Source organism: Mesorhizobium sp. M6A.T.Ce.TU.016.01.1.1, assembly GCF_003997065.1.
Taxonomy (GTDB): domain Bacteria; phylum Pseudomonadota; class Alphaproteobacteria; order Rhizobiales; family Rhizobiaceae; genus Mesorhizobium; species Mesorhizobium mediterraneum.
This window is the reverse complement of record NZ_RZTJ01000002.1, coordinates 288,358-621,659: the sequence shown is the minus strand read 5'-3', so window position 1 is coordinate 621,659 and position 333,302 is coordinate 288,358. Positions and strand designations below refer to the sequence as shown.

Sequence of the window (333,302 nt, the reverse complement as noted above, 5' to 3'; positions counted from 1 at the left end):
CCGGCGTCGTCGCCTACGACAGCAACTATGAAGAAGTGGCCGGCAAGGTTCGCCTCGACATCACGCCGATGGAGAACCTGTCGCTGTTCATCATGGCCGGCTACGGCACCGACGACAACTACACGGACGATACCTGGGTATTCCCCGCAGGCGGCCGTGGCATGTACAAGCTGTGGGACGGCAACTGGGCAGTCTGGGGCGGTGGCACCTACACCTTCAACGAGAAGACCTCGTTCAACCTCCAGGCGTCGTATGACGAAGGCGAGAACCTCGGCATCGCTGCCAACATTGCCTACGACATCGTTCCGGGCCTCACGATCACGGCCGAAGTCGACTACGTGCACGTCGGCGAGTTCGACCCCGACGAACCCAACTGGACCAATGCCGACGACGAAGACAGCATTGGCGGCCTCCTCCGCTTCCAGCGCTCGTTCTAATCAGCAGCGTCTGACTGAAGTCGAACCCGGCGGGCAACCGCCGGGTTTTTTCGTATCGGCGTGGCTGTCAAATTGCGTGATGCATGGCGTCGCCAGGCGGAGCAGGAGCGAAGCGACGTCGCGGAGACCCTGGATTCACGCCGTTACATCAGCCGAAGAATGCAGCGGCTCAGAATGAAAGCCGTAGCGATCCTTCGCGCCCCCCTCTGTCCTGCCGGACATCTCCCCCACAAGGAGGGAGATCGGCCGTCATCACCGCTTTCGCCAACGTCCAACGTTGATGAACAGGCTCTGTCAGCGAAGCTGCCGATCTCCCCCCTCGTGGGGGAGATGTCCGGCAGGACAGAGGGGGGGCGCTGTCCCTCCAGCGTCTCGAAAGATTCTGCACCGCAGCAGCGCTTGGAGAGAACAGGATAGGCGTTCGCTTCGCTTGGGAGGGAAGAAGGTATAGTGGCATTTAGCTAATCGTTGGGGATTGGCGGCTGAAGGTCGGCTGGCAGCAAACTTATGCGATCCAAAGCCTCGCGGTCCACGCAATGTGGACCGCCGACCAAGTCAAATCTCTGCAAGATCGCCCAGCGACTGTATCAGCGGCTGAATTTCGTTTTCATAATTCTTCCAGCGCTTGACGGACGATTTGTAAATCGGTTGCCGAACCTGCCAGCGACTGGGCGTGTTGACCGAACCATCCCTGTCGAAAAAGCGCAGGCAGGCGTCATCCCAAGGGAGCCCGAGATAATCTATGAGGCGCCGCGACTGCGCTTCCTGGTCTTCCACCAGCGTTTCGTAGCGATTTTCGAAGATCAGGCCCGGAAAAACCTCGTTCCAATGCCGCATCAGGCGGTCATATTCGCGATAATACAGGCCTAGTGTTTTCAGGTCGGTATTGTAGCTGTGTCCCTCGCTGAAGTTGAGGACAAAGCAAGAGACGCAATTGTCGATGGCGTCACGACGGCAATGAATGATGCGCGCGTTGGGAAAGAGAAGGCCGATAAGGCCGATCAGTTCAAAATTGTGCGGCTCCTTATCGACGACGCGAAGCGCGGCAGGCGCCCGCTCCCGCAAATAGGACAGGTGCTCTTCGGCCAAGGTTCTGGACAGGTCTTCCGTGATCGACATGATTGGCTGGTTCAAATTCCCAGCCGCTGAGGTTTTGAGGCCGATTGCATTCGCGACCCGCCTTAATTTGCTAAGCTCCCCTGCACCATGAACAACTGGATGGCTGGCGCAGATCTGCTCCGTCAGCGTCGTCCCCGAGCGGGGCATGCCAACCACGAACACAGGCACTTCGGAAGGATTTCCATAGCCGGCCCTGGTAGCTAAAAAGTCCGGCGTGAAGATTTCAATCATCGAGTCGACCCAGCGACGATACAAGTCGATATCGAACTCGTAGCCGGAGGCCTGTTTCGCCTTGTTGAAATGGTCGAATGCCTCACTATAGCGCTTGAGGTCGTTCAGCACCTTGCCGGCGGCATAATGGAGTTGCAGCGCGCCGGCTGGATGGAGCTTCGGGCTGGCGAGTTCACGAAGGATGAATTGGAGTTCCTCAGGCTCTTCGGTGAACTTTCGCGTCTGTACAAGGTCGTTGTAGGCGCTCGGCACCTCAATGCGACGTTCGATCGCTTCTTTCAGGTAGTCGGCGGCTTCATCCATGCGCCCCAGGCCGCTAAGCGCGCTGGCCAGACCCGCTCGAACCTTGGGATGGTCGCGGTTGATTTTCAGCGCCTTCTCGTAGAGCGGCAATGCCATGTCTGGTTTGTCAAACGCTATGTAAGCGCGCCCCAGTGCACAAAGTGCCTCGATAAGGTCAGGCTGCAGTTTCAAGGCGTACTGCATATGCTTGATTGCTGGCGAATATTCGCTGACCTTCACATAGGCCTCGCCCAGGCTGAGGTGGTAATAGGCGTTTTTAGGTTCCTCGCCGACCGCCCGTGCGAAATATCGCAAGGCCATCTCATTATCATAACCCAGATATAAGGTCCCCAAGATGTACAACGCGAGCGGATGGTTTGGTGTGCGCGCCAGGACTCGAAGGCACAAGTCCTGAGCCTCGTCGAGGCGCTTTGCCTGCTGATGGATATACGCCTGTTTCAGCAGCGCGTCGTCGGCCTGCGCACGCGATTGAGCGTTTCCTTGATTCACTATCGGCGTCAGTATCGGCGCCTTCGCTTTTGGCGCGGGGCCGGGCTTGAGGTGCTTGGACCAGGCAGGCGGGAGTCGATTGTTCATGATATCTCGCTAGCAAAACGAGCGGGGAAAATCCAGCATGCTGGTTGCAGCCAAGGGGAGCTTGCGCGGCCAACTGTGCCGCGCTAGCAAGAAGCCCCTTTTGGAACGAGCCTTTGCCATGCGCCAGCGCCCTCCCCTCACGCCAATCATCAGCGCGCTTCCTTCGACGGTGCCGTTTGTCGGCCCGGAGGCGCAGGAGCGGGACCGCGGCCGCGCGTTTCGCGCCCGCATCGGCGCCAATGAGAGCAGTTTCGGGCCGTCGCGGCGCGTCATCGCCCGCATGGCCGGTGTCGCCCGCGACATGTGGATGTATTGCGACCCCGACAATCACGATTTGAAGGTGGCCGTCGCCGCGCATCTCGGCGTCAGCGCCGAAAACGTGGTTGTCGGCGAAGGCATAGACGGTTTGCTCAGCCTCGTGGCGCGCATGTATGTGGCGCCAGGCGATGCGGTGGTCACCTCGCTCGGCGCCTATCCGACCTTCAACTTCCATATTGCCGGCGTCGGTGGCCGGCTGGTCGCGGTTCCCTACGAGAACGACCGGGAAAGCCTGGACGGCCTATTGGCTGCGGTCGCCAAGGAAAACGCGCCGCTGGTCTATCTTTCGAACCCAGACAATCCGATGGGAAGCTGGTGGGAGGCGGCCGAGCTCGTCCGCTTCATCGAAGCCCTGCCAGAAACCACCATGCTGGTGCTCGACGAGGCCTATGGCGAGCTGGGTCCGGCCTCGGCGCTGCCGCCGATCGATGTCTCCAGGCCGAACGTCATCCGCATGCGTACCTTCTCGAAGGCCTACGGATTGGCCGGCATACGCTGCGGCTATGCGGTGGCGGACGCCCAGGTGATCCGCGATTTCGAGAAGATCCGCAACCATTACGGCGTCAGCCGCATGGCGCAAATCGCCGGCGTCGAGGCGCTTGCCGATCAGGACTACCTCCAAAGCGTGGTGGCGCGGGTCGCTGCCGGCCGCCGGCGCGTCGCCGAGATAGCCGAGGCGAACGGCCTGAAGCCGCTGCCCTCGGCGACAAATTTCGTCACCATAGACTGCGGCGGCGACGGCGCCTTCGCGCTAAGTGTGCTGCAGGCGCTGCTGTCGCGTGACGTGTTCATACGCAAGCCGATGGTGCCGGTGCTCGACCGCTGCATCCGGGTCAGCGTCGGCCTCGACCACGAGCTCGACATCTTTGCCGAGGAGCTGCCCGGTGCGCTGGCGGCGGCGCGGGGGAACTGAGGATCGCAAAGTCGTCGTTTCGGCCTGCCGCTATTTCCCCCCGTCACCGAGCAGGCACATGACCCGCTTCAAGATGTGCGAAAGCTCGGCGGCTTCGTTGTCGGCCAGGCCAGCCGTCAGCCGGGTGAGATCGCGATCCGCCGCCGACTGAAGCGTGGCCAGCTCCGAGTTTCCCCGCGCGGACAGCGACAGGATGCGCCGACGCCGGTCGCCCGGGTCGGCACGCAGTTCGGTCAGGCCCATGGCGGCGAATTTTCTGAGGATCCGCGTGACATAGGCCGGGTCCAGCCGGAGTTCGCCGGCAATCGAGGACGCCGCCGGCCCAAGATCGAGATGGAATGCCTGCGCAAGAAACCCTGCCTCGCCGCTCGGGTTGGCAGCGCCGACGCCCGCCCGGTGACCCAGCTCGAACAGCACCCGCGCCTCGGTTAGCGTGTAGGCGCTCTGCATCAAGGTCTCGTCGAGCAGCCCGATCAAGCTGGTGTAAAACCGGTTGAAATGGCGGATTTCGGTGACCATCGCATTCCGCACATCCGGCATGTCGGGCTCCTTCTCAGGAAATTCTCCACCCAGATCATCACCATATTATTTGACTTAGTCAACCATTCAAAAAAACACGATCCCTTATCCTGCAATGCATTCAGACGTTGAATTAATTGAACGTTCGTTTTATTATTGCACCTCTCGATGAGGTGACCATGGCGCGCACGACCGGTTCCGACGGGGAAAAGACCGAAGCAGCGGTCCGCGAGGCGGCGGTCAGCCTGATCGCGCGTCTTGGCTACGAGGCGATGTCGATGCGCCAGCTGGCCGCCGAGGTCGGTGTGCAGGCGGCCGCGCTCTACCGCTATTTCCCGACCAAGGAAGACCTCTTGTTCACGCTGATGCGTGAGCACATGGAAGGGCTGATCGAGGCGTGGGACGCGGCGCGCCCCGCCGCGACCGATCCGGCGACGCGGCTTGCCGCCTATGTCGAAAACCACATCGCCTTCCACATCCAGCGGCGCCACTCCACTCATGTCTCGAACATGGAGTTGCGCAGCCTGTCGCATGACCGCCTGACGCAGATCCTGCGCATGCGCACGGCCTATGAAAAGGAGCTGCGCGCCATTCTGCGCGACGGCGCAGAAGCCGGCGTCTTCAGCGTCGAAGACACAGGGCTGACGGCCATGGCGCTGATCCAGATGATGACCGGCGTCATCGTCTGGTTCCGGCCAGGCGAGCGGCTATCGATCTCGGAGGTAACCGCCACATATCTTTCAATGACGATGCGCCTGGTTGGGGCAGCCCATGGCGCGACTACGACCTACGGCGCCGTGCGCGCCTTCGGACGCGCAAAGGACGCTGTAGCACTTTGATTTTGCGCATTGGAATCGAATTCGATTTCGGGGCCATGCGCCGGGAGGAACGGCATGTACACGCACACACTCAACTTCGGGCTTGACGAAGACATCGAGGCGCTGCGCGACCTGGTGCGGCGCTTCGCCCAGGAAAAGATCGCGCCGATCGCCGCCGAGATCGACCGCTCGAATGAATTTCCGGCGCATCTGTGGGCCGAGCTCGGTGGGCTCGGCCTGCTCGGCGTCACCGCCGATCCGGATTTCGGCGGCACCGGCATGGGCTATCTCGCCCATGTGGTCGCAATGGAGGAGATTTCGCGTGCCTCGGCCTCGGTCGGCCTCTCCTACGGCGCCCATTCCAACCTCTGCGTCAACCAGATCAATCGTTGGGCGACGCCGGCACAGAAGGAAAAATATCTGCCTACGCTGTGCAGCGGCGAAAAGGTCGGCGCGCTGGCGATGTCGGAATCCGGCGCCGGCTCCGACGTCGTGTCGCTCAAGCTGCGCGCCGAAAAGCGCAACGACCACTACGTGCTCAACGGCACCAAGATGTGGATCACCAACGGCCCGGATGCCGAGACATTGGTCGTCTATGCCAAGACCGATCCGGAACTCAGTTCGCGCGGGATTACCGCCTTCATTGTCGAAAAATCGATGGCCGGCTTTTCCATCGCGCAAAAGCTCGACAAGCTTGGCATGCGCGGCTCGAACACCGGCGAGCTGATTTTTTCGGATGTCGAGGTGCCGTTCGACAATGTGCTGCATGAAGAAGGGCGCGGCGTCGAAGTGCTGATGTCGGGCCTCGATTACGAGCGCACCGTGCTCGCTGGCGGCCCGATAGGGCTGATGGCGGCGTGCCTCGATGTGGCCGTCCCCTACGTGCACGAACGCAAGCAGTTCGGCCAGCCCATCGGCGAGTTCCAACTGGTGCAGGGCAAGCTCGCCGACATGTATACGGTGATGAACGCCGCGCGCGCCTACGTCTATGCCGTCGCCGCCGCCTGCGACCGCGGCCAGACGAGCCGCAAGGACGCCGCCGCTTGCGTGCTGTTCGCAGCCGAGAAGGCGACGCAGATGGCGCTCGACGCCATCCAGCTACTGGGCGGCAATGGGTACATCAACGACTATCCGACCGGCCGGCTTTTGCGCGACGCCAAGCTCTACGAGATCGGCGCCGGCACCAGCGAAATCCGCCGCTGGCTGATCGGGCGGGAAATCATGGCAGAGGGAAAATAGTGGCACTATCTTGAAAATTGCCATTTATAGTACAATGTGCCATATATTCGAAATATGGCACGTTTCTGGAACGAGGCGACAATGGCGAGCGGAACGAGAAAAGCTGGGTTTGACGAAAATCCGCAAACGCAATTCGAGGCCGGATCTCGGAAGGCTCCGCTCCGGGTTCCAGCGAAACGCGAGCGCGTGAAACTTGGCGAAGGCGGACGCTTCGTTATCCCGGCAGCGATGCGCGAGGAAATGGGCGTGAAGCCTGGTGAGGACTTGATCCTTCATGTCGAGAACGGCGAGTTGCGGGTAAGGTCGTGGCTCCAAAATCTGCGGCGCGTCCAGGCGGAATTGTCGGCTTTGAAAAAGCCGGGCGAAAGCGTCGTCGACGAATTTCTCAAGGAGCGGCGCGAAGAACAGCGCCGAAGCGATGAGCGTTTGGACCGGCTTCATGCCGAAGGAACGGCGAGGAAGGGAGCGAAGTGAAACCCTACGTCATGGACAGCTCCGCGGCGCTTGCGATCCTGCTCAACGAGAAAGGCACCGATATCGCCTTGGGTTTCGCGCCGGACGCACAATGCAGTTCCGTCAATGCGGCCGAAATCATCGCCAAGCTGATCGACAGAGGACGCAGCATGGAGGAGGCCGCGGACGACCTCGCCAGCCTCGGCATGCCGGTCGCCGTCTTCGACGAAGCGATGGGCATCGCAGCCGGGCAGCTTCGCGAGCTGACGCGACATCGCGGCTTGTCGTTGGGCGACCGGGCCTGCCTCGCACTGGCAATTTGCGAGAATGCCATTGCCGTCACCGCCGATCGCGACTGGGGCGACCTGGATATCGGCTGCAAGATCGAACTGATCCGGTAACGCCATGACCACCCTCACCTCGCAGATCTCGCCCGCCTCCGACACCTTCCGCGCCAATGCCGAGCGCATGCGGGCGCTGGTCGTTGACATTGCGGAAAAGGCGGCAACCGTCGAGCGTGGCGGCTCGGACGAAGCGCGTGAGCGCCACCAGAGCCGCGGCAAGCTTTTGCCGCGCGAGCGCCTCGCCCAGTTGCTCGACACCGGCTCGCCATTTCTTGAAATCGGCCAGTTCGCGGCGTGGTCGATGTATGGCGAAGACATCTCATCAGCCGGCATCATCGCCGGCATCGGCCGTGTCGAAGGCACCGAAGTCATGGTCGTCGTCAACGACGCCACGGTGAAGGGCGGCACCTATTATCCGCTGACGGTGAAGAAGCATCTGCGCGCGCAGGAGATCGCGCTCCAAAACAAACTGCCTTGCGTCTATCTGGTCGACAGCGGCGGCGCCAATCTGCCCAACCAGGACGAGGTGTTCCCCGACCGCGACCATTTCGGCCGCATCTTCTACAATCAGGCCAACATGTCGGCTTCAGGCATACCGCAGATCGCCTGCGTCATGGGTTCGTGCACGGCGGGCGGCGCCTATGTGCCGGCGATGTCGGACGAGACGATCATGGTGCGCAACCAGGCGACCATCTTCCTCGGCGGCCCGCCGCTGGTGAAGGCCGCCACCGGCGAGGATGTCAGCGCGGAGGAGTTGGGTGGCGCCGATGTGCACACGCGGCTTTCCGGCGTTGCCGACCACTATGCGCTGGACGACGAGCATGCGCTGGCGATCGCACGCCGCATCGTCAAGAACCTGAATCGAAAGAAGGAGATCGGGCTGGCACTTCGCGATCCGATTCCGCCGCTTCATGCAGCCGATGAGCTCTACGGCATCGTGCCGACGGATCTGCGCCAGCCTTATGACGTGCGCGAAGTGATCGCGCGCATCGTCGACGGCTCCGAGTTCGACGAGTTCAAGCAGAATTACGGCACCACGCTGGTCACTGGCTTTGCCCATCTCAACGGCATGCCGGTCGGCATCATCGCCAACAACGGCGTGCTGTTCTCCGAAAGCGCGCTGAAGGGTGCGCATTTCATCGAGCTGTGCTGCCAGCGCAAGATCCCGCTGATCTTCCTGCAGAACATCACTGGTTTCATGGTGGGGCGAAAATACGAGGCCGGCGGCATCGCCAAGGACGGCGCCAAGCTGGTGATGGCCGTCGCCACGGCGCGCGTGCCGAAGGTGACCATGATCATCGGCGGCTCGTTCGGCGCCGGCAATTACGGCATGTGCGGACGCGCCTATTCGCCGCGTTTTCTTTGGATGTGGCCTAATGCCCGCATTTCGGTGATGGGCGGCGAGCAAGCGGCAACCGTGCTTGCGGTCGTCAAGCGCGAGGGCATCGAGCGCAAGGGTGGCGAATGGAGCGCGGAGGAAGAGGCGAAATTCAAGAAGCCGATCCTGATGAAATACGAGCATGAGGGCCACCCGCTCTATTCGTCAGCCCGCCTCTGGGACGACGGCATAATCGATCCGGCCAAGACGCGCGAGGTGCTGGCGCTTAGCCTTTCCGCGGCGCTCAACGCCGAGATCGAGGAGACAAGGTTCGGCGTGTTCAGGATGTGACGATGAGCGAGATCGGCCACAGAATTCGCGTTCATATCGGCGACATCACGAAGCTAGCGGTCGATGCCATCGTCAATGCCGCCAATACGTCGCTTCTGGGCGGCGGTGGCGTTGATGGCGCTATTCACCGGGCAGCCGGACCTGAACTTCTGGGCGAATGCCGAACACTCAATGGCTGCAAGGTCGGTGATGCGAAACTCACCAAGGGCTACAGGCTGCCGGCACGCTTTATCATCCACACGGTTGGTCCGGTCTGGGAAGGCGGCGGCAAAGGCGAAGCCAAGTTGTTAGCCTCCTGTTATCGCCGGTCGCTCGAACTCGCCGCCGCCAAGGGTTGCCGGACGGTGGCATTTCCGGCGATCTCGACCGGTGTCTACCGCTATCCAAAGGACCAGGCGACGCAGATCGCCGCTGGCACCGTGAGTGCCTTCATCGGCCAGAACGCGGTTCCGGAAACTGTCATTTTCTGCTGCTTCGACCAGCAAACGGCGGAACTATACCAGCAGGCGTTGCTGATTGGCGGAGCGTGATCCGCAATAGGTAAGAAAATTCATTCATAGTCTTCAGATTTATTTTCATTCACCGATCTGGCCAGACGAAAGAATCGCGGCTATTGCTCATTGCAAATACCAATGGGGATTGGGCGAAGATGAGACTGCAGTTTTTTCAGAAAACAACTGTGTCGGTACTTGCAGGGTTGCTTTATATTGGCGGCGCCTGGCGTTGGCGCAGCTGAGTCGCTGGCTGGGAGCAAAGGCGACAGCCGCTACCCTGTGTATTTCGCGCCCGGCTCAACGGGAGGCTGTCAGAAGGCATACAAGGCCTATGTGGCGACTGGCAGCCATTCCGCCTATGCGTCGACTGCATTTAATTGGGCGACCGAGTTCGTGGTTTGCGCACGTGCGAATGCATCGTCGCAAAAGGCTGCAGAGACGCTGGCTCCTGACGGACTGCCAATCCGCCCGGAAGCAATACAAGGTCACGACAGCGGGAGTCTGCAGCATCGCCGCCTCCAAGTAGCAATGCCTGTTGGCTCAGTTCATTCCAAGGGGGAAAAATGAGATCGAGATACGTCCAGAGAACAATCACATCGATACTTGCAGGATTTCTTATACTCACGGCACCTGGCATCGGAGCGGCGGAATCGCTGGCGGGAAGCAAAGGCGACACCCGTTTCCACCCGTTTTTGCCGCGGAACGCGAAGGATCCGTGCACCAAGGCTTACAACGCCTATGTAGCGGCCAGCGGCCATTCAGCCTATGCGACCACCCCATACATGCGGGTGACTTCATTGTACATCATCTGCGGCTCGCGCTTGAATGCACCATCACAGAAAGCTGCCGAAGAGCTGGCATTGAAATCCTGTCAGGCCACCCGCAACAGTTATAAGGTCACGACAGGCGGGGGGTGCGAGGTCGCAGCCTCCAAGTAAGCGGTCCTCGCTTACCGATACTTTGACAATGGCTGGACTGCAAAGCAGGGTGTTGCCACAGCTCGCGTGAAGGAGCATTCGCGCCGTTGGCGGCAAGCTCTGGCTTTGGAGGTCCCATGTTCGCCAAAATCCTGATCGCCAACCGCGGCGAGATCGCCTGCCGGGTGATCCGCACGGCACGCAAGTTGGGCGTGCGTAGCGTTGCCGTCTATTCCGACGCCGACGCCGGGGCCCTGCATGTCGAGATGGCCGACGAAGCTGTGCATATCGGTCCCTCGCCTGTCGGCGAAAGTTATCTGCGCGGCGACAAAATTGTCGCGGCGGCATTGGCCACCGGCGCGGAAGCCATCCATCCCGGCTACGGTTTTCTGTCGGAAAACCCTGATTTCGTCGACCAGGTGACGGCGGCCGGGCTCGTCTTCATCGGCCCGTCGGCCGCCTCGATCCGCGCCATGGGGCTGAAGGACGCGGCCAAGCGGCTGATGGAGAAGGCCGGGGTGCCGGTGGTGCCCGGCTATCACGGCGAGGCGCAGGAGATCGTGCTGCTCGCCTCCAAGGCACGCGAGATCGGCTATCCCGTTCTGATCAAGGCGCGCGCCGGTGGCGGCGGCAAGGGCATGCGGCGCGTGGAACATCCCGACGACTTTTCCGAGGCGTTGTCGGGTGCGCGGCGCGAGGCCAAGGCCGCTTTCGGCGACGACCGCGTGCTGGTCGAGAAATATGTCGAGAAGCCGCGCCACATCGAGGTCCAGGTGTTCGGCGATATCTTCGGCAATGTCGTGCATCTCTACGAGCGCGACTGCTCGGCGCAGCGCCGCCACCAGAAGGTGATCGAGGAAGCCCCCGCCCCCGGCATGACACCGGCATTGCGCAAGGCGATGACGGAGGCGGCGGTGAAGGCCGCCAAGGCGATCAACTATTCCGGCGCCGGCACGATCGAGTTCATCGTCGACGCCTCGCAAGGGCTGAAGGCCGACCGCTTCTGGTTCATGGAAATGAACACCCGGTTGCAGGTCGAGCATCCCGTCACAGAAATGGTCACCGGAGCCGATTTGGTCGAATGGCAGTTGCGGGTGGCCGCCGGCGAAAAGCTGCCGAAAACGCAGAGCGAGATCACGCTCTCCGGTCACGCCTTCGAGGCGCGCATCTATGCCGAGGACGCGGCAAAGGGTTTTTTGCCGGCGACGGGCACGCTGCATCACCTGAAATTTCCGGATACTGCGCCCGAGGGCGCCAGCATGCGGATCGAGACCGGTGTGCGGGCGGGCGATGTCATCTCGCCCTTCTACGACCCGATGATTGCTAAGCTCGTCGTGCACGGCAAGAACAGGCAGGCGGCGCTCGAAGCCCTGGGCATAGCCCTTTCGCAGACCGAGATCGCCGGCTCGACCGTCAACACCGCCTTTCTCGCGGCTCTTGCCGCTGACGCGGATTTTTCGGCAGGCGATGTCGATACCGGCTTGATCGGCAGGCATCAGCAAGCACTGACCGCAGTCCCGCCGCCGAGCGCCGAGATCGTCGCCGCAGCCGCATTTGCGGCATCCGGCGCCGGGGCTCAGGCGCCGTCCAACGACCAGTGGTCGTCGCTTGCCGGCTATGCGCATTTCCACACTGTTCCGCGGCGCACGCGGCTGCGCTACGGCGAGGACGAGATCGTCGCGCTTGTGTCAGTAATGCGGCCGGACGGGCGCTTCCAAGTGGCGCTGGAGCCGCCTTATGACAGCGCCAATCCGCTTGATCTTCGCGCCGCCCCTCGCCTCGCCCGCTGGCCAGGCAACGTCACCGTGTTCGAAGGCGCCGTCGGTTACAGCTTCGCGGTGCCGGACCCGTTGGCAAGGGCCGACGAAATCGCCGCCGGTTCAGACAGCCTGCGGGCGCCGATGCCGGGTCTGGTCAAGCTGGTGCGTGCAGCCAAGGGCGAGGTCGTCATCAAGGGCCAGCCGCTGCTGATCCTGGAAGCGATGAAGATGGAGCACACCATTTCCGCTACTCATGACGGGACGATCGCCGAAATCGCTGTCGAGGGCGCGCAGGTCACCGACGGGACGGTGCTGGTTCGCTTTGCCGAGGAAGCTCACGGCTGACCGCTGCCCTTCATCCATAGGGCCACGTCGACGACATGCGCCACAAACGCGCCCCCCAAACGAAAATGGCCGGGTCTGACCCGGCCATTTCCGTTTACCGCGGGCGACGCCAATTGTTACGGCTGGATCGGCGCGTATTTGCCGTCGTGCCACTGGTTGATGTCGTAGCTGACGTTCTTGAGGTCGCCCTTTTCGTCGAAAGTGACCGAGCCGACGACGGTGCTGATCGGCTCGCCGTTCTTCAATGCCTCGGCAACCTTGGCCGGGTCGTCGCTGCCGGCGCGCTTGATGCCCTCGGCAAAGGCCTGGATCACGGCATAGGAGAACAGCGTGAAGCCCTCGGGCACGAAGCCGCCCGCCTTGATCTTTTCGACGGCCTCTTTGGCTTCGGGCTTCGCCTGCGGATCCGACGGGAAGACGAACATGGTGCCTTCGCCGGCCGGACCGGCAACCTGCCAGAATTCCGGCGTGGCAATCGAGTCCGGCATGATCAACTGATACTTCAGGTTCTGTTCCGCCGACTGGCGCAGGATGAGGCCGGCTTCGGGGTGATAGCCGCCGAAATAGATGACGTCAGCCTTCAGGTCCTTCAGCTTGGTGACAAGCGCCGCGTAGTCCTTTTCACCGGCGTTGATGCCCTCGTAGAGGATCTCGTTGAGACCGTTCTGGTTCATCGTTGCCTTGACGGCGTCGGCAACGCCCTGCCCATAGGCGCTCTTGTCGTGCATGATGACGACGTTCTTGCCGGCATATTTCTTGGCGATCCACGGGCCGATGAAAGCGCCCTGGGCATCGTCGCGCGTATAGAGGCGCATGATCGTCGGCCAGCCGGCTTTCGCCGCCGCGTCGGTCAGCACCGGGTTGGACGAAGCCGGGCTCATCATCAGCGCGCCGGCTTCGGCGTAGACGGCCGAGGCCGGAATGCTCGAGCCCGAGCAGGCATGGCCATCGATGAACTTGACGCCGTTGGCAACGATGCGGTTGGCGACCGAAACCGCCTGTTTCGGATCACACTGGTCATCCTGGACGTCGAGCTTGATCTGGCGGCCGTCGACACCGCCGGCCGCGTTGATCGCGTCGGCGGCGGCTTGCGCGCCCTGCTTGAACTGGTCGCCGATGGTGGCGAGCTGACCGGTCATCGGTCCGACCACCGAAAAGGTGATGTCGTCGGCGAAGGCAATCGGCGCACTCATCATCAGGCCTACTATGGCCGCGCTCAAAATACCCAACTTTTTCATGGTGATATTCCTCCACTCTCGCGCGGCCGCCCCGGCCGCGCCTCTTCCAGAGTGGGCGGGAGAATTTCACCCTTCGCCAAGCCTGTCTAGACGCATCGGCGGCACTCGATTGGGCCTGCAACGTTTCTGTTTGACCATGATCTTTTTCCAAAAACCGGTTTCCACTTTTTGGGATCATGGTCCCGAAAACGCAAAAGCCGCGCCGGCCTTGTTCCGGCCGGTCGCGGCTTTTGTCGATCGAACCATCCCCGAACGCTCCCGCGCCCGAAAACCGCTCGCCTTCCCTGTCCGTCGCGCAGCTTGGCCGTATCCAGCCTGCCGCGTTCTTGTCATTGTTGGTGAGACCGTCTTGCGCGGCCTTGTTCTTGCCGGTCCGGCCGTCTTGCGCGGCCTCGACCTGAAGCGTCCCTGTCGGTGATCTCAATGCCTAATGAACTCAGGGCCCGATGAACTCAGGGCCAACTTAGTGCATCGTCATCCATTCGCGGGCTTCGCGCAGCGCCCTGGCGATCTCGACCTTCGACATGGCGGCCGATAATTCCGAGCGCAGTTCCGCGGCGCGGACCGAGCCCTTGATCGCGGCGATGTTGAACCATTTGTGAGCGGCGACGACATCGGTCTCGCAATCGCGGCCGGTCGCATACATCATGCCCAGTTCGAAAAGAATGTCGGCCTGGGCAGTTGCCCCCATGGCGCCGAAGCCGGCTTCAGGCATTTCAAAACGTGCCATTTCAATCCCCTGTTCTAGCCCCTGTCAGGCTCCCGAGAGCTGCCTCCTTCTGTCCCTTGGTATCTGTTGATAACCCTTGGGGCGGCCGCTCTTTCGATGCTTTCGAGAATGAACCGGAGGCTTGAATCCGTCGTTAAGTGGCGTGCTTAATTTGAGGAAAACAAAGCTAAAACAAGAGGTAAACGCGGGAATTCGTTAAGGATGCAAAGTCAGCAATTTCGCCGGTTTGGGCTAAATTTGACGAAAATTTGCGAGGCGCAAATCAAGACTCCGCTAACCACGGGAGACAAAGCCAGCATACCCGTCGTTTCATTTTTCGCCGACGAGACCGTCTCGGGCGGCCAGAAAATCCTGAAGTCTTCCCCAGCGGCACCGCTTTTGTTTTGCCGGGAGGTGGATTAGCTTACGTTTGCGTAAAGGGCAGACCGGCGGGCGGAACATCCGACCGGAAGCCCACAGGGAGGAAACATGTTTCGCAAAATCAGCATGGCCCTTGCGGCCACATTGATCATGGCCGGCACGGCTTGGGGCGATCCGATCGAAGGCAACTGGAAAACGCAAGCCGGTTCGACTGCCGCCATTGCTGGCGGCGGCGGCGCATTTTCCATCACGCTCAAATCAGGCAAGTTTGCCGGCAAGCGCATCGGTTCGTTCAAGGTGTCCGGCGCCAACAAATATACGGGCACCATAACCGACCCGGAGACCGACAAGACCTATTCAGGCAAGGCCTCGGTCTCAGGCGCCTCGCTCAAGATGAGCGGCTGCGTGCTCGGCGGGCTGATCTGCAGGAGCCAGACCTGGCACAAGCTCTGATCGTTTCCGCTGCCACAAATTTGAAAACGGGGCCGAGAAGGCCCCGTTTTTGCTTTCGCCGTCTGTTTGGGACGGATCGATCGTGCGAGCCGCGCGCCTTCTGCACTTAACAGCAATTTTTGCGCGTCCTTCGTCCGTGTCACCAGCAAGATCGGGGGCAGCAGCAAGACTGCGGCGACGCTCGTGGCCGGCGACGGCGCGGTGGGCGGCGGGCACTCAACAACTCGTCAATGAATTTGAACCGCAGATGAACGCTGGCATCAGAGCCGGTTCAGTCGGGCTCGGGCATTTTCGTGCGTGTTAAGGAGACACCACGCAATGCTCGCTCGCCGCTTCACCATCGTCTGCCTGCTGCTGAGCCTGTTCGGAATGTTGTTCGCCATCCTCGTCGCCGAGGCAGGCCGTCCGGCCCGCTCGCGGGACCAGGCCAATTCCTGCCGGTTCGGTTGCGTGAACCATTTTCGCCCCTGAACCGACAAAGACCTCGAGAGACAAAAGCAAAAGCCATGAACCGCATCGTCGCCAACGCCCTGAAAACCCTTCGACTCCTGCCTCGGGCGGCGCTTATCCTGGCCGTGCTTTCGGCACCGGTTCTGGCCGTGCCCTCGATGCGCGCCGATGCCGGCTCGACGATCGAAGCGCCGGCGTTGAAGAAGAACGGCGTCGGCTTTGTGCTGTTGATCAGCCTGCGGCGTGGTTAGAGCCAATCGACCTTCATCGAAATCCCAATCGACCTTCATCGAAATCACTGAAAAAGAAAAACGATGTTTTGACCGCGTTCAAGGCGGCATACCCCTCCCAACCGCATGGCCAAGCCTCTATATTGGGTCATGGAAAAGCGAATCTATCCCCAAGCCATAGACTCAGTCGTGATGCCGGAGCCGTTTGGCCGACAGAGCTTCAATGATGCCGGAAAGGCCGTCGCGGCCTTGCAGGTCCTTTACGACCGCAACACCAAATTCCTGCGCGATTCGTTTACGGCGCTCGCTGCAGGCGGCGACAACAACAAGCGCTACCGGGCCTTCTATCCCGAGGTCGGCGTCACCACGACTTCGTTCACCCAGATCGACTCGCGGCAGGCATACGGCCATATGCCGACGCCTGGGCATTTCTCGACCACCATCACCCAGCCTGCCCTTTTCGAACGCTATCTCACCGAACAGCTTAGCCTGATCATGCGCAATCACGGCGTTCCAGTCACGGTTTCGGAATCGACGACGCCCATCCCGCTGCATTTCGCGTTCCTGGAAGGCTCCCATGTCGACGGCACCGCAGCCGAGCGCATCAGGCGGCCGATCCGTGACCTGTTCGACGTGCCGGATCTCGACGGCACCGACGACCAGATTGCCAACGGCACGTTCGAAGTGGCGTTAGGCGAAGCCAGGCCACTGGCGGCGTTCACGGCGCAACGCATCGACTATTCGCTGCACCGGATGTCGCACTACACGGCGACCAGTCCCCAGCATTTCCAGAATTTCGTGCTGTTCACCAACTACCAGTTCTATATCGACGAGTTCGTCGCCCGTGCGCATGAGCTGATGGCGAAGGGCGGCGGCGGATATGTCGAATTCGTCGAGCCGGGAAACGTCGTCACCAAGGCTGGGCAAAACGCGCCTGGCGCTGGGGTGGCGCCGCCGCGCCTGCCGCAGATGCCGGCCTATCATCTGAAGAAGCCGAACCATGGCGGCATCACCATGGTCAATATCGGTGTCGGCCCCTCCAACGCCAAGACTATCACCGACCACATTGCGGTGCTCAGGCCGCATGCCTGGGTGATGCTCGGCCATTGCGCCGGCCTGCGCAACACCCAGGCGCTGGGCGACTATGTGCTGGCGCACGCCTATGTGCGGGAAGACCATGTTCTGGACGATGACCTTCCGGTCTGGGTGCCGATCCCGCCGCTGGCTGAAATCCAGGTGGCGCTGCAAGAGGCGGTCGCCGAAGTCACCGGCCTTTCCGGCTACGACCTCAAACGTATCATGCGCACCGGCACCGTCGCCACCATCGACAACCGCAACTGGGAGCTGCGCGACCAGCGTGGGCCGGTGCAGCGGCTGTCGCAGTCACGAGCGATCGCGCTCGACATGGAATCGGCGACGATCGCAGCCAATGGTTTCCGTTTCCGCGTGCCCTACGGCACCCTGCTTTGCGTCTCCGACAAGCCCCTGCATGGCGAATTGAAGCTGCCTGGCATGGCGACCGAGTTCTACAAGCGGCAGGTGGCACAGCATTTGACCATCGGCATCAGGGCGATGGAAAAGCTGGCCGAGATGCCGATGGAACGGTTGCATTCGCGCAAGCTCAGAAGCTTTTCGGAAACGGCGTTCCAGTAGGACCGATCGGCTTCATCGGCCTGAGCATGGCCGGCATGATAACATCGCGGCAGGGCATTTCGTCATCTTGATTGGCTGCATTTCTGCCGATAAGCAAAGTAGATGGCACGCGTTCGAAACATGATGGCGTCGGTGGCATTCGTCGCAATGCTCGGCTGCTCGGTTGCGCTGGTGGCCGGGTTTTTCGGAACGCTGCATCCGGCCTTCGATTCCTTCGCCCATTTCCGCGTCCATCTTGCCGTGCTGATGGCGCTTTGCGCGCTGCCGCTGCTCGTGACTTCATTTCGCCTGCAGGCGGCCACAGCGCTGCTCTTTGCCGTGGCTGCCTTTGCCACCACGTCGAACGCGCTGCCCGTGCCCCGCCTGTGGCCGGTCCAGGCAGCCTACGAAGTTAACCCCGGTGACCACACGGTCTACCCCGATGACCAGCCGGTCTATCGCCTGCTGCAGATGAACCTGCGGTTCAACAATCCGACGCCGAAGAAAGTGCTGTCGCTGATCGGCCGGACCAATCCGGACGTGATCACTCTCGATGAAGTGTCGGAGATGTGGACGACCGAGCTTGGCTATATTGCCAGCGCCTATCCCTACCGGATCCTCTGCCCCTACCCCAATGGCGTGTTCGGCGTTGCGCTGCTGTCCAGACGACCGTTTGCCGCCGGTACGCAACCGCGCTGCGACAGGCGCGGTGCGATGGCCATCGCGACGGTCGATTTCGGCGGAACCGACGTCGACGCAGCCGCAATGCACCTCACCTGGCCATGGCCGCGCAACCAATCACGGCAGATCGGCGGATTGTCGGAGGAACTCGCCTCGCTTGGCGAGACGTCGATCCTGGCATGCGATTGCAACGCAGTGCCGTGGAGTGCCGCCGTCCGGCGCGTCGCGGATCTTGGCAAGCTGACAGTGGTGCCTTCGCCGGGGCCGACCTGGCTCTATATCAAGCTGCCGGACTTCCTGCGCTTCGCCGGACTGCCGATCGACCAGGTTTTCAGCAAGGGCGCGGTTCTCATCCATTCGGTGTCGAGGCTGGAAGGCACAGGCTCCGATCATCTTCCGGTGATGGTGGAATTCTCGCTTAGGCCGGAAGAGAAAAAGCCGGTCGACGAAGATGAAACCGCGACCGCTTCCGTGACACAGAACGGCAAGTTTCGAAGCTGAGCGCCTACTGCTTGCGCAGGGCACCAACGAGGTGCTCGACATGGCCGCCGTCGCGATGCTCGCGCGCGTCGAAGGCGTTCTGTTTCGCCTCGTATTCGGCATAGACGGCCTTGATCCGGCGCCTCGCCTCGCGGTGCGTCTTGCTGCACAACCAGTTGTCGGCGAACTCCAATCCAGTGATCGATTTCTCGGTGGCCCGCATCATTGTCCTGGCGATGCGGCCGTGGCTATGCTCGTGGGCACGAACGCCCGCGAAAAACCGCTTCCAGCGCTTCTGAAGCGCCGGCGTCGCGGCTGAGGCCATGCGGGGCAAGGTGTAGGTGAGATCGAGTGTCCCATTGGCCTGCCGCAGATGGCAGACACCACCCTCCCTGCGAACCTCAAGGTCCCAATTTACGGTATAGGCGGTCAGCGCGATGGCGTGTGTCATGAAGCCGTGCCTCTTTGGACCCTTGCGGTCCATGGCCCCGATCAGGGCGGCGCCCGTGGTTCCTGATATGTCGTAGGTCCGGGTCTTGACCAGCACCTTCGTGTCAGCCGATGCCGATGGTGCGAAGCCGCACAAGGCGCCAATCGCTGCAAGGCACGTCAGGATCGCCACGCGCATGGTCATCTCTCCGGGTTAGGAAGGAAGGGAACCACAAGCGCCGCGCCGCTTCAACGTTTTTTAGAGGCCGCAAATGTAGCGGGCCTCACCGACTGACGGTCGAGACCGACGCGGCGATTCTGGCGGACTGCCGTTTGATAAGCTACATGTTCTGGTAGACAGGTCCCTCGCCACCTTGTGGCGGCACCCAGGTTATGTTTCGGTTCGGGTCCTTGATGTCGCAAGTCTTGCAGTGGACGCAGTTCTGCGCGTTGATGACGAAGCGCACGTCCTTCGCCTCGGGATCGGCGGCGGCGTTGCCATCCTTGTCGACCCATTCGTAGACGCTGGCCGGGCAGTAGCGTGTCGAGGGCCCAGCAAAGACATCGTGCTCGGAACGCTGCTGCAGATCCATATCCGCGACCAGCAGGTGGACAGGCTCGTTTTCCTCGTGGTTGGTGTTGGAGAGAAACACCGACGACAGGCGGTCGAAGGTGAGCACGCCGTCCGGCTTCGGATAGACGATCTTCTTATGCTTGGCGGCCGGTTCCAGCGTCGCATAGTCGGCCTTGCCGTGCTTCAGCGTGCCGAAGGGCGAAAAGCCGAACAGCGTGTTCAGCCACATGTCGAGGCCGCCAATGCCGACGCCGACGACGGTGCCGAAGCGCGACCACAATGGCTTGACGTTGCGCACCTTCTTCAAATCCTTGCCGATGTCGGTCGCCCGCCATGCCGCCTCGTAAGAAGCCAGTTCGTCATTGCCGCGACCGGCGCCGATCGCCTCGGCGACATGCTCGGCCGCCAGCATTCCTGAGAGCACGGCATTGTGCGATCCTTTAATGCGCGGCACGTTGACGAAGCCGGCGGCACACCCGATCAGCGCGCCCCCGGGGAAGGACAGTTTCGGCACCGACTGCCAGCCGCCCTCGGTGATGGCGCGGGCGCCATAGCCCAGCCGCTTGCCGCCCTCGAATGTGCCCTTGATCGCCGGATGGGTCTTGAAGCGCTGGAACTCGTCGAACGGCGACAGATAGGGGTTCTTGTAGTTGAGGTGGACGACGAAGCCGACCGCCACCTGGTTGTCCTCCAGATGGTAGAGGAAGGAGCCGCCGCCGGTCTTCATGTCGAGCGGCCAGCCGAAGGAGTGCTGGACAAGGCCCGGCCGGTGGTTCTCCGGCTTGACCTGCCAGAGCTCCTTGAGGCCGATGCCATATTTGCCGGGCTCGCGGCCGTCGGAAAGATGGTATTTGGCGATCAGCTGCTTGGCCAGCGAGCCGCGCGCGCCCTCGCCAATCAGCACGTATTTACCCATCAGCGCCATGCCCGGCGCGAAGCCCGGGCCATGCGTGCCGTCCTTCTCGACGCCCATATCGCCGGTGACAACGCCGGTGACCGCGCCTTCGTCACTGTAAATGAGGTCCACGGCGGCAAAGCCCGGATAGACCTCGACGCCCAGCGCCTCGGCCTTGGTCGCCAGCCAGCGGCAGACATTGCCGAGGGAAACGATGTAGTTGCCATGATTGTTCATCAGCGGCGGCATCAGGATGTTGGGCAGACGGAACGAACCGGCGGGGCCGAGGACCAGGAAATGGTCTGCCGTCACCGGCGTCTTGAAAGGATGACCCTCCTCCTCGCGCCAGCCCGGCAACAACCGGTCGATGCCGATCGGGTCGACGACGGCGCCGGAAAGGATGTGGGCGCCGACTTCGCCACCCTTTTCCAGAACGACGACGGAAAGCTCGGGATTGACCTGCTTGAGACGGATCGCGGCGGCGAGGCCGGCCGGACCGGCGCCGACGACGACCACGTCGAATTCCATGCTTTCGCGTTCGATATCGCTCATCAACCCCTCACTGCCCAGAGTGCCGCGCGCCCATTGGACGCGCAAAGGACACTCTGGCAACTTTTATTTTCGCATGATCCTTTCCAAAAAGTGATTTCACTTTTTGGGGTCATGCGAGCGCATTTGCGCATCTTGCTGGCTTATCCGCTGCATAGCGCATCAATTCGCGACGCGAAACCGGCGCTGACGTGACAATGCCGATTTCGTCAAAAAGTCGCGCATCGTACTACAAAATCGCGATTTGGGGTCCACCCGAACATCGATCTGGGCCAGGCTCATTTCCAAGGAGAGCCGTCGCCTTCACGTTTTTAATTGTTCGACGGCTTGCTTATCGTCCATACTTCGCGCCATGCGCATATACGGGCCGACTGGCTTTTCATCGACGCGCTTTTTTTCCTCGCCCGGACGGATTTGCCGGGCGCTCGTTTTGGCCCTTTTGCCGCTGGCGCCCATTGGCGCCCATGCCGAGCCGCAAAGGGTCTGGGCGGCCGGAGCCTACTCCTTTTCCGACGAGCTCGGCGGCTTCCGCATCACCAGCGCCTCGGGCGTCGGGACAAAGGAGGACCCGCTTGTCATCACCGAAGAGCTGAATTCGGCAACGCCGGTGACACTGACTATCCGCACGACAAAGCCGATCCAGCCGTTCGGCACCGCGGGCCAATTTGCCAACGGCCTCATGTATATGCGCATCGACGTGCTCAACAACAGCGGCCAGGCCTGGGTCGAGTTCCAGTTCGAGCTCCAGGAGGTGCTCCACCGGCCGAGCGTGTTCGGCGACGGCCTGTCATTCGACCAGCGCAACAAGACGCCTGACAACATCTGGTCGAGCAGCTTTGCCGATTTCGATCGCGACTTCGAACCCTATGACCGGCTCCTGTTCAAGAGCGGCAAGATCGACCCGCTGAAGACAGCAAAATTCGATTATCTGATCACCGACTACACACCGCGCTGGACGTTCTATCTGGTGCAGGATCCCCGTATACCGTCGAGCTGAACTTGCAAATTCCTGCCGCGCGGCCGAATGTGAAGGCATGACTGCCGTTCCCCGAGACAACCGACCTGACATCGCCGACCTTCTGGCCTTCTACGCCAGCGCGGGCGTCGATGAAGCGCTTGAAGACGAGCCGGTGAACAGGTTTGCCGAGGCTGCGTCGAAGCCACCTGAGCGGGCGCCAGCGACGGTTGCGTCGCCAACTGGTGAAAACGCCGCGCCGCCTCGCTCGACCAGCGTCTCACGCGCCGAAATGGGCGAAAGGCAAGTTGCGGCACCGGCGGTGCGCGCGCCGTCCGGCACAGCGACGGTGCCCGATGAGCAGCAAGCCGCCCTGGCGCGCCAATTGGCAACGACGGCGGCAACCCTGGACGAGCTTCGCCAGCACATGGCGGCATTCGACGGCTGCAACCTCAAATTCACCGCCAAGAACCTGGTGTTCGCCGACGGCAATCCGAACGCCGCGGTGATGCTGGTCGGCGAGGCGCCCGGGCGCGACGAGGATATCGAGGGATTGCCGTTCGTCGGCCGTTCGGGCCGGCTGCTCGACCGGATGCTGGCCGCGATCGGCCTCGACCGGACGTCGGCCTACATCGCCAATGTCATCCCCTGGCGGCCGCCGGGCAACCGCACGCCGACACCGCACGAGACGGAGATCTGCCGGCCGTTCATCGAACGGCAGATCGAGCTGGTCAATCCGAAGGTGCTGGTCAACCTTGGCGGCCCCTCGGCAAAGACGCTTCTCAACACCACCGAGGGGATCCTGCGGCTGCGCGGCAATTGGCGCGTCCACACGACCGCCTCGGGCATTGCCATTCCCGCCATGCCGACCCTTCACCCGGCCTATCTCTTGAGAACCCCCGCGCACAAGAAGCTGGCGTGGCGGGATTTCCTTGAGGTGAAGGCGAAGCTGCGGGCGCTGGGTTGACGACCAGCGTTTCCTCGCCCCGCAAAGCCGGGAGAAGCGCCATAACCTGCCAGGTAATTGAAATGCATCCGCTAGCGGCCTAGTCATGCGCTCATGACAGCAACCCAGACCTCCGCCGGCAGCCTCATTCGCGAATGGCGCACGCGCCGGCGTATGAGCCAACTCGATCTCGCTATGGAAGCCGAAATCTCGCAACGGCATCTGAGCTTCGTGGAAAGCGGTCGCGCGGCACCCTCGCGCGACATGGTGCTGCATCTGGCCGAACAGCTGTCGATCCCGCTGAGGCAGCGCAACCAGCTCCTGCTGGCCGCGGGCTTTGCCCCCAGTTTCAGCGAGCGTTCCCTCACCGATGCCTCACTGGCGCCGGCGATGGCGGCCGTCGAGATCGTGCTCAAGGGGCACGAACCCTTCCCAGCGCTCGCTGTCGACCGGCACTGGAACCTGGTGTCGGCGAATGCCGCCATCGGCCCGTTCCTAGCCAATGTCGCCGAGCCCTCCTTGCTGAAGCCCCCGGTCAACGTGCTGCGACTCAGCCTGCATCCGGGTGGCGTCGCGCCGCGTATCGTCAACCTCGCCGAATGGCGCGCCCATCTTCTCGACCGGCTGAAACACCAGAACGACGCCTCAGGCGACCCGGTTCTGGTCGAACTGGAACGCGAGCTTCGGACCTATCCGTCCGGCCTGAACGGCGCGCGGCCGGTGCCGGTCGAACCAAACGCGATCGTGCACCCGCTGCGGCTTGCCCATGGCGATGCTGTGCTGTCGTTCCTCAGCACGATCACCGTGTTCGGCACGCCGCTCGACGTGACGCTGTCGGAACTGGCGATCGAATCCTTTTTCCCCGCCGATGAGCAGACACGGACGGTGCTGGTGCGATTGGCGAAGGAGCGTGCCGAGCCGTCCTGATCATCCTTGCGGCGGGGTCGCCTGGCGAGTGCGGGCACGTTCGAGGCCAAGCTGGCGCTCGCGCCAGATGATGAAGATGCCGGCGGCAACGACGATCAGGCCGCCGATGAGCATATGAACCGTCGGGACGTCGCCGAAAGCGAGATAGCCGACAGCTATACCGAGTATCATAGATGTGTACTCGAAGGGTGCCACGACCGAGGCCTCGGCATGGCGATAGGCTGCAGTCATCAGAATCTGAGCGACCCCGCCGCAAAAGCCTGACACAACCAGAAGAGCCGCCTGGACCGGTGTCAGCGCCTGCCAGCCGAACGGCAGCGAAAGCAACGCCAGGACGCTCGCCGTCACCGAAAACCATAGCACGATGGTTGCCGTCGGCTCGCTCTGGACGAGATTGCGCACCAGCAGCATGGCTACGGCCGAGATCGCTGCCGCGACCAGGGCGGCGATGACGCCGAGCACCTCCTGATCGCCGAGTGCTGCGCCCGAGCTCAGCAGGGTCAGTTCCGGCCATGAGATGACCAGGACGCCGACCAGCCCGACCGCAACCGCGCTCCAGCGATAGACGCGGATCGCTTCGCCGAGGAAGATCGAACTGAACACCACCACCAGCAGCGGCTGAGCGTAGTTCAGCGTGATCGCCTCGGGCAGCGGCAGCCGCGTCAGCGCGAAGAAACCGAGCCCCATGGCGCAGACACCGACAACGCCGCGCGCAATGTGGTTGAGCGGGCGCTTGGTCGAAAACGCCGTGCCAAGCTTTTTCTGGAAGGCCAGGAAGACGATGATCGGAAAGATGGCAAAGAAGGAGCGGAAGAAGACGATCTGGCCCGCCGGCACCGTGCCCGCCGCCTTGATGCAGGACGACATGCCGACGAAGACCGCCACCGACACGATCTTGAGCATGATCCCGGTGAGCGTATTGTGCCCGTCGGGATGATCCGCAGGGCTCACTTAGCAGTTGCTTCCTGGATCGCTGCCCAGATGCGCGCCGGGGTCGCCGGCATGTCGATGTGCTTGATGCCGTAGGCGCGAAAGAGTGCATCCGTCACCGCGTTGAGGGCGGCCGGCGTCGCTCCGATCGTGCCCGCCTCGCCTGCTCCCTTGATGCCCAGCGCATTGGTGGTCGAGGGCACGTTGCGGGTCTCGAAATGGAAGAACGGGAAATCGTCGGCGCGCGGCATGGCGTAATCCATGAAGCTCGCCGTCAGCAGCTGCCCGTCCTCGTCATAGACCGTGTTCTCGGTCAGCGCCTGGCCGATGCCCTGGACGACGCCACCATGCACCTGACCGGCCAGCAATATCGGGTTCACGGTGACGCCGAAATCGTCGACGATCGTATAGCGAACGATCACCGTTATGCCGGTGTCGGGATCGATCTCGACCTCGCAGATATGGGTGCCGTTCGGATAGGTGCATTCGTCCTGCACGAACTCGCCAAAGCCCTTGAGATCGTCCGGGTTCTTGGCGGCCTTGGCGATACTCGAAAAATCGATGGTGCGGTCGGTGCCGACAATGCGGGCAACGCCGTTCGACAGTTCGATGTCGCCGGCCGAGGCTTCCAGCTCATCCGCGGCGATACGCTTGATCTTGTTGGCCAGATCCTCACCCGCCCGAGAAGCTGAGACACCGCCAAGGGGAATGGAGCGCGAGCCGCCGGTGCCGCCGCCGGCCTTCAGCTCGTCGGTGTCGCCCTGGCGGACCTGGATCTTGTCGATACCGAGATGAAGCTTTTCCGATAGGAATTGCGCATAGGCGGTCGCGTGCCCCTGCCCGTTGGTCTGGGTGCCGATCTTCAGCGTCACTGTGCCGTCGCCGTTCAGTTCGACAAAGGCCGGCTCAGAACCCGGAAAGGCGCAGGCCTCGATATAGGTCGCCATGCCGATGCCGCGGATTTTGCCCGCCGCCTTCGACTGCACCAGCCGTTCCGGGAACGCCTGCCACTCCGCCTGTTCGATGGCGCGGTCCATATGGCCTGCGAATTCGCCGGTATCATAAAGGCGGTCGGTCTGGGTGCGATAGGGAAACTGCTGAGGCCGAATGAAATTGCGCCGGCGGATCTCTTCGACGGGAAGGCTGAGATCATGGGCGCAGGCGTCGACGAGCTTTTCCAGCAGGAATGCTGCTTCCGGGCGCCCGGCACCGCGATAGGCATCGACCGGGCAGGTATTGGTGTAAAGGCCGGTCACCGAAACATCGAGCGCCTGGATGTCGTAGACGCCGGTCGACATGGTGACGCCGATATAGGGGATGAACGGGCCGTATTGCGAGATGTAGGCGCCGATATTGGCGAGGAGGTCGACCCTCATGCCGAGGAAGCGGCCATCCTTGTCCATTGCCATCTCGGCGGTCACGACATTGTCGCGGCCTTGCGCATCGGTGAGGAAATGCTCGGTGCGGTCCCCGGCCCATTTCACCGGGCGGCCAAGACGCTTGGCGGCCTCGAGCACCAGCGGATGCTCGCGATAGACGAAGCTTTTCGGTCCGAAGCCGCCGCCGACATCCGGCGTGATGACGCGCAGCTGGTTCTTCTTGATCTTGAACACGTCGGCCAGGATGTACTGCATCGAATGCACGCCCTGCGAGCCCGTGGTCAGCACGAAGCGGTTCTCTTGCGTGCTCCACTCGCCGATCGCCGAGCGCGGCTCCATGTAATTGCAGACCAGCCGGTTGTTGATGAATTCGATGCGCGTGACATGCGCGGCCCTGGCGAAGGCCGCCGCGGTCTTCGCCTTGTCGCCGATGTGGTAGCTGAAGGCGCGGTTGGAGCCGAGTTCCGGCCAGACCAGCGGCGTGCCTTCGTCAAGCGCCGTGGCGGTGCCGGACGCGGCATCCTCGCCCTCGTAATCGACCTCGATCAGCTCGGCCGCGTCCTGCGCCAGCGCGCGGCTGTCGGCGACGACGAATGCGACGGCGTCGCCGACATAATTGACCCGGTCGCGGCAAAGGACCGGAATGTCGCGGGTCGGCGCCTTGGTGCCGTCCGGCTGCCTCTGCATGACGCCGGATTTCAGCTTGCCGAGATGAGCAAGATCCGCACCGGTCAGCACCAGATGGACGCCAGGTGCCGCCTTGGCCGCCTCGGTCGAACCGATGGTGAAGCTTGCCTTGGCCACCGGCGAGCGCAGGACGTAGCCGTGCAGGAGGCCGGCCGGCTGGATGTCGTCCGTATAGCGACCGAGACCTTTGAGGAAGGCCTGGTCCTCGCGACGCAGCACAGATGCGCCCATGCCGAATTTCGGTGTGACCACGGTCATGGATACCTCGCGATGATGTGGAGAACGAGTGCCTGAAATAGGCATTGCGCCAGTTTTGTCGAGTGACGGTTTCGTGTAAAGAGCGCGGGCTTCAAATTTTTAGACCAGCGGACCCACTTGCCGCTGCGGGAATCGACAGGAAACCCCACCGAATGCGCACTGACACCGGCCAGGTCTTCAAGCTCGAAGACTATCGCCCCAACGACTATCTCATTCCGGAAACCAGCCTGACTTTCCGCCTGTCGCCAGAAGCCACGCGCGTCACCGCCGAACTGACGGTCGAACGCCGCGACGGCGTGGCGGCGTCAGTGCCACTGGTGCTGGATGGCGATGGCCTGACGCTCAGCCGCATCGCAATCGACGGCCGGACACTCGCGCCGATGGATTTTTTTGCCACGCCCGATCAGCTGACGATCACCACGCCGCCCGCAGCACCCCGCTTCCAGCTCCTGATCGAAACCGAGCTAGCGCCGGCACACAACGAAGCCCTGATGGGCCTCTATCGCTCCAGCAACGTCTATTGCACGCAATGCGAGGCCGAGGGCTTTCGGCGCATCACTTATTTTCTCGATCGCCCCGATATCCTGTCCGTCTATACGGTGCGCATCGAGGCGCGGCGCCACGAGGCGCCACTGCTTCTTTCCAACGGCAACCCGGCGGGCAGCGGCGAACTTGCCGACGGCTGGCACTATGCGGTCTGGCACGACCCCTTCCCCAAGCCGTCCTATCTATTCGCACTGGTGGCGGGCGCGCTCGGCAAAGTCGCAGACAGCTTCATCACGCTATCCGGTCGCAAGGTCGATCTCGGCATCTATGTCGAGCCGGGCAAGGAGCGGCTCGCCGGCTACGCCATGGACGCCCTGAAGCGGTCGATGAAATGGGACGAGGAGGCGTTCGGCCGCGAATACGACCTCGACGTTTTCAACATCGTCGCCGTGTCCGACTTCAATATGGGCGCGATGGAGAACAAGGGCCTCAACATCTTCAACGACAAATATGTGCTGGCCGACCAGGAGACCGCCACGGATGCCGATTTCGCCAATATCGAGGCGATCATCGCGCACGAGTATTTCCACAATTGGACTGGCAACAGAATCACTTGCCGCGACTGGTTCCAGCTTTGCCTGAAGGAAGGGCTGACGGTTTTTCGCGATCACGAATTCTCGGCCGACCAACGCTCGCGAGCGGTAAAACGCATTGCCGAAGTGCGCACGCTCAGGGCGCATCAGTTTCCCGAAGACCAGGGGCCGCTGGCGCATCCGGTGCGGCCGCGCCGCTACCGCGAGATCAACAATTTCTACACGGCGACGGTCTACGAAAAGGGCTCGGAAGTGGTGCGCATGATCCGCACCATTCTCGGCGCCGAGACGTTCCGGGCCGGCATGGACCTTTATTTCCAGCGCCATGACGGCGAGGCTGCGACGATCGAGGACTTCATCAAGGTGTTCGAGGATGTGTCCGGCCGCGACCTGTCGCAATTTTCGCTCTGGTACCATCAGGCGGGCACGCCCAATCTGACGATCAGTTCGACGCACAATGCGGCAGCCCAGGAATTCACGCTCGAGATCGAGCAGTCGGTGCCGCCGACGCCGTCCGAAAGCCGCAAGCGGCTGATGCACATTCCGCTGGCCTTCAGCCTGGTCGGCGCCGATGGCAAAGCGATAGCCTATAACGGCGTCGAGGGAGCTTCCGTCGAGGACGGCGTTATCCACATCCGCAAGCGCCGGCACATGGTGCGCTTCTCGGGCGTTGCCGAGCGCCCGGCCATGTCGCTCAACCGCGGCTTCTCGGCGCCGGTGACGCTTTCCGTCGAGCAGAAGGCCGACGATCAGTTCTTCCTTGCCGGCCATGACGACGATACCTTCTCGCGCTGGCAGGCGTTCAACACGCTTTTGACCGACTCCCTGATATCCGCCTTCCGCCAGGTCCTTGGCGGCAAGCAGCCCAATTTCGCATCACGGTTAACCGATCTTGCCGGCAAGATAGCCGGCGACGAGACACTTGAGCCGGCCTATCGAGCGCTGGCTCTGGCGCTTCCGAGCGAAGCCGATATCGCCCGTGACATCGGCAAGAACATCGACCCCGATGCCATCCTCTCGGCCCGCGAGGCGCTGACGGCCGCGATCGCCGAGACCAACAGCGAGATATTCTCCCGCCTCTACGATCGACTGGCCGACAAGGACGCTTTCAGTCCGGTTGCGGCGAGCGCCGGGCGGCGGGCGCTGCGCAACATCCTGCTCGACTATCTCTCGCTGCTGCCGGGAAGCGCGGCGCTTGCGGCCCGGCATTTCCAGTCCGCGACCAATATGACGGACCGCGCCGCTGCATTGACCGTGCTTGCGCTCCGCCACAGCGGTTCGCCCGAGACGGTCAAGGCACTGGCTGACTTTGGAGCGAAATATGCGACCGATCCTCTGGTGATGGACAAGTGGTTCCAGATCCAGGCCAGCGTGCCAGGCCCGCAAACCATTCATGCGGTGCGCGCCCTGACCGGCCACCCGGCCTTCTCTATGGCCAACCCGAACCGGGTGCGCTCGCTTGTCGGCACGTTTTCCAGCGCCAACCAGACCGGCTTCCATCGCGCCGACGGCGAAGGCTACCGGTTTTTCGTCGAAACGGTCTTGCAGGTCGAAAAGCGCAACCCGCAGTTGGCCGCCAGGCTGGCGACGGCACTCAGATCATGGCGCTCGCTCGAACCTGCCCGGCAGGCCAAGGCAAGGGAAGCGCTGCGATCGATTGCCAATGTCGAGAACCTGTCGGCTGATTTGCGGGACATCGTCGAGCGCACTCTTGCGTGATCCCTCCCCCTTGAGGGGAGGTTGGACAGCCGCCGAAGGCGGATGGACGGGTGGGGTCGCTGCGGCAGTGCGCGGCCTCGACCGATCCCACCTGCCTCGACCCTTGATTCAAAGATGGAGCGCTTCGCCGACGACCCCTTCCGGCCCTACGGGCCACCCGCCCCTCAAGGGGGAGGGAGATCGGCGGATTTAGCCATTATTTTAGTCGATTTTTAATCTTTTTTCGCCGCGCCTCTGGACAAGGCGAATCACCTTTGATTCTTTAGCTGAAGATTCGGAAGTGCGGCGTCGCCGGATCGTCAAGCAGATTCAAAATCGGGGAGAGCCATTTATGGCGAAGGCGGACGCGTGGGGCGCGCCCGGAGGGACGGCTTTTGAGCGGCGTGAGGCGAGAAGCGATGGTCTCGCCGGCAATGCGCGGCTCATCGCCGAACCCGCCTACCGACGGCTCCTGGCAGCCGAGCCACTGTTGCGCCGATCGATACCGGCCCTGATCATCATTTTCCTGCTCGTCATCGCGGCGCTGCGGTTCCTGTCGCTGATGAACGAGCGCGACGACGTGGAACGCGACGCCAAGGCGATCCTCTCGCTCGCGGCGGGCCAACTGGCCAGTTCGATTAGCGTCGATGCGAAGATGGCGCCGGGCGCGACGCAGGACCTGTTGGAGGGCATTAGCCGTCAGGGCGCCATGGGCCGAAGCCACGTGCTTGCGGTCACCGACGGCGCGCTCAAGATCATTGCCGTGACACCGCTATCAACGCGCTGGGAGGGGCGACCGCTCGACGGCATCGTCCAAGGCGGTCAACCGCTGTTCATGTTCGGCGACCGCGCCGGCGTCATGGAGGTCAGCATCGGCGGTCAGGACTGGTATGCGGCAGTGAGCCTGGCAAGTGGCGGGAAAGGCGCTGCCGCAGCGCTCGTTCCGCAGGAAGCGGTCTTCGACACGTGGCGCAAGACCGTTTCGCTCAACGTCACCCTCTTCGTGCTTACAGCCGGCGTGCTGATCATCATCCTCTACGCTTATTTCGGCCAGGCGGCGCGCGCCCAGGCCGCCGACCGCATCTATCTCGAAGCGCACCAGCGCATCGACATGGCGCTGGTGCGCGGCCGCTGCGGCCTGTGGGACTGGGACATGGTGCGTGGCAAGATGTACTGGTCGCGCTCGATGTACGACATGCTGGGCTACGAGCCCTGCGACACGATGCTGTCGTTCGGCGAGGTCGACGAGATCATCCATCCCGAGGACGGCGACCTGTTCGAGCTTGCCAACAGGATCGTCGCACGCGAGATCGATCACATCGACCAGGTGTTCCGGATGCGCCATGCCGACGGACAATGGGTGTGGATGCGCGCAAGGGCGCAGGTGATCGACCCGGAAGCGCCGGAGATCCAACTGATCGGCATCGCTGTCGACGTCACCGAGCAGCGGCACCTGGCGCTGCGCTCCGAGGCCGCGGATCTTCGTCTGCGAACGGCCATCGAAAACATCAACGAATCCTTCGTGCTCTGGGATTCCGCCCAGCGTCTGATCATGTGCAATTCCAAGTACCAGCAGGATAACGGCCTGTCGGATCGCGACGTGATGCCGGGCGCCTCGCGCGCCGTTCTGGAGGAACGCATGCTTGCCTTCGCTTCGGAGCGGCGGCTTGCCAACACCAACGGGCAGCAAGGCGGCGTGACCTTCGAGCGGCAGCTTGCCGATGGCCGCTGGCTGCAGGTCAATGAGCTCAGAACCAGGGACGGCGGCACCGTCTCGGTCGGCTCCGACATCACCCAGATCAAGCTGCACCAGGAGAAGCTGGTAGACAGCGAGCGCCGGCTGATGGCGACGATCCACGACCTCAGCCTTGCCCGCCGGGCGGAGGAAGAGCGGTCGCGCGAACTGGTCGAGCTCAATCGCGAATACATGAAGGAAACCGAGCGCGCCGAGGCCGCGAACCGGGCCAAATCCGAGTTCCTGGCGAACATGTCGCACGAACTGCGCACGCCGCTCAACGCGATCATCGGCTTCTCGGAGCTGATGGAACAGGCGCTGTTCGGGCCCTTGGGCTCGCCGCGCTACGAGGAATATGCCACCGACATCAACGGCAGCGGCAAATATCTTCTGGGCGTCATCAACGACATCCTCGACATGTCGAAGATCGAGGCCGGCCAGTTCTCGATGGATCAGGAGGAAATCGACCTCTGCCCGCTGATGAGGGAAACGGTGCGCGTCATCTCGCTGCAGGCAGCGGAAAAGTCGATCACTGTCGAAACACGCATCCCCGATTCACTGACGCTTTTCGCCGACCGCCGAGCAATCAAGCAGATCGTCATCAACCTCCTGTCGAATGCGGTGAAATTCACCGGCCAGGGCGGCCGCATTGCGGTAAGGGCCCGCAACACATCCAGCGCCCTGGTCCTGACGATCGAAGACAATGGCTGCGGCATCCCGAAGGAGGCGCTGAGCAAGCTCGGGCGGCCGTTCGAGCAGGTGCAGAACCAGTTTTCCAAGAGCCATGCCGGATCCGGCCTTGGCCTTGCCATCTCACGCTCGTTGGCCGAGCTTCAGGGCGGCGCCTTGAAGATCCGCTCCACCGAAGGCACCGGCACGATCGTGTCGGTGCGCATTCCGATCAAGAAGTCGACGCAGCCGGTCAGGGCGGCGGCCTGACCCTCAGTTGTCGTGAAGCGGTTGGAACTTTCGGGAACGCCGGAGGGACAGCGCCCCCAATGCTCTCGCCGAAACAGCCGTTTGACGTTGCAACGTCATGGTCGCTTCGCACGAAGCAAAAGGTCGAAATCCTTCCTGACCTTTTGCGACGTCTCCTTGAGGTGCGCTTCCAGCACACCGAAATCCGGCAGGTCGGTGACCGCCAGAAGCAGATCCGAAAGCCCCGGCGGAACGTCGTCCCGTTCGAACACGCCGGTGAGGCAGAGCCGTATCATCTGGGTCAGCGCCAGATAGAGCGCATAGGCATCGCAAAGCTCCTGCCTGACCTGGGCTTCAGCGAAATCCGGCGCCAGCCTCGACAGGACTTCCGCTGTCCCGGTGACCCGGCGGCCGGCTTCGACCTTGCCCGTGATCACCGCCACCTGCGCGATGAATTCGAGATCGATGAGACCACCCGGGATCAGCTTGATGTCCCAGAGATCGCGCGGCGGCTTCTCCTTCTCGATCATCGCGCGCATCTCGGACGCTTCGGCCATCACCTTGGCGCTGTCGCGCGGCAGGGCAAGCACCGCCGCCACCTCGGCCTCGACCTCGGTGCACAGCGCTTTATCGCCGCCGATCGCGCGAGCCCTGGACAGCGCCATATGCTCCCATGTCCAGGCGTCCTTGCGCTGGTACTTCTTGAAGGCATCGACATGAGTGGCCACCGGCCCCTTGTTGCCGGACGGCCGAAGACGAAGGTCGAGCTCGTAGAGAACGCCCTCGGCGGTCGGTGCGGACACGGCCGATATCAGCCGCTGCGTCATCCTGGAGTAATAGTGGGACGGGGCGAGCGGCTTGTCGCCGTCGGATTCTTCGGCATCGGTGTCGTGATCATAGAGCAGGATGAGGTCGACGTCGGAGCCGGCCGTCAGTTCGCGGCTGCCGAGCTTGCCCATGCCGAGCAGCGCAACAGTGCCGCCAGCGACGCGGCCGTGCCGCAGCGCGAACTCGGCGATGACCGCCCGCAGCGCCGCGTCGATGGTAAGATCGGCCAGATCGGAAAAGGCACGGCCGGCGCGGACCGGATCGATCGAGCCGGCAAGCAGCCTGACGCCGATCAGGAATTTTTGCTCGGAAGCAAAGATACGCAAGCGGTCGAGCACGTCCTCATAGGCCCTGTCGCCTTCGAGGAAGGCGGCGAGACGCGCCGAGAGATAGGCGCGGTCCGGCAGCTCGGTCAAAAGGGCCGGATCCAGCAGGCCATCGAACACGTGCGGGCGGCGCGTGATGATAGCGGCCAGCCGGGGAGCCGCGCCCATGATCGTCGCCATCAGCTTCAGCAGAGCGGGATTGGACTGGAGCAGCGAGAAAAGCTGGATACCGGCGGGCAGGCCGGCAAGAAACTCATCGAAACGTATCAACGCCTCGTCCGCCCGGCGCGTCTGGCCGAAGGATTGCAGCAGCGCCGGCGTCAGTTCGGTCAACCGCTCGCGCGCCTCGGCCGACCGGGTGACGCGATAGCGGCCGAAATGCCAGCCGCGGATAACGCGGCAGATGTCGCTCGCCCGCAGGAATCCCAATCTCTGCAGGGTCTGCAACGTATCGGGATCGTCGACATCGCCGGTAAAGACCAGATTGCCGATGCCCGCCGAAAGCTCGGGCGCGGTTTCGAAAAGCGCTGCGTAGTGGCGTTCGACCTGATGGAGTGCAGCGCGGAACGCCCCGGCAAAGGCCGCCGCATCGGCAAAGCCGAGCATACGCGCAATGCGTTCAAGCCCTTCGTCATCTTCCGGCAGTATATGCGTCTGCTCGTCGGCGACCATCTGGATGGCATGCTCGACGCGGCGCAGGAACCAGTATTGTCGGGCGAGCGCGTCGCGCGCATCGGCAGTGATCCAGCCGCGTGCCGCAAGCTGGCCAAGCATCGGCACGGTCTCGCGGCCGCGCAGCTCGGCGAAGCGGCCGCCGGCGATGAGCTGCTGGGTCTGGACGAAGAATTCGATCTCGCGAATGCCGCCGCGGCCGAGCTTGACGTTGTGGCCCTTCACGGCGATCTCGCCGTGGCCCTTGTGGGTGTGGATCTGGCGCTTGATCGAATGAACGTCGGCAATCGCCGCATAGTCCATGTATTTGCGCCAGATGTAGGGCTGGAGGTCCTTCAGGAACGCAGCACCGGCTGCGAGATCGCCGGCCACCGGTCGCGCCTTGATCATGGCGGCGCGCTCCCAGTTCTGGCCGCGCGCCTCGTAGTAGCGCAGTGCCGCCTCGACCGGGATCGCCAACGGCGTCGAACCGGGATCGGGACGAAGCCTGAGGTCGGTGCGGAAGACATAGCCGTGTTCGGTGCGGTCCTGGAGAATGCGGACCAGCCGGCGCGTCAGGCGCGAAAACAGCTCCGTCGCGTCGAGCGGATCGACGACGGCAGGCGCCTGCGGGTCGAAGAAAACGACGAGGTCGATGTCGGAGGAGAAGTTCAGCTCATGCGCGCCAAGCTTGCCCATGCCTAGCAGGATCCAACCCGACCGGCGCGCCGGATCCTCGGGGTCCGGCAGGTTGAGCTTGCCTTGTCCGTGCGCGTCGCGAAGCAGGAAGTCGACAGCAGCGCGGGTGCAGGCGTCGGCAAGACTGCTGAGCCGCCGTACCGTGACGGCGGTTTCGGCCTCGCCTGCAAGATCGGCCAGCGCGATCAGGACATGCGCTTCCGCTTTCCATTGCCGCAGCTCCATCATCAGGCTGCTTTCGGAGATGGCTTCCGCCCGCGCGGCCTTGTCGATCGCCGTGCCGATCGTAATCAGCCGGGCCTCGACGGTTTGATCGAAAAGCGCATCGAGTATCTGCGGGCGGCGGCGCACTGTGTCGCGCAGAAACGGCGACAGGTCGAACACTGCGGCGAGGAAGTCCTGGACGGCGCCCTTGCCGGGCAGGAATTTTCCCAGCCGGGTAAGCCCCTCTTCCTGCGCGGCGGAAGCGATCCCCGACAATTCGTGCCGGGCGCGGCTCTGATCCAGAGGAACGAGCTTTGCCGCCGGCTTCAAGAGCCAGTTGGGCTGTTCCGCAGCCGCCCTCACCGCCATCAGCGATCCTCCCTTTCGGGAAAACTCATAACGACGGACAATCCGGGATCGCCGGGCAGAAGATCAAGTCGTCCGTTGTGGAATGTCATGATTGCCTTGGCGAGGCTAAGGCCCAGGCCGGAACCCGGCTGCGAGCGGCTTTTCTCCAACCGCACGAAACGCTCGGTCGCCCTGGCGCGATCGGCATCGTCGGGGATGCCGTGGCCGTTGTCTGTGACGGAGAGCCTGATTTCCCTGCCGACGCGATCGAGCGCCACGCGGACGGACGGCTTGGCTGTCGAGTCGGTAGAATATTTGATCGCGTTGTCGACGATGTTCGACAGCGCCTGGCCGATCAGCTCGCGATTGCCTTCGACGGCGAAGGCATCCTGCACCGAAGTCTCAAGTGTCACCCCCGCCTCCTCCGCCACCGGCTCGTAGAGCTCGACGACATCGCGCACGGACGCAGCCAGATCGACCCGGCTGGTGCTTTCGGAGGAATAGCCCGCCTCCAGCCTGGAGATCATCAGGATGGCGTTGAAGGTTTTTATCAGCTGGTCGGACTCGGCGATGGTCCCTTCCAGCGCCTGCCGGTAGTCGGCGGCCTTGTACTTACCGGAAAGCGTCGCCTCGGCGCGGTTGCGCAGCCTGGTCAGCGGTGTCTTCAGATCGTGGGCGATGTTGTCGGAGACCTGCTTCAGCCCTTCGTTGAGCGTGGCGATCCTGGCCAGCATGGAATTGAGGTTTTCGGAGAGGCGGTCGAACTCGTCGCCTGCGCCGGTGACCGGCAGCCGGCCGGAAAGATCGCCGCCCATGATGCGGCGGCTCGCCTCCGACACCGAGTCGATACGCTTCAGCGCCGCGCGTCCGACAAAGAACCAGATCAGAAGCCCGCCAAGCCCCATCATGCCCAGCGCCAGCATCAGCGCGCGGCGGATGACGGCGCGGAACCGCTCCGGCTCGCCGAGGTCGCGACCAACCAGCATGATCATCTGGTTCGGCAGGCGCAACACCAGCGCAATGGCGTTATGCCCCTTCTCGCCCTCCAGTTGCACTTCGTTCTGGCCGGACTGGGTGTCGTTCGGGTCGGCGACCGGATTGCGTTGCCGCTCGAGCTCGGCCTCGCCGAAGCGCCGGTAGGAAAACGGCTCTGTCGTCCAGCCTTCGGCCTCGAGAACGCCGGGCTCCAGGCTCTGCACGTTTCCGGTCAGGATCTGGCCGTTGGTGTCGGCGATCAAATAGAGATTGGCGCCGGGCTGGCGGGAGCGCTGCTCGACCACGCGGACCAGCAGCGGCAAGCCGCCGCGCTGATAGGCCCGGGCGAGGCCGAGCACCTCGTCGTTGATCGTGTCCTGGGTCTGGCCGGTCAGCATGCGCGCCGACAGCGAGGTCATGTAGAAGACGAGCAGCACCGCGCAGATGGCGAACAGCAGGAGATAGAGCGCCGAAAGCCGCGCTGCCGTCGTCCTCATGATGGCCGGCATGGAAAGAGCCATGCTACCCGCTCTTGAGCATATAGCCGGCGCCACGAACCGTGTGCAGGATCGGCTTGTCGAAGCCCTTCTCGATCTTGCCGCGCAGCCGCGAGACGTGAACGTCGATGACGTTGGTCTGCGGATCGAAATGGTAGTCCCAGACATTCTCCAGCAGCATGGTGCGCGTCACCACCTGGCCGGCATGGCGCATCAGATACTCCAGAAGCCGGAACTCGCGCGGCTGCAGCGTGATCTCGCGCGCCGCGCGCCGCACCGAATGCGAGAGCCTGTCGAGCTCGAGATCGCCAACCCGGTAGACGGTTTCGGCTTCCCTGGCGCTGGCGCGGCGGTTCAGCACCTCGACCCGGGCCAGAAGCTCGGAAAAGGCATAGGGCTTGGTCAGATAGTCGTCGCCGCCGGCGCGCAAGCCGGTGACCCGGTCGTCGACTTCGCCGAGTGCCGACAGGATCAGCACCGGCGTCGTGTTGCCTCTTGATCTCAGACCGGCGATGACCGACAGGCCGTCGCGGCGCGGCAACATGCGGTCGACGACCATCACGTCATAGTCGCCGGAATCAGCGAGCGCGAAGCCGGTTTCGCCATCGCCGGCGACATGGGCGGTGTGTCCGGCCTCAGTGAAGGCTTTCTGGAGGTAATCGGCCGCTTCGCGATCGTCTTCTATGACGAGAATCTTCATGGGACCGTTATACGCGATTTCGCTGGAAGATTGAGTGGCCGGCATATGCATCGTGGCCTCACCAGAGCGTATCGCGAACAAAGTGATTCAAGGATACGCCGTAAGTCTTTGTTTTGGAATGTCGTTGTCCCAAAGCCACCGGCACCCTCGGATCAAGACCGAGGCGGGCTTTTGGGCGACATGCTTCGTTGTTTGAGCATGTCGTCATCCCAAAACCGCTTCACACTTTTGGGCGACATGCTTCGTGTTTGAGCATGCCGTCATGCTCTGTTCGAGCGGCAGCGGGCGATGGGAGTCCGCTGCCGCTGGGGAACACGATGACTGACTGACTAACGTATTCAGGCCCCGTGCTTTCCGGTGCGGCGGCTCGGGGGGTGTTGAAAACCGCCGCACCGGAAAAGTCTGGAACGTCAGCCCTTGGCGACAGGCAGCGCGACGAAGCGGTTGCTATCGTCGCGGGTGATCTGCATCAGCACCGCCTTCCGGCCCGACTTCACCGCGTCGGCCATCGCCTTGGCGACATCGTCGGTGCCATTGACCTCCGTCGAATTGACCGAGGTGATGACGTCGCCCGGCTGGATGCCGCGATCGGCGGCATCGCTGTCGGGGTCGACATCGGTCACCACAAGCCCTTTGCCATCGTCGGATCTGGTGACGGTGAGGCCGAGATCGGCCAGCGTGTCGGCCTTTGGCGGAGCGGAAGGCTGCTGGTCGGCCGAAGCCTCCTTGTCGCTTGAAGGCAGCGTGCCGAGATCGACCTTGACGGTCGCACTCTTGCCGTCACGCCACACCGTGACGTCGACCGGCTTGCCGGGCTGGTAGGCGCCGATCAGGCGGGCGAGCTCCTTCGGCGAAGAGACGTCCTTGCCGTCCACCTGAGTGATGACGTCGCCAGCTGTGATACCGGCCTTCTTGCCGGGACCATCGTCCTGGGCGCTGGAGACGAGCGCGCCCTTGTCGGAGTTCAGCCCCAGCGATTCGGCGATTTCGGAGGTGACCGGCTGGATCTCGACGCCGAGCCAGCCGCGCTGGACGGTGCCGTCCTTCATCAGATCCTGCACGACAGCCTTTGCCGTCGAGGCAGGAATGTCGAAGGCGATACCGACGCTGCCGCCGGACGGCGAGAAGATCGCGGTGTTGATGCCGACGACCTGGCCGTTGAGGTTGAAAGTCGGGCCGCCCGAATTGCCGCGGTTCACCGAGGCGTCGATCTGGATGAAGTCGTCATAGGGGCCGGCGCCGATATCGCGGCCACGGGCCGAGACGATGCCGGCGGTGACCGTGCCGCCGAGGCCGAACGGATTGCCGACGGCCACGACCCAGTCGCCGACGCGAACCTTGGAATCATCGGCGAAGTCGACATAGGTGAACTTGCCGTCGCCTTCGACCTTGAGCACCGCGAGATCGGTGCGCGGGTCTGTGCCGACCAGCTTGGCGTCGAGTTCCTTGCCGTCATGCATCACCACCGTGAAGGACGAGCCGTCCCCGACGACATGGTTGTTGGTGACGAGGTAGCCATCCTCGGAGATGAAGAAACCGGACCCCTGGGCGACCGGGCGCGGCTGGCGGTTCTGATCACGGCGTCCGAAGCGCCGCATTCCATCCTGGCCCCCCTGATCGCCAAAGCCACGGAACTCCCTGAAGAAGCGGCGCAATTGCGGATCGTCGGGAAGATTGCCGAAGCCGTCGGGCAGGTCGGAGCCGTCGGCGGCGGTCGATTCTATCTTGGCTTTGACGCGTACACTGACGACCGCCGGCGAAACGCGCTCGACCACATCGGCGAAGCTCGGGACCTGCGGCGCCTCGACACGCACGGCCTCGGCCAGGACCGGGGCTGTCACGGTGGCAACCGCGCCGAAGCCGATCGCGCCGGCAATGGCCACTGAAGCTGCGGCAGCCATCAGGCGTTTGCGGGTGCGGGGATATGAACTGGGGGCAATATTCATGGGTCTCGTATCCTCTTCAAGGGATGCGCTTCGGTCGGCATCCTCGGGCAAGAGAAATAGAGGGGCGCACATTACGGCGCCATTTCCGGTGCATGAAACTTTCGTAATGTTTGCGGGTGGCCGCCGCCTTCAGTCCCGGTGCAAAATAGTGTCCAGCTCCGCCTGTTCCTCGGCGGTCAACGCGTTGGTTGGCGCCGAGCGGCGTGAGCGGGCGGTCAGCACGATGAAAATCCCGCCGGCAAGGAGCAGAAGGATCGGCGTGCCCCAGAGTAAAGCATTGCGCAGGCTGAAGCGCGGTTTCAACAGCACGAACTCGCCGTAGCGGGAAACAATATAGTCTATCACCTGCTGGTCGGTGTCGCCGGCGACGAGGCGCTGGCGCACCAGCACGCGCAGATCGCGGGCAAGGTCTGCATCGGATTCATCGATCGACTGGTTCTGGCAAACCATGCAGCGCAGCTCTTCCGAAAGCGCCCGCGCCCGCGTCTCGAGCGCCGGGTCGGCCAGAACCTCGTCGGGCTTCACCGCAAGTGCGGCGCCGGCAAACAACAGCGTCAGCAACAGGATCAGCGAGGCCAGTGAAAATCTTGCGGTCATGGCAGGCTCGCGGAAGGCACTGCGCCGGTCGACTTGCGGCGGCGCGACGGTGCCCCGACGCGCAGGCGCCGGTCCATGAGCGACATCGCAGCACCTGCCATCATGACCAGGCTGCCCCCCCAGATCAGCGTCACCAGCGGCTTCCACCAAAGCCGCACCACGACGGAGCCGTCGGTCCCTTCGTCGCCAAGCGAGAGGTAGAGCTGGCTGAACCCAATCGTCTTGATACCGGACTCGGTCGTCGTCATCTGTCGGACCGGATAGGAGCGCTTGGATGAGGTGATTATGGCGGTTGTGCTTCCATCGGCGTCGAGCAGGGCAAAGCGGCCACGATCCTCGCTGTAGTTAGGCCCCTGGGCGGGATAGAGCCCTTCGAAACGCAGCGTGTGGCCGGACAGTTGCACGGTCTCGCCAGCATGCATCGACAATATCTTCTCGGTGCCGAAGCAAAGCGTGCCGACGATGCCCAGCGTCGTCAGCCCGAGGCCGAGATGGGCGAGCGCGGTGCCGAAGACCGAACGCGGCAGGCCGGCGAAGCGCCTGAACATGGTGCCGGGCGCGACAGTGCCAAAGCCGGATTTGACGGCAATATCGGTGAGCGCGCCGCAGATCAGCCAAAAGGCCAGGCCGACGCCAAGTGCTGCGAACACCGACGCGCCGTCGATGAACAAGGCCGTCACCAGCACGGCCAGAAGCGCTGCGGCGAAGGCGACCATCAGGCGCTGGGCGACGGCGAAGATGTCGCCGCGCTTCCAGGCCAGCAGCGGCCCGAACGGGACCACGACCAGAAGCGGCACCATCAGCGGGCCGAATGTCAGGTTGAAGAACGGCGCGCCGACCGAAATCTTGTCGGCTGAAACGGCCTCGACCGCCAGCGGATAAAGCGTGCCGATCAGCACGGTGGCGGTGGCCGTGGTCAAGAACAGATTGTTGAGGACCAGCGCCCCTTCGCGCGAGATCGGATGAAACAGGCCGCCGGCCGTCAGCCTGGAGGCGCGAAAGGCGAACAGCGCCAGCGATCCGCCGATGAACAGTGTCAGGATGCAGAGGATGAACACGCCGCGCGACGGATCGGTGGCAAAGGCGTGAACGGAAGTGAGCACGCCGGAGCGCACCAGGAAGGTGCCGAGCAGCGACAGCGAGAAGGTCAGGATCGCCAGCAGCAGCGTCCATATCTTCAGGGCCGAGCGCTTTTCCATGACGATCGCCGAATGGAGCAGCGCCGTGCCCGCCAGCCATGGCATGAAGGAGGCGTTCTCGACCGGATCCCAGAACCAGAAGCCACCCCAGCCAAGTTCGTAATAGGCCCAGTAGGAGCCCATGGCGATGCCGCCTGTCAGGAACATCCAAGCGACTAGCGTCCATGGCCGCACCCAGCGCGCCCAGGACGCGTCGATGCGGCCTTCGATGAGGGCGGCGACCGAGAAGGAAAAGCAGATCGAGAAGCCGACATAGCCGAGATAGAGCAGCGGCGGATGGATGGCGAGACCGAGATCCTGCAGGATCGGATTGAGATCGCGGCCCTCGATCGGCGCCGGATTCATCCTGGCGAACGGGTTGGACGTCGCCAGGATGAACAGGAAGAAAGTGGCGCCGATCGCCCCTTGCACGGCCAGCACATTGGCTCGAAGCGTCGCAGGAAGATTGCTGCCGAAAGCAGCGACGAGCGCGCCGAAGAAGGTCAGGATCAGCACCCAGAGCAGCATCGAGCCTTCGTGATTGCCCCAGGTGCCGGTGATCTTGTAGATCAGCGGCTGCAGCGAATGCGAGTTGTCCCAGACATTGGCCACCGAAAAATCGGACGTTGCATAGGCTATCGCCAGCGCCGCGAAGGACAGAGCGGTCAAGGCGAAGCCGGTCACCGCGACCGGACCGCCGACGGCCATCATCTTCTGGTTGTTCATGCGCGCGCCGAACAGCGGTACCAGCGTCTGCACCAAGGCCAGCGCAAACGCCAGGACCAGCGCGAAATGTCCGGTTTCAACCAAGGCTGTTACTCACTCTTGCTCTCCTGCCACACGCCCTTGGCCTTGAGACCGTCGGCCACCTCCTTGGGCATGTAGTTCTCGTCGTGCTTGGCCAACACGCTGTCGGCGACGAAGACGCCGTCCGGGCGAAACGTGCCTTCAGTGATGACGCCCTGCTCCTCGCGGAAAAGGTCGGGAAGAATGCCGGTGTAGGTGACTTTCACCTGCTTCTGATTGTCGGTCACCGAAAAGGCGACAGTGGCCCCCTGGCCGCGCTCGATCGTGCCTTTTTCGACGAGGCCGCCGAGCCTGATACGCTGCCCGGGCTTCAGGCTGGCGGTGGTCAGATCGGCGGGCATGTAGAAGTAGGAGGCCTTCTGGCCGAGCGCGTAGAAGGTCAGACCGGTGGCGGCACCGAGAAAGGCCAACCCTCCGGCGATCACCGACAGTCTTTTCTGCTTGCGCGTCATGTTTTACTCCGTCGCCGTCAGGCCAAGCGAGACGGCAAAGGCGGTGAATTTCTTCGCTTCCTCACTATCGGAGCCAAAAACGGCGATACCGCGATTGAGCGCGTCGCGTGCCTGATCGGCCTTGCCCAGCACGACATAGGAACGAATAAGCTGCATCCATCCTTCCGCATCGCGCGGGTTTTGACGAAGTTTTTCATCAAGTCCCGCAACCATGGTGTTGATCATCGCTTCTCTGTCCTGCGGCGACATCGACGAGGCGGCATCGACATCCCCGGCGCCCGGGCCCTTCGCAGGCTCTCCCGAAGCGACGCTCCGCTTGGCGGATTCGGCCAGTGCCTGCTCGACGGCGCCGCGCCAGGCTGAGTCCTGCGGCAAGGCCGCTAGCATTTTCTGCCAGCCAGCTGTCGCCTCCTCAATGCGGCCTTCCTGCGCCATGCCCATCGCCAGATAAAAGCTCGCCTTCGGATTTGCCGGATCGAGCTTCAGCGCCGCCTCGAAAGCGACCTGAGCGTCGGACGAAACAATGCCGCCCGCTGCATTGGCGATCGCCTCGCCGAGGCCTGCCTGGCGGGCGGCGCTGTCACCGTCGAGGCGAATGGCGTTGCGATAGGCCGTCACCGCATCGGCGAAGCGCTGCATGCGCAGATAGATGGGCGCCAGAACGTCCCAACCCCTGCCATCGGACGGATTGGCGGCAAGGTGAGCCTCGGCGCGTGCCACCAGCTCGTCCACCGAACTGTCGGCGGGATTCTTGGCCAGCCGCTCGCTGAGCGGCTGCGACGGCAGATCGGGCGAGCCCAACTGGCTGTACAAGCCCCAACTGACCAGCGGAACCACCAGGACCGCGGCCGTCGCAACCAGCCTGGTCGCCATCGACGGCTGCCGCGCCGCTGCCTTGTCGGCCGGATCGGCCCCGGCTCCGGCATTGTCCAGGCGAAGGATGCGGCGAGCGATTTCGGCACGCGCCTCTTCGGCCTCCGCTGGCTGGATCAGGCCGCGCGCCACGTCCCGGTCAAGCTCCGACAGCTGATCGCGATAGACTTCAAGGTCATGATCGCTGCTCGCCGAACCATCCTTCAGGCCGCCGGCCAGCGGCAGCAGAACCGCCAGGCTTGCACCCAGCGTGAGAATGGCAGCTATGACCCAGAACAGCATGCTTCTTCCAATAACGGCAGAGCCCTGCCCTGCCAACACAGGCATCCTGCGACGCTTTGACGGCACGTGCGTCGCATGTGCTTGATTGATGTCAACCGGACCTATCCGCCCAGTCGTTACGTCAGCGGCGTCCAGCTGCCATCGGCGTTGCGGCAAGCGGTTCCGCGCGCGGTGGCGCCGGCGGCGCCGGTAAAGACCGTATGGGTGTATTGCCGGCAGTCCTGCGAGCCGACACGATAGGGCTGGGCGGCGACAACCTCGCCATAATGCGCCGACCGATCGCTCTTCCACGTCACCTTCTGGCCACTCGCCGTGTACTCGAGCGCCTTGTATTCCGCCTCCAGCGCCTTGCGCTTCTCGGATTCCTTCAAGCCGGCACCGATCGATCCGCTGACGAGGCCGCCGCCCATGGCGGAAATGATCGTCGTCGCGATCTTGCCGTCAGTTGGCGGCGTGGCGGCAGGCTGCGGCGCCACCGTGGGGGCTGGGCTGTTGCCCAGCGTCGTGCAGCCGGAAACGGCCAGCAGTGCGGAAACGAGCGCGACGCGAATCTTCATGCCAACAACCGGTTTTCTTGAGTTAGAGCTGGGAGCCGCGCCATCGGGGAAGTCGGTGTGGCCATTAGTGTTGATGTTTGTCCGAAATTTGGCCGCGGCCGACGCTCCGGGACCAATCGACATGCCGCCATATCACGCACCGTCGATCAAGCATCATTGAAGGCTCCGCAATCGAACCACTGCCTTCAACCCGCCCATGCCGGACCGTTCCAGAGCCAGAACGCCTCCATACTCATTGACGAGGTCGGCGACAATGGCAAGTCCAAGCCCGGTCCCCGGCTTGGTCTCGTCGAGCCGCCGTCCGCGCCTCAGCGCCTCGCGCGCCTTGTCTTCGGGAATGCCCGGGCCGTCATCCTCAATGCTGATCTCGAACAGATTGACGGCACCCTCCTTGCCGGCGCCACTCGTCTTGTCGGAGATTGGTGCCACCGACACGGCGACCGCGCTCTTTGCCCATTTCATGGCGTTGTCGAGCAAATTGCCAAGCAATTCTTCCAGATCCTCGCGTTCGCCGGCAAAAACGATATCGACTGCCGGCAGCGAAAGCGAGAGAGCGGTCTGCGGGTTGAGTTTTTGCAGCACGCGCACCATGCGCTGGACCAGCGGCGCCACCGGCGTACGGTAGACGACGCTGTCGCGTTGCGCCGCGACGCGGGCGCGCTGCAGATAGTGGTCAACCTGCTTCTGCATCGAGGCGGCCTGCTCGGCTATGAGCTTGCCCTTGGCGCCGCCAAGCGCCCGCCCCTCGTTGATCAGCACCGCCAGCGGCGTCTTCAGCGAATGGGCGAGGTTGCCGACCTGCGTGCGCGAGCGCTCGACGATACGCTTGTTGTTTTCGATCAGCGCGTTGGTCTCGTTGGCAAGCGGCTCGATCTCGGCCGGGAAGCGGCCGTCTAGCCTTTGCGCGGTTCCTTCCCGCACCATGGCGAGAGCGTTCCTGACCCGGCGCAATGGCTGCAGGCCCAGCAGGATGGCGATGGCGTTGATGGCGATCATGCCGACGCCGAACAGGGAAAGATAGGTCAGAAGGCGACGCTGAAAGGCGCCTATCTCCTGCTCGAGCTCGGTCTGGTTGCCCATGACACGGAAGCGCGCCGCGCGATTTTTCGCGTCGAGAACGAATTCGCTCTCGAACACTTCCAGCTCCTCGCCATTGATGCCTTCGGTGGCATAGCTGCGCTGGAAGCTGGCATTGAAGGGAACCTCGGCGACGCTTGGCGACGGGATCGTCTTGGTCATCGAGGAGGAGTGCAGATCGCCGCGCACGCCTTCCGACGCAGGCTCCACCGACCAGTACCAGCCGGAATTCGGCTCCGAGAACCGGAGATCGCCAAGGTCGGGAGCGCCGGTCAACGAACCGCCTTCGGACACGCCGACCGAGCCGATCAGGTTGAACAGATGCGCCGACAGCAAGCTGTCGAAACCGCGCTCACTCGCCTGGCGATAGAGCGTCGTGATCAGCGTGAAGATAACGACCAGGGTGAGTATCGCCCAGACCGTGGAAAAGGCGATCACCCGGAACGCCAGCGAACGCGGCCAGAACCGCAGCGAAAGCGGCGTTCTTGCAGTCTGTTTGAGCGGTTCCGCCTTACGCCTCCGGCTCACGCATTCGATAGCCCATGCCGCGAACGGTTTCTATCATGTCGATGCCCATCTTCTTGCGAAGCCGCCCGACAAAGACCTCGATTGTGTTGGAATCGCGGTCGAAATCCTGATCGTAAAGATGCTCGACCAGCTCGGTGCGGGACACGACCTCGCCCATATGGTGCATCAAATAGGCAAGCAGGCGGAATTCATGCGACGTCAGCTTCAGCGGCACGCCGTCGACATCGGCCTTGGAGGCCTTGGTGTCGAGCCGCAACGGCCCGCAGGTCAACTCGGACGACGCATGGCCGGCCGCGCGCCGGATGAGCGCGCGAACCCTGGCCAGCACCTCTTCGATGTGGAACGGCTTGGTGACGTAATCGTCGGCGCCGGCGTCGATGCCGGATACCTTGTCGCTCCAGCGATCACGCGCCGTCAGAATCAGGACCGGCATCTTGCGGCCGCCGCGCCGCCAGCGCTCAACCACACTGATGCCGTCCATCTGCGGCAAGCCGATGTCGAGCACCACGGCGTCATAGGGTTCGGTATCGCCAAGGAAATGCCCTTCCTCACCGTCGAAGGCCCGGTCGACGACATAGCCGGCATCGACCAACGCGTCTGATATCTGCCGGTTGAGATCCTTGTCATCTTCGACGACCAGTACGCGCATGCTGGATCAACACCTGTTGAAGAATTGATCAGATATAGGCCGATTCCGGCACGCTGGGAAACGGCGGGTCAATTCTGCGGAACGACGATCTCGGTGCGGCGCGGGCGCTGTCCATCCTTGCCTGGAACCAGCACGACGATGACGCAGACCGGCTGGCCACCGCGCGTCGACTGCGATGCCTTGGCCAGCGTGCCGCCATTCTGCTCGGCGACCTGCTGACCGATCGCGTAGCAGTCGGAGGCAGCCAGGACGACCGGCCGGTTCTGCTCGGGCACGACGACCGGCAGCGCCGTCGCCTGCGACGCGAACAGAGCGGCCGCTGATAGCGCCAATGTCGCGGTTCGGAAGTGGGAACGAAGCGTTTTCATGGTCAGCGTTCTAACGCATCGGTGCTGAACGTGAAATGAACAGTGGACGCCTGCAACACATGCCTATCCCACCCCCTGAAACGCGAGACAACCGACCTTATGATTTCGCCGCCCCAACCCGGCAAAATTCATCGAAGCGCCAGTCTAGACTGTGTTGCAGCCATATTGAAAGCGCGTCAGGCGTTTTCTTCCGTCACGGCGCGAAAGCGCAGCAGCCCGTGATAGGCCGAAAGGTCCTCGTCGTAACGGCCCTCGGTGAATTCGAGCCTGAGATTGAGGCGGTGATGCTCGTCGAGCGCGAGCGCCGCATCCTGCAGCCGGGCGCTGACCATGTCCATCACATCGAGCATTTCTTTCCTGGCCTCGGACTTCGACCAGAAATGCAGCGTGAAAAGCTGCTCGGCGTCGTTCTCCATGCCCGTTGTCCAGTCGTAGACGCTGGTCCGGCCGAAGGTGACATAGGGAAACGGGACATTTTCCGGGGCATGGTCGAACAGTTTAGCGCCGCCCAATGCCGCTGACAGGGAACCGTCACCGTTCAGCGTTTCGAACAAGGCCTTCTGCAGCGCGGCCGCCGGCGCGGTCATCGTCTTCTCCCTCGCCCGTCACGACTGAACAGGCCTTCACCGTCAGCGATTCCTGCTTGCAGCGTAGCCGCGTTGACGTTCTGGCGCCAGATCACGGGACGGTCGGGATTTATCGAAAATCGGCTGCGGTCAGCACGTACATGCTCTTGCCGGTACGGGCATAAGCATTCCTTGCGACGTCATGTATGGGACCGACAGCCGCATCGAAGGCGGCGAGATATGTGGCTTCGGCTGTCGCCGTCCCCGACGGTGCCGTCGAGATGGCATCTGCATCGACAAAGAAAGAAATCTGGGACATGCCGTCATAGCCGACGAAGCGGATCCGTCGGCTCGCTTCGTCGTAGCTGCGGCTTTGGTTTGGAAATGTCAGGCTCATGACTTGACGCCGTTAAGCGGCCCCCGCCTTCTTGACTGCCGCCCGCTTTTTCTTGGGGGCGACGGGATTGAGGGCCTCCGCGGCGCGGTCGGCCTCTTCCTTGGCCAGCCGCAGCGCCCGCAGCCTTGCCGTCTTGATGATCCTGGCCTTGGCTTCCGAAACATATTCGGCCGTTGCCTGGTTTCGCTCCGCGGTTTTCTTCTGCTTTTCCATGAAGCGCGCCTCAGCTTTTTCCATTATATTCTGACTGTATTCCGCCATCGATAAAATCTCCTTCTTGACTGAGATTATGAAAGTGAGTTTCTCATCTAAAATAGGTACTCGGATAGAAAAAATCAATTCCAGGATTATTTTATGCTCATCGAATTCATGGGAATGAAACTGCCAAATAATACTGTCAATAGTTTCCGATAAATGACTAATATTTTTTGGCACTCCTATCTATCGAGTGCCAAAACGCCTATACAAGGGCGTGGCCGCCTAAGCCGGCCCCAGAAAGAAGTTCCCATGAAATTCCGGCCACTCCACGATCGCGTCGTTATTCGGCGCGCCGAAAGCGATACCAAATCCAAGGGCGGCATCATCATCCCCGACAATGCCAAGGAAAAGCCGCAGGAAGGTGAAGTGATCGCCGTCGGGCCAGGCGCGCGGGACGAAAGCGGCGCGCTGATCGCACTCGATGTCAATGCCGGCGACCTCATCCTGTTCGGCAAATGGTCGGGAACCGAAGTCAAGATAGACGGTGAGGACCTTCTGATCATGAAGGAGGCCGACATCATGGGCATCATCGACAAGAGCGAGATGGGCATCACCGACAAGATCGTGGCTGCCAAGAAAGCCGCCTGATTGGAGCGCCGCGCGTCCTCTTGGACGCGCAGAGGATGCTCCAAGTTTTTGATTCAGGCGGGTGCTGCCAGCGCCTTGCCACAACCAATTGAACGGGACGAAAAAACATGTCTGCCAAGGAAATCAAATTCTCCACCGATGCGCGTGACCGGATGCTGCGCGGTGTCGAAATCCTCAACAACGCCGTCAAGGTGACGCTCGGTCCCAAGGGCCGTAACGTCATCATCGACAAGGCCTATGGCGCGCCGCGCATCACCAAGGACGGGGTGACGGTGGCCAAGGAAATCGAGCTTGCCGACAAGTTCGAGAACATGGGCGCCCAGATGGTGCGCGAAGTGGCCTCGAAGACCAACGATCTCGCCGGCGACGGCACCACCACCGCCACGGTGCTTGCCGCTTCCATCCTGCGCGAGGGCGCCAAATTCGTTGCCGCGGGCATGAACCCGATGGACCTCAAACGCGGCATCGACCTTGCGGTCACCGCCGTCGTCAAGGAAATCCAGGCACGCGCCAAGAAGGTCAAATCTTCCGGTGAAATCGCGCAGGTCGGCACCATTGCCGCCAATGGCGATGCCACCGTCGGCGCCATGATCGCCAAGGCGATGGACAAGGTCGGCAATGACGGCGTCATCACTGTCGAGGAAGCCAAGACCGCAGAGACCGAACTCGACGTCGTCGAGGGCATGCAGTTCGACCGTGGTTATCTCAGCCCCTATTTCGTCACCAATGCCGAGAAGATGCGCGTCGAGCTGGAGGACCCTTATGTCCTCATCCACGAAAAGAAGCTTGGCAATCTGCAGGCGATGCTGCCGATCCTCGAAGCCGTGGTGCAAAGCGGCAAACCGCTGGTGATCATCTCCGAGGACGTCGAAGGCGAAGCGCTGGCGACGCTAGTCGTCAACAAATTGCGCGGTGGCCTCAAGGTCGCGGCAGTCAAGGCGCCGGGCTTCGGTGATCGCCGCAAGGCGATGCTGGAAGACATCGCCGTGCTCACTGCCGGCCAGATGATCTCGGAAGACCTTGGCATCAAGCTCGAGAACATCACCATCGACATGCTCGGCCGCGCAAAGCGCGTGCTGATCGAGAAGGACACGACGACGATCATCGACGGTGCAGGCGAGAAGGCCACGATTCAGGCGCGTGTCCAGCAGATCAAGGGGCAGATCGAGGAAACCACTTCCGACTACGATAAGGAGAAGCTGCAGGAGCGGCTAGCCAAGCTCGCCGGCGGCGTCGCGGTCATTCGCGTCGGTGGTGCGACCGAGTCCGAGGTCAAGGAAAAGAAGGACCGTATCGACGACGCGCTGAACGCCACGCGCGCGGCGGTGGAAGAAGGGATCGTTCCCGGCGGCGGTGTCGCTCTGCTGCGCGCCAAGGCCGTGCTGAACGGGCTGACCGGAGCCAATGCCGATGTGACGGCGGGCATTTCGATCGTGTCGAGAGCGCTCGAAGCGCCGATCCGCCAGATCGCCGAGAACTCCGGCGTCGAAGGTTCGATCGTTGTCGGCAGGCTCATGGACAGCAAGGATCACAACCAGGGTTTCGATGCTCAGAACGAGATCTATGTCGACATGATCAAGGTCGGCATCGTCGACCCGGCAAAGGTGGTGCGGACCGCGCTCCAGGATGCCGGTTCGATCGCGGCATTGCTGATCACTGCGGAAGCCATGATCACCGACATTCCAGCCAAGGATGCCGCGCCTGCGGCCGGCGGCGGCATGGGGGGCTACTGACCATCGCCTAGACAAGCCTGCAGCGCCCGGCCGGAAAGGCCGGGCGACCGATCCCAACACCAACCAGGAAGGAACTGTTCCGTGGCCACACAAAGCAGCAAGCCATCTCTCGCGCGTCGATGGGAAGATTACCAGCCGGCCAAATCCACGCTTTTGTGGGCATGTGCGGCAACCGTCGTCGCCACGCTGATCATCGGTTTCAACTGGGGCGGCTGGGTGACCGGTGGCACCTCACGCGCGCTGGCGACAACTGCCGGCGACGTGGCGCGCGGCGAGCTGGCCTCGGCGGTCTGCGTCGATCGCTTCAATACGGCACCCGATGCGGCCGCCAAACTTGTCGAATTCAAGGCCATAACCGACAGTTACAAGAAGCGGCAGTTCATCGAGACGGGCGGCTGGGCGACCATGCCCGGGAAAACCTCGCCCGACAGGCTGGGTGCGCAAAGCTGTGCGGTCGCTCTCGCCGCCTGATATCATCGACCTCTCCGAGAGAAACGAGTTCTACACGAGAGCCTGAAAGAAAACCGCCGGGGCATCTCCCCGGCGCGCGGCCCGCCGGCAAGGAGATCGATCCATGATTGCGTTCGTCCCGAAGCCAAATGCTGTGGCGAAGACCAAAGAGGCAGAGGAAAGCCGCTTCGATCGCATTCGCAGACTTGCCGATAAGCATAGGAAAGCTGACACCGGCACGATACGCCGCGACCCGCAAAAGACCGGCGACAAACGCCCTATGTGACGCCCGCGTGCCGCCACCTCACGAAACCGGTGCCGCACCGCCCTCTTCGGTGCGCCGCGCTATGAATTCGTCGAGGACGTCTGATGTGACAGCGGCCGAGGGCGGTGGCCGGAAGTCGGCCAACAGTCGTTTCCAGATGCCGGTGGCGCGCTCCGTGGCGGTTCTTGACCCGGCCTGCGTCCAGTTGCCGAAATTCGACCAGTCGGCCACCAGCGGCTCGTAGAATGCGGTGCGGTAGCGCGCCATTGTGTGTCCGGCCGAGAAGAAATGCCCGCCCGGCTGCACTTCCGCGATGGCCTCGAAGCCGATCGCGTCCTCGTCGCCAGGCGTCGCCGCGCAGAGTTCGGCGACCGTCTGCAGCGCCTCGATATCGGTGATCAGCTTCTCGAAGGAGACGCTCAGCCCGCCTTCGAGCCAGCCCGCGGCATGGATGCAGACCGTGGCGCCAGCAAGCACCGAGCCCCACAGCGCGAACTGGGTTTCGTGGGCTGCCTGCGCGTCCGAAATGTTGGCGGCGCTGCCGCCACCGGACCGCCAGGGAAGGCCGGTGAAGCGCGCAAGCTGACCGGCGCCGAGCGTCGCCTTGATGTGCTCCGGTGTGCCGAAGGCCGGCGCTCCGGATTTCATGTCGACATTGGACGAGAAGGAACCATAGACGACCGGCGCGCCTGGCCGCACGATCTGGGCCAGCGTCAGCCCGACCAGCGCTTCGGCATGCTGCAGCGTCAGCGCGCCGGCCACCGTGATCGGCGCCATGGCGCCGGCCAGGCAGAAGGGCGTGATGATCAACACCTGCCCCGCCTTGGCAAAGTCGATGATGCCTTGCGCCATCGGAATGTCGAGCTGACGCGGCGAATTGGTGTTGATGACGGTGTAGCAATAGGCCCCCGAACGGAATTCGTCCTCGGACAGGCCGCGCGCCAGCCGCAGCATCTCGAACCCGTCCTCGACCTGCGGCGTGCCGCGCGCGAAAATGAACGGGAACTTGTCGGACAGCGTCAGCTGAGCCCGGTTGACGGCATAATGGCGCAAACGGTTGTCGATGTCCTGCGGCTCGATGCAAGGCCCCAGCATATGCAGGACGTCGAAATGCTGCACCAGCCGAATGAGATCCTCGAAAGCGGCAAGCGTCCCCGGCCGCCGGCCGCGCTCTAGATCGGTGACGTTCGGCGCGCCGGATCCCGCCAGGAACGTCATCGAGCCGAGCTCGAGCATCAGGTCTCGGGCACGGTCGCCGGCGTGCGCCCGGATCGATTTCGGCGCCGAGGCCAGCGCCGCCGCGACGATGTCGCGGCCGAGGCGCACCATCTGACTGTCCTCGTCGACCAAAGCGCCGGCACGGGCAAGAATGAGACGCGCTTCCGGCAACAGCACCTTGACACCGAGTTCCTCGAGCACGCGCAGCGCCGTGTCGTGGATCGCGGCGACGTGGTCGGCCGAAAAGACAGGCTGCGGCAGGAACGGGTTCTTCAGCGAACGATAGTCCGGCCGGCGGCTGCTCTCGCTGCCAGCCTCGCCGGTTCGTCCGCGCCTGCGTTCGCGCCTGAGGTTGCGTGCGGCGTCATCGACCATGGCGGATACTCCTCATTGCCGTATTGCCTTGCCCTGGGGATCGTAGGGAGAGGCCGCGATGACGCGCGCCGGCCGTTCGTTAGAGGCGGCAGGATACTTGCACTGTACATATGTGTCTAGTATGGTTGTATGCAGCTCTCCCCCATGCCTATTGTGCGGCCATGATCATGATTGCTCCGCGGGACGAGCCGGCGCCCGGCAACATCAAGGTGACGCGCTGGGACTGGATCAGTCTTGCGCTCCAGACATTGATTTCAGACGGCATCGAAAGCGTGCGCGTGCTGCCGCTCGGCCAGAAGCTCGGCGTTTCGCGCTCAAGCTTCTACTGGTATTTCGATAGCCGTCAGGATCTGCTCGACCAGTTGCTTGCCCATTGGCGGGATACCAACACCAAGGCGATCGTCGAACGCGCGCAGCGGCCCGCCGAAAGCATCATCATCGGTGTCATGAACGTGTTCGAATGCTGGGCGGACGAGCGCCTGTTCGATCCCAGGCTCGACTTCGCCATCCGGGAATGGGCGCGTCGCTCCGATGACGTGCGCCGGGCAATCGACCAGGCCGACAATGACCGCCTGGGCGCGATCCGCGACATGTATCGCCGGCATGGCTATGATGAAGAGGATGCCTTCATCCGCGCCCGGGTGCTCTACTACATGCAGATCGGTTATTATGTGCTCGACCTCAAGGAGCCAGTCGAGGCGAGGGTCAGTCATCTCGCCGCTTATCTTCGCAGTTTCACCGGCCAGGAGCCAAGCGACGCCGACGTGGCGCATTTCATGCGCTTTGTCGCGGCGCGGTAATGTGAACGCGGGTCCGCGCCTGCGGGGCGTTGGAGGTGGGCCGCAGGCCCTACCCCCTATCAACAAACTGTACCGCGCAAATCTCCCTCGCCCTTGTGGGTGGGGTCAAAATGGACGAATAGTCTTGGCTGGAGCGCCGCCCTGAAATTGCACCCGTGCAGTTTCTCACGGGGAGGCGTAGCCGCAGCCGGATCCTGGAATGGCCAGTCCTTTGAAACCACGCAAGAGAAGAGGTCCGATTGCCGCAAGACTGCTGGCTGCGGATGCGTGGTTCGATTCCTCGCTCTACGAGATCGGCTTCAAGGCGCGCCGGTTCTGGGAAGCGGCCACCATTTTTTTCCGGCGCTTCCGCGTCTCCGGCTGGCGCCGCGGCATCATCGAACTGTTGAGCGAGGGTTTCACGCTCGGCGCCGGCGGCATCGTCGTCATGCTGGCGCTTGCGCTGCCAGCCTTCCAGGAGACCGCCGGCGACTGGCGGGCCCAGGGTGATTTCGCCGTCACCTTCCTCGATCGCTACGGTAACGAGATCGGCCAGCGCGGCATCATCCAGCGCGATTCGGTGCCGGTCGACGAGATGCCCGACCAGGTCATCAAGGCGGTGCTGGCCACCGAGGATCGGCGTTTCTTCGATCACTACGGCATCGATGCGCTCGGTCTTTCGCGCGCGATCTTCGCAAATGTGCGGGCGAATTCCGTGGTGCAAGGGGGCTCGAGCATCACCCAGCAGCTGGCCAAGAACCTGTTCCTGACCAATGAACGGACATTGGAACGCAAGATCAAGGAAGCCTTCCTGTCGCTGTGGCTCGAGGCCAATCTGTCGAAGAAGGAGATCCTGCAGCTCTATCTCGACCGCGTCTATATGGGCGGCGGCACCTTCGGCATCGAAGCGGCCGCTGATTTCTATTTCGGAAAAAGCGTCAAGGATCTGAACCTCGCCGAAGCAGCGATGCTGGCCGGCCTGTTCAAAGCACCGACCAAATACGCGCCGCACATCAACCTGCCTGCTGCCAGGGCGCGGGCCAATGTGGTGCTGTCCAATCTCGTCGAGGCCGGCTTCATGAGCGAGGGTCAGGTGCTGCAGGCGCGGCTGCATCCGGCCGAGATCGTCGACCGCGGCGAGCAGAAAAGCCCGGATTACTACCTCGACTGGGCATTCGAAGAGGTCAAGAAGATCGCGGCGAAGTCCGGCCAGCATTCGCTGGTCGCTCACACCACTTTCGACGCCAACATCCAGAAGGCGGCGGAAGAATCGATGGAGTTCCATCTCCGCCAGTTCGGCAAGGAATACAACGTCACCGAAGGCGCCATGGTCGTCATCGAAACCAATGGCGCAGTCAGGGCGATCGTCGGCGGCCGCGACTACGGTGCCAGCCAGTTCAACCGCGCCACCAAGGCGCTGCGCCAGAGCGGCTCATCGTTCAAACCCTATATCTATGCAACGGCGATGGAGCACGGCTTCACTCCGGACTCCGTCGTTTCCGGCGGGCCGATCTCCTGGGGCAGTTGGTCGCCTCACAATTACAATGGCGGGTCGGCCGGCAAGGTCACGCTGATCACAGCGATGGCCAAATCGATCAACACCGTGCCGGTGCGGCTGGCCAAGGATTATCTCGGCATCAAGCCGATCAAGGCGATGGCGGAAGCCATGGGCGTCGAATCGCCGCTCGAATCGCACAAGACGATGGTGCTCGGCACTTCGGGCATGACCGTGATGGACCAAGCGACAGGCTATAGCGTCTTCGCCCAGAACGGCTTTGTCGGCTCCCGGCATGGCATCACCCAGCTCGTCACCCATACCGGCGAAATGGTTTACGATTTCGCCAAGGATGCGCCGCCGCCGCATCGTGTGCTGTCGGAACAGGCGCTGAAATATATGAACACCATGCTGGCGGCGGTGCCGGTGATGGGCACGGCGCGGCGCGCTGCGCTTCCCAACATCGTTTCGGCCGGCAAGACCGGCACCACGCAGTCTTACCGCGATGCCTGGTATGTCGGCTTCACCGGCAACTACACGGCTGCCGTGTGGCTCGGCAATGACGACTTCACCCCGACCAACAACATGACCGGCGGCTCTCTGCCGGCGATGGTGTGGCAGCGGCTTATGGTCTATGCGCACCAGAATATCGATCTCAAGCCGATCCCCGGTCTCGATCATCCCTTCGTTGACGAAAAAATTGCCGCCAAGGCCGAGGACGCGGAAAAGAAGAACGCCGAGCAGGCAGCGGCGGACGCCGCCGCCGAGCGCCCGCCGGTGCTGTCCAGCCAAACCACGCGGGCGCTCAAGGACATCACGAGGCTGTTCCAGTCGGCGCCCGTCCTCAAGGCACCTGCGACGCCGGAGACCCTGTCGGCGCTTTGACGCCCGCACACGACGGGTCATGCTCGCGCAGGCAATTCCACAGAGGTCCGCTTGCCATGGCCCCCTGCCCCGCGATATCCCCGAGCGGCACTCCTCTTTCCCGCGGCTCCTCATGCTCAAAAACGCATTCCTGACGCTCCTCGCGCTTGCCATAGCCATCGGCGGCGGCGGCGGCGGCGTCTGGCACGCTCTCAAGACGCAGGATGGCATCGGCGCGATCCGGATCGGCCCATGGACGGCGTTTCCCGATATCGGCACGCAGGCGGCGGACCCCTATTCGAAAGCCCGTGTGGCGCGCGAGGGTGTGCTGGCGCTCGGGCAGGCAGAGGGCCTGTCTTTTGTCGCCGAGCGCGATTCCGGCGGCGAGCAATTGAAACGTCAATGCGCCTACGAAATCGAAGGCGGATTTCCAACGGCCCGGTTCTGGACCCTCTATGCCGCCGATCAGTCGCTCGGCGTGATCGAGACCGACAAGCCGAGGCTTGCGGCACTTCAATCCTACCAGGTGCTGCGCCAGCCCGACAATTCGGTGGTGATTTCCGTCGGCCACCGCCCCGCGCCCGGCAACTGGCTGCCTTCCGACGGCTCCGGTCGGATGTATTTCGTGCTGACATTCTACGACACGCCGATCGCCAGCAGCACGGGTCTTTCGGATATCACGCTACCGCAGATCCTGAAGGTCGGCTGCAATGCGTAGGCTGCTGCACGCGATCTTGCTCGGCCTGCTTGGCGCCGGTGTCGTGCATATCATCGTGCTGCTGCTCGTCCCGGAATTTTCCGAACGCGATGCCTGGTCGCGTCTGGCCATGGCCTCGGACCTCTATAGGATGACCAGGCTGGACGCAGAGGCCGGCGGCACGCCGGTGGTAAAATCCGTCGATCCACTGTTTTACGCGGCGGCTTGCCGGTTCGATCTGTCCGAAGGGATGGTGCGGATCAAGGCACCCGGAAACGTCCCGTTCTGGTCCGTATCGGTCTATGACCGAAGCGGCCACAACATCTATTCCTTCAACGACCACAGTGCGACCGGAAGAGTGCTGGACAGTATCGTGCTGACGCCGGCGCAGATGATCGAGATCCGCAAGAATCTTCCCGAGGAATTGCAAGGGGCAATCTTCGTCGAGGCGCCCATCGACGAAGGCATGTTCGTCATCCGCTCCTTCGTGCCCGACGACAGCTGGAAGCCGGTCGTGTCACGGTTTCTCGAGCAGAGTTCCTGCGAGCTACAGGATTTCTAAAGGGATCCCGAAACTCAGTGGTGCGGAACAGGCAGCGTCCCTGACGAGCCTGGCATCGAGCCCGGCTTGTCGAGACCGGCGCCTGTCCGGGTCTCGCCCGTCAGTGGCCGTTGCTCATAACGGACGCCGGGGAAAATGATCACCGCCGCCGGTATTCCGGTGTTTCGTTCTGCTCGATTGGTTGCCGCCGTTCGCGGCACGAAAGACAGTACCATGCCCATGGTTCGTGCATTCCTCTCGGTTGCCCCGGAGCACAACGCAACGCCTCCAATCTGATTAAGGACGGCAGTAGGTTAACGGAACGCTAACGGATCGCCGCTAACTTGATCTTTGTTCTTGGGAAATGCGAAACCGACACAGTCCCGGTCGAGCATGGTCCAGATTGTGTCGAGTGTCAGGCGTATCCTTCGTGTCAGCTTCGGATTTCAGGCAAATCGCTATACGGGCTGAATCGGGAAAGGCTGAAAGGCTGTTCCGTGCCGCGGTGTCGGCGTTCTGTTCGCTCACCCGCCCTTCGCGCCGGGAGATCGCACAGCTTGAAGATCTGACGCTTCCACTTTTCGCCAATGTGTCGGTCGAATCGCGCCGCTACGTCGCTGCCGCCCTTTCCGAGTGCGAATATGCGCCCACGGCGCTGGTCCGGCGGCTTTGCGAGGAGCCGGTCGACATCGCCGCCCCGCTGCTCATCCGCTCGCGCGCGCTCAGCAACATCGATCTCATCGCGCTGATCGGGCGGCACGGCCTGCCGCATGCGCGCGCCATTGCGCGCCGCAAGGACCTGAACCCGACCATCGCCCACCTGATCAAGGCGCTTGAAAAGCCGACGCTGGTGAGCGTGCGGCAGCCCGAGACGATCGCCAAGACGGCGCCTGAAAGCGCCGAAGTCGTTGTGCCCGGTCCCGACCGGCAGCAGGTGCCCGGCGCCGCCGCCGAAAATGCACGGCGCCGGCTGCGGTCGATGATGCATGCCGACGCGGAGAGCGGCGGCGCAACCATCAATCCGTTCACCGGTGCTGAAACCTATGTCAAACTGCGCGAGACGGCGCTGACCGGCAACGCCGCATTCTTCCAGACAGCACTGGCCGACGCGCTCGAAATCGATTTTTCAACGGCGCGGTCGCTCACCGCAACCCAGAACTACACGTCGCTGCTGGCCGCCCTGCGCGCGCTCGACCTCAGCGAAGACAAGGCGTTCCTGATCACCGTTGCCGTCTACCCCACAGAGTTTCCGCATCCGCAGGCCATCCGCATCTTCCTCGACCGCTACCGTCTGCTGCGTCGCGATGCAGCGCTGGACAGGGTTCGCGGCTGGAAGGCCGAGATACTGTCGAAGGCCATTCGCAGTACCGGACCCGTTGCGGCAAACGCCGACATCCGCAAGGCAGACAGCGACAATGCTGCCATCAGCCTTAAGGTGCGGCGCGTCTGAAGAGATTCAAGCGACGCGCCTTAAGTTTTTTGTTTTTATGCATGTCGTTATCCCAAAACCGCTGCGCACTTTTGGGCGACATACATGAAGGCGCGGCGCGTCTGAAGAGATTCAAGCGAACGTTTCAAGCCTTTGTCTTTCATGCATATCGTTAGAGCGACTTGACGGAAATAAGCTCCTCGACGGGAACAGCGCCGGCCTCGATCTCGACCACCCAGATGTCGGGATCGAATTTTTTCTCCCTTTCCAGTCGCGCGTCAAAGACGGCGGCATCGTCGCCAGCGCCGAGCAGGCTGAAAAACCGGTCGTCGGGTTTGGCTGAATCGTAGCTCGTCTGCGGCGCCGGCCCAAACAGGGCGATCTCGCCCATGCGGCCACGCGCCAGCACGAAGACCGCGCCGGCCTCGGTCGCGCCGCGCTTAACCACGGCGGCGAAGCCCCCGGCGCTGAAAACCCGGCGCAAAAGGGCCGACACCCACAGATCGGTGGTTACGCGCATGGCAAGGTTCTGGACGACATCGGACGGTACTAGAGCAAAGGTCCGAAAACCGAAATCGGTTTTTGCCCATCCGGTTGGCGAACGCCTCGACCGTCAGGCGTCGACTGTCAGTTGGTCAGGCCGATCTCGCGCATCTTGACGTAGACGACCTCGTCGGGCTCGCCAGTCTCCGGTAGCCCGAACAGTGACTGGAACTCCTTGATCGCTGCCTTGGTGCGTGCCCCGACCACGCCATCGAGCTGCATGTCGTCATTGCCAAATGCCTTCAAACCGGCCTGAATCTTGATAATGCGGGCGTCAGGTGCCTGCGCCGACGCATCCGCCGGCGCCGAAGCGGAAACGGAAATCGCGGCCATGTCGTCCGGGCGGGGCGCCGGATGCGGCACGACCGTCGAGGCGGTTGGCGTGGCGCCTAGTTGATCGAGCAGCACACTGTCGATCTCGCCGGAAGCGTTGAGCCCGACCTTCTGCTGATAGGCCTGTATGGCGTTGCGCGTGTTGGGGCCGGAAATGCCGTCGACGGTGCCGGAATAGAAATCGAGATCCTTCAAGATGCCCTGGACCTGCTTGACGACTGGATCGCTCTTGATCGGTGCCGGAGCCGGGCCGGGCCGCACGATGTTGATGGTGGTCTCTGGCTCGTCGGCGTCTGCGCGAGGAAAGCCCTCTATGCTCCTGGTCGCGAAGAACGCGCCGGCATGAGGAAAAGGCTGATACCACAGGGCATTCGCCGAGACGTAAAACAGCGTCACCAGGAAGGCGGTCGAACCGCCGACCAGAATCGGATTGCGCGAGATCAGGCTGCCGACGGCGACCGCGCCACCCTGGAAGGCATTGCCGCGGCGCTTGACCGCCTTAGGCTGTTTTGCGGAGCGAGCCATGCCTGTCCCCTTTCGTCTCCGCCTTGGCCACGGGCATCGGCAGCACGCCGGGCTTGTCCGTCGAACGTCCCTTCGGTCCGTTCACCGGCAAGCTGATCGTTACTGTGGTGCCCTCGCCCGGCATGCTTTCGATCGACATCGTGCCCTCGTGCAGCGCCACCAGGCCCTTCACCAGCGACAGGCCGAGCCCGGTTCCCTCGAAGCGGCGCGTATAGTCGTTCTGGATCTGCATAAACGGCTTGCCGAGATTGGCAAAGTCTTCCTCGGCGATGCCGATGCCGGTGTCCCTGACCCAGAAATGCAGTCGCGAGCCGATCCGCTTGGCGCCGACGATGACATCGCCGCCATCGGGCGTGAACTTGATGGCGTTGGAGACGAGATTGATGAGTATCTGCTGCACGGCACGGCGATCAGCGTTTATCTCGCCGGCATCCGGTGCGATCTGAGCCTGCAGATCGATGTTTTTTGCCTCGGCCTGCTGCCGCATCATGGACTGGCACATTTCGACCGCTTCCACGAAACGAAACGGTTCCGGCTCGGCCGCGTAGGCGCCCGATTCGATCCTCGACACGTCGAGTATCGAGGTGACGACGGCAAGCAAATGCTGGCCGGACTCCTTGACCAAGCCGACATATTCCTTCTGGCGCGGATCCTTGAACGTGCCGAACATCTCATGCAGCAGCATGTCGGAGAAACCGATGATGGCGTTCAACGGCGTGCGAAGCTCGTGGCTGACGACCGCCAGAAACCGTCCCTTCGCCACTTCGGCAGACGCGGCCGCCTCGTTCGCAGCGGCAAGCTCTTCGCGCAATCCGGCGACTTCGTCGTTTTCGCGCAAGACGAGCGTGAAGACGTCCTGCTGCTCCTTCGCCCGCGTCAGCTCAAGGGAAAACGGCCGGTAATTGTCCGCCGTTGGGCCGTGGCCGTTTTGCGGCAGCCGGACGCGAAAATCGAGCCGGCGCGTCGACGCGCCATCGCGCATGTCGGCCAGCGCGCTGAGGTATGCGACGCGATCGGACAGATGGATACGATCGAACAGGCCAGTACCGAACAGCAGCTCCGGCTGCAGTTTCAGGATCGTGCGCGCTTTTGCCGACGCATCCAGAACCTCGCCATGCCTGCCGACCCGCAGGACAACGGCGTCGATGACGTTCTCGAGCCGTTCGTCGGTCGCCGGATCAAGCTGCGCGCCGGCCGGGCTGCCAAGTCTCGCGACGCGGGGAACGAGGGTGAGCGCCCAGGCCAGCGGCAGCAACCAATGCCACGCAGCGATTTCTGCCGCGCCGAACGGGAAGACGGAACCGGCAAAAGCCTGCAGCACGATAGCGACAAATGCGGATACCGCACCCCACAATGCAGCGCGACGAGACGCGCCAATCCACCAGGCTTCGAACGGGAGCGCCACGACAAGCATGGCAACTGGAGAGGCCAGACCGCCCGCCGCGGCAATGACGCCGGCAAGGGCAAGACTGCCCATCGCCAGGGCGACCTGGCTGGCGAACGCCATCTTACCCGATGCTGCCACCAGCAAGGCGGCAAACCAGCAAAGGCCGAAAGCCGCAAAGATCGCAGCCATGGTCAGGGCCGCGCCCATGCCCGAGGTGACCAGCGTGACTGCTGCACCTGCGGCGAAGAACGGAGCGGCCAGCATGACACCGATAAACCGGCGCTGGCACCGGCGATCGTTCTGTCCGAGGATGGACGGATGAACCATACGTTCGCAACCGGCTGCCATCGCGCCGGGCAACTCAACGTATCTGGCCCCGATCGAACTCAACTCAACGCACTCGCACCCGGTCGTGAACAGCCCTGCTTCGCAGGTTGCTTTTGTTGCTCTGAAACTCGCATCCAGCGTTTAAGGAATGGATAAGGCGGGACCGACCAATGCCCGGCCTGAGGCAAATATTGGGAGACCGGCGCGGCAAAACCTGGGCAATTGCAGCCATAGTAAATGGAGCGTTATCCGGGCGGTTCGTCCTTCTGCCTCTGACAGTCGCCACCGGCACGCCGCACTTCTGGGAAATACCTGTAGAAAACAGCCAGATGGATGGTTAACCCCAAGTGAAGAAAATCATCTGGATTTGAGGCAAACGCATTGCAAAATGCTTCGTTTCGAATTTGCCTAAAATTTGAGGAAAATTTTCGCTGACCAGGCAAGCCGTCCTTTGCGCGTCTATGCCACTATCGTATCCAAAGAGGTCATGCCGCACGAATGCATGATCCGATCACGGATGAGAGGCATACAGATGGGCTTTCTGATAAGAATGGCTTTCTGGTTTTCGCTGGTGCTTCTGGCGCTGCCGCTGAATGTCGGCTCCGACGAGACAGGCCACCAAAGCGTCGGGCCGATCCAGGCCTTGTTTGCGGCGCGTGAAGCGGTCGGCGACATTGCCGGCATATGCGAGCGCAAGCCCGACGTCTGCGAGACCGGCAAGTCCGCAATGCACACGATCACCGCCCGAGCCAAGGAGACCGCCAAGATCGCGGCCGCCATGTTGGACGATAAGACCGCCGAACCCGACACTGCGACGACGACCGGCAGCGTGCCTGAGGACATCGTCTTGCCCGTGAAAGTCGTCTTGCCCGCAAAAGTCGACATGCCGGCGAAGAACTGAGATATTTTGTCAGCGCATCTGTCGCTGCATCGCAGGCCCTCCGCCCTCTCGACGCCTATGGTGTTTTTCCTCTTTTTCCGTGACGCGGCGTCGCCGGATGACTATATCCGGGGTGATGACCACGACGATCCAAACGATCCGCGACGACTTCTCCCTGCTTGACGAGTGGGAAGACCGCTATCGCTATGTGATCGAGCTGGGCGAGGCCCTGCCGCCGTTTCCCGATGAGGAACGCAACCCCGCCAACAAGGTGCCTGGCTGCGTCAGCCAGGTCTGGCTGACCACTGAATATGGACCGGGGCCCGACCCAGTCGTCACCTTCGCCGGTGATTCGGACGCCCATATCGTGCGCGGCCTCGTCGCTATCATGCTGGCGCTGTTTTCGAGACGACCCGCCAGCGAGATCCAGAAAACCGACGCGGAAGCCACGCTGAAGGCACTCGGCCTCGACGAGCACCTGTCGCCGCAACGCGCCAATGGTCTTCGTTCTATGGTCAAGCGCATCAAGCGCGACGCCGAGGCGGCCTTGAGGCAGACCGCCTGATTAGGCCACAGCGGGATTGGCCTGCATGATGGCGAGCCCTCGCATATGGCGCAACGCCTATCGATTGCTCCAGCAATGCCCCAAAAGCAAAACGGCGCCCGAAGGCGCCGTTGATCGTCTAACCCAGGTTGGGAAAGACAGCCGGTATCAGCGCCCCTTGCGCTTGCGGCCGAGACCCATCTTCTTGGCAAGCTGTGAGCGGGCGGCAGCATAGTTGGGAGCAACCATCGGATAGCTTGCGTCCAGGCCCCATTTTTCACGATACTCGTCGGGCGTCAGACCGTAGTGGGTCATCAAATGGCGCTTCAGCGACTTGAACTTCTTGCCGTCTTCAAGGCAGACGATGTAGTCGTCATGGACGGAGCGCTTCGGGTTTACTGCCGGCTTCTGCTTGTCGGCAGGAGGCTGTTCACTGGCCCCGCCCACGCGCCCGAGGGCGGCATGGACATCGGCGATAAGGCTCGGCAGCTCGCCGACCGGCACCGGATTGTTGCTGACATAGGCGGCTACGACATCGGCCGTCAATTCGATCAGCGCATCACTATTTCTGGAAGGTGTTTCGATAATATCCATGGCTTCATGGCCCCAACGAGAGTTGTTTCTATCCGCGCCCTATTTTTGGCAGGTCGGGCACCGCGCGAAATTTTTGCAGGAAAGAGCCTCTGCGATTCGCGTCGCAGCATTCTAATGAGCCAGTGCACCAAGTAAGTCAATTCGCTTCTTGTGCTATATTCATCGATGTTAATAAAATATTCCACGATCAGCTTCAATCTTTCGTGCACTCTGTAACTTTGCGATATTTTCTGGTCAGACCAGTGGCGGCTGACGCAGCGTCAAGCTGCCGTTACATCCGTGATGGACAGTAAAAATATCTGAATGCTTGGCTATGCTTGGTTGTAGCGTAAGCTATTTGGTTGTTTTCAGAGTCTACGAAACCATAGGTTGCGATTTATCCCTGCTGTCTGCGAGCAAGCCGGAAATCGGCGCTGCGGACCGGCACCGGGCCTTCATTGTGGCGTGATGTACTTTCCATAGACCCAGCCGGTGACGAAATTGCCGCTTTGGGCCGGATCGTGCCAGACTTCGCACCAGCGATAGCGGACTTTTTCCACCTGCTGCGAGGCCGGCTGATTGGCGATGTCGAGCAGGTTTATGCCGCCGGTGCATTTGCCGGTCATCTGCAATACGGCACCGTTGGGATAGGCGGCCTGCTTCTGCGATGACCCGGCCGGATATTTGCGCACGTTGAGTGTGTCGCCAAACGGAACGTTGGTCACTTGCCAAGCTGCGAACACGGTTGCATGAGATTGGCCGGTAAAGGCCAAAACAGTCGAGGCGACGGCGAAAGCCGCGGCAGCGTGAAAACGGAATTTCATTTTTTCTCTCTCCTCCGGCTCATCTTCTGGAGCTCGGCGCAAAACATATATTCCGGCTCTTGAACCTGCGCTGATCGGCGTGTTCATTCTCCATTCAAGTAACTTCCACAGCGAGACGCAATGACCAGAACCCCAGCATTTCCGACTGTCAGCCCGCCACAACCAGAGAAGCGACCGGTCTTCGATATACATCATGGAGTAAACCGGACGGACGACTATGCCTGGCTGAGAGCCGACAATTGGCAAGAGATGTTCAGGGACCCGTCCCTGCTCGACGGCCAAATCCGCGCCCATCTCGACGCCGAGAACGTCTATCAGGCAGCGTTGATGGCCGACACCGCCCAGTTGCGGACGCAGCTTTTTAAGGAGATGAAGGGCCGCATCAAGGAAGACGATTCTTCGGTGCCGATGAAGGATGGGCCATACGCCTACGGGTCATCTTTCAAGCTTGGCGGCGAGCAGCCGCGTTATTTCCGAACACCGCGCGATGGCGGCGACGAGCAGATCCTGCTCGACGGCGACCTCGAGGCCGAGGGCAAGGCCTATTTCCGCCTCGGCGGCGTCGACCATTCGGCCGATCACGGCAAGCTCCTGTGGGCGTTCGACGACAAGGGCTCTGAATTCTTCACGCTTCGCGTGCGCGATCTCGCCAGCGGCGAAGAGTTGCCGGATAGGATCCCGGACACAGGTGGCGGCGGCGTGTGGGACGCAGGCAACGACGGATTTTTCTATACCCGTCTCGATCCCAACCACCGTCCTTCCAAGGTGCTGTTCCATACCCTTGGCGACAGTCATGAGAACGACCGGCTGATCTATGAGGAAACCGATCCAGGCTTCTTCATGAATGTCGGCGGCACGCGCTCCAACGAGTGGATCATGATCGGCATCAACGATCACGAGACGTCGGAGTACCGACTGATGAGCGCCAGCGAGCCGTTCGCCGAACCGAAGCTGGTTTCGCCGCGCGAGACCGGCCTGCAATACGACCTCGAAGAAGGCGGCGACATCTTCTTCATTCTCACCAACGCCGACGGCGCCAAGGATTTCAAGATCATGACGGCGCCGGCGAACGACCCGGTGCGTGCTAACTGGCAGGAACTGGTGCCGCACGAGGCGGGCCGGCTGATCCTCTCGGTGATCGGCTTCAAGGACCATATGGTCAGGCTTGAACGCAAGGAAGGCCTTCCGCGCATCGTCGTGCACGATCGCAAAAGCGGCGAGGAACACCTCATCTCTTTCGACGAGGAAGCCTTCTCGCTCGGCCTGTCGGGATCCTATGAATACGACACCGAGATCATGCGCTTTTCCTACTCGTCGATGACGACGCCGGCGCAGGTCTTCGACTACAACATGCGCACCCGCGAACGTGTGCTGCTGAAGACCCAGGAAGTTCCGTCCGGTCACGACCCGGACCATTATGTGACGCGGCGGCTGATGGCGCCCGCCGCCGACGGCGAACTGGTGCCGGTCTCGCTCATCCATCACCGCGAAACACCGCTCGACGGATCAGCGCCTTGCTTGCTCTACGGCTACGGATCCTACGGCATCACGGTGCCGGCCGCGTTCAACACCAACTGCCTTTCACTGGTCGATCGCGGCTTCGTCTACGCAATTGCCCATGTCCGCGGCGGCAAGGAAAAGGGTTACGGCTGGTACGACGACGGCAAGCGGGCGCACAAGATGAACACGTTCACCGATTTCGTCGCAGTCGCACACCACCTCGTCGCCGAGCGCTACACGGCCCATGACCGCATTGTCGCCCAGGGCGGCTCGGCCGGCGGCATGCTGATGGGCGCGATCGCCAACATGGCGCCGGAATGTTTTGGCGGGATCGTGGCCGAGGTTCCGTTCGTCGACGTGCTGACCACGATGCTCGACGCGACCTTGCCGCTGACGCCACCGGAATGGCCCGAATGGGGCAACCCGATCGTCTCGGAGGAAGACTACCGGACGATCGCAGCCTACTCGCCCTACGACAATGTCGCCGCGCTCGACTATCCGCCGATCCTGGCGCTTGCCGGCCTCACCGACCCGCGTGTCACCTACTGGGAACCGGCCAAATGGGTAGCGCGGCTGCGCGACCGCAAGACTGGCGACAATCCGGTGCTGTTCAAGATCAACATGGACTCCGGCCATGCCGGCGCATCCGGCCGGTTTTCCAGGCTCGAGGAAATCGCCTTCACCTATGCCTTTGCGCTGAAGGTGGCGGGCAAGGCCACCACAGCGCCGGCCGCCCTTTTGGACGCGCAAAGGGCGCTGTAGGAGCTTGATCTTGCGCATGATCCTCAGCGGAAATTCGATTCCGATCCCGGGTCATGCGCTACTGATTTTCTGCTCGCAATTGCGATGGCCGCGCGCTACCCAATGCGCGGCTTTTCGCGGCCGCGCCAACCAAAATCACCCAGTCACTCCAAAGGGTCTGCCATGTTGCTCGTCGACGTCTATCTCGACAAATCGCCTATCCAAGGCATTGGTGTTTTTGCCAAGAACCACATTCCCCGTGGCACACTGGTTTGGAAGCTCGATCCCAATTACGACCGGCGCATCCCTGTCGAGACCTATGAGCGCGAAACCGGGCCGATCAAAGCCTATCTCGATCGCTATTCCTATCCCGACCGGCGCGACCCCAACTACATCGTCTTCGAAGCCGACGACGCGCGCTACATGAACCATGCCGATGACCCGAATTGCGACGTCGCCTCGCCCGAGGAGACATATGCGTTGCGCGACATCGCGGCCGGCGAAGAATTGACCTGCGACTACAATCATTTCTTCGAAACCGGCTTCGATTTCCTGGGCGATCGCCACCCGTAATCGAACATTAGCTCGAAGGCTGCTTGCGTGCCGGATAGCCGTCGGGATGCGGCGGGACGGCTTTCAAGTAGGCTGCGATCGCCGCGCGGTCCTCGGGCGTCAGTTCGGCCATGTTTCTCTGCACATCGACCATGGCGCCGCCCACGGAATCGAAATCCGGCGTGAAGCCGGTTTCGAGATAGTAGGCGATATCGGTCTCTGACCAGTCACCGAGCCCGCCTTCGCCCGAAGTGATGTTCGGGACGATGCCGCTGCCTTCGGCGGCCGCAGCACCCGCTAGCCACTCGCTCTTCCTGGTGCCGCCGGTAAAGTCTCGCGGCGTGTGGCACTCGCCACAATGGCCCGGCCCTTCGACCAGGTAGCGGCCGGCCATCACCGGATCCGGCGTGCCATCGGGGAAGGAAACCACTGGCTGGTCGCTCAAATAGAGACGCTTCCACAGCCCGATGCCGCGACGGATGTTGAACGGGAATCCTAGCGCATTGGGCGGCGCCTTGCCGGTGACAGCGGGGAGCGTCTTCATGAAGGCATGGAGATCGGCAATATCGGTCGGCTTCATGCGCGCGTAGGATGAATAGGGAAACGCGGGGTAAAAATGTTCGCCGCCCGGCGACACACCCTTCAGCATGGCGTTGGCGAGGTCTTCCACCGACCAGGCGCCTATACCGTCCTTGGCATCCTGCGAAATGTTTGGCGGCACGAAAGTGCCGAACGGCGTCTTGAGTTGGAGACCGCCGGCCAGTTGAAGGCGCGCATCGCCTTGCGAGCCTGGCTTCGCATGACAGGACGTGCAGCCGCCGGCATAAAAAATACGCTTGCCCCTGGCGGCATCGCCGGGGCCGAGCTGCGCCAGGGTCTCAGCGTCGAGCCTGACCGGCGCCGACAGGAACCAGCCGGCAACTGCGCCGGCGGCGCCTAGAAGAAGGGTCGCGCCGACGAGTTTTTTCAGCAGGCGCATCGCCCGCTATCAGCCCTTCTTTATCCTGTAGGTCTGGTGGCAGGTGCCGCAATCACCGCCAATGGTATTGAACTGCGCCTTCAAGGCATCGACGTCGGCAGGGGCGGCGGCCGCCGCAGCCTTGACGTTGGCGAGATACTTGCCCTCAACCTCCTTGAAGCCGGCCATATCTTCCCAGATCTTGGGAGCAGCCGTGGTGTCGCCGGTGTCGCTGCCCGCCGGGAAAAAAGTGTCGACGTTGGCATGGAATTTCTCCGCGTTGGCCTGCAGCGCCTGCAACGCCGTCAGCACGGCGGCGGCGTCGTAGGGGGCCTCGCCCTTGACAACTTTCGACAATTGGCCGGCGATCTTTCCACGTTCCTTCATCAGGGCCTGCCGGTCCTGGATCGGATCGGCAAACGCCGCCGAACCGGCGAAGGCGAGCATCGAGATGGCGAGGATAAGCTTTCTCATTCAACTGGCTCCATGGTGAAGACGTTTTCGGGTGACGGTCGGAACTGATCGATAACGGCAAAGGTGGCTTAAAAATTCCGGAAATTCGCCTCACGGTTATGTGAATTTTTGCGACAGTCGTTCTGTGTTGGAAAAAGCGGCCGAGCTTGCGCCAAAAGAAAAGCCCCGGCTTTTCCGGGGCTTTTCTGCAAATCGATCAGGTCTAGGCCTTTTCGTAGAGCTCAAGGACATGGTCCCAGTTGATGAGACTGTCGACGAAGGCTTCGAGATATTTCGGCCGGGCGTTGCGATAGTCGATGTAATAGGAGTGCTCCCAGACATCGACGCCCAGGATCGGCGTCGCGCCATGGACCAGCGGGTTCTCGCCGTTCGGAGTCTTCGAGATTGCCAGCTTGCCGTCCTTGACCGAAACCCAGGCCCAGCCCGAACCAAACTGGGTGGTTCCGGCGGCGATAAAGTCCGCCTTGAATTTGTCGTAGCCGCCAAGGTCGCTGTCGAACGCCTTTTGCAGCGCGCCCGGCAATTTGTTGCCGCCGCCGCCCTTCTTCATCCACTTCCAGAAGTGGATGTGGTTGTAGTGCTGGGCGGCATTGTTGAAGAGCCCGGCATTCTTGCCGAAGGACTGTTTTACAACGTCTTCGACCGACAAATCGCCCAGGCCGGCTTCGGCAGCCAGCTTGTTGCCGTTGTCAACATAGGCCTTGTGGTGCTTGTCGTGATGGTACTCCAGCGTCTCCTTCGACATGTAAGGCTGCAAGGCCTCGTAGTCATAGGGCAAGGCGGGCAGTTCAAAAGCCATCGGTCGTACTCCTCGTGGAAAAAATCCGGTGTCGATACCGGACTAACATAGGTCTGGATTGATGTGGAGCAACTCCGGAATGAAGCGCCGGTTCCCTTTTTAGCCAGTCAGCCGGCCGAAGTCGAATGCGCCCAATCCCAATAGAGTTCGCGCGCCTTCTTGGCTACAGGCCCGGGTTGTAGATTGCGGTCCTCGATGCGGGTGACCGGCACGACTTTCGAATGGTTTCCCGTCGAGAATATCTCGTCTGCTTCGAGGAAATCGCGCACCGACAGCGTCTTCTCGGTGGTCTTGAACCCGTACTCGCCAAGCAGCGTCATCGTCCGCGAGCGGGTGATGCCGGACAGGAACGTGCCATTCGGCGCCGGCGTCAGGACATGGCCGTCCTTGACCAGGAAAATGTTCGAGGTTCCGGTCTCGGCGACATTGCCCAACATGTCGAGCACCAAGGCGTTGTCGAAGCCGCGCATCTTGGCTTCGAGGATGGCACGGCCGTTGTTGGGATAGAGGCAACCGGCCTTGGCATTGGTCGGCATGGTTTCGATGGTCGGGCGCCGGAACGGCGAGACGGTGACCGAAAAGCCCGCTGGCGAGATCATCGGCGATTCGTAGAGGCAAAGGCAGAAACGGGTCGAGGCCGGATCGGCCGGCACGCCCATGTAACCACCATGCTCGGCCCAGTACATCGGCCTTATGTAGACCGCCGTCTTGCCATCGAACTTCTTCAGCCCGTCCCAGGTTAGCCCGACGATTTTTTCGGTGCTCATGGATGGTTTGAGGCCGAGCGCGATCGCCGAGGCGTTCACCCTCGCGGCGTGGCGATCGAGGTCGGGGGCGACGCCCTCGAACCAGCGGGCGCCGTCGAACACGCTGGTGCCGAGCCACATGGCATGGCTGCGCGGCCCCAGAATGGCGACGTTGCCTTCGTGCCAGTCGCCGTCCACGAAGGTCCATGTCGCGGATTGCGCCGCAGTCGCCAGTGTCATCGCTTGGTTCCGTTTCAGAGCTGTCCTGTGTCGCCAATGGAAGATGCTTTGGCGTCTGCCGTCAACGGGCATCGCTGAGATTTGTTGAGGCCAGCGCTATGTGAACTGCAATCTGTGCTTGCGCCTTGCCCTGCCTCGCCGCAAAACTGTCATCATGCACCATGCGGCTTACGTTTTCGACGCCTACGGCACGCTGTTCGACGTGCATGCCGCCGTACGCCGTCATGCCGACCAGATCGGGCCAGACGGCCAGCTGCTTTCGGAGATCTGGCGCGCCAAGCAGCTGGAATATTCCTGGGTGAGGACGCTGATGGGCGCCTACGCCGATTTCTGGCAACTCACCGAGCAGGCGCTCGATTTCGCCTTGCGTAAGGTTCCCTCCGCAGACAAGGGGCTCAGGGCCAAGCTGCTCGACGCCTATTGGCGGCTCGACTGCTATCCGGAGGTGCCGGCCGTGCTCAAGGCGCTCAAGGCATCGGGCGCGAGACTGGCGATCCTCTCCAACGGCTCGCCTGAAATGCTGGAAGCGGCGGTCAAATCCGCCGCGCTCGACCAGGTTCTGGACGACATCTATTCCGTCGATGCCGTCAGGCGCTTCAAGACCGATCCGTCGGTCTACGACTTGATCACGACAGGCTGGCGCCTCTATCCGGGCGCGGTGTCGTTTCAGTCATCCAACCGCTGGGACGTCGCCGGCGCGACCAAATTCGGCTTCCGGACAGTCTGGATCAACCGCTCCAACCAGCCCGAGGAATACCGGGACTTTCCGCCGGCCCTGATCCTGCCCTCGCTCGAAGGCCTGTTGGCCGGAGGCTAGCGCATGACCCCAAAGTCGGAATCGATTTTTGGAAAGGATCGGGGGCAAAGTAAAAGTGCCACAGCGTCCTTTACGCGTCCAAATGGACGCGGCGCCGTAGGCCTGTTGCCTCGGTGCAACAGCGGCGGCGCCGTCACAGCTTTGCCTTTGTTTGTCCACCCTCAGGCCAGAATCGGAACCGCCTATCGCGCCGGGGCATTGGTAGGGCTGGCGCCGTACCGATCGGCGTATTCATGTTTTGTTTCGATTTGAGACCTAAAAAAAGGCAACCATGTCCACAACCGAAATCGAATCCTATCGCCTGAGCCGTCGCGGCTTTCTCAACGCCGCTGCGCTCGGCGCCGCCTCGATTGCGGTTTCCGCCTGCACCACGGTGGGAGGGCAGCCGGTTGAGCCTCCGCCGCCAGCCAATGTCGAGCCACCGCTCCTGGACTATGCAACAATGTACGCTCCGGTCAGCGACGGTGGGTTCGACCTCCCGGGCATACCGTTCGAGAAAATCGACGAGCAATTTCTGCGTCAGATCGTTCCCGATCCGACCGGCCAACGGCCCGGCACCATCGTCGTCGATACGGCCGGCCACCACCTCTATCTCGTGCGTCCGGGCGGACAAGCCATCCGTTATGGCGTCGGACTGGGTCGTGCCGGTTTCGAATGGTCGGGCGACGCCGTCGTCCAATGGAAGCAGAAATGGCCGAAATGGACCCCGCCGGACGAAATGATTGCCCGGCAGCCTGAGCTCGCAAAATACAGCGCCGACAATGGCGGCATGCCCGGCGGCCTCACGAACCCGCTCGGCGCGCGTGCGCTGTATCTCTTCCAGGGCAACCAGGACACACTTTACCGCCTGCACGGCTCGCCGGAGTGGAACTCCATAGGTAAATCGGTGTCATCTGGCTGCGTTCGCTTGATAAATCAGGACATTATCGATCTCTACGACCGCGTGCCCGGCAAGGCGCCGGTGATCGTTACCTCCGGTATCGGTGAACCGATGGATGCCCCAGCAAACCGGAAGGCCATTCCGATCGATGACGGCGTGCCGGAAGGATCGATCCTGCTCGGCGCGGCCAGAACAATCTCGGACTCGATTTTCTGAGCTGGTCGAAAGTGCTGGAGGAGCGGACATTCGCCCTTCTCACTGTCGATCCGGACACGCCAAAGCATTCACGCACCCCGCCGAGTTCTCTGCCGCCGTCAATTGGCGGAATCTCGAAACACGCCGGCGTCCACGTCGAGCATGAAGCGGCTCACAAGAGCCGCGCATTCTCTATGATGGGTTTCCAAAAGCTGGTGTCCGCTTTCGAAGACGTGGATCTCCAGCGCATCAAGGGTGCGGTTGTATGCCATGATCTCGTTGATATCAAAGAAGGGATCGTGCCTACCCCAAAGCAGAAGGCACGGCGGCTGATGCTCGGAGTGGTAGGCCCGGATGGTCGGGAAACGCGCAATGTGCGACCCGTAATCGGAGAAGATCTTGAACTGGATATCGATGATTCCGGGCCGCGACAGACGCTCCCAGTCGAGATGCCAACCCTCGGGAGGATAGAGAGACGCCAGGCGCTCCGGCTGCTCTCCGACATACTGGTATCGGGTCGTCTCGAAATTCATCCAGTCGGGGAGCTTGGCCCTGTTCTCCTCGGTCGGGTCGGCAAAGAACGCCTTCGGGGCGTCCCATCCCTGCCCCAGCCCCTCCTCATGCGCATTGCCGTTCTGGACGATCAGACCACGGATGCGGTCCGGCCGGCGTGTTGCGAGGTGATAGCCTACCGGGGTGCCGAAATCGTGGATAAACAGGAAGAATCCCTCGAGGTCCAGCGCAGCGAGGAACGCGTCGATCGTGTCGGCAATGTTCTCGAACGTGTAGTCGTAGGCATCGGCGGATGGCGCGGAGGAGTAGCCGAAACCAGGCAGATCCGGCGCAAGGACATAGGCGGTTTCCGCCAATGGCTCGATGATGTTGCGATACATGTAAGACGAGGTCGGATAGCCGTGCAGCAGCAGGATCGCCGACCTCGCCGGGTCGCCGGCATGCCGGTAGAAGATGTCCAGGCCTTTGACATCGATGGTCTCGTGGCGGGTCTTGTGGTGATGGTTTTGCATCTCTCATTCCTCCTTCTCGTGCCGGACGTGACATCGCCCTGGCCTCGAAACCGGATTTCCATATTATAGCGGTTACAGTGCTTGTAACCGGATAACAGGTCAGACGAGGTTAGGTTCCGTGGCGAACGCACATACGCAATGGGTGCAGGAGCACTTCATTGGCGGGCACCCCGCCCTCGACCTGGCGAACGCCGTGTTCAATCGGCGGGTGCCCGAGCAGGATAACGAACTGCTTAAATCCGCCCGGGACATCGGAAACTGGTTCAAGGCATCGGGGCTTGCAGATGCTCGCCAGGCAGAAGCGGTCGCCAGCATAACGGGCGAACCGCTCATCGAACGGGTCCACGCGGTGCGGGAGGCGTCGGCCCGGGTCTTCGGGGCGATCGCCGCGGGCCGGCCCCCCGCGATGGAGGCGCTGAGCTTCCTGTTTTCCGGTGCGGCAAGCGGGCTTGCCGCCGGGTCCATCTTACCGACCGACGCGCGACCGGAACTCACTTTGGTCGAGTGGCGGAACCCGGCCGCCGTCACGGCCTTCCTGGCCGTGCTGTCGGTGGAAGCCTTCTTCACCCTGTCGCGGGAAAGGCTGCGCTCCTGTCCGCGCTGCGGCTGGCTTTTCCTGGACACGTCGCGAGGCGGGAAACGCCGCTGGTGCAGCATGCGGACTTGCGGAAACCGCGAGAAGGTATCGCGCCACAGGGAGCATGCCTAACCGAACGGCTTCATCGTGATGTAGCGGCAGAGACAAGACCACAGCGGATGCCGTCGGCCGCCACATCTATCTTGGCGCTACCGCGTCCAGTTGCGCAAATGCGCTATGGCTGCTCAGGTTCGGACCACGTCGAGGCCCGCGGAAGGCTGAAGGTCCGCTTCCAAGAAATCAAGCCTCAAAGCTGCCAATCCTGCTTCGGCCCAGAAGCAGTCATCAAAAAGGAGCCGAACTCGCCGGCTGAACTGGCCAAGAACTCTCGTGAATAACGGAGGTTTCTCGAGCCTACATGGCAGGTCAACACGGTTGTCCAGTCATCCTCCGGCAAGACGCGGCAGCAGGAAAATTTCAGCACTTTCTGGCAATTCCTTCGACCAGGTATCGCGATAGATCGTCCCGTCTATGGCGACGGCAATGCCGCGATCGATCAAGGGCTCCAGGCCGGGATACTGTTCAGCCAGCTTCCTGAACAGCTCCCTTATGTCCTTTGCTTCGATGTCGACCTTGTTCTTGCCTCCGGCGGCCGCGCCAAGCGATCCCCAGAGCGTCACTTCAACCATCAGCCTGCCCGTTCGGCCTCGATCGCCGCCAGGATGCGCGGCGGCGACATCGGGATATGCGTCATCCGCACGCCCGCGGCGTTCGACACCGCATTGGCGATCGCCGCCAGCGGCGGCACGATCGATGTCTCGCCGACGCCGCGCACCCCGTAAGGGTGGTTGGGGTTGGGGATCTCGAGGATCTGCGTGTCGATCATCGGCAGGTCCGAGCAGACCGGGATGCGGTAGTCGAGGAAGCCAGCATTCTGAAGCCGCCCGTCCTTGCCGTAGATATACTCCTCGTTGAGCGCCCAGCCGATGCCTTGCGCGGCGCCCCCCTGGTACTGTCCCTCCACATAGGTCGGGTGCACCGCCTTGCCGGCGTCCTGGACGACGGTGTAGCGCAGCACCTTCGTGGCGCCGGTCTCGGGATCGACCTCGATATCGCAGATATGGGTGGCGAAGGAGACGCCCGCGCCATCGGCGACGAGTTCGCTGTGGCCGGCAATCGGCCCTCCAGTTTTGCCCGACTCGGCCGCGATCTCCTTCAGCGACAGCTTTCCGAGGTTGCCGTGCTTCTCGCCCTTGGCGACCGCATGGCCCTGTTCCCAGGCCACGTCGTCGACGGAAATGTCCCACATCTGCGCGGCGCGTTCCCGCAGGACCTTGATTGCGTTGCGGGCGGCCGAGATCGTCGCCATGGAGGACGAGAAGGTGCCCCGACTGCCGTCCGTCATATCATTGTAACCGAGGCTGGAAGTATCGGCGACCACCGCCTTGACCTGCTCATAGGCGATGCCAAGTTCTTCCGCGGCCACCAGCGACAGCGAAGCGCGCGAGCCGCCGACGTCAACGGTTCCGACGGCAAGCGAGACCGAGCCGTCCATGCCGATGTTGAGGTCCGTACAGGTCTGGCCGCCGAAGTTGAACCAGAAGCCGCAAGCCATGCCGCGGCCCTGGTTCTTGCCGAGCGGAGCCTTCATGTGCGGGTGGTTCTTCGCCGCTTCGAGCGTCGGGCCGATGCCGATCGGGCCATATACCGGGCCGTAGGACGATCTGGTGCCCTCCTGCGCGGCGTTTCTGATCCGGAATTCGACCGGGTCCATGCCGATCTCCTTGGCCAGTTCGTCGATTGCGCTCTCCACCGCGAAGGCAGCCATCGGCGCTGACGGCGCGCGATAGGCGGCGGTCTTCGGCCGGTTGACCAGAACTTCATAGCCGACCGTCTTGACGTTCTCGAGCCTGTAGCAGGCAAACGCGGTCATGGCACCGATCTCGGCCCACATGCCGGCATAGGGGCCGCAGGAATAGCGCAAGGTCGCCTCGGCTGCGGTGATCGTGCCGTCCTTGCGGGCACCGATCTTGACGTCGATCGAGGTGGCACTTGTCGGCCCAGAGGCGCGGAACACCTCGTCGCGCGTCATGACCAACTTAACCGGCCGGCCAGCCTTGCGCGACAGCGCCAGCGCCACCGGCTCGGCCCAGACATGAGTCTTGCCGCCGAAACCGCCGCCGATCTCCGACGAGGTGACGCGCAGCTTCGAGGCTTCCATGCCAAGCAACTGGGCGCAATGCTGGCGATAGACGAAATGCCCTTGCGTGCAGACCCAGAGGTCGGCGGTCCCGTCGGAGCTGACATTGGCCACGCAGGCATGCGGCTCGATATAGCCCTGATGCGTCTGCTCGGTCTTGAAGGAACGTTCGACGACGAAATCGGCCTGGCCGAAACCCTCATGGATGTCGCCATGGCCATACTGGGTGCGCTTGGTGACGTTGGAAGGCTTGACGGGCTTCTCCTCAAGGCCCTCGGTGAAGATCGCGTCGTTGAGCAGGGGTGCCGTGTGCTTCATCGCCTCGTCGACATCGGTCACATGCGGCAGCACCTCATAGTCGACCTCGATCAGCTTCAGCGCTTGCCTCGCTATGCGGGCGTCGACCGCTGCGACCGCGGCCACCGCATGGCCGTCATAGAGCGCCTTCTTGCGCGCCATGCAGTTGTCGAGGATGTCGTACATGGCGGCATCGCCATCGGTGAGGTCAGGCAGGTCGGCGGCGGTGATCACCGCCTTGACGCCGGGGAGCTTCTCCGCCTTCGACGTGTCGATCTTCCTGATCGTGGCGTGGGCGTGCGGGCTTCTCAGAACACGCCCGACCAGCTGGCCGGCCATGTTGAAATCCGCGCCGTAGCGGGCGCGGCCCGTCACCTTGTCGACGCCGTCGGGACGGATGGGGCGAGTGCCGACGGATGTGAAATTGCGCCCCGCGAAACGTGGATCGAAATTCATCGTCAGGCTCCCTTCATCACGCTGGCAGCGTCCTGGACGGCGCGCACGATCTTGTCATAGCCGGTGCAGCGGCAGAGATTCCCGGCGAGGCCAAAGCGGATTTCCTCCTCGGTCGGGTCGGGGTTCTTGGCCAAAAGGTCCTTGGCCGCAATCAGGAAGCCCGGCGTGCAGATGCCGCATTGCAGTGCTGCGTGTTCGAGGAACTTCTGCTGCAGCGGATGCAGCGTGTCGCCATGCGCCATGCCTTCGACGGTCTCGACGCGCCGGCCCTCGGCCTCCGCGCCAAGCACCAGGCACGAGCACACCAGCCGGTCGTCGAGGATGATGCTGCAGGCGCCGCAATCGCCGGTGCCGCAGCCTTCCTTGGCACCGGTCAGGCCGAGGCGGTCGCGCAGCACATCGAGCAGCGTCTCGTCCGGTTGGCAAAGGTATTCGAAATTGTCGCCGTTGATTGTCGTTGAGACTGCTACGCCGGCCATCATTTGCCTCCTGCACGTGCATAGGCGGTCATGGCGGCCCGCCTGGCCAGCACACCCGCAACTTTTCTTCTGAATTCGACGGTGCCGCGCTTGTCGTCGATCGGACGGCAGGCCCCCGCGCAGACCTTGGCGAGCCGCTCAAGTGCTGCTTCGTCCATCTTCCTGCCGATGAGGGCCTCGGCGGCCTCCTCGACCAGCAGCACCGTCGCGGCCACGGCGCCCAGGGCCACGCGGGCCGCCTTGACGACACCTTGCTCATCGAGCGTCAGGTTCACGCCGGCGCTGACCACGGCGATGTCCATCTCCGTGCGTGGAATGAAACGCAGATAGGCATCGCCGGAGCGCAGCGCGCGCCTGTCGAGCAGGATCGCCTCGATGATCTCTCCCTTGGAGAGCGACGTCTTGCCCGGCCCGGTCGGCACGGTTTCCACTGGGATTGTGCGCTTGCCTCCGGGCCCGATAACCAACGCCCTGGCGTGGGCGGCCACCAGCGCCGGCACGCTATCGGCGGCCGGCGAGGCGTTGCAGAGATTGCCGACGATGGTGCAGCGCCCCTGTACCTGCTTGGAGCCGATCAGCTTAGCCGCTTCGACGACGCCAGGCCATGCTGTCTTCAGGGCCGCGTTCTCTCCCAATGCAGCGCAGGGGACCGCGGCACCAATGCTGAAGCCCTCCGCCGTTTCCCTGATTTCGCTGAGCCCATCGATCGCCTTGATGTCGACGATCAGCTCGGGTTCGATGAAGCCGCCTTTCATCCTCACCAGCAGGTCGCTGCCTCCGGCGAGAATGGCGGCTGTGCCGGACGAGCCGGTCAACTGGCCAACGGCGTCTTCGATTGAAAGCGGACGTATGTAACGCATCGTCTCCCCTTGGTTATCGCAATCTCATCAACCGTTATAAGGAGTCTCCTCACAATGGCCACCCGGTTCTGCATTTGCGGCAATTCAGCTAGGGCCAACCTGAAATGACGTGTGCCGTGACGGGATTTTTCAGACTCGGCGCCCGGCCGATTCCCACCTTTTTGGGTCCGATGCTCTCAGCGCCCCCTGGCGAGACTGCCGAGAATGCCGCGCACGATCGCCCGTCCCACGGACGAGCCGACCGAACGAACCACCGATTTGATCGCCGCCTCCGCCACCGTCTGGCGATTGGATGCGCGCCGCGCCGGTGCTCGGCCGGTGGTCTGGGGGGCGGGATCGTCATTGCCGAAGCCTGGAATGGTCCAGCGCGAGCGGCCGCTCTCCTGCTGCTGCGCCTCTGCGTCCAGAGCGTCCTTGGCTTTTTTCTGCAGCATCTCGAAAGCCGATTCGCGATCGATGGTCTGGTCGTACTGCCCCGCAACCGGGCTCTCAGTGATCAGCTTGCGGCGCTCGTCAGGCGTGATCGGACCAAGTCGTGACGACGGCGGGCGAACCAGCGTCCGTTGGACCATCGAAGGAGCGCCCTTCGCTTCCAGCGTCGAGACCAACGCCTCGCCAGTGCCGAGCTGTGTGATCACGGTCGCGCAGTCGAAGTCGGGATTGGGCCTGAACGTCTCGGCGGCCGTCCTCACCGCCTTCTGCTCCCGCGGCGTGTAGGCGCGAAGCGCGTGCTGCACCCGGTTGCCGAGCTGGGCCAGAACCGTTTCAGGGATATCCAGCGGATTCTGGGTGACGAAGTAAACGCCGACGCCCTTCGAGCGGATCAGGCGGACCACCTGCTCGACCCGGTCGATCAGCACCTTCGGCGCATCGTCGAACAGAAGGTGCGCCTCGTCGAAGAAGAAGACCAGCTTTGGCTTGTCGGGGTCGCCGACTTCAGGCAGTTCCTCGAACAGCTCCGACATCAGCCACAAAAGGAATGTCGCATAGAGCCGGGGATTCGCCATCAGCTTGTCGGCGGCCAGCACGCTGATGGCGCCGCGCCCGTCGCGGGTGGTGCGCATGATGTCGGCGATCCGCAACGCCGGCTCGCCGAAGAAATTCGTCGCCCCCTGCTGCTCCAGGACCAGCAAGGTGCGCTGGATAGCGCCGACCGAAGGCTTGGTGACATTGCCATAGCGAGCCCCGATTTCCTGGGCGCGATCGGCAATGTTGGCAAGAAGCGCCTGCAGATCCTTCAGATCCAGCAGCAACAGGCCCTCCTCGTCGGCGATACGGAAGGCGATGTTCATGATGCCTTCCTGTGCCTCGGAGAGGTTCATCAGCCGCGACAGAAGCAGCGGCCCCATTTCCGAGACGGTGGCGCGTATCGGATGGCCCTGCTCGCCGAACAGATCCCAGAAGATGACCGGAAACTCCTGGAATTCATAAGGATCGAGCTTGACCTGCTCGGCGCGCTTGACCAGAAAATCCTGTGCCGTGCCCATCATGGCGATACCGGACAGGTCGCCCTTGATGTCGGCGCAGAAGACCGGCACGCCGGCATTGGAGAAACCTTCCGCCAGAATCTGCAAGGTCACGGTCTTGCCGGTGCCGGTCGCACCGGTGACCAGGCCGTGGCGATTGCCATACTGAAGCAGCAGATTTTCGGCGCGCTGGTAGCTGTCATCAGGCTTGCGGCTGGCCCCTATGAAAATACTGGTGTCGTCAGCCATGTGTCGGGTCTCCGCAAACCTGAAGTGTTGAACGCCCTGATCTATTGAAAGTAACCGGGCTCGCCGCAGGTATAATGACGCCATTGCGCAGCGACAATGGCCATGGTCGAAATTGAGATTTTTGGAGCTTGCGGATTTTGCGCATGTTTGGCAATCGGTTGACGGTTCACTGTCGCAGGAAGCGTGTTGCATTGTGATCTGCGACTGGGAACCGTAGACTGACGTTCCAGGCCGATGCGGCCGATAAGACGAGGAGAGCGGATGGGCGCCGGTGCCTTGAACCACGATGCCGAACTTCCGAACCCTGACCGGCAGCGGTGGCTGGCCCTTGCGGAAAAAGCCCTGGCCGGCGGATCCTTCGAGGAAAAGCTCGTGTCCCATACGGACGATGCGATCCGCATCGAGCCGCTCTATGATCGTTCGGTCACCGCAGAGCCTCTCGCGCGGGCAAATCCCAGATCGCCCTGGATCGTCAGCCAGCGTATCGACGATCCGGATATCGATCGCGCCAAGGCCCAAGCCCTGGAAGACGTCGCACAGGGCGCCACCGGATTGTCGCTTGTCTTCGAAGGCGCGCCGAATGCATTCGGCTACGGTCTGCCGAGAACTGCCGAGGCGCTGGAGACCGTGCTGGACGGCGTGCCGCTCAATCGCACCCAGGTCCGCATCGACGCCCATCCCTGGAGCCGCGCCGTGGCCGACTGGCTGGTTGCGTTCTTGAGCAAGCGCCGGTCAGATCCGGCAAAGCTCAACCTTTCATTCGGCATCGATCCGGCGGCGATATTTGCCGGAACCGGCCGGTTGCGCATGTCGATCGAAGCCCTGCAGGCGTCGATGCCGCAGTCCCTGGCGCATTTTTTCTCGATGGGCGTGCCCGGGGTTCTGCTGGAGGCAGACGGGCGCGTCTTCCACAATGCCGGCGCCACCGAAGCGCAGGAGCTGGGCACCATGATGGCTTCGGCGGTCTCCTATCTCCGGATGTTCGAGGAGGCGCGCCAGCCGCTTGTCTATGCGGCGCCCCATATCGGCTTTGCGCTGAGCGTCGACCAGGACCAGTTCGTGTCGATGGCCAAGGTCAGGGCCCTGCGCAGGCTGTGGGCGCGTGTTCAGGAGGCATGCTCGATCTCCGCCTCTACTGCCAACATCCATGCCGAGACGTCCTTCCGAATGATGACTTTGGCAGACCCGGAGACAAACATCCTGCGCAGCACCATTGCCGGTTTTGCCGCGGCGGCCGGCGGGGCGGATTCGATCTCCATGCTGCCGCATACGATAGCGCATGGCCTGCCGGCGGGCTTTGCCCGCCGTGTCGCCCGCAATACGCAACTGATCATGGCCAACGAAAGCCATATCGATCATGTCGTCGACCCTGCTTGCGGTTCGGGCGCCGTCGAAGCACTGACCGCCGAACTCTGCGAAGCGGCCTGGGAAGAATTCCAGCGGATCGAGGCGGAAGGTGGCGTGCTGTCCAGCCTGCAGCAAGGACACATCCAGAAACGGGTTCAGGCCGCCTCCGCCCGCCGCAATGCTGCCTATCAGGCGGGCGAGCGGGCCATCATCGGCACCACGCTTCACCCGTCGAAGACCGAACGTCCGGTCGAAACGCTGGCGGCGGAGCGGCGGCCCGCCGTCACCGAGGGCGTGGCAGTGTGCGAGCCGCTATTTCCGGTCCGCATCGACCAATCGATCGGAGCAGCGCCATGATCCCGGATTTCAGCCAGATCGGCTGGTCGGCGCCGCGCCGGGCGCCGGTGGAGGTAAAGGGCCAGCGGATGACGCCGGAAGGACTGGCCATCAAGCATCTGTACAACCAGGGCGACCTCAAGGGATTGCCGCATCTCGACACTTATCCGGGCCTGCCGCCATTCGTGCGCGGCCCCTACCCGACCATGTATGTCCAGCAGCCCTGGACGATCCGGCAATATGCCGGCTTCTCGACGGCGGAAGAGTCGAATGCTTTTTACCGGCGCAACCTTGCGGCCGGCCAGAAGGGGCTGTCGGTCGCTTTCGACCTCGCCACGCATCGCGGCTACGACAGCGATCATCCGCGTGTTGCCGGCGATGTCGGCATGGCCGGCGTCGCCATCGATTCCATCCTCGACATGCGCCAGCTCTTCGACGGCATCCCGCTTGATGAAATGACGGTGTCGATGACGATGAACGGCGCGGTGCTGCCGATCATGGCGCTCTACATCGTGGCGGCGGAAGAACAGGGGGTTGCGCAGAAGGATCTCGCCGGGACCATTCAGAACGACATCCTGAAAGAGTTCATGGTGCGCAACACCTACATCTATCCGCCAAAGCCTTCGATGCGGATCGTGTCCGACATTTTTTCCTACACTTCGCAGCACATGCCGAAGTTCAATTCGATTTCGATCTCCGGCTATCACATGCAGGAGGCAGGGGCGACCGCCGACCTCGAGCTCGCCTATACGATCGCCGACGGCATCGAGTATGCCCGCGCCGGCGTCGCCGCCGGTCTCGATATCGACCGCTTCGCGCCGCGCCTTTCGTTCTTCTGGGCGATCGGCATGAACTTCTTCATGGAAGTCGCCAAGCTGAGGGCGGCGCGCCTTTTGTGGTCGAGCTTGATGCTGAAGAACTTCTTGCCGAAGGACGAGCGTTCGCTGTCGCTGCGCACCCATTGCCAGACTTCGGGCTGGTCACTGACGGCGCAGGACCCCTACAACAACATCGTCCGCACCATGATCGAGGCAATGGCGGCGACGCAGGGTCATACGCAATCGCTGCACACCAACGCCTTCGACGAGGCGATGGCGCTGCCGACGGACCATTCGGCTCGCATCGCCCGAAACACGCAGTTGATCCTGCAAAAGGAATCCCGCACCACCCGCATCATCGACCCGTGGGGCGGCTCTGCCTATCTCGAACGGCTGACACATGATCTGGCGGCGCGCGCGCTTGCCCATATCGAAGAGATCGAGGGCCTGGGCGGCATGGCCGCCGCAACCGAAAAAGGCATACCCAAGCTGCGCATCGAAGAGGCTGCCGCGCGCACGCAGGCACGGATCGACTCCGGTGAGCAGATACTGGTCGGCGTCAATGCCCACCGCCCCGGGACTGATATCGAGGTCGACGTGCTGAAGATCGACAACGCCGAAGTCAGAGCGCGACAATTGTCGAAGCTGCAAAGGCTGAAAGGCACACGCGACGTCGGCGCGGTCGAGAGCGCGCTGGATGCGCTGAGCCGCGCTGCGGAGAGCGGCGAAAATCTGCTGGAGTTCGCCATTCGCGCCGCACGCGCCAACGCCACGGTCGGCGAGATTTCGCTGGCGCTGGAAAAGGTCTTCGGCCGCCATGTCGCCTCGGTCCAGACGATCTCCGGCATCTACCGCAAGGCGCTTGGCGACAATCCGGTGGTCGACCGGCTACAGGACAAGATCGTGGCGTTCGAGGAGAAATCCGGCGGCAAGCCGCGCATTCTCGTTGCCAAAATGGGACAGGACGGCCATGACCGCGGCCAGAAGGTCATCGCCACTGCCTTTGCCGATCTCGGCTTCGACGTCACCGTCGGGCCGATGTTCCAGACGCCGGAAGAGATCGCCAGGCTCGCGGTCGAGCATGACGTGCATATCGTCGGCGCCTCGTCGCTGGCAGCGGGGCACCTGACGCTCATTCCCGAACTCAAGGATGCGCTGAAGAAGCTCGGGCGCGACGGCATGCTGATCGTCGCCGGCGGCGTCATCCCGCCGCAGGATTACGATGCCGTGCTGCAGGCGGGTGCCGCGGAAATCTTCCCGCCAGGCACAGTCATCCCTGAAGCGGCGGAACGGCTGATCGATCGGCTTCTGCAAGTCAAGTAATGTGAGTTATAATGTCTGTTGCAACGACAGCACGTTGAGTTATAATCAGCGTTGCAACAGGATGTCTCACCATGAACACGACCATTCGCAAGATCGGCAATTCCGAAGGCGTGATCCTGCCCAAGGAAATTCTCGACCGCCTGAACCTGAAAGCGGGCGACAGCATCGTTATCGTCCAGGAGGGCGATGAGCTTCGCCTGCGCCGCACCGAGGACACCGCCGAAGAGTTCGAACGCAAGATGAAGATCGCGCGTGAGCGGATGAAAAAGTACGAGGTTGCCTACCGCGCGCTCGCAAAATGACCGAGTATCATTCGAGAGAATTCGTGGAGGCGCTTCACGCCGAGCAGTTGCGCCTTCACGGAGGAGCAGCAGGTATCCGCGACCAAGGAATGCTGGAGTCGGCGCTTTATCGACCGCAACAGAGAGAGATCTATGACGAGCCCGACCTCTGCGAGTTAGCATCCGCGTATCTTTTCGGCATCGCCAAGAACCATCCGTTCGTCGATGGCAACAAACGCACCGCTTTTGCCGCAGCCGACCTGTTTCTCTATTTCAATGGGCTGAGTGGCGAAGCCGAGCAGGCGGATATCATTCAATTGGTCATGATGGTCGCCGCCGGCGAGATCGACGAGGCCGGCGCGGCGGCATTCTTCCGCGACCATGTCATCAAGGTCGAGGACTAATTGTCGGAGAGCTTGACGATCTCCCATTCCTTGCCGTTCACCACGGCAATTTCGCCGATCCTCTTGCCGTACAAGGCCAGGGCCATCGGTGAAACATGTGAAATTGTGCCCTTGGCCGGATCGGCCTCATCCTCGCCGACGATCTTCCAGTGTACCTTCCTGCCGTCATCGCCTTCCAGCGTGACGCCCATGCCGAAGCGAACCAGGTCGCTGCCCGGTTCCGGCACGGAAAGCTCGGCGCTTTCACGCCGCGCGGTCCAGTAGCGCAGGTCGCGCGAGATGAGCGCGATGCGCTCGCGATCGGCCCTCTTCTCCGCCCTGCCCAGGTCATCGCGCAGGGCAGCCAGTTCGGCGTCGATCATCGCCAGGCCGCGTTCCGTCACCAGATTGCGGTGATGGCTGATCGGCCGCTCGCCGATGCCGGCAATGGCGTTTTCGCTATCCTCTTCGCGCGTGAAGGCTCTGCTCATTAATCGAACTTATGCCTCGCGCGGCGACTTCACAAGCCATTGCCGCAAACCGGGCCGGGGCCGATCCGGCCTGGCACGATTCCTGCGGTGCGATGGCCGAACGCTGGGAAACTGTGCCGATGTTGAACAGACGAAAATTGCTTACGCAGACCGCCGGCTTTGCCGTCATGGGCCTCTCGCTCGGCAAGGCAGCGGCGGCCAGCCTGCCCGGTATCGACAATGCCTCGATGCGCGGCTCGATCAATGCTGCTGACCTCGGCGTGCACCCCGGCGCGCTTGACGACCAGAGCAAGGCCTTCGCCCAGCTGCTGCGCAACGCAAACGACCGCGACATGCCGGTGTTCCTGCCGCCGGGAACCTATGTCGTATCCAACCTTTCGCTGCCCAGCCGTGTCAGGCTTTCCGGCGTGCCGGGTGCATCGCGGATCGTCTATGGCGGCAACGGCCATCTGCTCATGGCGGAACAGGCCGAGCACATCGAATTCACCGGGCTGGTGTTCGACGGCACCAACCGCTGGATGGGCGACTACGCGCAAGGACTGCTCGACCTGCGCCGCGTCGCTCACCTCGTCATCGACAATTGCCAGATATCAGGCAGCGGCAAGAACGGCCTGGCGATCGAGCACGCTTCGGGCCGCATCGAGCGCTCGGAAATATCAGGCGCTGCCGACGCCGGCATCTATTCGGTCGAAGCCACCGGCTTGGCGATATCAGGCAACACTGTGTCCGACTGCGCCCATGGCGGCATCCTCGTGCACCGCTGGCAAGCGGCCGAGGACGGCACGATCGTCAGCGGCAACCGCGTCGAGCGTATTCAGGCGCGTAGCGGCGGAACCGGCCAGAACGGCAACGGCATCAATGCGTTCCGCGCCGGCAACGTCATCATCTCGGGCAATATCGTCTCGGACTGCGCGTTTTCGGCGATCCGCGCCAACAGCGCCAGCAATCTGCACATCACCGGCAACACCTGCTCGCGGTCGGGCGAGACCGCCGTGTATTCCGAATTCTCGTTCGAGGGGGCGATCCTCAGCAACAACATCATCGATGGCGCCGCCAACGGCATCTCGATCGTCAATTTCAACGAAGGCGGCCGTATGGGCGTGTGTTCAGGAAACATCGTCCGCAATCTCTCGACCAGCGGCCCCTATGTTGCCGATCCGCCCGGTTTCGGCATCGGTATCAACGTCGAGGCCGATACCACCGTCTCCGGCAACGTCGTCGAGAATGCGCCGCTCTACGGCATGCACATCGGCTGGGGGCCGTTCATGCGCAATGTGGTCGCTACCGCAAACGTCATCCGCAAGGCCGGAACCGGTATCGCCGTCACTGTGGTCGAGGGCGCCGGAACGGCGGTCATCTCCGACAATGTCATCGATGGCGCCCAAAACGGCGCGATCGTCGGCCACCGCTGGGCCGAGCCGGTGACCGGCGATCTCGCCTCATCTGGCAATGCCGGCTATGCGCATCTGACCATCGAGCGCAATCATGTGAGCTGAATGCCGTTCTCAGCTCAATGCGGCGGTGGGCCTGACAGCGCCAACCTTGGCGCCGACCCGGCTTTGGATGGGTGGATTTGCCTGCTCGATCAGCTTCGCCGCCAGCGCCTTGTCGGCGTGCAAAAGCCTGGCCATGCATGCCGCGACCATGACTTCCGCCGCACGGCCAGCGCCATCATCGCATTTCAACGCCACGCCAAGGCCAAGCTCGGGCAAAGCCGCGCAATAGACGCCTTCGGCCCCTCCCTTCACAAAAATCCGGCCGGGGGCGGCCTCCATCAGCGCAACATCAGCCCTGCCTGTGCCGGCAACCAGAAAGGGCTCGACCATGCAGGCGGAAAGCAGCCGCTTTGCGGCCTTGGCGCGCACGGGTTCAAAGCCGACGCCGGTCGCCATGCGGGCAAAGCCGAGCGCGAAGCTGCGTAGCGGCACGGCATAGGTCGGGATCGAGCAGCCGTCGGTGCCGCAATGATCGATGTCATGGGCGGCCCCGGTCACCGCTTGCATCGCATCGCGCACCATCTCCTGCGAGGCATGGCCTGATTTGACATAGCCGCGATGGGCGATACCGGCGTGAACGCAGGTGCAGAGGAAGCCCGCATGCTTGCCTGAGCAATTGTTGTGCAGCGCGTTTGGCAAGGTGCCGGCGCTGGCCAGCGCAACCGTCGCATCATGGCTGGACGGCCAATGCGCGCCGCATTCCAGCGCCGCCACGTCCAGTCCGGCTTTCGCCAGCATCGCCCGCGCCAGTTCGACATGCGCCGGCTCGCCGGAATGCGAGGCGCAGGCAAGCGCCAGTTCGCGGTCGCCGAAGCCAAACGCGTCGGCGGCGCCGCTTTCGACCAGCGGCAGCGCCTGGATAGCCTTGACCGCTGAGCGCGGAAATACCGGGCGGGCCGTATCGCCGATTTCCCAGACCGAGTTGCCGTCGGCATCGAAAACCGCAACGGCGCCACGATGCGCGCTCTCGACCACAGCGCCGCGCAAAACTTCGACCAGAACCGGATTTGTCATGATTTCCCCGCTAACGCATGACCTCGAAAATCGGAATCGATTTTCGAAAAGGATCACGCGTAAAATCAAAGTGTTACAGCGTCCTTTGCGCGCCCTAACGGGGCGCGGGGCGCTGTAATGCGGGCCGCTTTTATCTGATCCGGTCGAGAATGGAAACGTAGTTGGCGACTGCGGCGCCGCCCATGTTGAAGATGCCGCCGAGCTTGGCGCCCGGCACCTGGATGCCGCCGGCTTCGCCGACGAGCTGCATGGCGCTCAGCACGTGCATCGACACGCCGGTAGCGCCGATTGGATGACCCTTGGCCTTCAGCCCGCCGGACGGATTGACCGGCAGCCGGCCGTCCTTCGCCGTCTCGCCATCCAGCGCCAGTTTCGCGCCCTCACCCGGTTTCGCCAGGCCCATCGCCTCATATTCGATCAGCTCGGCGATGGTGAAGCAGTCATGCGTCTCGACGAAGGACAGATCGTCGAGCGTCACGCCCGCCTTCTTCAGCGCCTGGTTCCAGGCATGCTCGCAGCCTTCGAAGGCAAGGATGTCGCGCTTCGACATTGGCAGGAAATCCTGCACATGCTCGTTGGCACGGAAGGCGACCGCGCGGCGCATCTTCAACGCCGTCGCCGTGTCGGCAAGGACAAGGGCTGCGGCGCCGTCCGAGACCAGCGAACAGTCGGTACGCTTCAGGGGACCGGCAACGAATGGGTTCTTCTCGCTCTCGTGCCGGCAGAACTCATAGCCGAAATCCTTGCGCATCTGCGCATAGGGATTGTCGACGCCGTTCTTGTGGTTCTTGGCGGCGATCATCGCCAGCGCGTCCGACTGGTCGCCATAGCGCTGGAAATAGGCTTGCGCGATCTTGCCGAAAACGCCGGCGAATCCTGCCGGCGTGTCGCCCTCCTCGGGCAGATACGAGGCCCTGAGAAGGTTCCTGCCGATCTCTGGGCCGGGCGTTGTCGTCATCTGCTCGGCGCCGACCACGAGCACGATACGGGCCGCATTGGCGTCGATGGCGCGGATGCCTTGCCTGACCGCCGCCGAACCAGTCGCGCAAGCGTTCTCGACGCGGGTTGCCGGCTTGAAGCGCAGCCGGTCGTCGGCCTGCAGGACCAGGCTTGCGGTGAAATCCTGCGCGGAAAAGCCGGCATTGAAGTGGCCAAGCACGATCTCGTCGACCTCGTCCGGACCGATGCCGGCATGATCGAGCGCTTCGGTTGCGACCTTGGTGATCAGACTCTCCAGCGTCTCGCCTTCGAGCTTGCCGAAGCGCGAATGCGCCCAGCCGACGATGCATGCTGTCATGGCAGTCTCCATCCTGCAGGCCCGGGCTACTCGATGTCACGGCGCGCCTCAGCATTGTTCAAGCATGAACCGTTCCGCCGACTTCGTGAAGGGGCCAGAACCACACAATCGCTTGATCTTGATATCTGGTCATAGCGCCTGACCTTTGCCACAAAATCAGGCTGGATTTTTGTTGATTGATCCGTCAATAAAAAATAATCTTGTCGCAACAGGGCCGGAGCAAGAATGCCGAAAGTCGGAATGGAGCCGTTGCGCCGCAGGGCGCTCATCGACGCGACGATCTCAGCGATCGGCGAGCGCGGCTCGCTTGATGTGACGATGTCGGAAATCGCCGGGCGCGCCGGCGTGTCCTCGGCGCTTGCCCATCACTATTTCGGCGCCAAGGACGAACTTTTGCTGGCAACGATGCGGCATATCCTGGCCGAGCTGACCGCCGACATGCGGCGCGCGCTTCGATCGGCCAGCACGGCACGCGAGCGCGTCTCGGCGGTGGTCGCCGTCAATTTCTCCGACGCCCAGTTCCAGCCGGAGACGATTGCGGCCTGGCTCGCCTTCTATGTCGAGGCGCAGAAATCGGCAGCACTTCGCCGCCTGCTTAAGGTCTATGCGAGGCGCCTGCATTCCAATCTGTTGAGCGGGCTGACCGGCATCCTGCCGAGAAGCGAAGCCGACCGTGTCGCCGAGGCGACCGCTGCGCTGATCGACGGGCTGTATATCAGGCGCGCGCTGAAGGACGGCGTGCCCAATGCCGCGACTGCGATCGCACTGATCGAGGATTATCTCGAAACGAAACTAAGCCGGCGGAGCGCGCAGTGACGTCCAAGCGACCCAATTTTCTGATCGTCATGGTCGATCAGCTCAACGGCACATTGTTCCCGGATGGGCCAGCGGACTTCCTGCACGCGCCGCATCTGAAGCTACTGGCGGCGCACGCGACGCGCTTCAAGAATAACTACACCGCCTCGCCGCTCTGCGCACCGGGCCGGGCAGCGTTCATGAGCGGCCAGTTGCCGTCACGCACCGAGGTCTATGACAACGCTGCCGAATTCGTCTCGTCGATCCCGACCTATGCGCATCATCTGCGCGCCGCCGGCTACCATACTTGCCTGTCCGGCAAGATGCATTTCGTCGGGCCGGACCAGTTGCACGGCTTCGAGGAGCGGCTGACCACCGACATCTATCCGGCCGATTTCGGCTGGACGCCGGACTATCGCAAGCCCGGTGAACGGATCGACTGGTGGTATCACAATCTCGGCTCGGTGGCCGGTGCCGGTGTCGCCGAGATCACCAACCAGATGGAATATGACGACGAGGTCGCTTTCCACGCGGTGCAGAAGCTCTATGATTTCGCTCGCGTCTCCGACGACGCTTCGCGCCGGCCGTGGTGCCTGACGGTTTCCTTCACCCATCCGCACGACCCCTATGTCGCCCGGCGGCGCTATTGGGATCTCTACGAGGACTGCCCGGCGCTTGAGCCCGAGGTGGGCTTCATTCCCTACGACAAGCAGGATCCGCATTCGCAGCGGCTCTACCGGGCCAGCGACTATGACAGCTTCAAGATCACGCCGGAGCAGATCCGCCGTGCGCGGCGCGGCTATTTCGCCAACATCTCCTATCTCGACGACAAGGTCGGCGAATTGCTGTCGGTGCTGCAACGCACGCGAATGCTCGACGATACGATCATCCTGTTCTGCTCGGATCACGGCGACATGCTCGGCGAGCGCGGCCTGTGGTTCAAGATGTGCTTTTTCGAAGGCTCGGCGCGGGTGCCGCTGATGATCGCCGGCAAGGGCATACACGCCAAGCTGATCGAGACCCCAGTCTCCAATCTCGATGTCACGCCGACGCTTTGCGACCTCGCCGGCATCGACATGAGCGCGATTGCGCCATGGACCGACGGCCAGTCGCTGCTGCCGCTGCTCGACGGTAAGGAACGCACTGCGCCGGTGCTGATGGAGTATGCTGCCGAAGGCTCCAACGCGCCGATGGTGGCGATCCGCGAGGGCCGCTACAAATTCATCCATTGCGAGATCGATCCGCCGCAACTGTTTGATCTTGAATCGGATCCGCTCGAGCTGACCAATCTCGCCGCCGACCCGGCACATGCCGCTTTGGTTGCTGGTTTCACCGAAAAGGTCCGGGCGCGCTGGGACATGGCGGCCTTCGACGCCGCCGTGCGCACCAGCCAGGCGCGCCGCTGGGTGGTCTACCCGGCGCTGCGCAACGGCACTCACTACCCCTGGGAATTCCAGCCGCTGCAGAAAGCTTCGGAACGCTACATGCGCAACCACATGAACCTTGACCTGCTCGAAGAGCAGAAGCGCTTTCCGCGAGGCGAATGATGGCACTTGTTCCCTCGCTCGCTGATTTCATGGCGCATATGAACCATGCTTGAGGCGGATTTCGTCATCATCGGCTCCGGCTCGGCCGGCTCGGCCATGGCCTACCGCCTGTCGGAGGATGGCAAGCATTCGGTGATCGTCATCGAGTTCGGCGGCAGCGATGTCGGGCCGCTGATCCAGATGCCGTCGGCGCTGTCGATCCCACTCAACATGAGCCTCTACGACTGGGGCTTTGCCAGCGAGCCGGAGTCGCATCTCGGCGGCCGCGTGCTGGCGACGCCGCGCGGCAAGGTCATCGGCGGCTCGTCCTCGATCAATGGCATGGTCTATGTACGCGGCCACGCCCGCGATTTCGACCATTGGGCCGAACAGGGCGCGGCTGGCTGGGGGTTTGCCGACGTGCTCCCCTACTTCAAGCGCATGGAGGACAGCAATGGCGGCGAGAATGGCTGGCGCGGCCACGGCGGCCCGCTGTCCGTGCAGCGCGGCTCAAGGACCAACCCACTCTACGGCGCCTTCGTCGAGGCAGGCCGTCAGGCCGGCTTTGAGCTGACCGACGACTACAACGGCGCGAAGCAGGAAGGCTTTGGGCCAATGGAGCAGACCATTCGCGGCGGCCGCCGCTGGTCGGCGGCGAGCGCCTATCTCAGGCCGGCGCTGAGGCGGAAAAATGTGAGCTTGGTCAAGGGCTTCGCCCGGCGGGTGATCATCGAGAATCAACGCGCCACTGGTGTCGAGATCGAAACGCGCAAACGGATTCAGGTGGTCAAGGCGCGACGTGAAGTGATCGTTGCCGCCTCCTCGATCAATTCGCCCAAGATCCTGATGCTGTCCGGCATCGGCCCGGCCGAACATCTCAGGGAATACGGCATTCAGGTGGTGGCTAACCGGCCCGGCGTCGGCCGCAACCTGCAGGACCATATGGAGCTCTATATCCAGCAGGAATCGACGCAGCCGATCACGCTGAATTCGGTGCTGAACCCCTTCTCCAAGGCAATGATCGGCGCGCAATGGCTGTTCTTCAAGTCAGGTCTCGGCGCAACCAATCATTTCGAGGCGGCCGCCTTCGTGCGCTCGCGCGCCGGCGTCGACTATCCCGACATCCAGTATCATTTCATCCCGGCGGCGGTTCGCTATGACGGCAAGGCGGCGGCGAAGGCGCACGGTTTCCAGGCGCATGTCGGGCCGATGCGATCGAAATCGCGCGGTTCTGTCACGCTGCGCTCGCCCGACCCCAGGTCGAAGCCGGTGATCCGCTTCAACTATATGTCGCATCCGGACGACTGGACCGAGTTCCGCCACTGCATCCGGCTGACGCGTGAGATCTTCGGCCAGTCGGCATTCGATCTTTATCGCGGCGAGGAACTCTCGCCGGGCTCGCACGTGCAGTCGGACGACGATCTCGATGCCTTCATCCGCGACCATGCCGAAAGCGCCTACCACCCTTGCGGCACCTGCAAGATGGGTCGCGCCGATGATCCGATGAGCGTCGTCGATCCGGAATGCCGTGTCATCGGCGTCGAAGGGTTGCGGGTCGCCGATTCCTCGATCTTCCCGCGCGTCACCAACGGCAATCTCAACGCGCCGTCGATCATGACAGGCGAAAAGGCCGCCGACCACATTCTTGGCCGCACGCCGCTGGCGCCGTCCAACCAGGAACCATGGATCAATCCGCGCTGGCAGGTGTCAGACAGATAGGCCATGATCCGGCGGACTGCTCCGTTCTGGCGAAGACGATTGGAGAACAGCTATGCGCGCCCAACCAACGGCATCGCACTATGTCAACGGACGCTACATCGACGACGAGCAGGGTGCGCCACTGCCGGTCATCTATCCGGCAACCGGCGAGACCATCGCGATGCTGCGTTCGGCGACGCCGAACGTGCTGGAACTCGCGATCGAAGCGGCGCGTGCAGCCCAACCGGCCTGGGCGCGGCTGAAGCCGGTCGAGCGCGGACGCATCCTGCGCCGCGCCGCCGACATCTTGCGCGCGCGCAACGCCGACCTGGCGCGTATCGAGACGCTCGATACAGGCAAGGCGATCCAGGAGACGCTGGTGGCGGATGCGCCGTCCGCCGCGGATTGCCTCGAATATTTCGGCGGCGCGGTCGCTGCCTATAATGGCGAGGCCTTCGATCTCGGCGGACCCTTCGCCTATACGAGGCGCGAGGCGCTGGGCGTCTGTGTCGGCATCGGCGCCTGGAACTATCCGATCCAGATCGCCGGCTGGAAATCGGCACCCGCACTCGCCATGGGCAACGCCATGGTGTTCAAGCCGTCTGAGAACACCCCATTATCGGCGCTGGCGCTCGCCGAAATCTATACCGAGGCCGGCCTCCCCGACGGGCTCTTCAACGTGGTGCAAGGCTATGGCGATGTCGGCGCCGGCCTCGTCGGGCACGATGTCGTCGCCAAAGTCTCGGTGACGGGCTCGGTGCCGACTGGGCGCAAGGTGCTTTCGCTCGCCGGCTCGAAGATGAAGCACGCCACCATGGAGCTCGGCGGCAAGTCGCCGCTGATTGTCTTCGACGATGCCGATCTCGAAAACGCCATTGGCGGCGCCATGCTCGGCAATTTCTATTCGACCGGCCAGATCTGCTCCAACGGCACGCGAGTCTTCGTGCAGAAGGGCATCCACGACCGTTTCGTCGAACGGCTGGTCGAGCGGACCAAGAAGATCCGCATCGGCGATCCGCTCGACCCGGAAACGCAGATGGGACCGCTGGTCTCGAAGGCGCAGCACGAAAAGGTCATCGGCTATATCGAGGCAGGCAAGCAGGATGGCGCTGTGCTCGCCTGCGGCGGCAATGTGCCTTCGCTGCAGGGTTTCCAGGGCGGCTTCTTCGTCGAGCCGACTGTTTTCACCGGCGTCACCGACACGATGCGCATCGCGCGCGAGGAGATTTTCGGGCCGGTGATGAGCGTGCTCAAATTCGACGGTGAGGACGAGGTGATCGACCGGGCCAACGATACCGAGTTCGGCCTTGCCGCGGGTGTGTTCACGCGCGACCTGCCGCGCGCCCATCGCGTCATCGCCGAGCTGCAGGCCGGCACCTGCTGGATCAACGCCTACAATCTGACGCCGGTCGAAATTCCCTTCGGCGGCTTCAAGCAGTCGGGAATCGGGCGGGAAAACTCGCTTGCCGCGCTGGCGCTCTATTCGCAGCTGAAGTCGGTCTATGTCGAGACCGGGGATGTGGCGAGCCCGTATTGAGGCACGCGGCTACTGCTGGTCAGCCGCAGTATTTGCCAGACTGGAAATCCGGTCGGATGCAAGCTCGATGAATGCCTTGACCAGGGGCGAAAGATGCCGGCTGCTCGGATATAGGACATGCAGCCCGCCAGCCGGCGTCGTGTAGTCCCGGAGAACGCGGCTCAGCCGCCCCCCATTGATGAGGGGCTCGGCGATGCTGTGCGGCAATTGGGCGATGCCGAAGCCTGCGAGCGTGGCCGCAACGACCGCCTGCATTTCATTAGCGGCGAAGCGCCCGGCCACCGTGACCGTCTCCTGACCGTGTGGCCCGTCCAGCACCCAATGGGTGCCGGAGGTCGAAGGGCCTGCGATGACGCACTGATGGTGCGCGAGATCCGCCAGGCGTTTCGGCATCCCGTGCCTTGCGAGATAGTCCGGGCTGGCGCAGAGCAGCCTGTGCGTGGAGCCGAGTTTGCGGGCAATCAGCGTCGAATCCTGTAGGATGCCGGTTCGGAAGGCGAGATCTATACCGTCCTCAACCAGGTTGAGCTTGTCGTCGGTCAGGCGGAGCTCGACCTTGGTCTTCGGGTACATTGCCAGAAAGTCGACCACGGCAGCTGTGAGGAAATGGCTCCCGAAGCCAACGGGCGCCGAAATGCGAATCGTGCCCGATGGCTCCGCCTTCGCTTCCGCAAGGCGCAGATTTGCTTCCGCGATCGTCCGCAGCGCCTGGCTGCTCTGCTCGTAATACAGACGCCCGGCATCCGTCACGTTGAGGCTGCGCGTGGTGCGCTGCAGCAGGCGGACCCCAACCTCACGCTCGAGCGCGGCAACGCGTCGACTGACCGTCGTCTTGGGCATGGCAAGCAGCCGCGCGGCAGCGGTGAAGCTGCCAGCTTCGACGACGCGAGCGAACACCACGATATCATTGAGATCGATCATTGTATCCACACATGGGACAAAGTTTTCCAATTATATGCAATTGTGCATCAATGTGACAGACCTTAATTTTGCTCCACCGCAAAAAAGGAGCAACCACATGACCACTAAACGAAGCGTTCTAGTCACCGGCGCCACAGGCCAGCAAGGCGGCGCAGTTGCGCGTGCCTTGCTGTCGAGCGGACATCGCGTCAAGGCATTGACGCGCAGGCCGGACAGCGATGCCGCGCGGCAATTGGCGTCGGCAGGCGCCGAGATCGTGACCGGCGATCTCGGCGATACGGCCTCCGTTATGAAGGCTGCAAAAGACGTCGACACCATGTTCTTGATGGGCAACAGCTACGAGGCCGGGATGGAAGAGGAGACCCGCCAGGGGATTCTAGCCGCCGATGCAGCCAAGGCTGCCGGCGTCGGGCATCTGATCTATTCGTCCGTTGCCGACGCCAACAAGAAAACCGGCATCCCGCATTTCGAAAGCAAATATCTCGTCGAGCAGCATGTCGAACGGCTCGGCCTTCCCTATACAATCAGCGCCCCGGTTGCTTTCATGGAGAATTTCGTCGCGCCGTGGTCGATCGGCGCGCTCAGCCAAGGCACGCATGCTTTCGCAGTGCCCGCCAAACGCCCCCTCCAGCTGGTCGCCCTGGCGGACATCGGCGCCTTTGTTGCCACCCTGGTCGAGCGGCGCGAGCGCGTGTTCGGCAAGCGTTTCGATTTCGCCGGAGACGAGTTGTCCGGCGAAGACCAGGCCAAGATCCTTTCGCAGGCCATCGGCCGCCCGATCAACTATCAGGAAATTCCGATCGCGGTGGCCCGCCAGCAAAGCGAGGACGTAGCGCTGATGTTCGAGTGGTTCGACCGCGTCGGCTACGACGTCGATATCGCGGCTTTGCACCGAGATTTCCCGGAGGTCCGCTGGCACAGTTTTGCTGACTGGGCGCGGAAGTTCGACTGGAACGCTCTTGAGCAGGCATCTTAAGCCCGACTGAGTTCCCGTTTGCGATGATGCCCGGCGGAAGCGGATCAGCGACAAGCTGGACCGCTTCCCTTGCATGGTCCTCTCACCCTGGATGCGATGAGGCGCTACCTAGAAGGTCTGATTGTAAGCGCCGACTTCCGGGCTGCGGCGCAGCACTGCATCGACGCCTTCGAACATCTGCCGGCGCCGCTCCGACGACACCGGGCTCTCCACCACCACGACAAGCTCCGGCTTGTTCGATGACGCCCGCACCAGGCCCCAGGTGCCGTCCTCGGCAACGACGCGCACGCCATTGACTGTGATCAGCTCGGCGATCTTCTGGCCGGCGAAGACAGTGCCGTCCTGCTTCATGGCCTGGAAATCGGAAACGACCCGCTCGACCACACCGTATTTCAGCTCGTCGGCGCAGTGTGGCGACATGGTCGGCGTGCCGAAGGTCAGCGGCAGGGCGCGATAGAGATCGGCCATGCTGCTGCCCGGGCTGCGATCCAGCATCTGGCAGATGGCGATGGCTGTGATGAGACCATCGTCATAGCCGCGCCCAATCGGCGGATTGAAGAAGAAATGACCGGATTTCTCGAAACCAGCGATGGCGCCAAGCTCAGCCACGCGCCGTTTTATGTAGGAGTGGCCGGTCTTCCAATAATCGGTGACGGCGCCATCGGCGCGCAAGGCGGCGTCGGTGTTGAACAATCCGGTCGACTTGACGTCGACGACGAAGGTCGAGCCGGGATGCAGTCGCGCGATGTCGCGCGCGAGCATGACGCCGACCTTATCGGCGAAGATCTCGTTGCCTTCATTGTCGACCACGCCGCAGCGGTCGCCATCGCCGTCGAAGCCAAGCCCGACGTCGGCTCCCGTCTCCAGCACCTTGTCGCGGATCGCGTGCAGCATCTTCATGTCTTCGGGATTGGGATTGTAGTTCGGAAATGTATGGTCGAGCTCGACATCGAGCGGGATCACCTCGCAGCCGATCCGCTCCAGCGCTTCAGGCGCGAAGGCGCCGGCAGTGCCGTTACCGCAGGCGGCGACCACCTTGAGCTTTCGTGATATGCGTTTCCCAGTGGTCAGGTCGTCCAGATAGGTTTTGCGGAAATCCGCAACGAAGTCATAGGAGCCGCCGCCGACAAGGTCGAAGTCGCCGGCAAGCACGATCGTCTTCAATGCGCTCATTTCCTCCGGACCGAAGGTCAGGGGACGCGCCGCCCCCATCTTGACGCCGCTCCAGCCGTTTTCGTTGTGCGAGGCGGTGACCATGGCGACGGACGGCGTATCGAGCGCGAACTGGGCGAAATAGGCCATCGGCGACAGCGCCAGCCCGATATCCCTGACCCGCGCGCCGGCGGCCATCAGCCCGGAAATCAGCGCCAGCTTTATCGCCAGCGAATAGGAACGGAAATCATGCCCGGTCACGATATCCGGCCCGGCGCCCAGGCGCCGGATCAACGTGCCGAGCCCCATGCCCAGCGCCTGGACACCGATCAGGTTGAGCTCCGGCGGCTCCGCAGAGCCCGGATGGCCGAACCACCAGCGCGCGTCATACTCACGAAAGCCGGACGCCTTGATAAGCGCCGAGGTTTCAAACTCGAAGGTGTTGGGACGGGCTTCGCTAACGATCTTCAGGGGCAAGACAGCAACTCCAAGCGGCTGGAATCAGAGTGGTTTCAACGCAGGTGGCCGATGCCTATAACACGAGCCTTTAAGCCGTGTTTATCCCCCAGGAAACTGAAACCTGTATGACGTTAAAGCGAAAGCGGAAGAAATGCGACAGAAGCGCTGCCATTGGCGCTTGCAGGAACGAAGTGCGGCGGCTATAAGCCCGCGGTCTGGTCACGGAGTGTAGCGCAGCCTGGTAGCGCACATCGTTCGGGACGATGGGGTCGCAGGTTCAAATCCTGCCACTCCGACCAGAAAAAACAAATACTTAGGCGGCCCGAATACCGCCTACCCCACAGAAAACCGGAAACAGCATCTAGGCACCTCGGTGCAGCTGGCAGACGCATGATTATCAAGCGCTATCTATGCCATTGCACCCGCCAGCCCGGATCGGCTTGTTTCCGCACCGACCAAAGCCAAGACCACATTAACCACTCGCGATTTTGCAGATGGTGCTCTCTGAGGCCGCGCCATCCAAACTAGTCTGCTGCGCGCCAAAAGCTCGCAACCGCCGACAGCTGTCGAATGACTTCAATGGGCAGGAAGCGGTCCGACCGGTTCTGGTAAGACGCGCGAGAATGCAAAAATTCAATCCGGTGGGTCCGACGTCTCGAACTGACCCGAAGACAACATCCATACTTCGAGCTACGGCCTGCCCCTCTGCGCCTCCATATCGCAACTGGCGATATGACCGCCTCGCGACTACAGCGCGGATTGTTTCGTTGTTTCCGCTGCGTCCTCAGTCCCGCCGCCCTCTCATCGAGTGGACCAGTCTCGTTTCGCGTCGCCCCGTTCCTTAGAACTGAGGCGATGGAACCGCGAATGGAATAGGACAAGATCGAGCAACGGTCGCCGGATAGTGCGCCGCCTCAGCTTTATCCACCTATGGAATAAATCGATAGGGGGATAAACACATGATCGAGCCCGAACAGGAACTCGTAGCCCGTAGTGCGGCAAGTGGTCAGGCCGGACGCGTCAGCGTCAGCATTCCTCTTCCCGCATTCGTTCATCGACCGCACAGCGAAGAAGCGTGCGCTTTTCTTGCGGCATGCCATGAACGCTGCGTTTGAACTCAGGCATTGGCGTCAGCGTTTTCATGATGAAAATTATCGGCCGCATCGAGCGCGCCGGCAACCGCCACGCCGCCGAGCGAGCAAAGAGCGAGTGTCCCGAGACAAGCCGGGAGCCTTAACCGCCTGATGCTTGCAACACCTTGATCTAAGCGCAATTTGCCTCATTCAAACAGACGAGGACAGTGGGCCAGCCTGCCCCTACGGTAGGAGATCGTTCTGTCGAACTCGTCCGGGGGCAATTATTGTGCGGAAACAGGGGCAACCTCGCGATTCTTCATGCAGACACTATGGCAGTTCATGCGCTCGCATCCCATAGGGGCGACATTGTCGAAGAACGATTGGGGGAATGACGATTTTCTCGGTGTTACCGCAAAAATCTACAAACCCCATTCGGTGATAGGCCGCCAGGATGACGATAACGATGAGATATTCATCGTAAAATCGGGTTGGGCCATCCTTTCCCACGGGCTACCGGACGGAGAACGGCAGATCATCGACACTCCCCTCACGGGGGACATTGTCGGTTTCCGTTCTGTGGACGGACCACGTTTAGCATCGCTGGCGTCCATAACCGAACTAACTGTTTATGAAATTTCCAGTAAGGAACTTGTCGAGGCCATCTTGTCGGAAGGCCGTCTCGGGAAGAAGATCGTCTGCTCCCTGGCCCGCCTGAACGCCATCCTTGCCGAACATCTCATGAATACCGGGCGGCGGACCGCGATGAGCCGCACCGCCCATTTCCTGCTCGAGTTGGAGGAGAGGCTCTCCATGGTTGGCTTGTCGGCCCATGGAAGATATGAGTGTCCCCTTACGCAATATGACTTGGCCGACATCCTCGGAATGACCACCGTTCACGTCAACCGAACGTTGGGGGAACTCCGCAAGGCCGATCTCGTCTCTTTCAAGGCGGGCCATGTACAGGTGATCAACCGCAAGAAGCTGGTCGAAATAGCCGGATTCGACAACGAGTATCTCAGGTAACGGCTATCTCCTAGAGCGGCAGCGCATGGGCCATTAGCAAATTTTCCGCTGGAAGACGACCCTCGGCCTTCGCTGGAACAGTTCCAGCCAAATGTTTCCGGACGACTGGTCGCGCGCGGCCTGGCGCGGCAGCGATATATCTCGACCACAGGGTATCCGCATCCGGCGTGCGGTGAAGGACGGGCCGAGCGGAATCTAACCTCGTCCGTGTTGAGCAATATGCAAAAGGCCCGACCATCATGACCGACGGCGACACGGCCTATCGCGCTGCGAGAGCGTGCCGCAGAATAAGTGCAAGTGGCTCACACACTGCGGCAGATCCATCGGGTGTTCTCACACCTAAAGCGTTGGGCAACGATATCAAAGCGCTGCGACCTGACCATGCCAACCACCACCTTCAGGAATCCTCGCGTATCGCTGCAATCGCCGCAGGCACGATCCCGATCGTCGTTCGACTACCAGCGGCTTGAGATGGCTAAGCCGTCCCATCCCTGCGTCTCCAGGCAGATTGCCGCGCCCTGGGTTCCAGCTTGACGTCCGTTTGCGGCGAAATTTACCGAAAAAGCAACCTATGTTAGAGACTGCTTATAAATAGATCTTACACTGCCCAACCTATTCTCGCCAAGGAGGGAGTGAGGAACTGCAAGAGACTCAAACCGGGGGCATCGAGTGCGGTTGGCGCGTGGAGTGCCCTACTCGACGCGTGTACCTCAATCGCGCCGGAGCGAGAGGCAATGATGACAAGACAATCTTTTATAACAGTACTTGTCGGGCCGAGCGAGTTACTCCGAGAAGGCCTTAGTCGAATCCTGGAAGCGGCAAAGTTTCGTGTCCTTTTCTCTGCGGCTTGTGTTCACGATCTTCTGCAGAAGCCGCTAGCCCAGCACCGGCCCATCTTGCTCATCATAGATGTCGGCGGTACTGATGCGGATGCTGAATTCGCACAAATTGCAAAATTCAAAGCGATTTATCCGACCAGCCATGTCGTCGCGCTAGCCGATCACTGTCGATCGACCGATATAGTTTCAGCTTTTCGTGCGGGGGCAGACGGGTATTTGATAAAAGTCGCTGCTTACGACACCTTCATCAAAGCTCTCGAATTGGTTATGCTAGGGCATACGGTGTTACCTGCCGAAACTTCAACGGCTATTCAAGATATAAGGCATGATCTGAAACCTGACGCGGTAGCTGATGAGTTAACAAATGCGGTTGTTAAAGTGGAGCATGAGGATCAAGAACTATCAATTTTGTCAGATCGGGAAAACTGTATTCTACGTCGCTTAATCGAAGGGGAGTCTAACAAAGCCATCGCGCGCGAGATCAACATTGCCGAAGCTACGGTGAAGGTACACGTCAAGGCCATCCTCCGAAAGATCCGGGTCCGCAACCGTACACAGGCTGCAGTTTGGGCGATGAACCATGGCATGCTTACTGCCGCGTCTGGCAATGGCCCGTCAGGGAACGAAAAGATAGCAACTCAACCGTCTCACCATCCGCAAGATCTGCTTAAAGCACAAAAGGGGTACCACTCTCTCGATAATATTCATTCAATGAGACCCGCTTCCCTGCCTTGATATATCGGCATTCGGGCTGGTGCCTTCACTTGCCAAGCCTCACCCTGATACGAGGCTCCGCGATCAAGAACGTCCAGGTTCAAATCACCCTCGGCGGTGGCAACGAAAGAGGTGCGCCGTTTGTACTGGAAGCGGGCCGTCTCCGATCGGTTTTCCTCAAATCATGCGGCAAGCGTTGTCGTCTGTTCCTGCGTCGGCGGGATGTGCGTGACGCGGTAGCGTTGTCCAAGCGGCACGGGCTTCGGCCGAGGACGTGAGAACTGACGAAAGGAATATGAGGCGGGGCCAGGTCCGCTATGGTTACCTCACCTCTATGATGAAGTTGGAAACAGCCCAGCCATCCTGCGAATGCATGCCGGAGCCGCAGACGGTTCGAGGCGCTGCGTCGGTAACCAAGATTTCCGCCTCTTCGTTGCGTTCGATCGCTTTTGTCCCGTTTGCCATCAAACAAGTTCTCCTGCAGCGCAGCAGTCTGGCTATTGGACGAAGGCCGCGCTTTATCCGGAAGGAGTGCCCACAAAGGGATAGTTGTGCCGCTGGCGGCGAAGGGTCACGATAAGGCAGAGCCGTGCCCGTCGACCCGTGCTCGACCAGTTCGGGACGGGATGGCCGCCATTGAAAGCCACGCGCCATGGCCATGGATACAAAATACAATTCCGACCCCGTCGCTCCTTCGTCACGGGCGGCTCGCCGCAGGGGAATGAAGGCCATCCTGCTTGCCTTTGGGCTCTGCGGGGTCGCCGCCCTGGGAGGGGCCGCGATCGGAAACTGGCCGGCCGTCGAGGTTGTTTCCGGACCCGTGATGCAGAAGATCGAGGATATCTCCGGAGCCGTGATGCAGAAGGCCGAGGATGTCTCCGGCGCCGTGGTGCACAAGGCCGCGGATGTCTCCGGAGCCGTGGTGCAGAAGGTCGCGGATGCCTCCGGAGCCGTGATGCAGAAGGTCGAGGATGCCTCCGGAGCCGTGGTGCAGAAGGTGTCTGCTGCTATCGATAGCTGGCAAGGACAACCGGTCCAAGCCACGGCCGAACCCTCTCGCGCGATCGTGTCGGGACCGGCTGCGGCGGCGCCGGTCGAACAGAGCGCCGTCCCTGCGGTCCCCACCAGTGCCGAGCCCCCCAAAACTCTCAGCACGGGACCGGATGCGTCCGCCGCGGCGTTGGTCGAGCGGAGCGTCGTCCCTGCCGTCCCCACCAGTGCCGAGGGCTCCAAAACCCTCAGCAATGCGCCAGGCGTGCCAACCGGAGCCCTGTTTGGCATCGGCGACCGCCTCAAGGTCACGTTCTACGAGCGCGTCGACGTCGAGGAAGACAAGTGGGGGCGCGCGTCCTCTGCCTTGCACGGCATCCTGCAGCGTCCGGAACTGAGCGGCGAATATATTATCCAAGAGGACGGCACGATTTCCGTGCCCTTGCTTGGCTCCATTCCGGTCGCCAACCGGTCGACGCAACAGGTACAGGCCGACCTGGTGGAAACCTTCAATCAACTGCTGGGCCGCGAGGGACTGGTGAACATCCTGCCGCTGGAGCGCCCACCCATTTACGTGCTGGGGCCGGTCAAGAATCCAGGCTCGTTCAAGTATGCGGCCGGCATGACGATCCTGCATGCGATCGCGCTGGCCGGCGGACTCGACCGGGCCAAGAGCGAACCGTGGCAGAAGATCGAAACCGTGCGTGAGACCCAGAAGCGGAGCGCGGCGATCGATGCGATGTTGAAGTTGCTCGCGCGCGCGGCGGTGCTGAAGGCCGAGCGCGACGGCGCGGCACCCACTATCCCGCGCCAGTTGCTGGAGCTGGCCGGCGCGACCGAAGCTGCTAACCTCGTCAACGAGCAGAGCGACCGGCGCAAGGCCGTCGCCACGGCCCGCAAAGATCGCGAGCGCGCGAGCCTGCGGGCGCTGGAGGCGGCCAGGCAGGATGTTGTCGCTTATAGGCGCATGGAGTCGCTCGACGAATTGGTCAAGCTGCGCCAGGAGCGCGTCAACAGCATGCGCACGCTCGTGGACCGCAAAGTTCTCAGCATGACGGTGATGGCTCAGATCCAGAGTGAGTTGTCCGACGCGGAACAGCGTCGGCAGGACGCCCTTAACCAGTACGCGAGCGCCAACCAGCGCCTCGCTTGGTTAGAGTCTGAGGTGTTGCGGACCCGGGCCGACCTCAGGAACGATCTGGAGGTCGAGATCGAGACCGCGGAGAGCCAGATCGCGGCCAATGTGCGCGAGTTGAACGCCAGCGAAGGCATCCTTTACACGTTGCCGGTGACCCGCGCCCAATTTGCGAAGGACGCAAACAGCGTAATTTATCAAATCGTGCGGCAATCGGCAGCCGGGCCGGTCAGCATCGAGACCGTTGGGATGACCCTGTTGCAGCCAGGCGACCTCGTCAACATCATCGTGGGCGAAAGCGAGCCAAGAGAACCGGCCGATTCGTCGGTCCCGACCTTGTCGCCGACCTGCGAGAGCTTGCCTGCCGCGTGCAACCCAAGCGACGTCGACCCTGCCCGCGTGGTGAGGGAGGAGAGGATCGATCCGAATTGATGTGGCTGCTTGTCTCCTGCCAGAATGGCTTCTGCCAGCGATGCGTGCCAGTTGATGCGGTCACTACTTTCTAAGCCTGGTCTTGGAAACGTCGAAAGCCCTGATCGGCGCCAGCCTGACGGGCCTTCGCCGCGACGAAGCGGCTTCGGCCCGCGCAGGCGGCAGACGCGGCATGAAGACCAACAACGCTGTCGATACCGCCAAGTTCAGCCTGCTCCCCAACGAACTCCGCTTGCCGCCAAGCGAAGTTGTGGGATCGAGATTCCCATCATGTCGAGACCAATCCTGCCCATCCGACGAATACGCCATAATAGCGTTGTATCGGACGCCAGTGATCGGTTGTAAGATGCTTCAGCAAGCGACCATTCATCACAGGCAACTTTGACGGGATCACTGTAGTACGTCTGAATTTTCTCGACGCCCATTCCGGGCGTGGCTAACCATGTCGGAATATGATGGCATAACCGATCAACATCGGTCAGCACTTTATTGAGACCGGTACCCGCCGCCGGATCGCTGGTAGCAAAACTGTCACCGGCCAATACCAGACCGGGTTGCTGTTCGTGATTCTGCGCGGCGTAAAGATCAACGGGTCGAATTTGAATATCGCTTGACACGACAGCATCACCGAGGAGACGCTTCAATCGGGGCATTGCCGCATACAATGCAGATAACGGCGATGTGCGCACTTCCTGACACCACGGATGGCGTATATCACCATGGTAGACGAACACATTGGCGCGCATTCTTGAACCAATCGGAAACATGCTCACGTAACCCATAGGCCCTGGCTTTTCCGCAAAATACGTTAAAGCTTGAAATTTGAAACCAGCTTTAGAGGTGAGATCAAAACCAACACTGATCGAGTGGCATTTGCTGATCTCGGATCGCGTGATCGCACCCCGGACGACATTGTTTAAGCCGGTCGCCACCACAATCAATCGGGTCGACCATGTGTCACCATTTGACAGGGTAATTTCCTGCCGGTCGGAACTCGTCGTTATTTTGGTCACTTTGGCGCAGATGAATTGGACACTATCTGGAATCTGGCGGCGAATAACATTTACCAAATCCTGATAAGCCACCCCATATTCGCAGGGCTCGCCGTGTTTCCCATGCTTTTTACCGATGACATAACCGTGACGGGCCACCCATATCTCAGTCATCGGTGTCGCAGCCGCCAATACGGCATCCGCCAGCCCGGTTTTTTTGAGCAAGTCGACCTGATCGTCATCGAGTTTTTCGCAGCGAAACTCCCCTGGATAGACTTGATGGATATCAACAAGGATGGTCGAAATCTCCATCCGGCCAAGCATCGCAGCGGCTAACGAGCCGGCGGTACCACCCCCGAGGACCGCTACATCAATATTATTCAATTCCCGCTCCTTCGCCCACCACTTCATTGACAGCACGATCGTGACGGCGAACCAAACGGTGTCGAAGAAAATTCAAGACTCCGTCTTTTGCTGCAAAACCAAACCAGGGGCGCTTGTTTATCACCCGACCAAACCGCGCAATCCACAGTTCGGTAAACAGCGTTGACGCGGCAACAATCCCAATTTTCTCGCAGCGAAAATCCTCCGGACAGGGATGATGCGCGTCGATCAGGACGACCGAGAATCCGGCTCGCCCGAGCGTCGCGGCGGCGATAGAACCCTCCAGACCGCCGCCGACAATCCCAATATCTGCGCTATACATCATCGTCTCCCACAAAGTAATCGCATTATACTATACTCTTTCGCGAAGCTCGATGATTGCATCCCGCGCCGAGATCAAAAACTCGTGATCACCCGGTCAGAGAAACATGCGATGCAAGGATCGTCTCGTCTTACGAAGAACCTGCCGCAGCGGTGGCTTTAATAACGGCGTTTGATTATACCATGTATCCACATAATTGATTGCCATTTTCATCGCAATTACAATACGACCGCGCAAAGTTCTGCTATCAAAATGGAAAAACAAAAGCGAATTTATATCGGACCATGAGAGCTTATAAGGCTCGTCGCCGATCGTAAAATCGAATTTCTGCATCTTTTGGCCAATGGCATATTGCATAATTTCCTGAATATGCTGACGCCCGGGACTGTATTTGGCGAACTCCTCCTGATAACTCGACATCACCAGTGAATAACTGGAATTTAACTGGAGACCCAGACCCGTCGCCACCGGAATCCCATCCAAATCCAGCCGCGTGACATGGATGACCTCGCGCAACCGAGGATTGGCGACAATCGCCAAATAAAATTCGCGAAAACCCGGACGTTCGAACATATCATGAACACCCATTCGGGCATAGCTGCTCCGTTTTTGTTCGATCAGCTTTGCAATGGTGCACTCGATCTCGGCCTGATCTTGCACGTCTACAAAGCGAACCGCCCCGCCACCTTGCTTGGCGAGGTTTTTGGCCTTGCGCCGGTGGGTATGCAGCGTCGAATTCGAAAACTTTGACGCATAAAACCGATCCCAGTTCGCTTCCGGGAGGGTTGCGACATGTCCGGCGCAATTAGCCAGCAAGACTGGCAAGTCGAGAAAGGGATTAGGTTGAGAGCCGACAACACTAGGCATATTGTAAAGTTCAACAGCGTCGAAACGAAGTTGAGGATAGTTTTGAATCGCCCGAATTATGTCTTTCCACAGGCGGCCGAATTGCCCAGGTTTCACGTGATCGCTAAAGTTTATCGCCAGAATGGGCGAATTATAATCGCACAATTCCGATCCAAACCAGACAAGCCGGCGGATCAGACCATGGCGTTCGATCGCCAATGGCAGAATAAAAATCGCCGCGCCCGTATCGTCGAGACCCAGCACGATCACCGGAATCAGTTTCTCTCTGGAGCCGATGTGGCGATACCATTCCATCTGCCAATCAAACAATTGGAATACGGTACAATCCGCATGCTTCTCTAATGTTCTCCACTGAGCTTCCACCGCGTCCATATCGGTGAAAATTTGCAGAGCAATATTCGCCGTCGTCATTGGGTGTGCCTATGTAACAAAGGTTTTAGCCAGTCTGCTGCTAGAGATGTTCTGGTTGAAATCCCAAGAGCTAGCGTGCCTTGTCCGGGTCGCCGATCGAATTATAGGGAAGAACCTGCGGATGACTTCGCCCGCAGGGGCTTGCTCCAGTCTGAACAGCAAGTTGCGCGTGATCAGGAAGCCACTCAGGACGAAGAACAGTTGGACCCCCAGCGCTCCCGCCCCGATGGGGAAGTGCGTTCTGACCCGCGGCCCGCCGAAGTGCTCGACGCCGACGAGTCCGGCCGCGATGGCCCGCAGGCCATCTAATTGCGGTCGATAACCCAGCGCCATGATCGGTGTCTCCTCAAGTCTGGAGCGGCGACGCGGTCGGTCGTTCGTGCGCGGGGCCGGCGGCAGAATCCAGTTTCATCGCGAAGGCCAAAATCAGGGCCGCACATGCACCCTCGATGCTGACGGCGAGCGTCCAGCCTAGGACCAGGCCTTGAAGTCCATCAAGCTTCGCCCCCGCGACCACGAAGCACAGCTCCAGCAATCCGCCAAGCGCGAACCAGCGAGATGCCTTGCGCATCCTGTCGCGCAACCGCGCCAGCGTACAGGCATGAAATTTGAGCGTTGATCCCAACAGGCTGAAGCCGAGGAAGCGCAGGCTCGAACCGGCGATCTCAGGATAGACGGGATTGAAGACCGCAAGGATCTCCTGCGAATAGGTGAAGATGAAGGCGGCGCAGACCAGTGAGAAGAGCAATGACGCCGTCAGCGACAAAAGGATATCGTGCCTGGATTGTTTCGGGCTTGCTCTGACCACGGGGAACAGCACCGTGGCCATGGCTGCGGGAATCAATGAGGCCATGGAGACCAGCATCCACAACGGCACGAAGGCGGCATTGGTGGTCGGCGACAGGAGAACCAGCACAAGGTAGGGCATGATGACGCCCGGGGCCTGTGCGGCCACATCGAGCGCGTAGTGACCGAATACCTTGCGCCGAAGCGTATGGAGCAGCCGGAAATCGGGGCGCCCAACGAGGCGACGCGCACCGCCCCGGGTCAGGAGATCAAAGCCGATCCAGGACGCCGGCAGCGCGGCCACCCACGACAGAAGAATCGCGGCATTGGAGGCGTAGCCGGCAGCCGCGAGGGCGGCGATCAGCATCAGCTTGACCACGGAGAACAGCACCTGCCGGATCATCTTGCCGCTGCTCCGCAAGTGGCCGACGAGCGCCTGATCGCCCACCATGCTGAGACCAGTCAGGCCGCAGCCGAGGACGAACGCAGCGCCCACGAACCAGCCGCCGATCAGCCCGGTCGAGCTATTGAGGTGCGCCTCCTCGAAGACAAACAACAAGGCCAGGCCGACCGTCAGCGCCACCCCGACGGACGCTGCTGCGGCCACGAGGCCGCGCTCCTTGCCGGGATGCCGGACGATCTCCCCCATCAGCAAGGTCCCCAGCCCGGCCTCCCCCAGCAGACCGACGAGGCCCATCACGGACAGGAGGGCGGAGGCCTTGCCGATCACCTCCGGCGGAAACAGCCGGGCGGCGAGCCACCAATAGACAAACCCAAGACCGGCCGCTGCAATCGTTCCGATCGCCAGAGCGCCGGAATTCAGAACGAGCGCGGCGCTCTTTCGAAGCTCTCGTCGGGCGCAAATAGTGGCCGTCCCGACGAGGCCTACCGGCATGATGGCTCTCCCGAACCTTGGTGCGCCGGCACCGCGGACCTGCTGGCGGTTGGGCGCAGGACGTCCCGGTAGACCTGCTCGATCCGGGTCACGACCGCTCCGGCCTTGAGGCGCCCAACCCTGGCGAGGCTTGTCGCCTCCAGGCGGGCAAGCAAGGCGCGGTCCTCCAGAAGTGTCTGCATCGCGTGGGCCAAGGCTGACGCATCACCGGGCGGCACGAGAAGCCCCGTTTCGCCGTGATCGATCATATCGGGCATGCCTCCGACGTCGGTTGCGACGACGGCCTTGCCGGACGCCATCGCTTCCATGATGACGGTCGCACAGGGTTCCAGCCCGACCGATGGCGCCACGCCGAACAGTGAGCGCCGCCATGCGTGCATGACGGCGGAATGAGGCCACATGGTGAACACATGGACGTTCGGCGGAAACTCAGTCGGTGTATCGGCGAGCGGGCGCCCGATCAGGACCAGCGGAGGCGCGCGCTCGAGGTCGGCATAGGCTTGCAGGAGAGCGTCAATGCCCTTGAGGCGCATCATATCGCCGACGAACAGGATGAATCCATCCCCGGGTAGCTCCCGCAGGCAGGGATCTTCCGGGCCAAGCACCTCGACATCGTCGGGCACGAAATTGGTGATGACCTCGTAGGGGGCGCGGCCTTGGGTCAGGCCGTTGTGACGCGCCACCGCGTGGCTCACCGCGATGAAACGGTCCACCACACGCCGGGCGACGAAGCTCGACCCCCAGTTGCCAAACGTGGTCACGGCTGCCTTCACGGCCCCGTAATGCCCGGCAGCGCAGGGCAGGCACTTCGCCAGTGCTGGGCCACCGCAGAGATGGGTGCCCAAGTGCATGAAGTTCTTCTTGGCGCAGACAAGGCCGTAATCGTGGAGCGTGACCACGAGGCGTGCCCCACTCAGAACTTTGAGCGGCAGGAAGGACGCGTAGATCCAGTTATGGGCGTGGACGATGTCCGGCCTCTCCTGGGCGACCAGCCGCCTCAGGGCTAGCACCAGTTCGGGATCCGGGAAGGGTGGTGCGTGGCGGCGCTCGGGATCGCTGTGGAGGTCTGACAGGCGCTGGAGCGTGCCGCGCAGGCGGTGCACGCGGACCGCGCCGTCCAGCTCGGTTTCGGGCGATCCGGGATGCATAAAGGTGCCGACGCTCACGTGATGGCCCCGCTGCGCCAACGCCGCGCCGAGGTTGCGGACATGCCGCTCCTCTCCCCCGATCACCGGAGGATAGAACTGCGACAGTAGCAGGATGCGCATGGTCGGGCTCCGTTTCAGATGTGCGGCACCAGCGTCGAAACGCTGCGATAGAGTCGGTTGTCTTCCGGCCGATAGAGCCGGGCATCTGCCTTCTGCGGGGTGGCCAAGACGGGCACCGGGATCTCCCGCGCCCAGGTCTCGCCCGGCGCGATGGTGAGCGATCGGAAGATGGCGAACGGTTGCCCGTCGAGGGTGATTTCCAGGTCGAACAGCTGAGGTTGAGTCTCGGCGCTCCTGATGCCGACGGTGATCCGGCCGGACTCGCCACTTGCCGACGGCAACAACCAGAACGCGGTGTATTTGAATTCCCGGTAGGCCGCTTCGTCCCGGACGGCCAGCGCATAGGCTCCGGTCGCCACAAGCAGCGCTAGCATGAACGCGGCCCCCTGCCAGAGCCGGACCCGCGCCGGAGCCGGCCAGGCTGGCAGCTCGGGAGTGTCGCGGCGGCCGGCGGCCACCAGTGCCGCGGCGGCCGTCACGGCCCAGAACCACAGCGCCCAGCCGAGCGGCGTAAGGGAGCCCGCGGCGTTCAGGGCAAATCCCCCGGCGATGCCGGCGGCGAGGCTTGCTCCGACCGCGTAGACGAAGTGTTGCAACGCGGAGCCGGTCCTCACGCCAATGGCCCGCAGCACCGTGTGGCCCGAGACGAGGAACACCATGGGCGCGCCCAGGGCAGTACGGATGAGCAAGCTGTCGCTGACCGCAACAGCCGCCACCGCGGCCCCCGCCCACAGGCATGCGGCCAGAAGGTCCAGCTTGCTACAAATTCTCATGCAATCCTCTCACGTCATAGATGACGATCCAGCCGTTGTCGTAGATGCGGGTGACGCCCTTGATGTCATTGAACTTGAGCAGCTCTGCGCCCGAGAGCGGCGTTCCCTGCCGTTGCCACGGCTCGAAGTAGAAGCCGAGCACCGGGGGAGCCGTCGTCAGGCGTAGGTCAATCATCAGGAAATCGATGTCGCTTCGCGCCAAGGCCCAAAACTCGTCGGGCCCCAATGTCTCGGCCTCGAATATGCGCGCGGAATAGACGCCTTCGATGATCCTGACCCTCACGTCCTGCCGGCCGTAGCTCGCAAGCAGAAGGCGGTTGATGCGGTCGGAGGTGAAGCGGTTGCCGGCACCGAGCCATTCCTTGGCCCAGCGTGCCGTTTCGATCCCCATGGGCTCGATTGATGCCTGATCTGCCGCCACCCTGTAGCGCCCATGGATCGGATTAATCGTAGAGCTCGCGACGCCGCCCAGGACGATGACCGCCAGAGCGACGGCCGGTGCGATGCGGCGCCACCCGCGTGGCGTGCGGCCCTGCCAGAAGTGGACGATGCTCACCGCGACGACCAGCCCGACGGCGATGAACACGAACGTTCCCATGCGGTTGCCGATTTCCCATCCGGCGATGGTCAGTCGGAAGGCCACCGAGACTGGGAGCCCGAAAGCCAGCAAGGCGAGGAGCACGAGGCGGCTGTCGCGCCAGCGGCGTTTGAGAATGTCCCGGATCGGACGCCAACCCGACCGCGCACCACTCGGCGCTGCCATGGCCAGCGACCGAAAGAATCCCGTTGCCAGGCCGAGTGCCAACAGCAGGATCGCCAGCAAGGTGGTCAGCCGCATGTAGAGGGCCTTGTCCGGCGCTCCGGGGTACTCCGACCGTGGAGTGGGCGCGCCCAGGATCTTCCCGAGCAATGTGTCGAAGCCGGATTCGACCATCGGGCCGAGATAGCCTGTGAGAGGGATGCCACGGGCCTGCACCCAAAGGGACGGCAGGGCTATAGCCAGAAGCGCCGTGAAGCCCGCGGCGGTCCTGGCCCCAATCCGCAAGGGCCCCTGCCGGCGCAAAGCCTCGAGGGCCGCCAGCGCTCCGAAGTAGGTGGCGGTGAAAGTGGCCGAGAGGTGGTGCGTGACCGCGAGGCTCGCCAACAGCAAGGCAATCAGCCCGAGCGCCTTCAGTCTCGGTCGCCCGACGAGATCCTTGGACGCTGCTTCGACCGCGAAGGCCAGCACGCACAGCACGATGCCGAGGCTCTCGTAGGAGAACATCGACTCGAACAGGACGAAGGTTGAGCAGCCCATATAGGCCAGGCAGGCGATGGCCGAGATGCGCGGCGATCCGGTGATGCTTTCGAAGAACAGAAACAGGGCACCGATGAACGTGCCCCTGAGGACGGCCAACAATAGAGTCCCCGCCGCAAACAATGGCAAGCCCGTCAGATTGACGATCGCCGTCGTCAGGATTTCCAGGGCGGGATACGTTGGCCCGATTGGGAAAAGCGGGTTGGACAGAAATAGCCGGCGGGCCGTCATAAGATCGTCGGCTGCGATCCAGTGCAAGAACTCGTCGTGATTGATGAAGCTCGTCGGGGAATAGACCGTCTTGTAGTAGAACAGGGCTTCGGCAAGCAGAAACAGGAGGAACAAGCGCTCACCCCGGGCTACCATCGGCCAGGTGATGCGAAGGCTGGTCGGAACGACCAGGAGGACGACACCGGACCAGAAGAGCAGCGGCGCCACGTCATAGCCCCGGCGCCCGGCCGCGTGCCCGGCCACGACCAGGAGTAGAGCCGTGGCGATCGTCAGGCATAGAACCGCGATCCACCCGGAATTGGCGCGTTGCGACGGGGCATCGGCGCCGCCGTCGCGAAGGTCGGGGCCGATAACGGCCGAGACGAGTCGTATCCCGGCCCGGAGCGGGTTGATCCTGGTTCCCGCGGTGAAATGAGCCGGCATCATCAGCCTCATACCCCCGTCGCAGGAGGCCACGACATCACGCCGCCGGGGGGCAAGCGGACCACGGATCGGCTGCTCAGGACATCACAATAAACGTCGCTCAGCACTTGAGCGCAGGCATCCCAGTCCGGTAGCGCCAAATCCGGGACCTCCCGATGGGCCTTTAGCTCGTCGGCCATGGCGGCGGCCAACTCTTTCGGACCGGCGTTGGGCGGAATCGCCCGGCACAGGCCCTTGGCGGCCAGCTCCCGCAGACCGGACGTGTCGCTGACAAGGACCGGACGGCGCAGCGACAGGGCTTCCATTACGGCGATCGGATGGGCTTCGTAGTCGCTGAACAGCACGAACAGCGCAGCCCTCGCCAGAAGGTCTGCCATTTTCTGCCGCTCGGATCCGGGGATACCCGCAATGGTGACCCGCTTCTCGAGGCCTAGCATCGCGACGAGGCGCCGCAACTCTCTCTCATACGGGCCTGTACCGACGACGTGCAGTCGCGCGTCTGGCACCCTGCGGATCAGTTCGGGCAAGGCCCCAATCACCCGGTGATGGCCCTTGTAGCGCTCCAGCCTGCCGCCCGAGACGATCAGGTGCGGATCGACCTTGATGCCGGGGCTCGGAGCTGGCATCGCGGCGCCGTTCGGGATAACGACAAACCGCTCCCGTGGCACGCCCATCCTCCCGCTGAAGAAGCTGGCTTCGAATTCGGAGACGCCAATCAGCCGCGCGGCCTGGGCCACCAGAGGCCGGAGCAGCGCGTGCTGCGTGCCGCGCACGGTGTTGCGCAGCCGGGAGGAATGCCCGCCGCTATGGAAGGTCAGGATGAACGGCAGGTCCCCGCGCACGGCCGCGAACAGTCCGATCGGCGCCACGAAGGTGTTGTAACCTTGGAAATGGATCAGATCCCAAGTCCCGCGCCGGATCGCGGTATAAATGCGGGGCGCAAAATAGAGGTCCAGCTCCCTCGGCCAGGCCCGCACGCGCCGGACGCGCATGCCGCGCACCTCCTCCTCAACCGGCAACTCCCCCGAGGGATCGGTGGTGAGCACGTCGACGGCGTGGCCCAGCGTTACCAAGCGGGGGCCGACTTCCTGGATGTGAGTTTCGATGCCGCCTATGAGGGGGTAGCAGCGGGCGGCAACCATCAGGATTCGCATCAGGTCTGTCCACCGACAACACAGGCTGTCGCGCTCCGCCTGCGCTGTTGGTGTATCCTCTCGCGCAGGATGGTTTTGAGGACGCGCCAGCCGTCCGGCATGGCGCGCAGATGGCTCACACCGCTGATGCGCTGAGCCTCGAAGCTCGCCACCTCTACGATATTGAGGTGGTTCTTCAAGGCCCGCACGTTGATGAGCGTCTCGATCTCGAACCCATCGCAATCGCAGTCCAGCGTGGCGACGTGTTTGGTCCAGAAGGCTATGTATCCGTAGCATAGATCGGAGTACCAACCGCCATAGAGCAGCCGCACGAAAAGGGTCAGCCCCCTGTTGCCGAACATCCGGACCAGGGACATATCGTCGGTGCCGGCGCCCTGGATAAAACGTGAACCCTTGACGAGATCCGCGCCGGCCATCAGCGCACTTACAAAGACGATCGCCTCCTCCGGGACCATGGAGCCGTCGGCGTCCAGCATGACGATGATGTCGCCTGTGGCGGCCAGGAATCCCGCTTGCAGTGCAGCGCCCTTGCCCCGACGGGGCTCCATGACAACCTTCACGTCCTCGCGCAGGCGGCGCGCGACCGCGACCGTGTCGTCGGTCGAACGACCATCCACGATAATGATCTCATGCGCCCAGTTGGGGATGCGCGGCAGAAGCCAAGGGAGGTTCTCGGCTTCATTGAGCGTCGGGACGACGAAGCTGACTCGAGGCAGAGTCAACGATCGCCGCAGCGCGAAATCGATCGGGTCAGGCGGCGATGCGGCACCGATGGGGGCGACAATGCTGGAAAGACGGGCGTTCATGGCAGCGCTTTGAGGTCGTACGATGGGACCCAGGGGGCGGGCTGGAAGCGCGCCAGGACTGCCGATAGGTATCGGGCGAGATGATGGGCCGGGTGATACGTCCGGTGCTCCGCATCGCGCGCACGCAAATGCGCGGCCAGCGACAAGCCGTGGGGGCCAGATCCAATGACCGCCACATCCACGGATGTGCTTGATCCAACCATATGCGGACTCCCGGCCATAATAAAATGAAGATGAGATGAAGATCGGTACGCTTGCAGCCCCCTAATCTTAGTTTGCTATGCGAGCATTACTGATGCATATCTTAAATGGAAGGACGATGGATGGTTAGGATAAGACAATAGATGATTAGCTCTCTTGGGGTATCCCTTCAGGTTATTTCCAGCCCATACCACCAGCGCGGATAGCACGGCAGCGGCACCGATCATCTTCAGCAGCTGTGTTGGCAGCGTTGCCAATCCCGTTTAGACCTCTGGGGCCACCTTCAACGCCAGCGAGGACATCCATCGACCCGCGGCCGGCACTAGCTCACAAGCGACAATTTCTACTGAGCGAGCCGTCGGGGCGAAGAAATGAACGTCCAGCGCAACGCTGACATTGCCACTGGCCAGAAGCTGCGATGTGCAGGTGGGCTCGCTCCTTCACTCGGCCGTGATTTCCGAGCTTATTCTGTGCCCGAGAAGGGTCGAGCGCGCCCGGCCCTTCGCAGGCGGGGTACCTTGCGCTCGACCGCCTGGCTACGGGTAGCTAGCCGGACGAGACCGGCCAAGAGAGGGACTGCCCACGCGGTCCCGAGACCCCACGCGGTCCCGAGACCGGCGCGTCGGGTACCAGCAAACGATAGGAGGTCGTGACCTCTCGCAAACCCCGGATATGCCCGAACAGGTCGATCACCTCCAGGCCAGACCGGCGGTTGTAGGTGTGACACCCCAACGCTCCGGACCAAATGCGACCGACCGGGGTCTGGGCAAACTCCGACACGCCGAGCGCATCGATCTGGCAGAACGTCACCGCGCCGCCATAACCGCGCGCGCAGTCTTGGACCGGGCGTAGCGTGCGTCCGCCGTGTCGGATGACGGCGCCTGCGGGGCGGCTGAGCCTGGCATCGAGCAGGACGGGGTTGGCGGCATGGGGCATCCAAGACCCGGTCAGGCTCTCGGCACGGTAGAGGCTGAGGGCATCCCAGGACGTGGACCTCCACAGCCTTGGGCTGACGAAAAACCAAAAGCCGCCCGCATGGCAGAGCGGCGTGGTATCGTAGCCCTCAATGCCTTCCATGAGGCAGGCCTCCCGCGTCCACCGGTAAGGGAATTCCACTGCCCGGTAGAGGCTGACATTCCTGGCCGCCCCCGATTCGGGGATCATCCAGATCTGCCCATCCTGCTCGAACAGGAACGGGTACGAGAGGTGATGCGGTTCCTCCACGACGATCCGGGATGCGCCGGCGGTCCCGTCCCGGTTCACTGTCACGACCGCAATGCACCCCCGGTTCTTCGAGTAGAGGTACTGTTCGACAAAGATGAAATCCTGCCCCTGGTGCCGGAACGGGAACGGGTCGGCAAGATAGCTGTCGGCATTTCCGGTGAGCACCCGGAAGGTCGCTTCGCCTTTGTCGAGCAGGCTCGCCGATTCATCGAAGCGCCAGCCAATCCCCCACATCCTGCCGCCCCTCGCCAGGACGTCCAAAAGCCCGATCGCCTTCGATGCAACCGTGCCGGTCGCCCTTGCAAGGGCCGAAAATGCGCCAAGCGAAGGCACGGCCGTCCGTGAACCGGGGACACCGGACGCAGCTGAACCGGTTTCCTCGCGCAAGACTTTGAGGATCAGCAGCACAGCGCAGGAGAGGACGCTGTCGAGACTCGCTGAGAACACTCCACGGTCTACACTGGCCGGACGGGCCATCCACGGCCGCAACGGGCGCGCCGTGTCGTGCAGGTCGACGAGAAGGTCCTGATCATTCGCCACGGCCGCCATGACGCCGATCTCGCCGGGTACGCCGTTGAAGAGCGGCGTCAGCACGCGCAGCCCCGCCGGGCGCGTCTCCTCTCCGCTCAAATCGATCACCACGTCCACTTGGTCGGACGGAGGCGGCGGCAGGGACCGCAGCGCCGCCTCGACGGAGTCAGTGGCGCCGTTCCCGCGAAAGCCATAGACCAGTCGTTCGAGTTCGAGCAGCAGACGGCAGGTCAACGGCAGCGGGCGGCGACCGGCCGCCAAAGCGCAGGAGACCTCGTTGCCGGGCACTTCAGCAAGCGCTTCTGCCAGCCAGAGGTGCCACCGAAGTAGCCGCGATGGATCGAGACTCAGGCAAATGCGCATTGTTGTTCTGACCGCGGATTTCAAAAGGACGCCGGCTCACAGCTTGACGAGAACCGCCTGCGGCGATCCGCCTTACCAAGACTCCGCCGCGGGCCTGCGGGCCAGGGAGGTAGATGGAAAGCGATGGCGCGTGCCACAGCGCGAGAATACTTCCCACCTATTACTACCGCGGGGACTCGCCAATACGAGGAGCCGAACTCTTGGTTGGGAGCGATGTCTGACAGCACGGGTCTATACTCGAGCGACCGGAATCGGCCAAGCACCACTATGCCCGAACGACGCCCGGGCTGTGCGAGGTCAGAGGAGGTAATCCTTCGGGGCTGTTGCACTCGGCGCCCGGCGAGAGCCACATGCCCGGGTGATTGTCGGCTGGCAACGAGTGAAAAATAGGCTGCGCAACGCCGGACTGCGGGTGCTGGTGTGCGCGTTGCTGTCCGTTCCGGCAGTCGTGAGCGCCGCGGATGATCCGTCGGCAACGTCCTTCATCAAGACTTCCGGAACGAACTTCACCTTGGACGGCAGGCCGTTCTTCGTGACCGGCGTAAACAACCACTATCTGACCTACGGGTCGCCGGATGAGGTCACCCGCGTTCTCGATGACGCGGTGGCGATGGGCGCCAATGTGGTCCGCACCTTCCTCCAGCCGGTGATCGGGTCGCTCGACGGAAGCAAGCCTACGATCTGGGATTGGCGGCTTGAAGGCGAAGCCAGCAATCTCGCGGTCAAGGGCACGTACCTGCTCTACTGGGACCCGAGCCAAAACAGGATGGCGGTCAATGACGGCGCCGACGGCATGCAGAAGGTTGATTTCCTCATCGCCGAGGCCGGCAAGCGACGCCTGAGGCTGATCATCGCCGTCCTGGATTTCTGGGCCTTCACAGGCGGCGCCCAGCAGATGCGGGCCTGGTATGGGAGCCGGGACGCCCCAGGCGTGCAGAGCCAGTACAACACCGACCTCAGCAAAGAGAAGTCGGAGTTTTTCTTCCAGGATCCGCGCACGAAGCGCGACTACAGGACCTGGGTCAGCCACGTCGTGCAGCGAGTCAACCCGCTCACCGGGCTCGCCTACCGGGATGATCCGACCATCATGGCCTGGGAGCTAATGAACGAAGGCAATGCGCAGCCGGAGGCCTTACGATTGGCTTGGACCACCGAAATGACGGCCTACGTGAAGTCGCTCGATCCCAACCATCTCGTCACCTCAGGGCACGCTAACGTCGAGTCGAAGCTATCGGATCTGACGATCCCGACTCTCGATTTCGGGACCTGGCACGGCTACCCGCTCTACTACAAGCTCACCGTCCAGCAGTTCGACAGCTTGATCACCGAGTTCTGCCGGTTGGCAGTTCGCGCCGGAAAGCCGGTGCTTCTGGAGGAGTTCGGCTATGCCCGCTCCAATCAGAACTTTGCCCAGGCTTACGCGATGTGGCTCGACACGCTGACGCGCGAGCGCAACTGCGCCGGCTGGATGGTGTGGCGGCTGGTGTCGCGGCAGGACAGCGGACGCTATCCCGTCGACGAATATGACAAGTTCGATATTCACAACGACGGAGGTCCGCTCTGGAGCATCCTCAAAGCCGCCACGGCTCGGGCGACGCAGACACGCGAAACCAGCCCGGCCTCAGAAACCAGCCGGCAGTTGCCATGACCGAAGCCTCCGTCGTGATCTGCGCCGACACACTCGATCGCTGGGACGATTTGAACGCGGCCATCGCGTCGGTGCGCCGCCAGACCTGCCCGGCCCGCGAGATCATCCTCGTCGTCGACAACGATGAGGCGCTCTTGGAGCGCGCCCGGCGCGGGATCGAGGGTGTCGTCGTCACACCTAATATCAACGTGCGTGGACTGTGCGGCGGTCGCACGACGGGAGCCGGATTGGCGTCCGCGCCGGTCATGGCGTTTCTCGATGACGATGCGATCGCCGATGAGCGCTGGCTGGACGAGTTGCTGATGCCCTACGCCGACCCGCGCGTGCTTGGCGTCGGCGGCCGCCTCGAGCCTCTGTGGCGCAAACCTCGGCCCTCGTGGTTTCTTTATGCTGAGAACCGGCTTCCGGGTAAGCCGAATCCAGCGCGTGGAAGTCTGGCTTTTCAAAAACCAAGACCATCGCACCGTCTATCGAAGAGCTTGGGGCAGACATTGGCAGCTCAAGTCGGGAGAATTCCTAGATGCGTATTCTGATGCTTGCGCAATCCTGTACGCCGATTGGCGTTGGCCAGCGGGGCCACGTCCGGAACCTAAGTATCGGTCTCGCCCGCCGCGGTAATGACGTTGCCGTTGCCACAACCGGTCAGCCTGGATCGAAAACCGGGCAGACCGAGGATGGCGTCACCAGCGAACGCCAGCAGGTCCCGCGCCCCCCCACGATCTCGGTGATTATCTGTGCCTACACCGAGGACAGATGGGAGCTGATGCTTCAGTCGGTGGCCTCGGTTCAGGAGCAGACCTTGCAACCCTGTGAGATCATCGTTTGCATCGACCATAATGAGACCCTGTTCCACCGTTGTGCCGCGTACTGGGCTCACTTCGCCGCATCCACCCCTCCGATACGGGTGATCCAGAACAAGTACGACGGGCACCTGGGGTCGGCCCGAAACACGGCAGCCGAGATAGCTGCCGGAGACATTCTGGCGTTCTTGGATGACGATGCAGCGGCCGACAAGGACTGGCTCGGGATTCTCACCGACCCGTATCAGGATGAGCGCATCGGGGCCGTCGGCGGTCGTCCCATACCGGTTTTCAAGGCTGGCCGCCCGGCCTGGTTCCCTGTGCAGTTCGACTGGGTGTTCGGATGCGCTTATGACGGCCTTCCGACCAGCCGAGGCCCTTTGGCTCACCTCATAGGAGCCAACATGTCGGTGCGGCGGACCCTCCTCGAGCAGGTGGGAGGGTTCCACTCCGACAATCACGACGACATGGACATGTGCCACCGCGTGGCGCATATCAAGGGCAGTGAGGCGGTCATCTACGAACCGGCGGCGACCGTCCGCCACTTTGTACCCGCCTCACGGCCGACTTGGAAGTACTTCTGGCGCCGCTGCTTCTTCGTCAACAAGGGGAAGGTCGAGGCCTTTGCCCAGATGGGCGACGCCGCCACACTGGGTGCAGAGGCCCGCTTCGTCTGGTACGCGCTGACCAAGGGCGTACCGCGGGGGATTTCGCAAGCGGCCAAGGGTGACGCCCACGGGCTGGCCCGGTCCGCGGCGATAATCGCTGGCGTGGGGCTGGCCGCGGCAGGCCACGTCGCCGGCCGGATCGAGTTGGCGCGGCGATTGCGCCGGCAGGGCCAACAGGGAACCAAGCAGATGCTGGACACAGCCGCGCAGCCGGTGGGCGAGGGAAGTAAATGCCGTCTTCGATAATCATTGGTTCGGGTCCAGCTGCAGCCGCCGCCGTGTTGGCGCTGTCCGAGAAGCCAGACGAGAAGATAACCGTGTTCGATCCGGGCACCGTGCTGGACGCGGAGACGCAGGAGGTAATCTCCAGGCTGTCCAAGCTGCGTGTCGACGACTGGGATGAGGAGGACGTCCGCCGGGTCAGCCTGCAACCCAAGCAGGTCCAGTCCGATTCGCTGCCAGAAAAAAGAAGCTACGGATCCGATTTCCCGTTTGTCAACAAGGGCCAGCTCGACGGCGTGCACTGCGAGGGTAGAGTCAACTCAGCTGTCATCTCAAGCGCCTACGGGGGGTTTAGCAATGTCTGGGGGGCCCAGATCATGCCCTTCAGCGCCGCCACGTTCAGAAGATGGCCGTTCGACTTCTCGGACATGGAAGAGCACTACAGGACGATCCTGGGTCACATTCCTTTCGCTGGAGAGTCCGACGATCTCGAGGAGTGGTTCCCGCTCATCGGATCCCCGGACCCGCTTCCGCCCCTGGCACCGCGGACGCAGATGGTCCTGGCCAATTACGACCGGCACCGCGATCGTGTGCGCTCCACGGGAATAACCATAGGCCGCGCCCGGCTCGCCTTCTCAGCGCCCGAATGCCAGCCCTGCGGCCTATGCATGACTGGGTGCCCGCGGTCGCTGATCTTTTCGGCCTCGCACAGCTTCGATCGCTTCAGGCGCAGCGGGAGGATCGACTACCGCAGCGGGCTGCTCGCGGTGCGAGTCGACCAGGAGGGCGACACGGCCGTCGTACACGCCCGGGAGCTGTCCAGCGGCCGGATCCAGCGATTCACAGCCGACCGGGTCTTCGTGGGCTGCGGGCCAATCGGGACCACCCGGCTGATCCTGGGCTCGCTCGGATCGGACCAGCCGGTACATCTTTCGGAATCGGCTCAGTTCGTTCTTCCAATGATGTCCATGAAGCCGACCCCCGACCCACGTACAAGGCGCGAGTTCACACTCAACCAGTTCAACATGGTCATCGGCGAGGACGACGAGGGCTTCGATGTCTCACAAATTCACTTCTATCCGTTCAACCAGGCATACTACGATGCGCTGCCCGGCTTCCTCCAACATCCCGCCGCCGCCTTCGCGACGGATCGGCTCCTGAGCCGGTTGACGGTAGGCCTGGGCTACTTGCCGTCCTGGGCATCACCCAAGGTCCGGGTCACCGCCCAGATGTCCGCAGCTCCTGATGAGCTACCCCAGATCACCCTCACTTCGGAGGGCTTCAGCGAGGCCAAGGTCAAGGGCAAAGACGTGCCTCCGATGCTGCCTGACGTAATAAAGCGGATCCGCAGGGCGGCACCTTACCTTGATTTGTGGCCAGTCACACCGCAGATGTTGTGGTCGGGCGGGGCCAAGAGCTACCACTTTGGCGGCAGCTTTCCCCACGCCAGTGAGCGGAATACTGGGAGGGCGACGACAGACCGCCTCGGGCGGCTGGCGCGCTGGGACCGGATCCATCTTATCGACGGGTCGGTTTTCCCAAATGTTCCAGCTACTACCTTTACCCTGACTGTGATGGCCAATTCTCATCGCATCGCCTGCGAAGCGATGGAGCTGACGGGGTGAGGGTTTAATGCGGGTCGGTATCACCGGAGCCAACGGATATGTCGGGACTATCCTGCGTGCCGCCTTCGCCGAAGAAGGGCATGAGGTCATCGCGTTCGCCCGTTCGAACCGGGTGACCTCCGAATCTGCTGCCGCAATGGTCGGCATCGCCGAGTGGCGCCCATACGAGATCAAGCGCCCGCCATCGGGGGCCGCATTCAGCGACCTAGATGTGCTCATCCACGGTGCATGGGACCTGACTCTCGTCAGCGCCGGCGATGTGTGGGGTGTCAATGTGTCCGGCTCGCAGCAGCTCCTCCGCAATGCCGCCGACGCAGGGGTTCGCCGGGTTATTTTTATCTCCTCGATGTCCGCCTATAAGGGAACCCGACAGTTGTACGGCCAGGCGAAGCTGGCCTGCGAGCGCACCGCCAGCAGTCTGGGAGGTGTCTCCACCCGCCTCGGACTGGTGTACGGCCCCGGTTGGGGCGGGATGGCGGGCGCGCTCCGCAAGCTCACCAACCTGCCGGTCACACCTCTCATCGGGGCGCGCTCCCATCAGTTCACTGTGCATGAGGCGGACCTGGCAGCCGCCATGGTGCGTATTGCCGAGTCGGACATGCCCCTGCCGGAACCGGTAGGGCTGGCCAACCCCGAACCGGTGCCGTTCCGACGGCTCATGAAAGAGATCGCCGCGTCACAAGGCAGAACACTGCGCGCCGTCCCAGTGCCCTGGCAGCTTGTCAGTGGCGTCCTCAAGGCAGCTGAGGCCCTGCGTGTCCCCCTCCCCTTCCGATCCGACTCCATCCTTGGGCTCGTGCACCCGGCGGCAGAGGTTCCCGGTGTAGAGCGGCTCAAGCAACTCGGAATCGAGTTTCGGAGCTTCTCGCTGGACGGCGATCAACGTTGAAAGTATGCGAGATCCGCCCGGCCTTGCGGGTGACCGTAGCAGTTTGACGTTTTCCGGGGACCACTGTCAACTTTGCCTTCGTGAGCCTCCACGCACACAAAAGGTCAGTTCGCGCTGGACGAGTTTGAGTACCAGCCGAGACTACAAATTGCCACGTCGCTTCATGCTGAAGTATCAGCGCAAGAGGTCGTATGGGCATCTGCGCAAGCACCGTGGCGAGGTTCCGCGAATAGCGAATTCATGCGGTCGGCGCGATCGCAAGGAGCAAGCCGACCCGATCTCGGGAACACCCGACATTGCTGAAGATCGCCGGCGTCGAGCAAAATACGATACTGCAGCGTCTCGCCCTCGAGTCTCGCCATCTCCCTTGCTGCCACCACTTGGAGTCGGTTGTTCTGACGCCTAACACCACCTCAGCTAGTGAGGACCATCAGTGAGGCGCCGCCGAGTAAGCGCACCGACAGATCCTCTCCGGCAATAGTCCGGACAATGCGCCGTGCGGCGTTACCGAGGATGGCTGTCGTGGTTCGCCATTCGGGATGGATCAGCAAGATATCTTCCGTCCTAGTGTACTGTGCGTCAATAATCTTAAAGCCTGTGTCGCGCAGAGTCGCTAGAGCTGTTGCCTGATCAAAGTAATGCAGGTGACCGACCTCCTTGCGTTGCTTAAGGTGCTGACCGCGCAGAAGGCCGACAATACTGATATCGAGAGGAATATGAAACGCATAGTATTTTGAACGTCCTCTGAGCCTCCGAAGAAAGCCCATATAGTCATCTATGTGCTCGAAAACATCGATGCACAAAAGAAGATCGTAATTTTCGTTGGTTTGCAGGAAGTCGCCGCAGTGAAATCTTAGGTTTTTTCTTTCTCGCTGCTTCGCCAAATTTATAGCATAGGGAGCGATGTCGTAGCCGGTAGCCACTGAGTCACGGAAGATATCGTGTTGAAGAAGGGCATTCAGAACGCCTCCCGTCCCGCAACCTGTGTCGACGATTTTCTGGCAACTGATTTTGTTGGCGCGCACGATCTTGGCGATGTTCGCGGCCTTAACACCGCCATCTTCGTCATGCCAAGTCGGATTGGCAGCAGCATAGTCTTTTCCGGTATAGAGATCGTTACTTGAAATCATCTCTGCCCACATCAGTGCGCTTGAGTTGCCTCTTCGAATACTTCGACCTAACAATAGCTTTGTTGCTTTGAATGAAAACAACCAGCGATCGAAATCTCTGCATGGCCCCAATGCCAGTTCCAGAAGGGGAATCCTAAGTCGCTCCAGTTGATCGAATTTCACATTTTGAGAATGAACGGATCTTAGGACGGCATTGAGGTCGCTCCAGAGTTCTAGAGTTCCTCCCTTGCCCGGGCTGCACGTTAGGGACCGCGCACCTCAGAAAGTGGGCGCAACCGGATAAAAACAAAACAAATGTAACGACACCCTCGATCCAGTCAAGCCGCCGGCTGCGAAGCTTCCGGGGGAGGCACCCTCAAGCACGCGGCCCATCTGAGGTAGCTCATAAGAAAGAACCAAACTCTTCACTCCACAGCGACGCTGCCGGTAGAATGTTGTCGCCGATCAGGGACAAGCGATGCCGCATTATCGCTGTGCGTCCTGAACGAAAACGGCCAATTCTGGGTGCGTCAATCTAGCCTGCATTGGGCTGCGCTCGATAACGGTGCCAGGTTCCATCTTCGATCATTGAAAGCGGATGATGCGGGACATCGCCGCCCCGTGCCGCCGGCGACGTCGCTCAGCAACACGTGTAGAGACTGGAGCGTAGTCAACGCCGCAACGGCGGACCTCGGCCAAGCGCATCTGCCGCGCAAACGGCACGGTCGAACATCGGGATCGGCAGCTCCAGCCATAGCTCCGACGGCTCGTCCGCCACGCAGCATCGCAAGACATCCCGGCCGTCCTTCTCGACGATCTCATATGCGAACGACCCGCTCGAACCACTGGCGCCCAAACCAGCGCAACATTTCAGCCGACGGACACGGTTTTTCGTAGGACGTCCGGAAGGCTGTTTCGGTGCGGCCGTTCGACACACCCCTACATTAGAAGGTGTTAATAAGTTTTCGCCCAGCCTCATTCTCGCCGCATATGGCAGGTTGGGTTACGTACATCGTCCTCGAGTGATCAACTCACGTAGATACAAGACGGTGCGTGAGTAAGCCAGAAAGCGGAAATACCAGCGCTTGACTTAGGGGTGTGGGCGTAATGAAAACAAAAAACAGGAACGACTAAGGATTCTACTGTGATTATACTAAACTGCAAGCCCGGCGATACTTCTGCCGGAACAGCTGCGCTCGACTTTTGTCCGGCTACGGCTCGATCCGTTGACCCCCTTGCGCCCGTCTGCAGCGACACCGTTTATGGTTTCGAGGACGAGGGCCTGATGAGCATTCCCGTCGACAAAACTCACCTTCTATGGCGAGTTCAACGTTAAGTTCGCTCGACAATAATGTCTGGGCGAGGACTTCCAAATCTCCGCTACTTTGAAATCCGTTCGCGGTGCCGAACTGCGAGCATGCGATATGTCGTGCGCCTTGGCGATGCGCGGCTGTTTTCAACGCCACAGAGGATCACTGAATGACTCTTTCCGCACCCGCAGGCTTTGCCTCTAGCGATCTCGTCTTCGAGGAAACCTTCTCCGGTACGGCGCTCGACAGCGACTGGAATACCTACATCACCAGCAATGCCGCCAACGGCTGGCCATGGAATAGCAATGGATCAGGAGGAAGCAACGCAGGCTCGCAGTATTATGCCGACTACGATGTGCCGAGCCAAGTGTCCGTGACCAACGGGCAGTTGGATCTCACGGCGATCAAGCAGCCCATCAGCGGCATAAATCAGGGGACGACACAGACATACCCGGTCACGTCCGGCGCGGTCAGCAGCTACGGCAACTTCGAATTCAATGGCGGCTATCTTCAGATCAGCATGAAGGCGCCGAGCGGCGATGGCGCATGGCCGGCCCTCTGGATGTTGCCCGGCGAAGGCGCCGGCAGCAGCGGCGACAATTTCGAGATCGATATACAGGAGGGTGGATTTACCGGTTCGGGGCCGGCAGACCAGATGTTCTCCTGGCACCTCCACTCGCCGTCAGGGTGGGTCGGCAACAGCATCGATACCGGCACCGACCTCACGGCCGGCTTCCACACGTATGGGATCAACTGGGTGCCCGGTGAATCGATCACCTGGTATCTCGATGGGCACCAGATGGCGCAAGTGACCAGCGCACAGGCCCCGATCCCGGATGAACCGATGGAATTGATCATGAATAATGGGGTCGCGAATTCGAACGCGGCCGGATGGCATACGACTCTCGATAGCTCGACCCCTTCGTCGATGCAGATGCAGATCGACGAGGTGCAGCTCTATCAAAAGGCAGGTAGCGGCGACACTGTAACGGGCGCGAACGTCACTCCCCCGACCACTGGCTCGACCGAGACTGGGACTGGGACCGGGACTGGGACCGAGACTGGGTCTGGGACTGTCCCTCCTTCCGGCGGCACCGGCGATGGCACCTTGTACGGCACCAGCGGCGCCGATGTACTTCAGGGAACTGGTGCCGACACGATGACAGGCTACCTCGGCAACGACGAATACTATGTCGACAACGCGGGCGACAAGGTGGTCGAGGCCTCTGGCCAAGGTCAAGACAGGGTGTGGGCCTCTGTGAGCTATGCGCTCTCAGCCGGCTCGTCGGTTGAAGTCCTTGGCACCACGAGGGACGCCGGCACCACGGCAATCAACCTGACCGGCAACGAGTTGGCCCAAACCATCCAGGGCAATGCCGGCGCCAACGTCATCAACGGCGGCGGCGGTGCCGATAAGTTGAGCGGCTTTGGCGGCAACGATGCGTTCGTTTTCAAAACCGCTCTTGGAGCCGGCAATATTGATAGGGTCACCGACTTCAACAAGTCCCAGGACAAAGTCCACCTCGACGACGCGATTTTTGCCGGGCTTAAGTTGGGAGGGCTTTCATCGGACGCTTTCTTTACCGGCAAGGCCGCGCATGATAGCTCTGACCACATCATCTACAACAGTTCGACTGGGGCGCTCTCGTTCGACAGCGACGGGATCGGCGGCGCAGCTCAAACACAGTTCGCCACCCTTTCTCCAGCTCTGTCGCTTACGGCAGGCGCATTCTTTGTGACCTGAAGGACCTACACGGGGAAACAACATCCCGCGAGGGTTCGCCGTGGCCAAACAAGGACTGGATAAGCAACACCTCAAAGCCATGATCCCGAACCGTAGGTCAGGGTAGCAAAAAGCGGGAGCCCGGTCTTCGGAGGAGATCATGCTCAAATAAAAGAGATGGAGTTCCATCCCGATGCAGGGATGGAACAGGCTCTAGTTGTGAGCTTTCTGTAGGTTTTCCATTCGGACCGAACCGAGGAGACTGGAGTTACCAAGCTTCAGCACTCACCGGACGGTCCGAATGAACATCCACAAGAATGCCCCTCTGACGTATGGTGTGTCGAAGCGAGCTGGCCTGCCGCGGCTGGGCGCGTGCTGGTCGATGGCGTCGATCCGGCGTCACCCCGCACATCTTCCGCCACACGGCCGCGACCCCGGCTGATGCAGCAAGGCTCGGACCCTTGGGCGGCCGCCGGCTTCCTCGGCATGACCGTCGAGATGCTGATCCAGACCTATAGCCACCATCACCCCGACTTCCAGGCGGATGCCGCCGAAGCGATCGTCTCCAAGGCGCGCTCGCGAAATCTACCGAAAAACGTCGTCCGAATGCCCGGGGCACAGAAGGCGAACGCTCCCGTCACTCCTCACATCCCCACAGATAAGCCGGAAACAAAGGTGAACAGGAGCCGCCGGCCGTGATGAGGAATGCCGGAAATCCGGGCTTTTGCTGGCCGACACGCTCGTTCGGGACGATGGGGTCGCAGGTTCAAATCCTGCCACTCCGACCAGAAAAAACAAATACTTAGCGTTTTCCCGAGATTCGCTCGCCACTGGCCGGCGGACTGACCAATGTTCCGCAGCTGGCGTGACGGATTCTTCCCGCGGCGGATCGCGTCGGCCCAACCGTCTTCAGTCCTTAAATTGCTAATGCGCCATAAGGATCGGCATCGGCGGATCTTCAAGCATCGAGATGGTGACGCCGCCGAAGATGCGCTCGCGCAACCGGGAATGACCATAGGCGCCCATCACCATCAGGTCGGCGGCGATGTCGACCGCGTGCCTGCGAAGCACGTCGACGACTGAATGGTTCAAGCTGGGCAGCCGGTCGACCGTGACATTCACGCCGTGCCGCGCGAGATAGGCAGCGGCGTCGGCTCCAGGTTCCGCCCCATGGTGGTATTCGTCCTCCACCGGATCGACCATGACGAGGTGCACCTCATCGGCGCCTGCCAGCATGTCGAGGGATTCGCGGACGGCACGCGATGATTCCAGACGGGCGTCCCAGGCGACCAGCACGCGTTTCGGCTTCAGTGTCGGCCGCGATCCCTGGGGGATGAGCAGCAAAGGCTTTCCCGACGAAAACAATGCGCCTTCGATCGTTTTGCTCTTCAGCGTTTCGTTGGCAAGCAACTCCGGTCCAAAAACCGTGATGTCGGCATAGCGGGCACGACGGCCGATGGTGTCGTCGGCCCAGCCGGCTTCCGGATATTCGCTGGAGACGTCGGCCGAAGGCGCCCTGCCGGCGAGAAAAGCCGACACGGCAGCGGCTCGCTTCTTCAACAGATTCTCGTCGGCCTGACGCGCCTCGAGCCAGGCTTCTGAAACCACTGCGGCATACTCTCCGACGGGTGGCGGCGCAGCGATGGCAACGACGAGAACAGCAAGATGCGCGCCGATTTCATTGCACAGGTCGGCGGCAAGTTTGAGATCGTTGTCTCCCGTGCTCGGCCCGATAACGGTAAGTATCGTCCTGAAAGCCATGGCGGCTGCTCCCGATTTTGCGTCAAAGTCCAATCGTCGTAATAGCGAGACGGCTCGGCGCGTTCCTCGCGCTGAGTCAAAGAACGTCGCCGCGCATCATTCGATCCGTATTAACGCGTCCACGTGTGCCGGAACATGCGATCGGCGCCGGGAGAGTCGCACTAGGGAACGCATCCGTGACTTGGCTGGTTATACCCAGACGCTGCGGCAGCAAGGCCCCGATGGCGCGGAATTTCAGCGAACACACTCGTCGGATTCCAAAGGTTCGATACAAACAAAGAGGCATGCGATGATCGTCGAGGATCAGGAATCCGTGGCCGCGATTTTGATGGACCCTGCCACATATGGCGAGACCGGGCCGGTCGAAGCGATCGAAACCCACATCTCGCGCATCTTCCTGGTTGGCCAGCGCGCCTACAAGATCAAGCGAGCTGTCAAACTGCCCTATGTCGACTTCTCGACCCCGGTGCTGCGGCTCGCCGCTTGCGAGAAAGAGGTGGAGCTCAACTCCAAGACCGCGCCCGGCCTCTATCTGGGTGTGCGGCGCATCACGCGAGAGACCGACGGCAAGCTCGCCTTCGACGGAAGCGGCAAACTGGTCGATGCGGCGATCGAGATGGTCCGCTTCGATCAGTCGAAGCTGCTCGATCGAATGGCAGTCGGTGACGAGCTGACGCCTGCGCTGATGACAGCGGTCGCGTGTATGATCGTGCGCTATCATCGCGAGGCGCCGGAGGTCCACAAGGGCAGCGGATCCTCGAACCTTGCAGGCGTGCTCGCCATAAACGAAGCCGGCTTTGCCACCAGCAATGTTTTCGAACAAGCCGAGATCAAGACATTTACCGGGATTTTCCGCACCGCCCTCGCCCGTCATTGCGAACTGCTCGACCGGCGGGAATCCGCAGGCAAGATCCGGCGATGCCATGGCGATTTGCATCTGCGCAACATCTGTCTCTTCGATGGAGAGCCCCGCCTCTTCGATTGCATCGAATTCAACGACCAGATCGCCAGCATCGATGTGCTCTACGACCTGGCCTTCCTGCTGATGGACCTTTGGCATCGCGGCTTTCCGGAACTCGCCAACCTGGTGGTGAACCGCTATCTCGACGAAGCAGACGACGAGGACGGCTTCATTCTCTTGCCGTTCTTCATGGCGGTGCGGGCTGCCGTGCGCGCGCATGTCACCGCAACCCAGATCGAGGAAGGCGGTGCCGATTCCGGCGGGCTGATTGCCGAAGCCAGATCTTATTTCGAGCTTGCCCGAACACTTCTCCAGGCAAGGCCTCCTCGGCTGATCGCGATCGGCGGCTTGAGTGGTTCCGGCAAGACGGCCGTTGCCGAAGCACTCGCCGCACATGTCGGCGCGCCGCCCGGCGCGCGCATTATCGAGAGCGACCGCATCCGCAAAGCCATGCATGGGGTGCCAGTCGAGACGAAACTGCCGGACAGGGCCTATCGACCGGAAGTGTCCGACCGCGTCTACCGCGAAATGGCATGGCGCGCCGACTTGATCCTTTCCGAAGGCGGTTCGGTGGTCGCCGATGCCGTCTTTGACAGGCCGGCCGATCGCGACCGCATCGAGAAGGCGGCAAGTGATAGAGGCGTCACTTTCGCCGGATTCTGGCTGGAGGCGGATCCGCTCGTTCTTTGGCAGCGGGTGAGCGAGCGCAGGGGCGGTCCTTCCGACGCCACCGTCGACATCTTGTCGCGGCAATTGCAGCGAAATGCCACCCCGTCCACATGGCGCAAGGTCGACGCCGATCGAAAGCTCGCCGACATCGCCGCAGAGTTGGCGAGCTTCTCGGATGCGGCAGCTTCTGCGCAGGGTGCTTCACTCAAGACTGCATCCTGACGGCGGCGATCGACTTCAACAGGTGAATGGCCATGGCGCAGGAAAATCTGGTGGTTTGCGGCAAATGCGGCGGGGTCAATCGCCTGCCGCCGGCACGCAATGCCAGGGACGCGAAATGCGGAAAGTGCGGCTCCAAGCTGTTCTCGGGTCACCCGGCAGACGTCGATGCACCGACTTTCGATCGCCAGGTCGCGCGAAGCAGCCTCCCCGTCGTCGTCGATATCTGGGCACGGTGGTGCGGCCCCTGCAAGATGATGGCGCCGGCATATGAAGCGGCAGCAAACGAACTGGAGCCGCATGTTCGCCTGATCAAGCTCAATTCCGACAATGAGCAGGCCGTTGCAGCCAGGCTCGGCATTCGCAGCATCCCGACCATGATCCTCTTCCATGGCGGACAGGAGGTTGCGCGCACATCCGGGGCAATGACGGCGGGGCAGATCGTCAGGTGGGTCCGCGATCACCTGCCGACGGCCGCAGCCTGAAAGCCGCCACGCCGTGGCTCCGCTCATCGCCGTGACCGTATCAGCAAAGGTGCCGACGAAAATCGCTCCAGGCGACTTGAAGACCCATATGCGGAGCGCAGAAGCCATATGATGACATAAAGACATTCGACCTCGGATACGAATTTTCATATGATGACCTCGCTTTTGCCCTGCGCCGGGAGTATGCAATGTCTCGACCCGGCAAAAGTTTGGAGGACCCATGCAGCAGGTCGAACATCGAACGTCCCGCAGGTCGTTCGTTTCTCAGGTTGCAGATGCGTTGCGCGGGCAGATCGAAGCCGGCTTTTATGCACCTGGCGACAAGTTGCCGACGGAACCTGCGCTGATTGACCGGTTCGGGTTCAGCCGCACTGTGGTCCGGGAGGCCATCGCCGCCCTTCGCGCCGACGGGCTGGTGGAATCGCGGCAAGGCGCCGGCGTCTTCGTTCTCGGCCCGAAACCTGTCGATGAGGGATTGAAGCTCTTCACCGACGAAACGAACAAGATCTCGGATATCATCGAAGAGCTCGAGCTGCGCATCGGCATCGAAGTCGAGGCAGCGGGCCTTGCCGCAGCCCGCAGTTCGCCGGCGCAGGAGGCTGAAATCGAGGCCCAGGTCGAAAGGTTCGCCGATCTCATGGCGCAAGGGCAACCCACCGACGAGGCGGACTTCCAGTTCCACATGGCGATCGCCACCGCAACGAACAACGCCAGGTTCAAGGCATTCCTCGAACATGTCGGCCGGCGGATGATCCCGCGGGTGAAGTTCAAGACGATGATGGGCGGCGTCGACCCCTTGCCCAATCGCGACCATCCGATTCTGGAGGAGCACAGGGAAATCGCGGATGCGATTCTGGCCCGCGACCCGGAAAAGGCGCGTGAGGCGATGCGCCGCCATCTGGTGACGGGTATAAAGCGCTATCGCGCGCTGACCGTCCGGCGCTCGACAAACCAGGACAAAACCGGCGGTTGACTCGTCCGAACACTCATCATATGACTCTGGATGACATCATATTAATTTGTGGGATGAGTTCCTTTGTCGCCAGATGAAATCAAGTCGCGTGTCGCTTCAGGGCTGCTGTCGTTTCCGGTCACACACTTCAATGAGGATTTCAGCCTCAATCTCGAAAGCTATCGCGCGCATGTGGCATGGCTCTCGGGGTTCGGTGCCGCTGCCCTGTTCGCGGCCGGCGGCACGGGCGAGTTCTTCTCCCTGTCGCCGCAAGAGGTCGCCGACGTTACCCGCGCGGCCAAGGATGCCTCGGGAGATGTGCCTATCATCGCCGGCTGTGGTTACGGCACGGCGCTCGCCACGGAAATTGCTCGCCGCGCCGAGGCTGCGGGAGCCGACGGTCTTTTGCTTCTGCCTCATTATCTGATGGAAGCGTCCCAAGAAGGGATATTCCGGCACGTCAAAGCCGTGTGCGAATCCACTGGCCTCGGCGTCATCATCTACAACCGTGCGAACTCGGTCGCCAATGCCGACACGGTTGCTCGCCTTGCCGACGCGTGCCCAAACCTCATCGGCTTCAAGGACGGCACGGGCAAGATCGATCTTGTCCGCCACGTCACCGCCAAACTTGGCGATCGGCTCTGCTACATCGGTGGCATGCCCACGCATGAACTCTTTGCCGAAGGCTTCAACGGCGCCGGAGTGACGACTTATTCCTCTGCGGTCTTCAACTTCGTGCCGGAATTGGCACAGCGCTTCTACAGGGCCATGCGGACAAACGATCGCGCCGCAATGGAAGAAATCCTGCACAGCTTCTTCTTCCCCTTCGCGGCTTTGCGCGATCGCGAACAAGGTTATCCAGTGTCAATCATCAAGGCAGGCGTCGAGCTCATAGGACGGACCCCCGGCCCGCTCCGTCCGCCGCTGACGGATCTGAAGCCGCAGGAAAAAGACATGCTGCGCGGACTGATCGAGAGGATCGCCGCCTAGTCGCCGGGAGATCGGCAAATTGTCGGACGAACGGGACGAGGAGGTTCGCCCTGCGCCCGACAGCCAAAACGGAATATCAAAGGGAGGAGAGACATGAATAAAAGCGCTCATACGATTGCAGCTGTCGTATTGATGACTGCTGCCGCGCCATCGGCTGTCGCACAAGATGCGGCGCAGGACATCCGTATCGTCCTGCCGGAGCAGCCGGCCAATCTGGAGCCCTGCGGCACCATCATCACAAATGTCGGCCAGATACTCAGCCAAAACGTCGTTGAATCGTTGACCGTCATCGATCCGATCACCGGACAACCTCAGCCGAAATTGGCGACCGAGTGGACCAGCGTGAACCCGACGACCTGGCGGATCAAGCTGCGCGAGGGCGTGAAGTTCCAGGACGGAACGGAGCTCAACGCGGATGCGGTTGCGTTCTCCATCAACAGGATGATCAGCGGCAAGATCACTTGCAGCAACATAGCGAAGTTCGGCGATGCCAAGCTAACGCTGACGCCGGTCGACGATCTAACCGTCGAGATAAAGTCGGACAGGCCCGAGCCCATCATGCCGACGCTGTTGAGCGTGGTCATGATCGTCTCGCCGAAGACACCGGTCGACAAGGCGGTGAACGATCCGGTCGGGACCGGCCCATTCAAGCTGTCGACTTTTTCCCCGCAAACCGTGGTGCTGGACGCGTTCGACGGCTATTGGGGCGAGAAGCCGGAGATCACGAAGGCAACCTATGTCTGGCGGCCCGAATCCTCGATCAGAGCTGCCATGGTGGAAACCGGGGAAGCTGACCTGACGCCGTCGATTGCCATCCAGGACGCCAGCAACCCGGAGACGGATTTCGCCTACCTGAACTCCGAAACCACCGCGATCCGTATCGATGCCGCCAAGCCGCCGCTCGATGACCTGCGCGTCCGCAAGGCGCTCAACCTCGCGATCGACTGGGAAGGCCTTGCGCAGCTGTTCGGCGACGACGTCAAGCGTGCGTCGCAGATGGTCGTCTCCGGGATCAACGGGCATGACGATGCGCTCGAGCCTTGGCCGTACGATCCGGAAGAGGCGAAAAAGCTCATCGAAGAGGCGCGCGCGGCGGGTGTCGCGGTCGATACCGAGATCAAGCTCATCGGGCGAAACGGCATCTATCCAAACGGCGCGGAAACGATGGAGGCCATGATGACGATGTGGCAGGATGCCGGCCTCAACGTCAAGCTTACCATGCTCGATGTCGCCGACTGGCTGCGCTATCTGCAAAAGCCTTTCCCGCCGGAGCGCGGCCCCAATCTCCTGCAGATGATGCACGACAACAACAAGGGCGATGCGGCCTTCACGGTTCCGATCTTCTACCGATCGAGCGGGAGCTACTCGACCGTGGCCGATCCGGCGTTCGACAAGGAGATAGACGAGGCCCTGGCTGCGACCGGCGAAGCCCGCACCAACAGCTTCAAGGCGATCTTCGGCAAGGCCCGCAACGAAGTGGTGGCGGACATCCCGATGTTCCACATGATCGGCTATACCCGCGTTGGCACCAGGCTGGAATGGAAGCCCGATATCACCACCAACAGCGAAATACCGCTGGCCAATATCGCTATCAAAAAAGACTGAGTGATACGGGGGCGCTGGGTCCGATCGTGATCCTGCGCCCCTGACCCGTTGCCTCCGTCGATATCCGTCCAAGGGCATCCCAAATGATTACCTATCTTGGACGCCGGGCGTTCCACAGCATCCTGTCGGTCATAGGTCTGTTGACGCTGGTCTTTTTCCTGACACGGCTCACCGGCGACCCTTCCGCCTTGTACCTGCCTCTCGATTCGACTGCGGAAGCTCGGGCCGCGTTCGCGCGGTTGAACGGCCTCGATCAGCCGATCTATTGGCAGTTTCTGGAATATTTGCGCGATCTTCTGCAGCTGGATTTCGGTGAATCGCTACGCCAGAACCGCTCGGCGATGCAGGTCGCGCTTGAGGCGTTCCCGGAAACGCTGAAGCTTGCCGCCGTCGCGATCACGCTGTCGACCGCTTTGGCTATCCTTGTCGGCTCTCTTGCGGCCGCGCGGCCGGGCAGCATGTTCGACCGTGTCGCCAGCCTCGTCTCTCTGGCCGGCGCAAGCGCCCCGGATTTTTGGGTCGCCATCGTCGGCATCCTTGTCTTCGCTGTGGGGCTCGGGCTTTTGCCGACATCCGGCACCGGAACCTGGGCCCATTGGATCATGCCCGTCTTCGTGCTGATGCTTCGCCCCTTCGGTCTCCTGGTGCAGGTCGTGCGCGGAACGATGCTGTCCGCGCTTGCCTCTCCATACATCAAGACCGCAAGGGCCAAAGGCCTGCCCCGACAGAAGATCATCTTCGGGCATGCGCTTCGCAACTCGCTGCTGCCCGTCGTCACGGTCGCCGGCGACCTGGCGACCAGTCTCGTCAACGGCGCCGTCGTCGTGGAGTCGATATTCGGCTGGCCCGGTATCGGCAAGCTGATGATCGACTCGATCATCCAGCGCGATTTTGCCGTCGTCCAATCGACGATTCTGGTGACGGCCACCGCCATCTTCATCCTGAACATCGCGATCGACCTGCTCTACGCGGTTCTCGATCCGCGCATCCGGTACTGAGCCATGACGATCATCACCCCCGACATCAAGCCGGCGGCGGTTCCAGGCAGCGGCAGCGTGCTTCTCGCCTATCTGAAGCGCGACAAGCTTGCGCTCGCCGCCGCTATCTTCCTGACGATCATCGTGCTCGCTGCGGTCCTCGGCCCGTGGCTGGTGGGCGACGCTGCTTCGCGGCTGGGGCTGCGCCAGCGAAACCTCGCCCCGTTCTCGCTGGCCAGCGGCTGGATCTATGTCCTCGGCGCCGATACCCTCGGCCGTCCCATCCTGGCCAGGCTGATTGTCGGCGCGCAGAATACGTTCGGCATTGCCGCGGCGGCGGTATTCGCGTCCATGCTGGTTGGTGGAACGCTCGGCCTGATAGCGGGCTATTCGGAGCGCTGGTACAGCCATCTCATTCTGCGCCTGGCCGATGTCGTCATGAGCTTTCCCTCGCTGCTGCTCGCGCTCATCGTACTCTATACGCTCGGCCCGAGCATCACCAACCTGGTGATCGTTCTCGCCGTTACGCGCATGCCGATCTATCTCAGAACGGCGCGCGCAGAAGTGCTGGAGTTGCGCGAGCGCATGTTTGTGAGCGCGGCGCGAGCCATGGGCGCGAAGCCGGCCCGGATCATCGTCCGGCACCTCGCCCCCCTCGTCCTGCCGACACTGGTGACGATTTCCGCCATTGATTTCGCGACCGTCATTCTCTCGGAATCGGCGCTGAGTTTCCTTGGCCTCGGCATTCAGCCGCCGGATTTCACCTGGGGTGCAATGGTGGCAAACGGCCGCGGCTATCTCGCGACAGCCTGGTGGATCGCATTCTGGCCGGGTCTTGCAATCATGCTGACGACGCTGTCGCTCAACATCCTCTCGAACTGGGCGCGCACCGTCGCTGATCCGCAGCAACGCTGGCGTCTTCAGACATTGCGAAAAGCCGCCCGATGAGCAACGCGACCAATCCCATTCTCAAAGTCGACGGACTGACCGTCGATTTCCTTTCGGACGATGAGCCGGTACGCGCGGTCGACGATGTCTCTTTCCACGTCAGCCGTGGCGAGACTCTCGTGATCCTCGGCGAAAGCGGTTCGGGAAAAAGCGTCAGCACCAGCACGGTGATGGATCTCATCGACTGTCCGCCAGGTGATATCGTGGCCGGCTCCTGCCTCTTCGATGGCGTCGAACTCTCGGGCCTTGGCGCGGAGGCGCGCAGAAGCATCAACGGCAGCAGGATTGCGATGATCTTTCAGGATCCGCTCGCCTACCTGAACCCCGTCTATACGGTGGGGCGCCAGATCGAGGAGGTCTATGAGAGCCACGGCGCGGGAGCCGGCAAGGACGCACGCGCCAAGACGATAGAACTGCTTCGGCGTGTGGGCATTCCAGAGCCGGAAAACCGCGTCGACTTCTATCCACATCAGTTCTCGGGCGGACAACGCCAGCGCGTGATGATCGCCATGGCGATCGCGTTGAAACCGGACATCCTGATCGCCGATGAGCCGACGACCGCTCTGGACGTCAGCGTGCAAGCGCAGATCCTCGATCTGCTGCGCGGCCTCCAGCGCGAGACCGGCATGGCATTGATCATGATCACCCACGACCTCGAAGTCGCCTCGTCCATGGCGGACCGGATTATCGTCATGAACGGCGGGAAGGTGGTGGAGACAGGCATCGCCAAGGAGGTCTTCAGCAATCCGCAGCACGCCTACACGCGCCGCCTCATCTCCGCCCTGCCCCACGGCAACGCAGCGGAGGCGCCGAACAGGCGTTCGACGACGATCGCCGGCAAAACCCTGCTCAAGGTGGAACATCTCACCAAGCACTATGTGCTTGCTTCCGGAGCTTTCAGCAGCAAGCGGACGTTCAAGGCGGTGGATGACATAAGCTTCGAGGTCAGGAGAGGCGAAACGCTCGGCATCGTCGGCGAGTCCGGCTCCGGCAAATCGAGCCTCGCACGCATGCTGTTGGGGCTGAACGCGCCAAGCGCGGGCAAGGCCGTCTTCGCCGGCGAGAACATCTTCGAAATGAACGAGAAGCGTCTTATGGCGTTTCGGCGCAAGGTCCAGATGGTGTTCCAGGATCCGTACGGATCGATGAACCCGCGCATGCGCGTTTACTCCATCATTTCCGAACCCTGGGTAATCCACCGCGATATTCTGCCGAAGAACAGGTGGAAGGCTCGAGTGGCAGAACTCCTGGAATTGGTGGGGCTGTTGCCGGAACACGCCGACCGCTACCCGCACCAGTTTTCCGGCGGCCAGCGACAGCGCATCGCCATTGCGCGCGCGCTCGCGAGCGAGCCGGAACTGATCGTCTGCGACGAGGCGGTTTCGGCGCTCGACGTCTCCATCCAGGCGCAGGTGATCGACCTTCTGGCCGACCTTAGGACGCGGCTTAGACTCTCATATATTTTCATCACACACGACTTGCCGATCGTCCGCCATTTCGCCGACCGGATCATGGTCATGAAAGATGGAAAGATTGTCGAGGAAGGTCAAACCTCGGCGCTGTTCGGGGCGCCTCGCCACGAATATACGCAAAGCCTGTTGCAGGCTGTGCCTAAGCCCAAATGGCTTACGCAAGCTCAATAGCTCTCATCCAAGCCTAGCGCGAGCAAAGCCTTGCCGGTGCCACCCCCGCGTCGCGGTGCTCGGGCTCGATGCGAAGGGCGCCTAGAGCGGTTCAGCTTTTGATAGAACCGCTGACCCGCTCTAAGCATTTGTTTTTACGCAATTCCGGACGGAAACCGCTCCGCACTTTTCCTGGAATTGCTCTAGGGCGCTTTCTTCCGGTTCCGCCCCGGCCGGCGCTCGCAGAGCGGCTGGCGCGATCTCCGCGACCGATGGGAACTGTCTCACGTGATCCGCACAGTTTTCCGCCTGACAGCGCCAACCAATAGAAATCACGCCAAGGGATTAATCCGGCCAGCTTTAGGTTGGACCGGGATCATGGCAGCCTTTCCTGATGCTAGTCAGCCCAAACGTGAACAACTTGTCGCCCTTCCCTCTGGGGGTCCTCCAACACTCCCTGCGAGACCCGGGATTGGAAATGAAGGTCAGGGTGACCATCATCCGTTTCGAGCAATGGTTGTTGTAGTAGACACGCGCGGTCTGAATCCCGTTATTCCAGGAATAGTTGGCTTTGGCGCCTGTCTCAGGGCGTCCGGAGCAGTCGATTTTCTTCCGCTCGACAGCCCCAGCTGGAGTTGTGGCGCCCAACATTAGAGCGCCGGCGGCCGCAATGAGGATGCTCATGCCAGCCGTGGTCCGGTTGATTGATTTACCGCGCATTGTGCTGTCCTTTCACTCTTGGTTCACTCTTGGTCGCCCCACGCAGGCCCTTCAGGGCGCTCAACCCGGGGCGGCGTTGAAGGTTTGCATCGACCAGTCAACGTCGCTCTCGTTATTCTCGACGAACTCGGCTACCTGCCTTGCTGGTCTTGTTGTTCTATCGACGATGAGGGTTGCACGTAGATTTCATGATCGGCGGAAACTGATTGCAATTGAAATACGAAGAAACCCTGGGGGCGCATCGCCGAAAGCGCCGCCGTCCGCGATGCCTACGAGGCAAGGCGCCCGGACGGGACGAGGTCGTTTGCGAATGTGACGTGGCCTTGTGGTGCCCTAGGGAGACTAACGACGCTGTTCTGCGCGCTGCGCCTCGCGCCGGCTTGCCTCAAGCGATGTCGTCGCGAATGCAGGCCTTCAGATGGCCATCTGACGTTGCCCGCAGCGGCGGGACGATGCCGGCACAAGCGTCTATGGCGACCGGGCAACGGGTTCGGAAAACACACCCGGTTGGCGGATTTGCGGGGCTTGGAATGTCGCCCTTCAGCACCTGCCGGCCTTGCTTGGCCAGTGGGTCGAGCGACGGAATAGCCGAGAGCAGCGCGCGCGTGTAGGGGTGCTGCGGCCGGGCATAAAGCGCGGCCGCCGGTGCAACTTCCATAATACGCCCGAGATAGAGAACGATCACCGTGTCGCAGATATATTCGACGACGGCCAGGTCATGCGAAATGAACAGCATGGTCAGGCCGAGCCGGACCTGCAGGTCGCGCAGAAGATTGATGATTTGCGCCTGAATGGAGACATCGAGAGCAGAGACCGGCTCATCGGCGACGATGAATTCGGGTTCGAGCGTAAGCGCGCGGGCGATGCCGATGCGCTGACGCTGCCCGCCTGAAAATTCGTGGGCGTAGCGGTCATAGGCATCGACTGGCAACTCGACCGCAGCAAGTGCTTTCTCCGCCCTCGCCCGCCGCTCGCGCCTGTTGCCGATGCCCTGAATATCCAGGCCTTCGGTCAGGATCTGCCCGATGGTCATGCGCGGCGACAGACTGGCGAACGGATCCTGGAAAATATACTGCATCTTGCGGCGCTGGCGAGCCAGCGGGCCGGCGCTCAACTTAGTGATATCGACGCCGTCAAATCTTATTTCGCCGGACGTCGGCTCGATGAGACGCAGCACCGAGCGGCCGATCGTGGTCTTGCCCGACCCGGATTCGCCGACGAGGCCGACCACCTGGCCGCGCGCAATATCGAAGGAAATATCTTCCAGCGCCCTGACGATGGGACCGCGCGAGAACGCCGTCGGCGCAAAATGCTTGGTCAGGTTCCTAACCGAGAGGAATGGGGCATCCACTGTCAGAGATCCTCCCAGCGCAAACAACGGCTTTTCTGGGTCGACGTCGCCGCGAACAATGGCGGTACAGCAGTGCGGCAGGCATCGACAGCCAGGGCGCAACGCGGCGCGAAGGAGCAGCCTTTGGGCAGCAGAGCCAACGACGGAACATTGCCGGCGATGGTTGGAAGCGGCGTTCCTGCTGCCTTCAGCGTGGTGGCTTGGCCAAGCCGTGGCACCGAACGCATCAGCCCCGCGGTGTAGGGATGACGCGGACGGGTGAACACCTCGCTCACCGGACCCGATTCCACGATGCGCCCGGCATACATCACCGCGACCCGGTCGGCGATCTCGGCAACGACGCCGAGATTGTGCGTGACGAACAGAATGCCCATGCCGCGTTGCGCTTGCAGCTCGGCCAGCAGGTCGAGAATCTGGGCCTGAATGGTGACGTCGAGCGCGGTGGTCGGCTCGTCGGCGATCAGCAAGGTCGGATTGCAGGACAAGGCCATCGCGATGGTGGCGCGCTGGCGCATCCCTCCCGACAGCTCATGCGGGTATTGCCGCGCCCGCCGGCCGGGATCGGGAATGCCGACCTGAGCCAGCAGCCGCACGGCGTCGGCGGCCGCATCACGATGCGACTTGCCGAGATGGATGCGGATCGGCTCGGCGATCTGCTCGCCGATGGTGTAGACCGGATTGAGGCTGGTCATCGGCTCCTGGAACACCATGCCGATGTCGTTGCCGCGCACCTTGCGCAGCGACTCAGGATCGAGGCCGGTCAGCTCGGTGACTGTGCCATCCCTGCGCCGCAGCGCGATCGATCCCTCGGCGATGTGTCCGATCTTCTTCGGCAGCAGGCCGATGATCGACAGGCTGGTGACGGATTTGCCCGATCCGGATTCGCCGACGAGCGCGACCGTTTCACCCGATCCGATCGTCAGATCGACGTCCTGCACGGCGGCGATGTCGCGCCCCGCTATGCGGAACACGGCCCGCAGACCGGAAATCGAGAGAATCGGAGCGTCCACGGTCAGCGTAGCAGCCCGACGTCGCGCAGAACAACGTCGACCTTTGCGGTCTCCTCGTCGTTCAAGCTGCGTTGCGGCCGCGCCATGGTGTTGGAGGCGATGATGCCGAGGCTTTTCATCGCGGTCTTGAAGGCGCCGACACCGGCCGAGCCGGCGCTTGTCCTGCCGAGCGAAATCCAGACGATCTCGAACAGCTTCAACAGCCGCTCCTGCTCCACGCGGGCTTCGACGTGCTGACCCGCCTGCATCAGGTTCCACAGCTTGACGTAGCCGTGCGGATCGACATTGGCGAGGCCCGGCACGACGCCATGCGCGCCCATGGCAAGCACGCTGTCGACCAGGATCTCGGATCCGGTCATGCCGAAGAAATTCGGATCGTTGGCCATGTCCTTGAGCACATAACGCAGATTGCCGTCATCGCCGCTGGAATCCTTGATCCCCGCGATAACCCCCTCGCTGGCAAGGCCGACGGTGGTCTTGCGCTCTAGCTTGACATGAACGCAGACCGGAATGTCGTAGGCGATAATGGGGATGTCGACCGCATCCTTGATATAACGGAAGTGATCGCCGATCTCGGGCTGGCTGGTGCGGGCATAAAAGGGCGCGGTGACCACGACGGCGTCGGCGCCGGCCGATCTGGCTACCTTGGCGTGGTTGATGACACGATCGGTCGTCGGGTCGATGACCCCGGCGAAGATCGGAACGCGGCCATTGTTGACTTTGACCGCATGCTCGAGGATGGCCCTGCGGCCGGCCTCGTCATGGAAGACGACCTCGCTGGTCGAGCCGAGCACGAACAGCCCGTGAACGCCGCCGTCGAGCAGGTTCTCGATCGTCCGCGTGAACGACGGGAAGTCGACACTGAAATCGGAATGGAGCGGGGTGACGACAGGTGGCACGACGCCGGTAAACAGGGGCATTTTGAAAAACCTTCAGGTCAGTTGAGATCGGAACGAGGGTCGAATGCATCGCGCAGGCCATCGCCAATGAAGTTGATGGCCAGAACGGTGAGCACGAGCACGGCGCCGGGAAACATCCATTGCCAGGGATATTGCTCGAGCACGACGGTGGAGCGGGCGAGATTGAGCATGTTGCCCCAGCTGGCTTCGGGCGGCGCGATGCCGAGGCCGAGGAAGGAGAGGCCAGCTTCGAGCAGAATGGCGTTGGCGATCTGCAAAGTGGCGTAGACGACAAGAATGTCGATGCAGTTCGGCAGGCCGTGACGGAACAGGAGATGCGGCAGTCCTGCCCCCATGCCACGGGCGGCGACGACGAAGTCGCGCTCGCGCAGCTCGAGCAGCCGGGCGCGCACCATGCGCGACAGCACCGGCCATGAGAGCAGCGAGATCACCAGGATGGTCGGCGCGATGCCGGTGCCGGCAATCGAAGCGAGCACGAGCAGGAAGATCACCGGCGGCAGCGTCATTGCGAGATCGACGAAGCGCATCACCGTGCCGTCGACAACACGCCCGCCGAAGCTGGCGACGGCGCCGACTAGGAAGCCGATGACGATCGAGATGGCGACCGAGCAGACGGCGACCAGCAGCGAGATCCGCCCGCCTTGCAGCAACCGGGCCATGACGTCGCGGCCGACGCCGTCGCTGCCTAGCCAATGAATGGCCGACGGCCCCTTGTTGATCGCCCTGAGATCGATCGCGTTGGGGCTGAACGGCCACCATAAATGATAGGTCGAAACCGCCAGCAGGATAGGGATAACGATCAACAGACCGGCGCGCGCCGCACGATTTTCAAAGAAGCGGTCGAGCGCGCGGCGGAGCGGTCCTTTGGTTTGCGGCACAGCTGTCGGATCTGGCGCGGTGATCGTCATCACGACACCTGAATGCGCGGGTCGACGACGGCATAGACGATATCGGTCAGGAGATTGACCAGAATGACGCAGATGCCGATTACCAGGGTGGCGCCCATGATGACCGGGTAATCCCTTGTGCCGACGGCGTTGACCAGCAGCAGGCCCATGCCCGGCCAGTTGAACACGCTTTCGAGGAAGATGGCGCCACCGATCGCGATGCCGACCGTCGACCCGATCAGGGTGATGACAGGCAAAAGCGCATTGCGGGTCGCGTGCTTGATGATCACCCAGAATTCGCGCACTCCCTTGGCACGCGCGGTCCGCACATAGTCCTGGTTGAGCACTTCCAGCAGCGACGCGCGCATGTAGCGCATGATCAGCGCGGCGTGTCCGATGGACAGCAGGCAGGCGGGCAGGACGAGGTGCGCGAGCACGTCCGATATGGAAAAAGGTGCGCCGGCGGTCTGCATGCCGCCTGATGGCGCCCAGCGCAGCAACACCGAGAAGAAGTACAGTCCGAGAAGTGCCGTCAGAAAAGCCGGGCTGGAGATGCCGATGAAAGAAACCACCGACAGCGCGATGTCGGGCAGCGCGTTACGGCGGACGGCGCTGAAAATGCCGGCGGAAATGCCGAGCACGATGGCGATGGCTAGGCCCGTGCCCATCAGGAGCGCGGTCGGGCCGATACGATCCATGACCAGCGGCAGCACGGCAACGCCGCTGCGCTGGATCGAATAGCCGAAGTCGCCGCTGAGCGCAGCGCGAAGCCAGGCGAGGTATTGCACGGGAAGCGGCTGGTCAAGCCCAAGCCGGTCACGCAGGACTTCGAGGTCGGAAGCAGACATCGGGCTGGATGGGTTGATGTACGCGTCGATCGGATCGCCGGGCGCCAGCCGCAGAAGGATGAAGATGAGGACGCTCAGAGCGACCAGCATCAACAGTCCTGTAGCGCTGCGGCGGGCAATGAAACTCAGCATTGGCTGTCCGTGGTGATGGTGAGCGGAGCCGGCATCAGGCCGGCTCCGTGCAAAGGTGGGCCTGGAGTGGCCCGCCAGGCGTTTTTACTGGATGTCCCAGCGTTCCGGGTGAGCCGCGAAAGGACCGCCGGCAGGCGCCGGCGTCCAGACAAAATCACGCAGCTTGTTGGACGCCACGCCATAGCGGTTGGCTACCCATAATGTCGCCCAGGGCAGATCCTTGTTCATCACCTTGCAGACTTCCTGCCAGGATTGATCGATCTTGGCCGGATCGGTCTGGCCGAGCGCGGCGTCCAATGCAGCGCTCAGATCGTCGAACTCGATGCGCATGGTGTTGAAGCCTGCCGGCGGAATCTGGGACTTGTTGAGACCCGGGCTGATGCCAGCCGGATTTGGACCGTTCTGCAGGCCGGCATAGACCATCGCAAACGCGTTCCAGTCCGGCGTGCCTTCCTTGTAGACGATGCCATTATAGGTCGGCGTATCGACGACACGCGGCACAACATTGATCCCGACCTCGGCCAGCATCGACTGGATTGCGGCCATCACATTGGCCGCTTGCGGCGAGCCGTAATAGGTCAGCAAGGTGATGGGCTTATCGCCGTTGATCTTGTCCCAGCCCGCCTCAGCAAGCAGAGCCTTGGCCTTTGCCGGATCGTAAGCATAGGTCTCGAGGCCTTCGGGAAGCAGATGCGGCGCGACGTAGCCGCAATTGGCCGGTTTGGCCGCCCCGCCATAGAGGCTCTCGATGATGGCATTGCGATCGATCGCGTACATGATCGCCTGGCGGACGCGAACATCCCTGAAGAGCTCGACCTTCTGGTTGAGCCCGATGTAGTTGACTACATAAGAAGCGCCCTCGATCACCTTGAAATTGCTGTCGCTTTTGAAAGATACCGCGTCGTCGGGCTCGACATAGGTGAACTGGATCTCGCCGGCGCGCAGCGCGGCAACGGCCGCCGCCGGGCTCTCGAAATACCGGTTGATGAGCACGTCGGCCTTCGGCTTGCCGCCGCGATAGTCGTCATCCGCGGCCAGCTCGACATATTGATCGCTGACATAGCGATTGAATTTGAAGGGGCCGGTGCCGACCGGAGTGGTGGACCACCAAGTACTTGTGGCCAGCGTTTCCGGTGGGATCGCGGCCAGGGCATGCTCCGGCAGGATCATCACCTGCGAGAGAATGGACAGGAAGGAGCCGTTGGGCTTCGACAGTTTGACGACGACGGTGCGATCGTCCGGCGCGTCGACCGACGCGATGTCGCCGAGACGCGCGGCAAACAGGCTGCCGGACGCTTTGTTCCTGGCGAGCTCAAGCGTGAACTTGACGTCCTTGGATGTGAACGGCTTGCCGTCGTGCCAGCTCTCTTGGACGAGGTTGAACGTATAGGTCAGCTGGTCGTCGCTGACCCTGTAGTCCTTGGCCAGATCGCCTTCGAGTTCGGTCAGGTCGGCGTTGTAGATGACCAGCGGTTCAAAATAGGTGCTGAGCCAGGTAAAGCCGCCGGTCGCAGCCAGCGGATTGAAGTTCTTGGGAAAGCCGCCGGGGCCGACGTCGAAGCCCCCGGTTATGGTCTTCGCACCCTGTGCCTGGACGCTGGTGTGCAGGCCGATGCCGCCGAGCAGCAGCCCGGTGACGGCCAGATGACGAGCTATAGTCTTGATGCGCATGGTTTCCTCCCTTGGCATTGTCAGGTAGTTCGGTGTTGGTCAGGTCGTTCGGTTTTTGGCGATCACTTGCTGAATCCCCCTGTAGTGGTCGTCGAGGCGCTGACGCGCCCGATCGACATCCTTGGCGGCGACGGCCTCGACGATCTCGTGATGGTCGCGCCACGTCGCCAGCGGCGTCGGATTGTCGAGGCTGGTGAAGTTCGAGGCCTTGTTGAACGCCACCCAGAAGATGTCGATCAGCGCGCTCAGCATGTGATTGTTCTGGCAGCGGAACAGCAGCTGGTGGAATTGCTGGTCCTCCTCGGCAAAGCTCTCCTGGCGCTCGGCGCGCCGCCGCATGCTTTCGGTCAACTGGCGCAGCGCGGCGACGTCTTCGGGGCTGATCATCTCGATGGTCTTGGCGATGAGGCCGGTTTCAAGGACGCGGCGGATCTCGCGCAGCTCTTCCACGTCGCGCAACGAATCCTGCAGGCCATATGCCAGATTATCCAGCAAGGGCTTGAACGAGAATTCCTTGACGAACACGCCGATGCCGCGACGCGTCTCCAGAATGCCGATCGACTCCAGCGCCTTGATCGCTTCGCGCACCGAGTTGCGGCCGACGCCGAGCCGCTGCGCAAGGAAGGTTTCCGGGGGCAAGGGGTCCCCCGCCTTGAGCTTGTTGCTCTGGATATATTTCCTGAGGCTCTCCTGCACGCTGACGTGAAGCAGCGGCGGTCTGGTCAGCGGCTCGATCGACTTAGGTTCCGAGATCGGCTTGGGTTCTGAGATCAACTTGGGTTCCGGCATTTTGCTCCCAGCGCCGCTGCAATTTGCGCCCGTTGGCGCACCGCAAAGCGGTCGATGCTTGTAGCATAGCGACTTGTAGGATATCCTGCAAGTAAGAGGATTCGTCACTGAAATGAAGATTGTCCTGGCCGGCTCAAGCCATTGGCACGCCGAAATGCATCTCGACGCCACACACGCTTGTGGTGCCGAGATTGCCGGCATTTGGGATGAGGACGCGGAGCATGCGCGCGCCTTCGCGGCGCGTCATCATTTGCCGTTCATTGCGGATTTTGCGAAAATCCTCTCCAGCCCGCCTGATGTGATCCTGCTGATGGGTCATCCTTCGACGGTGCCCGTGCGGGCGCGGGCCGTCATCGAAGCCGGCATACCGCTGATCCTGGAAAAGCCGGCGGCGAGCAGCACCGGGGCGTTGGCCGCGCTGCGCGACCTGGCGAGGCAGCACCAGGCCTTTGTCAGTGTTCCCCTGCCCAACCGCTTTGGGCCGGCCGTCATTGGCTTTGAAAGGCTTCGCCAGCAAGGCCGCGCCGGTGCGGTTGCGCATTGCCAGTTCCGGCTGGTCAATGGCCCGCCGCAGCGCTATGCGGCCGACGGTGTCGCCTGGGTCGTGGATCCGGCGATCGGTGGCGGCGGCGCGCTGAGGAACCTCGGCATACACGGCATCGACGCCGCGCTCAGCCTGGCAACCAGCGGGCTTGAGCTGAAAGCCGTTTCGATCGGGAACCGCATTCACCGCGCCGAGGTCGAGGACCATGCGCTGCTTGTGCTGGAAGACGCTGCCGGAGCGTTGTTCATCGTCGAGGCCGGATACACTTTCGCTTCGATGCGCCCCGGCGGCGATTTCGAATGGCGCATCGTCAGTGAGAATGCGACCCTCATCGACTATGGCGACCGCGCCATCTGTGCGACGCTCGACGATGGCGTTATCGTCGACTTGCCGATCGAATTGCCGGCGACGCGCTATCGGCTATGCATGGGCGACACGCTCGACCGGCTGGCCCGAAAAGCGCCGCCGGCAATTTCGATCGATGACTATGTTGCGGCGATGTCGCTGATCGACGCCGCGTATGAAAAGGCAGGACGATGATTGGAATAGGCATTATCGGAGCGGGCGATTTCGGCGGGGCCCATGCAAGGGCAATCAAGGAAGTGCACGGCCTGCGCCTAGTCGCATCGTGCCGCGGGAATAACGATGCCCTGGCCGGCTTCACCGCCGAACATGGTGGTCGCGGCTACACCGACTGGCGCAAGCTGCTGGACGATAAGGATGTCGACGCCGTCCTGATCGCCAGCCCTCACCATCTCCATGCCGAAATGGCGATCGGAGCGGCAAAGGCTGGCAAGCACATCATGCTCGAAAAGCCGATGGCGCCGACGGCGGCGGCCTGCGATGCGATCAATGCCGCTGTGGCCGCCGGCGGCGTCAAGCTGATGGTGGCCCATCTCATGCATTTCGCCCTGCCCTGCATGGCGGCTAGGCAAATGCTGGAGGAAGGAACGCTCGGCCGGCCGCTCATCGGATCGAGTTGGATCATCAAGCTGTGGATGGAGCACAATCGCCGCGACTGGCATCTGCGCAAGGCAACCGGCGGCGGCATGCTGTTGACGGCCGGCATTCATGCGCTCGACCGCCTGGTCTGGCTGATGGATGACGATGTCGTGTCGGTGAGCGCCATGCTCGGCGCCAAGTTCCATGACCAGGAAGCCGACGACACCGCCCTGCTCGGACTGCGTTTCGCCGGCGGCGGGCTCGGCCAGGTGCAGAGCATCGGCTACCGCAATGGCGCGACCAGCTACGCCATGGACCTGGTCTGCGAGCAGGGAACGCTGCGCATCGACATGGACCGAGGCACGATGCTGGGGCGCGATGCGGTCTGGACCGACCTGCCCGGCTCGTTCGAGCCAAACTGGATGCACAACGCGCTGGTGCGCGAATGGACGGCGATGGGCGATGCCCTTGCAAACGACAAGCCGGTGCCGGTCGATGGTGCCTATGGACGCAAGATCATCGGCATCATCGAGGCCGCCTTCTCGTCGAACGAAACCCGGCGCGAGCACGAGATCGCCGGTGCGCGCTGAGCTGGACGACCATCTGACCCATTTGCCTGCACAGGCGCCGCGCGGCGTCTGGGGCGCGGTGATGCTGGCCATCGACGACCGCGGTGCAATCGACTGGGAGGCGACGGAAGAGACGATCGCGCGGCTTTGCGCGGCCGGTGTCGACGGCATCTATTCCAACGGCACGGCCGGCGAGTTCCACTGCCAGACCGAGCCTGAGTTCGATCGGCTTTGCGACCTGGTGGCCGCGTCAGCGGCTCGCGCGCGCCTGCCCTTCCAGATCGGCATCAGCCAGTCCAATCCGCGCGTCGCGCGCGAGCGGCTGACGCGGGCATCGGCGCTCCGCCCGGCGGCGATGCAATTCACCTTGCCTGACTGGTGGCCGCCCAGCGACGATGAGGTCATGCGCTTCGTCGGCGGTCTTTGCGAGACTGCGCCTGACACGCCGCTGGTGCTCTACAATCCACCGCACGCCAAGCGCCGCCTGACGCTCGAAGGCATCGCCAGGCTGCATGCAGCCGTGCCATCGCTGGTCGGCGCCAAGCTGCCGGGCGGCGACGCCAACTGGTACGCCGACATGCGCCGCGAACTGCCGGGATTTTCGGTCTTCGTGCCCGGCCATACGCTGGCGACGGGATTTGCCCAGGGCGCCCACGGCAGCTATTCCAACGTCGCCTGCCTCAACCCGAAGGGCGCGGTGACGTGGTGGCAGATGATCCGCACGGATGCGGCAGCCGCTGCCAAGGTCGAGACGCGCATACAGGCCTTTCTCGCCACGCACGTTCTGCCTTTTCGCGCTCGCTACGATGTCAGCGATGCGGCGCTCGACAAAGCGATGGCGGCAGCCGGCGGCTGGGCGCCGCTTGGCTCGCGACTGCTCTGGCCTTACAGCTCGGTTCCCGACGAGGCGACCGCGACGCTGGCCGAAGTCGCACGCACGGCCTTCCCCGAATGGTGGGAGTGAGCGGCGGTTAATCGAGTGCGCCTGCCCTGATCCAAAAGGAACAACCATGGCCTTGTTCCGGGTTTGACGCACGGCGGACTCGTGATCATGCTGGACCGATGACAAGAGGTGTACTGCTTGACCTCGCAGGCGTCATCTATGATGGCGAGACCGCCATATCAGGCGGAATCGACGCCGTTGCGCGTTTGCGCCAGGCCGGTTTGGCCGTACGCTTCGTAAGCAATACCACGCGCTCGTCGAAACAGGGGGTTCTCGAACGTCTGGAGGCGATGGGACTCACCGTTACCAAGGCAGATGTTTTCACGCCGGCGCACGCTGCTCGCGAATGGCTGCTTCGCAATGGCCGTGCGCCATACTTGTTGGTTCACCCCGGCCTTGCGCCGGATTTTGACGAGCTGCCGGATCGCGACAAGCGCGCCGTCATCGTCGGCGATGCCGGAGACGCCTTCACATATGCGGCGTTGAATGACGCGTTTCGTGAGCTGAGTGCGGGGGCCGAATTGCTGGCCCTTGCCACCAACCGGACGTTTCGGGACGCCGACGGCGGACTCAGCCTCGATGCAGGGCCATTCGTCGCGGCATTGGAATTTGCCTCCCTGAAACGCGCAACTGTCCTCGGCAAGCCCTCGTCGGCATTCTTTCTGTCGGCGCTGGCAAGCATGGACTGTCCGCCGGATCAGGCGATCATGGTCGGCGACGACGCCGAGGCCGATATAGCTGGCGCCCTGCGCGCCGGAGTTTCGGGCGCATTGCTGGTGCGGACAGGCAAATACCGGCAGGGCGATGAAAAACGGTTTGATCCGCGCCCGACCGCAACCGTCGCCGATCTCGCGGCGGCAACCGACTGGATCATTGCGCGCCGAGACTGATTGCGCAGGCTGAACCGGCCGCACAGCGCCCGCAACCCGGACCTTGTGCTGCGCGGAATGAACGAAGCGCAATTGAATGCTGAGCCACGGAAGGCGGATAACAGCGTGCGCCTCGCTAGAGCAGTTCAGCTTTTGATAGAATCGCTGACCCGCTCTAAGTATTTGTTTTTACGCAATTCCGGACGAAAAACCGCTCCGCGCTTTTCCCGGAATTGCTCTAGGTCATTTGACGCTCCATTTCCACCTCGGCCCCTAGACTTTCGATGTCGCGGAAAATCGAAGCGACAGCCAGCGTGCGCCCTTCGCGCTTGAAGCGGAGCAGGCAATCCTTGGCAAGGATGTCTCCATCGACCACGATCTCGTCCCATTGCGCGGCATGGCCGACGTAGTTGATGGGCACATCATAATGCTGGCTCCAGAAGAACGGCACGGCGACGAATTTCTCGCGATGGCCGAGCATGTTGAGGGCTGCTGTTCGCCCCTGCCTCTCCGCAACCACCCAATGCTCGATCCGAATGTTCTCGCCACTGTGAGGATCTGGCCACCGCGCAATGTCGCCAGCCGCGAAGATGCCTGGTGCGCTCGTCTCCAAAAAGGCGTTCACGACGACACCGCGGTCAAGGATGAGCCCCGCCGTTTCGGCAAGCCCCGTCCGCGGTCGCACGCCGATGCCGACGACGACGAAATCCGCCGCCAACGTATCGCCGCTGCTGAGTTTCACCTTGCTGCCGTCGATGCTGCTCGCGGTGTCCTCGAGATGGAATACGACACCATTCTCCTCATGGAGGGCGCGGATGAAGTCGCCCATTTGCGGCCCCAGGACCCGTTCCATGGGCCGTTTTTCCGGCGCCACGACATGAACTTCGATCTCGCGCGAGCGCAGGGCCGCGGCAACCTCCAGGCCAATGAAACTGGCGCCAAGCACGACGGCGCGGCGCGCAGTCGTGGCTCGCTCGATGATCGCCTTGCAATCTGCGAACGAGCGCAGCGTGTGAACGTGTGGCTGGTCGGCGCCTTGTATGGTCAGGCGAACCGGTTCGGCTCCGGTCGCAAGGAGCAGCCTGTCGTAAGGAGTCCGTGTCCCGTCCGCGAGCACAACTTCGCCAGAACGTGCATCGATGCTGGCGACGTTCGCGTTGAGACGCAGGTCGATGTCGTTCTTCGAGTAAAAGCTGTCTCCGCGGAGCGGAACCCAATCCTCCGGCGCTTTGCCGGCGAGATAGTCCTTGGAAAGATTGGGCCGATCAACGGGCGGCGCTTCGTCGTTGCTGAGCATGACAATGCTACCTTGATAGCGTTCGCGCCGCAGTTTTTCTGCCGCCGCGAAACCGGCCGCGCCGCCACCGACAATGACGATTTTCTCTGGAGCCTGGCCGGAGCCTCCATCGCGCTGCTTCGGTGCCGTCCGCTTGCGCTTTTCTCCCACGAATATCCGATCATCGCGTTGTTCCACCGACCAGCAAGCGAGTGGATTGAAAGCAGGGGCGCGCAAGGCCTCGCCTGTACGCAAATCGAAGCACGCGTGATGCCAAGGACACCGGACGGTGTCTTCCACCACAAGACCGTCGACGAGCGGCCCGCCATAATGTGTGCATGTCGCCCCGATGGCGAAGACCTCGGCCCCGCGGCGCACCAGCAGCACCTGCTCATCGCCGCAATGGCCGAGAAGCTTTCCGCCATCGGGAAGGTCGGATAACACGATGCCCTCGACCAGATCCGGCCCGTTTGGTTTGGTATGACCTTCAGCCATTTTCCTCTCCCTTGGCGCGATCCGCTGACAAAATCGCCTGTACGCCGAGAAGCGGGAAATCTTCAGGTCACCAGCCTCGGAATACCTTCTGCTTGGCCAGCGCCTTCAGGTTCTCGGACACCGCTTGTGCCCAAACGTCCGGCCGCATCATTCGTTGCCAGTTGGGCAGTACGCGCCGTCGATTCCTGGCGTTTTGGGTTCGCTGCGATCAAGAACATTCGGCGCCTGCTGCCAAATTTGGGGGGGGGCGATTCTCATCGGCGGTTTGTCGAAGGTGGCGCTCATCACTCGTTGCCGCGGCTGCAATGGTCGCTTGTCGAACGCATCGCGGACTGAAGAATGACGCCGTCGCGCAAACTTTTTCGCCGGACATGCGTTGTTCATCCTTCAAGCCAAGGAGGCAGCCATGCAGATGAAATCGGAAATCGCCGGCGAGGCCGCCAAGCAGCGCCATATCCAGCGTCGGATCGATGCCAAGGACAAATCGAAATCGAGCGGAAAGCAACAAGGCGCCATGCAGGCCGGAGCACGCAAATATCCCGAGCCGCCCTTTCCTGAGCAGCACCAGCCGAAGCCGGGGCACGAATGGGCGATCGAGCCAGCGCCGCTTTACGATGCGCCATTCTATATCGGATCGAAAAAGCTCGACGGCAAAGTGGCCGTCATTACCGGCGGTGATTCCGGCATCGGCCGCGCAGTGGCCGTGCTCTATGCGCGCGAAGGCGCGGACGTGGCGATCGTCTATCTGTCGGAGGACAGGGATGCCGAAGAGACGAAGAGGGCCGTCGAAGCCGAAGGCCGGCGCTGCATGCTGGTCAAGGCGGACGTCAGCGAGCGCGACCACTGCCACAATGCGGTGGCTGAGGTGGTGAAGGAATTCGGCCGGATCGATGTGCTGGTCAACAACGCCGCTTTCCAGATCCATTCCAGCGAATTCAGCGAGCTGACCGAAGAGCATTTCGACACAACGCTGAAGACCAACCTCTACGGCTATTTCCACATGGCGCAGGAGGCCGTGCCGCATATGAAGCCCGGCTCGGCGATGATCAACAGCGGCTCCATAACCGGCATCCAGGGCTCAAAGCAACTGGTCGACTATTCGATGACCAAGGGCGGCATTCATGCCTTCACGCGCGCGCTTTCGGGCAATCTTATCGAAAAGGGAATTCGGGTGAATGCCGTGGCGCCGGGCCCGGTGTGGACGCCGCTCAACCCATCGGACAAGCAGGCCGGTGACGTGTCGAAATTTGGCGCAGACACGCCGATGAAACGGCCGGCGCAACCGGAGGAGATCGCGCCCGCCTATGTGTTCCTCGCCTCGCCGCACTGCTCGAGCTACATCACCGGCGAGATATTGCCGATCATCGGCGGTTATTGACCGTACGGGCACGCTCCCGCCCACGGCGCATGGCATGTTTGTCGTCCGATCCCTTCAAAAGATGACGGTAGGCGCGGCGACGCCGGAGATGAGGCAATGCCAGAGATGAAGCAATGCCAGAGATGAAAGGTCGACAGCATGTATTTCATGGCCTTGGCGACGGATTATGACGGCACGCTGGCGCATGAGGGGATCGTCTCCGGAAAGACGCTTGTGGCTCTCGAACGGTTCAAGAAAAGTGGTCGCAAACTCATTCTCGTCACAGGAAGAGAACTGCCCGACCTCAAGCGCGTTTTTCCCGATATCGGCCTGTTCGACAAGGTCGTCGCCGAGAATGGGGCGTTGATCTACACGCCTGCCAGCGAGGAAGAACGTGTGATTTCACCGGCACCGGCGCCCAAATTCGTCGCCAAGCTGAAGAAACACGGCGTCAAACCGCTTTCAGTCGGACGGTCGATCGTTGCGACCTGGGAACCACACGAAGCAACAGTTCTTGAGGTCATCAAGAAACTGGGGCTGGAACTGGAAATCATCTTCAACAAGGGCGCGGTGATGATCCTGCCGAGCGGCATCAACAAGGCAACCGGACTGGCCGCCGCCCTCGAGGACCTGCGGCTGTCGCCACACAATGTGGTCGGTATTGGCGATGCTGAAAACGATCATGCCTTCCTGCAGGCCTGCGGCTGCAGCGTCGCTGTCGACAATGCACTTGCGGCGGTCAAGGACACAGCGGACCTTGTGACGCGCGGCGCACGTGGAAAAGGCGTCGAGGAACTGATCGAGAAACTGGTAAAGCGTGATCGGGAACTTGTCCGAAAACGCCGCGACGGCATTCTTCTCGGCTCGGTCGGCGGCGACGAAGTCTATCTGACTCCGACCGACACGGTTCTGATCGCCGGAAGCTCCGGCATCGGCAAATCCACCTTGGCCACCGCGCTGACGGAACGCTTCGTCGAGAACGGCTTTCAGTTCTGCATTTTCGACCCGGAAGGCGATTATGATGGCCTCGAAGGTGCCGTCCGGATAGGCGATGGCTCGAGCGCACCAACAAAGGCACAAGTGCTCGACCTGATCGAGAAGCCGGACACCAGCGTGGTCGTCAATGGGCTGGCATTACGGGTCAATGAGCGACCGGACTTCTTTGCCGATCTGCTCCCCGGCCTTGGCAGTTTCCGCTTCCGTACAGCGAGGCCGCATTGGCTGGTCATCGATGAGGCGCATCATCTTCTGCCCAAGAGACGCGACGACACGCGCGCTGTCCTGTCGTTGGAATTGCCGGGCACCGTCCTGATCACCGTTCACCCGGAAGCGATTTCGACCGATGCCCTGCGTCTGGTCACTGCCGTCATTGCGCTCGGTCCCAAGGCCAAGAATGTCATCAAGGCTTTCTGTCATGAGACGGATATCAAGCCGCCAAAGGATATTCCATCGTCAAAAGGCGAGCGCGTGTTGTTCTGGCGGCCGCAAACCCGCAAGAAAATTGCCATGGTCAAAGCGATTGAGCCGCGCCAGTCGCTCAAGCGTCACAGCCGCAAATATGCAGAGGGTCAACTCGACGAGGCCGGCAGCTTCTATTTTAGAGGTCCCGACAACGCGATGAACCTGCGGGCCCACAACCTGATGATCTTCGCTCAGATCGCCGAAGGCATCGACGACGGGACTTGGGAGCATCACCTGCGCGCCGGCGACTATTCCGAATGGTTTCGCCATCAGATCAGGGACAAGGAGCTGGCGCGCGAAGCCGCCGAGGCAGAGAAGGACGAAATGCTCTCGGCGCAGGAAAGCCGCAAGCACGTTCTGGATGCAGTACGTCGCCGGTATACGGCTCCTGCCACCGCCCCGGAGGAATAGGAAGCGAAAGGATCGGCCATGCACATCATTCTCGGAGGCACGGGCCATGTTGGTTCTGCTGCAGCCATGTCGCTGCTACAGCAGGGCGAAGCGGTCACCATCGTAACTCGCGACCCATCCAAAGGCGCTGACTGGAACCGGCGTGGCGCCGAAATCGCGGTGGCGGATGTCCACGACAGCGAGGCCCTTCGTCAGGTTTTTCGTCAAGGCGAGCGCCTGTTTCTGCTCAATCCGTCGGCCGACCCATCGACCGACACCGACGTTGAAGAGCGCAAGACCGTTGCCGCCATCACTGCAGCTCTTGAAGGATCTGGATTGCGAAAGATCGTCGCGCAATCAACCTACGGCGCTCAGCCCGGCGACCGATGTGGCGACCTGAACATCCTTTACGGGTTGGAGCAGAAACTGCGCGCCCAGCCGATCCCTGCCAGCATCATCCGGGGGGCATATTATATGAGCAACTGGGATTTCTCTCTTGAGACTGCGGAGCAGGATGGTGTGGTGAACACCTTTTTTCCGGCGGACTTCAGATTGCCAATGGTGGCACCGGACGACCTTGGGCGCGTCGCTGCCCGCCTGCTGAAAGAGCCGATCGAACAGACAGGTACCCACTATGTCGAAGGGCCGGCGCGCTATACTGCGTCCGATGTCGGGGCTTGTCTGAGCGACGAGTTACGAAAAGACATTCAGGTCGTGACGGCACGGCGCGACAAATGGCAAGAGACCTTTGAGGGCATGGGCTTTTCCAGGGCCGCTGCCGAGTCGTATGCGCGCATGACTGCCCTCACTCTGGACGAGCTGGAATTGCCCGCAAATCCCGAGCGTGGCACGGTTTCCCTGCAACGCTACATTTCCGATCTGGTGGCCCGACGCAAATAGCGCAGCAAAGCAACAATGACTAGCTCTGTATTTTCAACCCGTTACCGGAACAAACTATACTATTAAATTCTCTATTCTGATCGGCAGATCGCGGATACGCCTGCCGGTGGCGTGATACACCGCGCTTGCGACGGCGGCTGCCGTTCCGACATTGCCGAGTTCGCCCAATCCCTTGACGCCGGCCGGGTTGACCGCGTGATCGACTTCCGGGACGAGGATAACCTCAAGCTGCTTTATGTCGGCGTTGACCGGCACCAGATAGTCCTGCAGGTCGCGGTTGACGTAGCGGGCGTGGCGCCGGTCGATTTCGGTCGCCTCGTGCAGGGCCTGACCAATGCCCCAGATCATGCCGCCCATCAACTGGCTGCGCGCGGTGCGCGTATTCATGATGCGGCCGGCGGCAAAGGCGCCGACGATGCGGGGTACCCGGATCTCCCTCGTGTAGCTGTTGATGCGCACTTCAACCAATTCTGCGCCATAGGCGTATTTCACCGAATCCTCGTCCTGATCGCCGCCGTGGAATTCCGCCTGCCCGGCATAGAGCTTCTTCAAGGCCTCCGGCGACGAGCCTTTCGGCGCAAACTCGGCATATTCCTCGAGCGCGCCGATCTGCATCGCGTTGAAGACGTCGGACAGTCTGGCCGACTTGCCGCTATCGGTGACGACGGCCTCCTTTTCCATTTCCAGCTTTGCGTTGCCGGACCCCGCCAGTGGTCCGCCCTCCCCGACAGCCGCGGTGAAGAGTTTTTCGCGAATCGCGTCGCAGGCTTTCAGAACCGCCGAGCAGACACTTGCGGTCGAAATCGAGCCGCCAGAGACCGGCGCCGGCGGCAAGGTGCTGTCGCCCATCTCGACGCTCACCTTGTCGATATCGACGCCAAGCCGTTCGGCCGCCATCTGCCCCGCTACGGTGCGCACGCCGGTGCCGATCTCGTGCGAGCCGGATTGGACACGAACATGGCCGTCGTCGGTCAGGCGGACACGGGCTGCGCAGGGTGCTGCGGCGGTCGGGTAGATGGCGGTCGCACAGCCCATGCCGACCAGCCAGTCGCCATCACGCATCGAGCCTACTGCCGCTTCGCGCTTTGACCAGCCGAAGGCCTCCGCGGCCTGGTCATAGCACTTGATCAGCGATCTGCTGGAGAACGGCTTGCCGCCGATCGGTTCCTTTTCCGGCTCGTTGATGCGGCGGAATTCGACCGGATCCATGCCGAGTTCCACGGCCATTTCGTCCATGGCGTTTTCGAGCGCATAGACGTAGGGCGTCTCGGGCGGCGAACGCATGTAGCCGGGTGTGTTGCGGTCTGCATGCACAAGAGAGACGCGGGTCAGCACCGAGCCGTAATTGTACATGCGGCTGGTCGCCGAGGTGCCGCCGACGACATAGGGATCGGGTCGCGAGGTCACTTCCCAGCCTTCGTGACCGAAGGCGGTGATGCGGCCGTCCCTGTTCGCGCCGATACGGATGCGGTGCCGGGTCTCCGCCCTATAGGTTTGTGTGTCGTAAGCCTGCATGCGGCTGACCACGCAGCGCACCGGCCGGCCGACGCGGCGGGCCGCGACCGCCACGATCGCCGTGCGGGCGGTCATCGGTCCCTTGGAACCGAAAGCACCACCGACATAGGGGCTGACGAACCGTACATTGGCCGGGTCGATCTTCAATTGCCGTGCCAGTTCGGTCTTCCAGCCGGTGACGTTCTGGCTTGGCTCGTGCACGGTGAGCTGATCGCCCTGCCACCACGCTGTCGTGGAAAACAGCTCGATCGGATTGTGGTGCTGGGTCGGCGTCGAGTATTTCTGGTCGATCTTCACCGCAGCCGCAGCATAGGCGGCGTCGAAATCGCTGGCTTTGAGGTCCTCCTTGTACATCGGGCTTTTGCCGGCGGCAGGCTCGATCGTGGTTCCCTGGGAATCGAAGCCGGCGCTGGGCCTTTCTTCCGCATAGTCGGCGCGGATCAGCATAGCTGCCTCCGCCGCCGCCTCGAACGTCTCGGCAACCACCAGAGCGATGATCTGGCCGTCATGGAAGATGGTCTTGTCGTGCAGCGGAGCGATCGAGCTTGCGCCGGTATTGCCGAATTCTGGCTTGTCGACCTCATCCATATCACCGACGCTGACGATATCGAGGACGCCGGGCACCGCACGGGCCCTCTCGAGCCGGAGGGCGGAAATGCTGCCCTTGGCGATGGTGCTGGTGGCAAGCACGCCATAGGCGACATTCGCGGTCGCAAGGTCGGCTGGGTAACCAGCCTGGCCGGTAACCTTCAGGCGGGCATCGATCCGGGGAACGGGATTTCCCATATTCTCTTTCGGCGCGGGGGCAGCTTGGTTCATGACGAGACCTTCATGTCGCGTGTTTCGAGCAAGGCTCGCACCAGGGTGCGTTTACCAAGCGGGATCTTGAATGCGTTGTGTTCCCTTGGCTTCGCCTCGGCGAATGCGGCTTCGGCAGCAGCCTCGGCCGCATTGCGATCGAGCACCTTGCCGTGCAATGCCTCTTCAGCCGCCCTTGCGCGCCAAGGTACGGTCGCCACGCCGCCAAGCGCTATGCGGGCCTGCCTGACCGTGTCACCGTCCATATCGAGAGCGACGGCCGCCGAGGCCAGCGCAAACGCATAGGATTCGCGGTCGCGTATCTTCAGGAAGCGCGAGCGGCGGCTCCAATCGCGGAAGGGCACATTGATGGCTACGATGACTTCGTCGGCTGCCAGATCTGTTTCTATGTTGGGCGTAACTCCGGGCAGGTGGTGCAGCTTGGCGACCGGTATCCTGCGCAAGCCCTCCCTCCCCTCGGCTTCGACAACGGCGTCGAGCGCGATCAAGGCCTGGGCGAAATCGCCGTGATAAGTTGCGATACAGGCGTCGCTGGTACCGAGGACCGCATGTTGCCGGTTCAAGCCTTCCATGGCGGCGCAACCGGATCCCGGCTCGCGCTTGTTGCACGGCCAGGACGTCTCGCGAAAATACTCGCACCGCGTCCGCTGCAGCACATTGCCGGCCAGGCTTGCCATGTTGCGGATCTGGCCGCTGGCGGCGAGTTTCAGGCTTTCGGCAAGCAGCGGGCAACGGCGCTTGATCTCGGCCCTGTCTGCCGCCTCGCCCATGCGAACCAGCGCGCCGAAACGGATGGTGTCGTCGCTGATCCTGATCTGCCGCAAGGCTGGTTCGGCCAGACCGTTGAGATCGAGCAGCCGCTCGGGCTGCGCCACGCCAAGCTTCATGTAGTCGGCCAGATTGGTGCCGCCGGCGATGAATTGAGCGTTTGCCTGCGTCGGTGGAACGCGTGCGTTAGCAAAATTCGAGGCTGCGGCGACAGCCGCGGAGACATTGGTCGGTCTTTCGTAGAGGAAGGGGCGCATCTCAGGCCCTCCTTGTCTCGTCTCGCGCCTGGACGATGGCCGCGACAATGTTGGGATAGGCGGCGCACCGGCACAGATTGCCGCTCATATATTCGCGGATTTCGTCTTCCGAACCGGCGTGACCCTCGTTAACGCAGCCGATGGCAGACATGATCTGGCCCGGCGTGCAGTAGCCGCACTGGAAAGCATCGTTGTCGATGAACGCCTGCTGCATTGGGTGCAGACTCCCGTCGATGGAAGCGATCCCTTCCACGGTGGTGACTTCCCGGTCCTGGTTCATGACGGCGAAACTCATACAGGAAAGCACGCGCTTGCCATCGACAAGCACAGTGCAAGCCCCGCACTGGCCGTGGTCGCAACCCTTCTTTGTGCCCGTCAGGCCGACATGATCGCGCAGCGCGTCAAGCAGGCTCGTGCGATTGTCGAGGGCGAGATTGTAGGCCTGCCTGTTGATGCGCATCGAAATCGTCGACAGATCGCGCGGCCCGGCCGAACTTGCGGTTGATTGTTCAGCCGCTTTCACCGACTTCGCCAGCAGCGGCGCAGCTGCGGCCGCCGAAACGGATCCGGTCATGAAGCCGCGTCGGCTGAGGACGGGCAATGTGGGTTTGCTGCGGGATTTGGCATCGGACATGGCTGGCTCCAAGGCTGGCTGCGTCTCAAGCCGGCCAAACCATCCGCTGAAGGCATGGTTCCCTCTCTCACGCGCCTGTGATCGTTTCTCCTCCAGACGCGCAATCCGATCGCCAGCTTCGAATTGGCATTCGGAACTCTCCAGCCGTCATTTCGTTCAAACTCGGTCGACTGAAAAGACGACAACGCAAAAGCCGACATGGCGTCTGGAGTGAAACCATGAAATCGCAGCTCGTCGCCGAAAGCGCCGGACAAAGGACGTTCGTGGTGGTGCTTGATCCTGGCGAGGAAGCCTTCGCAGCGCTTACCTCTTTCGCGGTCGATCAGGACATCGGCGGCGCCTCATTGACCGCGCTCGGCGCCTTCGAAAGGGCGACTGTCGGCTGGTTCGACCCCAGGGAAAAGACCTATCGGAAAATCCCGGTGCTGGAACAGTGCGAGGTGCTCAGCGCGATCGGCGATATTGCGATCGGCGACGACGGCAAGCCCAGCCTTCACGTTCACGCGGTGCTCGGGTTGCGCGACGGCAGCACGAAGGGCGGACATCTGCTCGAAGGCATCGTTCGGCCGACACTCGAAGTCACTTTGGTGGAAGCGCCTGGGCATCTGCGCCGCAGGAAACGCCCGGAACTCGGTATCGCCTTGATCGACCTGGACGCCTGAAGCCGAATGCGGATCAGGCCAGGTCCGCTGAATTGCGATCCGGCCCGATTATCCCTTTTGTTTGACTTGCCTGACGTCCGCGGGCGCCTCGGGTGCTGGCTCCCAGCCGAACACGCTGCGACCGCCGAGCAGATGCGATTGGTCGAACTCTCCGGCAATAATTTCCTTCAGGCTGGGGCCCGTGACATAGCGCTCAACCTGCCGCGATTGGTCGTCCAGCCGCTTCAAGGCACCTATTTCTTCGTCGCGGCCGAGCCTGGCCTTGTGGACGGCGGACTTCAGCACGCCGATCGTCTCGTCATAGACCTTCAGCGGCACAGGAAACGGATGCCTGTCCTTGCCGCCATGCGCCAGCGAGAAGCGGCCGGGATCGGAAAACCGGCATGGCGCGCCATGCAGAACCTCGGCCACCAGCGCCAGCGCCCGCACCGTGCGCGCGCCGACGCCGGGGACTAGGAGAAGCTCGGAGAAATCAGCGGGGCCACGCTCGGCAGCCGCCGCCATGTTCCCATGAAGACGGCGCATGACGACATCGCTTTCGCGAACGTCGTGGTGTGCCGGCATGACGAGGTGCGGCAGCATTGGCTGGTCCGGTTCCGGCGCCGTAGCCACGTCACGCTCGAGCGCGGCGAATTCCCTCAGAATGCGATCCGGTCCGAGGTCCTGCAGGAGCTCCAGCTGCCCCTTGCGCGATGCGTGGGCCCGGCGGTCGGTCAGGTTGACGATCTCGCCCTGGTTGGCGCCCTCGATGGCGGCATGCGGCTGGTCGACGAAGCTCTTCAGGCCTTCGGACAGCCAATGATAGCGGCGCGCCACCTTGCTGTCGCCATTCATCCCCTGCTGGACCACGACCCAGTCGCCGTCATCGGTCACGATGAAGCCATGCAGATAGAGATCGAAGCCGTCCTGAACGGCGGCACTGTCAACCTTGGCGACGAGCCGGCTGGCCGTTGCCAGGCCTGCTCCGTCGAAGCCGACGCGCTCGCCGATGACCGCAAGCTCGTGCGGGGTCTTGCGCGAATGCGAGCCGCGGCCGCCGCACACGTGAATGCCGAGTTCGCCGGAGAGCGGCGCCAACCCGCGTTTCAAGGCGCCGATGACGCTGGTCGTGATGCCGGAGGAATGCCAGTCCATTCCCATCACGGCGCCAAACGACTGGAACCAGAAGGGATGCGCCAACCGGCGCAGCAGCTCCTCGCGGCCGTAGTGGTGAATGATCGCCTCGCACATGACCGCGCCAAGGCGCGTCATGCGGTCGCCGAGCCATTTCGGCACGCGTCCGCCATGAAGTGGAAGGTCTGCGCTTCCCGATCGTTGTGCCAAATCTTGCCTATTCCCGATATACGCCTTGCACTCGACAGATAGGTATCGAAAGCAGCGTGAAGAAGCGATCATGCCCGTTTCGTGCAGCCGATGCTGCCGGCCTTGGTGCCCGGCCCACCTGGCAATCCCGGCTCACTTAGCAATCAATGCAGCGGTTATCGCGCTTCGCTGAGGAGATCAAACTTCTCGATCTCGCAATGCTCACCGACCAATGCCAACAAATCCGTCGGCGGCGGTGCCCTGTCAGGCCGCCTCCAACTGATTTCGAACGACATCACGGGGTTGTCGCGATCCGGGCGCCGCTCCATTCCAACCAGGCGTGGCCGATAACCGGAAGGGCCGACGATTGCGTCAAGCTCTTCATGATCCGCCGCCTTCCAGGTGAGCGCCAGGGTAGCATGATGTTCGCGCGGTATCACCAGATCGACCCATTTCAACACGAGCAGAATGATCAGCGTCAGCGCCGTCCCGGCCGCGCCCAAGGCGTATTGGCCACCCCCGAAAGCCAATCCGATCATTGTCATCATCCACAACGTCGCTGCCGTGGTGACGCCGCTGACAAGACTGCCCCGGCGAAGAATGGCGCCGCCGCCCGATGAAGCCGACGCCTGTCAACACGCCCAAGGGAAAGCGCAGCACGTCCATCCGGGCAAAGGAATCCGGATCTTTGCCGCCGACCCCCAGCAGAATAGTGGCCTGTGTCATTGCGATCGCGGCGGCCAGCCCGACCAGGATCGTCGTCCTGAGGCCCGCCGCTTGTCCGCGCGCCTCCCGGTCGAGGCCGATCAGTGAACCGGCGAGCACGGTCAGAAGCAAGCGTGCCGCGATGTCTTGCCAAACCGGGATAAGAGACATCGGTAAACCCTGATCGCCGCTGGTGTTTGGATTACGAGCTGATCGCAATTCAATTCGGCTAGGGTCATTCGGGTTCCATCGGCGGCGTTTTGCCGGTTACCGATCGGCTGGATTTCCGATCGCCGGATCGCGCCGCCTTGAATATCTTTCCACACGCGGCAGATCGTCGGGAAATTCCACCCACGGCAGCTTCATGTCCCAATAGGCGTGAGCCTGCGGCGCAAAGCGTTCGGGGTGGTCGAAGAAGCCGATCGTCAGATAGAGTTCTTCGGGAAGCCCTTGGTCGAGATAGGCTATGGATGTGCCGCAATCGGCGCAGAAGGTGCGGAGCACGCCTTCAGTCCTTGAGAACGTCTTCGGCGCGCCGGTCAGCAATCTGAATTGCGCCGGTCGATAGCCGACCCAGACGGTCAGCGGGCTCCCTATGGCCTTGCGGCAATCGTCGTCGTGATCGGAGCAAATCCAGAACGGGTCGCCATGCATCTCAGCCGTTATCGAACCGCAAAAACAGGAGCCGGTCTCGATCCTTGTCATCGAACCACCCCTTTCGACGGAAGCGAACGTTGCGGCCGCAGGCTCCGCAAGGTGATCGAATAGCGGTGCGCGGCAACCGGAGGGATGCTGTGCTCCCATTCGGTGCGCGCCGGGCCCGTCATCAGGTAAGCAGACCTTGGCTCGACGATGATGGTCTCGCGATCCCATCTCGTGCCGTTCTTCCGGCGCAGCCGAAAGCTGCATGGCGCAAGAAGGGAAACGCCGGCCACGGCATCGAAATGCGGCTTGTCGCGATGCCATCCGATACCGGCGCCGGGTCGGTACTCGTTGATCAAGACCTGCACGAAAGCGTCGACGGGCAGCCGCGCAAATGCTGCCGCCTTCTCCCTAAGCGGCATCAGAAAAGCCGGGATCGGCGGCGCCGCGACGACTTTGCGTTGGTCGAAATCGTAGCGCAGGCCAAAACCGGCGACGCGCCGGTTTGCGAGGTGGCCATGAAAGTCGAAAGGCTGGAAGGCGAGACTTTCGAGCTGCCGCACCAGCTCAGCCTCTTCCTCGACCGTGATCAACTCCGGCTGGTAGTGAAATCCCTCCGGCAGATCGTCGAGCGCACGAAAATCGGGCGCGCCAAACAGGTCGCCTTGGCCGGCGATTTCCGGTTGCTTGGTTTTGAGCGGTGGCATCAATCCTAATTGGTGAAGCCGCCCGGTGGCGGCAAGGTCTTGGAGGCGCCGAGCCGGCCGGATCATCGCCTCCTATCTTTACGAGGCGGAACCTGGATCGCCGGGGCGGGTTATTGCCCAGACGCGTCGAGTGTTGGGAAATGCCTTCAACTGCTATCCAAAGCATCAATTACGATCCGGCGACGAGGACCCTCTCCGTATGGTTTGTTCCAAGTGGGAATCGCTACGATTACGACGACGTGCCGCCGCAGACTTACACTGAATTCCGCAAAGCCCCGTCAAAAGGCCGCTTCTTCAACGCGTTCATTCGAGATCGGTATAGCTACCATTTGGTCGAGCAGAGCCGGTCGGGTTGAAACCCGGCGCCCTTGCGTCGAGAATGCATCCGGGAAGAGACGGCTTCCTCGTAGAACCGGTCGGTTGACCGGTTTCATTGCGCCGGCGGCGTACCGGGTTGATCGCCGCCCGTCGACGACTTGGGCGTAGGATCTTTGTCGACCTCGGGACTTTGCTCGACGGTGTTGGTGTTGCTCTGAGTCGGTTCAGTGCTGCTGGTGCTGCCCTGCGTCGGTTCGGCCTCGTTGCTGCAGCCCGCTAAAGCCAGAGCCGACAAAAACGACAGTCTCGTCAATGATAGTCTCGTCATGGCCAACCGCTCCCTTCCTGCTCGACAACGGCGGGTCATGAATTTGGTTGCAGCGGAACGGTTTGTCTGTAGGCCAGGCATCCGATCATCGCCGTGTAGGCACCAAGGAACAAATCTGCGCGCCGCCACGTTGCATTTCCAGTGCAAACGCTTGTGACAGTGAGGCTGTTGTCTTGGCGCCGAGAGCAAATTGGAAGGGCTTCCTGAAAATTGGAGAACTTAGCTGTCCGGTGGCGCTCTATACGGCTGCCTCGACTTCAGAACGGATCGCCTTCCACACGGTAAACCGCGCCACGGGACATAGGGTGCATCGCGCGTTCGTCGACAGCGATAGCGGCAAATCCGTCGAGAAGGACGATCAGGTCAAAGGCTATGAGATCAGCGCGGGTGACTACGTCGTGCTCGAACCCGATGAGGTCGCAGCCGCCGTCCCCGAGAGCGACAAAACGTTGTCCGTCTCGGCCTTCATCGGCTGTTCCGATGTCGACGACGTGTATTTCGACAAGCCGTATTATCTGGCCCCGCCGGACAAACACGCGGAAGAAGCATTTGGGCTGATCCGCGAAGGCATGCGCAGGAAGAAAGTCGCCGCGATCGCCCAGACCGTCCTGTTCCGGCGCGTCCGGACCTTGCTCATCCGGGCCTATGACGAAGGGCTGGTCGCAACGACGCTGAATTTCGACTACGAGGTGCGCTCGGCAGAGGAGGCCTTCGACAACGTGCCCGACATGAAGATCACGGGTGAGATGCTCGAACTGGCCGAACACATCATCAAGACCAAGAAGGGCAAATTCGATCCGACCAAATTCGACGACCGTTATGAGGCAGCGCTGGCCGAGCTTGTGAAGGCAAAGCTCGAAGGCAAGAAGATCGCAGTTCCGAAGCAGCCCAAGCGGGAAAAGGTCGTCGATCTTATGGACGCGCTGCGCCAGAGTGCCGGCGGTGGCGGCAAGCCGCCCTCGACCAGAAAACCCGCGGCAAAATCAAAGCCGGCTCGTCACGCGAAGCCGAAGCAGACAGCGCCGCGTCGGAAGGCCGGCTGACCGATGGCGCTCGAGACCTACCGCAAGAAGCGCGATTTTTCCGTCACCCCGGAGCCGCAGGGCCGCAAGGCGCCGAGGACGGGGAACAGCTTCGTCATACAGAAGCATGATGCGACGCGGCTCCACTATGATTTCCGTTTGGAAATGGACGGCGTCCTGAAGAGCTGGGCCGTCACCAAAGGGCCGAGCCTGATCCCCGGCGAGAAGCGCCTTGCCGTTCATGTCGAGGATCATCCCTTGGAATATGGCGGTTTCGAAGGCACCATCCCCAAGGGCGAATATGGCGGCGGCACCGTCATCCTGTGGGACAGAGGCACCTGGACGACGATCGGCGACGCGCATCGCGGCTATGCAAAAGGCCATCTCGATTTCGAACTTCACGGGGAGAAGCTTGGCGGCCGCTGGCATCTTGTGCGGATGGCCGGAAAGCCGCGGGAGAAGCGCGAGAACTGGCTGCTGATCAAGGGCGACGATGACGCCGCGCGCACGGAAGGCGATCCTGACATTCTGGACGAGCGGCCGGAATCCGTCGCCACCGGCCGCAAGATCGAGGATGTCGCCGGAGAAGCGCCCGGCTGGTCGTCGAAGACGGGGCGCATTGGCAAGCACCGCGGCCGCACGAGGGCCGCTCCCCCGGAAGAGCAGCCCGCCACCGTTGGCGTTCCGGAGCCGTCAAAGATCAAGGGTGCCAAGAAGGCAGCGCTTCCCGATTTCGTCGAGCCGACGCTGGCGACCCTCGTTTCGTCCGCGCCGTCCGGAGAACGCTGGCTGCACGAAATCAAATTCGACGGCTACCGGCTGCAGGCACGGATCGAAGCCGGGCGCGTCAAACTGTTGACGCGCAGCGGTCTCGACTGGACGAAGAAGTTCGGAAAGGCGGTCATTTCGGCGCTGGCCGATATACCTGTCGGGACGGCGCTGATCGATGGTGAACTCGTGGTCGAGACATCCGCCGGCGCGTCGGATTTTTCCGCGTTGCAAGCCGACCTCAGCGAGGGCCGCAGCGATCGCTTTCGCTTCTACGTCTTCGACCTGCTTCATCTCGACGGGTACGATCTGCGCGACGTTGCGTTGATCACGCGCAAGCAATTGCTGGAAAAGGTCATTGGTATTGATAACGGCATCATCAGCTACAGCGGACATTTTGAGGAGGATGGCACGCTGGTCCTGCGACACGCCTGCCGGCTGAGCCTGGAAGGTGTTGTCTCCAAGCTTCGCGATGCGCCTTACCGCGCGGGCCGCAGCAAGAACTGGGTGAAATCGAAATGCTCGGCGCGACAGGAATTTGTCGTGGCCGGCTACGTCCCCTCGACAACCTCGCGCAATGCGATCGGCTCGCTCGTCCTGGGTGTCTATGACGATGGTAAGCTTCATCATGTCGGACGCGTCGGCACCGGCTACACGGCAGCAGTCGCACAGGACCTGTTCAAGAAGCTCGAGCGGATACGCATTCCGTCAAGCCCGTTCGATGAGCGGCTGAGCGCCGAGGAGGCTCGGCAAGCCCGCTATGTCAGGCCTGAACTCGTCGCCGAAGTCGAGTTCCGGGCCTGGACCGCCGACGGCAATCTGCGCCACGCCTCGTTCCGCGGATTGCGAGAAGACAAACCGGCGAAGGAGATCATCCGCGAAACGCCGAAGACGAACAAGGCAGCACCCAAACCTCAGCGCCGGACCGTCAAGCTCACCCATCCCGACCGCCTCTATTGGCCTGACCAGGGCGTGACCAAGGAAGGTCTCGCCGACTATTATGCCGAAGTCTGGCGCCATGCATCGCCCTACATCGTCGGCCGGGCGTTAGCGCTGGTGCGATGCCCAAGCGGCATTTCGGGCGAGCAGTTCTTCCAGAAGCATGCCTGGAAGGGTCTCAATCCCAACATCGTGCTGGTCCACGATCCCAAGGACCCGCCCGACGAGCGGCTGATCAGCATCAATGATCTCGATGGGCTGATCGGCCTTGTCCAGTCGGCGGCGCTGGAGATCCACCCCTGGGGCTCGTTGGTGAGCGATTGGGAGCGTCCAGACACGATCATCATGGACCTCGATCCTGGCGAGGGCGTGAGCTGGGAGGCGGTGATCGAAGCCGCCGTCGAGACGCGCGACCGGCTGAACGATGCAGGGCTTGTCCCCTTCATCAAGACCTCCGGCGGCAAGGGCCTTCACGTCGTGGCGCCAGTGAAGCCGAAAGCGCAATGGCCTGTCGTAAAGGCCTTCACCAAGGCGATTGCCGACTCCATGGCGTCCGACAGCCCAGGCCGTTACGTCTCGACCATCACCAAGTCCAAACGACGCGGAAAAATTCTCGTCGACTATCTGCGCAACCAGCGCGGTGCGACCGCAGTCGCCCCCTATTCGACAAGAGCACGACCGGGTGCGTCGGTGTCGATGCCGCTTGCCTGGGACGAACTCGGCCCCGGCATCGGACCGGCCTATTTTACGGTCGAGAACACACCAACCCGGCTTGCCTCGCTGTCGTCGGATCCCTGGCAGGATTTTCGAGCAGCAGCAGCGCCGATCGAAGAACCGGGAAGCCGGCGCAAGAAAGCGGCTTGAAAACCGTATACGGAGAGCACGCGCCGCAGGGACTCAGGCGATCTGCTCAAACGTGCATTGCTCCGGAGCCTTGTCCGGCCGCCAGCGCAGGAACTTGGTGCCGTGCCGGAAACGGTCGCCGGTGACATGATCGAAGCGTACTTCGACCACCAATTCGGGCCGGACCGGCTCCCATTCGCCGCTGCGCTCGGTGCTCCAGCGGCTCGGCCCGCCCGGCGCCTTTCCGGTGAAGCCGGGTGGCTCGCGCATGGCTTCGAGTTTGCGGGTAAGCTCGGCCCTGTCGTCCTTGGCGATGGTCGAGGTGAAGCCGACGTGATCGAGCTTGCCGGCCTCGTTGTACAGACCCAGCAGCAGAGAGCCGACCTGCCGGCTGTTGCTGAGATAACGAAAGCCGCCGACCACGCAATCGGCCGACCGCAGCCGCTTTACCTTCACCATCGCGCGCACCCCCGGTTGGTACGGACCGTCCAGCCGCTTGGCGACCACGCCGTCTGTCGCCCCATGTCCGGCAGCCCCTAGCCAGGAGCGGGCTTCTTTCACATCGCGCGTACAGTGCGAAAGCACGATGTTCCTGCGGTTTGCCGAAGCGACGAAAGCCTCAAGGATCGCTCGCCGTTTTTTCAGGGTCCGCGCCAACCAGACGGTTCCGTGCTCGTCGCAGAGCATATCGAACAGGACGATGTGCGCCGGGGTTTCCGCAGACAGCTTGCGGATCCTGCTCTCGGCGGGATGAAGCCGCATCTGGAGGGCGTCGAACGATGGCTTGCCGTCGACCGAGATGACGATTTCACCGTCGACGACAAAACGGCGCGACGGCAGTTCCTTCAATGTCGCGACTAGTTCGGGAAAATAGCGTCCGAGCGGCTTGCCTGACTTTGCGCGCAACTCCACCGCATCATCCTGCCGGAACGCCAGGCAGCGAAAACCGTCCCATTTGCGCTCGTATTGCCATCCGTCTCCTTCGGGAATCGCATCAGCCGCCTTGGCTTCCATCGGAGGCGTATCGAGCGGCAGGGGGAAGCCGCCGTCGCGGGGGATGACCTTCATTGTGCTGCCTTTGTCCCCCCCCGACCAAGCCTGCTCCCAGGCACTATTTTCGCTTTCCGCCCTCCGAGCCGATGCTCTTGCGCAGCGCATCCATGATGTTGATCACGTTGCTGGGCGGTTGCTCGGCCTTGGCCTTGGCCGGACGCTTCTTGCCCTTCTTCTTCGAGGCAATGATCTCCAGCAGCCGCGCCTGGACGGGATCTCCGGTCATGGCGGGATCCCACTGCTTGGTTCGCTCATCGATCAGGGTCGAGACCAAATCCATCATTTTCGAGTCGGGTTTGGCTTCGCTGATCTTGCCAAAATAGTCCTCGGGATCGCGAACCTCGTCGCCATAGCGCAGTGTCCACAGCACGATGCCCTTGCCTCGTGGTTCAAGCATGACGGCGCGCTCGCGGCGATACATGACCAGTCGCGATATTCCGACTGTCCCTGTCGACTGCATGGCGTCGCGAATGACCGAGAATGCCTCCTCTCCGACCGGGTCGTCAGGAGTGAGATAATGGGGCTTGTCGTACCAAATCCAGCCGATGCTGTCGGCATTGACGAACATATCGATGTCGATGGTGCGCGTGCTCTCCAGCCCGACCGCGTCGATCTCATCGTCCTCGAGCAGCACGTATTCGTCCTCACCGCGCTGATACCCCTTCACCTCGTCGTCTTCAGCAACGGGCTTGCCGCTAACGGCGTCGACATATTGGCTGACGACCCGATGCCCGCTCTTGCGATTGAGCGTATGGAACCGGACCTTTTCGCTCTCGGTGGTAGCGGGTGTCATCGCGACCGGACAGGTCACGAGCGAAAGCTTCAGATAGCCTTTCCAGAACGGACGTGGCGCCATCAAGGGACCCCCGGGCAGGTGTAAAACAGTCGAACGCACCAGGGTGATCGATTGTTCCAGCAGCGTTTTTTTCGCGCGCCCAAGGCTCGCCAGCAAGAATTCATCATTTTTCCGGTTCGGGACGGAACCGATGAGCGCAAGCGCAGTTCGGGACAACAGCTCGGCAGCAAGGACCATTTCAATGTCGGAAGCGATTCGGATCGCAATCGGCGCCCCATTGTCGGGAAACGCGGCAGCGCTCGGCGCCGAGATGAAGCAGGCGATCGAGCTCGCGGTCGAGGAGCAGAACGCGGACGGCGGCATTGCAGGCCTTCCCATCATGGTTGAGAGTGCGGACGATCAGGGAAAGGTCGAGACCGGGCGGCAAGTCGCGGACGACTTTTGCAACCAGCCGGATCTGCTTGGCGTCGTTGGTCACTACAACAGCAATGTCACCATCGCTGCAGCGGAGATCTATGCCGCCCACGACCTCCCGATGATCACGCCGATCGCTTCCGACACGGCGCTCACCGAGCGCTCTCTTCCGAATGTCTTTCGCTTCACCAACCGGGACGACCAGACCGGAGCAGCCATTGCCCGTCATCTCTACGACGTCTTGGGCAAGCGCCGCGCCGTCCTGGCCGAAACCGAAACCATGTACGGCCACATCATGGGCATCGCTTTTTCGCGGGCATTTCTGTCGCTCGGAGGCCGCATCGCCGAGCGGCGAACGGTTCGCGAAGGCAGTCGCGATTTTGACCCGCTGGTCGCATCCCTGCGGGCCGATTTCGATCTGTTGTTCTACGGCGGGAGTTTCGAGGGTGCTTTCATTCTGCGAGCGATGCGGCGCGCGGGTCTCCATCAGCTTTTTGCGAGCGGTGACGGCTGTTGGGACGCGGTGAATTTCCTTGAGCCTGCGGGCGAAACGGCGACATTGGGTGAAGGCGTTCTCGTGCTGTCCGCCACGCCCGAAGTGGGTAGGGTCGCTGGTTCAAGCGATTTCGCCGCGCGCTATGCCGCGCGGTTTGGACCGATCGGCAACTATGCCGTGAATTCCTACGATTCAGCCCGCGTGCTGATCGCCGCAATCAAAAACGCGATCGCTGAATCCAAAGGAAATCCGAGCCGGCGCGACGTTCTGACTGCGATGCGAAAGCTACGCTTCAAAGGCATTGCGTATGGCGATCCCGTGCAGTGGGACAAAAAAGGCGACAACCTGGCCGCCGTCACGGCGCTCCATGTGGTGGAGAATGGCCGATTTCGACAAGTTGCCGAAATCCCGCAGATGCAAAGGGCCCGATAGACGCGGCTTCACGACGGCCGCGGCAATTTTTACCAAGGTGAGACGAAACAATTGCCTCCGATCGCCGTTTCGCCAGCAAGGTGAATTTTGGGCGAGGATGATGAGTGCAACCGGCCCGGATGTTTTCGACAAGACGCAGCAGACCGCGAACATCTAGACACGAGCTCTGCACTGATCCCAGGTCCCGTCCTTGGAAAGGTGAAGACAATGATCTTCGACGCGCCAAAATTCAGGGATCGAACGGATGCGGGGCGCCAGCTTGCCGCCGCTTTGACCGGGTTTGCGGCAAGCGATCCGCTGGTGCTGGCGCTGCCGCGCGGCGGAGTGCCGGTTGGCTTCGAAGTGGCGAAGGCACTCCGTGCCCGGCTCGACGTGCTGCTTGTGCGCAAGATCGGCGCGCCGGGCCATTCCGAATATGGCATCGGCGCGGTCGTCGACGGGGAGAATCCGCAGCTCGTCCTCAACGAGGAGGCGATGGCTCTGATCCAGCCGTCAGACGAATACGTCGAGGCGGAGAAACAACGGCAACTGCTTGAAATCGAGCGCCGCAGAAAGCTCTATCTCGGCAGCAGGCCCGCGGCTTCGGTGCTGGGCCGGACAGTCATCGTTGTCGATGACGGCATAGCGACCGGAGGAACGGTCCGAGTGGCGCTCAAGGCGCTAAGGAAGGATCGCGCCGCGCATGTTGTCTTGGCCGTTCCGGTAGCACCCCAGGACACGCTGGATCTGATAAATGCCGATGTCGACGAAGTGGTCTGTCTCGCCACGCCCGAGCCGTTCGGCGCCGTGAGCCAGTACTATGAGGATTTCGCGCAGACCACGGACGTGGAGGTGGTCCGGCTGCTGCAGCAGGCAGAGCAGTTCGAGAGGAAATCGTCGATGCGATCAGCCGGTTAGAGCGGGATGCCTTAGCTGGACCGGGCATCCCGCTCTAACCGTTTGTTTAGCCGCATTTCTGCGACGCCAGCCCTAGCTCATCGCCACCAGCCGAAGGAGCACGCCATGGCCAGCAAGGACCGACAACAGATGGAGATCGTCGAGCGCGGCGATATTTTCTTTCTCTACCGGCCCAGGGTGGGCCAAACCGATCCAGAAAGTCTTTCCGACGTGCAGCGCTTCTTCGTCGTGCTGCGGCCGGAGCACGCGACGAAGGTGCGGCTTCTCGTTGTCGGGCGCAAGCGGCTGCCGGATGCGCATGAGCACGAGCGTAACTGGGGTTTCGTCGGCGCGATTGCAGGTTCCGCCGCCGCGTTGGAAAAGGACCTTCGCGAAGAGAGGTATGACACCAAGACGCGCGGCCGCCAGCGCCTGCCCGCAGCACGCCCGGCGGGCGAAGGCCGTTATCTTGTCGCGCTGCTCAATGGACAATTGCATCTCAGCTATGCACTCGAGCTTCCAGAGCGACCATCCGAGGTGCAACGCGCCTTCAAGATCGCACCGCAGGCAAGCTTCGCGCTTTCGGTGAAGAATCCCGAAAAGCCCAGCCCTCCCGGTTTTGGATTGGGACAGGCTGAGGAGCCGGACTATCCAGACAGGCTTCAGCGGGAATTCCGCGGCCGCAGATTCGCTCGCGAGGACATAACGCTGCTCGACGTGCAGGGCGCCGAATTCATACTTGTCGGCGCGCGAACCGATCCGGAAAAGGCATACAATGTCGAGCTCGACGTCGAGAAGGAGGACGAGCGCCATTCAGAGATGCTGCGCGAACTCAAAATGGCCAAATCTCGCCATCCGCTAGAGCCGCTTTTCAGTGGCGAATGGGCCTGAACCGCACGGTTACCGTGCCCTCCCCTGGAGGGCAGACGACCGCGCCACACGGCGGATCAGCCGTCAGTCCCGCAAACGATTGGCAGCGTGATCCTGGCGCTGCTCAGTCGCGACCTGCTTGGAATCCAGACCGCGTTCCTTTGTGTGCTGGGCCTTGTCCCGGTTGGACAGGACTTGGTTTTCCTCGATCTTGTCCTTGGGGGTCGTGGTCATGGCACCTGTACCAGAACCCTTCCCCTGCGAACCCACTCCGATGTGCTTCTTGCTACCTTTTGCCATGGGCTTTCTCCAATTCGTGTGAGACGACGCAGTGGCTAGCCGTCGGGGGTCAGTCCTCGGGACTCAGTCGTCGGGGCGGTTCTTGTGATGAACGCTCTCCTGATTTCTTCCGCGAAGGATGTTGCGGTCGTCAGGATCGACAAGATCGGGTGTGTCGGGCCTGATTTCCGATCCCTTGCGCAACGCTTCACGTTCTTCTGGCGATCGCTTCAGATCCGCCTCTGCGTCGAAATCCTTGTCGGCGCCCTTCGTGTTCTCCCGCTTTTCAATGATGCGCAATTGCTGCTCATGGGTTCTGCGTCCAGCCATTGGTTCCTCCAAAGTGCCTTGCGTTCGTTTTGATGCCCAGATCGCTGGCGGCAATCGTCGCTTTCCTGGTGATTACAGGCGCCAAGGTCTTTGCCGAAGCGGACCAATCGGAGGCCGCCATAATCCGAGCCTGTCCTTATGGCGATAATGGCAGGGTGGCGGGATCGTTCCGAAATGGCGGTCAAATAAAACTGTCCATTGCATATCGGCTCCAGTTGCTTATTCGCACCTGCCATGGTCCGTCAGTCTTCCTCCTCGCGGTACAAGCGCTCGGTCGCCTGCTTGCTCTCCCTACGTTCTGCGGGACCGCGGCGGCGTCGCGTGACGAGGGCGTAGGCGAGCAGGATTGCCAGTATCAGGGGCCCGCCTGCAACGACGAGCAACCACATGCTGTTCTCAAACATGGACCATCTCCTTTCCCTCACAACCGAGAAGGCGCCATAACCGTTCCTGGGTTCTGTGAAATGGCACGATGTTCGCTGCGGACGACGCTCGACAGGCGCAAGCAGAGAACGTGCACTCGGCCAAGGATAAGATGAGGCCAAAACCGAAGCGATTGCCTGCGTTGCGAGCTCGCGGTTCGTTGCTTTGTGACGGCAGTTATGCTAGTAATTTGGCCATGGTGCTGATTTGCGCCAGCGACCCGCCGCCGAGGCGGGTTTTTTGTTTCGGCGCCATCCCTCACAGTCTGCGAGTAACCGTTGACGGCGCGACTTGGTCTCGCCGGGCAACTTCCGATCAGCTTCAGCTGCCCGGCTCGCAACGGCTGTCGTTCCGATGGAACAACAAGACATCTCCGTCGTTCGGCACTGATCGCCAATATCCACGTCTGACGCCCGACGCCGCAGCGAGAGCGTAAAGCCGCAGGCCCAGGACAAAAGCATACCAAACACAGGAGGCAACCATGCCCAACACTGCCGAGATCCTTGTCGACACATTGATCGCCTGGGACGTGCGCGTGATCTTCGGCCTGCCGGGGGACGGCATAAACGGCATTATGGAGGCGCTGCGCACAAGGCAGGACAAGATCCGCTTCGTACAGGTGCGGCACGAGGAATCCGCGGCTTTCATGGCGACAGCCTATGCCAAGTGGACCGGCAAGCTCGGTGTCTGCCTCGCCACCTCTGGGCCAGGAGGCACGCACCTGCTCACCGGTCTCTACGATGCAAAGCTCGACCAGGCGCCCGTCCTTGCCATAACCGGCATGCAATTCCACGACCTGATCGAGACGTTCACGCAGCAGGATGTCGATCTCACCCGCGTTTTCAACGACGTCGCCATCTTCAACACTCAGGTGACCGACGCAGCGCATATGGAAAACGTTGCCGGCCTCGCCTGTCGTTCCGCGCTTGCGGGACGCGGCGTTTCCCATCTCTCGATAGCCAGCGACGTGCAGGAGCAGACGTCGGCAAAGCGCTCGCTCCGCAACCTTCCAAAACATACGCCCGAACGGTGGTTCGAAGGGGACAAGCGACCCGACGAAGCCCAGCTCGCTCTTGGAGCGGACATCCTCAACACGGCCTCAAAGGTGGCGATACTCGCCGGGCGCGGCGCGCTGCATGCGAAGGCCGAACTCGAGAGAACGGCGGAGCTTCTCGCCGCGCCTGTTGCCAAGGCCTTGCTCGGCAAAGCCGTCCTGCCGGACGATCACCCGCACATCATGGGCGGAATAGGAATATTGGGCACGCTGGCCTCGCAGGAGATCATGGAGGAATGTGAGGCGCTGCTGATCGTCGGCTCGACCTTCCCCTACATCGAGTACTACCCCAAGCCCGGCAAGGCGCGCGGCGTGCAAATCGACCGCAACGCGCAGCGCATCGGCCTTCGCCATCCCGTCGAGGCCGGTCTCGTCGGTGATGCGGCCATCACGCTGCAATTGCTCAACGAAAGGCTGAAGCCAAAGCAGGACAGATCCTTTCTCGAAAGCGCGCAGCAGAGCTTACAGCGCTGGCGCAAGATGATGGCCGAGGCGGAAAGCAGGGACGATGTGCCGCTCAAGCCGCAACGCGTCGTCAAGGCATTCGGCGACCGAATGCCGGCCAATGCCATCCTGGCTACCGATTCCGGCCAGAACACCGAACTCGCCGCCCGTCATATCAATATCACGGCAGGGCAGGATTTCGCCGTCTCCGGCTCGCTGGCATCGATGGCCTGCGGGCTGCCCTATGCGATTGCCGGCGGGATTGCCTTTCCCGGCCGGCCGGTTTTCGGGGTGGTGGGCGATGGCGGGCTGGCAATGCAGCTTGGCGAATTTTCCACTGCCGTGCGTTACAAGATTCCGCTCAAGCTTCTGGTGATCAAGAACAACATGCTCAACCAGATCGCCTGGGAGCAAATGATGTTCCTCGGCAACCCGCAATTTGCCTGCGAGCTCCAGCCAATCGACTTCGCCATGGCCGCCGAAGCTATGGGAGGCATCGGCTACAGCGTCACCCGGCCTGAGGACGTCGATGGGGTTCTTGACGCCGCCTTTGCCGCGGAAGGTCCGGTGATCATAGAGGCGGTCGTCGACGCGTATGAACCTATGCTACCGCCGCGCATGCCAGACGAATATCGCAAGAACATGCGCACAGCGCTGCGGCAAACGCCGGGCCGCAAGGAGATCGAGGCGAACCTCGCTCAGGAGCCGCTGAAGACGATGATGGGCTGACTGCAGGTTCCCTGGCCGGTCAGTCCTTGACGTAGGCGCCTGGCTGGCGGCCGCTCTTCGGAGCCTTGGCATCCTTGGAACGCTCGGCGATCGATGGCCCGGCGCCGGACGTCTTTTCTGTCGAGGCACTGGGGGTGGACTGTCCGGGCGGATTTTTCCCTTCGGACTGATGGGTTTTGTCCTCCACCTCGTCCCTTGACCGTGTCAGGCCCATCCCGCCGGCAGGTTTCTTGTTGCCGGCCGCCTCCTGGGAGAATTGATCCGACGCGTCCGCATCTTTCTTGGCCGGGTACTTGGTTGCGCCATGTTCATAACGGGTCTCGTTTTCAGTCATAGCGTCTCTCCGATTGCCTCATGCATGCGGTTAAACATTCCTGCGACGGTCCGGTTCCAACCGCCGCTAGCGCTCCAGACGGACGCCATATGCGACGCGCGCGGCACCGTGCCGTCAAACGGATGCCGCGCCCGCTGGCGCGGCAACGCTCAGGCGTCTCGCCAGTCAGGCCTCTTGCCATGGCGTGTGCAGGATGTCGGCGCCCGGCTGCTCGTCGAACAGGACCGCGCAGCCGCGCTCCAGCGCCACCGGCGACAGGGCATTGGCCACGGTTTCGTCCGGCGAGATGAAATCACCGGTCAGCACCCGCAACTCTTCCACGGCTTTGGCCATCGACACCAATCGCCCTGCGGCGCGGCCGGTCATGCAGGCGTCGATGACGGAAACGAGATCGATCATATCGAAGTGGCCCATCATAGGCCTCCGCAAACAGCGTCCCTTCGCGGCTATGAACGCCGCAGCGATCGACAATGTTCCCGGCCGGGCCGAATAGAGTGAGCATTCCGAACTTGCCGTCAACCATTCGGCTTCAAGCGCGGTGCATCACATCGCCTCTCAGAATTGCCCGCGCATACGCTAAATCTGGTCTATCCCGTCCTTGAGCTTGCTCAGGAATGCCACCAGGGCATCCTCCGGCCGATCGGCCTCCTCGGTCAGCATGTCGATGCCCCAGCGTCCGAGGACCGCTTCCTGGACGACGCTCGGTTGCGGCATGAAGACGAACGATTTCGGACGGCTCTTCTCATAACCAGACCGGCGCCAGGTTTCCCAGAGCCGATACAGCAACAGACGGATGTTCATATCCGACATGCTGTAACCGATGAACAGGATAGTGCGCCCCAGCGCGTCAGCGCGAAATTTTACATCCAGCGGGGAATCGAACGACAGCCGCTCGAAATACTCGGACTCCGCCAGAACCAGCGATGCGTCGTCGTCGAAATCGCCGTGGTATTTGATGATCTGGGTCACCTCGTCGCTCGCCTTGGCGACGTCCTTGGCATTGGCCACTTTTACGAACGGGCGGTCGTGGATTTCGAACGCCACCTCAAGATTCCGATCATAATTGGTGGTGTAGATGATCGGGAAATCGAGCGCCACGATCAGCTTGTGGATCGCCGAACCCTTCACTTTGTCCCGCGAGACGCTCCATTCGCGATCCATCCAGCTGCGCAAGCGGCCGAGACTGCCATGCTTTAGCCGGTAATATTCGGCAAGCGCCTGGTAGCTGGATTCAGGCGTGTCGACCGTGTCGCGGTCGAGGCCGAGTTCATCCACCATATGTTCGATGAGCTTCTCCCAGGATGGCAGGCCGACGCTCATCGATACTCCCGCCCCAACGAACAAGATCGCTCGTCGCTCTTTCACGGATTGAGCCAGTTGCTCGAGGGCAGACGGCATGGCCAACTCACCAGGCAATGATCCAACACAACTGTCAAAAGCGTCCTCCGTTCCGGAGAGGCCAGGATCACCGCCAAATGTGTTCAGCAAATCAGGTGTGAGTTCAACAAATCGGGCGCAGACTGGAACCGCTGAGGCAGATCGAAGTTTGGTTGCCAGGGAGACCCGTGATGGCCGCACAACCAGATCAGACGCCTGCTAAGGCGAGAGGCGATATCCAGGCCGGGGCGACGCAGGATAAAACCCCGGGGTTCGACCCTGCCGCCGCACCTGAAGAGACCGACGCCGAAGCGGCAGATGTGCCAAATCCTGTCGCCGAGGCTCGTTCTCGTCGACAGCCAGAGTTCACGAATGAAGCCAGCTTCGCCGACGCAATGCGGCCGGTAGAAAGCGAGCCTGATCTTCAGCCTCGCGGGAGCTGGCCACTGTTGGTGATTGCCGCAGTCGTTCTCGTAGCGGCCGCGGTCTTTGTGATAGCGGCCATGCTGCGCTAACGAGGCACGTTTCCAGAGCTTATCGGCCCTCGAACAGCGCCGAGGCCATCACATGGATGGCACTCAAATAAATCGACTCGGCGCTTCACACGCCACTCATAATCATTTTCCCGACCGCCAACTCGCTGGCGAGATAGCCGCTGTATTTGGGCACGCTATCGGGCATGTCCAGCACGCGACGATGATAGAATATGTCGATCCGAACCGGCGGCAGCCGGGCCTCGGGCTCGAAATTGCTGGCCGGGATGAACATCACTTTGAACGGCCCGAAGCCGGCAACCTCCACAACCGGCTTGCCGCAGGTCCGGCAGACCCCGCGATTGAAGTTCGGCGGCGGGCGGTATTTCTTGAATGAGATGTTGCCGGCGTTTTTCAGCACGACATCCTTGCCACGAACGGCGACCACATCCGCGAACGGTTTGCCGTTGAACGCCTGGCAGATCAGACAGTGGCACCGGAATCTGCCCTTTGGCGCAGTATGCACCTCGAACGAGCAGGCGCCGCATTCGCAGGAGCCGCGTAGCGGCAACGACGTGTCAGTGGTCATGTGCTGATGCTCCTGAGCTGGATTTGATGACGGCATGCCGATCACCGGAGCATCACGTTGAGGATGGTATCGATCGGCTGTCTGAACGGGGCGTGGAGCAGGTTGGAGAGGTTCCAGCGACCCTGCTCATAGATCCCCTTGGCATGGCTGAGGGTACGGAAACCCTCGACGCCGTGGTAAGCGCCCATGCCGCTGGCCCCGACGCCGCCGAAGGGCAAGTCATCCTGGGCGATGTGCATGATCGTCCCGTTGATAGTGACGTTGCCGGAGATCGTTCGGCTCAGCACCTTGCGTCGGTCTTCGTCATCGGCGCCGAAGTAGTAGAGCGCGAGCGGCCGGGGCCGGGCGTTCACATAGGCGATCGCTTCTTCAACCTCGCGGTAGGGAAAAATCGGCAGGATCGGGCCGAAGATCTCCTCATGAGCGATGCGCATGTCTTCTGTGACGCCGAGGACGACGGTTGGCGGCAGCGTGTTGGCGCGCATAGACGCCTCACCGGGCCGATTGCCGACCTCGATGATCCGCGCTCCTTTGGAACGGGCATCGTCGATCAGGCCCTGGAGCCGGGCATAATGCCGCTCGTTGATGATGGAAGTATAGTGTTCACTCCTCGGCCCGTCCGCATAGAAGGACGCCACTTTCCGATCATACGCCCCGACAAACGAGTCGACGTCGTTTTCGTGGACGAGTGCGTAATCGGGGGCGATGCACGTTTGACCGGCGTTGAGCAGCTTACCGAAAGCAATGGACGCCGCCGCCTGGTCAAGGGAGTGACCTTTGGCGACGATGACCGGTGATTTGCCGCCCAGTTCAAGGGTGACCGGTACAAGGTTCTCGCTAGCGGCCTTCATCACCGACCGCCCCACCGCGGTGCTGCCCGTGAAGACGAGATGGTCGAACGGCAAGGCAGAGAATGCCGCCCCCGCGGCCGCATCGCCGGTCACGATCGCGAACTGGTCCTCGGGGAAGACCTCGGCCAGCATCTTCGCGAGCAGCGAATTGGTGACCGGTGTAAACTCCGAAGGTTTCAGCATCACGCGGTTTCCGGCGGCGATGGCCGTTACGACCGGCATCAGCGCGAGGTTCACCGGATAGTTCCACGGCGACATCACGCCGACGACGCCAAGCGGCTGATATTCGATGCGGGCGTTGCCGATCCGCATGTGCAGAGCAACGTGGCGGCGGGTCGGCGCCATGAATTTGCGGAGATTGCGGATCAGATACTTCGTGCCCTCGGCGACCGCTGCAACCTCCATGATCGCCGTTTCGTGCCTCGAGCGATGCCCGAAATCGGTATTGATGGCATCTTCGATCGCTTTGCGGTGCCCGATTATCGAGGCCCTGAACTTGGCCAGATCAGCGCGTCGCTGCGCCAGCGAAGGCGCTCCGTCATGCAGGAAGGCAGCGCGCTGGGCCGCGAGGAGACTGCCCAGCCGATCAGCGTCGGCAATTTTTGCGATTGCGTTCATGGTCCACTCCGATGTAGACAGGAGAAACTTACGCCCTCGACATAGCCCCTTAAGTAGCCACTGTCAACAATGTATTCACAAGAAACTTTGAGGTACCATGCAGGATGCACCCAACCGCCCCTATCACCACGGTGATCTCCGTCGTGCGGTTATCGAGACGGCGTTGGATATGCTTCGGGAGGAGAAAGGCTGGCAGTTCACGCTGCGGGAAGTCGCCCGCCGGGCTGGCGTAAGCCACGCGGCACCCTACAAGCACTTCCCCGATAAGGCGGCGCTGCTTGCGGAGATCGCCATGATTGGGTTCGACCGGTTGCGCGCGTCCCTAGCGGCTGCGACGCCAAAGGCGGCCAAAACCCTGCGCGACGAAATTGCTCCGATAGCTCGTGCCTACGTCGCGTTCGGAACGGACAACCCCGCTCTCTACCGCCTGATGTTTAGCGCGGACGAGGGGAAAGCGGTGGGAATGCATCTCAATGAGCGGGCGCTGGCGGTATTCGATATTCTCCTCGAAATCCTCCGACGCGGCCAGGCCGCGGGGAGCATTCGCAAGCGGCCTATAGAAGGTCAGGCGGCAGCCGGCTGGGGGCTCATCCACGGCATGACCATGCTTGCGATCGATGGGCTCCTGGTGCCCGAGAAGGTGGGATCGGCCCCCTTGGATGCGGCATTGAGCACGCTGGTGGAAGGGCTAGGGAACCCAGCAACATGACACTAGCTGGCGCCATCCCGTTCGACCTATAATCCGCCTACCATACATCTGTGCCCCTTTATTCGTACCCGAGGGCAAAATCATTGTGAGCATCGGTCGCGGCTATCGCAGCCTGGCCGAAAGCCACTGCGATCTGGTTCAGGGCCTTGACGAGGTCGCCGATGGCATACACCCCCTCGACCGAGGTCCGCTGATGCTTGTCGACGACGACGTAGCCGTCGTCGCAGCATTTGACGCCCATTGCCAGCGCGAGTTCGGAACGCACTTGGCATCCCATCGCCGGATAGATGACGTCAAAATGGCGCACCTCGCCATCCTCGAGGAGGGCGTCGTAGCCGCTGTCGGCAGGAACAAACCTTTCGAACGCATCGCAAATGGCAATGTGTTCTTCCATCGCCACGCGCCGTGTGCTGACGGAAAAATCGGGAAGGTAGCGAGCGAGCATTGTGACGTGCTGCGTATACTGCTTGAGGAACATGGCCTCTCGCAGTGCCTTCGCCTCCTCTCCGATGACAGCGATCCGGTGATCGATCACCTCGTAGCCGTCGCAAACCGGGCATAGGCGTACGCTGCCTCCGGCGATGGCCTCGCGCAGACCCGGAATTGCAGGCACAAGGTCGACGATACCCGTCGCCAGGAATATCTTGCGGGCGACGATCCGCCCTGTGTTTGTCTCGGCGCCAAACCCGCCTACGGTCGGCTCGATCGACGACACCTGACCCTGCACCAGTGTCGCTCCGTATTTGTCGGCCTGCGCACGAAGCCGGTGCAGAAGATCGGCGCCGCTGATGCCTTCCGGAAATCCCGGACAGTTGCGGCTTTCCGCAATCAGCATGGCGCGCGCCTCATTCGCGTCCACCACGACGACCCGATGGCGGAACCTGCCGAGGTAGATCGCGGCCGCCAGTCCGGCAGGTCCGCCACCAATGATGAGAACATCCGCGTCAGTCGCGGATGAGGCTGAATGTCGGCGTTTGCGTACGGCTTGATCCATCCGCGCCGAACGTATTCATTGGAAAGATGTTCCAGCGCCGAAAATCGAAACCGCACGACAGCTGCCGCGGCAAGCGCTACCAATCGATAGCCGGCCGCGCGATCATCAGCCAGAAAATCCCGAGGACGGCAGCAAAGGCGGGAAAGCCAAAGGCGAACCACAGCCAGAAAAGCCTGACATACCGGGCCGGCAGCGGGGCCCCCGCTTTGGCGGCTTCAGACGCCAGATCGCGCATCTTCATCTGCATCCATACCACCGGTAGCCAGAACACACCGGTGACGATGTAGAGCGCGATGGAAAGCACGATCCAGCCTTCGGAGAGCGGGTAACCCGCCTGCCAGGCGAGCACGATGCCGGTGATCGGCTGCGCCACGACGGCGGTCGCCGTGAAGAGAAAATCGGCGATCACCACAATGCGCGCCACTGCCGCAATCGTTGCCGTGTTGCCGGTCCTGTGGGCGAGAAGCATGAAGAAGGCGATGCCGGCGCCGGTGCCAAGCAGCACGCTGGCTCCGATGACATGCAGGTACTTCAGCACGAAATAGAGCATCAGCGCTCCTCCAGGATCGCCAGGGCAACAAAATGAAGGACGATGATCGGCAAGACCTTCAGGAACGGCCCAAGCGGTTCGTTCCACAGGTCCGGGCGCAGGAAAGTGCCCACGATCAGATAGAACAGCGAGAGCGCAATACCAGCGTAGATGCCTTTTCGCGCCGTTGGCCGCCAGGCTATGAGTGCGCCGACGACGATGTCGGCGAGAGCGCCGGCGACCACGGTCGGCACCGCCAACATACCAGCCCCCGTGCTTTGCATGAGGCTGATGCCGTTGCCGAAGCCAGTGGTCAGCGACACAATCCCCGTCATGATCCAGAAGAAGGGCAGGACGACAAAGATCGCAGGCTTGGCAAAATAAAGCCCGGCAAACCATTTTTCCTGCACTGTTGCCGGATTGAGCGCGAGAAATTGCGCCAAGCTCTGTGGCTGTATGCCGGTCAAGGAAATCCAGTCCGAGGGATCTCCGAGCGCCCCTCGTGTGATCTCCCTGGCGGCATTGGTGCGCATTGGAGGTCGCCAGCCGAGCATCGCGGCAAGATCGCCGAGGCGGTAGACAAGCCGCGCAACCCATCCCGGCAAGACAAATCTGGCTGCAGGAGCCCAGCCGAGCCAGCGGCGGAAAGTGCCGACAATCTCGTCCATGGTCAGCTGTTGGGGACCGGCAAGTTCCAGCGCCATACGAGACCGACTACCGGGATTGAGAAAGAAGAGGACCGTCGAGACCACATCCTCGAGCTGCACGACCTGCAGCCGGCCGGTATCGGGCATTGACGGCAGAACCGGCAGCGAGGCCAGACCGCGAAACAACGCACTGGCCCCAAACACAGGCTGGCCAAGCACCACGGAAGGGCGAAGGATTATCCAGTCCAGATCAAGTGCCATGAGGGCCTGATCGCCGGCATATTTCGTCGCCGAGAATGACGACGGCTGCGCCCGATCCACACCCATTGCCGAGAAGTGGATCACCTTGGCAACACTGGCCCGCGCGCAGGCGAGAAAAAGAGCCGCCGCCGCATCGCGATGAACTTGCCCCGTTTTTTCGCGAGGGCTGTCCTGCAAAACGCCGGCACAGTTCACGATGGCATCGATGCCGGCCAGATGCGGCAACCAATCTTCAGGGCGGAGCGCGGTCGCCACGTCCAGCACCAATGTCTGGTAGTCGCGGGCCTCATTTGCCCGAGGGCTGCGGACGACGCCGACCACCTCATGTCCTTCGGAAACGATGCGGGCGCAGACCGAAGCGCCGATCAGGCCGGTGGCGCCAACAACAAGGACTCTCATGGGATTCCGATCTCGGGTGCTGGAGGCATATTGTTCATTCTACTGTCCGAGAGCGCGGAACAAACCATCGATAGCGGGATTAGGACAGCACCAGGAGGTCTATCGTGGACAGGGAAGAGCGTATCAGGCGGCGAGCCCATGAAATCTGGGAGCGTGAAGGCCGGCCGCAAGGGCGGGAGCGCGAGCATTGGGATCAGGCCGTGCAAGAGATCGAGGCAGAGGGTTCCGAAGCAGAACGTGGTCCGGTCGTTCCCGACCCGACCGTTGGAGCCGGCTCCGATCCTGCACGGGCGACGCCAATTCCCGGAGCTAACGGCAAGCCGAAATCTTGACCGGTTGCTCGGCACGGAAAGGAAAATGCCCATGCCTCGTCTTATCGCCTTGGGCGTGATCGTAGTGGCGGTACTCTTCATAGTTTGGCTATGGGTCGACCAGACCGGCCGGACCAGCGACGGGACACAGCCTGCGCCCCATGCAATAGACCAAGACGGATGACGACGGTACTCCATTCCGAACAGGACCTGCTAGGTTCGCAATTAACGCGATCCTCGCCTAGTTCGAGGGCGCTGGATCCTCATTCCTGTACTCGTGAATGAGGCCAAGGATTTGCGACCGGACCAACTCACGAGCCTCGGGCTGAACGAACGGCATCAAGAGTTCGACCCGCTCCTCGATCTTCTCGGGAAGATCCGCAGCAGGATCGATGAGGTCGTTACCGTGCGCGTAAAGATTGTCCGTCAGCTTTTTGTCGAGATCGGAAAAAATGCCCATTCATCTGCTCCAAGCAGCTTCTCTGCGTCAATTGATAGGCTGACGATTTGTTCCCGGGGTGGCCGGTAACAAAGCTGTTTCTCCGACCGAAACGCTGGGGCTAGAGCGACAGAATTGCTCCTGAGCTATTCGAAGGAATAGGTGAAACCTCCTTCGGAGGCTCCGACAGTCACCTTCGTCATCTTTTCGCCCTCGAGCGACCGGTTCAGCACCCCGCGGCTCAATTCCGGCAGAAGCGTGTTTGTCAAAATGGCGTCGATCATCCGCCCGCCGGATTCGATCTCGGTGCAGCGAGCCTTGACCAGATCCATGACACCGTCACCGATCACCAGCTCGGCATCGTTGCTTGAGCGCAGCCGGCGGGCGATCTTGGCGAACTGATGGCGGGTGATCGCTTCGATCATCGTGTCCGAGAGCGGGTAGTAAGGGATGGTTACCACCCGGCCAAGGAAGGCCGCGGGGAAAACCTTCAACAGCGGGGCACGCAATGCCGTGTCGAGATCGTCGAGCCCCGCCCGTATGGTGCCGCTGCTGGTCCGGTCCATGATGACTTCAGAGCCGACGTTCGATGTGAGCAGGATCAGCGTGTTTTTGAAATCGATCCGCCGGCCTTCACTGTCGTCCATCATTCCCTTGTCGAAGACCTGGAAGAAGATCTCATGAACGTCGGGATGAGCCTTCTCGACCTCGTCAAGCAGGATCACCGAATAGGGCTTGCGCCGGACCGCCTCGGTCAGGATGCCGCCCTTGCCGTAGCCGACATATCCGGGTGGCGCGCCCTTCAAGGTAGAAACCGTATGCGCCTCCTGGAACTCGGACATATTGATCGAAATGAGGTTCTGCTCGCCACCGTAGAGCGTCTCGGCCAAGGCCAGCGCGGTTTCGGTCTTGCCTACCCCGGAGGGACCGCAGAGCAGAAAGACGCCCACTGGTTTTTCGGGCGCGCCGAGCCCGGCCCGGCTGGTCTGCACGCGCTTGGCAATCATTTCCATGGCGTGATCCTGACCGACCACGCGTTCGGACAGAGTGGCGGCGAGCCGCAGCGCCTTTTCGGTCTGGCTCGACAGCATCCGGCCAGTGGGGATGCCAGTCCAGTCCTGCACCACGGCAGCCACGGCGTTGCGGTCGACGGAAGGCAGGATCAGCGGCGTCTCGCCTTGCGCTTCTGCGAGTTCGGCCATCAGCTCCCGCAGCCGCGCGAGATCGGCAGCCGGATCGGGTGGAGAAGGATCGGCAGTGGCCGTTGCGTCCGCATCGGTTTCCGGCGCTTTGGTCTCAGGTACATCGGCGCCTGCGGTTTCGGCGACCGCCTCCGGAGGCTCCACGGCATCGAGCGGCACACCCTCGCCGCGCAGCCTGGCGCGCAATTCGAGTATCTCGCCTACCAGCGCCTTTTCCCGATCCCAACGCTCCTGCGCGGCAGCAAGCGTGAGTTCGGTCTCGGCAAGGCCGGTTTCGACCCGAGCCTGCCGGTCGGCCACGCCGATGCCGATCGCTGCCTCGCGGCCGATGATGGCGCGCTCGACCTCCAACGCCTGGCGGCGGCGCATAATGTCCTCGACCTCGGCCGGGGTGGCATGCTGCGAAATGGCGACACGGGCGCAGGCGGTGTCGAGAAGGCTCACGGCCTTGTCGGGCAGTTGCCGCGCCGGGATATAGCGGTGGGACAGGCCGACCGCCGCCTCGATCGCCTCATCGAGTATCTGCACCTTGTGGTGTTGCTCCAACACGCCGGCCACACCGCGCAACATGAGAACGGCCACCGCCTCAGACGGCTCGTCGATCTTGACCACCTGGAAGCGGCGTGTCAGCGCGGGGTCTTTCTCGATGTGCTGCTTATATTCGGCCCATGTCGTCGCCGCGATGGTGCGAAGTTCGCCGCGCGCCAGCGCCGGTTTCAGCAGATTGGCAGCATCGCCCGTTCCTGCCGCGCCGCCGGCGCCGATCAAGGTGTGAGCTTCGTCAATGAAGAGGATGACCGGCGTTTCGGAGGATTGGACCTCGTCAATGACCGCCTTCAGCCGTTTTTCGAATTCGCCCTTTACGCTTGCGCCCGCCTGCATCAATCCGACATCGAGCATGCGCACGCTGACGCCTTGCAGCGTCGGCGGCACGTCGCCCTCGGCAATGCGCAGGGCAAACCCCTCGACCACAGCTGTCTTGCCGACCCCGGCCTCACCCGTCAGGATCGGGTTGTTTTGACGGCGTCGCATCAGGATATCGACGATCTGCCTGATCTCGGGATCGCGCCCAACGACCGGATCGATCTTGCCGTCGAGCGCGCGCTGGGTCAGGTCGGTCGCATACTTCGCCAGCGCCGAATCCCCGCCCGCAGCCCGCCGCGGTGTTTCGGCGGCGGGAGTTGCCGCGGGGGAGCCGGCCTCGAGCGATCCCCCTGTCACCTCGGCGAAGCGCGCGATGACCGCATCGGCATCGATCTTGTCGAACTCGCCGCTGATTTGCGATAGCAGGCCGTCCAGCACTGGCGTCTTCCGGCAGGCCAGGATGATATGGGCGCTGCGGACCTCCTCCACGCGGAACTCAAGCGTCGCCAGAGTCCAAGCTTCCTGGATGGCGTGAAAGATATGATCGGAAAATTCCTTAATCGAAGTGGCGCCATAAGGCAGCTTGTCGACGGCGCGGGGCATGTCGGCCGATAGCCGGCTCAGATCCACTCCGGCGTCGGCCAGTATCAGTTGCAAATCCGAGCGCTCGGAAAGCACCAGTTGTTCGACGAAGTGAACGAGTTCGATGTAGGGATTGCCGCGCAGTTTGGCGGCGTCGGCCGCAGCCTTAAAGGCGCGCAAGCAGACAGGATTGAGTTTAGCGACCAGCTCCTTGCGTTTGACGCTCTGCGACGACCGGCGCTGTTCCATCGAACTTGCTCCTGCGATCTGCCAGTCAATAACCTGCCACATAAGCAGCAACTTGACAAAGCGCGTTATCGACGGGGCGAGTGGGTGTTCGATTCGGTGGACTTCTTCCGTCCCAGCAACAGCCCACGCCATCGGCTACAAACAGCTATGGAATGCCCACTTCTTTGCGATGCATCCAGATAAACGGTTCGATAACTGCGCCACCGATTTCGAGCTCAGGACCCGGCTTGCGAGCTCCCATTATGATTGAGCAGCAACTAAATTGTGGTAAAGTGTCGCAGTGTGATAACGTGGGCACGCACGGCCGAAAGAGCCGCTCGCTGGGGGTTGGTGTGATTGATCTCGCACTCTGGCTGAATCCGCTGGACGGTGAAAATCCGTCAGGGGAGGATTTGCGCAACGATCCAGCCTTTCATGAGCTGGAACGTCTCACGGAACCCCAGGTCAAGGTCGTCCATGACGGGCATAACAAGCCCTCGTCGCAAAGCACCATTCCGGTCGACTGGCCTGCCGTCCTCGACAAGGCAGAGGAGTTGCGTGCACACGGCCGGGATCTGCGCCTGCTTGTCATTGTCACACGTGCGCTGGCCAATGAGCAGGGGCTCGCCGGGCTCGCGCATGGTCTGACCCTTATTGCGCGGACCTTCGATCAGCATTGGGAGGCCATGCATCCGGCCCTGCGGCCCAATGCTGCACCACGCGACGCCGCCTTGCGTCGTATCAACGCACTGCTCGACCTCCAGAATGGCCAAGACGGGCTGTTAGCCAATTTGCGGCAAATGACGTTCTTCGCACCGCGCACGATCGGAGCGATCAGCGGGCGCGATCTGGAACAAGGCGCGCTCGACGAACGTGTCATGCTTCTGGAAGCGGCTTCAGGATTGAATGCAGCCGAAAAGGCAGCGCTGGTCAGCGCCCACGGTCAACTTCTGAACCGGGTGCATAGTGGATGCAAGGCGCAGGCCGATCAGGCCAATGCGGAGATGATGTCGCTCATCGCCGATGCCCAAGCGGCGATCTCGGCTCTTGATGCGGTCGAGACGGCTCTCAACGTTCGTCTAGAGGGCGGCGGCACCGCTGTCCCGGAATTGAAACGGTTTCTGCAGCGTTTGCTGTCGACCCTCGAACGGAATTCGGTAATCGAGGCTGCGACGAACGGCGCGGCGAACCCCGCCCCCACGACTGCCGATCCAGAAATGCCTGCCCGAAACGGTCATGCAGCCGAGGCTATGGCAGGCACGACAAGTTACGCGGAACCGAGCACCGGGCTCCCTGATCGGATTTCCTCGCGCGACGACGTCGTCAAATGCCTCGACCTCGTCGTCGCCTTCTACGACCGCACCGAACCGTCGAGCCCGATCCCGCACCTCGCCCGCCGCGTGCGCCGCATGGTGCATATGGATTTTGTTGAACTGATGGAAGATCTCGCCCCGTCGGGGCTGAAGGAATTCCGGCTTCTTGCCGGCGTTCCCGATGCCAAGAAGACGGCCCAGAAGGATGAAAGGTAACGAGCCATGGCAGCCGAAAGTAAAGCGAAGGTCATCGAACGGAATCGCGCACCGCGCGTGCAGATCGCCTATGACGTGGAAACCTACGGCAGCCCGACGACGATCGAATTGCCGTTCGTCATGGGCGTGATGGCCGACCTTTCCGGCGCTTCACAGACCAGGGAAGCGATGAAGTCGGTACTGGATCGCTCCTTTGTCGAGACCGACGCGAACCGCTTTCCCCGTTTCATGGAGGCGCTCGGACCGCGCGTCAAAGCCCGCGTGAAGAATACGCTGCCTCAGGCCGAGGGTGCCGAGCGCGACGAGGAACTGGCCCTTGATCTCACCTTCACCAAGATGGGCGATTTCGCCCCGGACAAGATTGCCGAGCAGGTTCCGCAATTGGCCGAAATCCTCAAGATGCGTCGTCAGCTCGAGGAACTGCTTGGCTTCATGGATGGCCGTGTCGACGCCGAAAAGCGCATCGCGCAACTTCTGAACAACGAGCCGCTGCTCGGCAAGATCGCCAACCAGGCATTATCCGACGACGATAAGGTTGAGGAGTAAGTCATGGCCGAACAGCAAAAGACCGCAGCCGTCACCGCCGAGGCGGAAGCCATCGACCTCGGAGAATTCAGCGGGCTCCTCGAGAAGGATTTCAAGGTCAAGAAGGACGACAGCGAGAAGCTGCAGCAACTCGTCCGCAATCTCGCGCTGGCGGCGCAGTCCCGTTCCGACACCACAACCATCTCGTCCAACGCGATCAAGTCGATCAAGTCGCTGATCGCAGGCATCGACAAGATGCTGACGACGCAGGTCAACGAGATCCTGCACGCGCCGGAAGTGCGCGAAATGGAAGGTACGTGGCGCGGCCTCTGGTATCTCGTCAACAACACCGAAACGGATCAGAAGCTGAAGATCCGGGTGATGAACATTTCCAAGGAGCAGCTCGCCGACACGCTTGAAGACTATGAAGGCCAGATGTGGGATCAAAGCCCGATCTTCAAGAAGGTCTACACGGACGAGTATTCGATGCTGGGCGGCGAGCCGATCGGCTGCCTGGTCGGCGCCTACGAATTCTCGAACCATCCGCGCGACGTCGGCCTGCTGCGCAATATGTCGGGTGTCTGCGCCTCCGCGCATACGCCGTTCATTGCCGCCGCTTCGCCGCGCCTGTTCCGCATGGACAGCTGGCAGGAACTGCCGAACCCGCAGGACCTGCAGATGATCGTATCGAACCCGGCCTATGCCTCGTGGCAATCGCTGCGCGAGAGCGAGGACGCGCGCTATATCGGCCTCACCATGCCGCGCGTGCTGGCCCGGCTGCCCTACGGCACCGACACCGTTCCGGTGAAGGGCTTCACCTTCGAGGAGGAGGTGGAGGGCGATCACAACAAATATGTCTGGATGAATGCCGCCTTCCCGATGGGCGTCAACATCAACCGCAGCCATAAGCTCTACGGCTGGGGCACGCAGATCCGCGGCGTCGAGAACGGCGGCACGGTGCTCAACCTGCCGGTGCACAGCTTCCCGACCGATGACGGATCGATCGCGATGAAATGCCCGACGGAGGTCGCCATCGACGACCGACGCGAGGCGGAGCTCGCCAAGCTCGGCCTGATGCCCATCCTGCACCGGAAAAATACGGATCTCGCGGCGTTCATCGGCGCGCATTCGTTGCAGGACGACGAGACACGTGCCGGGCGGCTGGTCGATCCAGACGCACAGTCAAACGAGCGGCTAAGCGCCAACCTGCCCTATCTGTTCCCGGTTTCGCGCTTTGCGCATTACCTCAAGGCCATTGCGCGCGACAAGATAGGGTCGTTCAAGGAGCGGTCGGACATGCAGATCTGGTTGACCGAGTGGATCAACCGATACGTGCTGGCCAACCCGGCCTTTGCCGACGACAAGGCGCGCGCCAAGCGCCCGCTCGCTGCCGCTGAGGTCCAGGTGGACAGCGTGGAGGGGCGGCCGGGCTACTACAATGCTCGCTTCTATCTGCGCCCGCATTACCAACTGGAGGGCATCAACGCGTCGCTCCGGCTGGTGTCGGAACTACCGTCCGTAAAGTCTTAATTTGCAGCAACATCATCTGTTTTGTTTGAAAGCGCTGGAGAAAGACAATGCCAACATCAGTGAAAATCGACGGCTTTCTAAAGGTTCCGGACATCAAAGGGCCAAGCGTTCGAGACGGCCACGAAGATGAAATCGAAGTCCATGGGGTCGATTACAAGATTGTCGCGCCATACGATCCGAATTCGCTCTCACGCCGCGGTCGTGTGTCCCTCGGCATGATCAAGTTCACCAAGCACTATGACAAGTCGTCGCCCTATCTGAAGAAGGCGCTATTCGACAACAAGGCGCTGGACGAAGTTGTGTTCTCCGCACGCCGGACCATCGATGGGGAAACCAGCGACTACCTAGTCGTTACCCTGACTGACGCCTCGATCATGGAGTACGACATGTCGCAGGCCGAGGACGAGGAAGACCTGATCCAGGAGGAGGTCAGCTTCGCCTACAAGAAGATCAAGTTCGTCTATGACAAGGATGACGAAATCGAAATGGATGTCTATGTCGGCAAGTGAGGCTCGGCGGCCCGGCGCGGACAAGCTGCAGGTTACCGGCAGTTCGCGAGCGAAACGCGAAGCGGTCCAGCCCTCTCTTTGGGACCGCCTCGTCAATGACCTGCCGGGCGTGGCCTCGGAAATAGACGGGCTGCGCCAGGTCTTGCTCGACGAGCTTGGCGCGGACCGGCTGGACATCCTCATCGCAAGTACCACGCGGATCATCGACGCCGACGCCGAGCTCACATCCGATCAGAAGCGGCGTCTGCACCGCCTGATCTTTCAAACCCAACACCGCGCGGAGATCGAAAGCCGCGGCGTGGTCGTATCGGCCCGCGTCCTCAGGGAGGCCGTGCGACGTGACATCGAAGCTCTCTTCAATACCGAGCGCTTCGAAGCCGTTCCGCTTCTTTCAGATCTTGAAAACGAACAGTCCGCGGACAATCCGCCGTCGCTTGCCGATTTTCCGGAAGTGCGTCGAAGTGTGGTCAATTACGGCGTGCCCTCCTTCTCGGGCCGTTCGTCCCGCGACTTTGATCGCGAAACCCTGGCGCGCGAGATCCGTTCCATCCTTGCCACGTTCGAGCCACGTCTCAAGGAAAGCGCAACAAAGGTAACGGTGACCCTTGGTGACAAAAGTGTGGGCCTGAAGATCGAGATAGACGCTGTGCTGATCATGACGCCGACGCCGGAACGCATGCGCCTGCGCACCACAATCAATCTCGATAACGGCTTGGCCCGGACCGAATTTAGGGAAAGCTGAGATGGATCGCGTCTTCGTAGAATATTACGAGGAGGAACTGTCCCATATTCGCGGACTCGCGGCAGAATTTGCCGACATGCATCCGGCGGTGGCGCGCAATCTCTCGCTCGATACGGTCCCCTGCCCGGATCCGTATGTGGAGCGGCTGCTTGACGGCGTCGCCTTTCTCGCTGCGCGCACCCGGTTGAAAGTCGATGCCGAGCGCTCGAGGTTTTCACGCAGCGTCCTGGATGTCCTTTATCCCGATCTGGTTACGCCGGCGCCGGCAACGGCGATGGCAGTGCTGAAACCCGGACAGCAGGTCCAGTCGATGGTTGCCGGCCATGTCGTCAGGCGGAACACGCGGCTGGTGTCCGGTCTGCAACCCGGCCTGTCGACGCGCTGCACCTTCACCACAGCGCAGGAAATGACGCTGTGGCCGATAACCATCAAGTCGGTTAGTTATTTCCAGGATCGCAGCGGGTTGGCAGCGGCCGGCATAACACCGATCGGCGGCGTAGGCGGCGAGGCGGCGCTGCGTATCACGCTTGGTCGGGCCGGAAAAGGCAAGCTCGACGAACTGGCGCTTGACCGGCTCGATTTCTATTTTGCTGGGCGCACCAAAGCGCCATTGCTGTTTGACGCAATTTTCGGCGTCTGCTCGGCCGTTGGTGCACGAGCCGAAGGCAAGGCCAACCCCCTATCGCCGTTGCCGGCACCCGAAATGGTCGGCATCAGCGACGACGAGGCGTTGATGCCTCGTACCCGGCCGACATTCGAAGGGTACCGTCTGCTGCGTGAATATTTCATGATGCCCGAGCGCTTTCACTACGTGCGGGTTTCAGGACTGCAACCGGTCGTGCGCAGATGCGACGCCGGGATCGAAATCATCTTCATGTTCCGGCGTCCAGCACCCGAACTTGCCGATGTGACGCCGGCGGATTTCGAACTTTTTGCGACGCCGATCATCAACCTCTTCGAGCGTGACTGCAACGTCATCGAGCTTGATCCCCGCAGAACGCGGCAAGTGCTGCATGCCGACCGCACGCGGGCGCGGGACTTCGAAATCTATCGGGTGACCCGCGTCGAGGACGCCGATTCCGAGGGCACCGACGCCGAAATTCCGGAGCTCTTCAGCCTGGGGCAAAATCGCAACAATGGCTGGGTCTTTTCCACCGAACGGCGCCCTCGCCGGGCCACCGAAGATGAACGGCGCGACGGGTTGACCCGCACCTCATACACTGGAGACGACGTTTTTCTATCGATTTCACGGCCGGTCGGAAGCCCGGCGAACCGACCGCTGAAGCGTGTCGACATCATGGCGCTTTGCACCAACCGCGATCTGCCGATCCTCGACGACAACCCTACCTTGACGCTGGAGACAGGCGATCCGGTCGAAACGGTCCGGCTTCTCGGTGCGCTGCGTCCGCCCCAGCCGGCTATCCCGGCCGCCCTGCCCGCGGGCGCCGAAGGCGAATCCCGAGCCGACAATCTCGCCTGGCGGCTCGTGGCGCAGCTGGCGCTCAACTTTCTCAGCCTTGCCAAGGAAGGTCGTGGTGTCGATCCGCTGCATGCGCTGCTCGATCTTTATGCCGACCGGGGAGATCCGAGCCTCGCACGCAATGTGCACTCGATCGTTCGTATAGACTCGCGGTCCGTCATCGAACGGCTGCAGATCGATGGGCCGATGTGCTTCGGAAGGGGCACGGAAGTGACATTGCATGTGGACCAGTCGGTCCTGGCAGGGCAAAGCACATTGCTGCTTTCAGCCTTGCTCGCGCGGCTGTTTGCCCGCCACGCAGGAATAAACGGCTTTGTGCGGACCCGCACGCGGCTGCTGCAGAAGCAGGAGGATGTGCCATGGCCGATGACGCCCGGCAATCGCCACCTGATCTAGGCGAACTCGACCTGAACCGGGTCGAGGGGCTGTCTGATACGTTCGACTTTTTCGAGCTTTTGCGCCGGCTCGAACGCAGGGGTGGGCTGTTCGGCTATTCCGGCCACGCGGATCGCGAGCCGGCAAGGCTCGGGCAGCACGTGCGTCTGAGCTTTTCCGCCAAGGACGTGGTTGAATTCCGCGAAGCGAAGGACAAGACGCCGGCCCGGGTCACGATCGCGAATCTCGGGCTGATGGGACCGGAAGGCCCCATGCCGCTTCATTTGACACGCTGGGTACTCGATCGTCTGTCGCAGCGCTGGTTCACCGGCGCTGACGCACGGCAGACCAGCGACACGACGTTCGTGGACTTCGTCAATATTCTCCAGCACCGCATGATCGCCCTGTACTATCGGGCCTGGGCGGATGCGCATCCGGCGGTACAGGTCGAACGTGCGGTCGGCGGCCGGGTAAGGGCCATGCTTGAAGCCATGGCGGGAATCGGACTGCCCGGCACCCACAATCCCGATCTCGACGCCGTGAAGCTTCGCCAGGCAGCATCGCTCGCCGGCCAGGTCGACGGCCCGGAGCGGCTGACGCTGTTCCTGGCGGAAGCGTTCAAGGTGCCGGTGCAGATCAAGGAGTTCGTTGCCACCTGGATGACCATCCCAGCATCGCTCCAGACCCGCCTTGCACAAGCTTATGCAGTGCTGGGTCGCGGGGCGACGATCGGCCCGCGCGTTTTCAGCCGCCAAAGCAGGATCGAACTCCGCGTCGGCCCGCTCGGGTATGAGGAGTTCAAAACGTTCCTGCCGGGCGGTCAACGTCTGAAAATGTTCAAACAGGCCGTTCGCGACATGGTTGGGGAATCGCTCGACGTCGATCTGCGGATCGTGCTCGCGCGTGAAGCCGTGCCGCAGCCCCGCATCGGAGCGGTACAGCTCGGCCGAACCACCTGGCTTGTGCGGCCTGCTGAAAGGGGCGATGCTGACGATATGCGGCTGCGGACAATTGTCGGATGGCGGCCGGAAATGGCGGGGGTCGCGGCATGAGTCTGCTGCTGACTCTGGAGCAAGGACCACGGACCCAGGCGGTACGGCAGACCCGACTGGACGAGGGTGAGCTGGTGATCGGCCGCAGCGCGGACGCAGGCTGGCAGATCGACGATCCCGACATGTTCGTTTCACGCGCCCATTGCAAGATCACCGGCGGGCGGGATGGATATTTCGTCACCGACACATCAAGCAGCGGGTTGTTCATAAACGACTCTGACAGTCCGCTCGGCGCTGGCACGTCGGTCCGTCTTCAAAACGGCATGCGGCTGAGACTGGGCGATTACATCGTATGCGTCGATCTGCAGACGCCGGTCGCTCAAGCACCAGCAACCAGCCAATCGGTCCCGGAACGGTCGCCGCCAGCATCACGAGCGCCGGTAAGCATCGGCCGCGATGATTTCTTTTCAGCCACGGTCGAAGAAGAGCCGCGACGACCGCGTCCCGCCGATCTGCCGAACCCGTTCGAGCAGCCGATTCCAGGAGCGTTTGAGCGCGCCAACCAGCGCAGTTCGCAGGCCTTCGACGACCCGTTCAGCCTCGACCCGGTATCAACGCCCGCGCCGAATGGCGCCGTCTATTCTGAACCAAGTGGTGCGCCAGGCCCCGCAGACCCATTCAGCCTCGATTCGGTGCCGTCCGGCGCAACCGAGGCCGCTTCAAAAAGGTCATCCGAATTTGATGACGATTTCGGTTTCGGGCCGGCCGCGTCGCCCGATTTGAGAAACGGCGCCAGCTCGACCGGTCAACGCAAACATCTCGCCGGAAGACCGCAATCGGCCGATCCCTGGGATTTGCCTGGCCAGGCGGCAGATATCCCTTCTCCGCCACGTGCTGGCGTTGCTCCCAAACCCGCCCCCTCCCTGGCAGCGGCACAACAGGCGAATACGGCCCTTCGCACCGCGTTCTTGCGCGGCATGGGCATTGAGGAAGCCGATTTTCCCGGACGCGACAGCGTCGCGGAAATGGAGAAGTTCGGTCGCGAGTATCGGCTCATGATGGAAGGCCTGATGCAGCTGCTGCGCAAGCGGGCCGAGGAAAAGGGAAACGCTCGCGTCGCCCAGACGGTGGTGGGAGCCTCTGAAGTCAATCCGCTCAAGTTTCTGCCGACGGTCGACGACGCCATCGTGACCATCATAGCGGAGCGCAGCCCCGGATTTCTGGCCGGCGAAGCGGCAATCGCGGATGCGGTCCGCGATCTCGCGCAACATCACGTGCGCGCCTGGCGAGGCGTGCAGTCGGCCTTGCGGCGGATGATTGACCGTTTTGACCCGGCAGCGATCGAGGAAGAGTTGAAATCAAGTTCAGCGATCGGCACCCTGCTTTCTGGCGGGCGCAGCGCCAAGCTGTGGGAGCTATACCAGAAACGCCATCGTGAAATCGCCCAGAGTGCGGAATCGAGCTTCCTCGGCGAAATCGGCGCTGATTTTCGGGATGCATATGAGGAGGAGTGAAAAATGATCGATCGACGCGAATTTATCGTTGCCCTGGGCGCAACCGGGCTGCTTGCGGCTTGTCAGAGCGGTCCGCCAAAACCATCCGCGGTCACCGTCAACCTGACCGGCGCGGCCGGCATGAACCCGGGACCAGGTGGCGGCGACCGGCCCGTGACGGTCCTCGTGATGCGGCTGCGCAGCACCGGTAAATTCAACTCGGCCGATTATTTCGCGCTGCAGGGGGATGCCGGCTCCGCACTCGCAGGCGATCTCATTGGATCCGACCAGATCTCCGTCGGGCCGGGAAAGACCGCATCCAAAACCATCACCGTAGAGCCGGACGCGGCTGCGCTGGGCTTCGTTGCCCTCGTTCGCGAGCCCGGCGGCCGGAGCTGGCGCACAACCAAGTCGGTGTCGCCGGGATCAACAGTTACCGTCAACGTCACGCTTGGCAGTGGCGGCATTTCCGCCTAGCGGCCAAGGAAGGGGTGCTCAATGCAGGAAGTAGCGGCATGAGCGATGCAAACAGGGTGCTGTGGTCTGAAGGCCTGTTTCTTCGGACCCAGCATTTTCAGCAGCAGGATCGCTTTTTCGAAGCGACCGTGCGCGGCGCGTTGCAGGCCGGGCAGCTCCATACGTTCGGCTTTCAACAGCTGACACTGGACCAGGCAATGCTCGATGCCGGCCAGGTCTCCATCCTGTCGGCCAAGGGTATCTTTCCGGATGGTACCCCCTTCTCCATCCCAGACATGATGGACGCGCCACGACCGCTGCCGGTCACCGCCGACACTGGCGCCGGACCGGTGCTGGTCGCGCTGCCGCTCGAGCCTGCTGGCGGTGTCGGCTTCGATCCGGCACACGCCGCATCCACTGGAGCACGCTATCATGGGCGCATCGTTTCGGTCCGCGACGCCGTCCAAGGCGGTTCAGATCCTGAAGAAATCGAAATCGCCCGTCCGCAGGCGCTGCTGCTTGCACCGGGAAAATCGGTCGGTGGCTACACCGCCCTGCCCATAGCCGACATCAAAGGGGTTCGAGCCGACGGTGGCGTCTCCCTGGATGAGACGTTCCTGCCGCCGACACTGGTTACCGGAGCGGTGGCCTGGTACCGGCAGTTGCTTTTGGAAGTTGTCACCGGCCTCGACCAAATCGCCGAGGCGCATGGCAAAATGGTCATGGGCGGGCCAGGGCGCAGCGTCGAAGACCTGTTGATGCTCAATCTCGCCAATGCGGCGCGTCCGCGATTGGCGCACATGCTGGCGCAGGATGTTTTCCATCCGGCCGAGCTTTACCTGGAGCTTGCCGGTCTAGCCGGTTCGATGGCGACCTATGGCTCGAGCGCGCGACGGCTGAGCGAGTTGCCCGCCTACGATCACATGGCGCCCGGCCCCGCATATTCGGCGCTGGCCGACGCCTTGCGCTCGCTCATCCTGAGCCTGCGTTACATCGAGCCTAAATCACGCGCACTGCCCGTTATGCGGCATTCGACCAACGTCTGGAAAATCCGTATCGACAACCCGAAGCTGCTGGTGGCCAGCCGGATCGTCATCCGGGTCGGCTCCGAACTGTCGGAAGATGCCTTGCGAAAGATTTTCGTCAACCAGGCGACTGTCGGTTCGGCCGATCAGTTCGAGGGCCTATGGAAATCACGTCTACCTGGCATTCCACTGAAACCGCTTCATTCCCAGCCTCGCGAAATCCCCTACGATGGCGATCGGCTGTGCCTTGAGCTGGATCAGAAAAGCGAGCACTGGGCCTCGCTGCTCGATGCCCCCGGCTTCGTTATTGGCGTGTCGGGTGTGCTGCCGAGCGAGCCGCAGGTGGACTGCTATTCGGTAAACAGGTGAGATCATGAGCCGGGATGATCCTTTCGGACTGTCGGAGGATCGCGAACGCACTCGCATACGGCTGACCGGCGCGCCGATGCCGCGACCGATGACGCCACTCCTGTCGGGCGCGCCAATGAAACGGTCGCGTACGCATCCGAACACCCTTGTCAACGCATTCGCGCCCTTGCTCGAGTTCGCGCCGGAGCTTGAAAGCGCGCTGCCACCGGAAAACCCGGAGGCGATGCGCACCCGGTTGCTCGAAGAGCTGGTTCGGGCACGCGACGCGGCAATGTCGGCGGGATCCTCGCTGGAGCGCGCCGACCAGGCAGCCTGGGTGGTGGCGGCGTTGCTCGATGATCTGGCCTTGAACACGCCATGGGGCGGTGCCAGCGCATGGCCGCGCCAGCCGCTTGTGGTGATGCTTCGAGGCGATGTCGATGCCGGCACGCAGTTCTTCACGCGTCTCGACGAACTGGAGCGCCACCCGAACCGGGATCGTGAACTGCTGGAATTGCAATATCATTGCCTGGCGCTCGGCTTCCGCGGCAAATATCGTGTGCCCGGCCGGTCGGGCGACCGCTCGCTCAATGCCGTTCGCGTTGCTGCGGCGCGCTTCCTGCGCGATGCCGACGCCGACGGCGCGCCACTGTCGCCGAACTGGAAAGGCGTGATCGCATCCGACGAGCCGCAGCGCTTCATCGTTCCGATCTGGGTAATGGCGCTCGGTGCGGCGGTTATCGCCACGGCAATCTATCTCGGGCTGTCGATGGGACTGAGCAGTCAGGCAGTCGAGCTTTCTACGCTCGTTCGTGCTCTGCCGCCACCCACGCGCGGCGATATCAGCCGCACATCGCCTCAGGTCGAAGCGCCGCCGCCGGAGGCCGTGGATTTCGCGCTGGTGCCGGAGTTTCAGGCCGGAGCGCCGGCGAATCTCAGGGCCGCGCTAAGCGGCACCGAGAGCGTTTCGCTGGCCAGGCTGATCATTCAGGCCTCCAACCCCGAACTGTTCCAGTCGTCGCGGCCGACACTGACGGAAGGCTTCGAGCCGCTGATTGGTTCGATCGCCAAAGTGATCTTGGCCAATCAGGAACTGATCGGAAAAATCACCGTGGTCGGCCATACCGACAGTATTCCTTTGCAACGGTCCAATCCGCTTTCCACCAACCAGCGGCTGTCGGAAGCGCGCGCAGCAACCATTACCGAGATGCTGGTCCAGAACGGTGTGCCGCAGGACCGCATTCGCTTCGAAGGACGTGCAGCTACCGATCCAGTGGCCGACGACAGCACGCGCGCGGGACGGGCCTTGAACCGCCGCGTCGAGGTGCTGGTCGAAAAGAGGCTATGAGATGTTCATCCTGCGCTTCCTCTTGGCGGTTCTGACATCGCGCTGGCTGTGGACGCTGATCGGCATCACGCTGCTTTCCCTGGTTATCTGGGTGTTCGGCCCGATCGTGAAGGTTGGTGCTTACGAACCCTTCGCCTCGGAAAATGTGCGCATCGTCATCATTGCGCTGCTGGTCATCTTCTGGCTGATCTGGCTGATCGTCGCGCAGCGCCGGGCGATCCGAGCCAACCGCATGTTCGTCGCCGAAATCGCTGCGCCCGTGGTGGAAAAACCGCTGAGCCCCGGCGAAGAGAACGTCGCCGCAGTCGGCGCCAAGTTCGCCGAGGTGATGGCCGAATTGAAGCGTCGCAGGCTGGGCGGACGCAAGTTCCTGCGCGAGATGCCTTGGTACGTGATCGTTGGGCCACCGGCCACCGGCAAGACCACGGCTTTGCGCCAGTCCGGTCTGAACTTTCCGATCGATCTCACCGACGACCTGCAGGGGGTTGGCGGCACGCGCAACTGCGACTGGTTTTTCTCTGAGAACGCAGTTCTGATCGACACGGCGGGCCGCTACGTGCAGCAGGAGAGCCGGCCGGACGTCGATGCGGCGGAATGGCTAGGCTTCCTCGACCTCTTGAAAAAGCATCGCGGCCGCCGGGCGCTGAACGGCGTGATCGTCGCGCTGTCGATCGACGCGCTTTCAGAGGGCGACGAAGCCATCAAGGCACATGGCCGCAAGATCCGTCGGCGCTTGGCAGAGCTCAACGACCGGCTCGAAATCCGCCTCCCGGTCTATCTGATGCTGACCAAGGCCGATCTGATCAAGGGTTTCGAGGCCTTCTTCGGCGGCCTGTCGACGGCCTCGCGCGAGCAGGTGTGGGGGACGACCTTCGCACTGGATGCGCGTGTCGACGCAAAGACCATAGAGCGGGAAATCGCCACCCTTGCCACGGAACTCGAGCGGCGGCTGGTGCCACGCCTGGAGGACGAGGACAAACTTGCTGCCCGCGCCGAGATCTTCAGGTTTCCCGCCCAGCTCACAAGCCTGTCCGAGCCTATCCAGGTGCTGATCGAGGCGATGTTCGGCGAAAGCCGGTACGAAGAAGCCGCCTGGCTACGCGGCCTCTATCTGACGTCGGCGACCCAGGAAGGGGCGCCCATCGACCGGCTGACCGCGGCACTGTCTTCATCCTTCGGTCTTCCGCCGCGGCGTGCCATGCCGGCGCCGCGCGTTGAAAAACGCAGTTTTTTCCTGAAGAACCTGCTGACCGAGGTCATCTTCAGGGAGGCCGGCCTGGGGACGTTCGATCCGCTGGCGCAGCGCCGCCGCGCCTGGATCTGGCGCGGCGCCGCGGCAGCCTGTGCCGCCGCCGCCTTGTTGGCCGGTGCGATGTTCACCTGGTCCTACTATGACAACCGCAATGCGATCACAGCACAGGCGAGCCAGTTCGAAGCGCTGCAGGCGCCATTGACCGCAGCAGCCGCGAGCCCGGCATCGGTGGAGCAGCCCGCTATCGATGGCGCGCTCAACGCGATGGCCGAGGTCGCAAATGCCCGAACGGCACCGCCGAGCAGTGCCCAGGATCTACTGGGACCATCGGCATCGGCGGAGCTGCTGCGGGCGCAGACCGACACTTACGACCACGCACTGCGCAATGTTCTCGAGCCGCACATGGTCGCTTTGCTCGAGGCGACCATGTGGCGGCAGATCCGCGATCCGGATTTCATGCTGGGGGCGCTGAAAACCTATCGCATGATGACGGGCCTGTCGCAGATGGATGCCGATTTCGTCCAGAACTGGTGGGTCAGTGATTTGCCGGAATTCGCACCGGCAGCGCCCTTTCCGACCGCCGACGCGGAAGAGCACCAGCTTGCCGCGATCCGCCGCATGGCGGTCGATGACAGCTACATCGCCGCGGATCAGGCGCTGGTTGCCGAGGCGCTGAAAACCGTCTGCACGATTTCGCTGCCGGCGCGTGGCTACAGACAGTTGCTGGCCGATCCGGCGGTGGCCGGCCTCAAGGAATGGATCCCGGCGAATTTCGCCGGTCCCAACGGCGCCAAGGTCTTTGCACGGCGTTCCGACAAGACGCTGCGCGTCGGCATTTCAGGCGCGTTCACCTATTCCGGCTTCCACGATGCCATTCTCGACCGGATCGAGGATGTCGCCGCCCAGGCCGCACTCGATCGGGCGGTCTTTGCCGGCGGCTGTTCGGAAAATTCCGAAACCTCGGTCTCGGCGCTGTCCGAGGATATTCTAAAACTCTACTACGAAGACTACATCGCACAATGGGACAGCATCCTGCGCGATATCAGGCTCGCGCCATTGGCCGACCTGAATGTCGCCAGCGAGAACCTCAAGGACCTTTCGAGTGCTGACTCTGCGCTGAAGCGCCTGCTTACGGCGGTCGTTCAGGAGACCGAGCTTACCCGATCCGATGAAGCGCCGGCCGATAACAAGGCAGCAGCAAAGGGCGGCTCGAAACTGCTCAGCAAACTCGGCAAGCTTGGCAAACTGGCCAAGACAGGCGCAAAACTGCTGCCACGCGCAGGCTCCGCAGACGAGGTGGATCTTACCGGCAATCTCGTGGCCGAACACTTCAAGCCGCTCAAGGGCGCGATCGCCGAGGTCGACGGCCAGCCGCCGGCGCTCGACGCCGCGGTGGTGGCGCTGACCGCACTTTCGAACGTGCTGCAGACGGTCACGGCCAATCCCGATCCCCAGGACGCCATCAAGAAACAGGGCGGCCTCGCCGAGCTGACGGGAGCGGTCGCCAGGCAAGCGCAGATCCTGCCCGACCCGATCGACGACTGGCTCGGCGGCATCGCCGGCGACACCAGCGGCCTGACACAGAAGGCGGTCACCTCGGAGCTTAACGCCATTTGGCGCGCCGACATCCTGCCATTCTGCCAAGCGGCGCTGAACGACCGCTATCCGTTCAGCCCCGAAAGCGCCGTCGACGTCAATGTCCGCGATTTCGCTCGCCTGTTCGGGCCAGCCGGGATGATCGACGCCTTCATCAATGACCACCTGATCAGCTATGTCGATACCGCCAGCCAGCCTTGGAAATGGCGCGCCGATTTTGGGCTGGACCCGGCGGCTCTGGCGGCATTCGAACAGGCCAGGCGGATCCGCGACGATCTCTTTCCTGGCGGTACGGGCCCGGTGATGAGCTTCACGCTCGAACCGAAGGACCTGTCTCCCAACGTCACACGCGTGACGCTCAACCTCGATGGCCAGAACCTCGTCTACTACAACAACGCGACGCGACCGCAACCAATGACTTGGCCGGGCAAGGACGGCACCGGCGTCATCTCGCTCGCCTTCCAGCCGATCGACGGCTCGCCCGAAATCATGCTCAACGAGACCGGCAGCTGGGCGTGGCTGAGGATGCTGCGCAGCGGCCGTTTCACCGGCACCTCACTGTCCGATGTCTACAGCCTGCGATTGGGCACGCAAGGCATGTACGCGGATTTCGAGCTCAAGGCCGCCAGCGTCGAAAATCCTTACAATCTGGAGATGTTCAAGAAGTTCTCATGTCCGCCACAGATATGACCATCGGCTTCTTCGGCAAGTTACCGGCGACTGGAGATTTCGTCGCTTGGAACCTGCCGCGGACCTTCATCGACCGCTGGGATCGGTGGATGTCGATGGAATTGCGCGCGCGACCCGATGAAGGCGACCTCGACCCGCGCGCTTGGCGCTTTATTGTCCAGGCCGGGATTTTCGGTGACCAGCCCTGCGCCGGTGTCTGGCGCATGAGCGAGGACCGCGTCGGCCGCCGTTATCCGTTCGCCATCGTCCGGCTTGGGCCCCCGCCGGAGCCGGGCGACCCGTGGTACGATGCCGTGGCCTCGCTTCTTCAGAACTGCGTCGACAACTACTGGGCGCAGACCCGGCTGGCCGAAAGCCTTCAGATTTTGCCACCTCCGGGCGCCGCCGCCGCGACCGACAAGATCGCATTCTGGAGCGACGACTGGGAGGTCAGGGAGTTCGGCTTCGCCGACATCCACGACCTTGCTCAAAATGCCCTGCCCGCGATGCGCGCGGCACGGCCGGAGACGGCGGAGTCCTGAGCCATGGGTAACACGGTCTACGCCGAAAAGATGGGCTTCTTCCACCAGGCAAGCGGCGGCAAGGGCGTCGCGCCGGGCGACGTCTGCCTCAGCCCGCCGCCGCCGCCGGCGGGACCGGTGCCGGTTCCATATGTCAACATGCTTTCTGCCAGCGATCTCATCAAAGGCAGCAAGAGCGTCAAGGTGCAGGGAACACCGACGGCGCTGGAGAACTCTTCCGAAGTGGCGCTGAGTACGGGCAACGAAGCGGCCACGCCGGGACTGGGCGCCGGCGTGGTCACCCATCGCATCAAGGGCAAGGGTGTCTTCAAACTGTGGTCGTTCACGGTCAAGGCAGAAGGCAAGGGGGTCGACCGTCACGGCGACATGATGGCTCAGAACACGGCGAGCGATCTGCCCAACTGCATCGATGGGCAGGCCATGGTCGATTTCGAGGCTGAGTTGGGCGAGAACTACGGCAAGCCCTGCAAAAGCAAATATAAGGCGAGCGTCCATCGGCCAAAACGGGATCCTTCGCCGGCGCAAGTCAAGGAGGTCAAGGACAAGCCGTGTTGGGAATGCGAGCGGGATCACGGCGAGACCGAAGCGGCATGGCGCACCCAGAGCGATGAATCGAAGGGCGCTGGCGGCTGGCTGAGGGGCAAGCTTTTCGTCAAGCTGAAGAAGGTCAGGAAGCACGGCACCAAGCATTCGAGGGGCAAGGGTCATATGACCCACGACCATCAGCCACCTTTGGCCGTTGCTTGGGAGATGGGTGGTTGCCACATGGGTGCCGAGAAGTTTCGCAAGCGTTTCGAGAAGGACGATGTGGTGAAGTCGCATTGTAAAGCGCACTACAAGAGCCAGGGGTCACAGGTAGACGAGTACGCAAAGAAACTGCGTGCGCAATTCAAGGCAGCGGCATAGGTGCGGCATGGCGAATAAGATCGACAAGCTTCAAAAGAACTACATTCGAGACATGCGGGTAGTGCAGCCGGTGGTGCAGCACTGGTGGAGCGGTCTGGTCGAAAAGCTCGGCCTTGATGAAGCCACCAGACGCTGGCCGACAGGCCCTTCCGGACATCCGAGCGTCATAGAGGTTTTTCGCAGCTATTATTTCGAGATCGAGGAATTGAACCTGGAGGCCGAGGACGAATTCGAGGAAAGGCCGCCGAAACCGTGGGAAGAGATGTGGGGTGCCGAGGACGACGACGAGGCGCCGCGCGTGGAACGCGAGATCGATCGCCTGATCTATGATATGACTGAGAAGGCGCCGGACCTTGAGTTGCTGGTCTTCGGTCTGGTTTTTGTTCCCATTGGCCTCGACCAGGACGACGAGAGCTGCTGATGACCCTGATTACACTCCGCAGCACCGAAGACGGCATTGCCCGACTGCTGGCACAACCAGGCGACATCAAGCCGCGGCGCGACGATATCCGCCGCAGCACTCTGGAAGAGGCGTCGGCCGAACACCAGGAGGTTTTCGGCGACTATGTTGCTGACCTCACCACTGCTTGCGGCATCGCCGAAAAATGGTGGGAGGACACCGTCAACGCGCAGGTCAAGAAAGGCATGGACCGCGACGACGCGATCGCCGTCTCGTTCAACCGGCGTTGGGCCGGGCCCGCCGCCCATCCCAAAGTGGTGTGGATCGTAAGGTTGTATTGGTTGGCCTGCGACAAGATCAACACCGATTTCGTGCCCGGCAAACCGGTCTATCCTGAGACGTTTCTGCTGAAGTGGCTCGTCGACGCTGGTGAGAAGGAACTGGTCCAGCTGATCGCCTGCATGCCCTACTGGCCGGTCGGTCTCGACGAAAACGGCGATTGGTCCTGAGCCATGGCCTTTGCTGTATGGCTGGAGAACCGCACGCCATTTTCCGCAGCGACCCATGTGCAGGTCAACTCCGACGGGCAGGAGGTGCTGGTGGCGATGTTTTCCGCCAGTTTTCATGCACCGAAGGAAGGCAGCGACCTCGAGCCATCCGGCGAGCAGTTGCCAGTCATCTTTGGCGACACCCCCTTCGGCAATCCAGCTCTGTCTTCGACCCGTTATGAATCCGATATCGTGCCGCTCAAGCCGGCTTCGGAGATCATCGTCAACGGCACGGCTTACGCTCCAAATGGCAAGCCGATTCGTGAAACGCAGGTTGGCCTTCGTGTGGGCGGTATGCGCAAGGCGCTCAACGTCGTCGGCGATCGCACGTATGACATGGGTAGCTACAGCGCGCCGAACCCGTTCCTCACCATGCCGATCGTCTATGAGCGCGCCTATGGCGGCACCACGGCGGATGGCAACGCCGATCCGCGCAACCCGGTCGGCGTCGGTTTCCACCATGCGCCGTCGGCCGATACGCAGGTGCGCACTCAGGCGCCCAACATCACTTATCCAGGCGAGCCCTTTCTCAACCCTTCCGACCGGCCGAAGCCGGCTGGCTTTGGCGCGCTTGGTCGCGGCTGGCAGCCGCGAATCGGCTATGCAGGCACCTACGATCAGGCCTGGATCGAAACGCAGTGGCCGTTGCCGCCGAAGGATTTCGACCCGCGTTTCAACATGTGTGCGCCAGCCGACCAGCAGGTGCCGCGCCTTGTCGGTGGCGAGCAGGTGACGGTGATCGGCATGACGCCGTCCGGCCGTTGGGACTTCCGGCTGCCACGCATTGTTGCGCCGCTGCGTCTCATTTTTGCAGATCGCGTTGAAGAAGCCATTCTCCAGCCCGATACGCTCATCATCGAGCCGGACTTGAGACGTCTCACCCTGAAGGCCCGCCTTTCTTTCGTGACCCGGCGCAATGCTCCGCAGTTGCGCGAAATAGTCTTCGGCCATGTGTCGCCCGTCCTGTTGAGCGCCCACTTTAAGCGCAAGCAATATCTTAACCCACTCGGCACCGACGGCACGTTACATGACCAGCCGGTATTCCTGCCATGAAGCGTCCGCTCTACATAACAGGCGCAGGTGCGGTGACCGCAGCCGGGCTTGACGCGAGCCAGACCTTGGCGGCGATCCGGGCAAGCTTGTCGGCTTTCGAGGAAATTGACCTCATCGATCCCATGGGCGCCATCCAGATCGTTGCGCGCATCCCTGTCCATTGGCAATTGCGCGCCAACGACGGCGCATGGCTCGTCAATATGGCGTCGCGCGCCATTGTCGAGGCGTTGCGAACAAGTATGGCCGGCCCGGCGGCTACGGCGATCCTGCTTGCCCCACCCGAAAGCTTCCGCAATCATCCGGCATACAACGATATCCCGCCATCCGGCTTTCTTGCGGCCGTGATCAAGGCGACCGGCAATCGCTTCCACGCCGCCTCGCGTGCGATCGATGGTGGCGCGGCGGCAAGCGTCGGCCTTCTCGATCGAGCGGTGGAACTGCTGGAGCAGCCAGACGTCGGACAGGTCCTGCTTGGCGGAGTAGACAGCCTCGTCAACGAAACCGATCTTTCCCGACTTGGCAAAGCCGGTCGCCTCAAAGGTGCGGAAAACGCGCAAGGTCTCGTGCCTGGCGAGGCCGCCGCTTTCGTTCGGCTGACGCGGGAGCCGGAAGGAAAGGCTGCGGTGGTGGCTGCCATTCATAGCGTCGGGACAGCCCAGGAGACTGACAGCGTGCTTTCGGACCGCTATAGCCAGGGCCGCGCCATGCTCGGCGCCTTGCGCGATGCGGTGAGCGGATCGGGACCATCGGAACCAAACATCAATTTCGTCGTCAGCAACGGCAACGGTGAGCGGTACAGCGGCTGGGAACTGCTGATCGCCCGTCCCCGCTTCTACCGCACCCGCCGTGAAATCCTGCCCACCGCCTATCCGGCGATGACGATCGGCGATATCGGCGCTGCCGGAGGGGCGATGGCCCTGATGCTGGCGGCTGACAGTTTTGTGAACGACTATGCGCCGGGGCCGACCGCCATCTGCGAGGTGGCTTCCGAAGGCGGCCTGCGCGCCGCCGCGGTGATGGCCGGCATGACCCGCCGCTGAACTCAAAACGTTGTTCGTTCACATCCAGGCCGGGAACCGGCGCGTCCTGCGCCAATCGGTCAGCGGCGCGTCCGGCTCGGCGAGTGCTGCGCGCAACGCATCCAGCCGAAGTCTGCGCATCGAGTGGAAGAGTGCATGATTGCGCCCGCCGCGCCCCTCGTCCCACCATTCCGCTACGCGATCCGCGACCGGAAGCGGTGTTTCGTTGAGGGATTCGAAGTCCTTACCAAGCAAGGACGGGTCCGTCGTGAACAGGTCGGAGTCGTTGAAATCCACCTCGAACAGATCGCGAAGCGCAAGTCCGGCAGCGAATACGAGGTCGGGTTCCCGCATCTTGGCGATCAGCCAGGGCATGACCGACCGGTCGCCAAAGAGGCCGATTGCCGCTGTCGCGGTGGCGCGCAAGGCAGGCTGCTTCAGACGTTCCTGCAGCCACGCCTTGCCGGTCTTCAAGGGCGTCGTCAGCAGGCGCAACTCGATCGCCGCGGCGGCCAGATCGGGCTCGGCTAGCACGATCCGGTCGAGCACCGGGTTGGCCGAGCGCGTTTCGCCAAGAAGGCAAGCAGCAAGGGCCGCCGTCAGGCGTTCCCTCGACGTGTCGCCGTCAAGTCCGTCCAGCACCGCCGGAAGGAGGTCGCGCCGTTTGAGCCCGCCGGCAAGCCGAAACGCACGCCTGCGAACATCCGGGTCCGGATTGCTCAGCAAATCGCCGAGGCGGGCACCGGGATCGACGCGATGATGCCAGAGTGCCGCGAGGCCGAGGCCGCGCAGCCGCGCATCGCGCGCGTCCAGCCATTCCGCCACCAACGGACTCAGATTTTCGCGCGGCGTGCGCGCTATCGCGCCGGACAGGCCCGACACGCCAACCTCGCCCAGCGTCGCCGCGGCGTCGACCGCCGAGGCAACGGCTTCGGCCTCGCCCCAGCGCAACGCCAGCACGCCGAGCACGAAAAGCTCGCCGGGCTCGGCATAATCGGCGAAATGCGCCTGGGCCGCCTCCCAGCCGGCCTTTCCGGAAGCCATCAGCCCTTCGAGATTTGCATTCAGGCGCTGGTCGATGCGGCCGATATCGGTTTCGCCCAGGATCGGACCATCGATTTCACGGCGGCGACGAAACCAGAGGAAGGCCGCGTCGCTGGCGTGCTGGTCCACCATGGCAGCGATAGACGCGATCCGCTGCATCGTGAACGCCTCAGTTGAGATGGATGGCTCCGCCACGGATGCGGTTGGTGCCGCTGGCGTGGCTCGTTAGCTGGTTGCCGCGAATTGTGATGCGCCCATCCTTCTCCAGGATGATCGATGCCAGGCCGCAGCGCAGTTCTATACGTTCTTCTCCGGTGATGACGACACGATCGCCTTCGCGGACAACTGACAATTTCCTCTCCTTGTGAGGCGGATCGACGATGCGTCCGACGACCAGCGGCCGCGTCGGATCACCATCCTCGAACAGGAGAGCCAGTTCCGAACCGACCGCCGAGACGTCCAGCTCCGCCAGACTGCGCGCCGCAATCGCGGTCTCGCGCGGATTACCGACGAAGACAACCAGCGGCGCGCCGTCTTCGAAACCGATCAGCAGGCCGATCACGACGCCGTCGATACGATCCAGCACTTCCATGATGACGCCCTCAATTGTTGTGGATGTTGCTTCCCTTGACGACCACGTCGCCACCGGCCTTGATATTAATCTTGCCGCTGCCCTTGATGGTAATGTCCTTGCCGTCGGCAACAATGGTGCCATCCTTTTTCATAGTGATCGACGCGTCGCCGCATTTGAGCGTGATCGAGTCGCCCGCCTCGATCACCAGATTCTTGCCGACCTTGATCGAACTGTCTTCGGCGATTTGGATTCCGCTGCCCTTGCCGATCTTGAGCGCATGCCCGCCTCCGACATCGGTTGCGTCGTCAGCGCCGATCTTTGCTGACCTGGCTTTGCCGATCTGCGACGACTGCGCTCCGCCGATGGCGAAACTCTGGTCCGTGCCGATCTGAACACTCTGGGCGGCGGCGATTGTCCAGTTGTCCGCCGCTCCGATCGTGTGAGTCTGTCCGGCCCCCACCGTCATCGACCGCGATGCGCCGATCTGATTGGTCTGGACGGCTCCAACGCTTCGGGTTTCCGCTGCACCCACTGAATCGACACGCGCCGCGCCTACTGTGATCGTCTGGACTAACCCGACAGTCTGTGTGTGATTGGACCCGATCGTCTCAGTCGAGTTCGACCCGATACCGATCGTCTCGTTCGATCCGACGGTCAGCGAACGGTTCACGCCTACCGTCTCGGTGTCGTTGTTGCCGATATCCGTGGTCTGGTCGACGCCGACCTTGACCGTCTTGTTGTTGCCGACGTCCTCGTCGAGGTTGTGGCCGACTGAGTGCTTGGCGTCGTGGTCGATGCGGTCGGACTGGTCGTGTTGCACCAGCTTGGTGCGGTCGTTCTTGATCAGAAGGTTGTGGTCCTTCTGTGCCTGGAAATTGACCAGTTCGGAGCCGGCCTTATCCTCGAACATCAGCTCGTTGTAACCGCCGCCGCCTTTCGAAGAGTCGGATTTCCAGCCGGATTGCGTGGCGCTGCCCGGCAGTCCGTAGGGCGGCATCTGCGAGGCATTGTAGACCCGGCCGGTGATGATCGGCAGATCCGGATCGCCTTCAATGAAATCGACAATGACCTCCTGGCCGATGCGCGGTATCTGGATGAAACCCCAGCCGCTGCCGGCCCAGGTCTGCGAGACCCGCACGAAACAGGAGCTGTTCTGATCCTTCTTGCCCAGACGGTCCCAGTGGAACTGGACCTTCACCCGGGCATATTTGTCGGTGAATATCTCCTCGCCTGATGGACCGACCACCGTCGCCGTCTGTGGGCCGCGCATGATCGGTCGTGGCGTGATCCGTGGCGGGCGATAGGCCAAGGCGGTCGGCGCCACGCCGAGGATCACCTTGAAGTTCTCGCTTTCGACGTCGGCATGGGCTCTGTAGCCCGGATCAAACAGCCTGTATTCGGCGCTGACCACCAGATACTCCTGGTTCTGGTCTTCGCGCGGGAAGCCGTCAAGCTTGAACGTGCAGCCGGAATAGAGGCCACGCACGGTGCCGACAGCGGCGATGCGCTGGTGCACGGCCTGGATTTCCTCGCGCCGGATCGCGGCCAGGCTGTCGCCGCGACCGACTTCGAGATGCGCACCAGGCTGGCGGTAATTCTCGCCAGCGGCCAGCTTGTGGCCGAACGGCTGGGCCGACTTGGCCGTGAGGTCGGCGCCCGGCTTCTTGAAGTCATAGTCGGTATGGACATAGGCGCCCGGCCGCACCGAGCTGCCTGGAATCCATTCGGTGATGTATTCGACATCGCGCCGGGAGCCCTGCCCTTCGAAGTGATATGGCACCTTTTCGTAGCCCGGCGCGGGCTTCAGCTTGTTCATGGCATCGACCAGCACAAGCGTGTGTTTGCCCTCGTCATGTTCGAAAAAATACAAGATGCCTTCGTGCTCCAGCAGCCGCTGCACGAAATCGAGATCGGTCTCGTCGTACTGCACGCAGTACTCGCGCGGCGGATAAGAACCCTGCAGGCGTTTCTCGAATTTCGCCGTGCTGTATTTCGAGAAAACCTCTTCGACGATTTCGATGACGCTCATGTTCTGGAAAATGCGGCAGTCGGTCGTATTGCCGAGAAACCAGAGCCAGGGCCTGATGGCTGCTTCGTAGTACGCTAGGCGGTCCTCGATCCGGGTCAGCCGAAACTCGGACACAAGCCCGCTGAACCAGCGTTTCGGATCGGATTCACCTTCGATCGATACGGCACCGCCCAGCATCTTCAGCGGATCGATATCGGGGCTGCTGCTCACGAACCCGACCGTATAGGCCAAACAACGACTGATCTCATCGCGCCCGACAAGATGCGTGAAGGTCAACAGGTCAGCGCCAAGCGGCGTCTGCACAACCGTGGCGCGTTCGTCCGGCATGGGTCTTGCCCCTCCCGCCGCTCGTTTCTGCTTGAGCCTAGCACATGTCTTCCAGCGACCAAAGGGGACCGGACCGGTGGCTGCGGCGTGTCACCTCTCGAATCATCGACTTGAAAGCTTCGTAACGCCGCGCTCGTGATTTTGCTGGTATAATGGAAGTCCTGGGTGAGTGTCCCGACAGGCGATCGACGGCGATTTTTGAATGTTCATCAGGCTGCAGATCAACAATGCCGATTCCCTGCCGGCCGGTATTTCGACCGGCTACTCAGCTCGTGATCGCAGCTTCGAAATCGGGCGCGAGGCCTGCGACTGGACCTTGCCCGACCCCGACAAGTTCATCTCCGGCCGACACTGCGACGTTCGATACGAGGCAGGCGCGTTTTGGCTGCACGATGTCTCGCGCAATGGAACCTTCATAAACGGGTCGACCCATCGCATGGCCGGCCCGCATCGGCTTGACCATGGAGACCGGTTGCTGATCGGCCGCTACGTCATCTTGGTATCGATTGACGACGAGCGCACCACGGAGGGTCATCCTCAAAGCAGGCACGGTTCGACGCAACGAGAAATGCCGATCACGTCAGGTCGGCCGCTGGACTTCGGAGGCGAGCCCTTCTTCAATCCGGTAGAGCACCGAGCACCGGTGTCGACGTCTTCGCCGCCCGCGCCTCTCCCTTCGACGAGGGACGAGGTGCTGCGGGAAATCGCGATCGGAGCTGGCATCTCTGCGGAATTGCTCCAATCGCGTGATCCGCATGAAGTCGCTGCCGAAATCGGCGCGGTGCTGCGGACGGTTGTCGAGGAACTGGCCTTGTTGCTGAAGGCACGTGCGGCTGCGAAAATACTGGCCAAGAGCACACATCGGACGATGATCAGCGCTGCCGATAACAATCCCTTGAAGTTCGTCCCGGGAACCGACGACATCCTTGAAATCATGTTTGCACGACGCAGAGCCGGCTATCTTGATGCCAGGCACAGTATCGAAGACGCATTCCGCGATCTCAAGACGCATGAATTTGCTACCTACGCAGCCATGCAAGCTGCGCTCTCCCGGCTGCTTGACGACCTGTCGCCCGAGGCGATCGGCAAGAAACTTCCGCCTGCGTCATTCACATCGAAGAAGAGCCTGGCTTGGGACGCCTTCGTTGCCAAATGGCGGACCATGGAAGAAACACACGAAAACGGAATGCTGGACATATTCCTGGCCTATTTCAGCGAAGCCTATGCCAAAGCCGACAAGCAAAAATAGACCGGGAAGACTAAACCTGGCAGGTGCCCCGGAAATCGGATCGGTTTGCTGCGTTGACCTTCGGCTGCGGAACGCATCATGCGGCAAGCGGAAACTATTAGAGCGTCCTTTGCGAGCCCGAAGGACGCGGCGCTGTGATTGGCGAAGAAAATCCTTTCGCAGCCCTGCATCTGGTTCCAATCGACCGTTTCTGAGCTTACGATCACTTACGACAGTTCGCCAGCGGGTAAGGCTGATTAACCTGGGGGTCTGCGGCACATGTCATGTTACGGCGGGATAGAATTTTGTAGCCGATATCCCTCCAGACGCTGCCCTCGTCAGCAGCGCCTGCATTTCCTGCGCCTGACCAGGGACCGTTTTGCCACCCTGTGGCGCAAACGCAGGAACCGGGCGTGGACGGACGTCTGGCGATGAACTCGAAGGACAAGCCGTTCGGTCCAGCGGGCAAGACCGTCATTCGCGCGCCGCGCCGCGCGGAAGGATCAGCGCCAGCTCCTCAGGGGCCTGTTCCTGACAGTGGGCAGCCCGGTCCCTCGCGGGCTAAGGATTCAACTGTTTTCGATCCGGGTGTCGGTCAGCACACGCCGCCGGGCTGGACATCCGGAACCGTGATTTATCAGGGTGCAGATTCCGGCGCAGCGACGGGAACCGGTTCCTTTGCGGCGACGCCGAAGCCAGCCATCCAGCAGGAAATCCTGCTGAATGCTACGGACGGCGTCAGATATTCCGCAGCAAACCAGATCCTCGCAGCGGCCGCTCCTTTGCTGATGCTGTTTGGCCAGCTCAGGCTCATGCCCGTCGAAAGACAGGCGGAACAACTAGCGGAACATGTCGCCGAGGCGATCGAAAAATTCGACCGGACAATGCAGAAAGCCGGCGTTCCCGAAGAAGATGCGCGGATCGCAAAATTTGCCCTCTGCGAAACCGCTGACGACCTCATCGGCAACCTGCCTTGGCCCAAGAGAGACGCCTGGGCGCAGCACAGCATGCTGTCGCAGTTCTTTCACGTCGAGCCCACCGGCTCGGGCTTCTACCAAGCGCTGAACAAGATACTGGCGGCGCCGGAGGCACACTACGATTTGCTTGAACTGATGCATGCCTGCCTGTCGCTGGGGTTCGAAGGCCAGTATCGGGGCCTTGCGCGCGAGGACAACAATCTCGAACGGGTTCGGCGCGACGTCTACGAGATGCTTCGTTACTTCAGGGCGCGCGCCGACGACGACATCTCGCCCCACTGGCAAAGCCTGGCGGTGTCCAGCCCACAGTCGTCGGCCCGGTTGCCGCTCTGGGTAATTGCGGCGGCTGCGTCGGCGCTGCTGACGGCGGCATTCTTCGCGTTGCGGGTCTTCATCACCAATGAAGGCGATGCCATTGCCGGCGGGTTGCTGGCGCTCAATCCATCCACGCCGGTCACCATCGAACGCGCCGGCGTGGTGCCGTCGGCTGTGCCGATGACAGTCACTCCGCCCGCCGCCGCCAACCAGATCGATCGCATCCGCTCGGCACTGGCCAAGGATATCGCACGCGGTGGGCTGGCCGTCGGCACGCAGGGCATGTTCATTGTGGTGGAGATCAACAACGTCCTGTTGTTCCAGTCCGGCAGGGCCGAGGTGAACCCGGAGTTTGGGCCGATTGCCGCAGACATCGCCGCCGCGCTGGAACCCGAGCCCGGACCGATCAGGATCGTCGGCCATACGGACAATGTGAAGCCGCGAAAATCGAGCGCGTTCAAATCCAACTTCGACCTTTCGGTCGCCCGGGCGAAGGCTGTCGAAGCGATGATGGCGCCGCGGTTCAGCAAGCCTTCGCGGATCACGGCCGAGGGCAAGGGTGAGGACGAGCCGATCGCCGACAATGCGACGCCGGAAGGCCGCGCCCAGAATCGCCGTGTCGATGTGATGATCCCCAAGGAGGAGACATTGTGAGCACGGCCATTTGGAAGCGCCCATGACGCGTTGGCTGCTGCGGATATTCAGCGTCATCGCGTTGGCCGGTTTCGCGGCAGCCGTCTGGTTTGCCGGCCCATTGATCCGCTTTGCCGATACCCGCCCGCTGGCACCCGTCTGGCTGCGCGTGACGATCATCTGCGTAATCGTGGCGATCGTGGCGCTCTTCTATGGATTGCTTTTCTGGCAAAGGCGAAAGGCGCAAAAAGCGCTCGAGACGATAGTTGCCCGCAACGACGACAAGGATGACGACTCGCAGGTGCTTGAGGCTCGTATGAATGAGGCCATCGCTGCGCTCAAGCGGTCGAGCGGCAAGCGCAATTTCCTCTACGAGGTCCCCTGGTACGTCGTCATCGGCCCGCCTGGTGCCGGCAAAACAACGGCGTTGGTCAATTCGGGTCTGAATTTTCCGCTTGCCGGTTCGGGGGACGCCCAGCCGGTCGCCGGCGTTGGCGGCACGCGATCCTGCGACTGGTGGTTCACCGACCAGGCGGTGCTGATCGACACCGCCGGACGCTACACGACGCAGGATTCCAACGCGCAGAGCGACAAGAAGAGCTGGCTCGCCTTCTTGTCGGTGCTAAAGAGATACCGCGCCAGGCAACCGATAAACGGCGTTATTCTGGCCATCAGCCTTGCCGATCTCATGAGCCTCGATGATCAGCAGCTTGACGTCCATGTCGTTGAGATACGCAGCCGTCTGCGCGAAATTCACGAAACACTGAAAATCCAGTTCCCGGTGTACCTGCTCTTCACCAAAGCCGACCTTGTCTCCGGTTTCATGGATTATTTTGGCGATTTCGACGAGCAGCGCCGCCGCAAAGTGTGGGGCGCGACATTCCAGACCGCCGATCGCAGCAAGAACATGGTCGGTGAGGCACCGGCCGAATTCGACGCACTGGCAACACGCCTGGCAGACGAGATGGCAGACCGCCTGCAGGAAGAGGCCGATCCGGCCGTACGCATATCCATCTTTGGCTTTCCAGCCCAGTTTGGCGCGCTGAAAGGCCGTATTGCCAGTTTCATCGCCAGCATATTCGATCCGGCCCGCAGCCAGGTGAACGTCAGCCTGCGTGGACTCTATTTCTCGTCAGGCACGCAGGAGGGTACGCCGATCGATCAGGTGCTGGGCGTGATCGGTCGTAGTTTCGGCAGCGCTTCTCAAGCCCATCTTTCCGGCACCGGTAAAAGCTTCTTTTTGCATGATCTTCTGACCGGCGTCATTTTCGCGGAAGCCGGGTGGGTTTCATACGACAAATCGGCTGAAAGGCGTGCAGCGATCGCCAGATATGGTGGCTTTGGCGCAATAGCATTGATCGCTGCCGCGGCTCTGGGCACCTTGGCCCTGAGCTTTACGGCCAACAGGTCGCTGATCGCCTCTACAACACAAGCCGTAAGCCGGTATCGCGAGACGGCAGACCCGCTACTCAAAAGCACGACGGTCGCCGATGTCGACCTCGAAAACGTCATTGGCCCGCTCGACCAGTTGCGCGATCTGCCGGCTGGGTTCGACACCATTGGCTTGCCGACACCGATCGAGGAGACATTCGGCCTCAGTCAGCGGGAACGACTTCTTTCGGCATCAAAAACAGCTTACCGGCAGGCGCTGGAACGTATGTTCCGCTCGCGCCTGCTGCTTCAGGCCGAACGGACGATCCAGGCCAAGATGGCCGATCCCGCCGCGCTCTATGAACCGCTGAAGATCTACCTGATGCTGGGCGGCAAGGCGCCGAAGGTCGACGACGAGTTGATCGTTTCCTGGATGAGGCAGGATTGGGAGCAGAACCGGTATCCGGGCGAAAACAACCGCGAGGGACGGGCGCAACTCGAAAAGCATCTGCGGGCCATGCTTGCCTTGGACGACGCCTATGATCCGGTTTTCGAACGCAACCAGCCACTTGTCGAATCCGCTCAACGCTCGCTCGGACGCATGAGCCTTGCCGATCGTGCCTCGGCTTTGGTCAAGTCGGCGGTATACGCGGCAGCGCTGGACGATTTTTCCGTCTCCGTGAAAGGCGGCCCGGAAGCGCAGTTGTTGTTCGAGCGTGTCGATGGTGGCGATCTGTCAGGGCTTCGCGTTCCCGGTATCTACACCTATGGCGGCTTCAACAACTTCTATCTCGAACAACTCTCGCGCATTGCGCAGATGCTGGTCGACGACCAGTGGGTACTCGGCGGCGGCGGCGAGCAAGGCGGCATCGATCAGGAGTTGCTCAAGCTCGGTCCCGAACTTGTCGAGCGCTATGGGAGGGAGTTCGCCGCGGCGTGGAACGGCGTTCTCGACAAATTGAAGTTCAAGGCGATGCTGAAGGACAAGCCGCGCTATATCGCGCTGTCCGCCGCCGCGTCACCGACCTCGCCAATCGACCAGCTTTTTACAGCGATCGCCGACGAAACAGCTCTGACCCGAGAAGCTGGTTCCGGCAACGGCTTTGGCTCCGAGGCCGAAGCTGGCGTGCTTCAAAACCAGCCACAGAACGCTGCAGATGTCGCCAGGGGATTGGCCCGCATCGGCCTTCAAATCGCCAGCGGCAAATCGCAAAGCCGGGCCGGCACAGGGACAGCTAGCGCGCAAAACCAGAATCCTGGGGCGAATATCGAAGCGCAATTCAGATCATTCCAGGCTTTGGTGAACGGTCCCGCCGGACGCCGCCCAATCGATGCGTTGACCCAGAATTTCCGCGATATCTACCAGAGCCTGCAACTGGCGGCCGATGTCCCTTCGCAAACGGAACGCGTCAACATGAATCTGCAGCTGCAGATATCCACCCTGCGCGCCAATGTCTCGCGTCTGCCCAAGCAACTCGCCCGAATGGTCACTGCGACCGCCGACGAGTTTGACGGCAATGTCGCAGAAACCTCCTTAGCAAATTTGAATCAGATGCTCGACCAGACGGTCACGCGCACTTGCGAGGAGGTGGTTGCGGGCCGTTATCCTTTCGCCGGCAATGGCCCGGAGGATATTGCGATGGCGGATTTCGCGAAACTGTTCGGTCCAGGCGGGCTGATGGACCGGTTCTTTGCACAGAATCTCGCATCGTTGATCGACATGACCGGCCAGGACTGGAGCTGGAAACAGGATGCGCGGTTTGGGCGCGACCTGTCGAAGTCGACCTTGAAAAACTTCCAGCTGGCCGCGGAAATCCGCAACGCCTTTTTTCCTTCAGGTGGTTCGGTGCCGTTGGTCAACATCATCTTTACGCCGTTTTCACTGCATGGCGACGCCGATACGGCGGTCCTCGACGTCGATGGCCAGATTGTCCAAAGCAACCAGGCGGGTAACGCGCCAAGCACGGTGACCTGGCCGAGCGGCATGGCTTCCGCGTCCGCGAGCCTGAGCCTCATGCCGGAAATGCCGGGCCGTGAGTCCGCGATCAAGTTCGATGGTCCGTGGGCGCTGAAGCGTCTGCTGGACAAGGCTGATATCACCAGCACAGGCGGCAACACGGAAGCCCGCTTCGTGATCGGCGGACGCGATGTCGCCTATACGATCCAGACCAATTCGGACCCCAACCCGCTCTTCCTTCCTGCGCTTTCTGGGTTCAGCTGTCCAAAGGCGTTCTGAGATGAGCTTTGAGCTTTCCAATACGGTGAAGCTATCTAGCGGCAACAGACGTGCGGACGTTGATTTCGATACTCTAATGTTCGAGCCTGTGGCAAACTGGCGCGAGCGAGCTCCTGAGGGTGCGCCGCAGAGGACGCTTGAGAAGCGCTTGGTGGCAAATTGAACAATGTCGCCCTTCCCTTTGACAGTTTTGGCGTTAGCCACAGAGGCTGTGTCCGCGCGCTCAATGAAGACAGCTACCTGGTCGAGCCGGAAACTGGCCTTTGGGTGGTGGCCGATGGAATGGGTGGACATGATGCCGGGGAAGTCGCTTCGGCCAGCATCGTCGATCATCTGGCAACGATCGGCATTGCAAGCTCTGCACCGGATCTTCGCGCGCGCTTCGAGGACCGGCTGAGCCGGGCCAACGCCGAAATCCGCAGGATATCGGAATCCCGCGGCATAACCATCGGCTCCACTGTCGCCGCCCTGCTGGCGATGGATGGGCGGTTTGCCTGCCTGTGGGCGGGCGACAGCCGCGTCTATCTGATCCGCAACGCCTCAATCTCCCAGATTTCGAAGGACCACACCGAGGTTCAGGAACTTCTCGACAAAGGCATGATCAGCGCAGCCGAAGCGCTCACCTGGCCGCGCCGCAACGTTATCACGCATGCGGTCGGTGTCAGTGACGAGATCGTCATTGACTTCCAGCAAGGCGAAATCATGCCGGGCGACATATTCGTGTTGAGCACCGACGGGCTGACAGCGCATGTCACAGACGCCGAGATCGAGGCGGCGGCAGTGTCGGCGACACCTCAGGCAGCATGCGAAAACCTGCTACAAACGGTGCTGGCGCGCGGTGGAACTGACAACGTCACGATCGTACTCGTGAAGATCGGAGACGGGCGCAATGGGGCTCGTCCCGATCCTTCCGGAGCGGAAGGTTGAGGCTGATGAGCGCCGACGACAAGACGCGGATATCGCCCAACCTGGCCAACACCGCCGTGGGCACGCAACTCAGCGGCATCTATGAACTAGACGAGCGGATCGCATTCGGTGGTATGGGCGAAGTCTACCGTGGCCACAACATCCAGACCGGCGACCACGTTGCGATCAAGATCGTCTTGCCCGAGTTCGCCCGCGATCAGACAATCCTGTCCCTGTTCCGCAAGGAAGCGTCGATCCTCAATCACCTGTCGCATGACGCGGTCGTGCGGTATCACGTCTTCACGATCGATCCCGGCATCGGTCGCCCCTACCTTGCCATGGAATTCGTCGACGGCCAGTCGCTGTTCGATATCATGCGACGTGGCCCGATGCCGACGGAAAACGTGCGCAAGCTCTGCCATCGTCTGGCTTCCGGCTTGAGCGCCGTGCACCAGGCGGGAGCAATACACCGCGACCTCTCCCCGGATAACATCATCCTGCCAGGAGGCCGGGTCGAACGCGCAAAGATCATCGATTTTGGCATCGCGCGATCGGCGACCGTCGGCGGCGAGACCCTGATCGGCGGAAAATTCGCGGGAAAGTACAACTACGTTTCTCCCGAACAACTCGGGCTCTACAGTGGCGATGTCAGCGAGCAATCCGACATCTACAGCCTGGGGTTGGTGCTGGCTGCTGCTCTACGCGGCAAACCGATCGACATGGGCGGCTCCCAGTTCGAGATCGTGGAAAAACGCCGAACTGTCCCGGACCTATCCGACATCGACGCCGATTTTCGTGGAATTGTTGAAGCCATGCTGCAGCCGGATCCACAAGACCGGCCGATCAGCATGGCGGACATCGCCAGGATGACACGCGACGACACGGATGAGGAGACAACGCCGCCAGCGTCGATCACACCCCGAGACCGGACGCCGCGAACCGGGGGAACCGCCGCACCTGGCCCCAAGCTTGCCAGTCCCAGGCTTCCCGGTCCCAAGCTTCCCGGTCCCAAGCTGGCAAGTCAGCCTCCTGCGGCTGCCGGTGAGCAGCGCTTCGTTCCGCATGTCCGGCCGGCCCTTCTGTCCGAGCCAAGGCCTTCGCCAGTTGCCGGTCCTGCTCGGGCGGTCTTGCCAAAGGTCCCGGCAAAGTCCGCCAGGTCCCGATCGATCGCGATCGCTGCCCTGGCGACATTGGCTGTCGCGTCGGGTGCAGGCGTTTATCTCAGCGGCGTGATGACGCCTTCCACGCCAACCGCCGGCGACACAGCGTTGTTGTCGCCAAAAGCATCCAAACCGGCCCCGACGGACAGCGCTGCAAATTCGCCGAGCGATGAGCCGGCAAAGCCAGTTCCACCCGATCAGTCACGAACAGAAGCCAGTGCGCCGCCAGCCGAAAGCCAGGCAGGCGCCGCGGCGGATCAAAAGCTGGAGCCGGCACGGCCCGCCGAAGTCCTCTCGCCATCCGAGGAAAGCTCGGAGCCGGCGGCAGCCGCGGAAGTCTCGGAGCCGCCAGCACCCGAAGCGCAGCCGCCTGCTGAAAAACGGGCAGATGCCGCGGCGGATCAAAAGCTGGAGCCGACACGGCCCGCCGAAGTCCTCTCGCCTACCGAGGAAACTCCGGAGCCGGCGGCATCCGAGGACATTTCGGAGCCGGCGGCAGCCGAGGCGCCATCGCCATCTGAAGATCGGGCAGATGCCGCGGCGGATCAAAGGCTGGAGCCGACACGGCCCGCCGAAGTCCTTTCGCCAACCGAGGAAACCCCGGAGCCGGTTCCGCCGCGCATCCAGGTCGCGCCAAACCCGCCGGCCGACAAGGCCTCGCCGCCCGCAGCGGTCCAGCCCGAAATAATGGAGAGCCGGCAGCCCGATAATTCGGCCAGCCAGCACGCGCGGGCCGAAAACCAGACGGATGATGCGAACGCAAAACGGCAGCGGTACGAGCCGGCGCCAGGCAAACAGCCGGGCGAAGCCACTGTTGCCTTGAACGTGCCGAAACCGAACCTGGAACTGCCGCCGAAAAATGGCCTCGACCACGCTGCGCAACGGGTCTCCTGGGTGCGGGACTTCAACGGCGGCGACTGTTTCTATGCGACGTTGACGTCGGCAACCGAGGCCGCCGTCGCGATCGAAGGATTGGGCACAGAGGTCCCGCCGTTCGAACGAATGCTGTCCGACTTCCAGGCAAGATTCCGTGTCGAACCGGACATCAGCGTCCGCCTCATTGAACCGGCTCAATGCGAAGTCACCAACTTTCTGCGCTTTCTGGACCAGATGCCGGCTGACAAGCCGCAGCTTGTTCTCGATCGAACGACGGTGCCGAGCGGCTCGCCGATCGGCGGCTCGCTGGTGACGCATCGCGGCCTTATTTCCAGCGTGCTGCTGATCGACCACAGGGGCATGGCATTCAGCCTCGACGATCTTGTCCTGGCGCAAGCGGACAAGGCGACCTTCAACATTCCGATCGATCTCGGCGCCGCCGACAAGGCGGCCGGCAAGGTCGTGCCGCAGATCATAATGGTGATCACGGGTCCACAGGATATTCACGCTGCGGCGTTCTCCGAGCCGACACCAGCCGCGCTGCTGTTGCCCAGGATTCTCGAAGAGATCGACGCCAATCGAGCTGAGTTCTCCGCCACGGCAAAGTACTTCCGGCTCGGCGGGTAGCATGGACGCCGATGGACCTCCGCAGCTCGCGCTTTTCCTTCCTGGCCGCTGTCCCGCCCAACAATCAGCGTGACTGGCTTCGCGGCCTGATTGCCCTGACAGGCCGTATGAGACTTACGGTGGTATTGGGCGCGACGTTGCTGGCTCTCCTGTCGTCCCACGAAGCGCGCGCCGAATTCACCGTCTGCAATCAGACGCTCGACGTCGTCAATCTCGCTGTCGGCCAAAAGGTCGACAATGCGGACCAGACCGATGGCTGGTGGACCATCGGCGCAAATCAGTGCGTGAACGTCATCCGCGAGGAACTCACCAACCGCTACATCTACATCTATGCGACGGACGTTTTTGGCCATGCGACCCTGACCGGGTCGACCGAAATGTGCATCGACCGACGGCGTTTCTCGATACGCGGCATCGATGAATGCTGGCAGCGCGGCCATATCGCTGCACGATTTCTCGAAGTCGATACGCTTGAACAGGTGCGGTGGACCTTTTTCCTGACCGGAAGCAATCCGTGACGCACAGTATCGACACAAGCTTCAGGCAGAAAAAGCAGGCGCGCGCTGCCCTGCGCAGACGCAGGCTGTGGCGCAGGCTGCTTGGCGGTCTTGCAGTGGTTGTCCTGTTGTCGATCGCTGCCGGGTTCTATGTCACCGCGGATTATTGGTCGTTTGGCGATGAAGATGAGGAATTGCACGCCGTCGAGGGAACCGACGATGTGCCAGCCGACGCATCTGTCTATGTGCCTGCCATCATCGATCTCGCGGGCGATCCGATGTGGATCACCCTTGCGCCCGACACCGGCGGCGCAACAAAAAGCCAGGTGATCCCGCGCCCGGCAGAACTCGACCAGGCCGGCGTTTCTCCGCAGATCGAAATTCTGGCTGACGTGATGCTTAGCGCCAGCGAAAAGTTCATGACGACGATACCGTCCACGCAAGAAGATTTCGCTTTCTTCCAGGCGCAGCGACAGACCGCGCCGGCGCCATCCAACGAGCTGCAAAACGATGTTCAGCCACCGCCCGTTCCAAACGAGGCTCCGGTTGCTTCGGACCAGCATACCGATGATGCCGAAGCAGGTTGGGGCGAAACAATCGATTCAGGTGAGGCAGCCCTTCCCGCGTTCCAGAAAACCCAGATCGAAAACAACACAAGCGTTGCAAATGTCATCAGTGAACATCAACGATATGAGGCTACCGAGGACATTTTCGTAAAGATCCTCAACGACCGCAGCCTGGACAGTGTTGCGCTCGATGCGCATTTCTCCGCCGAGGATGCCAGGCTGGCAGGCGAGGCGCTGAAAGCGCTTTTCAATCGGGAAAGCCTTGAGTCAGGTCATGTCGTCGCCATGCGCGGTTTCAGACCGACGCGCGAGACGACAACCATGTCCCTCATGCAGGTCTCGATCTACGCCAGGAACGTATTTGTCGGTACGCTGACGCGCAATGCCGCCGGTGTGTTTGTGTCTGGTGTCGACCCGTGGGTCCGCGAAGATTTGTTCAACTACTCGGGCGCACAGGCGCAAGGCACGCACAAAAGGCAATACCGGCTGCTCGACGCGATCTACTCGACAGCAGCGCGCAACAAGGTTCCAACCGGCGTGATCGGAGAAGCGATCATGTATCTGTCGCGAGGACAGGATCTGGATGCCTTCGCCAGCGAAGACCAGCGTCTGGTCCTGATCTATTCGCAAAGGCCGCGTGGCAAGGAAGAGACGGCCGGACGGGTGCTATATGTTGGCGTCCAAGGCAACGAAAAAAGCCTCGACTGTTTCGTGTTCCAGCAGACCGATGGCCAGTTTGCATGCGTTAGCGGCGACGATCAGGTTCGCTCGCTGACAGTCACCAACGGCATGGTCACCCCGGTCAACGGGGTCATGACGTCCACCTTCGGCCCACGCAAGCACCCGATCCTCGGCACTGTTCGCATCCACAAGGGTGTGGATTGGGCGGCGCCTCTGGGTACGCCTATTGCAGCCGCCTTCGACGGCGAAATCGTCTTTCAGGGCGATGGCGGAGGTTACGGCAATCTGGTGAAGATTTCGCACGGAAGCGCGCGCGAGACGCGCTATGCGCATATGCAGAAATTCGCGGTCAAGGGCGGTGTCGGCGCGAAGGTGAAGGCAGGCGATATCATTGGTTACATCGGCACGACTGGTCTTTCGACTGGGCCGCACCTGCATTTCGAACTCTATCGCAATGGCGAGGCGATCAATCCCTTGGGTACGGTTACGGCAATCGCGACGGACGCTTCTGCTGTCGAAACACTGACCGACCGTATCGTTCAAGTCGAAAGTGGCGGCAGCGCCCGCGCCAAGAATCCAAATTCTTCGGCAACCGGCGCCGGTCAGTTCATAACGAAGACCTGGATCAGGATGATGAACACCTATCGCCCCGAACTTGCGCGGACACTGTCAACCGCCGACCTGCTCGCTCTGCGTTTCGACGCCACCATCTCGCGCGAGATGGTCAGCAATCTTGCGCGCGAGGGCGAAGCCTATCTTCGCGCGCGCGGCCACCAGATCACAGCCGGCCGGCTCTATCTCTGTCATTTCCTGGGAATGGAAGGCGCCCATCAAGTGTTGTCGTCGCCGGGTTCGGCGCAATTGAGCGCGGTGCTCGGGTCGGCCGTCATTCAAGCCAATCGGTTCCTCACTGGCAAGACTGCCAGCTATGTCGTGGGCTGGGCCGAAAGGAAAATGGGCAGGAAGCTGAGCCCGGCGACGACCGAGGTGAGTCAACAGACAACGACAACGACGGAAGTCCGGCAGACATCGCCGGAGTTCGAAAAGTACAAGCAGGCGATCACAGCCCTCCTAAGCCCGACGCAGAATACCCTTTGAACCTGCTTCTCGCGGCGTGCGAGTTCGCCGTTAGACCATTGGTGTTCCTGTTGCCAAGTGTTACTATGGCCAACTTTTTTAGGGCCCTTTGTGAACCAAAACTGTGGTCGAGATCACATACGCCCAAGAGCCATTTGGCAGATTATGTCGCTGATGAATTTAGCATGCGCAGACATCAATAGTGCGCCCATGCGGGGCGGAGGGCTGGTCGATGAAAGCATTTGCCGTCTTTCTGAGCGGGTTTATCCTGTTTATCATCGCGTCGCTTGGCGCCGAGGCTGCTGCGCCTGATGCCAAACGCGTAGCGCTGGTCATCGGCAACAGCAAATACGTGCATGCCGTTGCCTTGCCCAATCCCGCCAACGATGCGCACCTCATCGCATCTACACTGCGCAATGCCGGCTTCCAGGTGATCGAAGGGGTCGATCAAGATAATGCAGGCATGCACAGCCTCATCAGTCGGTTTACTGAGCAATCCTACGACGCCGACCTCGCCGTCATTTTTTATGCCGGCCACGGCATGCAGGTCGACGGCAGGAATTTTCTGATTCCGGTAGACGCCGAGCTGACATCGCCCGCTTATCTCAAGACCCGCACAATTCAGATCGATGACTTCATGGCGGCGTTACCGCCCGAGCCGGCGATCGGCGTCATTATCCTCGATGCCTGCCGCGACAATCCACTGGCAAGGACGCTGGCCGCCTCTATGCCGAAGAGCCGTTCCGCCTCGTTTGGCTCCGGTCTAGCGCCGATCGACGCAAAATCGGACGGCGTTGGAACCGGCGGAATCCTGATTGCGTATGCAACCGATCCAGGCGCCATCGCTTTCGACGGCAACGGCGTCAACAGTCCTTACTCCACCGCGCTCGCCAGGCACCTGACCGAACCCGGCGTTGAAATCCAGAGCGCGCTGACGCGCGTGCGCGGCCAGGTGACCGAAACGACACAGGGTCGCCAGAGACCTTGGCACAACGCATCACTGGGACGCGAGGTCTTCCTGGGACAGTCCGCAGTGGATGCGGCGCCTGCCACAAAACCTGTCGCTGGCGCATCCGGCAGCGCACCGGCTCCTGCCCCGGTGACCAGTGAGCCTCCTTCCTGGGAGGTGGAGCAGCGTCTGTGGGATGAAGCCTCGAAGCGCAATACCATTCCGTTCTACGAAGCCTATCTCGAACAGTTTCCAAATGGCCGCTTCGCCACGGTGGCACGGCTGAACATCGACCAGTTGAACCAACCGAAAGCCGAAGATCGGCAGGTGGCGGCAGTCGATGAGGACGAAGCGAACGCAAATTCCGGTTCAGCCGTTCGCACCTCGGTTGGCGTTTCGGATGAGGTGAAGCGGGCCCCGGGCACCGAGTTGACGGAAAGTGCGATCGGTCTCGATCGCCAGGGCCGTATCGATCTGCAGTTGCGCATCGAAGCCTTGGGCAACGAACTTGGCCGCATCGATGGAAACATAGGTCCAAAGACCCGCCAGGCGATCGGCATCTGGCAAGCGAAAAATGGTCTACCGCAGACCAATTTTTTGACACGCGAGCAACTGGCGTTCCTGGTGATCCAGACGGATCCAATGATGGAGTCGGTGCGCGCCAGATACGCTGCCGATCAGGCTCGTGCAGCACAGCCGAAAAAACAGGTGCAGCAGGTCCGCACACAAAAGCCGGTGGCACAGAAGGCCCGCACAAAAAAGTCGGTGGTGGCACAGAAGCCGCGCAGGCAGCAGGTCGTTCAGACGAGGCGCAACCGCGAGGTGGTTCGACAGGACAATCCACCGCCGCCGGACAACAACGACTTCCTGACCAAGGCGCTGATTTTCGGCACAGGTGTGGCCGTGGGCGGTGTGCTCAACAACAACAACTGACAAGCCACCGTTTCAAGCCTGTCGATGTGAGCGGTGCCTTGGCGTACCGGCCCCCTACTCAGTCCTTATCCGCATCTCCACCCGGCGGTTTACCGGATCGTATGGGTTGGGATTGCGCGGGTTCGTTTCGCCCAAGCCTGTCGCTTTGATGCGGGCAGCGTCGATGCCGTTGGAGGTCAGGAAGGTTGTTACCGATCGGGCTCTTCGTTCCGACAGTCCCTCGTTGTAGTGAGCCGAGCCGGACGCATCGGTGTAACCTTCAACAACGAAGTCGAGAGCGCTCAGTCGGCTGTCCTTCAGCGCCTTGGCGAACTCGTCGAGTTCAGCACGCGCAGTCGCGTCGAGTTCGGCAGAATCCAGGCCGAAATTGATCAGCATATCGAGGCTGGTTTTTTCGGCCGGCGCTTCTTTCTTCTTGCTCTTGCACTCGTCTTCGGTGCCGACGCAGATTCCACGCGCCGGGCCGAACTCGCTCGCCCCGGAAAAAAACTTCACGATGTCTTCTGACTTCTGAAGCGGATCAGCGGAAGCGTGGGTCGAAAAAAGCGCGACCGTCAACACCAAGGCTAAACTGCCCAACTGCATAACGGTTACTCCTGTCTTGAAACATCCGATTTCTTCGGCTGCGGAGTATACCAAATTCCGAAGCGATTGTCTGTCAATAAACGTCAAGCATACGGGGAGTGGACGGCAGTTCCATCTTGCTACGGACTGAGACTTGACCCGCGCCCTGTCCAGGGCTTCAGTGTCCATTGTTCCCTAAGTGAAAGCGTGGCGGCCATGGCCAATGAGCTTCGATTCAAAACGGCACGGGACCTTTTCATGGCCTACCCCGCTGTTGCCAGGGACATGGTGGCACGTCCGACCGAACAGCCTTCAATCGAATTTTGCCGCGCCCTCCTTGCCGGGCGCGTGCCCGAGGAGGCGATTACGTTCTGTGCCTATCTGCTTCCCGAGCGGGCTGCGGTGTGGTGGGCCCACGAGTGCCTGAGCCATCTCACCGTTCTGCTCGACCACAGGGATCAGGAGTTGCTCGCGCTTGTTCGTGACTGGGTCAGCGAACCGGATAGCCCTCACCATCGCCCAGAAGTGAGCAAGGCCGCGGCGATGCCGCCAACAACGCCGGCTGCCTGGATTGCCCTGGCTGCAGGACGGCATGGCAACGGTTCGGCTATAGACGCATCAGCGGTATCGGCCTTGCAGCCATCGCCTGCCGCCCGCGCGGTGAGTGCGGGGGTTCTGGCCGGACTGGCACGTGTTGCCTTGGAGGACCGCTTTTCAGTTCTTTCCGCGTTTGTCGAAATGGGCATCGAGATGGCACAGACAGAGGCATCGCGCCAATCAGCGGATGCGAATTAGACCCTAGCCCGCATCCGCGAGCGGGATACATTCAAATTGAACTGAGCATCCGGCTCTATCTGTTTGATTAAGCCGCATTCCTGCGGCGCCAAGTGATTCCACTGGGTGCAGAATGCTCTGAATCAGTTGCTTGGCTTAGCTGCAGCCGCCATTCAACGTTTATCCGGACCAGCCGCCGCCGCCTCCTCCGCCGCTCCCTCCCAAAGAAGGAATGATTACGGGAGGTGCGGCAGCAGGCTCGTCCGCGACCGGTTTGACCACTTTCTTGGCGGCCACCGGTTTGGGAGCCGGGTTGACGACCTTCCGCGGCGCCGCGGCTCTGCGAACGACCTTCGGCGCCGGTGCGGGCGTCGCCACCAGCGGCGTCGGTTGAAGGGGTTGCCAGGATGTGCAGCCCATGACCCCCGCCAAGGCGATGGACAGAGTTATCCCGATTGTTGCCTGCTTCCGATTTCTGCCCACCATTGCCTCCTTGTTGATCAGAACAAATCCCGACGCGGATTGGCTTGTTCCCAGACCGCCCTTGCCACTTTGACCAGTTGCTTGTCGACAGAGCCGCTCAACGGAATCTTCGACTTGAGTTCCCCACGCAGCTGCTTCAACGCCGCCGCTTTCGGCTTGGCCCCGAATTGCGCCAACGTCGCCCGGGCGTCAGGCAGTTCATTGCGAAGATCGAGCGCAACTGTGAATGCCAGGAAACGCACGGCGACGGCCTGGTCGGCCTTGTCGCCCTTTTGCATCTCGAGAGCCGCGCGATCGTAGGCGCCGGACTGGTCGCCGCGCGAGGTTGCCAATTCAAACAGACGTTGGGCTTCATCAAGGTTCTGCTCCACGCCAACGCCATCACGGTACATGCGCGCAAGACTGCCAGGCGCATAGGGCTGGCCGAGGTCAATGGCCTTCTGAAAAAGCGCCAGCGCAGCCTTCGGATCCTTCTCGACGCCCCGGCCGCTGAGGTAATTGCGACCGAGCAAGTTCATCGAATACATGTCCTGCCGCTGGACGCCAGCTTCCAGGAAGGCAACGGCGCGGGCCTGATCTGCGGTCACGCCGTTGCGGCCTTCGGTGAAGATCGCGCCGAGATCGTTCATGGCATATGTGTGCCCCATCGATGCCGCCTTGAGCAGCAGGTCCAACCCCTTTCCGGTGTCGCGCTCGACGCCGTAGCCGTGGAACAAGGCACGGCCCCATGACGTCATCCCGTAAGGATCGCCCTTGTCGGCTGCGGCCGCGTAGAAGGCGTTGGCCTTTTTCCGGTCGGCAGCCACGCCCGTTCCCGTCGCGTAGAGGTAGCCGAGCTCGAACACAGCGCGCACATGTCCCCTGTCGGCGGCCTGTTGTATGGCTTTCCTCGCCTGGTCCACCTTGCCGGCTGCAAGCAGCGCGCGACCCAGTTCATAGCGGAAGCGCGCGACATCGGGATACGCCTTCACCGCAGCCTCGCAGAGCTTCACCGCCTCGGCGCCGATTTCATTTGGCAGCAGGCCGGGGACGACGCCTTGAAGATCGAGAGGTTCGCCGGCAGCCGAGTCGCACGGATCGACGCTTGGCGACAGTGTCATTTTGGCTGGTTTGGATGCTCCGCTGTCCGCCCGAATTTCGAAGGCGACCTCGACCGGCGCGCTGGCTCCGATCTGGGGTTCATAGCGCAGCACCTCGACTTCACCGACGGTCAAGCTCGATTCGGGCGACAGGGCCCGATCCGGCAGGGAGAGCGTTCCCGTTGCCGGATAGTTCGCAACTCTCAAGCTGACCGCCGCATCGTCTGTCGGGAGATCCAGGCTCAGGGCAACCGCGCCCACGCCGACCGGAACATCGATCTCGCGGCTCTCGATCGCCTCGGCGGCACCGGTGACATGAATGCCGCGCTGGAGCACCTGCTGCTTCTGCTCGGCTTCGAGCGAAGCCATCACCTGTTCGCCCTGGGTTCCTTCGCCGCTTTTGACCCGGAACACCAGCATGCCCTTGGCTTCGCCGCCCCAATTGTCGCGTGCGGCGTAGGCCAGCATATCCATCTCTTCTGGCTCGCCAATTCCCTTGGGGACATCCATCTGCAAGCGCGGCAGATCCTTGCCCTGGATCAGTTCCCCCGCCTCGACAACCTTGCCGTCCAGCATCAGGCGCCCCAGGGTGGGCGGTCTGTCGATGCTGACGGTGATTGTCCCGCCGTCGACCTCGACCGGTTCCGGAAGATCCAGATCGACGGGGCCGGCGCCCGACAGCACGACCTTCTCCAGCACCGGCGGCAGCGATGGGCGGCTGCTGCGACGCATCAGAACGACTTCGTCGATAAGCGAAGAGTTCTCCCAGGGGACCTGCAAGCCCTTGGTAGCCTCAACCACATCCCGGCGGACCGCCGACATGACCGTGCGGATCTCCTGGTTGGGGGCCAGTGCGCGACGAGAAAACGCTGACGAAAAAGGACTGAGGTCGCCGGCGCCGTCATAGGCAACCGCGCCGGGTTCGGTGGCAAAAGCAATCAGCGTGTTCAGCGAGCTTCTTACTTGCGCAAGGCCGGTGCCGCTGGCGGCAAGAAGCTGGTCTCTGAGCCAATAGTCCTTGCGAGGGAATGGATTGTTGCGGCAGGCATCGAGGATGATCACCTGGATCTTCGATTTCGAACGCATCTGCTGCAGCACGTCGTTTAGCTTGATTGCCTGGACCTCCACGTCGGCCGCCTGTTTCAACGAGGCGTCTACTGGGATCAGGAAATTTTCGCCGCCGATCTGAAAGCCGTGGCCGGAATAGTAGACGACAGCGATATCGGCGCCATCCACGGCGGCAAGATAGTTGCGGAACTGATCTTCAAACTGCAGCTTTGTAAGATTGCTCGCGACGAAAACATCAAAACCAGCCTGCCGAAACGTATCGGATACGTCCACCACATCTTTAGCCGGGTTCTTGAGGGCCGAGATTTCCTGGTAATCGGAGTTGCCGATTACAAAAGCGACCCTTCGTTCGACGGCAGAAGCCTCGAAAGTCGTGAAGCTTGCGAGCATGACGGCTGCAACGAATCCGCAACGTCGGAGCATGGCAAATCCCTTAACCGCTGTTACCTGGCGACCACAAGAATCAGCTTGCAGTGTCAAGGTCCGTTAGAGAGCATGCTATCTGCCGAGACAGAAAAGAGAGAAAAGCCGTCGCGACAGCGGGCATATTCCTCACGTGATCAAGTTCTAAATTACATCAGAGGCCGAGTGTCCGCAATGATTGTCAGACGGTTTCTCAACCTGGCTATTCGGATCCGTGGTCGCTTTGGCCCCCCGGACCAGGCGCGGCCGGCATTCTGATCTTAGCAGGTTGGGCGGAGTTCTGGTCGGCGATGCCCCCGACAAAATAGCTCGTGCTGGGACACCTACATTTTGCCCCAGCGACGAATGTCTACTGCCGCCTGCCAGGCCCGACGGCGGCCCTGCACCCTTCAGTCCACGCACCACGCGGCAGAGCGCGCCTGAGTTTTCCACTACTAATGTTGGCCTACCCCTGATTTTTTCTACCTACCATTTCCGAGACTCAATTAGCGTGTGCTTATGGAGCACCGGCACGCCATTCGAAGAATCAAGGATGGGCTTTGGGAAGTCTACGATATAGACGACCACAAGGTTGTCTTCTCAGATGGGGTGGCTCTGACAAATTTGCTGGATGAGGACGCGCTCGACGCCCTGGAGTTGCTAAAGAGTGGATTCCTGGTCCCGAGCACCGCTCCCAAGGCCAGTTGACAGTTCCTTGAGGGATACGCTGAGGTCGCACTATCCGCAAGATGAAGCGCTGAAGGCGGATGGCTGACAGGCAAAAGCGTCGCCGGTTGGCGGGCTCCTTCTCCAAAGGGAAAATCAGGCGTCAGCCGAGCGTTCGCTCGTCGAGATCTGCCATCCTATTTCGGTGACCTTGCAGGCGCGGTGCGGAAAGTATGGATCGGACGCGCGGACAAGGAGCCGACACTGCAGGTTCTGAGATCGATTGTTCGAGAGCGACCTCAAGTCCGCATCGAACCGGCGCTGCCTGCGCCCAAAGGATCCCCGTTATTTCTGATCCGGCATCTCGGTATTCTCTTGAGGATTCTTCTTGATGCCCGCTGCAGGCGAGGTATCGGCTGGTGCGTTTCCACCTTGGTTTTGCTCAGGCGCTCTTTTGAGTGGCGAGGTGCGCCAGCCCATATCAGCGTACAGAAAGCCAATGAGAAAGCCGACGATAATGACCGCTGCTATCACCAGCGAAAGTATAGCGTTACGTCGCTCCATGTCCGGCTCCTTCCTGCGAGCCGAACAGCCAGTAGCGAAAATGGTTCCGGCCAGTCAGGTGGAAATCGGCGGTGCTGGACTCATTGCCGTGCACAAGGCTTAATCCTGCGCGGGGATGGCGGGATTGCCGGGGGCGATTATGAGATCACCACAGCAAATGACTGATGGCGGCGAGAGGCCGGCAGATCGTCAGCCGCCGCTTTGGGCCGCCACGTCTGGCGCATAGTTGCCGTGCCATCAAGGCTGCGATTCCTCGCCAGCATCCAATTTAAGATTTACTGTAAACGTGCGAGCGGTACACCGCTTACCCTGCAGCATACGTTGGCACCGAAGAGGACACCTGAAGCTCCAGGCCGTGGAACTTCGCACCTTGCCGGCGGTTGAGATGTACGAGCTGTGGGCTAAGAACGAAACCATCCGTTCTTTCCGCCGCAGCAGGAAGGAGATCCCATGGCAAACACCACATCGAAGCCGGCAATCCGGCAAGTGAATGCCGACGGCTTGCGGCATCCAAGACGCGATGCCAACGAAACGGACGCGGGAGCGAAACCGCCGACGCCAAAAACCGCGGGAACATCGAAGCCATCGACCGCTCCGCTGGATAATCCGGTGGTGAACCGCAATGCCGGCGGGCCGCGCCAGTCGGGCACCACGCCGCGGCCGACAGACAAACCGCTGGACTGAAGGCGATGGCAGGGGTCGAACGGGACGGCGGTTGTCTGTGCGGCGCCGTTCGCTTCAAGGTGAGCGGCCCACCGTTGCGGGTCGGAATTTGCCACTGCCAGGATTGCCGCCGCGCCAGCGGCAGCTTTTTCACGCCGTTTGGCGTCTGGCCCATGTCAGCCTATGAAGGCAGCGGACAAATGAACACGTTCGCCAGACGCAGTTTCTGCCCGCAATGCGGTTCGCACATCGCCTGGCTGCGGGACAACGAGGCCGAGATCATGCTCGGCTCGCTCGATATGGCTCCCAGCGACCTCATTCCCGACTACGAACTGTGGGTACCGCGCCGTGAGAACTGGCTCATGGCATTGCCTTGGGCGGAGCAATTTGCCGGTGATCGCTTTCCGCCCTTCGATCCATGACGAGTCTGCTGAAACAAGCTAGGCCACCCTGACCAATTCAGCCAAGGCGCCCAGAATGGCAGCCTGATCTGCCGGCTTGCGAACAAATTTGAAGTTGGCGAAGGCTGATGGAACATCGCGCGGCCCAAATCCGGTCAGACACGCGAACGGGATGTGGCGGGTTTGCAGTTCTTCTGCGATCGCCAGGCTTGTTTCGCCATGCAGCTGAACATCCAGCAGCGCCACGTCGACATGATTTTCGCCGATAAGACGCAGGGCCGCCGCCACCGAAGGGGCCGGGCCGATCACCTGATGTCCCGAAGCGCGCAGACACGCAGCGATGTCCTCGGCGATGAGCCATTCATCCTCGACCACCAGAACGCGCAGCGGATCGCTCACGGCGTCTCTTTGCCCATCATCGGAAATGTGATCTGGACCTCAAGGCCGTCACGATTGAAGGCGGTCTCGACGTTTCCGCCTAGCCTGTAGCCGATCTCGCCCTGCAACAGGGAAAGCCCGAAGCCGTTTACTTCTGGCTTTCTGACGGGCGGCCCGTTCTTCTCGCGCCAGGCAAGCCTGAAAACGTCGCCGTCTGCCGACCACTTCAGCGCCACCCTGCCCTGCTGCTTCGACAGCGCGCCATACTTGGCGGCGTTGGTTGCCAGCTCATGAATGGCCATGCTGAGGGAAAGGCCCTGTTGCGGGCTAAGTTTCTCTTCAGCGCCGTCAAGCTCGAACCGGTCACTGCTGAAAGGTTCGAGTTCCTGCCGCAGCAGTTCGCTGATCGAGGCTTCTTTCCAGCGCTCCTTCGACAGCAGACCGTAAGCCCGCGACATGGCGTGCAAGCGACCGATCAGCGCTTCGGCGAACTCTTCCTTCGATTCCGAATTTTCGCGGGTGCGGTTGGCGATGCTGGCGACGACCGCCAGCATGTTCTTGACGCGGTGATTCAGCTCCGAAATGAGCACCTGGTTTTGCGTTTCCGCCTCGGCCAAGGTGGTGACGTCGACCAATGTGACCACGACGCCCTGGATTCTATTGTCCTTGTCGCGATACGGATTGATACGAACCATGTGAAACCGGCCCTGGTCGTCACGCGCCAGATGATGTTTCAGGGTCTCTCCGGTTTCGAACACGGCATCGATGTGCTGTTTTAGCTCGGGATAGTCGAGCTGGCTCGAAAGCTCGGTCAGTGGCCGGCCGACGTCGGAGGGACGTAGGCTGAAGAAAGGTGAGGCCGCCGGAGTAAAGGTCCGCACCACCAGATTGCGGTCGAGGAAAATGGTTGCGATCTGCGTGCTCTCGAACAGATTCCGCAAATCGCTGTTGGCGCGATCGAGTTCCTCTATCTTGCTGGTCAGCTCTGAATTGATGGTGTTGAGCTCCTCGTTGAGCGACTGCATCTCCTCCTTCGAAGCCTCAAGCTCCTCGTTGGTCGACTGCGCCTCCTCATTGACGGAGACGAGTTCCTCGTTCGACGATTTCACCTCTTCCAGCGCGGTTTCGTACTCCTCGATCGTCGATTGCAGTCGCTCGCGCGTCTCGCGCAGCTCCCGCTCGAGATCGGCAGCACCTTCGATATCACGGTCTTCGCGCCCCACATCCGACCGCGCCTGTGCTGGCCCGAACGGTTCGAACAGGACAAGATAAAGCTGTTCACGCTTGCCGAGTTCCGCCAGGGGCTCGACAGTGAGTTTGATCGACTGGACCGGTTCGTCGTCCTCATCGACGACGACATTCTCACGCACCACGGTGCGGCGAGTCGCGGCCGCTTCCCGCAAGGCCGCACGCAGGTCGAGCCTCAGCCCGCGGCGAGCCAAAGTCAGCACTTGCCGGCTCGGAATGCCCTGCGGCGCTTCGAGATATCTGCCTGTCCGGGCCGAATAGTAGACGACGTCGCCATCGCCATTGACCAGGACGTGCGGCGGCGCGAAACGCTCCAGCACCTGTGCCTCGACCGCCTGCCGAAGCGGGTAGCCGGCGGTTCCCTTCTTGGACCCCGTGCCTTCGGCCAGGAAGGCGCCCGAACGGGCGTCGCCGATCAGCGTCGGCAGCGTTATACGGGGCGAGGCATGTTCCCGCGCCTGAAAAATGCGCTGCTTCTTGTCGACCGTGGCGAAGAGGTTGTCGTGCTGACCCACGCTTTCGGACGTGCCGAGGAAAAGGTAACCGCCCGGCTTCAGCGCGTAGTGAAAGATCGGAATGACCCGGTTCTGGATGTTCGAGCCGAAATAGATCAGGAGGTTGCGGCATGAAACCATGTCCATGCGCGAAAAGGGCGGGTCGCGGACGACGCTGTGAGGCGAAAAGACGCACAGCTCCCGTACCTCGTTGGTAAGCACATAACTGTCGCCGTCGCTGCTGAAAAAACGCTGCTTGCGTTCGGGCGAGAGCCCCTGCAGCAATGCCGCCGGGTAACGCGCTGCGCGCGCCACCGCGAGCGCCGGCTCATCGATATCAGTCGCAAATATCTGGACGCGCGGCACAACCGAAAGTGTCTCCATGTGTTCGCGCATCAGCATGCCGATGGAGAACACCTCCTCGCCGGTGGCGCAGCCAGGCACCCAGATCCTGACCGCATCGCTGGCAGTCTTGCCCTCGAAAAGCTGCGGTACGATCTTCTCCTCAAGCAGCTTGAAAGCGTCGGGGTCACGGAAAAAATCGGTGACGTTGATCAAAAGATCGCGGAAGAGGTCCGTCACCTCGCGAGGGTCTTTCTTCAGCCATTCGACATAGTCAGCAATTGACTGAAGCTGTGCGATCTGCATGCGCCGTTTTACGCGACGCAGGAATGTCTTGGACTTGTACCCGGAGAAGTCGTGGCCGGAATGACCGCGCAGAATGCCGTAGATTTCCTCGCGCAGCCGACCGATGTCTCCCGTGCCGTGCTCGCCGCCGTCGTCGGCAATCCCGTTCAGCAGATCGAAGCTGCGGGCGAATCCCTCCAGCTTCGCACCGATGCGCTCCGCGGGCGCCGCTATATCGATCAGTCCGCTGGAAATCGCACTTTTCGGCATGTCGGGGTTGCGCGGACCGTAGCCGTTGGGGGCCTGGGCGACCGTCAGTCCGCCGCGTTCCTTGATCGCCTTTGCGCCCAGCGTGCCGTCCGAATCGCCGCCCGACAAAATGACCCCGACCGCATATTCGCCCTGGTCCTCGGCAAGCGCGCTGAAGAAGATGTCGATCGGCTTGCGCTCGCGGTTGAACACGTTCGACGGCCGCAGATGCAGCACCCCCTTCTCGATCGTGAGAACGACGTTTTGCGGCATCACGTAAATGTGGTCGGATAGGACGGTGGTGCCATCCTCTACGACGACAACCGGCAGCCGCGTATAACGCCCGACCACCTCGTGAAGCAGGCTTTCGCGCCCGGGACTGAGATGGGTCACGATGACGAACGCCATGCCGGGCTGGCCGCTGATGCCTTTGAACAGACCCTCCATTGCGGGAATGCCGCCGGCTGACGCGCCGACGCCCACAATGGGAAATCTCTTCATCTGGGATGTCACCGCAAGCCCTCGGTTGAACAGCCTAGACGACAAAGCCGCCAATCGACCCAAAACCCGCAACCGGGCTGAACGCCAGCATACAACGTGCAAGAGGGCCGGAACAAGTCCGTGCAGACGGCGTTAACGTCGGGACTTTTGTGGAAACTTCAATGTCAAAACGCACACCTGACCTAAAGCTGACAAAACAAACGCTGTTGCACTCTTCGGATTTGCTGGGTTTGCCGGGAAACGAATCCATTCCGCCGCGCATGCTGGTTTTGGCCAAACGATTGCAGGCAGCCTTGCAGCAACATTCTGAACAAGCCCCCACTGACAATCGGAAATCTCGCTCGAAGAAAGGTCGATGAGGTGCGCGACCTGCAAGGTTTGCACATCCTGATCGTCGAAGACGATTGGCTATTGGCCGGCGATCTTGCGAGATACTTCGGCAATATGGGCGCGGTCGTCCTCGGCCCTGCGGCGACAGTCGAGCAGGCGTCTACGCATACCGATACGGCTGAGGCCGCGATCCTTGACGTCAATCTCAACGGCCGGCGGGTGTTTCCGATCGCCGACGAACTGATGCGCCGCGGCGTGCCTTTCGTCTTTTTCAGCGGTGACGAGGACATCGTCATTCCGGAACGTCTGCGTCACGCCAGCAATCTTCGAAAATCGTCGGATAGCTACGCAATCTTTGACGCCTTGTTTCCTCCGGAACGATCCGCCTTGGCGGGTCGCCCTCCCGTGAACTTGTCCGACAATGTATTTTCACTTCTGCCGAAGCTCAGGCTCGCGGCGCGTCTGCTTCTTGGCGACGTGGGCGCTTCCGACCGGCTGGTCGAGCGAACGCTGGAGAGCGCCATCGGCGAGATCGACAGAAGGCGGGTCGGCGTGTCGACCGAAGATTGGCTGAACGGTATTATGCGAAGTGTCGCAAGATCGAGCGGAACGAGCCTGTTGCACTGAAGCGCGACCGATCGGCAACGACCGAGGCCCTGATCTCTCTGATTTGTACTGTTGAGTCCGAATAAGACCGCTCCATATTTGACAAACGGCTCCGAAAAAGCATGCAAACACAATGATCTGGAGTGAACCTCTCCATCAAAACGCAAGGTGACCTAAGAGCTACCGAGGGACCATTGACGTAGAAGCCCTATCAGCCGCTCTGGTTACGCTCGATGAACTTGTTGAACCGGCTTGTTTTTCCGCCGCCGGTTTCGTCCTGGTAGAGGAAGGCCAGATCGTTCTGGTCGAAAATCCGGAAGAACTCGTCCCATTCGATGGCTTCGAACTCCTCCTCGGGCTCGCCAAAATCGATCCGCAGGATGCCGCCCTCGCCTCTGGTTCGTACAACCGCAGGTCGGCCACCCCGATCTTGGGCCCACTGGCGGATCTCGTCGTGATTGGTGGTTGTCTTCGATTCAGACATTGAAATCTCCTTTCGATCCTGTGGGCGTCCCGGCCAGGCCTAGCTTGGTGTGCGCGTCTCGCTCGATGACAACTAACTACCTGTCTGCTGCTTCCGATTACGGCCAGATGAGCGCCTAACCCCAAACGAGCTGCAATGTTCCAGCGCAGGCCCAAGGCCTGTTCGCGATGCGTTCACCTCGGTGTGAGGGACCCCAAACCATCTTTGTTGAAGGAGAGGGAACAAACCTTTTGTCAAACAGTTCGGGGCGCCAAGGCCATCTGCACAAGGAGTTGTCGTGGAACGCATACTGGTTACCGGGGGTTGCGGTTTCATCGGCCGCCACGTCGTCCAGGAACTCGTCGAACATGGTTATGCCGTCTGCATTCTCGATGCGCTGCTGGAACAGGTGCACGGCGGCGAGGCGATCAGCCTGCCGGCGGGAGCCGAACTGATCAAGGGCGATGTTCGCGATCGCGACGCTGTCGCCGAGGCGCTCCAGGGCGTCGACGCCGTCATCCATCTGGCGGCCGAGGTCGGCGTCGGCCAGTCCATGTACGAGATCGCCCGCTATGTCGGCGCAAACGACCTCGGCACCGCCACACTGCTTGAAGCACTGATCAAACATCCGGTTGAGCGGATCGTTGTCGCCTCATCGATGAGCGTCTATGGCGAGGGCCTCTACGGCACGCCGGACGGTCGGCGCGTCGACAATGCACGGCGCCAGCCGAGCGACATCAAGAGCGGCCAATGGAACCCGCTGTCGGCGGCGAATGAAAGCCTGTCGCCGCTGCCGACGGACGAGGAAAAGCCGGTCGATCTCGCCTCGATCTATGCGCTGACGAAATATGCCCAGGAGCGCGCCGTGCTGATCTTCGGCGAGGCCTATGGCGTCGACGCAGTGGCGCTGCGCCTGTTCAACGTCTTCGGCGCCGGACAGGCGCTTTCAAACCCGTATACCGGCGTTTTGGCGAACTTCGCCTCACGGCTCGCCAACGGCCAGAGGCCGATGATCTTCGAAGATGGCGAGCAGAAACGGGATTTCGTCCATGTGCGCGACATTGCCCACGCCTTCCGCCTGGCATTGGAACAACGCCAGGCGCGCGGCCACGTCATCAACATCGGCAGCGGGCGTGCCTATGCCATCAGCGAGGTCGCGCGGCTGCTCGCCGACGCAATGGGTGTGCCGGACCGTCAGCCTGAAATCCTAGGCAAAGCGCGTGCCGGCGATATCCGCAACTGCTTCGCCGACATCTCCAAGGCGCGTGAATTGCTTGGATTTGAGCCGCGGCAGCTGTTGGAGCATTCACTCGATGAGTTCGTCGCGTGGGTGCGCAATACGGTCGCCATCGACCGCGGCGCCGACATGAGACGGGAACTCGAAGAGCGGGGACTGGTGTCATGAGACCCGATGGTTTTCGCGAAGCGCCGGTTACCATCGTCGGCGGCAGTGGCTTCATCGGTTCGAACCTCGCCGACAGCCTGTTGTCGGATGGAATGCCGGTACTGGTCATCGACAATCTCAGCCGTCCAGGCGTTGAGCAGAATCTGGCTTGGCTGGCCCAGAAGCACGGGAATCAACTTGCCGTGGAAACCGCCGATGTCCGGAATGCGGACGTTCTGGCGCCGCTTGTGGCGCATTCCAGGGCGATATTCCATCTAGCCGCCCAGACCGCCGTCACCACGAGCCTCGTCCAGCCAAGCGAAGATTTCGACATCAATCTTCGCGGGACATTCAACATCCTGGAAGCGGCCCGCCGGAGCGGCAAGCGCATCCCTGTGATCTTCGCCAGCACCAACAAGGTCTATGGCGGCCTGCCCGACGTCGCCGTGCGCGAAGAAGACGACCGGTGCGTGCCCTGCGATGCCGGCATCCGAGCCAACGGCATAGACGAGACCTGCGGCCTCGATTTCTGCACGCCCTATGGTTGCTCCAAAGGCGCGGCGGATCAATATGTGCTCGACTATGCCAAGTCGTACGACCTGCCTACGGCGGTCCTGCGCATGAGCTGCATCTATGGACCGCGCCAGTTCGGCACGGAAGACCAGGGCTGGGTCGCGCATTTTCTGCTCAGCGCGCTTTCCGGCCAGCCGATCACGATCTACGGCAACGGCAAGCAAGTGCGCGACATCCTTCATGTCTCCGATGCGGTTGCGGCCTATCGCGGGGCACTTGCCCGGATCGAGGACATCAGGGGCAAAGCATTCAATCTCGGCGGCGGACCGAACAACGCCGTCAGCCTGCGCATGCTGCTCAAGGAGATCGGCGAACTGACCGGTCGCAAGCTTTCGATCCTCTACGACCGGGAACGTACCGGCGACCAGCCCTTCTTTGTCGCCGATACCCGCAAGATAGAAGCGACGCTCGGCTGGAAAGCGCATGTCTCGTGGCGCGACGGTATCCGTGACCTCGCCGATTGGCTGCAGCATCATCGCCTCGAACCTGAAGCAGCGAGGTACGTGGCATGAAAGTCGCCCTGGTCAATCCGTTCTGGACATATGAGGACAGTATCTATTTCGGCTGCCGCCAGCCGCATCTGCCGCTGGAACTGGGCTACTCGAAAGCCCTGCTGGAGGCCGACGGCCATAAGGTGCTGATGCTGGACGGGCAAATCCAGAAGCTGGACAACGCGGCACTTGCCGATCGCGTCGCCGCCTTCGCACCGGCCATGACCGTCGTCAGCACGGCGCCGACCTATCTGTTCTGGCGTTGCGCGCCGCCCGAGCTGCGCGTGCCTGCCGAATTCCTCAACTGCCTCGCGGGGCGCGGCGGCCGCACCGTCGCTGTCGGACCGCACGGCTCGGCGACGCCGGCGCCGACGCTGCGCAAGCTCGGTGTCGACGTCGTCGTGCGCGGCGAATGCGAAGAAATCGTCGCGGAACTCGCCCGCCGTGACGATTGGAGCGCGGTGCCCCACACCGCTCATCTCCACGAGGGAAAACTCGTCGGCAATGGCGGCGTCCACGCCAGTTCCTTTGTCGGTCATCCGGCTCTCAAATGGCCGTCCGACTGGATTGCCGCCCATTCGCACCACCATCACCGGTTCGACGACAACCAGGTGGGTTTCGGAGCGGAGGTCGAGGCCTCGCGCGGCTGCCCCTACAATTGCAGCTTCTGCGCCAAGATCGATTTCCGCGACGCCTACCGCCGCAGGAACCACGATGCGGTCATGGCGGAGATCGACCGCCTGATCGGACAGGGCGTCGGCTACATCTACTTCATCGACGAGATCTTCCTGCCGCAGAAGGCACTGCTGGAGGCATTGGTCGACCGCAACGTCAAGTTCGGCGTGCAGACCCGCATCGATCTTTGGAAGCCGGAGCTCCTCGAATTGCTGGGTGCCGCCGGCTGTGTTTCGATCGAGGCCGGCCTCGAAAGCCTGACCGTGGAGGGCCGGGCCATGCTGGCGAAGCGTTGCCGGCTGGGCACCGAGGAACTGGCTGCGCTGCTGGTCAACGCACGACGTCACGTTCCGTTCGTCCAGGCCAATCTGATCGGCGTGGTCGAGGATGATCCCGCTCTGGTCGATCACTGGCGCAAGCACCTCATCGACCGCGGTGTGTGGGCCAATGAACCGGTGCCGCTCTATCCCTACCCCAGTTCGCCCAGCTATCGCGAGATCTGGGGCGAGCCCGACGATCTCGCCTGGGAGCGCGCCCATGAGCATTACCTGGCCTCGTTCCGGACATTCAGCGACATCCAGGAGAAGCGTCCTCGTGCACTGGCCGAGTTGGAGGCTACATGTTGCAGTCACTGATCCGGCGCTCGCGGCGAATCCTGATGACCGTCGACGCTGTCGGCGGTGTCTGGCGCTACGCGCTTGATCTGGCGCGGGAGCTGGCCCACGGCGGCGACAGCATCGTGCTCGCCGGATTAGGCCCGGAGCCGTCCGAGGAGCAGGCGAAGGAGGCGCAGGCTTTCGCGGCCCTGGCGTGGCTCAAGACACCGCCGGACTGGATGACCCGGAATGAGCACGATCTGGAAATGTTGCCGCAGGAACTGCGCGCACTTGTTCGTGATTACGCAATCGACCTCGTCCATGTCAATGCGCCGACGCAGGCCGTGGGACTTGATGTGCCGTGCCCGGTCGTAGCGGTCTCGCATTCATGCGTTGTGACGTGGCTCCACGCCGTCAGGGGACAGACGGTGGACGGCGAATGGGGCTGGCAGAAGGATCGCAACAGACGCGGTTTCGATTGGGCAAATGCGGTAATCGCCCCCAGCCGCAGCCATGCCAACATGCTCGAAGCCTGCTACGGGCCGATCGCCGGCCTGAGCGTTGTCAGCAATGGCACGCGGCAGGGTCCAAAAGCAGAGAGGCGGGAAGCGGTGGTTCTCGCCGCCGCGCGCTGGTGGGATGAAGGAAAGAACGCAGCTACGCTGGACCAAGCGGCATCGCTGACGAAATGGCCGGTCTTCGCTGCCGGGCCGCTGCAGAGCGCCGATGGGCAACGCGCCAATTTCAGCAGCGTCATCCCTCTGGGCTCTGTCTGCCACGATGAGGTGCGTCTGTTGATGGCGCGGGCCGGCATCTTCGTGTCGCCGTCCGTCTACGAACCCTTCGGCCTTGCCGCGCTGGAGGCATCCACATCGGCTACACCTCTGGTGCTTGCCGACATCCCAACCTATCGCGAATTGTGGGACGGCGTGGCCATGTTCTACGACGCCCACGATCCACGCGATCTCGCCAGATGCATCGATTATCTCTCATACGACGCCCAGTATAGGCGCCGGCTCGGCGAAGCCGCCGCACGCCGGGCGCGCAAGTTTTCACCGGCAAGACAAGCGGCCGCCATGCACGACATCTACGATCGGGCCGCCCTGGCCGTTGCGGAACGCTGATGATGCGGTTTGTGTTCTATACCCATTCCGTCGTTTCCGACTGGAACCACGGCAACGCACATTTCCTGCGCGGCATCATGCGGGAGCTCGTTGCACGCGGGCACCAGGCGATCGCGCTGGAGCCGGCGGACGGCTGGAGCCGTTCGAACCTGCTGGCAGAGAAAGGGCCCTTCGCGATCGAGCGCTTCAGGAAGGATTTTCCGGAGCTGATGCCGGTAACCTACGACGCCTCCTTCGATCATGAAACCTGGATTGCCGACGCCGATGTGGTGATCGTGCACGAATGGACGGACCCGGCGCTCGTCGCGCGCATCGGCAGGGCCAAGGCCAACGGAGGCGGCTTCACGCTTCTGTTCCATGACACCCACCATCGCGCCGTCTCGGCGACGCAGGCGATCTCGGCTCTGCGGCTGGAGCATTATGACGGCGTGCTCGCCTTCGGCGAAGCGTTGCGGGAAAGCTATCTTCGCGCCGGCTGGGGCAAACGTGCCTTCACCTGGCACGAAGCGGCGGATGCATGCCTGTTCAAACCGCACCCGGAGATCGACCCTACATCCGACGTGATCTGGATCGGCAACTGGGGCGACGACGAGCGCAGTGCCGAAATCAAGGAATTCCTGATCGATCCGGTGGAACAACTTGGCCTGAGCGGCACTGTCCATGGCGTGCGCTATCCACGCGAAGCGCTCGCCGATCTTGCCGCCGCCGGCCTGGGTTACGAAGGCTGGATTGCCAATGCCGACGTGCCCAAGGCATTCGCGGCGCATCGCGTTACCGTCCATATTCCGCGGCGTCCCTATCGGGAGAGCCTGCCCGGAATCCCGACGATCCGCATGTTCGAAGCGCTCGCCTGCGGCATCCCGCTCGTTTCGGCGCCTTGGGCCGACGTCGAACAACTCTTCAGGCCAGGTATCGACTTCCTTTTCGCGCGCGACGGAGCCGAGATGGGCCGTCATCTTCGCGACGTGCTGGACGATGCTGACCTGGCCGCCTCCCTCGTGAAATCCGGCCTCGAAACCATCCGGACGCGACACACGTGCCGGCACCGGGCGGACGAGTTGTTCGACGTACTCGCCGAATGCGGCAGCCGCCAAGCCATCGATTCCATCGCCGTAGAGGAGACAGTCGTATGAAGATTGCATTTTATGGATCGAGCCTGCTGTCGTCCTATTGGAACGGCGCGGCGACCTATTATCGCGGATTGCTCAAGGCTCTTTCCCAGCTCGGTTACGAGATCACCTTCTATGAACCGGACGTCTACGACAGGCAGAAGAACCGCGATATCGAGGCACCGGACTGGTGCCATGTCGTCATCTACGAGGCGACCCCGCATGCGCTGATGCAGGTGGCAGCAAGCGCCGGCGAAGCCGACATCGTCGTCAAGGCGAGCGGGGTAGGCTTCGAGGACGAGGCGCTGCTGCGCGCGGTGCTCGACCATGCCCGCTCCGATGCGCTGACAGTGTTCTGGGATGTCGACGCACCGGCCACTCTGGGCCAGTTGCGCGACGAGCCGGACCATCCCCTGCACCGCGCGTTGCGGGAGATCGACCTTGTCCTCACCTATGGCGGCGGAGATCCGGTCGTATGGGCCTATCGTGCGCTGGGGGCGGCCGAGTGCGTGCCGATCTACAATGCGCTCGATCCCGAAACGCATCATCCTGTCGCGAAGGATGCGCGGTTCGCTTGCGACCTCGCCTTTCTCGGCAACCGCCTGCCGGACCGTGAAGCGCGCGTCGAAGCCTTCTTCCTCGATCCGGCCAGCCGTTCGCGCGATCAGCGTTTCCTGCTCGGCGGATCGGGTTGGGGTGACAAGCAGCTTCCGGCAAATGTTGCATGGCTCGGCCACGTCGGCACGCGCGATCACAATGCGTTCAACGTCACATCCAAGGCGGTGCTGAACATCAGCCGCGACAGCATGGCCGCCAATGGTTTTTCACCTGCCACACGCGTCTTCGAGGCTGCGGGTGCCGGCGCATGCCTCATCACCGACGCCTGGCTCGGCGTCGAATTGTTCCTGGTCCCTGGCGAAGAGATCCTGGTGGCGCGCGACGGCGACGATGTCGCCGAAATCATGCGGACCCTCACACCCCGGCGGGCAAAGGCGATCGGCGCAGCTGCGCTTCGGCGTGTTCTCGCCGAGCATACCTACGCGTTAAGGGCAGCTGTGGCCGACGCTGTCTTCAGGCGCCATTTCGAGCGCCCCACCGTGGAGGCAGCGGAATGACCAAGCGGCTCGATATCGTCTTTCTTGGCCTGTCTTTGTCCTCTTCATGGGGAAACGGCCACGCCACGACCTTTCGCGGGTTGCTGAAGGGCCTGCACGAGCTCGGCCATCGCGTCACCTTCCTCGAGCGCGACGTACCGTGGTACGCAAGCCATCGCGATCTGCGCGACCCGGACTTCTGCACGTTGCGCTACTACGAAACGACGAACGATCTTCGTCGCACCTATGCTCGCTGCCTGCAGCAGGCCGATATCGTGGTGGTTGGGTCCTTCGTCCCGGAGGGGCGCGCAGTCGTCGACATCGTTGCGTCCCTGTGCACGGGCCAGTTCTGCTTTTACGACATCGACACGCCAGTCACGTTGGCAAAGCTCGCCGCGGATGATTGCGACTACATATGCCGACGGCAGATTCCGTATTTCGACGTCTATTTCTCATTCGCCGGCGGGCCAACGCTCGCCCGTTTGGCGGCGGACTTCGGTGCACGGCGCGCCGAGCCGCTCTACTGCTCCGTCGACCCGGAGCGGCATCGCCGAACGGCCGATCCGATCTGCTGGGACCTTGGTTATCTCGGCACCTACAGCTCGGACCGGCAGGCGACCCTGGATGCACTCCTGCTTGAACCGGCAAGACGCATGCCGGACCGCCGCTTCGTCGTGGCCGGCTCGCAATTCCCGTCCGAGACCGTCTGGCCGAGCAATGTCGATCGCATCGAGCACTTGCCGCCGGCGGACCACGCCGCCTTCTACAGCCGCCAGCGCTACACGTTGAACGTCACGCGCAGCTCCATGATAGCGGCTGGATGGTCTCCCAGCGTACGTCTCTTCGAGGCGGCTGCCTGTGGCACGGCCATCATCAGCGATCGCTGGACAGGTCTGGATAGCTTCTTTCCGACAGCCACGATCAACACGGCCAGCCAAGCCGAAGACGTGATCGACATCCTATCCAGGCAGTCCGACCGCGCCAGGCTGGCTATGGCCAAGCGGGCACGCGAAACGATCCTGGCAGCACATACCGGCGCCGCGAGAGCCCGTGAATTCGTTTCGCTGCTGGCGCGGCCAAGATCGGCACGTCCGGCCCTCGATCTGGACATTGAAAGTGCAGCATGACTGGCAGACAGGAGAAAATAGAGATGCGGCAATCAAGAAGGACGCAACGGACCAGGACGGCGCTTGTCGCCGGCGGCGCGGGTTTCCTCGGTTCGCATCTTTGCGAAACACTGCTTCAGGCCGGGTATCGTGTGATCTGTGTGGACAATTTCCTTACCGGTCGGATGGAAAACATCATCTCGATCGTGGACCGTCCTCGTTTCCGCTTGATCGAGCAGGATATCTGCCGACCATTGGATCTTACTGAGCCTGTGGACCGCATTTTCAACCTTGCGTGCGCCGCGTCACCGCCGCGCTACCAAGCCGATCCGGTTCACACCACGCGAACCTGCGTGATCGGAACGCTAAATCTGCTTGAGCTCGCCGCCCAAAACAGTGCGCGCTTTCTGCAGGCATCGACAAGCGAAGTGTATGGCGATCCCGAACAGCACCCGCAAAGGGAAGACTATGTCGGTCACGTGAACTGCACCGGTCCGCGCGCCTGTTATGATGAGGGCAAACGAACCGCAGAAACCTTGTGCTTCGACTATTTGAGAACCGAAATGGCCGACATCCGGGTCGCCCGCATCTTCAACACCTATGGTCCGCGGATGGATCCTGCCGACGGCCGGATCGTCTCGAACCTGGTGATGCAGGCCCTCGAGAGGAGACCACTGACGATATTCGGCGACGGGCTGCAGACCAGATCGTTCTGCTACGTCTCCGATCTGGTTGACGGTCTGGTCCGCCTTATGAATATCGATTCGAATCCGCGCCAACCGGTCAATTTGGGCAATCCCGGGGAATTCACCGTCCTTCAACTGGCCGGATTGGTGAGAGATATGACCCATAGCAAGTCGGCCTTCAAATTCCTGCCACTGCCGCAAGACGACCCTCGCCGGCGGCAACCGGACATTTCCCGAGCAGAAACCCTTCTCAATTGGTCGCCAAAGGTGCCGCTCAGGCAAGGCCTGATGCAGACGATCAGCTACTTTACGGAGCTTGAAGCCAGCCGGAGCGAGGATCGAATTTCCCCGATTGCAACAAGCGTGAGGTCCGCTTCGGGCCGACTGCAAAACCTGCCCGCCTGAAGTCAGGAAGGGCTGTGCGCTCGGGTATGGTCGTGGTGATACCGCGACCAACACGGGCTTCATTTTTTCTCATTGGGGGAACATCCAGCCGAGCTCGCCGTTGGGCGATGATACCGGCATGGAGAACGGACCCGTGCATCGAAAACGATCCGCCAAGGACATCGAGCAAATGGCCGCAAGGGAAACGGCTGCCTTTCTGAGACGTGCCTCAATCACCTACCTTGAATGCTGTGTGAGCCTGATGATGACGCATCTTGAACGCGAGGAGGTGGTCACCATCCTGGAAAAAGAAGCGGATATGCTGCGAAGGCTCGACTGAGGCTTGCGGCGCCCAGGCATCGATCGGCTCAGCCTCAAACACAGCGCGCAGTTGTCATCTCGCCGTCACGTTCGTGATTTTTCCAGGTCGCAAGGAACATTCCTGGCAACTGGCAGTTCGGCGCGAGGAACTTACCTTCAACAGCGATGGCGGCAGTTTCGTGGGATCGAAAAAGGTACGGATTGGAATAGCCGGCGTCGGCAATTGCGCGTCTTCCCTTGTCCAGGGCCTCTCATATTATCGGGACGCCAGAGGTAATGAGCCGATACCCGGCCTTATGCATGCCGATCTCGGCGGCTATCACGTCGATGACATCGAAGTGGTCTGTGCTTTCGACGTCGCTAAGGGCAAAGTTGGGCGAGATGTGGCGGAAGCCATATACAATCCACCCAATAATACCTTCCGCTTTGCCGATGTCGCAGCAACCGGCGTTCGCGTCGAGCGCGGACCAACGCTCGACGGCATCGGCAAGTATCTGCGCGATGAGATCGAGGAGGCAGAAGAGCCGGTCGCGAATATCAGCGCGCTGCTTCGGGAAAGCGGCGCTGACGTATTGGTCTCATATCTGCCGGTCGGCTCGGAAGAGGCTACGCGTTTTTATGCCGAGTGCGCGCTCGAGGCCGGCTGCGCCTTCGTCAACTGCATTCCGGTTTTTATTGCGTCGCGGCCGGAATGGCGCCAACTCTTCGAACAGCGTGGCCTGCCATTGATCGGCGACGACATCAAAAGCCAGGTCGGCGCGACAATCGTGCACCGGTTGCTCGCCAATCTGTTCCGCGAGCGCGGCGTCCGCATCGACCGCACCTATCAGCTGAATTTCGGCGGCAACACCGACTTCCTCAACATGCTGGAACGCGAGCGGCTGGAATCGAAGAAGATCTCGAAGACACAATCCGTAACCAGCCAGCTCGACGTTCCCCTGGAGGCCGGCAACATCCATGTCGGCCCCAGCGACCATGTGCCTTGGCTCACCGATCGAAAATGGGCCTACATCCGCGTCGAAGGCACGACGTTCGGCGGCGTGCCGCTGAATGCAGAGCTCAAGCTGGAAGTGTGGGATTCGCCCAACTCGGCCGGAGTCGTGATCGACGCTGTGCGCTGCGCCAAGCTGGCGCTTGACCGCGGCATCGCGGGAGCGCTGACCGGCCCCTGCAGCTATTTCATGAAGTCGCCGCCCGAGCAATTCACCGATGCCGAGGCACGCCTGCGCACGCTCTCTTTCATCGCCGGAAGGGACGAGCCGATGCTCGATGCCGCGGAATGACGACGACGTTCTTCTTGATCCGCCATGCGGCGCACGACAATGTCGGCGACTATCTTGCCGGACGTATGGCCGGAGTTTGCCTTGGCGAAACCGGCAAGGCACAAGCCTCGCGCCTGGCCAGCCATATGGCGTCAGAGCCACTCGCAGCCATCTGTTGCAGCCCGCGCGAACGAACACTGGAAACCGCAAAACCGATCGCAATCGCCTGCAGTCCCGACAAGATCACAATCTGCCAAGAGCTCGATGAGATCGACTTCGGCGCGTGGTCGGGAAAGACGTTCGAAGAGTTGAACCAGGACGCCGACTGGCGGGTGTGGAACAGTCAACGTCAGCAGGCGAGGACGCCGGGCGGCGAGACCATGCTGGACGTCCAGCAACGTGTCATCTCGCTGATGCAGCAGCTTCGCAAACGCTATCAGAACCAGTCCGTGGCGCTGGTCAGCCATGCCGACGTGATCAAGGCCGCCGTCTGCAAGGTGCTCGGCTTGCCGCTGGGAGATTGTTTTCGCTTCGACATCGACCCCGCTTCGATCACCACGATCGTATCCGGTGACTGGGGCTCCAAGCTGATCCGATTAAACGAAGCCGCCTGACGAGGACTGCCGGATGCGAATGGTCATTTTCGGTCTCACCGTCACCTCCTCGTGGGGAAACGGACACGCGACTCTGTGGCGTGGGCTTATCCGGGCGCTCGGCGGGCTGGGCTGGTCCGTCACCTTCTTCGAACGCAACACTCCCTATTATGCCGGGGCGCGCGACCTTGACCATCTCGATGGCGGCAATGTCGTTCTCTATCCGGACTGGGAAGACATCCGCCATGTCGCGGAACAGGCGATCGGGCAATCGGACGTCGTCATCGTCACATCTTATTGCCCCGACGCCGTGGAGGCATCGCGCCTGGCGCAGCAGGCCTCTCGCGGACTGAGGGTTTTCTACGATCTGGACACCCCGGTCACACTCGCCCGGATCGAGCAAGGTCAACGGCCGGCATATTACGGGCCCGAAGGCCTTCGCGATTTCGATCTTGTCCTGAGCTATACCGGGGGAACCGCAATCGACGCGCTCAAAACGTTGTTGGGTGCCCGCCGTGTCCTGCCTCTCTACGGCCATGTCGATCCCGAGCGACACCGACCGGCACAGCCCCGGGCCGAATTTGCCGGGGACCTGTCCTATCTCGGAACTTATGCCGCAGATCGCCAGGCCGGCGTCGAAAAGCTGCTGGTGCGCACGGCAGCGGGCCTGCCGGACCATCGCTTCGTCATCGGCGGCGCCCAATACCCGCACGAATTCCCATGGAGCGACAACATCTTCTTTGTCAGGCACCTTCCGCCTGCGGATCATCCGGCCTTCTTCTGCTCATCGCGTCTGACGCTGAACGTGACCCGCGAGGCGATGGCCAAGAGGGGCTGGTGCCCTTCGGGCAGGCTGTTCGAGGCGGCAGCCTGCGGCGCAGCTATCGTGAGCGACACCTGGCCCGGGCTGAGCAGTTTTTTCCAACCTGGCAGCGAGATCCTCCCGGCGGACACCACCGACGACGTGGTTGCGGCAGTCTGCTTGTCGGACAGCGAAATTGACGCAATCCGGCGCCGTGCGCGCGAGCGGGTGTTGGACGAGCATACCTCTGCGCAGCGCGCCAGGGAGCTGGACCGCCTCCTGTCAGATTTATTGCAGACGGCGAGCGAGCCGTTGAAGGAAGCAATCTGATGTTGGGCATCGTGCCTGCTGCCGGCCGCGGCAGCCGCATTCAGCCACTCGGCTTCTCGAAGGAACTCCTGCCGGTCGGCAGCCGCATCGACGGCCAGACCGAGCGTCCCTGCGCGGTGAGCGAATATCTGGTGCGTCGCATGGTGCGCAACGGCGTCGACAAGATCTGCTTCGTCATCGGATCGGGAAAATCGGACATCCTCGAATATTATGCCGCCGGCTATGGCGATGCCGCAGCACTGTTTGTCGTGCAGCCCACCCCTGTCGGTCTTTGCGATGCGATCTTCCGCGCTGCGCCGCTCGTCGCACCGGACGAGACAGTCCTGATCGGCCTGCCCGATACGATCTGGCTTCCCGAAGACGGTTTCTGCGCCCTGCGGAACGATTGCCTGTCTTTCCTGCTGTTCCCCGTCGACCGTCCGGAATTTTTCGATGCCGTCATTCTAGACAACGACAGCCGGGTGAAGGAAATCCAGGTCAAGCAACAAGACGCCGAATCGAACTGGATTTGGGGTGCGTTCAAGATGCCTGGCCGCATCTTTCATCAGCTTGCGATGCTCTGGCGCGAGCGGGATCGCCATGACGAATACGTCGGCACGCTGATCAACGCCTATCTGGCGGCCGGCGGCGAGGCTTACGGCGTCAAGGCAGGCACCGCTTATGTCGACGTCGGCACGTTCAACGGCTACCGCACGGCACTTCGGCTGCTTGAGAACAACAACCCCACGTTGGAGAATCCGAAAGACCTCATGTTCGTGCTGCCAGGGCAGTCGCAAAAACCAAGCCATCCAGGCGAAGGAGGCTAGCCATGCTGCATTCGAACGCCGAAATCCGCCGCCGCATCGATGCCCTTGGCCCCTGGTTCCACAACATGGAGTTGGCGGGCGTCGAAACCGCCCCCGACCATTTCCTCGGCAACTACCCGCTGATCAAATGGCGCAAGTTCGCCGACGCCATTCCTGCCGATCTGTCCGGCAAGGCCGTGCTCGACATAGGCTGCAACGCCGGCTTCTACTCGATCGAGATGAAGCGCCGCGGCGCCCGCCGTGTCCTCGGCATCGATTTCGATGAAGCCTATCTGGCGCAGGCGCGCTTCGCCGCCGAAATCGCGGACTGCGACATCGAATTCCAGCAGCTGTCGGTCTACGAGGTGGGCGTCCTGCGGGAGAAATTCGACATCGTCCTGTTCATGGGCGTGCTGTACCACCTGCGCCACCCCCTGCTCGCTCTCGATCTGATCCGTGAGCACGTTGCCGGCGACCTCATGATCTTCCAGTCCATGCAGCGCGGCAGCGCCGACCTGCCTGCACTCGATGAGAATTATCCTTTCTGGACCCACGATCTGTTCGACCGACCGGAGTTTCCGAAGCTGCATTTCGTCGAGCATCGCTATGCCGACGACCCGACCAACTGGTGGATTCCCAATCGCGCCTGCACCGAAGCGATGCTGCGCAGCGCCGGCTTCGAGATCGTGCTGCACCCGGAGCAGGAGGTCTATTTCTGCCGCACCGCCGGTGAGCCGGCCGGCGGCGGCGCCGTTTACCCGTCGAGAGGACAACTTCATGATTGAAGCTGCAATGATCTGGAACGAACCAAACAACAAGTCCCATTGGGATCCCGAACTCGACCCCGACTGGAGCCGCTTCGCCAATATGGCAATACTGGCCGCCGATGCGATCGCAGCTGAAACCCCCGCCGTGACCAAGATCCTCGGCGGCATTTCGCCGATCGATGCCGATTTCATGGCGCTCATGAAGCAGTATGGTGTGCTCGATCACGTCGATGCCGTCGGCGTGCATGGTTTCCCGCTCGACTGGAACCTTTGGCAGATTCAGGAATGGCCGCAGAAGATCGGCGAGATTTCGACCGTCACCGATCTGCCCGTATGGGTCAGCGAAGTCGGTGTGTCGAGCTTCGGTGCCGAGGAGGTGCAGCGCTGGGGCTTGCGCCGGACCGCCGAACTGCTGCTCGGCAATGCGCCGCGCATACAATGGTACAGCCTCTACGACCTTCCGCGCGAATGGGGGGCAACGACGCGTCACCGCGAAGCGGAAGGCTCCTCCTACTATCGCCACTTCTACATGGGCCTGCTGCGCGAAGACGGTACGCCCAAACCAGCGCTCGAGGAATTCCTGCGTTATGCCCCGGCCATGGGACTGGCGCAGTGGTTCCATTTTGAAGATCCCCGGCTGGACGACGCCGTCGCCTGGATGAAGCGGCTGGGCGTCACCAGTCTGCGCACCGGGCTTTCCTGGGCCGACAGTTTCAGGCCGAATGCGCTGGATTGGTACGACCGGCAGATGGAAGCACTGGCCGATTTCGACGTGACCGTCACCTTCTGCTTCACTCCAGAGCATCGCGGAGTTATGCCGCATCACACCAGTCCGCCGCTGGTGCCGGAGGAGTTCGCGGAGTTTTGTGCGACGATGATCCGTCGCTATGCTCCCGGCATGGCCGTCTCGCCGGTCAGGTCCGTGCGAGCTTCGGCAGCATGAGTGTGTCATGCAACACCAACCTGACGGGTCCGGAACGCTTGCCGAATTCGCGGCCCTGTTGCTAGTAGGTACCGCACCATACTCATCGGACGGTGCTGAAATCATGATCGTTGTCGCGCATCCGGACGACGAGACCATCGGCATCGGCGGGCATCTTGCCGGATTGCGCCGATCTCGCATCGTTCATGTCACTGACGGTGCGCCGCGAGATCTTGATGACGCGCGAGCATACGGTTTCGAGACGTGGCAGGACTACGCCAAGGCCCGCCATAGGGAGTTGGAGACGGCGGTGGCGGCAGCGGGTTTGCCGTCGACGGCCCTGATCAGTCTCGGTTATCCCGACAAGCAAGCCGCCGGAAATCTTAGCTCGCTCGCACGGGAGCTGACCGGCCTTTTGGCCGATCGCGATGTCAGCTTCGTCTGCACGCATCCTTATGAAGGTGGTCACCCTGATCATGACGCGACCGCCTTTGCCGTCCATGCGGCCTGCCATTTGCTGCGCCGCGACGGACGCCAGGCGCCGGTCATCGTCGAAATGGCATTCTATTGCGCCGGGCCTGAGGGCGCGGTCCTTCAGGATTTCAACAGCGGACCCGGCAGTGGGTGCATCGAACTGCACCTTACGGAAGCGGCTTTCGAACGGAAGCAGTGCATGCTGGCCTGCCATCGGACCCAGCAACGGACGCTGGCGCCGTTCACGGCGCGCGTCGAACGTTTCCGGGTGGCGCCTGCTTATGATTTCCTGGCGCTGCCGAACAACGGCAAGCTCTATTACGAGGCGCTGCCGCTCGGCTTCGAGCCGGCGGTTTGGCTTCACGCGGCGGCGGCTGCGCATGAGGAGCTTGGGCTCGACCGGCCATGACCCTCACCGTCCTGAACGTCGCCTACCCTCTCGCGCCAGTCGGTCCGGATGCGGTTGGCGGTGCCGAGCAAGTGCTCTCGATGCTCGACCAGGCACTCGCGCGCGCAGGGCACATTTCTATCGTGATCGGTTGCCAGGGCTCCAAAGCGGCGGGCGTCCTCATCGAGACACCGGCTGAACCAGGTGTGCTCGACGATGCGGCGAAAAAAAGGGCACAGCGCTCCCATCGCACCGCGATAGAAGCCGCACGTGCCCGTTGGCCGATCGACGTGATCCATCTGCACGGCATCGATTTTCATGCCTATCTGCCTGACCATGGCCCGACATTGGTAAGCCTGCACCTGCCGCTGGATTGGTATCCGGCCGATGCTCTGCGCCCGCTGCGCAACGATCTATGGCTTCACGCCGTCTCAGAGGCCCAACAAAGAACCGCACCGCCAGGCGCCCGGCTGGTTGCGCCCATTCCAAACGGCGTCGATATCGATGCGCTGAGCGGCCCGCAGTCCAAGCGCACCTTCGCGTTGGTGCTCAGCCGCATCTGCCCGGAAAAGGGCATCCATCTGGCGCTGGACGCCGCCAAACAGGCTGGCGTGCCGCTGGTCATCGGCGGCAAGGTCTATCCCTATGAAACGCATACGCTGTACCTTCGTGACGAAGTCCAGCCTCGCCTCGACAAGCACCGCCGCTTCCTCGGTCCGCTCGGCTTCACCTCCAAACGGCGCTTTCTCAACGCCGCCCGTTGCCTGGTCATTCCCAGCCTTGCCGCGGAAACCAGTTCGCTTGTCGCGATGGAGGCCCTCGCCTGCGGCACACCGGTCGTCGCCTTTCCAAACGGCGCGCTGCCGGACGTGGTCGAACACGGCAAGACGGGCTTTCTGGTGAATGACGTCGACGAGATGGCGGAGGCCATTGTCGCATCATCCGGCCTGGATGCCGAGACATGCCGGGCCGAGGCGCGGCGGCGCTTTTCGCTCGACCTCATGATTTCGTCTTACATGGACGCCTACCATGCGCTGGCGGGGCTTGGTGGCGGCCGCAGGCGCCTCGCGGCGGCGCAGTGAGCGGCTTCCATGCTCCGCTCGGAGATCATCGACGATCCGGCCGCCCTTGAGGCCCTGGCGCCGCGTTGGTGGGAGCTCTGGACGCATAGCCGGACGGCGACGCCGTTCCAATGCCCCGCCTGGCTCGTGCCGTGGTGGCGCACGTTCGCGCCCGGAGAGCTGGCTACGATCGCCGTCTGGCGTGGCGGCGATCTGGTGGGACTGGCGCCGTTTTACCTGGAACACACACCTTCCGGGCCGAGACTGCTTCCGGTCGGGATTTCGTTGAGCGACTATCTGGATGTCCTGTGTTCCCCCGGCATCGAAGCGGCGGTCGCCGCAGTCATCGCCGACCGGGCTCTCGCGATCAATTGGTCGCAATGGATTTTACCGGACCTACCGGCCGGTGCTGCAGGTCTCACTATTACACACCCTGCGCTGGAGGCGGGTGAACTCGTCGATCATGCGGCTTGTCCCGTGCTCCCGATCGCTGGTGACGATGCGCTTGCGGTCTGCGTTCCTGCGCGGCGAAGACGCCAGCTGCGCCGCGCGCATAGAGCCGCATGCAGGCGCGGCTGCGTCTCCCTCACGCCAGCGCAAGATAGTCCCAAAGCATTCTTCGATCACTTGATCCGCCTCCATGGCGCGCGTTGGGCCGGGCATGGTGACGGCGTGCTGGCCGATCCGGCTGCCGAAGAATTCCACCGGCAGGCGCTTGCCCTGCTTGCCGCACAGGGTCTTGTCCGATGCTGGCTTGTCGCTATCGATGACGCGGTCGTCGGCGCCTACTATGGATTTCACCATCGCCACCGCGCGTACGCCTACCTTGGCGGTTTTGATCCGGCCTATGCCGAGGAAAGTCCCGGCGCAATCCTGATCGGTCACGCGATTTCCGAGGCGGCCCGCGAAGGGGCGCGGGAGTTCGATTTCCTGCGCGGCCAGGAGACTTACAAATATGGCTGGGGTGCCGTCGACCAATGGACGACGCGAAAGGTCTGGACGCGGAGCATGGCTCAATGAGCACAGCTGGACGAAAACCATCTTTACAGGCGTCGACAGCAAGAATGGTGATCGAGGAGTGCATGGCCGACGGCGCCTGCGTCGAAGCCGTCGTTGCCAGGCTGGCGCTTCGCTTCGAGACGGGGATCGATGCCGCGGAGCTCGCTGATGTGGCGCTGGATATGTGTTCAGCCGACCTGCGGAACGGGGACAGACTGGAGCGGATCGCCGAGCTGCTTCGTCGCAGGCCTGACATCTTTGCCATGCTGCGCGAAACAGGCGCGGCCGTTCGCCACGAACGCAGTGAATGGGAAACGGATGCCGCTGTCGTCAGGCGGCTGGCCGCCGGCTTCGATGCGGCGGCGGCGATTTCCCTGGCGGCGAGCGTTCAGCTGTCTTCGTTGGGAGACGAGGAGAAGCTCACCGCCACTACCGACGAGATCGTCGCGTGGCTGGAAACACAAGGCTTCACCGGCGCCCACCGGGACATACTGGACATTGGTTGTGGCATCGGGCGTTTCGAAAGCGCGCTTTCCAGCGCGGCGCACCGGATCGTCGGCATCGACATATCCTCAAAGATGATTTCGATCGCTCGTCAGCGATGTGCCAGTCTGCGCAATGTAGAAGTGCGGCCGACCTCCGGACTCGATCTTGCCGATTTCGGCAATGCAAGTTTCGATTGCGTGCTGGCTGTCGACAGCTTCCCCTATCTGGTGCTGGCCGGCTTGGCGGAGCGGTATTTCAAGGAAATCGCGCGTGTTCTGAAGACGTCGGGCATGGCAGCACTTCTGAACTACTCCTACCGCGGAACGCCGGCGCTGGATCGTGCCGATGTTCACCGCCTCGCCGGAGCCCATGGCATGCAGGTCGTTGTCGACAGCGAGAAGCCGTTCCGGCTGTGGGATGGCAATGCCTTTCTTCTTGCTGCATCCGAGGGAACATTACGGCTCAATAACTGTTCGGGCGTCACATAGAAAAGGCGCCTGTGAGTGCCCACAATCCTAAGGAGGACTAGGTGGCATACGGCGGCAAGGGACATCACCTCGGCCGCCAGAACAAAGGATCCGGCGACGGCGCGATGACCGGGTTGCTCAAGGACTAGGCCGAGGAAAGCGGTTGCGTCCACCAGAGCCTAGAAGCAGCACACCGAGCAACGCAGGTTCGATGGCAATCGGATCAACTCCGATCAGTATCATGCCGCAGATCGGCTCGCCTAAGGCCGAATGTTGCAATCGCAGACGCGATTATGACCGGCGACCAGCTGAGGTCGCGAGAGTCGAATTTGTCGAGCGCGCCCGGGAATATTGCCCGGGGAGATTGGAGGGAAGGCACAGGCTTTCCTGACGATACCAGCGGCTTCGAAACAATGCTGTGCAAGGGTCAGCGCTGACTGTGAGAACGGCGCGTGAATCCTTGCAAACTCTGATTGCTGACACCACACTGGTGAAGGGACCAATTCGTTAAGAGAACACGATGTCTCGCTCGAGCGACGATACGATCAGCCCGCGACTCCGGCTGGCAATAGACCGGAAAATCGCATCTCTGCTGACTGCCATCGAGCAGGAGAAGGTCCCCGACCGGTTGACCAACCTTGCGGTTCAATTGCAGAACGCGCTTGTCGACAAGCGTCGATGCAAGGCAAAGAAAGAGGACTAGCTATCGACGCCTGTCGACTGCCAAGTTTCCTTGTACCTCGGACAGGTGATTGCGTCTTTCCACCAACGTCTGCAGCGAACATTCGCCGAGGTATTCCAGGACGCCGGCGCGCGCTCGGTTAAGGCGGCTCTTTACCGTCCCCACCGCGCAACCGCATATTTCGGCAGTTTCTTCATAGCTGACGCCAAGAACCCCGATCAGCATCAGGACCTCGCGCTGATGTTCCGGCAGCTTCTGGACCGCGCCATAGACTTCCTTGCTCTGAACGGACCACTCCTGTGTAGCTTCCGAAATCGGGATCAAAGAGGCACAGTCAAGCAGGCCGGGTTTTTCCCGGTCGGCGGCCTTGGCACGCGTGTAGTGGGTATTGCGCATGATGGTGAAGAGCCATGACTTCATGCGTGTCCCAGGCTCGAATTTATCGATGTTGGCGAGCCCTTTGGTCAACGTCTCCTGGACCAGGTCATCGGCGTCGTCAGGAACACGGCAGAAGGTGCGGGCGAAGGCTCGCAAGGCAGGTATCAGGTCAACGATGGAAACTTCATCCGTTTCCTGGTTGGCCAAGGCATAGCCCCTGGAGGACAATGGTCCAGCTCCCAGCAAGAACGAGTTGATGAACAAAGACCTAGCTAAATGCATGAAGGTTTGGATCGTTCCGGACATCGAAATGAGTCGCTAGAAAATCTCGGATTGCGCGGACGCACATCGCGTAACTGCGCGGCTGAACTCCTGTTGCGGGTGAGTGCCGCCCGCCCGGAACACGGCCAAGGTCGCTCCATTGGACAGACAGCGACGTCAATTCGCCATTGTTCCGCAAGCAAAGGCGCCAGTCCTTTTGCGGGAACAAAGCGGCGCGCCGGAAGTTCGACGCCCTGAGCCGGTGGTTCCGGCCTTCATTCATCGAGGAGCAACAGTCATGGCGCAGTCCCGGCAGCGTTCAGAAAGACGGCCCGCAAACGGTCGCAACCAGAATGTCGAGCGGGGAAACGGCGGTGAGCTTCACCAACTGGCGGAAGGCGAGACGCCTGTCCTCACCACTGCGCTCGGAACGCCTGTCTCCGACGATCAGAACACTCTGAAGATCGGCGAGCGTGGCCCGTCGCTGATCGAGGATTCCCACTTTCGTGACAAGATTTTCCATTTCGATCACGAGCGGATTCCCGAACGGGTCGTTCATGCTCGCGGCTACGGCGCACACGGCTATTTCGAAACCTATGAATCGCTAGCCAAATACACGCGCGCCGACATTTTCCAGCGTGCTGGCGAAAAGACGCCGGTTTTCGTGCGCTTCTCGACAGTCGCCGGCAACAAGGGCTCGTTCGACCTGGCCCGCGACGTGCGCGGTTTCGCCGTAAAGCTTTACAGCAAGGAAGGCAATTGGGATCTGGTCGGCAACAACATCCCGGTTTTCTTTATCCAGGACGCGATCAAGTTTCCCGATCTGATCCATGCCGCCAAGCAGGAACCGGACCGCGACTTCCCGCAGGCCCAGACCGCGCATGACAATTTCTGGGATTTCATCAGCCTGATGCCGGAATCGATGCACATGATCATGTGGATCATGTCGGATCGTGCGATCCCGCGCTCCTTCCGCTTCATGCAGGGCTTCGGCGTCCACACCTTCCGCTTCGTCAACGCCGACGACGAATCCACCTTCGTCAAATTCATCTGGAAACCAAAACTCGGCATGCAGTCGGTGGTCTGGAACGAAGCGGTCAAGATCAATGGCGCCGATCCGGATTTTCATCGCCGCGACCTGTGGGAGGCGATCCACTCCGGCAACTTCCCGGAATGGGAACTTACCGTGCAGCTCTTCGATCAGGATTTTGCGGACAGCTTCGACTTCGACGTCCTCGACGCCACCAAGATCATTCCCGAAGAAATCCTCAAGCCGATCCCGGTAGGACGATTGGTCCTGGATCGTATGCCCGACAATTTCTTCGCCGAGACCGAACAGGTGGCATTCATGACGCAAAACGTGCCGCCCGGCATTGATTTTTCCAATGACCCGCTGCTGCAGGGACGCAACTTTTCCTATCTCGATACCCAGCTGAAGCGGCTCGGCAGCCCGAATTTTACCCACCTTCCAATCAACGCACCGAAGTGCCCGTTTGCTCATTTTCAGCAGGACGGACACATGGCTATGCGCAATCCGGTAGGCCGTGCAAATTATGAGCCAAATTCGTGGGGCATGGGTCCGCGCGAGGATCCCCAGCGCGGCTATCGTTCCTTTGCCGATGCCGAGCAGGGCCAGAAAGTGCGGCTGCGGGCGGAAAGCTTCGCCGACCACTACAGCCAAGCGCGGCTGTTCTTCAACAGCCAGACGCCTCCGGAACAACGCCACATCGTCATGGCTTTGACATTCGAATTGAGCAAGGTCCAGACACCGGCAATCCGCGAGCGAATGGTCTCCCATCTGCTCAACATCGACGAGGCGCTGGCGGCCACCGTTGCCGACAAGCTTGGCATTCGAAAGATGCCAAGTCCGGCGGACGCTGCGGTGCCGCCGCGAGACGACCTGGAGCCCTCGCCGGCGCTCAGCATCATCAAAAACGGGCCGGAGAGCTTCGGAGGCCGTAAGGTCGGCGTGCTGGTCAGCGACGGCGTGGATGCTGCGCTGTTCGAGCAACTCCGAACCGCGGTCGAAAAGGAAGGCGCGGTGATGGAGGTCGTCGCCGCAAAGGTCGGCGGCGTAAGTGCGGCCGATGGCACGCAGATCGAAGCGAGACACATGATCGACGGCGGTCCGTCGGTCCTGTTCGACGCGGTCGTGCTTATGCTCTCGGAGCCGGGCGCCGAACTGCTGGCCATGGAAGCCGCCGCAAAGGACTTCGTTTCCGATGCGTTCGCGCATTGCAAATTCATCGGTTTCACGTCGGGAGCCGAGGCGCTGCTGGCCAAGGCAGGCGTTGATGCGGATGCGGATGAAGGGCTGATAAGGCTGGAATCAAACAAGACGGCTGAGAAGTTCGTCCAAGCCTGCCGGAAGTTGCGGCTGTGGGCGCGGGAGGCGGCCGTCAAGCTCTGACGCCGGTGCATGCTGGCCGTCTGTTCGCATGCTTGACTGGAGCCGTAGAACCAAGTGGGCGAAAGCATCCGTCACTAGGACCGGCTGTCTATGAGCGGCTGTTATTCTTAGCCGCCTCCTCTCGCTGCTTTTTCAGGACTTCATCAGTCCCGACCAGCTTCTTCGATCCGCCGGGGATCGCTGTGGACACCACGGCAGGCGGGTCGCTTGCGGGGAAAGAATCCTCAAGGCCGGCCTGCAACTGGTCTTCCAAGGTTTCCGGCTTTTGCGACCGACCAGGTGTCCTTCGGGATTCTGCTTCTTCCAGCGGCTGTTTCATGTCTGGTGAAGACTTGACCTCTCGAACGCAGGCGTAAAGTTGTTCGATGGCAAATTCCTTCATTGTCTCGAAATCGGCTCTCTCCTCGTGTGTTGCCTCGATTTGATCGACCATGGCCTTCTCGAACCGGGCAAGGCTATCGCTTCCGCAAGCCTGGCAAAAGCGCAATAGTGCTTCTTTGAGCAGTCTCGGGCCAAAGTAAGCCGACGCCTCGAGCTTGAGCCGTTGCAAATCCTCCGGAGTTGCCGCCTGAAGTTTTGACATATGCAGCCCTTTCACCTGATGAGCATATCAACGGCGATTGTCAGCAGATGTTCCATTCACCGGCTCCGATCCATCGCTCTCGTTCAACGAACCGCCGCCTGTCGAGCGAGACACTTCGTGCGGTCGAACATGAAGCCATGGATGAACAATATCGCCGGGCCTTCGCCCAGGTCTTCGTAGCGAGACGACGCCGTTCACTTCGACATGACAAAGATCTAGGGTAGCGGCGTCACCACATAGGCGGTTGATGTTCGGACGCTTGCTCTGGTTGGCGGGCTCCTGTGCGAAGGATGTCGACTGAAAAAAGCCAACGGGCGAGATCAGCGCGAGTTCCGCTGCACCCAGCCGATCTGTTTCAGCCGTTGCGTTCAGCGATCGCGCGAAGCCGACGTATCGCTAGATGAACCAGGTCGCCACTAGCCCGACTGACGCAGCAAAGATCGCCAATGTCGTCACGCCGCCAAGGACGTTTGTGACGGGGCTGTTCACCTTGTCGCCCATGATCTTGCGGTTGTTGGTCATGATGAGGATCAGCAGCAGCAGAGGCGGAGTAGAAAAACCCTGCACAATACCGGACCAGACCAGGGCTTTCATCGGGTTGAAGCCGATGAAATTGAGCCCCACCGCCAACAGTGTGATCACTCCGGTCGCGATGTAGAATTTGGGAGCCTGGCGAGGTTTGTCGTTCATGCCGTGCTTCCAACCCATCGCCTGCGCAAGATCAAAGGCGGCGCCGGTCGTCATGACTGGAACGGCCAGAAAGCCGACGCCGATCACGCCGGCTGCGAAGACAATTCCTGCCGCATCACCGGCAAGCGGCCGCAGCGCTTCGGCTGCCTGGGCGGCTGTCTCAATCTGGGTCTGACCTGCCTCGTAGAGGGTTGATCCCGTCGAAAGAATGATGAAATACATGATCAAATTGGAAAACGTCATACCGATCAAGATGTCGCGGCGAGACCGGCGAAGTTCGCCTTCCGTCGCTCCCTTCCGCTCTTTGAGAGTCGTCCTGCCCTCTGCAATCTCTTCCTCGACCTCCTGGTTGGACTGCCAGGTATAGAGATATGCCGAAAGCGTCGTGCCGATGATGGCAACGAGGATGGACAGGTACTCACGGCTGAACTCGATTTTTGGGATCAGGGTGCCGTACAGAACAGACAATGCGTCCGGTTTCGCGAGGACGGCGGAAACCACATAGGCAAGCAGCGTCAGCGCCAGCCACCGGAAGGCGTTTCGGATCAGTTTGTAGGAGCCGAAAACCTGCAGAGCGAAAATAATGGCGGCGACGCCAACCACGATCAACGGAACCGGCAGCGGGACGAACAGATTGAGAGCCGCAGACATCGCCCCGAGATCCGCGGCAGCCTCGATGGTGTTGCCGATCAGCACGCCCACCAACACCGACCACAAGAGCCATCGCGGGTAAAAGTCGGAAATGACCTGGAAGAGCCCGCGTCCGGAGACCTGGCCCAGCTTCGATGAGAGATACACGACAGTGTACATCATCGGCAGGGTAAGTGGCGCGGTCCAGAGCAGGTCGGGACCGAACCTGGCCCCGGCGCTGGCGTAGGTTCCGATGGCCGAGCAGTCGTCGTCGGCCGCGCCGGTGATCAGCCCGAGCCCAAGGGCCCGGCCGATGCCGCTACCCTCCCGTCGCGGCTTTTTTCGGCCGGGGTCCTTGCGAGCCAGTTCGCTCATTGGGCACGCACTGCCGCTGGCGTGACGTGGAGGCCAATGGAGACATCCATCGGATTAATCATCCTCTATGGCAACAAGCTGCAGCAGGCGATCATCGGACGGCTCTCGTGTTTGGAATCGAACAGTCAAGCAGGCGCTTTGTTCCGTTGGCAGGCATGCCGCATTAATGGTGGCGGGCAGAGCCGGATGCACAGGACGCCTCGCTGATTGTAGAAAGCGCCGATCGGGCGGCCTGCCAGCAGGTGGGATAGGAACCTTTTCTGAAACACGCCGTTTGCCAGCAGGCGGTTGCATTAGCGACCTTTAAACAACGGAAAGGGTCTTGCCATGAACTACAAGATGATCTGTTTAGGCGCGATGGCGCTTTCTTTGGTAAGCGGCGTTTCTCTCGCGGCAGGCGCCGACACAGGCACGTCTGCTTTGGATGACCCTGCAAAGATGGAGCCGTTCTACACGGACTCCAGCATGAAGACTCTGCGGTCGGACGACGCGTTCACGACGGCGTGGAAAGCGCTGACGGACGAGGACCGCATGGCAATGACAAAAGTCTGCGATGAGGAGATGGCAAACCCCAACGCCGCCAACACCCACCCTGAATTCTGCAGCAATGTCAAAAAGCTCGGCGGCGAGTCGAAGAACTGAACCATGGGAAGGCGGGCAATCGCCCGCCTTTTGGTTAGCGACTGTGAAGGCAAGAGGGATACGATAGCCGCGGGGGTCGGCTAGTTTAACGGGTCGCTCCGCCACTCACGGCCATGCGAATGCCCAGGCCTATGATAAAACAGCCGGCGATGCGCTGCTGCCAGAGCCGTATCTTTGGCTGCTTCAGGATCCACTCGCCAACCGCACCGGACGCGAGCGCGTACGCGCCTAGCACCAATACACCTGTGACTTTCTGTGTCCCACCCAGCAACAGCAATTGCAGCGTCACCGATCCTCGAGCCGGGTCAACGAATTGCGGCAGGAACGCAACCATGAACATCATTGGCCAGGGATTTATGAGGTTGGCGATCATTCCTTCTCGTGCAGCCGCTAGCGGACCAAGATTTCTATGCTCTTCGATGGCAACTTCCGTGGCTGACGAGAGCAATAGGCTTATTCCGAGCCAACACAGGTAAGCGGCGCCGGACCATCGGAGCAGACTGAATGCGAGGGGCGACGCCCCAACCAATGAAGACACGCCTAACGCGAGGAGAGGCAATTGAACAAGCCCCGCTCCGACGGTCATGCCCAGCACCGTGAAAAACGCCGTACCTCGTCCGTGAGCAATTCCGCGTGCTGTCACAAGCATGCTGTCGGGGCCGGGCGGGGCCTGCATCGAGATTACGGTCCCCAGGAAAGCTATCCACAACACGGGATCCATGATCCTGCTCTCTCCGCCTGACAACTGCGCAGTGCCTTTCCTGCAACTGACGGTCAGTCAGGCCGGTTCAAGAATTCCGGATGGCAAGCCCGATACCCGCCTCTTCGGAGCGGAGCCCTGGCGATCCCTGCCGGGGCTCCGCAACCCGGTGGCACAAGCAATTATGCGGCCGCTTGAAGAGCGCGTTGGTTGACACCCCCCTCGCCTAGACCCGTCAGCGCTTCGTCCGTTGCGACCTCTTCCTTGAGCGTCGCTTTGAGAAGGGCGGCAACGTCGGCCTTTCCCATCTGTTCTGCCCAGGCGATCAGAGTGCCGTACCGGGCGATCTCGTAATGCTCGACGGCTTGCGCCGCTGCGACCAGTCCGGCGTCGAGCGCAGGAGCACCTTCATAGTCTTCGAGGATCTCGGAGCCCTCTTCAATGATGCCGTCGATCGCCGGGCAGGTCTTGCCGCGTGCTGCCTTGCCGAATTTCTCGAACACTTCCTCGAGGCGGTCGACGTGACCTTCCGTTTCCATGCGATGTTTTTCGAAGGCAGCAGTCACCTTTTCCGACTCGGCACCTTTCGCCATTTTCGGCAGGGCCCTTAGTATCTTCTTTTCGGCGTAGTAAAGATCTTTGAGTCCGTCGAGGAACAGGTCCTCAAGACCCTTGGTTGTCGCTTTTGCGGCTTTCTTCGCAGTGGCCATGGTCTTCTCCCGCTGGGGTTGGAGCTAGCCTTCCTAAACGTGAAGGCGTCCGATAACCCCACCGGCCAGCAACAAGTTCCACATCAATTCAGCATCGCCAGAAATTTTCCGGCGACTCGCGTCGCATGGTCAGGCGCTGCAAGCGTTACGCTGGTGAGCAGAGGCCGCCGAGGCGATGGTTGCCTCGCTTGCGGCTCAATCGATCCGCCTGATGCGGCCCTTGTCGAGACGGAATACCCCATCCTGCCCGCCCTGCCTCTCAAAATCGGTAAGCAGATCGTCCCAGGTTCCCAGGAACTCGCCACAGTCGTCGCAAAAGATCCGGTCGTCAGGACCGGCGTCGGCCGGAATCCTCAGCCTTATTGTCAGGCAATAAGGGCACTCCAACTGATGGTTGAGATACTGCTTGGTCATGGACGATGGCGAGAATGCACTGGAAATGTGGTCCCTGCAACCTCGCTCGTGCTGGCCCGACGAACTCGGCAAGCAACGTACAGCGATGGGGGCATTACGGCGATTGTTGCGATCCTCCGGGAATAACGAGCGCGCCTGCATTAGGAGCCGAATATTCAAAGCCTATGAAAAACGCAGCAAGAATTAGCGCGCAGATAAGTGCGATTGCTGCCAGTGCGGTTCTGGACAACGGCTTACGCGGTTCGCGATTTTGCAACACTGAATCGGTCCGCTCTCTGTTCGAAGACGACGGAGGGATCAAGACACCTGAACCCATTATATGCCGTCTTTAGCCGGAGGCCACCCGGACTGAGCCGTCGGGGGAATATTGTCGGACGTCAGTTCGCCCCGCTTGAGCCTTCTAATGGCTTCGTTGGCTTCAACTTCATCCAGCCCGGAAAGCGGCATGCCGTCAACTATGACGGCTTCCTCGCTCTCGCCGTCATAGACTTCCCACAGGCCTTCCGAATCCTGCCGCTTGTTGTAGGTGGTTGGCATGGCGACTCCCTAAGGCGGTCTGAAGATCAGCTAGATGCTGCTATTGGACACCTGCTACCCACTCCAGAGCCTGGGCCTTTTCGTCCTTCGGGAACACCCTCGCCTCGATCTGCGGGAAAAGCGCGCCCGTCATCTCCGTAGCTGCCTTGATCCACTGTTTTTCGGACACCACTGCGGCACGCTGGAAGCGGTGGAATTCGCCAAGTTTGCTCAAGCCGTACTGCAGATCGCGGCGCAAAGCGTCGCCCGTCATGTCCTCCAAATCCGTAAGGTCCGCCAGGACGCCGATCTCCTCATGTTCGCTCAGCTTCTCCTCGATGGCCGGGATGACTTTGTCGTAATCCTGCGCGGTCACGGTACCGGCAACGCGAAATGCGGCGACATTCTCAGGAGCAGAAATAACCTCGATCACTTTTTCCTCCTTTCGAATTGGCTTCACGGGTTATCCCGAACAACTCAAGCCGCCCATGGATGTTCCCTGATTTAAGCGTTTTGCGATCTAGTTTGACACTCATGAGCCGGCGCAATTGGCCGGCTCCCGGATCGCTTGCGTGATGACAGTATAGCGCGTGATGGGGCCCTCATCGGGATCTTCTCCTTGAAAGTGAACGTCCGCGTTTGCCGGTAGCCGGCTGGTATGGCCGAACTCCTTAACTGCGGACGCGCGGACGAGTTGGATGTCCGGGTCCTGATTCATGACTTTTATTGCCGCAAGCTCGGCAGTACTGCTGCCGCCAATGCGCCAGCTGGCTTCGAGCACACCGGATCGCCAGATACCCGACGAATCGAGGCCCTGGCCGATATCGTAATTGCGCCGCGAGGCGAAAAATCGGGGATAGTCAGCCATCGCCGCGTCATAGGTCCTCGCCTGCGCGGTTGCCAAAACTAGTGCGCGAGGAAGCTGAAGGTCTTCGAGAGCTTCCCATCCGCCGCGCACTACAATGAGATCGGATCCGCCATAAACGGATTGTCCCGCATTATCGATCGTCGTCCTTTGAGTGCCGTAATAGGCGACCATGGTTTCATCGATTTCCGTTCTGCCAACGCTCAGCGTGACGATGTCACGGAGGTCCGCTTCGAGCACCAGACCGCACTCGTCCAAATCGGAGGAGCGGTATCGCTCAAGCAGCCTCTCGACGTCAGCAACGGTCCGAACAATGTGCGGGTCTTGGCCTCGCGAGGAAAGCGGCGGCTTAAGCCGGGCCAGCCCGAGCCGCAGTAGACGTTCCGCGGCCCGCAGCGCATCGTGACGCGAAAACACGGTGTAACCAGGCAACACTGCTGCGCTGACAGTTCTGCCGAAGCTGGTTGACCATTCTTTCGGTCGCTTGGCCAAGCCGTCCACCAGTTCATGGGTTATGGCCTTGGTCATTGCGAAGCGCCAAGGCACCACGCCGCCGAAGAGGTCTTGCGGCCCGTTGATACCCAGCCGTGCCGCATCAGTGGCAAGCAAGCTGTCGTCCGGCACGAAATACAAGCCCTCGCCGTTGCCGCTGCTGTTGACTAGACCCTGCTGGAAGGCAAATCCCTTGAGGCTCGCAATCGTGCGGGCAACGGCAGCCATGGCTTCCCGTTCGTGTGCGTAGAGAGGCTCGCAGCCCGGCGCTGAGAATGCGATCACCGTCCCCTTTGCCTCACTCGGCTGCGTGCCTCTGTGCTCGGTCATCGTTCTGGTGCTACCTCGTTGTGACCGCGGGTTGCCCGCGTTGCGGTCTGCTCCTTCGCTCCGAACCGAGACAACGCAGAAGATGGCAGAAACGTTCAGTCCGGCTTGGCCGGCCCGCGCCATCTTCCGCGTAACGGTATCCATGGGAACCGCTAACCGGCGCGCACGATTAGAGAGGATAGACCTCAGGTTCAGGTCGTGTCTGAAGGTGAGCGCCTAATGGCGAAATTCGAAAACAGTATCGGGTGAATTCGGTGACGTTGCTGGTTCAGCCGCGCCTCGTCAACGATCCCTTCTCGGATGCGGGGCTTCTTCTGGATTTCAGATTCGGCAACCGGGCGATGCTCTTCGACATTGGTGATCTGTCGCCACTTTCGCCGCGCGAAATCCTGCGCGTCAGCCACGTATTCGTATCACACATGCACATGGATCACTTCGCCGGCTTCGATCGGCTCCTGCGATTATTTCTATACCGGAATAGAACAGTGCATTTCTTCGGCCCGCCTGGGTTGACCGAGGCCGTGCAAGCCAAGCTCAACGGATACACGTGGAATCTCCTCGACGAACAGTCCCACGACTTCATGATAGCGGCCTGCGACTGGGCGCCGGCCGGATTTCGCCATTCCCGCCTCTTTCGGGCGCGATCGGGCTTCGCACGGCAGGACACGGCTTCAGCCCCAGCTGAGGGAAATATCCTGCTCGATGATCCCGACTTCCGTGTCGAAGCAGCAATGCTCGACCACGGCGTTCCATGCCTTGCATTCGCGTTTCAGGAAAAGATCCGGGTCAATGTGCAAAAACCGCAGCTGGAAGCACTTGGTTTGCCTGTCGGACCTTGGTTGAACGAAGCCAAGCGTGCGGTCCGGCGCGGCGCTGATCCCGAAACGACGCTCGCCCCAACCGCGGATCGGAATATCTCGGTCGGCGAACTCCTCGGTGCCGGAGCCCTTAGAACCGGTCCCGGACAGAGGATTGTCTATGCGACCGATCTCGCATTCAACGAGGCGAATCTTGCGCGTGTCGTTGCGCTTGCGCATGGCGCGAGCCAGTTGTTTATCGAGGCGGGCTTCCTGCAGGAAGATCGCGAGTTGGCTGCCGCGAAGCGGCACCTCACGGCGGCCGAAGCCGGCATTATCGCGCGGCTTGCGGGTGTTGAGCATGCCGTGCCGATGCACTTTTCGCCCCGCTATCTCGGACACGAAGATGAACTCCATGCGGAGTTCGCGGCAAATCTAGCCGCCGGAAACGCCTCTCAACCAGGAATGAATACCGACATGTAACAACAGCAGGATGATCCGCGTTTTTGATCACTTGCGTCGAATACCGCTGCGGGCCGTTCGCCGACGTCTGCGGGCAAGGATGACGGGAAGGGTGACCGGTCGAAAATCCCAGCTGTCGACGCCTGCGTCGTACTGGCGTGTAACCGGGGTCAATTTGCCGTGGGAATGGCCATGCAGATCGATCGATTTCTTGCCGATCTGATTCCAGGTGCGAAAAGGATAGTGGCAAAGGATCAGCAACCTGCCGTCTATCGTCAGCTCCTTATAATGTTGCGTGCTGGCCCAACCTGCGGCGCCAATGGTCGCTGCGCCATCGTTGTTGCCGATAATCAAATGCTTCCGGCCATGAAGAGACGACAGCAGCGACGAAACGAATTCGGCCGATCCCCTCGCGAAGTCGCCGAGATGCCAAATCTCGTCGTCCAGGCCGACGGTTTCGTTCCAGAGCGAAATCAGCGTTCTATCGTGTTCTGCCAGCGAGCCGAACGGGCGACGATCGATACGCAGGATGCGGGGATCGCTGAAATGTGTGTCGGCCGTGAAATAGATCATAGTCGTTCACAGCCTTTGCGGACGATATCGACCAACGAGCCTCGGCGTGCAGTCGTCGAGCCAGTCGAGCGGGTTGAGATAGCGCGCCATCGCGCTCTGGCCAGCTCTGCTTGTGCTGGCAGAGGCCGGCAGCTTCCATCAAGCGGACAATCCTCAGCAGAATTTGCCTCCAGCAGAATTTGAACGAAGAAGAGTCAGGGCGGAGTGGCTGAGGCAGAACCCTCGTGGCGTCACCTTGCATTTACGCCAACTGCGCGAGGTGGGTGAGATCGCAAAACCTAGCATGGACAGGGTAGTGGCAAGCCCGGCAGCATTTAACATTTGAAGGTGGCGAAAAAAATCAGACGCGGCTAACATATCCTTGCTTTGGAGAGTGTCGTGCGTACGAGACGTTTCAGAAAGCCGATAGTCGTTCAACCTGGCCGGATCGATCGGGACAGGGTTGTTGTGTCGGTATCCGATGCAGCTGAAGTGCTGCTGAGAGATTGGCCGGCGCCAACCTCCAAGACACGGCTCGCTGCAATCGAAGCCTGCCTTGCTGTCATCCGCGGCGAAAAGCCGCCAAGGGTCGCGCGCCAGGCGTTCATCATCGCGGCCAAGGATGCGAGGATCCTGCTCGGCGAACAAATCTAGACCGGCGCCGTCAGGGCAGAGCCTCGTTCAGGCAACTCGATCTCCTCCTTGATCTGCTTCTGCAGATCGTCACGCGCGCGCTTCGCCTCGTCGCGAGGTGTCTCCGAACCCGATTGTTTCTGTCTGTTCAGTTCGTGCTCCACCGTATCGCGAGAACTCGGGGTCAAAGCCTCGTCGTGACGGACCTGGTCCCTGGACCCGTGACGATATCGGCCAAGATCGCCAGGTGCTGAATTCGAGTTGCTCAGACAATCGCTCGATCCCAACCGCCATAATGTTGGTCGCTGCGCGTGCCGCGCGGCAGGCTGAGCACGATCAGCGCCACGCCGATCACAACGTCCGCCGCGATCGCGGTAGTTCCACCGCCGGCAAACACGAAGGGTGACACCGCGATCCATGCACCAAGCACTACATTGAGGAAGCGCACCGGCCGGACGACTTCGGCCATGGCCGTGACTGCGACCATGACAATGAGACAGCCGACGACGTGATCGCTGAAATAGAGCGGCGGTTGCGTGCCAAAGATCAACGGCGTCGTCATCAGCAAGGCGCCGAGCAGTGTGCTCGCGACCAGCGTCCACGGGAAGTTCACGCCGCCGGTGACAAATTCCTTCAGCAACGCGGAAGCTGGACGGTCTAGGTCGGTGTCAGGCGTCTGGTTCTCCGACAGCGCTGGTCCGCCCATCCAGAAGGTACGCCAGAACGGCTCGCCCGCCCTCGTGGCGCCCCAGAGATACTGGATGGTAGCCAGCACCTCATCGATCGAGTAGGGGATCAGCACCACCGTGACGGCGGCCTGGAGGATGCAGAGCGTGCACAGCGCACCAATCAGCGGTGGCTGGATGATGATGAAGGAGACGCTGACCACGCCGAGCGGAACGATCAGCAAGCCGAAGAGGAGCACCATCCACGGCATGGTGCGCCAGCGCCGGCGGTCGCCGATCGCGCCAGCGAGAATATCGAGGCTATAGGCGAAGGCGCCGAGCCCGGCATCGGCTATTGGAAAACCTTGCGAGACCCATGACGTCACCACCGCTTCGCTGCCGTTGCGCACCGGTGCGCCGCCGGGGCCGAAGAACGGATCCCATAGCCCATCTATGTGGCCCATCTGGTAGGCGGCGAGATAACGCGAAACGAATAGGCCGACGAAGGCCAGCGCCACGATGGGAATCCGCTGCGTGAAGGTGGATGGCGAATAGGTCCAGCCCAGCGGGCGGTCGTCGTCGGCCGCCAGCGCGCGGCGGCTGATGCCTGGGGTCGGCGGGATCATCACCGCAAAGGCGACGATCAGCATGCCGACAAGCGTGTCGATAGCATAGGCGGCAGGGCTGGTCGTCCAGAACAGCAACGGCGCAAGCATCACCCAAAGACCGAGCGACGCCGTGATCCACTGCACCCAGCGCCAGCGTTGGAGCATGCCCAGCAACGCAAAGACCGTCACGAGCAGGCCGGAAACGATTTCGCTAACACCGAGACCGGCGTTGCGGAATTCGGGCTCCGCAATAGCATGTCCCAGAGCGGGAGGTATTGCGGCTGCGACGGGATCGAACAGGCCAACCGTCATCGGCGACGTGACCAGCCACAGTCCGAGCGCAGCGTTGGTCATCGGCGCCCAGAGCGTTCTGAACCGATGCCGTTTTGTGGCCACTTCGACGTCTTCCTTGCTTCGTTCGAGCGGTCCCTTGAGGCGCCTTTCGGCCTGCTCGATCTCGGGATCCGAAGCCGCGACAACGGGCGGATTGAGCTTGTTGGCCGCGTACCAATCCGTTGGGTCCTGTTTCAGCCGCCGGATCATCTCCGGCAGTGTGTCCAGCAGGCTGTGTCGTGGTGCCCAACCCAGCAGAGCCTCGGCCCGCGAGATATCGATCTCGTAGTGATCGTCCGAGTTCTCGATCATCCACGGCTTGATGTCGGTGTCCTGATCGAGCACCTCCGTCTGCAACCAGGCGCCCAGCTTCGTCAGCTCCTTCGGCAGCGCCAAGGTTCGCCAGTCCTCGCCATGGATGAGCCGGCCGATGCGCTTCTGCATCTCCTCGTATGAGGGTGTGTCTTCTTCGCCGATCAGAAGCACGGTCTCGACTGGAAGTTCGGCGCGCCGGTCGACGGTGCGCACCACCGCATCGACGAGATCGTCCTTATGCAGATAGGGCTGGCCGGCGGTGATATCGCCGGCGAACAAATACGCGGTCGGCAAGCGCTCGAATATGCGAGCGATCTGCTGGGCAATGAAGGCCGCCCGGCAGTCTTCGTCATAGACGCCGGCGAGCCGCAGGATCACCGTCTTGATTTCGCCGCGCTCCCTCGAGATCAGCGCCTCGGTTTCGGCTTTCGATTGGGGGTAGGCCCAGGCCGGGTCAAGCGGCGAGTCTTCATTTATTTTCGTGCCCTTCCCCGGACTTGGCGCATGAACGAGAAGCGTGCTGGAAAACACGAACTGCTCGGTCTTGATCGCCGTCAGCGCATTCAGGAGCCGGCGCGTGCCCTGCACGGTGACGGCATCATATTTCGGATTGTCCTTGCCGGTCGTGTCGTAATAGGCAGCAAGATGAATGACTGACGCGATGCGACCGCCGCTGCGCTCTCGTGCCGCCTCCACAGCCCTGCTCACGCCCTCATCGGAGGTGAGATCGATCTCGATCGTTTCCATGTTGGCGGGGGGATGTTTCGGCATTGCTACGTCGAGGCCGATGATGCGGTAGCGGTCAATCAAGCCTCGCGCAATCGCCTGCCCGAGGAAGCCGCTGCTACCGGTGATAAGAACCGTCGGAAGGGTCGTGCCGTCATTTGCCATAGGTCAGGCCCGTTTCGTGTTTTAAACAAGACCCGATGGCCCGATGCGCTTTGGCCATGGTGCAGCATCGCACTCGCTGGGCTCGCGATTTCAGCTAGCCCCTCTTATGGGTGGCTTGTCCGTGTCGTTCCATTCCGCCTTGCGTGCCCGCGCTTCTTCGGCGATCAGCTTGAACTCCCGCATCATCGCGCTCTCAATGGCGAATGCACTGCTTGGCAAGGCGCCGGGGTCTTCCTGATTATTCTGGAATTGAAAACGGGCCTCCAGTTCTGCCCATATTCGCTCGGAAGTGGCGTCGGGGCCGGCAAGCAGCGCGACGACTAGCGACAAAGTCTCCCGCTGGGCATTCAGCCGCCCCTCGATCTCTTCATTCGTCAACTCGGACATGTGGGATCGCTTCCAGTTTCAGGCCAAACGGCAAAATCGCGCCCTTGTTCCGGAATTTAGCTCGTCGGCTCGCCCAGAGACGCAGCCTACTCTTCCCTGAATGCCCGTTGGACTTGGTCCGCCAAAGGTTTCACGAGATAGGACAGCATGGTGCGGCTGCCGGTGGAAAAGAACACCTCGACGGGCATTCCAGGCGCCAAAGTCAGGCCGTTGAGCCTGGTAAGCTCGGTGCGCGGCAAAACAACATGCACGGTGTAAAAGCCGGCGCCTGTTTTCTCATCGAAATTCAGGTCGGCGGAAATCTTGCCCACGGCACCGTTCAGCTCCGGTGTTGTTTGCTGATTGAATGCCGACAGCCGCAAGGTCGCGCTTTGCCCTGGCGTCAATTGATCGATATCTTGGGGTGCCACGTGCGCCTCGACAGTCAGGTCGTCGCTCACCGGGACTATCAGCATGATGAGTTCTCCGGGAGAAATCACACCACCGACCGTGTGCACGCCGAGCTGATGAACGACGCCGGTCTGCGGACTGCGAACATCGATACGCTTGAGCTGATCTTCAGCCGAGACCTTGCGCTCGACGAATTCAGAGATCCTTGCCTGGACGTCACGCAGTTCGGTCGCCACCTCGCTGCGCAAATCCTGGTCGATCTGAATGATCTGCAAACGGATCTCCGACGTACGACCCTTCGATTGCGCTATGGCCGCAGTCAGTTGCCCGTGCTCACCTTTAAGCCGCACGGCATCGCGTTCAAGCGCAGTTATGCGATCAATTGAAACCAGCTTGCGTTGCCAAAGTCCGCGCATGCCTTCGAGCTCAAACCCGATCAACTTGATTTCCTGGCTCTTGGCATCTCTTTGCTCGGTCAGGCCGGAAACTTCTTCGGCAAGCTGCGCAATGCGCTCTTCCAACTGAGCCTTCTGACCGGCGCGTGCCTGTCGGCGAAATTCGAATAGAGATTGCTCGCCGGCCATCGCCCGACCAACCTCAGGGGCATCCTGCCGTGACACAAGCGAAGCTGGAAAGGTGATGATTCCTTTGCCGTCGCGTTCGGCCTCAAGGCGAGCCAGTCGCGCTTCGAATTCGTCCAAGCTCTTGGTAACGATTGCCAAATTGGCCCGAGTGATCGTCTCATCGAGGCGGATCAAAACCTTGCCCGATTGCACGGCATCGCCTTCCCGGACGAAGATTTGACCGACCACGCCACCAGTTGGATGCTGGACTTTCTTGACGCTGGAATCGACGACCAATTTTCCCGAAGCGATAACGGCTCCGGAGAGCGTGGTGACCGCAGCCAAACTCCCCGCCCCGCCGACCAGCAGGATGCAGGTTGCGACACCGCCAAGCAGATAGCGTCGAATAGTGCGATCCGCGGCGAATATCGTGCGTTGCGCCATCAGGATGCCGTCTCTTCAAGCCCGGAAACGATCTTCAAGGGAACGCCTGCTGGGCGAGTTATCTTGTTCAAGATCTCATTCTTCGGGCCAAAGACCTGGATCCGGCCGTTCGCCATCACAAGAATCCGATCCAGGCTTGCCAGCGCGCTCGGCCGGTGTGCGACTACGATGGCAACGCCGCCTCGAGCGCGGACACTTTGAATTGCTTCCGTCAACGCGGCCTCGCCTTCCGCATCGAGGTTGGAGTTAGGCTCGTCGAGAATAACAAGAAACGGGTCACCATAGAGAGCCCGTGCAAGCGCAACCCGCTGTCTCTGGCCAGCCGAAAGTGCCGACCCAGCCTCGCCGATCCGCGTCTCGTAGCCTTCCGGAAGGTGGATGACGAGATCATGGACGCCGGCCACGCGCGCAGCCGCCAGTATTTTGTCCGAGGGGGCTTGCGGTTCGAAGCGCGCGATATTCTCGGCAATGGTGCCGTCGAACAATTGCACATCCTGCGGCAGATAGCCGACATGGTTGCCCAGCTCTTCCGGCGACCACTGGTCGAGCGTTGCGCCATCCAGCCTGACGGTTCCACGAACCGGGAGCCATATACCGGCAATAGCGCGCACGAGCGATGACTTGCCAGAAGCGCTCGGCCCGACAATGCCGAGGCCGACGCCCCTTTCCAGTGCAAAGGTGGCGTCCTGAACGACCAAACGGCGCTCTCCCGGCGGCGTGACACTGATATTTTCGACCGAAAGAGCAGATCTCGGTGCAGGCAGCGAGACGCTTATCGCAGTTTCGGGCAGCAGGGCCAAAAGCTGTGTCAGCCGCGCCCAGGCCTGGCGGGCGGTGACGAAACCCCTCCAGTGCGCGATAGCCAGTTCGATTGGTGCAAGCGCCCGGCTCATCATGATCGAACTGGCGATCATGATGCCGCCAGTCGCTTCCTGATGGATGACCAGATAAGCGCCTATGGCCAGGATACCCGATTGCAGCATCATGCGCAGGATCTTCGAGATCGTTCCGAGCGTCCCGGCAAGGTCACTCGCCGTGGCATTGGTGTCGAGATAGTCAGCATTGATCCCTGACCAGCGCTCGGCGATGCGTGATCCAAAGCCCATGGCCTGCAGAACCTCGACATTGCGACGTGTCGCTTCGGCAAGCGTATTGCGCGCTGCCGCTTGACTGTTTGCCTTTCTGGCGGGCTCTCTCGTGCGAATTTCGGCAAGCAATGTCAGGCTGAAGAGAACCACCACGCCGGCCAGCGCCGTCATGCCGATCCAGAAATGGAACAGGAAGCAAATTGCGAGGTAGAGCGGCATCCAGGGAAGGTCGAAAAGCGCGGTCGGACCGGCGCTCGACATAAACGATCGCACTTGGTCAAGATCGCGCAAGGATTGAAGGCCGTCGCCTGCGAGCTTGGTGCGCAACGGCAAACGCATGAGAGCGGCATAGACCTGTCCGCTCAAGCGCGCGTCCAGCGCCATTCCGATGCGCACCAGCAAACGCGACCGGATGAGTTCGAGAACGCCCTGAAAGACGAAAAGTGTGCCGGCAAACACGGCAAGCCCGACGAGCGTCGGCACGCTGCGGCCGGGTATGACGCGATCATAGACCTGCAGCATGAAGAACGAGCCGGTCAGCGCCAGGACATTGACGACGCCGCTCATCAAGGCAATTCCCGCCAACGCTCGCCGGAAGGAAGCCAGAACCGCCGCGAGGGTCGTTCGCGGCGGCTCGGATGGATGGGGATGCGACATCGCCTTCACATCAGTCCCGGTTCAGTCTCAGGCGGCAATGCCCGCGCCCGAAATCAGGCCTGATGACGACCGTGTCCGTGCCGAGCCCACCGTCAGGTGTTACGCCTAGATAATCCAATCGTTCAACGCATAGGCATGGATGTAGTCGATCTGCATTTCCGCGGGCGTCGCAAGCCCGTCGGCAGGCGCTCCCGCGATGCCACCAACCGCCAGATCGACCAGCATATACATCGGCTCGTGCATATCGGCAGGCGTTGCGGCACGAGCAACTTCGACGTCATCGAAATACCAAACGAGTTCGTCTTCTGTCCACAGCACGCCATATGTGTGGAACCCTTCGGTATCCGCGGCATACGCCGTCGAGGTCACTGTCGTCTGAGTCCCCGTCTCGTTCGAGTGGCTTGTCAGAATGAGCTTGTTTGGATCCTGACCGACCATCTCCACGACGTCCAGTTCCGGTGGCCAGGAGCCGTCCACCGGGAGAAGCCAGAAGGCCGGCCATACACCCTGTTTTTCGGGCATGTCGGCCCGAATTTCGAAATAGCCGTAGGTCTGCGCGAAGGATTCGTAGGTCGTCAGCAAACCTGACGTGTATTGGTAGTTGTTTATCTCGGGCCGGATCGCCGCAGGGGCCTTGGCGGCGGTAATCGTAAGAATACCGTCATCAACGCTGAACGGGTTGACGGAACGCGTCGGGGCGTAGTTGGTATCGATATACCATTGAAGCTCTTTGTTGCTCGTGAGCGAGCTGCCGTTTGCGGCTCCCCACCAGAAATTCGAGTCCCAGGTGCCGCTCGAGCCATTCCACAGGTCCAGCGTGTCGAACTCGTCCGAAAAGGTGAGTTCCAGAGCCGACCTGTCCACGGCCATCTTGAACTGACTTGCGGTAAACTCGCCGATGGTCTTGTTGGCGAAGACGAGAAACTCGTTGTCGGACAGATTGAGTCGGACGTTCGCTCCCGACTGGACCATGTTGGCGCGCACCTCCTCGAAGGAGGTGAAGCCGTAGCTCCCGACACGGACGGTATCCTGAGCGCCAAAGTCCAGGATCAGATCACTGCCGTTGCCGGGGGTCACGATGAAAATGTCCGCCCCTGATCCGCCCTTCAAAACGTCATCGCCCTGTAAGCCGTCAAGCGTCTGTTGGCCGGAGCCGCCGGTAATGATGTTGTTTAGCTCGTTTCCGAAAGCATAGCGTTTGTCGCCCGTGACCGTCAGGTTCTCGAAATTCTCTGGGAGCTTATAGCTCATCCAGGTCGAGATGGTGTCGACACCCTCGCCGGGCCGCTCGACCGCCTTGTTTTTCGAGGAATACAGATAGTAAATGTCATCGCCCTTGCCGCCATACATCGTGACGGTGACGCTGCCGTCCCCGTACATCGAGTCGTTGGACGTGCTGCCATAAAGCGTTGGGCCGGAATTCGTCGCCGAATACCACTTTACGGAGGACCCGCTGTAGGGAAGTGGAACGCCCTTGGCGTTCAGTACCGTGGCCATCCCGGTCTTTTCTCCTTTATCTCGCCTCGATGGCAGCCCTAACATCTATCGAGGGCAAAAGGAGCCAGTACGTTTTGGCTTTCGACTTAGGAGAGTTACCAAAAGCTTAACACGTCGTGGGACCGGTGTGGGAAATCCGGATCCCAGTCCCAAGTACCAGGTTGCAATGCTCGGCCTCGACATCCGGAGGAACCGACCTTGCCGCGCAATACCTGAGGAGCGCGGCAAGGTCAGCAGCGACCTATTTAGCTGAACCCAATAGGACGTCGAGATCGACCGCGTCTGCCATCGCCTTGTATCCCGCGTCGTTGGGATGAAGGTTGTCGCCGCAGTCGTAGTCGTCGCGCAGATACCCCGGTTTGGCCGGGTCTTCCATCACCTTTTCGAAGTCGATCACGCCATCGAAGCCGCCACCGGTGCGTATCCATTCGTTCACTGCGACGCGTATCTTTTCCTTCTCGGGTGTGTAGTAACCCTCGGTGGGAAGTCCTTTGAAGGTGTCGGCGAAGGGGGTCAACGTCGCGCCTACAATGCGTATGCCATGGGCGTGCGCGCGGTCGATGAGCTGTTTGTATCCGGTGATGATGTCTTCGGCGGTCGGTTCCTTGTCGTCCGGCGTGATTGCATTTTCGCCGGGCCATCCGATATCGTTGATGCCCATCATTACGAGGACGGTCGAGACTTTTGGATGGCTCAGGATATCAGAATCGAAACGCGCCAGCGCATTGACACCCATACCGTCGGTCAACACGCGATTGCCCGAAAAAGCTTCGTTGATCACCGCGACCTTGTGGGCGGTTTCCTGCAATCGCTTGGCGATATGGTCTGGCCAGCGGTTATTGGCGTCGGGGGTCGAGCAATTCCCATCCGTGATGGAATCCCCGAAAAACACGATCGCGTGGGATTCCGGCGCGGCGTCAACCCATATATCGCTCAGAAAAATGCGTGATTTGAGTGTGCTGTCAGCCTTGAACGCCGCCTCGTTTGTGAAGTTCCCCGGGCCGGAAATGTAGGCGGTTTGCACACCATCCCAATGCACCGATGAGAGCGCCGTCTTCTTCGGCAGGAAGATGCTGACCGAGATTTCGGAAAGCGCTTCTGCCGGGAGGTCGACGGGGTCGCTGAGGATCGGGGCTCCCGGCGGAACGACCACAGAACTCTTGCCGCCCCAGGTCAGGGGCTTCAGGGTCGCCTGATCGACGTCGCCGTTCTTGCCTGCTACTCCGACGCTGCCGGCCCCGATAGTCAGCGGCCTAGCGCCGAAAGCATTCGATAGGACCACCCGGACGGTATTGCCGCCAACGCTGATGCGGGCAACTTGGCGGACGGTCTGATTCTCCAATACCTCCGGCACTCCAAAAGGCGCAGGAAGATCATCCAACCAGCGCGGAGCAGGTGTGGCAGCCCAAGTGGTGATCCAGGCTCCCGTTTCGGCGCTTTGTGCCCCGAAACCAACCGTCGCGGAACCGGCGGCCACAGCTGCACATATCAGGATAGTCTGACGCAGACGCCGTTTCCTCCCTGCTGCGGGAGAAAGCACCGATGAAACCTTACCTGCAAAATTGAAACACCTATTGAGCCGCATTTTCATCTCCTCCTCGAGACATGCTGGTAATGCCGCCGCCGGCCTAATTATGACGGGCATCAGAGGAAATGAAATTGAACTTCCGTTGCGATCTTGGACCAGCGCCAGGAGCAAGATGTCCAACCGTGGCAGAGAGATGCCGCCTGCCTGTTTCCGGCGAGCGGCGGACTGAGCAGGCTCTCGATCGTGACCGCGGTACTATATCAAAGTCATCGCTGCGGTTCGAGTGAAGGCCCCCAGAACCAGACTTGGCGTGCGGAAGGCATCAGCTTTGCCCCAAAAGTGCACGCGCTAACTCTTGCCATTCCTCACCAAGCGTCAAGGTCGACGGCGCGGCGCCGCAGCGACGATACCAATATTCCGCATTCGATTGATCGCCTTCCTTGCGATGGAGGTAGGCATGAACGCGCATACCCGCCGTATCGTCGCGCGCCTGCGCGCGCTCGTGCGCCTTATCCCAATCGCCCTTTGCATCCCACCACAGCGCCTGCAGGGCGGGGTTCAAGCCGGCGGGCGGCTGTGATTGCGCAATCGAATCTCTGAAGGCTTGCAGATCCATTTTTGCTACCGACGTGATGTGTATGGGCGGCGCCGATAGTGTAGCCCCGGATTCTCCAACAGTGAAGTCGCACGGTGCACAGCAGAGAGGCGGTCCTCTTTGTGCGTGCCACGATCAACTGATCGTTATCTCCGTGCCGAGATGGTGACGAGGCCTGTCACAAGCCGCTCGTATTGATGGCCATAATTCTCGCCGAGAATTACAGAGAGGACTTTCATGCGCATTCCAGCCAGCGCCGCCATCTTCATCACCATAACGACATCGGCTCTCGCCCAGGACCCCGGCGCGACCGCCTCCGGTGCCGTCTATGGCCCTCGACTGGAGGGCTTCAGCTATGCCCATCCGGTCAAGATCCACAGCTTCACGTCGCAGCGCCAGCCCATCGAAATGGCTTATCTCGATGTTCCGGCGCGCGGGAAGGCGAACGGCAAGACCGTCGTGCTATTGCACGGCAAGAATTTCTGCGCCGGAACCTGGGAAGTGACCATCGACGTGCTGACGACAGCGGGTTACCGCGTCATTGCGCCGGATCAGGTCGGCTTCTGCAAGTCGACCAAGCCGCCGAAATATCAATTCTCGTTTCAGCAACTGACCAATAACACCGCTGAGCTCATCGAATCCCTCGATGTATCCGACGTCATCCTTGTCGGCCATTCCATGGGCGGCATGCTGGCAGCACGCTACGCTCTGCAGTTTCCTCAAACCGTGGAGCGCCTGGTGCTGGTGAATCCGATCGGTCTCGAGGACTGGCAGGCGAAAGGTGTTCCCTATGCCACCCTCGACACGGCATACGCCAGCGAACTGAAAACCAGCTTCGCCAGCATCAAGGCCTACCAGCAGCGCGTCTATTACAATGGCGACTGGAAGCCGGAATACGACCGTTGGGTGAGCATGCTGGCTGGCATGTACGCTGGCGAGGGCAAGGAGATAGTGGCGTGGAATCAGGCCCAAACCTCGGACATGATCTTCACCCAACCTGTCATCCATGAGTTTGGCAATATCTCCGTACCGACAACGCTGATCATCGGAGGCAAGGATCGCACCGCCCCGGGCAGCAATCGCGCCAGCGCGGAGGTCGCGAAGACGCTCGGCCAATATCCAAAACTCGGACGCGCTGCAGCCGCGGCCATTCCAAACGCGACGCTCGTCGAGTTCCCAGAGCTTGGACATTCACCACAGATAGAGGCACCCGGCGAGTTCCACTCAGCACTCGTGGAAGCGATAAAGTAGCGGCATCCCCGGGGCTTTGGCTCGACGTTGTGGGAACGCCCGTCGTGGCATTCCGCTGCCCGAAGCCATGCAGCAGTCGCAGCATCGCTCGGTGAAACCGGCGTCCACTACTACAACGACGACGTCCCGATGGAGATCGCCGGCTGCCCACGCATGCGGCAATTCAGCCGTTCGTCGTTCGATCACCGCGAGCTAGGACATACCGTTATGGTGACATGGCACCGGATCTCCAGGGCTGCCGCCGGTATATACCAGACGCAACGCTAAAATTGCCTCCGGTCGCGGTGGCCACCCGCAACTGGAAACCATGACGGGCATTGCTGTGACGAACAGGATATAAGCCTATTTGGCAGCAAGCTGGTTGAGGAAAGCCCCACCGTCATGAAGCCAATGAACGAACAACATCTCGCAGTTTTACGCCGACACATGGTTGAGATGATTGCGATCCATACCGACCTTGCAAGCGACGAACTCGGCAAGGCGGCGCTCGATGAACGGGTGATGGCAGCGATGCAGCGTGTGCCGCGCCATCTCTTCGTGCCAAGCTCAGTCGCTGCTTATGCTTATCAGGACATGCCACTGCCGATCGGCTTCGACAAAACCGTCTCGCAGCCGTTCATCGTCGCTCTCATGACCGATCTCCTTGCTCTTCAACCGCACGAGGCGGTGCTCGAGATCGGCACTGGCCTGGGCTACCAAACCGCAATCCTCGCGGAACTCGCCGGGCACGTTTGGAGCGTCGAAATCATTGAGGAGTTCGCGAGCCATGCCGAGGCTCTCCTGCAGGGCCTCGGTCTATCCAATATCAGCATTCGTGTCGGAGACGGGTCTCGCGGCTGGCCCGAGCACGCCCCGTTCGACAAGATCCTAGTCACCGTGGCGGCTGGGCGGGTGCCGTCGGCTTTGCTTGAGCAGCTCAAGCCGGGGGGCCGCCTGGTTATGCCTATGGGACCCGAACAAGGGCAGTTGCTGACGGTCATCGACAAGGGTTCGGTAGGGCAACTGAAGACCCGCAAACTCATCCCAGTTCGGTTCAGCCGGCTCGAAACGGTCTAACGAGGGTGCGGATATCGGGCCACAGGGGTCAGCAATTTCGCTATGCCAGAGGACGCAGGTCGCGCGTGGATCGTTTTTAACCCGACTGCGCCCGTGCCAGCGCCTCACGTTTTCCAACGGCCAAACCGTTGTCATGACCACCTTTTCTGGGTCAGGGCGCGGGAGCAGGTCGACCGGACGGGTCCCCCCAGGTGAGGCGGCCGTCATCGATGCTTGCGTTATGGATTTCACCGTCTCACGGCTGCTTCGCGTCCGCTCGTTTGAGCATCGCAAATGCGCGATTGGTCCGTTGCAGCGCTGTGGCGTTTGCCAGCAGCGCGTAAAACGCGAACCCGCCCGTGAGAATCCAGGGCGAAGTGGCGCCCATGGCGATCGCGATTCCGTCGGCGACCAATAGCACGCAAATGAACACCAGACGTTCCATCCGTTCGAAGAAATCCGGCCACGCCTGATTTTCTATGGGAATTTCGATCGCCGTCCGCGCCTTGGCGTAGCTGGTGAGGATTCCGCCGGCGAACGCGATCATTGCGATCGCCCACAGATCGGCGACCCAGCCTATTGCCGCAAACACGGCAAGTTCCTGATACCGGTCGGCCATCGCGTCGAAATAGCCACCGGCCTTGGTGCTCATATGTCTCCGACGGGCAACCGCGCCGTCCAGCGCGTCGAAGGTAAACGCCAACGCGAGGCAAAGGCCAAAGGCAAGGGTTGACTGGTGGTACACATAGGCGGCGCACGACAAGGCGACGAGCACCAGCCCGCCTGATGTAACCTGGTTCGGGGTCATGCCGATCCCGATCAGCGGGGAAGCGGCGTGCTCCCATAGCGGGTCGATGCGACGTTTCATGAGACCGGCGATCATGATGACTTGGCTCCTCTGATGATGTCGCTTTGCGAAGCTTAACCGGCAAATTGTGGGTTCGTTCCAGCCCGTCGGCGCAGATCGAGGTGGTCAGCGCGGTCGAGACCGGATCAGGCTCTTCCCCGGCTCAAGTCTTGGCGAATGCGCCCATGGATTGAGGCAGTCAGAGAACTGTCAAGCCGACGGCGAAACACAAAAGCTCCGGTCGCTGCGATAACATCCGATGTTGTTTCGAAGTTTCTGCAATGCCCCTTGTGTCCGCCGTCGCAAATCGACCGGCGGTCTAGCGGCAGTAATCGGAAAGATGTGAATATAATGCCTATTTACAATTCACGGGGAAGCCGCCCGAAACTCGATGCGTAAATTTCTGCCTAAGTTCGCTTACCTGCTCGCGACCTCGGCCGGCGCAGGATTATCCCCGTTATGGCCGGGCACGGGCGGCGCGGCTGTTGGAGTGGTTCTTGCCGCGATCCTGATACCTGCATCGCCTTGGCTGGTCGTGGTTGCCTACATGGCCGTATTCGCCGTGGGAGTATGGGCGTCGTCGCATGTCGTCTCCCGTACCGGAACGGAGGATCCGCAGATCGTCGTCATTGACGAGACCTTCGGTACCGCCGCAACACTTTCCATGCTGCCGCTCGACCCGGTCTGGTGGGCAGCAGGTTTCCTTGCATTCCGGTTTTTCGATGTCGTCAAACCCTGGCCCATCCGCGTCATGCATGACAAGGTAAGGGGTGGTCTCGGCATCATGCTGGACGACGCGGCTGCGGCTGTGTTCGCCGGGGCGTCGCTGCTCTTGCTGAACGATTTGATTCAACGTTTGTCATAAGGGCGACATTCAGTCTTCACCTGCCACAGTCGAGCTCAAGGCGGCGATTGGGATAAAGCGAGAACGATTGGCAGGCGATCCCTCAGCCTCGCACAGCCGCCGCCAGTCCGCTGCCCACGCGGCCTCAGGCATCTCTCCACTAAAAATCTGCCAAAGCCGTGCTAGGCCGCAGCACCGCGCGGCCGCGCCAAATCGTTCGTTCCCTCCGGATCCGGCGCTTGGCCATAGCTCATCTTCTTCATCTGCTCGATCACCCGCGCCATCTCCTCGTCGGAAAGGACCGGCGGCTCGCCAAGGGTAAGCGCCTGGACATACATGCGCGACAGGGTTTCGACCTCGTTCGCCAGCCACAACGCAGCTTCCATGGTCTTGCCGAGCGAAATCTGACCGTGCTGGCCGAGCAGGCAGGCGCGGCGATCCTTGAGTGCAACCAAGGCATTGTCGGACAAGGCCTGCGTGCCAAAGGTTGCGTAGCCCGCGCAGCGAATGGTCGTACCGCCCGCCACTCCTGTCATATAGTGGAAGCTCGGGATCGTCTTATGATGGCAGGCCAGCGTCGTAGCATAGAGCGAGTGGCAATGCAGCACGACGTTGATCTCCTGCCGCTCCCTCAAGATGTCACGGTGGAAGCGCCACTCCGAGGAGGGTCGTCGGCCGACATAGGTGCCATCAAAGCCCATCTCGACGATGTCTTCGGGCGTCATCGTTTCGTAGGGTAGCGATGAGGGCGTGATCAGGAAACCGTCGCTGGAGCGCACCGACAGGTTGCCGGCATTGCCCTGGTTGATACCGCTGGAGTTCATCCGGCGGCAAACATCCACCATCTCGCGGCGCAGAGCGCTGTCATCAGTCATCGGTCAGTCCTTCTGTCTTGTCTCGGAAGAATGTGTCTGTTTGCCAGTTCGCGCCACCGCTGCGCATAGGCCGCGAGCGCCGCACGATCGCCGGCAAAGGCGGCCGGCAGGCTGAGCGCGATCGGAGCCGGCGTGTCACGAGCTTCATGTTTGCCAAGTAATGCCGCACCCGAAGCGGTGCCGTAGGAGTCGAGGTTGTAAACCGTTTCGGCGTTTGGCCGCAGCGCGGCAACCAGCATGGCGTAGAGCGGGTCCCGCAGGAAGGTGCCATGCAACCAACCCGTTTTCCTTCAGCGCATCGATACATTCCGCTGTCAGCAGCGCGGCATAGAGCACCGCGAGCGCCTTGCGCTCCTCAGGGGTTTCTGCAGGCGGCCCTTCAAACCGGCCGCGCCCAGCGCTGCCGGGAAACAGTCCGTCATCGTCGCCGAACGACGGCAATGCGAAGGTGCCTCGCCCAATCAACGAACTGACCAGCGCGGCGTCGGCCGCATTTCCTTCTTGCCCCTGCCCTGCCACATGACTGAACTCTCGTCCGCCCATGGTCAAAACACCGCCAACCGGGCGTCCTGTCACGTCGCTGTTTAGCACCATTCCGCGATTTTCATCGAGTTGGTCGAGAGGTGTCGCGGCGCACATTCCGACAATCCAGGTTCCGGTGGAGATCACGCAGGCATCGCGCATGCCTGCCGCCTGATAGCGGTAGAGGTTCAGGCTGCTGTCGTGGCCGCCGGTCAGAACAGACAGCTTTTCCGATATGCCGTGCCGGCGCGCTAGATCCTGCCGGATTGGCCCCAACGTCTCCCATGCCGGATGGAATGGTGGCATGAGGCGCTTCCAGCCCTGCCCCGCCACAATGGGCGACCACTCCTTGCGCACGTTGTTCCATAGATGTGATTGCGCCGAAAGAACCGTCGTTTCGGCCGATGGCACGCCTGACAGCCGCCAGGCCCAATATTGGGGCAAGCCCAGATACCAACGAGCTTGAGCGACGCGCTCCGGATCAACCTGCTGCATCCAATACAGCTGGCGCGCCTGGTGGGCGGCCTTCAGCATGATCGAGCTGCCGCGATCGAAGAAATCGCCCGAAAGCGGCGCGTAGCCATCGCGAATTGCAGGCGGCAGGTCCTGCTCGTAGTCAATCATCGGCAGGGCGGAAGTGTCGTCGGGATCTGCGTTCACCAGAACCCCCGCGGAGCCATGTCCGGTGCCGACCATTTTTTCCAACGGATGACGACCGCACAAAGTGGCGAGCGAGCCGAACAGCCAGTCGCTAATGCCATTGAGATCGTGGTGCCGCCAAGGTGGACCGGGGCGCACTTCGTTGCGGACGCAGAGGCTCTCCGCGAGCATGCCGTCGAATGTCATCGCGGAGAGCTTTATATTGGTCTTGCCGACATCGAGGACGGCGATCCTTGCGCCGTCCACCTTCTGCGCGTCACCCATCGTTTCAGATCAGACCGTATTGGCGAGCCTTGTTGCGCAGGAACGGCAAGCCATTGCCCATCACTTCGGCCTCGTCCTTCGCGACTGGCCGCCAGACTGAGAGACCGTAGGAGACTTCCGGCGGCATGTTGATGAAGCTTTCCATGGCAAGTCCGCCCTTGAAGCCGATCGCCGCCAGCGTCGCGTAGATCTCGTCCCAGGGGCAGTTGCCGGTGCCTGGTGTGCCGCGATCGCTCTCAGACAAGTGGATGTACTTCAGATAGTCGCGTGCGGCCAGAATGCCATTGGCGGCCCCCTTCTCCTCGATGTTCATGTGGTAGGTGTCGAGATGAACAAAGATGTTGTCGGCCCCGACCTTCTCGACCATCCAGACGGCCTGCGCGCCGGTATTGATCAAATGGTTCTCGTAGCGGTTCACCGCCTCGATTCCGAGCTCTATGCCGCGCTTTTTGGCGTGCTTGGCGGCGACGGTCAGCACATGCGCAATATTGTCGTATTCCTTCTCGGTCGGTGGCAGGCCGGTGCGTTCGCCGATACCGCCGAAAATCACGCCGGAAAGCGCCAGCGCGCCCATCTCGGCGGTCTTGTCGATCGCCACTTCGAGATGTTCGATGGCAGCATCCGGCCGCACCGAGGCCCAGGCGCGCTCCGGCAGGCCAAGCGAGCAAACGGCAGGAAGATTGTGCTGTTCGAGCAAGGCGCGCGTATGCGCGGCATCGACCGCCGGCGCGTTCAGAAGCGCGATCTCGATAAAGTCCATCCCGTATTTGACCGAAGCCGCGATCGCCTTCTCAGCGCCGGCCCGATCCCAGTTCATCGTCCACATCGAGGTGTGGACCCCAAAACCATGCATCTCAACTCACCCTCTGTTTGTGTTTAGGAATTTGAGGCGCCCGGCAAGCCAGCGCAGGATCATCACCGTGATCATCAAAATGCCCCAGACTGCCGTCGCAAGATGCTGGTTTGCGCCCATCAGATTGAGCCCTGAGGACAGAAGCTGGAGCACGACCAGCGCAACGAAGACTGGGATCACCCGACCGAAGCCGCCGAACGGATTGACCCCGCCAAGAAAGCAGGCAAGCACGGTGATCAGCAAGTAAGACTCGCCGTGGCCGACACGCACCGAATTGAAGCGCGCCAGCATGATGATACCGGCGACCGCGCACATCGCGCCGGACAGTGTGTAGACGAGAACCTGTACCTTGCGCGTATTGATACCGGAATAGCGCGTGGCTTCGATGTTGGAGCCGATCATGTAGGTGTTGAAGCCTAGCTTCATGCGTGTCAGCAGGATGTGCCAGATCAGCACGCTAGCGATGAAGATGAGCAACGGCACCGGAATGCCAATAATCGAACTATAGCCGATCCGCGCCAGGAACCCGGGAATGCCGGACACGTCGCCGCCCCGCGTCAGGAATTCGCCGAGACCGCGCAGGAAGATCATCATCGACAGCGAGACCAGGATCGGGTGAGCCTTGGTGTAGGCGATGACGAGCCCCATGATCAGCCCACTCAGTGCTCCGACCGCGACGGCAAGGACCGAGCCAAGGACAAAGGCGCCGATGCCCGCGTCGACGCCTCCCTGGCTTTGCAGTACCCAAGCCAGCGTCAGGCCGGCCATGTTGGCCGTGAAGGTGATGGCCAGGTTTAGGCCGCCGGTCAGGATCGGCAGCAGCATAGCGAGTGTGAGGAGGCCGAGCTCCGGCAGCTGGAAGGCGACGGATCCAAAGGTGGCGCGGGAAAGGAAGTTCGGCGCGGCAATGCCGAACACGACCATGACCACCGCGAACGCGGCAAGCGGACCTGCCAGTTCGGGGCCAAGCGCATTGCGGGCGCGGTCAATCAAAACCGTCATGAAGGCACCCGTCGGCTTTTCAGGAACGGCAGCAGGCGTTCGATGCTCGTGTTCGACAGGGTGATGGCGGCAAGAATGATGGCGCCGACGATCATCTTGAACGCGAAAGGCGACACACCCATCAAATTGAGTCCGTTCTGGGTGATCGAGACCAACAGAACGCCCAGAATGCAGCCAAGCACGCTGCCTTTGCCGCCGCCGAGCCGCGCACCGCCAAGGACTGCCGCTGCCAGGACGTCGAGTTCGCGCCCATAAAGGGCGTTCGGCACGACTTCCTGCGCGTAATGCGCTTGGACGAGACCGGCGATGCCCGCCATCAGGCCAAGCCAGCCGAAGGCGATAAATTGCATGGCACCGATATTGATGCCGAAGCGGCGCGCGCCCTCCGGATTATCGCCAAATGCGTAGAGCTGGCGACCTGTGGTGGTGCGCGTGATCAACGCCCAGGTAGCGAACACGCATATCGCCATAATGAGCACAGGTAGGGTGATCTCGGCCCAGCTGCCGTCAGCCATCTCTCGCTCGAACAGCACGACGCGGGTGGTGAGCCAGTCTGGCAGATTGTAGATCGACACGCCGCCTGTGAAGAACATCAGCAAGCCGAAGAAAATGTTGAAGGTCGAAATCGTGGCGACGATCGAGATGATCCTGAACCCGTGGATCAAGAAGGTGTTGACGCAGCCCAACGCGACGCCCAAAGCGCCAGCGATGATGAGGCCGACAATCCAATTCCCGCCGCCGACCCAACCGAGGACAGTCGCCGTCAGATATTGCACAACGGAGGCAGCAACCGCGAAGGAGATGTCAATTCCGCCGGCAATCAGCACGACGAGCAGGCCGACAGCGAAGATGATGTTGACCGAGCTGGTGTTGAGAAGGTCAAAGGCGTTGCCGAGGGTGAAGAACCGGTCTGTCGCAAGCGAGAGGAAGACGCAGATGACTGCGATCACGGCGAGCAAAGCCAGTTCCGTTGCGTGGGAGCGGACAAACCTACGCATAGACCGCCTCCTCGATCGCCTGGAGGGTCGTGCAGCCCGGTGCATATTCGCCGACAATGCGCCCCTGAGCCATGTGCAGCACACGGTCCGCATTGAAATAGACTTCAGGGACCTCATCCGAGATCAGGATAATAGCCAGGCCGCTGTCCGCCAGTTTGGAAACGATGTCGAAAATGCCGGCGCGCGCGCCGACATCGACGCCGACTGTCGGTGCGTCGAGGATAAGCAGCTTTGGATCGGTCGCCAGCCATTTTGCAATGGCGACACGTTGCTGATTTCCCCCTGACAGCGTCGAGATCGCGTCGTTCTGGTTTCCGATCTTGACGCCGAGATCCCTTATCCAGCGATTGACCAGAGATCGCTTGCGATCGCTCGAAATCAAACCGCGCGAAAGGATCTTGTCTAGCGACGCGATCACCATGTTATCGGCGATTGCCTGGGGCTGAATGAGACCGAGCGACAGCCGGTCTTCCGAAAGATAGGCGACGCCGGCGGCGATCGCGTCACGGTTGGAACCGAAGCGAACGGGGTTGCCCTCCAGGACGACAGAGCCCGACTTCGGCTTGCGCATGCCAAACAACGTCAGCGCGAGCTCGGTGCGCCCTGCCCCGAGAAGCCCGGTGATGCCGAGCGTCTCGCCGCGCCGGACCGTCAAGGACACATCCTGGAATTCGCCGGGCCGCGACAGCCCCTTGACCTCAAGCATGACCGGGCTCGTGCCTAAATCCCGGTGCAGGACGGAATAGCCGAAGGTCTTGCCCGTCATCAGTTCGGTGATGCGCGATTGGGTCAGGCCTTTGGTTGGATAGACGCCAACGAGCGCGCCGTCGCGCAGCACGGTCACGCGGCTGGAGATTTCAAGAACCTCCGCCAGGCGATGGCTGACGAACACAACGGCGACGCCCGACGCCGACAGATTGCGCACGATATCGAGCAGATAGTCGGTTTCGGATTGAGTGAGCGACGCCGTCGGCTCGTCCATGAAGACGAGCTTCGCCTGGCCGACGAGGGCGCGCGCGATTGCTACGATCTGCCGCTGTGCGATGGGAAAATGGTGTAGTGCGAGATCGACATCGAGATAAACACCAAGACGTTGCAAGGCGTTGGTCGCGACACGGCGCATTTCGGCATAGTTCACCAGCCGCGGCCAACGGCCGATGACAGTCTGGAACGCGATATTCTCGGCGACAGTCATCTCGGGAAACAGGGCGAGGTCCTGCCAGATGACCTGAATCCCGCCGGCTTGCGCGGTTACCGGCGACATATGGGAGTAGCTCTGGCCGTCATAGTCGATCACGGCGCCCGCCTCGGGCTTGTACACGCCTGTGATGACCTTGATCAGCGTGCTCTTGCCGGAGCCGTTCTCGCCGGCGAGGCAATGCACCTCGCCCGGCAGCACCTCAAAGCTGACATTCTTCAGCGCCTTCACGCCGCCGAACGTCATGTTGACGTTGCGGAGCGACAGCAACGGCCGTGATGCGGCGCCATCGAGTGCCTGATCAGCCATCGAGTTGAACCCTGGATCCAATCGGTTGCAATCCTGCAGCCGGGCGGCTCGAGGCCAGCCCGGCTGCCATAGCCTTGGGAGGCTTTACAGGCCCATCGCCGCGAGATCGTCGACAGTATCCTTGTTGATTGGGACCAGCTGATCGACGATGATGTTACGGTTTTCGAAGTCGGGCTTAACTGTCCCTAGTCCTTCGATCGTATCACCATCCTTGATCTCGTTGCCCTTCATGAGATGGTCGGCCAGCGTGACGAAAACCTCGCCCGCCTGCTTCGGATTCCACATGAAACCGCCGGAGATCGCGTCGTTTTTGATGAGCTTCTGGCCCTGGCCTGGCGAGAATGGCCCGAGCACGAAAATTTCGCCCACCTTCCGGCGCTCTTCGATTGCGCGGCCAGCGCCGATTGGCCCTTGGCTGCCGAAGGCGAGAAAGCCCTTCAAGCCGGGATTGGCGGAGATCAAGTCAAGTGCAGTGCTGCGGCTCTTGTCCACATCCTCGGCGACGCCATAACGTTCGCCGACAAGTTTCATGTCGGGATTGTTCTTCTTCAGATACTCGATTGCCGCATCGGCCCAGGCATTGTGTAGCGGCACCGTCAGCGAGCCGACGAACACTGCATACTCACCCTTGCCGCCCATCTTCTCCGCCAGGAGCTTGGCATGAGCTTCGCCGAAGCCGGTGGCGGACGCGAGTTCGAAGTCCCAGTCGGCGCCCTTCTGGCCAGGCGATTCATGCGTGATGACGATGATGCCGGCGTCCTTCGCCTTCTGCAGCACTGGTTCGAGCACTTTTGCATCATTCGGCACGACACCGATGACTTTGACGCCCTGAGCGATCAGATCCTCGATTGCGCGAACTTGCAGTGCCGGATCAGCGCTGGTCGGGCCGACCATGAATGCGTCGATCCCGAGCTTCTGGCCGCGCTCCTTGATTCCCGCCTCCATAGCGTTGAACCACGGAATGCCGCCGATCTTGACGACGACGCCGACCTTGCCGGCCTGCTGTGCCATCGCAGCGAATGAACCGCCAAGCATAAGGGTCGCGGCAAGCGCCGCGATCATGAGCTTTTTCATCTGTACTCCTCCCATAACGTTCCTAGTGGAAACACACTCGAGCCGTCGAACGACGGCGGCCGTTAGAAACCTCCCCGAAAAGACGGGACACTCCCCCATCGATCATGCAGCGGTTTTCGCTTGCACAATCGATGGTGCAGAAACTATTGTGCATCGAGAAGCTCTCGTCAAGCGGGATGTTGCTCTAAAAAGACGCGCCGGAGGCGCCAGATGGATCAGCGGGTCAAGAAGAAGGCGACGATCTATGATCTGTCCGTGCTATCGGGTAGTTCGCCGTCGACCGTGAGTGCCGTGCTGAACGGCACCTGGCGCAAGCGCCGTATCAAGGAAAGTACGGCGGAAACAATTCTCGGCCTCGCCGAACGCCACCAGTACACCACCAACCTGCAGGCGCGGGGTTTGCGACGCTCGCGATCGGGCCTGGTCGGCCTTATGCTGCCCGTCCACGACAATCGCTACTTCTCCTCCATGGCGCAGACGTTTGAGGGGCATGTGCGTAGCCGCGGTCAATGCCCGGTGGTGGTCAGCGCCAGTCGCGACCCGGAAGAGGAACGGCGGACCGCGGAGACGCTGATCTCTTATTCAATCGACCAACTCTTCATCGTCGGCGCCACCGATCCGGACGGCGTGCATGAGGTCTGCGAACCGGCGGGGCTGAAGCATATCAACATCGACCTGCCGGGAGCGAAGGCGCACTCGGTGATCAGCGACAATTATGAGGGCGCGCGGATGCTGACGGAAGCAATCATCCGCCACTTCGGCAATGACGATCCCCTACGGCCGGACGAGCTGTTTCTGTTTGGCGGCCGCAACGACCACGCCAGCCGCGAACGCATCGCCGCATTCCATGCGACCAAGAAGGCACTGCTGGGCGCCGACCCTGACGACGGTGTGCAGTCCTCCGGGTATTCGCCCGATATAACTTTGCGTGCCTTCGAGGCGTTTTACCAACGCCATGGCAAGCTGCCGCGCGCGCTGTTCGTCAATTCGTCGATCAACATGGAAGGTCTGCTGCGTTTCATGGCAGGCCGTCCGGCGGAGATGTTTAGCGAGCTTGTTGTCGGTTGCTACGACTATGATCCGTTCGGCTCATTCCTGCCCTTCCCGGTAATCATGGTGCGGCAGAATGTTGAGGCGATGATTACGAAGGCGTTCGAGCTTATCGATGAACCAACGACGCCGCCGCAGACATTCCTGATTACGCCAGAGTTGATCCAGCCCAGGTCTGCGCTGAAAGGGCCGCTGGACACGCTCAAGGATATGGCCTGAGTGTGAACGGCGCTACAGGGTGACCCCGCCCGCCCTGAAATTATCGTGCCGGTCGGCATTGAGATCCCTTGCCCAACCACATCTTGCCGCAGAAGACGCAGAATCTGTTCTCCGGAAGTGCCATCGCCCCTTTCTCCTGGCGGCTTCGGCCCACAATGATCCTACATTGGAGCCACGCTCGCCATCTCCCGTGCAAAGCGTTCACGAGAGTGTCGCCGTTCCCAATACGGGAGCACGTGGGCGCCTGAAAAAGGTCTACAGCACCGGGCGCTAGAAGCGATAACGGATTCCAAGAGTGTTCGCATTAGAACCCTCTTTCATATTTCCGAATGTACCGTCGGCGCCGGATCTATGGTGGAGTTGGTAGACGAGTTCGACATTGGGTGCTTGCCTGACTCTGAAAGAAAGCTCCGCACCAACGAAGCCGAGGAATGATGCATCGCCATCGTCGCGGATTTCGCGATTGCGCTCGATCTCGGTGGGGCCCGTAACGGCACTAAATCCAGCCGTCACTGCGGGCGCGATCGCCAGATCACCAATGACAAGGCCCTGATGGCGAAGTCGCGCTCCGGCCCAAAGTTCGCCAGACGTATCATCGTCCTCGCCAAATCTTATGGCCGCGCCGGTGACGCCACCAAGAACAAAACCAGCGCCTATATCGACGAGATCGCGACCATATGCGGCCCCGATTATGTAGTTGTCTGTGTAGTTGGCATCAAAAAGGTCGATCGTATCCCCGAAGGACCCGCGAGCAAAGACGCCACCAAAGACATAAACATCGTTCTTCGTCGGCAGACCGTCTGTGAAAGGATCCTGGGTCGCTAAATAGATAAAGGGAGAGCTGTCATCGGCGCGTCCAGAACTGACTGAAGTGCTCAAGATCACCGCAGCCAGGGCCGCTTGCAGTCCGCGCATAGACAAGCTCCGAATCGATCCCTCAGTCGACCATCCATCCTTCGTGAATTTCACGAGGAAGAACAAGGTGCGAATTGGTTTATCGCCAGAATGCTGAATGCGGGTACGTTCTGGTAGCTCGAACCCTTTGCCAGCCGGCGCGCAACGACAATGGCCGCAGTCAGACGGCCGGTCCGGCGAAACGGGCTTTCTTGAGAAGGGCGGAGCGAACTCGAAACGCCGCCCATCTTCTGTTCTTATTGCGACGGCCAAGGAACCCGCCGCCGACCAGTTCGTTTCGCGATATCTGACGCAGACTAACCGGAGGCAAACATGCTCGACATGCCGCATGCTCGCAATCGCAGCGTCGACGCGCATATAACCCGGCGGGACTTCGCTCGGGCCGGAACATGCCAAGACCGGAGCACCCGTACTTATCCGTTAGAGCTTTAGATCGCGGCTATGCTGCGCGACGTTGACTATGTCTTGCGAAAGCTCGACTGGATGCGCGCCGAAGGCATCTGGCCCAACGGTCTGCGCTACCTTTGGACCGATGCTTTCGGGGTCGTACTCTATGTCTCGCTTTACAAGGAGCTCGGCGAGGAACGTTGGCTGGGTGAGGCCGAGCGACTGGTGGCGGAGGTCGAGCGTGTGCTCGGTCGTCTGCGCGGAGTGAGGATCGGCGAAGCGGCAGATCGCGACGGACAGTATTTCCATTACCTGGCGATGTGGCTGTTTGCCTTGGCGCGTCTCGGTGATCTGAAGCCGCGATACCGCACGCGCGGCATCGCGCTGGCGCGGGACATTCATCCGGCCTTCGTGATCCCCGGCCGCGGCGTTATCTGGAAGATGCAGGAGGATTTGAGCAGACCTTATCCCGGCTACGGCCTCGGCAGCATGGACGCCTATGATGGCTACGTCTCCTACCGGATGCTCGACGAAGACGCACTTGCGCCCGAGATCGCGCAGATGCGTGACCTGATGGAGCGCGACTGGCGCACCCTCGACATCGAACAGGATCTCGGCCTCGGCATGATGCTGTGGCTCGCGCACTTCTTTCCTACCGAGCCATGGGCTGAGGCGCAGACGAAACGTTCGCTGGCAACGTTGGAAACGATGTGGGTCGACCCGCCGGGTTGTTTCAGCCGCGCGCCGTGGCTGCGCGATACGAAGTTCGCCTTCACCAATTACGGCGTGTCGCTGGGCCTTCAAGCCGCCGGCGTCTGGCCGGAGCGTGTCGAGAGGCTGAACCCTTTCTTCGAGAACTGGCGCTCCGGCGACGAATACGATCGCGAGGCGATCACCTGGGTGATGGCTTGCACCTCGCATCTTCCCGGTGCGTTTGTAGCTTCCGGACGGCCAAGGACCGATTGAAGACGGTAAATCCCGGGAACGTTCTCGCGCCGGCGCGGGTTGTCGATGACAAGTGCATCGAAAACGCAAAGGATGCAGGTGAAATGGCCATTCTTTCGGGAAAACCGGGAAGCTGTTGGGTGGCTGCCGCCACCGCTACAAACTATCCCCCGCTCGATGGCTCGATCCATGCGGAGGTGGTTATCGTGGGCGCTGGGATTGTCGGGCTGACGACGGCGCTTCGCCTTTGCGAGGCCGGTCGGTCGGTAATCGTCGTCGAAGGCTTGCGGACAGGCGGCCAGGTGACCGGCCGCTCGACGGCCAAGATCACGACGCAGCACGCGCTGATCTATCGCCATCTCATCGACACATTCGGCCGGGACATGGCGCAAGCCTATGCCGATGCGAATTCCGCCGGCGCCGTCCAGATCCGGGAATGGGTTCGCAACTATGCCATCGCCTGCGATCTCGAGACCAAGGACGCCTATACCTACACCTGCGACACAAGCCGGGGCGCGGAGATCGCAGCCGAGGCAGAGGCCGCGCGCCAGGTTGGGCTGGACGCCGATGTTCTCGAGCGCGCGCCGCTGCCTTTCGAAACGGCCGCCGCTTTGCGTTTTTCCGACCAGGCGCAGTTCAATCCGGCGGCGTATCTGGTTGGCCTGGCTCAGGCGGTGACGGCCCGTGGCGGACGGATTTTCGAAAACAGCCGCGCGATCTCGATTGGCGAGGCAAGCCGCTGGCGCGTCGTCACCGAGGGCGGCACCGTTCACGCCGAATATGTGGTCGTCGCCACCAACATGACAGTGAAGAGCCCCATCGGCATGGCGAACCGGACCCAGCCGCGCTGCCACACTGCCATGGCGTTTCGGGTCGATGACCCTCTTGCTGTCGACGGCATGTTCATCGGCATCGACGATCCGACGCACTCCATCCGCACGGGCCGCGATGCCGAAGGCCCGCTGCTGGTCACGCTCGGCCCCAAGTTCGATACAGGCCAGGACGGCGACGTCGCGAAACGGTTTGTCGAGCTGGAGCAATGGGCAAGAATTAGTCTTCCAGTTGGAGACATTGCGTGGCGCTGGTGCAACGAGGACTATGACACGGCCGACAGAGTTCTGTATGCCGGCGAGCCCGATCCGGACAAAGCCTCCGGTTTTCATATCGCCACGGGATTCAACGCCTGGGGCATCACCAACGGAACGGCCGCAGGCACGATGATTGCGGATTTGATCTGCGCTCGGCCGAGCCCATGGCAAAAACTCTACGATCCGGCGCGGTCTTATCCTGAGGACTTTCACAAGAATGGCCGCAGCCAATCCATTGTCTCAAGCGTCGACGACATAGCGCCGGGCATGGGCGGTGTGATCGTCAGGAGTGACGAAAAGATCGCGGCGTGGAGAGACGCTGAAGGGGTGCTCCATCCCGTTTCCGCGGCATGCACCCACAAGGGCTGCACCGTGACCTGGAACAACGCTGACAACACCTGGGACTGTCCTTGCCATGGCTCGATCTTCGCTGCCGACGGTTCGGTCATCCACGGCCCGGCTCGAAAACCGCTATCCCCGGCCGCGCTGTGGAAAGGCGACGACTGACATGGCCCGGCGTCACGGCCGGGATCGTCGAGATTCCCGAGTCATCTCACGCCGCTTGCTGCGCTTCCGCGACGCGCCTGATTTCTGCTGGCAAGGATTCCCAAACCTTGATCATCTGCCCCTCTCCCACGTGGTGAGCGAGAACCTTGGATACGACCTTGAATGCATCCTTGGAATCGACCGGTCGGGTGAACTCCAGCTCCGCCTTGATTTTGGCTAGAAACTCATCGAGCGATCGCAACTTCTCTGGCGTCTTGGAGGGCTGATATTGGTCATAATAGGCACCGCGCACGAGGATCGGCAGCTGCGAACCGAGATGGGCAGCAAGATCCGGCTGCATGCGATCCCGCAGGGCGTGGAGCACCGCCCCAAGAACGTGCCATGCGATCTGCCGATCCGGTCCGATCTCGGCCATGATCTCGTCAAGCCAGATGTTTGTGGTCTGCAGCGTCTTGCCGAATACGTCGAGTCCGGTGGCGCTCATCGAAGCCTCCTTTTTCTGCCAACTGTTCGAACAACTCATTGGACGAAACGACCTTGGTCGGCTGTTGTTCCCGTTGCCAAGCGTAAAGACCCTGGCCCGCAAAAGCGTGTGATCCGTCCGGCCAAGCTTACGCTCATGCGTTCCTATCAAGATTTGCCCGTCAAGATTTGGCCATAGCCACGGCAACGAAAAGCGTTTGCCCTTGCCTGTTGATGCGGAACAAGATGGGCTTGTTCTGTTGACGGGATTTCGTCCACTCCGCTTCGATGTCGGACGGCTGGCTTACGTTCTGATTGTTGGCCGAAACGATCACGTCGCCCGCGCGGAGGCCGCTTTGGTCGGCGAGGCTGTTCGGCGCCACTTCTTGCACGAACAGCCCGGTGGTGCCCGGCGGGAGTCCGAGTTGCTGGCGCGCCTCATCGGGGATGGGACTGAGCGACAGCCCGAGACGTTGGTCCGCCGCTTCCGGTCCGGGAATGGCGCCGGTCTGTTGCTCTTCATCGTCACGCTGACCGATGGTCAGAGCTATTTCCTGCTGGCTGCCCCCGCGGTTTCTTGTGAGCGTCGTCCTTGTCCCCGGCTTTTGGCTCGCAGCCGCGAGCGTCAGGTCGTGAACGCTCTGGATGTCCTTGCCGTTAAAGCGCGTTATCACGTCTCCCGCCTGTATGCCTGCCTTCTCCGCCGGACTGCCGGGCTCGACCGAGGCGACGAGCGCTCCCTTGCTGCCCGGTATTCCAAGCGCCTCGGCAATCGAGGGCGTGATCTCCTGGAGACGCACTCCGATGAAACCGCGCTCGATCCGACCAGTGCGGATCAACTGGTCGACGATCCTCTGCGCGGTCCGGGATGGCACGGCGAAACCAATGCCTATGCTACCGCCCGAAGGCGAGACGATGGCTGTATTGACTCCGATCACTTCGCCGCGTGCATTGAACAGGGGACCGCCGGAATTGCCCTGATTGACGGAGGCATCCGTCTGGAGAAAGTCGTCATAGGGTCCAGCCTGAATGTCGCGCGAACGGGCTGAAAGCACGCCGACGGTAACGGTCCCACCAAGCCCGAACGGACTGCCGATCGCGATCGTCCAGGCGCCGGGCTGCACTGCATCGGAGTCACCCCAGGCGGTCGTTGTCATATTGGGCCGCGGATCGACCTTCAGCACCGCGATGTCGGTCGCCGGATCCCGGCCGACGAGCCGCGCAGGCGAAATCTGCTTGTCGGAGAATACGACATGGATTTCGTTTGCATCGGCAACGACATGGTTGTTCGTGACGATGTACCCCTCAGGGCTGATCACAAAGCCGGAACCAAGGGCCTCTCGCACCTGTGGTTGCGCCGGTTCGAGGCCGGGACTACGGAAAGGACTAAAAAAATCGTCCAGCGTCGTCTGGCCCTGGATAATCTGTTTGGTCGTTATGGCGACCACGGCCGGAATTTTCTCGCGCACGATCGCCGTGAAGTCGTTCGGGATTTCCTGGGCTGCGAGCGAAGCAAGGCCGCCGGCTGGCAATATCAGAATTGCGGCAATCAGGCCGGCGCAGAGTCTTTTGTACAACACCGGAAACATGGTCTGAGACTCCTTCAGCGTTCAGTGATCAAGCATATGGCCGCTCCAGCAGGCGCAAGCCGCTCACCAGCGGATTACGACGACCTTGTCGTTCCCATTGGTGAGTTCGACAGCTTCGGTGCCGTCCGGCTTGTGGCTTTCGATCCGGGCGCTTTCTACTGTTTCTATGCCAGCAATGTTGGCCGCAAAGGCCTCGTCAATCTCGGCAGTACAGACCAGGGTATCCGGTGGCAGATCCTTCACTTGGTCCATCAATTCGCGAAGCTTCATGGCGAATCTCCTTGGGACAGCTACAGGCCCGGATTCTTTCGGCCGCCATTCCAACCATGTCCCTCCAGAAAAGTTCCCAGACGAGATTGCGGGGATGTCACAGAATGATCTCTGCGCCAGGCCTCTCGTAGAGCGCCAGAGAACGGTCTTTGAATGCCACGATCGACCTCGGAAGTTCATTGGAACTTCCGGCCCGCAATCCGGTTAGGTGGGCAAGGATTTGAAGCGGATTGAGTGGAAGATGATGTCCTCAGTACTTGGTGAGAATCCGCGCTCGACTGCCAGGATCGCAGGCTATCCCATTCACCCGATGCTCGTCCTTTTTCCGGACCTGCGCTGGACCCCGAAACGAGGAGGAAACCCATGGCGACCATGAAAGCAGTTCGTATTCATACTTTTGGCGGGCCAGAGGTCCTTTCGCTGGACGAGGTTCCCTTGCCTCAGCCCCGTGACGACGAGGTCACGCTCAAGGTCTGCGCAGCAAGCGTCAATCCTGTTGACTACAAGACCCGAGAAGGATCGGCGGGCGGGGATCTGCCCGTTACGCTCGGCCGCGACGTGTCCGGCGTGGTGGAGCTGTGCGGCACGCGGGCTCATACGTTGAAGAAGGGCGATCCGATGTTTGCCATGCTTGGCCCCAACCGCGGCGGGAATGCCGAATACGTCGTCGTCAAGGCGACGGAGGCGGCAGCAAAACCGGAACGGTTAAGCCACGTGGAAGCCGCCGCCGTGCCGCTTGCCGGCATTACAGCGTGGCAGGGCCTTTTCGACCATGGCGACCTCAAATCCGGGCAGCGGGTTCTCATCCATGGCGGCGCCGGCGGTGTCGGCCATCTGGCGATCCAGTTTGCCAAGGCTGCGGGCGCGTTTGTCGCGACGACCGTTGCTGCCGAGGATTTCGATTTCGTCCGCAAGCTTGGCGCCGACCAGGCCGTCGACTACAAGAACCAGCGCTTCGAGGACGAGGTCGAGGACATCGATATGGTTTTCGATCTGGTCGCGGGCGACACACAGGATCGCTCCTGGAACGTGCTGAAGCCCGGTGGGATACTTGTTTCCACCGTTTCTGAGCCCTCGGCCGAACAGGCACGCCTGCATCAGGCGCGTGGCGTTTCCTATCTGGCTGAGCCAAACGCGGCGCAGCTTGCGAGGATCAGCCGCCTCATCGACGCCGGCAAGGTAACTCCGTTCGTGCAGGCAACTTATCCTTTGGAGGAGATCGCCAAGGCCGAGGAACGGCTGGAGAGGGAACATACGCGCGGCAAGATCGTGGTTGAGGTGGCCGCCTGAGCCCGGAATGCTCAAGTTCAAAGTGAACCAGTTCTGCTGGCAAGCCATTCGGGAGGTGATCGGTGCGTGGCCGACAGGCAGCCCGCCTGCAGGACTTGGCGCTGATTCATCCGTAAGTGCCGATTAATTCCGCCTCACCCAGCATGTTTTCACGGGCAGCCTGCCACACGACCAGGGCATCGGGTTCCGGGCCGATGGGAAGGTTGGCAATGCCAAGGGCGGCGAGCCTGAAGCGGTAGGTGTGTGGTTTATAACCCGGATGCAGGTCGGGTCCATCATAGTGAAGATTGCCGAAATCATTGAAGCCATGAGGCAGGTCCTCGGTTCGCGCTTTGGAACTGCGCCCTTCGGCCAAATGACGCCGGTCGCCGCCGATGTCGTAGACGACCCAATGCCGGGACGCCTGTGACGGTGCATCCGTATCTTCCATGACGAGCACGTAGCTCCGAGTGCCCGGCGGCGGATCGCTCCATTCCAGAAACGGGGAGAGATTGTCGCCGCGCCGGGCATGACGATCTGGAATAGGCTGGCCGTTCTGAAAGGCGGGACTGGTCAAAGTGAACGCCATCATTCTCCTCCTTGCTCGGCTAGACTCGTCGAAATAGACGCTTTGGGGCGCGCCCGTCGCGGCCTTCTCTCCATCAGACGACCCCAACAACCACAACCGGCTATGGATCGTATCGGCGCGGGCCGTGCTCACTTGAAATTGGCGCCCCGATTGCTCCTCAATGTGCTCGCCGAAAAAAGAACCGCGCCCGGGCGAGCATGAGGTCTTCACCCGGCTGCTTTGAAGCAGTGCGTTGGCTCCACCATCCATGGCGTTGCCGGCGATGCCGCCGGCAGTTGGCGGCCAGTCGCTAACGAGAACGAGCAAGACTTTTCGTCACCGTCCTGCGCGGGCCTCAATGCACAAACTTCGCCCTCAGCCAAGCCAGAAGTCTGTTCCCGACAATTGTCCGGCGGACTCTGGCGGCAGCCCATCGCGCTTGCATCGTAGCACCAACGTGGCAGTGACAGACGATGTTGTGCAACTGCCAGTCACTTAGCTCGAAGAAGCGCTTTGCCTCACCGTAGGTGTCATCTTTCAGACCCATGGCGCGCAGCACCGGATCCTCATAGGCAACGGTGATCGGCGATCCCGCGCCACGCGCTACAGCACGGGCTTCAGGACTGAGATATTCGGTGCCTGAAAGCGCTCCGAGGCAGCGCCGTGGATTTTGTTCGAGAAGATCTGCCCAACGCTCGATCCGCTGCGTCCGAGTCATGACAGGGTATGTCGCCGAGGGCTCAACTTTTGCAATTGTCTGCAGTTGGTCGAGTGTTTGGTGTCTCATGGTCGGCTCCTTTTGATAGGTGCACCCACGCCCTAACAAAAAATTATTGCGCTGCGACGCGCCGACAAGGCCGGGAATTGGCAATGTGAGGAGTTCACCCCTCGCACGGCTCGTATCAGGAACCTTCTCGGGGGCCTGCTTGTTTTGGCTAGTGAAAGGAGACCGCCATGAGCACAAAGCCACCACCCGTTCCGGCAGAGAACCAGAGCCCTAAGGGTCCGGGCGATAAGAAGTCGGTTCCTGTCGACCAAACGCAGCACAGCCATTCCGCCCCAAATCCCGACAAACAGGGCCAGCAGGGCAACACGAGGGTCAATACGACCCACCAAGGCTACCAGCAGGACCGTTAGGTGATTTTCATGTCCACGTCGAAGAAGAACCGCGCCAGCATCCGCCACGGCGGTCCTGGCGCATCGCACGAGAATGCGAAGGAGCCGCTGGTGATAGAAAAGCCGCCAGCCGATTCCGACCTGCGCAGCCGCAGCAAGATCTCAGGCGGCGGAGGCGAACGCGACAGCCACCATACTCATGACCCCGAAAAGAAGGGCGGCAGCACCCGACCGGCACGAGAAGGAAGGTGAATGGTCGCTGAAGCCTGGGGCGTAGCGCCTCGCATTCTTTGCTGAAAATGCGGGGCGCGAACAGACCGTCTGATTGTGAGCACCGCCTGACGGCGCTGTGGTCTAGGCAGCACTTTGGTCCGGGGGGACGATCCGTTCTTCGGCCAAGCGCCACATGGTGCGCAGCTTTTCCGGTAAAGTGGCTTGGACCTTGGCGACCTGACCACGCGAGACATGCCGCGACAGCGTGGCAAAGACAGAACGCACCGCATCGTTGGCATCCATGAGCCGTGCATCGGACACGCGATCCGTGACTTCGATGACGAACTCGTCCCAGTCACAATCGCTCGGCTGCCTTGCCGGCTCGAACTGATCGTAGTAGGCGCCACGCACCAAAACTGGCAGTTCTGCGCCGAGATGCGCCGCTAGCCCCAAAGGCAGCCGGTCACGCAGCATCTGCAGGACTGTCGACAACACCTTCCAGCAGAGCTGCCTGTCTGGGCCGAGCTCTTCCATCAAGTCATTGAGCCAGACGTTGGTTGTCTGAAGCGTCTTGTCGAACACGTCGAGGCCTGTCGCGCTCACTATACCGTCCTCCCGGTCACGTCCGCCGCGCACAGTTATTCGTGAACGGATTACGTCCATATGAGTTCCCTCAGGTCTTCAGATTCCAGATGCGGGACATATCACCGGCTCGGCAATGGCTGTGGGCTTTTTTGGCTTACCGTCGCAACTTCAACCTACGTCATGCATTCTTGCTTTAGATCGCCCGTCCCTCCAGGCGGTCCGAGGCTGAAAAAGCCTGTTGCCCGCTGGCTCCCGGCCGGCGGGCTTTCTCGTGGGCCCACCGGCTTTTCCCGCTAGACGAGCCACAACGATGCTACTTCCGGTGGAACAGGAAGCCCCTCTGGGAGTTCATACCGTCATCAACAGGCGCATGGACGTGCCCTTGTATGGCGCGGCAGCGCAAGAATGGGAGAACCACCATGAGCCTCGGAACCATACTCATCATCATTTTGATCCTTGTCTTGCTTGGCGGGTTCAGCGGTCTGGGTGGCGGGCCGTTCTATGGCACCGGCTATTACGGCGGTGGCGGCCTCGGTCTCGTGCTGTTGATCGTGATTATCCTGGTCCTTCTCGGGCGCATTTAGGGCCCGCACGATTTAGCCGATAACTTCACCGGTGATCCTGTGTCGGCCTGGTACCTCGTCCAGGAATGTCGCCGCAGCCGGCGGGGCAAAGGGGGGATTGTCCCGACGGGGAACCGAAATTGCTCAAGCGCATTATAGCCGCTGCAGAAATCCACTGGAATGGCGCAATACGTGAACTTCGTGGAACAAGCCGATATCGGCCTCGGAGTTCCGGGCCTTCCCTCTGCCGACCTGCTGCAGGCACTGCCCGTCGCCGTCTACACCACCGACGAACAGGGACGCATCACCTTCTTCAACGAAGCCGCAGCTGAGCTCTGGGGCCATCGTCCGGTTATCGGTCGGGACCTATGGTGCGGCTCGTGGAAGCTTCGTCATCTAGACGGTCGGAATATGGCGCATGGCGAGTGTCCGATGGCCGTGGCGCTGCGCGAAGGGCGGGACGTCTCATGGGACCAGGCGATTGCGGAGCGGCCGGATGGTGAACTCGTACCGTTCAGGGCTCACCCACGGCTGCTTCGCGACGAAGCGGGCAACATTGTTGGTGCCATAAACACGCTGCTCGACCTGCGCACGCAGGCGCTGGGCGATGAAGCCCGCATGCGTCTTGCCGCCATTGTCGAGTCGTCGATGGACGCCATCGTCTCGAAGGACATCAACGGCATCATCACCAGTTGGAACGATGCGGCAGAACGCTTGTTCGGCTACACGCCTGCCGAGGCGATTGGCCGGCCGGTGACGATCCTCATTCCGCCTGATCGTCTGGACGAGGAAGTCTCGATCATCAGCCGCATCCGCGCCGGCGAACGCGTCCCCTCCTATGAGACGATGCGCCTGCGCAAAGACGGCACGCACGTCTCGGTCTCGCTCACCGTCTCGCCGATCCGCGATGCCATCGGGCGGGTCGTCGGCGCCTCCAAGATCGCGCGCGACATCAGCTCCCACAAGGAGAACGAACGGCGCATCCGACTGCTCATGCGCGAGGTCAACCATCGGGTGAAGAACCAGTATTCGGTGATCATTTCGATGATCCGCGAGACCAGCAAACTGACAAGCACACCCGAGGCTTTCCTCGGGCAGGTTCGGGAGCGTATCGCGGCGCTTTCGGAATCCCATGATCTCCTGGTCAATGCCGAGTGGCGCGGCGCGACGGTCGGCGAGCTCATCCAGGCACAGCTCAAGGCCTTCGCAGCGCAGTCCCGCGTGTCGATGGCCGGGCCAATGGTTATACTGCAGCCGAACGCAGTGCAGTATCTCGGCATAGCCTTTCACGAACTCGCTACCAATTCGGCAAAACATGGAGCGCTGTCCTGCAGCGGTGGACGCGTCGAAATCGATTGGAATGTGATCTCTGCCGGCGACGGCGCGGGAACCTTTCGACTGGTCTGGCGTGAATTGGGCGGGCCGATCCTGGACGCCGTCAGGGGGCGCGGTTTCGGAACGGTCGTCCTGGAGCGAGTGGCGCCGCAGGCTTTCAGCGGCAGCGGCCGGCTGGACTTCCATGAGCAAGGCGTCACCTGGACGCTCGAGGCACCACTGCACTTCGTCCAGGCGTCAGTGGCGGACAACACGGCGGTTTGAAAGCGCCTGTGAAGATGAACCCTTCCCCTCCGACCGACTGTGCTGACGGCTCGGCCGGACCTATTGCGTTCGGTCCGGCTGGCGATGATAGAGCGAAACAGTCCTGCCCTCCAGAACATCGAAGCCGCCGCTGCCAGGCAGAGCATCACAATTCACTGAGTGCCGATGGACGTCATGTGATTCAAGAACTGTGAGGCTGTCGAATTCCATGGCCGCCCCGCAGAACTGGGCCGCTTGCAGCACAAGGCGTTCAATGTCTTCAAGCGCAACGTTTTCTGCGAGGTTTCGCAGCCGCACGGCCTCGGCCACCGTAGTGACATTGACTATTCCCTTATACCGGGCGGCTGCCCGAACTTGCAGGTTAACGTCTTGACACAAATGAGCCGAATAACTGTATCTCATGGAAAACCCTCTTTTTCAGGAGCGGTTTGTCCCTCGTGGTAAGCATGTGCCATATCGATCCGAATGGCAAGGGAAATCAATAAAATTATACCGCAAAATCAATAAGTTAGCCTATTACACAGACTGCGCGGGCGACGCCTCACAGTAACTGTCAGCCTTTCACGCCGAGGGCCTATTAACCGATCTTGACGTTCTGCGAGGCTTTTCCTAATTCTTAGGTAAATACTAACTTTGAGCGGCTGGAGGCGAAAATGGCCGACCTGGAAAGACCCGAACGACTGCAGATCATGCTAACTGCCGACGAATTGGCTGCATTGGAAAATTGGCGCTTTGAAAGGCGCATGCCAAGCCGGTCGGCGGCCGTGAGAGAGTTGCTGCGGCGCGGTCTCCATGCAGACGGGTTTTTGACGGCAGCACAGGGTGCCAAGTCACAGGATTTTGGAATTCTGCCCAGTTCCGGGATTGTCGATGGACCGTCCGACGGCGGCTAGCCGCCTCACACCGCGCATCTGGCCTGTCGCTCAAGGCTAGCAACCTATCCCGGTGTTCCCAAAGATCGGCGACGGCACGCTATACGGCAGGTTCGGTGACGCGAAGCTGGAGACCCTTCGGCAACATTCGGCAACAGTGTGTCGGAGCCCTGCCTGCGCTCTGGAACCTCAGGCAATCGTCGCGCGTTCGGTGACACGGGCTACGGTGCCACACGCTTTTTTTGAGGCACGTTCCGGTTGCATCACCACACACAGGCCAGCAAGGATCGAAGCAATGAGCGTGCTTTACCGCGCGGCAAAAATAGCCGAACAGGCTCATGCCGGGCAGACAGACAAGACCGGGCGGCCCTATATCGAACATTGCCGCCGGGTCGTTGACGCCGTCGAAACGCTCGACCAGAAGGCCGTTGCCTATCTTCACGACGTTCTAGAGAAAAGCGACGATTGGGATCGCGATCGGCTCGAGGCGGCTGGTTTCGGAACCTCCGTCGTGTCGGCAGTCGATGCCATGACACGCAGGCCGGACGAGGACGACCCCGCTTTCGTGCGCAGAGCAGCAGCCAACCCATTGGCGCTGCCGGTGAAGCGCGCGGATCTCGCCGACAATCTGTGGCAGGCACGGCAGGTCGGCACCTCGACATCGAAATATGAAGCCGGCCTGCGGATCCTCGACGAAGAATTCACCGATTGACGGAAAAGATCGCCGTCTGCGGCGTGACCGCCCCGATGTGGAAAATTCAAGCGCCGCGCTACTCGGGGATGTGAGGCGTATGTCGCTTATCCTCGGCAGGATCGGCATCGATCCGCGCCTTGTCGGGATCGAAGGCGCCATGGCGGGCGATGGCCAATGCTGGCGCGTCGGGCGTCTCGTAGGCCCACATGAAATCATCAGCCGCTCCGCCGACCGCGTGAACCCGCCAGTAATTCGCCGTGCCCTTCAGCGGGGAGCGCGTTGTGGTATTCGTCTTCTCCAGAAGGTCGAAATAGATGTCCTCGAAAGGGATATAGAAGACAGGATCATGTCCTTCTTCGTGAAGCACTTTTGCCCGCTCGGTTGAGGCAATGATCGCGTCGGAAAACCTGACCGTCACCGTCCCATTGAACGGGGTAATCGCAAGCGCGCTGGGGCGGCGTGTGGATTTTGCGGCTACGGGCTGCATTCGACTTCTCCGTTGGCTGCGCTGTCTCCCTGAAACGTCGTATCGCCCATCAGGGTTCCAGTCTGGCCGGTCATTGGCGTTGCTGCGGCAGTTACGGCGATGGGCGCATTGGAGCGCGCGACCATTGGGTGGTTCGACTTCGCGCCAAAGACATACCGCAAGATCCCGGCGATGTGAGCTTTCCCAGCCCTTCCGGCTGCAGGTGAGAAACCTGCTGCGGGCCATTCAGGGGCCATTCAGATTCAAGGGAACGTTACCGCCGGAGAGTTCGTTTCCTAGAGCAACACCAAAACCGGCGGCGGGCTTTGCAAGTAGAAGGGAGATTGCCATGAAAATCGGCAACTGCATGACGAGGAATGTCCAGGTCGCGAACCCCCAACAGTCCATTCGCGAGGTAGCGCAGATTATGGAAAGGCTCGACGCTGGAGTGATGCCTGTGGGCGACCACGACCGGCTGGTCGGGATGATCACCGACCGTGATATCGCGATCCGCGGCGTAGCATTGGGTAAGGGACCTGACGCCAAGGTGCGAGATGTCATGAGCCCGGAGGTCAAATATTGCTTCGATGACGAAGACGTCGAGCATGTGCTCGAGAACATGGGCGACCTGCAGGTGCGTCGGCTTCCGGTTCTGAACCGCGACAAGAGGCTCGTCGGGATCATCTCTCTTGGCGATCTCGCGACGAATGGCGAAGCGGCAGAAGCGGGAGAGGCTTTAAGCGGCATCTCGAAGCCGGGCGGCGAGCACTCGCAAACTACCCACTGACTGACGCCGCGATACGTCGGTGCCAGCGCCTGATGTTCTCGTACGATTGCAAGCGCCCTGCCAAGCCTATGGTGAAGGCGGGGCCTCTTGGAGTGGATAAATTTGGGTTGGTCGCTGAACCTCGGGACGATCGCCGGCACCACCGTGCGCGTTCACTTTACCTTCCTGCTTCTGCTCGTCTGGATTTGGCTAACGCACTATCGGATCGGCGGCACGCCAGCGGCCTGGGAAGGCGTAGCATTCATCATTGCCGTCTTTGCCTGCGTGGTCCTGCATGAATTCGGCCACATCGCCGCCGCACGGTATTTCGGCATCAGCACGCCGGACATCACGCTTTTCCCGATCGGCGGCGTGGCCAGGCTGGAACGCATGCCCGAAGAGCCGGGGCAGGAGTTCGTGATCGCGGTGGCGGGGCCGCTGGTCAATGTCGCGATCGCCGCGCTGATCTTCGCTTTGCTCGGCGGGTCGGCAGGTGTCGAACAGATGGCCGGGATCGAGGATCCGCGTACGAATTTTCTCGCCAGGCTTGCAGGGGTCAATGTCTTCCTGGTCCTTTTCAACATGATCCCAGCCTTCCCGATGGATGGCGGCCGTATCCTGCGCGCCGCCCTCGCCGCCCGCCTTTCCTGGTCGCGCGCGACCCAGATCGCCGCCACGATCGGGCAAGGATTGGCCTTCGTCTTCGGTTTCCTTGGGCTGTTCTACAACCCGCTGCTGATCTTCATCGGCATCTTCGTTTATCTCGCCGCGGCTGCGGAAGCCCAGAACGCACAGATCCGCGAGGTCGCCACAAGCGTGCTTGTCGGGGACGTGATGATCACCGAGTTCGCCCGGCTGGACCGGTCGGCGACGCTCGACGAGGCAATCGAGATGCTGCTCGCGACCACGCAGCATGAATTCCCGGTCATCGATTCCGCTGGCCATCTTGAAGGACTGGTGACACGCAACGACATGATCCGGACATTGAAGGAAAAGGGCCCCGCTGAACCGGTCGCGAGCGCAATGCGCAACGATATCCCGAAAATACATTACCGCAAAAGTCTCGAGGAAAGCCTGCGCCTCATGCAGCGGGCAGATGTGCCTGCCGTTGCGGTCGTGGACAATTCCGATCGACTGGTCGGGCTCATGACACACGAAACCATAGGCGAGATGCTTATGGTCCGCTCAGCCGTTTCAGATGGCTTCCGATTTGGTCGTTTGCGTGGGGGCAAGCCGCGACTTACGCAAATCTGAGCACCAGGATATTCTTTCTCTATCGCCGGATCGAGCGGGTCCGCTCTAAATCGTAAGGGAGCGGGTCGAGGGAGGAATAACTTTCGATCAAGCTTGCTTAGGAACAGACCGGCCGGAACGATGCGGTTCCGGCCGATCCACTTTTTGCGTCTTAAGAGCCCGCGACGTGAGGCATAAGTTCAAGAGTACCGCGATAGATCATGTCGCCAGCTACGTAGAGGATGACCACCAGGCCGACATAGGCAATCCAGCGATGCTTCTGAAGCAGATTGGCAATGAAGTTTGCGGCAATGCCCATCAGCGCGACGGAGAGGACAAGGCCGAAGATCAATACGTTCGGATGTTCGCGCGCAGCACCCGCTACCGCCAGAACATTGTCGAGCGACATAGAGACATCGGCGATGATGATCTGCCAGGTTGCCTGCGCCAGCGTCTTGCGTGAGGCTTTGCCAGCTACGACGCCATCGTAGTCAACGTCGCTTTCCGAAAGCGCTTCGATCGCCTGTGTTTCCTGTGCATGGTTTTGCCGAAGTTCGCGCCACATCTTCCAGCAGACCCACAACAGCAATATCCCGCCGGCAAACAGCAAGCCGACGATCTGCAGGAGCTGGGTTGTGGCGGCCGCAAAGCCGATGCGCAGAACGGCCGCTGCGACGATACCAATGACGATGGCGTTTCTGCGCTGCTCTTTGGGTAGCCCGGCCGCGGCAAGGCCGATAACGATGGCATTGTCGCCGGCCAGCACCAGGTCGATCATGATGACCTGCAAGAGAGCGGTCATTGCTTCAGGACTGAAAAATTCTGTCATACGGCACCCTTGCGTTCAGCTAGGGGTGACGAGGCTTGCGAGCATAACCGTAGAGCAACGCGGACACCGCGTATGATGAGAGAAATGCCGCTACAGCTGAAGAAATCTCAAAGCCAGGCCACCCGGATTGGAATTCCAGTCCGACATCACAGTCCTGATGGACTGCCAGAGGGGCCCGGCCTGGTAGCACCTAGCTATTGCCGGAAGCGTGAAAACTCAAGGCTTAATTGTGATCCGGCCTATGCGGCATCGAGTTCGGCCAATTTCGTTACGCCAAGTCGGTCGAGCACGCGGCCATTGAACGGGCCGGCAGCCGCAAGTAGACTGACACCATGGGCTTCGGTCAGTCTCTGTAATACCCAGTCTGCGACCGTCGATGCGATGAAGGAAATCCGTCTTGGCTGTTCATCGACGACCGATCGGCCAATATCTGTTCCCAATCGGCTCCTTGGGCCTGGCCGCATTAATTCATTTCGGCGGCGCGTCGATCGAGCATTCGCTGCTTTCGATCAAGATCCTGGCGTTGATCGTGGTCGCCATCTTCATCTTCGCGACCGTGTTTGTGGTTTTGCATCATGCAGAAGCCGTCGCACGGCGGCTCGGTGAACCTTACGGCACGCTGCTGTTGACATTTTCGGTCACGGCCATCGAAGCTTCGGTCATCGTTTCGATGATGCTGCACGGCGCGAACAATCCGACGCTGGCACGCGAGTCCGTATTTTCGACGGTCATGATCGTGTGCACTGGTGTGGTCGGGGTCTGCCTCACCCTGGGTGGGCTGAAGCATCGATATCAGGACATCAAACGACAGGGCACCAACGCTTCCCTTGCCGTTATTATGGCGCTGACGGTTCTTACACTGATCCTTCCAAACTACACTCTTGCAACAGTCCCCGGTGCGTTCTCCGCATCGCAACTCGCATTCGTGAGCGTCCTTTCAGTTCTCCTCTATGGTGCGTTCGTCTTTGCACAGATGGTGCGCCAACGGGGCGATTTTATCGAGGATCTGACGTCCAGAGCCGAACATGAGGAGCATGTATCTGAGGGTGGGAAAGTGACTACCAACGTGCTCCTTTTATTTGTCGGGCTGGCAGGGATCGTTCTTCTGACCGAGCAGGTGGCCGGCAGCATCGAGGATGGGCTCGCGTTTCTTCAAATTACCCAGGCGGACGCAATCGTGGGCTTCTTCGTCGCTGCGCTTGTGCTTATGCCGGAGGCGGCATCGGCCGTTCGGGCTGCGCTTAACAACGAACTTCAGCGAGGGCTGAATGTCGCCCTCGGCTCCGCTTGCGCCACGATCGGCCTAACAATCCCGGCAATCGGGGCAGCGAGCCTGCTCACGGGACGAAGCCTGATGCTTGGTCTGGGTCCGGGGGATACTGTGCTTCTCCTGCTCGCGCTCGCCATCAGCATCGTGAGCTTTGGGACGGGCCGAACAACGATGCTGACGGGGCTCGTTCATCTCGTCGTGTTTGTCGCCTATCTGTTCCTTATCTTCGTGCCCTAGGATGCGGGACCGTGTCGTGTCGATTTTGCACGCATATGGCCGCAGCTACTGGATCTTCGAGCGCAAGCGATCCGTCGCGAACTCCATCAACACCACGACGACGAAGATCACGAGAATGATGGTCGAGGCGTTCTTGTATTGGAGAAGATCGAACGGTCTTTCCCGCTCATCTCTTTCCCGACTTCGAGCAGAGATACGATGTGTGTCAGTCGGTGACTGATGTTTTCCGCACGTATGGCGCTACCGGCAACCGGTTAGTGTACGGGACCGGTTCGCTAGAGAAAGGTTTCTGGAATGGGTCTCCAGCCGTCCTTGCCTAATGCGAATTGCGGGATATGCGCAAGGCTGTGGATCAGTGCCTGGTCCGGCCCAAGCGTTTCTTGCCAATCCCGCGCCTCGGTGAGGATCACACCGATGCCGACCACTTCCGCGCCCGCGCTGCGCGCCAACTCGACCGAGCCCTTTAGGCTTGAGCCGGACGCCACGACATCGTCAACCACCACGACGCGTTTGCCTGCTAGGAACGGTATCGCGCGGCGGTCGAGAAGCAGGCGCTGCTCGCCCTTCGAGGTGATGGAGGAGATGTGCTGGACGAGCGCGTCGCCCAGATGGATCTTTGGCGATTTCTGCAAGATCACGTAGTTATCGAGGCTCAAGGCGCGGCTCACTTCGATGGCGACGGGAATGCCAAGCGTGGCCGCGCCCACGATCACGTCGGGTTTGAGCGGTCGCAGTTTCTCGGCCAACTTGCGGCCGACATGCTCGCCGAACCTTACTCCGAGATCGATGACCATCATCAGCGAGATGGCGAAATCCGGCCTGATCGCGACGATCGGCAAGTCGACCTGCAAGCCGGCGACGTCGACAGGCCAGTTTTGCCCGGTTATCGGCGAAAAGGCGGTTTCCTGGGTCATTTTGTTTGTCCTTGATGAGCGAGTCGGGGTTCGATCAGCAGGCCCACATTGCGCCACGTTGTGCGCTTTCGGTTCATGTCGAACCCGTAGATGGAAAGCGAAAGCGAGATGGCGTGCGCCAAGCGGATGGCCTGCACTAGAAGCGGCACACCGCGTGCGAGCGCAAAGCGCAATCGAGTGGGTAGCGAGACGTCGTCGATCTCCATGCCGCGTGCGCGCTGCGCGTCGGCGATGCGCTCGAAATCCTCGCGCAGCATCGGGATGATGCCGAAGGTGAGCGACAGGATCAGAGTGACAATGGGCGGGAGACGAGCTGCACTGGCCGCTGCCAGAATAGAGCCTGGAGTGCTTGTCTCCATGACGAAATAGAATGCCGCGGTCGTCGTGATGAGGCGTGCAGCCATCCCGGCGGCGATCGGCAGGGCATCGGCAGGCGAAAGCCCCTGCAGCAGGAGATTGCCGATCCAACTCGCCATGACCAGAAGCACGAGAAGCGCCGCACCCTTGAGATAGCCGCGCAAGCCGGGCACCTGCATCACGCTCAGGAAAACGAGAGAAAGCAGGGCCAGGGGCACGCCAAAGCGCCAGTCCGGCGCAAGCCAAGCCACCAGCATGATCGTGAATGCACCCGTCAATTTCACGAAAAAGTTGAGCTCATAGATCCGTTTCATGCCGCTGCTCCGGTCGATAGAGCCGTCGGTGCGGGCCAACCGAGCTGGGAGAACGCGCTCGACGCCCAGGCTTGCTGCGGCGCGCCGTCGAAGACGATCTGCCCTTCGTCCAGTATCAGCGTGCGCGAGGCGACATCTTGGACGAGGTCGAGATCATGCGAGATGAGCATGATCGCGCGCCCCGACGACAGCATGGACCCGATGAACAGGTCCAGCATGCGTCTGCCCTGCAGGTCGCGCGCAAGCAGCGGCTCGTCCAGGATCGCTATCGATGCCTGCGCCGCATCGGCGCAGGCAAGCCCCAGCAATGCCTGCTGCCTCGTCGAAAGCGCGAAGGGGTTGGCTTCGGCCAACGCTTTAATTTCGTATTTCTCTAGCGCGGCATGCGCCTCCCTCCTTACTAAATCGTCGGCTGCCGCGCCTGCGGTCATGGAGAAAATGACTTCCTCGAGCACAGTCATGTTGAACAGGATGCGGCGCATGTTCTGCGGAAGATACGCGATCGCGCGGGCGCGGCGCGCAACGGTCCAGCCGTCGGCCGGTTCGCCGCCAATACGGATCGATCCTGCGGCGAGCTTCGCCAAGCCGAGGATCGACTGGAACAGCGTCGTCTTGCCTGCGCCGTTGCGCCCTATCAGCGCCACGTGCTCCCCGGCGCGAATCTGGAGCGAGACATCACGCAATACCGGGACGCCGTCGGGGCGCGCAAGCCGGGTGCGGATGCCGGAAACCGAAAGCAGCACGTCGCCGACAGGGAAGGACGGAGTGCAGGTCGCCCGATGATTGGGCGGCAGGATGCCCGCCTCCAGCCATGGCTCTTGCTGTGTCATTATCGTGCGCGCGGCGACGGCCTCCGAAAGCCTGCCCGACACGAGCAGGCGCACATTTTCAGCGACAGATTTGAATGCACCCGGATCCTGCTCGGCGACAAGCAACGAGGGCACCTCGTCGGCAAGCTTCGCGAGAATTCGAACCAGCCGTGCACGGGCAGCTGGATCGAGCCCTGTCGTGGGCTCGTCGAGCACAAGCAGCACAGGCGTAGCCGCAAGGGCAGCTGCGATTGCCACCATCCGCCGTTCGCCGCCGGAGAGAGTGAGTACTCGCCTCCCCCGCAGCGGATTGAGTTCAAGCTCATCAAGCAGAATCTGCAGCCTGCGGCGGATAAGTTTCTTTTCCACGCCCCGGTTTTCCAGCGGGAACGCGATCAGGTCCTCGACACCGAGGTCCCAAAGCTGGTCCTCGACATTCTGAGTGACGATGCCGATCTTGGTAAAAAGGGCATCCTTCGACAAGGTCGACAGCGGCTGGCCATCGAATGAAACCGAGCCGGAGAAGTGGCGAGGGGCAACGAGGCGGGGGATGATCCCTCCCGCCACGTTGAGCAACGTGGTCTTGGCCCCGCCTGCCGCCCCGCACACGAGCAGGCGCTCGCCACGTGCAACGGTCATCGTGGCTTCGGTGACTGCCATCGGCGCATCGCCGAAGCCCACCGTCACATCGTTCAGTTCAAGCACTTTTCAAATCTTACCTGCGCTCAAAAGCGCGTGAAACCGGCCGGATGCGCGCTCTTGAGTATCTTCAGCGCTGGGACAACAAGAAGCGGCGTGCCTATGATCATCGGCACGATGTCCGACAGGCCCAGATACATCACCGCCCACCAGAAGGGGAAAATGCCGAGATAAGCGAGACTGGCCGAGACCGCGACGACCATCACAAGGCCAACGATGAGGCACACTGCCGCAATTTTGATCAGCGTGTTGCGATCGAATTTCGTCCTTGCTGGGTCGAATATCAGCCCGGGCAAGAGGCCGGTGAGGCCTACCATGATGCCGTCGACGATGAGCGAATGAGCGGGGATGAAGGTACCGGCCAGCAGCGACCAGACTATGGTGCCGAGATAGCCGCAGATGAAACCGCTCTTCCAGCCGAGCAGAATGCCCACCAGCGGGGGCAGAAAGGCGAAGATGCGCCACTGGATGACGCCGGGAACGAGTTGGATCGGGTTCGCATAGGCCCAGAGCACTCCGGTCGCCGCTGCAGCGACGATCGAAAGCACGATCGGGAAGAGGGTATTGCCCTCAGGATGAGTTGCAGTTGCTTCTTGCATGACGAAATTCCCCTGATGTGTCTCCCGTAATTGATAAGCAAGTTATATGCCGACCTTGGCGGGCACATCGGACTGGGCCGCGGTTGCCGCTTCTCACGGACTGCACACCAACTCCGCCAAACGTTGCCTTTGCCTCGCGTAAATGCCCGGGAACAAATTCGGTCCCTGAATGTTCGGCTTTCCGCGGACCGGCGGCTTATCCGTTCCGCACCTAAAACCAGAGAGACAGGAAATTCTTCGACGTATACGGTCTTTCTCACTGCAAGTTGAAGCCGTTGCTGAGGGAGCTGATTTCGCGTCGATGCGCATAGTTTCGGCCCGTGGCCGGTGGCCACGAACGAACCGGAGCCGGGTGACTATGTGATCACCTACCATAGGGACGAACATGAAGCGGGCTGGCTCGTCAGGCCTTACCATTCTCTTGTTGGGCACGGCCGAGCTCGCCGGCTGCGCAGGCGGCGTGCTCGACCCACAAGGGCCGGTCGGCGCCGGCAATCGGACAATCCTGCTCAACTCGCTGGCCGTCATGTTGGTGATCGTCGTCCCGACCATCGTCGCCGCGCTATGGTTTGCATGGTGGTTTCGCGCTTCCAACATCCGCGCCAAATACCATCCAGGATTCACCTATTCAGGCCGGATAGAGCTCATCGTCTGGTCAATTCCGACGCTGACGATCCTTTTTCTTGGGGGTCTGATTTATTACGGATCCCATCAGCTCGACCCTCGCAAGCCTCTATCGTCGACCAATTCGCCGCTTGAGGTGCAAGTCGTCGCGCTCGACTGGAAATGGCTGTTCATCTACCCCGACCAGCAAATCGCGAGCGTCAACGAACTGGTCATGCCTGCAGGGACGCCGGTGCGGTTCCGCCTGACCTCGGCGAGCGTAATGAACACATTTTTCGTTCCGCAGCTCGGGAGCATGATTTACGCGATGAACGGCATGGAAAGCGAGCTCAACCTCCTGGCCGACAAGCCTGGCGTCCTTTATGGCCAGTCGGCCCACTACAGCGGCGACGGTTTCTCGGACATGAATTTTCGGGTGCGGATCGTGCCGCCCGAAGCGTTCGCCCAGTGGACGGCGGGCCTCCGTGGCGGCGGCCAGACCCTGAATGCGGGGGCGTACCGCGAACTCGCCCGACAAAGCCAGGACGTGGCGCCGTTTGCGTTCTCGCATGTTCAGCCAGGGCTGTTTGATGCCGTGGTGCGTCAATACCTGCCGCCAGCACCCGGCTCAAACGAAGGCCGCGGCGGCAATCCACGGGTCCACCCCGATCCTTTGGGTCCGGCCACTCCGGCGGACCCGAATGCCAGACATGAACGACACGGAGGCGGTTGAACCATGCTGGGAAAGCTCGACTGGTCCGCGATTCCCTTCGATGAGCCGATCCCCCTCATCGCCGCTCTCGTCGTCTTCCTTGCGGCTATCGGCGTGTTGGCCTGGATCACCGTCAAAGGCTTCTGGCCCTACCTGTGGCGCGAGTGGATCACCTCGGTGGACCACAAGCGGATCGGCGTCATGTACGTACTTTTGGCGGTGCTTATGCTGCTGCGCGGTTTCATCGACGCGATCATGATGCGCACCCAGCAGATCGCCGCCATACATGGGCCAGGCTATCTGCCGCCCGACCACTATGACCAGATATTTTCCGCGCACGGCACCATCATGATCTTCTTCGGCGCAATGCCGTTCATGATCGGCCTCATGAATCTCGTGGTGCCGTTGCAACTCGGCGTGCGCGATGTGGCCTTTCCGACGCTCAATTCCGTCAGCTTCTGGCTGACTGCGTCGGGTGCACTGCTTGTCAACATTTCACTGGTGATTGGCGAATTCGCCCGCACCGGGTGGCTCCCCTACGCGCCGCTATCGGAGCTCGACTACTCCCCGGGCGTCGGCGTCGATTACTATCTCTGGGCGATCCAGATCTCGGGCGTCGGCACGCTGATGACCGGCGTCAATCTGGTTACCACGATTCTGAAGATGCGCGCTCCGGGCATGGGCTATCTGCGCATGCCCATGTTCTGCTGGACCTCGCTCGCCGCCAACCTCCTCATAGTCGCAGCGTTTCCCATCCTGACGGCAACTTTGGCGATGCTGACGCTCGATCGTTATCTAGGGTTCCACTTCTTCACGAACGAGGCTGGCGGCAACCCTATGATGTTCGTGAACCTCATCTGGGCCTGGGGCCATCCGGAAGTCTATATCCTCGTGCTGCCCGCCTTCGGCATCTTTTCGGAAGTGTTCTCCACCTTCTCGTCAAAGCCGCTATTCGGTTATCGTTCGATGGTGGCCGCTACGCTCTTCATCTGTATCGTCTCGTTCATGGTGTGGCTGCATCACTTCTTCACCATGGGCGCCGGCGCAGATGTGAATGCCGCCTTCGGCATCGCCACCTCGATCATTGCAGTCGGCACGGGCGTGAAGATCTACAACTGGCTCTTCACCATGTATGGCGGACGCATCCGCTTCGACACGCCGATGCTGTGGGCCATCGGCTTCATCACCACCTTCACCGTCGGCGGCATGACCGGCGTGCTGCTGGCCGTTCCGCCTGCCGATTTCATGCTGCACAACTCGATGTTCCTGGTCGCGCATTTCCACAATGTCATCATCGCGGGCGTGCTGTTTGGGGCTTTCGCAGGCTTCACCTATTGGTTCCCGAAGGCGTTCGGCTTCCGGCTGCATGAGGGCTGGGGCAAGGCAGCGTTCTGGTTCACGCTGCTGGGGTTCATTCTCGTCTTCCTGCCACTGTATATCGTCGGCCTGCAGGGCATGACGCGCCGCCTTCAGCACATCGAAATCGACCCTTGGGTGCCTTGGCTGATCGTTGCGGCCTGCGGTATTCTTGTGATGATCCTTGGAGCGGCCTGTCAGATCACACAGCTTGTTGTATCGATCAGGCACCGTGATGAGTTGCGCGACAAAACCGGCGATCCATGGGACGGCCGCTCGCTGGAGTGGTCCACATCGTCTCCGCCGCCAAGCTTCAATTTTGCCAGACTTCCGCATGTGGGAGGCGAGGAAGCCTACTGGACCATGAAGCAGCGCAGGATCGAAATGCAAGATTCGGGCGAGGAGCCGGCCTATGAACCGATCGAGATGCCGAAGAACAGTCCTACCGGATTCGTCGCCGCCTTCTTCGCGACCCTCGTTGGATTCGCGCTCATATGGCACATCTGGTGGCTAGCCATTGTCGGTCTTGTCGGCGCCTACGCCACCTTCGTGGTCTTTGCCTGGCGTGACGTCGCCGAATATGAGGTGTCCGCCGAAGAGCTCGAGCGCATTGAACGCGCCGGTCAGCCTGCTTGGTCTAAGCACGGGGAGGAACTCGCATGAGCGCGGTTTCGGGAGCGCTGCCAGGCGCCATTTCGCCTGGCAGGCCAGATCCACATCGGCTCGGCCACGGCTCCGGCCATAGTCATGGTGCGACGGGGCACGGCGAAGGTGGACCGGCTTCGAAATTCGTGACCGTCGCCTACGGCTTCTGGATTTTCCTGCTGTCCGACATCATCATGTTCTCGGCCTTCTTCGCGGCCTACGCCGTGCTGGCGAAGGAGATCGCCGGGGGCCCGTCCGGCCGCGATCTGTTCGAGCTCCCCAGGGTCGCGATCCAGACCGGGCTGCTTCTCATCTCCAGCTTCACTTGCGGTCTGGGAAGTCTTGCCAGCCACCGGCGCGATATGGTCTGGACACAGATCTGGCTGCTTGTGACAGGGATCCTGGGCGCCGCATTTCTTGTCCTCGAGGTGCAGGAATTCGCCGGAATGATCGAGGAAGGTGCCGGTCCTTCGCGCAGCGCCTTCCTTTCTGCCTTCTTTGCGCTGGTTGGATGCCATGGCCTGCACGTGGGAATGGGCCTGCTCTGGCTGGGCACGATGATCGCGCAGCTTTGGGTGAAGGGTTTTCGCGCCGACATCTTGCGTCGCCTTCAGTGTTTCAACCTGTTCTGGCATGCGCTGGACATCATCTGGATCGCGATCTTCACTCTCGTGTATCTTCTGGGAGCCAGCGCATGAGCGATCGTGACCACCGCCCCGAAGAATTCGCCGACCTTGACGATTCCGCGCCTGGCGAAGAGCGCATCAACGAGCAGGAGGTGGCCGGCGGCCTGCTGGGCTACGTGACAGGGTTTGGCCTGGCCATCCTGCTGACCATCGCCTCTTTCGTCGCGGCGCAGAGCGGTCTCATCTACCAGCCGGCGATCATCTCCGCGCTCGTTGTGCTCGCCATTGCGCAGATGGGCGTGCACCTCGTCTTTTTCATTCATCTCACCACAGGCCCGGACAACACGAACAACGTCCTGGCGCTGGCCTTCGGCGTATTCATTGTCGTGCTTGTCGTGCTCGGTTCCGTCTGGATCATGACGCACCTCAATCACAACATGATGCCGATGAACGGAATCCAAATGCAGTAGTGCAGCAAACGAGAACTGGGCTATCTGCCTTCTCCGTCTGGGCGCCTGGCTATCTCCAAAGGTTCGGGGCGCCGATACATCCTCGCGAATTTGTGGCTCGTCGAATGCTGAGCAACAGAAGCATGAACGGCTTCAAATCTATCTATTTCTTCTCAAACTATTCCGCGGCCAATGCCGTGATCTCTCGACGGAAGGGCAGTGCGTCGCCAATATCGGCTTCATCCAGCTCGCGAGCAAAGCGGTGCCCCGCATAAGTTGCCCACGCGATCGGCCCCGGCGCCTCGGCATCGCCGATGACCTTGATCGAGCGAATGCCGTTATCGGCCCATTCGTCCCTCCGCGCCTTCAAGCCCTGCCAGACGCCATCGTCCTGTTGGCGCGACGTCACCAGCACCACAGCGTCTGCGGCGATGTCACGTCGGTTGCCAGTATATGCACAGGCGGTGGCAACACCTCCCGGCACAATGCGCGTCACGATCCGGTTCAACACGATCTCAACGCCGAGGTCAGCCAGCCGGCGATGGATGGCGCCCTGCTCCAGCGTGTTGCGGGTCCAGTCGGATACATAGGCGGATGGCGTCACCAGCGTCACCTTCGCGCCCTGGCGCGCCATAAGCTCCGCCAGAACGCCACCCATGTAGTAGTGGTCGTCGTCGAACAGCACGACATTGCCTTTCGGCACATTGCCGCCCATCAGATCGTCCGGCGTGTAGACCGGCATGGCCGGATCGATCGGCATCGGCACGACATGCGCGCGCGCCACGCCGTCGCTGCGCCATGTCGAGCCGGTGGCGATGGCAACGTTTTGAAAGCCGAAGGCCAATATGTCCTCGGCAGACAACCGGCTTTCGAAATAGACGTCGACATTCGACATTTGGCTGAGCTGATACTGGCGATAGTCACGCACGCGGCCCCATGCGGAGAGGCCAGGCAAGCGGCACTCGCGCGCCACGCGGCCGCCGAGTTCGGTGCCGGCTTCGGCAACGGCCACCTGATAGCCACGCAGGCCGAGTGCGCGAGCGGCCTCCAGCCCGGCAGGGCCGGCGCCGACGATCAGCACGCTCTCGCTGTCGCCCTTGGCCTGCATGCGCTCCGGATGCCAGCCCTTACGCCACTCCTCCATGAACGTTGGATTTTGCGTGCACCGCGAGATGGACATCGTCATGTCGCCGGTAATGCAGATGTTGCAGCCGATGCATTCGCGAATATCCTCGATCCGCCCCTCCTCCACCTTCTTCGGCAGGAAGGGATCGGCAATCGATGGCCGCGCGCAGCCGATGAAATCAAGCGTGCCGGACCTGATCATCTTCACCATCACATCGGGCGACGTGAAGCGACCGACACCGACGACCGGCTTCGAGGTCAGCTTCTTGATGCCGGACACGAGGCTCTCCTGCGCGGCCTCCTCCTTGAACCGCGACGGCCCGGAGCAGTCCTCCCAGGCGCCATGAGCCAGATCCCAGAGATCGGGCAGGTCGGCGTGCATCTCGATCATGTCACGCACTTCGGAATTGGCGAAGCCAAGCTCGCCGATCATCTCGTCCAGCGACAGCCGCAGCGTCAGGCCGCAGGTGTCGCCGATGGCATCCCGGCCCTCTTCGATCAGCTCACGCATCAGCCGCGAGCGGTTTTCCAGCGAGCCGCCATATTCGTCGCTGCGCTGGTTGGTGGCGGTAGACAGGAAGTGCTGGATGATGCCGAAGCCATGCGCGCCGTAGAGACAAACCAGGTCGAAGCCCGCCCGCCTGGCACGCTTGAAGGCATTGCGGTGCCAGCGGCGCAGGTCGCGGATATCTTGCTTGTCCATGGCACGCGCCTGAACCGGATCGTTGGTGAAGGTCCGGATGGGCAGGGCCGACGGTCCGCGTGGCACTTCCTTGGTGTAGAGGTTCTGGCCGTTGATGCCTGAATAGGCCAGCTGGATGCCGGCCAGCGCGCCATGCTGATGCATGGCGCTGGCCATCTTGGCCAGTGCTGGGATATCGGCGTCGTCCCACAGCCTGAGCTCGATGAAGGGCGTGATCTCCGAGGTATGGTGCATCTCGGTCTGCTCGGTGAAGATGACGCCCCAGCCGCCTTCCGACTTGATGCGGCGCATCTCGGCGGCGGCGGAAGGATCGCGGTAGCCGCCGCCATTGCAATGCGGAACCTGATAGAAGCGGTTCTTGGCGGTCACTGGACCGATCTTCATGGGCTCGAACAGAATGTCGTAGCGTGGATCGCGCATGGAACTTTCCTCGAGCCGTGGCGCAAGCCGGTCTGCCAAGCGCCATTGGGTTGATGCCGAGAGACTACTCATAAGTTGAGGCAGGCGCCGGAAAACTACAGATTTCTTCCGTGCCGATTAGGACCCGCCTAATCGGCACGGCCTGGATTAGCATCCGGTGAATCCCGGCTGAGCCAAATGCGACTTCAAGGCCGTGGCCACGCGATGCTAGATAGCTCGCACGGGCAACGAGATTTAGACGCATGGACAGCATCCGGATCCTTGAAAAGCTGATCGCATTCCCGACGGTGAGCCGTGACCCGAATCTCGACCTCATCGGCTACGTAGCGGACTTGCTGGACGCACATGGCATTGCCTGCCAGATCATTCAAAGCGGGGATGGCCATAAAGCCAACCTCTTTGCCACCATCGGACCGGCCGGCACTTCCGGCATCATGCTGTCCGGCCACACCGACGTCGTTCCCATCGACGGCCAGAACTGGACGCTGCCGCCCTTCGAGATGAGCGAGCGCGACGGCAAGCTTTACGGACGCGGGGCGGCCGACATGAAGGGCTTCGTCGCCAGCGCGCTCGCTGCATGTGTCACGGCCTCGAAAATGACACTGCAGACCCCGTTGCACCTGTCACTCTCCTACGACGAGGAGATCGGCTGCATCGGCGTGCGCAGCCTGATTGACATGCTGCGAGGAGCCCCGCAACGGCCGTTGCTATGCATCGTCGGCGAGCCGACCGGCATGAAGGTGGCGACGGGTCACAAGGGCAAGCTTGCCGCACGCGCCATCTGCAAGGGACGCGAAGGCCATTCGGCGCTGGCTCCACTGGCGCTCAACGCAATCCATCTCGGCTGCGACTTCGTCGCCGCCTTGCGCCGGGAGCAGGACCGGCTGGCGCGTGTTGGCGCCCGCGATGGCGACTACGACATTCCCTACACAACCGTCCACGTCGGCAAGATGAACGCCGGCGTGGCGCTGAACATCGTGCCGAACCTCTGTCAGATCGACTTCGAGATCCGCAATATTGCAGCCGACAACCCTCAGGAGATCCTCGACGGTCTGCGCGCGGAGGCAGCGCGCATTGCCGTCGAAGCTTCGGCCATCGCGCCCGAGGCGGCGATCGACATCGACATCACCAACACCTATCCCGGCCTGGATACGCCGCTCAGTTCGCAAGCCGTCGCTTTCGTCAAATCGCTGACCGGCGCCAACGACACCATCAAGGTTGCCTTCGGCACGGAAGGTGGCCTGTTCAGCAGCGATCTCGGCACGCCGACGGTCGTATGCGGACCGGGGTCGATGGCGCAAGGGCACAACCCGGACGAATTCGTCAGCGTCGAGCAGATGCGCCGCTGCGACAACATGCTGGACGAATTGCTGCGGCGGCTTGCCGACGACCAACTTCGAGCTTAGCAACAGAGCAGTTCGGATTTGATTGGGTAGCTGATCTAGCCAATCGACTGGTGTTCCACCGCCCGCCCGGCGCCGAATACGCCTTGCTCAACCACAAAATGCCGGCAGTGATCGATGAACGCCTGGACGGTTTGCGTGCGATGTTCGGAGTTGGGCAAGGCGACGCCCATGGTCAGAGGTCGCAGGTCACCATCCAGCGGCACAAAGACAAGTGGCTTGCCGTCCGGCGCCAGGGTGTTGAGCGGCCGCATATTGGCGATGCCGTAGCCGAAGCCATTGGCCACCATGGTGCGCATAACCGCAATGTCGCCTGTGCGCTCGGCGATGTTCGGTCGGATTCCCCGCTGGTGGAACGCCGACAGGAAATATTCGCGACTGAAAGGCAGGTCGAGCAACACCATCGGCTCGTCGGCCAATTCTTCCGTCGTGATCGACGCCTTTCCCGCAAAGCGGTGCCCCGCTGGCAGCATGACATAGGCCGGCACCAGGATCAGCGGCTCGAAGGTCATGTCCTGCGACAGTTCGAGATCGTATGTCAGGGCAAGGTCGATTTCGCCGCGCTGCAGCATCTCGAGCAACTGCCCTTGATTGCGCTCGAACTGCCGCACACGCACATCAGGATAGGCGCGCTCGAACTTCATGCGCAGAGCCGGCAGAACGATCTGCGCGAACGTCAGCAAGCATCCTACTGCCAGCGGGCCGCGCACCTTTTCTGCAATGTCGCCAGCGACGTCATGCAAGGCGTCGGCGTCGTTGAGCAGGCGGGCGGCTTCCTTCAGGAAGACGCGACCGCCGGCGGTGAGCGACAGGCCGTGCGAATGCTTGCGGACAAAAAGCTGGACGCCGAACTCAGTTTCCAGTTGCGCGATGGAGGCCGAAATCGATGGCGGCGACACGTTGACCTGTTCGGCCGCCTTCGCAATGGAGCCCGCCTCGCCAACGGCGACGAAATATTCCAACTGTCTGAGCGTAAAGCGTAGCGGCATGGCTGGCTATGTTGCCGGTTTAGGTGCTTCGATCAAGCCTTTGCCATCCATCAGTATTTGATCCACGTCGTCTTGAGCGCGGTGTACTTGTCGAGCGCATGCAGCGACAGGTCGCGGCCGAAGCCGGATTGCTTGAAGCCACCGAACGGCGTCATCGGGCTCAGCGCGTCGACCGTGTTGACGGAAACCGTGCCGGCATGGAGCCGGCCGGCGATGCGGTGTGCACGCGACAGGCTGTCGGTCCACAGCGATGCGGCCAGCCCGTATGGACTGTCATTGGCCATACGGATTGCCTCGGCCTCGTCATCGAAGGCGATGACAGAAAGCACCGGCCCGAATATCTCGTCCCGGGCAATCGGATCGGTATGTGCGACATCGTCGAAAATGGTGGGTTGGATGAAGCTGCCGCGCCCGTTGACCGTGACCAGATCGCCGCCCGCAACCAAGCGCGCGGTTTTCTTGCCGGCCTCGACAAACCACATGACATTGGCCGCGTGACGGGCATCGACCATCGCGCCCATTTTCGAAGCCGGATCGAGGGGATCGCCCGGCTGCGTGGCCGCCGCACGCTGCACGAGCCTTTCCACGAGAGCATCCTTGATGCCGCGCTGCACGAGCAAGCGTGAATTGGCGGAGCAGACTTCGCCCTGATTGAAGAAGATGCCGAAGGCCGCCATATCGGCCGCTGCATCGAGGTCGCTGCAATCGGCAAAGACAAGATTGGGGCTCTTGCCGCCGGTCTCCAGCCAGACCTGCTTCATGTTCGACTGACCGGAATACTGCAGGAACATCTTGCCCACGGCAGTCGAACCGGTGAAGGCAAGGCAATCCACATCCATGTGGCGGCCAAGCGCCTGGCCGGCGGTTTCGCCGAGGCCGGGCACCACATTGAGCACGCCAGCCGGCAGGCCCGCTTCCATCGCCAGTTCCGCCAGCCGCAGGGCCGACAAGGGCGACTGCTCGGCGGGTTTGAGCACCACCGAATTGCCCGCCGCCAGCGCCGGCGCGCACTTCCAGGTCGCCATCTCGAGCGGAAAATTCCACGGCACCACTGCGCCGATCACACCAAGCGGCTCGCGCCGCACCAACACCAGATCGCCTTCGCCGGTTGGCGCCACTTCGTCATAGATCTTGTCGATGGCTTCGCCATACCATTGGAAGATCCCTGCCGAGCCGGGGACGTCGACCGAGGCCGCATCATTGACGAGTTTGCCCATGTCGAGCGATTCAAGCAGGGCCAGTTCATGCAGGTTTTCGCGCAGCAACTGCGCCAGCCGCAACAACACCTCCTTGCGGTGTGCCGGACTGGTCCGTGACCAGACGCCGGCGTTGAAGCTGCGCCGTGCCGCGGCAACAGCCAGATCAATATCTTCTTCGCCACAAGACGCCACTTCGGCCAGCACTTCGCCGGTTGCCGGATTGACGCTGGCGAAGGTTCGGCCGGAACGGGCTGCAACCGGCTTGCCGTCGATGAACGCCTTGTCGCGAAAACGGATTGCGGACGCCTTGCCGATCCAATCCTTGTGGCTGAGTTCGCTCATCGCAGATGTCCCGTGGCTGTCTCTTGACTATTCATCGCCGGGCACGCCGTAGCTCGGCGCATCGGATGGATTTATCGCGCGGGTCACATAGGCATCGAGCTGTGGCTTGTAGAGTTCCCACAGTGTCGCCAGTTGCTCGATCGGGCAGTCGTCGGTCCAGTCGCAGCGCAGATCGGCGACCGGCCACGCAACCTCGCGCACCAGCTTCATTCCGGCGGAATGGACCGGGCCTGCCTCGCCACCTGCTTTCAGCGCGGCGCGCATGGTCGCGATGAGGCGGTCGCCCAGATGCCCTTCCGACACCAGAAAGGCCTCGACCATGGCTTGCGGCACTCCGTCATGGGCCAGCATGTTTCCGCCGCAAGCAACATTTTCCGCGCGCGCTTCCGCCCAGATGCCAAGCGCCTTGGGGCCTGAATGAATTGCGGTCGTCCCAGTGGCATCGACAGCCAGCACCTGCCGGTATTCGCTATAGGCGCCAGTGCGCTTCAATATGGCGACCGCCTCGGCCGCCGAAGCGCCGCGCGCCAGCAGTTCGAGGCCTCGCAGACCAAGCGTCGGATCGGTGACGTTCTGGCTTGCAATGGCGCCGACACCGGCCTGCGCGTAGGCGCAGCGCGCTGCTACCGCCGGCGACGAGGATGACACCGCGACCCCGAACATGCCGGTGCGGCTGCACCGCGCGACAATGGAGAATGTCATCGCCGTTAATCCGGAATGACGGCGGTGCCGTCGATCTCGACCAGCCAGTCCGGCCGCGCCAGGGCCTGCACGACAAGGCCGGTTGAGACGGGATGCACGCCTTTGATGTATTCGCCCATGGTGCGGTAGACCGCCTCGCGATGGCGCACGTCGGTGATGTAGACCACCACCTTGACCAGGTGTTCCATGGTGCCGCCGCACTCCTCGATCAGTTGGCGGATGTTCTGCATGACCTTGTGCGTCTGCTCGACGGGATCGTGGCTATCGATGTTCTTGGCCGTGTCGAGGTCCTGCGGACACTGGCCACGCAGATAGACGGTTCTGCCGCCCCGCGTAACAACCGCCTGACACAGATCGTTGTCGAGTTTTTGCTCGGGATAGGTGTCTTTCGTGTTGAACTTGCGAATTCGGGTATGCGCCATCTTGGTCTCCGTCAGATCAGGCTCGAGGTCAGGACATCCGTTTCAGTTGCCGTCGGCTATGCCACCTTGGTCTCGCGCTTCGCGGACGCATGATAGGCCAGGTACTTGCGCTGCGTGGAAATATGGTCAGCCAGATGCTTGGCATCGTGCCAGACGCCCCAGATGAAGCTGGATCCCCTCCGCGATTGCCACGGCAACCCGAGGAAATAGATCCCGGGCTCGGTCGACACACCGCGCTGATGCTTCGGCTTGCCCTTTTCGTCGAACACATCGACCTCAAGCCAGCTGTAATCGACGGTAAATCCCGTTGCCCAGATGATCGAGCTTATTCCCGCCTCGGCCAGGTTCAACTCAAGAATGGGATCGGTCACGCATTGCGGGTCCGGTCCGATCTTGCGGGCACCGGGCTCTTCCGGAAGGTCAAGACCGTTGCGGGCAACATAGGCGTCGGCCTCGTCCAGCACCGACATGTAGTTCGCATCGCCGCGGGCAATGTTCTTGCCAAGATCCGGCGCGAAGATCATCACACCGGCCCTGTACAATTCCGTCCGGCCAACCAGCGTCATCCCTTGCGCGGCAAGACGCCGGAAGTCGATCGTCTCGCCGCCACGCGCACCGCTCACCGCGATAGTGACATGTTCCGTGCCAGGCGCCGGAGCCTGGGCGTCCCATTTGCCGAGAACCCCCAGCCACCAGCAGAAATCACGCTCGCGATAGGCCCGCGGAGGGCGATCGTGCGGCCCGACCGAGAGGTAGACGCGCCTTCCCGCACGCAAGAGTTCGTCCGCGATCTGCACCCCCGAGGATCCCGAACCGACCACCAGCACCGCACCTTCGGGCAGTTGGTCGGGATTACGATAGGCGCTGGAATGGATCTGCATGAGTCCTGCATCTTCGGGAACGATGGCCGGGACGACGGGATGTTGGAAAGCGCCGGTGGCGGCAACCAAATTGCTGGCCTCGATCACGCCATCCGAGGTTTCGACCTGGAAACCGGGGCGGCCGACGAGCCTGCGGACTTTTTTTACCTCCACGCCGCAGCGGATAGGGGCTGCGATCATTTCCGCGTAAGCGGCAAAATAGTCCGCAACCTTCTCCTTCGGGACAAAGGCATCGGGATGGGTATCAGGAAACTCCATGCCCGGAAAACGATCGTGCCAGGCGGGACCATTGGCAACCAAGGAGTCCCATCTTTCGGAGCGCCAGCGTTCGGCGATGCGGCGGCGCTCGAGGACGAGATGAGGCACGCCGCACTTGCTCAGATGCTCGCTCATAGCCAATCCCGCCTGGCCGCCGCCAACAACGAGCGTGTCTACTTTTTCAACTGACATTTCAGCGGCCCTTTCTGGCTCTCCCCGAGAATTTCTGCGGATGCGGCGGAGGTCTGATCGTTGGTTTACTGGAGGGACCGAGCAGCGAAAATTACGATTTCATGTGGCACTGGTTAGCTTGTCCCTAAATGCCGGGAAGCATGGCCGAAGATGTGGACCGCAGGGCACGGATCATCGCCATTGAGACGGACGAAAGGACGGCGGGATTCAGAGATAAAGGCTTCTCGCCGCCTTGGACGAGAGCAGCTCCTTTGCCGGTCCTTCCTGGGCGACCTTGCCCTTGACTAGGACATAGCCGCGATCGGCGATGCCTAGCCCCATTTCTGCATTCTGTTCGATCAACAGGATGGTCGTGCCGCGGCGATGGATCTCCCGGGTGATCTCGAAATACTCGCCGATGAGTTTGGGCGACAGGCCAAGCGACGGTTCGTCCATGATCACCAGCCTGGGTTCGCCGACCAGCGCGCGCGCCAGCGCCACCATCGCCTGTTCGCCGCCGGACAGAGTGCCGGCCACCTGGCGCAAACGCTCCTGGATACGCGGAAACAGATTACCCATTTTGTTCAGCTGCGCCTCGAAATTGGGACCCCGGCCGGACACCGCATCGTAGCCCAGGCGCAGGTTCTCGATCACGGTCAGGCTGGGAAACAACCGGCGCCCTTCCGGAACAAGGCCGACACCGAGCGACGCGAGGTTTTCCGTGCCAAGCGTCGCCATGTCCCGGCCCATCACCTCGACCTTGCCGCGCTGGGCGCGCACAACGCCGCATACGGTCATGAAGGTTGTCGTCTTGCCGGCACCATTCGGCCCGAGCAGGCAGACCAGTTCGCCGGGACGAACGCTCATCGCCACGCCGCGCAGCATCGGAACCGCCCCGTAGCTGGTATCGACACGCTTCAGCTCAAGCATGGGCGACCGCCTTCCCGAGATAGGCTTCCTGGACGCGCGGGTCGGCCCGCACCGCCGCAAAGTCGCCCTCGGCGATCTTGCTGCCGTAGTCGATGCACGCGACGTGGTGCGGGAATGCCTCGACCACCCGCATGTCGTGCTCGATCAAGACCACCGACAGCTCGGGGTTTTCCGCGCGCAGCCTTACGATGTCGGCCACCAGTGCGTCGGTTTCCGTATCGTCCATGCCGACCGACGGCTCGTCGAGCAGCAAGAGCTTGGGCTGCGAGGCCAGTGCGCGGGCGATCTCCAGCCGGCGCCGGTCAGCCTGCGCTAGCGTTCCCGCTGGCCGATAACGCTGTTCGAAAAGACCGCCGGATCCAAGCTTGAGCAGGGTTTCGGCCTTTTCCACGCAGGCCGCCATCTCGCGGCGCGACGCGCCCGGCCGGAACAGCGCATCCAGCACGCCGGTCTTCGTGCGGGTGTGCATGCCGATGATGACGTTGTCGAGGACGCTGAGGTCCGAGAACAGCCGCGACGACTGAAATGTGCGGGCGATGCCGCGATCGACGACTTCATAGGACGGGCGGCTGGTGATCTCGGCGCCGTCGAACGTCACCCGGCCGGAGGTCGGCCGGTAGACGCCAGTCACGACGTTGAACAGCGTCGACTTGCCGGCGCCATTCGGGCCGATGACGGCGAGCACCGCGCCCTTGTCGATCGAAAGGCTGACATCGTTGAGCGCGACCAACCCGCCGAAGCGCATCGTCAAATTCTCGACTTTGAGAAGCGCGCTCACAGATCGCCCCCGTATCGCCGCATGCGTTGCGGGAACAACCCCTGCGGCCGGATCATCAGGAAGCCGATGATGACGACGCCGAAGAACAGCAGGCGGTAGTCGGCGAAGGCGCGCAGTTTCTCGGGCAGGATGGTCAGCAGGAACGCACCGACGATGACGCCGAAAATGTTGTCCATGCCGCCGACGATGACCATGGTCATGATGGTGACGGAGACGAGGAAGGTGAAATTGTCGGGGGAAATGTAGGACACGTAGAAGGCGTAGATCGTGCCGGCGAAGGCGGCGAGAAAGGCATCGACCGCGAACGCCAGCACCTTGAACCACGCCACATTGATGCCTTGCGCCTTGGCGGCGATCTCGTCGGCGCGCAATGCGTTCCAGGCCAGCCCGATGCGCGAGCCGTGCAACCGATGCGCCGTGACGATGGCGACGACGACCAGCGCCGCCGACAGATAGTAGAAGTTCGCCTGGCTCGGCAGCTTCCAGCCGAAGATCACCAGCGGGTCGGCGAAGGAATGACCGAACAGGCTGGGTGCCGGAATGCCGACCAGTCCGTTGGGCCCGCCGGTCCAGCCGAAATTGTTCAGCAGTTGCTGGACCACGACACCAAAGGCGATCGTGACAAGCGCCAGATAGGTGTCGCGCGTGCGCATAGACGGAATGCCGATGATGAAACCGAACAGTGTTGCAGCCAGCGCCGCGACCGGCAGTGTCAGCCAGAAGCTGACGCCGAAATTGATCGCCAGCAACGCCGACACATAGGCGCCGATGCCGTAGGAAGCGCCGGTGGCGAAGTTCGGAATGTTGGCGCTGCCGAGCTGGAAATTGAGCGCCAGCGCGAGCACGGCGTAGAGCTCGGCGACGATCAGAAGATGCAGCATATAGGTGTTCGAGCCGACGAAGAATGGAAAAGCCAGAACGATGAGCGCTGCGGTGACCAGCGCCACGAGGGGAACCCGGGCAAAGCTGGCCAGCGCGTAGTCCGCGATCCACGGCAACCTCTCCAGCAGGTAGAAGCCCAGTCCGAGCAAAGCCAGCAGGCCGATCACCTGCCAGCCGCCGTCAACCTTCAAGATGAGGTACAGAAAAGTCGCCCCGCATAGTTGCGAGGCGACGGTGAAGGCTGCGGCCGCCGTTTTGCCCGGCGTAGCAAGTAAAGTCCGAGCCTGCATGCTAGACTTTCTCCATGACGGTGCGCCCAAGCAGGCCGGCGGGGCGGAAGATGAGCACGGCAATGACCAGCAGGAAGACGAAGACCAGCCGGTAGGAAGCGCCGTCGGTCACGAAGGTCTGGGCAAGCACCTCGATGCCGGCGATGATCAGTCCGCCCAGTATGGCGCCCGGCATCGAGCCGAGGCCGCCGATTACGGCGGCGGAAAAGCCGAGCAGGCCGGCCATGACACCGAAGTCGAACCGTGTCACGCCGGCATAGCTTGCGAACAAAAGGCCGGCAGTGGCGCCGATCGCTGAGGCGATGAAGAAAGTCGCCCGGAAGACACGTGCATCACGGATGCCCATCATCCGCGCCACGATCCGGTCCTCCGAGGCCGCCCGGATGCGCAGGCCGAGCGGGGTCAGGCGCAGGAAGACGAACAGCATGGCCACCAACGCGATGGTCAGCACGACCACAAGCAGCGCGAACCAGCTGATGGCAACGCCGGAGAATTCGAAAGCCATGCCCGACACCAGGCGCGGGAAGGCATGCGGGTTCGATCCTTGCGGATAGAGATGACGGATCAGTTCGCGGATGACGATACCCAGCGCCACCGTCGCCACCAGCGCCATCATGGCAGGGGCGTCGCGAAAGCGCCTGATAACCAGCTTGTCCAGCAAGACGCCGATCGATCCGACGGCGAACACGGCTGCCGGAACCGCAACCACCAGCCAAGCGGGGCTCGAGGCCCCAACTGCCGTCGCCAACGCCTGGGCGAGCGCCAGCGAGATGAACGGCGCCGTCGTTGCGACATCGCCGTGAGAGAAATGAATGACGTTCAGGACACCGAAGATCAGGCTGAATCCGATAGCCAGCAAGGCATAAATGCAGCCAAGGGTTATCCAGTTCACCAGCTGCTGGACAAGCAGTGCCGTCATCGTGCTCGCCTCCGTCGGGAGCAGACGGGTATCAACCACCGTGCCGGGCGGACAGAACGAATCTCCGAACTCACGAGTCACAATTTCCGAATTTCATCACCGAATACG

The 333,302-nt window shown here is 61.6% G+C and carries 304 protein-coding genes, 2 tRNA genes and 3 pseudogenes; 160 read left to right on the top strand and 149 right to left on the bottom strand.

Annotated elements, in window-relative coordinates; all coding sequences use genetic code 11:
* A partial coding sequence (locus EOC94_RS06225; RefSeq protein ID WP_185928174.1) for a porin occupies nt 1-437 on the top strand: 437 nt, incomplete at its 5' end.
* Nucleotides 438-992: 555 nt separating this feature from the next.
* Here the strand turns inward: EOC94_RS06225 and EOC94_RS06215 are convergent.
* Complete coding sequence (locus EOC94_RS06215; RefSeq protein WP_127289167.1) at nt 993-2,666, bottom strand: tetratricopeptide repeat-containing sulfotransferase family protein; 1,674 nt, start codon at nt 2,664-2,666, stop codon at nt 993-995.
* A gap of 118 nt (nt 2,667-2,784) precedes the next feature.
* Here EOC94_RS06215 and EOC94_RS06210 point away from each other — a divergent pair, with 118 nt between their 5' ends.
* A complete protein-coding gene (locus EOC94_RS06210) occupies nt 2,785-3,897 on the top strand; it encodes a pyridoxal phosphate-dependent aminotransferase (protein ID WP_127289165.1) in 1,113 nt (370 codons plus the stop codon).
* Nucleotides 3,898-3,927: 30 nt separating this feature from the next.
* Here EOC94_RS06210 and EOC94_RS06205 read toward each other — a convergent pair whose 3' ends face one another.
* Nucleotides 3,928-4,416, bottom strand: coding sequence for a MarR family winged helix-turn-helix transcriptional regulator (locus tag EOC94_RS06205; protein ID WP_245465502.1), 489 nt, complete (start codon nt 4,414-4,416; stop codon nt 3,928-3,930).
* A 179-nt stretch (nt 4,417-4,595) separates the two neighbouring features.
* Here EOC94_RS06205 and EOC94_RS06200 point away from each other — a divergent pair, with 179 nt between their 5' ends.
* From EOC94_RS06200 to EOC94_RS06160, 7 genes are all read left to right on the top strand, one after another.
* Nucleotides 4,596-5,255 (top strand): TetR/AcrR family transcriptional regulator, encoded by a 660-nt coding sequence (locus tag EOC94_RS06200; RefSeq protein WP_127289161.1) that lies wholly within the window; start codon nt 4,596-4,598, stop codon nt 5,253-5,255.
* Between the two features lie 54 nt (nt 5,256-5,309).
* Complete coding sequence (locus EOC94_RS06195) at nt 5,310-6,473, top strand: isovaleryl-CoA dehydrogenase (protein WP_127289159.1); 1,164 nt, start codon at nt 5,310-5,312, stop codon at nt 6,471-6,473.
* 186 nt (nt 6,474-6,659) lie between these two features.
* Nucleotides 6,660-6,947, top strand: coding sequence for an AbrB/MazE/SpoVT family DNA-binding domain-containing protein (locus EOC94_RS06190; RefSeq protein ID WP_245329935.1), 288 nt, complete (start codon nt 6,660-6,662; stop codon nt 6,945-6,947).
* Nucleotides 6,944-7,327, top strand: coding sequence for a type II toxin-antitoxin system VapC family toxin (locus tag EOC94_RS06185; RefSeq protein WP_095486578.1), 384 nt, complete (start codon nt 6,944-6,946; stop codon nt 7,325-7,327). The genes EOC94_RS06190 and EOC94_RS06185 overlap by 4 nt, the downstream gene beginning before the upstream one ends.
* A gap of 4 nt (nt 7,328-7,331) precedes the next feature.
* A complete protein-coding gene (locus tag EOC94_RS06180; RefSeq protein ID WP_127289157.1) occupies nt 7,332-8,939 on the top strand; it encodes a carboxyl transferase domain-containing protein in 1,608 nt (535 codons plus the stop codon).
* Between the two features lie 2 nt (nt 8,940-8,941).
* Entirely contained in the window at nt 8,942-9,469 is a 528-nt protein-coding gene (locus EOC94_RS06175; RefSeq protein WP_127289155.1) for an O-acetyl-ADP-ribose deacetylase, read from the top strand.
* A gap of 1,018 nt (nt 9,470-10,487) precedes the next feature.
* Entirely contained in the window at nt 10,488-12,455 is a 1,968-nt protein-coding gene (locus EOC94_RS06160; RefSeq protein WP_127289153.1) for an acetyl/propionyl/methylcrotonyl-CoA carboxylase subunit alpha, read from the top strand.
* 116 nt (nt 12,456-12,571) lie between these two features.
* Here the strand turns inward: EOC94_RS06160 and EOC94_RS06155 are convergent, their stop codons facing one another.
* Nucleotides 12,572-13,693, bottom strand: a complete 1,122-nt coding sequence (locus EOC94_RS06155) for an ABC transporter substrate-binding protein (protein WP_095486574.1) — start codon at nt 13,691-13,693, stop codon at nt 12,572-12,574.
* Between EOC94_RS06155 and EOC94_RS06150 the strand changes: the two genes are divergently transcribed.
* Nucleotides 13,662-14,111, top strand: coding sequence for a hypothetical protein (locus tag EOC94_RS06150; protein WP_127289151.1), 450 nt, complete (start codon nt 13,662-13,664; stop codon nt 14,109-14,111). The genes EOC94_RS06155 and EOC94_RS06150 overlap by 32 nt on opposite strands.
* Nucleotides 14,112-14,156: 45 nt before the next feature.
* Here the strand turns inward: EOC94_RS06150 and EOC94_RS06145 are convergent, their stop codons facing one another.
* Nucleotides 14,157-14,423, bottom strand: a complete 267-nt coding sequence (locus tag EOC94_RS06145) for a sel1 repeat family protein (RefSeq protein WP_027152750.1) — start codon at nt 14,421-14,423, stop codon at nt 14,157-14,159.
* A gap of 468 nt (nt 14,424-14,891) precedes the next feature.
* Between EOC94_RS06145 and EOC94_RS06140 the strand changes: the two genes are divergently transcribed.
* The 5 genes from EOC94_RS06140 to EOC94_RS06125 all read left to right on the top strand — a co-directional run bounded on the left by EOC94_RS06140 (nt 14,892) and on the right by EOC94_RS06125 (nt 18,730).
* Nucleotides 14,892-15,236 carry a DUF2147 domain-containing protein gene (locus EOC94_RS06140; protein ID WP_127289149.1) on the top strand — a complete coding sequence of 115 codons (345 nt, stop codon included), beginning with the start codon at nt 14,892-14,894 and terminating at the stop codon, nt 15,234-15,236.
* 318 nt (nt 15,237-15,554) lie between these two features.
* Entirely contained in the window at nt 15,555-15,707 is a 153-nt protein-coding gene (locus EOC94_RS34050; protein WP_164759165.1) for a hypothetical protein, read from the top strand.
* Between the two features lie 35 nt (nt 15,708-15,742).
* The gene (locus tag EOC94_RS06135) at nt 15,743-15,937 is read left to right on the top strand and encodes a hypothetical protein (protein ID WP_095486571.1); all 195 of its coding nucleotides are present in this window, start codon (nt 15,743-15,745) and stop codon (nt 15,935-15,937) included.
* A 171-nt stretch (nt 15,938-16,108) separates the two neighbouring features.
* Entirely contained in the window at nt 16,109-17,569 is a 1,461-nt protein-coding gene (locus tag EOC94_RS06130) for an AMP nucleosidase (RefSeq protein WP_245329932.1), read from the top strand.
* 102 nt (nt 17,570-17,671) lie between these two features.
* A complete protein-coding gene (locus tag EOC94_RS06125; RefSeq protein ID WP_127289147.1) occupies nt 17,672-18,730 on the top strand; it encodes an endonuclease/exonuclease/phosphatase family protein in 1,059 nt (352 codons plus the stop codon).
* Nucleotides 18,731-18,734: 4 nt separating this feature from the next.
* Here the strand turns inward: EOC94_RS06125 and EOC94_RS06120 are convergent, their stop codons facing one another.
* Nucleotides 18,735-19,337: a DUF922 domain-containing protein gene (locus EOC94_RS06120; protein WP_127205174.1), complete on the bottom strand. Its 603-nt coding sequence runs from the start codon at nt 19,335-19,337 to the stop codon at nt 18,735-18,737.
* A gap of 142 nt (nt 19,338-19,479) precedes the next feature.
* The gene (locus EOC94_RS06115; RefSeq protein WP_127289145.1) at nt 19,480-21,159 is read right to left on the bottom strand and encodes an electron transfer flavoprotein-ubiquinone oxidoreductase; all 1,680 of its coding nucleotides are present in this window, start codon (nt 21,157-21,159) and stop codon (nt 19,480-19,482) included.
* A gap of 349 nt (nt 21,160-21,508) precedes the next feature.
* On the opposite strand from EOC94_RS06115, the gene EOC94_RS06110 reads away from it, so the two are divergent.
* The 3 genes from EOC94_RS06110 (at nt 21,509) to EOC94_RS06100 (ending at nt 23,984) form a co-directional block, all read left to right on the top strand.
* A complete protein-coding gene (locus tag EOC94_RS06110) occupies nt 21,509-22,153 on the top strand; it encodes a hypothetical protein (protein WP_127205172.1) in 645 nt (214 codons plus the stop codon).
* 37 nt (nt 22,154-22,190) lie between these two features.
* On the top strand, nt 22,191-23,078 hold the full coding sequence (locus EOC94_RS06105; protein ID WP_127289143.1) for a uracil-DNA glycosylase: 888 nt from the start codon (nt 22,191-22,193) through the stop codon (nt 23,076-23,078).
* 93 nt (nt 23,079-23,171) lie between these two features.
* The gene (locus EOC94_RS06100; protein WP_127289141.1) at nt 23,172-23,984 is read left to right on the top strand and encodes a helix-turn-helix transcriptional regulator; all 813 of its coding nucleotides are present in this window, start codon (nt 23,172-23,174) and stop codon (nt 23,982-23,984) included.
* Here the strand turns inward: EOC94_RS06100 and EOC94_RS06095 are convergent, their stop codons facing one another.
* Both EOC94_RS06095 and EOC94_RS06090 read right to left on the bottom strand, forming a co-directional pair.
* Nucleotides 23,985-24,887 (bottom strand): DMT family transporter, encoded by a 903-nt coding sequence (locus EOC94_RS06095; protein ID WP_127289217.1) that lies wholly within the window; start codon nt 24,885-24,887, stop codon nt 23,985-23,987.
* A gap of 44 nt (nt 24,888-24,931) precedes the next feature.
* On the bottom strand, nt 24,932-27,238 hold the full coding sequence (locus tag EOC94_RS06090) for a xanthine dehydrogenase family protein molybdopterin-binding subunit (RefSeq protein ID WP_127289139.1): 2,307 nt from the start codon (nt 27,236-27,238) through the stop codon (nt 24,932-24,934).
* A 152-nt stretch (nt 27,239-27,390) separates the two neighbouring features.
* On the opposite strand from EOC94_RS06090, the gene pepN reads away from it, so the two are divergent.
* Together pepN and EOC94_RS06080 are read left to right on the top strand one after the other, a co-directional pair.
* Nucleotides 27,391-30,036 (top strand): aminopeptidase N, encoded by a 2,646-nt coding sequence (pepN, locus tag EOC94_RS06085; protein WP_127289137.1) that lies wholly within the window; start codon nt 27,391-27,393, stop codon nt 30,034-30,036.
* Between the two features lie 331 nt (nt 30,037-30,367).
* Nucleotides 30,368-32,689, top strand: a complete 2,322-nt coding sequence (locus EOC94_RS06080; RefSeq protein WP_126102915.1) for a PAS domain-containing sensor histidine kinase — start codon at nt 30,368-30,370, stop codon at nt 32,687-32,689.
* Nucleotides 32,690-32,784: 95 nt separating this feature from the next.
* Here EOC94_RS06080 and EOC94_RS06075 read toward each other — a convergent pair whose 3' ends face one another.
* The 15 genes from EOC94_RS06075 to EOC94_RS06005 all read right to left on the bottom strand — a co-directional run bounded on the left by EOC94_RS06075 (nt 32,785) and on the right by EOC94_RS06005 (nt 48,434).
* Complete coding sequence (locus EOC94_RS06075; RefSeq protein WP_127289135.1) at nt 32,785-35,745, bottom strand: bifunctional [glutamine synthetase] adenylyltransferase/[glutamine synthetase]-adenylyl-L-tyrosine phosphorylase; 2,961 nt, start codon at nt 35,743-35,745, stop codon at nt 32,785-32,787.
* On the bottom strand, nt 35,745-37,220 hold the full coding sequence (locus tag EOC94_RS06070) for a HAMP domain-containing sensor histidine kinase (RefSeq protein ID WP_127289133.1): 1,476 nt from the start codon (nt 37,218-37,220) through the stop codon (nt 35,745-35,747). Before EOC94_RS06070 ends, EOC94_RS06075 begins: the two co-directional genes overlap by 1 nt.
* A gap of 1 nt (nt 37,221) precedes the next feature.
* On the bottom strand, nt 37,222-37,896 hold the full coding sequence (locus EOC94_RS06065; RefSeq protein ID WP_164547000.1) for a response regulator transcription factor: 675 nt from the start codon (nt 37,894-37,896) through the stop codon (nt 37,222-37,224).
* A 410-nt stretch (nt 37,897-38,306) separates the two neighbouring features.
* Nucleotides 38,307-39,842, bottom strand: coding sequence for a Do family serine endopeptidase (locus EOC94_RS06060; RefSeq protein WP_127289131.1), 1,536 nt, complete (start codon nt 39,840-39,842; stop codon nt 38,307-38,309).
* 129 nt (nt 39,843-39,971) lie between these two features.
* Nucleotides 39,972-40,439: a cytochrome c-type biogenesis protein gene (locus tag EOC94_RS06055; RefSeq protein WP_127289129.1), complete on the bottom strand. Its 468-nt coding sequence runs from the start codon at nt 40,437-40,439 to the stop codon at nt 39,972-39,974.
* Nucleotides 40,436-42,427 (bottom strand): heme lyase CcmF/NrfE family subunit, encoded by a 1,992-nt coding sequence (locus tag EOC94_RS06050; protein ID WP_127289127.1) that lies wholly within the window; start codon nt 42,425-42,427, stop codon nt 40,436-40,438. Before EOC94_RS06050 ends, EOC94_RS06055 begins: the two co-directional genes overlap by 4 nt.
* Before the next feature lie 5 nt (nt 42,428-42,432).
* Entirely contained in the window at nt 42,433-42,876 is a 444-nt protein-coding gene (gene ccmE, locus EOC94_RS06045) for a cytochrome c maturation protein CcmE (RefSeq protein WP_127289125.1), read from the bottom strand.
* 3 nt (nt 42,877-42,879) lie between these two features.
* Entirely contained in the window at nt 42,880-44,031 is a 1,152-nt protein-coding gene (gene ccmI, locus EOC94_RS06040) for a c-type cytochrome biogenesis protein CcmI (protein ID WP_127289123.1), read from the bottom strand.
* Between the two features lie 116 nt (nt 44,032-44,147).
* The gene (locus EOC94_RS06035) at nt 44,148-44,588 is read right to left on the bottom strand and encodes a hypothetical protein (RefSeq protein WP_127289121.1); all 441 of its coding nucleotides are present in this window, start codon (nt 44,586-44,588) and stop codon (nt 44,148-44,150) included.
* Nucleotides 44,589-44,741: 153 nt separating this feature from the next.
* Entirely contained in the window at nt 44,742-46,193 is a 1,452-nt protein-coding gene (locus EOC94_RS06030; protein ID WP_127204079.1) for an ATP-binding protein, read from the bottom strand.
* On the bottom strand, nt 46,177-46,842 hold the full coding sequence (locus EOC94_RS06025; protein ID WP_023800820.1) for a response regulator transcription factor: 666 nt from the start codon (nt 46,840-46,842) through the stop codon (nt 46,177-46,179). The genes EOC94_RS06030 and EOC94_RS06025 overlap by 17 nt, the downstream gene beginning before the upstream one ends.
* Before the next feature lie 68 nt (nt 46,843-46,910).
* Nucleotides 46,911-47,210 carry a hypothetical protein gene (locus tag EOC94_RS06020; protein ID WP_095486551.1) on the bottom strand — a complete coding sequence of 100 codons (300 nt, stop codon included), beginning with the start codon at nt 47,208-47,210 and terminating at the stop codon, nt 46,911-46,913.
* A gap of 176 nt (nt 47,211-47,386) precedes the next feature.
* On the bottom strand, nt 47,387-47,797 hold the full coding sequence (locus tag EOC94_RS06015) for a DUF3168 domain-containing protein (RefSeq protein ID WP_127289119.1): 411 nt from the start codon (nt 47,795-47,797) through the stop codon (nt 47,387-47,389).
* A gap of 109 nt (nt 47,798-47,906) precedes the next feature.
* A complete protein-coding gene (locus EOC94_RS06010) occupies nt 47,907-48,173 on the bottom strand; it encodes a DUF1488 domain-containing protein (RefSeq protein WP_095486549.1) in 267 nt (88 codons plus the stop codon).
* Nucleotides 48,174-48,185: 12 nt separating this feature from the next.
* The gene (locus EOC94_RS06005; protein ID WP_127289215.1) at nt 48,186-48,434 is read right to left on the bottom strand and encodes a hypothetical protein; all 249 of its coding nucleotides are present in this window, start codon (nt 48,432-48,434) and stop codon (nt 48,186-48,188) included.
* A gap of 246 nt (nt 48,435-48,680) precedes the next feature.
* On the opposite strand from EOC94_RS06005, the gene EOC94_RS06000 reads away from it, so the two are divergent.
* The 4 genes from EOC94_RS06000 (at nt 48,681) to EOC94_RS34045 (ending at nt 51,488) form a co-directional block, all read left to right on the top strand.
* Entirely contained in the window at nt 48,681-49,019 is a 339-nt protein-coding gene (locus tag EOC94_RS06000) for a co-chaperone GroES (protein WP_127289117.1), read from the top strand.
* A gap of 107 nt (nt 49,020-49,126) precedes the next feature.
* Nucleotides 49,127-50,752 (top strand): chaperonin GroEL, encoded by a 1,626-nt coding sequence (groL, locus tag EOC94_RS05995; RefSeq protein ID WP_095486546.1) that lies wholly within the window; start codon nt 49,127-49,129, stop codon nt 50,750-50,752.
* A gap of 81 nt (nt 50,753-50,833) precedes the next feature.
* Nucleotides 50,834-51,223, top strand: a complete 390-nt coding sequence (locus tag EOC94_RS05990) for a hypothetical protein (protein WP_095486545.1) — start codon at nt 50,834-50,836, stop codon at nt 51,221-51,223.
* 103 nt (nt 51,224-51,326) lie between these two features.
* Nucleotides 51,327-51,488 carry a hypothetical protein gene (locus EOC94_RS34045; RefSeq protein WP_185928173.1) on the top strand — a complete coding sequence of 54 codons (162 nt, stop codon included), beginning with the start codon at nt 51,327-51,329 and terminating at the stop codon, nt 51,486-51,488.
* 18 nt (nt 51,489-51,506) lie between these two features.
* Here EOC94_RS34045 and EOC94_RS05985 read toward each other — a convergent pair whose 3' ends face one another.
* Nucleotides 51,507-53,060, bottom strand: a complete 1,554-nt coding sequence (locus tag EOC94_RS05985) for a trimethylamine methyltransferase family protein (protein WP_127289115.1) — start codon at nt 53,058-53,060, stop codon at nt 51,507-51,509.
* A gap of 161 nt (nt 53,061-53,221) precedes the next feature.
* On the opposite strand from EOC94_RS05985, the gene EOC94_RS05980 reads away from it, so the two are divergent.
* From EOC94_RS05980 to EOC94_RS05955, 5 genes are all read left to right on the top strand, one after another.
* Nucleotides 53,222-53,860 carry a TetR/AcrR family transcriptional regulator gene (locus tag EOC94_RS05980; protein WP_127289113.1) on the top strand — a complete coding sequence of 213 codons (639 nt, stop codon included), beginning with the start codon at nt 53,222-53,224 and terminating at the stop codon, nt 53,858-53,860.
* Nucleotides 53,861-54,059: 199 nt separating this feature from the next.
* A complete protein-coding gene (locus EOC94_RS05975; RefSeq protein ID WP_095486542.1) occupies nt 54,060-56,219 on the top strand; it encodes a PBP1A family penicillin-binding protein in 2,160 nt (719 codons plus the stop codon).
* A gap of 112 nt (nt 56,220-56,331) precedes the next feature.
* The gene (locus EOC94_RS05970) at nt 56,332-56,916 is read left to right on the top strand and encodes a DUF1214 domain-containing protein (RefSeq protein ID WP_095486541.1); all 585 of its coding nucleotides are present in this window, start codon (nt 56,332-56,334) and stop codon (nt 56,914-56,916) included.
* The gene (locus EOC94_RS05965; RefSeq protein WP_095486540.1) at nt 56,909-57,457 is read left to right on the top strand and encodes a DUF1254 domain-containing protein; all 549 of its coding nucleotides are present in this window, start codon (nt 56,909-56,911) and stop codon (nt 57,455-57,457) included. Before EOC94_RS05970 ends, EOC94_RS05965 begins: the two co-directional genes overlap by 8 nt.
* Nucleotides 57,458-57,866: 409 nt before the next feature.
* Nucleotides 57,867-58,886, top strand: a complete 1,020-nt coding sequence (locus EOC94_RS05955; protein WP_185928172.1) for a hypothetical protein — start codon at nt 57,867-57,869, stop codon at nt 58,884-58,886.
* Nucleotides 58,887-59,037: 151 nt separating this feature from the next.
* Here the strand turns inward: EOC94_RS05955 and EOC94_RS05950 are convergent, their stop codons facing one another.
* The 3 genes from EOC94_RS05950 to EOC94_RS05940 all read right to left on the bottom strand — a co-directional run bounded on the left by EOC94_RS05950 (nt 59,038) and on the right by EOC94_RS05940 (nt 61,980).
* Nucleotides 59,038-59,385, bottom strand: coding sequence for a DUF1491 family protein (locus EOC94_RS05950; RefSeq protein ID WP_095486537.1), 348 nt, complete (start codon nt 59,383-59,385; stop codon nt 59,038-59,040).
* 107 nt (nt 59,386-59,492) lie between these two features.
* Nucleotides 59,493-60,266 (bottom strand): peptidoglycan-binding domain-containing protein, encoded by a 774-nt coding sequence (locus EOC94_RS05945; RefSeq protein ID WP_127289106.1) that lies wholly within the window; start codon nt 60,264-60,266, stop codon nt 59,493-59,495.
* Nucleotides 60,241-61,980 carry a HAMP domain-containing sensor histidine kinase gene (locus EOC94_RS05940; protein WP_127289104.1) on the bottom strand — a complete coding sequence of 580 codons (1,740 nt, stop codon included), beginning with the start codon at nt 61,978-61,980 and terminating at the stop codon, nt 60,241-60,243. Before EOC94_RS05940 ends, EOC94_RS05945 begins: the two co-directional genes overlap by 26 nt.
* Nucleotides 61,981-62,512: 532 nt before the next feature.
* Here EOC94_RS05940 and EOC94_RS05935 point away from each other — a divergent pair.
* A complete protein-coding gene (locus tag EOC94_RS05935) occupies nt 62,513-62,881 on the top strand; it encodes a DUF5330 domain-containing protein (RefSeq protein WP_127289102.1) in 369 nt (122 codons plus the stop codon).
* Between the two features lie 115 nt (nt 62,882-62,996).
* Nucleotides 62,997-63,425 carry a SufE family protein gene (locus tag EOC94_RS05930; protein WP_095496748.1) on the top strand — a complete coding sequence of 143 codons (429 nt, stop codon included), beginning with the start codon at nt 62,997-62,999 and terminating at the stop codon, nt 63,423-63,425.
* A gap of 147 nt (nt 63,426-63,572) precedes the next feature.
* Here EOC94_RS05930 and EOC94_RS05925 read toward each other — a convergent pair whose 3' ends face one another.
* Nucleotides 63,573-63,998, bottom strand: a complete 426-nt coding sequence (locus tag EOC94_RS05925; RefSeq protein ID WP_023800837.1) for a MucR family transcriptional regulator — start codon at nt 63,996-63,998, stop codon at nt 63,573-63,575.
* 434 nt (nt 63,999-64,432) lie between these two features.
* Nucleotides 64,433-64,801: a hypothetical protein gene (locus EOC94_RS05920; RefSeq protein ID WP_095486534.1), complete on the bottom strand. Its 369-nt coding sequence runs from the start codon at nt 64,799-64,801 to the stop codon at nt 64,433-64,435.
* 120 nt (nt 64,802-64,921) lie between these two features.
* On the opposite strand from EOC94_RS05920, the gene EOC94_RS05915 reads away from it, so the two are divergent.
* Nucleotides 64,922-67,063 (top strand): S9 family peptidase, encoded by a 2,142-nt coding sequence (locus EOC94_RS05915; protein ID WP_126102928.1) that lies wholly within the window; start codon nt 64,922-64,924, stop codon nt 67,061-67,063.
* A gap of 162 nt (nt 67,064-67,225) precedes the next feature.
* A complete protein-coding gene (locus EOC94_RS05910; protein ID WP_126102929.1) occupies nt 67,226-67,615 on the top strand; it encodes an SET domain-containing protein-lysine N-methyltransferase in 390 nt (129 codons plus the stop codon).
* A 7-nt stretch (nt 67,616-67,622) separates the two neighbouring features.
* On the opposite strand, the gene EOC94_RS05905 is transcribed toward EOC94_RS05910, so the two are convergent.
* From EOC94_RS05905 to EOC94_RS34315, 5 genes are all read right to left on the bottom strand, one after another.
* Complete coding sequence (locus EOC94_RS05905) at nt 67,623-68,573, bottom strand: cytochrome c (RefSeq protein WP_127289100.1); 951 nt, start codon at nt 68,571-68,573, stop codon at nt 67,623-67,625.
* Nucleotides 68,574-68,582: 9 nt separating this feature from the next.
* Nucleotides 68,583-69,026 carry a cytochrome c gene (locus tag EOC94_RS05900; RefSeq protein ID WP_095486530.1) on the bottom strand — a complete coding sequence of 148 codons (444 nt, stop codon included), beginning with the start codon at nt 69,024-69,026 and terminating at the stop codon, nt 68,583-68,585.
* 202 nt (nt 69,027-69,228) lie between these two features.
* Complete coding sequence (locus tag EOC94_RS05895; RefSeq protein ID WP_126102931.1) at nt 69,229-69,825, bottom strand: superoxide dismutase; 597 nt, start codon at nt 69,823-69,825, stop codon at nt 69,229-69,231.
* 107 nt (nt 69,826-69,932) lie between these two features.
* Entirely contained in the window at nt 69,933-70,811 is an 879-nt protein-coding gene (locus EOC94_RS05890; RefSeq protein WP_127289098.1) for a branched-chain amino acid aminotransferase, read from the bottom strand.
* Between the two features lie 61 nt (nt 70,812-70,872).
* On the bottom strand, nt 70,873-71,019 hold the full coding sequence (locus EOC94_RS34315) for a hypothetical protein (RefSeq protein WP_164547003.1): 147 nt from the start codon (nt 71,017-71,019) through the stop codon (nt 70,873-70,875).
* A gap of 268 nt (nt 71,020-71,287) precedes the next feature.
* Here EOC94_RS34315 and EOC94_RS34040 point away from each other — a divergent pair.
* From EOC94_RS34040 to EOC94_RS05880, 3 genes are all read left to right on the top strand, one after another.
* Nucleotides 71,288-71,366, top strand: a tRNA-Phe gene (locus EOC94_RS34040).
* Nucleotides 71,329-71,628 carry an HAD-IA family hydrolase gene (locus EOC94_RS34035; RefSeq protein ID WP_158302624.1) on the top strand — a complete coding sequence of 100 codons (300 nt, stop codon included), beginning with the start codon at nt 71,329-71,331 and terminating at the stop codon, nt 71,626-71,628. Before EOC94_RS34040 ends, EOC94_RS34035 begins: the two co-directional genes overlap by 38 nt.
* 271 nt (nt 71,629-71,899) lie before the next feature.
* Nucleotides 71,900-72,724, top strand: coding sequence for a L,D-transpeptidase (locus EOC94_RS05880; protein ID WP_127289096.1), 825 nt, complete (start codon nt 71,900-71,902; stop codon nt 72,722-72,724).
* 98 nt (nt 72,725-72,822) lie between these two features.
* On the opposite strand, the gene EOC94_RS05875 is transcribed toward EOC94_RS05880, so the two are convergent.
* A complete protein-coding gene (locus EOC94_RS05875) occupies nt 72,823-73,728 on the bottom strand; it encodes an alpha/beta fold hydrolase (protein WP_127204090.1) in 906 nt (301 codons plus the stop codon).
* Nucleotides 73,729-73,846: 118 nt separating this feature from the next.
* Between EOC94_RS05875 and EOC94_RS05870 the strand changes: the two genes are divergently transcribed.
* On the top strand, nt 73,847-74,437 hold the full coding sequence (locus EOC94_RS05870) for a CGNR zinc finger domain-containing protein (RefSeq protein ID WP_095486525.1): 591 nt from the start codon (nt 73,847-73,849) through the stop codon (nt 74,435-74,437).
* A gap of 311 nt (nt 74,438-74,748) precedes the next feature.
* Here EOC94_RS05870 and EOC94_RS05865 read toward each other — a convergent pair whose 3' ends face one another.
* The 5 genes from EOC94_RS05865 to EOC94_RS05845 form a co-directional block, all read right to left on the bottom strand.
* Entirely contained in the window at nt 74,749-74,994 is a 246-nt protein-coding gene (locus EOC94_RS05865; protein WP_127289094.1) for a MoaD/ThiS family protein, read from the bottom strand.
* Nucleotides 74,994-77,258 carry a xanthine dehydrogenase family protein molybdopterin-binding subunit gene (locus EOC94_RS05860; protein WP_126102935.1) on the bottom strand — a complete coding sequence of 755 codons (2,265 nt, stop codon included), beginning with the start codon at nt 77,256-77,258 and terminating at the stop codon, nt 74,994-74,996. The genes EOC94_RS05865 and EOC94_RS05860 overlap by 1 nt, the downstream gene beginning before the upstream one ends.
* Nucleotides 77,259-77,260: 2 nt before the next feature.
* Entirely contained in the window at nt 77,261-77,737 is a 477-nt protein-coding gene (locus tag EOC94_RS05855; RefSeq protein ID WP_126107184.1) for a (2Fe-2S)-binding protein, read from the bottom strand.
* Nucleotides 77,737-78,597 (bottom strand): xanthine dehydrogenase family protein subunit M, encoded by an 861-nt coding sequence (locus EOC94_RS05850; RefSeq protein WP_127289092.1) that lies wholly within the window; start codon nt 78,595-78,597, stop codon nt 77,737-77,739. Before EOC94_RS05850 ends, EOC94_RS05855 begins: the two co-directional genes overlap by 1 nt.
* Before the next feature lie 176 nt (nt 78,598-78,773).
* Nucleotides 78,774-80,312: a helicase HerA-like C-terminal domain-containing protein gene (locus EOC94_RS05845; RefSeq protein ID WP_126102936.1), complete on the bottom strand. Its 1,539-nt coding sequence runs from the start codon at nt 80,310-80,312 to the stop codon at nt 78,774-78,776.
* A gap of 261 nt (nt 80,313-80,573) precedes the next feature.
* Here EOC94_RS05845 and EOC94_RS05840 point away from each other — a divergent pair, with 261 nt between their 5' ends.
* The 4 genes from EOC94_RS05840 (at nt 80,574) to EOC94_RS05825 (ending at nt 84,821) form a co-directional block, all read left to right on the top strand.
* Nucleotides 80,574-82,016: a methylmalonyl-CoA mutase subunit beta gene (locus EOC94_RS05840; protein ID WP_127289090.1), complete on the top strand. Its 1,443-nt coding sequence runs from the start codon at nt 80,574-80,576 to the stop codon at nt 82,014-82,016.
* On the top strand, nt 82,013-84,136 hold the full coding sequence (scpA, locus tag EOC94_RS05835; RefSeq protein WP_127289088.1) for a methylmalonyl-CoA mutase: 2,124 nt from the start codon (nt 82,013-82,015) through the stop codon (nt 84,134-84,136). Before EOC94_RS05840 ends, scpA begins: the two co-directional genes overlap by 4 nt.
* A 71-nt stretch (nt 84,137-84,207) precedes the next feature.
* On the top strand, nt 84,208-84,438 hold the full coding sequence (locus EOC94_RS05830) for an AbrB/MazE/SpoVT family DNA-binding domain-containing protein (protein WP_127289086.1): 231 nt from the start codon (nt 84,208-84,210) through the stop codon (nt 84,436-84,438).
* Entirely contained in the window at nt 84,435-84,821 is a 387-nt protein-coding gene (locus tag EOC94_RS05825) for a type II toxin-antitoxin system death-on-curing family toxin (protein WP_127289084.1), read from the top strand. Before EOC94_RS05830 ends, EOC94_RS05825 begins: the two co-directional genes overlap by 4 nt.
* Here the strand turns inward: EOC94_RS05825 and greA are convergent.
* Nucleotides 84,818-85,291: a transcription elongation factor GreA gene (gene greA, locus EOC94_RS05820; RefSeq protein ID WP_126102940.1), complete on the bottom strand. Its 474-nt coding sequence runs from the start codon at nt 85,289-85,291 to the stop codon at nt 84,818-84,820. The two genes, EOC94_RS05825 and greA, sit on opposite strands and share 4 nt — an antisense overlap.
* Before the next feature lie 119 nt (nt 85,292-85,410).
* Between greA and EOC94_RS05815 the strand changes: the two genes are divergently transcribed.
* Nucleotides 85,411-86,787 (top strand): TIGR03808 family TAT-translocated repetitive protein, encoded by a 1,377-nt coding sequence (locus tag EOC94_RS05815; RefSeq protein ID WP_127289082.1) that lies wholly within the window; start codon nt 85,411-85,413, stop codon nt 86,785-86,787.
* 9 nt (nt 86,788-86,796) lie between these two features.
* On the opposite strand, the gene EOC94_RS05810 is transcribed toward EOC94_RS05815, so the two are convergent.
* Both EOC94_RS05810 and EOC94_RS05805 read right to left on the bottom strand, forming a co-directional pair.
* The gene (locus tag EOC94_RS05810; protein WP_127289080.1) at nt 86,797-87,801 is read right to left on the bottom strand and encodes an asparaginase; all 1,005 of its coding nucleotides are present in this window, start codon (nt 87,799-87,801) and stop codon (nt 86,797-86,799) included.
* A gap of 130 nt (nt 87,802-87,931) precedes the next feature.
* Nucleotides 87,932-89,098, bottom strand: coding sequence for an acetyl-CoA acetyltransferase (locus tag EOC94_RS05805; protein ID WP_126102943.1), 1,167 nt, complete (start codon nt 89,096-89,098; stop codon nt 87,932-87,934).
* A 225-nt stretch (nt 89,099-89,323) separates the two neighbouring features.
* On the opposite strand from EOC94_RS05805, the gene betI reads away from it, so the two are divergent.
* From betI to betB, 4 genes are read left to right on the top strand one after another with little or no spacing between them, the layout of a single operon-like run.
* Entirely contained in the window at nt 89,324-89,914 is a 591-nt protein-coding gene (gene betI, locus EOC94_RS05800; RefSeq protein WP_095486514.1) for a transcriptional regulator BetI, read from the top strand.
* Nucleotides 89,911-91,440 (top strand): choline-sulfatase, encoded by a 1,530-nt coding sequence (gene betC, locus EOC94_RS05795; protein ID WP_127289078.1) that lies wholly within the window; start codon nt 89,911-89,913, stop codon nt 91,438-91,440. Before betI ends, betC begins: the two co-directional genes overlap by 4 nt.
* 45 nt (nt 91,441-91,485) lie before the next feature.
* Entirely contained in the window at nt 91,486-93,138 is a 1,653-nt protein-coding gene (gene betA, locus EOC94_RS05790; RefSeq protein ID WP_127289076.1) for a choline dehydrogenase, read from the top strand.
* A 52-nt stretch (nt 93,139-93,190) separates the two neighbouring features.
* Nucleotides 93,191-94,654, top strand: a complete 1,464-nt coding sequence (gene betB, locus EOC94_RS05785; RefSeq protein ID WP_127289074.1) for a betaine-aldehyde dehydrogenase — start codon at nt 93,191-93,193, stop codon at nt 94,652-94,654.
* 9 nt (nt 94,655-94,663) lie between these two features.
* Here the strand turns inward: betB and EOC94_RS05780 are convergent, their stop codons facing one another.
* Nucleotides 94,664-95,575 (bottom strand): LysR family transcriptional regulator, encoded by a 912-nt coding sequence (locus EOC94_RS05780; protein ID WP_127289072.1) that lies wholly within the window; start codon nt 95,573-95,575, stop codon nt 94,664-94,666.
* Nucleotides 95,576-95,672: 97 nt separating this feature from the next.
* Here EOC94_RS05780 and EOC94_RS05775 point away from each other — a divergent pair, with 97 nt between their 5' ends.
* Nucleotides 95,673-96,551, top strand: coding sequence for an NmrA/HSCARG family protein (locus tag EOC94_RS05775; RefSeq protein ID WP_127289070.1), 879 nt, complete (start codon nt 95,673-95,675; stop codon nt 96,549-96,551).
* A 108-nt stretch (nt 96,552-96,659) separates the two neighbouring features.
* On the opposite strand, the gene EOC94_RS05770 is transcribed toward EOC94_RS05775, so the two are convergent.
* Entirely contained in the window at nt 96,660-98,180 is a 1,521-nt protein-coding gene (locus EOC94_RS05770; protein WP_127289068.1) for a phosphomannomutase/phosphoglucomutase, read from the bottom strand.
* A 204-nt stretch (nt 98,181-98,384) separates the two neighbouring features.
* Here EOC94_RS05770 and EOC94_RS05765 point away from each other — a divergent pair.
* From EOC94_RS05765 to EOC94_RS05755, 3 genes are all read left to right on the top strand, one after another.
* Nucleotides 98,385-98,461, top strand: a tRNA-Pro gene (locus EOC94_RS05765).
* Between the two features lie 1,143 nt (nt 98,462-99,604).
* Nucleotides 99,605-100,261: a Crp/Fnr family transcriptional regulator gene (locus EOC94_RS05760; RefSeq protein ID WP_245465500.1), complete on the top strand. Its 657-nt coding sequence runs from the start codon at nt 99,605-99,607 to the stop codon at nt 100,259-100,261.
* A gap of 734 nt (nt 100,262-100,995) precedes the next feature.
* The gene (locus EOC94_RS05755; RefSeq protein WP_127289064.1) at nt 100,996-101,835 is read left to right on the top strand and encodes a response regulator transcription factor; all 840 of its coding nucleotides are present in this window, start codon (nt 100,996-100,998) and stop codon (nt 101,833-101,835) included.
* A gap of 300 nt (nt 101,836-102,135) precedes the next feature.
* Here EOC94_RS05755 and EOC94_RS34030 read toward each other — a convergent pair whose 3' ends face one another.
* The gene (locus EOC94_RS34030) at nt 102,136-102,279 is read right to left on the bottom strand and encodes a hypothetical protein (RefSeq protein WP_158302623.1); all 144 of its coding nucleotides are present in this window, start codon (nt 102,277-102,279) and stop codon (nt 102,136-102,138) included.
* 256 nt (nt 102,280-102,535) lie between these two features.
* On the opposite strand from EOC94_RS34030, the gene EOC94_RS05750 reads away from it, so the two are divergent.
* Complete coding sequence (locus EOC94_RS05750) at nt 102,536-104,371, top strand: polysaccharide biosynthesis/export family protein (RefSeq protein WP_185928171.1); 1,836 nt, start codon at nt 102,536-102,538, stop codon at nt 104,369-104,371.
* 206 nt (nt 104,372-104,577) lie between these two features.
* On the opposite strand, the gene EOC94_RS05745 is transcribed toward EOC94_RS05750, so the two are convergent.
* The 11 genes from EOC94_RS05745 to EOC94_RS05700 form a co-directional block, all read right to left on the bottom strand.
* Complete coding sequence (locus EOC94_RS05745) at nt 104,578-105,747, bottom strand: NAD(P)/FAD-dependent oxidoreductase (protein WP_158302621.1); 1,170 nt, start codon at nt 105,745-105,747, stop codon at nt 104,578-104,580.
* Nucleotides 105,740-106,069 (bottom strand): NAD(P)-binding protein, encoded by a 330-nt coding sequence (locus EOC94_RS05740; protein ID WP_095486621.1) that lies wholly within the window; start codon nt 106,067-106,069, stop codon nt 105,740-105,742. Before EOC94_RS05740 ends, EOC94_RS05745 begins: the two co-directional genes overlap by 8 nt.
* Before the next feature lie 96 nt (nt 106,070-106,165).
* Nucleotides 106,166-107,347, bottom strand: a complete 1,182-nt coding sequence (locus tag EOC94_RS05735; RefSeq protein ID WP_127289060.1) for a GNAT family N-acetyltransferase — start codon at nt 107,345-107,347, stop codon at nt 106,166-106,168.
* Between the two features lie 9 nt (nt 107,348-107,356).
* Entirely contained in the window at nt 107,357-107,680 is a 324-nt protein-coding gene (locus EOC94_RS05730; protein WP_095486502.1) for an acyltransferase, read from the bottom strand.
* A gap of 13 nt (nt 107,681-107,693) precedes the next feature.
* Nucleotides 107,694-109,028, bottom strand: a complete 1,335-nt coding sequence (locus EOC94_RS05725) for a hypothetical protein (protein WP_127289058.1) — start codon at nt 109,026-109,028, stop codon at nt 107,694-107,696.
* Entirely contained in the window at nt 109,019-110,296 is a 1,278-nt protein-coding gene (locus EOC94_RS34025; RefSeq protein WP_185928170.1) for a glycosyltransferase family 4 protein, read from the bottom strand. The genes EOC94_RS05725 and EOC94_RS34025 overlap by 10 nt, the downstream gene beginning before the upstream one ends.
* Before the next feature lie 14 nt (nt 110,297-110,310).
* Nucleotides 110,311-111,069: a hypothetical protein gene (locus tag EOC94_RS34020; RefSeq protein ID WP_185928169.1), complete on the bottom strand. Its 759-nt coding sequence runs from the start codon at nt 111,067-111,069 to the stop codon at nt 110,311-110,313.
* The gene (locus tag EOC94_RS05715) at nt 111,056-113,023 is read right to left on the bottom strand and encodes a hypothetical protein (RefSeq protein ID WP_148128428.1); all 1,968 of its coding nucleotides are present in this window, start codon (nt 113,021-113,023) and stop codon (nt 111,056-111,058) included. Before EOC94_RS05715 ends, EOC94_RS34020 begins: the two co-directional genes overlap by 14 nt.
* Nucleotides 113,024-113,028: 5 nt before the next feature.
* Entirely contained in the window at nt 113,029-114,174 is a 1,146-nt protein-coding gene (locus tag EOC94_RS05710) for a glycosyltransferase family 4 protein (protein ID WP_126102958.1), read from the bottom strand.
* Nucleotides 114,174-114,980: a glycosyltransferase family 2 protein gene (locus EOC94_RS05705; RefSeq protein WP_095486496.1), complete on the bottom strand. Its 807-nt coding sequence runs from the start codon at nt 114,978-114,980 to the stop codon at nt 114,174-114,176. The genes EOC94_RS05710 and EOC94_RS05705 overlap by 1 nt, the downstream gene beginning before the upstream one ends.
* Nucleotides 114,981-115,727: 747 nt before the next feature.
* Nucleotides 115,728-117,299, bottom strand: a complete 1,572-nt coding sequence (locus EOC94_RS05700) for a hypothetical protein (RefSeq protein ID WP_095486495.1) — start codon at nt 117,297-117,299, stop codon at nt 115,728-115,730.
* Nucleotides 117,300-117,657: 358 nt separating this feature from the next.
* Between EOC94_RS05700 and EOC94_RS05695 the strand changes: the two genes are divergently transcribed.
* Genes EOC94_RS05695 through EOC94_RS05675 form a run of 5 tightly spaced genes read left to right on the top strand, consistent with a single transcriptional unit; the run spans nt 117,658 to nt 123,151 of the window.
* The gene (locus EOC94_RS05695; RefSeq protein WP_245329930.1) at nt 117,658-118,947 is read left to right on the top strand and encodes a cellulase family glycosylhydrolase; all 1,290 of its coding nucleotides are present in this window, start codon (nt 117,658-117,660) and stop codon (nt 118,945-118,947) included.
* Nucleotides 118,944-119,480: a glycosyltransferase family 2 protein gene (locus tag EOC94_RS05690; RefSeq protein ID WP_127289052.1), complete on the top strand. Its 537-nt coding sequence runs from the start codon at nt 118,944-118,946 to the stop codon at nt 119,478-119,480. Before EOC94_RS05695 ends, EOC94_RS05690 begins: the two co-directional genes overlap by 4 nt.
* Complete coding sequence (locus tag EOC94_RS05685) at nt 119,468-120,661, top strand: glycosyltransferase family 2 protein (protein WP_210212062.1); 1,194 nt, start codon at nt 119,468-119,470, stop codon at nt 120,659-120,661. Before EOC94_RS05690 ends, EOC94_RS05685 begins: the two co-directional genes overlap by 13 nt.
* On the top strand, nt 120,646-122,262 hold the full coding sequence (locus EOC94_RS05680; RefSeq protein WP_127289050.1) for a GMC family oxidoreductase: 1,617 nt from the start codon (nt 120,646-120,648) through the stop codon (nt 122,260-122,262). Before EOC94_RS05685 ends, EOC94_RS05680 begins: the two co-directional genes overlap by 16 nt.
* Before the next feature lie 7 nt (nt 122,263-122,269).
* Nucleotides 122,270-123,151 carry an NAD-dependent epimerase/dehydratase family protein gene (locus EOC94_RS05675; protein ID WP_126102962.1) on the top strand — a complete coding sequence of 294 codons (882 nt, stop codon included), beginning with the start codon at nt 122,270-122,272 and terminating at the stop codon, nt 123,149-123,151.
* A 413-nt stretch (nt 123,152-123,564) separates the two neighbouring features.
* On the opposite strand, the gene EOC94_RS05670 is transcribed toward EOC94_RS05675, so the two are convergent.
* On the bottom strand, nt 123,565-124,281 hold the full coding sequence (locus EOC94_RS05670; protein WP_245329929.1) for a class I SAM-dependent methyltransferase: 717 nt from the start codon (nt 124,279-124,281) through the stop codon (nt 123,565-123,567).
* Between the two features lie 1,458 nt (nt 124,282-125,739).
* On the opposite strand from EOC94_RS05670, the gene EOC94_RS05665 reads away from it, so the two are divergent.
* Together EOC94_RS05665 and EOC94_RS05660 are read left to right on the top strand one after the other, a co-directional pair.
* Nucleotides 125,740-127,314 (top strand): family 16 glycosylhydrolase, encoded by a 1,575-nt coding sequence (locus EOC94_RS05665; RefSeq protein WP_095486488.1) that lies wholly within the window; start codon nt 125,740-125,742, stop codon nt 127,312-127,314.
* Nucleotides 127,315-127,734: 420 nt separating this feature from the next.
* Nucleotides 127,735-127,992 (top strand): hypothetical protein, encoded by a 258-nt coding sequence (locus tag EOC94_RS05660; RefSeq protein WP_095486487.1) that lies wholly within the window; start codon nt 127,735-127,737, stop codon nt 127,990-127,992.
* Between the two features lie 225 nt (nt 127,993-128,217).
* Here EOC94_RS05660 and EOC94_RS05655 read toward each other — a convergent pair whose 3' ends face one another.
* Entirely contained in the window at nt 128,218-129,054 is an 837-nt protein-coding gene (locus EOC94_RS05655; RefSeq protein WP_127289048.1) for a universal stress protein, read from the bottom strand.
* Between the two features lie 328 nt (nt 129,055-129,382).
* On the opposite strand from EOC94_RS05655, the gene EOC94_RS05650 reads away from it, so the two are divergent.
* The 9 genes and pseudogenes from EOC94_RS05650 to EOC94_RS35220 form a co-directional block, all read left to right on the top strand.
* Nucleotides 129,383-130,906: a bifunctional aminoglycoside phosphotransferase/ATP-binding protein gene (locus EOC94_RS05650; RefSeq protein ID WP_245465509.1), complete on the top strand. Its 1,524-nt coding sequence runs from the start codon at nt 129,383-129,385 to the stop codon at nt 130,904-130,906.
* A 32-nt stretch (nt 130,907-130,938) separates the two neighbouring features.
* Entirely contained in the window at nt 130,939-131,388 is a 450-nt protein-coding gene (trxC, locus tag EOC94_RS05645) for a thioredoxin TrxC (RefSeq protein WP_095486619.1), read from the top strand.
* Nucleotides 131,389-131,608: 220 nt separating this feature from the next.
* Nucleotides 131,609-132,361, top strand: coding sequence for a FadR/GntR family transcriptional regulator (locus EOC94_RS05640; RefSeq protein WP_095486484.1), 753 nt, complete (start codon nt 131,609-131,611; stop codon nt 132,359-132,361).
* Between the two features lie 63 nt (nt 132,362-132,424).
* Nucleotides 132,425-133,330 carry a 5-dehydro-4-deoxyglucarate dehydratase gene (gene kdgD, locus EOC94_RS05635; RefSeq protein ID WP_127289043.1) on the top strand — a complete coding sequence of 302 codons (906 nt, stop codon included), beginning with the start codon at nt 132,425-132,427 and terminating at the stop codon, nt 133,328-133,330.
* 132 nt (nt 133,331-133,462) lie between these two features.
* Nucleotides 133,463-134,935, top strand: a complete 1,473-nt coding sequence (locus EOC94_RS05630; protein ID WP_348627389.1) for an ABC transporter substrate-binding protein — start codon at nt 133,463-133,465, stop codon at nt 134,933-134,935.
* Nucleotides 134,936-135,018: 83 nt separating this feature from the next.
* On the top strand, nt 135,019-135,933 hold the full coding sequence (locus tag EOC94_RS05625; protein ID WP_126102970.1) for an ABC transporter permease: 915 nt from the start codon (nt 135,019-135,021) through the stop codon (nt 135,931-135,933).
* Between the two features lie 3 nt (nt 135,934-135,936).
* Nucleotides 135,937-136,860, top strand: coding sequence for an ABC transporter permease (locus EOC94_RS05620; RefSeq protein WP_127289039.1), 924 nt, complete (start codon nt 135,937-135,939; stop codon nt 136,858-136,860).
* A complete protein-coding gene (locus EOC94_RS05615; RefSeq protein WP_127289037.1) occupies nt 136,857-138,503 on the top strand; it encodes an ABC transporter ATP-binding protein in 1,647 nt (548 codons plus the stop codon). The genes EOC94_RS05620 and EOC94_RS05615 overlap by 4 nt, the downstream gene beginning before the upstream one ends.
* A gap of 951 nt (nt 138,504-139,454) precedes the next feature.
* Nucleotides 139,455-139,529, top strand: a pseudogene (locus tag EOC94_RS35220) (SAM-dependent methyltransferase); the annotation flags it as partial.
* A 58-nt stretch (nt 139,530-139,587) separates the two neighbouring features.
* Here the strand turns inward: EOC94_RS35220 and EOC94_RS05610 are convergent.
* The 7 genes from EOC94_RS05610 to EOC94_RS05580 form a co-directional block, all read right to left on the bottom strand.
* Entirely contained in the window at nt 139,588-140,553 is a 966-nt protein-coding gene (locus EOC94_RS05610; RefSeq protein WP_127289035.1) for an ABC transporter ATP-binding protein, read from the bottom strand.
* Between the two features lie 2 nt (nt 140,554-140,555).
* Nucleotides 140,556-141,563: an ABC transporter ATP-binding protein gene (locus EOC94_RS05605; protein WP_127289033.1), complete on the bottom strand. Its 1,008-nt coding sequence runs from the start codon at nt 141,561-141,563 to the stop codon at nt 140,556-140,558.
* Nucleotides 141,564-141,565: 2 nt separating this feature from the next.
* A complete protein-coding gene (locus tag EOC94_RS05600) occupies nt 141,566-142,483 on the bottom strand; it encodes a dihydrodipicolinate synthase family protein (protein WP_127289031.1) in 918 nt (305 codons plus the stop codon).
* A gap of 17 nt (nt 142,484-142,500) precedes the next feature.
* Nucleotides 142,501-143,391: an ABC transporter permease gene (locus EOC94_RS05595; protein WP_127289029.1), complete on the bottom strand. Its 891-nt coding sequence runs from the start codon at nt 143,389-143,391 to the stop codon at nt 142,501-142,503.
* Nucleotides 143,391-144,350 (bottom strand): ABC transporter permease, encoded by a 960-nt coding sequence (locus tag EOC94_RS05590; protein ID WP_127289027.1) that lies wholly within the window; start codon nt 144,348-144,350, stop codon nt 143,391-143,393. The genes EOC94_RS05595 and EOC94_RS05590 overlap by 1 nt, the downstream gene beginning before the upstream one ends.
* Before the next feature lie 84 nt (nt 144,351-144,434).
* Nucleotides 144,435-146,021 (bottom strand): ABC transporter substrate-binding protein, encoded by a 1,587-nt coding sequence (locus EOC94_RS05585; protein WP_127289025.1) that lies wholly within the window; start codon nt 146,019-146,021, stop codon nt 144,435-144,437.
* 39 nt (nt 146,022-146,060) lie between these two features.
* Entirely contained in the window at nt 146,061-146,792 is a 732-nt protein-coding gene (locus tag EOC94_RS05580) for a FadR/GntR family transcriptional regulator (RefSeq protein WP_245465508.1), read from the bottom strand.
* Between the two features lie 130 nt (nt 146,793-146,922).
* Here EOC94_RS05580 and EOC94_RS05575 point away from each other — a divergent pair, with 130 nt between their 5' ends.
* The 4 genes from EOC94_RS05575 to EOC94_RS05560 all read left to right on the top strand — a co-directional run bounded on the left by EOC94_RS05575 (nt 146,923) and on the right by EOC94_RS05560 (nt 150,698).
* The gene (locus EOC94_RS05575) at nt 146,923-147,894 is read left to right on the top strand and encodes a Gfo/Idh/MocA family oxidoreductase (RefSeq protein ID WP_127289021.1); all 972 of its coding nucleotides are present in this window, start codon (nt 146,923-146,925) and stop codon (nt 147,892-147,894) included.
* Nucleotides 147,891-148,886: a Gfo/Idh/MocA family oxidoreductase gene (locus EOC94_RS05570; RefSeq protein WP_127289019.1), complete on the top strand. Its 996-nt coding sequence runs from the start codon at nt 147,891-147,893 to the stop codon at nt 148,884-148,886. The genes EOC94_RS05575 and EOC94_RS05570 overlap by 4 nt, the downstream gene beginning before the upstream one ends.
* Nucleotides 148,876-149,829 carry a dihydrodipicolinate synthase family protein gene (locus EOC94_RS05565; RefSeq protein ID WP_245458071.1) on the top strand — a complete coding sequence of 318 codons (954 nt, stop codon included), beginning with the start codon at nt 148,876-148,878 and terminating at the stop codon, nt 149,827-149,829. The genes EOC94_RS05570 and EOC94_RS05565 overlap by 11 nt, the downstream gene beginning before the upstream one ends.
* A gap of 98 nt (nt 149,830-149,927) precedes the next feature.
* The gene (locus EOC94_RS05560) at nt 149,928-150,698 is read left to right on the top strand and encodes a TIGR01458 family HAD-type hydrolase (RefSeq protein ID WP_127289017.1); all 771 of its coding nucleotides are present in this window, start codon (nt 149,928-149,930) and stop codon (nt 150,696-150,698) included.
* 217 nt (nt 150,699-150,915) lie between these two features.
* Here the strand turns inward: EOC94_RS05560 and EOC94_RS05555 are convergent, their stop codons facing one another.
* Nucleotides 150,916-152,448, bottom strand: coding sequence for an FAD-dependent oxidoreductase (locus EOC94_RS05555; protein ID WP_127289015.1), 1,533 nt, complete (start codon nt 152,446-152,448; stop codon nt 150,916-150,918).
* Between the two features lie 147 nt (nt 152,449-152,595).
* Nucleotides 152,596-152,733, bottom strand: a complete 138-nt coding sequence (locus EOC94_RS34015; protein WP_185928167.1) for a hypothetical protein — start codon at nt 152,731-152,733, stop codon at nt 152,596-152,598.
* 121 nt (nt 152,734-152,854) lie between these two features.
* Here EOC94_RS34015 and EOC94_RS05550 point away from each other — a divergent pair, with 121 nt between their 5' ends.
* From EOC94_RS05550 to EOC94_RS05540, 3 genes are all read left to right on the top strand, one after another.
* Complete coding sequence (locus EOC94_RS05550; protein ID WP_127289013.1) at nt 152,855-153,826, top strand: SDR family oxidoreductase; 972 nt, start codon at nt 152,855-152,857, stop codon at nt 153,824-153,826.
* A gap of 138 nt (nt 153,827-153,964) precedes the next feature.
* Nucleotides 153,965-155,677 carry an HAD family hydrolase gene (locus EOC94_RS05545; protein WP_127289011.1) on the top strand — a complete coding sequence of 571 codons (1,713 nt, stop codon included), beginning with the start codon at nt 153,965-153,967 and terminating at the stop codon, nt 155,675-155,677.
* Nucleotides 155,678-155,695: 18 nt separating this feature from the next.
* Nucleotides 155,696-156,556, top strand: a complete 861-nt coding sequence (locus EOC94_RS05540; RefSeq protein ID WP_127289009.1) for an NmrA family NAD(P)-binding protein — start codon at nt 155,696-155,698, stop codon at nt 156,554-156,556.
* 54 nt (nt 156,557-156,610) lie between these two features.
* On the opposite strand, the gene EOC94_RS05535 is transcribed toward EOC94_RS05540, so the two are convergent.
* From EOC94_RS05535 to EOC94_RS05525, 3 genes are read right to left on the bottom strand one after another with little or no spacing between them, the layout of a single operon-like run.
* On the bottom strand, nt 156,611-158,890 hold the full coding sequence (locus EOC94_RS05535) for a xanthine dehydrogenase family protein molybdopterin-binding subunit (protein ID WP_127289007.1): 2,280 nt from the start codon (nt 158,888-158,890) through the stop codon (nt 156,611-156,613).
* Nucleotides 158,887-159,915, bottom strand: coding sequence for a xanthine dehydrogenase family protein subunit M (locus EOC94_RS05530; RefSeq protein ID WP_127289005.1), 1,029 nt, complete (start codon nt 159,913-159,915; stop codon nt 158,887-158,889). The genes EOC94_RS05535 and EOC94_RS05530 overlap by 4 nt, the downstream gene beginning before the upstream one ends.
* A gap of 1 nt (nt 159,916) precedes the next feature.
* The gene (locus EOC94_RS05525; protein WP_127289003.1) at nt 159,917-160,549 is read right to left on the bottom strand and encodes a (2Fe-2S)-binding protein; all 633 of its coding nucleotides are present in this window, start codon (nt 160,547-160,549) and stop codon (nt 159,917-159,919) included.
* Nucleotides 160,550-160,767: 218 nt separating this feature from the next.
* Between EOC94_RS05525 and EOC94_RS05520 the strand changes: the two genes are divergently transcribed.
* A complete protein-coding gene (locus EOC94_RS05520) occupies nt 160,768-161,211 on the top strand; it encodes a PPC domain-containing DNA-binding protein (protein WP_127289001.1) in 444 nt (147 codons plus the stop codon).
* A 48-nt stretch (nt 161,212-161,259) separates the two neighbouring features.
* Here the strand turns inward: EOC94_RS05520 and EOC94_RS05515 are convergent, their stop codons facing one another.
* The 4 genes and pseudogenes from EOC94_RS05515 to EOC94_RS05500 all read right to left on the bottom strand — a co-directional run bounded on the left by EOC94_RS05515 (nt 161,260) and on the right by EOC94_RS05500 (nt 164,567).
* Nucleotides 161,260-162,534: a DUF763 domain-containing protein gene (locus tag EOC94_RS05515; protein ID WP_127288999.1), complete on the bottom strand. Its 1,275-nt coding sequence runs from the start codon at nt 162,532-162,534 to the stop codon at nt 161,260-161,262.
* A gap of 155 nt (nt 162,535-162,689) precedes the next feature.
* Nucleotides 162,690-163,389, bottom strand: a pseudogene (locus EOC94_RS05510) (MgtC/SapB family protein).
* Between the two features lie 96 nt (nt 163,390-163,485).
* Nucleotides 163,486-163,923, bottom strand: a complete 438-nt coding sequence (locus tag EOC94_RS05505) for a GFA family protein (RefSeq protein WP_126102989.1) — start codon at nt 163,921-163,923, stop codon at nt 163,486-163,488.
* On the bottom strand, nt 163,920-164,567 hold the full coding sequence (locus EOC94_RS05500; RefSeq protein WP_127288997.1) for an alpha-ketoglutarate-dependent dioxygenase AlkB: 648 nt from the start codon (nt 164,565-164,567) through the stop codon (nt 163,920-163,922). The genes EOC94_RS05505 and EOC94_RS05500 overlap by 4 nt, the downstream gene beginning before the upstream one ends.
* Before the next feature lie 140 nt (nt 164,568-164,707).
* Between EOC94_RS05500 and EOC94_RS05495 the strand changes: the two genes are divergently transcribed.
* A complete protein-coding gene (locus EOC94_RS05495; RefSeq protein ID WP_095486456.1) occupies nt 164,708-164,923 on the top strand; it encodes a KTSC domain-containing protein in 216 nt (71 codons plus the stop codon).
* 74 nt (nt 164,924-164,997) lie between these two features.
* Here EOC94_RS05495 and EOC94_RS05490 read toward each other — a convergent pair whose 3' ends face one another.
* On the bottom strand, nt 164,998-165,213 hold the full coding sequence (locus tag EOC94_RS05490) for a hypothetical protein (RefSeq protein WP_127288995.1): 216 nt from the start codon (nt 165,211-165,213) through the stop codon (nt 164,998-165,000).
* A gap of 173 nt (nt 165,214-165,386) precedes the next feature.
* Between EOC94_RS05490 and EOC94_RS05485 the strand changes: the two genes are divergently transcribed.
* Together EOC94_RS05485 and ligD are read left to right on the top strand one after the other, a co-directional pair.
* Nucleotides 165,387-166,256 (top strand): Ku protein, encoded by an 870-nt coding sequence (locus EOC94_RS05485; RefSeq protein ID WP_095486455.1) that lies wholly within the window; start codon nt 165,387-165,389, stop codon nt 166,254-166,256.
* Nucleotides 166,257-166,259: 3 nt separating this feature from the next.
* The gene (gene ligD, locus EOC94_RS05480; RefSeq protein ID WP_127288993.1) at nt 166,260-168,806 is read left to right on the top strand and encodes a DNA ligase D; all 2,547 of its coding nucleotides are present in this window, start codon (nt 166,260-166,262) and stop codon (nt 168,804-168,806) included.
* A 33-nt stretch (nt 168,807-168,839) separates the two neighbouring features.
* Here the strand turns inward: ligD and EOC94_RS05475 are convergent, their stop codons facing one another.
* On the bottom strand, nt 168,840-169,853 hold the full coding sequence (locus tag EOC94_RS05475) for an ATP-dependent DNA ligase (RefSeq protein ID WP_095486453.1): 1,014 nt from the start codon (nt 169,851-169,853) through the stop codon (nt 168,840-168,842).
* Between the two features lie 43 nt (nt 169,854-169,896).
* Entirely contained in the window at nt 169,897-170,694 is a 798-nt protein-coding gene (locus EOC94_RS05470; protein ID WP_095486452.1) for a Ku protein, read from the bottom strand.
* A gap of 181 nt (nt 170,695-170,875) precedes the next feature.
* Between EOC94_RS05470 and EOC94_RS05465 the strand changes: the two genes are divergently transcribed.
* The 3 genes from EOC94_RS05465 (at nt 170,876) to EOC94_RS05455 (ending at nt 173,743) form a co-directional block, all read left to right on the top strand.
* A complete protein-coding gene (locus EOC94_RS05465; RefSeq protein WP_127288991.1) occupies nt 170,876-171,976 on the top strand; it encodes a branched-chain amino acid ABC transporter substrate-binding protein in 1,101 nt (366 codons plus the stop codon).
* A gap of 207 nt (nt 171,977-172,183) precedes the next feature.
* Entirely contained in the window at nt 172,184-172,873 is a 690-nt protein-coding gene (locus EOC94_RS05460) for a phosphoribosyltransferase (RefSeq protein ID WP_095486450.1), read from the top strand.
* Nucleotides 172,874-172,978: 105 nt separating this feature from the next.
* Complete coding sequence (locus EOC94_RS05455; protein ID WP_127288989.1) at nt 172,979-173,743, top strand: hypothetical protein; 765 nt, start codon at nt 172,979-172,981, stop codon at nt 173,741-173,743.
* A 63-nt stretch (nt 173,744-173,806) separates the two neighbouring features.
* Here the strand turns inward: EOC94_RS05455 and EOC94_RS05450 are convergent, their stop codons facing one another.
* From EOC94_RS05450 to EOC94_RS34010, 3 genes are all read right to left on the bottom strand, one after another.
* Nucleotides 173,807-174,022, bottom strand: a complete 216-nt coding sequence (locus EOC94_RS05450) for a hypothetical protein (protein ID WP_095486448.1) — start codon at nt 174,020-174,022, stop codon at nt 173,807-173,809.
* 63 nt (nt 174,023-174,085) lie between these two features.
* On the bottom strand, nt 174,086-174,331 hold the full coding sequence (locus EOC94_RS05445) for a hypothetical protein (protein WP_095486447.1): 246 nt from the start codon (nt 174,329-174,331) through the stop codon (nt 174,086-174,088).
* Nucleotides 174,332-174,573: 242 nt separating this feature from the next.
* Nucleotides 174,574-174,735, bottom strand: coding sequence for a hypothetical protein (locus EOC94_RS34010; RefSeq protein WP_095486446.1), 162 nt, complete (start codon nt 174,733-174,735; stop codon nt 174,574-174,576).
* A 500-nt stretch (nt 174,736-175,235) separates the two neighbouring features.
* Here EOC94_RS34010 and EOC94_RS05440 point away from each other — a divergent pair, with 500 nt between their 5' ends.
* Nucleotides 175,236-176,981 carry a thiamine pyrophosphate-binding protein gene (locus tag EOC94_RS05440; RefSeq protein ID WP_127288987.1) on the top strand — a complete coding sequence of 582 codons (1,746 nt, stop codon included), beginning with the start codon at nt 175,236-175,238 and terminating at the stop codon, nt 176,979-176,981.
* Between the two features lie 19 nt (nt 176,982-177,000).
* On the opposite strand, the gene EOC94_RS05435 is transcribed toward EOC94_RS05440, so the two are convergent.
* The 3 genes from EOC94_RS05435 to EOC94_RS05425 all read right to left on the bottom strand — a co-directional run bounded on the left by EOC94_RS05435 (nt 177,001) and on the right by EOC94_RS05425 (nt 178,635).
* Nucleotides 177,001-177,315: a hypothetical protein gene (locus EOC94_RS05435; RefSeq protein ID WP_095486444.1), complete on the bottom strand. Its 315-nt coding sequence runs from the start codon at nt 177,313-177,315 to the stop codon at nt 177,001-177,003.
* 165 nt (nt 177,316-177,480) lie between these two features.
* A complete protein-coding gene (locus EOC94_RS05430; protein WP_095486616.1) occupies nt 177,481-177,729 on the bottom strand; it encodes a hypothetical protein in 249 nt (82 codons plus the stop codon).
* 162 nt (nt 177,730-177,891) lie between these two features.
* Entirely contained in the window at nt 177,892-178,635 is a 744-nt protein-coding gene (locus EOC94_RS05425) for an SIR2 family protein (RefSeq protein ID WP_342587106.1), read from the bottom strand.
* 248 nt (nt 178,636-178,883) lie between these two features.
* Here EOC94_RS05425 and EOC94_RS05420 point away from each other — a divergent pair, with 248 nt between their 5' ends.
* Complete coding sequence (locus EOC94_RS05420; RefSeq protein WP_127288985.1) at nt 178,884-179,207, top strand: hypothetical protein; 324 nt, start codon at nt 178,884-178,886, stop codon at nt 179,205-179,207.
* 85 nt (nt 179,208-179,292) lie between these two features.
* Here EOC94_RS05420 and EOC94_RS05415 read toward each other — a convergent pair whose 3' ends face one another.
* Nucleotides 179,293-179,790, bottom strand: a complete 498-nt coding sequence (locus tag EOC94_RS05415) for a GFA family protein (protein WP_245458251.1) — start codon at nt 179,788-179,790, stop codon at nt 179,293-179,295.
* 5 nt (nt 179,791-179,795) lie between these two features.
* A complete protein-coding gene (locus tag EOC94_RS05410) occupies nt 179,796-181,223 on the bottom strand; it encodes a coniferyl aldehyde dehydrogenase (protein ID WP_095486440.1) in 1,428 nt (475 codons plus the stop codon).
* Nucleotides 181,224-181,320: 97 nt separating this feature from the next.
* On the opposite strand from EOC94_RS05410, the gene EOC94_RS05405 reads away from it, so the two are divergent.
* The gene (locus tag EOC94_RS05405) at nt 181,321-181,932 is read left to right on the top strand and encodes a TetR/AcrR family transcriptional regulator (RefSeq protein WP_095486439.1); all 612 of its coding nucleotides are present in this window, start codon (nt 181,321-181,323) and stop codon (nt 181,930-181,932) included.
* Nucleotides 181,933-181,990: 58 nt separating this feature from the next.
* Here the strand turns inward: EOC94_RS05405 and EOC94_RS05400 are convergent, their stop codons facing one another.
* The 3 genes from EOC94_RS05400 to EOC94_RS05390 all read right to left on the bottom strand — a co-directional run bounded on the left by EOC94_RS05400 (nt 181,991) and on the right by EOC94_RS05390 (nt 184,762).
* A complete protein-coding gene (locus tag EOC94_RS05400) occupies nt 181,991-182,926 on the bottom strand; it encodes an NAD(P)/FAD-dependent oxidoreductase (protein ID WP_126102998.1) in 936 nt (311 codons plus the stop codon).
* 76 nt (nt 182,927-183,002) lie between these two features.
* Nucleotides 183,003-183,476 (bottom strand): DUF2269 family protein, encoded by a 474-nt coding sequence (locus tag EOC94_RS05395; protein WP_127288983.1) that lies wholly within the window; start codon nt 183,474-183,476, stop codon nt 183,003-183,005.
* Nucleotides 183,476-184,762 (bottom strand): SDR family oxidoreductase, encoded by a 1,287-nt coding sequence (locus EOC94_RS05390; RefSeq protein ID WP_127288981.1) that lies wholly within the window; start codon nt 184,760-184,762, stop codon nt 183,476-183,478. The genes EOC94_RS05395 and EOC94_RS05390 overlap by 1 nt, the downstream gene beginning before the upstream one ends.
* A 104-nt stretch (nt 184,763-184,866) precedes the next feature.
* On the opposite strand from EOC94_RS05390, the gene EOC94_RS05385 reads away from it, so the two are divergent.
* A complete protein-coding gene (locus tag EOC94_RS05385) occupies nt 184,867-185,094 on the top strand; it encodes a DUF2934 domain-containing protein (protein ID WP_245329926.1) in 228 nt (75 codons plus the stop codon).
* 220 nt (nt 185,095-185,314) lie between these two features.
* Here EOC94_RS05385 and EOC94_RS05380 read toward each other — a convergent pair whose 3' ends face one another.
* Complete coding sequence (locus EOC94_RS05380) at nt 185,315-185,533, bottom strand: hypothetical protein (protein WP_095486434.1); 219 nt, start codon at nt 185,531-185,533, stop codon at nt 185,315-185,317.
* 125 nt (nt 185,534-185,658) lie between these two features.
* Nucleotides 185,659-188,409: a type VI secretion system ATPase TssH gene (tssH, locus tag EOC94_RS05375; protein ID WP_127288979.1), complete on the bottom strand. Its 2,751-nt coding sequence runs from the start codon at nt 188,407-188,409 to the stop codon at nt 185,659-185,661.
* Between the two features lie 332 nt (nt 188,410-188,741).
* Between tssH and tssA the strand changes: the two genes are divergently transcribed.
* The 18 genes from tssA to EOC94_RS05285 are packed head-to-tail and all read left to right on the top strand — an operon-like array spanning nt 188,742 to nt 208,746.
* Nucleotides 188,742-189,917, top strand: coding sequence for a type VI secretion system protein TssA (gene tssA / locus EOC94_RS05370; RefSeq protein ID WP_127289211.1), 1,176 nt, complete (start codon nt 188,742-188,744; stop codon nt 189,915-189,917).
* Nucleotides 189,918-189,923: 6 nt separating this feature from the next.
* Nucleotides 189,924-190,463 (top strand): type VI secretion system contractile sheath small subunit, encoded by a 540-nt coding sequence (gene tssB / locus EOC94_RS05365; protein ID WP_095486433.1) that lies wholly within the window; start codon nt 189,924-189,926, stop codon nt 190,461-190,463.
* Between the two features lie 3 nt (nt 190,464-190,466).
* The gene (gene tssC / locus EOC94_RS05360; protein ID WP_095486432.1) at nt 190,467-191,972 is read left to right on the top strand and encodes a type VI secretion system contractile sheath large subunit; all 1,506 of its coding nucleotides are present in this window, start codon (nt 190,467-190,469) and stop codon (nt 191,970-191,972) included.
* Nucleotides 191,973-192,019: 47 nt separating this feature from the next.
* Nucleotides 192,020-192,481: an Hcp family type VI secretion system effector gene (locus EOC94_RS05355; protein ID WP_127203713.1), complete on the top strand. Its 462-nt coding sequence runs from the start codon at nt 192,020-192,022 to the stop codon at nt 192,479-192,481.
* Nucleotides 192,468-193,223 (top strand): type VI secretion system baseplate subunit TssE, encoded by a 756-nt coding sequence (tssE, locus tag EOC94_RS05350; protein ID WP_095486430.1) that lies wholly within the window; start codon nt 192,468-192,470, stop codon nt 193,221-193,223. Before EOC94_RS05355 ends, tssE begins: the two co-directional genes overlap by 14 nt.
* A gap of 1 nt (nt 193,224) precedes the next feature.
* The gene (gene tssF, locus EOC94_RS05345; protein WP_127203712.1) at nt 193,225-195,099 is read left to right on the top strand and encodes a type VI secretion system baseplate subunit TssF; all 1,875 of its coding nucleotides are present in this window, start codon (nt 193,225-193,227) and stop codon (nt 195,097-195,099) included.
* Nucleotides 195,063-196,130 carry a type VI secretion system baseplate subunit TssG gene (gene tssG, locus EOC94_RS05340; protein ID WP_095486428.1) on the top strand — a complete coding sequence of 356 codons (1,068 nt, stop codon included), beginning with the start codon at nt 195,063-195,065 and terminating at the stop codon, nt 196,128-196,130. The genes tssF and tssG overlap by 37 nt, the downstream gene beginning before the upstream one ends.
* Nucleotides 196,127-197,584 carry a type VI secretion system-associated FHA domain protein TagH gene (tagH, locus tag EOC94_RS05335; protein ID WP_127288977.1) on the top strand — a complete coding sequence of 486 codons (1,458 nt, stop codon included), beginning with the start codon at nt 196,127-196,129 and terminating at the stop codon, nt 197,582-197,584. Before tssG ends, tagH (EOC94_RS05335) begins: the two co-directional genes overlap by 4 nt.
* 3 nt (nt 197,585-197,587) lie before the next feature.
* A complete protein-coding gene (gene tssJ, locus EOC94_RS05330; protein WP_127288975.1) occupies nt 197,588-198,040 on the top strand; it encodes a type VI secretion system lipoprotein TssJ in 453 nt (150 codons plus the stop codon).
* 38 nt (nt 198,041-198,078) lie between these two features.
* Nucleotides 198,079-199,413, top strand: coding sequence for a type VI secretion system baseplate subunit TssK (gene tssK / locus EOC94_RS05325; protein WP_127288973.1), 1,335 nt, complete (start codon nt 198,079-198,081; stop codon nt 199,411-199,413).
* 4 nt (nt 199,414-199,417) lie between these two features.
* Nucleotides 199,418-200,740, top strand: coding sequence for a type IVB secretion system protein IcmH/DotU (icmH, locus tag EOC94_RS05320; RefSeq protein WP_095486425.1), 1,323 nt, complete (start codon nt 199,418-199,420; stop codon nt 200,738-200,740).
* A 1-nt stretch (nt 200,741) separates the two neighbouring features.
* Entirely contained in the window at nt 200,742-204,278 is a 3,537-nt protein-coding gene (gene tssM, locus EOC94_RS05315; RefSeq protein ID WP_127288971.1) for a type VI secretion system membrane subunit TssM, read from the top strand.
* Entirely contained in the window at nt 204,275-204,799 is a 525-nt protein-coding gene (gene tagF / locus EOC94_RS05310; RefSeq protein WP_164759018.1) for a type VI secretion system-associated protein TagF, read from the top strand. Before tssM (EOC94_RS05315) ends, tagF begins: the two co-directional genes overlap by 4 nt.
* A 3-nt stretch (nt 204,800-204,802) precedes the next feature.
* On the top strand, nt 204,803-205,705 hold the full coding sequence (locus EOC94_RS05305; RefSeq protein ID WP_095486422.1) for a DUF4150 domain-containing protein: 903 nt from the start codon (nt 204,803-204,805) through the stop codon (nt 205,703-205,705).
* Between the two features lie 7 nt (nt 205,706-205,712).
* The gene (locus EOC94_RS05300) at nt 205,713-206,126 is read left to right on the top strand and encodes a hypothetical protein (protein WP_127203706.1); all 414 of its coding nucleotides are present in this window, start codon (nt 205,713-205,715) and stop codon (nt 206,124-206,126) included.
* The gene (locus EOC94_RS05295) at nt 206,126-206,614 is read left to right on the top strand and encodes a hypothetical protein (RefSeq protein ID WP_095486420.1); all 489 of its coding nucleotides are present in this window, start codon (nt 206,126-206,128) and stop codon (nt 206,612-206,614) included. Before EOC94_RS05300 ends, EOC94_RS05295 begins: the two co-directional genes overlap by 1 nt.
* Before the next feature lie 3 nt (nt 206,615-206,617).
* The gene (locus tag EOC94_RS05290) at nt 206,618-207,706 is read left to right on the top strand and encodes a DUF2169 domain-containing protein (protein ID WP_127203704.1); all 1,089 of its coding nucleotides are present in this window, start codon (nt 206,618-206,620) and stop codon (nt 207,704-207,706) included.
* Nucleotides 207,703-208,746: a hypothetical protein gene (locus EOC94_RS05285; protein WP_127203703.1), complete on the top strand. Its 1,044-nt coding sequence runs from the start codon at nt 207,703-207,705 to the stop codon at nt 208,744-208,746. The genes EOC94_RS05290 and EOC94_RS05285 overlap by 4 nt, the downstream gene beginning before the upstream one ends.
* An 18-nt stretch (nt 208,747-208,764) precedes the next feature.
* Here the strand turns inward: EOC94_RS05285 and EOC94_RS05280 are convergent, their stop codons facing one another.
* From EOC94_RS05280 to tssI, 3 genes are read right to left on the bottom strand one after another with little or no spacing between them, the layout of a single operon-like run.
* A complete protein-coding gene (locus tag EOC94_RS05280; RefSeq protein ID WP_127203702.1) occupies nt 208,765-209,928 on the bottom strand; it encodes a hypothetical protein in 1,164 nt (387 codons plus the stop codon).
* A 10-nt stretch (nt 209,929-209,938) separates the two neighbouring features.
* Entirely contained in the window at nt 209,939-210,364 is a 426-nt protein-coding gene (locus EOC94_RS05275) for a DUF6484 domain-containing protein (RefSeq protein WP_095486612.1), read from the bottom strand.
* 7 nt (nt 210,365-210,371) lie between these two features.
* Nucleotides 210,372-212,699 carry a type VI secretion system tip protein TssI/VgrG gene (gene tssI / locus EOC94_RS05270; RefSeq protein WP_127203701.1) on the bottom strand — a complete coding sequence of 776 codons (2,328 nt, stop codon included), beginning with the start codon at nt 212,697-212,699 and terminating at the stop codon, nt 210,372-210,374.
* A gap of 202 nt (nt 212,700-212,901) precedes the next feature.
* Here tssI and tagH (EOC94_RS05265) point away from each other — a divergent pair, with 202 nt between their 5' ends.
* From tagH (EOC94_RS05265) to EOC94_RS05230, 8 genes are all read left to right on the top strand, one after another.
* Nucleotides 212,902-213,948, top strand: coding sequence for a type VI secretion system-associated FHA domain protein TagH (gene tagH, locus EOC94_RS05265; RefSeq protein WP_126103015.1), 1,047 nt, complete (start codon nt 212,902-212,904; stop codon nt 213,946-213,948).
* Nucleotides 213,949-214,358: 410 nt separating this feature from the next.
* Nucleotides 214,359-215,873 (top strand): type VI secretion system protein TssL, long form, encoded by a 1,515-nt coding sequence (tssL, locus tag EOC94_RS05260; RefSeq protein ID WP_127289209.1) that lies wholly within the window; start codon nt 214,359-214,361, stop codon nt 215,871-215,873.
* A gap of 22 nt (nt 215,874-215,895) precedes the next feature.
* The gene (gene tssM, locus EOC94_RS05255) at nt 215,896-219,459 is read left to right on the top strand and encodes a type VI secretion system membrane subunit TssM (RefSeq protein ID WP_127288969.1); all 3,564 of its coding nucleotides are present in this window, start codon (nt 215,896-215,898) and stop codon (nt 219,457-219,459) included.
* A 159-nt stretch (nt 219,460-219,618) separates the two neighbouring features.
* Nucleotides 219,619-220,386, top strand: a complete 768-nt coding sequence (locus tag EOC94_RS05250) for a protein phosphatase 2C domain-containing protein (protein ID WP_127288967.1) — start codon at nt 219,619-219,621, stop codon at nt 220,384-220,386.
* Nucleotides 220,387-220,391: 5 nt separating this feature from the next.
* Nucleotides 220,392-223,028, top strand: coding sequence for a serine/threonine-protein kinase (locus EOC94_RS05245; RefSeq protein ID WP_127288965.1), 2,637 nt, complete (start codon nt 220,392-220,394; stop codon nt 223,026-223,028).
* Between the two features lie 11 nt (nt 223,029-223,039).
* Entirely contained in the window at nt 223,040-223,546 is a 507-nt protein-coding gene (locus tag EOC94_RS05240) for a DUF1036 domain-containing protein (protein ID WP_210212061.1), read from the top strand.
* A complete protein-coding gene (locus EOC94_RS05235; RefSeq protein WP_127288963.1) occupies nt 223,543-225,870 on the top strand; it encodes a M23 family metallopeptidase in 2,328 nt (775 codons plus the stop codon). Before EOC94_RS05240 ends, EOC94_RS05235 begins: the two co-directional genes overlap by 4 nt.
* Before the next feature lie 211 nt (nt 225,871-226,081).
* Complete coding sequence (locus EOC94_RS05230; protein WP_127288961.1) at nt 226,082-227,731, top strand: caspase family protein; 1,650 nt, start codon at nt 226,082-226,084, stop codon at nt 227,729-227,731.
* 54 nt (nt 227,732-227,785) lie between these two features.
* Here EOC94_RS05230 and EOC94_RS05225 read toward each other — a convergent pair whose 3' ends face one another.
* Nucleotides 227,786-228,316 (bottom strand): OmpA family protein, encoded by a 531-nt coding sequence (locus EOC94_RS05225; RefSeq protein WP_127288959.1) that lies wholly within the window; start codon nt 228,314-228,316, stop codon nt 227,786-227,788.
* Nucleotides 228,317-228,511: 195 nt separating this feature from the next.
* Here EOC94_RS05225 and EOC94_RS05220 point away from each other — a divergent pair, with 195 nt between their 5' ends.
* Nucleotides 228,512-229,090 carry a hypothetical protein gene (locus tag EOC94_RS05220; protein ID WP_127288957.1) on the top strand — a complete coding sequence of 193 codons (579 nt, stop codon included), beginning with the start codon at nt 228,512-228,514 and terminating at the stop codon, nt 229,088-229,090.
* A gap of 479 nt (nt 229,091-229,569) precedes the next feature.
* On the opposite strand, the gene EOC94_RS05210 is transcribed toward EOC94_RS05220, so the two are convergent.
* Nucleotides 229,570-232,089 (bottom strand): caspase family protein, encoded by a 2,520-nt coding sequence (locus EOC94_RS05210; protein WP_245465499.1) that lies wholly within the window; start codon nt 232,087-232,089, stop codon nt 229,570-229,572.
* 1,023 nt (nt 232,090-233,112) lie between these two features.
* On the bottom strand, nt 233,113-233,331 hold the full coding sequence (locus EOC94_RS05200) for a hypothetical protein (RefSeq protein ID WP_095486404.1): 219 nt from the start codon (nt 233,329-233,331) through the stop codon (nt 233,113-233,115).
* A 450-nt stretch (nt 233,332-233,781) separates the two neighbouring features.
* Here EOC94_RS05200 and EOC94_RS05195 point away from each other — a divergent pair, with 450 nt between their 5' ends.
* A complete protein-coding gene (locus tag EOC94_RS05195) occupies nt 233,782-234,015 on the top strand; it encodes a hypothetical protein (protein WP_095486403.1) in 234 nt (77 codons plus the stop codon).
* A 5-nt stretch (nt 234,016-234,020) separates the two neighbouring features.
* Nucleotides 234,021-234,416, top strand: a complete 396-nt coding sequence (locus EOC94_RS05190) for a GFA family protein (protein WP_095486402.1) — start codon at nt 234,021-234,023, stop codon at nt 234,414-234,416.
* 18 nt (nt 234,417-234,434) lie between these two features.
* Here EOC94_RS05190 and EOC94_RS05185 read toward each other — a convergent pair whose 3' ends face one another.
* Nucleotides 234,435-234,794 carry a response regulator gene (locus tag EOC94_RS05185; protein ID WP_095486401.1) on the bottom strand — a complete coding sequence of 120 codons (360 nt, stop codon included), beginning with the start codon at nt 234,792-234,794 and terminating at the stop codon, nt 234,435-234,437.
* Nucleotides 234,791-237,892, bottom strand: coding sequence for a CheR family methyltransferase (locus EOC94_RS05180; protein WP_185928166.1), 3,102 nt, complete (start codon nt 237,890-237,892; stop codon nt 234,791-234,793). Before EOC94_RS05180 ends, EOC94_RS05185 begins: the two co-directional genes overlap by 4 nt.
* A gap of 161 nt (nt 237,893-238,053) precedes the next feature.
* Here EOC94_RS05180 and EOC94_RS05175 point away from each other — a divergent pair, with 161 nt between their 5' ends.
* Complete coding sequence (locus EOC94_RS05175; protein WP_126103023.1) at nt 238,054-238,251, top strand: hypothetical protein; 198 nt, start codon at nt 238,054-238,056, stop codon at nt 238,249-238,251.
* A 1-nt stretch (nt 238,252) separates the two neighbouring features.
* Nucleotides 238,253-238,849, top strand: coding sequence for a response regulator (locus tag EOC94_RS05170; protein ID WP_164759014.1), 597 nt, complete (start codon nt 238,253-238,255; stop codon nt 238,847-238,849).
* Between the two features lie 190 nt (nt 238,850-239,039).
* On the opposite strand, the gene EOC94_RS05165 is transcribed toward EOC94_RS05170, so the two are convergent.
* On the bottom strand, nt 239,040-239,312 hold the full coding sequence (locus EOC94_RS05165) for a hypothetical protein (protein ID WP_095486399.1): 273 nt from the start codon (nt 239,310-239,312) through the stop codon (nt 239,040-239,042).
* 277 nt (nt 239,313-239,589) lie between these two features.
* On the opposite strand from EOC94_RS05165, the gene EOC94_RS05160 reads away from it, so the two are divergent.
* The 19 genes from EOC94_RS05160 (at nt 239,590) to EOC94_RS05070 (ending at nt 258,191) form a co-directional block, all read left to right on the top strand.
* Entirely contained in the window at nt 239,590-240,696 is a 1,107-nt protein-coding gene (locus EOC94_RS05160; protein WP_095486398.1) for an NAD-dependent epimerase/dehydratase family protein, read from the top strand.
* The gene (locus EOC94_RS05155) at nt 240,693-241,760 is read left to right on the top strand and encodes an NAD-dependent epimerase/dehydratase family protein (protein WP_127288947.1); all 1,068 of its coding nucleotides are present in this window, start codon (nt 240,693-240,695) and stop codon (nt 241,758-241,760) included. Before EOC94_RS05160 ends, EOC94_RS05155 begins: the two co-directional genes overlap by 4 nt.
* Entirely contained in the window at nt 241,757-243,049 is a 1,293-nt protein-coding gene (locus tag EOC94_RS05150; protein WP_095486396.1) for a TIGR04295 family B12-binding domain-containing radical SAM protein, read from the top strand. The genes EOC94_RS05155 and EOC94_RS05150 overlap by 4 nt, the downstream gene beginning before the upstream one ends.
* Entirely contained in the window at nt 243,034-244,134 is a 1,101-nt protein-coding gene (locus EOC94_RS05145) for a glycosyltransferase family 4 protein (protein WP_127288945.1), read from the top strand. Before EOC94_RS05150 ends, EOC94_RS05145 begins: the two co-directional genes overlap by 16 nt.
* Nucleotides 244,135-244,136: 2 nt before the next feature.
* Nucleotides 244,137-245,267, top strand: coding sequence for a glycosyltransferase (locus EOC94_RS05140; RefSeq protein ID WP_095486608.1), 1,131 nt, complete (start codon nt 244,137-244,139; stop codon nt 245,265-245,267).
* Nucleotides 245,264-246,358 (top strand): glycosyltransferase, encoded by a 1,095-nt coding sequence (locus EOC94_RS05135; protein ID WP_095486394.1) that lies wholly within the window; start codon nt 245,264-245,266, stop codon nt 246,356-246,358. Before EOC94_RS05140 ends, EOC94_RS05135 begins: the two co-directional genes overlap by 4 nt.
* Complete coding sequence (locus EOC94_RS05130; protein WP_126103028.1) at nt 246,355-247,464, top strand: glycosyltransferase; 1,110 nt, start codon at nt 246,355-246,357, stop codon at nt 247,462-247,464. The genes EOC94_RS05135 and EOC94_RS05130 overlap by 4 nt, the downstream gene beginning before the upstream one ends.
* Before the next feature lie 23 nt (nt 247,465-247,487).
* Nucleotides 247,488-248,534, top strand: coding sequence for a UDP-glucuronic acid decarboxylase family protein (locus EOC94_RS05125; RefSeq protein WP_095486606.1), 1,047 nt, complete (start codon nt 247,488-247,490; stop codon nt 248,532-248,534).
* A gap of 100 nt (nt 248,535-248,634) precedes the next feature.
* Entirely contained in the window at nt 248,635-248,853 is a 219-nt protein-coding gene (locus EOC94_RS05120) for a hypothetical protein (protein ID WP_164759012.1), read from the top strand.
* Between the two features lie 160 nt (nt 248,854-249,013).
* Entirely contained in the window at nt 249,014-250,117 is a 1,104-nt protein-coding gene (locus EOC94_RS05115) for an inositol-3-phosphate synthase (protein ID WP_126107195.1), read from the top strand.
* The gene (locus EOC94_RS05110) at nt 250,114-250,710 is read left to right on the top strand and encodes a histidine phosphatase family protein (RefSeq protein ID WP_127288943.1); all 597 of its coding nucleotides are present in this window, start codon (nt 250,114-250,116) and stop codon (nt 250,708-250,710) included. The genes EOC94_RS05115 and EOC94_RS05110 overlap by 4 nt, the downstream gene beginning before the upstream one ends.
* Before the next feature lie 13 nt (nt 250,711-250,723).
* Nucleotides 250,724-251,821, top strand: coding sequence for a glycosyltransferase (locus EOC94_RS05105; protein ID WP_127288941.1), 1,098 nt, complete (start codon nt 250,724-250,726; stop codon nt 251,819-251,821).
* Complete coding sequence (locus EOC94_RS05100; RefSeq protein ID WP_127288939.1) at nt 251,821-252,627, top strand: nucleotidyltransferase family protein; 807 nt, start codon at nt 251,821-251,823, stop codon at nt 252,625-252,627. Before EOC94_RS05105 ends, EOC94_RS05100 begins: the two co-directional genes overlap by 1 nt.
* 2 nt (nt 252,628-252,629) lie before the next feature.
* Nucleotides 252,630-253,391, top strand: a complete 762-nt coding sequence (locus EOC94_RS05095) for a TIGR04290 family methyltransferase (protein WP_095486389.1) — start codon at nt 252,630-252,632, stop codon at nt 253,389-253,391.
* A complete protein-coding gene (locus tag EOC94_RS05090) occupies nt 253,384-254,316 on the top strand; it encodes a beta-xylosidase (protein ID WP_127288937.1) in 933 nt (310 codons plus the stop codon). The genes EOC94_RS05095 and EOC94_RS05090 overlap by 8 nt, the downstream gene beginning before the upstream one ends.
* Before the next feature lie 7 nt (nt 254,317-254,323).
* Nucleotides 254,324-255,178 (top strand): PIG-L family deacetylase, encoded by an 855-nt coding sequence (locus EOC94_RS05085; RefSeq protein WP_185928165.1) that lies wholly within the window; start codon nt 254,324-254,326, stop codon nt 255,176-255,178.
* Complete coding sequence (locus EOC94_RS05080) at nt 255,175-256,239, top strand: glycosyltransferase (protein ID WP_127288933.1); 1,065 nt, start codon at nt 255,175-255,177, stop codon at nt 256,237-256,239. Before EOC94_RS05085 ends, EOC94_RS05080 begins: the two co-directional genes overlap by 4 nt.
* Before the next feature lie 9 nt (nt 256,240-256,248).
* Nucleotides 256,249-257,238: a GNAT family N-acetyltransferase gene (locus tag EOC94_RS05075; protein ID WP_126103035.1), complete on the top strand. Its 990-nt coding sequence runs from the start codon at nt 256,249-256,251 to the stop codon at nt 257,236-257,238.
* Nucleotides 257,235-258,191, top strand: a complete 957-nt coding sequence (locus EOC94_RS05070; RefSeq protein WP_126103036.1) for a class I SAM-dependent methyltransferase — start codon at nt 257,235-257,237, stop codon at nt 258,189-258,191. Before EOC94_RS05075 ends, EOC94_RS05070 begins: the two co-directional genes overlap by 4 nt.
* Nucleotides 258,192-258,873: 682 nt before the next feature.
* On the opposite strand, the gene EOC94_RS05060 is transcribed toward EOC94_RS05070, so the two are convergent.
* Nucleotides 258,874-259,437: a sigma-70 family RNA polymerase sigma factor gene (locus tag EOC94_RS05060; protein WP_126103038.1), complete on the bottom strand. Its 564-nt coding sequence runs from the start codon at nt 259,435-259,437 to the stop codon at nt 258,874-258,876.
* 352 nt (nt 259,438-259,789) lie between these two features.
* On the opposite strand from EOC94_RS05060, the gene EOC94_RS05055 reads away from it, so the two are divergent.
* On the top strand, nt 259,790-261,901 hold the full coding sequence (locus EOC94_RS05055) for a catalase (RefSeq protein WP_127288931.1): 2,112 nt from the start codon (nt 259,790-259,792) through the stop codon (nt 261,899-261,901).
* A gap of 88 nt (nt 261,902-261,989) precedes the next feature.
* Here the strand turns inward: EOC94_RS05055 and EOC94_RS05050 are convergent, their stop codons facing one another.
* On the bottom strand, nt 261,990-262,484 hold the full coding sequence (locus EOC94_RS05050; protein WP_127288929.1) for a hypothetical protein: 495 nt from the start codon (nt 262,482-262,484) through the stop codon (nt 261,990-261,992).
* Nucleotides 262,485-262,880: 396 nt separating this feature from the next.
* Nucleotides 262,881-264,179 carry an Nramp family divalent metal transporter gene (locus EOC94_RS05045; protein ID WP_127288927.1) on the bottom strand — a complete coding sequence of 433 codons (1,299 nt, stop codon included), beginning with the start codon at nt 264,177-264,179 and terminating at the stop codon, nt 262,881-262,883.
* Between the two features lie 327 nt (nt 264,180-264,506).
* Between EOC94_RS05045 and EOC94_RS05040 the strand changes: the two genes are divergently transcribed.
* On the top strand, nt 264,507-264,821 hold the full coding sequence (locus EOC94_RS05040; protein ID WP_095486380.1) for a hypothetical protein: 315 nt from the start codon (nt 264,507-264,509) through the stop codon (nt 264,819-264,821).
* A gap of 85 nt (nt 264,822-264,906) precedes the next feature.
* Here EOC94_RS05040 and EOC94_RS05035 read toward each other — a convergent pair whose 3' ends face one another.
* The 6 genes from EOC94_RS05035 to EOC94_RS05010 form a co-directional block, all read right to left on the bottom strand.
* Entirely contained in the window at nt 264,907-265,497 is a 591-nt protein-coding gene (locus tag EOC94_RS05035) for a LysE family translocator (protein WP_127289205.1), read from the bottom strand.
* Between the two features lie 206 nt (nt 265,498-265,703).
* The gene (locus EOC94_RS05030; protein ID WP_127288925.1) at nt 265,704-266,231 is read right to left on the bottom strand and encodes a ferritin-like domain-containing protein; all 528 of its coding nucleotides are present in this window, start codon (nt 266,229-266,231) and stop codon (nt 265,704-265,706) included.
* A gap of 195 nt (nt 266,232-266,426) precedes the next feature.
* Nucleotides 266,427-266,645, bottom strand: a complete 219-nt coding sequence (locus tag EOC94_RS05025) for a hypothetical protein (protein ID WP_095486378.1) — start codon at nt 266,643-266,645, stop codon at nt 266,427-266,429.
* Nucleotides 266,646-266,960: 315 nt separating this feature from the next.
* Entirely contained in the window at nt 266,961-267,182 is a 222-nt protein-coding gene (locus EOC94_RS05020; protein ID WP_095486377.1) for a hypothetical protein, read from the bottom strand.
* Nucleotides 267,183-267,222: 40 nt separating this feature from the next.
* Nucleotides 267,223-267,594, bottom strand: coding sequence for an STAS/SEC14 domain-containing protein (locus EOC94_RS05015; RefSeq protein WP_158302615.1), 372 nt, complete (start codon nt 267,592-267,594; stop codon nt 267,223-267,225).
* Nucleotides 267,595-267,693: 99 nt separating this feature from the next.
* On the bottom strand, nt 267,694-268,848 hold the full coding sequence (locus tag EOC94_RS05010; protein WP_281032962.1) for a DUF3182 family protein: 1,155 nt from the start codon (nt 268,846-268,848) through the stop codon (nt 267,694-267,696).
* A 254-nt stretch (nt 268,849-269,102) separates the two neighbouring features.
* On the opposite strand from EOC94_RS05010, the gene EOC94_RS05005 reads away from it, so the two are divergent.
* A complete protein-coding gene (locus EOC94_RS05005; RefSeq protein ID WP_210212060.1) occupies nt 269,103-270,128 on the top strand; it encodes an MBL fold metallo-hydrolase in 1,026 nt (341 codons plus the stop codon).
* Between the two features lie 27 nt (nt 270,129-270,155).
* On the opposite strand, the gene EOC94_RS05000 is transcribed toward EOC94_RS05005, so the two are convergent.
* On the bottom strand, nt 270,156-270,680 hold the full coding sequence (locus EOC94_RS05000; protein WP_127288919.1) for a metallophosphoesterase: 525 nt from the start codon (nt 270,678-270,680) through the stop codon (nt 270,156-270,158).
* Nucleotides 270,681-271,058: 378 nt separating this feature from the next.
* Here EOC94_RS05000 and EOC94_RS04995 point away from each other — a divergent pair, with 378 nt between their 5' ends.
* Nucleotides 271,059-271,313, top strand: a complete 255-nt coding sequence (locus EOC94_RS04995; protein ID WP_127288917.1) for a DUF982 domain-containing protein — start codon at nt 271,059-271,061, stop codon at nt 271,311-271,313.
* A gap of 244 nt (nt 271,314-271,557) precedes the next feature.
* Here the strand turns inward: EOC94_RS04995 and EOC94_RS04990 are convergent, their stop codons facing one another.
* The 7 genes from EOC94_RS04990 to EOC94_RS04960 form a co-directional block, all read right to left on the bottom strand.
* Complete coding sequence (locus EOC94_RS04990) at nt 271,558-274,104, bottom strand: NAD-dependent epimerase/dehydratase family protein (RefSeq protein WP_127288915.1); 2,547 nt, start codon at nt 274,102-274,104, stop codon at nt 271,558-271,560.
* A gap of 90 nt (nt 274,105-274,194) precedes the next feature.
* Entirely contained in the window at nt 274,195-274,491 is a 297-nt protein-coding gene (locus EOC94_RS04985; protein WP_185928163.1) for a hypothetical protein, read from the bottom strand.
* A gap of 86 nt (nt 274,492-274,577) precedes the next feature.
* Nucleotides 274,578-275,888, bottom strand: a complete 1,311-nt coding sequence (locus tag EOC94_RS04980; protein WP_127288913.1) for an HlyD family type I secretion periplasmic adaptor subunit — start codon at nt 275,886-275,888, stop codon at nt 274,578-274,580.
* Entirely contained in the window at nt 275,888-277,633 is a 1,746-nt protein-coding gene (locus EOC94_RS04975) for a type I secretion system permease/ATPase (RefSeq protein ID WP_127288911.1), read from the bottom strand. Before EOC94_RS04975 ends, EOC94_RS04980 begins: the two co-directional genes overlap by 1 nt.
* A 105-nt stretch (nt 277,634-277,738) precedes the next feature.
* Entirely contained in the window at nt 277,739-279,130 is a 1,392-nt protein-coding gene (locus EOC94_RS04970) for a family 16 glycosylhydrolase (RefSeq protein WP_127288909.1), read from the bottom strand.
* Between the two features lie 241 nt (nt 279,131-279,371).
* Complete coding sequence (locus EOC94_RS04965; protein WP_127288907.1) at nt 279,372-280,715, bottom strand: SGNH/GDSL hydrolase family protein; 1,344 nt, start codon at nt 280,713-280,715, stop codon at nt 279,372-279,374.
* Between the two features lie 265 nt (nt 280,716-280,980).
* On the bottom strand, nt 280,981-281,274 hold the full coding sequence (locus tag EOC94_RS04960) for a hypothetical protein (RefSeq protein ID WP_127288905.1): 294 nt from the start codon (nt 281,272-281,274) through the stop codon (nt 280,981-280,983).
* Between the two features lie 216 nt (nt 281,275-281,490).
* Here EOC94_RS04960 and EOC94_RS04955 point away from each other — a divergent pair, with 216 nt between their 5' ends.
* Nucleotides 281,491-282,504 (top strand): alpha/beta hydrolase, encoded by a 1,014-nt coding sequence (locus EOC94_RS04955; RefSeq protein WP_095486367.1) that lies wholly within the window; start codon nt 281,491-281,493, stop codon nt 282,502-282,504.
* A gap of 381 nt (nt 282,505-282,885) precedes the next feature.
* Nucleotides 282,886-283,560, top strand: coding sequence for a protein-L-isoaspartate(D-aspartate) O-methyltransferase (locus EOC94_RS04950; protein ID WP_127288903.1), 675 nt, complete (start codon nt 282,886-282,888; stop codon nt 283,558-283,560).
* A 235-nt stretch (nt 283,561-283,795) separates the two neighbouring features.
* Here the strand turns inward: EOC94_RS04950 and EOC94_RS04945 are convergent, their stop codons facing one another.
* Nucleotides 283,796-284,422: a CDP-alcohol phosphatidyltransferase family protein gene (locus tag EOC94_RS04945; RefSeq protein ID WP_126103056.1), complete on the bottom strand. Its 627-nt coding sequence runs from the start codon at nt 284,420-284,422 to the stop codon at nt 283,796-283,798.
* A gap of 355 nt (nt 284,423-284,777) precedes the next feature.
* On the opposite strand from EOC94_RS04945, the gene EOC94_RS04940 reads away from it, so the two are divergent.
* Nucleotides 284,778-285,251 (top strand): phosphatidylglycerophosphatase A, encoded by a 474-nt coding sequence (locus EOC94_RS04940; RefSeq protein WP_095486364.1) that lies wholly within the window; start codon nt 284,778-284,780, stop codon nt 285,249-285,251.
* A gap of 161 nt (nt 285,252-285,412) precedes the next feature.
* Here the strand turns inward: EOC94_RS04940 and EOC94_RS04935 are convergent, their stop codons facing one another.
* The 7 genes and pseudogenes from EOC94_RS04935 to EOC94_RS04905 all read right to left on the bottom strand — a co-directional run bounded on the left by EOC94_RS04935 (nt 285,413) and on the right by EOC94_RS04905 (nt 292,985).
* Nucleotides 285,413-286,105 (bottom strand): class II aldolase/adducin family protein, encoded by a 693-nt coding sequence (locus EOC94_RS04935; protein WP_127288901.1) that lies wholly within the window; start codon nt 286,103-286,105, stop codon nt 285,413-285,415.
* A pseudogene (locus EOC94_RS04930) lies at nt 286,102-287,551 on the bottom strand (FGGY family carbohydrate kinase). Before EOC94_RS04930 ends, EOC94_RS04935 begins: the two are co-directional and overlap by 4 nt.
* Before the next feature lie 4 nt (nt 287,552-287,555).
* Entirely contained in the window at nt 287,556-288,404 is an 849-nt protein-coding gene (locus tag EOC94_RS04925; RefSeq protein WP_127203999.1) for a sugar phosphate isomerase/epimerase family protein, read from the bottom strand.
* 6 nt (nt 288,405-288,410) lie between these two features.
* Nucleotides 288,411-289,406, bottom strand: a complete 996-nt coding sequence (locus EOC94_RS04920; RefSeq protein WP_127288899.1) for an ABC transporter permease — start codon at nt 289,404-289,406, stop codon at nt 288,411-288,413.
* Nucleotides 289,403-290,404, bottom strand: coding sequence for an ABC transporter permease (locus EOC94_RS04915; RefSeq protein WP_127288897.1), 1,002 nt, complete (start codon nt 290,402-290,404; stop codon nt 289,403-289,405). The genes EOC94_RS04920 and EOC94_RS04915 overlap by 4 nt, the downstream gene beginning before the upstream one ends.
* Nucleotides 290,397-291,911, bottom strand: a complete 1,515-nt coding sequence (locus tag EOC94_RS04910; RefSeq protein ID WP_127288895.1) for a sugar ABC transporter ATP-binding protein — start codon at nt 291,909-291,911, stop codon at nt 290,397-290,399. Before EOC94_RS04910 ends, EOC94_RS04915 begins: the two co-directional genes overlap by 8 nt.
* 84 nt (nt 291,912-291,995) lie before the next feature.
* Entirely contained in the window at nt 291,996-292,985 is a 990-nt protein-coding gene (locus tag EOC94_RS04905) for an autoinducer 2 ABC transporter substrate-binding protein (RefSeq protein ID WP_126103063.1), read from the bottom strand.
* 210 nt (nt 292,986-293,195) lie between these two features.
* Here EOC94_RS04905 and EOC94_RS04900 point away from each other — a divergent pair, with 210 nt between their 5' ends.
* Nucleotides 293,196-294,254, top strand: a complete 1,059-nt coding sequence (locus tag EOC94_RS04900) for a LacI family DNA-binding transcriptional regulator (RefSeq protein WP_126103064.1) — start codon at nt 293,196-293,198, stop codon at nt 294,252-294,254.
* 270 nt (nt 294,255-294,524) lie between these two features.
* Here the strand turns inward: EOC94_RS04900 and EOC94_RS04895 are convergent, their stop codons facing one another.
* A complete protein-coding gene (locus EOC94_RS04895; RefSeq protein ID WP_126103065.1) occupies nt 294,525-295,169 on the bottom strand; it encodes a hypothetical protein in 645 nt (214 codons plus the stop codon).
* A gap of 441 nt (nt 295,170-295,610) precedes the next feature.
* Here EOC94_RS04895 and EOC94_RS04890 point away from each other — a divergent pair, with 441 nt between their 5' ends.
* Complete coding sequence (locus EOC94_RS04890) at nt 295,611-296,522, top strand: hypothetical protein (protein WP_127288893.1); 912 nt, start codon at nt 295,611-295,613, stop codon at nt 296,520-296,522.
* 83 nt (nt 296,523-296,605) lie between these two features.
* Nucleotides 296,606-298,096 carry an FAD-dependent oxidoreductase gene (locus EOC94_RS04885; protein WP_127288891.1) on the top strand — a complete coding sequence of 497 codons (1,491 nt, stop codon included), beginning with the start codon at nt 296,606-296,608 and terminating at the stop codon, nt 298,094-298,096.
* A 46-nt stretch (nt 298,097-298,142) separates the two neighbouring features.
* Here the strand turns inward: EOC94_RS04885 and EOC94_RS04880 are convergent, their stop codons facing one another.
* The 3 genes from EOC94_RS04880 to EOC94_RS04870 form a co-directional block, all read right to left on the bottom strand.
* The gene (locus tag EOC94_RS04880; RefSeq protein WP_127288889.1) at nt 298,143-298,580 is read right to left on the bottom strand and encodes a DUF2267 domain-containing protein; all 438 of its coding nucleotides are present in this window, start codon (nt 298,578-298,580) and stop codon (nt 298,143-298,145) included.
* A gap of 160 nt (nt 298,581-298,740) precedes the next feature.
* Nucleotides 298,741-300,147 carry a Do family serine endopeptidase gene (locus EOC94_RS04875; RefSeq protein ID WP_127288887.1) on the bottom strand — a complete coding sequence of 469 codons (1,407 nt, stop codon included), beginning with the start codon at nt 300,145-300,147 and terminating at the stop codon, nt 298,741-298,743.
* A gap of 63 nt (nt 300,148-300,210) precedes the next feature.
* Nucleotides 300,211-300,417: a sugar phosphorylase gene (locus EOC94_RS04870; RefSeq protein ID WP_127288885.1), complete on the bottom strand. Its 207-nt coding sequence runs from the start codon at nt 300,415-300,417 to the stop codon at nt 300,211-300,213.
* A gap of 363 nt (nt 300,418-300,780) precedes the next feature.
* On the opposite strand from EOC94_RS04870, the gene EOC94_RS04865 reads away from it, so the two are divergent.
* Entirely contained in the window at nt 300,781-301,707 is a 927-nt protein-coding gene (locus tag EOC94_RS04865) for an NADP-dependent oxidoreductase (RefSeq protein WP_245465497.1), read from the top strand.
* A 106-nt stretch (nt 301,708-301,813) separates the two neighbouring features.
* On the opposite strand, the gene EOC94_RS34485 is transcribed toward EOC94_RS04865, so the two are convergent.
* Both EOC94_RS34485 and EOC94_RS04855 read right to left on the bottom strand, forming a co-directional pair.
* The gene (locus EOC94_RS34485; protein WP_245465496.1) at nt 301,814-302,581 is read right to left on the bottom strand and encodes a YbhB/YbcL family Raf kinase inhibitor-like protein; all 768 of its coding nucleotides are present in this window, start codon (nt 302,579-302,581) and stop codon (nt 301,814-301,816) included.
* A gap of 28 nt (nt 302,582-302,609) precedes the next feature.
* Nucleotides 302,610-303,041 carry a hypothetical protein gene (locus tag EOC94_RS04855; RefSeq protein WP_126103069.1) on the bottom strand — a complete coding sequence of 144 codons (432 nt, stop codon included), beginning with the start codon at nt 303,039-303,041 and terminating at the stop codon, nt 302,610-302,612.
* Nucleotides 303,042-303,208: 167 nt separating this feature from the next.
* Here EOC94_RS04855 and EOC94_RS04850 point away from each other — a divergent pair, with 167 nt between their 5' ends.
* On the top strand, nt 303,209-303,391 hold the full coding sequence (locus EOC94_RS04850) for a hypothetical protein (protein ID WP_095486348.1): 183 nt from the start codon (nt 303,209-303,211) through the stop codon (nt 303,389-303,391).
* A gap of 9 nt (nt 303,392-303,400) precedes the next feature.
* Entirely contained in the window at nt 303,401-303,622 is a 222-nt protein-coding gene (locus EOC94_RS04845) for a hypothetical protein (RefSeq protein WP_126103070.1), read from the top strand.
* Nucleotides 303,623-303,724: 102 nt separating this feature from the next.
* Here the strand turns inward: EOC94_RS04845 and EOC94_RS04840 are convergent, their stop codons facing one another.
* The gene (locus EOC94_RS04840) at nt 303,725-304,186 is read right to left on the bottom strand and encodes a DUF2267 domain-containing protein (RefSeq protein ID WP_126103071.1); all 462 of its coding nucleotides are present in this window, start codon (nt 304,184-304,186) and stop codon (nt 303,725-303,727) included.
* 401 nt (nt 304,187-304,587) lie between these two features.
* On the opposite strand from EOC94_RS04840, the gene EOC94_RS04835 reads away from it, so the two are divergent.
* Together EOC94_RS04835 and EOC94_RS04830 are read left to right on the top strand one after the other, a co-directional pair.
* Nucleotides 304,588-304,752, top strand: a complete 165-nt coding sequence (locus EOC94_RS04835; RefSeq protein WP_126103072.1) for a DUF3309 family protein — start codon at nt 304,588-304,590, stop codon at nt 304,750-304,752.
* Nucleotides 304,753-304,923: 171 nt separating this feature from the next.
* Nucleotides 304,924-306,330 carry a PAS domain S-box protein gene (locus EOC94_RS04830; protein ID WP_245465495.1) on the top strand — a complete coding sequence of 469 codons (1,407 nt, stop codon included), beginning with the start codon at nt 304,924-304,926 and terminating at the stop codon, nt 306,328-306,330.
* 60 nt (nt 306,331-306,390) lie between these two features.
* On the opposite strand, the gene EOC94_RS34005 is transcribed toward EOC94_RS04830, so the two are convergent.
* Entirely contained in the window at nt 306,391-306,732 is a 342-nt protein-coding gene (locus EOC94_RS34005) for a hypothetical protein (RefSeq protein WP_185928162.1), read from the bottom strand.
* Nucleotides 306,733-306,983: 251 nt separating this feature from the next.
* Between EOC94_RS34005 and EOC94_RS04820 the strand changes: the two genes are divergently transcribed.
* Together EOC94_RS04820 and EOC94_RS04815 are read left to right on the top strand one after the other, a co-directional pair.
* On the top strand, nt 306,984-307,223 hold the full coding sequence (locus EOC94_RS04820) for a hypothetical protein (protein ID WP_029356005.1): 240 nt from the start codon (nt 306,984-306,986) through the stop codon (nt 307,221-307,223).
* Between the two features lie 274 nt (nt 307,224-307,497).
* Nucleotides 307,498-307,914 carry an HD domain-containing protein gene (locus EOC94_RS04815; protein WP_127288883.1) on the top strand — a complete coding sequence of 139 codons (417 nt, stop codon included), beginning with the start codon at nt 307,498-307,500 and terminating at the stop codon, nt 307,912-307,914.
* Between the two features lie 58 nt (nt 307,915-307,972).
* Here the strand turns inward: EOC94_RS04815 and EOC94_RS04810 are convergent, their stop codons facing one another.
* Complete coding sequence (locus EOC94_RS04810) at nt 307,973-308,383, bottom strand: DUF427 domain-containing protein (RefSeq protein ID WP_127288881.1); 411 nt, start codon at nt 308,381-308,383, stop codon at nt 307,973-307,975.
* 328 nt (nt 308,384-308,711) lie between these two features.
* Here EOC94_RS04810 and EOC94_RS04800 point away from each other — a divergent pair, with 328 nt between their 5' ends.
* Nucleotides 308,712-309,149, top strand: a complete 438-nt coding sequence (locus EOC94_RS04800) for a CBS domain-containing protein (protein ID WP_127288879.1) — start codon at nt 308,712-308,714, stop codon at nt 309,147-309,149.
* A 102-nt stretch (nt 309,150-309,251) separates the two neighbouring features.
* On the top strand, nt 309,252-310,382 hold the full coding sequence (locus EOC94_RS04795) for a site-2 protease family protein (RefSeq protein WP_127288877.1): 1,131 nt from the start codon (nt 309,252-309,254) through the stop codon (nt 310,380-310,382).
* 151 nt (nt 310,383-310,533) lie between these two features.
* On the opposite strand, the gene EOC94_RS04790 is transcribed toward EOC94_RS04795, so the two are convergent.
* Nucleotides 310,534-311,190 (bottom strand): TerC family protein, encoded by a 657-nt coding sequence (locus EOC94_RS04790; RefSeq protein ID WP_095486341.1) that lies wholly within the window; start codon nt 311,188-311,190, stop codon nt 310,534-310,536.
* A 397-nt stretch (nt 311,191-311,587) separates the two neighbouring features.
* Here EOC94_RS04790 and EOC94_RS04785 point away from each other — a divergent pair, with 397 nt between their 5' ends.
* On the top strand, nt 311,588-312,697 hold the full coding sequence (locus EOC94_RS04785) for an ionic transporter (RefSeq protein WP_245458079.1): 1,110 nt from the start codon (nt 311,588-311,590) through the stop codon (nt 312,695-312,697).
* A 275-nt stretch (nt 312,698-312,972) separates the two neighbouring features.
* On the opposite strand, the gene EOC94_RS04775 is transcribed toward EOC94_RS04785, so the two are convergent.
* Genes EOC94_RS04775 through EOC94_RS04760 form a run of 4 tightly spaced genes read right to left on the bottom strand, consistent with a single transcriptional unit; the run spans nt 312,973 to nt 316,389 of the window.
* Nucleotides 312,973-313,611, bottom strand: coding sequence for a phosphoribosyltransferase family protein (locus EOC94_RS04775; protein ID WP_126103079.1), 639 nt, complete (start codon nt 313,609-313,611; stop codon nt 312,973-312,975).
* Entirely contained in the window at nt 313,608-314,282 is a 675-nt protein-coding gene (locus tag EOC94_RS04770; protein ID WP_127288875.1) for an energy-coupling factor transporter transmembrane component T, read from the bottom strand. Before EOC94_RS04770 ends, EOC94_RS04775 begins: the two co-directional genes overlap by 4 nt.
* Nucleotides 314,279-315,796, bottom strand: coding sequence for an ATP-binding cassette domain-containing protein (locus EOC94_RS04765; RefSeq protein WP_127288873.1), 1,518 nt, complete (start codon nt 315,794-315,796; stop codon nt 314,279-314,281). Before EOC94_RS04765 ends, EOC94_RS04770 begins: the two co-directional genes overlap by 4 nt.
* A 20-nt stretch (nt 315,797-315,816) precedes the next feature.
* The gene (locus tag EOC94_RS04760; protein ID WP_095486336.1) at nt 315,817-316,389 is read right to left on the bottom strand and encodes an aminotriazole resistance protein; all 573 of its coding nucleotides are present in this window, start codon (nt 316,387-316,389) and stop codon (nt 315,817-315,819) included.
* Nucleotides 316,390-316,774: 385 nt separating this feature from the next.
* Between EOC94_RS04760 and cyoA the strand changes: the two genes are divergently transcribed.
* Genes cyoA through cyoD form a run of 4 tightly spaced genes read left to right on the top strand, consistent with a single transcriptional unit; the run spans nt 316,775 to nt 320,801 of the window.
* The gene (gene cyoA, locus EOC94_RS04755; RefSeq protein ID WP_127288871.1) at nt 316,775-317,725 is read left to right on the top strand and encodes a ubiquinol oxidase subunit II; all 951 of its coding nucleotides are present in this window, start codon (nt 316,775-316,777) and stop codon (nt 317,723-317,725) included.
* A 3-nt stretch (nt 317,726-317,728) separates the two neighbouring features.
* Nucleotides 317,729-319,723: a cytochrome o ubiquinol oxidase subunit I gene (gene cyoB, locus EOC94_RS04750; protein ID WP_127204011.1), complete on the top strand. Its 1,995-nt coding sequence runs from the start codon at nt 317,729-317,731 to the stop codon at nt 319,721-319,723.
* Entirely contained in the window at nt 319,720-320,403 is a 684-nt protein-coding gene (gene cyoC, locus EOC94_RS04745; protein ID WP_127288869.1) for a cytochrome o ubiquinol oxidase subunit III, read from the top strand. Before cyoB ends, cyoC begins: the two co-directional genes overlap by 4 nt.
* A complete protein-coding gene (gene cyoD, locus EOC94_RS04740; protein WP_095486332.1) occupies nt 320,400-320,801 on the top strand; it encodes a cytochrome o ubiquinol oxidase subunit IV in 402 nt (133 codons plus the stop codon). Before cyoC ends, cyoD begins: the two co-directional genes overlap by 4 nt.
* Nucleotides 320,802-320,958: 157 nt before the next feature.
* On the opposite strand, the gene EOC94_RS04735 is transcribed toward cyoD, so the two are convergent.
* Complete coding sequence (locus EOC94_RS04735; RefSeq protein WP_127288867.1) at nt 320,959-323,028, bottom strand: NAD(P)-binding protein; 2,070 nt, start codon at nt 323,026-323,028, stop codon at nt 320,959-320,961.
* Nucleotides 323,029-323,270: 242 nt separating this feature from the next.
* On the opposite strand from EOC94_RS04735, the gene argE reads away from it, so the two are divergent.
* A complete protein-coding gene (argE, locus tag EOC94_RS04730; RefSeq protein WP_127288865.1) occupies nt 323,271-324,434 on the top strand; it encodes an acetylornithine deacetylase in 1,164 nt (387 codons plus the stop codon).
* Between the two features lie 35 nt (nt 324,435-324,469).
* On the opposite strand, the gene EOC94_RS04725 is transcribed toward argE, so the two are convergent.
* From EOC94_RS04725 to EOC94_RS04685, 9 genes are all read right to left on the bottom strand, one after another.
* A complete protein-coding gene (locus tag EOC94_RS04725; RefSeq protein WP_095486329.1) occupies nt 324,470-325,420 on the bottom strand; it encodes a LysR family transcriptional regulator in 951 nt (316 codons plus the stop codon).
* A gap of 50 nt (nt 325,421-325,470) precedes the next feature.
* Nucleotides 325,471-326,961 (bottom strand): aldehyde dehydrogenase, encoded by a 1,491-nt coding sequence (locus EOC94_RS04720; RefSeq protein ID WP_127288863.1) that lies wholly within the window; start codon nt 326,959-326,961, stop codon nt 325,471-325,473.
* Between the two features lie 27 nt (nt 326,962-326,988).
* The gene (locus EOC94_RS04715; protein WP_127288861.1) at nt 326,989-327,663 is read right to left on the bottom strand and encodes a DUF1028 domain-containing protein; all 675 of its coding nucleotides are present in this window, start codon (nt 327,661-327,663) and stop codon (nt 326,989-326,991) included.
* Between the two features lie 5 nt (nt 327,664-327,668).
* A complete protein-coding gene (locus EOC94_RS04710) occupies nt 327,669-328,085 on the bottom strand; it encodes a RidA family protein (protein ID WP_023809426.1) in 417 nt (138 codons plus the stop codon).
* 56 nt (nt 328,086-328,141) lie between these two features.
* Nucleotides 328,142-329,416, bottom strand: a complete 1,275-nt coding sequence (locus tag EOC94_RS04705) for an NAD(P)/FAD-dependent oxidoreductase (RefSeq protein ID WP_127288859.1) — start codon at nt 329,414-329,416, stop codon at nt 328,142-328,144.
* Nucleotides 329,417-329,623: 207 nt separating this feature from the next.
* Complete coding sequence (locus tag EOC94_RS04700; RefSeq protein WP_127288857.1) at nt 329,624-330,325, bottom strand: ABC transporter ATP-binding protein; 702 nt, start codon at nt 330,323-330,325, stop codon at nt 329,624-329,626.
* Nucleotides 330,318-331,103, bottom strand: coding sequence for an ABC transporter ATP-binding protein (locus EOC94_RS04695; RefSeq protein ID WP_245465494.1), 786 nt, complete (start codon nt 331,101-331,103; stop codon nt 330,318-330,320). The genes EOC94_RS04700 and EOC94_RS04695 overlap by 8 nt, the downstream gene beginning before the upstream one ends.
* Nucleotides 331,100-332,275: a branched-chain amino acid ABC transporter permease gene (locus tag EOC94_RS04690; protein ID WP_127288855.1), complete on the bottom strand. Its 1,176-nt coding sequence runs from the start codon at nt 332,273-332,275 to the stop codon at nt 331,100-331,102. The genes EOC94_RS04695 and EOC94_RS04690 overlap by 4 nt, the downstream gene beginning before the upstream one ends.
* Nucleotide 332,276: 1 nt before the next feature.
* A complete protein-coding gene (locus tag EOC94_RS04685; protein ID WP_127288853.1) occupies nt 332,277-333,194 on the bottom strand; it encodes a branched-chain amino acid ABC transporter permease in 918 nt (305 codons plus the stop codon).
* Nucleotides 333,195-333,302: the final 108 nt, after the last annotated feature.

Excerpts from the sequence above, each read along its gene's own strand:
- EOC94_RS06215 (WP_127289167.1), bottom strand. The coding sequence starts at position 2,666 with ATGAACAATCGACTCCCGCCTGCCTGGTCCAAGCACCTCAAGCCCGGC.
- EOC94_RS06210 (WP_127289165.1), top strand. The coding sequence starts at position 2,785 with ATGCGCCAGCGCCCTCCCCTCACGCCAATCATCAGCGCGCTTCCTTCG.
- EOC94_RS06205 (WP_245465502.1), bottom strand. The coding sequence starts at position 4,416 with ATGGTCACCGAAATCCGCCATTTCAACCGGTTTTACACCAGCTTGATC.
- EOC94_RS06200 (WP_127289161.1), top strand. The coding sequence starts at position 4,596 with ATGGCGCGCACGACCGGTTCCGACGGGGAAAAGACCGAAGCAGCGGTC.
- EOC94_RS06195 (WP_127289159.1), top strand. The coding sequence starts at position 5,310 with ATGTACACGCACACACTCAACTTCGGGCTTGACGAAGACATCGAGGCG.
- EOC94_RS06180 (WP_127289157.1), top strand. The coding sequence starts at position 7,332 with ATGACCACCCTCACCTCGCAGATCTCGCCCGCCTCCGACACCTTCCGC.
- EOC94_RS06175 (WP_127289155.1), top strand. The coding sequence starts at position 8,942 with ATGAGCGAGATCGGCCACAGAATTCGCGTTCATATCGGCGACATCACG.
- EOC94_RS06160 (WP_127289153.1), top strand. The coding sequence starts at position 10,488 with ATGTTCGCCAAAATCCTGATCGCCAACCGCGGCGAGATCGCCTGCCGG.
- EOC94_RS06150 (WP_127289151.1), top strand. The coding sequence starts at position 13,662 with ATGGCCGCGCTCAAAATACCCAACTTTTTCATGGTGATATTCCTCCAC.
- EOC94_RS06155 (WP_095486574.1), bottom strand. The coding sequence starts at position 13,693 with ATGAAAAAGTTGGGTATTTTGAGCGCGGCCATAGTAGGCCTGATGATG.
- EOC94_RS06145 (WP_027152750.1), bottom strand. The coding sequence starts at position 14,423 with ATGGCACGTTTTGAAATGCCTGAAGCCGGCTTCGGCGCCATGGGGGCA.
- EOC94_RS06140 (WP_127289149.1), top strand. The coding sequence starts at position 14,892 with ATGTTTCGCAAAATCAGCATGGCCCTTGCGGCCACATTGATCATGGCC.
- EOC94_RS34050 (WP_164759165.1), top strand. The coding sequence starts at position 15,555 with ATGCTCGCTCGCCGCTTCACCATCGTCTGCCTGCTGCTGAGCCTGTTC.
- EOC94_RS06135 (WP_095486571.1), top strand. The coding sequence starts at position 15,743 with ATGAACCGCATCGTCGCCAACGCCCTGAAAACCCTTCGACTCCTGCCT.
- EOC94_RS06130 (WP_245329932.1), top strand. The coding sequence starts at position 16,109 with ATGCCGGAGCCGTTTGGCCGACAGAGCTTCAATGATGCCGGAAAGGCC.
- EOC94_RS06125 (WP_127289147.1), top strand. The coding sequence starts at position 17,672 with ATGGCACGCGTTCGAAACATGATGGCGTCGGTGGCATTCGTCGCAATG.
- EOC94_RS06120 (WP_127205174.1), bottom strand. The coding sequence starts at position 19,337 with ATGCGCGTGGCGATCCTGACGTGCCTTGCAGCGATTGGCGCCTTGTGC.
- EOC94_RS06115 (WP_127289145.1), bottom strand. The coding sequence starts at position 21,159 with ATGAGCGATATCGAACGCGAAAGCATGGAATTCGACGTGGTCGTCGTC.
- EOC94_RS06110 (WP_127205172.1), top strand. The coding sequence starts at position 21,509 with ATGCGCATATACGGGCCGACTGGCTTTTCATCGACGCGCTTTTTTTCC.
- EOC94_RS06105 (WP_127289143.1), top strand. The coding sequence starts at position 22,191 with ATGACTGCCGTTCCCCGAGACAACCGACCTGACATCGCCGACCTTCTG.
- EOC94_RS06100 (WP_127289141.1), top strand. The coding sequence starts at position 23,172 with ATGACAGCAACCCAGACCTCCGCCGGCAGCCTCATTCGCGAATGGCGC.
- EOC94_RS06095 (WP_127289217.1), bottom strand. The coding sequence starts at position 24,887 with ATGCTCAAGATCGTGTCGGTGGCGGTCTTCGTCGGCATGTCGTCCTGC.
- EOC94_RS06090 (WP_127289139.1), bottom strand. The coding sequence starts at position 27,238 with ATGACCGTGGTCACACCGAAATTCGGCATGGGCGCATCTGTGCTGCGT.
- pepN (WP_127289137.1), top strand. The coding sequence starts at position 27,391 with ATGCGCACTGACACCGGCCAGGTCTTCAAGCTCGAAGACTATCGCCCC.
- EOC94_RS06080 (WP_126102915.1), top strand. The coding sequence starts at position 30,368 with ATGGCGAAGGCGGACGCGTGGGGCGCGCCCGGAGGGACGGCTTTTGAG.
- EOC94_RS06075 (WP_127289135.1), bottom strand. The coding sequence starts at position 35,745 with ATGGCGGTGAGGGCGGCTGCGGAACAGCCCAACTGGCTCTTGAAGCCG.
- EOC94_RS06070 (WP_127289133.1), bottom strand. The coding sequence starts at position 37,220 with ATGGCTCTTTCCATGCCGGCCATCATGAGGACGACGGCAGCGCGGCTT.
- EOC94_RS06065 (WP_164547000.1), bottom strand. The coding sequence starts at position 37,896 with ATGAAGATTCTCGTCATAGAAGACGATCGCGAAGCGGCCGATTACCTC.
- EOC94_RS06060 (WP_127289131.1), bottom strand. The coding sequence starts at position 39,842 with ATGAATATTGCCCCCAGTTCATATCCCCGCACCCGCAAACGCCTGATG.
- EOC94_RS06055 (WP_127289129.1), bottom strand. The coding sequence starts at position 40,439 with ATGACCGCAAGATTTTCACTGGCCTCGCTGATCCTGTTGCTGACGCTG.
- ccmE (WP_127289125.1), bottom strand. The coding sequence starts at position 42,876 with ATGACGCGCAAGCAGAAAAGACTGTCGGTGATCGCCGGAGGGTTGGCC.
- ccmI (WP_127289123.1), bottom strand. The coding sequence starts at position 44,031 with ATGCTGTTCTGGGTCATAGCTGCCATTCTCACGCTGGGTGCAAGCCTG.
- EOC94_RS06035 (WP_127289121.1), bottom strand. The coding sequence starts at position 44,588 with ATGAAGATTCGCGTCGCGCTCGTTTCCGCACTGCTGGCCGTTTCCGGC.
- EOC94_RS06025 (WP_023800820.1), bottom strand. The coding sequence starts at position 46,842 with ATGCGCGTACTGGTCGTCGAAGATGACAAGGATCTCAACCGGCAGATA.
- EOC94_RS06020 (WP_095486551.1), bottom strand. The coding sequence starts at position 47,210 with ATGAAAACGCTTCGTTCCCACTTCCGAACCGCGACATTGGCGCTATCA.
- EOC94_RS06015 (WP_127289119.1), bottom strand. The coding sequence starts at position 47,797 with ATGACCGCGCCGGCGGCCGCGCTGCAGAAGGCCTTGTTCGAAACGCTG.
- EOC94_RS06010 (WP_095486549.1), bottom strand. The coding sequence starts at position 48,173 with ATGAGCCTGACATTTCCAAACCAAAGCCGCAGCTACGACGAAGCGAGC.
- EOC94_RS06005 (WP_127289215.1), bottom strand. The coding sequence starts at position 48,434 with ATGGCGGAATACAGTCAGAATATAATGGAAAAAGCTGAGGCGCGCTTC.
- EOC94_RS06000 (WP_127289117.1), top strand. The coding sequence starts at position 48,681 with ATGAAATTCCGGCCACTCCACGATCGCGTCGTTATTCGGCGCGCCGAA.
- groL (WP_095486546.1), top strand. The coding sequence starts at position 49,127 with ATGTCTGCCAAGGAAATCAAATTCTCCACCGATGCGCGTGACCGGATG.
- EOC94_RS34045 (WP_185928173.1), top strand. The coding sequence starts at position 51,327 with ATGATTGCGTTCGTCCCGAAGCCAAATGCTGTGGCGAAGACCAAAGAG.
- EOC94_RS05985 (WP_127289115.1), bottom strand. The coding sequence starts at position 53,060 with ATGGTCGATGACGCCGCACGCAACCTCAGGCGCGAACGCAGGCGCGGA.
- EOC94_RS05980 (WP_127289113.1), top strand. The coding sequence starts at position 53,222 with ATGATCATGATTGCTCCGCGGGACGAGCCGGCGCCCGGCAACATCAAG.
- EOC94_RS05975 (WP_095486542.1), top strand. The coding sequence starts at position 54,060 with ATGGCCAGTCCTTTGAAACCACGCAAGAGAAGAGGTCCGATTGCCGCA.
- EOC94_RS05970 (WP_095486541.1), top strand. The coding sequence starts at position 56,332 with ATGCTCAAAAACGCATTCCTGACGCTCCTCGCGCTTGCCATAGCCATC.
- EOC94_RS05965 (WP_095486540.1), top strand. The coding sequence starts at position 56,909 with ATGCGTAGGCTGCTGCACGCGATCTTGCTCGGCCTGCTTGGCGCCGGT.
- EOC94_RS05950 (WP_095486537.1), bottom strand. The coding sequence starts at position 59,385 with ATGCGCGTAACCACCGATCTGTGGGTGTCGGCCCTTTTGCGCCGGGTT.
- EOC94_RS05945 (WP_127289106.1), bottom strand. The coding sequence starts at position 60,266 with ATGGCTCGCTCCGCAAAACAGCCTAAGGCGGTCAAGCGCCGCGGCAAT.
- EOC94_RS05940 (WP_127289104.1), bottom strand. The coding sequence starts at position 61,980 with ATGGTTCATCCGTCCATCCTCGGACAGAACGATCGCCGGTGCCAGCGC.
- EOC94_RS05935 (WP_127289102.1), top strand. The coding sequence starts at position 62,513 with ATGGGCTTTCTGATAAGAATGGCTTTCTGGTTTTCGCTGGTGCTTCTG.
- EOC94_RS05930 (WP_095496748.1), top strand. The coding sequence starts at position 62,997 with ATGACCACGACGATCCAAACGATCCGCGACGACTTCTCCCTGCTTGAC.
- EOC94_RS05925 (WP_023800837.1), bottom strand. The coding sequence starts at position 63,998 with ATGGATATTATCGAAACACCTTCCAGAAATAGTGATGCGCTGATCGAA.
- EOC94_RS05920 (WP_095486534.1), bottom strand. The coding sequence starts at position 64,801 with ATGAAATTCCGTTTTCACGCTGCCGCGGCTTTCGCCGTCGCCTCGACT.
- EOC94_RS05915 (WP_126102928.1), top strand. The coding sequence starts at position 64,922 with ATGACCAGAACCCCAGCATTTCCGACTGTCAGCCCGCCACAACCAGAG.
- EOC94_RS05910 (WP_126102929.1), top strand. The coding sequence starts at position 67,226 with ATGTTGCTCGTCGACGTCTATCTCGACAAATCGCCTATCCAAGGCATT.
- EOC94_RS05905 (WP_127289100.1), bottom strand. The coding sequence starts at position 68,573 with ATGCGCCTGCTGAAAAAACTCGTCGGCGCGACCCTTCTTCTAGGCGCC.
- EOC94_RS05900 (WP_095486530.1), bottom strand. The coding sequence starts at position 69,026 with ATGAGAAAGCTTATCCTCGCCATCTCGATGCTCGCCTTCGCCGGTTCG.
- EOC94_RS05895 (WP_126102931.1), bottom strand. The coding sequence starts at position 69,825 with ATGGCTTTTGAACTGCCCGCCTTGCCCTATGACTACGAGGCCTTGCAG.
- EOC94_RS05890 (WP_127289098.1), bottom strand. The coding sequence starts at position 70,811 with ATGACACTGGCGACTGCGGCGCAATCCGCGACATGGACCTTCGTGGAC.
- EOC94_RS34315 (WP_164547003.1), bottom strand. The coding sequence starts at position 71,019 with ATGCACGTCGAACAGCGTGCCGTAGGCGTCGAAAACGTAAGCCGCATG.
- EOC94_RS34035 (WP_158302624.1), top strand. The coding sequence starts at position 71,329 with ATGCTGGAAGCGGCGGTCAAATCCGCCGCGCTCGACCAGGTTCTGGAC.
- EOC94_RS05880 (WP_127289096.1), top strand. The coding sequence starts at position 71,900 with ATGTCCACAACCGAAATCGAATCCTATCGCCTGAGCCGTCGCGGCTTT.
- EOC94_RS05875 (WP_127204090.1), bottom strand. The coding sequence starts at position 73,728 with ATGCAAAACCATCACCACAAGACCCGCCACGAGACCATCGATGTCAAA.
- EOC94_RS05865 (WP_127289094.1), bottom strand. The coding sequence starts at position 74,994 with ATGGTTGAAGTGACGCTCTGGGGATCGCTTGGCGCGGCCGCCGGAGGC.
- EOC94_RS05860 (WP_126102935.1), bottom strand. The coding sequence starts at position 77,258 with ATGAATTTCGATCCACGTTTCGCGGGGCGCAATTTCACATCCGTCGGC.
- EOC94_RS05855 (WP_126107184.1), bottom strand. The coding sequence starts at position 77,737 with ATGGCCGGCGTAGCAGTCTCAACGACAATCAACGGCGACAATTTCGAA.
- EOC94_RS05850 (WP_127289092.1), bottom strand. The coding sequence starts at position 78,597 with ATGCGTTACATACGTCCGCTTTCAATCGAAGACGCCGTTGGCCAGTTG.
- EOC94_RS05845 (WP_126102936.1), bottom strand. The coding sequence starts at position 80,312 with ATGGCTGACGACACCAGTATTTTCATAGGGGCCAGCCGCAAGCCTGAT.
- EOC94_RS05840 (WP_127289090.1), top strand. The coding sequence starts at position 80,574 with ATGGGCGCCGGTGCCTTGAACCACGATGCCGAACTTCCGAACCCTGAC.
- scpA (WP_127289088.1), top strand. The coding sequence starts at position 82,013 with ATGATCCCGGATTTCAGCCAGATCGGCTGGTCGGCGCCGCGCCGGGCG.
- EOC94_RS05830 (WP_127289086.1), top strand. The coding sequence starts at position 84,208 with ATGAACACGACCATTCGCAAGATCGGCAATTCCGAAGGCGTGATCCTG.
- EOC94_RS05825 (WP_127289084.1), top strand. The coding sequence starts at position 84,435 with ATGACCGAGTATCATTCGAGAGAATTCGTGGAGGCGCTTCACGCCGAG.
- greA (WP_126102940.1), bottom strand. The coding sequence starts at position 85,291 with ATGAGCAGAGCCTTCACGCGCGAAGAGGATAGCGAAAACGCCATTGCC.
- EOC94_RS05815 (WP_127289082.1), top strand. The coding sequence starts at position 85,411 with ATGTTGAACAGACGAAAATTGCTTACGCAGACCGCCGGCTTTGCCGTC.
- EOC94_RS05810 (WP_127289080.1), bottom strand. The coding sequence starts at position 87,801 with ATGACAAATCCGGTTCTGGTCGAAGTTTTGCGCGGCGCTGTGGTCGAG.
- EOC94_RS05805 (WP_126102943.1), bottom strand. The coding sequence starts at position 89,098 with ATGACAGCATGCATCGTCGGCTGGGCGCATTCGCGCTTCGGCAAGCTC.
- betI (WP_095486514.1), top strand. The coding sequence starts at position 89,324 with ATGCCGAAAGTCGGAATGGAGCCGTTGCGCCGCAGGGCGCTCATCGAC.
- betA (WP_127289076.1), top strand. The coding sequence starts at position 91,486 with ATGCTTGAGGCGGATTTCGTCATCATCGGCTCCGGCTCGGCCGGCTCG.
- betB (WP_127289074.1), top strand. The coding sequence starts at position 93,191 with ATGCGCGCCCAACCAACGGCATCGCACTATGTCAACGGACGCTACATC.
- EOC94_RS05780 (WP_127289072.1), bottom strand. The coding sequence starts at position 95,575 with ATGATCGATCTCAATGATATCGTGGTGTTCGCTCGCGTCGTCGAAGCT.
- EOC94_RS05775 (WP_127289070.1), top strand. The coding sequence starts at position 95,673 with ATGACCACTAAACGAAGCGTTCTAGTCACCGGCGCCACAGGCCAGCAA.
- EOC94_RS05755 (WP_127289064.1), top strand. The coding sequence starts at position 100,996 with ATGATGACAAGACAATCTTTTATAACAGTACTTGTCGGGCCGAGCGAG.
- EOC94_RS34030 (WP_158302623.1), bottom strand. The coding sequence starts at position 102,279 with ATGGCAAACGGGACAAAAGCGATCGAACGCAACGAAGAGGCGGAAATC.
- EOC94_RS05750 (WP_185928171.1), top strand. The coding sequence starts at position 102,536 with ATGAAGGCCATCCTGCTTGCCTTTGGGCTCTGCGGGGTCGCCGCCCTG.
- EOC94_RS05740 (WP_095486621.1), bottom strand. The coding sequence starts at position 106,069 with ATGTATAGCGCAGATATTGGGATTGTCGGCGGCGGTCTGGAGGGTTCT.
- EOC94_RS05735 (WP_127289060.1), bottom strand. The coding sequence starts at position 107,347 with ATGACGACGGCGAATATTGCTCTGCAAATTTTCACCGATATGGACGCG.
- EOC94_RS05730 (WP_095486502.1), bottom strand. The coding sequence starts at position 107,680 with ATGGCGCTGGGTTATCGACCGCAATTAGATGGCCTGCGGGCCATCGCG.
- EOC94_RS05725 (WP_127289058.1), bottom strand. The coding sequence starts at position 109,028 with ATGCCGGTAGGCCTCGTCGGGACGGCCACTATTTGCGCCCGACGAGAG.
- EOC94_RS34025 (WP_185928170.1), bottom strand. The coding sequence starts at position 110,296 with ATGCGCATCCTGCTACTGTCGCAGTTCTATCCTCCGGTGATCGGGGGA.
- EOC94_RS34020 (WP_185928169.1), bottom strand. The coding sequence starts at position 111,069 with ATGAGAATTTGTAGCAAGCTGGACCTTCTGGCCGCATGCCTGTGGGCG.
- EOC94_RS05715 (WP_148128428.1), bottom strand. The coding sequence starts at position 113,023 with ATGATGCCGGCTCATTTCACCGCGGGAACCAGGATCAACCCGCTCCGG.
- EOC94_RS05710 (WP_126102958.1), bottom strand. The coding sequence starts at position 114,174 with ATGCGAATCCTGATGGTTGCCGCCCGCTGCTACCCCCTCATAGGCGGC.
- EOC94_RS05705 (WP_095486496.1), bottom strand. The coding sequence starts at position 114,980 with ATGAACGCCCGTCTTTCCAGCATTGTCGCCCCCATCGGTGCCGCATCG.
- EOC94_RS05700 (WP_095486495.1), bottom strand. The coding sequence starts at position 117,299 with ATGCGCATTTGCCTGAGTCTCGATCCATCGCGGCTACTTCGGTGGCAC.
- EOC94_RS05690 (WP_127289052.1), top strand. The coding sequence starts at position 118,944 with ATGACCGAAGCCTCCGTCGTGATCTGCGCCGACACACTCGATCGCTGG.
- EOC94_RS05685 (WP_210212062.1), top strand. The coding sequence starts at position 119,468 with ATGCGTATTCTGATGCTTGCGCAATCCTGTACGCCGATTGGCGTTGGC.
- EOC94_RS05680 (WP_127289050.1), top strand. The coding sequence starts at position 120,646 with ATGCCGTCTTCGATAATCATTGGTTCGGGTCCAGCTGCAGCCGCCGCC.
- EOC94_RS05675 (WP_126102962.1), top strand. The coding sequence starts at position 122,270 with ATGCGGGTCGGTATCACCGGAGCCAACGGATATGTCGGGACTATCCTG.
- EOC94_RS05670 (WP_245329929.1), bottom strand. The coding sequence starts at position 124,281 with ATGATTTCAAGTAACGATCTCTATACCGGAAAAGACTATGCTGCTGCC.
- EOC94_RS05665 (WP_095486488.1), top strand. The coding sequence starts at position 125,740 with ATGACTCTTTCCGCACCCGCAGGCTTTGCCTCTAGCGATCTCGTCTTC.
- EOC94_RS05660 (WP_095486487.1), top strand. The coding sequence starts at position 127,735 with ATGCAGCAAGGCTCGGACCCTTGGGCGGCCGCCGGCTTCCTCGGCATG.
- EOC94_RS05655 (WP_127289048.1), bottom strand. The coding sequence starts at position 129,054 with ATGGCTTTCAGGACGATACTTACCGTTATCGGGCCGAGCACGGGAGAC.
- EOC94_RS05650 (WP_245465509.1), top strand. The coding sequence starts at position 129,383 with ATGGACCCTGCCACATATGGCGAGACCGGGCCGGTCGAAGCGATCGAA.
- trxC (WP_095486619.1), top strand. The coding sequence starts at position 130,939 with ATGGCGCAGGAAAATCTGGTGGTTTGCGGCAAATGCGGCGGGGTCAAT.
- EOC94_RS05640 (WP_095486484.1), top strand. The coding sequence starts at position 131,609 with ATGCAGCAGGTCGAACATCGAACGTCCCGCAGGTCGTTCGTTTCTCAG.
- EOC94_RS05630 (WP_348627389.1), top strand. The coding sequence starts at position 133,463 with ATGACTGCTGCCGCGCCATCGGCTGTCGCACAAGATGCGGCGCAGGAC.
- EOC94_RS05625 (WP_126102970.1), top strand. The coding sequence starts at position 135,019 with ATGATTACCTATCTTGGACGCCGGGCGTTCCACAGCATCCTGTCGGTC.
- EOC94_RS05620 (WP_127289039.1), top strand. The coding sequence starts at position 135,937 with ATGACGATCATCACCCCCGACATCAAGCCGGCGGCGGTTCCAGGCAGC.
- EOC94_RS05615 (WP_127289037.1), top strand. The coding sequence starts at position 136,857 with ATGAGCAACGCGACCAATCCCATTCTCAAAGTCGACGGACTGACCGTC.
- EOC94_RS05600 (WP_127289031.1), bottom strand. The coding sequence starts at position 142,483 with ATGCCCCTGTTTACCGGCGTCGTGCCACCTGTCGTCACCCCGCTCCAT.
- EOC94_RS05595 (WP_127289029.1), bottom strand. The coding sequence starts at position 143,391 with ATGACGATCACCGCGCCAGATCCGACAGCTGTGCCGCAAACCAAAGGA.
- EOC94_RS05590 (WP_127289027.1), bottom strand. The coding sequence starts at position 144,350 with ATGCTGAGTTTCATTGCCCGCCGCAGCGCTACAGGACTGTTGATGCTG.
- EOC94_RS05585 (WP_127289025.1), bottom strand. The coding sequence starts at position 146,021 with ATGCGCATCAAGACTATAGCTCGTCATCTGGCCGTCACCGGGCTGCTG.
- EOC94_RS05575 (WP_127289021.1), top strand. The coding sequence starts at position 146,923 with ATGAAGATTGTCCTGGCCGGCTCAAGCCATTGGCACGCCGAAATGCAT.
- EOC94_RS05570 (WP_127289019.1), top strand. The coding sequence starts at position 147,891 with ATGATTGGAATAGGCATTATCGGAGCGGGCGATTTCGGCGGGGCCCAT.
- EOC94_RS05560 (WP_127289017.1), top strand. The coding sequence starts at position 149,928 with ATGACAAGAGGTGTACTGCTTGACCTCGCAGGCGTCATCTATGATGGC.
- EOC94_RS05555 (WP_127289015.1), bottom strand. The coding sequence starts at position 152,448 with ATGGCTGAAGGTCATACCAAACCAAACGGGCCGGATCTGGTCGAGGGC.
- EOC94_RS34015 (WP_185928167.1), bottom strand. The coding sequence starts at position 152,733 with ATGAGCGCCACCTTCGACAAACCGCCGATGAGAATCGCCCCCCCCCAA.
- EOC94_RS05550 (WP_127289013.1), top strand. The coding sequence starts at position 152,855 with ATGCAGATGAAATCGGAAATCGCCGGCGAGGCCGCCAAGCAGCGCCAT.
- EOC94_RS05545 (WP_127289011.1), top strand. The coding sequence starts at position 153,965 with ATGTATTTCATGGCCTTGGCGACGGATTATGACGGCACGCTGGCGCAT.
- EOC94_RS05540 (WP_127289009.1), top strand. The coding sequence starts at position 155,696 with ATGCACATCATTCTCGGAGGCACGGGCCATGTTGGTTCTGCTGCAGCC.
- EOC94_RS05535 (WP_127289007.1), bottom strand. The coding sequence starts at position 158,890 with ATGAACCAAGCTGCCCCCGCGCCGAAAGAGAATATGGGAAATCCCGTT.
- EOC94_RS05530 (WP_127289005.1), bottom strand. The coding sequence starts at position 159,915 with ATGCGCCCCTTCCTCTACGAAAGACCGACCAATGTCTCCGCGGCTGTC.
- EOC94_RS05525 (WP_127289003.1), bottom strand. The coding sequence starts at position 160,549 with ATGTCCGATGCCAAATCCCGCAGCAAACCCACATTGCCCGTCCTCAGC.
- EOC94_RS05520 (WP_127289001.1), top strand. The coding sequence starts at position 160,768 with ATGAAATCGCAGCTCGTCGCCGAAAGCGCCGGACAAAGGACGTTCGTG.
- EOC94_RS05505 (WP_126102989.1), bottom strand. The coding sequence starts at position 163,923 with ATGACAAGGATCGAGACCGGCTCCTGTTTTTGCGGTTCGATAACGGCT.
- EOC94_RS05500 (WP_127288997.1), bottom strand. The coding sequence starts at position 164,567 with ATGCCACCGCTCAAAACCAAGCAACCGGAAATCGCCGGCCAAGGCGAC.
- EOC94_RS05495 (WP_095486456.1), top strand. The coding sequence starts at position 164,708 with ATGCCTTCAACTGCTATCCAAAGCATCAATTACGATCCGGCGACGAGG.
- EOC94_RS05490 (WP_127288995.1), bottom strand. The coding sequence starts at position 165,213 with ATGACGAGACTATCATTGACGAGACTGTCGTTTTTGTCGGCTCTGGCT.
- ligD (WP_127288993.1), top strand. The coding sequence starts at position 166,260 with ATGGCGCTCGAGACCTACCGCAAGAAGCGCGATTTTTCCGTCACCCCG.
- EOC94_RS05475 (WP_095486453.1), bottom strand. The coding sequence starts at position 169,853 with ATGAAGGTCATCCCCCGCGACGGCGGCTTCCCCCTGCCGCTCGATACG.
- EOC94_RS05470 (WP_095486452.1), bottom strand. The coding sequence starts at position 170,694 with ATGGCGCCACGTCCGTTCTGGAAAGGCTATCTGAAGCTTTCGCTCGTG.
- EOC94_RS05465 (WP_127288991.1), top strand. The coding sequence starts at position 170,876 with ATGTCGGAAGCGATTCGGATCGCAATCGGCGCCCCATTGTCGGGAAAC.
- EOC94_RS05460 (WP_095486450.1), top strand. The coding sequence starts at position 172,184 with ATGATCTTCGACGCGCCAAAATTCAGGGATCGAACGGATGCGGGGCGC.
- EOC94_RS05455 (WP_127288989.1), top strand. The coding sequence starts at position 172,979 with ATGGCCAGCAAGGACCGACAACAGATGGAGATCGTCGAGCGCGGCGAT.
- EOC94_RS05450 (WP_095486448.1), bottom strand. The coding sequence starts at position 174,022 with ATGGCAAAAGGTAGCAAGAAGCACATCGGAGTGGGTTCGCAGGGGAAG.
- EOC94_RS05445 (WP_095486447.1), bottom strand. The coding sequence starts at position 174,331 with ATGGCTGGACGCAGAACCCATGAGCAGCAATTGCGCATCATTGAAAAG.
- EOC94_RS34010 (WP_095486446.1), bottom strand. The coding sequence starts at position 174,735 with ATGTTTGAGAACAGCATGTGGTTGCTCGTCGTTGCAGGCGGGCCCCTG.
- EOC94_RS05440 (WP_127288987.1), top strand. The coding sequence starts at position 175,236 with ATGCCCAACACTGCCGAGATCCTTGTCGACACATTGATCGCCTGGGAC.
- EOC94_RS05435 (WP_095486444.1), bottom strand. The coding sequence starts at position 177,315 with ATGACTGAAAACGAGACCCGTTATGAACATGGCGCAACCAAGTACCCG.
- EOC94_RS05430 (WP_095486616.1), bottom strand. The coding sequence starts at position 177,729 with ATGGGCCACTTCGATATGATCGATCTCGTTTCCGTCATCGACGCCTGC.
- EOC94_RS05425 (WP_342587106.1), bottom strand. The coding sequence starts at position 178,635 with ATGAGCGTCGGCCTGCCATCCTGGGAGAAGCTCATCGAACATATGGTG.
- EOC94_RS05420 (WP_127288985.1), top strand. The coding sequence starts at position 178,884 with ATGGCCGCACAACCAGATCAGACGCCTGCTAAGGCGAGAGGCGATATC.
- EOC94_RS05415 (WP_245458251.1), bottom strand. The coding sequence starts at position 179,790 with ATGCCGTCATCAAATCCAGCTCAGGAGCATCAGCACATGACCACTGAC.
- EOC94_RS05410 (WP_095486440.1), bottom strand. The coding sequence starts at position 181,223 with ATGAACGCAATCGCAAAAATTGCCGACGCTGATCGGCTGGGCAGTCTC.
- EOC94_RS05405 (WP_095486439.1), top strand. The coding sequence starts at position 181,321 with ATGCAGGATGCACCCAACCGCCCCTATCACCACGGTGATCTCCGTCGT.
- EOC94_RS05400 (WP_126102998.1), bottom strand. The coding sequence starts at position 182,926 with ATGGATCAAGCCGTACGCAAACGCCGACATTCAGCCTCATCCGCGACT.
- EOC94_RS05395 (WP_127288983.1), bottom strand. The coding sequence starts at position 183,476 with ATGCTCTATTTCGTGCTGAAGTACCTGCATGTCATCGGAGCCAGCGTG.
- EOC94_RS05390 (WP_127288981.1), bottom strand. The coding sequence starts at position 184,762 with ATGAGAGTCCTTGTTGTTGGCGCCACCGGCCTGATCGGCGCTTCGGTC.
- EOC94_RS05380 (WP_095486434.1), bottom strand. The coding sequence starts at position 185,533 with ATGGGCATTTTTTCCGATCTCGACAAAAAGCTGACGGACAATCTTTAC.
- tssH (WP_127288979.1), bottom strand. The coding sequence starts at position 188,409 with ATGGAACAGCGCCGGTCGTCGCAGAGCGTCAAACGCAAGGAGCTGGTC.
- tssB (WP_095486433.1), top strand. The coding sequence starts at position 189,924 with ATGGCAGCCGAAAGTAAAGCGAAGGTCATCGAACGGAATCGCGCACCG.
- tssC (WP_095486432.1), top strand. The coding sequence starts at position 190,467 with ATGGCCGAACAGCAAAAGACCGCAGCCGTCACCGCCGAGGCGGAAGCC.
- EOC94_RS05355 (WP_127203713.1), top strand. The coding sequence starts at position 192,020 with ATGCCAACATCAGTGAAAATCGACGGCTTTCTAAAGGTTCCGGACATC.
- tssE (WP_095486430.1), top strand. The coding sequence starts at position 192,468 with ATGTCGGCAAGTGAGGCTCGGCGGCCCGGCGCGGACAAGCTGCAGGTT.
- tssF (WP_127203712.1), top strand. The coding sequence starts at position 193,225 with ATGGATCGCGTCTTCGTAGAATATTACGAGGAGGAACTGTCCCATATT.
- tssG (WP_095486428.1), top strand. The coding sequence starts at position 195,063 with ATGGCCGATGACGCCCGGCAATCGCCACCTGATCTAGGCGAACTCGAC.
- tagH (WP_127288977.1), top strand. The coding sequence starts at position 196,127 with ATGAGTCTGCTGCTGACTCTGGAGCAAGGACCACGGACCCAGGCGGTA.
- tssJ (WP_127288975.1), top strand. The coding sequence starts at position 197,588 with ATGATCGATCGACGCGAATTTATCGTTGCCCTGGGCGCAACCGGGCTG.
- tssK (WP_127288973.1), top strand. The coding sequence starts at position 198,079 with ATGAGCGATGCAAACAGGGTGCTGTGGTCTGAAGGCCTGTTTCTTCGG.
- icmH (WP_095486425.1), top strand. The coding sequence starts at position 199,418 with ATGAGCCGGGATGATCCTTTCGGACTGTCGGAGGATCGCGAACGCACT.
- tssM (WP_127288971.1), top strand. The coding sequence starts at position 200,742 with ATGTTCATCCTGCGCTTCCTCTTGGCGGTTCTGACATCGCGCTGGCTG.
- tagF (WP_164759018.1), top strand. The coding sequence starts at position 204,275 with ATGACCATCGGCTTCTTCGGCAAGTTACCGGCGACTGGAGATTTCGTC.
- EOC94_RS05305 (WP_095486422.1), top strand. The coding sequence starts at position 204,803 with ATGGGTAACACGGTCTACGCCGAAAAGATGGGCTTCTTCCACCAGGCA.
- EOC94_RS05300 (WP_127203706.1), top strand. The coding sequence starts at position 205,713 with ATGGCGAATAAGATCGACAAGCTTCAAAAGAACTACATTCGAGACATG.
- EOC94_RS05295 (WP_095486420.1), top strand. The coding sequence starts at position 206,126 with ATGACCCTGATTACACTCCGCAGCACCGAAGACGGCATTGCCCGACTG.
- EOC94_RS05290 (WP_127203704.1), top strand. The coding sequence starts at position 206,618 with ATGGCCTTTGCTGTATGGCTGGAGAACCGCACGCCATTTTCCGCAGCG.
- EOC94_RS05285 (WP_127203703.1), top strand. The coding sequence starts at position 207,703 with ATGAAGCGTCCGCTCTACATAACAGGCGCAGGTGCGGTGACCGCAGCC.
- EOC94_RS05280 (WP_127203702.1), bottom strand. The coding sequence starts at position 209,928 with ATGCAGCGGATCGCGTCTATCGCTGCCATGGTGGACCAGCACGCCAGC.
- tssI (WP_127203701.1), bottom strand. The coding sequence starts at position 212,699 with ATGCCGGACGAACGCGCCACGGTTGTGCAGACGCCGCTTGGCGCTGAC.
- tagH (WP_126103015.1), top strand. The coding sequence starts at position 212,902 with ATGTTCATCAGGCTGCAGATCAACAATGCCGATTCCCTGCCGGCCGGT.
- tssL (WP_127289209.1), top strand. The coding sequence starts at position 214,359 with ATGAACTCGAAGGACAAGCCGTTCGGTCCAGCGGGCAAGACCGTCATT.
- tssM (WP_127288969.1), top strand. The coding sequence starts at position 215,896 with ATGACGCGTTGGCTGCTGCGGATATTCAGCGTCATCGCGTTGGCCGGT.
- EOC94_RS05245 (WP_127288965.1), top strand. The coding sequence starts at position 220,392 with ATGAGCGCCGACGACAAGACGCGGATATCGCCCAACCTGGCCAACACC.
- EOC94_RS05240 (WP_210212061.1), top strand. The coding sequence starts at position 223,040 with ATGGACCTCCGCAGCTCGCGCTTTTCCTTCCTGGCCGCTGTCCCGCCC.
- EOC94_RS05230 (WP_127288961.1), top strand. The coding sequence starts at position 226,082 with ATGAAAGCATTTGCCGTCTTTCTGAGCGGGTTTATCCTGTTTATCATC.
- EOC94_RS05225 (WP_127288959.1), bottom strand. The coding sequence starts at position 228,316 with ATGCAGTTGGGCAGTTTAGCCTTGGTGTTGACGGTCGCGCTTTTTTCG.
- EOC94_RS05220 (WP_127288957.1), top strand. The coding sequence starts at position 228,512 with ATGGCCAATGAGCTTCGATTCAAAACGGCACGGGACCTTTTCATGGCC.
- EOC94_RS05210 (WP_245465499.1), bottom strand. The coding sequence starts at position 232,089 with ATGCTCGCAAGCTTCACGACTTTCGAGGCTTCTGCCGTCGAACGAAGG.
- EOC94_RS05200 (WP_095486404.1), bottom strand. The coding sequence starts at position 233,331 with ATGGAGCGACGTAACGCTATACTTTCGCTGGTGATAGCAGCGGTCATT.
- EOC94_RS05195 (WP_095486403.1), top strand. The coding sequence starts at position 233,782 with ATGGCAAACACCACATCGAAGCCGGCAATCCGGCAAGTGAATGCCGAC.
- EOC94_RS05190 (WP_095486402.1), top strand. The coding sequence starts at position 234,021 with ATGGCAGGGGTCGAACGGGACGGCGGTTGTCTGTGCGGCGCCGTTCGC.
- EOC94_RS05180 (WP_185928166.1), bottom strand. The coding sequence starts at position 237,892 with ATGAAGAGATTTCCCATTGTGGGCGTCGGCGCGTCAGCCGGCGGCATT.
- EOC94_RS05175 (WP_126103023.1), top strand. The coding sequence starts at position 238,054 with ATGTCAAAACGCACACCTGACCTAAAGCTGACAAAACAAACGCTGTTG.
- EOC94_RS05165 (WP_095486399.1), bottom strand. The coding sequence starts at position 239,312 with ATGTCTGAATCGAAGACAACCACCAATCACGACGAGATCCGCCAGTGG.
- EOC94_RS05155 (WP_127288947.1), top strand. The coding sequence starts at position 240,693 with ATGAGACCCGATGGTTTTCGCGAAGCGCCGGTTACCATCGTCGGCGGC.
- EOC94_RS05150 (WP_095486396.1), top strand. The coding sequence starts at position 241,757 with ATGAAAGTCGCCCTGGTCAATCCGTTCTGGACATATGAGGACAGTATC.
- EOC94_RS05145 (WP_127288945.1), top strand. The coding sequence starts at position 243,034 with ATGTTGCAGTCACTGATCCGGCGCTCGCGGCGAATCCTGATGACCGTC.
- EOC94_RS05140 (WP_095486608.1), top strand. The coding sequence starts at position 244,137 with ATGCGGTTTGTGTTCTATACCCATTCCGTCGTTTCCGACTGGAACCAC.
- EOC94_RS05135 (WP_095486394.1), top strand. The coding sequence starts at position 245,264 with ATGAAGATTGCATTTTATGGATCGAGCCTGCTGTCGTCCTATTGGAAC.
- EOC94_RS05130 (WP_126103028.1), top strand. The coding sequence starts at position 246,355 with ATGACCAAGCGGCTCGATATCGTCTTTCTTGGCCTGTCTTTGTCCTCT.
- EOC94_RS05125 (WP_095486606.1), top strand. The coding sequence starts at position 247,488 with ATGCGGCAATCAAGAAGGACGCAACGGACCAGGACGGCGCTTGTCGCC.
- EOC94_RS05110 (WP_127288943.1), top strand. The coding sequence starts at position 250,114 with ATGACGACGACGTTCTTCTTGATCCGCCATGCGGCGCACGACAATGTC.
- EOC94_RS05105 (WP_127288941.1), top strand. The coding sequence starts at position 250,724 with ATGCGAATGGTCATTTTCGGTCTCACCGTCACCTCCTCGTGGGGAAAC.
- EOC94_RS05100 (WP_127288939.1), top strand. The coding sequence starts at position 251,821 with ATGTTGGGCATCGTGCCTGCTGCCGGCCGCGGCAGCCGCATTCAGCCA.
- EOC94_RS05095 (WP_095486389.1), top strand. The coding sequence starts at position 252,630 with ATGCTGCATTCGAACGCCGAAATCCGCCGCCGCATCGATGCCCTTGGC.
- EOC94_RS05090 (WP_127288937.1), top strand. The coding sequence starts at position 253,384 with ATGATTGAAGCTGCAATGATCTGGAACGAACCAAACAACAAGTCCCAT.
- EOC94_RS05085 (WP_185928165.1), top strand. The coding sequence starts at position 254,324 with ATGCAACACCAACCTGACGGGTCCGGAACGCTTGCCGAATTCGCGGCC.
- EOC94_RS05080 (WP_127288933.1), top strand. The coding sequence starts at position 255,175 with ATGACCCTCACCGTCCTGAACGTCGCCTACCCTCTCGCGCCAGTCGGT.
- EOC94_RS05075 (WP_126103035.1), top strand. The coding sequence starts at position 256,249 with ATGCTCCGCTCGGAGATCATCGACGATCCGGCCGCCCTTGAGGCCCTG.
- EOC94_RS05070 (WP_126103036.1), top strand. The coding sequence starts at position 257,235 with ATGAGCACAGCTGGACGAAAACCATCTTTACAGGCGTCGACAGCAAGA.
- EOC94_RS05055 (WP_127288931.1), top strand. The coding sequence starts at position 259,790 with ATGGCGCAGTCCCGGCAGCGTTCAGAAAGACGGCCCGCAAACGGTCGC.
- EOC94_RS05050 (WP_127288929.1), bottom strand. The coding sequence starts at position 262,484 with ATGTCAAAACTTCAGGCGGCAACTCCGGAGGATTTGCAACGGCTCAAG.
- EOC94_RS05045 (WP_127288927.1), bottom strand. The coding sequence starts at position 264,179 with ATGAGCGAACTGGCTCGCAAGGACCCCGGCCGAAAAAAGCCGCGACGG.
- EOC94_RS05040 (WP_095486380.1), top strand. The coding sequence starts at position 264,507 with ATGAACTACAAGATGATCTGTTTAGGCGCGATGGCGCTTTCTTTGGTA.
- EOC94_RS05035 (WP_127289205.1), bottom strand. The coding sequence starts at position 265,497 with ATGCAGGCCCCGCCCGGCCCCGACAGCATGCTTGTGACAGCACGCGGA.
- EOC94_RS05030 (WP_127288925.1), bottom strand. The coding sequence starts at position 266,231 with ATGGCCACTGCGAAGAAAGCCGCAAAAGCGACAACCAAGGGTCTTGAG.
- EOC94_RS05025 (WP_095486378.1), bottom strand. The coding sequence starts at position 266,645 with ATGACCAAGCAGTATCTCAACCATCAGTTGGAGTGCCCTTATTGCCTG.
- EOC94_RS05020 (WP_095486377.1), bottom strand. The coding sequence starts at position 267,182 with ATGCCAACCACCTACAACAAGCGGCAGGATTCGGAAGGCCTGTGGGAA.
- EOC94_RS05010 (WP_281032962.1), bottom strand. The coding sequence starts at position 268,848 with ATGACCGAGCACAGAGGCACGCAGCCGAGTGAGGCAAAGGGGACGGTG.
- EOC94_RS05000 (WP_127288919.1), bottom strand. The coding sequence starts at position 270,680 with ATGATCTATTTCACGGCCGACACACATTTCAGCGATCCCCGCATCCTG.
- EOC94_RS04990 (WP_127288915.1), bottom strand. The coding sequence starts at position 274,104 with ATGGCAAATGACGGCACGACCCTTCCGACGGTTCTTATCACCGGTAGC.
- EOC94_RS04985 (WP_185928163.1), bottom strand. The coding sequence starts at position 274,491 with ATGTCCGAGTTGACGAATGAAGAGATCGAGGGGCGGCTGAATGCCCAG.
- EOC94_RS04980 (WP_127288913.1), bottom strand. The coding sequence starts at position 275,888 with ATGGCGCAACGCACGATATTCGCCGCGGATCGCACTATTCGACGCTAT.
- EOC94_RS04975 (WP_127288911.1), bottom strand. The coding sequence starts at position 277,633 with ATGTCGCATCCCCATCCATCCGAGCCGCCGCGAACGACCCTCGCGGCG.
- EOC94_RS04970 (WP_127288909.1), bottom strand. The coding sequence starts at position 279,130 with ATGGCCACGGTACTGAACGCCAAGGGCGTTCCACTTCCCTACAGCGGG.
- EOC94_RS04965 (WP_127288907.1), bottom strand. The coding sequence starts at position 280,715 with ATGCGGCTCAATAGGTGTTTCAATTTTGCAGGTAAGGTTTCATCGGTG.
- EOC94_RS04960 (WP_127288905.1), bottom strand. The coding sequence starts at position 281,274 with ATGGATCTGCAAGCCTTCAGAGATTCGATTGCGCAATCACAGCCGCCC.
- EOC94_RS04955 (WP_095486367.1), top strand. The coding sequence starts at position 281,491 with ATGCGCATTCCAGCCAGCGCCGCCATCTTCATCACCATAACGACATCG.
- EOC94_RS04950 (WP_127288903.1), top strand. The coding sequence starts at position 282,886 with ATGAAGCCAATGAACGAACAACATCTCGCAGTTTTACGCCGACACATG.
- EOC94_RS04945 (WP_126103056.1), bottom strand. The coding sequence starts at position 284,422 with ATGATCGCCGGTCTCATGAAACGTCGCATCGACCCGCTATGGGAGCAC.
- EOC94_RS04940 (WP_095486364.1), top strand. The coding sequence starts at position 284,778 with ATGCGTAAATTTCTGCCTAAGTTCGCTTACCTGCTCGCGACCTCGGCC.
- EOC94_RS04935 (WP_127288901.1), bottom strand. The coding sequence starts at position 286,105 with ATGACTGATGACAGCGCTCTGCGCCGCGAGATGGTGGATGTTTGCCGC.
- EOC94_RS04925 (WP_127203999.1), bottom strand. The coding sequence starts at position 288,404 with ATGCATGGTTTTGGGGTCCACACCTCGATGTGGACGATGAACTGGGAT.
- EOC94_RS04920 (WP_127288899.1), bottom strand. The coding sequence starts at position 289,406 with ATGACGGTTTTGATTGACCGCGCCCGCAATGCGCTTGGCCCCGAACTG.
- EOC94_RS04915 (WP_127288897.1), bottom strand. The coding sequence starts at position 290,404 with ATGCGTAGGTTTGTCCGCTCCCACGCAACGGAACTGGCTTTGCTCGCC.
- EOC94_RS04910 (WP_127288895.1), bottom strand. The coding sequence starts at position 291,911 with ATGGCTGATCAGGCACTCGATGGCGCCGCATCACGGCCGTTGCTGTCG.
- EOC94_RS04905 (WP_126103063.1), bottom strand. The coding sequence starts at position 292,985 with ATGAAAAAGCTCATGATCGCGGCGCTTGCCGCGACCCTTATGCTTGGC.
- EOC94_RS04900 (WP_126103064.1), top strand. The coding sequence starts at position 293,196 with ATGGATCAGCGGGTCAAGAAGAAGGCGACGATCTATGATCTGTCCGTG.
- EOC94_RS04895 (WP_126103065.1), bottom strand. The coding sequence starts at position 295,169 with ATGCGCGGACTGCAAGCGGCCCTGGCTGCGGTGATCTTGAGCACTTCA.
- EOC94_RS04890 (WP_127288893.1), top strand. The coding sequence starts at position 295,611 with ATGCTGCGCGACGTTGACTATGTCTTGCGAAAGCTCGACTGGATGCGC.
- EOC94_RS04885 (WP_127288891.1), top strand. The coding sequence starts at position 296,606 with ATGGCCATTCTTTCGGGAAAACCGGGAAGCTGTTGGGTGGCTGCCGCC.
- EOC94_RS04880 (WP_127288889.1), bottom strand. The coding sequence starts at position 298,580 with ATGAGCGCCACCGGACTCGACGTATTCGGCAAGACGCTGCAGACCACA.
- EOC94_RS04875 (WP_127288887.1), bottom strand. The coding sequence starts at position 300,147 with ATGTTTCCGGTGTTGTACAAAAGACTCTGCGCCGGCCTGATTGCCGCA.
- EOC94_RS04870 (WP_127288885.1), bottom strand. The coding sequence starts at position 300,417 with ATGAAGCTTCGCGAATTGATGGACCAAGTGAAGGATCTGCCACCGGAT.
- EOC94_RS04865 (WP_245465497.1), top strand. The coding sequence starts at position 300,781 with ATGGCGACCATGAAAGCAGTTCGTATTCATACTTTTGGCGGGCCAGAG.
- EOC94_RS04855 (WP_126103069.1), bottom strand. The coding sequence starts at position 303,041 with ATGAGACACCAAACACTCGACCAACTGCAGACAATTGCAAAAGTTGAG.
- EOC94_RS04850 (WP_095486348.1), top strand. The coding sequence starts at position 303,209 with ATGAGCACAAAGCCACCACCCGTTCCGGCAGAGAACCAGAGCCCTAAG.
- EOC94_RS04845 (WP_126103070.1), top strand. The coding sequence starts at position 303,401 with ATGTCCACGTCGAAGAAGAACCGCGCCAGCATCCGCCACGGCGGTCCT.
- EOC94_RS04835 (WP_126103072.1), top strand. The coding sequence starts at position 304,588 with ATGAGCCTCGGAACCATACTCATCATCATTTTGATCCTTGTCTTGCTT.
- EOC94_RS34005 (WP_185928162.1), bottom strand. The coding sequence starts at position 306,732 with ATGAGATACAGTTATTCGGCTCATTTGTGTCAAGACGTTAACCTGCAA.
- EOC94_RS04820 (WP_029356005.1), top strand. The coding sequence starts at position 306,984 with ATGGCCGACCTGGAAAGACCCGAACGACTGCAGATCATGCTAACTGCC.
- EOC94_RS04815 (WP_127288883.1), top strand. The coding sequence starts at position 307,498 with ATGAGCGTGCTTTACCGCGCGGCAAAAATAGCCGAACAGGCTCATGCC.
- EOC94_RS04810 (WP_127288881.1), bottom strand. The coding sequence starts at position 308,383 with ATGCAGCCCGTAGCCGCAAAATCCACACGCCGCCCCAGCGCGCTTGCG.
- EOC94_RS04800 (WP_127288879.1), top strand. The coding sequence starts at position 308,712 with ATGAAAATCGGCAACTGCATGACGAGGAATGTCCAGGTCGCGAACCCC.
- EOC94_RS04790 (WP_095486341.1), bottom strand. The coding sequence starts at position 311,190 with ATGACAGAATTTTTCAGTCCTGAAGCAATGACCGCTCTCTTGCAGGTC.
- EOC94_RS04775 (WP_126103079.1), bottom strand. The coding sequence starts at position 313,611 with ATGACCCAGGAAACCGCCTTTTCGCCGATAACCGGGCAAAACTGGCCT.
- EOC94_RS04770 (WP_127288875.1), bottom strand. The coding sequence starts at position 314,282 with ATGAAACGGATCTATGAGCTCAACTTTTTCGTGAAATTGACGGGTGCA.
- EOC94_RS04760 (WP_095486336.1), bottom strand. The coding sequence starts at position 316,389 with ATGCAAGAAGCAACTGCAACTCATCCTGAGGGCAATACCCTCTTCCCG.
- cyoA (WP_127288871.1), top strand. The coding sequence starts at position 316,775 with ATGAAGCGGGCTGGCTCGTCAGGCCTTACCATTCTCTTGTTGGGCACG.
- cyoB (WP_127204011.1), top strand. The coding sequence starts at position 317,729 with ATGCTGGGAAAGCTCGACTGGTCCGCGATTCCCTTCGATGAGCCGATC.
- cyoC (WP_127288869.1), top strand. The coding sequence starts at position 319,720 with ATGAGCGCGGTTTCGGGAGCGCTGCCAGGCGCCATTTCGCCTGGCAGG.
- cyoD (WP_095486332.1), top strand. The coding sequence starts at position 320,400 with ATGAGCGATCGTGACCACCGCCCCGAAGAATTCGCCGACCTTGACGAT.
- EOC94_RS04735 (WP_127288867.1), bottom strand. The coding sequence starts at position 323,028 with ATGCGCGATCCACGCTACGACATTCTGTTCGAGCCCATGAAGATCGGT.
- argE (WP_127288865.1), top strand. The coding sequence starts at position 323,271 with ATGGACAGCATCCGGATCCTTGAAAAGCTGATCGCATTCCCGACGGTG.
- EOC94_RS04725 (WP_095486329.1), bottom strand. The coding sequence starts at position 325,420 with ATGCCGCTACGCTTTACGCTCAGACAGTTGGAATATTTCGTCGCCGTT.
- EOC94_RS04720 (WP_127288863.1), bottom strand. The coding sequence starts at position 326,961 with ATGAGCGAACTCAGCCACAAGGATTGGATCGGCAAGGCGTCCGCAATC.
- EOC94_RS04715 (WP_127288861.1), bottom strand. The coding sequence starts at position 327,663 with ATGACATTCTCCATTGTCGCGCGGTGCAGCCGCACCGGCATGTTCGGG.
- EOC94_RS04710 (WP_023809426.1), bottom strand. The coding sequence starts at position 328,085 with ATGGCGCATACCCGAATTCGCAAGTTCAACACGAAAGACACCTATCCC.
- EOC94_RS04705 (WP_127288859.1), bottom strand. The coding sequence starts at position 329,416 with ATGTCAGTTGAAAAAGTAGACACGCTCGTTGTTGGCGGCGGCCAGGCG.
- EOC94_RS04700 (WP_127288857.1), bottom strand. The coding sequence starts at position 330,325 with ATGCTTGAGCTGAAGCGTGTCGATACCAGCTACGGGGCGGTTCCGATG.
- EOC94_RS04690 (WP_127288855.1), bottom strand. The coding sequence starts at position 332,275 with ATGCAGGCTCGGACTTTACTTGCTACGCCGGGCAAAACGGCGGCCGCA.
- EOC94_RS04685 (WP_127288853.1), bottom strand. The coding sequence starts at position 333,194 with ATGACGGCACTGCTTGTCCAGCAGCTGGTGAACTGGATAACCCTTGGC.